Annotated in this window: 348 protein-coding genes, 14 tRNA genes, 1 rRNA gene, 2 other RNA genes, 7 pseudogenes and 1 riboswitch; of the genes and pseudogenes, 227 read left to right on the top strand and 145 right to left on the bottom strand. The window is 40.6% G+C overall.

Annotated elements, in window-relative coordinates; genetic code table 11:
- From rrf to hisC, 8 genes are all read left to right on the top strand, one after another.
- Positions 1-115, top strand: a 5S ribosomal RNA gene (rrf, locus tag FTU12_RS04710).
- Positions 116-395: 280 nt separating this feature from the next.
- The gene (locus tag FTU12_RS04705; RefSeq protein ID WP_180113850.1) at positions 396-1,850 is read left to right on the top strand and encodes an RNA polymerase factor sigma-54; all 1,455 of its coding nucleotides are present in this window, start codon (positions 396-398) and stop codon (positions 1,848-1,850) included.
- Positions 1,851-2,018: 168 nt separating this feature from the next.
- A complete protein-coding gene (hpf, locus tag FTU12_RS04700; RefSeq protein ID WP_078191195.1) occupies positions 2,019-2,351 on the top strand; it encodes a ribosome hibernation-promoting factor, HPF/YfiA family in 333 nt (110 codons plus the stop codon).
- Positions 2,352-2,486: 135 nt separating this feature from the next.
- Complete coding sequence (gene ibaG / locus FTU12_RS04695; RefSeq protein WP_168378494.1) at positions 2,487-2,738, top strand: BolA family iron metabolism protein IbaG; 252 nt, start codon at positions 2,487-2,489, stop codon at positions 2,736-2,738.
- A 6-nt stretch (positions 2,739-2,744) separates the two neighbouring features.
- Positions 2,745-4,001 carry a UDP-N-acetylglucosamine 1-carboxyvinyltransferase gene (gene murA, locus FTU12_RS04690; RefSeq protein WP_078191193.1) on the top strand — a complete coding sequence of 419 codons (1,257 nt, stop codon included), beginning with the start codon at positions 2,745-2,747 and terminating at the stop codon, positions 3,999-4,001.
- Positions 4,001-4,711 carry an ATP phosphoribosyltransferase gene (gene hisG / locus FTU12_RS04685; protein ID WP_180113849.1) on the top strand — a complete coding sequence of 237 codons (711 nt, stop codon included), beginning with the start codon at positions 4,001-4,003 and terminating at the stop codon, positions 4,709-4,711. Before murA ends, hisG begins: the two co-directional genes overlap by 1 nt.
- Positions 4,712-4,904: 193 nt before the next feature.
- Positions 4,905-6,206 (top strand): histidinol dehydrogenase, encoded by a 1,302-nt coding sequence (gene hisD, locus FTU12_RS04680; RefSeq protein ID WP_180113848.1) that lies wholly within the window; start codon positions 4,905-4,907, stop codon positions 6,204-6,206.
- Between the two features lie 181 nt (positions 6,207-6,387).
- The gene (gene hisC, locus FTU12_RS04675) at positions 6,388-7,485 is read left to right on the top strand and encodes a histidinol-phosphate transaminase (RefSeq protein ID WP_180113847.1); all 1,098 of its coding nucleotides are present in this window, start codon (positions 6,388-6,390) and stop codon (positions 7,483-7,485) included.
- A gap of 118 nt (positions 7,486-7,603) precedes the next feature.
- Here the strand turns inward: hisC and pabB are convergent, their stop codons facing one another.
- Positions 7,604-8,944 (bottom strand): aminodeoxychorismate synthase component I, encoded by a 1,341-nt coding sequence (gene pabB, locus FTU12_RS04670; protein WP_180113846.1) that lies wholly within the window; start codon positions 8,942-8,944, stop codon positions 7,604-7,606.
- 255 nt (positions 8,945-9,199) lie between these two features.
- Between pabB and FTU12_RS04665 the strand changes: the two genes are divergently transcribed.
- The 6 genes from FTU12_RS04665 (at position 9,200) to FTU12_RS04640 (ending at position 17,622) form a co-directional block, all read left to right on the top strand.
- Positions 9,200-10,249, top strand: coding sequence for a DUF6160 family protein (locus FTU12_RS04665; RefSeq protein WP_180113845.1), 1,050 nt, complete (start codon positions 9,200-9,202; stop codon positions 10,247-10,249).
- A 197-nt stretch (positions 10,250-10,446) separates the two neighbouring features.
- The gene (locus FTU12_RS04660; protein WP_180110712.1) at positions 10,447-11,280 is read left to right on the top strand and encodes a C39 family peptidase; all 834 of its coding nucleotides are present in this window, start codon (positions 10,447-10,449) and stop codon (positions 11,278-11,280) included.
- 60 nt (positions 11,281-11,340) lie between these two features.
- Positions 11,341-12,540, top strand: a complete 1,200-nt coding sequence (locus FTU12_RS04655; protein WP_180113844.1) for a hypothetical protein — start codon at positions 11,341-11,343, stop codon at positions 12,538-12,540.
- A gap of 12 nt (positions 12,541-12,552) precedes the next feature.
- Positions 12,553-14,217: an OmpP1/FadL family transporter gene (locus tag FTU12_RS04650; protein ID WP_180113843.1), complete on the top strand. Its 1,665-nt coding sequence runs from the start codon at positions 12,553-12,555 to the stop codon at positions 14,215-14,217.
- Between the two features lie 14 nt (positions 14,218-14,231).
- Positions 14,232-15,584, top strand: coding sequence for a putative pilus assembly protein FilE (gene filE / locus FTU12_RS04645; RefSeq protein ID WP_180113842.1), 1,353 nt, complete (start codon positions 14,232-14,234; stop codon positions 15,582-15,584).
- 22 nt (positions 15,585-15,606) lie between these two features.
- Entirely contained in the window at positions 15,607-17,622 is a 2,016-nt protein-coding gene (locus FTU12_RS04640) for a hypothetical protein (protein ID WP_180113841.1), read from the top strand.
- A gap of 67 nt (positions 17,623-17,689) precedes the next feature.
- Here FTU12_RS04640 and FTU12_RS04635 read toward each other — a convergent pair whose 3' ends face one another.
- Entirely contained in the window at positions 17,690-18,238 is a 549-nt protein-coding gene (locus FTU12_RS04635; RefSeq protein ID WP_180009934.1) for an NUDIX hydrolase, read from the bottom strand.
- Between the two features lie 126 nt (positions 18,239-18,364).
- Between FTU12_RS04635 and FTU12_RS04630 the strand changes: the two genes are divergently transcribed.
- The 9 genes from FTU12_RS04630 (at position 18,365) to FTU12_RS04590 (ending at position 26,720) form a co-directional block, all read left to right on the top strand.
- Positions 18,365-18,973: a CoA pyrophosphatase gene (locus FTU12_RS04630; RefSeq protein ID WP_078192365.1), complete on the top strand. Its 609-nt coding sequence runs from the start codon at positions 18,365-18,367 to the stop codon at positions 18,971-18,973.
- A gap of 36 nt (positions 18,974-19,009) precedes the next feature.
- On the top strand, positions 19,010-19,540 hold the full coding sequence (locus tag FTU12_RS04625) for a gamma carbonic anhydrase family protein (RefSeq protein WP_180113840.1): 531 nt from the start codon (positions 19,010-19,012) through the stop codon (positions 19,538-19,540).
- Between the two features lie 161 nt (positions 19,541-19,701).
- Complete coding sequence (gene tsaB / locus FTU12_RS04620) at positions 19,702-20,367, top strand: tRNA (adenosine(37)-N6)-threonylcarbamoyltransferase complex dimerization subunit type 1 TsaB (RefSeq protein WP_180113839.1); 666 nt, start codon at positions 19,702-19,704, stop codon at positions 20,365-20,367.
- Between the two features lie 12 nt (positions 20,368-20,379).
- Entirely contained in the window at positions 20,380-21,204 is an 825-nt protein-coding gene (locus tag FTU12_RS04615) for an undecaprenyl-diphosphate phosphatase (protein WP_078191179.1), read from the top strand.
- Positions 21,198-22,016: a class I SAM-dependent methyltransferase gene (locus FTU12_RS04610; protein WP_218945800.1), complete on the top strand. Its 819-nt coding sequence runs from the start codon at positions 21,198-21,200 to the stop codon at positions 22,014-22,016. The genes FTU12_RS04615 and FTU12_RS04610 overlap by 7 nt, the downstream gene beginning before the upstream one ends.
- Before the next feature lie 125 nt (positions 22,017-22,141).
- Complete coding sequence (locus FTU12_RS04605; RefSeq protein ID WP_180113838.1) at positions 22,142-23,533, top strand: C13 family peptidase; 1,392 nt, start codon at positions 22,142-22,144, stop codon at positions 23,531-23,533.
- Positions 23,534-23,560: 27 nt separating this feature from the next.
- On the top strand, positions 23,561-24,406 hold the full coding sequence (gene fghA / locus FTU12_RS04600; RefSeq protein WP_180113837.1) for an S-formylglutathione hydrolase: 846 nt from the start codon (positions 23,561-23,563) through the stop codon (positions 24,404-24,406).
- 131 nt (positions 24,407-24,537) lie between these two features.
- Positions 24,538-25,644: a YjgN family protein gene (locus FTU12_RS04595; RefSeq protein ID WP_168378510.1), complete on the top strand. Its 1,107-nt coding sequence runs from the start codon at positions 24,538-24,540 to the stop codon at positions 25,642-25,644.
- A gap of 14 nt (positions 25,645-25,658) precedes the next feature.
- Positions 25,659-26,720, top strand: coding sequence for a M48 family metallopeptidase (locus FTU12_RS04590; RefSeq protein ID WP_180113836.1), 1,062 nt, complete (start codon positions 25,659-25,661; stop codon positions 26,718-26,720).
- 31 nt (positions 26,721-26,751) lie between these two features.
- Here FTU12_RS04590 and FTU12_RS04585 read toward each other — a convergent pair whose 3' ends face one another.
- The gene (locus FTU12_RS04585; RefSeq protein WP_180109462.1) at positions 26,752-27,048 is read right to left on the bottom strand and encodes a DUF2218 domain-containing protein; all 297 of its coding nucleotides are present in this window, start codon (positions 27,046-27,048) and stop codon (positions 26,752-26,754) included.
- A 603-nt stretch (positions 27,049-27,651) separates the two neighbouring features.
- Between FTU12_RS04585 and rpe the strand changes: the two genes are divergently transcribed.
- The 9 genes from rpe (at position 27,652) to FTU12_RS04540 (ending at position 35,116) form a co-directional block, all read left to right on the top strand.
- Positions 27,652-28,338, top strand: coding sequence for a ribulose-phosphate 3-epimerase (gene rpe, locus FTU12_RS04580; protein WP_078192356.1), 687 nt, complete (start codon positions 27,652-27,654; stop codon positions 28,336-28,338).
- Positions 28,339-28,954: 616 nt separating this feature from the next.
- Positions 28,955-29,473: a hypothetical protein gene (locus tag FTU12_RS04575; RefSeq protein WP_180113835.1), complete on the top strand. Its 519-nt coding sequence runs from the start codon at positions 28,955-28,957 to the stop codon at positions 29,471-29,473.
- A 46-nt stretch (positions 29,474-29,519) separates the two neighbouring features.
- Positions 29,520-31,475: a multicopper oxidase domain-containing protein gene (locus FTU12_RS04570; RefSeq protein WP_180113834.1), complete on the top strand. Its 1,956-nt coding sequence runs from the start codon at positions 29,520-29,522 to the stop codon at positions 31,473-31,475.
- Positions 31,462-32,481: a copper resistance protein B gene (locus tag FTU12_RS04565; RefSeq protein WP_180113833.1), complete on the top strand. Its 1,020-nt coding sequence runs from the start codon at positions 31,462-31,464 to the stop codon at positions 32,479-32,481. Before FTU12_RS04570 ends, FTU12_RS04565 begins: the two co-directional genes overlap by 14 nt.
- 300 nt (positions 32,482-32,781) lie before the next feature.
- Positions 32,782-33,099: a multidrug efflux SMR transporter gene (locus tag FTU12_RS04560; RefSeq protein WP_078191168.1), complete on the top strand. Its 318-nt coding sequence runs from the start codon at positions 32,782-32,784 to the stop codon at positions 33,097-33,099.
- A gap of 55 nt (positions 33,100-33,154) precedes the next feature.
- Entirely contained in the window at positions 33,155-33,472 is a 318-nt protein-coding gene (gene sugE, locus FTU12_RS04555) for a quaternary ammonium compound efflux SMR transporter SugE (protein ID WP_111884830.1), read from the top strand.
- Between the two features lie 37 nt (positions 33,473-33,509).
- Positions 33,510-33,992 (top strand): methylated-DNA--[protein]-cysteine S-methyltransferase, encoded by a 483-nt coding sequence (locus FTU12_RS04550; protein ID WP_180113832.1) that lies wholly within the window; start codon positions 33,510-33,512, stop codon positions 33,990-33,992.
- Positions 33,993-34,031: 39 nt separating this feature from the next.
- Entirely contained in the window at positions 34,032-34,685 is a 654-nt protein-coding gene (locus FTU12_RS04545; protein ID WP_180113831.1) for a nuclease-related domain-containing protein, read from the top strand.
- A 62-nt stretch (positions 34,686-34,747) separates the two neighbouring features.
- Positions 34,748-35,116, top strand: a complete 369-nt coding sequence (locus FTU12_RS04540) for an SseB family protein (protein ID WP_078191165.1) — start codon at positions 34,748-34,750, stop codon at positions 35,114-35,116.
- A gap of 92 nt (positions 35,117-35,208) precedes the next feature.
- Here the strand turns inward: FTU12_RS04540 and FTU12_RS04535 are convergent, their stop codons facing one another.
- Entirely contained in the window at positions 35,209-36,141 is a 933-nt protein-coding gene (locus FTU12_RS04535) for a tRNA-dihydrouridine synthase (protein WP_180106345.1), read from the bottom strand.
- A gap of 449 nt (positions 36,142-36,590) precedes the next feature.
- Here FTU12_RS04535 and FTU12_RS04530 point away from each other — a divergent pair, with 449 nt between their 5' ends.
- Positions 36,591-36,800, top strand: coding sequence for a cold-shock protein (locus tag FTU12_RS04530; protein ID WP_067761877.1), 210 nt, complete (start codon positions 36,591-36,593; stop codon positions 36,798-36,800).
- Positions 36,801-36,950: 150 nt separating this feature from the next.
- On the opposite strand, the gene FTU12_RS04525 is transcribed toward FTU12_RS04530, so the two are convergent.
- The gene (locus FTU12_RS04525; RefSeq protein ID WP_078191164.1) at positions 36,951-37,760 is read right to left on the bottom strand and encodes an inner membrane protein YpjD; all 810 of its coding nucleotides are present in this window, start codon (positions 37,758-37,760) and stop codon (positions 36,951-36,953) included.
- Between the two features lie 138 nt (positions 37,761-37,898).
- On the opposite strand from FTU12_RS04525, the gene ffh reads away from it, so the two are divergent.
- Positions 37,899-39,302 carry a signal recognition particle protein gene (gene ffh, locus FTU12_RS04520; RefSeq protein WP_078191163.1) on the top strand — a complete coding sequence of 468 codons (1,404 nt, stop codon included), beginning with the start codon at positions 37,899-37,901 and terminating at the stop codon, positions 39,300-39,302.
- A gap of 283 nt (positions 39,303-39,585) precedes the next feature.
- Positions 39,586-40,179 carry an alpha/beta hydrolase gene (locus FTU12_RS04515; protein ID WP_180026907.1) on the top strand — a complete coding sequence of 198 codons (594 nt, stop codon included), beginning with the start codon at positions 39,586-39,588 and terminating at the stop codon, positions 40,177-40,179.
- Positions 40,180-40,323: 144 nt separating this feature from the next.
- On the opposite strand, the gene FTU12_RS04510 is transcribed toward FTU12_RS04515, so the two are convergent.
- From FTU12_RS04510 to FTU12_RS04500, 3 genes are all read right to left on the bottom strand, one after another.
- Complete coding sequence (locus FTU12_RS04510) at positions 40,324-41,001, bottom strand: hypothetical protein (RefSeq protein WP_180113830.1); 678 nt, start codon at positions 40,999-41,001, stop codon at positions 40,324-40,326.
- A 226-nt stretch (positions 41,002-41,227) separates the two neighbouring features.
- Positions 41,228-41,956 (bottom strand): type III pantothenate kinase, encoded by a 729-nt coding sequence (locus tag FTU12_RS04505; RefSeq protein ID WP_180113829.1) that lies wholly within the window; start codon positions 41,954-41,956, stop codon positions 41,228-41,230.
- A 22-nt stretch (positions 41,957-41,978) separates the two neighbouring features.
- Positions 41,979-42,734, bottom strand: coding sequence for a biotin--[acetyl-CoA-carboxylase] ligase (locus FTU12_RS04500; protein ID WP_180113828.1), 756 nt, complete (start codon positions 42,732-42,734; stop codon positions 41,979-41,981).
- Positions 42,735-42,763: 29 nt separating this feature from the next.
- On the opposite strand from FTU12_RS04500, the gene FTU12_RS04495 reads away from it, so the two are divergent.
- From FTU12_RS04495 to ligA, 5 genes are all read left to right on the top strand, one after another.
- A complete protein-coding gene (locus FTU12_RS04495) occupies positions 42,764-43,576 on the top strand; it encodes a sulfite exporter TauE/SafE family protein (protein WP_180113827.1) in 813 nt (270 codons plus the stop codon).
- 147 nt (positions 43,577-43,723) lie between these two features.
- On the top strand, positions 43,724-44,419 hold the full coding sequence (locus FTU12_RS04490) for a GntR family transcriptional regulator (protein WP_078191157.1): 696 nt from the start codon (positions 43,724-43,726) through the stop codon (positions 44,417-44,419).
- A 10-nt stretch (positions 44,420-44,429) separates the two neighbouring features.
- Entirely contained in the window at positions 44,430-47,879 is a 3,450-nt protein-coding gene (gene smc / locus FTU12_RS04485; protein ID WP_180113826.1) for a chromosome segregation protein SMC, read from the top strand.
- Between the two features lies 1 nt (position 47,880).
- Positions 47,881-48,933 carry a cell division protein ZipA C-terminal FtsZ-binding domain-containing protein gene (locus FTU12_RS04480; protein ID WP_180113825.1) on the top strand — a complete coding sequence of 351 codons (1,053 nt, stop codon included), beginning with the start codon at positions 47,881-47,883 and terminating at the stop codon, positions 48,931-48,933.
- A 98-nt stretch (positions 48,934-49,031) separates the two neighbouring features.
- On the top strand, positions 49,032-51,065 hold the full coding sequence (gene ligA, locus FTU12_RS04475; protein ID WP_180113824.1) for an NAD-dependent DNA ligase LigA: 2,034 nt from the start codon (positions 49,032-49,034) through the stop codon (positions 51,063-51,065).
- Positions 51,066-51,307: 242 nt separating this feature from the next.
- On the opposite strand, the gene FTU12_RS04470 is transcribed toward ligA, so the two are convergent.
- The 3 genes from FTU12_RS04470 to FTU12_RS04460 form a co-directional block, all read right to left on the bottom strand.
- Complete coding sequence (locus FTU12_RS04470; protein WP_180021403.1) at positions 51,308-52,771, bottom strand: amino acid permease; 1,464 nt, start codon at positions 52,769-52,771, stop codon at positions 51,308-51,310.
- Complete coding sequence (locus tag FTU12_RS04465; protein WP_180055569.1) at positions 52,771-53,805, bottom strand: methyltransferase; 1,035 nt, start codon at positions 53,803-53,805, stop codon at positions 52,771-52,773. Before FTU12_RS04465 ends, FTU12_RS04470 begins: the two co-directional genes overlap by 1 nt.
- Positions 53,806-53,871: 66 nt before the next feature.
- Positions 53,872-55,242 (bottom strand): uracil-xanthine permease family protein, encoded by a 1,371-nt coding sequence (locus FTU12_RS04460; protein WP_078191151.1) that lies wholly within the window; start codon positions 55,240-55,242, stop codon positions 53,872-53,874.
- 173 nt (positions 55,243-55,415) lie between these two features.
- On the opposite strand from FTU12_RS04460, the gene typA reads away from it, so the two are divergent.
- Together typA and mscL are read left to right on the top strand one after the other, a co-directional pair.
- Positions 55,416-57,251, top strand: coding sequence for a translational GTPase TypA (typA, locus tag FTU12_RS04455; RefSeq protein WP_111884800.1), 1,836 nt, complete (start codon positions 55,416-55,418; stop codon positions 57,249-57,251).
- Between the two features lie 290 nt (positions 57,252-57,541).
- Positions 57,542-57,973, top strand: coding sequence for a large conductance mechanosensitive channel protein MscL (mscL, locus tag FTU12_RS04450; RefSeq protein WP_078192339.1), 432 nt, complete (start codon positions 57,542-57,544; stop codon positions 57,971-57,973).
- A 38-nt stretch (positions 57,974-58,011) separates the two neighbouring features.
- On the opposite strand, the gene FTU12_RS04445 is transcribed toward mscL, so the two are convergent.
- The 3 genes from FTU12_RS04445 to mutM form a co-directional block, all read right to left on the bottom strand.
- Complete coding sequence (locus FTU12_RS04445) at positions 58,012-58,386, bottom strand: hypothetical protein (protein ID WP_005007840.1); 375 nt, start codon at positions 58,384-58,386, stop codon at positions 58,012-58,014.
- Between the two features lie 197 nt (positions 58,387-58,583).
- A complete protein-coding gene (locus FTU12_RS04440) occupies positions 58,584-58,862 on the bottom strand; it encodes a peptidylprolyl isomerase (RefSeq protein ID WP_078192338.1) in 279 nt (92 codons plus the stop codon).
- Entirely contained in the window at positions 58,859-59,713 is an 855-nt protein-coding gene (mutM, locus tag FTU12_RS04435; protein ID WP_111884801.1) for a bifunctional DNA-formamidopyrimidine glycosylase/DNA-(apurinic or apyrimidinic site) lyase, read from the bottom strand. Before mutM ends, FTU12_RS04440 begins: the two co-directional genes overlap by 4 nt.
- A 389-nt stretch (positions 59,714-60,102) precedes the next feature.
- On the opposite strand from mutM, the gene FTU12_RS04430 reads away from it, so the two are divergent.
- The 4 genes from FTU12_RS04430 to FTU12_RS04415 all read left to right on the top strand — a co-directional run bounded on the left by FTU12_RS04430 (position 60,103) and on the right by FTU12_RS04415 (position 65,615).
- The gene (locus tag FTU12_RS04430; RefSeq protein ID WP_180113823.1) at positions 60,103-61,356 is read left to right on the top strand and encodes a carbohydrate porin; all 1,254 of its coding nucleotides are present in this window, start codon (positions 60,103-60,105) and stop codon (positions 61,354-61,356) included.
- Between the two features lie 18 nt (positions 61,357-61,374).
- Complete coding sequence (locus FTU12_RS04425) at positions 61,375-63,480, top strand: TonB-dependent receptor (RefSeq protein ID WP_180113822.1); 2,106 nt, start codon at positions 61,375-61,377, stop codon at positions 63,478-63,480.
- Between the two features lie 12 nt (positions 63,481-63,492).
- Positions 63,493-64,608 carry an NADH:flavin oxidoreductase/NADH oxidase gene (locus FTU12_RS04420; protein ID WP_180113821.1) on the top strand — a complete coding sequence of 372 codons (1,116 nt, stop codon included), beginning with the start codon at positions 63,493-63,495 and terminating at the stop codon, positions 64,606-64,608.
- 77 nt (positions 64,609-64,685) lie between these two features.
- Positions 64,686-65,615 (top strand): AEC family transporter, encoded by a 930-nt coding sequence (locus tag FTU12_RS04415; protein ID WP_180027265.1) that lies wholly within the window; start codon positions 64,686-64,688, stop codon positions 65,613-65,615.
- Positions 65,616-65,687: 72 nt separating this feature from the next.
- Here FTU12_RS04415 and FTU12_RS04410 read toward each other — a convergent pair whose 3' ends face one another.
- Complete coding sequence (locus FTU12_RS04410) at positions 65,688-66,494, bottom strand: tetratricopeptide repeat protein (protein WP_111884806.1); 807 nt, start codon at positions 66,492-66,494, stop codon at positions 65,688-65,690.
- A gap of 249 nt (positions 66,495-66,743) precedes the next feature.
- Here FTU12_RS04410 and FTU12_RS04405 point away from each other — a divergent pair, with 249 nt between their 5' ends.
- The 3 genes from FTU12_RS04405 (at position 66,744) to FTU12_RS04395 (ending at position 69,732) form a co-directional block, all read left to right on the top strand.
- The gene (locus tag FTU12_RS04405; protein ID WP_078191141.1) at positions 66,744-66,989 is read left to right on the top strand and encodes a hypothetical protein; all 246 of its coding nucleotides are present in this window, start codon (positions 66,744-66,746) and stop codon (positions 66,987-66,989) included.
- Positions 66,990-67,197: 208 nt separating this feature from the next.
- Positions 67,198-68,382: a sorbosone dehydrogenase family protein gene (locus FTU12_RS04400; RefSeq protein WP_180113820.1), complete on the top strand. Its 1,185-nt coding sequence runs from the start codon at positions 67,198-67,200 to the stop codon at positions 68,380-68,382.
- A gap of 168 nt (positions 68,383-68,550) precedes the next feature.
- Positions 68,551-69,732 carry a Fic family protein gene (locus FTU12_RS04395; RefSeq protein ID WP_180089184.1) on the top strand — a complete coding sequence of 394 codons (1,182 nt, stop codon included), beginning with the start codon at positions 68,551-68,553 and terminating at the stop codon, positions 69,730-69,732.
- Between the two features lie 205 nt (positions 69,733-69,937).
- Here the strand turns inward: FTU12_RS04395 and FTU12_RS04390 are convergent, their stop codons facing one another.
- Together FTU12_RS04390 and FTU12_RS04385 are read right to left on the bottom strand one after the other, a co-directional pair.
- Positions 69,938-70,663 carry a folate-binding protein YgfZ gene (locus tag FTU12_RS04390; RefSeq protein WP_257227282.1) on the bottom strand — a complete coding sequence of 242 codons (726 nt, stop codon included), beginning with the start codon at positions 70,661-70,663 and terminating at the stop codon, positions 69,938-69,940.
- Between the two features lie 117 nt (positions 70,664-70,780).
- On the bottom strand, positions 70,781-72,880 hold the full coding sequence (locus tag FTU12_RS04385) for a multicopper oxidase family protein (RefSeq protein ID WP_180113819.1): 2,100 nt from the start codon (positions 72,878-72,880) through the stop codon (positions 70,781-70,783).
- 591 nt (positions 72,881-73,471) lie between these two features.
- Between FTU12_RS04385 and acnD the strand changes: the two genes are divergently transcribed.
- The 24 genes from acnD (at position 73,472) to FTU12_RS04265 (ending at position 94,242) form a co-directional block, all read left to right on the top strand.
- A complete protein-coding gene (gene acnD, locus FTU12_RS04380; protein ID WP_180113818.1) occupies positions 73,472-76,090 on the top strand; it encodes a Fe/S-dependent 2-methylisocitrate dehydratase AcnD in 2,619 nt (872 codons plus the stop codon).
- Between the two features lie 149 nt (positions 76,091-76,239).
- Positions 76,240-77,490: a hypothetical protein gene (locus FTU12_RS04375; protein ID WP_180113817.1), complete on the top strand. Its 1,251-nt coding sequence runs from the start codon at positions 76,240-76,242 to the stop codon at positions 77,488-77,490.
- Positions 77,491-77,750: 260 nt separating this feature from the next.
- The gene (locus tag FTU12_RS04370; protein WP_180113816.1) at positions 77,751-77,981 is read left to right on the top strand and encodes an antitoxin; all 231 of its coding nucleotides are present in this window, start codon (positions 77,751-77,753) and stop codon (positions 77,979-77,981) included.
- Positions 77,981-78,400 (top strand): type II toxin-antitoxin system VapC family toxin, encoded by a 420-nt coding sequence (locus FTU12_RS04365; RefSeq protein ID WP_078192327.1) that lies wholly within the window; start codon positions 77,981-77,983, stop codon positions 78,398-78,400. The genes FTU12_RS04370 and FTU12_RS04365 overlap by 1 nt, the downstream gene beginning before the upstream one ends.
- A gap of 39 nt (positions 78,401-78,439) precedes the next feature.
- Positions 78,440-78,676 (top strand): hypothetical protein, encoded by a 237-nt coding sequence (locus tag FTU12_RS04360; protein WP_143221616.1) that lies wholly within the window; start codon positions 78,440-78,442, stop codon positions 78,674-78,676.
- A gap of 127 nt (positions 78,677-78,803) precedes the next feature.
- A complete protein-coding gene (locus FTU12_RS04355; RefSeq protein WP_180113815.1) occupies positions 78,804-79,379 on the top strand; it encodes a DUF4126 domain-containing protein in 576 nt (191 codons plus the stop codon).
- 128 nt (positions 79,380-79,507) lie between these two features.
- The gene (locus tag FTU12_RS16640) at positions 79,508-79,648 is read left to right on the top strand and encodes a DUF2569 family protein (protein ID WP_180113862.1); all 141 of its coding nucleotides are present in this window, start codon (positions 79,508-79,510) and stop codon (positions 79,646-79,648) included.
- Positions 79,649-79,866: 218 nt separating this feature from the next.
- Positions 79,867-80,076: a hypothetical protein gene (locus FTU12_RS04345; protein ID WP_078191130.1), complete on the top strand. Its 210-nt coding sequence runs from the start codon at positions 79,867-79,869 to the stop codon at positions 80,074-80,076.
- A gap of 105 nt (positions 80,077-80,181) precedes the next feature.
- Positions 80,182-80,439: a hypothetical protein gene (locus tag FTU12_RS04340; RefSeq protein WP_168378548.1), complete on the top strand. Its 258-nt coding sequence runs from the start codon at positions 80,182-80,184 to the stop codon at positions 80,437-80,439.
- Between the two features lie 1,114 nt (positions 80,440-81,553).
- On the top strand, positions 81,554-81,796 hold the full coding sequence (locus FTU12_RS04335; RefSeq protein ID WP_078191128.1) for a DUF6868 family protein: 243 nt from the start codon (positions 81,554-81,556) through the stop codon (positions 81,794-81,796).
- Positions 81,797-81,902: 106 nt separating this feature from the next.
- A complete protein-coding gene (locus FTU12_RS04330) occupies positions 81,903-82,607 on the top strand; it encodes a DUF1003 domain-containing protein (protein WP_180113814.1) in 705 nt (234 codons plus the stop codon).
- Between the two features lie 605 nt (positions 82,608-83,212).
- Positions 83,213-83,671 carry a GIY-YIG nuclease family protein gene (locus tag FTU12_RS04325; RefSeq protein WP_180113813.1) on the top strand — a complete coding sequence of 153 codons (459 nt, stop codon included), beginning with the start codon at positions 83,213-83,215 and terminating at the stop codon, positions 83,669-83,671.
- An 85-nt stretch (positions 83,672-83,756) separates the two neighbouring features.
- Positions 83,757-84,422 carry a pseudouridine synthase gene (locus FTU12_RS04320; RefSeq protein ID WP_078191125.1) on the top strand — a complete coding sequence of 222 codons (666 nt, stop codon included), beginning with the start codon at positions 83,757-83,759 and terminating at the stop codon, positions 84,420-84,422.
- A gap of 496 nt (positions 84,423-84,918) precedes the next feature.
- Positions 84,919-85,854: a hypothetical protein gene (locus FTU12_RS04315; RefSeq protein WP_180113812.1), complete on the top strand. Its 936-nt coding sequence runs from the start codon at positions 84,919-84,921 to the stop codon at positions 85,852-85,854.
- A gap of 133 nt (positions 85,855-85,987) precedes the next feature.
- Complete coding sequence (locus tag FTU12_RS04310; protein WP_111884820.1) at positions 85,988-86,374, top strand: ribonuclease E inhibitor RraB; 387 nt, start codon at positions 85,988-85,990, stop codon at positions 86,372-86,374.
- 329 nt (positions 86,375-86,703) lie between these two features.
- Entirely contained in the window at positions 86,704-87,150 is a 447-nt protein-coding gene (locus tag FTU12_RS04305; RefSeq protein WP_078191122.1) for an SRPBCC family protein, read from the top strand.
- A gap of 45 nt (positions 87,151-87,195) precedes the next feature.
- Positions 87,196-87,564, top strand: coding sequence for a DUF488 domain-containing protein (locus FTU12_RS04300; RefSeq protein ID WP_180113811.1), 369 nt, complete (start codon positions 87,196-87,198; stop codon positions 87,562-87,564).
- A gap of 155 nt (positions 87,565-87,719) precedes the next feature.
- The gene (locus tag FTU12_RS04295) at positions 87,720-88,061 is read left to right on the top strand and encodes a zinc ribbon domain-containing protein YjdM (protein WP_180009871.1); all 342 of its coding nucleotides are present in this window, start codon (positions 87,720-87,722) and stop codon (positions 88,059-88,061) included.
- Positions 88,062-88,223: 162 nt separating this feature from the next.
- On the top strand, positions 88,224-88,586 hold the full coding sequence (locus FTU12_RS04290; RefSeq protein WP_180113810.1) for a 5-carboxymethyl-2-hydroxymuconate Delta-isomerase: 363 nt from the start codon (positions 88,224-88,226) through the stop codon (positions 88,584-88,586).
- 265 nt (positions 88,587-88,851) lie between these two features.
- Positions 88,852-89,187 (top strand): YegP family protein, encoded by a 336-nt coding sequence (locus FTU12_RS04285; RefSeq protein ID WP_180009306.1) that lies wholly within the window; start codon positions 88,852-88,854, stop codon positions 89,185-89,187.
- A 183-nt stretch (positions 89,188-89,370) separates the two neighbouring features.
- Positions 89,371-90,054, top strand: coding sequence for a DUF2939 domain-containing protein (locus FTU12_RS04280; protein ID WP_180113809.1), 684 nt, complete (start codon positions 89,371-89,373; stop codon positions 90,052-90,054).
- Positions 90,055-90,079: 25 nt separating this feature from the next.
- Positions 90,080-90,526 (top strand): nuclear transport factor 2 family protein, encoded by a 447-nt coding sequence (locus tag FTU12_RS04275; protein ID WP_218946117.1) that lies wholly within the window; start codon positions 90,080-90,082, stop codon positions 90,524-90,526.
- Between the two features lie 137 nt (positions 90,527-90,663).
- Positions 90,664-93,099, top strand: a complete 2,436-nt coding sequence (locus FTU12_RS04270; RefSeq protein WP_257227281.1) for an AI-2E family transporter — start codon at positions 90,664-90,666, stop codon at positions 93,097-93,099.
- 90 nt (positions 93,100-93,189) lie between these two features.
- On the top strand, positions 93,190-94,242 hold the full coding sequence (locus tag FTU12_RS04265; RefSeq protein ID WP_180113808.1) for a DUF1176 domain-containing protein: 1,053 nt from the start codon (positions 93,190-93,192) through the stop codon (positions 94,240-94,242).
- Positions 94,243-94,321: 79 nt separating this feature from the next.
- On the opposite strand, the gene FTU12_RS04260 is transcribed toward FTU12_RS04265, so the two are convergent.
- Positions 94,322-95,089, bottom strand: a complete 768-nt coding sequence (locus tag FTU12_RS04260) for a hydroxymethylpyrimidine/phosphomethylpyrimidine kinase (protein WP_078191115.1) — start codon at positions 95,087-95,089, stop codon at positions 94,322-94,324.
- A 98-nt stretch (positions 95,090-95,187) separates the two neighbouring features.
- Between FTU12_RS04260 and FTU12_RS04255 the strand changes: the two genes are divergently transcribed.
- Positions 95,188-95,859 (top strand): HAD-IA family hydrolase, encoded by a 672-nt coding sequence (locus FTU12_RS04255; protein ID WP_180009333.1) that lies wholly within the window; start codon positions 95,188-95,190, stop codon positions 95,857-95,859.
- 28 nt (positions 95,860-95,887) lie between these two features.
- On the opposite strand, the gene FTU12_RS04250 is transcribed toward FTU12_RS04255, so the two are convergent.
- Positions 95,888-96,337 (bottom strand): hypothetical protein, encoded by a 450-nt coding sequence (locus tag FTU12_RS04250; RefSeq protein WP_180113807.1) that lies wholly within the window; start codon positions 96,335-96,337, stop codon positions 95,888-95,890.
- Positions 96,338-96,637: 300 nt separating this feature from the next.
- On the opposite strand from FTU12_RS04250, the pseudogene FTU12_RS04245 reads away from it, so the two are divergent.
- Positions 96,638-97,808: pseudogene (locus FTU12_RS04245) on the top strand (low temperature requirement protein A).
- A gap of 93 nt (positions 97,809-97,901) precedes the next feature.
- On the top strand, positions 97,902-98,315 hold the full coding sequence (locus FTU12_RS16415; protein WP_228144741.1) for a TM2 domain-containing protein: 414 nt from the start codon (positions 97,902-97,904) through the stop codon (positions 98,313-98,315).
- A 40-nt stretch (positions 98,316-98,355) separates the two neighbouring features.
- Here FTU12_RS16415 and FTU12_RS04235 read toward each other — a convergent pair whose 3' ends face one another.
- The 6 genes from FTU12_RS04235 to FTU12_RS04215 form a co-directional block, all read right to left on the bottom strand.
- The gene (locus tag FTU12_RS04235; protein WP_168378560.1) at positions 98,356-98,955 is read right to left on the bottom strand and encodes a DUF805 domain-containing protein; all 600 of its coding nucleotides are present in this window, start codon (positions 98,953-98,955) and stop codon (positions 98,356-98,358) included.
- A 64-nt stretch (positions 98,956-99,019) separates the two neighbouring features.
- Positions 99,020-99,628 (bottom strand): DUF805 domain-containing protein, encoded by a 609-nt coding sequence (locus tag FTU12_RS04230; RefSeq protein ID WP_168378561.1) that lies wholly within the window; start codon positions 99,626-99,628, stop codon positions 99,020-99,022.
- A gap of 168 nt (positions 99,629-99,796) precedes the next feature.
- Positions 99,797-101,080 carry a ribonucleotide-diphosphate reductase subunit beta gene (locus FTU12_RS04225; RefSeq protein ID WP_078191110.1) on the bottom strand — a complete coding sequence of 428 codons (1,284 nt, stop codon included), beginning with the start codon at positions 101,078-101,080 and terminating at the stop codon, positions 99,797-99,799.
- 142 nt (positions 101,081-101,222) lie between these two features.
- Positions 101,223-101,351, bottom strand: a complete 129-nt coding sequence (locus FTU12_RS16410; RefSeq protein ID WP_257220656.1) for a hypothetical protein — start codon at positions 101,349-101,351, stop codon at positions 101,223-101,225.
- A gap of 135 nt (positions 101,352-101,486) precedes the next feature.
- Positions 101,487-101,660, bottom strand: a complete 174-nt coding sequence (locus FTU12_RS04220; RefSeq protein ID WP_180009865.1) for a hypothetical protein — start codon at positions 101,658-101,660, stop codon at positions 101,487-101,489.
- Positions 101,661-101,795: 135 nt separating this feature from the next.
- Entirely contained in the window at positions 101,796-104,627 is a 2,832-nt protein-coding gene (locus FTU12_RS04215) for a ribonucleoside-diphosphate reductase subunit alpha (protein WP_180009864.1), read from the bottom strand.
- Between the two features lie 588 nt (positions 104,628-105,215).
- Between FTU12_RS04215 and bfmR the strand changes: the two genes are divergently transcribed.
- Together bfmR and bfmS are read left to right on the top strand one after the other, a co-directional pair.
- Positions 105,216-105,932, top strand: coding sequence for a response regulator transcription factor BfmR (gene bfmR, locus FTU12_RS04210; RefSeq protein ID WP_067764711.1), 717 nt, complete (start codon positions 105,216-105,218; stop codon positions 105,930-105,932).
- A 44-nt stretch (positions 105,933-105,976) separates the two neighbouring features.
- A complete protein-coding gene (gene bfmS / locus FTU12_RS04205; protein WP_180039654.1) occupies positions 105,977-107,638 on the top strand; it encodes a sensor histidine kinase BfmS in 1,662 nt (553 codons plus the stop codon).
- A 92-nt stretch (positions 107,639-107,730) separates the two neighbouring features.
- Here bfmS and FTU12_RS04200 read toward each other — a convergent pair whose 3' ends face one another.
- Positions 107,731-108,087: a hypothetical protein gene (locus FTU12_RS04200; RefSeq protein ID WP_180009319.1), complete on the bottom strand. Its 357-nt coding sequence runs from the start codon at positions 108,085-108,087 to the stop codon at positions 107,731-107,733.
- A 568-nt stretch (positions 108,088-108,655) separates the two neighbouring features.
- Between FTU12_RS04200 and ndhC the strand changes: the two genes are divergently transcribed.
- The 16 genes from ndhC (at position 108,656) to FTU12_RS04120 (ending at position 125,762) form a co-directional block, all read left to right on the top strand.
- Positions 108,656-109,204 (top strand): NADH-quinone oxidoreductase subunit A, encoded by a 549-nt coding sequence (gene ndhC / locus FTU12_RS04195; RefSeq protein ID WP_078191106.1) that lies wholly within the window; start codon positions 108,656-108,658, stop codon positions 109,202-109,204.
- A gap of 6 nt (positions 109,205-109,210) precedes the next feature.
- A complete protein-coding gene (locus FTU12_RS04190; RefSeq protein ID WP_078191105.1) occupies positions 109,211-109,888 on the top strand; it encodes an NADH-quinone oxidoreductase subunit B family protein in 678 nt (225 codons plus the stop codon).
- 87 nt (positions 109,889-109,975) lie between these two features.
- On the top strand, positions 109,976-111,763 hold the full coding sequence (gene nuoC / locus FTU12_RS04185) for an NADH-quinone oxidoreductase subunit C/D (RefSeq protein WP_078191104.1): 1,788 nt from the start codon (positions 109,976-109,978) through the stop codon (positions 111,761-111,763).
- Positions 111,764-111,777: 14 nt separating this feature from the next.
- On the top strand, positions 111,778-112,287 hold the full coding sequence (gene nuoE, locus FTU12_RS04180) for an NADH-quinone oxidoreductase subunit NuoE (RefSeq protein WP_078191103.1): 510 nt from the start codon (positions 111,778-111,780) through the stop codon (positions 112,285-112,287).
- A complete protein-coding gene (gene nuoF / locus FTU12_RS04175) occupies positions 112,284-113,615 on the top strand; it encodes an NADH-quinone oxidoreductase subunit NuoF (protein WP_180113806.1) in 1,332 nt (443 codons plus the stop codon). The genes nuoE and nuoF overlap by 4 nt, the downstream gene beginning before the upstream one ends.
- A gap of 11 nt (positions 113,616-113,626) precedes the next feature.
- Positions 113,627-116,305, top strand: a complete 2,679-nt coding sequence (gene nuoG / locus FTU12_RS04170) for an NADH-quinone oxidoreductase subunit NuoG (protein ID WP_180113805.1) — start codon at positions 113,627-113,629, stop codon at positions 116,303-116,305.
- Positions 116,306-116,308: 3 nt separating this feature from the next.
- Entirely contained in the window at positions 116,309-117,325 is a 1,017-nt protein-coding gene (nuoH, locus tag FTU12_RS04165) for an NADH-quinone oxidoreductase subunit NuoH (protein WP_180113804.1), read from the top strand.
- An 18-nt stretch (positions 117,326-117,343) separates the two neighbouring features.
- A complete protein-coding gene (gene nuoI, locus FTU12_RS04160) occupies positions 117,344-117,886 on the top strand; it encodes an NADH-quinone oxidoreductase subunit NuoI (protein WP_078191099.1) in 543 nt (180 codons plus the stop codon).
- Positions 117,886-118,404: an NADH-quinone oxidoreductase subunit J gene (nuoJ, locus tag FTU12_RS04155; RefSeq protein ID WP_171262661.1), complete on the top strand. Its 519-nt coding sequence runs from the start codon at positions 117,886-117,888 to the stop codon at positions 118,402-118,404. The genes nuoI and nuoJ overlap by 1 nt, the downstream gene beginning before the upstream one ends.
- Positions 118,404-118,712 carry an NADH-quinone oxidoreductase subunit NuoK gene (nuoK, locus tag FTU12_RS04150; protein ID WP_067665227.1) on the top strand — a complete coding sequence of 103 codons (309 nt, stop codon included), beginning with the start codon at positions 118,404-118,406 and terminating at the stop codon, positions 118,710-118,712. Before nuoJ ends, nuoK begins: the two co-directional genes overlap by 1 nt.
- On the top strand, positions 118,709-120,598 hold the full coding sequence (gene nuoL / locus FTU12_RS04145) for an NADH-quinone oxidoreductase subunit L (protein WP_180059312.1): 1,890 nt from the start codon (positions 118,709-118,711) through the stop codon (positions 120,596-120,598). The genes nuoK and nuoL overlap by 4 nt, the downstream gene beginning before the upstream one ends.
- A 1-nt stretch (position 120,599) precedes the next feature.
- On the top strand, positions 120,600-122,213 hold the full coding sequence (gene nuoM, locus FTU12_RS04140; protein WP_078192291.1) for an NADH-quinone oxidoreductase subunit M: 1,614 nt from the start codon (positions 120,600-120,602) through the stop codon (positions 122,211-122,213).
- Between the two features lie 3 nt (positions 122,214-122,216).
- Positions 122,217-123,761: an NADH-quinone oxidoreductase subunit NuoN gene (gene nuoN / locus FTU12_RS04135; RefSeq protein WP_078191095.1), complete on the top strand. Its 1,545-nt coding sequence runs from the start codon at positions 122,217-122,219 to the stop codon at positions 123,759-123,761.
- 126 nt (positions 123,762-123,887) lie between these two features.
- Positions 123,888-124,523: a uracil phosphoribosyltransferase gene (gene upp, locus FTU12_RS04130; protein WP_078192289.1), complete on the top strand. Its 636-nt coding sequence runs from the start codon at positions 123,888-123,890 to the stop codon at positions 124,521-124,523.
- A gap of 85 nt (positions 124,524-124,608) precedes the next feature.
- Positions 124,609-124,902, top strand: coding sequence for a cold shock domain-containing protein (locus FTU12_RS04125; protein ID WP_168378567.1), 294 nt, complete (start codon positions 124,609-124,611; stop codon positions 124,900-124,902).
- Between the two features lie 107 nt (positions 124,903-125,009).
- Positions 125,010-125,762 (top strand): excalibur calcium-binding domain-containing protein, encoded by a 753-nt coding sequence (locus tag FTU12_RS04120; RefSeq protein ID WP_180113803.1) that lies wholly within the window; start codon positions 125,010-125,012, stop codon positions 125,760-125,762.
- Between the two features lie 42 nt (positions 125,763-125,804).
- On the opposite strand, the gene gigC is transcribed toward FTU12_RS04120, so the two are convergent.
- Positions 125,805-126,689, bottom strand: coding sequence for a LysR family transcriptional regulator GigC (gigC, locus tag FTU12_RS04115; protein WP_180021333.1), 885 nt, complete (start codon positions 126,687-126,689; stop codon positions 125,805-125,807).
- 85 nt (positions 126,690-126,774) lie between these two features.
- Between gigC and FTU12_RS04110 the strand changes: the two genes are divergently transcribed.
- Positions 126,775-127,536, top strand: a complete 762-nt coding sequence (locus tag FTU12_RS04110) for a ferredoxin--NADP reductase (RefSeq protein WP_180064027.1) — start codon at positions 126,775-126,777, stop codon at positions 127,534-127,536.
- 68 nt (positions 127,537-127,604) lie between these two features.
- On the opposite strand, the gene FTU12_RS04105 is transcribed toward FTU12_RS04110, so the two are convergent.
- From FTU12_RS04105 to FTU12_RS04085, 5 genes are all read right to left on the bottom strand, one after another.
- A complete protein-coding gene (locus FTU12_RS04105) occupies positions 127,605-128,348 on the bottom strand; it encodes an amino acid ABC transporter ATP-binding protein (protein ID WP_373684134.1) in 744 nt (247 codons plus the stop codon).
- A complete protein-coding gene (locus FTU12_RS04100) occupies positions 128,345-129,028 on the bottom strand; it encodes an ABC transporter permease subunit (protein WP_168378570.1) in 684 nt (227 codons plus the stop codon). The genes FTU12_RS04105 and FTU12_RS04100 overlap by 4 nt, the downstream gene beginning before the upstream one ends.
- On the bottom strand, positions 129,028-129,771 hold the full coding sequence (locus FTU12_RS04095) for an amino acid ABC transporter permease (protein WP_078191087.1): 744 nt from the start codon (positions 129,769-129,771) through the stop codon (positions 129,028-129,030). Before FTU12_RS04095 ends, FTU12_RS04100 begins: the two co-directional genes overlap by 1 nt.
- 70 nt (positions 129,772-129,841) lie before the next feature.
- Positions 129,842-130,789 carry a transporter substrate-binding domain-containing protein gene (locus FTU12_RS04090; RefSeq protein ID WP_180064028.1) on the bottom strand — a complete coding sequence of 316 codons (948 nt, stop codon included), beginning with the start codon at positions 130,787-130,789 and terminating at the stop codon, positions 129,842-129,844.
- A gap of 337 nt (positions 130,790-131,126) precedes the next feature.
- Positions 131,127-131,549, bottom strand: a complete 423-nt coding sequence (locus FTU12_RS04085; RefSeq protein WP_078191199.1) for a hypothetical protein — start codon at positions 131,547-131,549, stop codon at positions 131,127-131,129.
- 347 nt (positions 131,550-131,896) lie between these two features.
- Between FTU12_RS04085 and FTU12_RS04080 the strand changes: the two genes are divergently transcribed.
- From FTU12_RS04080 to FTU12_RS04065, 4 genes are all read left to right on the top strand, one after another.
- Positions 131,897-132,175 carry a hypothetical protein gene (locus tag FTU12_RS04080; protein ID WP_078191085.1) on the top strand — a complete coding sequence of 93 codons (279 nt, stop codon included), beginning with the start codon at positions 131,897-131,899 and terminating at the stop codon, positions 132,173-132,175.
- 274 nt (positions 132,176-132,449) lie between these two features.
- Positions 132,450-134,228: a mechanosensitive ion channel gene (locus FTU12_RS04075; protein WP_180113802.1), complete on the top strand. Its 1,779-nt coding sequence runs from the start codon at positions 132,450-132,452 to the stop codon at positions 134,226-134,228.
- 68 nt (positions 134,229-134,296) lie between these two features.
- On the top strand, positions 134,297-134,479 hold the full coding sequence (locus tag FTU12_RS04070) for a hypothetical protein (protein WP_180113801.1): 183 nt from the start codon (positions 134,297-134,299) through the stop codon (positions 134,477-134,479).
- Between the two features lie 124 nt (positions 134,480-134,603).
- Positions 134,604-134,765, top strand: coding sequence for a hypothetical protein (locus FTU12_RS04065; protein WP_180066332.1), 162 nt, complete (start codon positions 134,604-134,606; stop codon positions 134,763-134,765).
- A gap of 91 nt (positions 134,766-134,856) precedes the next feature.
- Here the strand turns inward: FTU12_RS04065 and FTU12_RS04060 are convergent, their stop codons facing one another.
- Together FTU12_RS04060 and FTU12_RS04055 are read right to left on the bottom strand one after the other, a co-directional pair.
- Positions 134,857-136,056 carry an NAD(P)/FAD-dependent oxidoreductase gene (locus FTU12_RS04060; protein WP_180064031.1) on the bottom strand — a complete coding sequence of 400 codons (1,200 nt, stop codon included), beginning with the start codon at positions 136,054-136,056 and terminating at the stop codon, positions 134,857-134,859.
- A 33-nt stretch (positions 136,057-136,089) separates the two neighbouring features.
- Entirely contained in the window at positions 136,090-136,980 is an 891-nt protein-coding gene (locus FTU12_RS04055) for a 1-aminocyclopropane-1-carboxylate deaminase/D-cysteine desulfhydrase (protein ID WP_180113800.1), read from the bottom strand.
- Positions 136,981-137,260: 280 nt separating this feature from the next.
- Here FTU12_RS04055 and FTU12_RS04050 point away from each other — a divergent pair, with 280 nt between their 5' ends.
- Positions 137,261-137,464, top strand: a complete 204-nt coding sequence (locus FTU12_RS04050) for an NF038215 family lipoprotein (RefSeq protein WP_078191077.1) — start codon at positions 137,261-137,263, stop codon at positions 137,462-137,464.
- Positions 137,465-137,700: 236 nt separating this feature from the next.
- Here FTU12_RS04050 and FTU12_RS04045 read toward each other — a convergent pair whose 3' ends face one another.
- On the bottom strand, positions 137,701-138,159 hold the full coding sequence (locus FTU12_RS04045; RefSeq protein ID WP_111884907.1) for a DIP1984 family protein: 459 nt from the start codon (positions 138,157-138,159) through the stop codon (positions 137,701-137,703).
- A gap of 171 nt (positions 138,160-138,330) precedes the next feature.
- On the opposite strand from FTU12_RS04045, the gene FTU12_RS04040 reads away from it, so the two are divergent.
- The gene (locus FTU12_RS04040) at positions 138,331-138,954 is read left to right on the top strand and encodes a LysE family translocator (RefSeq protein WP_180113799.1); all 624 of its coding nucleotides are present in this window, start codon (positions 138,331-138,333) and stop codon (positions 138,952-138,954) included.
- A 124-nt stretch (positions 138,955-139,078) separates the two neighbouring features.
- Here the strand turns inward: FTU12_RS04040 and FTU12_RS04035 are convergent, their stop codons facing one another.
- Entirely contained in the window at positions 139,079-140,623 is a 1,545-nt protein-coding gene (locus FTU12_RS04035) for an LA2681 family HEPN domain-containing protein (protein WP_180113798.1), read from the bottom strand.
- A 64-nt stretch (positions 140,624-140,687) separates the two neighbouring features.
- Entirely contained in the window at positions 140,688-142,748 is a 2,061-nt protein-coding gene (gene metG / locus FTU12_RS04030) for a methionine--tRNA ligase (RefSeq protein WP_180113797.1), read from the bottom strand.
- Positions 142,749-142,919: 171 nt separating this feature from the next.
- Here metG and FTU12_RS04025 point away from each other — a divergent pair, with 171 nt between their 5' ends.
- Positions 142,920-143,714 carry a hypothetical protein gene (locus FTU12_RS04025; RefSeq protein ID WP_180113859.1) on the top strand — a complete coding sequence of 265 codons (795 nt, stop codon included), beginning with the start codon at positions 142,920-142,922 and terminating at the stop codon, positions 143,712-143,714.
- Between the two features lie 239 nt (positions 143,715-143,953).
- Positions 143,954-144,352 carry a hypothetical protein gene (locus FTU12_RS04020; RefSeq protein WP_180113796.1) on the top strand — a complete coding sequence of 133 codons (399 nt, stop codon included), beginning with the start codon at positions 143,954-143,956 and terminating at the stop codon, positions 144,350-144,352.
- Between the two features lie 49 nt (positions 144,353-144,401).
- On the opposite strand, the gene FTU12_RS04015 is transcribed toward FTU12_RS04020, so the two are convergent.
- A complete protein-coding gene (locus FTU12_RS04015; protein WP_180039686.1) occupies positions 144,402-144,725 on the bottom strand; it encodes a hypothetical protein in 324 nt (107 codons plus the stop codon).
- 346 nt (positions 144,726-145,071) lie between these two features.
- Between FTU12_RS04015 and apbC the strand changes: the two genes are divergently transcribed.
- Positions 145,072-146,343: an iron-sulfur cluster carrier protein ApbC gene (gene apbC / locus FTU12_RS04010; RefSeq protein WP_180113795.1), complete on the top strand. Its 1,272-nt coding sequence runs from the start codon at positions 145,072-145,074 to the stop codon at positions 146,341-146,343.
- A gap of 502 nt (positions 146,344-146,845) precedes the next feature.
- On the opposite strand, the gene FTU12_RS04005 is transcribed toward apbC, so the two are convergent.
- From FTU12_RS04005 to FTU12_RS03995, 3 genes are read right to left on the bottom strand one after another with little or no spacing between them, the layout of a single operon-like run.
- Entirely contained in the window at positions 146,846-148,858 is a 2,013-nt protein-coding gene (locus FTU12_RS04005; protein WP_067764590.1) for a TRAP transporter permease, read from the bottom strand.
- Positions 148,855-149,349 carry a DUF1850 domain-containing protein gene (locus FTU12_RS04000; protein ID WP_257227280.1) on the bottom strand — a complete coding sequence of 165 codons (495 nt, stop codon included), beginning with the start codon at positions 149,347-149,349 and terminating at the stop codon, positions 148,855-148,857. Before FTU12_RS04000 ends, FTU12_RS04005 begins: the two co-directional genes overlap by 4 nt.
- On the bottom strand, positions 149,327-150,334 hold the full coding sequence (locus FTU12_RS03995; protein WP_180113794.1) for a TAXI family TRAP transporter solute-binding subunit: 1,008 nt from the start codon (positions 150,332-150,334) through the stop codon (positions 149,327-149,329). The genes FTU12_RS04000 and FTU12_RS03995 overlap by 23 nt, the downstream gene beginning before the upstream one ends.
- A 439-nt stretch (positions 150,335-150,773) precedes the next feature.
- Between FTU12_RS03995 and FTU12_RS03990 the strand changes: the two genes are divergently transcribed.
- The 6 genes from FTU12_RS03990 (at position 150,774) to FTU12_RS03965 (ending at position 158,623) form a co-directional block, all read left to right on the top strand.
- Complete coding sequence (locus FTU12_RS03990; protein WP_078192265.1) at positions 150,774-151,367, top strand: LysE family translocator; 594 nt, start codon at positions 150,774-150,776, stop codon at positions 151,365-151,367.
- 112 nt (positions 151,368-151,479) lie between these two features.
- Entirely contained in the window at positions 151,480-152,049 is a 570-nt protein-coding gene (gene dcd / locus FTU12_RS03985; protein ID WP_005008040.1) for a dCTP deaminase, read from the top strand.
- Between the two features lie 244 nt (positions 152,050-152,293).
- Positions 152,294-154,354: a hypothetical protein gene (locus tag FTU12_RS03980; protein ID WP_180113793.1), complete on the top strand. Its 2,061-nt coding sequence runs from the start codon at positions 152,294-152,296 to the stop codon at positions 154,352-154,354.
- Between the two features lie 10 nt (positions 154,355-154,364).
- Complete coding sequence (locus FTU12_RS03975; RefSeq protein WP_168379306.1) at positions 154,365-155,054, top strand: hypothetical protein; 690 nt, start codon at positions 154,365-154,367, stop codon at positions 155,052-155,054.
- A gap of 30 nt (positions 155,055-155,084) precedes the next feature.
- Positions 155,085-157,265, top strand: a complete 2,181-nt coding sequence (locus tag FTU12_RS03970; RefSeq protein ID WP_180113792.1) for a DUF6160 family protein — start codon at positions 155,085-155,087, stop codon at positions 157,263-157,265.
- 50 nt (positions 157,266-157,315) lie between these two features.
- Positions 157,316-158,623 carry a hypothetical protein gene (locus tag FTU12_RS03965; protein ID WP_180009837.1) on the top strand — a complete coding sequence of 436 codons (1,308 nt, stop codon included), beginning with the start codon at positions 157,316-157,318 and terminating at the stop codon, positions 158,621-158,623.
- Between the two features lie 64 nt (positions 158,624-158,687).
- Here FTU12_RS03965 and FTU12_RS03960 read toward each other — a convergent pair whose 3' ends face one another.
- The 4 genes from FTU12_RS03960 to FTU12_RS03945 form a co-directional block, all read right to left on the bottom strand.
- On the bottom strand, positions 158,688-160,403 hold the full coding sequence (locus FTU12_RS03960) for a proline--tRNA ligase (RefSeq protein WP_180007525.1): 1,716 nt from the start codon (positions 160,401-160,403) through the stop codon (positions 158,688-158,690).
- 96 nt (positions 160,404-160,499) lie between these two features.
- A complete protein-coding gene (locus FTU12_RS03955; RefSeq protein WP_180113791.1) occupies positions 160,500-163,604 on the bottom strand; it encodes an efflux RND transporter permease subunit in 3,105 nt (1,034 codons plus the stop codon).
- A gap of 23 nt (positions 163,605-163,627) precedes the next feature.
- Entirely contained in the window at positions 163,628-164,731 is a 1,104-nt protein-coding gene (locus tag FTU12_RS03950; protein WP_180113790.1) for an efflux RND transporter periplasmic adaptor subunit, read from the bottom strand.
- Positions 164,732-164,777: 46 nt separating this feature from the next.
- Positions 164,778-165,371 carry a hypothetical protein gene (locus tag FTU12_RS03945; RefSeq protein WP_373684136.1) on the bottom strand — a complete coding sequence of 198 codons (594 nt, stop codon included), beginning with the start codon at positions 165,369-165,371 and terminating at the stop codon, positions 164,778-164,780.
- Between the two features lie 343 nt (positions 165,372-165,714).
- Here FTU12_RS03945 and pilG point away from each other — a divergent pair, with 343 nt between their 5' ends.
- The 7 genes and pseudogenes from pilG to FTU12_RS03915 all read left to right on the top strand — a co-directional run bounded on the left by pilG (position 165,715) and on the right by FTU12_RS03915 (position 174,307).
- Positions 165,715-166,098 carry a twitching motility response regulator PilG gene (gene pilG / locus FTU12_RS03940; protein WP_078191060.1) on the top strand — a complete coding sequence of 128 codons (384 nt, stop codon included), beginning with the start codon at positions 165,715-165,717 and terminating at the stop codon, positions 166,096-166,098.
- A gap of 29 nt (positions 166,099-166,127) precedes the next feature.
- Positions 166,128-166,496, top strand: coding sequence for a response regulator (locus tag FTU12_RS03935; RefSeq protein ID WP_078191059.1), 369 nt, complete (start codon positions 166,128-166,130; stop codon positions 166,494-166,496).
- A gap of 6 nt (positions 166,497-166,502) precedes the next feature.
- Positions 166,503-167,039, top strand: coding sequence for a chemotaxis protein CheW (locus tag FTU12_RS03930; RefSeq protein WP_180007529.1), 537 nt, complete (start codon positions 166,503-166,505; stop codon positions 167,037-167,039).
- A gap of 44 nt (positions 167,040-167,083) precedes the next feature.
- On the top strand, positions 167,084-169,159 hold the full coding sequence (locus FTU12_RS03925; RefSeq protein WP_180004985.1) for a methyl-accepting chemotaxis protein: 2,076 nt from the start codon (positions 167,084-167,086) through the stop codon (positions 169,157-169,159).
- A gap of 162 nt (positions 169,160-169,321) precedes the next feature.
- Positions 169,322-169,877: pseudogene (locus tag FTU12_RS16635) on the top strand (Hpt domain-containing protein); the annotation flags it as partial.
- Positions 169,878-169,951: 74 nt separating this feature from the next.
- Positions 169,952-173,836, top strand: a pseudogene (locus FTU12_RS03920) (Hpt domain-containing protein); the annotation flags it as partial.
- Between the two features lie 3 nt (positions 173,837-173,839).
- Positions 173,840-174,307 carry a hypothetical protein gene (locus FTU12_RS03915; protein WP_078192254.1) on the top strand — a complete coding sequence of 156 codons (468 nt, stop codon included), beginning with the start codon at positions 173,840-173,842 and terminating at the stop codon, positions 174,305-174,307.
- A gap of 69 nt (positions 174,308-174,376) precedes the next feature.
- On the opposite strand, the gene dapE is transcribed toward FTU12_RS03915, so the two are convergent.
- The 3 genes from dapE to FTU12_RS03900 all read right to left on the bottom strand — a co-directional run bounded on the left by dapE (position 174,377) and on the right by FTU12_RS03900 (position 176,800).
- Positions 174,377-175,510 carry a succinyl-diaminopimelate desuccinylase gene (dapE, locus tag FTU12_RS03910; protein ID WP_180113787.1) on the bottom strand — a complete coding sequence of 378 codons (1,134 nt, stop codon included), beginning with the start codon at positions 175,508-175,510 and terminating at the stop codon, positions 174,377-174,379.
- A 121-nt stretch (positions 175,511-175,631) separates the two neighbouring features.
- On the bottom strand, positions 175,632-175,781 hold the full coding sequence (locus tag FTU12_RS03905; protein ID WP_078191053.1) for an entericidin A/B family lipoprotein: 150 nt from the start codon (positions 175,779-175,781) through the stop codon (positions 175,632-175,634).
- Between the two features lie 155 nt (positions 175,782-175,936).
- Positions 175,937-176,800 carry a DUF1853 family protein gene (locus tag FTU12_RS03900; RefSeq protein WP_180113786.1) on the bottom strand — a complete coding sequence of 288 codons (864 nt, stop codon included), beginning with the start codon at positions 176,798-176,800 and terminating at the stop codon, positions 175,937-175,939.
- A gap of 88 nt (positions 176,801-176,888) precedes the next feature.
- Here FTU12_RS03900 and FTU12_RS03895 point away from each other — a divergent pair, with 88 nt between their 5' ends.
- From FTU12_RS03895 to FTU12_RS03845, 11 genes are all read left to right on the top strand, one after another.
- Positions 176,889-177,323, top strand: a complete 435-nt coding sequence (locus FTU12_RS03895; RefSeq protein WP_180113785.1) for a YbaN family protein — start codon at positions 176,889-176,891, stop codon at positions 177,321-177,323.
- Positions 177,316-177,810 carry a cell wall-recycling L,D-carboxypeptidase ElsL gene (elsL, locus tag FTU12_RS03890; RefSeq protein ID WP_078192250.1) on the top strand — a complete coding sequence of 165 codons (495 nt, stop codon included), beginning with the start codon at positions 177,316-177,318 and terminating at the stop codon, positions 177,808-177,810. The genes FTU12_RS03895 and elsL overlap by 8 nt, the downstream gene beginning before the upstream one ends.
- Before the next feature lie 461 nt (positions 177,811-178,271).
- Positions 178,272-178,347, top strand: a tRNA-Val gene (locus FTU12_RS03885).
- 29 nt (positions 178,348-178,376) lie between these two features.
- A tRNA-Asp gene (locus tag FTU12_RS03880) sits at positions 178,377-178,453 on the top strand.
- A gap of 47 nt (positions 178,454-178,500) precedes the next feature.
- Positions 178,501-178,577 (top strand) — tRNA-Asp (locus tag FTU12_RS03875).
- Positions 178,578-178,598: 21 nt separating this feature from the next.
- Positions 178,599-178,674: transfer RNA gene (locus tag FTU12_RS03870), tRNA-Val, on the top strand.
- A gap of 13 nt (positions 178,675-178,687) precedes the next feature.
- A tRNA-Asp gene (locus FTU12_RS03865) sits at positions 178,688-178,764 on the top strand.
- Positions 178,765-178,795: 31 nt separating this feature from the next.
- A tRNA-Val gene (locus FTU12_RS03860) sits at positions 178,796-178,871 on the top strand.
- Positions 178,872-178,915: 44 nt separating this feature from the next.
- Positions 178,916-178,992, top strand: a tRNA-Asp gene (locus FTU12_RS03855).
- A 98-nt stretch (positions 178,993-179,090) separates the two neighbouring features.
- Positions 179,091-179,166 (top strand) — tRNA-Val (locus FTU12_RS03850).
- 97 nt (positions 179,167-179,263) lie between these two features.
- Complete coding sequence (locus FTU12_RS03845; RefSeq protein ID WP_078191441.1) at positions 179,264-179,725, top strand: DUF2750 domain-containing protein; 462 nt, start codon at positions 179,264-179,266, stop codon at positions 179,723-179,725.
- A 53-nt stretch (positions 179,726-179,778) separates the two neighbouring features.
- Here the strand turns inward: FTU12_RS03845 and FTU12_RS03840 are convergent, their stop codons facing one another.
- From FTU12_RS03840 to yccS, 4 genes are all read right to left on the bottom strand, one after another.
- Positions 179,779-180,549, bottom strand: a complete 771-nt coding sequence (locus tag FTU12_RS03840) for a YdcF family protein (RefSeq protein WP_180113784.1) — start codon at positions 180,547-180,549, stop codon at positions 179,779-179,781.
- Between the two features lie 104 nt (positions 180,550-180,653).
- Positions 180,654-183,356 (bottom strand): sulfite reductase flavoprotein subunit alpha, encoded by a 2,703-nt coding sequence (locus FTU12_RS03835; RefSeq protein ID WP_180113783.1) that lies wholly within the window; start codon positions 183,354-183,356, stop codon positions 180,654-180,656.
- A 189-nt stretch (positions 183,357-183,545) separates the two neighbouring features.
- Positions 183,546-184,106 carry a YcxB family protein gene (locus tag FTU12_RS03830; RefSeq protein WP_078191438.1) on the bottom strand — a complete coding sequence of 187 codons (561 nt, stop codon included), beginning with the start codon at positions 184,104-184,106 and terminating at the stop codon, positions 183,546-183,548.
- A gap of 85 nt (positions 184,107-184,191) precedes the next feature.
- On the bottom strand, positions 184,192-186,360 hold the full coding sequence (gene yccS / locus FTU12_RS03825; protein ID WP_078191437.1) for a YccS family putative transporter: 2,169 nt from the start codon (positions 186,358-186,360) through the stop codon (positions 184,192-184,194).
- A gap of 135 nt (positions 186,361-186,495) precedes the next feature.
- Here yccS and FTU12_RS03820 point away from each other — a divergent pair, with 135 nt between their 5' ends.
- The 10 genes from FTU12_RS03820 (at position 186,496) to FTU12_RS03775 (ending at position 198,526) form a co-directional block, all read left to right on the top strand.
- Positions 186,496-187,698, top strand: a complete 1,203-nt coding sequence (locus FTU12_RS03820; protein WP_180113782.1) for a multidrug effflux MFS transporter — start codon at positions 186,496-186,498, stop codon at positions 187,696-187,698.
- A gap of 645 nt (positions 187,699-188,343) precedes the next feature.
- A complete protein-coding gene (locus FTU12_RS03815) occupies positions 188,344-189,642 on the top strand; it encodes a DcaP family trimeric outer membrane transporter (RefSeq protein WP_180113781.1) in 1,299 nt (432 codons plus the stop codon).
- 616 nt (positions 189,643-190,258) lie between these two features.
- The gene (gene gltS / locus FTU12_RS03810; protein ID WP_180113780.1) at positions 190,259-191,500 is read left to right on the top strand and encodes a sodium/glutamate symporter; all 1,242 of its coding nucleotides are present in this window, start codon (positions 190,259-190,261) and stop codon (positions 191,498-191,500) included.
- A 59-nt stretch (positions 191,501-191,559) separates the two neighbouring features.
- The gene (locus tag FTU12_RS03805) at positions 191,560-193,035 is read left to right on the top strand and encodes a sodium:alanine symporter family protein (protein WP_180089121.1); all 1,476 of its coding nucleotides are present in this window, start codon (positions 191,560-191,562) and stop codon (positions 193,033-193,035) included.
- 242 nt (positions 193,036-193,277) lie between these two features.
- Positions 193,278-194,270 carry a patatin-like phospholipase family protein gene (locus FTU12_RS03800; RefSeq protein ID WP_180113779.1) on the top strand — a complete coding sequence of 331 codons (993 nt, stop codon included), beginning with the start codon at positions 193,278-193,280 and terminating at the stop codon, positions 194,268-194,270.
- Positions 194,271-194,656: 386 nt separating this feature from the next.
- On the top strand, positions 194,657-194,833 hold the full coding sequence (locus tag FTU12_RS03795; protein ID WP_171263721.1) for a hypothetical protein: 177 nt from the start codon (positions 194,657-194,659) through the stop codon (positions 194,831-194,833).
- Positions 194,834-195,115: 282 nt separating this feature from the next.
- Positions 195,116-195,637, top strand: coding sequence for an acyl-CoA thioesterase (locus tag FTU12_RS03790; protein WP_078191431.1), 522 nt, complete (start codon positions 195,116-195,118; stop codon positions 195,635-195,637).
- 197 nt (positions 195,638-195,834) lie between these two features.
- Positions 195,835-196,431: a TetR/AcrR family transcriptional regulator gene (locus tag FTU12_RS03785; RefSeq protein WP_180063249.1), complete on the top strand. Its 597-nt coding sequence runs from the start codon at positions 195,835-195,837 to the stop codon at positions 196,429-196,431.
- Positions 196,428-197,633, top strand: a complete 1,206-nt coding sequence (locus FTU12_RS03780; RefSeq protein ID WP_180113778.1) for an MFS transporter — start codon at positions 196,428-196,430, stop codon at positions 197,631-197,633. Before FTU12_RS03785 ends, FTU12_RS03780 begins: the two co-directional genes overlap by 4 nt.
- Positions 197,633-198,526: a LysR substrate-binding domain-containing protein gene (locus FTU12_RS03775; protein ID WP_078192238.1), complete on the top strand. Its 894-nt coding sequence runs from the start codon at positions 197,633-197,635 to the stop codon at positions 198,524-198,526. Before FTU12_RS03780 ends, FTU12_RS03775 begins: the two co-directional genes overlap by 1 nt.
- 119 nt (positions 198,527-198,645) lie before the next feature.
- Here the strand turns inward: FTU12_RS03775 and FTU12_RS03770 are convergent, their stop codons facing one another.
- Positions 198,646-199,554, bottom strand: a complete 909-nt coding sequence (locus FTU12_RS03770; protein ID WP_180113777.1) for a DUF4349 domain-containing protein — start codon at positions 199,552-199,554, stop codon at positions 198,646-198,648.
- A 215-nt stretch (positions 199,555-199,769) separates the two neighbouring features.
- Here FTU12_RS03770 and FTU12_RS03765 point away from each other — a divergent pair.
- A pseudogene (locus tag FTU12_RS03765) lies at positions 199,770-200,398 on the top strand (glutathione S-transferase family protein).
- Between the two features lie 175 nt (positions 200,399-200,573).
- On the opposite strand, the gene FTU12_RS03760 reads toward FTU12_RS03765, so the two are convergent.
- The 3 genes from FTU12_RS03760 to FTU12_RS03750 all read right to left on the bottom strand — a co-directional run bounded on the left by FTU12_RS03760 (position 200,574) and on the right by FTU12_RS03750 (position 203,545).
- Entirely contained in the window at positions 200,574-201,077 is a 504-nt protein-coding gene (locus FTU12_RS03760; protein ID WP_180005306.1) for a hypothetical protein, read from the bottom strand.
- Positions 201,078-201,375: 298 nt separating this feature from the next.
- Positions 201,376-202,980 carry a bifunctional 3-(3-hydroxy-phenyl)propionate/3-hydroxycinnamic acid hydroxylase gene (locus FTU12_RS03755; protein WP_180007543.1) on the bottom strand — a complete coding sequence of 535 codons (1,605 nt, stop codon included), beginning with the start codon at positions 202,978-202,980 and terminating at the stop codon, positions 201,376-201,378.
- A 343-nt stretch (positions 202,981-203,323) separates the two neighbouring features.
- Complete coding sequence (locus FTU12_RS03750) at positions 203,324-203,545, bottom strand: hypothetical protein (protein ID WP_078191424.1); 222 nt, start codon at positions 203,543-203,545, stop codon at positions 203,324-203,326.
- 568 nt (positions 203,546-204,113) lie between these two features.
- On the opposite strand from FTU12_RS03750, the gene FTU12_RS03745 reads away from it, so the two are divergent.
- The 5 genes from FTU12_RS03745 to FTU12_RS03725 all read left to right on the top strand — a co-directional run bounded on the left by FTU12_RS03745 (position 204,114) and on the right by FTU12_RS03725 (position 208,864).
- Positions 204,114-205,127: a GTP-binding protein gene (locus FTU12_RS03745; RefSeq protein ID WP_180113776.1), complete on the top strand. Its 1,014-nt coding sequence runs from the start codon at positions 204,114-204,116 to the stop codon at positions 205,125-205,127.
- 65 nt (positions 205,128-205,192) lie between these two features.
- Complete coding sequence (locus tag FTU12_RS03740) at positions 205,193-205,723, top strand: YaeQ family protein (protein WP_078191423.1); 531 nt, start codon at positions 205,193-205,195, stop codon at positions 205,721-205,723.
- Between the two features lie 114 nt (positions 205,724-205,837).
- Positions 205,838-206,461, top strand: a complete 624-nt coding sequence (locus FTU12_RS03735) for an MgtC/SapB family protein (RefSeq protein WP_180007545.1) — start codon at positions 205,838-205,840, stop codon at positions 206,459-206,461.
- Positions 206,462-206,541: 80 nt separating this feature from the next.
- Positions 206,542-206,880 (top strand): FKBP-type peptidyl-prolyl cis-trans isomerase, encoded by a 339-nt coding sequence (locus tag FTU12_RS03730; RefSeq protein WP_180005310.1) that lies wholly within the window; start codon positions 206,542-206,544, stop codon positions 206,878-206,880.
- 187 nt (positions 206,881-207,067) lie between these two features.
- A complete protein-coding gene (locus tag FTU12_RS03725) occupies positions 207,068-208,864 on the top strand; it encodes a diguanylate cyclase domain-containing protein (RefSeq protein ID WP_180113857.1) in 1,797 nt (598 codons plus the stop codon).
- A 145-nt stretch (positions 208,865-209,009) separates the two neighbouring features.
- Here FTU12_RS03725 and FTU12_RS03720 read toward each other — a convergent pair whose 3' ends face one another.
- Positions 209,010-209,456, bottom strand: coding sequence for a GNAT family N-acetyltransferase (locus tag FTU12_RS03720; protein ID WP_180113775.1), 447 nt, complete (start codon positions 209,454-209,456; stop codon positions 209,010-209,012).
- Between the two features lie 436 nt (positions 209,457-209,892).
- On the opposite strand from FTU12_RS03720, the gene FTU12_RS03715 reads away from it, so the two are divergent.
- On the top strand, positions 209,893-210,381 hold the full coding sequence (locus tag FTU12_RS03715) for a hypothetical protein (RefSeq protein ID WP_180113774.1): 489 nt from the start codon (positions 209,893-209,895) through the stop codon (positions 210,379-210,381).
- Here the strand turns inward: FTU12_RS03715 and FTU12_RS03710 are convergent.
- Genes FTU12_RS03710 through FTU12_RS03700 form a run of 3 tightly spaced genes read right to left on the bottom strand, consistent with a single transcriptional unit; the run spans position 210,363 to position 212,707 of the window.
- Positions 210,363-210,926 (bottom strand): TetR/AcrR family transcriptional regulator, encoded by a 564-nt coding sequence (locus FTU12_RS03710; RefSeq protein ID WP_180063243.1) that lies wholly within the window; start codon positions 210,924-210,926, stop codon positions 210,363-210,365. The two genes, FTU12_RS03715 and FTU12_RS03710, sit on opposite strands and share 19 nt — an antisense overlap.
- Before the next feature lie 50 nt (positions 210,927-210,976).
- Positions 210,977-211,867 carry an alpha/beta fold hydrolase gene (locus tag FTU12_RS03705; protein ID WP_180063242.1) on the bottom strand — a complete coding sequence of 297 codons (891 nt, stop codon included), beginning with the start codon at positions 211,865-211,867 and terminating at the stop codon, positions 210,977-210,979.
- 54 nt (positions 211,868-211,921) lie between these two features.
- Entirely contained in the window at positions 211,922-212,707 is a 786-nt protein-coding gene (locus FTU12_RS03700) for a crotonase/enoyl-CoA hydratase family protein (RefSeq protein ID WP_180109073.1), read from the bottom strand.
- A 222-nt stretch (positions 212,708-212,929) separates the two neighbouring features.
- Between FTU12_RS03700 and pnuC the strand changes: the two genes are divergently transcribed.
- From pnuC to FTU12_RS03680, 4 genes are all read left to right on the top strand, one after another.
- Complete coding sequence (gene pnuC / locus FTU12_RS03695; protein ID WP_180005315.1) at positions 212,930-213,514, top strand: nicotinamide riboside transporter PnuC; 585 nt, start codon at positions 212,930-212,932, stop codon at positions 213,512-213,514.
- Between the two features lie 79 nt (positions 213,515-213,593).
- Complete coding sequence (locus FTU12_RS03690; RefSeq protein WP_180109072.1) at positions 213,594-213,893, top strand: hypothetical protein; 300 nt, start codon at positions 213,594-213,596, stop codon at positions 213,891-213,893.
- Between the two features lie 109 nt (positions 213,894-214,002).
- Positions 214,003-214,296, top strand: coding sequence for a hypothetical protein (locus FTU12_RS03685; RefSeq protein WP_180109071.1), 294 nt, complete (start codon positions 214,003-214,005; stop codon positions 214,294-214,296).
- A gap of 165 nt (positions 214,297-214,461) precedes the next feature.
- Positions 214,462-214,959 (top strand): DUF2505 family protein, encoded by a 498-nt coding sequence (locus tag FTU12_RS03680; protein ID WP_180005318.1) that lies wholly within the window; start codon positions 214,462-214,464, stop codon positions 214,957-214,959.
- Positions 214,960-215,319: 360 nt separating this feature from the next.
- Here FTU12_RS03680 and FTU12_RS03675 read toward each other — a convergent pair whose 3' ends face one another.
- A complete protein-coding gene (locus tag FTU12_RS03675) occupies positions 215,320-216,600 on the bottom strand; it encodes an MFS transporter (RefSeq protein ID WP_180055499.1) in 1,281 nt (426 codons plus the stop codon).
- Between the two features lie 378 nt (positions 216,601-216,978).
- Here FTU12_RS03675 and def point away from each other — a divergent pair, with 378 nt between their 5' ends.
- The 6 genes and pseudogenes from def to FTU12_RS03645 all read left to right on the top strand — a co-directional run bounded on the left by def (position 216,979) and on the right by FTU12_RS03645 (position 222,350).
- The gene (gene def / locus FTU12_RS03670) at positions 216,979-217,461 is read left to right on the top strand and encodes a peptide deformylase (RefSeq protein WP_180063236.1); all 483 of its coding nucleotides are present in this window, start codon (positions 216,979-216,981) and stop codon (positions 217,459-217,461) included.
- Between the two features lie 188 nt (positions 217,462-217,649).
- Positions 217,650-218,861 carry a GGDEF domain-containing protein gene (locus tag FTU12_RS03665; protein WP_180113773.1) on the top strand — a complete coding sequence of 404 codons (1,212 nt, stop codon included), beginning with the start codon at positions 217,650-217,652 and terminating at the stop codon, positions 218,859-218,861.
- 18 nt (positions 218,862-218,879) lie between these two features.
- Positions 218,880-219,332 carry a hypothetical protein gene (locus FTU12_RS03660; protein ID WP_180113772.1) on the top strand — a complete coding sequence of 151 codons (453 nt, stop codon included), beginning with the start codon at positions 218,880-218,882 and terminating at the stop codon, positions 219,330-219,332.
- Between the two features lie 64 nt (positions 219,333-219,396).
- Positions 219,397-220,681: pseudogene (locus FTU12_RS03655) on the top strand (glutaminase).
- A gap of 90 nt (positions 220,682-220,771) precedes the next feature.
- Positions 220,772-221,812, top strand: a complete 1,041-nt coding sequence (locus FTU12_RS03650) for a molecular chaperone DnaJ (protein WP_180113771.1) — start codon at positions 220,772-220,774, stop codon at positions 221,810-221,812.
- 181 nt (positions 221,813-221,993) lie between these two features.
- Complete coding sequence (locus FTU12_RS03645; protein ID WP_180113770.1) at positions 221,994-222,350, top strand: endonuclease domain-containing protein; 357 nt, start codon at positions 221,994-221,996, stop codon at positions 222,348-222,350.
- A 53-nt stretch (positions 222,351-222,403) separates the two neighbouring features.
- Here the strand turns inward: FTU12_RS03645 and FTU12_RS03640 are convergent, their stop codons facing one another.
- Together FTU12_RS03640 and FTU12_RS03635 are read right to left on the bottom strand one after the other, a co-directional pair.
- The gene (locus tag FTU12_RS03640) at positions 222,404-222,883 is read right to left on the bottom strand and encodes a hypothetical protein (protein ID WP_180113769.1); all 480 of its coding nucleotides are present in this window, start codon (positions 222,881-222,883) and stop codon (positions 222,404-222,406) included.
- 128 nt (positions 222,884-223,011) lie between these two features.
- On the bottom strand, positions 223,012-223,623 hold the full coding sequence (locus FTU12_RS03635) for a hypothetical protein (protein ID WP_180113768.1): 612 nt from the start codon (positions 223,621-223,623) through the stop codon (positions 223,012-223,014).
- Positions 223,624-223,697: 74 nt separating this feature from the next.
- Here FTU12_RS03635 and FTU12_RS03630 point away from each other — a divergent pair, with 74 nt between their 5' ends.
- Positions 223,698-224,054 (top strand): endonuclease domain-containing protein, encoded by a 357-nt coding sequence (locus FTU12_RS03630; protein WP_180113767.1) that lies wholly within the window; start codon positions 223,698-223,700, stop codon positions 224,052-224,054.
- Between the two features lie 82 nt (positions 224,055-224,136).
- Positions 224,137-224,610 (top strand): hypothetical protein, encoded by a 474-nt coding sequence (locus FTU12_RS03625; RefSeq protein WP_180113766.1) that lies wholly within the window; start codon positions 224,137-224,139, stop codon positions 224,608-224,610.
- Positions 224,611-224,770: 160 nt separating this feature from the next.
- Here FTU12_RS03625 and FTU12_RS03620 read toward each other — a convergent pair whose 3' ends face one another.
- Both FTU12_RS03620 and FTU12_RS03615 read right to left on the bottom strand, forming a co-directional pair.
- Positions 224,771-225,586 carry a hypothetical protein gene (locus tag FTU12_RS03620; protein ID WP_180113765.1) on the bottom strand — a complete coding sequence of 272 codons (816 nt, stop codon included), beginning with the start codon at positions 225,584-225,586 and terminating at the stop codon, positions 224,771-224,773.
- 67 nt (positions 225,587-225,653) lie between these two features.
- The gene (locus FTU12_RS03615; protein ID WP_180113764.1) at positions 225,654-228,548 is read right to left on the bottom strand and encodes a valine--tRNA ligase; all 2,895 of its coding nucleotides are present in this window, start codon (positions 228,546-228,548) and stop codon (positions 225,654-225,656) included.
- Between the two features lie 184 nt (positions 228,549-228,732).
- On the opposite strand from FTU12_RS03615, the gene FTU12_RS03610 reads away from it, so the two are divergent.
- The 3 genes from FTU12_RS03610 to FTU12_RS03600 all read left to right on the top strand — a co-directional run bounded on the left by FTU12_RS03610 (position 228,733) and on the right by FTU12_RS03600 (position 231,346).
- Positions 228,733-229,404, top strand: coding sequence for a hypothetical protein (locus FTU12_RS03610; protein ID WP_078192215.1), 672 nt, complete (start codon positions 228,733-228,735; stop codon positions 229,402-229,404).
- Positions 229,405-229,448: 44 nt separating this feature from the next.
- The gene (locus FTU12_RS03605) at positions 229,449-230,255 is read left to right on the top strand and encodes an SDR family oxidoreductase (RefSeq protein WP_078191399.1); all 807 of its coding nucleotides are present in this window, start codon (positions 229,449-229,451) and stop codon (positions 230,253-230,255) included.
- 74 nt (positions 230,256-230,329) lie between these two features.
- Complete coding sequence (locus FTU12_RS03600; RefSeq protein WP_180113763.1) at positions 230,330-231,346, top strand: hypothetical protein; 1,017 nt, start codon at positions 230,330-230,332, stop codon at positions 231,344-231,346.
- 33 nt (positions 231,347-231,379) lie between these two features.
- Here FTU12_RS03600 and FTU12_RS03595 read toward each other — a convergent pair whose 3' ends face one another.
- From FTU12_RS03595 to sdsA, 8 genes are all read right to left on the bottom strand, one after another.
- Entirely contained in the window at positions 231,380-231,823 is a 444-nt protein-coding gene (locus FTU12_RS03595; protein WP_180113762.1) for a YbjQ family protein, read from the bottom strand.
- A 3-nt stretch (positions 231,824-231,826) separates the two neighbouring features.
- On the bottom strand, positions 231,827-232,183 hold the full coding sequence (locus tag FTU12_RS03590) for a YbjQ family protein (protein WP_078192212.1): 357 nt from the start codon (positions 232,181-232,183) through the stop codon (positions 231,827-231,829).
- A 151-nt stretch (positions 232,184-232,334) separates the two neighbouring features.
- A complete protein-coding gene (gene adeK, locus FTU12_RS03585; RefSeq protein WP_180021981.1) occupies positions 232,335-233,789 on the bottom strand; it encodes a multidrug efflux RND transporter AdeIJK outer membrane channel subunit AdeK in 1,455 nt (484 codons plus the stop codon).
- Positions 233,789-236,968 (bottom strand): efflux RND transporter permease subunit, encoded by a 3,180-nt coding sequence (locus FTU12_RS03580; RefSeq protein WP_180109768.1) that lies wholly within the window; start codon positions 236,966-236,968, stop codon positions 233,789-233,791. Before FTU12_RS03580 ends, adeK begins: the two co-directional genes overlap by 1 nt.
- Before the next feature lie 12 nt (positions 236,969-236,980).
- The gene (locus tag FTU12_RS03575) at positions 236,981-238,246 is read right to left on the bottom strand and encodes an efflux RND transporter periplasmic adaptor subunit (protein ID WP_180113761.1); all 1,266 of its coding nucleotides are present in this window, start codon (positions 238,244-238,246) and stop codon (positions 236,981-236,983) included.
- A gap of 42 nt (positions 238,247-238,288) precedes the next feature.
- Positions 238,289-238,885 (bottom strand): phosphatase PAP2 family protein, encoded by a 597-nt coding sequence (locus FTU12_RS03570; RefSeq protein WP_180023210.1) that lies wholly within the window; start codon positions 238,883-238,885, stop codon positions 238,289-238,291.
- 152 nt (positions 238,886-239,037) lie between these two features.
- On the bottom strand, positions 239,038-241,089 hold the full coding sequence (locus tag FTU12_RS03565) for a site-specific recombinase (RefSeq protein ID WP_078192207.1): 2,052 nt from the start codon (positions 241,087-241,089) through the stop codon (positions 239,038-239,040).
- Positions 241,090-241,120: 31 nt separating this feature from the next.
- Entirely contained in the window at positions 241,121-242,098 is a 978-nt protein-coding gene (sdsA, locus tag FTU12_RS03560; protein WP_078191391.1) for an All-trans-nonaprenyl-diphosphate synthase, read from the bottom strand.
- Between the two features lie 459 nt (positions 242,099-242,557).
- Here sdsA and rplU point away from each other — a divergent pair, with 459 nt between their 5' ends.
- The 9 genes from rplU to FTU12_RS03515 all read left to right on the top strand — a co-directional run bounded on the left by rplU (position 242,558) and on the right by FTU12_RS03515 (position 250,630).
- A complete protein-coding gene (gene rplU, locus FTU12_RS03555; RefSeq protein ID WP_078191390.1) occupies positions 242,558-242,869 on the top strand; it encodes a 50S ribosomal protein L21 in 312 nt (103 codons plus the stop codon).
- Positions 242,870-242,888: 19 nt separating this feature from the next.
- Positions 242,889-243,143 carry a 50S ribosomal protein L27 gene (rpmA, locus tag FTU12_RS03550; RefSeq protein WP_067764378.1) on the top strand — a complete coding sequence of 85 codons (255 nt, stop codon included), beginning with the start codon at positions 242,889-242,891 and terminating at the stop codon, positions 243,141-243,143.
- A gap of 180 nt (positions 243,144-243,323) precedes the next feature.
- The gene (locus tag FTU12_RS16405; RefSeq protein WP_257227279.1) at positions 243,324-244,478 is read left to right on the top strand and encodes a YadA-like family protein; all 1,155 of its coding nucleotides are present in this window, start codon (positions 243,324-243,326) and stop codon (positions 244,476-244,478) included.
- A 232-nt stretch (positions 244,479-244,710) separates the two neighbouring features.
- Positions 244,711-245,406 carry an outer membrane lipoprotein chaperone LolA gene (gene lolA, locus FTU12_RS03540; protein WP_111885313.1) on the top strand — a complete coding sequence of 232 codons (696 nt, stop codon included), beginning with the start codon at positions 244,711-244,713 and terminating at the stop codon, positions 245,404-245,406.
- A 175-nt stretch (positions 245,407-245,581) separates the two neighbouring features.
- Positions 245,582-246,358: an RsiV family protein gene (locus tag FTU12_RS03535; RefSeq protein WP_180113760.1), complete on the top strand. Its 777-nt coding sequence runs from the start codon at positions 245,582-245,584 to the stop codon at positions 246,356-246,358.
- 117 nt (positions 246,359-246,475) lie between these two features.
- On the top strand, positions 246,476-247,747 hold the full coding sequence (gene serS / locus FTU12_RS03530) for a serine--tRNA ligase (protein ID WP_180113759.1): 1,272 nt from the start codon (positions 246,476-246,478) through the stop codon (positions 247,745-247,747).
- A gap of 73 nt (positions 247,748-247,820) precedes the next feature.
- Complete coding sequence (gene cysG / locus FTU12_RS03525) at positions 247,821-249,221, top strand: siroheme synthase CysG (protein ID WP_180034463.1); 1,401 nt, start codon at positions 247,821-247,823, stop codon at positions 249,219-249,221.
- Positions 249,222-249,480: 259 nt separating this feature from the next.
- Complete coding sequence (locus FTU12_RS03520) at positions 249,481-249,960, top strand: tRNA (cytidine(34)-2'-O)-methyltransferase (RefSeq protein ID WP_111885295.1); 480 nt, start codon at positions 249,481-249,483, stop codon at positions 249,958-249,960.
- A 229-nt stretch (positions 249,961-250,189) separates the two neighbouring features.
- A complete protein-coding gene (locus tag FTU12_RS03515) occupies positions 250,190-250,630 on the top strand; it encodes a hypothetical protein (protein ID WP_257227073.1) in 441 nt (146 codons plus the stop codon).
- 92 nt (positions 250,631-250,722) lie between these two features.
- Here the strand turns inward: FTU12_RS03515 and FTU12_RS03510 are convergent, their stop codons facing one another.
- Together FTU12_RS03510 and FTU12_RS03505 are read right to left on the bottom strand one after the other, a co-directional pair.
- Positions 250,723-252,312: a PT dipeptide repeat lipoprotein gene (locus FTU12_RS03510; RefSeq protein WP_180109064.1), complete on the bottom strand. Its 1,590-nt coding sequence runs from the start codon at positions 252,310-252,312 to the stop codon at positions 250,723-250,725.
- Between the two features lie 70 nt (positions 252,313-252,382).
- Complete coding sequence (locus tag FTU12_RS03505) at positions 252,383-252,778, bottom strand: hypothetical protein (RefSeq protein ID WP_180074202.1); 396 nt, start codon at positions 252,776-252,778, stop codon at positions 252,383-252,385.
- A gap of 152 nt (positions 252,779-252,930) precedes the next feature.
- On the opposite strand from FTU12_RS03505, the gene FTU12_RS03500 reads away from it, so the two are divergent.
- The 3 genes from FTU12_RS03500 to FTU12_RS03490 all read left to right on the top strand — a co-directional run bounded on the left by FTU12_RS03500 (position 252,931) and on the right by FTU12_RS03490 (position 255,622).
- Positions 252,931-254,127: a cupin-like domain-containing protein gene (locus tag FTU12_RS03500; RefSeq protein ID WP_180113758.1), complete on the top strand. Its 1,197-nt coding sequence runs from the start codon at positions 252,931-252,933 to the stop codon at positions 254,125-254,127.
- Between the two features lie 66 nt (positions 254,128-254,193).
- Positions 254,194-255,006, top strand: coding sequence for a DUF6502 family protein (locus FTU12_RS03495; protein ID WP_180007579.1), 813 nt, complete (start codon positions 254,194-254,196; stop codon positions 255,004-255,006).
- On the top strand, positions 254,984-255,622 hold the full coding sequence (locus FTU12_RS03490) for a hypothetical protein (RefSeq protein ID WP_180025802.1): 639 nt from the start codon (positions 254,984-254,986) through the stop codon (positions 255,620-255,622). The genes FTU12_RS03495 and FTU12_RS03490 overlap by 23 nt, the downstream gene beginning before the upstream one ends.
- A 57-nt stretch (positions 255,623-255,679) precedes the next feature.
- On the opposite strand, the gene FTU12_RS03485 is transcribed toward FTU12_RS03490, so the two are convergent.
- From FTU12_RS03485 to rpoD, 6 genes are all read right to left on the bottom strand, one after another.
- On the bottom strand, positions 255,680-257,077 hold the full coding sequence (locus FTU12_RS03485; protein WP_168378115.1) for an APC family permease: 1,398 nt from the start codon (positions 257,075-257,077) through the stop codon (positions 255,680-255,682).
- A 265-nt stretch (positions 257,078-257,342) separates the two neighbouring features.
- Positions 257,343-258,527: an iron-containing alcohol dehydrogenase gene (locus FTU12_RS03480; protein WP_111885299.1), complete on the bottom strand. Its 1,185-nt coding sequence runs from the start codon at positions 258,525-258,527 to the stop codon at positions 257,343-257,345.
- Between the two features lie 3 nt (positions 258,528-258,530).
- A complete protein-coding gene (locus FTU12_RS03475; protein ID WP_180011534.1) occupies positions 258,531-259,064 on the bottom strand; it encodes a hypothetical protein in 534 nt (177 codons plus the stop codon).
- A 75-nt stretch (positions 259,065-259,139) separates the two neighbouring features.
- Positions 259,140-259,799, bottom strand: a complete 660-nt coding sequence (gene lipB, locus FTU12_RS03470) for a lipoyl(octanoyl) transferase LipB (RefSeq protein ID WP_180048752.1) — start codon at positions 259,797-259,799, stop codon at positions 259,140-259,142.
- Between the two features lie 156 nt (positions 259,800-259,955).
- Entirely contained in the window at positions 259,956-260,243 is a 288-nt protein-coding gene (locus FTU12_RS03465) for a YbeD family protein (protein ID WP_078191448.1), read from the bottom strand.
- 127 nt (positions 260,244-260,370) lie between these two features.
- Positions 260,371-262,260 carry an RNA polymerase sigma factor RpoD gene (rpoD, locus tag FTU12_RS03460; RefSeq protein ID WP_078191374.1) on the bottom strand — a complete coding sequence of 630 codons (1,890 nt, stop codon included), beginning with the start codon at positions 262,258-262,260 and terminating at the stop codon, positions 260,371-260,373.
- Between the two features lie 399 nt (positions 262,261-262,659).
- Between rpoD and FTU12_RS03455 the strand changes: the two genes are divergently transcribed.
- Both FTU12_RS03455 and FTU12_RS03450 read left to right on the top strand, forming a co-directional pair.
- The gene (locus FTU12_RS03455; protein ID WP_078191373.1) at positions 262,660-262,869 is read left to right on the top strand and encodes a PA3496 family putative envelope integrity protein; all 210 of its coding nucleotides are present in this window, start codon (positions 262,660-262,662) and stop codon (positions 262,867-262,869) included.
- Positions 262,870-262,936: 67 nt separating this feature from the next.
- Positions 262,937-263,461, top strand: coding sequence for a YecA family protein (locus FTU12_RS03450; RefSeq protein ID WP_078191372.1), 525 nt, complete (start codon positions 262,937-262,939; stop codon positions 263,459-263,461).
- Positions 263,462-263,541: 80 nt separating this feature from the next.
- Here FTU12_RS03450 and FTU12_RS03445 read toward each other — a convergent pair whose 3' ends face one another.
- The 5 genes from FTU12_RS03445 to FTU12_RS03425 form a co-directional block, all read right to left on the bottom strand.
- Positions 263,542-263,958: an ABZJ_00895 family protein gene (locus FTU12_RS03445; protein WP_180113757.1), complete on the bottom strand. Its 417-nt coding sequence runs from the start codon at positions 263,956-263,958 to the stop codon at positions 263,542-263,544.
- Between the two features lie 123 nt (positions 263,959-264,081).
- Entirely contained in the window at positions 264,082-264,492 is a 411-nt protein-coding gene (locus FTU12_RS03440) for an ABZJ_00895 family protein (RefSeq protein ID WP_078192189.1), read from the bottom strand.
- Positions 264,493-264,512: 20 nt separating this feature from the next.
- Positions 264,513-265,124 (bottom strand): DedA family protein, encoded by a 612-nt coding sequence (locus tag FTU12_RS03435; protein ID WP_168378111.1) that lies wholly within the window; start codon positions 265,122-265,124, stop codon positions 264,513-264,515.
- 389 nt (positions 265,125-265,513) lie between these two features.
- A complete protein-coding gene (locus FTU12_RS03430; protein ID WP_180076735.1) occupies positions 265,514-265,810 on the bottom strand; it encodes a hypothetical protein in 297 nt (98 codons plus the stop codon).
- Between the two features lie 194 nt (positions 265,811-266,004).
- Positions 266,005-266,937, bottom strand: a complete 933-nt coding sequence (locus FTU12_RS03425) for a rhodanese-related sulfurtransferase (protein ID WP_180113756.1) — start codon at positions 266,935-266,937, stop codon at positions 266,005-266,007.
- A gap of 188 nt (positions 266,938-267,125) precedes the next feature.
- On the opposite strand from FTU12_RS03425, the gene FTU12_RS03420 reads away from it, so the two are divergent.
- Together FTU12_RS03420 and FTU12_RS03415 are read left to right on the top strand one after the other, a co-directional pair.
- Positions 267,126-267,614: a DUF1289 domain-containing protein gene (locus tag FTU12_RS03420; protein ID WP_168378110.1), complete on the top strand. Its 489-nt coding sequence runs from the start codon at positions 267,126-267,128 to the stop codon at positions 267,612-267,614.
- A 61-nt stretch (positions 267,615-267,675) separates the two neighbouring features.
- Positions 267,676-268,287: a LysE family translocator gene (locus tag FTU12_RS03415; protein WP_180113755.1), complete on the top strand. Its 612-nt coding sequence runs from the start codon at positions 267,676-267,678 to the stop codon at positions 268,285-268,287.
- Positions 268,288-268,373: 86 nt separating this feature from the next.
- Here FTU12_RS03415 and ribB read toward each other — a convergent pair whose 3' ends face one another.
- Entirely contained in the window at positions 268,374-269,033 is a 660-nt protein-coding gene (gene ribB, locus FTU12_RS03410) for a 3,4-dihydroxy-2-butanone-4-phosphate synthase (RefSeq protein WP_180113754.1), read from the bottom strand.
- 103 nt (positions 269,034-269,136) lie between these two features.
- Positions 269,137-269,290: riboswitch (FMN riboswitch) on the bottom strand.
- Positions 269,291-269,460: 170 nt separating this feature from the next.
- Between ribB and FTU12_RS03405 the strand changes: the two genes are divergently transcribed.
- Positions 269,461-271,302 (top strand): DUF2157 domain-containing protein, encoded by a 1,842-nt coding sequence (locus tag FTU12_RS03405; protein ID WP_180113753.1) that lies wholly within the window; start codon positions 269,461-269,463, stop codon positions 271,300-271,302.
- Positions 271,299-271,913, top strand: a complete 615-nt coding sequence (locus FTU12_RS03400; RefSeq protein ID WP_257223963.1) for a GDYXXLXY domain-containing protein — start codon at positions 271,299-271,301, stop codon at positions 271,911-271,913. Before FTU12_RS03405 ends, FTU12_RS03400 begins: the two co-directional genes overlap by 4 nt.
- Positions 271,914-272,044: 131 nt before the next feature.
- Here FTU12_RS03400 and panD read toward each other — a convergent pair whose 3' ends face one another.
- The 11 genes from panD to FTU12_RS03345 form a co-directional block, all read right to left on the bottom strand.
- Positions 272,045-272,425 (bottom strand): aspartate 1-decarboxylase, encoded by a 381-nt coding sequence (panD, locus tag FTU12_RS03395; RefSeq protein ID WP_078192181.1) that lies wholly within the window; start codon positions 272,423-272,425, stop codon positions 272,045-272,047.
- 150 nt (positions 272,426-272,575) lie between these two features.
- Positions 272,576-273,151, bottom strand: coding sequence for an aminoacyl-tRNA hydrolase (pth, locus tag FTU12_RS03390; protein WP_180113752.1), 576 nt, complete (start codon positions 273,149-273,151; stop codon positions 272,576-272,578).
- Positions 273,152-273,171: 20 nt separating this feature from the next.
- Complete coding sequence (gene rplY, locus FTU12_RS03385) at positions 273,172-273,468, bottom strand: 50S ribosomal protein L25 (protein WP_168378105.1); 297 nt, start codon at positions 273,466-273,468, stop codon at positions 273,172-273,174.
- 98 nt (positions 273,469-273,566) lie between these two features.
- A complete protein-coding gene (locus FTU12_RS03380) occupies positions 273,567-274,520 on the bottom strand; it encodes a ribose-phosphate pyrophosphokinase (RefSeq protein ID WP_078191360.1) in 954 nt (317 codons plus the stop codon).
- Between the two features lie 37 nt (positions 274,521-274,557).
- Positions 274,558-274,632, bottom strand: a tRNA-Gln gene (locus FTU12_RS03375).
- 91 nt (positions 274,633-274,723) lie between these two features.
- A tRNA-Gln gene (locus tag FTU12_RS03370) sits at positions 274,724-274,798 on the bottom strand.
- 28 nt (positions 274,799-274,826) lie between these two features.
- A tRNA-Gln gene (locus tag FTU12_RS03365) sits at positions 274,827-274,901 on the bottom strand.
- 38 nt (positions 274,902-274,939) lie between these two features.
- Positions 274,940-275,014, bottom strand: a tRNA-Gln gene (locus FTU12_RS03360).
- Between the two features lie 3 nt (positions 275,015-275,017).
- Positions 275,018-275,857 carry a 4-(cytidine 5'-diphospho)-2-C-methyl-D-erythritol kinase gene (gene ispE / locus FTU12_RS03355; RefSeq protein ID WP_180113854.1) on the bottom strand — a complete coding sequence of 280 codons (840 nt, stop codon included), beginning with the start codon at positions 275,855-275,857 and terminating at the stop codon, positions 275,018-275,020.
- Positions 275,858-275,885: 28 nt separating this feature from the next.
- The gene (gene lolB, locus FTU12_RS03350; protein WP_180005450.1) at positions 275,886-276,464 is read right to left on the bottom strand and encodes a lipoprotein insertase outer membrane protein LolB; all 579 of its coding nucleotides are present in this window, start codon (positions 276,462-276,464) and stop codon (positions 275,886-275,888) included.
- A gap of 9 nt (positions 276,465-276,473) precedes the next feature.
- Entirely contained in the window at positions 276,474-278,186 is a 1,713-nt protein-coding gene (locus FTU12_RS03345) for a hypothetical protein (protein ID WP_180113751.1), read from the bottom strand.
- A gap of 78 nt (positions 278,187-278,264) precedes the next feature.
- Here FTU12_RS03345 and hemA point away from each other — a divergent pair, with 78 nt between their 5' ends.
- A complete protein-coding gene (gene hemA / locus FTU12_RS03340) occupies positions 278,265-279,548 on the top strand; it encodes a glutamyl-tRNA reductase (protein WP_180113750.1) in 1,284 nt (427 codons plus the stop codon).
- A 55-nt stretch (positions 279,549-279,603) separates the two neighbouring features.
- Here the strand turns inward: hemA and FTU12_RS03335 are convergent, their stop codons facing one another.
- Together FTU12_RS03335 and FTU12_RS03330 are read right to left on the bottom strand one after the other, a co-directional pair.
- Positions 279,604-281,532 (bottom strand): DNA primase, encoded by a 1,929-nt coding sequence (locus FTU12_RS03335; RefSeq protein WP_180113749.1) that lies wholly within the window; start codon positions 281,530-281,532, stop codon positions 279,604-279,606.
- Positions 281,533-281,743: 211 nt separating this feature from the next.
- Positions 281,744-282,736 carry an outer membrane protein assembly factor BamD gene (locus FTU12_RS03330; protein ID WP_180113748.1) on the bottom strand — a complete coding sequence of 331 codons (993 nt, stop codon included), beginning with the start codon at positions 282,734-282,736 and terminating at the stop codon, positions 281,744-281,746.
- Positions 282,737-282,807: 71 nt separating this feature from the next.
- Between FTU12_RS03330 and rluD the strand changes: the two genes are divergently transcribed.
- From rluD to FTU12_RS03310, 4 genes are all read left to right on the top strand, one after another.
- Positions 282,808-283,860 (top strand): 23S rRNA pseudouridine(1911/1915/1917) synthase RluD, encoded by a 1,053-nt coding sequence (rluD, locus tag FTU12_RS03325; protein ID WP_078192173.1) that lies wholly within the window; start codon positions 282,808-282,810, stop codon positions 283,858-283,860.
- 44 nt (positions 283,861-283,904) lie between these two features.
- On the top strand, positions 283,905-284,645 hold the full coding sequence (pgeF, locus tag FTU12_RS03320; protein ID WP_180113747.1) for a peptidoglycan editing factor PgeF: 741 nt from the start codon (positions 283,905-283,907) through the stop codon (positions 284,643-284,645).
- Positions 284,646-284,685: 40 nt separating this feature from the next.
- Positions 284,686-285,237: a flavodoxin family protein gene (locus FTU12_RS03315; protein WP_180023236.1), complete on the top strand. Its 552-nt coding sequence runs from the start codon at positions 284,686-284,688 to the stop codon at positions 285,235-285,237.
- 233 nt (positions 285,238-285,470) lie between these two features.
- Positions 285,471-286,799, top strand: coding sequence for a hypothetical protein (locus FTU12_RS03310; protein ID WP_180113746.1), 1,329 nt, complete (start codon positions 285,471-285,473; stop codon positions 286,797-286,799).
- A 53-nt stretch (positions 286,800-286,852) separates the two neighbouring features.
- Here the strand turns inward: FTU12_RS03310 and smpB are convergent, their stop codons facing one another.
- On the bottom strand, positions 286,853-287,326 hold the full coding sequence (gene smpB / locus FTU12_RS03305) for an SsrA-binding protein SmpB (RefSeq protein WP_078191351.1): 474 nt from the start codon (positions 287,324-287,326) through the stop codon (positions 286,853-286,855).
- Positions 287,327-287,463: 137 nt separating this feature from the next.
- Here smpB and coaD point away from each other — a divergent pair, with 137 nt between their 5' ends.
- The 4 genes from coaD to FTU12_RS03285 all read left to right on the top strand — a co-directional run bounded on the left by coaD (position 287,464) and on the right by FTU12_RS03285 (position 288,776).
- Entirely contained in the window at positions 287,464-287,955 is a 492-nt protein-coding gene (gene coaD / locus FTU12_RS03300; RefSeq protein ID WP_078191350.1) for a pantetheine-phosphate adenylyltransferase, read from the top strand.
- A 1-nt stretch (position 287,956) separates the two neighbouring features.
- A complete protein-coding gene (locus FTU12_RS03295; protein ID WP_078191349.1) occupies positions 287,957-288,220 on the top strand; it encodes a YfhL family 4Fe-4S dicluster ferredoxin in 264 nt (87 codons plus the stop codon).
- A 26-nt stretch (positions 288,221-288,246) separates the two neighbouring features.
- Positions 288,247-288,626: RNase P RNA component class A (rnpB, locus tag FTU12_RS03290), an RNA gene on the top strand.
- A gap of 73 nt (positions 288,627-288,699) precedes the next feature.
- Positions 288,700-288,776 (top strand) — tRNA-Met (locus tag FTU12_RS03285).
- A gap of 66 nt (positions 288,777-288,842) precedes the next feature.
- Here FTU12_RS03285 and FTU12_RS03280 read toward each other — a convergent pair.
- Positions 288,843-289,421, bottom strand: a complete 579-nt coding sequence (locus tag FTU12_RS03280) for a hypothetical protein (protein ID WP_180113745.1) — start codon at positions 289,419-289,421, stop codon at positions 288,843-288,845.
- A gap of 161 nt (positions 289,422-289,582) precedes the next feature.
- Here FTU12_RS03280 and FTU12_RS03275 point away from each other — a divergent pair, with 161 nt between their 5' ends.
- Positions 289,583-291,007 (top strand): P-loop NTPase fold protein, encoded by a 1,425-nt coding sequence (locus FTU12_RS03275; RefSeq protein WP_373684133.1) that lies wholly within the window; start codon positions 289,583-289,585, stop codon positions 291,005-291,007.
- Between the two features lie 4 nt (positions 291,008-291,011).
- Here the strand turns inward: FTU12_RS03275 and FTU12_RS03270 are convergent, their stop codons facing one another.
- Together FTU12_RS03270 and FTU12_RS03265 are read right to left on the bottom strand one after the other, a co-directional pair.
- The gene (locus FTU12_RS03270; RefSeq protein WP_180113744.1) at positions 291,012-291,632 is read right to left on the bottom strand and encodes a CatB-related O-acetyltransferase; all 621 of its coding nucleotides are present in this window, start codon (positions 291,630-291,632) and stop codon (positions 291,012-291,014) included.
- 101 nt (positions 291,633-291,733) lie between these two features.
- On the bottom strand, positions 291,734-292,138 hold the full coding sequence (locus FTU12_RS03265; RefSeq protein ID WP_078192166.1) for a RidA family protein: 405 nt from the start codon (positions 292,136-292,138) through the stop codon (positions 291,734-291,736).
- Between the two features lie 141 nt (positions 292,139-292,279).
- Between FTU12_RS03265 and FTU12_RS03260 the strand changes: the two genes are divergently transcribed.
- On the top strand, positions 292,280-292,867 hold the full coding sequence (locus FTU12_RS03260) for a TetR/AcrR family transcriptional regulator (protein WP_180113743.1): 588 nt from the start codon (positions 292,280-292,282) through the stop codon (positions 292,865-292,867).
- Between the two features lie 79 nt (positions 292,868-292,946).
- On the opposite strand, the gene greA is transcribed toward FTU12_RS03260, so the two are convergent.
- The 3 genes from greA to carA all read right to left on the bottom strand — a co-directional run bounded on the left by greA (position 292,947) and on the right by carA (position 297,917).
- Complete coding sequence (greA, locus tag FTU12_RS03255) at positions 292,947-293,423, bottom strand: transcription elongation factor GreA (RefSeq protein WP_078192164.1); 477 nt, start codon at positions 293,421-293,423, stop codon at positions 292,947-292,949.
- Between the two features lie 107 nt (positions 293,424-293,530).
- The gene (gene carB / locus FTU12_RS03250) at positions 293,531-296,761 is read right to left on the bottom strand and encodes a carbamoyl-phosphate synthase large subunit (protein ID WP_180113742.1); all 3,231 of its coding nucleotides are present in this window, start codon (positions 296,759-296,761) and stop codon (positions 293,531-293,533) included.
- Positions 296,762-296,774: 13 nt separating this feature from the next.
- A complete protein-coding gene (carA, locus tag FTU12_RS03245) occupies positions 296,775-297,917 on the bottom strand; it encodes a glutamine-hydrolyzing carbamoyl-phosphate synthase small subunit (RefSeq protein WP_078192162.1) in 1,143 nt (380 codons plus the stop codon).
- Positions 297,918-298,226: 309 nt separating this feature from the next.
- On the opposite strand from carA, the gene FTU12_RS03240 reads away from it, so the two are divergent.
- Entirely contained in the window at positions 298,227-298,712 is a 486-nt protein-coding gene (locus tag FTU12_RS03240; protein ID WP_180113741.1) for a hypothetical protein, read from the top strand.
- Positions 298,713-298,947: 235 nt separating this feature from the next.
- On the opposite strand, the gene FTU12_RS03235 is transcribed toward FTU12_RS03240, so the two are convergent.
- Both FTU12_RS03235 and FTU12_RS03230 read right to left on the bottom strand, forming a co-directional pair.
- The gene (locus tag FTU12_RS03235; protein WP_180113740.1) at positions 298,948-299,487 is read right to left on the bottom strand and encodes a DOMON-like domain-containing protein; all 540 of its coding nucleotides are present in this window, start codon (positions 299,485-299,487) and stop codon (positions 298,948-298,950) included.
- A gap of 6 nt (positions 299,488-299,493) precedes the next feature.
- Entirely contained in the window at positions 299,494-299,817 is a 324-nt protein-coding gene (locus FTU12_RS03230; protein ID WP_078191340.1) for a YhbY family RNA-binding protein, read from the bottom strand.
- A 195-nt stretch (positions 299,818-300,012) separates the two neighbouring features.
- On the opposite strand from FTU12_RS03230, the gene rlmE reads away from it, so the two are divergent.
- From rlmE to FTU12_RS03210, 4 genes are all read left to right on the top strand, one after another.
- The gene (gene rlmE, locus FTU12_RS03225) at positions 300,013-300,663 is read left to right on the top strand and encodes a 23S rRNA (uridine(2552)-2'-O)-methyltransferase RlmE (RefSeq protein ID WP_078192159.1); all 651 of its coding nucleotides are present in this window, start codon (positions 300,013-300,015) and stop codon (positions 300,661-300,663) included.
- Between the two features lie 136 nt (positions 300,664-300,799).
- Entirely contained in the window at positions 300,800-302,698 is a 1,899-nt protein-coding gene (ftsH, locus tag FTU12_RS03220) for an ATP-dependent zinc metalloprotease FtsH (protein WP_078191443.1), read from the top strand.
- Between the two features lie 112 nt (positions 302,699-302,810).
- Positions 302,811-303,665: a dihydropteroate synthase gene (gene folP, locus FTU12_RS03215; protein ID WP_218948057.1), complete on the top strand. Its 855-nt coding sequence runs from the start codon at positions 302,811-302,813 to the stop codon at positions 303,663-303,665.
- 87 nt (positions 303,666-303,752) lie between these two features.
- Complete coding sequence (locus tag FTU12_RS03210; protein ID WP_078191338.1) at positions 303,753-304,067, top strand: DUF5713 family protein; 315 nt, start codon at positions 303,753-303,755, stop codon at positions 304,065-304,067.
- A 60-nt stretch (positions 304,068-304,127) separates the two neighbouring features.
- Here FTU12_RS03210 and FTU12_RS03205 read toward each other — a convergent pair whose 3' ends face one another.
- The 3 genes from FTU12_RS03205 to FTU12_RS03195 form a co-directional block, all read right to left on the bottom strand.
- Positions 304,128-304,796, bottom strand: coding sequence for a hypothetical protein (locus tag FTU12_RS03205; RefSeq protein WP_180107748.1), 669 nt, complete (start codon positions 304,794-304,796; stop codon positions 304,128-304,130).
- Positions 304,797-304,884: 88 nt separating this feature from the next.
- Positions 304,885-304,970: transfer RNA gene (locus FTU12_RS03200), tRNA-Leu, on the bottom strand.
- 169 nt (positions 304,971-305,139) lie between these two features.
- On the bottom strand, positions 305,140-305,874 hold the full coding sequence (locus tag FTU12_RS03195; RefSeq protein ID WP_180107749.1) for a hypothetical protein: 735 nt from the start codon (positions 305,872-305,874) through the stop codon (positions 305,140-305,142).
- 196 nt (positions 305,875-306,070) lie between these two features.
- Between FTU12_RS03195 and FTU12_RS03190 the strand changes: the two genes are divergently transcribed.
- A complete protein-coding gene (locus FTU12_RS03190) occupies positions 306,071-306,577 on the top strand; it encodes a hypothetical protein (RefSeq protein ID WP_078191335.1) in 507 nt (168 codons plus the stop codon).
- 358 nt (positions 306,578-306,935) lie between these two features.
- On the opposite strand, the gene FTU12_RS03185 is transcribed toward FTU12_RS03190, so the two are convergent.
- The 3 genes from FTU12_RS03185 to FTU12_RS03175 form a co-directional block, all read right to left on the bottom strand.
- The gene (locus FTU12_RS03185) at positions 306,936-307,214 is read right to left on the bottom strand and encodes a hypothetical protein (protein WP_180113739.1); all 279 of its coding nucleotides are present in this window, start codon (positions 307,212-307,214) and stop codon (positions 306,936-306,938) included.
- A gap of 53 nt (positions 307,215-307,267) precedes the next feature.
- A complete protein-coding gene (locus FTU12_RS03180) occupies positions 307,268-308,596 on the bottom strand; it encodes a hemolysin family protein (RefSeq protein ID WP_078191332.1) in 1,329 nt (442 codons plus the stop codon).
- Positions 308,597-308,725: 129 nt separating this feature from the next.
- Positions 308,726-309,718 (bottom strand): LysR family transcriptional regulator, encoded by a 993-nt coding sequence (locus FTU12_RS03175; protein WP_078191331.1) that lies wholly within the window; start codon positions 309,716-309,718, stop codon positions 308,726-308,728.
- Between the two features lie 684 nt (positions 309,719-310,402).
- On the opposite strand from FTU12_RS03175, the gene FTU12_RS03170 reads away from it, so the two are divergent.
- Positions 310,403-312,007, top strand: coding sequence for an isocitrate lyase (locus FTU12_RS03170; protein ID WP_168378085.1), 1,605 nt, complete (start codon positions 310,403-310,405; stop codon positions 312,005-312,007).
- A gap of 88 nt (positions 312,008-312,095) precedes the next feature.
- On the opposite strand, the pseudogene FTU12_RS16630 reads toward FTU12_RS03170, so the two are convergent.
- Positions 312,096-312,197, bottom strand: a pseudogene (locus tag FTU12_RS16630) (IS5/IS1182 family transposase); the annotation flags it as partial.
- Positions 312,198-312,526: 329 nt separating this feature from the next.
- Here FTU12_RS16630 and FTU12_RS03165 point away from each other — a divergent pair.
- Together FTU12_RS03165 and FTU12_RS03160 are read left to right on the top strand one after the other, a co-directional pair.
- Entirely contained in the window at positions 312,527-313,723 is a 1,197-nt protein-coding gene (locus FTU12_RS03165) for a YncE family protein (RefSeq protein WP_257227278.1), read from the top strand.
- Between the two features lie 90 nt (positions 313,724-313,813).
- Positions 313,814-314,278: a hypothetical protein gene (locus FTU12_RS03160; protein ID WP_180113737.1), complete on the top strand. Its 465-nt coding sequence runs from the start codon at positions 313,814-313,816 to the stop codon at positions 314,276-314,278.
- Positions 314,279-314,431: 153 nt separating this feature from the next.
- On the opposite strand, the gene ssrS is transcribed toward FTU12_RS03160, so the two are convergent.
- The 3 genes from ssrS to FTU12_RS03145 form a co-directional block, all read right to left on the bottom strand.
- Positions 314,432-314,614, bottom strand: a non-coding RNA gene (gene ssrS, locus FTU12_RS03155) — 6S RNA.
- 99 nt (positions 314,615-314,713) lie between these two features.
- Complete coding sequence (locus FTU12_RS03150) at positions 314,714-315,001, bottom strand: cell division protein ZapA (protein WP_168378082.1); 288 nt, start codon at positions 314,999-315,001, stop codon at positions 314,714-314,716.
- Between the two features lie 2 nt (positions 315,002-315,003).
- Positions 315,004-315,555 carry a hypothetical protein gene (locus FTU12_RS03145; RefSeq protein WP_078192940.1) on the bottom strand — a complete coding sequence of 184 codons (552 nt, stop codon included), beginning with the start codon at positions 315,553-315,555 and terminating at the stop codon, positions 315,004-315,006.
- Positions 315,556-315,619: 64 nt separating this feature from the next.
- Here FTU12_RS03145 and FTU12_RS03140 point away from each other — a divergent pair, with 64 nt between their 5' ends.
- From FTU12_RS03140 to FTU12_RS03115, 6 genes are all read left to right on the top strand, one after another.
- Positions 315,620-316,237, top strand: a complete 618-nt coding sequence (locus tag FTU12_RS03140) for a UPF0149 family protein (RefSeq protein ID WP_180008931.1) — start codon at positions 315,620-315,622, stop codon at positions 316,235-316,237.
- A gap of 102 nt (positions 316,238-316,339) precedes the next feature.
- The gene (gene pepP / locus FTU12_RS03135) at positions 316,340-317,662 is read left to right on the top strand and encodes a Xaa-Pro aminopeptidase (protein ID WP_180113736.1); all 1,323 of its coding nucleotides are present in this window, start codon (positions 316,340-316,342) and stop codon (positions 317,660-317,662) included.
- Between the two features lie 186 nt (positions 317,663-317,848).
- The gene (locus tag FTU12_RS03130; protein WP_180113735.1) at positions 317,849-319,024 is read left to right on the top strand and encodes a tetratricopeptide repeat protein; all 1,176 of its coding nucleotides are present in this window, start codon (positions 317,849-317,851) and stop codon (positions 319,022-319,024) included.
- 382 nt (positions 319,025-319,406) lie between these two features.
- Entirely contained in the window at positions 319,407-320,615 is a 1,209-nt protein-coding gene (ubiH, locus tag FTU12_RS03125; RefSeq protein WP_180008936.1) for a 2-octaprenyl-6-methoxyphenyl hydroxylase, read from the top strand.
- The gene (locus tag FTU12_RS03120; protein WP_180008938.1) at positions 320,612-321,856 is read left to right on the top strand and encodes an FAD-dependent monooxygenase; all 1,245 of its coding nucleotides are present in this window, start codon (positions 320,612-320,614) and stop codon (positions 321,854-321,856) included. Before ubiH ends, FTU12_RS03120 begins: the two co-directional genes overlap by 4 nt.
- Before the next feature lie 174 nt (positions 321,857-322,030).
- Positions 322,031-322,279 (top strand): hypothetical protein, encoded by a 249-nt coding sequence (locus FTU12_RS03115; protein ID WP_078189169.1) that lies wholly within the window; start codon positions 322,031-322,033, stop codon positions 322,277-322,279.
- Between the two features lie 135 nt (positions 322,280-322,414).
- On the opposite strand, the gene FTU12_RS03110 is transcribed toward FTU12_RS03115, so the two are convergent.
- On the bottom strand, positions 322,415-322,837 hold the full coding sequence (locus FTU12_RS03110; protein ID WP_180008940.1) for a hypothetical protein: 423 nt from the start codon (positions 322,835-322,837) through the stop codon (positions 322,415-322,417).
- 104 nt (positions 322,838-322,941) lie between these two features.
- Entirely contained in the window at positions 322,942-323,784 is an 843-nt protein-coding gene (gene rsmI, locus FTU12_RS03105) for a 16S rRNA (cytidine(1402)-2'-O)-methyltransferase (protein ID WP_078189168.1), read from the bottom strand.
- Between the two features lie 10 nt (positions 323,785-323,794).
- Between rsmI and FTU12_RS03100 the strand changes: the two genes are divergently transcribed.
- The 4 genes from FTU12_RS03100 to FTU12_RS03085 are packed head-to-tail and all read left to right on the top strand — an operon-like array spanning position 323,795 to position 326,850.
- Positions 323,795-324,739 carry a penicillin-binding protein activator gene (locus tag FTU12_RS03100; RefSeq protein ID WP_180085793.1) on the top strand — a complete coding sequence of 315 codons (945 nt, stop codon included), beginning with the start codon at positions 323,795-323,797 and terminating at the stop codon, positions 324,737-324,739.
- A gap of 46 nt (positions 324,740-324,785) precedes the next feature.
- Positions 324,786-325,193: a YraN family protein gene (locus FTU12_RS03095; protein ID WP_180113852.1), complete on the top strand. Its 408-nt coding sequence runs from the start codon at positions 324,786-324,788 to the stop codon at positions 325,191-325,193.
- Between the two features lie 60 nt (positions 325,194-325,253).
- On the top strand, positions 325,254-325,952 hold the full coding sequence (locus FTU12_RS03090; protein ID WP_180026967.1) for a BON domain-containing protein: 699 nt from the start codon (positions 325,254-325,256) through the stop codon (positions 325,950-325,952).
- 25 nt (positions 325,953-325,977) lie between these two features.
- Positions 325,978-326,850 (top strand): alpha/beta hydrolase, encoded by an 873-nt coding sequence (locus FTU12_RS03085; RefSeq protein ID WP_180008944.1) that lies wholly within the window; start codon positions 325,978-325,980, stop codon positions 326,848-326,850.
- A gap of 286 nt (positions 326,851-327,136) precedes the next feature.
- On the opposite strand, the gene FTU12_RS03080 is transcribed toward FTU12_RS03085, so the two are convergent.
- Positions 327,137-328,069: a hypothetical protein gene (locus FTU12_RS03080; protein ID WP_180113734.1), complete on the bottom strand. Its 933-nt coding sequence runs from the start codon at positions 328,067-328,069 to the stop codon at positions 327,137-327,139.
- Between the two features lie 266 nt (positions 328,070-328,335).
- Here FTU12_RS03080 and FTU12_RS03075 point away from each other — a divergent pair, with 266 nt between their 5' ends.
- Positions 328,336-328,824: a YaiI/YqxD family protein gene (locus FTU12_RS03075; protein ID WP_372491130.1), complete on the top strand. Its 489-nt coding sequence runs from the start codon at positions 328,336-328,338 to the stop codon at positions 328,822-328,824.
- 5 nt (positions 328,825-328,829) lie between these two features.
- Positions 328,830-329,741, top strand: coding sequence for a DMT family transporter (locus FTU12_RS03070; protein WP_180113733.1), 912 nt, complete (start codon positions 328,830-328,832; stop codon positions 329,739-329,741).
- On the opposite strand, the gene FTU12_RS03065 is transcribed toward FTU12_RS03070, so the two are convergent.
- A complete protein-coding gene (locus FTU12_RS03065) occupies positions 329,738-330,307 on the bottom strand; it encodes a PilZ domain-containing protein (protein WP_078190390.1) in 570 nt (189 codons plus the stop codon). The genes FTU12_RS03070 and FTU12_RS03065 overlap by 4 nt on opposite strands.
- 26 nt (positions 330,308-330,333) lie before the next feature.
- On the opposite strand from FTU12_RS03065, the gene FTU12_RS03060 reads away from it, so the two are divergent.
- The 3 genes from FTU12_RS03060 (at position 330,334) to FTU12_RS03050 (ending at position 334,811) form a co-directional block, all read left to right on the top strand.
- Positions 330,334-331,569: a lipoprotein-releasing ABC transporter permease subunit gene (locus tag FTU12_RS03060; RefSeq protein ID WP_078190389.1), complete on the top strand. Its 1,236-nt coding sequence runs from the start codon at positions 330,334-330,336 to the stop codon at positions 331,567-331,569.
- Positions 331,562-332,245, top strand: coding sequence for a lipoprotein-releasing ABC transporter ATP-binding protein LolD (gene lolD / locus FTU12_RS03055; RefSeq protein ID WP_168378071.1), 684 nt, complete (start codon positions 331,562-331,564; stop codon positions 332,243-332,245). The genes FTU12_RS03060 and lolD overlap by 8 nt, the downstream gene beginning before the upstream one ends.
- Positions 332,246-332,351: 106 nt before the next feature.
- Positions 332,352-334,811, top strand: coding sequence for a DNA internalization-related competence protein ComEC/Rec2 (locus FTU12_RS03050; protein ID WP_180113732.1), 2,460 nt, complete (start codon positions 332,352-332,354; stop codon positions 334,809-334,811).
- A 32-nt stretch (positions 334,812-334,843) separates the two neighbouring features.
- Here FTU12_RS03050 and FTU12_RS03045 read toward each other — a convergent pair whose 3' ends face one another.
- Complete coding sequence (locus tag FTU12_RS03045) at positions 334,844-335,815, bottom strand: lysophospholipid acyltransferase family protein (RefSeq protein ID WP_180113731.1); 972 nt, start codon at positions 335,813-335,815, stop codon at positions 334,844-334,846.
- A gap of 127 nt (positions 335,816-335,942) precedes the next feature.
- On the opposite strand from FTU12_RS03045, the gene sppA reads away from it, so the two are divergent.
- Both sppA and FTU12_RS03035 read left to right on the top strand, forming a co-directional pair.
- Positions 335,943-336,968 carry a signal peptide peptidase SppA gene (gene sppA / locus FTU12_RS03040; protein ID WP_180113730.1) on the top strand — a complete coding sequence of 342 codons (1,026 nt, stop codon included), beginning with the start codon at positions 335,943-335,945 and terminating at the stop codon, positions 336,966-336,968.
- On the top strand, positions 336,965-337,774 hold the full coding sequence (locus tag FTU12_RS03035) for an alpha/beta hydrolase (protein ID WP_180113729.1): 810 nt from the start codon (positions 336,965-336,967) through the stop codon (positions 337,772-337,774). Before sppA ends, FTU12_RS03035 begins: the two co-directional genes overlap by 4 nt.
- Positions 337,775-337,852: 78 nt before the next feature.
- On the opposite strand, the gene FTU12_RS03030 is transcribed toward FTU12_RS03035, so the two are convergent.
- The 3 genes from FTU12_RS03030 to purM all read right to left on the bottom strand — a co-directional run bounded on the left by FTU12_RS03030 (position 337,853) and on the right by purM (position 340,318).
- Complete coding sequence (locus tag FTU12_RS03030) at positions 337,853-338,290, bottom strand: META domain-containing protein (RefSeq protein WP_078192049.1); 438 nt, start codon at positions 338,288-338,290, stop codon at positions 337,853-337,855.
- Positions 338,291-338,608: 318 nt separating this feature from the next.
- On the bottom strand, positions 338,609-339,238 hold the full coding sequence (purN, locus tag FTU12_RS03025; protein WP_180063183.1) for a phosphoribosylglycinamide formyltransferase: 630 nt from the start codon (positions 339,236-339,238) through the stop codon (positions 338,609-338,611).
- 9 nt (positions 339,239-339,247) lie between these two features.
- On the bottom strand, positions 339,248-340,318 hold the full coding sequence (gene purM / locus FTU12_RS03020; protein WP_078190382.1) for a phosphoribosylformylglycinamidine cyclo-ligase: 1,071 nt from the start codon (positions 340,316-340,318) through the stop codon (positions 339,248-339,250).
- A 134-nt stretch (positions 340,319-340,452) separates the two neighbouring features.
- Between purM and cxpE the strand changes: the two genes are divergently transcribed.
- The 4 genes from cxpE (at position 340,453) to FTU12_RS03000 (ending at position 346,762) form a co-directional block, all read left to right on the top strand.
- Positions 340,453-341,670 carry a chloramphenicol efflux transporter CxpE gene (gene cxpE / locus FTU12_RS03015; protein ID WP_180021921.1) on the top strand — a complete coding sequence of 406 codons (1,218 nt, stop codon included), beginning with the start codon at positions 340,453-340,455 and terminating at the stop codon, positions 341,668-341,670.
- Between the two features lie 18 nt (positions 341,671-341,688).
- Complete coding sequence (gene hda / locus FTU12_RS03010) at positions 341,689-342,393, top strand: DnaA regulatory inactivator Hda (protein WP_078190380.1); 705 nt, start codon at positions 341,689-341,691, stop codon at positions 342,391-342,393.
- A 118-nt stretch (positions 342,394-342,511) separates the two neighbouring features.
- Positions 342,512-344,323: a rhombotarget A gene (gene rbtA, locus FTU12_RS03005; protein WP_180113728.1), complete on the top strand. Its 1,812-nt coding sequence runs from the start codon at positions 342,512-342,514 to the stop codon at positions 344,321-344,323.
- A gap of 24 nt (positions 344,324-344,347) precedes the next feature.
- Positions 344,348-346,762, top strand: a complete 2,415-nt coding sequence (locus tag FTU12_RS03000; protein ID WP_180113727.1) for a CSLREA domain-containing protein — start codon at positions 344,348-344,350, stop codon at positions 346,760-346,762.
- A gap of 85 nt (positions 346,763-346,847) precedes the next feature.
- Here FTU12_RS03000 and FTU12_RS02995 read toward each other — a convergent pair whose 3' ends face one another.
- From FTU12_RS02995 to FTU12_RS02975, 5 genes are all read right to left on the bottom strand, one after another.
- Positions 346,848-347,252, bottom strand: coding sequence for a DUF3106 domain-containing protein (locus FTU12_RS02995; protein WP_078192044.1), 405 nt, complete (start codon positions 347,250-347,252; stop codon positions 346,848-346,850).
- Positions 347,242-347,562: a hypothetical protein gene (locus tag FTU12_RS02990; protein ID WP_078190377.1), complete on the bottom strand. Its 321-nt coding sequence runs from the start codon at positions 347,560-347,562 to the stop codon at positions 347,242-347,244. Before FTU12_RS02990 ends, FTU12_RS02995 begins: the two co-directional genes overlap by 11 nt.
- The gene (locus tag FTU12_RS02985; protein WP_111883945.1) at positions 347,559-348,173 is read right to left on the bottom strand and encodes an RNA polymerase sigma factor; all 615 of its coding nucleotides are present in this window, start codon (positions 348,171-348,173) and stop codon (positions 347,559-347,561) included. The genes FTU12_RS02990 and FTU12_RS02985 overlap by 4 nt, the downstream gene beginning before the upstream one ends.
- A 160-nt stretch (positions 348,174-348,333) precedes the next feature.
- Positions 348,334-349,110, bottom strand: a complete 777-nt coding sequence (locus FTU12_RS02980) for an RNA methyltransferase (protein WP_078192042.1) — start codon at positions 349,108-349,110, stop codon at positions 348,334-348,336.
- Positions 349,111-349,162: 52 nt separating this feature from the next.
- Positions 349,163-350,137, bottom strand: a complete 975-nt coding sequence (locus FTU12_RS02975; protein ID WP_078192041.1) for a class 1 fructose-bisphosphatase — start codon at positions 350,135-350,137, stop codon at positions 349,163-349,165.
- A 184-nt stretch (positions 350,138-350,321) separates the two neighbouring features.
- Between FTU12_RS02975 and FTU12_RS02970 the strand changes: the two genes are divergently transcribed.
- Positions 350,322-350,519: an NF038105 family protein gene (locus FTU12_RS02970; RefSeq protein ID WP_180113726.1), complete on the top strand. Its 198-nt coding sequence runs from the start codon at positions 350,322-350,324 to the stop codon at positions 350,517-350,519.
- Positions 350,520-350,772: 253 nt separating this feature from the next.
- On the opposite strand, the gene pal is transcribed toward FTU12_RS02970, so the two are convergent.
- From pal to FTU12_RS02910, 12 genes and pseudogenes are all read right to left on the bottom strand, one after another.
- Positions 350,773-351,342: a peptidoglycan-associated lipoprotein Pal gene (gene pal, locus FTU12_RS02965; protein ID WP_168378062.1), complete on the bottom strand. Its 570-nt coding sequence runs from the start codon at positions 351,340-351,342 to the stop codon at positions 350,773-350,775.
- Positions 351,343-351,410: 68 nt separating this feature from the next.
- The gene (gene tolB, locus FTU12_RS02960; RefSeq protein WP_171319182.1) at positions 351,411-352,694 is read right to left on the bottom strand and encodes a Tol-Pal system beta propeller repeat protein TolB; all 1,284 of its coding nucleotides are present in this window, start codon (positions 352,692-352,694) and stop codon (positions 351,411-351,413) included.
- 188 nt (positions 352,695-352,882) lie between these two features.
- Positions 352,883-353,404, bottom strand: a complete 522-nt coding sequence (locus tag FTU12_RS02955) for a TonB C-terminal domain-containing protein (protein ID WP_257227277.1) — start codon at positions 353,402-353,404, stop codon at positions 352,883-352,885.
- A 79-nt stretch (positions 353,405-353,483) separates the two neighbouring features.
- A pseudogene (locus tag FTU12_RS02950) lies at positions 353,484-353,789 on the bottom strand (cell envelope integrity protein TolA); the annotation flags it as partial.
- A gap of 270 nt (positions 353,790-354,059) precedes the next feature.
- Positions 354,060-355,403 carry a cell envelope integrity protein TolA gene (gene tolA / locus FTU12_RS02945; protein ID WP_180113725.1) on the bottom strand — a complete coding sequence of 448 codons (1,344 nt, stop codon included), beginning with the start codon at positions 355,401-355,403 and terminating at the stop codon, positions 354,060-354,062.
- Positions 355,404-355,406: 3 nt separating this feature from the next.
- A complete protein-coding gene (gene tolR, locus FTU12_RS02940; protein WP_180021912.1) occupies positions 355,407-355,856 on the bottom strand; it encodes a protein TolR in 450 nt (149 codons plus the stop codon).
- Positions 355,856-356,554: a protein TolQ gene (gene tolQ, locus FTU12_RS02935; RefSeq protein WP_078192037.1), complete on the bottom strand. Its 699-nt coding sequence runs from the start codon at positions 356,552-356,554 to the stop codon at positions 355,856-355,858. The genes tolR and tolQ overlap by 1 nt, the downstream gene beginning before the upstream one ends.
- Before the next feature lie 27 nt (positions 356,555-356,581).
- Positions 356,582-356,989: a tol-pal system-associated acyl-CoA thioesterase gene (gene ybgC / locus FTU12_RS02930; protein ID WP_078190367.1), complete on the bottom strand. Its 408-nt coding sequence runs from the start codon at positions 356,987-356,989 to the stop codon at positions 356,582-356,584.
- Between the two features lie 215 nt (positions 356,990-357,204).
- Complete coding sequence (locus FTU12_RS02925; protein WP_180113724.1) at positions 357,205-357,852, bottom strand: hypothetical protein; 648 nt, start codon at positions 357,850-357,852, stop codon at positions 357,205-357,207.
- Between the two features lie 97 nt (positions 357,853-357,949).
- The gene (ruvB, locus tag FTU12_RS02920; RefSeq protein ID WP_180034375.1) at positions 357,950-358,957 is read right to left on the bottom strand and encodes a Holliday junction branch migration DNA helicase RuvB; all 1,008 of its coding nucleotides are present in this window, start codon (positions 358,955-358,957) and stop codon (positions 357,950-357,952) included.
- Between the two features lie 245 nt (positions 358,958-359,202).
- Positions 359,203-359,805, bottom strand: coding sequence for a Holliday junction branch migration protein RuvA (ruvA, locus tag FTU12_RS02915; protein WP_180023328.1), 603 nt, complete (start codon positions 359,803-359,805; stop codon positions 359,203-359,205).
- A gap of 128 nt (positions 359,806-359,933) precedes the next feature.
- Entirely contained in the window at positions 359,934-361,274 is a 1,341-nt protein-coding gene (locus FTU12_RS02910; RefSeq protein ID WP_180113723.1) for a deoxyguanosinetriphosphate triphosphohydrolase, read from the bottom strand.
- 393 nt (positions 361,275-361,667) lie between these two features.
- Here FTU12_RS02910 and FTU12_RS02905 point away from each other — a divergent pair, with 393 nt between their 5' ends.
- The 7 genes from FTU12_RS02905 to FTU12_RS02880 all read left to right on the top strand — a co-directional run bounded on the left by FTU12_RS02905 (position 361,668) and on the right by FTU12_RS02880 (position 379,984).
- Complete coding sequence (locus tag FTU12_RS02905; protein WP_180113722.1) at positions 361,668-363,374, top strand: ShlB/FhaC/HecB family hemolysin secretion/activation protein; 1,707 nt, start codon at positions 361,668-361,670, stop codon at positions 363,372-363,374.
- A gap of 10 nt (positions 363,375-363,384) precedes the next feature.
- A complete protein-coding gene (locus FTU12_RS02900; protein WP_180113721.1) occupies positions 363,385-373,482 on the top strand; it encodes a hemagglutinin repeat-containing protein in 10,098 nt (3,365 codons plus the stop codon).
- A 384-nt stretch (positions 373,483-373,866) separates the two neighbouring features.
- On the top strand, positions 373,867-377,703 hold the full coding sequence (gene purL / locus FTU12_RS02895; protein ID WP_180113720.1) for a phosphoribosylformylglycinamidine synthase: 3,837 nt from the start codon (positions 373,867-373,869) through the stop codon (positions 377,701-377,703).
- A 133-nt stretch (positions 377,704-377,836) separates the two neighbouring features.
- Positions 377,837-378,361 (top strand): hypothetical protein, encoded by a 525-nt coding sequence (locus FTU12_RS02890; protein WP_180113719.1) that lies wholly within the window; start codon positions 377,837-377,839, stop codon positions 378,359-378,361.
- Between the two features lie 260 nt (positions 378,362-378,621).
- The gene (locus FTU12_RS16400) at positions 378,622-378,750 is read left to right on the top strand and encodes a KGW motif small protein (RefSeq protein WP_257227276.1); all 129 of its coding nucleotides are present in this window, start codon (positions 378,622-378,624) and stop codon (positions 378,748-378,750) included.
- 219 nt (positions 378,751-378,969) lie between these two features.
- On the top strand, positions 378,970-379,674 hold the full coding sequence (locus FTU12_RS02885) for a hypothetical protein (RefSeq protein WP_121531200.1): 705 nt from the start codon (positions 378,970-378,972) through the stop codon (positions 379,672-379,674).
- Positions 379,667-379,984: a YqfO family protein gene (locus tag FTU12_RS02880; RefSeq protein WP_180113718.1), complete on the top strand. Its 318-nt coding sequence runs from the start codon at positions 379,667-379,669 to the stop codon at positions 379,982-379,984. Before FTU12_RS02885 ends, FTU12_RS02880 begins: the two co-directional genes overlap by 8 nt.
- Before the next feature lie 175 nt (positions 379,985-380,159).
- Here the strand turns inward: FTU12_RS02880 and FTU12_RS02875 are convergent, their stop codons facing one another.
- On the bottom strand, positions 380,160-380,444 hold the full coding sequence (locus FTU12_RS02875) for a nitroreductase family protein (RefSeq protein ID WP_373684135.1): 285 nt from the start codon (positions 380,442-380,444) through the stop codon (positions 380,160-380,162).
- Positions 380,445-380,519: the final 75 nt, after the last annotated feature.

The raw sequence follows: 380,519 nt of genomic DNA, 5'->3' as shown, positions 1-380,519 counted from the left end.
GCTGGCGACAATAGCAAGAGTGAACCACCTGATCCCTTCCCGAACTCAGAAGTGAAACCTCTTAGCGCTGATGGTAGTGTGGGGTTACCCATGTGAGAGTAAGTCATCGCCAGCTCATTATTCGAAAACACCCCCTGACTAGTGCAGGGGGTGTTTTTTTATGCGTGAAGAAATAGGGAAAGATAAATGGATAGGGAATTAGATTAAAATTAATAATAAATCTAATTAAATAATTCATTTATAAGATGAATCGTTCCTAATAAAAGAATAAATTAGCTGAATAATGAGTCTAAAAAAGACAAAAAATCGGGCGTTCTCTTTAAAATTATGCTATAAAAAATAAAACGGCATAAAAATTGCTTATAAAGTACGGTTAATTATAGGGGGAGTTATTAATGAAATTAGCGATGGGGTTAAAGGTTGCCAATTCCTTATCATTAACACCTCAATTACAACAAGCCATTCGTTTATTACAGCTTTCAAGTTTGGAATTGGAACAAGAAATTCAAATCCAACTCGACAGTAATCCTCTATTAGAGAAAGTTGAAGAACAAAATACCGTTGAAAGTTTAAATAGCTTACAAGAACAAGAAAGGGAAAATAAAGACTTAACCAATGAATTAAATGCCGATCATTTGCCTGATGAGTTACCGGTAGATACGGAGTGGGATGATGTTTATACGCATCAACCTACAAGTTTAGGTGCTGCTGAATTTGAAGAGCGCGAAGATAATCGGCAGGGGCATCAAAGTTTACAAGCACATATGCTTGAGCAAGTTAATCTTTTACACTTTTCTGTGATCGATAAACTAATTGCACACTGTATTATCGATGCTTTAGATAACAAAGGTTTTTTAGATTGTGACTTAAATGAAATTACCCAATCTGTTCAGCATCTTTTAGATTCTATGGATTATGAAGAAGAAGTCGAAGATGACGAAGTTTTGGTGGTTTTAAAGCATATTCAGCGTCTAGATCCTTTAGGGGTAGGTTCACGTAATCTCGCTGAATGTTTAATGGTACAAGTTGAAAATCTTCCTGAGCATATCGAATATCGATATGAAGCTATTTTATTATTGAAAAATTATGAATTGCTGATTAGTAATGAATTACCCAAGTTGATTAAGCAAACCGGTTTAAATACGGAACAGCTTAAACTAGCCATTTCTTTGTTAAAAACATTAAAAGCACATCCAGGGCAAGAGTTTGAAGATAAAGATTCAGACTATCAAATTCCAGATGTAGTGGTGCTAAAAAAGAATGAACATTGGTTGGTACAGTTAAATCCTGATGTAATGCCAAAGCTACGAGTGAATTCTTTCTATGCCAATATGATCAAGCGTGCAGATCAAAGTGACGATAATCAATATTTACGTAATCAAATGCTTGAAGCTAAGAATTTCATTAAAAGCATTGATGAACGACATAAAACTTTATTAAAAGTGGCAACCTGTATTGTGGAGCATCAACGAGCGTTCTTTGAACAAGGGCCTGAGGCAATGAAGCCTTTGGTCCTGCGAGATATTGCGGAAGAAGTTGAACTCCATGAATCCACAGTTTCCCGTGTAACCACAAATAAATATATGCTCACACCACGTGGATTATTTGAGTTGAAATATTTCTTCTCAAGTCATGTTGGAACATCGTCTGGTGGGGAAGCGTCTTCGACGGCAATTCGTGCAAAAATTAAAAAGTTGATTGCAGAAGAAAATACACGTAAGCCTTTGTCTGATAATGCAATTGCAGTTTTGCTTAATGCAGAAGGTATTGATGTTGCTCGTCGTACGGTTGCGAAGTATCGTGAATCGTTACATATTCCATCATCTTCAGAGCGAAAAGTGTTGATCTAAATTTGAAAATCTGACTATTCTAGAGGTTCATTATGACGAAATAATGAATCTCTTTTTTTATAAGGAATGGCCGAAATGATCTGATTGTGTAAATGTATGCTTCGCATATTGAGTTGGATGATTCGGCTTGAACTTTTCCAGTCCTGAAAGAAGGTGAGGGATAGAATTATGCAGATTACAATTCGTGGCCATCATTTAACAATTACGCCAGCAATAGAAGAAAATATTCGTCTTAAATTTGCGGAAATGACCAAACATTTAGATCAGGTCAATAGTATGCAAGTCAAACTGACTAAAGATCATCAGGTTGATAAACGTTCAAAAAAAGGTAGTGATAATCATATTGCGGAAGCGATTATACGATTACCTGGGACAGAACTTTTTGCGCAAGCGTGCGCTGATGATATGTATACCTCGATCAAAAAATTGTCTGAAAAATTAAAAAAACAATTACATAAACATCGAAAAATGCAGCTCATTTATATGCCTTTAACGGTTTAGATTGTAAATTGTACAAAAAGAGGTTTTTTATAACCTCTTTTTTTATATATATAATGTATGTGACTAATGAATTATTTTTTAGATTTATAGTAAAATGACGGGTTTTACACCGTTAGTCCTATATGGGGTCTTGTGATGAATAGTGAACAGCTCACTGAAATTTTAAAAGCTGCTTTTCCAGAAGCTGAGGTTGCAGTTAGTGGGCAAGACGGCAAATATGATTTACGCATCGTCGATGATCAATTTGAAGGGAAACGTCCTGTTGCTCGTCAACAATCTGTTTATGCACCTTTGAACTCCTACATTGCCAGCGGTGAAGTACATGCAGTAACAATTCGTGCAATGACCAAAGAAGAATGGCGCAAAGCAAGCTTATTCGGAGCTTAATAATTAATGGATAAATTTCTGATTCAGGGCGGTACTAAGCTCGAAGGTGAAGTTCGTATTTCTGGTGCGAAAAATGCTGCATTGCCATTACTCGCTGCAACTATCCTTGCGGATACACCTATTACATTAACTAATGTACCAAATCTAAAAGATGTGAACACCTTAGTGAAATTGATCGCAGGTTTAGGTGTTCAAATCAGTTATGAAGGTGATACGGTTAAGGCTGATACTTCTAGCTTAGATAATCAATTTGCACCATATGAACTCGTGAAAACCATGCGTGCATCTATTTTGGTGCTTGGCCCGTTATTGGCGCGCTATGGTAGTGCAAAAGTGTCTTTGCCGGGTGGATGTGCAATTGGTTCACGCCCTGTAGATCAACATTTAAAAGCTTTAGAAGCACTTGGTGCTGAGATCGAAGTTGAAGCAGGTTATGTGCATGCCAAAGTGGATGGTCGTCTAAAAGGTGGCGAAGTTGTCTTTGATATGGTCACAGTTGGTGGTACTGAAAATATTCTAACTGCTGCGGTTCTTGCAGACGGTGTAACGACCATTCGTAACGCGGCTCGTGAACCTGAAATTACCGATCTTGCTAATATGTTGATCAAGATGGGTGCAAAAATCGAAGGTTTGGACACAGATACTTTGGTTGTTACAGGTGTTGAAAGCCTACATGGCTGTGAATATGCCGTTGTTGCTGATCGTATTGAGACAGGTTCTTATCTCGCTGCAGCAGCGATCACTGGCGGTAAAATCAAAACCACACATACTGATCCAAACTTGTTGGAGTCTGTGCTAGATAAATTTGAAGAAATGGGCGCGGAAGTTACGCGCGGTGAAGATTGGATTGAACTGGATATGATGGGTAAACGCCCGAAAGCAGTTAGTTTCCAGACTTTACCACATCCAGAATTTCCAACCGATATGCAAGCACAGCTGATGGCTGTGAATGCAATTGGTCGTGGTTTTGCCACAATTTCTGAAACGATTTTCGAAAACCGTTTCATGCATGTACCTGAATTAGCACGTATGGGTGCCAATATTCAGGTTGAAGGTAATGATGCTGTTGTTACAGGTGTAGAGAAATTATCTGCTGCACCCGTGATGGCAACTGATTTACGAGCTTCTTTCTCATTGGTTTTAGCAGCACTTGCCGCTGATGGGGAAACGTTGATTGACCGTATCTATCATATTGACCGTGGTTATGAAGATGTTGAAGCGAAGTTACAAGGTTTAGGTGCCCAAATTAAGCGAGTAAGTTAATGAGCGATATGAGAAACGATGATCCCAATTTTGACGTAATGGGCAATTTTGATCATGGTTTAACTTTAGCATTAAGTAAGGGACGTATCTTAAAAGAAACTTTGCCATTGTTGGAAACAGCTGGCATTAACTTATTGGAAGATCCGGATAAATCTCGTAAGTTAATTTTTCCAACGACCCATAAGCACGTACGTATTTTAATTTTACGTGCTTCTGATGTACCAACTTATGTTGAAAATGGTGCTGCAGATATTGGGGTGGCAGGTAAAGATGTGCTGATGGAACATGGTGCACAAAATGTGTATGAACCATTGGACTTAAAAATTGCCAACTGTAAGTTAATGACCGCAGGTAAAGTTGGCATGGTTCGTCCGAACGGTCGTTTAAAGATTGCAACCAAGTATGTCAATTTGACCCGTCAATATTATGCAAGCTTGGGCGAGCAAGTGGATGTGATCAAACTTTATGGTTCTATGGAACTTGCACCATTGGTTGGTTTAGGCGATTACATTGTCGATGTTGTGGATACCGGGAATACTTTACGTGCCAATGGTTTAGAGCCTTTGGAAGAAATCTGTAAAGTGTCTTCACGTTTAATCGTGAACAAAGCAAGCTTTAAACGTAAACAAACTTTGTTGAATCCAATTCTTGCACAGCTAGAAAAAGCCGTGGAAGAACGCGAGCAAGCAAAAAAAAGCATAAGTTGTTAAGTTTCTAGCTATGCTGATCAAACCGCTCAAATTTGGGCGGTTTTTTTATGAAAACTGAAAAATAATGTTAAAACTGTATTTTCATCAATTTTAACGAAAGTTATTTTCAATAAAACTCCACATGAACACATGCGATAGATGTCCACAAGCTGCTGTAAAACAGGTAAACTAATCTTTTCCAATAGATTACCTTGTGGGTAAATTGATGCGACGTTTATCGACTCAATATCAAAACTTCAAGCAAGCTTTTGCTGACTTGTTGGCTTTTGAAACTGTGAATGATCCAGAACTTTTAAAAACCGTTGACCAAATCATTGCTGATGTTCGTCAGCATGGTGATGCTCATGTTCTTAAATTGACACAGCAGTTCGATCGACATCCAGCGCATCAATTCTCAGAATTAGAGCTGACACAAGAACAGTTGAAAGCTGCATTTGAGGGGTTAAGTTCAGAAGTGCGTGAAGCCTTAGAACTTGCTGCGAACCGTGTTCGTGAATTTCACCAAGCGCAAAAGCAAGACGGCTGGACCTATGTTGATGCTTTAGGAAATACGCTTGGTCAAAAAGTCACACCGCTGGACCGTGTGGGTATTTATGTGCCGGGCGGTTTAGCTTCTTATCCGTCTTCTGTATTGATGAATGCTGTACCTGCGCATGTTGCTGGTGTGCCTGAAATTATTATGGTGGTGCCTGCGCCGAATGGCGATTTAAATCCATTGGTTTTGGCGGCAGCTTATTTGGCTGGCGTACACCGTGTATTTACCATTGGCGGCGCGCAAGCGGTTGCAGCATTGGCTTACGGCACAGAAACAATTCCATCTGTGGATAAAATCACAGGCCCGGGCAACCGTTTCGTTGCTGCAGCAAAACGTGCAGTATTTGGTCAAGTTGGCATTGATATGATTGCAGGGCCATCCGAAATTTTGGTCTATGCAGAAGGTCAAAACAATGCTGAATGGCTGGCAATGGATTTATTGTCACAAGCGGAACATGACACTGTGGCTCAAGCGGTATTCATTACGCCTGATGCGGATCTTTTAGATCAAGTAGAACAATGGATTGAAAAGCATTTAGAAGCTTTGCCTAAAGCAGATATCGCGCGCACTTCTATTGAAAACCGCGGTGCATTAGTTTTAGTCAAAGACCGTGCTGAAGGTGCTGAATTGATTAACCAAGTTGCGCCTGAGCATTTGATGCTGTGCTTGGATCAAGCACAGGAAATGGCTGAAGATATCCGCCATGCCGGCGCAATCTTCATGGGACGTTATACACCAGAAGCGATTGGTGATTATTGTGCAGGTCCAAACCACGTGTTGCCTACTTCTGGCACAGCGCGTTTCTCATCACCGCTTGGTGTATATGATTTCCAAAAGCGCTCAAGTTTAATCATGTGTTCTGAAGCTGGCGTGAAAACTTTAGCGAAAACGGCTGATACATTAGCGCAGCAGGAAAATTTAGATGCACATGCGCGTTCAGCACGCTATCGTTATCAGTAATTAAATATAGACTAGGTGAAAAACTTAGTTTTCCAAAACTATAAACCTCTCCCTAACCCTCTCCTGAAAGGAGAGGGGAAATCTCATAAAATGAGTATTCCTCTCCCTGAACTAGCTTTAAGGATTCCTTTAAAGCGAAGTGCAAGAGAGGTTAGGAGAGGGTGAAAAAGAGCAAAATAAAATGCCAAATATTACCTCTGAACAAATGCGTTTTTGGAGCCCTGATGTACGTGAATTAGAACCGTACACACCGGGTGAGCAGCCTAAAATCCAAAATATTTTAAAACTCAATACCAATGAAAATCCGTATCCGCCATCGCCAAAAGTGGTGGAAGCAGTACAAAAAGTGTTGGCAAATTCTGCTGATGTTTTACGTTTATATCCAGATCCAGATGCGTCTGAGTTAAAGCAAGCGATTGCAAAACAGCAGCATGTACCTGTTGAGCAGGTCTTTGTCGGCAATGGCTCGGACGAAGTGCTGGCGCACATTTTTAAAGCCTTTTTTGTGCAAGAGCTGCCGGTTTTGTATCCAGATATTACCTACAGTTTTTATCCGGTTTATAGCCAATTTTTTGGCATTGCGGCCAATACTAAAATTTTACCGCTCAATGATGCCTTTGAAATTGTGGTGGATGACTATAAACAGCCGAATGGCGGCATCATCATTACCAATCCGAATGCACCAACCAGCATTGCTTTAGGTTTGTCTGCAATTGAGGAAGTCCTGCAAGCTAATCCAAATTCAGTGGTTGTGATTGATGAAGCGTATGTCGATTTCGGTGCGGAATCTGCTGTAGCTTTGGTTGCCAAATATGAAAACCTTGTTGTTTGTCAAACGACGTCTAAGTCGCGTTCACTTGCCGGTTTGCGCGTTGGTTTCGCGATCGCGCAGCCGCATTTAATCGCAGCGCTTGAAGCGGTAAAAAACAGCTTTAACTCTTATCCGATGGACCGTTTTGCGATTGCAGCAGCCGTGGCGTCATTTGAGGATCAAGCGTATTTTGAAGCGCAAAATGCCAAGGTGATTGCGAGCCGTGAAAAACTTGTAGGTCAGCTGTCTGAGCTGGGCTTTAAGGTATTGCCGTCTGCGGCAAACTTTATTTTTGCCTCATTGCCAAATAAAGATGCAGGTGAGTTGGCTGCTGAATTACGCGAACGCGGGATTATTGTGCGTTACTTCAATAAGCCGCGGATTAATCAATTCCTACGTATCACCATTGGTACAGATGAACAAAATCAGCGCCTTGTGGATACGCTTAAAAACGATATTTTGGCTTGATTGCTGCAAGCTACTATAAATTTAAATCTACCCTAATCTTCCTTTCGAAAAGGTGAGAAGCACTGCTTCGCAAGGGGAGGGTTATAAAAAAGCGATTCAATTGAATCGCTTTTTTTGTTTAATCTTTCGTATACCACGTGTTTAACAAATCCAGCATGGCTTCGACTTTATCAAAGCATTCTTGATATTCAGCATCGCAATCTGATGCGATGGTGATTCCGCCGCCCGCCCACAGCGAAACCTGATCTTGGTATTTTTGAATAGAGCGGATTAAAATATTCCAAGAGCCTGTACCATCGTGATTAAAATAACCCATCGAGCCGCAATAGGCGCCGCGCGGGGAGCCTTCAAGTTCATCAATAATTTGCATCGCGCGAATTTTAGGCGCGCCGGTAATCGAACCGCCTGGCAGGGCAGACATCAGAACCTCAAAAGGGTGTACATCTGTTTTCAGCACGGCCTCAACTTCACTGACCATGTGATGCACTTGATTAAAACTTTCAATATCAAAAAGTTTAGGTGTTTTTACAGAACCTATTTCTGCATAAACACTCAAATCATTACGCAGTAAGTCGACAATCATGACATTCTCAGCCATGTCTTTTTCAGATGATTTTAACCGTTGTTTTGACTGCGCATCTAACACTGGATCTTCATAGCGAGGCATCGTGCCCTTGATTGGCTTAGTAATAATCTTGCGTTCAGGTTTAAAATCTATAAAAAGTTCAGGCGAACAACTTAAAATTTCAAAATCATCAATACGTAAGTAGCCTGAATATGGTGCATCAGTCAGTGACCAAAATTCTTGAGCAGTATCTAAGAGTGAACCTTTAGCTTGAGCTGTAAATTCTTGGGTTAAATTAATTTGATAGCAATCGCCCGCTTTAATATATTCCTGAACTTGATCAAAGGCTTTTGTGTAGTCTGACTTGGACCATCTTGCAGTACATTTTTGCGTTAATTTAAATTGATTCTGAGTGATCTCGGTTTGAATGAACTGAACAATGTAGTCGTAAATCTTAGCTGCAGAATGATCAGAACTATAAAAATACCAACCATCATCTTCTAATTTTAAAAAACTGGAAAATTGTCCTAAAAACAAGCGAGGTTGCGCTTTGGCATGCAGGGAAATCTGTTGCTGCGCTGCATAATCATAGCTAATAAAACCAGCCCAGCCCCCAGAAAACCCGCTGCCTAATTTTGAACATAAATCTTGGAAGGCGATATCTTGCAAGGGCTGAGTATCACATTCCTCATATTGATCTAAATTGGTACGGACATAAGTTTTAAGTTCATCATTCTTAAATTGCTGATATTGATTTGCTAAAAAGCAAATAACAAGTTGGTTTTGATCTTCTAAAAAAATCACATGTGACAAGGGTGCAAGCGCTTGCAAAATATTTTGAGCACTAACATTTTGTTTGAGAATAAATTTTTTAAAAGAAATCGGTTTTTGCATCAACAGAGAAATTAAATTTAAAGACTAAAATGGATTTTATACCATTCCTAATTCATTTGGCTTGCAAATACCGTTTATCGGTAAGAATTAGATTGCGACCAACGACAGTTGAACAAATTTCAGCTTGGATATAATTTAATCGAGCGAGCAAACAACTCAAGGAAAGATTTAACAGTTGTCACAAAATAATATTACAGCTGAATAAATCGAGTGGTTGAAAATCAAAAAAAATAAATACTCTTGGGAGAGTACCGTATGAAAAATTTCACTAAATTAGCTCTAGTTTCTTCAATCGCATTTAGTGCGAATGCTATGGCTATGCAAGCAATGGACGATGCTGCACTTAGTTCAACCACTGGTCAAGATGGTATTAACATCGGGATTGGTATTTCAAAAGTTGCAATCGAGAAACTTTACATTCACGATAATGACGGTTTAGCAACTGATGCAAAAAACGTTGTGACAGGTACAAAAGTTACTTTTGATACAACTACAACTCCTCCTACGCCAACAGGTTTTGCTGCAAATGCAGAAGTTTCTTCAACAAATATTGTTGGTGGTACAGGTAATGCAGGTGCGCTTTTAATTAAGGGGAACGGGATAGCCGGTGATGCTAATGAAAAGCATGGTCTTGTAATTACTGCGAATTCACAAGCTTTGTTAGCAAGTCATAATTTGGCTGATTTACGTATTGACTCAGATGCTGGTAATTCTGCAAAAGGTGGAGCGTTTGTTAATATTGCAGCGCAGGTTTCTGGTTTAGATATTAAAATTGGTGAAATTGGTGTGACTGCATCAGGTACAGCTGGTACTACAGGTATTCGCCGTGGTGGTGATGATAGCAACTACAATGCAATTCTTTCTGGCTTAACTTTGAAAACAGGTCAGATGGCTGCAAATATTCAACTTGGTGCAGCTCCACAGGGTGCAATGATCAAATTGAATACAACTATGATTGGTGGTTTAGAGATTCAAAATCTAGGTATTCTGGATGCATCAACTAAAAACGCTACACGTGCTGCTGGTGAAATCTTTATTGAAAGCATAAAAGTTGCTGATGCGGGTAAAACAGACTTAACCATTAACCAAGATATTAGTGTTTATGGTGCAGAAGGAGCATCAAAAGGATATATTCAAATGGTGAGCAACTCTGGTCCAATTGATAACTATGTGAAAGGTGTTCATTTAGGTAGTCGTACTGCTGGTTCAATTGGTGATATCGAAGTTCAAGGCTTGCAAACATATTATAGCCCTAGTTTAGGTGTTTATAATCCAGGTTCTGTGATTACGATTTCTAGTAAGTAATTTAGAATAAAAATAAGGCGCGTGTTGATCACGCGCTTTTTTTTACAAAAAAGTGCGGAATGACCCAACAAAGCATAAAAAAATGCTGTTTTTTTATAAAAAAAAAGGTATCTTGCATAATACATGGATGTAGAGCATTAGCTCTAAAAAATAATGAAAAAAGGCACATCATTGCCGATAACTAAAAGTTAGAACTTATGTTAGAGATAGCTGTGGGCTCGGCATTGATGTATTACTTTGCCAAAGAGTCCTTCGAATTAAAAGAAAAGCCAGTCGGAACAGTTCACTATACCGAAACATTGGATTCACGAAATGATTCCTTTACTCGGATGCACCGTGAAACTGTAAAAATTAAACCTGCCATTGAGGATCAATTTCGAGGCATTGTTCGGCAAGCCTATGACTATAGCTGTGGTTCAGCAGCTTTAACGACTTTATTAAATGGTTATGTAGGTACACAGCTGACTGAGCAACAGACCATGAATGGTTTGCTGAAATTTGGTGAAACTGAAAAAATTATCGAACGTCGAAGTTTCTCCTTATTAGACATGAAACGTTTTGTCGCTGCTGTCGGGCTAGAAAGTGGGGGCTACAAAGGGGAGTTTTCAGATCTAGTTAAGCAAGGTCAGCCTGCAATTGTTCCCATTTCATATGCTGGTTTTAAACATTTTGTGGTTTTTAAAGCCTATAAAGATGGGCGTGTTTATGTTGCAGATCCAGCACTAGGCAATATCAGTTTCGATGAAGTTCGATTCCAAGAAATATGGGAAAACAACACATTATTCTTAATCAATGTTGCGCCTGAGCAACGTAAAAATTTATTGGCTTTGCAAGATTCAGACTTGCGACATGTTGAAGATGCAACCGTGAACCGTTATGCATTGGTTGATATTCAGTATCCGCAGTTTTACATGGAAAAAATTGCAGACAAGGCATCTACGATACGACTTGATAAAAATATGAATGAAGAGTCGGAGTCTTATGGTAAATCGAATTACAACTTTCTAAGGCTTTACTATAAGAGTAAATAATTAGATGAATGCGTATAACAAAGCGTCAAGATTAAAAAAATAAAAACGGTGGGAAGGAACATGAATCGTAAATGGATGAACAAAACACTACTAGCCATGAGTATTCAAGTGGTGATGGGGGTTGCATATGCAGCTGAAGAGCCAAGTCTAGGAGAGTATGATCCGGTTGAGCAAGAGACAGTTGTTGAAGAGTCGGCATCTCCTGTTACGGCAACCCAAGCTGATACTGCACAAGAAGCTGCTGCCGAGCCTGAAATTGGACAGTATGAATCTGTTGAAGAGCCAGTACAATCTGAGGCACCACAAGTCGAAAGTGCTACTGCCACTGAAAAGGCATCGACAGCACTTCAACAGCAAGAGGGTGATGCGAGCCAAGAAGCGAATTTACAGGAAGTATTTAGCTCGAATGAACGTCAGTATTCATTGATTAAAAAAGGTGAAATATCATCTTTTTACGATATCGATTATACCTATTACCGTGATACTCAACTTGATATGGAAATGGCACAAGGCCAACTTTATCAACTCCGTGTACAAGAGAATGCCACACACTCAATGACCAATACATTTACCGTGCAATACGGTGTAATGGACAATTTGACATTCTCTGCAACTGTGCCTTTAGTAGCAAAAACTGATTTATTAAAAGATACTTCAACTGCTGGTTTAGGGGATATTTCTTTAGGCGCACGTTGGGAACCCTTCCCATTGAAGCAAGGTCGTTTGCCTCTTATTTTATTTGGTAATTTGTCCACGAAAACTGGTGATAGTCCATACGAAATTAATGCTGTAAATGATCTAGCAACAGGTAAAGGTTACTATTCTGCAGGTATCGGTGCCAGCACACGTAAATATATTGATCCCGTTGTGTTGTTTGCATCCGTCTCGGCAAACTATGGCTTCAAAGAAACTGACTTAAACCAACGTCGTGGTTCGCGAGTCATTGAAGAGTTTGAACCGGGGATTAGTGGCGGTTTTGCATTCGGTTTTGCATACTCGTTTAACTACGATGTTTCCCTTACCATGTCATATCAACAAAGTTTCAATACCGGCGCTGAATTTACCTATAGCAGTGGCGAATCCTATTCACCTGCAGACCAAACCAGCTCAACTCTCGCGATTTCTTTAGGTGTACGTGTATCTCCAGAGACCATTGTGAATGGTACGGTGGGGTTAGGTTTAACTGAAGATGCACCAGATGTGTCATTAGGGTTGTCTTTCCCGTTGGATATTCTAGGTTTTGGAAAAAAACTTCGTTAAGAGGGCTGTCGTATGCGTAAAATTCGACTCAGCCCACTTGTTAGTGCGATCGTTTTAACGGGCTGTTCTAGTGCTGCTTTTGCACAATTGGGTACCAACCTTTCAGTTGATGTACGGTCACTTGCATTAGGTAATGCAGTAACTGCGGATCCTCCAGGAATTAGTGCAGTACATTTTAACCCTGCAGCATTAACTAAGATTGAAGGTTTGCAAACAGATATGCAGGGCATCATTGCAAACTTTGATATTCAACGTGAATTTACCGTTCCTGCGGGTTATAACGTTTTTGGTTATTCAGATGATCCATTAGTCTGTAATGATGGTCCTGAAGTGACGGCTGATATTTGTACGGACTTTAAAGATAAGGTTTCTGGTGATGTTGAATATGCATCCTTATATGTACCTGTCTTAAAAAAGATGGTGGATTTTGGTGCTGGACAACCCATTGCCGCGCCAACGATGGGGATTGCCTACAATCCACCGGGTTCTAAAGCAACATTCGCATCAGCTGTTTATGCGCCTTTGATTGCGGGTTTTGGTGCTGAAAATGGCAACCCAGGTAATTTCATGGGGCAACAAGTTGCTCTAGAGCGTATTACTTATCTATCGCCAACTGTGGGTTATCAAGTTAGTGATGAGTTATCGATTGGTGGTGGTGTAGGGATGTCCTATCAAGCCATTGGATTGAAATCTGACCTGCGATTTCCCAATGAGTTGATCGGCATGTTAAGGATGATTGATGAAGTCGTCTGTACGCCATTTAAGGAAAATTCGGACATTATTACCGACATCTTGCTATTGGGGATGTGTAATACCGAAGAAGGGATGAATCCATTTGGCAAATTTGGTCAGATGGAATTGGCTTTAGAGCAGTCGCTGAGCCCAAGTTATAACTTAGGGGTTTTGTGGGAGCCACGCGAAGATTTTAGTTTTGGTATGGTGTACCAAAGCGCTGCGAAAATGCGCATGAAAGGCCGTTATCGCATTCATAATGCAAAAGCGCCTCAGGAGATGATTAAGGGATTAATGTCATCACCAACAGGTCAAATTTTAGCTGCAATTTTAGGTTTCCCAAATGCCGTGCCAAACTCGGAGTCGGGTTTAGTTTCGATGGATTTTGAATATCCACAGCATGTACAGGCCGGGATCAAATATAAGGTCATGCCTGATTTACAAATCAATTTTGATGTGGGCTGGACGGATTATCGTGCTTGGGACAAATTCCGTTTTGAATTCGACCGTCAAATTTCAGCGCTGAAAATTGCAAAATTATTATCTGAAAATGTGACCGATAATTCTTTGGCCTTACCTTTGAAATTTACATCGCCTTGGAACTGGGGTATTGGTATTGAATATTCTGCAACAGATCGTTTGAAATTACGTGCAGGCTATGAACCACGGAGTACGTCTATTCCTGATGGTAAGCGAAATACCATGGTCCCAATTAATGGTGCGCAGCTCTTTGGTATGGGGATTGGATATCGTTTTGATGCAGATACGGATTTAGATTTATCAATAGGCTTTTTACGCAGTAAAGATAACATTCCAGCGAATACTAGTAGTCTTGCAAACTTAACCGGTGTGAATAACTTACTTTTAAACCCATATGCTGGACTGAATGTAAAAACCGATACGAAAATCACCATCCTAGGATTAAATTACAGAACTCGTTGGTAGGATAAGCAGACAGAATGAAAAGGATTTTATTCATAAACGCGTTACTTGTACTGTCTGTGGTGCAAGTGTCGTATGCCTATGCCGGGGCGTTTCATACCATTATTGGGCCGGATGGGCGCCCAATGGTGGTACAAATACAAGAAAAAGCTGTAAAGAAACCCAAAGAAAGTTCTATAGCTAAAATGATTGATTCACCATCTGTACAGCAACACGTTACTCAACCATCTGTAAGCATTAGTCCGTCTCAAACCAAGACACCGATGACGCGTCAAACGAGTCCAACAGCACAGGCTGCTGAACCGGTGAAGTTTCAGAGTTTAAGTACACGTGAGCCGGAAAAACGGGATGATAATAAAGCTGTCACAGTCGATAAAATTAAAGAGGTCTCAGGTGATAACGTTCCCAAATCTGAAAAATCAGTACAAGAGTCAGGTACTTCAACAAAAGTTGTACCTTCAACCACATGGACCGAAAAGTTACAGCAATCAGAGCTAACCCAACCTAGTGCTCCGTATCAGGCCAAAGTTCAGGCTGAAAAAGATAAACCTATCGTCGAAAAAAAGATCCTTGCTGAGAAAGTTGTTAGCACTGATAAAGCCGTACAATCTTCAGGTGAAAACTTAGAAAATAATTCTTCAAAACAATCGACTCAGGTAAAACAAGAGCAAGGTTTTTCGACCATGGCCGGTGAAAAGTATGTCAATAATGAATATCTGGAAGATAAAGAGTTTAACTTAGAAGGCAAAAAGCGCTTTTACACCATGCCCGAAGGCGTTATTGACAGCAAGATGGGGCAAACGCGGATGCAAACGATTGAACGTGAAAAAGGTGTCAGTCGCTCCGTCATTGATAATTTATTTAAACGCAATCAACCCGAAGATACAGGCCCAATCACTTTAGCCACATCGTATTATCGGGTCTCACAAGCTGACACCATTCAAGGTTTAGGTCAGCAATGTTTTTCGAATAAAAAAATGAAGAAAGCCAAAGAGCTCGACTTAGCTCAAGATATTAATTTATGGCCTCGAGCACCGTTGTCGGACGAATTTGACTATGAAGTCGTAAAACTAAAATCACCATTACAAAATATTCGTATACATTCATTTGCATCCAAAGTACAAAATCCTACATTTTATTGGCCATTTGCGGTATTTTTAGACAAAAATGGATGTGTCATGGAAGGCGCAGGTGGATTCAAAAATAACCAAGATGAAGCGGATCATCTTTACCATGAAAAAATAGAAGGCGTGATTCAAGTGCCTAAAGGTAGCCAGTATTTATTCTTAACGCCTTTAGCAACAGCAATTGACGTCGATGGCCGCGTATTAACCAATCAAGGCCAACTTAAATTAACAGCAATCCGTTAAGGACATAAGAAAGAGAATTAGGATGAAAAATAAAATTTTATTACCGTTTGCTTTAACGGCATTGGTTGCAGCGCTCAGTGGCTGTGGCGGTGAAAGTGCAAATGTGAATCCTGAAATTTATGATACCAGTACGACCAATGGTACTTGTAAAAGTAATACTGAAGGCTGTGTTGAGTTCGTTTTAGATTATCCAATTGAAGGTCTGAATTTTAATTGTTCGAGCGACGTTAAAAATACCTACATTACTTTATTTGATCTAAAAGAAGGAGTTTCGACAGGTGCCTGCAAAATTGGCGATACGGTGACTTTCTTTGTCCAAGGTGAAAAATCACGTCGAATTGATTTGGGTAAAGTGGATTTGAAGCAAATTTCAAATGTAGCCAGTGGCACGACACCCCCACGTTTGACCTTATTGGATTTGGCTGCCGGCATCGCGGGTAAACCTGCTGCAACGATTTCAAATAGCGACGCAACGGTTAAAGTGGCCATGCGTTTAGCCAAAATCATTCAAGCCTTGGCATTGAAAAATAATAGTGCAGTTACAGCTACAGACATCCAAGCGGTTTATATCAACAATGCAGATAAAGTTTTGATTGATCAAATCACTCGAAATGTCGCGACAGCAGATTTCAGTATCAGTTCAGATACGGAATTTAATGACCTGTTTACACCTTGGCTAGACCTGTCCGAAGTCAGCAATGAAAATGCATTTACCTTAGTTTCAAAACTCATGAATATCTCAACGGCTGCGGTATATCAGCCTGAGTTTGCGTTATTTTCAACTGATGGCGTGATTACCAATGCCAGTGGTTCAAATGGACTGGTGGGCTGTGATAAAAATGAATGTTTGCCGACCGATAGTTCAAAAGTCAATTTATTTGGTCATTTCATGTTAATGACGGACCGCCAAGGTATGACCTTTGGTAGTGGTTTACAGTGGAAGGGCAAAGTAGATCAACAGTTGAGTACCATTGGTGGTGTGAATGTCTTGCTCTTGACGCAGGTACGACCAACACGTTTAACAGCAACGCCACAGGACAATTGGATTGATCCGCTTACCAAGCAAATTGATAAACCTGGCATTCTGGGTTTCCGTTTTGATGCAGAAGAAGCCAACTCTGGCCCGCTGATTATTAAACAAGGGACGCTACTTGCCGACAAAATGGTGGTCGGTACGGGTGGAAGTTTATATAAAACGTTAATGGCTAAAAAAGATGATTATGTTCTGACGGCCGATGATAAGAAAAAATTAGGCCTATGGGAGCAAAACATTAACCAAGTGCAATTTAAAGGCACGATGGATTTATACAAGCTCTATCCGCTGTCGTATTTAGACAAAAAAGTCTTTAAGTCTGTTGAAAATATTGCTGCTGGACAAAATTATATCTTCCCGTTATATGCAGATTTAACCTTTAAATTTACCGATACCTCGATCAAAACAGTGAAATTGGGTGTGGTGATTGACCGTAATGGTGATATTCGCACAAATATAAAATCTGGCGTGCCAGATGATGTATTTACTCGTCAAGATAGTCAAATTGTCGACTTGTCTACACACGCGACGGAAGGCTGTAGCGGAAAAGATGTGCTTGACCCACTATTAATGAAAGATGACAAAGGTGTACAGCAATACCGTATCGGAACGACAACCCGTACTTTTACACCAGAAGGAAATATCAATCCAAATACCATTTCGATTCGTATGATTTTAGCTGACCCATATTTCCATACCCTTGATGGCGCGCTGATTGGAATGAACTCAAGTGTGAAAACATCTGCGGATACCACAATGGTTGTGGGCGGTGCTTTAGTGCAGTTACACAATATGATTAACGCCAATGCAGGCACGCGTCCATCTGGCGTTGCTTTGACGGATTCGGATAATAAAGTGGTGAAGTGGGGGAATAGTTTGGCCAGCTTTAGTTATATTTATAGCTTAAAAAATCCAAATGATACTGCTGCGGCTCAAACGGCGAAGTTAAGCGGTGGTGATATCTCTTTAGAGTTGGCCCCTTGTTACACCATCAAGGCAAAATAATCGTCAAATATGAGTAAAATAAAAAAGCCCATCAGTGATGGGCTTTTTTAATATTGAGAGCAGCAAATTAACCAGTGTGATCGAGTCGCGTACCAAGGGTTTCGAGATGCATTTCAAACTGACCTGTTTTGCGGTCAGCAAAATAATGCCGCAGCGTTCTTTCCACACTTGGAAAGGCTAAATCATCCCAAGGAATTTCTTCTTCACTAAACAATCGTGATTCAATGGTTTCATCACCCGCACCAAATTCTCCATTGATTAGTTCAGATTTGAACAAGGCATAAATTTGCCCAATACGGGGAATGTTATACATGCAATATAGTTGCTCAATGTTGACTTCTGCTTCGGCTTCTTCGCGAGTCTCACGCGCTGCACCCTGCTCCATCGTCTCATAGAGTTCCATATAGCCAGCGGGTAATGTCCACAGCCCATAGCGTGGCTCAATCGCACGACGGCAAAGTAAAACTTGATTGTCCCAAACGGCTAAAGCACCACAAATGACTTTAGGATTCACATAATGAATAAACCCACATGCGGTACAAATACGGCGTATCTGATGATCTCCAAGCGGGATCGCTTCTTTTGTTTTTTGTCCGCAGTTTGAGCAAAAGTTCATATTCATCGTCATGGATTGTGTGAACCGTCAGAATAACTTAAAAATAAAACTTTGGCATCATTTCTAACCAGCTTGGCCGAAATTCAGCTATGATGAAAATAAGATAATTATAAGGATGTAATGTGGATGGATGAGGGTTTATTGACTCAGCGATTGCAGCAAAGTTTACGTTTTTCTAAGCGTATTCAACCCGCGCATGCTGCTGTATTGATTGCGATTACCCAAGAAGATAATCCACGTATTTTATTGACCCGCCGCTCACTCTATATGAATAATCATGCAGGTGAAGTGTCCTTTCCCGGTGGCAAACGTGATGCTCAAGACACCAGTAATATCGTGGTGGCTTTAAGAGAAGCTCAAGAAGAAACTGCTCTAAATCCATTTGATGTACAGCTTTTGGGTGATTTACCGATGCAAAAAGCTCGGAATGGGATGTTGGTTAAACCGATCGTAGGGTTGATCCCGCCTGATGTAAATTTGATACCTCAACCCACTGAAATTGATCGTATTTTTTTTGCATCATTAAGACAGCTTTTAGAAACGCCACCAACGCCATATGAAGTTCGTTTTGCCCAGCAATCGCTTTATTTTCCCAGTTTAAGAATCGAAAACGAAATCGTATGGGGCTTGACTGCACGGATGTTGATTTCCTTATTTCAATATGGTCTGAATTATCAAAAAGAATGGCCTTTTTTATTAAATTCTCCTTCATTTCATTTGGGCCGTGAGCCATAAACCTTTATTTAGAAAGTCAAAATAGGATGTTTGATCATGTTGTACAAATTTCAAGGATATAGCCCGAAAGCCACGCATCAACCTTGGGATGGTTGGGTTGCAGAAAATGCAACGGTCATTGGCCAAGTTGAATTAGGCCGAGAAGTGAGTGTCTGGTTCGGAGCCGTCATCCGAGGGGATAATAGTCGTATCAAACTGGGTGATTTTACCAATGTACAAGAAAATGCGGTGCTGCATACCGATGCGGGCATTGAAATGACCATTGGCGATTATGTCACGATTGGGCATCAAGCCATGCTACACGGATGTACCGTAGGTGATAATAGTCTGATTGGAATCAATGCCGTGGTCCTAAATCATGCCGTGATTGGTAAAAATTGCATCATTGGTGCAAATGCTTTAATTCCAGAAGGGAAGGTGATTCCGGATAACTCTGTTGTGATGGGGTCACCGGGTAAAGTTGTTAAGACTTTAGATGAACAAGCGGAAGCACGTCTAAAAATGAGTGCCATGCACTATGCCGCTCATTTTAAACATTTTACTCAACTAGAAGCCGCTGAACTTTAGAACGCTATACATGGCAAGCAAAAAAGCCTCGAAGTTTGTCGAGGCTTTTTATAGATTAAATACAGAAAGCGCTGAGTCTGTGGTGGAACATCTCGCGAACTGCGATGGAGTGGAGTATCATATTCAACGTTTTTTAAGATTAAATTTAATTAAGGTTGCGCATGAAATTACTGGCATTGGAAACTGCCAATGAGCAGTGTTCCGTCTCGATTGTAGATGAAACTCAAGAGCTTTATTTTCAACTCGATTTACGGGCAAAAGCGCAGACGCAAACCATTCTCCCAATGATTGAGCAAGGGCTTAATCAAACTGCTATTGAGTTAGCTGATTTAACTGCGATTGGATTTAGTCGTGGGCCTGGCTCATTTAGTGGTGTTCGTATTAATGCAGCGGTAACACAAGCCTTGGCATGGGCCAATGATATACCTGTTGTTCCAGTATCAACTTTGCAAGCTTTGGCTCAAGCGGCGCATCGTGTACATGGTTTGACCCAAGTAACGGCAGTCCTTGATGCACGCATGCAAGAAGTGTACATCGCCAGCTATCAACTCGATGCCAATGGCATTATGCAGGCTGTTGATGAAGAACAATTATTAAGCTACGCCGATGCCACACCACAGATCAAATTTACTGTCGTGGGTTCTGGTAGTGAGCTCATTCAATCAGAACAAACACAATACAAAGACTTAAGTGCAACAGCACAAGATATTGCTACTATTGCCCGCGAAGCGGCGCAAAGAAAAGCATGGGTGAGTGCTGAACTTGCATTGCCCGTATATTTACGAGATAACGCCTGGAAGAAAATTTCAGAACAAGGCAAGCCATAATTAGGGTTATATATGGATCTTCTACTGCTGCTCAAAGCGGCAATCATGGGTATTGTTGAAGGTATTACCGAATTTTTACCGATTTCAAGTACAGGGCATTTAATTCTGGCTTCAGAATTAATGAACTTTTGGACCAAAGAAAAAAGTGATGTTTTCGTGATCGCAATTCAAATGGGTGCGATTGCGGCGGTGATTTATGAATACTGGGGCCGCCTGTGGGGCGCAGCAACCGGTATGGTGACTGGTGAAGAAAAAGGTCGCCGTTTAGGTTTTGGCTTAATTCTCGCTTCGATTCCAATCGTATTGATTGGTTTGACGTTTGGTCAGACGGTGAAAGAGCTGCTGTTCAATAACATTGCGATTGCTATGGGGTTGATTATCGGTGGTTTGATCATTATTTGGATCGAAAAAAATCCACCGCAAGTGCGTGCCAAAGAAGTAGAAGATTTAACCATTAAAGATGCGATTTGGATTGGTTTAATTCAAGTTTTGTCTTTAATTCCAGGGACTTCACGTTCAGGTGCGACTATTATTGGTGCCATGTTCTTAGGGGTTTCTCGTAAAGCAGCCACTGAGTTTTCATTCTTTTTGGGTATTCCGGTTATTGTCGGTGCAGGTTTGCTGGATTTATATCAAAGCTATGATGTATTTCAAGGCACTCAAGATTGGACTGTGATCGCCGTTGGTTTAATCGTTTCATTTGTCTCTGCATTGATTTTAATTCGTGCGCTTGTCGCTTATGTGGCAAAACGTGATTTCATGATTTTTGCGTGGTATCGAATTGTTTCAGGTTTATTGATTTTATTGTTCGCATTTACAGGCTGGAAATTATGGTAAGCGAAATCCGCTTATACACAGAACAAGAGTTTCATGAGAAAGCACAGCAGTATTCTGCTGTGCTTTCTTCACGTGGTGTATCTGTAAATATTGAATTGATTGAAAAATTAAACGCGCGTTTTTTACGTTTAAACTCTGAACTCAGTTTGTGTGTCGATGCAGATGGTTTGTGGTTAGCGGCCAATGGCATGAAGATGCAACCCGATTGGAAAGCAGAAGTGGGGCGTTTAAAGCGAGCATCCTTAAAGTCTGAGATGATTGCACGTGCGTGTAATTTGGCTGAAAAACCACAGCTTGTAGATGCAACCGCAGGGCTAGGGCATGATAGTTTATTGATGGCTCATTTGGGTGCGCATGTGACCCTTGTGGAACGTCATCCAATTTTATTTACCCTATTGGAAGACTCACATCAACGTGCGCAGCAAGATGCGTTTTTAAGTTCGGTTGTAGCTCGAATTGAATTGGTCTTTTCAGATTCGGCAGATTATTTGAAACATTTGTCGACGACCAATCAAATCTTTGACGTGGTTTATCTCGATCCGATGTTTCCGCAGCGAGATCAAAACCAGCAAGCCGTCAAAAAGCAAGCTCAGGTCAAAAAACAAATGCAATTACTGCATTTGCTGTTACCTGAAGATGGTGAGATGGATTTAGGTGATAATTTACTGGATTTAGCACAAAAAATTGCTAAACGTGTCGTGGTTAAACGTCCACGATTGGCGGTTTTTTTAGCGAATCAAGAGCCACAACATCAGTGGCAAGGTGATGCTTGTCGCTTTGATGCATATTTCCAACATGATCTTGTGACTTAAAATGATATTTGCTTCAATATTGTTCAAAGATTTGTTATATAGTTAAAAAATAGCATTGCTAAAAACGACATCAGGCATAAAATTATTTGTGCAATTAAGCGAGCCAAGGCCACCATCAGAACTCTATGATTGATTTCAAACCCTCCATCAATTTTTGGCATGATTTTAAAAGCAACCAAACTGCGGGGATGTGGTTATTTTTGGGGTCTCGTCGTTCTTTACAAATCGTTCGACCATCGATTTTACAATTGGTGTTTTGGGGGATTTTAGGTGGTTGTGCCAACAGTTTATTTAGTTGGCTCAGCACGGGGCGTATTGGCGAATTTAATGCCCAAGGTCTCATTAGCTACGCATTGTGGCCATTTATTGCTTTAATCGTGGGGATTTTCCTGTCACAACGTGTGAATAATCCACGGTTAATGTTGGTCCCAGCATTGCTTTGGTTGGTGCTTGATACGCACATCATGTTGTTTCAATGTTTGATTCAATATTTGGGAGATCTCGATTTTCTTCCATACTTCTTGTACGACTACATTCCAACGTTATTCATTATTCTATTTGTTTGGCAAAGTCTGGCTGTCGTTTGGGTATTTTCACGTGAGCTGAAATGGCCATGGTGGGAGCGAGCACTGATTATGGGTGCGACGCTATTTACTTTGGTCGTGTGGCAAGTCTCAGTCAAAGATCAGCCGATTTGGAAAGTGGAAGAAGTTCCACCAAGCTTTGCTGAAGATGCCTTCTATGCACAAAGCCGTTTGCTCAATAAATCTTTAGACGCAGTGGAATATGGTGAATTTGCCCAATCCCATTGGTACTTCTTAGGGGTGGCGGGTGCGAGTTATCAAGATGTCTTTAAACTGGAAATTGAACGGATTAAAGAACAGTTTGATACACGTTTTGGCACCTATGGACGTTCGGTTGAGCTTATCAATAACCCTGCAACGCGCACTGAAATTCCGCTGGCATCTAAAACCAGTATGGAGTTGGCGCTGCGTCGTATTGGTCAGCAGATGAACCGAGAAAGTGATGTCTTATTTTTATATATGACCTCCCATGGTTTACCGAATGTCTTTGAAATGGAAAATGCACCTTTGGATTTGGCGCAAGTCGATCCTAAATGGTTAAGAGAAGCCTTGGATGCATCCGGAATTCGTTGGCGTGTGATTGTGATTTCTTCATGTTATTCAGGCAGTTTTATTCCAGCACTACAAAATGATAATACTTTAATCATTACTGCATCGGCAGCAGATCGTCAGTCTTTTGGCTGTTCGAATGAAGCTGAATACACCTATTTTGGCCGTGCGTTCTTTGATCAGGCGATGCGTGAGCAGACCAGTATTCAAGCGGCATTTAATGAAACCAAAGCGACTGTAGCGAAATGGGAAGCAGCGCAGGGTTTCGAACCTTCTGAACCGCAGTGGTCGATGGGGAAAAACATGGCATTAATGTTGCCTCAATTAGAACAACGATTGTTCCCGCCGACGACTACTGCACCGGCTACGACGGTTACGCCTTAAAAGATTAAAAAGTTTAGGATAAAGATCATGGAATTAGTACAACGAAATACCTGTTTTGCGGGTGAGCAGCGCATTTATCAATTGGATTCTTTAAGTCTAAAGACCGCGACAAAGTTTGGTATTTTTCTGCCAGAAGCAGCCTTACAAGGCCAAGCGTGTCCTGCATTGTTTTATTTGGCGGGATTAACCTGTACTGAAGAAACCTTTGCCATTAAAGCGCATGCACAGTGTTTAGCTGCGCAGCTTGGCCTGATTTTAATCAGCCCTGATACTTCTCCACGTGGGGAACAGGTGGCGCAAGGCGATCATTGGGATATTGGGCAAGGCGCAGGCTTTTATATTAATGCAACGGAACAACCGTGGGCCGAGCATTATCAAATGGAACGTTTTATCACTGAAGAATTGTATTCGTTGGTACAGGCTGAATTTCCGGTACAAAAGGGTGCGATTGGCATATTCGGACATAGTATGGGCGGTCATGGTGCATTAACTTTAGCGTTGAAGCATCCTGACCTGTTTAAATCGGTTTCTGCTTTTGCACCGATTTGTGCGCCGAGTCAGTGTCCTTGGGGCGAAAAAGCCTTTAGTCAATATCTAGGTTCAGACCGTCAGCAGTGGCTTCAGCATGATGCTACAGCTTTAGTGCAATCCAAAGGGGCTTTGTTTAAAGCCATTTTGATTGACCAAGGCATTGATGATCAATTTTATAGCCAGTTAAATCCGGCGTTGTTTCAGCAAGCGTGTGAGCAAGTTGGGCAGCCACTCGAACTGCGTGAACATGCAGGCTATGATCATGGTTATTATTTTATTCAAAGTTTTATGGATGATCATTTGCAATTTCACGCTGTCCAATTGCAAACAGCGGTTCATTAATTCTAAAGCCAGTGTTTAAAAAATATTGAGGCACAGCTTGCTTTGATATACGTATAAATAAGGCATGGTGATGAGCATTGCCATGCAAATGAATAAATTCGACATACCAAAAAAAATAATTTAGGGTACTTATGCAAAATTCACAATTGGAAACGCCGCTTCCGCCAGAGCTGCCCGTGATGAATCCACCGAGTCTATTTGGTGAGACAGAACAGGCTGATGTTTTGGGGCGAAATTATCATTTTAGGTTTAAAGGTAATGCGTCTGAATATTTCGGTATTTGGATTGTGAATATCTTACTGACGATTGTCACGCTTGGACTTTATGCGCCTTGGGCAAAGGTCCGCCGTTTACGTTATTTTTACGGTAATACTTGGGTATTTCAGCGTCGTTTTGACTTTACCGGTTTGCCTACAAAAATTTTAGTTGGACGAATCATTGCGTTAGTGGTCTATGGTGGTTTCTCTTTTGCTATAAAGTATTCTTGGGAAGCTTTCTTAGCGGGCTTTGTCCTGATCTTCTTTGCGGTTCCTTGGCTCATTCGATCTACGATTCGTTTCCGTGCTCGCAACAGTAAGTTTAGTAATAGCCGATTCTTTTTTTCAGGGACAAATAAAAGCGCATATTGGTGCTTTGTTAAATGTCTTGCGGTGGTTGTCTTTACCCTTGGATTGTTTACACCAGTTGCGGTCTGGCTATATAAACGTGAATGTCTGAATCATTTGTATCTGGGGCAGTTGAAATTTAATCTGAATAATACGTGGGGCGATTATATGCGCGCCATGTATGTGCCTTTATTTCTGTTTATGGGCTTTGGTGCATTGCTGGCAGTAATCTTTGCAATACTGTTTGGTAGTTCAGATGGTTTAAATGACGCATCTTATGTCTTCATTATTTTTGGTATGTATTTGATTGGCTATATGTTTATTTGGCCACTCACAGCTGCACGTATTTTTATTACCACTTGGAATAACACCACGTTGAGCCGCAGTCAGTTTCATACGGACTGTAATCAATGGCGCTATGCATGGATTGTCTTGAGTAATTGGTTGGCTAAAGTGATTAGCCTCGGTTTACTGACACCATGGGCAGTTGTGCGACTATATAAATATCAGACGGAATCTTTGCATTTAATGTTGGTCGATGATCCAGACCAATTACAAAATCAAATGCAGCAAGATCACAATGCAATTGCTGAAGAATTATCCGATATTTTTGACCTAGATATTTCCTTATAACACAGGTGAATTACATGAAAACATCAGTAGTGAATGCAACCTATTATGATGGGAAAGTGTCAAAACCCTTTGTTGCTCAAATCAGCGCAGATGGGGAACATGCCGTGATTGTGCGTTATGGTCAAGACCTAGAACAAACGCAGCATTACACCTATCAAGATATGACGCTGATTGGAGCGTTAGGTGATATTCAGCCAGTGATCGAGTTAAAGGACGATGCTCGTTTAGAGTTTCATCAACCCTTGCCGGAGTGGTTTAATCTCGATGTAAAGTCGCGTTGGCATTCGATTTGGAAGTTGGAGCGTTCACCCTCCTTAATCATTTTTAGTGTGATTTTCGTGGTGGCGTTTGCTTTTGTATTGATTAAATGGGGCATTCCTGTGGCGTCGCATGTGGTGGCCAATCAACTGCCTGAGACAGCGTTAAAGAGTTGGGGGGATCAGGCGGAAAAATATATTATCGATATAACTGAACCCACAAAATTGCCACAAGCACGTCAAGACAAGTTAAAGCAAGAATATCAACAATTGGTGGCTGAAAATCGTCCTGCGAAGTTGTTATTCCGCGGTGGTGGCAGCATCGGTGCAAATGCATTGGCGATACCCAATAACACCATTATCGTGACAGATGAGTTGGTTAAACTAGCGAAAAATGATTATGAGCTCATAGGTGTGCTGGCACATGAGCAGGGGCATTTAGTCCAACGCCATAGTTTGCAGCAAAGTTTGTCAGGTTTAGGCATCAGTATTATTTTGTTGATGATTACGGGGGATGGCTCTGACATTCTTACCAGTTTACCGGTTGCTGCGGTGGGTGCGAGTTACTCACGAGACTTTGAATCTGAAGCAGATTTATATGCCTTAAAACAACTTTCAAAACATCAAATTCCAACGGCACATTTTGCAAACTTCTTACAACGTATGGAAGATGAAGCTGATGGTGAAACAGCAAAAGAGAAAGGTGCAGAGGATGAAACTGCCAAAAATCAGAGATCTTGGACAGACTTCTTTGAGTCACATCCAGCGACGAAAGCCCGTATTGATGCAGTTAGAAATTATCAATCACATCAGCATTGAGTGAAAGGCTTTGACAATATGGCGACGTAGACTACGGTTCACGTTGCCATGTTGCACTGAGTTCTTCTTGCCCCATGCGGATCAAATGATCTAAAACCACATGTTCCAATTGATCTAGATTTGCACTTGGATCTTGGGCTGAAATCACCACATCTAAAAATGCAACTTGTGGTAAAAGACTGACCTCTGCAGAGGGCAGTTGAATCTTGAATGCAGTATTTTCTCCAATGAGCTGTTCATTGACTTCAAATTTATGTTTCCAATGATTGACTAAGCGTTTAGCAACACGTGCTGCTTGGGCGGTGGTGATTTGTGTTGAACTTTTCATAAATGCAATTTTATTATTAAGCCGTCAGTCCTTTAACTTAGCAAAGTACATAGATGCTCGTTAAGTCTAAATATGCAACGCTGTGTTTCTATCCCTGAGATCTTTATCCATATTAATCACTGATGTTACGCACGCAAAAAATAATTTTGCATTTTTAAAATGATATTTAAGTCAATTCGACGGAGTCTTACATCTAGGGCTTAAATAAAGGGATTAGCCTTCGGCTGGAGGTACTCTTACGAAACGATGTTTCTCATTAGGCAAAATGAGATGCGAAGCTTCGCAAGGAAACCATCTTGCGGAGCAATGCTCCTCACCGCAAAACTCGCTCTCTAGCGTCTATTTATTTAGAGTATTGCAAAAAAAATTTGATGAGAAGTAGTGCTGTCTCAAACAAATGCGGATGACGTTACCGCGTATCTTTCTTTTATTTGAACCAATTACGCTTCTGATATTACTGCGTAACATCAGTTCATCCTAGGTTTTTTTATTATAGAGATCTCAATCATCAGTATCGAAAAAACGACTGAGGGCGTGGGCAGCGAATAGGGGGACAATTTGCTATAATGCGTCAATCACTCCCTTTTCAAAGCTAGGTTTTTCATGTCCAAGCCATTCTTAATCGCACCTTCAATTTTGTCAGCAGACTTTGCGCGCTTAGGTGAAGAAGTTGAAAACGTTCTAGAAGCCGGTGCAGATGTTGTTCATTTCGATGTCATGGATAATCATTATGTACCGAACTTAACTTTTGGTGCGGGCGTTTGTAAGGCATTGAAAAAATACGGCATTAAGGCGCCAATTGATGTGCATCTAATGGTTTCGCCGGTAGACCGTATGATTGGTGATTTCTTGGAAGCTGGCGCAGATATCATCACTTTCCACCCAGAAGCGACTGACCACATTGACCGCTCTTTACAGTTAATCAAATCTGGCGGTGCGCAAGCGGGCTTGGTGTTTAACCCTGCGACACCTCTGCATTATTTAGACTACGTTTTAGATAAAGTTGACCAAGTCTTGTTGATGAGTGTGAACCCAGGTTTTGGTGGTCAAAAGTTCATTCCAATGACTTTGGAAAAGCTGCGTCAAGCACGAAAAATTATTGATGCTTCAGGTCGTGATATTCGCTTAGAAGTGGATGGTGGTGTTACTCCAGCTAATATCCGTGACATTGCTGAAGCTGGTGCAGATATGTTTGTGGCTGGTTCAGCGATTTTTGGTAAGCCTGATTATAAAGCTGTAATTGATGACATGCGTTCAGAGTTGGCAAAAGTGCATGCTCAAGAGGCTTAAGTCTTTGGGTATAAGTTATTCCTTGCTTGTGGATAACTATATGGATAACTGTATGGATATCTGTGTAGATAACTATATGGATAACTTGGATAAATTATAAACGATTGTGCATCAATGGTTTAATAATTAGACGTATTAAGTATAAAAAGGACTCAATTGAGTCCTTTTTTTTATGGGGTAAAGTGTTTGAAATGCTGTATGTTTATTAATCTATGGTAAATAATTAATCAGTTTAAAAAATAACTTTTATGTTTTAATTGGAAGATATGCGCTGATTTTTATGACAGCGCAATAAATTTAAAACTGTTGTGAATAACTGCACAATTAATTATGCTGTTAGCAACTATTGAGGTACGCTGCGACTGGCAAAACACATCATCGATCGCACTGGATAATGCTTTTAGATATTTCTGAATGTATCGTTCATGATGGATAAATCGGTCGAGCTGCATGTCATGTTGATACAAATGTCATGTGATTGCATTTGAATCGTAAATAATATCATCATGGTGTTTCATGCGGATTTCAGCTGAGCCGATTGCGTGATGTTTCTAAAGATGTGTTAATAGGGACATGTTGTCACATGTGCATCATTGGGTTGAATTAGGGTACTAAATTGTTCAATTTTTTGCGTAAGCATCTTGCCTTTGCTTGGCTCATGGCGTTTGTCATGGGGTGGAGCAGTGTGGTCGGTGCTCAGCAAAATTTTCAACATCAACAAATGATGAACGCAAATGCCCATCAGGCATCAGTTCATGCAGCACATGCTGATCCTTCGCATTTAAATATGACAAATTGCCATCAAAATCAGCGGCAAGCTGCTCCTGAGCATGCAGTACATCATGGCAAGCAAGCAACACCTGAAGTCATTTTAACGATGGATTGTCATCAATCTTCAGATGCGACATCTGCACTGCAAGATGGTCAGGCGCATCATTCAACGACACAAAGTACAGACTGTCGTCAGGACTGTACACTCGCACATTGCCAAATCAGTACCTCTTATGTCGATAGCGCCTTGGTCGCATTGCAGACCTTCCATGTGTATCACTATGCAGAACCCCCTCGTTTCATTTTTGCTGGACAGCATTTAAAAGGCTTTTGGCAAGAAATTCTAAGACCCCCGCAAGCTTAACCTGAGTTTTAAATACGTTTTTTCGTTATTTTATAAAGGTTAAGTCATGTCTAATTTATTTAAATCAGGCCTCGTGCTCGGGGTATGTCTGCTGTCACCAACGTGGGCGTTTGCAGCCATTAAAGAATATCATCTGAATATTGATGAAAAGACCATCAATTTGACTGGTAAAGCGGTCAAGAAAATCAGCGTCAATGGTCAGTTTCCAGCACCTTTACTGGAGTTTGAAGAAGGCGATGATGCGGTCATCCATGTGCATAATCAGCTCAAAAAACAAAATACCTCGGTGCATTGGCATGGTCTATTGCTGCCCGGTTTAATGGATGGTGTACCCGGTTTTAATGGTTTCAATGAAATTCAGCCCGATGGTAGCTTTACTTATAAATTTAAGGTCCGTCAAAGCGGAACCTATTGGTATCACGCGCATTCCAAAGGTCAAGAACAAGACGGATTGTATGGCGCTTTAGTGATTTATCCGAAAGGTAAACAATCACTTGCCGCACATGAACAGACACAACGTGATTATGTGGTCATGCTGTCGGATTTTCATGAATCATCTAGCGCTCAGATTATGGCAAATCTGAAAAAGTCTGCCGAATACTATCAAAATCAGCGTGAAACAGTTTCAGATGTATGGACGCAAATTCAACGAACAGGTTTTAAAAATACGTGGCAAGATCGTTCGATGTGGAATCAGATGCGAATGCTGAAAACGGATTTGTCTGATGTCACGGGTTATACGTTTTTAGTGAATGGCAAAACACCACAGCAGAACTGGACGGGGATGTTTAAGCCCAATGAAAAAGTCAGACTTCGTTTTGTAAATGCTGCGGCCATGTCGTTTTTTGATGTGCGTATTCCTCAGCTCAAAATGACGGTGGTCAGTGCAGACGGCCAAGCGGTCAAACCGGTCAATGTCGATGAATTCCGAATTGGTGCTGCGGAAACCTACGATGTGATCGTAGAGCCTAAATCTGCGCACTATCAGATAGAGGCTGAGTCGATCGATCGGACAGGATTTGCGATTGGCACTTTACATGATGAAATGCAGCCTCAGTACTCAGGCATTCACATGCCAGATGCACGACCACGTGCTTTGCTGACCATGGAAGATATGGGTCATGGTTCAATGTCAGGTATGGACCATAGCAACATGGGACATACGGCTACAGGTTCAACCCAAACTTCGGCAAGCCAGCAAGCGAATACTCATGAGCACAGCGCACATACTGTCAATCCGTCAAATATTCAGCTGAATCAAGCACATGACCATGCCGCTATGGGACATGATATGGAGCATTCCCCAATGCCTGCACATACTGCTATGCAGCATCCAGACATGCATAAACAGAACATGTCTGATTCAGCGCATGCCAATATGCATCATAGCGTGATGGATCATTCATCCATGAAACATGATACGCATACAGCGATGGAGCATGCACAGTCTAAAGAGGAGACGCGTGCAGTTGAAAATTCAGCAACGGTTATGGGTTGGGCCAATGCTTCTACTCCTGTCGGTGATAAGGCACTGCAATATAGTGACTTAAAAGCATTAACCCCGCAGCCTGATACACGTGAACCGACGCAAGATTTGGTCATTCATTTGGGTGGAACAATGGAACGCTATATGTGGACCATGAATGGCAAAAAATTCAGTGAAGCTGAACCACTAAAGGTGAAATATGGTGAGCGAATCCGACTGAAATTTGTCAATGACAGCATGATGGCGCATCCGATGCATTTACATGGCATGTTTATGCAATTGGAAAATGGGCAAGTGTCTTCTGAAATGCCAAATAAACATACGGTGATTGTGCCGCCGGGGAAAACTGTCACGGCTCTGTTAACGGCCAATGAATTAGGGGAATGGGCGATTCATTGTCACTTGCTGTATCACATGTCCGCAGGGATGATGAATAAACTTGTGGTCGCAAATGTCGCGGAGAATACTAAAACAGCATCTGTGCCGAAAAAGGAGGTGTCTCATGCGCATCATTAAACCATGCACATATACAGTACTGGGTTTAGCTTTGGCATCTGTCACTCAAATGACCATGGCGCAAGATGCACATCACAGCATGCTGATGTCAGCTCAACATGAGTCGCATTCCTCACATGATTCGTCGCATCAAGAGATACAAACAGCGATTGAATCGAGCCAGATAGAGCATACTGCAGAACATGCAGAACATGCAGAACATGCAGAACATGCAGAACATGCAGAACATGCAGAACATGCAGAACATGCAGAACATGCAGAACATGCAGAACATGCAGAACATGCAGAACATGCAAATGCATCATCTATTGCGTCACGTGCTGCTTCTGCGCAGCACCCTGTTGATCATAAGCGTGAACATGGTGGACAGATTTATCAAGCGACTGAGATTGACAGTCGATGGCTCAATAATGCCGATGGCCGAGGACGTTTAAAGACCGAAATTGAGAGTCGAATCGGGACCGATGAAAATAAGCTCTTCATCAAACTACATGCCGATAAAGCCGAATCTCAAGACGCAGATTATGCGGCTCAAGTGATGTATAGCCGTATGATCTCAGACTTTTGGGATGCGCAAATTGGTGCGCGTTATCGGGTCGATGAACATCAAGTGACGGACAAAGAACAGTTAGATGCTGTGGTGGGTTTGCATGGTCTGGCACCGTATTTCTTTGAAACCGATGCTTATTTATATCTTGGTGCAGATAAACAGGTCAGTTTTTCTTTAGAAACCGAACGTGATTTGCTGCTGACCCAAAAATTGATTTTAAAGCCGTATCTGAACCTAGATGTGGTGCTGAGTGATGATTCTGCCTATGCACAAAAAACAGGACTCAGTTCTGTATGGTTAGGGCTAGAAACACGCTATGAAATCAATAAAAAGTTGATGCCATTTATCGATGTTGCTTACAGCTATGAAAAAGGAAATCAGCATACGGCACGGCAAGCTGAAACTGGAAGTGAAAAACAATGGTGGTATGGCGCAGGTGTACGTCTGAAGTTCTAATCGGCGAATAGACCAAATAAAGAGGGCATCATCAACTGGTTTTGGTGGTGCCTTTTTTATCTCTGAATCTGTCCTTTGAAAAGATATGCTATGTTTTGGCGCAATTCATCTGCACAAGTTTTTTCCTTAACTGAATAACGCCCTGAATTTGGTCAAAAAATGTAAAGACTGCACTAAAATTCAGCATATTTGCTATACTGAGACAATATTCGGAGGAACGACCTCCCTTACATCTTTGTTCGAAGCCAGTAAGAAAAATCGTCAGGACGACCTGACTCTACTAATATGGAGGAAGGCATCATGGCCTGGGTTGTTCTAGTATTCGCTGGTATTTTTGAAATCGTTTGGGCCTATTCGATGAAGCTCTCAGAAGGCTTTACAAAACTTGGCCCAAGTTTAGTTACTTTATTTTTTATGATCCTGAGCTTTGGTTTATTGGCCTATGCCATGAAAACGTTGCCTCTGGGAACAGCTTATACCATTTGGACAGGAATCGGCGCGATTGGCTCATTCCTCGTGGGTATTTTTATACTCGGTGAGCCTGCAACTGCCATGCGGATGTTAGCCGCAGTACTGATCATTTCGGGTCTAATCTTGATGAAATTATCTTCAAGTTAATATGTTCTAAAGCACAGCGGTCATTGATCCCTGTGCTTTTTTTATGGGTAAAAATATGGCTTGGGTTTTATTAATTGTAGCGGGATTACTTGAGGTGGTTTGGGCCTATTGTATGAAAGTCTCTGAAGGCTTTAGCAAACTGACGCCAAGTATTTTGACCATTATTTTCATGATCGCAAGTTTTGCTTTATTGTCTTATGCAATGAAATCCTTACCGCTGGGTACAGCCTATACGGTGTGGACAGGGATTGGTGCAGTGGGTTCATTTATCCTCGGCATCGTTGTATTGGGTGAGCCTGCCAATGCCATGCGCATGCTAGCTGCGGTCCTGATTATTTCAGGACTGGTCTTGATGAAATTATCGTCCTCCTGAATAATGAAGTGCTGCGATTTTGAGCTTGGAGTATGTCATGCAACTTTCTTATCAGTTTTTAGATTCACCCGTTGGACAATTAAAACTTGTTGCACATGAAACCGCATTGGTGGCTGTCCTTTGGGAAAATGAAAACCCTAATCGTGTGCGATTGGCGGCTTTGGTTGAAGATCTACAACACCCAATTTTGCTCAAAACTGCACAGCAATTAAATGAATATTTTGCAGGTAAAAGACAGCAATTTGACTTGCCGCTAGACTTTGAAGGTACCGAATTTCAGCAACAAGTTTGGCAAGCTTTACTGACAATTCCTTTTGGAGAAACTCGCAGTTATAAACAAATTGCAGCGCAGATCGGCAATGTCAAAGCCGTACGTGCTGTCGGTGCAGCCAATGGTAAAAATCCAATTTCAATTATTGCACCCTGTCATCGTGTCGTGGGCGCAAATGGAAAATTAGTGGGTTTTGCGGGTGGTCTAGAAAATAAAGAAATATTGTTAAAAATTGAGAAATTACAATAAAATAGAAAATATACTTATTTAAAATAATGAATCAAATTAATGAATATTTCTCAAATCTTTGCACCCTTCATTTCGACGTTGTGGTGGCTAATTCCATTGTTACTGATTGTGGGGGCAATCAAAGCATTTAAACCTTTTTTAAAGGGGAAAATGGGGGAGTTTGCTGTCGCCGTTCATGTCAAACTTTATTTGAAAGACCATTATATATTGTTAAATGATTTGACCTTACCAGATGGCGAGGGAGCTACGACTCAAATTGATCATCTTCTTTTAAGCCCATTTGGTGTGTTTGTGATTGAAACTAAAAACTATAAGGGCTGGATTTTTGGGAGCGAGAGACAAAAACAATGGACGCAAAAGATTTATAAAAAAAGTTTTAAATTTCAAAATCCGATTCACCAAAATTATAAACATATGAAAGTGTTAGAGCAGGTGTTGAGCGATATTGTGGATAAAGACAATATGCATTCTGTGATTGTTTTTATGCCTGAAGCGGTGTTTAAAACAGAGATGCCGTCGAATGTATTTCGGGGTACAGCTTGGGTGGACTATGTTCAAACTTTTCAGCAACCCGTGATCTCTGAAATGAAACTTAAACGAATACAGTTACGTTTAGAAAAAGAAATTTTAGAAAAATCGTGGAAAACAAATCGACAGCACATTGAGGATTTAAATCAACGGCATAATTCATAAACTTCCTGTATGCTGTGGATTGTGAACAGTATCTGACTGATAAAAATAGACGGACAATAACAATGAACGACACGCTGCAACATCTTTATGAATCGACTTTAGATCATCCTGAGCAATACCAAGACTTTTATCAGCAACTTTTAGCCAGCCAAGTGTATTGTCTGGGTGAGCGTGATGCTGAGCAGCATCTGCATTTTCAATTAATGGAAACGGAGCAGGGCGAGCAAGCCATTCCATTTTTTCTGAGTCTTGCGATGCTTCAACAGGATGTTGGCGCAGACGCAGAATTTGTCATGATCAGTGCTGAAAAATTGTTTGCCATTACCAAAGGCGCAAGCTTGGTGATGAACCCGACTTCGGAACATCCTAAAGAGTTCTTGGCAGATGAGATCGACGCAATTTTAGAGTTTGCCAAACAACAAAGCCTTTGAACACTGTAGGTGTAATCAAAGGCTCTGCGGCTACGCTGAGATATGTGTTTTCACACTTTTTCGTTTTCATATTGGGCGATGTGCTTTAAAACTTACATACCGGCTTTGAGTTTTTGCACGATTTCATCAAGTGGTTTGACACGTTTTACTTCATCCCAAAGGACTTTGGCTTCTGGATAGTGCTTCGACATCATGCCGAGCCATTGTTTATAACGACCGACCATATTCATTTCTTTTTTATACGAGCCATTTAAGAAACGAATTTGTAATCCAAGTAGTTCATGCCATGTAATCAGCGGCTCATCGGTATTACGACGAATACACTGTGTAATGTCAGGGGTGGTCACCGCAGCACGACCAATCATCAGGTCTTCACAACCAGATTCGAGTTGGCATTGTTTGGCATCGGCATTGTTCCAAATTTCACCGTTGGCAATCACGTTAATTTTCAATGCTTCACGAATGGGTTGCAACTGATCCCAAAAGGCAGGCGGGGTATAACCATCGGCTTTGGTTCGCGCATGGACTGTAACCCATGCGGCACCCGCATCTTCGATGGCATGCGCATTTTCCATGGTGAAGTTATGATCCATATAACCCAAACGCATTTTTGCCGATACAGGAATATGACTCGGAACAGCATCACGCACAGCTTTGACTAACTCATACACCACTTCTGGTTCATCTAGCAGAACTGAACCACCACGGTGGCGATTGACGGTTTTTGCAGGACAACCAAAGTTCATATCAATCGCAGGTGCACCAAGTTCTACTGCGCGTACAGCATTTGCCGCGAGCATGGTCGGATTGTTACCTAAGAACTGCACATGAACCGGTGTTCCTGCTGCAGTTTTGCCGTCATTGTTCAGTTCGGGACAATAACTATGATAAATATGGTCGGGCAGGACAGAGTCCGTGACACGGATAAACTCGGTTACACACCAGTCAAAACTCCCCACATGCGTCAACACATCTCGCATAATTGGGTCGGTTAAGCCTTCCATCGGCGCAAGAACAAGTTTCACGGTCACACAGCCAAAAATTGAAAAACGGAGTTATACGTGGTTTTGAAAGGGATGTCTAGGTTTTGTGCTTATGGTGACGCGGAATACGAAATGACAAGATTTTATGTAACTATTTGGTGAAATTAGGACCAAAGTCGTAAAGTATTGACTGACATAAAACTTTAACAATAAAATGAGTAAATACATATGGATAGTAATAATAAGAAGATGGCTTATACTGTTGTTTTTTAATGGAATCAACAACATATACTGTGCTTGAATCTTTTAAGATTTCATGTATGATGGCTGCAACTAGAAAAAAAGTATTGTTTCGTAAATTTTCTTTAAGTATCGCAGTGTTAGTCATAATCCTTCGTTTTTTACAGAAATGAAGTTCAATTCTTTATTATTTTCCAAGTTATAGTCAGTCATCATCCAATGGCTAAATCAACAAATTAATAGGTATTATTATGTCTAATACAGTTACTGGTACAGTTAAATGGTTCAACGAAACTAAAGGTTTCGGTTTTATTGCACAAGACAACGGTCCTGACGTTTTTGCTCACTTCAGCGAAATCACTGGTTCTGGCTTCAAAACTTTGCAAGAAGGCCAAAAGGTTTCTTTCAGCATCGCTCAAGGTCAAAAAGGCCCGAATGCTGTAAACATCGTTGCTCTATAATTTAGACGTAATGAAAAAAAAGCGCTGTATAGCGCTTTTTTTATGCCTGTTATTTCTGTGTGAATAATCAAGCTATAAAAAAGAGAGCCTTAGCTCCCTTCGTAATAAAACTTACTTCTTAATAAAACTTAAAATCGTTTCATCGTCGACTTAGCGGCCCAAAACCATTTCTAAAATAAACTTAGATCCAATAAAGCCGACTGCCAAAAGACAAAAACCAATAATGGTAAAGCGAATAGCTTTTTGACCACGCCAGCCAAAACGATAGTGTCCAATAAGCAAAGCTCCATAGACGAACCATGAAATAATGCTAAAGGCTGTTTTATGTGCCAAATGCTGTGCAAAGAAGTTATCGATGGTGAAGAAACCAAACCCAAGCGCCACGGTCAGTAGTGCAAAACCAGCAATCAATAAATCAAATAGCAAAGATTCCATGGCTTGGAAGGATGGAAGCAGGCTCACCCATACACGCTTTTTCTGCTTGTTTTTTAGTTCACGGTCTTGTAAACGCAAAATAACCGCTTGAATTGTTGCCATCAGCAGGACGGCATATGCGGAAAGTGACAAAATAATATGGATGTCTAAACCCAGTGAATGTTGTTCTATAAATTGATTTTGTCGACTAAATGCAAAGCCTAAAATCAATCCTGTCGCTGCCACAGGAATGCCCAACAGGTTCATTGCAAGCACAGGTCGATAGGTACTAAATAACACACTGAGTAATAGCATGAGACCTGAAGTAAATGACATCAGGTTGAACACGTCATAGTTCACACCCATAGGCGTCAACATGTCGTTATATAAAACACCTGCATGCAATAACATGCCTAAACCAAGTACAACACCAATAAACCAATGGTTCGGCGCACGTTTAGACATTAAATGGCTGAATAAATACCAAAAAGACGTGGTATAAGCGATTAATGCTAGGATCGTGTAAACCAAGGGGAGACTGATCATGTCAAACCTTTTTCAGGATGTTGAATATTCATTTATATAAATTCTGCAAGAACTAAAGTATCCTATAGCATTCTATGCATAAATTTTCTATTTTAAGAAACAATTTTTTGCTCATGGCTATTTTAAGCGGATTTTGCAATGTTTGATACCTTAACAGAACGACTCACGCAGAGTTTAAGAAATGTTACTGGCTCAGGGCAGCTAACCGAAGACAATATTAAAGATACGTTACGCGAAGTACGTATGGCACTTCTTGAAGCCGATGTTGCGTTACCTGTAACTCGTGAATTCATCGCGAAAGTTAAGGAAGAAGCATTGGGCCAAGAAGTGATGACTCAGTTATCACCGGGGCAGGCTTTCGTCAAAATCGTTCATGACGAATTGACCAAAATGATGGGTGAGGCGAATGAAAGCCTAGACCTAGCGGCAAAACCACCAGTTGTTGTGCTTCTTGCAGGTTTGCAAGGTGCGGGTAAAACAACCACTGCGGCAAAACTTGCACGTTTCTTACAAGAACGTCAAAAGAAAAAAGTAGCAATGGTGTCTGCCGACGTTTATCGTCCAGCAGCGATTAAACAGCTACAAACAGTTGCAGGTGAAGTTGGCGCGATTTTCTTTGAATCAAGCGCAGACGAAAAACCGATTACCATCGCAAATCGTGCGATTGAGCAAGCAAAAATTCAATTTGCTGATGTCTTGATTGTCGATACAGCAGGTCGTTTACATGTAGACGACGAAATGATGGATGAAATTAAAGAGCTACATGCAGCAATTAAGCCAACTGAAACATTGTTCGTGGTTGATGCCATGACTGGTCAGGATGCGGCGAATACTGCAAAAGCCTTTAATGATGCCTTACCTTTAACAGGTGTGATCCTGACAAAAACGGATGGTGATGCACGTGGTGGTGCAGCACTTTCTGTTCGTGCCATTACTGGTAAGCCAATCAAATTCTTGGGTATGGGTGAAAAACTCGATGCCCTAGAGCCATTCCATCCTGAACGTATCGCACAGCGTATTTTGGGTATGGGTGACGTACTTTCTTTGGTTGAAGAAGTTGAACGTAAAATCGACAAAGAAAAAGCCGAAAAAATGGCAAAAAAACTGCAAAAAGGCGGTAGCTTCAACTTTGAAGATATGCTGATGCAGTTTGAACAAATGAACAAGATGGGCGGCATGATGGGCTTCCTGGATAAACTTCCAGGCATGAGCAACTCAGGGATTCAAGATGCAATTGCACAAGCAAATCCTGAAAAGCAAGTGAAGAAAATGGAAGCGATTATTCAATCGATGACCATTAAAGAACGTCGTAACCCAGACTTGATGAATCCAAGCCGTAAAAAACGTATTGCAGCAGGCTGTGGTATGGATGTTGCGGAAGTAAATAAACTCATCAAGCAACATGCGCAAATGGCGAAAATGATGAAGAAATTTGCCAACCCAACGGGTATGGCAAAAATGATGAAATCATTAGGCAATATGCAAAAACAATTTGGCGGCGGTGGCATGGGTCCATTGTTCGGCAGTAAAGATCCGAAGTAATTTGGACTTAAAAAAAGGCGCATTTAGCGCCTTTTTTTATGGCTGAAATTTGACGAGACTGTGCGCTTAAGCAAAGTGATCGAGTGCATTTGATAGCAAGTACTGGATGAAGGAATCTGGCTATACGAGCCGATAGATACCGAACTGAGCTAAATCATTACAAAAAGATGCCAAATTGACATTGAGAGCGTGTAGGTGACAGGTTTAAAACAGAGGTGAAAATTTGCCGAACTGCAAATTGAAAGCTTCACTAAAAATAATCACCTAAAATAAGAATCAAATCATGAATACACCGCATACGCCAGAAAGCCAAAAGATCTATATTGTTCATGGTCATGATGCATCACCGAATGATCATTGGTTTCCTTGGTTAGGACGAAAGCTGCAGGAAGCAGGGCATTATTCTCGACGCATCGTGATGGCAAATGCAGCACAACCTGATTTTGACCATTGGCAGAAATTTCTAGCGTTGCAAATGCCTGATTTGGATGAAAATACCATTGTGATTGCCCATGGTTTGGGGTGCTTAACCACGCTGCATTATCTCAATCAATATTTTGAACAGCATGGCACACGGATTAAAGCGGGCGTTTTTGTGTCAGGTTTTAAAAGTAGTTTACCGACACAACCTGAATTAACCGCATTTATTCAACGTGCAAAAATGGATAGCGGTGTTTTACAGACCTATATGCCGATTTGTATCAGTCTGATTTCATCCAATGATCCAATCGTGCCGCCACCGGTTGCGATCCAATTGGGCAATTTTATAAATGCACAAATTTATGAGGTGAAAGAAGCGGGGCATTTCACAGCAAAGGATGGCTTTTCTGAGATTCCACAACTGTGGCACGTGTTAAAGCCGATTTTAACGGCTTAGCTAGGTTCTGTGCGCGTGTTTAATAGATCGCGTGTTTTGTAGATAAGGTAATAGTGAAAACTAAAATTGATCATGCAATAGGTGCAATTGAAGATAAAAAAAGGCGCAATCTGCGCCTTTTTGTTTGTTCGAACTGTTGAAAGATCAGTCGAGTTCTAAAGCAACACGTTCACGAATGTCGTCAATGTCGTCATTGGCTTCACGACCATCTTCCTGCCAAGCTTTATAGCCACCAACATATTCACCGTCGGTATCGACCACATATTCAGCCGCAATTTTTCCTGAGGCATACCATAAGCGATAGGCGTCATTACCATTTTCATCGACTTTATACGCTGCGCCACGTTGTCCTGTTGGATAAAATTCTTCGCCTTGGATGCTCACGCCATCTTGGTTTACAAAGGTAGATTCTACTTTGCCGTTTTTACGATAAAGCGTTACCGGACCTTCGATGTCACTGCCACTGAAACTAAATAATTTCATCGGATCTTTGACCCAAGCAGGTGAGGATTGAGGGGTTTTGGTTTCTTGGTAAAAATCTTGAACTAAAAAATCACCTGTGGCATTACGACCTAAAAGTACACGGTAATATCCGTCTTTGACTGGAGTCATGTAATAGCTTGAGTCAATATATGATACGCAGCCGCAGTAATCAGGATTATCTTCATCTCCAAAATAGCCCAAAACTGCTTCAGAGGTGCTGAGCTGTGATTTGATTTCGGCAGGGATTTTAGAGTTGGCTAGATTTTGTGTCGTGGTACAACCGCCGAAGAATAATGTAGAGGCGAGCAGGCTTAAACCCAGTAAATTTTTAAATTTCATATCTATACTCTTCGTCTTATATTCTATCTTGAAAGACATTTTTAAATTATAAAGTTGCTGATGTATCTGTCGATCATCGCAGGCTATTGTAATTCCTTGGACGAAAAAAGGTCATGAATCGCGATACAATTTGTAACCACGCTTATATGAAATGACCCTCAATAAAAAAGCGTGATCACCATTGGCCATCACGCTTTCACAGTTTGCTATCAAATAAATAGCTAAATTACACACCATTTACATAACTTTGTAGGCCTCGAAGCAGTAAATCTGCTTCGACAGCTGGCTGATATTGTTCTAAATAGCGTGCAAATAGCGCAGCATCGCCCCCAGTTAAAATTAAGCGACTGGGATATTTATCAAGCACCTTTTCAATGGTGCTGACCAAACTGAGCAATATGCCATGATGAACAGCGTCGATGGTATTTTTACCAGGAGACAGCTCGTTAAAGGTGGCATCTGGAATTTTAATGCCTTTGGTGTTTTGGATGAGCGAATCACGTTGCAAATACAAATTTGGCAAAATATAACCGCCTAAATGTTGTAAGCCATCCGTTAAGTCAATGGTGAGTGCCGTTCCACAACTAATGACACAGTATTTTTGAGTAGGGTCTTTGACCACTGCGAGCATTTGCAGCCAACGGTCGATCCCGAATTTACTGGTGTCTTCATAAGCACAGCGTAAGCCCGCATATTCGGCATGAACTTTGGCAATGGTGACAGGAACCGCTAAAAATTTAAGAATTTTTTGAATCCGATCATTATTTTTCTTGTCGAGTACTGAAGAAATCCCGACCTGATCTAAGTCCAAGCTTTTAAAGTGCTGGATCAAACCGAGTAGGAGTTCGGCAGGCGACTGTAAATGCAGTTCCGCAGTATGCTCTATAATTTGATCATGTTCGGTAATCCAGTATTTCAGCCGGGTATTACCGACATCGAGCCATAATTTTTTCATCAGTAGGCCTTTGCAATCCTGTTTATGATTGATCTGCTAAACGTAAGCGACCTTGGAAATGATTTTCTAAGCGCTGCGAAGTTTGGATGTTGATCGAACCATCATTTTCAATACCGAGAAAGAGACCTTGGCTTTTGCCTTGCAGGTGTTCAAGCTCAACGGGCTGTTGCATAAATGCAGCATAATGGTTGAATCGTGCAGCGAGGTTATAGCAGTTATGATCGAACCATTCACCTGCAAGTTGAATCGCTGCATAGAGTTCAGCGATTAACTGTAAACGGTTTGGCGAGTGAAGTCCGAGTTCAGATAACGACGTTGCGCGTTGCTCAATTCCTGTGGATGGAATCGGAAATAAGTTCATGCCCACGCCGACAATCGCTTGATGTGGCGAAATTGGTTCAATCAAAATCCCGCCCCATTTGCCTTGTGGGCTATATAGGTCATTGGGCCATTTCACTTGTAATGCGAGATTTTGCAAACTTGGCATTTGCAAGATATTTAAGGCAATTTCGAGTGCAAGCCGTCCATCTATCGCTGTCTGTAAATTCAGCAATGTGCTTAAATAGATATTACCAACGGGTGAGACCCATTGATGATCGCGTTGCCCACGCCCCTGAGTTTGCTCTTCACTGCATACCAAAACATGTTGAATGCCTTTTTTGGCAATCTCACGGACATCGTCATTGGTCGATGTTGTTATGGGCTTCAGTAATAAAACTTCAGGCGGTTGAGGTACTGTGCTCAGCAATTGCTGTAAGTGTCTGGTCTCTAAATCCATTTGAATCTGAGAGTTGTGGAATAATATTGATGGAGTTAATCATATATTTACTGATCGGTGCAATCGCTGGTTTTGCTGCGGGGCTATTTGGTGTTGGCGGTGGCCTGATTATTGTGCCGATTTTATTCATCGTCTTTACCCAACTTCAGTATGATCCCAGTGTGATTATGCACATGGCAGTGGGCACATCTTTAGCCACGATTATTGTCACCTCACTCAGTTCGGTTTCGGCGCATCATAAAAAAGGTGCCGTGCTGTGGAATGTCTTTTGGAATTTGGCACCGGGTTTGGTGATCGGTTCATTTCTCGGTGCAGGCATTGCAGATTATTTATCAGGGCAGGGTTTGCAACTGTTAATTGGCTTTTTTGCGGTCTGGGTGGCCTTTAAAATGTTTCGCGGTGCAGCAACACCAGTCGATCCGAATAAACATTTACCCTCACAAACCATGCAAATGGCAGCAGGGGGTGGTATTGGGATTGCCTCTGCGATCTTTGGAATTGGTGGTGGCAGCTTAACCGTCCCATATTTGAATAAAAATGGCGTCATTATGCAAAAAGCGGTCGCAACCTCTGCTGCATGTGGTTTACCAATTGCGATTGCTGGGGCCCTCGGCTTTATGTGGTTTGGTCATCAAGCCGATATCGTGGTTCCCAATACCATTGGTTATATCCATATTTATGCATTTATCGGGATTAGTGTAATGAGCTTCATCACTGCGAAATTGGGTGCGAAAGTGGCTCATATGTTGTCGCCATTTATGCTAAAGCGTTGTTTTGCCTGTTTATTAACAACAGTCGGCTGCTATTTTATTTACCAAGGTATGCAAGCCTTTGGCGCATGATTGTCCGTTTTGACTGACAAAATTGGCTTTGTTGACACAAGATTGTCAGACAATGTCATGTTCAATTAGGTTGCTTATCGTTTCTAATGCAAATAGATTGAGTGTAAATCTGAACATTGCATCTTATAAAAAAAAGATAGGAACAGTATGCAACAACAAGAAGCGGACAGTTTGTCAGAACAAATTGCCAAACACATCGGTGAACAAATCATTCGCGGTGAGTTGGTTGAAGGCGAGCGTATTCAGGAACTCAGAATCGCGGCCGAATTGGATGTGAGCCGTGGCTCTGTTCGTGAAGCTTTATTGATTTTAGAACGGACTCAGCTCATTGAAATCTACCCACGACGTGGCGCCTTAGTCTCTGAAATGTCGGCTTTACAAGTGCGCTCATTATTTGATATTGCAGCATTATTGTTGGGCCAAATTGTGCATCGTATGGCGGAAACGTGGCGTAGCCATGAAGCTGAGCGTATTCAGTTATTACTTGAACAATTAGATGTAGAAACTCGCCAAGGCAATACTGAAAAGTTTTATGATCTGATTTTTCAAGGCATGGCTCGTCAGCATGAAATGGTGGGAAATACCTACCTGATGCGTTATTACCAAGAATTGTTGCCATCACTCAGACGCAGTTATTTTCTGACACTGAATATTTCACGACGTGAACTACAAGAATCTTTTGATTTGTTTAAATTGGTGACTGATGCAGTTTTAATCAGAAAATCACATCAAGCCACTTTATTTATGGAAGATTTTTGTCGACACTTACGCAACCTTGTGTTGGAATCACTAACACGGATGAAACAAATCGAATTAGCGTGGGCGAGACGTTCACGCCGCTGATCAGGACATTATGCGTTTAAGCAGTTTAAAACTTTCCGGCTTCAAATCTTTTGCCGATAGCACAACTCTAAAATTTGAAGGCAACCGTAGTGCGGTTGTTGGACCGAACGGCTGTGGTAAATCCAATGTGATTGATGCCATTCGTTGGGTTATGGGTGAATCCAGTGCCCGTCAATTGCGTGGTGGCACCATGCAAGATGTTATTTTTACCGGAACGGCAAAGCGTAAACCAGTCGGGATGGCGAGTGTTGAACTGCGTTTTGATAATACCTATGGCAAGTTAGGTGGCGCTTATAATGCCTATACTGAACTAGCAGTTCGTCGTCAGGTCAATCGTGATGGTAAATCCGAATATTTCCTCAACGGCACCAAATGCCGCCGTCGTGATATTACCGATATTTTCTTAGGTACCGGTTTAGGTCCACGTTCGTATGCGATTATTGAACAGGGCATGATCAACCGTTTGGTCGATGCCAAACCTGAAGAAATGCGTGTGTATATTGAAGAAGCCGCTGGGGTTTCTCGCTATCAAGCTCGTCGTCGTGAAACTTTACAGCATCTAGAACACACCACTCAAAACTTAGAACGTCTCGAAGACATTGCATCCGAACTAAAGTCTCAGCTGAAAACCTTAAAACGTCAGTCTGAAACGGCGGTGCAATACAAAGAATTAGAAACCCAAATTCGCACGATTAAAATTGAAGTGCTGTCTTTCCAATGTGAACAAAGTATGCGTTTACAGCAAGAATACACGCTTCATATGAATGAGCTTGGGGAAACTTTCAAACTGGTGCGTTCTGAGCTGAATACCTTAGAACATGACTTATCTTCCACCAGTGCTTTATTTCAACGGCTTATTCAACAGTCCACGCCATTACAAAGCGAATGGCAACAGGCGGAAAAGAAACTGTCTGAGTTGAAAATGACGCTGGAGCAAAAACAGGGTTTATTTGCACAAAATTCGGCAAGTTTGGTGGAGCTTGAAAAGCAAAAAGCTCAAACCAAAGAACGTTTACAGTTATTGGAGTTACAACTGGAAACGCTGCAAGAACAGCAAGATGGATTTGTTGAACAATTACAGCGTCAAGAAAGCAGTAGTCAAGATCAGACTCAACAATTGGCCGATTTGAAAGCTCAGCATCAACAAGCAGTTCAACAATTTGAACAATGCCGTGGGCAAGTCGAAAAGCAGCAACAGCAAAAGCTACAGATGTTGGCGCAGAGTGAACAATTGACCAAAAATATTGGTCGTATTGAGCAACAACGTGAGACCCTGCAACAGCAACGAGGTCAAATTCAGCATCAGGCGCAGCAAGATGAGTTGGAGCAGTATCAGCAAGATAAGCAGCAGCTCGAACAACAAATTACGCAACAAGAGCAGGTGATTGCCGAAACGCAGACACAGCTTGCAGCTGCACAAGAACAGCAGGCACAGCATAAAAATATGGTGCTGCAGCTAAAGTCAGAAATACAGGTGTTGTTGTCAGAGCAAAAAAACCTAAATCAATTGATGATTAAAGCTAGTCCAAAGCAGCAAAGTCAGCGTCAACATTTAATGCAGCAGTTGCAGTTGAGCACACAAGGTAAACAGCATGCACAACTGGTCGAGAAATTTTTGTCTAAATGGCTGAGTGCCCAAGTCTTAGGACACAGTGATAATTTTCAAGACAGTATTGCACGTCAGGTCAAAGGCAATCACCACACAGCAGTACAAATCGTTGGATTAGACGCTTTGGCGAGGTGGATTGAAGCACCACAACTTTCGATCTGGCAGCAGGTCGCGATTGCTGAAACATTGGCGGTGGCATTGAGCCATCAGGCTAAACTGGCCGCAGGTCAGTCAATACTCACGCTCGATGGTTATCATGTCGGTGCGGATTGGGTGATTGGTTTGGACTATGACGAGGACAGCCAAGCAGGCCAAGGTGCATTGAGCCATCGTATTCGCTTAGATGAATTGACTGAATTACTTGCAGAGCAGCAGCCTAAACTGACACAACTAGAAGGCCAATTGCCTGAGTTGCAAAATGCCATGCAGGCTTTACAGCAAAACCTGCAACAGCAACACAGTCAATTAAAAACTTGGCAAAAAGACATTCAAAATGCTGATGTTGCCATTGCGAAGGTACAAAGTTCCAATCAGGCATTTGCATTACAAAAGCAGCAGTTAGAAGATCAATTGCAGCAACTTGAAGCGCAGCTCGAAGAAGATGCCATGCAAAAAGACGATTTGGAAATTGATCTGCATGCGCTGACAATGAAGCTTGAGCAAGCCTTGCCCAATTATAAAACCTTGCAATTCCAAGTTGAAGAATTGAGTCTAGCGCTGGAAAGTGCTCAACAAGTGGCATTACACAGTCAGCAAGAATTGGAAATCGTGCGTCGCCAGTCTGTACAGACGAAACAACAGATTGAATTATTAGAAAAAGACACGGTCTTTTTGAAAGCGCAAACTCAGCAAATTATTGGACAGATGGAGCAGGCAAAGAAATTTGTCGATCCGGTACAGTTAGAATTGCCTGCGCTTGAGTCACAGTATTCAGAGCAAGCCCAAGTCACTGAACGTTTACAAAAAACCTGGAATGACTGGCAGCTTGAACTGAATAACGTGCAGAGCAAACAGCAGACATTGACGGAACAACGCCATTCACATCAACAGCAAGATGAAAAATTGCGTACGCAATTGGAAGAAAAGCGTTTGGCTTGGCAATCCGCGCAGTCTGATTTGCAGCATTATTCTGAACAGCTGAAAGAAATGAACAGCGAAATGCTGACGGGCTTAAGCATTGATGTGATATCCCATCAGCAAAAACTCGAAAAAGCACAGCAGCAGTTTGATAAATTGGGCGCAGTCAACTTAGCTGCGGCAGAAGAATATACTGAAGTTTCTAAACGCTTTGATGATTTAAGCCACCAAATTGATGACTTGCAAAAGACCGTTGAACAACTGCAAGCTGCGATGAAAAGCATTGATCAGGAAACGCGAAAGTTGTTTATGACCACCTTTGATAAGGTCAATGCAGAACTTCAAGAGTTGTTTCCGAAAGTATTTAATGGTGGTGAAGCAAGTTTAAGCCTTGAAGATGGTTGGCAATCGGGTGTAAAACTGATGGCACGACCACCGGGTAAACGAAATAGCTCTTTAGCATTATTGTCAGGTGGTGAAAAGGCACTGACCGCATTGGCTTTGGTTTTTGCGATTTTCCGCCTAAATCCTGCACCATTTTGCGTTTTAGACGAAGTCGATGCACCTTTAGACGATGCAAATGTAGGAAGATTTTGTAATCTTGTAAAAGAGCTTTCAGAACAAGTGCAATTTATCTACATTACACACAATAAACTGGCTATGACAATGGCAACTGACTTACTTGGTGTGACCATGCCAGAACCAGGAACTTCAAAATTAGTGACTGTGAATATAGAGCAAGCCAAAGAATACGGTTTAGCTGCGGAGGCATAACATGGAAATCACCACTATAGCTGGGATTGTAATCGCTGTAATTATCATGGTTGTGGGTATTCGAATGATGTTTCGTAAACCTGCGGATGCAGCGCCATCACTCGACACCGAATTACATATTGACCCTGATAGTCAGCAACCTGTTATTCCGCGCCATGTACGAAATCAGTTAAATACACCTGAAACCACGCAACGTGTAGAGCCGACTTTGGCTGAGGAAAAAGTCACAGCGGTTGAAACGACTGAAGCTGTTCAAGCGAATGTAACTCCAGAAGCAACGGCAACGGAACAAGCAGAGCAGAGCGTTGAGGCTACGGCAAAGACTGAGACGACTACGACGGATCCCGTTTCAGTTGAAAAAGCTCAAACTGCAACAGAAGACAATACATTGTCTACAGAAACAACAGAATCTGCAACGGTTGCAACTGTAGCCACCGATGCCAATCACGCAGCGACTCCTGCGACGAATGTTCAGGCTGACGCTGTTCCTGCAGAAAAAGCACCAGAATTTAGTGTAAATAGTGCAATTGAAAAAGCTGAAATTAGCGATTTTGATGAAGAAAGCAGTATTTTGGATGCTCATTTACATGAACAAAAAATTGTTGATGAAGAAAGTGCTTTAGCAACTGCGGAAACTTATATCGCCTTAAATGTGTTCCCGGATAGCCGTGCCTTGTCAGGTGAAAAAGCATTAAAAGTGTTGCTGAAGTACGGTCTGCGTTTTGGCGAAATGGCCTGTTTCCATCGCTATGATGAAGAAGGGACAAAGTTATTATTCTCTGTATTACAAATGAATAATGATGGCGCTGCGCAAGGTTTTGATCTTGAAACTTTATCGACTGAAGAAGTAAAAGGTTTGGCCTTCTTCTTGGCGCTTCCACACAGCGATGTACAAAATGCCTTTGATACTATGGACAGCATTTCACGTCTAATTGCACGTGAAATTGACGGTACTGTGTATGATCAAAATAACCAAGAATTTACACCGCAGATGCGTGAACATTGGCGTCATCAAGCGATTGATTATCGTCAAGGTCAAGCCATCGAAGTCTAAGCGTCTTTGATTGAAACTCACCGAGTGGGTTTCTATAATAGCAACAGATAATGAAATTTGAGGGCGGAGTATGAACCGCCCTTTTTTATGGTGAATGTATGACACAACAATCCACTGTCGTTGCACAGATGCGACAACTGATTCAACTCTTGGCGAAGCATAACCATGCCTACTATGTCATGGACACGCCAGAAATTGAGGACAGTGAATATGATCAACTTTTTCACCAATTAAAAGCGCTTGAAGAGCAATATCCTGAGCTAACTCAACCCGATAGCCCGACCAATAAAGTGGGTGGTAAAGCGCTCTCCAAATTTGAGTCGGTGACACATGCAGTACCCATGTTGTCATTGGGTAATGTATTTAATGCAGAAGATTTATTTGGCTTTGCACGCCGCGTAGAAGAGCGCTTACCGAATCAAAAAATTGAATATGATGTCGAATTAAAATTTGATGGGCTGGCGATTTCTCTTTGGTATGAAAATGGTATTTTGATCCGTGGTGTGACACGGGGCGATGGTGAAACAGGGGAAGATATTACCCAAAATGTAAAAACCATTCGTAATTTGCCTAAAGTACTGACTTCTACACAGACCAATATTCCAAGTCTGCTTGAAGTTCGTGGTGAAGTCCTGATGCCAAAGTCAGGCTTTGAAAAGCTCAATGCTGAAAACGAAGCCAATGGTGAAAAAACCTTTGCCAATCCACGAAATGCAGCAGCAGGAAGCTTACGTCAACTCGACCCTGCAATTGCGGCTTCACGTCCTTTGGCTTTTTATGCCTATGGCATTGCACAGTGCGAACCACATCATGGTCAAACCACCATGTCTGCTAGCTTAGAATGGCTGACACAGTTTGGTTTTGCTGTCGGTGAACGTCACTTTATTTGTGACAGCATTCAGGACGTACAAGCTGCGTATGAGCAAATGATTATTGATCGTCCAAGCCTGAGTGTTGAAATTGATGGCATGGTGATTAAGGTAAACAGCCTGAAGCAACAGCAAACACTGGGTTTTTTAAGTCGTGAACCGCGCTGGGCAACGGCATATAAATTCCCTGCAGTCGCAGCGCTCACGACGGTTGAAAATATTGATTGGCAAGTGGGGCGTACAGGGACTTTGACCCCAGTCGCGCGTTTAAACCCTGTGGCAGTCGGTGGGGTAACAGTTTCCAATGTCACCCTACATAATATTGGTGAAATTCATCGTTTAGATGTACGTGTGGGTGACACGGTCAGTGTATACCGTAGTGGTGATGTGATTCCAAAAGTGGAAAAAGTATGGCCTGAATTCCGCCCTGTAGATACGGTAGAAGTTCAGTTACCTGCATGTTGCCCAGTCTGTGCATCTCCTGTCGTGATGCCAGAAGGTGAAGCCTTGGCACGTTGTTCAGGTGGTTTGTACTGTGCTGCACAGCGTATTGAGGCGATTCGTCACTTTGTATCGCGTAAAGCTATGGACATTGAGGGCTTAGGTGACCGTTGGGCGGAATCACTTTTACATTTGGATTTACTCAAAGATGTTGCTGATATTTATAGCTTGCATGAGCATCGTGAAAAATTACTGACCATTGAAAAAATGGGTGAGAAGTCGGTTCAAAACCTCATTGACTCCATTGAAAATAGTAAGAAAACGACGCTAGGTGCATTTATTTATGCACTCGGCATTCGAGGCGTGGGTGAAACCACGGCACGCATGCTCGCGAATACTTTCCAAACTTTTGATGCGATTCGTCATGCAGATCTCGAATCCTTGAAAAAAACGCCAGACGTTGGTGATATTACCGCAGAATGGATTGTCGACTTTTTCCAAGTGCCGCATAACCTCGAAGTGGTTGATCGTTTGTTGGCAGCAGGGATTCATTGGGATGCACCCGTTGCACCAAGTCGTCAGCCACTGAATGGCGAGAGTTGGGTGATTACAGGGACTCTGAGCACCATGGGTCGTGATGAAGCGACGCAAATGCTACAAGCCTTAGGCGCACGTGTCAGTGGTAGTGTTTCGGGTAAAACCAAATGTGTGGTTGCGGGTGAAAAGGCAGGTTCTAAATTAGAAAAGGCTGAAAAGCTGGGTGTTCCTGTGATGAGCGAAGACGAGTTCATTGCCTTTGTACAACAACATAATGCTTCTTAAGTATTGAAAATCAAACCTGAAAAGGTTGTGACTTTTGAACAAACGCCTGATGCATTGCATTGGGCGTTTTTATTTTTGGTGCTTAACATAATTGAGTGAGCGTATCAGTTGTTGGTGATAGATCCGACAGCATTCTTTAAAGGCACTCACTAAGCATTTTGTTAAAGCATGAATGCATTGAGACACAATTTTAACCATAAAAAAAGCAGCTCTGATGCTGCTTTTTTTATTCAGTGATCACATTATTCTTGATCAACTTTCATTGGTTTTACATCCATTTCTTGATATGAAACCAACTTAGTTTTGTGTTTCCATTTATAACCGAACCAAATGGCAAGGAATAAGAAAATACCAATATAGGTAGAAACAACGGCTAACCATTCACCATCTAAAACGGCTTGATAGTTCTGACCAAGGACCACGATGGCACACAAAATAAAGGCAAACCACGGTGCAAATGGGAAGAATTTTGCACGGTAAGCAAGGTCTTCCAATTTATTGCCCTGAGCCAAGTAGCCTTTACGGAAGCGATAATGTGAAACTGCAATACCGAGCCACACAATAAAGCCACACATACCTGACATGTTCAGTAACCAGTTAAATACCGCTTGTTCACCGATAAATGTGGTTAAGAAGCACAGTGCTGCGATCGCTGTAGTTGCATAAAGCGCATTCATCGGTACGCCACGTGCATCTAAGCGACCAAAGACTTTCGGCGCACTGCCTTTACGTGCCATATCAAACAGCATACGGGTAGAGGAGTACATACCAGAGTTACCCGCTGATAAAATCGCAGTCAAGATCACCGCATTCATCACCGATGCAGCAAAAGCAAAACCTGCTTTTTCATACAGTAAGGTAAATGGTGATAGTGCAATATTTTCAGTAGATGCTGCTTGTAATAAACGTGGGTCATCATAGGCAATGAGAGTGCCGATAATGAAAATACACACGATATAAAACAACAAGATACGCCAGAAAATTTGCTTGATGGCAATAGGAATGGTCTTTTCAGGATCTTTCGATTCACCTGCAGCCACACCAACCATTTCAGTCCCTTGGAAAGAGAAACCGGCAATCATGGCCACACCAATCAAGGCAGATAAACCGCCGACAAATGGGGCTTCACCCTTGGTCCAGTTGGCAAATGTTTCTACGCCCGGTGTCAGCATGATTTTGCCAATCATAAACAGGCCGATAATGATAAAGGCAACAATTGCGAGCACTTTAACAAGCGAGAAGAAGAATTCGGATTCACCGAAGCCTTTTACGGTCAGCGCATTAATGGCAAAGACGATTGCGAGGAAAATCGCACTCCAGTAAAAGCCCGGAATATCTGGAAACCAGAATTTCATAATGAATTGGACTGCAACCAATTCAAATGCCACGGTAATCGCCCAGTTGTACCAATAGTTCCAACCCAAAGCGAAGCCGAAACCACCCTCGACATACTTTGTGCCGTAGGTAAAGAATGCACCCGAAGTTGGATTATGTGTTGCAAGCTCACCTAGACTGGTCATCAAGAAGTAAATCATGATACCAATTAAGCAGTATGCAAGCAGGGCGCCACCCGGGCCTGCATTGGCAATGGTTGCACCTGAGGCAAGGAATAAACCTGTACCAATTGATCCACCAATTGCAATCATGTTGAGATGGCGAGCACCCAACTTACGCTGAAGCTGAGCTGGTTTTTGAGTTTCGCTCATCATTGTTCCTTAAGATTTTTTTGCGTGCTCGCAAACAAGACTTTAAATCCTTGTTGGTCGGCTTTGATTGTACATTGACCATAATGCTGCTCAATTAAAGTCGGATAATTGAGGAATCGGTTGGCAACAATCCAAAGCTCACCCCCAGACTTCAAATGTCTGCGCGAAGTTTTGCATAGATTTTCACTGGCATTGTAGTCGGTTTGAATCCCTTGATGGAAGGGTGGATTGCTGACTACGGCATGTAAAAATAGTGGTGCATCCTCGATTCCTGTGACCGCTTTAATCTCAAGTTGTTCAGGTTCAAGCAAATTTTGTTCAAATGTCATTTGTGTAGAAGCCAGTGCAAAAGCATCTACATCCATGGCAAAGATACGATTTTTAGGATTCAGTTTGGCTAAATAAGCACTGATGACACCCGCACCACAGCCGAAATCAGCAATTTTGCCCGAAGTGACTTGTGATAAATAAGGCAATAAGGTAGCCGTACCCACATCTAAACGGTTCTGGCTAAATACGCCCGGCAGTGCGCAAATCGTAAGCTCACCATTTGGAGTCTCAACTGGATATTTTTGCACCCAATCTTGTAGTGGCTTGAGTGTTACAGTTTTTTCTAAGAGGGTTTGCCACATTTGACAGTGACGCGCACTATCAATTTTTAGGGTTTTACCAAAGGGTTGTAATTGTTTTGCTGCGCGTTCAACACCGCCTTTTTTCTCACCCACGAGGAAAATAGACGCACCTTGAGCAAGATGACTTGCGACATTGTGTAATAAATAATTCAGCAGTTCTTTTGATTTCGGAACAAAAATAACCGCTTGATCAAACTGACCTTCAGGAAAATCGACACCAAAATGGACGTTTGACTGTTGATTTTGAAAGTACTGAAAATCATTAAAATTCCAGCACCAAATCGATGGCTTAATATTGTCATTCAATTGACTGAGTAAGTCATCTGTCGGTGCATTTACGAAAAGCACGCGATCTTGTAATAAATCGATCTGTCGTATAACGACTTCACTTGTGAGATCCATAGATTTCTCCATCATAAAAAACACTGCCTAGGGCGGAACCTAGGCAGTGTTCTTTGACAAATGAACTTACTTCTTCACTTCAGGAAGAACAATATTCAAAATAAGGGCAGCGATACCACCAGTGGCAACGCCTGAACTGAAGATATTACGGAACAATTCAGGAAGATGTTCAAGGATTTGTGGTACTTGTGCAACACCTAGACCCAATGCCAATGAAATCGCAATGATTAATAGTGCGCGGCGGTCTAAATGAATGCCTGACAAGATATTGATACCCGAGGCTGCTACAGCACCAAACATTACCATCACAGCACCACCAAGCACGGCTTGTGGAACCGCTTGAATGACACCTGCTACAGCAGGAAGTAAGCCTAAAATAACCAAAAGGGCAGCAATCCAAATGCCCACATAGCGGCTTGCAACACCTGTTAACTGAATGACACCGTTGTTTTGCGCAAATACAGAACTTGGGAACGTGTTAAAGATACCGGCAAGGAATGAGTTTGCACCATTCACCAATACACCACCTTTAATACGCTTCATCCATTCAGGACCATCTACAGCTTGATTTGAAAGCTTAGAAGTCGCGGTAATATCACCAATCGCTTCCAAGGATGTCACAAGGTAGATAAATGCCATTGGAATGAACAAGCTCCAAGAGAAGCTTAAGCCAAAGTGCATCGGTGTTGGAATTTGAACCAGTGGCGCATCTTTTAAACCATCAAAGTTTAAATGACCCATAAAGCCTGCAAGGATGTAACCCACGACTAAGGCAATCAGGATGGCAGAACTCTTTACCCATGTAATACGTACACGGTTCAGTAAAATGATAAGTGCCAAAACGGTACAAGACATGATGAGGTTGTCTGCATTGGCAAATGTTTTATCGCCCATGGCTTGATAACCACCACCCATGCTGATCAGGCCTTCTTTAATTAAAGTCAGACCAATCAATAACACCACGATACCTGTTACCAATGGAGTGATCAGTTTTTTCACCCACGGTAAGATCCGTGATACGCCCATTTCAATGAATGAACCCGCGATCACCACACCAAAGATAGATGCCATCACTGCTTCTACAGGTGTACCTGCCGCAACCATTGCAGAACCAATACCGATAATAGGACCAATAAAGTTAAAGCTGGTTCCTTGTACAATCAGTAGACCTGCACCAAATGGACCGACTTTTTTACATTGTAAAAAGGTTGCGATACCAGAGATCACCAATGACATCGAAAGAATCATATTGGTGTCTTCTTTTGATACACCAAGTGCTAAACAGATCAGCAAACCCGGCGTCACAATCGGGACAATAATGGCCAATAAATGTTGGAACGCAGCGAGAAAAGCAATAAAAGGTTTTGGTCGATCATTCAATCCATAGACTAAATCGAGTTGATCTTTTGCTTCGGGAGATTGGTTTAAATCAGACATGCGGCACTGAAAATTAAGGCTAGGTGGCGCTATTCTAATCTGTTTACACAGCTTTACAAAACCAAAAGCGTACCAGTCGTCAAAAAAAATGCGATTGTCAATAAACTGTCACTACTAAAATCTATATTTTTTCTGTATAATTTGCCCTCAAACTTTAGGCGTATCGAATTCACATGTCAGATATTAAAACTCTCCGTAACATTGCCATCATCGCGCACGTCGACCATGGTAAAACTACTCTTGTAGACAAACTTTTACAGCAATCAGGTGCTCTTGGCGATCGCGCAGGCGAGATCGAACGTGTAATGGATTCTGGCGCTATTGAAAGTGAACGTGGTATTACCATTCTTGCAAAAAACACTGCAATCAAATGGTTAGACAAGCGTACTAACACTGAATACCGTATCAATATCGTGGATACCCCGGGACACGCCGACTTCGGTGGTGAAGTAGAACGTGTAATGTCAATGGTTGACTGCGTACTTCTTCTTGTTGACTCTCAAGAAGGCCCAATGCCACAAACTCGTTTTGTAACGCAAAAAGCGTTCGCACGTGGTTTGAAACCAATCGTAATTATTAACAAAGTCGACAAGCCAAACGCTCGTCCAGACTGGGTAATTGACCAAGTATTCGATTTGTTCGACAACCTTGGTGGTTCTGACGAACAGTTAGACTTCCCAGTCGTATATGCTTCAGGTCTTCGTGGTGTGGCTGGTCCATCTCCAGAAGAACTTGCTGAAGACATGACTCCATTGTTCGAAACAATTGTAGACATCGTTGAACCACCAGCGGTTGACGTTGATGGTCCATTCCAAATGCAAGTGTCTTCACTTGACTATAACAGCTTCGTAGGTGTTATCGGTGTTGGTCGTATTCAACGTGGTTCAGTGAAATTAAACACTCCTGTAACTGTAATCGACAAAGACGGTAAAACACGTAACGGTCGTATCTTAAAAATCATGGGTTACCATGGTTTAGAGCGTATCGATGTTGAATCAGCTTCTGCTGGTGACATTGTTTGTGTAACGGGTATTGATGAACTTCATATCTCTGACACAATCTGTGATCCAAAAGCAGTTGAAGCTTTACCTGCACTTTCTGTAGACGAACCTACAGTATCGATGACTTTCCAAGTAAACAACTCACCGTTTGCTGGTAAAGAAGGTAAATTCGTAACTTCACGTAATATCCGTGAACGTCTAGATCGTGAATTGATTCACAACGTAGCATTACGTGTTGAAGATACTGACAGTCCTGACCGTTTCAAAGTATCTGGTCGTGGTGAGCTTCACCTTTCAGTTCTTATTGAAAACATGCGTCGTGAAGGCTTCGAAATGGGCGTATCACGTCCACAAGTAATCATCAAAGAAATTGATGGTGAAAAACAAGAGCCATACGAAAACGTAACGTTTGACGTTGAAGAGCAGCACCAAGGCGCTGTAATGGAACAAATGGGTCACCGTAAAGGTGAAATGACCAATATGGAAGTTGACGGTAAAGGCCGTATCCGTATTGAAGCAACTGTTCCTTCTCGTGGCTTAATTGGTTTCCGTTCTGAATTCTTAACTATGACTTCAGGTACAGGTATCATGACTTCTAGCTTCTCGCACTACGGTCCTATGAAACAAGGTACTGTTGCGAAACGTCAAAATGGTGTGTTGATTTCTATGGTTCAAGGTACTTGCTTGGGCTATGCACTATTCAGCTTACAAGACCGTGGCCGTCTATTCGCTAAACCTCAGTTAGAAGTTTATGAAGGTATGATCGTTGGTATTAACTCACGTTCAGACGACATGACTGTTAACCCAACTAAAGCGAAACAGCTAACTAACGTACGTGCTTCTGGTACTGATGATGCGTTGACTCTTGTTCCGCACATTGAATTTACGCTTGAACAAGCGCTTGAATTCATTGAAGACGACGAATTAGTTGAAGTAACACCTAAGTCAATCCGTATCCGTAAACGCTGGTTGACTGAAAACGAACGTAAACGTAACCGTAACGGTTAATTTTACAGTTTCAAAAAAACCGCTGACTTAGGTTAGCGGTTTTTTTATGCATGGGTGTTTTGAATAAAAATGCAAAAATTGAATGACTTTATTCATTTAATTCGACATGTATAATTTTGATAAATCCTTTTTAATAGAATGTATTACCAAAATCAAAAATGTTTTGTGTGAATTTTTATACATGGCATTTAGAATCCAATAAAAACCAAGTAAATTAGGTGGAAATAGTTATACAGACATAATGTATACTTCGTCACAAAATTAAAGCTGAAAAAATTTCTGGAGATCACATGAGTATTATTCAAGAATTTAGAGAATTTGCCGTAAAAGGCAACGTGATGGACTTGGCTGTAGGTGTCATCATTGGTGGTGCTTTCGGTAAAATCATCGATTCCATGGTAAAAGACATTATCATGCCTTTTATTTCTTGGATCCTTGGTGGTGACGTTGATTATTCAAATTGGTTCTTAGTATTGGGCGATAACCCAAACAATTTAACCACGCTAAAAGCAGCACAAGATGCAGGCCTTAATGTGCTGGCTTACGGTAACTTCCTAACCATCTTAATCAACTTCTTGCTTTTGGCATGGGTCGTATTCTGGTTAGTGAAATTGATGAACAAATTGCGCCGTCAAAAAGTTGAAGAGCCAGCTCCAGAGGCGACTCCAGAAGATATCGAATTACTTCGTGAAATTCGTGATGAATTAAAACGTAAAGGTTAATCCTTTAGCAGTGAAAACGGCGCTTAAAGCGCCGTTTTTTATTGTGAATTTTGTTGAGGCGTCATTTTCATAAACTTAGGTTCTGATGTCGAAAAAACAATGCCATTTCGAATGCCTGTAAATACTTCATTTGCTTCTTCAGGTGATTCGGGTGCGCAGGCTTGTTGACCTAATATAAATAAGACTAAAGGGTGATTTTTGGATAATTTGCTAATTTGCTGTATCGCATCATACCATTTTGATTCATCGTTACGATTCCCATCTAAATCTAGTGCCAACTGGACTTCACCATGAGGGTTCATATCTTGATCATCATATAATGCTTGGATAAGTGCATGCTTTCGTTCACCTCGAATGATTGTAAAATCTGTTGTATCGACAGTGCCAAGACGAAAATAGTTGTAATAGCCCAATGGAATGTCCTTTATTTATTATTAAGTAGAATTGATTTAGTGCAATGTTATCTGGTTGCTATGATTTATATTATATGATTGAAAACCGCCAGCCAATGTTCTGAACGATTGAAAAAAATACTGGGATTATGTGCTTTAAGATGAAAAGCACATATTCGCGATATACTCGTTATAGCATGTTCAATGTGGGTGCTATGTTACATCCGAAACTTAATTTCTAATAAATGCCAGCCAAATTGGCTTTTGATCGGACCATGCAGTTCACGTTCGGGTAGGGTAAATACCGCCTTATCAATTGGACCAACCAGTTGGCCTTTTTTAATGTCGCCAAGCTCACCGCCTTTTTTACCCGAAGGGCATGTCGAATGCTGCTTTGCAATTTTGGCAAAGTCCGCACCGCCTTTGATTTTCTTTTTCAGTTGCTCACATAGTTCTTTATCTTTGACTAATATGTGGCGAACAATCGCAGACTTCATGCTTTATTTCCTTTCACGGTTTTCTTAGTCAGCATTTTAACCTTTTTTAAAGGCTGACACTCTGGGCAAAACACCGATGCACGTTGCCCTAGTTTGATATTGTGCAAGATGGTTTCACAGTTGATGCACATTTCACCGGCACGTCCGTAGGCGAGCAGAGTTTGTTGGAAATAACCATTTTCGCCCATCGCATTGGTGTAATCACGTAACGTCGAACCGCCTAAATCAATTGCCTGTTTTAAAATACGTTTGATTTCGATGACCATTTTTTCAACTTGTTCAAAACTCAAACTTGATGCAGGCTGCGCAGGGTGTATGCCTAAGTTAAATAAGCTTTCCGTTGCATAGATATTGCCGACACCAACCACAATATGATTGTCCATGATCGATACTTTGATACTGGTCTGCTTATTTTTAAATTTTTGGAATAAGTATTCAGCATTAAAGTCATCACTCAGCGGTTCAGGGCCAAGCGTGTCAATCAGTTTGCTTTGAGACGATGCATCTAACCATAAAATACAGCCAAAACGGCGTGGATCGTGATAGCGCAATTGCATATCTTCAAAATGAATCACCAGATGATCATGCTTTCGTAATGCTTCATCACCTTCACAAATCCGAAAACTGCCAGACATGCCCAAATGCCACAACATGCTGTCCTGTTCAAATTCAGCCAAAATATATTTTGATCGACGGCTGAGCTGAAGCAGCTTTTGTCCGACGAGTTTTTGAATGTCGTCAGGAATAGGCCAACGCAGGCTCGACTGAAAAACCTCAACTTTGAGAACCTTTTCATTCAATAATGGCAATAAACTGGTTTTAGTGGTTTCTACTTCTGGTAATTCAGGCATAAAGGTCGAAGCAATGGATCATTCAAGTTATGCATACTATTGGGTCTAGCCCTACATAATGCAAGTTTCATCGCGGCCTAAGGGAGTGTATGAATAGGTTATTGATTATTAATTGTGAGAATAATAAACCAACAAGTCACAATAATGAGTTTGAAAAAGCGATCAGAAGTTAAACAATTGAATTAATAGATATATAAGATATTGAAAAATAATCACTAAAAATATTGCATAACAATAGATTTATTTAAAGTCACTTATTGATAAATTAAAGTTTGGTGAATGATAAAAATAATGCTGAGATAGAACGTGAAAAATTATGTAATTTCTGTGACATTAGATTTCAAGCCTTGTGGCTTGTCTAGAGACTCTCTCCAGATTTAGGTTTTACCATGAAAAAATACAGTCTAGCTCTTCTACCTGCATTTGTTGCAGCAGCCATGACACATGTTCACGCTACAGAAGCATTCGACACTAAAGGTCAGTACATGCTCGGGGATTGGGATGGTAAACGTACCGAACTTGCACAACAAGGTGTGAAGTTTGAGGCCAATATTGCTGCTGATGCTGCCTATCTTGCCGATGGCGGTCGTAATCCGGGACATTCAGCAACGGTAGCTAGCCAATTGTGGTTAGGAACACAGCTTGATATGGAAAAACTTGCAGGTTGGGATGGCGTGACTGTGCGTGCTGTAATGACTGCTCGTCAAGGTCAAAGTACCTCAGTTCGTGATTTGCAAGGGGATGTTCCTCAATTGGCAAATGCACAAGCCAATTTTGGCCGTGGTAATCAGGACAGTCGTTTAACTGAATTATCGATTGAAAAGAATTTTAAAGAACAAGGTATTAGTGTTAAAGCCGGTCGTCTTGGTGTCGGTATGGACTTTAACGTGACGGGCTGTGACTTTGCCAGTACTGCATTTTGCGCTGCGCAAATGGGTAAATGGCAAGGCAATATTTGGATGAATACCCCAGTTTCACAGTGGGGCGCACGTGTGAAGCAAGAGCTTAGCCCAGAACTTGCTGTACAAGCGGGTGTGTATGAATACAACCCTGAAAATGCTTTGGAACGCCATGGTTGGAATTTGGATACCGATGATGCCGATGGTGTAACTATTCCTGTAGAAATCATTTGGACACCGAAAGCATTGGTGAATGGCTTACCGGGCAGCTACCGCTTTGGTGCGATGTACAACACTGCAGATAATGTAAAAAATCAAAAAGACATTATTTCGGGTGAAGCTGAAGATCGTACCTTTGGTGGTTGGGTAGCGATTGAGCAACAGTTAACGTCTACAGGTGAAGGCAAACGTGGTTTGCATAGCTTTGCCAATTTTACTTGGCATGATCGTGTCACCACAAAAGTTGATAACTCACAGCAGTTGGGTTTGAAATACATTGGATTGGCCGATCGTTTACCTAACGATATGGTTGGCTTGGGCGTGAACCGTGTACATGTCAATGATCGACTTTCTGCTGAGAAATTTGATGCAAGTGCAGAATATAATGTCGAGTTGAACTATAGCCATAACCCGACGAAATGGTTGATGATTCGCCCTAGTTTACAATATGTGATTAACCCAGGCTCAACAAATCGAGTTGATGATGCTTTCCTAATTGGTTTAAGCTCTAAGGTAATCTTCTAATGTCAAAATAGGTGCTCTATGCAAAGTAAATTTAACGTCACATCATTTAAGACACATTTACTTTGCCTGACGGCATGTATTAGCCAACAGCTGTATGCAGAAACAGGTTCTACGGAACCTGTTTTACTTCCTGAGATTACCATTGAAGCACCACGAACCAATACCACGTGGTTAAAAACACCTGCATCGGTATACCGTGTACAGCAGGCTGAAAATAATAACAATACGGGTGTAAATCTGTCCGAAACCTTAAAAGGTGTGCCCGGCCTGCAACTGAATAACCGTGAAAACTACGCACAAGACTTGCAACTGTCTATGCGAGGCTTTGGCGCACGTTCAACATTTGGTGTGCGTGGTATCCGTTTATATGTTGATGGAATCCCTGCGACCATGCCGGATGGTCAGGGACAGACGTCAAATATCGATATGAGTAGCTTAAATCATATCGAGGTATTGGGCGGGCCATTTTCCTCTTTATATGGTAACTCTTCGGGTGGGGCGATTTTAACAACGACCAAGCAAGGTACTGGAAAAGACTCCATCGAACTCGGCTATTCAGGCGGCAGTCATAATAAAAGCCGTGCTGATATTGTGCTGCAAGGTGGCTCAGAACAGGCCAATGAACCTAGCTATGTTGTGAGTTCTTCTTATTTTGAAACCGATGGCTACCGTGATCATAGTGCTGCAAATAAGGTACTCAGCAATGCAAAACTGACGTGGGATTTGGATGATGGTTCCAAGGTCAATTGGATTGTGAATCATGTGGATATCAATGCCGATGACCCACAAGGTCTGAATCGGGAGCAATTGCGTCAAAATCCGCAACAAGTTAATGATGCCAATAATACTTATGATGTACGTAAGGAAATTAGCCAAACTCAAACTGGGTTGACGTGGAAAAAACCATTGAATGATCAGCATGAACTTAATGCAATGGTATATATGGGGCAGCGTGATGTGGTGCAGTATCAGTCCATCCCCAAAAATCCACAAAATAATGCGCGCCATGCAGGTGGTGTGATTGATTTTAGCCGTGATTATTATGGAACAGATATTCGCTGGACAGGCAAAGACCTCTTGCCGAATACGCGTTTTACTGCAGGCCTTGCCTTTGATTATATGGATGAAGACCGTAAGGGCTATGAAAATTTTGATGCCAATGGAAATTTTGGCAAGAAAGGCAATATTCGTCGAAATGAAAATAACACCTTGTGGAATTTAGACCCCTATGTCCAAGCTTCGTGGAATTTTTTACCCAATTGGACTTTAGATACAGGGCTACGATATAGCAATGTTCATTATGAATCTGACGATAAATATGTCGTGGGTTTAAATAAGGATGACAGCGGTAAAACTGACTATGACAAAGTTTTACCTTCAGCAGCCGTAAGCTGGAATATTGCGCCTCAACTGAATGCCTATGCCAGTTATGCCAAAGGTTTTGAAACACCAACCTTTACAGAAATGGCCTACTCCAAAGATGACGGCATGAATTTTGATTTAAAACCAGCCAGTAGCGATAACTACGAGCTTGGGCTTAAATCACAAAATGCATGGGGGAATTTCACTGCAGCAGTATTCCAAAGTAAAACCCAAGATGACATCGTCTCTGCAGGAAGTATCAATGGTCGTGCAACCTATAAAAATGCCGATAAAACCTTACGTGAAGGTGTTGAGCTTTCATGGAATAAACAGCTATGGCGAGATTTAAGCGCGCAAGCAAGCTACAGTTATATCGATGCCACTTTTGATGCTGCAATTCCTGACAGCGATGTCGTCAAAGGCACCTATATACCGGGTATCGCCAAAAACCAAGCGTTTGCCGCACTGAATTGGCAGCCAGATATTGGCTTTAATGCCGGCCTAGATGTTCGCTATATGGATAAAGTCTATGTCGATGATGCCAACAGTGATGCTGCGTCGAGCTATACCGTGGTTTCTGCCAACGCAGGTTATGTGTGGAAACAAGCCGATTGGAAAGTTAAAACCTATGTACGTGCAGATAATTTGTTTGATGAGAACTATGTCGGTTCAGTGATCGTCAATGATGGAAATGGACGCTTCTTTGAACCCGCGGATGGGGTGAATTGGAGTGCAGGATTGAGTGTGACCAAAGCCTTCTAAAAGGAGAGTGATGTGGCGTTGTTATTTCAACCAATTCAGTTTGGAACATTGGGGCTGAGTAATCGAATCGTGATTGCACCCATGTGTCAATATTCTGCCAATGAGCAAGGGGAGTTAAGCTATTGGCATGAGCAACAATGGGCGAATTATGCCTTGTCAGGTGCCGGACTTTGTATCGTCGAGGCAACGGCTGTACAGGCAGAGGGGCGCATTAGCTATGCAGACCTCGGTCTTTGGAATGATATGCAACGCGCACAGATGAAGGCACTATTGGCCAAGGTGAAATCACTTTCACCTATGCCATTTGCTATCCAACTGGCACATGCGGGTCGTAAGGCATCGACAGATAAACCGTGGGCAGGACGTGGACAATTACCTCCAAATCATCCTCAAGGATGGCAAACTGTGTCAGCCAGTGATTTGCCCTTTAATGCCACAGATCATGCACCCCATGCTTTAAGCCGAGATGAAATCCAGCAGATCATTCAAGACTTTGCCGATTCAGCAAAACGTGCGGTAGATGCAGGCTTTGACTTAATTGAGCTACATGCTGCACATGGTTATTTGCTGCATCAATTTATGTCGCCATTGTCGAATCGGCGTAGCGATGAATATGGTGGCAGTCTGGAAAATCGCATTCGGCTGACGCTTGAAGTGTTCCAAGCCATGAAAAATGCCGTTCCTGAAGATTATCCAATTGGGGTACGTATTTCCGCAACCGACTGGATGGAATATACTGAAGCACCGAGTTGGGATCTAGACTCGGCAATTGGCTTGTCAAAAGCGCTTGCACAACTAGGAACAGCCTATATTCATGTTTCTAGTGGCGGCTTAGATGTTGCGCAAAAAATTCAATTACAAGCCAGTTATCAAGTGCCTTTTGCTGAAGCGATTAAGCAAGCCGTTCAGGTTCCCGTAATTGCTGTGGGTTTAATTACCGAAGCAATGCAAGCCGAAGGCATCTTACAATATGGCATGGCAGATGCGATTGGTCTTGCTCGTGCAATTCAATATGACCCGCGTTGGCCATGGCATGCTGCTGCAGAACTCGGTGAAAATTTAAAAATTTCTCCGCAGTACTTACGCTGTCAGCCGCATGCACAAAGAAGTCAATTTACGGCTTTCTAATTTTCAAAATAGAGGTCCGATCCACACTCTCAGGTTGAGGGTGTGGATAGAAGAGTCTATTACACAGGATATTTCGTATGGTCTTTGAGGTGATTGGTCCAATCTTTTTTCTTTTGGCCTTGGGATATCTGTCGGTAAAATGTAGTTTATTGAGCAAAGAACAAGTTGGAACCATTGGTGCATTTGTGATTAAGATTGCACTACCGGCTTTGTTTTTTCAGTCATTAGCTTCTAAAGATTTGCATCAAATTTGGTATCCCGGCTATTTCTTTGTTTATACCGGAGTCACATTTTTATTGTATGGCATGGCCTATTGGCTATTGTCGACACATTTTAAAAATAATATGTCGCAAACAGCGGTACTGTCACTAGGCGCTGGCATGTCAAATACAGGCTTAATTGGCACTGCAGTGCTAAGCTTATTGGTCGGTCAAAATGCGATGACCTATACCTCACTAATCGTCATTATTGAAAGTGTGCTACTGATTCCAACGGTGCTGGTCCTTGCGCAATTAGGAAGTTCACAGCAAAAAGCCAATATTGGCGACATCATCAAAAATACCTTAATGACCCTGTTAAAAAATCCACTTTTTGCAGGGGTAATGCTAGGAATTGGGTTTGCAATTTTCCAAATTCGTTTACCTCATCAAATCAATGATGTACTGGCGATGTTAGGGCAAACGGCTTCACCACTGGCGCTGTTTGCAATTGGTGGGGGAATTGTCGGTATGAGCTTAAAGTATGTGAATGCTCAGAGCTTCTATTTGGTAATTTCAAGCAACTTGGTGATGCCTTTACTGACTTATTTAGGCTTACGCTATTTGACTGATGTCAGCCAAGAGATGTTATATGCAGGGACGATTATTGCCGCATTACCGATGCCGACGATTTTTGCCATGCTTGGGCAAGTTTATGGCTTAAATGAAAAGACCTTAACGCCTTTGTTGATGAGTACCATCTTGGGCTTTGTCGTAACAGGCGTATTAATCAGTTTGTGGTGGGCGTGATTTTGATCAGCTCAAGATTTTCTTAACCCCATGAAAAAGCCCTGCATGTGCAGGGCTTTTTTTAATGCTTAATTAACTCTTTTTCGCATTGGCTTTAGGTGCTTTGGCTTGTTCAGCAATCATTTTATCCACGGTTGCCAAAGATTCTTTGGCTTGTGGAATATTTTCTTTGGCTAATGCACTGAATATTTTTTTAGCTTCAGGCAAATTTTGCGGGATGATATTGCCATTTACAAACATATTGCCCACCGCCATCAATGCAGGGACATAGCCTTTTTTTGCTAACTCTTGAATGCTATTTAGACCTTGCTGAATAGGCTTTTCATTTTTAGCTTTAAAGCCAGCACTGATGTCATAAAGTGCTTTGGCATGAATCGCAGGGTAGTTGCCTTTTTTAATCAGCGGATCAAGTTTGCTGAGTGCCAATTTATCTGACTCAGGTTTATTTTCTGCAAAAAGTAAAATGGCATAGTCGATGGAGGCATCGTCAAAACCTGCCGAAGATGCGCGTTCTAAATATTGTTTGGCCTTATTGGTGTCTTGTTTTAAGCCCAGTGTGCCCGTTGCATAATTTTTACCTAAAACATAGTTTGCAACAGGGTAGCCTTTGGCTGCAGCCTGTTCATAGAGTTGGATGGCTTTTTTCTCATCCTTCGCTACGCCTTGACCTGTTTGAGTAAGATAGCCCAAATTATAAATGGCCTGAGCATTACCTTTTGCTGCAAGCTTGCTCAGTGTCTGGTAGGCACCATTCATATCTTTGGCCTTGACCATAGCTTCCACTTTAGCAAATTCAGGATCGACGGCATCTGTTTTAGTTTCAGCAAAAGCCAATTGAGTGCTCATTGCTAAAATGCTTGCAAGTAAGATTTTTTTCATCTTGAAACCTTTTTTAAATCATACACATAATTCCGTTTATGTGTTTTGGTGGTTATTTTTGTCGGTTTTTACATCATAGGTAGATTTACGTAAATGTAAAGTGAGGAATTGTGATTTAAAGCGTTTTTATAAAATAATGTTGATTGCCCTTAGCGCTTTAAATGCCATGACTTTATTGCATCAAAAGCCTTTGCAAAAAAGCAGGACTCTGATTTAATCGCGCATTGTTATTTTCTCAGAGGCAGCGCGATGTTTATTAAAGGCATTAAACGCAATTACGATAAAATCAATGCAGATGAATCGATTGCAGATGAAGATAAAATAGATGCGCTTTTGATGAAACTGGGTGCAGAGTTTTTAGTCAGTAAAGAGGATCGGGTTTATATTTTCAAAAAAGGCGATTTAGAAGCTAAATTTGATGCCAAACATGCGCGCGCCTATCATTTTAAAGAATATGTATGCAAAGACATGAATAAGTTGTTTCATGGATTTTGATTAAAATCATGATTTAAAAACGAAGACGTGAGGGGGAATAAAGTTCCTCCTTATTTTTGACTGTTGTGTGCTGCAACAGCATATGTGATTTAAAAAAACCTTTCTTTTCAAAAGTATAATATTTTCTAAAAATATAAATTGAATAAAATAGATACAAGGCATCTATGATGAATACAGATATACATGATTCATTGAGATGTATTTAAATATGATAAAAATAAGCGCCATCTTGATCCTTGGTTTCGTCTGTTCAATGACCAGTTGGGCTCAACAACCCAAGCTTGTACCTCATCCAATCCATTTAAAAAATGGCAAGCAGTTTTCATTAAATTTGCCTGCAAATTTCGAGATCATTCCTGCTGCTGAAGGTCTCAAACGGGTACGCTTTTTTGCGCAAGCGCCTGATCGCAGAATGTTTGTCACGGATATGTATGATCTAACAGATAATAAAAAAGGTACTGTATATATATTGGATGATTGGAATGCTGACACAGGTAAATTTGGCAAAATCATTCCTTATTTGACTGGTTTGAGAAATCCAAATTCAGTTCAGTTTTATACCGATGCTCAAGGACAGGATTGGCTCTATTTGGCGGAAACGCACCAACTGACACGGCAAAAATTCAACAAAGGAGAAACTCAGCCTTCGAGTAAGGCTGAAGTTTTAGCGACATTTCCCGATTATGGTTTGAGTTATAAATACGGCGGTTGGCATCTGACGCGGACGATTGCAGTCGGTGGAAATGGGAAGATTTATGTGTCGGTTGGCTCGAGTTGTAACGCCTGTGTAGAAAAAGAAAAAGTGCGAGCCTCAGTCATCGAGATGAATCCTGATGGTTCAGAGCAACGGATGTATGCGACAGGTTTGCGTAATGCAGTTGGATTAAAATGGATCGGTAGATTTCTATTTGCGACCAATCAAGGTTATGATCATTTGGGAAGTAAAAAGCCAGATGAAACTTTTTATGCGTTAAAGCGGGATATCGATTATGGCTGGCCCGCATGTTATTCATGGAAGGGTAAAGTCTTGGCTGATCCGAAATTTAAACGTGCATCTGGCTGTAAAAATGTTCCATCGCCCTATGCTTATTTTTCTTCACATTCCTCTGCATTGGGTTTTGATTATTTTGATGATCCAAACACGGACGATACGATTAAAAATGCTTTTTTAGTGGCTTTGCATGGTTCTACCGACGCAGCCATTGGTCATGGCTATCAAATTACAATTATGCGCAAAGGACAAAAGCTAGAAACCTTTATGGATGGTTTTTTAGTCGGTAAAACGGTGCATGGGCGACCTGCGGATATTTACCGAATTGATGCAAATTCCTTTTATTTTTCGGATGATCGGGGTGGGGTGGTTTATTTTGTGAGGTGGAGAGATATTTTCTGATTTTGTGAAAATCCAATAAAAAAAGTCTAAGTATAAAATAAAGAGAGGGTTGATCACTTTAAATATTCTGACATTTTTACTGACATATAAATATATTGAAATGCTGTAATACTTTGAGATATATTGGAAAATAACTGACATTTTTGCTGACAAAATTTAAGGAAAAAAATGCCTGAGCAAAGCAAAGAGTGGTTGAATGAAACTACACTACGTGTGATGACCTATAAATCTGGTTCATTCACATTTAGTCTGAGTTTAGACTACGAACGTTTACAAGGGGCAATTGACCGAGTAAATGATGCACAAAAGCGCTTTAATAAAATGCCAGGACTTCCTCAAATTATCGACCAGATGCAAGAAAAAATTCTTGCAAGTAGTATTTACAGTACGAATACTATAGAAGGTGGTGAGTTCAGCCAAGAAGAAACAGCGCAAATTTTAAAAATTGATCCAGCTCAAATCCAAAATACAGCAGAAAAAAGATTAACCAACCTAAAGCAGGCGATAGATTGGATTAATCAACATAAACACACAACACTTACTCCTAATTTGGGAAAAAATATAAGCTTGGATGATGTATTGACATTGCATCGCCTTGTTTCTCAAGATGTTGATGAAAAAAATAATCCACCTGCTCAATTCAGAAATAATCAACCTACACAAAAAACGATCGTAGGTGATGCAGAACATGGAGGGACATATCGTCCACCGAAATGCTTAGCAGATATTGAATATCTGATGTTAGCTTGGCTTGAATGGTTAAATGCCCCTGTCATTATGCAACAAGCTGTGTTGATTCGAGCAAGTCTTGCACACTATTATTTTGAATTAATTCATCCATTTTGGGATGGTAATGGGCGTACAGGGCGATTGATTGAAATGCTGATTTTGGAACAATCAGGTTATCATTTTAGTTCTTCTGCTGTATGGAAATACTATCAGGAAAATATTCACCAATATTTTGCACTTTTTAATCAATGTCGCAAGTTAGCCGATAAAAAACAAGATGATGCTCATCAAGGTTTTGTCAGATTTATGATAGAAGGTATGTTTAAAACCATTGAAAACTTACATGATCAAGGAGATGACCTTATTCGTTTTCTTCTTTATAAAAATGCATTGAATGATGCTCGTAAAAACAAAAGGTTATCTGAAAGACAAATTCAATTGATTGAAATTTATATGGCTGAAGCAATTATTGTTTCACCTACTGAACTTTATAAACGACCTATTGTTCAGATATTATTTAAAGGCAAAACAGAACGAACTTACTATCGAGATATAGAAGGAATTGTGAAAGCTGGATTTTTGAATGAATTAGAAGGGAAATTGTATTATCCATACATATAAAACAATATAGATGACATTTTTACTGACATTTTTTTTAATTTTATTGGTTTAAGTTATTGAATTAAAATAGTAAATAACTGTCATTTTAGCTGACATTATTTTCCTATAAAAAAAATTTAACCTTTATATTTCTATAATTTTTCAGTCATAAAAAAGCCCCTAAACTTAGAGGCTAATGTACCACAACATTCTAAAATTTATAGACTTAAGCAGGACGTGCCACATCACCATTCAATGCTTCAGGCAAGGCTAAAACAGTCACGTCTAACTCTTCTAAGGCTTCAGGACGAGCAACAACCAGTGCTACATAACCATTTTCTACAGCCGCGCTATTTACCACTTGCACGCCTTTATTCAGCTGTTCGCCTTGTGCAGGAGCAGCGCCTGTACCTGAAATCGCATGCAACCAAGCTTTGGGTTTGGCTTTAAACCATAAACGTGCAATCACTTCCTGACCCAAATAACAGCCTTTGTCATAGTGTACACCTTCACGCTGATGTAAACGTAGCTCTTGCGGTTGGAACACATGTTCAAGCGCTTGGTCAATATAGGCCTGACCCGCTTGAATGGCTTGAACTTCCCATGCTGCAATATCCGTCGGTTCCGAAGTAAATGTCGTTTCATCACCGGCTAAACTTGGAAAAACTGCACCGGCTTCTTCCAGTTTCATTTTTGAAAAAGCGCCGAATTTTTTAATATGTTTGGCAAATTCTTCGGCTTGATCTGCTGTTGTGACAATAGAAAAACTTTCAGCACTGTGTTTGGTGAGCCATAAACCAAAGTGAATACGGCCTTTGAGGTCGCAGATTGCGGTATAACGTGTTGCATTTTCTTCAAGGCGTTCAACATGCAAAGTAACTTGCCCTTGTAGAAATTTTTGTGCATCGACACCGTTGAGAGAAAAAGATGTGAATGCCATAGACGTTGTCATGACCAGCCTCAATATAAATTTTAGATATCATTAATCATGTTATTTTGCAGCAAGCCGCAGTGTTAGGCAAACAAAAAGCCCATATTGATATGGGCTTTTGTACAGCAGAGATCGGTCTTAGTGATTGTGTGTCGGCATATCGCTTGCAGACATATCCATAGTGGAATGATGTGAAGGCGGTTCACTATTACAATCATATTGGTCGCCACAAATACGCACGGTTTCCATCATGCCTTGATCTTCATGGTCTAAAATATGGCAGTGCAGCACAAAGTCGCCTTCAAATTTTTCGTATTTACTGCGTACAAAGATTTTATAGCCCTGTTTGACGAAGAACGTATCTTTCCAAACGCCTTTCATTCCATGATATTGCGAGTCAATATTTCCTGCACCATCTTTATCTGAGCTGCCGATGGCACTGACATCGACACCATTTTCATTCAATATTTTCACGACTTGGAATGGATTGACATGGATATGGAAGGGATGACTTGCAACATTACTACTCAACTCCCACTCTTGGGTTTGCCCGATTGGAAGCTTGCGGACATAGCTATGGTGGGTATGGTCTTCATCGTGGTAGGCATCGCCAAAGCTGATCAAGGTACCTTCTTCGGCATGACGAATACCAAATTTAAAGCTGCCATCTGTATTGAACAGAATGTCAAAGTTGGTGATTTGCTTCGCCATCGTTTTGAGCATTTCATCGACTTCAGCAGTCATTAAACTCGCATGAGATATAAAGGCTGATAAATCACCCTGTTCGAGCTGTGCAATCACTTCTGGTGCCAGTTTTAGTTGGGTGGCCTGACTTTTTAAGAAGTTAAACGGCGTTTGCTGCGGTAGTTGAGTTGCTTGCACATTGACCCAACCGAGGAGCTGTGTATTGAGTTTTTCTTCTGGTGCGCGACGAAGTAACGGACTTGATTCAGGCGCATTAATTTCATCTTCTAGATTCAGCTTGGCATCGTATACACAGTATTTATTGGTGGTCGGGAAAGAGAGCATGGCATCAAAGCGATAACCCGGCTGAAAAATTTCAATTCCTTGCTTTTGGATTTTCCCCATGGTCAAGCCGTCTTGTGCAAGGGTATATAACGGTAATGTTTTCAGCGTTTTAAACTGTGAAGACATTGACTTACTTTGATATTTTTGACATTCACTAAGGGTTTGCTCTGCGGTAAAGAGCGCAGAATCAGGCAGTTCTTTGATGGTCAAACCAATGGTGTCACGGATACCGCCATGAATCATGCGCCAGCGGTGGTATTGGTTCTGATCCACCTTAATTTCACCAAACATTTTGCCATTGATACTGGTAAAACGATTTTCATCCGCCCATGAGGTCGGTATATCCAGTTTTGAATAATCTTCTAAGCTATAGATGCAGGGTGTGCCATTTACTTGGCTTAATTTGCTGTCGCAATCTTCATTGTATTGAATTTGCTGGAACAGCATGACTTTTTCATGGTCATACTGCTGGGTTTTTTGATTTTTCCATAAGATGTCTAAATCTCCAGTCTGCTGAATTTGCCCATTACGCATGATGGGTTTTCGCTCTCCCTCAATAATTAAAGGGCCAGCCATGCCACTTGAGACCTGAATCGCGGTTGAACCATGCACATGCGAGTGATACCAAAATGTTCCCGCAGGATGATTCGGTTCGATCTTAAATTCGTAATGAAAATCTTGCTGAGGCTTTAAGCTCAAAAATACGTTGTCACTATTTCCTTGCGGGCTAACCCAAAGACCATGTGTATGTAAATTTGTAGTGTTAAAACAGTTCCCTTGGTTAATATTGGTCACTGGACTTGGACAGGTCTCCGTCGATTCAACAGGGAGGTGATTGACCAGATGAATTTTTAAATTGTCACCTGGTTTCGCACGAATTTGTGGGCCAACCAGTACATCAGAGACACTGCCATCGCTATTTTTCGAGTTCCAGAGTTCAGGTTTAGTCAGATAGCCTCTGACCTGTAATAGGTCATTTTCACCCGTTTCAGGGTCGTATAAGGCTTGGCGTTTATACGCTATCAGTAGTTCATGTTGACCTTGTGCATTGGCTTTCAAACGTGGTGGATTCGAGACGACAGTCGGTGAGTCTACTTCCTCTTCTTGAATCGTCGAATCTGTTGTCGATTGGTCGTTGTCGCCACAGGCAATGAAGCTGAGACAGCTTAAGAGGCAGCCAGCCCCAATGATGGTTTTAAATTTTGTCATGATCTTTCCCCAAAGCATAATGACGGTAGAACAGTAGTCGCTGATTTATTTAGCTAAGGTTTTGTAAATATTGTGATTATTTTGGCGAGTACAGCGAATTACTGTGCTTGTATGTCGTGCTTTTATTATCTGAGAGAGGGGGGATTCGACGCTATCCCTGCAAATAGGGATAAATTGAGAACTAAGATAAAATAAATAATAAAACTGTGCTTTGATTCACATTATGGCTTTGAGGCGCGATGAGCTAATGAAGTAATTTAATGCCTTGATTATTAAATACTAAAATTAATAAGACTGATTTTTAATCAATTTGGTTGATATTTAGATTAAATATTATGCAGTGCAATTTTCCTTAGACTAAAGAATGAGGCAGATTTGCAGCTATTTTTCAAAAAAATTCATATTTAGAGCGAATATTCCAAAGTTAGTGTAACTAAATATTTCAAAAACCCCTGTTTTTATATTTAACTATATGAAATATATGAGATTTGGGAAATGGGTTTTCGGCAGTGTAGTATGCCTATCGAACAAAGATGAATTGTCTATGAAAAAGACAACGCAAAAAAATGAAAGACCGAGGGCAGGAACGCTATGAACAACAACTACCGTAAACCGCTGCAAGGCACCCAGCTAGAATACTTCGATGTACGCCAAGCCGTAGAAGATATTCAGCCAGGCGCATACGCAAAACTCCCATATACATCTAAAGTCCTTGCAGAGCAGTTGGTTCGTAAATGCGACCCTGCAATCTTAGAACAATCTTTAAAAGAGCTGATTAACCGCAAACAAGACCACGATTTCCCTTGGTACCCTGCACGTGTGGTGTGCCATGACATCCTCGGTCAAACCGCATTGGTTGACCTTGCAGGCTTGCGTGATGCCATTGCAGATCAAGGTGGCGACCCGTCAAAAGTCAATCCTGTTGTTCCAACACAGCTGATTGTTGACCATTCTCTAGCTGTAGAGTTTGGTGGTTTTGACCCAGACGCTTTTGAGAAAAACCGCGCGATTGAAGACCGTCGTAACGAAGACCGTTTCCATTTCATTGAATGGACCAAGACAGCCTTTGAAAATGTCGATGTGATCCCTGCGGGCAACGGCATCATGCATCAAATCAACCTGGAGAAAATGTCTCCAGTAATTCAAAACCGTGAAGGCGTAGCATTCCCAGACACTTGCGTGGGCACAGACTCACATACGCCGCATACTGATGCATTGGGTGTGATTTCTGTCGGTGTCGGCGGTCTAGAAGCTGAAAATGTCATGCTCGGCCGTGCATCTTGGATGCGTCTGCCAGACATCATTGGTGTAGAACTTGTTGGTCAGCGTCAAGCGGGCATTACCGCAACTGACATCGTGTTAGCACTTACTGAATTCTTGCGTAAAGAACGTGTAGTCGGTGCTTATTTAGAGTTCTTCGGTGAAGGTGCTGACAGCATGTCAGTGGGTGACCGTGCAACGATCTCGAACATGACCCCTGAATATGGCGCAACGGCAGCGATGTTCTACATCGACCAAAACACCATTGATTACCTGACTTTGACAGGCCGTGAAGCGGATCAAGTGAAATTGGTTGAAGGCTATGCCAAAGAAATCGGTCTTTGGGCGTCTGATATGACCGCTGCGGAATACCCGCGTGTACTGCGTTTTGATTTGTCGAAAGTAACCCGTAACATTGCAGGGCCATCGAACCCGCATGCACGTGTATCGACGGCTGACCTAAAAGCCAAAGGTATTGCAGGCAACTTAGAAGCAGCACGTGCGCAAGAAGCGGAAGGTTTAATTCCAGATGGCGCGGTGATCATCGCTGCAATTACTTCATGTACCAATACCTCAAACCCGCGTAATACAGTGGCAGCAGGTTTGTTGGCACGTAAGGCAAATGAGCTGGGCTTGGTACGTAAACCTTGGGTGAAATCATCTTTTGCACCAGGTTCTAAAGCAGCCGCTTTATACCTCGAAGAAGCAGGTGTATTGGGTGATTTAGAAAAATTAGGTTTTGGTATTGTTGCCTATGCATGCACCACTTGTAACGGCATGTCAGGTGCGCTCGATCCAGTGATTCAGCAAGAAATTATTGACCGTGATGTGTATGCAACTGCGGTACTTTCAGGTAACCGTAACTTTGACGGACGTATCCATCCATACGCAAAACAAGCATTCTTGGCTTCGCCTCCTTTAGTTGTGGCGTATGCCATTGCAGGGACGATCCGTTTTGACATCGAAACTGATTCATTGGGCAATGACAAAGACGGTAATCCAATTTACCTGAAAGACATTTGGCCTTCTGATGCTGAAATTGATGCATTGGTAAAAGAAGCGGTTAAACCTGAACAGTTTAAGAAAGTGTATATCCCAATGTTTGACTTGGGTGAGCGTGAAAAAGCGGCAAGCCCGTTATACGACTGGCGTCCGCAAAGTACTTATATTCGCCGTCCGCCGTATTGGGAAGGGGCTTTGGCTGCACCGCGTACCTTGTCAAATATGCGTCCGCTTGCGATCTTGCCTGACAACATCACCACAGACCATTTATCGCCTTCAAATGCGATCATGATGGATTCGGCTGCAGGTGAGTACTTACATAAAATGGGCGTGCCTGAAGAAGACTTTAACTCATACGCAACCCACCGTGGTGACCATTTAACTGCACAGCGTGCAACATTTGCTAACCCGAAATTGTTCAATGAAATGGTGGTTCGTTCTGACGGTACGATCAAGCAAGGTTCAAAAGCGCGTGTAGAGCCTGAAGGCGAAGTGATGCGTATGTGGGAAGCAATTGAAACTTACATGAACCGTAAGCAACCGCTGATCATTATTGCAGGTAAGGACTACGGTCAAGGTTCGAGCCGTGACTGGGCTGCCAAAGGTGTGCGCCTTGCAGGTGTAGAAGTGATTGTGGCGGAAGGTTTTGAGCGTATTCACCGTACTAACTTGGTGGGTATGGGTGTGTTACCGCTTGAGTTTAAAGCAGGGACTGACCGTAAAACTTTGAAGCTGGATGGTACAGAGCTGTATAGCGTGATTGGTAATATTGCACCGCGTTCTGATTTAACTTTAGTGATTGAACGTTCTACGACTGATGGCAAAAATGAAATCATTAAAGTGCCTGTGACTTGCCGTTTAGACACTGAAGAAGAAGTGCATGTGTATGAAGCGGGTGGTGTATTGCAACGCTTTGCACAGGACTTTTTAGAAGGGAATGTGGCTTGATGTAATTCTTTAAATCCTCCCCAGCCCTCCTTTTTCAAAGGAGGGAGTACCCCTCTTTTATAAAGAGGGGTTAGGGGAGATTAAAGTCATTGATATTGTTTAAAAAACGCTCTAATGTGAATTGGAGCGTTTTCTATTTGGGGGAAAATATGAGTGAAATAATTACAAATTTATGTGATGTCTTAGATGAGCTTTCAGCTGCTGTTTTAGCTTCATGGAATGATGATCAAATTCTGAAAAATGTATATGGATGGAATCATCCACCCTTAACAAGACATGATTTAGCATATATGCCTAAAGAAATCAGTCAAAGTTTAAGAGCTCTTAAAATCGAGAACTTAGAAGAAGATTTTGAGATAGTGATTAGCAACATTCCTGATAAAATCAGACTAATGTACTCCGATACCATACCTTATATGTTTAATGGAAATGGAGCACAAGCTATCCCTATTTATATTTCAACTTTAAACTGGATTAGACAAGTAATTTCACCTTTAGTTGGATGGGAAGTTTTACAAGATAATAAGGCAATGCCCAATCAGTTATCACGTCGTTTGAGAGGTATTCAAGCAGAGTTAGAAACTATTATTCCCAATAAAGATGATCTAAAAAATCAAATTGATCTTATAAATGATGCGACGGAAGCTGCTGAAACATTGCCTACGGACTTAAAAAGTTTAAAAGAAGCTCGCAAACAAGTATCTGAAATTGAAAAAGAAAGTTCTTTTGATAGGAAGAAAGTAAGTGAGCATAAATCATTAGTTGAATCACAACTAAAATCAATTAATGAAATGCACCAACAGGCACAACAATTAATTGAAAATTGTGAAGATGCATATAGGATTACTACAACTAAAGGATTAGCCGCTGCATTTGATCAAAGAGCTAGTGATTTGAAGATATCTATGAGGTTCTGGGTAGGGGGGCTACTTATAGCTTTAATCTTAGCAGCAATTATTGGTTACGACAGAATTCAAGGTTTATCAAGCTCTATTAATGCTACTACATTGAATTGGGGTGTCATTTGGATGAAAGTTTTACTATCAATAACAAGTGTGATTGCTCCATTATGGTTTGCATGGCTTGCAACAAAGCAGATTAGCCAAAGATTTAAGCTAGCTGAAGATTATGGGTTTAAAGCATCTGTAGCTAAAGCATACGAGGGTTATAAAAAAGAAGCTGCAAAAATTGATGAAGAATTCGAGGCTCGATTATTTAATGTTGCCCTAACTAGACTTGAAGAAGCACCTTTAAGGTTAGTTGATTCAATCAATCATGGAAGTCCAACACATGAGATTGTCGAAAAAACAGGTTTGAACAAGGTGGGAGAAAAATTAGTAAGTAAGGTTGAGGATGTAATTGATTCGATCACTCCAGCTAAAGCAAGTAACGATAGTTAAGATACTTCGGCCAACTTCCTCAACCTCATTATTACACGGTCACTTTAAGCTATAAGTAGATTTTATCTATAGTCCTCTCATTTAAATTATTTAGACCGAAAATAGTCCAGCTGATTCTATATTTAGATCAGCTACTTTTTTTCTTATCCTTATAGATTTTATTTCTAAAAATAAGTATTAAATACGGATAATAATTTGATTGAAAAATAATCAATAAGTACCTATCATAAGGTATATATCAAAACTGCTGGAGTAGTGCTATGACTACCGCAAAAGTTTTTATGACAGGACGCAGTCAAGCCATTCGCTTACCCAAAGAATTTCGTTTTGAAGGCAAAGAAGTAGAAATCTTCCGCCGAGGTGACGAAGTCATATTGCGAGAAAAACCAGTCACAGCAGATCAACTATTTAAAGTTTTGGCACAAATGCCAAACGACTTTTATGCAGAAACAAGAGTGGATGAACCACCGCAAGAACGAGAAGAGTTCTAATGCCAACACAATATTTATTAGATACCAATATTTGTATTTATATCACCAAGCATCAACCCGAAATTGTCCGTCAGCATTTTGAAAAACATTTACCTGACGGCAATATTTTTATTTCAGTGATTACTTTGGGGGAACTTCGCTTTGGTGCGGAAAAAAGCCAATGGAAAGACAAAGCTTTCAAAGTTATCGATGAATTAACTTCAATCATTCCTGTTATAGAGTTAGATGAACACACCGCCGTACACTATGCTCAAATTCGAAAACAGTTAGCGCTTCAGGGGCAAATAATTGGCAATAACGATTTATGGCTAGCTGCTCATGCACGATCAAATAATTGGGTCATGGTCACAAACAATGAAAAAGAATTTCTGCGTGTAGACGAACTGCAAGTAGAAAACTGGCTCAGCAAATCTCTGTAAACCCACCAAAATTTCCACACGAAATTATGCTTTGCCTAAATGCCATTATCAATTGTCGAAATGACCAATAGACATTCATCACAAGAGGGTTATACTGAATCTACCATTTCTAAAAACACATGGAGAACAAAAATGGTTACTGCTGGTCAAAAACCCGGAACAGGCTTCTATTTTTGTGTTCAATGCGGACACCGCGTCTACTTAGAAATTGGTACTGATCGTTTACCACCGTGTACCAAATGCCAAGGCAATCAATTTAACAATAAGAATGCCTAAGCTGCAAAACACTAACAGTTATCCGCTGTTTAGAAAGAAAAGCCCTATCACTCGATAGGGCTTTTTGCTAACGTATAACACAGCATATATAAAAACAAATTGTACGTTTGACCATTCGGAGAAGCCCATGGAAACAATATTAGGACTGTGTATTGGTATTGGCTTAAGTGCTGCCTGTGGCTTCCGTGTCTTTGTACCTTTATTGGTGATGAGTGTTGCATCCATTTTAGGACTATTCGAACCGATGAAAGGATTCGAATGGCTGTCTATGCCTGCGGTTTGTATTGGCTTAGCAATTGCGACTGTCTGTGAAATCGCTGCGTACTATATTCCTTGGGTAGATAATGCACTCGACACTATTTCAACACCCGCAGCCATGATTGCAGGGACGATTGCCACAATGGCAGTAAGCTCAGGTGAAATGTCACAGTTTGCCAGTTGGGCGGCAGCAATTATCGTCGGTGGTGGTACAGCAACAGCAGTGCAAATGAGTACCGTCGCTGCGCGTGGCGTATCTACCGCAACCACAGGTGGCGTTGCAAATCCGATCTTATCTACAGGGGAATGGATTGGCGCTGCGGTCTTGTCAGTATTGGCCTTTTTAGTCCCATTTTTTGTGGTGATCTTAGTGGTTGCAATCGTGATCTGGTTGGTTCGCCGTATTCGCCAAAAACGAACTGTACAGGTCGATACCCCTTTATAAACCAGTCAATATTCCACTCTAAAATGAATCCATCTTTTAGAGTGATTGATCTGCGTGTTTGCTTAATAAATATAGAAATAAAAATCCGAAACTGAGTTTTTGGCAGCGTTTGATAAAGATTATAAAAAATTATAAGAAGTGTTACTGATACAGTTACCATCATCCTGTTAGCGACGAATATTGTGGTTTATCTGATTTTGACGCCGTATTTGTTGATGTCAGTTCGAGTGAAAAATACCTTTATTCAACATTCCAAGCACTTGGCTTAAGCGCAAAAAATGAAATCGAGCAATCCCACCTATCCATCCTAAAAGAGCACATCATTCTGCGTTTAAGTCATCCAAGAGACGCCTAAAAATATCTTTAAGATATGGTTGATTTTTAAACAATAAAGGCATAATTTTAGTATGTGATTATAAATCACATAATTTTTATATGGATTTATTTGATCTTTGAATTTTATAAAAAATAATGAGGGGAATGGTAGATGATTAAATTTATAGTCGATGAAAATGCCTTAACGAATGGCTCGCATTTAATTCACAATGGTACGCAAGGATGTGTAGACATGCCGCAATTTGACCAGCAAATATTGATTGGTTATTTTGCCAATTTCGAACTCGCTTATAAGCGTGCACGAATGAGCTGGCCAACAGAAAAAGTTGTCGGTTGCGATAAATGCTGTAGTCAAAGCTAGAAATGCAACATGCATTAACCTTTAAATAATGCTGTATATCCAAGAAAAATGGCGCAGAAATTGCTAACTAAAGCAGGTAATCGCGTTATTAACAGGATATACAGCATGACCACAGAAACCATCCGTTCTACAAAATATCCAGCACAGGCGCATGCCTATGCAGCATGGCCTTTGATCCTGATCATCATTGGTGGTGCGATTGGACTGGTATATGCCGTGATTGCATATCTGATCAATCTCAAAATATATGCATCAGACCTCAGTCGAATGAATAAAATTTTGGCCAATTTACTCTGTGGCATGGCGGCATGTAGTGGTTGGTGGTTTAGCGCACAGTGGGTACAAAGCTATTTAGCTCATTGACCAATAATGCGTTGAATAGATCATCCATTAAATAACTGATGTTACACACTTAAAAGTAGTTTTGCATTTTTAAAATGATTTTTAATTCTATTCGACGGTGTCTTATATCTAGGGATTGAATAAAAGGATTAGCCTTCGGCTGGAGGTACTCTTACGAAACGTTGTTTCTCATTCGGCAAAATGAGAAGCAAAGCTTCGCAAGGAAACCATCTTGCGGTGCAATGCACCTCACCGACAAAACTCGCTCATTACCGTCAAATTATTCACAGTATCGCAAAAACATTTTTGATTAAAAGTAGCCCTGTCTAAAACACTTGCGAATGACGTTACCGCGTATCGTTCATTTATTTGAAGCAAATTGCGCTTCTGATGTTACTGCGTAACATCAGTTCAATAAGTAGAACAAAGATAGATCTAGATCATTAGTTACTCACTGAGCGGTGTTTTGTGAGTCATAATCAATGTAGATAATTGAAGCGGAGGGGGAATGTTCAGCGGCGATATATTTTAATTTTGACCCTGTGTTTGCACGTTAAGTCTGTTGTAAAAGAAAATTTTCTTAAAATTGGGCAAATCTGCAGATAAAAAACGCTGAAATGAGCTGAAAAGATAAAATATCCTGCTAAATCTAAAATGGCTGAAAAAATTTGCTGAATTTACAGAAAATTAGAAAAACTTAGGAAATTAATCCCGATGCCCTTTGGTTAAAGTATATCTCAAGGGTGTGATAGAGATTGAAAAGAGTAGCATGCTGACAGTGGTGCAAAACACGCGTACAGTACTCACCCAAAAGGTCTCGATTCAGCTTAGGACGCTATAAACCAGAAGTTTATAGGCTATAAGATCATGACTTACAAAGTGATGATAGTTGAAGTAAACAACATTGTTTTCTCTTATAGCACCCCAAAAATTTAAGCCAAAATAAAAAACAATAATAAATCATTACTTCTTTAATCCGCACAAAACAAACTACACCAGTTAAATCAGCATAAGCTCAAAAATCGTCAGGCATCTCTCTTAAAAATAGTCCAAATCTAAGCGGAAATTTAAAAGCAATATTTAATTGTTCGAAAGGGGCATAAACTAAGGAAAAAATACGCTTAGGAGATTTGTCATGAACTTGAGTCATTTAAGCGATTTCTTGCTGTATAGCTTAGTGATTAACTATCTGATTTTAATCATTTGGTTTGTGGTATTTGTCTTTGCTAAAGATTGGATGAAACGCCTGCATGGGCAGTGGTTTAAGCTGAGCGATCAGCAGTTTGACGCTATTCATTATGGTGGAATGGCTGTCTATAAAATTGGTATTTTACTTTTGAATTTAACACCCTATATTGCATTGCACTATCTAAAATAGGCTTAACCATAAAAAATACTGAGTGTAAAAGCACAAGCTGCTTGCATTAAATTTAGGCAAAACAGTATGCTCAAAAGAACATAAAATTCAATTGGGCAAGACAAGAATGAACGGGAAAGTAGAATGCCGTACTTGTTTGGTGTGCAAAAAAAGTTTTCCACTGAAAAATATGATTCCGATGGGAACCGTGCGTAAAGTCATTACAGAAGAAATTGCTCAGGATTTTCCTGAATCTGGTGCTCAGGACTATATATGCCAAACTGATTTAACCAAATACCGTATGCAGTATGTGCAGTCAATTCTGAACTCCGAACAAGGCGAAGTCTCCAATTTAGAATATGAAGTGCTGAACAGCATGCAGCAGCATGATCTGATTAGCAAAAATGTTGAAGAAAAGCTGGATCAGCAGTGGAGTTTTGGCGAAAGGCTTGCGGATAAAATTGCAACATTCGGCGGCAGTTGGGCGTTTCTTATTTGTTTTACATTGTTTTTAGCAGTGTGGATTTTAGTCAATACGGTGGTAATGGTGAAGCATCCTGCTGATCCTTATCCTTTTATTTTGCTGAATTTGATGTTGTCTTGCCTCGCTGCCATACAAGCGCCCATTATTATGATGAGCCAAAACCGTCAAGAAGCTAAAGACCGCATGCGTTCGGAAAATGATTATCAAGTGAATTTAAAAGCTGAATTAGAAATTCGCCATTTACATGAAAAGATAGATCATTTGTTGATGCATCAATGGGATCGTCTTGCCAAGATTCAGGAAATTCAGTTGGATTTACTGTCCGAAATGAGTAAAAAGAAGCAATAGTGTGCTTTGAACAGCATAAATAATTGTTATTTGAGTACTAAGTCTTGGCGGAAATTCTCGGAAAAAGTCATTTATGAGATGGAAAAAAGGCTAAAAAATGATACATGGAGAAAATATTTTCAATATATCTTTAAATGTGAAAAATATTTTTAAAATAAGCTGAAAACAGTAATTTTCAGGGAAACAATCCCTCATCGATAGCACTACTATATATCTCAAGGGTGTTACAGAGATTGAAAAGAGTAGCATGCTGTCAGTGGTGCAAAACACGCGTACAGTACTCACCCAAAAGGTCTCGATTCAGCTTAGGACGCTATAAACCAGAAGTTTATAGGCTATAAGATCATGACTTACAAAGTGATGATAGTTGAAGTAAACAACACTGTTTTCTCTTACACCCTAAAAATTTTTTTAAGAATTCAATCGAATAATAAATCCTTCCATCTTTTTCAAAATTCCAGACTTCGCATGTATTCCCAACAAACTTTGATCATTGCTGATGTAATAAATATCACGCAGAAGATAGCAAAATTAAGCAAACCTTTAGATTGTCCTTTGCCACAAAGTTGTTATGCTTAACTATCTAAATTTTAAATAATTTTGTTATGGGTTATCTGGATCAATTGATACAGGATTGTCTGCAGGCACAGCAGACTAAAGCTGAGCGTATATTTGAGTTTTCAAGCTTTGATGATCTTGCTCAACATGCACTTTATATTTACGTGATAGAGCTAGTCGGTGGCGATATACAGCAGACATATCAGGACTATGCCGCATTTAAGGCATTGAAAACCCATGCCTGTGCCAAGTTAAATCAACCCAATCACATTTTGTATGTCGGATCATCACGAACAGGTATAAAGAGCCGTTTAAAACAACATCTAGGTTTCGGGCCTAAACAAACCTATGCATTGCATTTATCACAGTGGTTTCAGGGCGAATATCGCATCACACTACATCAGTATCCATCGACCACGAGTGCAAGCATCTTACAGTTACTGGAGGATGATTTATCTCATTCATTAGCGCCAGCCTTTGGTAAATTGGGGACCAATAATCGTTAGGGTTAGACCTGATCGGTTAAAGTCGATTGACAGCGAATTAGTCAGTTGTTATTTTGCCGACATTCTCCCAGTACACAGTCTGTCCATGCCTTTAGATCCCAACTTTGTCTATGCGCCGCCTCAAGGTCCTCTACGTATTTTGTATGAAGATGCAGACTTGGTTGTTATCGAAAAACCGGCGGAATTGTTGTCGGTTCCGGGACGTTTGCCTGAGCATCATGACAGTGCCTACCTTCGTGTTTTGGAGCAGTATCCTGCGGCAAAAATTACCCATCGTTTAGACATGGCAACATCAGGCATTTTGATGTTTGCGAAACACCGCGATGCAGAAGTGGCAGTGAGTAAAATGTTCCAAGCGCGGACGGTTCAAAAGCAATATGTGGCTTTAGTTCAGGGCAAACTTGAAGGTGAGGGCAGTGTTGAAGTGCCCCTCATTACGGACTGGGAAAATCGCCCACGTCAGATGGTGCATTTTGAATTGGGCAAACCCTCAAAAACCTTGTATCAAGCCATTAGCTATGACGCAAGCAAGGACATTAGCCGAGTATTATTAACACCAGTGACAGGGCGTTCTCATCAGCTACGTGTACACATGATGCATATTGGGCACCCCATTACAGGAGATCAACTGTATCACCCGAATGCAAAACAGAGCTCACTCGGACGGATGGCGTTACATGCTTGCGATCTGGCATTTACCCAGCCCTTAACCCAACAAGCTGTTCATATTCATTGTGCGGCAGAATTTTAAAGCATATTCATGTGAATGCTCATTGTTCATAAAAACTGCTGCATTGAATTAAAACCTTTGGGACTCGTAAAAAGCGCAGAATATCTACAGCTTTAAATAGGTTTTTCTGCTTAAAAATGATTCATGATATACACTATATCCCCAATTCTGGGGATTTATAATTACTCCAAATATCTCTATAAAATGTATGAAATATTTACAAATAATGGTATTAAGTTGATTTGTATCTTTTAGTAAATAAACACCTTTTTTAAATTATTATTCTATTTTCTAAAGTATATTGATTGATTATTTTTTAATATGAAAATTTTTTATTAAATTAATTTAAAACAGTATTTTAGTTAAATAGTGTGCAAGTGTGTATTTGGTCAGATAAATACGGTTTTTTGCATTTGTTCTGCTAATATGAAATGAATTATAGATTTTAACTTTTGTAACTTAGGTTTGTTTTGGGGAATAAACTTAAATTATTGAAGCTTTTTTTGAGGATTAGCAAATGATCAATATTGCTTTAATCGTCCTTATCATCCTATTAATTGTGGCTCTCCTTTTTGTATATAACCGCAAATTGAAAAATGATAAAACCCTACGTTCACTGCAGGAAAACTTCGATCGTACGCGGCTAAAACTGGCTGAAACAGAGTCCCAGCAAGATGAATTGAATTATGAAATCAGCCAATTACGTATTCAAAATAGTGGGCTAAAAATCCAAGTCGATAAAGTAGCGAAATATCAACATATTGTGGATATTGAACAATATGTTGAGTATCGAACTTTACAGGCTGATGGTTTGGTGGAAGTCACCAAAGCCAATGCCGATATCATGTTGAATGATATTCGCGCACAGATTGAACAAGTACGTCAGTATTTGAGCAAATATCAAGAAAGAGCTAAATCACAAATACAGGAACAAGCCCGTGCCGAGTTAAAGGGTTTGTATAGCCAAGCGCTGGATCAGCAGCATTTGGAAAACATCAACCGTGCTTTGGACAACAAAATACGGGGCTATCAGTCAGCATTCTTTTTACCTTTACAGAGTATTTTAGATCAGCTGATGGATGGCATGAATGAATCTGCGGCAAAGCAAAATTTGACTGCGGTACGTTGCAAAATGATTGATGCAATGGAGCAGCAATCGACTGCAAAATGTAATTATGTTGATGAAGAACGTCGTTTGGCTGCGATGCAATTATTTACATTGGTGTTTAATAGTCGTGCTGATTTGTATTTAGCCCAATTAAATACCAAAAACTTAGGTGAGCTATTGCAGGCTTTGGCGGATGATTTCACCTTGCTCAATGCGCATGGTGTACATTTTAGTCAGGCACGGGTACTCGACAGTTATTTACAATTACGCTTAGAAGAATTGAAAATGGCAGCTTTGGTTTTACATCTTAAAGAAACTCAGGCCCACATGGATGTTGTAGTTTAATTTGAATTGTTATCAGAAAGATCACTTCGGCGGTCTATTTCTGATTAAAGAGATTTAGCTAATGCAAATTGCAACAATTATCCGTTAATCTAAGTCAACAGAATAAAATTCATAAACGATAAGGGAAAGTACAATGACTCGTGATTTTAAACAATTTCCAGATGATGATAATGGCAATGTGCTGTGGCAGATGCAGCAAGATGGTGATGATTTATCTGTGCCGCACGAAATCGAATATTCAATTGCCTTTTCGAACGAAGCGCAGGCTGAACAGTGTGCATTATATTTATTGAAAGAAGAGCAAAAAATTTCGTTGTTCCAAGATGAAGAATCAGATCGCGTGGAATGGATTATCACGGTCTATGTTTATATGGAGCCTGATTATGAAGATATTGTCGATTTAGAGCAGTGGTTTATTAAAATTGCAGAACAACATTCAGGCGAATATGACGGTTGGGGTTGTATGGCTTATATCTATGAAGATGATGATCTAGATGAAGATGAAGCACAATTGAGCTAAGTCTCAGCATTACATCGAAAGTGACAAGAACCCAGTGATTCAACTGGGTTTTTATTTTTTAAATTGTAGGAATATTGGGTTAAGTATTAATTTTTAAACAATTTAAATTCAAGTTAATATGAATGCAGCTCACAAAACATAACACTGCATTGCGTTAAAGTGATGGGATCAATCTGTAGGATTCGCTATAGTATTGAACAGCAATGACCTTTCTCGCACGTCTCAAAGCTGTCTCATTTAGAACGTTTCAGTGTGATAAAAATGGACGATAAAGCAAGGGTGAATGCATGTGGATGATTCAGTGAAAACAATGATAAAAGGACATCATCATGAGCAATACTGTTCGATTACATCGTGTTTTTAGTGCGCCTGTAGAGCGCGTTTATCGTGCCTTTGTGGAGCCAGATGCTTTGGTTAAATGGATGGCACCGCATGGATTTACTGCCCATGTGGAACATTCTGATGTGCGTGTAGGTGGCTCGTACCGCATGTCGTTTCAAAATTTTTCAACGGGAACTACACACGCTTTCCATGGTGATTATCATGAAGTCGTGCCGAATCATTTACTGCGCTATACAGACCAATTTGATATGCCAGAGTTGGCCGGTGAAATCGAGGTCACTGTTGAGTTTAAAGCGGTCTCAGTCGGAACCGAAGTGACGATTGTACAGGCAGGGTTGCCGAGCGTTATTCCACCTGATGCCTGTTATTTGGGTTGGCAGGAGTCTTTACAGTTGCTGGCTTTTTTAGTGAATCCAGCGATCCCCGATGAATAATCTGACGAATGATTGAAAAACTGCAAATAGGCGAAGGAGGGCTTAATGACTGTACACATTAAACGTATTTATGATGAGATCAGCCCAGATGACGGTAAACGCATATTGGTCGATCGCTTGTGGCCGCGTGGTATCAGTAAAGTGAGCGCAGCGCTAGATTTGTGGCCGAAGGCATTGACGCCATCTACAGATTTACGTCGTTGGTATCATCAAGACGAGGCAATGGCTTCTCGTTGGGACGAGTTTAAACAGCGCTATTTGCAAGAAATACAACCCCATCAAGCCGAGTTAGAACAACTGCGCGCATGGGAAAAAGAGGAGCCCCTGACCTTACTCACAGCGGCCAAATATATAGATAAAAATCATGCGCATATCTTAAAAGCGTTGATATTAAACACCTCATTAGAGATCTAAAATTTAAACCGATTAGTACTGTGGCGTTGTGTTATTTACATCGTCATAACTTCACTAAACCATACGATATTTATGGTTTTTAAGTTTATGAAATACATAAAAATGTTATATTAAGTTTTTATGGATTTTTGCGTCCATCTTTTTTGAGGTCTTTTATGTCTTTACCCAATTGTCCCCAATGTAATTCTGAATATACCTATAATGATGGTGATTTACTGATTTGTCCTGAATGTTCACATGAATGGCGTGAAGGCGAAAGTGCTGCAGATGAACAGATAGTGATTAAAGATGCCAATGGCAATGTATTGACCGATGGTGACACGGTTACTGTGGTGAAAGACCTTAAAATTAAAGGTTCATCTTCAGTAGTGAAAGTGGGTACAAAAGTTAAAAATATCCGTCTTTTAGCTGATGCAACAGATGGTCATGACATTGACTGTAAAATTGATGGTATCGGAGCAATGAAACTCAAATCTGAATACGTGAAAAAAGTTTAAGTTTCGTTATTGTTCGCTTTAAAGCAAGCTTCAATCATCCTAAGCCAAGGCCACACTTGGCTTGGGATGTCTACTTAAACATGAAATAGATAACTAATCCGCTATAGATTTTATTTTTCAGCCTGCATAATAGACGCATTACGGGTTTGAAATGTCTTTACTATGCCGCATATTCATTTGGAATATTCCAATAATCTTGAGCTTGAGCCTCGTCCTTTACTTAAAGCGCTGAACGCTGCCTTATTTGAATCGGGTCATGTCAGTGCCATTAATGATATTAAGAGCCGCGCTGTCGCTCAGGAAGAGTTTGTTGTGGGTTTGGATGAACACGCTCAACATGCGTATATGCATGCCAAAGTTTCATTATTGACGGGTAGAACGGTTGAAGTTCAAAAGCAAATTTCATTGTTGTTATTGGACGTGTTGAAACAACATGTCACAGCTTCAGCAATAGAAGTGCAACTTTGTGTGGAAATATTAGAAATGAATAAAGCGACGTATTCAAAGCAGATCGTGAGTTCTTAAGACATTCATTACATGCAGAAACGCGCATATATTTTGAAATACATCATGCTGTAAAAATGATGAAATCTGACTTCGGTCGGATTATTTTTTATTGGAATTATTTATTAAAAAATCCCTTTTTGATTAAATTTTGAGCTTTATACTGATCAAAAAAGACATTGAAAAATGTGACCGAGTTCATTTATATTCTGTAGATCAGGTTGAATTTCCAACAACAAATCCTGATCGAATAATAGATAAAACAATGAAAATGAAGGGGTAACCTATGTCGGGATGGTACGAGATCAGTCACTCTAATGATCAGCAGTTCCGTTTTGTTTTAAAAGCGGGTAACGGTGAAATCATTTTAACGAGTGAATTATACAAAGCGAAAGCATCAGCACAAAACGGGATTGAGTCTGTACAAAAGAACAGTGCAGATGACAGCCGTTTTGAACGACTGACAGCCAAAAATGGCAAACCTTATTTCAATTTGAAAGCGGCAAACCATCAAATTATTGGAACTAGCCAATTTTATGCCAGTGAGCAATCGCGAGATAAAGGCATTGAATCAGTTAAAACCAATGGTGCAAGTACCCAAATTAAAGATCTAACAGTTTAAATTTGCAATAACCTGATAGAGATAGTTGAAAGGGAATAAACCCTGATGGCTCATCAAAATCACTAGGTCAAAAGCAATATGGTTCTCAGATAAGTGCTGTTGGGTTGGACGCTATTCAATCAGATCAGGCTTATTTGACGGTACAAGGAAGTACCACAACTTCACTGGCTAGAGTGGTGAACGATGAATAAGCAGAATCATATTTTGTATTATGGGCTCATTACGATTTTGATCATCGTCATGGGTTGGATGATTGCGTCTCCGTATTGGGTGTTGTATCAAATACGTCAAGCCTATGAGCACAATCAACCTGAAAAAATTGCTCAATATATCGATTTTGCGGCAGTCAAATCGAGTCTAAAACCACAAGTTGAAGACCTCATTCAACAGAAAACTGGGCTACAGCATTTACCCGAATTTGCCCAGTCTTGGGGTGGGCAGCTCAGCACAGTCCTCAGTGCAACGCTAGTCGACAGTCTGGTCAATCCAACCAGTATCATGCTGCTTTTACAAGGCAAAGCATTAAAAGAGTCGATCCAACTACCAGAAATAACCAAACTGACCAATCCGAGCATGATTAGCCCAGGGATTGAACTATTCACGCATGCTGAAAATAAGGTCGCAGAACAACCTTATGCGTCAACACTATCCAAAAATGACGAAACTGCAACCGCTGTTGCTTTAAAGCAAAGCCAGCCACTTGAACCCAAAGCCAGCTATAGCGCTTGGAATCGATTTGATCTGTATGTGCCGCTCCAAGGCCTAAGCGAAGAAAAATATACCGTATTTAGTATGCAACGCCGCGGTTGGAGCTGGAAGATCGTTGAAATTCAACTTCCAAACGCCGCCCAGAACAATGCTTCATAAAAAATAAAATAAATAGGTGCCAGAGATGCAAGATAAAATCAAAATAGTCGGTGACCAACAGGCCGCTGACGAAATTCTGCAATTTTTAGCCAATTGGGATGAGGTCATCTGCCAATTGAAAATTGAAAATATTGCTGAATCCTGCGCAGCAGATGTGTACTTTTTTGATGCCAGTTGTGAAATGCGTGGCTTAATGGCATATCAAAAAATGTGGGAATTTTATCGGGAGTATTTTCGTGAAGGCTTAAAGGTATTTAGGCGGGAATTGGTCATCCATGCAGATCCTGATATTGCCTTTCTGCACTGTTATTCCAAAATTGATGATCAGAGCGGGATACCGACGCCGGGGATCTCGTGGTGTCGTAATACCATTGGGATGAAAAAAACGCAGTCTCAATGGAAGATCGTTCATCAACATATTTCTGTTCCCGTGGATATTGTGACTCATCAAAGTAAAGTGATTACCTTTTAATTCATCTGAAAACACAGTATGAAAACAGAGCTATAAAGCTCTGTTTTTTTCTTTGCAAATCATTACATGAAATGCGTATGCAGCCCTAAAACTTCAGCCTAAATTAAAAAATAATGACCATCGTTCAGGATAAGAAAATGGATCATAAAAATAATAAATTAGCGCAAGATTTTGAATCATCACCATCAGGTCAAAAGCAAGGCTTGCAAGATCTGAACGCATCGAAGCAAATGCCCCCTGCAGATTTACATAAAGTGATTCGAATCACGGCAGGATTTATCATTGGTAGTTTGCTGATTGCCGCCTTATATCTTGGCAAAGATATTTTTATTCCATTGGCACTCGCAATTTTATTGGCTTTTTTAGTTGATCCTTTGGTGATGAAACTCCGTGGTTGGGGACTACCACAGATGCCATCTATATTTATTGTGGTCGGTTTGGCTTTGGCGATTTTGTCCGGCGCGGCCTCTTATTTGGGTTATCAACTGGGGCAATTAAGCCAAGAATTACCGCAATATCAGGGCACAATTCAAAAGAAAATGGATTCTATTCGTCAATTTGCACGCGGCCCAAGTGTTTGGGATGGCGCAAAAACCACCATAGATACCGTTGAAAACTCGATAGATGATGTGGTGCCTGAAGAGAAAAATCCTAAAGTGCAGCAAGTGAAAGTGGTGGGGCAACAACAAACCACGGCTGAAGCAGTCATGGCTTGGAGTGAGCGGGTACTCAATCCTTTGGCAACTGCGGGTATTGTTTTTTTGTTTGTGATTCTGATTTTGGTTAATCGGAAAGATTTGCATGATCGGTTCCTTAAGCTGCTGGGCGGAAATTTAAATATCGGAACAGACGCACTCGATGAAGCGGCCAATCGTATCGGTAAATATTTACGTATGCAGCTGATGGTCAATGTGACCTACGGTATTCCGATGGCCTTGGGACTTTGGTTTATTGGGGTGCCGGCAGCAATTATGTGGGGAATGGTGGCGATTGTGATGCGCTTTGTTCCCTATGTCGGCCCAATGATTTCTGCGATTTTCCCCATTGCATTGGCTTTTGCGGTAGATCCCACATGGAATATGGTGCTGTGGACAGTCGGCTTAATCCTGCTCTTGGAATTGGTCAGTAATAATATTATTGAGCCTTGGTTATATGGGGAAAGTACTGGACTTTCGACCTTAGCCATTATTATTGCCGCCATGTTTTGGACGGCGGTGTGGGGGCCGATTGGTTTAATTTTATCGACGCCTTTAACCGCATGTTTATTGGTGCTTTCGAGCTATGTACCATCCTTAGGTTTTATTAAAACCCTGATCGGTAGTACGCCTGCATTGGCACCGCATGAGCGCTTCTATCAAAGATTAGTCGCTGATGATGTGCAAGATGCCATGGATGTTGCACAGACTTTTATTGCTGAAAAGTTACCGAAAGATGCCACGGATGAAATCAAGGCACGGCGGGTTAATGCGTTTTATGCCAAAGTGGCGATTCCAGCCATACGGATTTTTTCGAGAGGCCACAACACCGAGGCCAGTGCTGAACATCGACTACGTTTACATCAGGGATTAAAACTGTTTAATCATAGTTTTCAACGGGCATATCCAGTTGCACAGCAGGATCAGAAAGCAGCGGTGTTATGTATCGGGGCACGTTGGGAAATTGATGTTCAAGTATCGGCTATGTTGGCGCATGGGCTAAGTTTAAGTGGTATTCAGGCTCAGGCATTTAGCGACGTATTGATTCAAAATCAGCATCAAAGTATGGATGATATCCAAGAGGATATTCAGATCGTATGTATTTCGATTTTCCATACGGCACCAGAAGCTCAAATTCGCCTACTAAGCCATGTTTTTAAGGCACAGTTTCCGGATAAAAAACTGATTTTTGCACTGTGGAGCTGTGATGAGATATCCCAATTAGATGCGATCAAAGAAAATTTCACCGTCGATGCAGTGGTCAATAATATGAATGACTTGTTATTAACCATTGAAGCTTTTCAATTGAAGCATGGTGAATCTTGGTTGGATGAGCCTGATCCTAGCGTTGAAGCGCAGCGCTTAAAAGCATTAGAAGAACTGAATGTTTTGGATGAGCGGAATTTACCGATCTATGAACAATATATTGAAGAAGCCAGACAAGCCTTCGATGTGAAATATGCACAAATTTCTTGGGTCAAGCAAGACTGGGTCTATACCCCAGGTAGCCCTTTGGCTCAGGCTACCGAGCAACCGATGCAGATACGTCAGTCGAAGCAAGATTCGATCTGCAGTCATTTGGTGTATCAAAATGAACGTTTGATTATTGAAGACCTACAACGTGACCCACGCTTTGCGCATTTACCTGAATTGATGCATAACCGCATTCGCTTTTATGCTGGCGTTGCACTTAGAGACCGCAATGGGGTGGCATTGGGAAGTTTTTGTGTTTTAGATCGGCAGCCGAATCAAATGACCGATGATGATATGAGTCTGTTAAAAGGCCTGGCAGCAGATTTGATGAATACGCTCAGTGATGAAAATGTGAAGCGAAAAAAATGTGAGGAGATACAGCAACTGAATGATTCATCTCTATAAATTTAAATCATGTAGCAGATCCATTTAAACTGGAGTTTCAGTGAAAAGCATTCTAAGATGGCTCTAATATAATTATTTTGAGCCAAAGACATGAACAAAAATAATGTCATCTGGCAACTTCTATTGGGCTACGTTGCTGCATTGGGTTGTAGTGTGAGCTTAGCTCAAATTCAAGGAAACTATTTTTCACATAAAGATTGGGAAATCGCTTGTGATAATACGGGGACTTGTCGCGTTGCAGGTTATCAAGCGGAGGGCAATCAGCCCGCTATTTCTGTGTTATTACAACGTGCTGCGGGAGCTCAAGCGCAAGTCAGCGCACGAGTAAAACTCGATCCTGAAACCTTCAATGCGGCAAATAAACCACTTCAACTTTACATTTTAGGTAAAAATCAGGGAACTGTGCAGCTTGATGCCAAAACCGCGGAGGGTCAGTTAAGTGCAGCTCAAACTCAAAAACTGATTCAAGCCTTACAAGCCAACCAACCAATTGTGTGGAAAGGCAACAACAAAACATGGTTATTGTCCGTGCAGGGCGCTAGTGCAGTTTTACTCCGTATGGATGATTTTCAAAAGCGCATAGGGACAAATTCGGCATTATTGCGTAAAGCCAATAGTAGTTCGGCCAATGTACTCAAACCGAAAAGTATTCCGAAAGTGAATATTCAAAATTACAGTAAGGGCTTACAAACACGGTATGCCGTCAATGCGCCCACAGCCAAACAATTGTTTGGATTGATAAAGAAGAAAACGACAGTAGAAGATTGTCCTCAACTCTTTGATGCAAATTTCTTAGAGGATGATCGGGTCGTGGTGTTTCCAATCAATGGGAAAAATGCCTTGGTCGAAGTGCCATGTTGGCGTGGGGCATATAACAGTGGTAATGGCTATTGGCTGATGGATCGAAATTTAAAGCAAATCAAACAATCCGTGACCTTTTCCGGAAGTGGTTTTAGCGAAGGGCAGATTTTCTCCAATCAACGTGGACGAGGCATTGGCGACTGTCATAGTACGGGGGAGTGGTCATGGAATGGTCAGCGTTTTATCCAAACCTATATGGCAAAAACCACACAGTGCAAAGGATTTGCTGGTGGTGCGTGGGAAATTCCAACCTTGGTCTATCGCGTTCAACTCGACTCTTAATTTGAAAAAGCCCTGATATTCAGGGCTTTAAATGATATAGCGTTTTATTCTATGGGGTTTAAATAAATAACCGAGTACTTTAAAAACGTTTTGGTATTTTTTGTCCACCGACAACCGGTGATTCAGCGATTTTCAACACACCAAATAACCATGTTTCGGCATGATGAACAGCCGTTTTGAGCTCATCACCTAAGGCTAAACGCCCTGCAATAAAACTCGCCAATGAACAGCCCGAACCATGATATTCCCCATCCAGTCGTGGACAACGGGTTTCAGAGACTAATTCACCCTGAACATATAACGAGTTTTGAATATAGTCAGGCGTATTTTCATGCCCACCTTTTACTAATACCGCTTGAGCACCCATCGCAAAAAGTTGCGCAGTTGCTTTAGAAATATCCTCTTCACCTGTGAGCGCACGTAATTCTACGGTATTGGGTGTAAGCACAGTGGCAAGTGGAATTAGTTCTGCAAAGGCTTTGACCAACGTTGCTTGATCGCCCAAAGAGCCACCACTATTGGCAACTAAAACGGGGTCGAGAACATAGTGATATTCGGGATGTTCACGTAAAAACTCAGCGAGAGCCGCGATATTTTCAGTCGTTCCTAACATTCCTGATTTTACACAGCGAATAGGGAGGTCACCGACGACAGCATGTGCTTGAGCCAGCAATAACTCACGTGAGGTTGCTTCAAATGAATACACTTGTTGTGAGTTTTGAACGGTTAATGCTGTACACGCAATGGCAGCATGTGCGCCACTTTGACCAATGGCTTCAATGTCCGCTTGCAGTCCTGCACCACCTGAAGGGTCAAGACCTGAAAAGCACAGTACAGTAGGGCGCACAATGATGTCCTTATTACACAAAATTTGCGATAGTATAGGCAACTTTGAGCGAACACTCGATAGTATTTTTGCAGAAGTGAATGGATAAGGTAAAAGCTGTGATTAAGAATATATTGATCGATCTCGATGGAACATTAACAGATCCAAAAGTTGGCATTACCACTTCAGCACGCTATGGACTGGCGAAAATTGGACATCCCATTTCGGATGAGACCAATATCGATTGGATCATTGGGCCACCTTTGAAAGCCTCTTTGGCCAAAATCCTCAATGTCGATATGCATAATGTACTTGCAGATCAGGCTTTACTTGGTTATCGCGAGCGCTTTGCCGTTACGGGCTTATTTGAAAATAAAGTGTATCCTGCCGTTGCCGACACTCTAGCAACTTTACAACAGCAAGGCTTTCACTTGTACGTCGCTACAGCAAAGCCGACGGTCTATGCCCGCCAAATTTTAGAACATTTTGATTTGGCAAAATATTTTACTGTGATCTATGGCAGTGAACTGAACGGTGAGCGAACCAACAAAGGCGATTTAATTGAATACATTTTGCAGCAAGAACAGTTGGATGCGAAGGAATGTGTGATGGTGGGAGACCGTGAGTACGATATTTTAGGCGCGCGCCGTAATGCTGTGCCGAGTATTGCTGTGAGCTATGGTTATGGTAGTACAGAAGAAATTCAAATGGCTGCACCAGCGCTAGTAATTGACGGTTTTAACGATTTGATTTCGAGTATTGAGCAATTGCAGCAGCAGAAAGTGTCGTAGTTGCACCGAACCTAATGAATGATGCTGATTATTTAAAGATAATCAGCAAAATGAGCAAGATCACCCCACAGAAAAGCCATTTGAGCAAAGGAGACTCATCATTTTTGATGGTTTCTGCTTCGAGTGCGATACCATGTTTGTCGTAAACAAATACAAAATGTGCATTTGCGCTTAGAGCCATTTCTTGGATGGCTTGTAGCTCGAGTGCGCTGACTTCTTCACTTAAGCGTTCTTTTAACTGAATAAAAATAACCGGCTGTCCAAACTCATACCACTTGAAGTGGATCTGTTGTATGAGTTGGTTGAAGCACTGTTCTGCAACATGATAGTTTCGGACAAAACTTCCACGTTCTATAAAAGCCAGAGGGCAGTTTTGTTCAGCTACAATTTGATGATCACGCGTTAAAACTTGCATTTGATCATAATGAATCTGTACCCAAACTGCGTCAGGAAAAGACGCTAATTTTTCTTTTAACATCACTTTTAGGTTTCATTATTATTTTAGTGGATAGCAGTATGTCATTAAAATTTAGAGAAAAATATAGCTGAGATATAAAAAACACATCGATCTATCGAGTTTTTATCTTAAAACGTCTTTCGCAGTTTTGTCACTTTGAATTTTTAACTTCTACAATTGAAATATCTAAATCTTAAGTGTGTTTTTAAAGCCATTATCCTTTTTCTAGAAAACTGTTTCTCATCTGATTTATGTAATCGATCTTGTAACTGTTTCAGGCTTTTGAAAAAATTCAGACAGAAAACAATAAAGCTGAATGCTATGTCCAAATCATTTTTATTCCCTAGTCAGTGGCTCAAACCTTTGCACCCACGTGATCCACATGAGCATCATCGTGTCGCGACCTCTTTAGAATTGCTTTTTGACTTGATCTTTGTCGTGGCGATCGCAACAGCAGGGCAGCAACTGCATCATGCCATTGTTGAAAATCATTTAGCTCAGGGTTTAACGCTGTATGGCATGGTGTTTTTTGCCTTGTGGTGGGCGTGGATGAACTTTAGTTGGTTTGCTTCGGCGTATGATAATGATGATGCGCTCTATCGAATCTTAACTTTCGTACAGATCATTGGTTCTTTGGTCATTGCTGCAGGTATTCCAAGCGCTTTTCAAAAGCAGGATTTTGACGTAATTGTGATTGGTTATGCCATTATGCGTCTGGGCTTAGTTACAGCAGTGGTTTCGCGTTGCAAAGCATGATCTGTCCCGTCGGAAAACAGCATTACGCTATGCTTTTGGCATCATACTGGTGCAAGTGGGGTGGCTGTTCTTTCATTTTTCACCGCTGCATTTCACCGTTTATCTTTTCATTTTGCTCGCAATTGCTGAACTGTCTATCCCAGTTTTTGCAGAAGCTGCAAGCCGTACACCTTGGCATGCGCATCATATTGCAGAGCGATATTCACTGCTTACCATTATCGTTTTAGGCGAATCTATTGTCGGATGCTCGATTGCCATAACCGATGCATTAACAAATCAGCGTTTTAGTACTGAACTGATTTTTCTGATGGTGGGCGGCCTGATGATGATGTTCACCATGTGGTGGTCTTATTTTGATACCAGTATTGCAGAGCGTTTAAATAGCCGCAAAATGGCATTTACATGGGGCTATGGGCATTTCTTTGTCTTTATTAGTATTGCAGCGATTGGTGCTAGTTTAGCTGCGGCAGTCGATGTGGTTTCGCATGAGGCACTGATTAGTTCTGAAAAAGAAAGCTACTTTGTGGCGATCAGCCTTGTGATTTATACGACAAGTTTATATTTACTCCATGAATTGCATCATCAAAGTGGTTTTAGAAAACTTTTATATCCTTTAACCGTGGTGATTGTTTTGTGTATTCCGTTGTTTATCACACCCGCAGGTTATGCAATATTTGCGATGGCAGTGGTATATGCATTGAGGTTGATGTTTACAAAATGCTATTTGGCAAGATAAGTTAATGATATGATATTCATCAATAATTCGTTATATTGCTGATGAAAATAACGTCCAAGAATCATCAAATAAAGATAAAACATAGAGGATTATATGAAAGGGCAAATACTCGATTTTTCTGTTCAAAATAATACAGGCATCATCAGCGGAGATGATCAGAATCGTTATCAATTTTCTGGAAGCGATTGGAAAGGACAAACTGTTCCTGCTCGTGGACAATTTGTTGATTTTGAGACAAGTGGAATGGGTTACGCAACCGATATTTACTTAGTCGCTGTGCCGAATGCTTTAGGCACGCAATACGGTCAAAAGAGTCGAATTGTTGCTGCACTCTTAGCATTCTTCCTTGGTGGATTTGGTATCCATAAATTCTATTTGGGTCGTATTGGATGGGGGATTGTGTATCTACTATTCTGTTGGACCTTTATTCCATCCATTGTTGCTTTTATTGAATTTATTATTTATCTATGCACTTCAGATGAAGATTTTGCACGTAAATATGGCTAAATTTTTGTGTTAAAAGATAAGGCGCATTGTGCGCCTTATTTTATTGTTGCAGATCTCTAGCGGGTTGACCCCATTGGTTGTTCTCGGCTTTGGTGTCTGTAGCCCACCAGATAATCAGTGGGATGATCCCAATGATTGTGAGCATTAAAAGTTGCCACCAACCTGAACGTCCCGTGTCATGTAGTCGACGTGCGCCAACAGCTAAGCTAGGAATAAGTAAAACGATATTGGTAATATTTTCTAGCCAAGGTTCACTGCCAATAACGAAATCGCAAATAGAGGCAAGTATAGTGACCAATATACAAAATAGCCAAAAGAACCAGAACTCTTTACGTCGAGCACGTCCTTCAAATTCAGCAAACTTTTTCAGTGGTTTGAATGACCACGCGAAAAAGTCATAGTTTTCCTCTTCTTCACTGTAGTTTGCTCGCGTATTCGTGGAAAAACTTTGTTGGTGTAATGCAATATAGACTTGAATCGCTTGCCCACTTTCATCCAAAGCAAAATCAACCTGTTCTCCACGTGTAGGTGGTCTTTGACCGCGCCATTCATGACCAGCAAATTGATAGTGTTTTCCATCTTCAGCACTAATCACCCCAGTATTAGTTTGAATCGAAAAATCTAGTATTTGTCCTTTCATATTTTTCCTGAGTTAATGTGCTGTAGATAGGGTGGCTACATAAATAGTAGCCACGATTTTTTATTTATTTGGCAGGTTGTCCCCATTGGTTTACTTCAGGTTTGGTTTCTGTTGCAAGCCAAATTAGAACCAGAATTGGTCCAACGAGCGGAATCATTTGTATTAACCAATACCAACCAGATTTATTAATATCATGTAAACGACGTACTGCAACAGAAAGGGACGGAATAACCATTGCTAAGATGAAAATACCTGTGAATATTCCTTTGGTTCTAAGCACTGAATCGACAATCAGAGTAATAATCATTGCGATAAGATAGACCAATACAAAAAACCAATATTCTTTACGGCGTGCACGTCCAGTAAAGTTGGCATAATTTTTTAGACATTTGACAAACCAATCAATCATGTTGAATTTTGATTCAGCTTGGTCTTGGTTTGAAATTTTATCGAGTTGCTGTGAAATTTGTTGAATAGGATTACTGCTGCCAAGAGCATTGAATACTTGAACAGCTTGACCTTCTGGACTGATATCGAAATCTACATGATCGCCGCGTTTAGGTGAGTTCTGGCCACGCCATTCTGCACCTGTAAACTCATAACGGTTTTGATCATCTCCACTGATGATGCCTGAATTGGTTTGTACTGAATAATCTAATATCTGACCTTTCATTCTGTCCTCTTTTTTATGTGATTTTTATTAATTGATGTATTTTTATACCGTTTTATATTAGCAGAATATGAATTAAATTAAATGCATAGATTTGCTTGGGTGAATGAAATTCTTCATAAAAAAAGCGGAACACTTGGTTCCGCTTTTGATATTTCGCTGAAAAATTTATTACCAGCTTAACGCACCACCAGTTTGGTAATCCGTTACGCGAGTTTCAAAAAAGTTCTTCTCTTTACGTAAGTCCATCATTTCTGACATCCACTGGAATGGGTTATTCACACCTGCAAATTGTTCAGGTAAGCCCAATTGGCTTAAACGACGGTTACAGATGAACTTCAAGTATTCTTCCATCATGCCTGCGTTCATACCCAATACACCGCGTGGCATAGTGTCACGTGCATATTCGATTTCAAGCATTGTACCTTCAAGAATCATTTGAATGATTTCTTCTTGGAACTCAGCAGTCCATAGGTGAGGGTTCTCGATCTTGATTTGGTTGATCATGTCGATACCAAAGTTCAAGTGCATAGATTCATCACGTAAGATGTATTGGAATTGCTCAGCAACACCATTCATCTTGTTACGACGACCCATAGACAAGATTTGGCTGAAACCACAGTAGAAGAAGATACCTTCAAGTACGCAGTAGAACGCGATCAAGTTGCGAAGCAAGATTTGGTCGTTTTCAGGTGTACCTGTTTTGAACGTAGGATCACTTAAAGATTGTGTATATTTTAGACCCCATGCCGCTTTACGAGCCACTGAAGGAATTTCACGGTACATGTTGAAGACTTCGCCTTCGTCCATACCTAAAGATTCGATACAGTATTGGTAAGCGTGCGTGTGAATCGCTTCTTCAAATGATTGACGTAAGATGTACTGACGGCATTCAGGGTTGGTAATGTGACGGTAGATTGCAAGAACCAAGTTGTTTGCAACCAATGAATCCGCAGTCGAGAAGAAACCTAAAGAACGCATAACAATAGTACGCTCATCTTCGGTTAAGCCATTTTCAGACTTCCAAAGTGCGATGTCATGGTTCATGTTCACTTCTTGCGGCATCCAGTGGTTTGCACAACCGTCTAGATATTTTTGCCAAGCCCATTCGTATTTGAATGGTACAAGTTGGTTTAAGTCTGCGCGGCAGTTGATCATCGCTTTATCGTCAACTTGAACACGCTGAGCACCCATTTCTAGCTCTTCTAAGCCAGGTGCAACGTCTAGATTTTCTAGAGCGTTAGATGCTCTTGCCAACGGATCGGTTGGATCTGTTGGTCGATTTGTACTGGTTCGAGCGGGTTGTGCAGCTGCCAAATTCGGCGATGAGTGCTGTGCATTAGATACCACTTGCGAATCAGTCGTTTTTTGCGGTTCGACGGGCGCAGGCTGGTGAGCTTGTGCAGCTTGTTTCGGTTCATCATCTTCGAAATCGTCCCAACTTAGGATAGACATAACAGTTCTCTCTTCGTTGCTTTATATCTTTTATAGACATCCAGCGTCGCTGAGATGTCCTACTATACGCTCAATTTGTGTAAGCAAAATTAAGTTTTGTCGATCACTGCTCTAAAAGTGTTCGGTAGAGCAAATATCCCCACTACTTATTTTGATTACGCGATTTATATGCCTTAAACCAGAAATAGGCGATCGGGACATAAAAAGTCAAAATAAAGGAAACCACCAAAGCAATAAGCCCTAACTGATAGTTATGCGTCATATGTGGCATGGTGGTTTCCTTTTTTATTTATCTTCTTTGAATCCTCCCCAAACCCCTCCTTTAATAAAGGAGGGGCTTCACGTGAATTTAAATGCTTCACGGAAGTCCTCCTTTGCAAAAGGGGGACTTAGGGAGGATTTATTATTAAGCAACTACCTGGGTAGTTGGCTTAATGTCTTCAATATTTTGCTCATTCGTTTGGTTTATGGAAACAAATATTGCTACTGAGCAAGGAAGTAAGCATGTGAAGCAAAAGGTTTGAATTTCTTTACGTACAATGCGAACTTTCTTTTTAAATTCTTTGAGCTTTTTCGACATGTTCTTTTCCTCTAAGGGAATCAATCATAACGAATTAGCAATAAAGTGAGTTCTTATGCTAACCACTCATAAGAATCAACCATTGCTAATACCGCAATAATGAGAAAATCTCGGTTGATTCCTAAATGGGTTAACTTACTGACAAGCCTCACAATCAGGGTTGTCAATTGAACATGCCATTGGCACTGGAGCTGCTTGACCAAAACCTTCTTCTTCAGCAGCAACTTCAGCTTTAGGTTCTTCTTTCGCAACAGCAGTTACAGGTGCTGCAACAGTAGCAGGCTTAACCGCGTTCAATGCACCAGTGTTAATGGTTGATTTCTCAGCAGACGTCGCACCCAATGCACGTAGGTAGTAAGTGGTTTTTAGACCACGTAACCATGCCATTTTATACGTCATGTCGAGTTTCTTACCGTTTGCACCAGAGATGTAAAGGTTAAGAGACTGAGCTTGGTCGATCCATTTTTGACGACGTGATGCAGCATCAACAATCCAACGTGGTTCAACTTCGAACGCAGTCGCGAAGATTGCTTTAAGCTCTTCAGGAATACGTGCGATTTTTTGAACCGAACCTTCGAAGTGTTTCAGGTCGTTCACCATTACAGAATCCCAAAGACCGCGATCTTTTAACGCACGTACTAGGTACGGGTTGATCACTGTGAATTCACCAGAAAGGTTAGATTTCACATACAAGTTTTGGAAAGTTGGTTCGATTGATTGAGACACGCCACAAATGTTCGAAATGGTTGCAGTCGGTGCAATCGCCATCACGTTTGAGTTACGCATACCGTCTTTTTGAACTTTAGTACGTAAAGTATCCCAGTCCAAACGTGTTGTACGGTCAACTTCGAACATACGGTCAGGACGTGCTTTTTGTACGATATCTAAAGAGTCAATTGGCAAGATACCTTGATCCCAAAGTGAACCTTTAAATGTCTCGTAAGTACCACGTTCAAGTGCCAAGTCGCTAGACGTTTGGATTGCGTAGTAAGAAATCACTTCCATAGATTCGTCAGCGAACTCAACCGCAGCATCAGAACCATAAGCCAATTTCATTTCGTATAAAGCATCTTGGAAGCCCATGATACCCATACCCACTGGACGGTGTTTCAAGTTCGAGTTACGAGCTTGTGGAACAGCGTAGTAGTTGATGTCAATCACGTTATCGAGCATTCGAACAGCAGTTTTAACTGTACGAGCAAGCTTTTCACGATCTAACACACCACCTTGCACGTGTTGTACAAGGTTGATTGAACCTAAGTTACATACTGCGATTTCATCTTCGTTAGTGTTCAGCGTAATTTCTGTACACAAGTTAGAAGAGTGAACTACACCAACGTGTTGTTGTGGTGAACGTAAGTTACATACGTCTTTGAATGTGATCCAAGGGTGACCAGTTTCAAACAACATAGACAACATTTTGCGCCATAAGTCTTTCGCACGGACTTTCTTATGTAGCATGTTGGTTTCTTTCGCAATGCCTTCATAGTAAGCATAGCGTTCAGCAAATTCTGCACCTGTTAGGTCATGCAAATCAGGTGTTTCAGATGGTGTGAACAGAGTCCATTCAGCATCTTCGAATACACGTTGCATAAACAAGTCAGGAACCCAGTTCGCTGTGTTCATGTCGTGTGTACGACGACGGTCATCACCTGTGTTCTTACGAAGTTCTAGGAATTCTTCGATGTCCAAGTGCCAAGTTTCAAGGTATGCACATACTGCACCTTTACGTTTACCACCTTGGTTGACTGCAACAGCAGTATCGTTGGCAACTTTAAGGAACGGTACAACACCTTGTGACTTACCATTCGTACCTTTGATGTACGAGTTAAGCGCACGAACTGGCGTCCAGTCATTACCTAAACCACCCGCCCATTTAGACAACATTGCGTTATCACGCATTGCGCCATAAATGTTGTAAAGGTCATCTGAAATCGTTGTTAAGTAACAGCTAGATAACTGTGGACGTAAAGTACCAGAGTTAAATAGCGTAGGAGTAGACGCCATGTAATCGAAGCTAGACAATAAGTTATAGAATTCGATTGCACGTTCTTCACGATTTTCTTCGTTCAATGAAAGACCCATTGAAACACGCATGAAGAATAATTGTGGTAATTCGAAACGTACGCCATCTGAGTGGATGAAGTAACGGTCAAATAAAGTTTGTAGACCTAAATAAGTAAATTGGTTTGAGCGTTCTGGTTGAATCGCAGCAGCCAATTTTGCAAGGTCAAAGTTAAGTAGTTCTGGAGAAAGAAGATCAAGCTCGATACCTTTCTTCAAGAAAGTTTCTAAAGCGTCGCCTTCATTCGTGTCACTATCTAAACCTAAGAACTCTAACCCTGTAGCAACAAGGTCGTTACGCAATAAACGCGCAGTCACATATGTATAGTTTGGTTCTTGTTCGATACGTGTACGAGTAGCCATCATCATAGTTGTTGAGATGTCTGACTCTTTTACGCCGTTATAAAGGTTTTTTACAGTCTCATCGATAATCGCTCGAACATCGATGCCTTCTAAACCTTCAGCTGCTTTAACAATATTTGCCTCAAGTGCGCCAAGATCAAGCGGTTTAAGCTGACCGTTTGAACCTGTCACTTGTAAAGTAGGGTGGTGGTGAGCACCAGTTTGTTTACGAGCTTCGGCACGTTGTTCGCGGTAAATCACGTAAGAGCGAGCAACTTTTTGCTCACCTGTACGCATAAGCGCAAGTTCAACCTGATCCTGAATTTCTTCAATATGAATGGTACCGCCAGAAGGTAAACGACGGTTAAAGGTATTCAATACCATCTCAGTTAGTTGAGAGATACGGTCATGAATACGGCTGGAGTCAGCGCTTTGCTGGCCTTCAACGGCCAAGAACGCTTTACCAATCGCCACAGAGATTTTTTCTGCATCAAAAGGTGCAACGTCACCGGTGCGTTTAATCACCTGAATTTGACCAGGGGTTGAATTCGTTACGCTCATGCTAGCATAGCTCCATTTGTCATCTATTTTTATGTTAGGACCGTTTGAACTGGGCAATTTTTATGCCACAGTGTTTGAGGTTTAAACACAAGACCTAGTGGTTTAAAAATTTATTGAACACAAGATACGGGAAAATTCAGGGTATATCAATATTGACATTTTACTAAATGCTTTGAATATTTCTGGCAGAAATCCATCTCAAAAAATCCCTATTTTTTATCTTTGTTATATATGCCTTATCCGACAAGGGCATAGCATAGCAAACTCGAAAAAGAGTGCTTATAGATAACATTGTGGATAACTTCAGAAAGCCTAAAAAGTTGTGAATTAATCAGTCAGTTTTTATTCGATGAAAATGTATCCAAATTTATAATTGTTGGTATTGTGAGCAATAGGGCATGGAAATGATTGGTAAATACGGCTGCAAAAATGTAGCAGGTTAAAATTTATTACAAAATACGATATTGATGTATCAGTTTGGTGAATGCCATCTTGTTTACAATGTAAACGTGTGTATATTGCAAACTATGTTTAAGCGTATCTATCGGATTTCAAATAGGATACGCCCAATCAAATAAGGGGCAATCAATGAGCCAAGAAGAAAAGTTACCTAAAATTTTAATTGTTGAAGACGATGAGCGTCTTGCTCGTTTAACTCAAGAATACTTAATCCGTAACGGACTTGAAGTTGGGGTAGAACCAGACGGTAATCGTGCGATTCGCCGTATTATCGCTGAACAACCAGATATGGTATTACTCGACGTGATGCTTCCGGGTGCCGATGGTTTAACCATTTGTCGTGAAGTTCGTCCACACTACCATCAACCAATTTTAATGTTGACTGCACGTACCGAAGACATGGACCAAGTGTTGGGTCTAGAAATGGGTGCAGATGATTATGTTGCAAAACCTGTTCAACCTCGCGTTTTACTTGCGCGTATTCGTGCATTATTACGTCGTACAGACAAAGCACCAGAAGATGAAGTTGCACAGCGCATCGAATTTGATGATCTTGTAATTGATAATGGTGGTCGTTCTGTCACACTCAATAATGAGTTGGTTGACTTTACCAGTGCAGAATATGACCTTTTATGGTTGTTGGCATCTAATGCGGGTCGCATTCTTTCTCGTGAAGATATTTTTGAGCGTCTGCGTGGTATTGAATACGATGGTCAAGACCGTTCAATTGACGTGCGTATCTCGCGAATTCGTCCAAAAATTGGTGATGATCCAGAAAACCCGAAACGCATTAAGACCGTACGTAGTAAAGGTTATTTATTCGTAAAAGAAACCAACGGCATTTAATGTAAAATACCGTCCCTTAGTTTGGCAAAGTAGGACACTTTTACGTGTTTAAACACAGTATATTTTTGCGCGTTTATGCGGGGCTACTGATTTTAGTCTTTTTAGTCGCTACATTTGGCTATTTGCTGGTGCAAATCATAAACTACCAGCGCGCGCAAGAATATCGTGAATCGCTTACTGACGGTTTGGCTTTCATTATAAGTGAAGGTATTGCACGTCAGCCAAATGAACAACAAAAGTCAGATTGGGTGTCAGATGCATCTGATCTACTTGAGTTGCCTATTTATTATGTAAAAGCTAATCAGGTTGATTTAACCCGAGCGGAAACAAAACGTATAGAAGAGCGTAAAGCTGTAGTGCGTTGGGATGCACAAACGACGGCAGCCTATATTATTATTGGCTTAAAAGATGACCCTGCGCATCTGCTGTATATCAAAGCCGATAATATTTCAGAACGCCAAATGAAGGCGTTGCCTGTCTTTATACTGGATTATTTGGTTTATTACCCAGGTCAAGAAAAACAATATCTTGAAAAAATTCAGCATCATTTTTCATATCCAATTTCAATTCAAAATGTTCAGAGTTTACCTTTAGATTCTGAGCAAATCGGCCGATTACGCTTAGATCACAGCATTATTTTGTATCGTGACAGTGCGACGGAGCGCGGCACGACCATTTCGATTGTATCGCCAATTCCAAGTTCAACTTCAGAAGTCTTGGTCATGGGGCCGGTACCATTATTTAATTGGATGCCTTTCCAGTTGGCAGCCGGTATTACGCTACTAAGCTTATTTGTCTTGAGCTTGGGTGTTTATGGTCTATTGGTGCCGATGCAACGTAAGTTACGTGCTGTAAATTATGCGTTAAATAAAATGAAGGGCGGGGACTTATCTGTACGTCTGCCTGTCGAAAGTACCGATGAATTTGGTACCTTGGCATCGAGCTATAACTCAATGTCAGATCATATTGAACGTTTAATTGAAGCACAGCGTGAGTTGATGCGCGCGGTATCGCATGAACTGCGAACACCTGTGGCGCGGATTCGCTTTGGTGTAGAAATGATGGCGGATGAAGACGACTACGACTACCGTCAGCAGCAAGTTGAACAAATCGACAAAGATATCGAAGCTCTCAATACCTTGATTGATGAGATCATGACTTATGCCAAGCTCGAACAGGGCATGCCATCTTTAGAGTTTGAAGATGTCAGCTTGTTTGAAGTTTTAGATCAGGTCTTGATTGAAACCGAAGCCTTAAAGACAGGGAAAACCTTGGAATTGCAAGCACCACCGATTGGGGTGATTGTGGAAACCGAGCGTCGCTATTTACATCGCGTTGTACAAAACTTGGTGGGTAATGCAGTGCGTTATTGTGATGATAAAGTGCTGATCAGTGGTGGTGTGAATGATGAAGGCATGGCCTATATCTGTGTTGAAGATGATGGCCCCGGCATTCCAGAAGAAGATCGTAAGCGTATTTTTGATGCCTTTGCACGCTTAGATGATAGTCGTACCCGTGCTTCAGGGGGCTATGGTTTAGGTTTATCGATTGTTAGCCGTATTGCTTATTGGTTTGGTGGAACAGTTGGTATTGATGGAAGTCCAACATTGGGTGGGGCGCGTTTTACCATGACATGGCCTGCGACACGTTTTAAGAAGAATAAGCCGAAGCTAGATGGTAAAGAGCTTAGTGCCAATGAAAGCTAAACAGCCTAAGAAATCTAACTCAGCTGTATTTAGCGAGTGGTACATATAAAAAGCCATTCAATTTGAATGGCTTTTTTACATCAGGTTTTTATTTATTCGGTAATCGTTGCATCAGGTTCAATAATGGGTTTGCCATTTTTCAGAGCAGCAAGGGCATCTGCATTGAAATCGATGAGTAAAGAGTTGTTTTTAGCATCGATAGAATAATTGCTAATGAGTTTTTGGTCGCCGTTTAGAGTCTCAATTTTATATTCATCTACAATATTCATAATCCCGCTAAGGTTGGTGGTTGCAGAAGCTAAATCTTGACGTAATAACTCATAGATATCACGTAAATCAAAAATGGCATTTTGAGCATCAGGGTGCTTATCTAAGTAGTTTTTAATATGGTGAATCACCAATTGCGCAGATAGAAAATAATCAGGTTTATGCGTAAATTCTAAAGTCATTATTGTCTCTCCGTTGTGATTGCTTTTTGTGTTTTAACTACAAATATCACACTCTTTATAGGTCGTGTCAAAGAATTGCAAAAAAGCCACAAGAAGCTAAAAAAATGTCTTTTTACATAGAACCAATACAGCTCGGTTTTTATTTTAAGAACAGACCAAAATCAGAGGAGATGAATAAAGAAGTAACAAAGTTGAGGTGGGGGAGTATTTATTTAATAAATGACACAGTTGATAAAAATGCGGCAAATTTGCTGTGTATGTTGAGAAATGAGGGGGTTTGTTTATAAAACTGAACAGTCATAATTTTCTGATAAAATCACATAAATGTAATAATTAATAAAAAAATACGATCTAATCTAATTAAGCGATTAATCCTAATTTTAAGGGAGTAAACCCAATTTAAATGCTGAAATGATTAAAAAATCATCCTAAAGACGAATACCGATAAGCTAGCAAGAAGCCTCCTCAATCGGGTACAATTGGCGGGATTAATTTTGTGTTTGGTGTATTTGAAGGCCAATACATACATTCTTTGTTAATAAATAGGCCTGCCAGGAGTTATCCCCGCATGAGTGCCATTACTCCATACGATTGGGCAATTATTGCCTTCGTGATCGGCGTTACATTCCTTTGCGTCTTTATGCTGACCGTCCCTTTACTCCTTGGGGGTAAATCATGGGGTCGTGCTAAGCAAGAGCAGTTTGAGTCAGGTGTAGTAGGTGCTGGTGGTGCACGTATTCGCTTGTCTGCGAAATTCTATTTAGTTGCAATTTTCTTCGTCGTGTTTGATATCGAAGCACTTTATCTATATGCATGGTCTACTTCTGTTCGTGAAGCAGGCTGGTTTGGTTTTACTACCGTGGTTATTTTTGTGGTCGATTTATTGATTGCTTTAATTTACGCGGTAAAAGTAGGTGCATTAGATTGGGCGCCTTCTGATAAGCGTAAAGCTGCAGGTAAAGCGTTGAAAATTGGTTCACCAAATATGGACATCGCAGAAATCACACGCTTTAACTCTATTGAAGAGTTGGTTATGGACCCTACAGGTCAAATTCCAGCGCAATCATCTGGTCGTGTGAAATCTAAGTCACCGACTGCATCATCTGACAAGGAGTAAGACGGGATGAAATATACATTAACCCGTGCGAATCCGGATGCTGATCAATATCCACTTCAAGAGCGTCAAATCGTTACCGATCCGCTTGAAGAAGAAGTGAATAAAAATGTGTTCATGACTCGTTTAGAGGATGTTGCACATACAGCAGTAAACTGGGGTCGTAAAAACTCAGTTTGGCCGTTTAACTTTGGTACATCTTGCTGCTACGTAGAGTATGCAACGACTTTAACAGGCGTGCATGACTTGTCACGTTTCGGTGCCGAGGTTATTCGTGCTTCACCACGTCAGGCTGACTTGATGATTGTTGCAGGTACATGCTTCATGAAAATGGCGCCTGTAATTCAACGTTTGTACGAGCAAATGCTTGAGCCTAAATGGGTAATCTCAATGGGCGCATGTGCAAACTCTGGTGGTATGTACGACATTTATTCAGTTGTACAAGGTGTGGATAAAATCATCCCTGTCGATGTGTATATCCCGGGTTGCCCACCACGTCCTGAAGCTTTAATTCAGGCATTGATGTTATTGCAAGACCAGATTCAACTTGAGCGCCGTCCTTTATCGGCCGTGATTGGTGATGATCTTAAGCCAGTGTATAAGCCAAAGATGATGCCAGAACGTGACCGTAAGAACGCACAGCGTATTGCAGTGAAAAACTTACGCTCAATGGATGAAATTAAATAATCACTGCGACGAAATATTGATACACCCGGACTGGGTGTAATTGTCGTTTTGATTGACTGAATTTGTATTAAATAGGAAGCCAAGCCAATGGCTGAAACTGACATTGCTATGCCAGAATCAACTCCAGTTGATTCCCGCCCTGCATTTGCAATTGTAGAAGAGCTCAAAACCAAATTTGGTGAGAACTTCTACGTGCAAACGACTTTTGAAGACTTTCCAACAGTCTGGGTTGAGCGCGCACGTGTACAAGAAGTTTTAATGTTCTTGCGTACGGTGTCACGTCCATACGTGATGCTGTTTGACTTGTCTGCGGTTGATGAGCGTTTACGTACACACCGCGATGGTCTGCCTGCATCTGACTTCACTGTGTTCTATCACTTGTTATCGTTAGAGCGTAACAGTGATATTCGTATCAAGGTTGCATTAGCTGAGAATGATGTAAACATTCCAACGGCAACCAATATTTGGCCGAATGCCAACTGGTACGAGCGTGAAGCTTACGACATGTTTGGTATCAACTTCGAAGGGCATCCAATGCTCCGTCGTATCTTGTTGCCAACATATTGGGAAGGTCACCCGTTACGTAAAGAATATTCTGCACGTGCGACTGAATACACGCCTTATCGCCAAAACCAAGCGAAACAGGATTACGAACAAGAACATCTTCGTTTCGTACCTGAAGATTGGGGTATGAAGCGTGGGAACGATGATGAAGACTTCATGTTCCTAAACTTGGGTCCTAACCATCCATCTGCGCACGGTGCCTTCCGTGTGATCTTGCAGTTGGACGGTGAAGAAGTGAAAGACTGTGTTCCTGACATCGGCTATCACCACCGTGGTGTGGAAAAAATGGCTGAGCGTCAAACATGGCACTCATTCATTCCGTATACAGACCGTGTTGACTACTTAGGTGGTTGTGCGCAAAACATGCCTTACGTTCTTGGCGTAGAGCAAATGGCAGGGATTACGGTTCCTGATCGTGCACAATGTATCCGTGTCATGATGTCTGAATTGTTCCGTATCAATAACCACTTGTTGTTCATTGGTACTGCGATTCAGGATGCCGGCGGTATGACCCCAGTATTCTATATGTTCGCTGACCGTCAAAAAATTTATGACGCGATCGAAGCGATCACGGGTTACCGTATGCACCCAGCATGGTTCCGTATCGGTGGTACAGCGCACGACTTGCCAAACAACTGGCAGCACCTCATTCGCGAAATCCTCGATTGGATGCCGAAGCGTATGAACGAGTACTACACTGCAGCACTGAAAAACTCAGTGTTTATCGGTCGTACACGTAACGTTGCTCAGTACGATGCAAAATCAGCATTGGCTTGGGGTGTAACGGGTACTGGTCTACGGGCTACAGGTATTGATTTCGACGTTCGTAAATACCGTCCTTATAGCGGCTACGAAAACTACGACTTCGATGTGCCTTTAGAGTACGAAGGCGATGCTTATGCACGTGTTCTTGTTCACTTCCGTGAAATTGAAGAATCACTGAAAATCATCAAACAATGTTTAGACAACATGCCTTCTGGTGCATACAAAGCAGACCATCCATTGGCTGTTCCACCACCAAAAGATAAAACTTTACAAGACATCGAAACATTGATTACGCACTTCTTGAGCGTGTCATGGGGTCCTGTAATGCCAGCAGGCGAAAGCTCTGTAATGGCGGAAGTGGTAAAAGGTGCGTCGAACTACTACTTGACTTCAGACAAGTCAACGATGAGTTACCGTACACGTATCCGTACACCAACCTTCACGCACTTACAGCAAATGCCTTCTGTGATTAACGGCAGCTTAATGTCTGACTTAATCATTTATTTAGCGACAATTGACGTCGTAATGGCTGACGTGGATCGCTAAGGGGTAATCGCATTATGATGATTTTGACTGACAAAAAACCACGTGTGAACGTTGAAGGGATTTTAACAGCGGAAGAAATCCACGATATCGAACATCACATTGGTCACTATCCGTACCCACGCGCAGCATGTCTTGATGCGCTGAAGTGTGTACAACGCCGTAATGGCTGGGTAGATGATGCACAGATGAATGCTATTGCTCAATTGCTTAGCATGAGCCTTGCAGACTTAGAAGGTGTTGCTACTTTCTATAACCGTATTTACCGTCAACCAGTTGGTCGCCACGTAATTTTATTATGTGACTCGATTGCTTGTTTCTTGATGGGCGCGGAAACACTTGCTGAAGCATTCCAGCGTGAATTAGGCATTTCATTTGGTCAAACGACTGCAGATGGTCGCTTTACTTTATTGCCAATTTGCTGCCTAGGTAACTGTGACAAAGGTCCGACGTTAATGATTGACGAAGACACTCACGGTCTAGTTGAAGTGACTTCAATTAAACAGTTATTGGAGAAGTATGTATGAATACTGAACCAAAACCAATTTATGGCGACGGTAACCCAGAAACTCACCCATTAACTTGGCGTTTGAGCAAACAGGAACACGTACGCAGTGCAGATGCTTACGAAGCACTTGAAGGTTATGCTGGCTTTAAGAAAGCTGTTGGCATGCAACCGAAAGAAGTGCTTGAAGTAATCAAAGCTGCGACTGTAAAAGGTCGTGGTGGTGCGGGCTTCCCAGCAGGGATCAAATGGTCGCTTATGGCGCCAAATGATAACTCAGGCCCTCGTTACCTCATCTGTAATGCCGATGAAATGGAACCAGGTACCTTTAAAGACCGTCTGTTGATGGAAAAACTTCCTCATCAGTTGATTGAAGGTATGTTGATTGCTGCTTATACATTAGAAGCAACACAGGGTTATATCTTCATCCGTGGTGAATACATCGAAGCGGCTCAATACTTAAATGAAGCATTGGACCAAATTCGTGCCAAAGGCTACTTGGGTGAAAACATCCTAGGTACAGGTTGGAACTTTGAGTTACACGTGCATACCGGTGCGGGTCGTTATATCTGTGGTGAAGAAACTGCATTGATTAACTCGCTTGAAGGTCGCCGTGCGAACCCTCGTACTAAACCGCCATTCCCACAAGTTGCAGGTGCTTGGGGTCGTCCTACGATTGTTAACAACGTAGAGACTTACAACAACTTACCCGCAATTATGCTTCGTGGCCCTGAATGGTATATCGGTTTATCTGAAGGTAAGTCGAAAGATCCAGGTACTAAAATCTACGGTGCATCAGGTAAGGTAACTTTCCCAGGTCTTTGGGAACTTCCATTTGGTACAACTGCGCGTGAAGTGATTGAAGATCATGCCGGTGGTATGCGTGATGGTTTAAAACTCAAAGCATGGTTACCGGGTGGTGCTTCTACAGACTTCCTTGCTGCTGAACACATTGACCTTCCTATGGATGCTGAAAGCATCATGAAAGCAGGTTCACGTTTAGGTACGTGTTTGCTCATGGTGGTTGATGAAACTCAGTGTATGGTTTCTGCGACACGTAACTTAGAAGAATTCTTTGCGCGTGAATCTTGCGGTTGGTGTACACCATGCCGTGATGGCTTACCTTGGGCGGTTAAAGCGCTTAAAGCCTTGGAAGATGGCACAGGTAAGAAAGAAGATATCGATCACTTACAAGAACTTACTCGTAAGCTTTGGATTGGTAAAACTTTCTGTGCGCATGCTCCAGGTGCGATGGAACCGTTAATGGGCGCACTCAAACATTTCCGTGGCGAGTTTGAAGCTAAAGTCGTAAATGCGGCAGCTCAAACTAGCAACGTAGAACAAGCTTAAGGAATTCGACTATGGCTACAATTCATGTCGATGGAAAATCGTATGAAGTCAACGGCTCAGAGAACTTGCTACAAGCATGTCTTAGCCTTGGCATCGACATCCCATACTTTTGTTGGCATCCATCCTTAGGTTCTGTCGGTTCTTGCCGTCAATGTGCTGTGACTCAATACGCGAATCCTGAAGATACTCGCGGTCGTTTAGTTATGTCATGTATGACGCCTGCATCTGACAATACCTACATCTCGATTGAAGATAACGAAGCAAAGAATTTCCGTGCTTCTGTTGTTGAATTCTTGATGACCAACCACCCACACGACTGTCCAGTCTGTGAAGAGGGTGGTCACTGTCATTTACAAGATATGACTGTAATGACTCAGCATGACCGTCGTCGTTACCGCTTCACAAAACGTACGCATTACAACCAAGAGCTAGGCTCTTTCATTTCTCATGAAATGAACCGTTGTATCGCGTGCTACCGTTGTGTGCGTTACTACAAAGATTATGCAGGTGGTACGGACTTTGGTGTGTATGCAAACGCTTCGCGTGTTTACTTTGGTCGTCCAGAATCAGGTACTTTAGAATCTGAATTCTCTGGTAACTTGACTGAAGTGTGCCCAACAGGTGTATTCACAGATAAAACTCACTCTGAACGCTATAACCGTAAATGGGACATGCAGTATGCGCCAAGCGTATGCCAAGGCTGTTCTTCAGGTTGTAACATCTCTCCAGGTGAACGTTATGGCGAACTACGTCGTGTAGAAAACCGCTTTAACGGTGACGTGAACCAATACTTCCTTTGCGATAAAGGTCGTTTCGGTACAGGTTATGTGAACCGTGAAGATCGTCCACGTCAACCACAATTCCGTTCTGGTGCAAATGTAACTACAGTTTCTGTAGACCAAGCATTGGATACCGTAATTGAAAATATCCAAGGCAAAAAAGTATTGGGTATCGGTTCACCACGTGCGTCACTTGAATCAAACTTCGCGCTTCGCGAACTTGTAGGTCAAGACAACTTCTCAACGGGTATGTCTCAAAAAGAGCAAAAACTTGTTGAGCTTGCAGCTTCTATCATGCAAACCGAAGGTGTTTATAACCCAGGTATGCGTGAAATCGAAAGCTACGATGCTGTGTTGATTTTGGGTGAAGACTTAACTCAAACTGCACCACGTATGGCTCTATCTGTTCGCCAAGCTGCGAAAAATAAAGCCAAAGAAATGGCTGCAGAGCGCCGTACGCAAGAGTGGTTGGCTGAGCCTGTACAACGTATTGCTCAAGATGCCAAATCTCCGATTTACATCCTTGCTGCAACTCAAACACGTTTAGCTGATGTTGCAACAGGTGAAGTTGTTGCATCACCTAACGACATTGCACGTTTAGGTTTTGCGGTCGCTGCTGCTGTCAAAGGTGAAGTGATCTTAGGTTTGGATGACGATGCAAAAGCATTTGCACAAACCATTGCTGACACTTTAAAAGCTGCGAAAAAACCATTAATCATCTCTGGTACAAGCTTGCAAGACCCATCAATCATGGAAGCTGCTGCACAAGTTGCACAGAACCTTGGTAATGCGGGCTTAACATTGACTGTTCCTGAAGTGAACTCAATGGGCTTAGCGATCTTTGGTGGTCAAAGCTTAGAACAAGCATTTGCACAAGATTACGATACCGTGATCGTGGTGGAAAATGACCTTTATCGTCGTTTACCAGCCGCTCAGGTGAATGCTGCACTTTCTGGTAAAGAAGTGATTGTACTTGATCATTCTGAAACTGAAACTGTGAAGAAAGCCAACATCGTACTTTCTGCTGCTTCATTTGCTGAAGGTGACGGTACTGTTGTCTCTCAAGAAGGCCGTGCACAACGTTTCTACCAAGTGTATGACCCAAGCTACTATAAACCTGAACTTGCGATCAAAGAATCTTGGCGCTGGTTACATGCCATTGAAACTGGCGTGAAAGGCAAAGCCATTTCTTGGACACTTCTTGATGACGTGATCGAGTCAGTAGCGAAAAACGTTCCTGCACTTGAAGCGATTCAAGATGTCGCACCAGATGCTGGCTTCCGTGTACATGGTCTGAAAGTGGCACGTGAACCACGTCGTTACTCAGGTCGTACAGCGATGCGCGCACCACTTTCTATTCATGAACCAAAACAACCAGTCGATAAAGACTCTGCGTTGACGTTCTCTATGGAAGGTTATGTAGGTAACCAAACTCCAGCTTCACTTGTACCATTTGCTTGGTCTGCAGGTTGGAACTCTCCACAAGCTTGGAACAAATTCCAAGACAACGTGGGTGGTCATTTAAAAGGTGGTGATGCAGGCGTTCGTTTATTCGATCGTTTAGCGAAACGTCCAGCACGTACTTTCGTTGCACCTGCACCTGTTGCGGTTAATGGTGAAAGCTTCCGTCTTGTACCGATGCATCACATCTTCGCTTCTGGTGAATTTACAGTGAAAACACCTGCGATGGAATCACGTATTCCTGAAGCAATGTTTGCTGTGGGTGAGCAAGATGCAGTACGCTTAAATGTTCAAGATGGTCAACGTATCGCTGTGAAAGCAGGGGATGCAGAAATCATCCTTCCAGTTCAAGTGATTGAATACTTACCTACAGGTTATATCGGTTACCCAGTGGGTCTAGCACCTACAGTATCGCTTGCAGAACCTGTTTCAGTCGCGGTAGGAGTGTAATTCATGGAACAAGAATTAATCCGTCAAATGCCGCTGTGGGCTGAAAACTGGCCAATCGCCTATTCAGTTCTTCAAGCAATTGTGATCTTACTGGTTGTGGTATTGATTGCTGCGTTGATGTCTTTTATTGAACGTCGTTTACTCGGCTTGTGGCAAGACCGTTACGGTCCGAACCGTGTAGGTCCGGGCGGTATGTTCCAGATTGTTGCCGACATGCTGAAAATCATGTTCAAAGAAGACTGGACACCAAAATTTGCTGACAAATTGACTTTCCGTATGGCTCCAGCAGTTGCGATGGCAACTGCGGTGCTATCGTTCATGGTTATTCCTGTTTCACCTTATCTAGGTGTTTCAGACATGAGCATCGGTCTATTGTTCTTTATGGCAATGGCTGGTATTGCGGTATACGCAGTATTGTTCGGTGGTTGGTCATCAAATAACAAATACGCATTACTTGGTGGTTTACGTTCTGCTGCTCAAACCATTTCTTATGAAGTGTTCTTGGGTATTTCACTGATGGGTGTGGTTGCGATTGCAGGCTCATTCAACATGCGTGAAATTGTTGAAGCTCAACGTGATGTTTGGTTTGTTATTCCTCAGTTCTTAGGTTTCTTGATCTTCGTGGTTGCGGGTGTCGCGGTAACTCACCGTCATCCATTTGACCAACCAGAAGCAGAACAAGAATTGGCGGAAGGTTACCATGTTGAATACGGCGGTATGAAATGGGGTATGTTCTTCGTTGCGGAATACGTCAACGTTGTACTGATCTCGGCATTAATCGTGACTTTATTCTTCGGTGGTTGGTTAGCGCCTTTCAACCTAGATATTCCATTCATTCCAGCTGCGTTCTGGTTCATTATTAAAACAGCATTCTTTGTCATGATGTTTGTCTTGGCTCGTGGTTCTTTAATGCGTCCACGTTATGACCAAGTCATGAACTTTGGTTGGAAAATTTGCTTGCCATTGGCGTTGGTTAACCTTCTGGTAACTGGTGCTGTGATTCTGATGAATCAGGCCTAAGACAGCAGGGAGAATAAAATGTTTAAATTTCTAGCTGGATTTGGGTCAATTGTACGTTCGTTGTGGATGGTATTCTCACACGCGACACGTAAACGTGACACCATTTTATATCCAGAGGTTAAAGCGGAAGACATCGTACCACCACGTTTCCGTGGTCGTATCGTGTTAACGCGTGACCCTGATGGCGAAGAGCGCTGTGTAGCATGTAACCTTTGTGCGGTTGCATGTCCAGTCGGCTGTATTTCACTACAAAAAGCTGAAAAAGAAGATGGTCGTTGGTATCCGGAATTTTTCCGTATCAACTTCTCACGTTGTATTTTCTGCGGTATGTGTGAAGAAGCATGTCCTACAACTGCGATTCAAATGACACCTGACTTTGAGTTAGGTGAGTATGTTCGTCAGGACTTAGTTTATGAGAAAGAAAACCTTCTTATCTCAGGTCCTGGTAAATACCCAGACTATAACTTCTACCGCGTAACAGGTATGGCTGTTGCTGGTAAAGATAAAGGTCAGGCTCAACGCGAAAGCACACCAGTTGATGTACGGAGTCTATTACCATGATGTGGCCATTTTATTTGATGGCGCTTGTGGCCATCGTCTCTACCGTTCGTGTTGTAACTAACACGAACCCAGTACACGCTTTATTAAGCTTGATTATCTCTTTACTTGCAGTTGCAGGTATCTTCATGATCGTGGGTGCGCCGTTTGCCGGTGCTCTCGAAATTATCGTTTACGCTGGCGCAATCATGGTGCTATTCGTATTCGTCGTGATGATGCTGAATCTTGGTCAAAATACAGTTGAACAAGAAAGCAAATGGCTGACTTCTTCAGCGTGGGCATATCCTGCGTTGATGAGCTTCCTGATGGGTCTAATCCTTGTTTGGATGTTGAAGTCAGACTACACAACTGCTGGCACTGTCATGGGTGCTCAAGTTGTCGGTCCGAAAGAAGTGGGTACTTCACTCTTTACTCAGTACTTATTGCTGGTTGAAGTTGCTGCGATGTTATTGCTTGGCGCACTCGTCGCTGCATTCCATCTTGGCAAACGTGAGCCAGGTGCAGAAGAGGACAAAGAATAATGGGCAACATCCCTTTAGAACATGGTTTGATCGTTGCAACCATTCTTTTTGCACTGGGTTTTTACGGTGTGATGGTTCGACGCAACCTACTATTTATTTTAATGAGCCTTGAAATCATGATGAACGCTGCTGCTTTAGCGTTCGTTTTGGCAGGAAGCGCATGGGCACAGCCAGATGGTCAAGTGATGTTTATCTTGATCTTAACGCTTGCTGCAGCAGAGGCGTGTATCGGTCTTGCGATCGTCCTTCAGTTCTATCATCGCTTCCATCATCTGGATGTGGATGCTGCTAGTGAGATGCGCGGATGAGTTATTTATATTTAACAGTACTTTTCCCGCTAATTGGTTTTATCCTGTTGGCGGCAGGTCGTAAAAATCTTCCTGAATCAGTTGCTGCAATTATTGGTGCAGGTTCAGTTGGTCTTTCAGCTTTATTTGCATTAATTGCCGGTATCGATTTTGTTAATAATGGTTCAGTTGCAACAACTCAGCATCTTTGGACTTGGTTCAGTGCAGGTAACTTAGCACCGGGCTTCACGCTTCATTTAGATGGCTTATCATTATTGATGATGGGCATGATCACAGGTGTGGGTTTCTTAATTCACATCTTTGCAACATGGTACATGCGTGGCGAAGAAGACTTTGCACGTTTCTTCTCATACTTCAACCTATTCGTGGCAAGCATGCTGCTTTTAGTGTTGGGTGACAACTTAGCGTTGTTATTCCTCGGTTGGGAAGGTGTAGGTCTATGTTCATACCTATTAATTGGTTACTACTACCAAACACCTGCAAACGGTTTTGCTGCAATTAAAGCATTCACTGTGACACGTGTGGGTGACGTATTCTTACTGATTGCATTGTTCTTGATCTACCAACAATTCGGCACTTTAAACATTGCAGAAGTTGTGGCTGCTGCGCCAACAGTTTTGGCTCAGAGTTCTTCGATTGCAATTTGGACTGCATTGATGTTGTTCTTGGGTGCTGCAGGTAAATCTGCTCAGATCCCATTACAAACATGGTTGGCAGATGCGATGGCTGGTCCTACACCAGTATCTGCATTGATTCACGCAGCAACAATGGTAACAGCGGGTGTTTACCTATGTAGCCGTATGTTCAGCGTGTTTGAACAAGCGCCAGAAGTGATGATGTTCATCTCAATCACGGGTGCAGTGACATTGTTGGTAGCAGGCTTTGCTGCATTGGTACAAACAGACATCAAACGTATTCTTGCTTACTCAACTATGAGTCAGTTGGGGTATATGTTTATGGCTGTAGGTGCTGAAGCTTACCAAGCTGGTCTATTCCACATGCTGACTCACGCATTCTTCAAGGCATTATTATTCTTGTCTTCTGGTGCAGTGATTTTGGCTTACCATCATGAACAAAACATCTTCAAGATGGGTGGTCTATTCCATAAAAACAAATTCTTGTTTGCTTGTTTCGCGATTGGTGGCGGCGCATTGGCTGCGATTCCATTCATCACGATCGGCTTCTTCTCGAAAGATGCGATTCTTGGTGCGGTATGGGTGAAAGGTCAAGCGATTGCAGTTTATGACTGCTTGTACTGGACTGGTGTAGCAGGTGCGTTCTTAACTTCAATTTATACATTCCGTCTTATTTGGGTTGTATTCTTTGGTAAAGAAAACACGCCTTACCACGAAATCAAAGGTGTTACTTACTGGGGGCCATTGGCGATTCTTGCAGTGCTTTCAACTGGTTTAGCTTATGTCTTAAAAGCACCAGTAACGAATATTTTAAATGCTGCACAAATCCCAGCGTTTAATATTCCAGAAGCGCTAGAACATGGTATGCATAGCGCTGAATACACAGCTGTTGGTATTGCACTTGCAGGTCTTGTAGTCGGTGTTGTTTTATTTGCATTTGCTTATGGTGCAGTGAAATCGTTCGCGAAAACTTCACTGGGCGCGGGTCTTGCAAATATCTGTCGTAATGCACTTGGTTTCGATGCTTTGTACAACATTGTTTTCGTTAAGCCTTATTTGCTACTGGCTAAAATCTTTGGTCGTGATCCAATTGACGGCTTATGGCTTGTATTGCCTGCACTTGTTAAAGGCGGTAATAGCTTTACAAGTTCACGTCAAACAGGTTCATTGCGTGAATACGCATCTAGTATGGCATTCGGTACGTTTGCATTACTATTGATCCTGGTCGTGATTCAGGTCGTGGGGAAATAAAATGGAAACTCCAAACAATTTAATTCTACCCGCTCTGATCCTTATTCCGTTCATTGCAGGTTTTGTATGCTGGCTTGTCGATAAACTCGACAAGCACTTACCACGCTATATTGCCTTAATTGGTATGCTATTAACGTTGGTGTTAACCGTCGTTTTATGGCAAAGCGGTACTTATAACTACGAATTGGGTACACAAGCTCCACAGTGGGCTGCTCAATTTAACCTACCGTGGATTACCACTTTAGGGATTAACATTCACCTTGCGGTGGATGGTCTTTCACTGCTTATGGTAGGTTTAACTGCATTACTGGGTGTACTTGCGGTCGGCTGTTCATGGGGTGAGATTCAAAAGAACGTTGGTTTCTTCCACTTAAACCTACTGTGGTCTTTAGGTGGTGTGATCGGTGTATTCTTAGCGATTGACATGTTCCTATTCTTCTTCTTCTGGGAGATGATGCTGGTACCAATCTACTTCTTGATCGCACTTTGGGGTCATAAAGGGGCAGAAGGTAAGTCACGCGTTTACGCTGCAACTAAATTCTTTATCTATACTCAGGTTGCGGGTCTGATCATGTTGATCGGTATCTTGGGTCTAGTGGTTGTTGGCTTCCAACTTCACGGTCAAATCAGCTTTAACTATGACTTCTTGATGAGTGTTGCACACACTGTTGAGGCGAAAGCTCCAGCACTTGCGTATGCATTCATGATCTGTATGTTCATTGGTTTTGCGGTAAAACTTCCAGTTTTCCCATTACACGGTTGGTTACCAGATGCACATGCGCAAGCACCTACAGCGGGTTCTGTCGACCTTGCAGGTATCTTGATTAAAACTGCGGCTTATGGTCTTTTACGTTTCGTAATTCCATTCTTCCCAGTAGCATCTGCTCAGTTTGCTGACATCGCGATCATTCTTGGTCTAATCGGTATTTTCTACGGTGCATGGTGTGCATTCCAACAAACAGACATGAAACGTCTGCTTGCGTACACATCTATTTCGCACATGGGCTTCGTACTTCTTGCTTTGTATGCAGGTAACATCCTGACATTCCAAGGCTTGATGATTATGATGCTGGCTCACGGTCTATCTTCTGCTGCATTGTTCATTATGTGTGGTCAGGTTTACGAACGTCTGCATACACGTGACATGCGTTTGATGGGCGGTATTCGTGGTCAGTTCCAATACCTTTCATTCTTCTTAATGTTCTTTGTTGCGGCACTTGTAGGTATTCCGGGTCTAGGTAACTTCATCGGTGAATTCCTGATCTTGATGGGTTCTTATGACAAGTTCCCTGTGTATACAATCCTTGCTGCAGTAAGCTTAGTATTTGCCGGTCTTTACGGTTTAATCCTGATCCACAAAGCATTGTTTGGTACACCAAACGAAGAACAAAAACAGCATTACGCAAATCCGTTGAAAGACTTAAATGCGCGTGAAGTTGTGATTCTTTTAATCTGTGCTCTTGGTCTAGTATGGCTTGGTCTATTCCCACAAAGCTTCCTTGATATTTCAAATTCAAGCATGGCGTGGATTGCAAATAGCTATATTCCAGTTCAAGAAGTCGTTGATGTTGTGCAGCAGATTGCTGTACAACCTGAAAATGTGGAGATGCAATAAGCCATGGACTTCACAATGTCATTTTCTGAGCTTATGCCATTAGCTCCTGTGATGATCGTGGCTTTAACTGCGATCGTCGTGATGTTGCTAATTGCAATCAAGCGTAACCACAATTTAGTTGCAACGACTTCCGTTATCGGTCTGAACCTTGCAGCCTTTTATATTATTTTTGTTTTCGTTGCAGGGCAGTATGCACCTGCAAACGTAATGAATTTGTTCATCGTAGATCCATTTACGATGTTGTACCAATTCGTTATTTTGATTGCAGCACTTGCTTGCTGCACATTGTCACATGCGTATATCGAAACCTATAAAGATAACCGTGAAGAACTTTATATCTTGATGCTGTGCTCTGTAACAGGTGCATTGTTAATGGTTGCAAGTTCGCACTATGCGTCATTCTTTATCAGCCTTGAACTAATGTCGATTCCTGTATACGGCCTATTGGCTTATACACACCAACGTTCACAGTCCCTTGAAGCGGGTGTGAAATACTTGGTACTTTCAGCAACTGCTTCTGCGATGTTGTTGATGGGTATGGCTTATGTATATGCGTACACAGGTACAATGGCATTCGTTGCTGAACCAGGCAAAATGTTCACAACATTCAGCCAACCGGGTGTAGTCCTTGGTCTTGCACTGATTGTATTTGCTGTTGCATTTAAATTGTCTCTTGCGCCATTCCATAAATGGACACCGGACGTGTATGCAGGTGCGCCAGCGCCAATCGCGACATTCTTAGCGACTGTGGCTAAAGTGGCAATGATCGGTCTATTCGTTCGTTACTTCTTGGCTTCTGGTTTAATCCTTTCTGATAGCTTCATCACGATCGTGACCATCATTGCAGTATTGTCTATCCTTGCGGGTAACTTGCTAGCAGTACGTCAAGTGAACTTGAAACGTATCCTTGCATACTCTTCAATCGCTCACTTTGGTTACTTACTTGTTGCGATTGTGAGTGCACGTAATACTGACTTTGTTCAAGTACAAGGCTTTGCAACATTCAGCAGCGTCAACGTGTATGTGATTACTTATGTATTAACAACGATTGGTGCGTTCGGTGTTGTGACACTGATGTCTAGCCCTTACAACAACAAAGACGAAGCAGGTAGCCTTGCTGAGTACCGTGGTTTGTTCTGGCGTCGTCCAGTGTTGACTGCAACACTGACTGTCATGATGTTATCTCTTGCAGGTATCCCATTAACAGCTGGCTTTATTGGTAAGTTCCTTGTGATCAAAACAGCGGTTGCTGGTGGTTCATGGTTCTTAGCTGCGATGGTGATCCTTGGTTCAGGTATCGGTTTGTACTACTACCTACGTGTGATGATTGTGATGTACATGACTCCACCAGAAAACCCACGTATCGACGCTGTCGATCATTGGGGTCAAAAAGTGGGTGGTATTATGGTGCTTGGCGCAGCTGCACTTGTGTTGTTGATCGGTGTATATCCAGATCCAATCATTGCAGTATCTCAAGTGGCATACTTTGCGATCTCACCTGAATTACAACAGTTCATTTTTAGCTTAATTCAAAGTGGATTTAACTAATGAATTAAGCAATTAATTTGCTTATTACAAAAAAGCCTCCTGTAAAGGGGGCTTTTTTATTTTTATCATTTGTTAAATAGCTTTATAATGGTTGAAATTTTATCTTAACCTTTTAGGTGTTCTCCCGTGGCTATCCATGAAATCCGTCATCCGCTTATTCGACATAAACTCGGCTTACTTCGTCGTGCAGATATTAGTACTAAAAACTTCCGTGAGCTTGCTCAAGAAGTGACTATGCTTCTGACTTATGAAGCAACGAAAGATTTACCAATGGTCGATCATGAAATTGATGGTTGGAATGGTAAAGTAACTGTAGATCGTATTGCCGGTAAAAAAATAACAGTCGTACCGATTTTACGTGCAGGTATTGGTATGTTGGATGGTTTCTTAAACCTGATTCCAAGTGCGAAAGTATCTGTATTGGGTTTAGAGCGTGATGAAGAAACTTTAGAAGCGCGTACTTACTACAAAAAATTAGTACCAGACGTACAAAACCGTTTAGCGATGATTATTGACCCAATGCTTGCAACGGGTTCATCGCTCGTTGCTGCTATTGACGTTCTAAAAGCCAGTGGTTGTAAAGATATTCGTGTCATGGTGCTTGTTGCAGCTCCAGAAGGCATTAAACGTGTAAATGAAGCTCACCCAGATGTGATCATTTATACAGCATCTGTAGACCAAGGTTTAAATGAAAACGGTTATATCGTTCCTGGTCTTGGCGATGCAGGCGATAAAATTTTCGGTTCAGTTCAAAAAGACTAATTTTTGCATCATGAACAGAAAAGGGGCTTTTATAGCCTCTTTTTTATATACTAAAGACATTGGCATAAATGGAATAGGGTACTTTATGAAGTCCGAACAATATAAAGGTAAAGTGAAGCAGTACAATCCTGAAAAGGGCTTTGGCTTTCTTTCATGTGAAGAAGGTGATGTATTTTTCCATATCTCTGACTTTCCCGCAGATGGTGTCGAGCCAAAACGTAATGATCGTGTGAAATTTAATGTGGTGGAAAATGGTGATCGTTATAAGGCCATTAACATTGAGCGTGAAGAAGACAAATCTGCAAAAGCTAAAAAATCTAAAGTCGTGGCAAATAACCAGTCGATTACTTCAGCATTGCTTTCAAATTTGCGTAAATAATGTGATTTTAAGATTTCATGGAAATCATTGAAATCGAAAAGAGGTCTATAGGGCCTCTTTTTTTATTATCATAAGAGTATTAAAAGAAAAGATGAGAGACAATTTTTATGTTTAAAGAGGGGAAAATCAAAAGCTATAATGTTGAGCGCGGCTTTGGATTTATACAACAAGATCAAGCACAGGATTTATTTTTTCATATTCGTGATTTTCCTAGCCGACACATCGAACCACGTGTTGGAGAAAATCTCAAATACAGGATTGAAGCAGATCAAGGTAAATTTAAAGCTGTAAATATCATCCGTTTAGATTTGAAAAAAGAGCAGTCCACTCATGAACAGATAAATCCGTCATTTGAATCAATGCTAGATCGAGTAAACGATCAAGTTACTCCTCACGATATAGCCAAAGGCACAGTTTGGGGCAGTAAAATCATCAGTATTATTGGACTCATTGTGATTCTAGTTTTAGCTGTGGCCGTCTATAGTAAATATCAGCAGTACCAAGAACAGAAGCAACAACATTTACAACAGCTCATGCAAGAAAATGAAAACATCGTAAAAGAACAACGTAAAGCTCAGGGGGATTTACCCGATCGGGTGCTGTCTGAGCAAGGTGAAAAAAATCTATACGGAACCGCTTCAACGCAAGCTCAGTCTGTTGTTCAAGACACTGCGCAGGCACCTGCTTCAAGTGATTCGCCAAGGGCAGTAGAAAAAGCTCAGCTTAGTTGTGATGGACGACAGTATTGCAGTCAAATGCGCTCAAGAGATGAAGCTCAGTGGTTTATTAAGAATTGTCCAAACACGAAGATGGATGGTGATAATGACGGTATTGCTTGTGAGAATGATTCTAGGTGGTAATGGAAGCATTCACAAAAAAAGCGCCAGTAGGCGCTTTTTTATTTAGACAGATTTTTCACAAAATTGCATAAAGGCTTTGAGACCCGGTCCTTGGTATTTCTGACGATGTACCAACATGAATAATGGACGGGCAAGTTGCCAGAACGGCGTATCTAAAACCACCAATTGACCTTTTTCACGTAAAGGCTCAATCGCCAGTTTAGAAATACATGACATACCAAGACCACCCGCCACGATTTTTAAAATGGCTTCGTTATGACCTAAAGTTAAACGAATATTGGCATCTGGCAGGTCTTTTAAAATTGCGTTATCAAATACTTCACGTGTGCCTGACCCTTCTTCTCGTAAGATCCATTCTACGTTATCAAAGTCAGCTGCAGTGATTGCACGATCCAACTTCGCTAAGGGGTGCTCTGGTGAACAGCATACTGCAAGTTCATCGTCACGCCAGTGAATACATTGTAGCTGTGGCAGATGGCATGAACCTTCAATTAAGGCCAAATCCAACTGAAATTGGTTTACCGCTTCAATCATTTGGCGGGTATTGCCGACTTGAAGTTGTAAATGTGCTTGAGGCTGAATTTGTAAGAAATCTGCCATGAGGTCTGGCATCAAGTAGTCACTGATGGTTAGGGTCGCACCTAAACGCAGATCAATACTTTGTAGTTCGCCTTTGGCTGCTTGTTCAAAAGCTTCGCAGCGCCCTAAAATTTCCAAAGCTTGTGGCAATAAAAAACGACCCAAGTCATTCAATTGCAAGCGTTTACCAAGTCGGTCAAACAGTGGAGCACCGAGACCATCTTCGAGGTCTGCCAAAGCCATACTTGCTGCACTTTGAGTAAGTTTGACAGCATCACTGGCTTTGGTAACGGTACCTTCTTGAGCGACTGCTACAAAAACAGCCAACTGGCGTAAAGTCATGCGCATGAATCAGGCCTTAACATTTAAAAAATATTAATAAATTATGCTGTCATGCTAACATGAGCACAGTCTGTCACGCCACGTTCAAATCATGTCAATTGAAAAATTTAGCTTAGAAAAGGTTTTATCTGTACACCGTTGGACCAATACTTTGTTCAGTTTTACCATGACACGTCCTGCGCATTTTAAATTTACCGCTGGTCAGTTCGCACGAATTGGTTTGAAAGTGGGCGATGAATTGGTGGTTCGTGCCTATTCTGTGGTGTCGTCCCCCTTTGATGAAACTTTAGAGTTTTTCTCTATCGTCGTTCCTGATGGTGCGTTTACTTCAAATTTGCAGCATCTACAAGTGGGCGATGAGCTGTATTTAGAAAAAGTTCCATATGGTTTCCTTACCTTGGCGCGTTATCAGTTGCCATTGCCAAAGGACTTATGGCTGTTGGGAACAGGAACGGGTCTAGCACCATTTTTATCGATGCTACAAGACTTTGAAACGTGGTCTAAATACGAAAAAATTAATTTAGTCTACAGTGTGCGCACCGTATCAGAACTGGCTTATGTAGAGCGGATTCAAGAAATCGCTGAGACCTTTGGCGAAGGGCATACGGGTTTTAAATTTATACCTATTGTGACACGTGATCCAAATGCACTGCTGCATGATCGTTTACCAGTTTTAATTGAAAATGGCGAGTTAGAACAGGCGGCAGGCTTAGCGTTTAATGTGGAAACGACGCATGTCATGCTGTGTGGTAATCCACAAATGGTTGATGACACCAAGGCAGCATTAAAGGCGCGTGGTTTGACTATGAACCGTCGTGGTGAAGGCAATATTGCGGTAGAAAATTATTGGTAAGGTGCCATGAAAAAAGCTCATCGATGGATGAGCTTTTTTTATTTTTGAAAACTAAATACGTTTTGATGTTAATGCAGAATTTTATTTAAGAACTGCTGCGCTCGTTCACCACGAGGGGCATTAAAGAAATCATCTTTACTGCAGTCTTCCATAATTTTTCCTTGATCCATAAAGATCACACGGTCCGCAACCTGACGCGCAAAGCCCATCTCATGGGTTACACACATCATGGTCATACCTTCTTTGGCAAGACCCACCATTACATCAAGCACTTCGTTAATCATCTCTGGATCAAGTGCCGAAGTCGGCTCATCAAACAACATGGCAATCGGGTCCATACTGAGCGCACGTGCAATCGCAACACGTTGTTGTTGTCCACCTGATAACTGTGCAGGGAATTTAGCGGCATGCGCACTTAAACCCACACGATCTAAATAAGCCAAGCCTTTTTTCTTGGCTTCGGCTTCTGATCGGCCCAAGACTTTAACTTGCGCAATGGTCAGGTTTTCGGTAATGGATAAATGTGGAAACAGTTCAAAGTGTTGGAACACCATACCGACACGACTACGCAATTTATTTAAATCGGTTTTTGGGTCATTAATGGAAATACCGTCGACCAAAATCTTACCGGCCTGAAAAGGCTCAAGTCCATTGACGGTTTTAATGAGCGTTGATTTACCTGAACCCGAAGGTCCACACACCACAACCACTTCACCTTGTTTAATTTGAGTCGTGCAATCGGTGAGCACTTGAAAATCTTTATACCATTTACTGACATTTTGGAGGTCAATCATCGTTTTTTGATCGGTCATACACTTAACCTCCGTTGTAATTTTTTAACTGCATAGGTAGCGATCATACTAATAGTGAAATACACCAAACCGGCAAACAGAATGTATTGAGTTAACAATGACATGAGATCGCCTCGAACATAGTTGGTGCGGAAAAAGTCTAAGAGCCCGATGGCATAAACCATGGTTGAATCTTGGAACAGAATGATGGTTTGCTGTAAAAGCAGTGGCGTCATTTTGCGAAAGGACTGCGGCAAAATAATTAAGCGCATCGCTTGGCTATAGCTCATACCGAGGGCATAAGCTGCAGAAGTTTGACCTTTAGGAATCGATTGAATCCCGGCACGGACAATCTCTGAAAAGTAAGCGGCTTCAAATAGCATGAAGGCCACAATACTCGACACGAGGGCAGTATCAATCGTCAGATAGTTACCTGTAATCCCTGTGTAGATAAAGGGTACGGCAAAGTAGAACCACATCAGCACCAAGAGCAAAGGAATAGAACGAAAAAGGTTCACATAGCCTTTAGCAAAAATATTAAATACTTTAATCGAGGACAGGCGCATCAACGCCAATAAAGTCCCAATAAAGACACCACCAATGGTTGCCGTGATCACCACTTTTAGCGTGATGCTGAAACCATGCCATAGTGCAGGGCCAGACGCTTGGAGGTCTTGAATAAAAGAACTGAGCCATTCCATTATTTATCTCCTGCAATTAAGCCAGGAACGCGTAGGCGTTTTTCCAGAAAATTCATGAAACCAATTAAACAGATGTTGATCACGATGAAAATAATGGTGACGTAGGTATAAATTTCGATGGTGTTTTGCGTGTATTCACTGATGGTTTTCATCTGTGAAATGATTTCTGCAACACCGACCAAAGACGCGACTGAGGTGTTTTTGACACAGTTGGTCAACTCAGAGCTGAGGGGTGGCAAAATCGTGCGGAATGACTGCGGTAAGATCACATAGCGGTAAAGTTGAGCCGTGCTAAATCCCATGGCATAACCTGCATTGGTTTGCCCCAAAGGAAGCGCTTCAATACCTGTCCTGACTTGCTCACAGACCCGTGCAGCTGTAAATAGACCCAAGCCGACACTTGCAGAAATTAGGGCGGTCGTATTTGCCCCAAGGTCATTCATCCACCAGCTTTTAATCGCAGCAGGGAGGAAGTTAGGTACAACATAGAACCAAATAAACAGTTGAATCAATAAGGGTACATTTCGGAAAATAGTCACGTAGGCAGTACCAATACCTCGTGCTACAGGACTCGGTAGGGTACGCATAATACCCAAGATGCTGCCGAGCACCATCGCAATGCTCCATGCCACCAAAGCGATGACAAACAGCCAGCCGATTCCAATTAAAATCCAATTCAGGTAGGTCGAATCACCTACACCAGTAGATTGGAACAGCACACCCCAATTCCAGCTATAATTCATAGGAACTCCCTATAATGAGCTTAAGCCAAAATCCGTTTGGCTTAAGCATCTTTAGAATGTTTAGGGAAAGTTATTCGTCACGGTCATGTGGATTGCTAATCAATGCTTTTAATTGATCAGACATCGGGAAATTCAAATTGATATTTTTTGGTGGAATTGGCGTTTGGAACCATTTTTTATACATGTCATTGATTTCACCAGAGCTATAGGTCGCTTTGATTGCATCATCAACCACTTGTTTAAAGCCAATATCGCCTTTACGTAGCATACAACCATAAATTTCTTGAATCGGTGCTGTACCCACGATTTCCCATTTATTTGGATCTTTGGCTTTCGATTTTTCACCCGCCAGCAAAATATCATCCATCATAAATGCCGCTGCACGACCATTTTGTAGCATGAGGAAAGACTCAGCGTGGTCTTTGGCAGAAATGACTTCACCAATACCTAACTCTTTTTCATGTTGACGAATATAACGCTCAGATGTAGTTCCTGCCGTGGTGACTAATTTTTTACCTTTAAGGTCAGCGAAGTCTTTAATCCCAGAGTTTTTTGCAGTAAGTAAGCGTGAACCCACTTCAAAGAAACCTGTTGAGAAATCAACTTGTTGTTGGCGTTCTTTATTGTTGGTGGTTGAACCACACTCTAAGTCGACGGTGCCATTAGAAACTAATGGAATTCGGTTTTGGCTGGTCACTAAGTTATAACGGATTTTTAAATCGGGAAGATTTAATTGTTTTTTAACTGCTTCAACTACTTTTAATTGAAGATCGTGCGCATAACCCACAGGTTGATTTGGATTATCTGCGATATATGAAAATGGAATCGATGAATCGCGATAGCCTAAAACAATCGTGCCGGATTTTTTGATCTTATCTAAAGTCCCTGAGTCAGAAACAGCAGCTTCACTTCCTGCAGCTTTATCCGTTGTAGGTGCTTTATTGTCACTACATGCGCTAAGCCCTAAAGTGAGCGCACTTGCACAGAACAAAGTTGCTAAATGTTTTTTTGACGTCATCGTTAAAACTCCTTTTACCCTGATTTAATATCCACTTTTTATGATCTTGTTACGTATTTAGTTTTATTGCTCTGTTTTTAAGAATGTTTCAACAATAAAAAAGAGATCATTTTCTACATCTTAGGTGATAAATCGAACAAGGCTCAAGCAAAATTTATTGCCGAATTGTTACTAAGAAATGGGATACGTTATGAACATTTTTTATAAGTAAATTTGTTGTAAGTTGTTGAATATCATTTAAATTAATTTGATTGTGAAATAAATCATTAAAATAAAAGGGCATAAAAAAACCTCCAGATGGAGGTTTTCGGGATTAAACTTTAGTTTAATCTCCGTGTTAATGCACAAACATATCCATAAATTCACGAATTTCTTGAATCGCTGTGTCTACGTCTGAAGTCAACCAAGTCGGTTCAAAAAAGCCAGCATAGTGCTCCAGTCGATCTTGGGGAACAACTAAGCGAATCGGGCATTCTTCTTCGAGCAAGCGCCAAGGAATAATAGGCACTTCATTATCTAAAAAAGCCGCAATATTTCGAATATCAATCACCATCGCATTGATGCATTCAGGGAATGGCATCACTGAAAACTCTTCAGTACGTCGGCGGAAATATTCCAAATCACCCCATTTCAACACATAACTTGGCTTACTAAATTCAATAATGCCAATAAGATGCTGATCACGAGTGTAATGAAGGGAACATTGATGAGTGACGTCAGTGTCAAGATCAAGCGTTACACCTTGTTGATGGTACGCCATAGATTTGATAACAGGTGAAAAATAAGGTGCATGATTATAGCTCATTTCATTCATCAAAAGCAGAGAATTCCATCTAGCTCAAAAAAGCATTTATTTTTGCAACACTTGATACTCTGAAAATGAATACGATTGAAATGGTACATTCATTTCATGCTCCGATATTTTTACCTTAGCGATTGATTTTAAATCTAAAAATCAGTCATCTATTTAAACAGCAAGACGGATGTAAATTGAACTGATCTTTCAAGTTACATGTTTTCACGGATTGTAATTGTTCTTCACACAACAAAGGATATTGTATTGTTAGTATAAAAGTGAACGACGAACAACAAAATAGCGAGGGGAATATGACACACGATTTTAATAAACCGCCCCATACCACCAGCGCAGAAGAAACAACACAAAAAAAACGTATCCCAGTGTATATGCTAATTTTAGTGGGTATCTTCTTAATCGCGTTATTGTTTTATATGTTTGCAGATATGAAACCGTCTGCTTCGGATGCACCACCTGATCATCCTGCACCGAATGCACAAACTGCAACTGCCAATGATACGACTAGCGGTACAGCGGGGGATGAAGCTGTTGCCAATGATTCAAATACTGCAACTGCGACAGATCATTGATGATAAATACATGAGTCAGATTTACATGATTGCAAGATCTGAACCTTAAGCATCTCATCAGAATGACACAAATAAAGCCTTGGTTATGCCAAGGCTTTTTTACATTCAATTGTGAGCTTTTGTTGGAGTTATGCATACTTTGGTTGATTAAAAAATACGCAAAAACTAAGGTGGAAAAGAAAGCTCAAGTTTAAAGCACCAATGCTGTGTGATATCGCGGCATACGTAAAAATGCACATAACAACAGATCATGTATAACAATGAGGGCGAACGTATGAATGATTATCTGGGTGGTCCGCGTGGCCGTTTTGATGCCATGTATTATTGGGAACAGTTTCACCCCATTTTAAGTGCAGTAGCAATTCTCCTGATTGGTTGGGTCATTGCTTTATTGATTGCTGCTGGCGTCAAAAAAGTTCTGCAACAATTAGGTACAAATCAAAAACTTTCAAATGCAACTGGGCACCGTTCCAATGTTGAAAATATAGTCTCCAGAGTAGTGTTCTGGATTATTTTGATCATTGCCGTCATTGGTGCGCTCAATGTGCTGAATTTGACCAGTGTCAGTGGCCCATTCAGTAATATGATTCAGCAGTTCTTGTTATTTATTCCACAGCTCTTGGCTGCGGTAGCCGTGGGTTTTATTGGTTGGATCGTGGCGAGTTTGGTCAAAGTCGGTTCAAAAAAACTGCTTGATAAAACCCAACTCGATGAAAAACTTAGTTCTGAGGTTGGCGTCAGCCCTATCAGTCAAAATATCAGTGAAATTGTATATTGGCTGATTTTGTTACTTTTCCTACCGATTGTTTTATCGATCTTGGGTTTGAACGGTCTATTGTTCCCAATCCAAAATATGGTCACTGAAGTTGTTTCTTATCTTCCCAATATCTTTATTGCCGGTGTCATCGTCTTTGTGGGTTATATTTTGGCGAAGATTGTGCGAGGTATCGTGGAAGGCTTGGTGAACAGTTTGAGTTTGCAGCAGCAAGTCGAAAAAGTGGGCATGTTTAAAAACGCAAAACTTGCTCAAGTTTTGGGTAATTTTGTCTTTGCTATAGTCATTATCACTGCATTAATTGTGGCTTTCGAAGCACTTGGTATCGAGGCGATTTCTCAGCCTGCAACAGCCATGTTACATGAGATCATGTATGCGATACCGAACATCATTGCCGCAGGTTTAATCTTAATCTTGGCCTATGTGGTGTCACGCTTTGTGGCACGTCTAGTGGTGGATGTGATCTCGGGTACAGGTGTTGATACTGTGCCAGAAAAATTAGACATTCAACGCTTTTTGGGCAATACCAAAGTGTCGGATGTAGTCGGTTGCCTGATCGTATTTTTCACCATGTTGTTTGCGGTATCTGAAGCCGCTAACCGTTTAGGCTTTGAACAAATCAGTGCCTTAATTGCGATGTTTATCCAGTTCGGTGCAAGTATTTTGCTTGGTGCCGTGATCTTGGTGGTGGGCTTCTGGCTTGCCAATATTGTGGCAAATGTGGTGCAACGAGGGGAATACAACAGTTCACGTTGGTTAGGTAATTTGGTTCGTGTGCTGATTATGGGCTTGGTTGTTGCCATGGGCTTACGTGCCATGGGTATTGCCGACTCGATCGTGAATTTGGCCTTTGGTTTAACGCTTGGTGCGGTTGCTGTTGCATTTGCTTTGGCCTTTGGTTTAGGCGGTCGCAATCCAGCGGAACGATTGTTATCAGATCTAATTGATAAAGCAAAACGTGAAGCTAATGAACCGAATCCAGTACAGGAACAGGCGAAGGCAAAAACCACATTTAATACGCCTACATCGTCTGCAGTAAGTCCAACGCCATCAACATCTGTGATGACTTCTGAAGTGAAAAAAGATGATGGCTATCCAAACATTCAACAGGCTGCTCCCGGCATTAGTGAAAAAGAAACTGCAACTCCAGATCAGTTGGATGTAAACCCAAGTGATCAACCACAAAATAATCCATTTGGTTCAACTGGTGAAGCTGAAAAAGAGGTCGATGCACCTTCGGCACCTGTAACTCCGCCAAAACCGGATGACCCTAATTAACCTGTTCCGTCTGTACAAAATCGGCCACGCTTAGGTGGTCGATTTTAATGCTCTATAAGGAATATTGTATGGCAAAAGCACCGAATAAATTTTTAGCCCCAGTGATTATTGCAGGGATCACGGTGGGTTTTTTGGCAAGCGCACGACGTTTTATTTTTGCAAAACCAAAACGCACTAATTTGGAGCAGGAAGAACAATCACCGCCAAACAGTGAAAAAAATTATACCAATCAGTCCAAAAATAATGATTGAAATTTACCCGAAAATTGGTATTTTAAGTAATAGTGATATATGGAATATTACTTAAAATATAAAAACTTAGGATTCATATTGCTGTCATGAATGACACTTATGATCCGTGCAAAGGAATGGCAAAATGGGGGTAATTTCAATGCTCAATACTTTAGTATCGACACTCAAACAAACCGCAAGTGTGCAACCACAACATATTTCAGTTGCCGTTGAAAAAATGGATTTGACGATTCAACGAACTTCGTCGTCGTCAGTATCATTATTTAAAACTGACTATCTTGAATAAATCAGATCGGATAAGAAAAAGGGCTGAATGAATCAGCCCTTTTTTATGCAGAGATCATCTGCAGGTTATGTTTAATTAATTCTTGTCGAGATCAGACGTATTCGGAAGCTGCATGCGCAGAAGCCCATGCCCATTGGAAGTTGTATCCACCTAAATGACCTGTTACATCAAGTACTTCGCCAATAAAGTACAAACCTTTCTGTTTTTTACTTTCCATGGTTTTTGATGAGACTTCAGTGGTATCGACACCACCCAGTGTAACTTCAGCAGTACGGTAACCTTCAGTGCCTGATGGTTTTACTTCAAAGCTTTCTAAACGGCTTGCAATGAGTTCTAGTTTTTCATCACTGATATTGCCAATGGCTAATTCAGCTTGTTCAGGCCAAATCAGATTTTGTAATTCCACAACCACGCTTTTCGGTAAGTGTTCATTGAACAGTGTGCGCAGTAACACTTTTGGTTGACTAGATTTCTTAGATTTGAGGAAATCTAAAACATCTAAAGTTGGTAGGAAATTGATGTTAAAGCGTTGACCGACATCCCAGTAGTTTGAAAGCTGCAATGAGCTTGGGCCACTTAAACCACGGTGAGTAAAGAGTAAAGCCTCGGTAAAACTATTTAACTCATTCGATAACGTGGCTTCAACAGCATTGCCGCTCAAGCGAGTGGTGACTTCTTTAAAACTATCTGAGAAAGTGAAGGGTACTAAGCCTGCGCGAGTGGGGTAGACGGAATGTCCGAATTGTTTGGCAATTTCATAGCCAATTCCTGAACCGCCTAATGTAGGAATAGACAGACCACCACTGGCAATAACCACCGATTCTGCTTCAAAATAGCCTAGATTGGTTGCCACTTGAAAGCCTTGTTCAGGTAAGGCATTGACTGCTTTTACTTCACAGTTGGTTTTAATATCCACCAATCCTGTTTTGTCACATTCTGCCAATAGCATGGCGAGAATTTCTTTTGCACCATTTTGGGTAAATAACTGCCCATGTTTGCGCTCTTCGTACTCAATGCCATATTCGCAGACCATACCAATGAAGTCCCAGTTGGTATAGCGAGTTAATGCTGAAATAACAAAGTGTGGATTATGTGAAATATAATTTTCTGGTTCGACATACAAATTGGTGAAATTGCATTTACCACCGCCAGACATCAGGATCTTTTTGCCAACTTTATTGGCTTTTTCAACCACCAAAACTTTGCGTCCACGCTGCGCCGCTTTATATGCCGTCATTAAGCCTGATGCACCAGCACCTAAAACAAGGACATCATATTGATTTTGCGACATGGTAAGTTTCCGCGTGGAAGAAAGGACGCAGGATTATACGCTTTTTAGCGCTTCGGTTGAACCTTTCAGGCGACCTTGTAGGCCACCAGTATGAATCACTAAAACACGCTGATGGTTTGTAATCTGACTCCGCTCAATCATGCTGAAAATACCTCGCAACATTTTAGCCGTATAAACCTGTTCTAATGGGATCGCATAGCGATGTTCAAAGTCTTGCATAAACTGTAAAAGTTCCGGCGTTGTTTTGGCATAGCCGCCACAGCAAAATTCATCACTGATGTTCCAATTGGTTTTCTGCGTCAACTGAGCAACATCGTCGCAAAGAAAATTTCCTTTGAGCGCAGAAAAACCAAGAACATGTTGATGTTCCGCACTGGCTTCGATCAAGCCCGTTATGGTTCCACCTGTACCGACTGCACAGCAGATGAGATCAAAATTTTGTTGATTTTCATGGCTTAAGATTTCCGTACAGCCACGGATAGCCAATGCATTGGTTCCACCTTCAGGAATGACATAATGTTCGGGATATTCCTGTCGTAATTGCGCTAAAGCGTCTACTTGTTTCATTTCCCGATACTGTTGGCGTGTGACAAAATTGAGCTGCATACCAAACTGTTCGGCGGTAGCTAAAGTAGGATTTCGGGCTTGATGTTGTAATTCTTCCCCACGGATGATGCCTAGACTACCGAATCCAAATAAATGTGCGGCAAATGCGGTGGCTGCAATGTGATTTGAATAAGCGCCCCCAAAGCTAAGCACGTGTTTAACCCCTAATTTCTGCGCCTCAATAAAATTGTATTTAAGTTTATAAAATTTATTGCCTGATATTTGTGGGTGTACTAAGTCCAAACGCTTAATACACAAATCAACCCCTTGATATTGAATAGTCTGCTCAGGAATGGCGTGGGCGATAGATTCAAACATGTTAGTGATCGTTATCTTGGCGGTTAGAGGTCAAATAGGTAGGCATTGTAAAACGGGAGGTGCGGAAGATGAAATCCTGTTGAGTATATTTAGTTTCCAAGAGAACGATTCCGTTTATATCAGCACATATCATATGATTCTATGATTAGTATAGGAAACGACATAGAGACATCATTCCTGACAATTAACCCTAAATCGGCAGATAAATAAGGTGAATATCTGCACAAAAATGCTATGCTGAATTTATAAGCAAGATAATTATAAAAATGGAGGGCATCCAATGAGCAAATTAAGTCGGGCTGTGCTGCCTATGCTGTGCCTGTGCAGTTTTTGGATGGTTGGCTGTGATACGACTGACGAATTGCATCGTCCTCAAAATGAACATCGCACTATGATCATTGGCGGTGTCCCTGTAAATGACCATGACTATAAATTACCGCGTGAAGATGTTGCGCTCAATGAAGCTGCCGCAGATGATGATTAGCAGATATATGCATCAAAAATAGGGTGGACATACTGTCAGTACACGGTAGTGAGACGTGACATGTAAAGAGTCACAGATGCAGTGTGCTACGTCAGATGTGTGAACATTTTGAAGTAGACGTCTTACTTCTGCAGTTTAGTTTGTTGGATTAAAGCCTTACAAACATTTAAAAAGGCTCTGTACTCGCCCAGTATGCCCGAACTGGAATGAACCGTGGTTCAAATGCTTAAATCAGGTCAATCTATCAGGTCTATTTGCCAATTTGATGCCTGAATTTCTAAGTTATTTTGTCTAAGTTGCTGACTAATGCTATCTGCCTGTTTCTGTAAATCTGCCACTGCAATGGTTTTAATCCAACGGATTTCACTTGAGCTATAACGACCATTTTCACGGCGTGAGCTGTCAATAGCTTGTTGCAAGATACGATGCTGTTGGGTCAATAAATCACGTTCATTGAGGACCGAAAGCATGCAGCGTCCTGAACCGGTTTTAGCTTGTGCATTGGTGGCGTGAATCTTTTCAATTAAACCATAAAGTTCTGTATTTACAGCAAATGCTTCTTGAATTAAAGCATTTGGTTCTTCGCTAGGTGCATCACCTTCTTGAATGAGCACGTTGTTATTGATTCTTTGTTGCAGCGAGGCCAATTTTGTTTGTAAGTCACTGCGTAAAAGTAGGGCTTCGGCTAATTTCATTGTCTTGATATTAATTTGTACTTTTAGCGATCATGCGTTGGATTAATGCAGTATTCAAGTTATTTATAGTGAAAAATTTGGTCAATTAAAATAAACACTGCAAATTATAGGGAGAAATTCAGAGATTCTGTCTGTAAAATTGCCACGAATTTAAGTGAAAACGGTGTGACAGTGGAATCATTTTGGATATTAGGCTCGATTGCGGCAGCACTATTACTTGGTGCAATGAGCCCGGGGCCAACGTCAATTTATGTGGCGAAGAATTCCATTGCGATTTCACGTAAACACGGTTTATTTACTGCACTTGGTACAGGATTGGGCGCTGCAATATTTGGGCTTTTAGCGGTATTGGGTTTACAGGCATTTTTATTGGCTGTACCTTCTGCATATTTGGCTTTAAAAATTTGTGGTGGTTTATACCTGCTTTGGATGGCATTTAAAATTATAAAACATGCCAAAGAACCGATTGAAGCTGGTGATGCCAGCAGCTCGCAGATGTCACTCCGTCGTGCCTTTACGACTGGTTTAATTACCCAGTTGTCGAATCCGAAAATTGCAATTGTGTTAGCCAGTATTTTTACGGCACTTTTACCGAAAGACATTCCGACGTATTTTTACTTTGTACTGCCAGTTTTGTGTTTCTTTATCGATGCAGGGTGGTGCTCATTGGTCGCTGTGGCTTTGTCAGCAGAAAAACCACGTAAAATCTATTTGAAGTTTAAAGCGGGTTTTGATCGGGCAGCTGGGGCCGTGATGACAGTGCTTGGGTTAAAGCTGATTTTTGGAATGAAGTGATTGAACGAAGCAAAAAAGCCTCTTTGATAGAGGCTTTTTTATTGGGTTTATTTTTAAATTTACCATGAAATTCTCTCTCCTTTTAGGAGCTGAGAAGCACTTGCTTTGCAAGGGGGGATGGGTTTTAGTAAATTTGACCAAAATCTTTCTTGTGAACCGTAATTTCTATTGAATTCTCTCGATCAGATGGTTGTTTTTGGCGTAAATCTTCAACAATGGCGAATACAGTCGAAAAAATAGCAGATCTCGTAAATTGAAGTAAATTCTGAAGACTACTTTCAAACTCACTTATTTTTACATAAGTATGTGTCGTATCACTAGATAACTCAAATGAGTTTGGAACTAAAAATAAAATATGATGTTCTAGAGAATTTCTCCAAATTTTATAAAATCCAAATTGTCCATTTTTTTCATTCAGATCGTATATAAGACTATTAATTGCAATCAAAGCAAAATTTTCTTTTTCTTCAAGTTCTAATTTGTTTGTATGCCAAAAATTATTAAAAGCCGTATTTTTATTAATTGTTAACCCAAAATATTGGCAAAGGAAAATTGCTAATTTATCTAGAATAGAAAAACATAATCTAAAACAAGTTCTAAGTTTCTCCGATCTTATATTTATGATTTCATGTTCATCTAATTCTGAATAACAGCTTTCAAAATCAAGCTTGGAACTCTCGGTGAATTTAGATTCATAGTAGAGAACTCTAACCAATGAAAATTCAGCTTTAATTCGGTTTAAGTATTGTTCGTATTTGAGAATCTTTTGAGAAGAAATAACTCCTTCAAGTAATGTCAAACTATCTCGCTCATTGGCTATACATGAACAATACATGCCGTGAATATTCAAAGTTAAATTTTCTTTGATACACCATTGTCGGAATTCAGACATTGAGGAAATTTCTTTAGATGTCTCTAATTCGTCAATATCTAAATTTTTGGAACTTAGTTGTTTGGTTAAATAATCTATCTTGTGATTGTAATAGGGTATCCAAGCTTTAGGGATTAACGGAGATTCGCTAGCAAATCTATATCCTTTTAATATTTCAATAATCATTTTTTCAGTGCGATGATCTAATAATTGATCGAATTGCTCTAAACATGATGTTCGATTTAGCCATGCTTGAGGGTAGGGAGTATTTTTTTGAATTACGGAATTATAGAGTTGTAAGGCTTCCGAAAAACGAAATTGTTGTTTTAGAGTATTTGCAAGATTAATTATATTTTGCTGATATAAATCGTAGTCATTTTCTTTTTTAATTAATTTATATGCTTTCCAATATAGGTTTTTTACATCATTGTATAAATCTATATTATTAAAAGTTACTTTTTCTTCAGAATAGCCACAGTCATTTGCTAAGGATAATTTTCCATTTGCTAAATTATAATAATAGTTAATATTAGATTGAATTTCATAATACTCTGAGTTTTTTTCTAAAATTTGGATTCCTTTAGAAACGGCATTTTTATTTCTTAAAGATGTACCTACATCTATAAATTGCCCTGCTAAATTAAATAATAAATGTAATACTATTTCGGTAGTTTCATACTTTCCAAGTTCAATTAACATCATCTCCGAACCTAACAATGCTTCATCATATTGTTCAATATCAATTGAATAAGAAATAGCATTTATTGCTTCATTGATTTTTTTTAATTCTAATTTCATTTGATTTACTTAAATAAAAAGCCCTACTAAGAATATAGCAGGGCTTCTCGTAAGTGTCTAAAAATTAAGAAACTTTATCGCCAACTTTAGCACCTGTTTCAGGTGAAATCACCCAAACACCTTCGCCATTACCCGCAGCTAAAACCATACCGTTTGAAATACCAAAACGCATCTTACGTGGAGCAAGGTTTGCCACCATTACCACCAATTTGCCTTTAAGGTCTTCAGGTTGGTAGAACTCACGAATACCGCTAAACACGTTACGTGGTTCAGCTTCACCGACATTTAAAGTCAATTGAAGTAGCTTGTCAGAACCTTCAACGTGAGCTGCTTCTAAAACTTCAGCCACACGTAAGTCAACTTTCATAAAGTCTTCAATGCCAATAATTTCAGCTTCACCGACTTTAGGTTCAGGCTTTTTCTCAGCAGCTTTCTTCTCTTTTTTCTTCTCAGCTTTTGGTGCTTCCGCAGGTGCAGCTAAAGAATCTTTAGATGCATCAACCATAGCAGCAACCGCTTTCGGGTCTACACGCTGCATCAATGGTTGGAATTGAGCAATTTCATGATCCACCAAAATCGTTTTACCAGACGCAAAGTCGAAAGATTCTAATTTTAAGAAGCTTTGAACTTCTGCTGCCAAGGTAGGAAGTACTGGTGCAAGGTAAACAGCCAATTGACGGAATAGGTTAATACCTACTGAACACACGTCATGTACTTGTTGTTCTTCGCCTTCAATTTTCGCTAAAGCCCAAGGCTTTTTCTCGTCGATATATTGGTTGGCTTTGTCAGCAAGCGCCATGATTTCACGGATTGCCGCTGAGAATTCACGTGCTTCATATTGAGCAGCGATTGATGCACCTGCATCAATAAAGCTTTGAACTAACTCAGGCTCAGCACACGTTGCAGAAAGTTTGTTATCAAATTTCGTATTGATAAACTTCGCACAACGGCTTGCGATGTTGACCACTTTACCAACAAGGTCTGAATTCACTTTTTGAACAAAATCATCAAGGTTCAAGTCAGAATCTTCAACTTTGTCAGAAAGCTTAGATGCAAAGTAGTAACGTAAATATTCAGGGTTTAAATGCTCTAAATATGTTTCCGCTTTAATGAACGTACCGCGAGATTTAGACATTTTTTGACCATTTACAGTCAAGAAACCATTTACGAATAAGCTTGTTGGGGTGCGGTAGTTTGCACCTTCAAGCATTGCAGGCCAGAACAACGCGTGGAAGTAAACGATGTCTTTACCAATGAAGTGATAGACTTCATTTTGAGAATCTTTTTTCCAGTAATCATCAAAGCTTAAATCAGGACGTTTAGTCTTGATGTAGTTTTCAAAGCTCGACATATAGCCGATAGGCGCGTCTACCCAAACGTAGAAGTATTTGTTTGGCGCATCAGGAATTTCAAAACCGAAATAAGGCGCATCACGGGAAATATCCCAATCTGACAAGCCTGCTTCAAACCATTCATCAAGTTTGTTGGCAATCGACACAGGTAAACGACCTTCGTCACGTGTCCATTTTTGCAGGTATTCACCAAAGTTCGGTAGCTTAAAGAAGTAGTGATCTGAAGATTTCTCTACAGGTGTCGCACCGCTCAAAGTCGATTTTGGATTGAGTAATTCAGTTGCGTTGTATGTTGTACCACACACTTCACATGAGTCGCCGTATTGGTCTTCCGCTTTACATTTCGGGCATGTACCTTTAATGAAACGATCCGACAAGAACATTGCTTTTTCAGGGTCAAACAATTGCGTCACAGGGCGTACAGCAATGTTGTCCGCTTCACGGTTCTTAATGTAAATCTCTGAAGCGCGTGCTTGGTTTTCAGGGCTATTAGTTGAGTCGTAATGGTCAAAGTCAACTCTAAAGCCAGCAAAGTCACGTTCATGTTCTTTTTGCACATTGGCAATTTGCTGTTCAGGCGAAATACCATTGGCTTCCGCACGTAGCATAATCGCTGTGCCGTGAGCATCATCCGCACATACATAAGTCACGTTATGACCCATTGCACGCATGGCACGAACCCAAATATCAGCTTGGATATAACCGAGTAAATGACCCATATGAATTGGGCCATTCGCGTATGGAAGGGCGTTAGTAACTAAAATATTACGCACGGATATGACTCTCTCATTCGTATTTATGCAATGGGCTGTAATTTTACATGAGATAGCCAGTACTTGCACAAGGGAATAGGTGAAATCTTTGCAAAAGTAAAAAAATCTATATTGCTGACACAATTACAGTGATAATAGGGCATAACTGTGATGCCTAAGAGTAACAAGCCCATGTATGAAGATGACTATGAAGACGATCAGCCAATCACTCGTATTCCTCAAAATGAACAGCGTCATAAATTGGGGCATCACATTATTAAAGATGCGCAGCAATATTTAGAACAGATTTCTGCAGATGAGCATGCCTTACTGATTCAAACCCTGCGTCATTTGGCACAAGATGAGCCTTATTTCGATATTTTGGCCGATGAATTAGATCAGCCGGTAGAAATGAAAGTAGCGAATGATGCTTTAAATTTATTGTATTTTTGGCAACTGCTTCATCAACATGAAAATGATGCAGACTTTGATTTTCTGAATGTCATCAATAGCGAGTTTTTTCAGACAGAAATGTTGAAAGCCTTTGATGCCTTAGAGATTGGTGAAAATAAAGCGCAACGTCGTTTGGTTCTACTTGAAGCTTTTAAACTGTATAAGCTGAATTTCCATGCCGGTTGTATCCCTGTCTTGTATGCACAGTTAGAAGGCATTTTAACGGATGTACTGATTCAAACGGGCTTTTTAAAGCAGAGCGGTACCAAGTTTGTCGATGTATATAAAATTGTACCGGGGCTTAAAGGCAGTGAAATTAAAAGCCTGTGGCACAAATCTAAAATTGCCAATGAGTTAAATCCGTATTTTGCCGAATTGGCGGCCTATCAAATGGATAACAGCTCTACCGTAGCGATGACCCGTCATAATATTTTGCATGGTACCGATGTCGCGCATTTTAATCAGGGACGGAGTTTTATCCTGTTTATTTGGCTGTTTTCCGCAGTGAGCTTTATGAGTACGGTCAGCAAATAAGTTTAATTTCAAGAGATCAATGCATAGGAGTGGCATTGATCTCTTTGCATTACATCATCCTTTAAAATTAAAAGCATAGAGTAAAATCGACCATACATATTTGTATCAAGCCATTGTGAAAATAGGCAATCACATGGCGTTTTCCTGTGGTTGATTTGTTTCTAAATGCGTCTATTTCAGGTATCTGCTTCAAATCGCGTTATAACTGTTAGACAATAACTGAGAATAGGGTGAGCGAGATGACAACAGAAAGCACATTAAATGATTTAAAAAATAAAGCATCAGAACTCGGTGATGACATACAACTCAAGGCCAAAGAGGCGCAACTAGAAGGCGAAAAAGCACTCGATGGTGCAAAGCATAAAGTTGAAGAGCTCAAGCTTGAGGGTGAAAAAGCCTTAAATGAGGCCAAACATGAACATGCAGAACAGCATGCAGAAACCAAAGACCGTCTAGAGCAGTTAAAAGCAGAAGCGAGTCATAAATTTGATGAAGCCAAAGTCAAAGCAGCTGAACTTAAACATGAGGTTGTCGAAAAATTTGATGAACTGAAGGTGCAGGCGACAGAGAAATTTGACGAGTTAAAAAAGAAAGCCTCTGACACACTGCATAAGTTTAAAAAAGATGACCAAGCTTAATTGGGTCTAATGAAAAAAGCCGCTCTATCTTGAGCGGCTTTTTTAGGTTTCATTGCTTTAATCCATCTAAATTTTCAGTCTTAATATTTTTGACTTGATCATCGACTACGGTAATCACGTAGCGCATATTGGCAATTTCATAGGTGTAATCTACCGCCAATTTTGCAGGCTGATTTTTCTCTTGCAGCGGATAAGACACCATTTTCATCGGAGAAGCTTGCATACGCGAGCGCATGAGATCGAGGCTATCACCAATCGCCACAGTTTGTCGGTCAGGTGTTTGAATGGCTTCAGTCGCAATTTCTGCATAGGCTGCTGAAGTCAGGAGCATCAAGGCGCATAAAGTCGTTTTATACACAGACTTCTTATACATAGTCTTCCCCATTTTTAAAATTAAAAGTACAAAATGTGCCTTTAGATTGCACATCCATCGCTTTGATTATTCTGTTGAAACGACTGAAATATAAACTGAAATTACGCTGAAAATGTATGGTTGATATGTAATCAATTCAAATTTAAAGGCTTTGGTTTAGCCGCAAAAATCAGTTGCAGGTGCATTTTTAAGCGTCACACGTTAGAAAAATTGTTTGAAAGCTGACTAAATTACTCAACTTTATAAGCTTATAGGGATAAGTCATTCATCTCCCTCTTACTCTGGGGCAGATGAACAGGTAAACTATCGCTATTATCTTTTGATGTTCCTGTTTGGAGACAACATAATGTCGTGGCTTTCTTCTCTAAAATCTGTGTTTTCACCCTCCCAAGAGGTGAAAGAGGAGGAAATCCAACAGGTTTTACAAAACTATGTACTTCCCAATTCGAATAATGCCTTAAAAGACCGTATTACTCAGGTGAATGTGCAAGGTCAGATCTTACAGATCACGATTAATACCTTTCCTTCAGAAGCCGATGACTTGCAAAAAATCCATGATGATTTGGCTGATGCGTTAGAAAAATGCGGTATTAACGAGCTGAATATGCATGTGATTCAACAAAAAACAGGGCATAAATCTGAAGGTGGTTGTGGTCATCATCATGCAGAAGGCGAAATTTGTTCTAGCCAAGAAAAAGCTGAAAGTTCAGCTGCAAAAAGTCAGTTACCTCCAGTTGTGGATGCGTCTGCGAAAACACCTGAAGCACCTGCCGAAGTTGATCCGAATAATCCACCGATTCAAAAAGCGGCTCCACAACAGCGTGATGTACCGAAACATCCACGCATTAAAAATGTCATTTTGGTGTCATCTGGTAAAGGTGGTGTGGGTAAATCGACCACCACTGTGAATTTGGCGCTCGCATTACAACAGCTGGGTTTAAAGGTTGGGGTATTAGATGCAGACATCTATGGTCCAAGTATTCCAACGATGCTCGGCAATGCAGGCCGCACGCCGATGATTGAAGCTGAGCAATTTGTTCCTATTGAAGCATATGGTATGGCTGTGCTTTCAATTGGTCACTTAACTGGGGATAACAATACGCCAGTGGCTTGGCGTGGGCCGAAAGCGACAGGGGCGTTAATGCAGCTCTTTAACCAAACTTTATGGCCTGATCTGGATGTATTGGTCATTGATATGCCACCAGGCACAGGTGATATTCAGTTGACGCTTGCACAGCGTATACCGGTGACAGGTGCTGTGATTGTGACGACACCACAAAACGTTGCATTAATGGATGCGACCAAAGGCATTGAATTGTTTAACCGTGTACACATTCCCGTGATGGGTGTGGTTGAAAATATGTCGACTCACATCTGTTCAAACTGCGGGCATGAAGAGCAAATCTTTGGCACAGGTGGTGGCGACCAACTTTCAGCCCAATACGACATTCCACTCTTAGGTCGTTTACCGTTGAACGTACAAATTCGCGAAAATGCCGATGCAGGGAAACCGTCGGTAATTGCTGGTGATGATGCTGCTGAAAGCTACATGGCGATTGCACAAAAAGTTGCAGATGCATTACCTCAGGCTGAAAAAGATAAAAACCGTATTTTCTAAGGGTGAACTGAAATTTAAGTTGATCGTATTAAAATCTGGCCTCGTGCCAGATTTTTTATAACGTGGTATTGGGAGTGTTTGAAAATTATGAGTACTGAACTTTAGACATTCAACGATGTCTATGAATTACACATCTAAAAAACGATTTGCACAATTTCTTATTTTTCCTGCGATTATAAGCCGTCTGCCAAGGATAAAATTCTTGAGGCATATCAAAGGATGTCGCGTTTGTACTTAGTTTTTACAAAATAGCTTTCACGATATTTCTATTATTTTGGCTAGGATCAATTCTTTGAACGGCAGTAACTGTACAAACGCATTGTGTCTTAGATTTTTTGCCAAATGTCCTCTGTTACAAGGGGCTTAGCATTGAAAAAATATAGAGGAACAAATAATTTTAAATATTATTTGAAGTCATTAAAACCCACCCATCAAATGAGGGTACGCCTTAGTCTAAGAAATTAAAAAGCCCGGGTAATTACCGGGCTTTTTAATTGGTTTTTTAGGAGGAAAGAGACGGGTTTGCTTTACGTTTAGCAGTGATAATATTCACCGTAATTGCGATGATGACCATGATAATGCCTACAATATCTGTAATGGTTTCTGGAATAATCATACACAGCGCACCCACACCTAAAAAAATACGCCAGAACCAGTTGAGATAAGTCTTGAAATAACCTTCAACTGCGGAGCCTAAAGCGAGAATTCCTATCACTGAAGTGACAGTAATACTCACTATAGTTGTCCATGCAGGAAAGGCAAATTCTCGAGCATTGACTGCAACATTGGTGGTATCAATCATCAGCATGGCAGGGTTATAAACGAATAAAAATGGAACAATAAAACCAGCAAGAGATAGTTTTAAGGCCTGAAACCCAGTGCGCATTGGATCACCGCCTGCAATTCCTGCGCCCGCAAAGGCGGCAAGGGCAACTGGTGGGGTGATGTTTGCAAATAAACCAAAATAGAACACAAACATATGCGCGACTAATACAGGGATATCAAAGTTTGCGAGTGCTGGTGCTGCCATGGTGGCAGTAATGATATAGGCCGGAATAGATGGAAGCCCCATGCCTAAAATCATCGATGCAATCATGGTTAAAAATAAAGTGAGAAAGAGACTACCTGCACCTAAACTCATAATTGAAGAAGTCATTACTGAACCAAAACTTGTCAGACTTACTACGCCGATAATAATACCAACGACAGCACAAGCAGCCATCACAGATAATGATTGTTTGGCTCCATCAACGAGCGCATCTAAAATATCTTTTACACCCATTCGTGTTGATTTTCTTAAAGCTGCTACAAAGATGGTCAGGACGATGGTGTAGACAGCAGCATAGCTCACAGGAATATTTTGAAATAAGAAAAAGACCAGTGCCAAAATTGGAATAAGTAAATGTCCACGCTCTTTTAGAACTTCTTTTACTTTAGGTAAATCAGCTTTAGGTACGCCTTTCAGATCATCTTTACCCGCACGGAAATGAACTTGAGCCATGACGCCAAGGTAATACAATAAGGCAGGTAATAATGCGGCTAGTGCAATCGTGCCATAACTCACGCCAGTTGTTTCGGCCATAATGAAGGCACTCGCACCCATGACTGGCGGCAAAATTTGTCCACCGACGGATGCACTGGCTTCAACGGCACCAGCAAAATTCTTGTGATAACCAATTTTTTTCATCAATGGAATGGTAAATGAGCCTGTGCCAACAACATTGGCAACAGCAGTTCCATTAATACTGCCCATAAATCCACTTGAAATTACAGCAACTTTGGCAGGACCACCTTGTTTATGACCCGCCAATGCCATGGCAAGATCATTGAACAATTTCCCCATACCTGATTTTGCAAGAAAAGCACCAAAAAGGATAAATAAGAAAATAAAAGTGACGGATGCACCAATTGCCGAAGAATATAAGCCTTCGGTTTTTAAATACATATGTCCGAAAATGTCGCTGATGGTATAAGGGCGAGTAATTAATCGATCTGGCAACCAATCAAAGTGACTGATAAATGTATAGGTCAGGAAAATTAAACTTAAAATGGGCAGCATCCACCCCATGACCCGGCGAGTTGCTTCTATGACTAATACCACACTCATAATTGCAAACGCGATATCTAAGGTATTTGGAATACCACCTCGAGTGGTCATAATAGATTGATATTCTTTCCATAAATATAAAAAACTGAAGATGGAAAGCAAAGCCAAGAACCAATCGAGAAGTGAAATATGCTGCCGGGAGCTTGCTTGACGAGCTGGATAGAGTAAGAAAATGAGTGCTAGGCCAATAGCGACATGGGCTGCACGCTGTATTAACTCAGGTAAAGGATTAAACGTAATAAATAAATGAAATAATGAATAAAAGATCGCTACAAATGCAACAAAGTAGGTAACAGATTTGCTCATATTGATTCGAGTAACAGATTCCCGATCAAATTTTTCTAATATGGCTTGTTGTTGTTTCTCATCGAGTTGTTCTAATACAACTTTATCTTCTTTGGAATTCATAGGCATTCTCCAATCCACCAAGACTTCCATTTGGGTTGATATTGAATCGAGATGTTGACCAAACTATAGTCTGGGTAACTTTGAAAAATAGACCAAATTTTTTGGTCAGCGAGGATCGTGCCTTGCATATTTCTAGAAATCACCCAGTTGATTTCATCTATATTTTGATTGACCCGCATTCTAATCACACCATTTTTTTGAAACTCAATGGGATAATTTGAGGGTGTACCTGCACCAAATGAAATCAAATCGGTGTGGCGCAGTAAAAACTTATTCTTCTGACGCTGATATTGTTCAGACCAAGCCGTCTTTTCTACTGAATGCTTCCACTGTAAATCAAATTGATCAGTTGAAATTTTGCATATATCAGTTTCAACTCTAACCTGCGTATACAGTGTTGGATAGCTAGCATAGATTACGAAGAACAATATAAAAAATGCAGTATAAACTGCATTTTTTTGAAGCTTATTATTTTTTAACCACTTCATCATAGTAGCGTTTCGCGCCTGGATGTAGAGGCGCTACAAGGCCTTGTTGAGCACCTTCAAGCGTGATTTCTGTTGCTGCTTGGTGTGAAGTTGCCAATTGAGGCAAACTGTCAAAGAAAGTTTTTGTTAGTTTGTAGACATCATCATCCGATATATCTGAGCGAACAACTAATGCATTTTTAATTGCGGCAGTTTGAATGTCCGCAGTATTGCCATAAGTGCCTTTTGGAATAATCATCGGTAAGAAATAACTTTGATCTTTAGCTATTTCTTTGACTTTATCTGCATTGATTGAAACTAACTGTAGATCAAAGCTTTGTTGAAGTTCCATGAGTGATGAGTTTGGAATGCCACTGGTCAGGAATGCTGCATCAAGCTTGCCACCTTTTAAAGCATCAGCGGCTTCAGCATAGCCCAAATAATCAACTTTAATATCTTTATAGGTGATTCCAAAACCATTCAACAGTGTACGTGCATTTACTTCTACACCTGAATTTTGTGCACCTACAGCGATACGTTTACCTTTCAAATCTTCGATATTTTTGATCCCTGATTTTTTAGAGGTTACGATTTGTACGTAGTTGGGATAAAGCGCTGCGACTTGGCTGACATTCTCAACTTTACCATTTGCGAAACTTCCTGCTCCGTTCAGTGCTTCTGTTAAGCTGTCACTCATAACAAATGCCATTTCAACTTTATTCTGTTTCAGAAGGTTTAAGTTTTCGACGGATGCACCTGTAGTCTGAGTCTTAGAATTTACACCAAAGGTTTTGTTATAAATTTCTGCAAGACTTGTCCCAATCACATTGTAAGGTCCTGATGCTCCGCCAGTTGCAATGGTTACGAACTTGGTTTGAAGTTGGTTAGATGTAGCAGTTTCTGCGCTTTTTCCTTCCGTGGTATTTTTTGAAGTAGATTGATCATTTGAGCAAGCAGTAATACACGCCAAAGTAACCGAGAGTAACGTGAGTTTTGTCCATTGGTTCATAGAAACGTCCTTTTACACATAAATTTTGAATATTGATTTGATGAATTTTAGTTTTAATTTCCACTACTCAATTGAACATAACTTAATCAATTATTTTTGAAAAGTATTTTTTTTTGATTTTTAATCTCCAATAAATAATGGCTATGCGTAAGAATGGCATGGGGCGGTATTGTTTATTTTAATAATATTTTGTTACGTGTAAAAACTGTAGGGTATACATGGAATCATGTGAATTTTCTATTAATAAATATAAGTTCAAACTATTTCTTTGAATTGTAAAGTGCTCTGAATGACTGTTCAGCTAAGGTTCTATTTTTTCTATTTAAGTTGCTGAATTCATAAAATTAAATAAGGAGTTCTCTATAAGCGATATCTATTTTTATTTTGCTAATACGAAACAACTGAATTAATCTTCGCGGATTAAGTTTGAGGTCAAAGTATGATTTCATGGTTTTTTATTGGTCTAGTTATCAGTATTTTGTTAACGCCGGGACCAACCAATACGTTACTCGCATCTTCGGGTATTCAAGTTGGGCTACGTAAATCATTCCGACTCATTCCAGCGGAAGCCTTTGGTTATCTTATTTCGATTAGCCTATGGGGTTTTCTCATTGGTAAAATTTCCGTACATCTGCCTTTACTACCGACCATTTTAAAACTGTTTAGTGCTGGCTATATTCTATTTTTGGCTATGCGATTATGGCGTACAGCAACTGTTGCTGAAAATTTTAATCAAAAGGGCATTCGTGCACGCGAACTCTTTGTTGCGACTTTATTAAACCCCAAAGCATTATTATTTGCATCTGCGATTTTCCCTGCGTTGGCTTGGCAAAATGCGCAGTATTATGTAGCTCACATGCTGATCTTTCTGTTGTTGATTGTTCCTATTGCATTCTTTTGGACCTTTCTTGGTTCCGTTTTGGCATCGAATAAAATTAGTTGGCTCAATCAAGCCAATCTACAACGAACAGCATCGCTAGTCTTGGTCAGTTTTTCGATTCCACTGAGTTATTCTGCGATTTTAAAACTCTAAATTGATTTGAAAATGACTAAATCCGCTTAGTTCGGTAAAGCTTATTTTCATTAAGTCGGATTTCAGTTAAAGTACCACGCAATAATTGATTTAAGTTTTTGGATAGAGATAAATGGCTATTAAGTCTGATCGTTGGATTCGCGAAATGAGCGAAAAACACGGCATGATTGAACCGTATGCAGAAAACCAAGTCCGTTATGATGAAAATGGCGAAAAGCTTATTTCGTATGGCGTGTCTAGCTATGGTTATGACGTGCGTTGTGCTCGTGAATTTAAAGTCTTTACCAATGTTCATTCAGCAATTGTTGACCCTAAAAACTTTGACGATAAAAGCTTTATTGATATCGAATCAGACGTTTGTATCATTCCGCCGAACTCGTTTGCACTAGCACGGACAGTCGAATATTTCCGTATTCCACGTAATGTGTTAACCGTTTGTTTAGGTAAATCAACCTATGCGCGCTGCGGTATTATTGTCAATGTGACGCCTCTTGAACCAGAGTGGGAAGGTCACGTGACTTTAGAATTTTCGAATACAACCAACTTACCTGCACGTATTTACGCGGGTGAAGGTGTCGCACAAATGTTGTTCTTCGAATCAGACGAAGTGTGTGAAACCTCTTATAAAGACCGTGGCGGTAAATACCAAGGTCAAACTGGTGTGACATTACCGAAAGCTTAATCCTTCGGATTTAGTTAAATAAAGCGGGCGAATTAGCCCGCTTTTTTGTTGGGTCATTCATCGGAAAATAGACCATTCGGTGGGGAAGTTTTTGCAATTGAGTAATTATTCAGCATAATAAAAAGTTAAGTGACTGGTCTATCACAAGTCTCCATTTAAGGAATAAATGGACAATAACATCAAAGCCAGTTCTCAGGAATAAATATAAGAGAGATGCAGAGCATCTGATAAAAGGAAGGTCGAGATGACTCAATTCACCCAGGCTAAGTTATTCCGCCAGAGTTGCTTAGCAGCCGCAGTCAGCATGTTCGCTGCACCATCTGTTTATGCGCTTCAAGATTTATCAGATGAAGCACTTTCAGCCACAACGGGTGAAGGTGTTGCACTCACTTTAGAAAATTTCAAAATGGTCTTTCAAGGCCCAAATGACCGTTCTACAGCTTCTAGTTATGCGTCAGGTATGGTTGATCCAGGGAAAAGCGATACAGGTTTTATTCGGATTATTCCTACAGGTGAAAACTATGAACAATTAGGCCAGCGTGCTTACGATAAAATCTATAAAGCTGCATATGTTGATGCCTATCAGCAAGGCCGAGTTACGGGCTATAACGGTGTTTATGACTCAACTTTTACAAGTTCAAAAAGCACCTATGAGACCAATAATGCTACACGTATAACCAATGAAACCATCGCAACATATTCAACAGAATATCGTGGCCGATTAGTACAGTCTTATCTTGAATCGCCAACGATGCAGGCATATTACAATCAGCGTTATGCAGATTATTATGATGGTTCATCGTCTGGTTTGAAATTAGAAGATGATGGTACAACGAAAGAATCAATTACACCGTGGTTAAAAGAAAAGTCTCAAGCTGCTGCTTTAAAAAATACCTATGAAATGATTGAGTTACTATACGGTAACAATAGTACGGGTAATTTACCTACTGGGTCTACGTTTTATAAAAATTATGTCTCAGGAAAAATTACACGTTCAAATCTTATTGATCCAACAAAAGATGCTCAGTTAAATGCCAAAGCTGCAGAAACCCTCAATCAGTTGGCAACGGACTATGCCAAGCTTGAAGCTCAAAAGGCGAGTGATTCAGCATTAGCAACGGTGAAGAAAAATGCTGAAATTACAGCAAAACAAATTGCCTCGACTGCGACCGTATCGAGCCTCAGATCGAAAGCAGATGTATTTATATATGGCTTAGCCCTGTCCAATAGCAAAGATAAAAATGGAAAAAGTTCATTAGCAACGCGCTATACAGACCAAGGATTTAATTGGGGTACAGCAGAAAACCCATGGCTTTTCCATGCGGGTAATCAAGATGTTGAACAATTTGCGAAAGATAATAAGGGGAATGTTGGTTACTTAGCGATTGAGGCACCATTAAAGAAAATTGCGGCAGATGATGCATCTAACAACATCAAGCTTGGTTTGTGGATGGATGTATTTTCACGGTCGTTGAATTCAAGCAATGTCGTCGATCCGATTACCGGTGCGCCGACTAGCGGCTTAGATAAAGACTATCGTTTACGTACTCAAATTGTTGCGAATGGCCTGAGTTTTAATGGATCACAAGTTCGAATTTTTCAAACCCTAAAATCTACAAATACAAATTACAACCAAACCTTAGGTTTAGCCAGTTTAATTCGTATTAATACCAATGATCGTGCTGAGTCACTGAGTATCAATGATGGAGATTTGGATGCTCGCGGCATGCGTATCAGTACAGCTGCACGCCCTGAATTGGATGATGGAACAGCAGCGACACCAGCGATGGATCGATCTGCAGCTCCAATCTTTCATGAAACTGAAGGTCTATATTTATATAGCCCAAATATCAATTTAGTTTTAGGAAATATGTATCAGCCCTTTATTGTGGGTTCAGAAGGTCGAAATATTATTTTGGAAGTGACACGTATTCCAAATGTACCTTCTATTTACAGTAAAATTTATACTTACTATACGGATATCGCTGGTAATACCACAGGTACATCGGGTTTAAATGCCTCAGACTTTAAAGGATCAACCTGTAACGTCTATAGTTGTGGCACGGAGTTAAAAGCAAACTCTTCAGATGCGACAGCACTATATCAAGGACGTAATGCAACACACAGTAGCATTGCGATCGGTACAGTAGAGCGCTTGCCTGGTAATCTGTTGAATGCAAAAAGTACGGATACGGCGACAGGTGTGGTGTTTAAAGGTGTCAATGGACAAAGCACGAATTTAGGATCTGTTGCCATAGATGGCGTATTGATTCAGCACTTAAAAATAAGAACAACAGGGCTGTAGGAGAAATCACATGTATAAAATTTTATGCGCTGTTGTTTGTGCTGCACTGACACAAACTCATGCAGGTTTAGTGTCTATGGATAATAGGGAACTTACCGCTGCAACCGGTCAAGGCGGTGCAGATCTCAGTTGGACACTTTCCTTAAATCATCAATATGCCAATGATATGTCGAAAAACAACATATCAATCATGGATGCGAATGGTAAAACAACGCAAGCATTTTATGGATATCAATGTTCATCCAATGAGTTTTGTCGCTTAGCACTTGCGCCCAATAATCATGTGGATGCAAATGGTAATAAGAAATGGTTGGTGTTTAAACAGTTTCAAGGAACGTTACAGATCGATCAATTTTCACTAGATGGTGTGACGATTATCAATCGTGAAGGTAATCCACAAACGGCTATGCAGTTGACATTTTATGATGATAAGCCATTAAAAATTAGGAATTTAGGCTTTGCTACGTTGGCGGTGGAAACAGGTACGACAGGTAAGGAAGGTTACGAGAATACCAGTACTTATACGACCTATACCGAAAAGAAAGCTGATGGAACAACTTCAACTTTAGCTGTGCCTGATTTTGATCGTGGTTCAGAACAAGGATTTATGGGTGTTAATGTGCATGGCAACATGCACATGAGTGGAAAGTTAAACATCTTCAGTTTTAACTGCACTGGAAATGGTGCAGGTCGCTGTTAATCAGCTGTGACTGAATATAAGGATATAGTGATGAAAAAAATAACAACTTTGACGGCACTCGCAACCAGTATTTTACTTGCTCAACACACCTATGCTTTTGAAGCAATGACCGACGAAAGCTTGGGTGCAGTTACTGGCCAAGATGGTATTTCGATTACCCATGAAGTTTCTAGAGTCAAAGTCGATCAATTAAATTGGGTTGACCCAACCGACCAAAATAAGATGAAAATGGGTTTGCACAATGTGCAAATAGATGGCGTTGGGCAAAGCACCATTACATCAAAATTAGATTTTGATGTGGGGACGACGGATGCTGGTGTAGGCATGCGTATAGCTGCAAGTGTCAGTCCATTTACGGCTGTTGCACAAAATATTATGCTGCTGTGTCAAGGTGCAACGTGCCAAACGCCTACGCAAAATTTAGGTTCACTTACGATTGCAACATCTTCACCTTTAAAAGTATTACTTGAAACCAGCAATGGTCTATTTAACCGTAATGATACGGCGTATATGGAATTTCAATTGCAAAATGCCAGTATTAGTCATGGTATGAATGGATATAGCGTAACCTTAAAGGACTTTAACTTTAACTTTGCTGGTTCAGGTTATATGTATGTTGCAGCTGATGAAGGCATTGTTCTCACCACAAAATCCACAGGGAGCAAAGATCATACGGTCAATTTGGGGCGGGTCAAGGACACATCAGATGTGCATAGCTCACGTAGCGATGCCACAAACCCCGGCGTTAATATCGATTTACGATACGGTACCGATGGTGGTGCACAGCGCAATTTAATTCGTATGGGAGCATCGGGTGCTGTCACTAATGCACGAGTGGCCTTAAACGCCAATCAAGAAGGAATCAAAGATTTTGGTCTAGCAACGAAAGCTTCAGGATATGAGTCTGTTGGTTCAGGTGGTTTACATTTAGGAGTGCGCGCGGATTTTACTTCAAAGGATGATCCGAGTCTTGTTGCAGGTCAAGCACCGACAACCTTAGAAATTGGCCATACGGGTATTGGTAGTTATGCCATTGAATTTTCTAATTTAACGTCTTTAGTTGCTGATAAAAATGCCTATATTGATTTTGGCGATATTTATATCAATACCATTCAAGCCAAAAGCCTTGATTTTCTGGTAAATGATAAATTAAAAGCGACATTAGGCTTAACCAATAATGTTTTAACCCAGAATCTGTCAAATCAAACGGCGGGTGGAAATTTTGCACTTGTGGCGATTCGTGGTATGGATTTTCAGTCCATCGCGCGTACCGCACGATTTATTTCTGATAACTCAATTGCTGCAATTGCAAGTAATGACAACAGTTGGGGGATTGGTATCCCGATTTATAATATGAATGCCAATGTTGCATTATCAGAGAAAAAATACAGTTATAAAAATGCGGCTGAAAAATCAGGTATTGGCTATAACCTTGTAATGAGCACAGATGGTTATGGTGTTGATAAAAAAACAGGAACACCAAGTACAACTTCCATTATTTTGATTGATGGTAAAAAAGGTATTAATGGTCAAGAAGTCAATTATTATGCAGGCTTACGAAACATCAATGCCCTTATTCAATCTGATGGTGTGATTGGTTATGAAAATGATGGCATCTATGTACGTGCAGATAATTTATTGATTGCAGCTAATGCCGAGTTAGCGATTGGTCAACTTCCGGGTTCAACCTATAACTGTGCGACTACAGCTTCTGCCAAATGTGGGACTACAGTACCTTTAGATAATTTCTCTAAACGTGATGATGTGTTGACGAATATTGCGTTTAAACTTGATGGTAAAGGTGAGCTATTTATAGTACCGGGCCTAAATGACAGTGCAGAAAATAATTATTTATCTTTTCGTGGCAGCTTTGAATTTAAAGCATTAACAGATGCTGAAAAGAAAGATCAAAAAGTTATGGGAAGCTATTTAAGTTTGATGAATGAAGATGTAAATGCCAGCGGTGTCGTTTCAGCTTCAAGTATCAATATTAATAAAATGCAGGGCGATCTAGGTTTTGATGCTCGAATTAAAATGAAACAAGATTCGGTAGAGTTTGATAATCAGGTGAAATTCAATCCAACCAATAATATGTCTAAAGCGTTTCGTGCAGAAGTATCGATGTTAACAAATGGCAATATGCAAAAGATGGCGGATATAGCCCTAACCGGTGGAACAATGCGAAGCACCATGGGGATTACTCCACGCTAATAATATTAAATCAATAACAAATAAATAAAATAACGAACAGGGAATTTGTTATGAAAAAGAAGTTAATCAGAGGTTTGATCTTCTCGACATTTGCGATGAGTAGCTTATCTCATGCAATGATGGCTTTAGATGATGAAAGCTTATCAAAAGTTGATGGTCAAGCATTACTCTCCATGGAATATACGCAGGGGTATAATTCTGTGGATGAGAGTGGACAAGCCGTAGACCAATCCAATGTCGGCTTTTATAAGCTTGGTTTAGAAGCTGAAATGGAGCTCAATGCCAATATTAAAAAGCTGCAATTGGGGTGTGGTGGTGCAAATGGCTCAGGTGCTTGTGATATTGATATCGATCATATTTCATTGAGTGGATTGCCTGTAAATAGCAATTATACGTCTGATGAACGTGCGGCAACTTCTGCTTTGTTGACCAATCCTTTTATCGAAATTGCAATTAAAGATCCCAAATCAGCTGCAACTCGTGAAGTGATGGGCTTTCGTCTGAGCGCTGAAAAAATTTCTGGGTTAATGACATTAGGTACAGAAAATAGTAATACACCCAATGGTATCAACACCTTTAGTGGGTATATGAAAACCAAAGCGTCTGCGGGTGTTGCAACAACTGCCGAGCGTGTGATGGACTATGCTTCTACGCAGCAATACATTGAAGGGGCAGTTAAGGGGACATTATTTGGTGCTGAAGTTGATCTACCGCTTCACTACAAATCAGATAATTATTCTTTTAATTTAAAATCAACCACAGCACCTTTTACAATTCCAGCCACTGTCGTGAGCGGGAATAGAATTAAGGATAATATTGCGGTATTAAAAGGCACAGGTACAGTTGATCGTCTAGATTTTAGTGGTCCATTAGAAGCTCAGATCTCTCTACTTGGGTTAAATATTAATTTGAATAAAGACGTAACAGGCTATCTTACTGGACTACAAACCGATATTACGGTAAATCAAAGTTTAGGTTTGATCCATGCACTTTATCTAAATAACCCTGCTTCGTTATCCTTACAAGCTCAAAAAATACTCTGGCCTGGTGCTGCAGTTGCAGCAGAAAGAGGTTGGTGGTTGGCGATGGAAGATGAGGTCGATTTGGGGAGTATTACACCTTCAGATAAAGTGGCGATTACGGATGAAGTGTTGAAACAAACGATCGCTGGAATTAACCATGACCTAAGTACCAATGTTCGTAATTGTGGAGATTTAATCTTTGGTTGTGTTGCAGGTTCGGCTTTAGATGTTAAAGAAATTAAAAACCCGTCATTAATTGATTTCCCATTAAACAATTTAAAACTTTCTGGACAGGAGTTTCGTTCTAACTGCTTCGGCGGGCTGAAATTCTGTTAAGGCTTAAAGTATTTAATATAAAAAAATCCCGCACTTAGCGGGATTTTTTTATATTTAGCGCAAATTATTTTGCAATTTTCGCTAAAAGGTCTTCTTTACTGAGGTTGCTTGATTCTTCATCACGGCGACCTTTGTACTCAAATGTACCAGCATCCAAACCTTTCTCACCAATAACGATACGGTGTGGAATACCTGTTAACTCGATATCAGAGAATTTAACACCTGGACGTTCATTACGATCATCTAGAAGAACATCATAACCAGCAGCAGTTAATTCTGCATACAGTGCTTCAGCTGCTTCTAACGTGCGCGGTGATTTATGCGCATTCATTGGCACAATAGCAACTTCGAAAGGAGCAATTGCAGACGGCCAAATAATCCCTTTGTCATCGAAGTTTTGTTCAATTGCAGAAGCAACAACACGGGTTACACCAATACCATAGCAACCCATAGTCACAACGAGAGGTTTGCCGTCTTCACCTAAGACTTTACAGCCAAGTGCTTCAGAGTATTTTTGACCCAACTGGAAGATATGACCAACTTCGATACCACGTTTAATCAAGATTGTACCTTGACCGTCTGGAGAAGGGTCACCTTCAACAACATTACGAAGGTCATAAACTTCGGTGTATTGTGCATCACGTTCCCAGTTTACACCTACAGCATGTTTATCGACTTGGTTTGCACCAGCAACAAAGTCTGAAAGTACAGACGCTGCACGGTCAACAATAACTGTAATGCCTTTTTCGGTTAAGCCTTGAGGGCCACAGAAACCAGCCGTTAAACCTAAGTCAGCCAATTGTGCTTCAGTTGCAAAGGCCAATGGAGCAGCAATTAATGGGTGTTTTTCAGCTTTAATTTCATTCAGTTCATGGTCGCCACGTAGGAATAAGGCAACCACTGGCGCAGCTTTACCTTCTTCAGCAACACCTTGAACCAACAATGCTTTTACAGATTGAGCAGGTTTTGATTTAAGGAATTCAGAAACATCAGCTATGGTTTTTTGATTTGGTGTATCAATAATTTCAAGTGCTTTAGTCGGAGCAGCACGTTCACCAACTAGTACGGCTTCAGCCATTTCTACGTTAGCAGCATAATCTGACTCTGTAGAGAATGCGATGTCATCTTCACCGCTAGAAGCAAGTACGTGGAATTCATGAGAACCCGAACCACCAATTGAACCTGTATCCGCTTGAACTGGACGGAAATTTAAACCTAAACGCGTGAAAATCTTGCAGTAAGCTGCATACATGTTGTTATAGGTTTCTTGTAAAGAGGCTTGGTCAACATGGAAAGAATAGGCATCTTTCATGATGAATTCACGTGAACGCATCACACCGAAACGAGGGCGGATTTCGTCACGGAATTTGGTTTGTACTTGGTAGAAGTTTGCAGGCAATTGCTTATAGCTTTTCAACTCATTGCGAGCAAGATCTGTAATCACTTCTTCATGTGTAGGGCCAAGTACAAAGTCATTGTTATGACGGTCTTTAAAACGTAAAAGTTCTGGACCATATTGTACGAAACGACCTGATTCTTCCCATAAAGATGCAGGTTGAGTGACAGGCATCAGGACTTGAAGTGAACCAGCGCGATCCATCTCTTCGCGGATAATCGCTTCAACTTTATTTAATACGCGAACGCCCATCGGCAGCCAAGTGTATAAACCTGAAGCCAATTTACGAATCATCCCGGCACGAAGCATAAGCTGATGTGAAATAACTTCAGCATCGTTTGGGGTTTCTCTTAACGTTGCAAATAAAAAGCGACTCGCGCGCATGGAAACTGTCCTAAAAAATTAAGCGTTAAAGTGGAGAGTATACAATAAAAAATGAGGTGAACATTTTCCAAAGTCACCTCATTTTAGATTTTGTCATTATGACATGATTTTTTTGGCCTGACGTGCAAGGAAGTTTCGGAAATCATCCAAATAGGTAAAAATCACTGGAACAACCACGAGTGTCAGTAAGGTAGAAGTAATCACTCCGCCAATCACGGCATGTGCCATTGGCGCGCTTTGTTCACCGCCTTCACCTAGACCAAGTGCAAGCGGAACCATACCCATCACCATTGCACTGGTGGTCATTAAAATGGGGCGTAAACGGGTTTTACCTGCTTCAATAATTGCGTCATAACGATCTACACCATGATCCATGGCTTTTTTAATAAAGTCGATGAGTAGAATTGCGTTCTTTGTCACCAAGCCCATGAGCATAATAATCCCAATAATGGAAAAGAGGTTCATGGTTGAATTAAATAAGAATAGGGCTAAGAAAACCCCAATCAATGATAAGGGTAATGAAGCCATAATGGCTGCAGGGTGAATGAAGCTATTAAATTGTGAACCCAAAACAATATAAATAAATACAATAGAGAGGGTAATCGCTGTCATTGCATAACCCGCAGACTCAGCCATATCTTTATTGGCACCTTGCGTGACAAAACTATAACCTGGTGGCAAGTCGAAGTTTTTCTCTATCTCATTGATTTCGGCACCAATATCACCCGCAGGACGTCCTGCTGTGTTGGCTTCAACCATCACTTCACGTGCCAGATCACGACGGTTAATTTGTGAAGCACCCAATGTTTCTTCAAAGCTAGCCACACTTGCCAATGGAACCAAGATAGGTAAGCCTGTGGCATCGGTTTTTTGCGATGTGATGTACATGCTTTGAATGTCTGTTGGTAGTCGACGCTGATCTTCAGTGAGTCGTAAATTTACATCATAGGTTTCGCCTTTATCATCCTTCCACGTTGTTACATTATCCCCCGCAAGTAGAGGGCGTAATACATTGGCGATTTGATTGACGGATAAACCTAAATCACTGGCTAAAACACGATTGATATGTACACCTAAGGTCGGTTTAGGTTCTTTGAGTGAGCTTTCTAAGTCGACAATGCCTTCGACTTTGGAAACTTCAACCAAGAAACGGTCAGAAATGCGTTGTAACTCATCTAAGTCTGGGCCTTTAATCGAGATCATGACCGGCTTTTGACCTCCCGAAACTGTTTCATCAGCTGAGGCAATCGAGGTAATAGTAATTCCTGCCACATGTTTTAAACGGGTACGGAATTCATTGTTGAGATCCGTTAAGGTTTGACTACGCTCTGTACGTGGTGAAACGGTGACACGAATGCTGGCATGGTTTTTACCGCGATCAGTGGCACTATTAATGGCACCATAAGTGGCTTTGACTTCTGGATGCTGGCGAATGATACGATCGACTTGCTTAAGCTTCGCCTGCGAATATTCAAGGGTTGCATCAACGGGTGTTTCAAATTTGATCCGAATTTCACCTTTGTCTGGTACGGGTACAAATTCAGTTCCGATCATTTTGGATAAAGCTAATGCGCCAAATAAAGACGCGACGGCGATTAAAAGGGTAATGAGCCTAAATCTTAAAGCAAGCTTGAGTAATTTTTCATAATGATGGCTTAGGTTGTCGAGTTTGCCCGAAATCCAGTTAAAAAAGCGTTTTATTTTGCCGGGCTTTTTATTTGGATCATGGCGCTCTGCCCAGTGAGCAGACAACATCGGGTCAAGGGTGAAACTCACAAACATCGAAATTAGTACAGCGGTACTGACGGTTACACCAAATTGATAGAAGAAACGCCCAATAATACCGCCCATAAATGCCACAGGTAAAAATACGGCAACAATGGTCAAGGTTGTGGCCAATACAGCTAAACCAATTTCTTTTGTACCGTCGAGTGCTGCGGTGACATGGTCTTTGCCCATATCGGCATGGCGGACAATATTTTCGCGTACCACAATGGCATCATCAATGAGTAGACCGATACTCAGTGAGAGAGCCAGTAGGGTCATCATGTTGATGGTAAAACCAAAAATCCAAACAAAGGTGAGGGTGCCCAGTAGCGAAATCGGTAGGGTTAAACCTGTAATGGCTGTCGAACGAAATGAGCCGAGAAATAACAAAACAATGAATACTGCAAGTACCGCACCTTCAATAATCGTTCGTGCTACATCTTTAATGCTGCCTCGAATACCTTTAGATGAATCAACCACAATTTCTGCGGTCGTGCCTTGCGGCAATTGCTGTTGAATTTTACTTAAGGTTTTACGGGTATTATCAACCACCTCAATCACATTAGAGTCCGAACTTCGCAGAATGTCGACAGCAACGGCTGTTTTGCCATTCAGATAGGCACTCGACTCCATTTCGGCTTGACTATCTTCTATTTCGGCAATTTGTTTGAGATAAATCGGGGCGCCATTTTTATTGGCAACCACTAAATCACCGAATGAGTTTGGGTGAATAACCCGAGATTTAATTTCGACCACCAATTCTGAGTTCTTTTGTTTTAAAGTTCCCCCCGGAACTTCAATATTTTCAGATTTTAGGGTGTTTATAACTTGGTCTATCCCAATCCCGAAACTTTGTAATTTTTGCGGATTTACTTGAATACGAATTTGACGCTGTGCATCACCCAATAAATTGACCGTACCGACACCAGGAACTGTTCTGAGTTGTGGCACAATCCGTTGATTCAGATAGGAACTCAAATCACGTAAAGACATGTCCTTTGATTCAAAAACAATCGACATAATTGCACTGGCAGTAGGGTCATAACGTTCTACGATGGGGTCATCAATTTCATCACGAAATTGTGCGGTTACCGGTGCAATTTTATCTCGAATATCCTGTGCAGCTACAGAGGATGAGACGTCTAGATTAAATTCGACAATGACCGTGGATAAACCTTCACTGGACTGTGAAATGACTTGCTTAAGGCCTGAAATGGTATTGATCTGATCTTCAAGTTTCTTGGTGATCTCAGATTCGACAGACTCAGGAGAAGCACCCGGATAGTTGGTGTAGACCACAACAAAAGGGAAGTCGACATCAGGAAACTCTTCAACGCCCATACGCTGCCAAGAAGCGAGTCCTAGCACCATCAGACAGAACATCATCATGATGGTGAAAACAGGATATTTCACACTAATTCGGGTTAACCACATAACAACTGTCCTGCCTTATTCTTTTAATTTTGGCTGATACTTACATCTTGTTTGATATCTGAATTATTAAATTTAATTCGGCTGATCAGATCACTATTTTGTAAGCCCTGAACAATCGCGGTGTTATTGCTATAACTCTGATTCAAAATTTGTACAGGCACTTTGGCAATTTTATTTTGACGTATGACCCAGACATAAGGTTGGTCTTTTAGACTTTGAATGGAATCGAGTGGAATTTTTTGGCCTGAAATATTATCTGTACCTAAAATGTGACCTTCGACAAAAGCACCAATACTTAATGATGTAATGGTTTCATTTGGGGCTGCAAAAAATTCAATTTGGCGACTTGCTTGATCAGCAATCGGTGAAATCCGACTGATTTGTGCAGTGAGTAAATTGCTATTGCCTTGGATGTTATATTCAATTTTTTGTCCAATTTTCAGTGCAGCTTGCTGATCACTTGGTAATTTGGCTTGAATTTCCAATTGGTCTGGATTGACGATTTCAAAAAGGGTTTGTCCCGCAGCAACCGTTTGTCCCGGTTCAACATCACGTTTGGTAATCACGCCTTGGATAGGGCTATAAATGGTGCCGTCTTGATTGGCTTTACGTGCAATATCGACATTGGCTTGTTGGGCTCGAACATTTTCCAGTTGAGCTTGGTAATCGACACGACTTTGTTCAAACTCTACTTTGGAAATAAAGCCTTGATTTAGCAAACGCTGTTTGCGCTCCATCATCAGTTTGGCTTGATTGGCTTGAGCTTGTGTGGATGCGAGGTTCGCTTGTGATTGAGCAAGACGTGCTGCGTTGTCTTGATTATTTAAATGCACCAACACTTGGCCTTTGCTGACACGTTGTCCGACCTCTGCATTCACATTGGTTGCAGTCGCAGTGACTTGGGCTTGAATACTGCTCTGATTGACTGCCCGAATGGTGCCTGTAAAGGCTGTTTTTGAAATGGCGTTGCCTTGTTCGATCGTCACCAGATCTTGTTGAATCAATTCAATCTTATTTTCTGGTTTTACACTTTGCTGCGGATCTTCTTTTTGACATGCAGCCAAAGTCAGGCTTATGCAAAGCAGGCTAAGCTTTAAAAAAGGGGATGATTGCTGTGCAGATTGCATAATGGTCCTTATATCAGCGGTCTACAAAAGCAATTGAATAACAAGTTTATTCCATCGCTTTTAAACGCGTAATAATTCTGTCGTATTCAGCTTCTGTATTTCGATAGCGAGTTTGTAACGATTGAATGTATTCTTTTTTCGCTACCATATTTTTTTGATTATTATCCAACATTGTTTTTAATTTTGCCGGAACGGTTTCACCTTTTCGAAAATGTTCACGTTCTTGGCGAACAAATAATACACGATCATTTTGTAATTGTTTTAATTGTTCTTGTTCAAACACGATCTGTTTACGTATACCCGTCAGTGCATCACGCTTTTTAATGGCCGCAGTTCGGCTATTGGTATAGGCTTTTTTAAGTTTGATATCTGATGCTTGCTGACGTGCTTGAGCAGCACGCTGAGGAGCTTGTCTAACATCAGCTTCAGCATTGTAGGGGCGGTTACGTTTAATCACTTGCATATTTTGATCAAGTGCTTCATAACCATAGCGGATGTGATTTGGTGTCACATTGGTACTGATATTTGCTACGCCTTTACTGTCATAGTAGCGATACCAAGTCGCCTTTTGTGGTTGCTGTGTATTGGTTGGTGCAGCAAATAAAAGCGGGGTATAAGCTAGTAAACAAGTCGTCAGGATGACTTTTTTTGAGAAATGTTTAAGGCCAATCAAGTGAATTTTTTTTGTAAGCGGACTCAACCTTGTACTCCCCAGTTTAAAGTTGACTAAATTACTTATTTTAAAGTAATAATCTTGCTATAATATGCTTAATTAAGACAATTAAATACTATTCCAAGTTAAAAAAAAATCGTTGGTCATCGGAAAGTGTGAAGCAGTTAATAAAAACAAGAAATCTTGTGTGTTTGCGCAGAAAATGTTCATTGAAAACGCAAGTAAAGATATGTTAAAAATGTTCACAACTTGTAAATAATAATGCTGCTAACTTAATTGTTTGTACATCCTCAATGGGTAGGGTCAATAAATGGACGATAAATTCCAAAATCTAAAAGTCATGGTAATTGATGATTCAAAAACCATTCGTCGTACGGCCGAAACGCTGCTTCAGCGTGAAGGATGTGAAGTAGTCACTGCTGTAGATGGTTTTGAAGCACTTTCAAAAATTGCAGATGCGAATCCAGATATCGTATTTGTCGATATTATGATGCCACGTCTAGATGGCTATCAAACTTGTGCCCTGATTAAAAACTCTCAAAATTATCAAAATATTCCTGTGATTATGCTTTCAAGTAAAGATGGTTTATTTGATCAGGCGAAGGGTCGTGTTGTAGGTTCTGATGAATACTTGACTAAGCCATTCAGTAAAGATGAATTGCTGAATGCAATCCGTAATCACGTTACAGCTTAATTAGATTTTTTATTTTTTGGGGAAAAAGCATGGCACGTATCCTAATCGTTGATGATTCACCAACAGAAACATTCCGTTTTAAAGAAATTTTAGGTAAACACGGTTTTGAAGTGATTGAAGCTTCAAATGGGGCAGATGGGGTGACAATGGCTCAAGCTGAGTTACCTGATTTGGTCTTGATGGATGTGGTAATGCCGGGTGTGAATGGATTCCAAGCAACACGTCAAATTGCACGTGGTGCGACCACCAAACATATCCCGATTGTCATTGTAAGTACCAAAGATCAGGCAACTGACCGTGTTTGGGGTAAACGCCAAGGTGCTTCTGATTATCTAACTAAACCTGTAGACGAAAAACAATTAATTGATGTGATTAAGCAACACCTCAATGCAGGATAAAGCTCTATGGCAGCAAATGGATTTATCGAATTACTTCGAATCGCAAAACGAGGAAACAAGAACTACGTTTCCACTGAAAATGAAGTAAACCGATGGTCAGGCATTGCTTTTGAGATGATGGGGCAATATTACGTTGCTCCTTTAGGTGAAGTAGCTGAAGTGATCTACCCACCAAAATATACGCCAGTTCCCAACACCCAACCTTGGGTGATAGGACTAGCCAATATTCGGGGACGCTTACTTTCTTTGTCTGACCTAGCACAATATATAACCGGTCATCGAAGTAGTTTTTCACCCACTCAAAAAGTTTTATGTATTAGTCATAATGACCATTATGTCGGTTTGGTAGTCGATCAAGTTTTGGGTATTCAACACTTTAATAAGAAAAGTTATTTTTCTAAACATAATGAGTTGGATCGAAATTTACAGGAATATTGTCAGGGGTATTTCCACCAGCATAACCAGCAGTGGAATGTATTTCTCTTCAGTCGTTTACTGCAAAATCCAAAATACATGAACGCATCTATAAAATTTATAAATTAATTGTCGCGCACGAACGAAAGAAGGCGTAATCGGGGAGAAGCTGAATGGGCTTTAAACTTAAAAAGAAAAATACGGGTGAAAGCACCAGTGGTCGTAAAGGCGGTAATGCTTTTCTGGCAAAACTGCAATCACAGACAGATCAATTATCTCGAGTTTTTGGTGATAGTGAAAAATCCAAACCATTTATTTATGGTGCGATTGGTTCATTAGTACTGGCAACGATCATTTTATTATACCTATTCTATAGCGTTCCTCGCGGTAACCAATTGACGCAAAGTTTGGGTGAACTCCGTCTTCTTTCGCAAACAATTTCGCGTCAAGCAACTGAAGCAACAGCTTCGGGTACTGAAGATGCAATGAAAAAATTAATTGCTTCTCAAGATTCGTTCAAAGAAAACTTAGAAACTGTAAAAGATATTCATGCAAATACCGATGCGCTGAAATCTGTAGATACGCAGTGGGCTGAAGTTTCAAAAAGTATTGACTTGATTACTTCGCAACAAAAAATCATTAACAAGCTATATGACACGAACATCGCGATTGGTGAAACCATTCCGGGGATTCAGGCGGAATATAACTTGATGGTCGACCAAATGGCACGTCAAGACATGCCTTCGAACCAGGTGGTTATTGCGAAAAACCAAGTATTCATTGCGGAACGTATTTTACGTTCGATCAGTTCGGTGCTTTCAGGTTCTGATAGCTCACGTGAGTCTGCGGATGACTTCAGTGCAGATACGGAAACCTTCGGTTTGTACTTAAATGCTCAATTGGACGGTAGTGCAGAGCTCGGTGTACAGCGTATTGAAAGCCCTGAATTACGTGAATCACTTGAAGGTATTAAAGCCGAATATGACGACGTATTAAAATCAGCTTCAGCGACGATTTTGAAAAACTCAACGCAAATTGTGAACGTACGTAAAGCATCTTCACAAATTTTTGCTGAGTCAGACAATTTGTTGGGTAATTTAAATCAATTGTCTTCTAACACTGGTCTGAAAACCATTTTACCTGCGGTACTGTTGATTCTTGCATTAACTGCCTTCTTGATCTGTGTATTCAAACTTCTTTCTTTACGTGGTCAATCGGATAAATTCCGTGTAACCCGTCTTCAAGAAGAATATGACCGTAACCAGAACGCGATTTTACGTTTACTCGATGAAATTGCCGATCTTGCAGACGGTGACTTGCGTTCGTATGCGACGGTATCTGAAGACTTTACCGGTGCGATTGCCGACTCGATTAACTTCGCAATCGACCAATTACGTGACCTTGTATCGCGTATTACAGAAACTTCTCAAGAAGTTGCACAATATACGGCGAATACGCAGGGTATTACCAACCAGCTTGCAGAAGCATCTGAGCATCAGGCGCAAGAGATTGCTGGTGCATCTGCCGCGATTAACGAAATGGCAATGTCGATTGACCAAGTATCTTCGAACGCTGAAGAATCAGCTGTCGTAGCAGAACGTTCAGTACAAATTGCTGCAAACGGTGCAGATGTTGTAAACCGTTCAATTGAAGGTATGGACACGATTCGTGAGCAGATTCAAGAAACTTCAAAACGTATTAAACGTTTGGGTGAGTCTTCTCAAGAGATTGGTAACATTGTCGCACTGATTAACGATATTGCCGACCAAACGAACATCTTGGCATTAAACGCAGCAATTCAGGCGTCGATGGCGGGTGAGGCAGGTCGTGGTTTCGCCGTGGTAGCGGATGAGGTACAGCGTCTTGCGGAACGTTCAGCGTCTGCAACCAAACAGATTGAAGGCTTGGTAAAAACCATTCAAACGGATACTAACGAAGCCGTAATTTCGATGGAACAAACGACTTCGGAAGTTGTACGTGGTGCGAACTTGTCTAAAGATGCCGGCGTAGCACTGGATGAAATTCAGTCTGTATCGGGTAACTTGGCGAAACTGATTGCAAACATTTCGGATGCTGCAAAACTTCAGTCTGCTTCTGCAGGTCATATTGCGACAACGATGAACGTTGTACAAGAAATTACCTCGCAAACCACCAGTGCAACATTTGATACTGCACGTTCGGTATCTGAATTGGCGAACATGGCTGAATCATTACGTGAATCTGTATCTGACTTTAAACTCCCAGAGTAAGTCAGGCGCAAACCTGCAGTACCTTAGCTACGGCTAGGGTACTGCACCGATTACAGATAACACATCGATAAGGTGAACTTAACGTCACAGTTAAGTCTTAGGTGATGGTTACAATTAAGTTTGAGCAACCTTCTTGGTGGCAAAACATAAGAAGCCTTAGCTATGAAAGAAATATTAAAAAATTTAGTTGAAACAACTACGCTTCCTGAAGATAGTTATCTTGATCAAGATGCAGAAATTTTAGAGATTTTTGTTGAAGAAATAGAAGAAATCTTTGAAGAACTTGCGGGTTTATTTACAACTTGGTTGGAAAATCCACAAGATAAAGACACTTTAACGACGATTCGTCGTCATTTCCATACCCTGAAAGGTTCGGGTCGTATGGTCGGGGCAAAATCGGCGGGTGAAACTGCATGGGCAGTTGAAGATACGCTGAACCGTGTTATTGCGGGTTCGGTACAGTTAACGCCGACCGTTCAAAAGTTTGCACAAACAGTTTTAAATGTTTATCAATATAAGCTCTATCCACGGTTTAAAAATGTTGCCGAATTGGATGTTGACTTACGTCCATTGGTTTTAATGGGGCAACAATTACAACAAAATATCAGCCTTGAGCCTGCACTCGAAGAATTATTAAAACTGGCAGATCAATTAAAATCTGAAGATGATGTCACTGGTTTAGAACTGACTGATGTTGAAGCTACGTCACCTGTAGAAGTGCTTGAAAGCACGATTGATGTGGTCGTTGAATCAGAACCTGTTCTTGAGCAAGTGGATGCAGATGCGTCACTGGTCGAAGAGACAGTGAGCATTTTTATTGAAGAAGCTGAAGAACATCTACAAACGATTGATCAGTTCCTCCAATCTGATGACAGTAAATCACAAGACTATAATGGCTTGATTCGCGCGCTACACACCTTGCGTGGTAGTTCGTCAATGGCGCAAATCGAAGAGATTTTTGAAGCCAGTTCAAAAGTTGAAAACTTATTCAAAACCTTATTACAAGACGAAATCGTATCGAGCTCGAAAGAAACTGCTTTATTGATTCAATATGCTGAATTTGTTCGTGATTATTTACACGTGCTGCGTTCAGGAGATAAGGCAAATCTTGCGTCTATTTATGAAACCTTTAAAGCCGCTTGGGATGATTATGGTTTTGCAAGCCAAGATCAATTGGCGCCTGAAGATAATCCGCAAGGTTTGGTTTCTAAACTAATCGAATTAAATATTGATCAGTTATTAGATGCTGAATTTGAGTTTGATAAACGTGCCCTTGCTGAATTCCCAGACTATATTCAACAGCTCAGTCAGCAAGCTTTAGAGTTGATTGAACATACGGATAATCGTGCGTCTGTTGGAATCCATGATTTCACAACTCAACTGCGTGCAGCGTATCAGTCTTTAATTGAAAAGCCTGAATTACTCCATACTGATTATGGCTATGAGTTATTTGCGCAAGCACATCAAGAGTTTATTCATTTATTTGACACTTTAGCTGCGGGTCAGCGTGTAGTGTTAAGTGAAGAGGTTCAACGTTTCTTAAATGAGCTGACTGCATTTGTTCAACAAGACATTGAAGCAGTTGCAGCGACGACAACACCAGAAGCCCATGTAGTTGCTGAACCTGTTGCCACTGTAGAAGATAAAGCCGCTGTTCCAAATACAACAGCAGTAGACTTCGCACAATTAAGTCAGCGTATTCAACTTGATCATCAACAGATGCAAGCGGCAGATGCGAATAATGACTTTGATGAAGATCTTTTGGGGATCTTTATTGAAGAGGCAGAAGAGTTATTGGTAGGTATTGACCAAGACCTCAGTACTTGGACACGTGATCAGACCAATACTTCAGCTTTGAATAATTTAATGCGTTATTTGCATACCCTAAAAGGTGGTGCAAATATGATTGCCGCATCTCATGTGGGTTTAATTTCGCATGAATTAGAGTCGATTTATGAGCGCATTATTCGTCAGCAAATTTCGATTACGCCTGCGTTAATTCAAATTATTCGTTTAGTGCAGGATGATATTTCAGATCGTATTCAAACCATTCGTGACCAAGGGATCGACTACCCAGCGAATAATGTGATCGATATTCTCAAGAATATTCAGTCAATTGTGGCAGGAGAGCGTTCAGAAGCTGTTGCATTGGCTTCGGCCCCTATTTCTGCTGAAACTGAACAAACAGCAGTAGAACCAGATGTATCGGTGTCAGAGCCGATGGATGTTGCTGAAGACACTGCAGAAGCAGTGGTTGAAGCTCAAACGACTGCTCACACTGAGTCTGCTGTTGAACATCTTGAACATGCGGTTGCTGAACATGTTGAGCATCCAGATGACGATCTACGTTCTGTCATGGAAGAAACCTTCCTTGAAGAGTCTGAGGAAATTCTTGAACAAGCCGTTCAATTATTAAATCAATGGACTGAACAACGTAGTGACCGTAACGTATTGCTTCAATTACAACGTGCTGCCCACAGTATTAAGGGTGGTGCGCGTATGGTTGAAAATGAACCTGTTGCCGCAATTGCGTATCAACTTGAGACGACGTTTGAGCATTTCGCGGTTCATCATTTCAACTCAAATGCATATGACGGCTTACTCAAAACGACGTTGGCATGGTTAAAAGAAGCGATCTTCAACCACGACTATAGTAATTTTGATAGCATCAAATTGAGCCTAGAATCCATTCAGTATGTGGATGTTACGGTTCAATTACCAAACCGTGTTGCAGAATTAGAACAAGGTATTGTTAGCAAAGGCTTTGAATTTATTCAAGGTGATGGTGTTGAACCGCCATCTATGTTGGGTGAATGGTCTGAAGCCAATTCTTCTGATAACAGTAATGAGATGATTCGTATCTCGGCTGATCTCGTCGAGAAGATGATTGACTTATCAGGCGAAAACTCGATTAACCGTTCACGTATTGAGATGGACTTAGGTCAGCTAGGCAATACCTTGAATGAAATGGAGTTAGCAATTAAGCGACTTGCTGACCAGTTACGTCGAATGGATGGTGAGCTTGAGTCACAAATTATTGCCAAACATGGTTCTGAAAATTCACGCTATGCGGATTTCGACCCATTGGAGATGGACCAATATTCATCGATTAACCAATTGTCAAAATCTCTAGCCGAATCTGCGTCGGATTTGGTTGACTTCAAGAGTACTTTGGCAGAAAAAATCCGTGATGCAGAAGGTTTGTTATTACAACAATCACGTATTCAGTCAGAAATTCAAGAAAGTCTGATGCGTACCCGTTTGGTGCCATTTGATCGTTTGTTACCACGTTTACAACGTATTGTGCGTCAAACTTCTTCGACCTTGAACCGTCCTGCAGAATTGATTGTTCAAAATACAGAAGGTGAATTGGACCGTACGATCTTAGAGCGTTTGGTGACACCATTTGAACATATGCTGCGTAATGCGGTCGACCATGGTTTAGAAGATACTGCTGACCGTTTGGCTTTGAAAAAGCCAGAAATGGGTAGCATCGTCTTGAACATTAGTCGTCAGGGTACTGATGTACTGGTGTCTTTCAGTGATGATGGTAAAGGGATTGATGAAACCAAAATTAAAGACAAAGCCTTAAAACTTGGTTTAATCAAAGCGGATCAGTTCCTCGATAAACAAGAAATCTTGCAATTGATCTTCCATCCAGGTTTCTCAACGGCACAATCGGTAACGCAAATTTCGGGTCGTGGTGTTGGTCTGGATGTGGTGCAAAGTGAAATTAAAGCCTTGGGTGGTCATGTTTCCGTTGAGTCTGAGTTAGGTAAAGGGACGACCTTTACCATTCGTGTACCAACCACAGTAGCGGTCAGCGATGCCTTGATGGTGAAAGCGGGCGATCAGCAATATGCGATTTCATTAGCGCAAATTGAACGTATTGTCCGTATTGCACCTACGGCACTCGAAACTTACTTCAATAGTAAGGATGACGTGTTTAAAATTGACAACACCAATTACAAACTACGTTATCTATCAGAGTTTGTGGGTAATCAGCCAATTCCACGTTTAAATAATGTCGGCCATTCATTGCCTGTACTACTAATTAAAGGCAACAGTGGTCAAACCATTGCTTTATTGGTCGATCAGCTGGTGGGTTCACGTTCTCAAATCGTGGTGAAACCAATTGGTCAACAATTTACCAGTGTAGCCGCGATTGCAGGTGCCACGATTCTAGGTGATGGTCATGTATGTTTGATTTTGGATGGGCAAAATATTGCACGTCAAATTCAAACTACGCAGCGTGTTAAACATTCAGCTGAACAGCGTGATTTGGGCCGTCAAGCCAATGCGCGTCGTTTAGTGATGATTGTCGATGACTCGGTAACTGTACGTAAAGTGACTTCACGTTTACTTGAACGTCAGGGTTATGACATCGTGACTGCGAAAGATGGTGTGGATGCAATTGAACAGCTTGAAAATGTCCGTCCAGACTTGATGCTACTCGATATTGAAATGCCACGTATGGATGGCTTCGAAGTGACAAACTTAGTTCGTCACCATGACATTCACCGTGAGCTGCCAATCATTATGATTACATCACGTACAGGTGAAAAACATCGTGAGCGTGCATTTAGCTTAGGTGTGACTCACTATATGGGTAAACCATTCCAAGAAGCTGAATTGCTTGCCAATATTGAAGCTTTAATTGCAGAAAAGCAGGGGTAATCTATGAGCCAAAATACTGTTTCTCAGATTGTCAGCGATAAAATTGATCAACAGGAACTGCAACATCTCATTACGGTATCTACCGGGTTTATCGATGCATATATCATTGATTGTCATGGTAAAGAGCCAATGTTGTTGCCACAAAATATTGTGCTATCAGCGCTCGATAGTGCAACCAAGGTTCCTTTTGTTGAATGGCATGAATTGAAATTGCCTGTTTTCTCAGTCAATGATCCTGCCAAAAATCAGGGTGTGGCTTTGGTGATTGAAGGCGATGATGTTGGACAGCGTTTTGCACTGATGTGTAATGAAATGCCGAAAACCATTCGTCTGCGTATTTCTGAAGTGGTTGATGAAGAAAAAGCTGTGAAAGACGCCAATATTTTCCAATATGTACGCATGGCCGATCAGGTATTTCATATTCCAAATTTAGCTAATATTCAAAACAGTATTGGGCTTCAAGCGGCTTAACATTTGCAAAACGCGATATAAAAAAAGGAACTCAATGGAGTTCCTTTTTTTTGACTATGCAAGGAATATTTAAGCCAACAGGTTTTCTAAAATCTTTTCGTAAATTTCAGAAAGTGGCTCCAATTCTTCCACATTGACGTGTTCGTTGATTTGGTGAATCGTGGCATTTAAAACACCCAGTTCAAGCACCTGCGCACCTGTAGGCGCAATGAATCGACCATCAGAAGTACCACCACTGGTCGAAAGTTCAGTTTCAGTCCCAGTAACTTCTCGAATGGCATCACGTGCGGCATTTACTAACTCACCTACTGGGGTTAGGAATGGCAAACCAGATAAGGTCCAAGAGATGTCATATTCAACGCCATGACGATCTAAAATTTCCAAAGTACGTGCTTTGAGTTCATCTGCCGTTACTTCTGTTGAATAACGGAAGTTAAACAGTAAATTCATCGTGCCCGGAACAACGTTGGTTGCACCTGTGCCGGCATTAATATTGGAAATTTGGAACGACGTTGCAGGGAAGTATTCGTTGCCATTATCCCACACGGTATCGCAAAGCTCTGCCAGTGCCTTTGATGCAGTATGAATTGGGTTAATCGCAAGATGTGGGTAAGCAACGTGCCCTTGTTTACCTTTAACTGTTAAATTGGCATTTAGCGAACCACGACGACCATTTTTAACAATATCGCCGAGTGTGTGGGTGCTAGATGGCTCGCCCACCAAACACCACGTCATTTTTTCATTACGCGCTTCTAAAGTTTCAACAACTTTAACTGTCCCGTTGATCGAAGGACCTTCTTCGTCAGAGGTAATGAGAAATGCAATAGAGCCTTTATGATTTGGATGCTTTGCAACAAAACGTTCTGAAGCTACAACCATAGCTGCCAACGCTGTTTTCATATCTGCGCTGCCACGACCATACAGTTTGCCATCGCGAATTTCAGGAAGAAATGGGTCAGAACCCCATGCATCCAAGTTACCCGTAGGTACCACATCAGTATGACCTGCAAAGCAAAATACTGGTGCTTCAGTCCCTTTACGTGCCCAAAGATTATCTACATCATCAAAACGCATATTTTCAATGTTAAAGCCAATCTTGGCTAAACGTTCCGCCATAATGTTCTGGCAGGTATGGTCAATCGGTGTCACCGACGGTTGGCGCAGTAATTCTAGGCTGAGATCAAGAGTTGCTGTTGAGGTCATGCTAAATACAGAAGTCAAAAATGTCGCAATATAATAGGCGAATCAACAAGCGAAGGGAAATTTAGACGTAAAAAAACCCTATTTAAAAATAGGGCTCTTTTATAAATTCTTGGGAAAGAAATTAATTGCGGCGAATTTCTTCCGAAGTTTTCTCAGCAGTATTGGTTACAGCATCTCCAGCTTTAGATACGTCTTTACCAACACCTTTTACTGTATTACAACCTGTCAATACGAAAGCAACCATAAGTGATGCAGCTAAAATTTTTTTCATTGAATGTAATCTCCATTATGAAAGAATAATTTTTTAGAGGACTAAATTATTCTGTTGTGAGATTTAGATTAAAAAATAGCCGTATCAAACAGTAGGTGGTTTTTACGGTGGTTGAGTAAATAAATGTAAATTTCTACTAAATGGTGCATTGAGTCTTAAATTGTTTGCGGCAAAACCAAGCGTGGCTGTCTATACATATAATAGCTTTCATCACTGTCTTTTTTATATAAACCATCTGTCCACCAATGTGCGGTTGCACTCGTCGGTTGCTGCTGCACGCAGATCCATTCATGTCGTTGTAGGCGATAATAGCCTTGAGTCGTAGATGGAATGACATGTCCCCATTGACCTATTCTACGCGCAGGATTGACCCAGTTTGGTAATGTGCTGGTACGCTGAATAGGTAAATATAATTGACCCTTTAAAACGCAATAGCGTTGTTGAATCTGCTGCCCAAGTGCTTCATCAAATTGGAATTGTTTTTGGGTGAAATGATTAAGCTTTCGAGCCAAAGTATCACTACGATTTAAGCCATACCAATAGGGTAATTGAAAATCGCGCTCGGCTAGATAATATTTTAAAGCCACTTCCCAATGTTCAACTTTACCACTTTCGGTATTTTTTAAAACAAAATCGAGTTCACCTACTGTACGAGGGCCGTCAATTTTTTGAATGCTATGTCCGAGTATCTGGTAGGGATGGTATGGGTGATCGAGAAGCCAAAACCATATAAACATTTCGAAACGTAAACCAAGGCGAGTACTTTTTAATTTTTGTAAAAATTCTACTAATTCACTTGGGTGTTGTTCAAGTTGTTTTAAACGGGGAAGGTAGGCTTCAAAATATTTATGCCAAAGCTCGTTTGGATGAAAATGAAAGGGATAACGGATTTCGAGTTCATTGGGAATTTGCTGCAGAATATTTGGGCTAGCAATACAGAAAGCCAATTGGCGAACTAAGGGCTGTTTAAATTGCAACCATGGCTCAAAATAAGACGACGTTGTCGGGGCTACAGCCATATTGAAACCTTTTGAATAATGCAGAATAACAACGGATAATTGTTAAAAACATCTTATACTACCTGAATTGAAAGTTCAGGGTAGCGGTATGAAGACGTTGTTTTGGCGAAGCTTAGTGGTTGTCTTTGTCATTTTAGGCTTTATAGGGGCTTTATTGCCGGGAATGCCCACGACAGTCTTCTTAATATTAGCGGCATGGGCAGCTTCAAAAGGCTGGCCACAAATGGATGCTTGGTTATTGAATCATCCTAAATATGGGCCAACCTTACGCGCTTGGCGCGAAAATGGTACTGTCCCACGCAAAGCAAAATGGTTTGCATCGATCATGATGTTTGTGAGTGGTCTGATTATGCTTTTTACTTCAGCACCGATTGCCGTCAAGATATTCACTGACTTAACCATGTTGATCGTTGGTATTTGGTTATGGACACGACCTGAGCCAAATCAGATGCGGACTATTGAACAATCGAAGCAGACACAACCAGTAGATAAAGATAAGCAGAAAGAGCAAGAGCATGTCTGAATATACCCAAGATCAAGCTGATATCCTGATTAACTTGAAAGATCAAACCTTAACTTTGCCGAAGCTGAATAAGTTTTACCTCATTTCATCGGGTAAAAATGGCATTGGTGAACAGGAAAATAGTGGTAAGACTCCACGAGGCTGGCATCAAGTGGCTGAAAAGTTTGGTGGACAACAACCTCAAAATGCAGTTTTTAAAGCACGGCAGTGGACCGGAGAGGTTTACGACGAGCAACTTGCCGCATCACATCCTGATCGGGATTGGATATTATCTCGAATATTATGGCTCAGTGGTTTGGAACCGGGCTTTAATGCAGGTGAGGGCTGTGATACTTATCAACGCTATATTTATATCCATGGCACACCAGATCGCGAGCCTATGGGTATACCGATGTCACATGGTTGTATTCGCATGCGAAACAGCGATGTTGTAGAACTTTATCAATTGATTCCATTAAATGCGCTGGTTTACATCACTGAACATTGAACACGTCGTTAAAAGCACAAGCCATGAAAACCGAAGTTCATGGCATCAAAACAAAGATTTGAAAAATTAAAGTGAGTTTGAAAGGCGTTTTTTTGTCAGGACTTTTGTCAGGACTAATGCTCGCAAACTAACAGAAAATCGTGTTTGAATGTATTTTGTACACTAGGGTGTTTTAGAATGCAGTGTGTGTGGTGAATTAATCGTCGGTTTGCTGAATGATTAGTTATGAGTCCACGCGAAAAACTGTTTTTATGTGAATGATGCAGAATATAAGTCATATTTTTAGTAATAAATTTACAGGTTTATAGCTAAAAAATGTTCAAAAGTACTGATTTTTCCGCAATATAACTTATTTTTTAATCACTCAAACAGAAAAAGTGGAAAAGAGTTAGAAAAGCGTTTGACAGACCGTGAGGATTCTCTATAATGCACCTCATCAAACGATGAACATGTTTTGAAAAGGGCGCTTAGCTCAGTTGGTAGAGCGTCTGCCTTACAAGCAGAATGTCGGCGGTTCGATCCCGTCAGCGCCCACCAAGCCTTTTCAGCGTTAAGATATTTAGAGTGCAGCGGTAGTTCAGTTGGTTAGAATACCGGCCTGTCACGCCGGGGGTCGCGGGTTCGAGTCCCGTCCGCTGCGCCACTTTAAATCTTAATTCGTTTGAATCACGATAGCGACATTGTGTAAGTGCAGCGGTAGTTCAGTTGGTTAGAATACCGGCCTGTCACGCCGGGGGTCGCGGGTTCGAGTCCCGTCCGCTGCGCCATTTACATGATAGACCTTTTGAGGGCGCTTAGCTCAGTTGGTAGAGCGTCTGCCTTACAAGCAGAATGTCGGCGGTTCGATCCCGTCAGCGCCCACCATATTTTTTGCGATGCAGCGGTAGTTCAGTTGGTTAGAATACCGGCCTGTCACGCCGGGGGTCGCGGGTTCGAGTCCCGTCCGCTGCGCCATTTCAAAGAATATAATTGTTGTACCCTTTAAGGGCGCTTAGCTCAGTTGGTAGAGCGTCTGCCTTACAAGCAGAATGTCGGCGGTTCGATCCCGTCAGCGCCCACCATATCTTTTAAGATATAGGTTGTGTTTCGAAAGAAACTACGTGATGCAGCGGTAGTTCAGTTGGTTAGAATACCGGCCTGTCACGCCGGGGGTCGCGGGTTCGAGTCCCGTCCGCTGCGCCATTTATCTTAAAAATCTCTGTTCAAGAGAATGCCTTTAGAAAAATCTTCGATTTTTCTCTTGCGCTCAGACAAAGCTTCGCTTTGTTACTCTTCGCTCAGGGCGCTTAGCTCAGTTGGTAGAGCGTCTGCCTTACAAGCAGAATGTCGGCGGTTCGATCCCGTCAGCGCCCACCATATTCTTCTATAGAAACTTCTTTATCCAAAAGCTTGCCTAAATTTTCTGATTTACATAGAATCCGCTCTATAATAATTTTAATATTGTATGTGATCTATGAGAAATCCATATCAGCGCAAGGCAGCGTCTAAAACTCAAACCACAAATTACAATCCTCAAGAAACCTATAAACAATTTATTGAAAATATGGTCGCTCAAGGTGGCGTGATTGCGTTATATCAAGATGGTTGGGCACTTTGTGCGACACCTACAGGTCAACGTTCCTTCGCCATTTGGCAAAACCGTGGTTTGGCACGTTTATTAATTAAAGACAATTGGTCCAATTATGAAATTCAGGAAATTTCATTAAAAGACTTTATCGAAAAAGTCATTCCGTTTTTACGCAGCGAGAGCACTACAGTATCTTTAGATTTAACCCCAGAAGGGCAAAATATTTTGGTTGCGCCTGAAAAGATGCTGTTAGATATTAAAAATTATTTATATCAAGTCTATCAACAGCGCCCAGAAATTTTTGAAAACCTTAAAATTCCTTTGCCACGTAGTATTCGTTTAAATTAATGGTTTATTTACAGCATAAAAAGTCCTTGTTCATTGGTCGAACAAGGGCTTTTTTAATATTCATTGAGTACAAAACCACTCAAAAAGGCAAAATATTCACGTAACCAAGAGTTGTAGCGGATGTACAGCGGTGTAGGTGCTGCAATGGTATACACTTGTGTATAGCCTAACTTTCGTGCAATTGCTTTTGCACGTGGGAGGTGAAAGTCACTACTGGCAATTGCAATGGGGGCATCAAGAGAAATCTGATGTTGTTTTAAAATCATTTTACTGTTGATCAGGTTGAGTTCTGTACTGGTACTTTTACTTTCTTCATATATGCCTGCCGCTGAAATGTCATAGTGTTGAAGTAAATAGCGTTTCATGACGGAAGATTCGGTCATTTTTTCATTAAAGCCTAAACCACCGGTCATGATCACAATAGTATTGGATTGTTGCAAGGCATACGGTGCTGCGGCATCGAGACGCGCCTTTAAGGTCGGAGAGGGTTGACCATTTTCAATACCACTACCCAAAACGATGATGGCTTGGACGGAAGTAAATGGCTTGGATTGCTGGCTATTGAAGTGTAAATACGCAAAAAACAGTAAAAGGCTCAATAGCCAAAGCCAAAACAACCACCATGTAGCACGCCAGAGCCTTTTGAGTTTAGGGTATTGATCTAAAATATTGTGGATTTGGGTTGAAAATAGTCCGGATAAAATAAAAATACACCCAATGACTAAGGGTAAAAGGATGCCTAAATGAATTTTATCTAATGTAAGTAACCAAATGGCATCTACGCAGAGCAGCAAGCCTACACAAAGCAGTAGTATTCTTTTCATGCAAAAAATTAAAGCAGTATTCGTATTTGGCCTAAGTATAGCGTGAAAAAAACCAGACACGAGGTCTGGTTTTTAGTTGGGACTATTTATGAGTAAACATCTTATTAGTAAACATCACGACGGTAACGCCCAGCTTGACGCAGTTCAGCAACAACATCTTCACCTAGTATATCAATCAATGCGTGGTCAACGTCCGTTGCCATACCATTGATACTACCACAGACGTAAATCACGGCACCTTGTTCTACCCATGATTTTAATAAGGCCGCTTGATCACGTAGCTCATGATGCACATAGCGTTTCTCCGTTTGATCACGAGAGAAGGTGAGGTCTATGCGTTGAACTAAACCGGTGTTTTGCCATGCTTCAATGACGTCTTGATAAAAGAAATCATGTGCGCGTTGGCGCTCACCAAAAATCAGCCAGTTTTGCGTATAGTCTTGACGAACTCGTGTATGTAACAGGCTGAGTAAACCAGCAATACCTGTACCGTTACCAATACAAATCACAGGACGATTATCTGCAATCAGGTGGAATGATTCATTGGTGCGAATACGCAGTTGTAGTGTGCTATTGATCGCAGCATGTTGTGTTAACCACCCTGAGCCTAAGCCGAGCTCACCATCCGCATTGGATTGCTGACGCACCACTAAGCGTAATACTTGCTGACTTGGAATACTGGCAATCGAGTATTCACGAGTTGGAAGCGGTGGAAGCTGTTCAAGCAAATGATCAAGGTTGGCAAATGGTTCAACATCCGTATTTAGGTTACGATCCCATAATGCATCTTCAATGCGTTGCTGGGTAGAATCAACCACTTGTTGACTTTGAATTTGGTACTTTTGCATGAAGTTTGCAATACGTTCAGCACTATTACCCGGCTGAATCTCTGCAATATCACCCGCTTGCCAGTTGGCTTCATGTTGCGGTTTTAACTCAATATTAAATGCAGGTGCACCTAAACTGTTCGGGTTGAGTAAATCACGTTTGGTCAATGTCCATGCATCAAAAGTTTTTTCAATTTGCATGTGCTGAAGTTCAAGTTTAGTCGCTTTGGCTAAAGCGCTATTCCATGCTTGAATGGCTTGGGTGTCGCCATTATTGACTTCAATCGTGTTAAACAGGGGCTTCGCAGCATTACTCTGCATCCAGCGATGAATCGCATGACCAAAGCTACAGAAAGTATCCGGATATTCTTCTGAACCTAAAGCTAATACGGCAAACTGAACATGACTAAAATCGAGGCCTTGTGCCATCAGTTTACGTTCAAAGCTTGAAGCAAGGTCAGGTGCTTCCCCAGTGCCATAGGTACTTGCAACAAATAAAACCTGAGAGGCTTGCGTTAAGTCATCTGCTGAAAGTTGCTGAACAGCTTTCACTGTGACAGGCTGACGAGCCTCTTGTAAGCTTGTTGCTGTACGCCATGCCAATTGTTCAGACTGACCTGTTTGTGATGCATAGCAAATTAACCAAGGCTGTGCATTTGGGTCGATGGTAACTGGTGCTAAGCTTTGACGGGCTTGCTGTGTCAGTTTTTTCTGTTTACGACGTTTGAGATAGAGCATCCATCCTGTGACAAAGAACAGCGGCATCATGAGGGATGCAATAACCACAAAGAACTGATAAATCGGTCCGAAGAAACTACCGCGATGTACAGGCAACATGCTGGTCATGATTTTTTCATTTAGCTTTTTATCTTCGTATAACTCGATATCGGTAAGAGCATCCGTTTTGTAGTTATAAGTCGCTTTGTTGCGCGCACGCTCATGTTGAGGGACGGCATCCACAAAGTTAATTTCTAATTCACCATTGGCTTTTTTCGGAATATTAAAAGTGACACTTGAGTATTCACGACCAATATTTTGATTAAAGCCATTCCAACTTTGCGTAAGGGCAATATTCACTTGTTCTGGTTTTAGACCACGTTTTTCTCCGCGACCTTCAGCACCATGTTTATTTTCTTGAGCACCGTGTTCAGAGGGACTCGACGTTGCAGGATTTCTTTCAGAACGTGCTTGGTGTTCGCCATGAGTTTGTTTTGCCTCAGTGGCTTGTTTTTCACCACCTTGCTTTGCACCCGCTTGTTCAGCAGGTTGTCCATTCGGTTTTGGACGTTCTTGTAACTGGGGCTGTGGACGTTCAACGCCCATGACTTTAAACATGCCATTACGCCACCAATCATAAGACCAGTACAGACCTGTACATGCCAAAATGAGATAAAAAACAATCACCCATGTGCCGACGACTGCATGTAAATCCCATAGGAAATTACGTCCTTTGAGTTTCGGTTTTACTGCAAGCCATTGTTTTACAGAATGTCTTTTTGGCCAACGCAGATACAAACCACTCAATACAAAATAAATCAGCATCAGTGTACATGCGCCGGTAATTTGTTTACCTACAGGGCCAACAGTTAAATTACGGTGTAGTTGCTGTACAAACTGGAAGAATTTTTGACCTTTGATTTCAGGTAAAACTTCGGCTGTATAGGGGTTAACCATCATGTTATAGCCACGACGAGCACCTTCCTTGACAATATTCACGGTACTTGAGGCGGTAGCATCTGAGGCAATAGAGATGCTGTTAATTTTCATGTCAGGATCAGACTGACTAAAGTGCTCATAAAGCTCAGCAGGGGTTAGTTTAGGCTGCTGTTGAACCTGAACTACATAACTGTCCTGATTGATTGCTTTAAGTATTTGCTGTTCATAGGAATAAATGGCACCTGTAACCCCCATGAGCGAGAGTATTAAGCCGGCACTAATCCCCAAGAACCAGTGAATCTGGAAAAGGGTTTTCTTAAACATGATGGATTTAATATTGATAAAAGGTTGCTGAATTGCGACGAATTATAAACGATGATGTAGTAGAGAATGTGGAAAAAGTAAGTAATATTCATTCTCATTATTGTAATTATCAATGATCATTCGAAAATTAAACAGATAAAAAAACCTCCACTTTTTGGAGGTTTTTTTATACATAAATGTCTGTTTGGCTTAAATTGCTTTAGCTGGGCCTACAGTTTCATTTAAGTGCTTACGAATGGTCGAAAATGGAAACTTCTTGCTATCCATACGTTTAGGCAAGATGTATGCACCGTCTTGACCCTTCACTTTAAAGTTTAAAAGGATGAAGTCTTTGGTGTCATACCATTCATGAATGTCTTTCCAACCGACAGTCATCGTACCCATGTTTGCGCCCATACGTTGCTGCATTGAGATCCCATGCGGCTGAACACCCATACGAATGCCTTTAATTTCTTGTACAGGGACTTCGTTCAGTTTGCGTTTCGCATACCACTCGATACCGAATTTACGCACAAGGAAGTAAATCACAACACAGACAATAGCTACCCAGCAAAATACTGTTGAATAGTTCTTAATAAAGATAAGGCCCAAGAGTGCCAGTGCAAGAATTGCACCCATAATTAGCCATGCTTTTTTGCCAATTTTGAAGTTACTGCGAGACAGAACAAGTTGAGCATAACGTTGTTCTTCTTCAGAAATTTCATAAGCCACTGGCTCTAGCGTGTAGGCATATAAATTTTTTGCGGTCATAGTGAAAGTAACAGATTTAAAACTGTAAAAAGTTTAGCATTATTTATACCAATTCAGTGAGTATATTGTTCCAAAATCATCCAAATTATAGCGAAGCCAGTTCAGTCGATGCCTGATCATGCTCATGACTTAGATTTTGTTTCAATTGGCTAAATTGGTTCAACACATTAAACATCAAGGAAAGCTGTTGTAGCACGATCAAGGATTTCTGATCTTCCTCACTATTTTGTGACAAACGCTGACGGATTTCTTGCAACATATTTTGCGCCGTTAAGTCCGGTACTTCGTCACGTAGTAATGCACCTTGAATGTCATCCGTAGCTTTATCCAATAAGGTTAAGACTTGTTGATCTTGAATTTTTTCACGATGCGCACCTAAGGCTGCGATATAACTAATAAAGGTATGATTGAGACACAAAAACTCAAAGGCCAAAGCTTTTTGAGTCGGATCGGTATCGGGTTCGGTGGCTAAAGTGGAAATCAGTGAAGCCACTTCTGCATCGGTATTATGGGCTGCACGACGGACCACACGATAATTCAACCCGTTATTACGACCAGATTTATATTGTTCAACCACTTCGGCCAAATAATCACACTGCGCTTGAATCGAACGGCTGATGGTCCGAGGTAGGCGACGGAACTTCCAGTCTGGGAAAATGAAACTCACACCAAACCATGCCAAGGCACAACCAATCAGTGTATCAATCATACGCGGCATAGCTGCGGCAAAACCCATGCCATCTAAGTTAAAGTTGATCAGCGCCAAAATGGTAATAAATGCAGTGGCTTGTGCATATTGCTTACTGCGTAATTCAAAAAACAGCACGCCACTTAAAATGAGTAGCAGTAACTGACCTTCGACAGAAGGAACAAAATATAAAATCGCATAACCTAAAATAATTCCGACCAAGGTGCCAATGATACGTAAATAGAGGCGGCGCTTGGTGGCGTTAAAGTTTGGCTGGCTGACAAACAGGGCAGTCAATAAAATCCAATAGCCATAACTGATATTGGTCACTTGGACAAAAATATAACCAATAAATAACACGGTCGACAAACGCACAGCATGACGGAACAGCACCGACTCAGGACTCAAATGTTGTTTGAATCGAATGACGATGTCATCCCAACCTTTTAAATCATCATCTTTTAAACGATTTTCAATCAGGGCTTGTCGGTCAATATAACGCTCAGTTTCGACGTTGCGTAATTGTGCATCGATGCCTTTTAGGTTTTGGTATAAAGCAAATAAAGAGTTGATCCAAACTTCATCGTATTTTTGCTCTTCACGCAGCTTTTCGAGTGACAATTTTAGATTGTGGAATGCATGCTTAAAACGTTGATTATGATGATAAGGTTTTCGCTGTAAGATGCTGATACTTAAATCTTTACAGGCTTTACCTTGAATCGAAAGCACACGTTGAAAGCGAAATAAAATATCACTATGTTCAAAAATACGGGTCAATTTTTGATAATCAATATGCGCGGAATCGGCACGTTCATGAATGTCTTGCGCGACAAAATAATATTGTAGGCTACGACGTGTATCTTTTTGTCCACGGTCGCCTTTTAAACGCGTTAATAAGGCCGTTTTCATATCGTTGAAAATGCCAATTAATTTGCCATTTTCGAGCGACAGCTCAATTAAACTTTGTTGGTAACTTTCTGGTGTCATATCGACATCAAACAAGTTAGATTTTGCAAATAAGAAGTCGCCAAGAGACGAATAGCTTTGGGCTAATTTGTCTTGAACTTGACGTACAGGAAACAGTAGAAAGCTCAAAGTCGAAAGCAGTCCGTACCACATCGCACCGATGACCAATAAACCTGCTTGTGTATACCAATTTTCAAAAAGTTCGACCCCTAGCATGGAATACACGGAGATCACCAGACAGCCATAAGAAATAGTGGCATAGCGACGACCCAATGAACCCAAAAGAATCCAACCAATACAAGAAACGATCAGCCCCAATGCAAATAAAATCGGATGCGGGAACAACAGATAAATGGATACCGCAGTAACAAAGAACCCAATATAAGTATAAATTTGATTGAGCACGCGGACTGAAAAGCGGTCATCGATATCACTTAGACCTGCGGCAACCACACCCAAGGTGAGGGGAATGGTCATCAATTGCTGATCTAAAAAATATGGGACAAAGGCTGTTCCTGCGAAGGCAATGACCATGCGCAAGTTATACATAAAGGTCGTGTTATAGGTTGCTTGTTTCAGTCGTGCGAGCCAGGCGTTCAAAATTTTTCCTTTGCTAAAGCGATGGGACAGTAAGCAATGTGTATCGTGTGAATTTTCACATTGAAGCCAAGAAATAATACTATGTGCAGTGTAAACTTGTCTGCAAAACTTGCTTGCGATAAATGAATTATTCTTATGAAAAGCGTCGAATCACAAAAGGAATTTTCTCAACGCTGGATCGTCTTGTTGGCGTTGCTGACTGCTTTAGGTCCACTTTCAATCGACATGTATTTGCCGGCTTTACCTCAAATGGCCGACGATTTTGGTGTGACAACGCAACAAGTGGCCAATAGTCTTCCAGCGTATTTCTTGGGTTTGGCGATTGGACAGTTAATTTACGGGCCGGTCAGCGACCGCATTGGGCGTAAAACACCGCTATATTTCGGTTTGGTTTTATATATTTGTGCCAGTTTTCTGTGTGTCTTTGCCAAAAGTGAATGGAGCTTGATCGCGGCTCGCGTTTTGCAAGCCTTGGGTGGCTGTGTTGGTGTGGTGATTGCCCGTGCAGCAATTCGTGATCGCTTAAGTATGCAAGCTTCTGCTCAAGCCTTTGCCAGTATGATGATCGTGACAACAATTGCACCGATCATTGCACCTACTTTAGGCGCATGGGTATTGCAGGTGTTTGAATGGCAATACATATTTGCGGTATTGGTACTTGTCGGTATTTTTTGTCTTTTCTGCGTACATTTTTTCTTTCAAGAAACCCTGCCTGTTGAGCGACGCTTAAAATTAAGTTTGAAACAAGTCTTAGGTTTATATGGTGCGATTTTACAGGACGAAACTTTCCGTAAACCGATGCTCACAGGCTGTTTTTCTGGCGCAATTTTATTTTGTTATATCAGTGGCTCATCTGCCATTTTAATGGATGGTTATGGTCTGAGCCAACAGCAATTTGCTTATGTATTTGGGGCGAATGCTTTAGGGATTATGGTGTTTTCAACCCTCAATAAGAAACTTGCAAATCGACTGGATGTTCGCCATCGTTTGCAATTGGGTAATGCACTCCAATTGTGTGGTGTGCTGATCTTATTGGCGGCAGGATTATTTCATCTTTCCTCTACCTTTGTTGTAATGTTTGGCATGTTCTTATGTGTTGCTTCAATCGGCTTCACTGGGCCAAATGCCATGGCATTGGCGATGTCTGAACAAGGCTCACGAGCTGGCACAGCCAGTGCCATTATGGGAAGTATGCAATTTGCCTGTGGTCTATTGGCCGGAGTGTTTTTGAACTTTTTAGTATGGTCAGCGCTGATCAATATGGCCCTGATTATGTTGCTATTTGTAGTTGTTGCAATGATTACTATGTGTAGTTTAAAAGCTTCAGCCATGGGTTGAACTGAATGCAGGTGATGACGTTTATAGCTAGTTTGACTTAAACGTCGGTCATCAACGTACGTGTCTTATTGATCAAATATCCGCGTCACTCATGATAAATGTTCATCATCCATAACGATGAATGAGGTCGCTATTTTCCCATTGTGAGTTCAATTGCTGTTTGCTCGAAACATATATCTAAGTAATCATGCATTTGAAAATAAAAAGAGAAACTGTAGATCGCTGTTGTCCTACCTTTATGAAATAGAGCAACTGATAAATAAGTATTATTTGCATTAAACACAGTGCTTTATGCTGGATCAATACATTGTGAATGTCTCTATCGGTAATATGTCGGATTTTATCATTTTTATGACATACCTATAGGGTATGGATATTTACCTTTAAGGTATGGGTGTTGAGCTTTTTTGCCATCTGAATCGGCTAAGTCTGAATTTTAACTAAATATTTCAGTCTATTTTCAGTGATGGATTCAGCGTTTTTGCTTTTTGCTTTCAAGTATTTCGTTATTGGGGGCTACAAGTTGGGGCTTTAATGCGACTAAAGCACGGATATGCAGCTTGAAATTTGTCCGCTCAAATAGGCGAATAACAAAGCGCCCGGAGTTAGGGCATACAACAATGACAGGACAATAGAGAGCTTAGGATGAAAACTCAAACTGTATTCCACCCAATGAAAACCCTTGTTGTTGCCATGAGTTTGGCAACGGTCTCAATGGCTCATGCAGGCAGCAATACTTCGGAAATTGAACAATTACGTGCAGAAGTTGCAGAACTGAAAAGCTTGATTAAAGCACAGCAGCAAGTTCAACAACAGCAACAAACAGAGATTCAGCAAGTTAAAGCGCGTCCTGTTGCACCGCCACCAGCTACTCCAGCTGCAAGCTTAAAATCTAAAACAGGTGCAGATGTAAGTCTTTACGGTTTTGTTCGTGGTGATGCAAACTACATCATTGAAGGTGCTGATGATGACTTCAACAAAATTGCGTCTACAGATGGAAATACAAAAGATAAATTACGTGCGACAGCAAAAACCACACGTTTTGGTTTAGATTTTACAGCACCGGTCGGTGGTGATGATAAAGTGGGCGGTAAAATCGAGGTCGATTTCAATGGAAGTGGCGAAACTATTCGTCTACGTCATGGTTATTTAACCTTTAACAACTGGTTATTTGGTCAGACCACATCAAACTTCTTGTCTAGCCATGCACCAGAAATGATTGATTTTGCTACTAACGTGGGCGGTGGTACAACTCGTTTGCCACAAGTGCGTTACAACGTAAAACTTGCACCGCAAACACAATTATTTGTAGCTGCAGAAGAAGGAGACAGTAAAGCATCAGCGATTTCGAGTGTTTCCGTTACTGACTCTGTAGTAAAATATAGTCTTCCAGCTTTGACAGCTAAACTGACTCAGGGTTTTGCGGATGGTAAGGGGAATGCATCTGCACGTGCGCTTGTGGAACATCATAAAGTTCAAGGCGGTAATGATGATGAATTAGGGTGGGGTTTGGCAGCTGGTACAACGTTTGATGTGACGAAACAGCTAAAAATTAATGGTGATGTATCTTATGTAGAAGGGAACAGCAACTATTTATATGGCTCAAATACCGCATATGTTGTTGATGCTAATGGGGATATTGAGCAGAATAAATTTACCGCAGTACAAATCGGTGCAACCTATAAGTTTAATGAAAAGTTGCGTTCAACTTTAGCTTATGGTGCATTATTTGCTGATGAAGATACAGATTATGCAAAAGCATTTAAAGATGTTGGAAATAATTCTGCAAACAAAGAAGTACAGCAAGCTTGGTTAAATGTAATTTATACACCAGTGAAACCAATTGATTTAGGTGTTGAATATGTGAATGGTAAACGTGAAGCGTTTACTGGGAAAACATATAAAGATAACCGCGTTGGCTTAATGGCTAAATATAGCTTCTAAGCTCAAACTACTGATCTAATCAATCAAAAAAGCCTGACTCAGTTCAGGCTTTTTTTGTTTAAACAGGGAGTGTAACAAAGCAGATGAACAAATATGTCTGAGCAATTAAAGTCACTGAATAGCCTAGTCATGATGTCGTTGAACCACGTACAGTATATGGATTACGCTTAAATCTTTAATATTTTATATAGATTAAAAATGCGAATGTATTTAAATAAAAACAATTAGATATAACTTTAAATTATAGAAAAATTAACTTTTTGTAATAAAAAATACTGAAATTTTATTGTTCAGGCTGCATAATGTGCGACTTTTCAGAAATAGTGCGAAACAGTACAGACATACACAATGTTCTGTCATTGAATTTGCTTCATTTGAGGCTGTTTCTCAGTTTAAAACTTTTAGCGATTTGTTAGTCATTTTGAGTTAATTTTTAAAGCTCAGACTTACTTATTTGAATCAGATGATGAATATTTTTCAAACTCTTTAGCTTGAGTCGTTGAATTGCATTATTATTGATTTGAAATTACAAAATGTAGTTGTATTTCAGACCATAAAGGCAGCTAATGCTGATAGAAGAGCTTTAAAAATATTCAAATAATTTTGGACAAATTATATGGAATTTAGTTTTAACGCGTTTTATACCTTAATCGCAGCGGTAATTGTGCTTTTGTTGGGACGATTTCTTGTTAATCGTATTGGATTTTTAGGTCGATACAACATTCCAGAGCCTGTTGCCGGTGGTTTAGTTGCCGCGATTATTTCTTTGGTGGTACACAGTCTTTGGGGCTATAGCATTACAACGAGTAGTGAATTACAAACGAGTTTCATGCTGATTTTCTTCGCTTCTATTGGCTTAAGTGCAAACTTTGCCAAATTAAAAGAGGGCGGAATCGGCTTGGTCATCTTTATCGTCGCTGTTGCTTCATTCATCATGGTGCAGAACCTCGTAGGTATCAGTCTTGCGACGGTGCTAGGTATTGACCCTCTTATTGGTTTGATTGCAGGTTCTATTACCCTTACCGGTGGTCATGGTACTGCAGGCGCATGGGGTGAAATTTTAGAAGTGCAACATGGCATTCAAGGTGCATTAGCCTTAGGTATGGCAAGTGCGACATTTGGTTTGATTATTGGCGGTATTATCGGTGGTCCACTGGCGAAGCTATTAATTAACCGCTATCAACTTGCAACGCCTCGTACTCATGAACAAATTGAAAAAAGTGATAACACTCCTCTAGCAGATATTAATTCAACAGAATATGTGCCGTTTGAATATCCGCATCGAGTTCGTCTCATTACAGCAGATAATGCGATTACCACATTAGGTTTATTTGCAGGGTGTTTAGCATTTGCGGACTTCATGACCGATTTTAGTAAAGGTACTGTATTTGAATTACCGACATTTGTTTGGGCACTGGCTGGTGGTGTAATTTTGCGAAATGTACTGGAGGGTATTTTCCGCGTACAAATATTTGATCGTGCAATTGATGTATTTGGTAATGCTTCATTATCACTGTACTTAGCAATGGCATTATTATCGTTGAAACTATGGCAGCTATCAGATCTTGCAGGACCATTAGTTGTGATTTTGGGAGCCCAAACATTAACAATGGCACTATATGCTGCGTTTATCACTTTCCGTGTCATGGGTAAAAACTACGATGCTGCTGTTTTATCAGCAGGTCACTGTGGTTTTGGTATGGGTGCAACCCCGACGGCTGTGGCAAATATGCAAGCGATTACAAATATGTATGGCCCTTCACATAAGGCATTCTTAATTGTGCCGCTATGTGGTGCATTCTTTGTTGACTTAATTAATGCGACGGTTATTCAATTAATTCTCAAATTTTTCGCTTAATTCTACAAAGGCTCTAATTTAGAGCCTTTGTTTTTGTATTCGCATTTTAGGTATTGATTATGGATGAACAATTAAATGCAACTCTCATGGGCTGGGTCAAAGTTTTTAATGATCCGCTTTGGGATTTCTTAGTCGTATTCTTAGTGGCGGTTGGTATTTTCTATACCTTAATCACTGGCGCAGTTCAGATTCGTCTATTTTTTCATAGTATTAAAGTGATGAAATCTAGCCGTAAAGAAGGCGATGATGAACATGGGATTACACCATTCCAAGCCTTTGTGACAGGATTGGCCAGTCGTGTCGGCGTAGGTAATGTCGCAGGTGTTGCAATTGCGATTGCGATTGGTGGGCCGGGTGCGGTGTTTTGGATGTGGTTTACCGCATTTTTAGGCATGAGTTCAGCATTTGTGGAATCTTCACTTGCACAGCTCTTCAAAGTGCGTGATACGCAAAATCAGCAATTTCGTGGTGGTCCAGCGTACTACATCACGCAAGGCTTGAAGCAAAAGTGGTTGGGTGTGGTTTTTGCCATCGCGCTGATTTCAACTTACGGTTTTGTCTTTAATGCGGTGCAAGCCAATGCGATTACAGGTGCGACCTCACATGCGTGGGGCTGGGATAAAGCCAATATCATTTTAGACTTAGGTGGTTTCGGTTTCGAAATCTCTTGGGTGGGCTTGTTCTTGGTGTTCATTACTGCGCTGATTATTTTTGGCGGGATTAAACGAATCGCCAAAGTTGCAGAAAGATTTGTACCCTTTATGGCGTTGCTTTATCTCGCAGTTGCTTTCTATGTTGCATTTGCTAACTTTGCGATGCTCCCAGATATTTTTCAGTTAATTTTCAGTAAAGCCTTTGAATTTGATGCTGCGGCAGGTGGTTTTTTCGGTGCCATGGTTTCTATGGCAATGATGCAGGGAATTAAACGTGGTTTATTCTCGAATGAAGCGGGTATGGGTTCTGCACCCAATGCCGCAGCAGCATCAGATGTTAAACACCCTGTCAATCAAGGCCTAGTTCAGATGCTCGGTGTCTTTGTCGATACATTTGTCGTGTGTACCTGTACGGCGATCATTATTTTGGCATCTGGCTTGTATGAAAATGCAGGCTTTGAAGGCGTTGCTTTGACGCAAATGGCGCTTGAAAGCCAGATTGGCGCATGGGGAGATGACTTCCTTGCTATTATCTTGTTCTTATTCGCTTATTCTTCAGTAATCGGTAACTATGCTTATGCTGAAGGTAATGTGCAGTTTATCAATAACAATCCTAAGGTCATGTTTGTATTCCGCGTATTCGTCCTCATGATGGTGTACTTTGGTTCAATCATGAGTGTGCCTCTGATTTGGAACTTAGCGGATCTCTTCATGGGCGTGATGGCGAGTATTAACCTCTTTGCAATTTTATTGCTGACTCCATTCTTATTGATGTTGATGAAAGACTACACCTCACAGTTAAAACGTGGTGTAAAAGAGCCAGTGTTTAAGATGGATGAACATCCAAAATATAAGGATCGTGTTAATTCCGATATTTGGTAAAGTCAAAAATTAACTTTAAAAAGCTCCGTTGTCGGGGCTTTTTTTGCTAGATAAGAGCTTAAATCCTGATGTGGAAATTCTGCTAGACATTGAAATTTTGACAGCCAATGACTTTCTAGGTTGTATGTCAATATAATGTGCATCGGTCAGAGGCATTAACGAATAATAACAGTGACGTGAATGCGGACTGATTAGACTACTTTTTCTCTTCAAATCTCGAGTTGCATTTGGAATATCTCTCAATGAAAAGCATAACTGTTTTGATGACTGCATTCGCAATCAGCCTTGTAGGTTGTCAAAGTGTGGGCTCAAAAACGGTCAGCGCTGAAACAACCGCACAAATTCGGACTTATACAGCAGCACCTGCACAGGTGGCGAATAACCGCATTGACTTTAAAAAAGTGAAAAAGCAGGAAAAGCGTCCGATTGTTGCTTTGGTTTTAGGGAGTGGTGGGGCACGTGGTTATGCACACATTGGCGCCATTCAGATACTTGAACAGCAGGGAATACACCCAGATTTCATTGTTGGAACCAGTGCGGGTAGCATTGTGGGTTCAATCTATGCATCAGGTAAAAGTGCCAATGAGTTAAGAGATATCGCCTTAAATATGAAAGCCAATGATGTTCGAGAAATACGCTTGGACAAAAAAGGCTTTTTTGACGGTAAAAAAGTTGAAGATTATATCAATGAGCAAGTTGATGACGTGCCTTTAGAGTTGCTAAAAACCCCAATGTATGTGGTGGCAACCGAGTTAAAGAATGGCAAAAAAGTCGTGTTCAACTATGGCAATACGGGGCAGGCTGTTCGTGCTTCGGTGTCGATTCCAAGTATGTTCATTCCCACGATTATTGAAGACACAGAATATGTTGATGGCGGATTGGTCAGCCCTGTTCCTGTGGATGTTGCACGCGATTTAGGGGCAGATATTATTATTGCAGTAGATATTTTGGCACGACCTATTCATACCGAAACGTCTAATGTTTGGGGCTTGTTTAACCAAAATATCAATATTATGCAAAATCGTTTAGCTCAAGAAGAACTCAAGCGAGCAGACATTGTGATTCAACCTGATTTACGTGAAAAAGCACATATATTTGATGTAAAAGGTCGTGAAGTGACGATGCTTGCAGGTGAAGAGGCAACCTTAGAAAAACTTGGAGAGATTTCTCGGGTTTATGCTGAACATCAATATAGCAAGGGACATCATATTCCTTATTTAGCAGCCAAAGACTAGGTTGGTACGATCCGTAAATTGACATGCATCCTGTTCACCTAGCAGGGTGCATTTTTATTTCAGCTAAGCATTTTAATTTTTGCTCTCAGCTCTTCCCATGCTCAATAGTATCTAGTAATCATTAATATATTGGATGTTGATTGGTTTTAGGTCTTAATCACAAGATTTGCCAAATATAAAAATCGTAATGATAAGAAAATATACAGTTAATTATTTGAAATTAATTAAGAAAATCATATTAATTGGTTTTACGTAGATTTTAAGAGTATATACCTATATTAGCGTTTTTATTCATGTGCTTACGTTTACCAATACTGTTGAAGTGTTTAGAATATCATCAGGTTATTAATACTTAAAACCAATAAATATTTTAAAGGTGGCTGTAGATGAAAACGCTTGATGTAGGACAAAAAGTAAAGCTTGCGATGATGGAAGATAACGTATTTATTGTCACTCATGTACATGTAGATAATTCTTACACGCTAGAAAGTACCAATGATGGTGGACAAAAAACAAGCTATGACAACGTATCTTTCGAGATGTTAAAAGTCTTAGAAGATTAAGTTTAATGCCGTGCTATGTTGAATCGATGAACAACGCGTTTTAATGAATATGTTTTAAATATAAAACACAGCATAGCTTGGATTAAAAAAAACTGATAGATAGCGCGATAAATACTTGTTTATCGGGTGTATATCGTTATCGATATATATTTTACTGAATGATGGTATGATCACTATAAATAATAATGATGGTTTTTTTGCCGATTTGAACATTTAATTTTGATTAAAATCTATATAATAATCACATTAATCATTGTTATATCACGAGTCTAGAGAAACAAGATGTCCCCATTAGATCAAATTGCGAATGCACTAGACGACCAGTCAGAATTATCGATGTCAGTTTTAATGACTCCTGACATGGCGAATTTTTCGGGTAATGTGCATGGTGGAACGATTCTAAAATTGTTAGACCAAGTCGCGTATGCTTGTGCAAGTCGCTATTCTGGTAGCTACGTGGTGACACTATCAGTCGATAAAGTAAATTTTAAAGAACCGATTCACGTGGGTGAGTTAGTGACTTTCCTTGCAAGTGTGAACCATGTAGGTCGTACTTCTATGGAAATTGGTATTCGTGTTGAAGCGCAGAACATTCAAAAACGTACAGTGCGTCATACCAATAGTTGCTATTTCACAATGGTCGCTGTTGATGATCAAGGTAAACCAAAACAAATTCCGGCATTAAATCTAGATAATGACTGGAAACGTTGTCGCTTCGAAGCTGCGGAACATCGTAAAGTGGCGCGTTTACAGGAAAATCATCATCCTTCTTGCAGTATTTATAAAAAGTCGACACAAAGCTAATCGCTTTGGTGGCTGAATATTTGAAAAGATCGCTTAGGCGATCTTTTTTTTAATCTGAAATTTGTTTGGATAGTGCAGTAAGGATTTTAATTCCGAGTGTGCGACTAAAGTTTATTCTTCAAAGCTCAGTTAAAGATAGTCATTCAGTCCAATACTGTTTAATATAAAACGATACGTATCGTTTCGTTTTTTAAATTATGAGTGAAACTGAAAAAACTTCTCGGCGTAAGCAATGTATCTTACAAGCGGTCACAGATGCTTTGGCGGAAAGTGATTATCGAAGCATGACCATTGAAGATATTGCGGCTCGCGCAGGCGTGGGAAAATCGACGATTTACCGTTGGTGGAAGCATAAGTCCGATCTGGTTTTCGATGCTTTTAAAGCGCACACCGCGTCGGTGTTTGAGCTCGATTTATCACAAAGTTTAGAGTTCAATCTAAATCAACAATTGCTCAAACTATCACGGGCTTTAAATCAGCATGTGGGTCGAGCATTGCTGGTCGTTTTGGCGGAGCATCGTGAAGCAGCGGGTGAGTTTTTTAAACAGTATTTGTTACCTCGACGCGAAGCGACACGTGAGCTGATTCAATTGGCCATTCAACGTGGAGAAATTCGAGCGGATTATCCTTTTGAGCTGATGTTAGATATGTTGTATGGCCCGATTCATTATCAGATCATTTTCTTTAATACTCAGCCAGATGAAGACTATATCAAGCGACTGGTGCAGTTGGCGCTTAAGCCGATTCTGATTGAATCAGAAGCCACACATGGTGGTGAGGCAAGGACATCATGATCCATCAAAATCATGCATCACTATGGAACAAGTCTTTTGTTTTTTGTTTGTGTAATAACTTGTTTTTATTTAGCTATTACTTTGCGCTGCTGACCATATTGCCCATTTATATTATGAAAGAATTGGGTGGTACGATTCAGCAAGCGGGTATGGCTTTGACCTTATTTTTAGTGTCATCCATTGCGATTCGTCCCTTTTCCGGCATGATTGTTGAGCGTTTTGGTAAAGCCAATTCTGTGCGTATTTCAGGCTTTATTTTTGTCGTTTTTGCGCTGAGTTATTTGTGGATTGACAGCATGTGGTCGTTGTTGGTCATTCGTTTTTTACATGGTTTTTGGTTCAGTATATTAACCACGGTCAATGTTCCCATCGTAAATGATTACATTCCAGATCACCGAAAAGGCGAGGGCATGGGTTACTTTGTCATGTCGACCAACTTAGGCGTGGTGATCGGGCCATTTTTAGCGCTGAGCATGATTCAATTCAGCAGTTTTAGTACCTTATTTGCAGTATTAGCCTTCTTGGTTGCAGTGGGCTATGTTTTTACGTGGTTAGTTCAAATACAAGAACACGTACAGCTTAAATCAAGTGATCAAGCGAGCAAATCCGCTGCCATCCAATGGCGTGATGTGATCGAAACACGGGTACTTGCCATCAGTTGTGTGGCACTACTAACTGCGTTTGCATATTCGAGTGTGATGAGTTTTATCACCGCTTATGCAGAGTTGAAGCATTTACTCGCTTATACCAGTATCTTTTTTATTGTCTTTGCTGTGTCGATGTTGGTCGTCCGTCCTTGGGTTGGCAAAGTCTATGATCGCAAAGGCCCGAGTGCAGTCATCTATCCGTCCTTTATTTGCTTTGCCATTGGTTTGGTGATTGTGAGTTTTCTCACGAATCAATGGGTGCTTTGGATATCGGCAGTTTTTATGGGCATCGGCTACGGTTCAGTGTTCCCATGTCTGCAAACGGTCGCGATTCAAACGGTAGAAAAAGCCCGAATGGGACATGCGATATCCACCTTTTTTGCCTTGTTTGATATTGGCCTTGCTGTTGGTTCGGTCATGATGGGTGTGCTGATTGCATACTTTGGATTTCAGGCAACCTATTTATTTTGTGCGGTGATGGTGCTGTTCACTACGTGGATGTATCGTCTATTCGTGGCAAACCAATTCAAACGCAGTGCTTTAGGAGCTGAATAATGGAATTACGACATCTACGATATTTTGTTGCGGTTGCCGAAGAGCTAAATTTTACCAAGGCTGCGCAGCGAATGTGTACTGTGCAACCTTCTTTAAGTCAGCAAATTAAAGACCTAGAACAGGAAGTTGGGGTGCAATTATTGATGCGAACCAACCGAAAAGTTGAACTGACTGCAGAAGGTCAGGCCTTTTTAAAAGAAGCGCGTTTGAGTTTAGAGCATGCTGAAAAAGCCATGATAGATGCGCGTCAAATTGCGAAGCTCAGTAAAGAACAACTGAATATCGGCTTTGTTCCTGTGGCTGAAATGAAGGTCTTTCCTTATATCATGCCGAATATCCGTGCTCAGTTTCCTGAGTTGAAAATTCATTTTCATAGTTTAATGGATGTCGATCAGATCAGTGCAGTGCGTAAAGGGGAAATTGATATTGCCTTTACCCGTTATGTCGAAGAAAGCCCTGATATAGAATCTGTTCAGATTTTTACTGAGCCTTTGGCGCTGATTGTACCGAAAAATTCGCCTGTGGCAGAACAGCGGCACATTAGCATTAAAAACATGAATAATCAGGATTTTATTATTAGTGATGAACATTCATCACCTGAGCTATACCGAATTATTCAAGATTTCTTTAAGCAAAATAAACTGAATGTGAACTTGGTACAGCATTCGACCAATATTTTGTTAAATGTCAATTTGGTCGGTATGGGCGTGGGGTGGAGTTTGGTACCGTCTTATGTCATTCCATTGCTCGGTGATAAAATATTGGTTAAAAGTACGGTTGAACCTTTGCCGACCATTGGTTTGTATGCGAGCTATCGAAAAGATCGTAAAAATGATGCAATCGAATTGATTTTAAAAGTCTTAAAAGAGCAGTTCTATATGGGCTTTTTCTAAGCCTTTAAATATTGCCCTAAGATTTAAATAAAAAAATCCTGAATTAAGCGCTTCGGGATTTTTTATTTATCGTATTTTTAATCAAAGACTCAATGATAAGTTGCCTTTATCGCTCTGATTTATTTAAACCATTTTTGTAAATAGGGTTTCATCACGCGGTAGGCAATCAAACCGATAAAAATAATCAGATAGAGTGGCCAAATCGTAATGAGAATAACCAGTAGGCTCAACACAAATTGCCAACCTTTTTGAATACCATACCACGCTCTTTGCCAGAAACTATCGCCATTTAATTGAGCAATAGCATCAAGGTTAATATCGATATGTTCACGGACAGTGGCAGGTTGAGTAAAGCCAATCACAATCGTGCTATAGCGGACACGATCTTGAACTTCTAAGCGAGTCAGGCGTGAGATTTCATTGACTTGCGCTGCTGCTACATGGTCTGGCACGACCGTTGTTTGCGACATTTTTTCTTCGAGTAGTTTTAGTTCATAGCGTTTTGCCGAATATTGCTGACGGTTCAAAAAATGCATTAGTGGTAACAGTTGATTGACGAAATGTGCAGCTTTTTCACTTGGCACACGAATGATCATTTCCGCTTGCGGATTTACTTTTTCGAAGATTTTAATTTTGCCGTCAGCAATCGGGTAGGATTGACTCTCATGCACCACAAAGTCGATATTTTTCTGTTCAATAAAGCCGCCTAAACTTAGCGTCAGTTTTTCAATTTCTAAGGCCGTTTTAACGACATCTTTCGACTCAAAACTGACATTGGCTTCTCGTACCATTTTACGAGAGGCTTCGGCTAGGTTGACCTGTTCATTTAAAATAGTTTCAGGTTTTTGTGTTGTTGCAGGCGTGGTAGACGGCTCATTGGATGTGCTTTCCGCTGCTTGATCTTGCTGTGTACTGACTTGAGCAGGTTGTGCATCTGCGCTGGCTTCAGTTGCCATTTCTTCGGTTTTCTTGGAACAGCCTGAAATTAAAATCACCGTAAACATGGCAATTAAATATTTATTTTTCATAGATGTAGAGCTCAATTGTTTGATTATCAGAAAGTCGGAGTAAATACTTTTTGCTTTAAATATAGATTCAAATTTAGCGTAATTATTAGTCGGGCGTATTGTATCGGAAAGTGTTTAAAGCAGGGATGAACGCAACATAATTCTACATAGAGCCGCGTATAGTCATAGATAGAACAACAAGGAAGAAAATAAGGATATCTACAATGAACCCAACAATGAAACTCTACAGCAATCCACGCTCACGCAGTAATACCATTCTGCCTTTATTGAAAGAATTAAATATCTATTGAAAGAATTAAATATCGAGTCAGAAGTTGACATTATTGAAGTGCCATATGAAGAGATGCATCAAGCGGCATATCTCAAGATTAACCCCATGGGCAAAGTTCCTTGCTTGGTCGATGGTACTGCCGTGATCAGTGAAACTGCAGCCATCTTTAGTTATTTAGCCGATAAATTCAGTGACAAAGGTTTGGCACCCGCCTTGGATGATCCCAAACGTGGTGAATATTTGAAATGGATGTTTTTCTGTCATGGTCCGCTGACTGAATATATGGACATGAAAAATGTCGGCATTAGTACTGAGTTGATGGATGAAAAACGTGGCAGTTTGAGTTTTGGTAATGAAAAAATACTTTTAGATTTTATTAAAACAGGGCTTGCGCAGGCACAGCCATATCTGTTGGGGGATAAAATTAGCGCAGCAGATTTGTATTTAGCTTATTGGATGGTGTATGCAATTTCATTCAAAATATTGCCATATTTAGATGAATTTAAACCTTTTATTCAGCAGATTCAGCAACGTGAATCGGTAAAAGATGTGCATTGGTTTCAGTCGGTTTAACTTGGATGCTTATTTGATTGTTGGCTGAACGTGGTATTGCTATATGTCTATTCATATAACTCTTTCTTTGAGAATTAAAAAGAAAGAGTTTTAAATATCAATCACTAAGATGATAAAGCGATTTTAATTATTGCCTAGATAATGTATGGCATATATTGCGCTAAATTAAATAGACTCAATCGTTGTTGGGTCTATTTAAAAAATCATCGGCTTCATCATCAGATAGAGGTGGGCCTAAATCTCTTTCAAGTTTGGCATATATTTCAAGCAGTCTTTTTTGATGTGGATCCATATCTAAGGCACGATGCTGCTGATATGTTAATTGATCATCAATCCAATCATAATCCTGAATCGTAGACCCGGCGAAACTGGTTTTCAAATGGAGTTTGTAATAACCATAAAAGTTGTGTTTCTTGGTATCTAGACAGAGATAGGCGAAGGTAGACCAACCACTTTCGGGAAATTTAAGGCGAGTTCGGCAGGGCTTCTTTTCTAGTGTAAATGTGGGTGAATAGACTTGGCCTTTTAGAATGATATTTTTATCTTGACCAAAATATTGAGTTTGTAATGCAAATAAAGCAAGAATCACTGTGGTGAGAAAAAAGCTGGCAATGACTGCATAAAAAAATGAAATGTATAAATGGAAGGACAAAAAATTAGATTCTTCGTTTTTGTTCACATCTTTTTCTAAGCGTAATAAATAGCAATTCAAAGAAATAAGAAAACAGAGGCAAAAAACGAAAATAGCTAACCAACTATTGGCATGAAAATGATGTATCTCTACGAAAATGAGTGAACAGATAAAAATAAAGCCCAACAAACTATAAATGAATAATTTCTGAAATCTTTTTTGCATTTTGCGAAGCTTATAATTATGTATTGAACGATTATAGCATGCGATGTTTATAGTGATTATAGAAAAAATCACCATGCTTTATGCATGGTGATTTTTAATTCTTGCAGATCTATTTAGATTATTAAGCATGCAATTTTGCAAACAATTGTTGGCTCACGCTGTCTAAAGTTTGTGGAATTGCAATCGCTGCAACAAAACGGTCTGGGCGAAGAATCGTAACAGATTCAGTGGTTTTACCAAACCAACCACGAATATCGGTACCAATATCACCAATCGTAATCACATTGTCGTACTTGGTGCGATTTTCATTGCTAAGCTGAACAGCAGGCAATACTTGGATAAATTTAACGCCCAATTTTTGCCATTTTTTCATGGTCGCATCTGACAGACCCCATTTCGGATCGACGCCCCAAGCAATGATTGCAAAGTCGTTACCGATGACTTCATCAAGTAGGACTTTTTCACCAGATTCAAGTTGAACATATGGTTGAATGAACATTTTACCCACAGGTGAATCTTTAACACCGTTATTGATCAATGCACCATCGTTGTACTTCGGCATTGGCTTGAAGCGCATTTCCAATAGATATTGTTTGATCGGTTTGATGTAATTGAGCGCATACGCGATACCATCACGCACGAAACCTTGCCATTTTTTTGGTGGCGCAAGGACATGACCCGCCATTACAGAAAGATCAATCATCGCTTTGGCATGATCTTTACGTTCAACTTGGTATGTATCTAAAAGCGCTGGGCCAGCTTTGCCTTGTACAACCATTGCAACTTTCCACGCAAGGTTGAACGCATCACGCATACCACTGTTATACCCTTGACCTTGCCAAACTGGCATGATGTGCGCAGCATCGCCTGCAAGTAAAATACGGTCTACACGGAATTTATCTGCAATACGGGCATTGTGGGTATAAACACGCTGACGAATCACTTCAATACCATCGGTCGTTGGAAGCACTTTCGACAATAATTTGGCAATGTTTTCAGGTTTGCTTAATTCTTCTTGAGTCTCCCCAGGCATCACCATAAATTCGAAACGACGAATACCGTGTGGAAGAGCAGCAGATACATAAGGACGCACAGGGTCACAGCATAGGTAAATGTGTGGCGTTGCAAGTGGGTCATTATTGATGTCGATCACGATCCATTGGTTCGGTGCAGTTTTACCATCGAAGCCGATGTTGAGGGTACGACGTACCACTGAGTTACCACCATCACAAGCAATCAAATACTGCGCTTGAATTTTTTCAGCTTCACCGTCTTTATTTTGAATATTGAGCGTTACACCATTGGCATCTTGGCTAAAATCAGACAATTGACGAGAGAATAAAACATTTGTGGTTTCGTACTGTTTTAAACCTTGTAGCAGTACATTATCGACTTGCGGTTGAATAAAGGCATTACGACGTGAGAAACCAAATTCACGAGTGAGCGGTTGAATGTCTGCGAAACAACGACCTTTAGGGGTTAAGAAACGCATCGCGTGGTTCGGTGTTGTATGCGGTAACACTTGGTCCACTAAACCTAATGATTGGATGGTACGTAATGATTCATCATCAATACCAATCGCACGTGGGTAGTCAATCAGGCTGTCTAGTTGTTCAATCACAGTGACTTTGACACCTTGCTTACTTAAGTAGTTTGCAATGGTTAAGCCGACAGGACCTGCGCCCAGAATGGCAACTTCCGTTGTGTAATTTGCTTTATTGCTCATGCGTAAACATCCAATCACTTCACATATGCCACTATTAAGTTCTAAACCGAGACTTTCAACAAGCTAGGCATAAGTCGAAACGATGAATCGAATTGTCGTGTTTTTTGAAGGGTTTTATTTTAAGTGAATGATATATATTTATTTATATGAAAATCATCAATCATTTTGAATGATTTATCAATCATTAAAATCTATTAATCAGTGGCTTTGAGCATAAAAAAGCCGAATCATTTTTCAATGATCCGGCGACTTTAATTCATTTAGCACAACATTCTATTAGTGAGGGATAAATGTTGAGCAGCAGACTAAATGAATTTAGCGTGTGGAGTACGCTATCCGTCTATTACTGAGCAGGTTGAGCTGGTGCAGAACCTTCAGCATTTGCTTCTGAAGCAGGTTGAGCAGCAGTACCTTCAGCAGCAGTTGTTTCAGTCGCTGGCTGTTCTTGAGTGCTAACCACTACTTTTTCTTGTTCAGGTGCTTCTTGTTTATCTTTGCTGGCAGCAAAACTTGTTGCAGCTGCAGCAGCTAGAGTAGAAGCAAGTAAAATTTGAGTTAATTTCATTTTGAGCATCCTTATATATTTTAGTAAGTCCTGAAAAGATCATCACGTCCATCAGGAGAGAACTCATGCTAAATCGAGAAAACCGAGTGATCAATGCGAGCAACAAAGTGAAACAAACTGGTTAACTGGATGAATACATAACCGTCCATCCTGTGTTTTAAATGTAAAAAAATATCGGAATCTTCATTTAACTTTGCAAGAAAAAATGACCAAATCGACTTCATGATTCATTCATTGTTTACATGATGATTACATCGAAGTCGTAATTAAGCTGAATCCAGAATTTTCACTAAAATCCAAATGTAAGGATTCTTTTCGATATGGCTATTTTTTTAAATATAAGAGTTAACTTTGCCAATAAAATGTGACCAGATATGTCATGCATTCATGCAAATGGAATAAATAGGCTGTTTAACAGCCAGATCATCATTCAATGCCTCGGATACTAGGCTGATCTATGCTTTAGGAAAATGAAGACGGAGAAATGAAGACTAGGCTTGCAGCATTTTTTTGAAATCATTATGGTAAAGGCCATCAATCATTGGCTATTTATTTGAGTGACTCACTTTTGAAATTAGTTTCTACCCACGGTGCGATTCCGGTTCATATTATTTCTGGCTTTTTAGGTGCGGGTAAAACCACAGTTTTACAGCAGCTATTAAAGCAAAAGCCAGCGGGCGAAACTTGGGCCGTACTGATGAATGAGTTTGGGCAAATCGGGGTCGATCAACAGATGTTGACGCAAGATCAGGGCTTTGCGGTGAAGGAATTATTGGGTGGATGTCTATGTTGTAGCAGCCAACTGCCGATGCAAATTGCGTTGTCACGGTTATTGTCAGAGGTGAAACCCGACCGACTGTTTATCGAGCCAACAGGTTTGGGGCATCCTGGACAACTTTTGGAGCAATTGACTGAGCCACATTGGCATCCGCATTTAGCCATGCGGGCATTGGTGACCGTGGTTGATGGCTCACGCTTACATGATCAAGATTGGACATCGCAAAACCTGTATGCCGATCAACTCAAAGTGGCACAAATCGTGGTGGTGTCTCATGTCGATTGTATGAGTGATGCCGATCAAGCTGGTTTGGAACGACTCAAACAAGCGTATTTACCGTATCAGCAGCAATGGATCAATGTTGTCAAAGGTGATTTAAAACTGACACACATTGATCTCGCCTATGTAGGGAGTCCTCGTAAAATTCAGCCTTTATTGGCGATGCAAAAGCAAATGCCGGTTGATGTACCCACAGAAATTAAACAGTTGCCTTATCATTATGTTGAATCCGCTCAGGGCTATAGTGTCGCAGGTTGGAAACTCCCAAAACGTTGGATTTTCGACTTTTTTGAGCTGTTAGATTTACTCTGTGAGCAGCAAGATTGGCTACGGATCAAAGGTATTTTTCAGACAGACCAAGGTTGGAAAACCTTTAACTTTAATCCTGATCAGTTTAATTATCAGTCGAGCGAGGAAAGTATCGATAATCGTGTCGAAATTATTTACCAAACTGAACGTGAATGGCTCGAATTTGAAGATCGCTTAATGCAGTGTCGTATCGATGCCGATAAAGCGGAGAAATAAGTAAATCAACGCAGCAAAAGCTTGCTAAATCTTATATGCTAAGCGCCAAATTTGAGGACTTTACCATGGCGCTAAAAGCTACAATTTATAAAGCAGATTTGAACATTGCCAATATGGATGTACACCAATATGGTGATTATCAATTGACGATGGCTTTGCATCCTTCTGAAACGATTGAACGTTTGATGGTACGTGTCTTGGCATATGCACGCTATGCAGATGAAGCATTAGAATTTACCAAAGATCTTTTCGAAACAGACGAACCAGCGCTGTGGGAAAAAGATTTAACAGGTCAATTGGTGAAATGGATTGAAGTCGGTTGCCCTGACGAAGACAAAGTCAAAAAAGCCAGTGCTCGTTGCCCACACGTTGCTGTGATTACCTATGGTTCTTCAGTAGACGAATGGTATAAACGCAACAGCAAACTGAAAACCCTGAAGAATGTTGAAATTTGGCAATTATCTGAAGCGAGTACAGCTGCCATTCAAGAGTTATGCGAACGAACCATGTCTTTACAATTAAATGTGATGGATGGCGAATGGACTTTGATTGGTGATAAAGCTCAAGCGGTGATTGAATGGACACAATTGCAATAAGCATTTGATGTGATTTAACTCATCACGATGGATGTGAGTTCAGGCTTGCATCCTGACTATAAAATTCGGTATATCTACAAACAATGAGAAAATTTTAAAGATGGGGAGCAGCCGATGTACCCTGATTTTTATTTGTTATTTGTGGCGCTTATGATTGGCGCTGTCATTGGTGCGGAACGTGAGTACCGAAGTAAGTCGGCAGGTCTGCGCACCATGATTATGGTCAGTTTAAGTTCATGTTTATTTACTATCTTATCGTTACGTATCGGCGTTGATAGTCATGATCGAATTGCGGCCAATATTTTGACTGGCCTCGGCTTTTTGGGTGCGGGGGTAATTTTTAAAGATGAAAATCGAATTTCAGGCATTACCACAGCAACTACCATTTGGATGACCGCTGCCTTAGGCATGGCTGCGGGAGCGGGCTATATCGTGCTGAGCTTGATTGGTACGGTGATTGTGCTGATCGTTTTAATTGTTTTGATTTATATTCAAGCGTGGATTGAAGCGAAAAACCAAGCACGGAGTTATCGTATCGTTTGTCACTTTCGACAACAAACGCTGGATGACTATGAAGAGCTGTTTAAAACCTATCAAATGCAAGTGGTTCGTAGTGTGCGACATAAAACTGAACATAAAATCAGTGGGCGTTGGATCTTAATTGGCTCTGCGACAAACCATAGAAAATTAACTCAAGATCTAATGAATGATCAGGATATTCTGGAGCTCAATTTTTAACAGCGTATTTACTACGGCATCCAAAGTAATCCTGTTTATAATAGGGTTTTATTTTGATTGCGGCATTTGAGGTTGAGAGCATGAGCAAAGAATTAGAAATTATTGACTTAGTGGTAGGCGAAGGTAAAGAAGCGGTTAAAGGCGCTTTGATTACAACACACTATACAGGCTGGTTAGAAGACGGCACTAAATTCGATTCATCACTGGATCGTGGTAATTATTTTGAAACGGTAATTGGTACAGGCCGTGTGATTAAAGGTTGGGATCAGGGCATCATGGGGATGAAAGTCGGTGGTAAACGTAAGTTAATCGTGCCATCACATTTAGCTTATGGTGAGCGTAAAATGGGCAATGTGATTCCTGCCAATTCAAATCTTATTTTTGAGATTGAATTGTATGACGTAAAAACTCGCGATTAATAGATCAATAGTTTTAGATCAATGACATGGACGTTATTGATCAATTGGATAAAATAGTAGTTGTTATTTTTGTCTTTTACCGTAGATTAGAATAATTGCTCGAGTATAAACGCAGGAATCAAAGCCGTTGTCTTTACAGTTGCCTTGCACCAGATTGTTCTGGGTTCTTACCTTTATTATTTTTACATTGGCACTCACTGTATCGACTGCTCAAGCACAGTATGAAACTGCTCCTAAATCGTTTTATTTAAAACATCAAAACGAAGTTAACCAAATCTACTTCACGGAAGACACCAGTAGCCTCTTACAAGGCAAATGGTTGTTTTATCCAAATCAATTTTTAACGTCTCCGAGTTCGGTTCTAGTCGGTCAAACGGTCTATCTGCCTGCATCATTTAAAGACATCACAGGGGACAGTAAAGGTTTTGGGACATTTACTGGACATTTCCAAATCCCTAAACAATTTATTGGTCGACGTATCGCGGTATTGATTCCAAATCAGTACGGTGCGTATCGGGTATTTTTAAATGGTGATGTGATCGTTCGTTTGGGCGAGGTGGGGCGTACTGAAGCAGAACAAAAAACGGAGAATGCACCGCGAATTGCCTATTTTGTGGCACAAGATGAATATTTCACTTTAACCATTCAGGCTTCAAGTTTTAACAGTATGCATGGCGGGTTTGAAAACCCAATGCGTATTGGTATCGCCAAGACAGTAAACCGCCAATTCCAACAACAAATGATGAGTATTGGGATGGTGTCGGGCGCCGTCTTGGGTGTGGGACTATTTACGATCCTATTTTCTGTTTTCCGAGGTTTACGCGGTCGCAATAGCCGAAGTAACTTGGTGTTTGGCTTATTTATTGTCTTTTTAGCACTCCATAATTTATTTTCAGCACCTTATGCCTATACCACTTTTACCGATATCAATTGGTTGTGGGGCACGCGATTAGAATACTTATTTACCTATTTGGCATCGATTTTCTTTTTAAGTTATATCCACTTGCTCAGTCGTCGCTATTTATTTACCTTAAATTATCAGATCGCGATTTTGCTGTTGTCGTTGAATATTTCAGTGACTTTTGTTTCGACGCCTGAAATTTTTCAACCTTTGGCAACTTACAGTTTTGCCTATGTGATCGTTGTTCTAAGTAATTTTGCTTATGGTTTTTACCTAACACTGAAAAAGAAAGAACCGTATTCAAAATTAAATTTAATCGCGGTTATTTTCCTGTGCATTACCTTTTTAAACGACTTTTTGCTGATGATGAATTTGATTGATTCAGTCAATTTATCGTTCATTTCAACCAGTTTGTATGCCTTGTTGATCATGTTTCAGCAATCGCACCATTATGCACAGCAGTCGATGCATACGGAACAGTTGAATAATAGTTTGCTTGAGCTAAACAGTTCACTCGATCAGAAAGTCAAAGAGCGCACCTTACAGCTCCATGAGCTGAATAAAAAATTAGAGCTACAAATTCGTATTGATGCCTTAACGGGGGCATTCAACCGCCGTGCACTGAATGCTGAAATTCAACGCTTATATTCGGAGGTCCGTTTTCATAGTCACCGAACATTGGTCTTTGCGATGTTAGATGTCGATTATTTTAAAAATTATAATGACCACTATGGACATCTTAAAGGCGATGAGGTGTTACAGCAGATCGTGAAAACCATGCAAAACACCCTGCCAAGTTCAGCCTATGTGGCTCGCTACGGTGGAGAGGAGTTTGCCATATTGATGCATGATGTTCCGTATGCGATTGCCCAAGAGCAATTACAATTGGTACTCGAAGCCATGCGTGATGAACAGCTTGAACATGTTAATCGGGGTGATGACAAAAATTATGTCACACTGAGTTTGGGCATGGCATGGATGGATAAGCAAAATGACTTCGAAAGTATCGAAGCTTTAATGAAGCATGCAGACTATTATTTATATATGGCCAAACAGGCAGGACGCGATCAACTTAAGCCTTGATACCATGAATTGTATAGGTTTAAAAACTCTGAGGTGATATCGCTAGTATTCTTTGCCAATCCTTATTTAGATTCATTTATCTTTAAATTCATCTATACAATCATCTTATTTGAAAATCTGTCCCTCTACGAACTTTATCTCTCTACTAGCAGAGTTGTTTGACTAATTTAAGAGGTACATCAGCAGGCTCAAAATCTTGATGTGCGACAAAGCCATATTTTTGGTAAAAGGCGAGTGCAGTATGGGTACTTTCTAGACTGATCTCGGTAATATTTTTTTTCCGGACACAGTGAATCATGTTTAACAATAACGCCTTACCAATACCTTGGTACTGGCGCTCAGGGCAGATATAGTTCAGTAAAATTTGTCCCTGATCACTGACTAAAATAAAGCCGACCACTCGATTGTCACTGATGTAGACCCAGCTGTCGTTATAAAGCATCCACATTAAAATATTCGATTGATTTGCCTCCTCAAGCCAAGTTTGAATCACACTTTCATTACGTTGATGGTCCTGGATACATGAACGAATGCTGTTGTGAATCACGTGAATAATTTCGGGTATGTCCTGGATTTGTGCTTCGCGTATCATAATTTTTTCTTTTTATAAAAAAACTCCAACAGCCTGCCATTTCAGAAGATATCGCCCTGTGCTTAAAGAGGCTTATTGTTGCGTTTTATGTTTTTTTGCAGCCATTGCGCCGTTGGGTTGGGTTTTTATTTCAAAATTGTTGCAAAATTTACAAATGTATATTTATAAATTAATCGTTAAATACGGATAAATAACCACATAAATGCATCTAACTATACTGTTTTTAAAGTAATAATAGATTTTTTAGAAATGTATACATACTCAATGATTTCAGCAGGTGTAATAGTTTGAAATAAATTAGCAAAGAAAATAGGCAAGATTTCAGCTTTAAAATAATTTTGTATGAATTTTAAACGTTATTGTGCGTTATATTAGTCCATAAAAATATTCGGTGATTAATGATGTGTATGCGCGTCATCGGCAGTAGGTTGTTATTATGGTTAATTTTCTCATTGTGATGTGTATTCTGATTGCGTTGTCTGCAGCAGGAATCGTGGTCAAAAAAATAATAAAAACAGAAAAATATCGTCAAAAATATACGCGTTACCAAGCACAAAAAAAATCGAACAGTATCTCTTTGGCATCGAATGATGATGCTATACGCCAAGTCGATCAGGTCATTGAAGTTGATGAATATGAACAGCAACTTTTTGATGATATTGCGGAAATTTTCTTTCAACAACAATACAAATTAGATTCGCTACAGGCAGCCGAACAGTTACAAGAAGTTTTTTTACGTCGCATGCCAGTCAATTGTAAAACTCAAATTCGCCAATTAGATCTGAATGAATGGTCGATTTATTGGAGTTTTTACAATCAATCGCTCGAGTATTATTTAGGCCGATACGGTGAGTTTTATACACATGTCGACCGTTTTGGCGAAGAACACAAAATTGAATATCGCTATCAATACTCCGCAAGTTGAAGCAAAATGCGATCTTGGACTAAATCGAGATAACTCAAATCATCGGTTATTCGGGCCATTAAAATCGCGCCTTCATAATCCGCCAAGCTGACTTTGGCAAGTTGAGCGGCATGTTCGATGCTCATGCATCGCTGAAAAAACACTTCAAAGGCAAGTTGCCACTCGTGAAAGATGGATTGTAATTTTGCAAAAATCTCGGTAGGCAAATGTTGCCGTTCCATACTTAAAATCCCGACCAAACAACCTAATCCACCTTGGCTAAAAAACTGGATGGCCTGTTGATGGATGTTCGAGAAAGCCTGTTGAGGGGATTTAGTAGTTTGCTGTAATTGCTGAAAAATACTGTGTTGTAACTTTATATGCGTCAGGTTTAAAATTTCCATCAGTAAAGCGTCTTTATTCGGATAGTCATAATAAAACGCAGCTTTTGAGAGTCCACAGGCTTCAGCCAATTTCCCCATGCTGCAGCCCATATAGCCATAGCGTTTAAAGGCGTGTGCTGACTGTAGCAATAGATATTCTGAGGTGTTTTTCCGTGGACGCATGTATCTCTCTATATGAATAAATCAATGTGATGTGTATGGAGTAAATTGCTCTAGGCGATTAATAGTTCATCAAACCTTCCTATCACTTCCTGCCATAAGGGTTCAGCACCTTTGCGGAAATATCCCATATGACCAATCTGTTTTAGGCCGTAATCTTCCGCTTCAATATTGATATAGTGCATTGACGCTTGCGCATAATGTTGCATAAAAGCATGTCGTGAATTGGGTAATGCCCAGTCATCATCAAGTGCAGCGACCGCATAAATCGGCGTTTGAACTGCAGCATATTGTTGAGATAGCTCACTCAGCTCAGGGTCGGCAAAGAAATAGGTTGGGTTTTTACACCAACGGCGCCATTGTTTATAGACATCGACAGGAAGGTCAGCGCCCATATTGAGTTTGCTCCAAGGCAAATACCCTTTGATGGCAACCATCGGCGGAAAAACGATATTCCACATAACATGAACTTTCATTTTTTCTTTAAAGGGCATATAGCCATGCCAACCTGCGCCAGTGCCAAAACAATACATGGCACGTATCTGATCGTGATTTGAGGTAAGTCCTAGTGCTTGACCGCCATAGGAGTGTCCCACTAGAAAAGTTTCCTGACCGTGTTGTTGCATATAAGCTATGGCACCAGAAAGGTCATAACGTCCCCAGTCGAGGTAGGACATTTTAAAGCCTTTGAGTTTTGGAGGAGCAGAACGTCCTATACCACGATAATCAAAAGTTAATACTTGATAACCGAGTCCTGCGGCATACTCGGCAAAACGACGGTAAAATTGTTGAGGTACACCTGTAGCACTTGAAATAATAATATTGGCCTTAGCGGCAGTATTAGGCCGATATTCAACGCCTGAAAGCGTATAACCATCGGTTGCAGGGAAACTCACGGGTGTACTATGTATTTCTTGCGCTGCTGGTTCTAAATCCGTTGACATAATTTTTCTCTTGATAGGCAGGACGTAAAGGGTTTACTCACTTTAAATAAAGGGTTATTTGCCCTGAAAATTGGCTGCGCGACGTTGTAGCATGGCCATCACACCTTCTTGTACATCTTGTGTTTTTAGTAGTGGTTGTAAGTGCTGATCCAATTGAGCAAAGGCAGCATCGGCTCCCAAATGCACCCCTTGCTGTACTGCAGCGAGTGTTGCCTGAACCGCCAGTGGTGCAGCCTGTGCAATTTGTTCTGCAAGTTCTATTGCACGAGATAAGGGCGCTTGGTCGGTGATTTCAGTCACCAAGTTCATGTCATATGCCGTTTGCGCATTGAAACGTTCACCTGTGAGTAAATAGCGCATGGCTTTATTCCAACCCGCTGCTTGCACAAAGCGAACTGTTGCGCCACCAAAGGGAAGAATGCCACGTTGCACTTCCATTTGAGCAAACTCCGTGTGACGCTGTGCGATCACGATATCGGCATTCAGCATGAGTTCAATACCCGCTGTAAAACAGAACCCTTGTACCGCGACCACAACTGGTTTTTTTCGTTGTCGTGAGTTGGTTCCCCACGGATTAATTTGCTGATCAGGAAAATTAAACAGCCCGCTGCCAAGTTTGGGTTGTAGTTCGACCAGATCTAGACCCGCAGTAAAATGATCGCCATGAGCAAAAATCACCGCACAGCGTAAATTTGGATCATCTTCATATTCAGTGAGCGCCAGTGAAAGGTCATGAATTAAATGACTGTCAAACGCATTTCGTTTATCTGCACGGTCCAAACCGATTAAATAAAGATGACCACGAATTTCTCGACTTACACGACCTTGTTGTTCTGACATTTGGATAATTCCTTCTAATTATTCTTTATGCATAGCTAAGTTTTTAAAAGATTGTTAGAAAACTGTCAAAACTGATGCGTTCAAAACATCAAAATCATCGTCTGGTGGATGAGTGGTTTGATTTAAAATTTACAGAGTTGATATGAAATAGTGTGGGATATAGCTTGCCTTTGGGCTGATTTTTTCCATAATAGCTGCAGCTTTTTTAAGGCCCAATCAACCATGTCGAACTTAGAAATATTTGCAGTTATTATTAGCTTAATCGGGGTGAGTTTAACCATTAAGCGAAATATGTGGTGTTGGTGGTTTAACTTTGCAGCTTTTTTGCTGTATGCCTACTTGTTTTATACCTACAAACTTTATGGCGAAACCATTTTGCAGTTTTTCTTTGTGGTGGTGAACTTCTACGGTTTTTATCACTGGTTGAAGGGCAAACAACAAGATCATGACATCCGTATTGAACCGATTGCGACCAAACTCGTGATCTTTCAAATGCTCTTAGCAGCGGTGGGCGGTTTGATTTTTGGTTTAAGTTTGCACTATTTTACCGATGCAGCCGTACCGATTTTGGATGCACAATTGGCCGCGTTTAGCTTACTCGCAACGTATTGGACCAGCCGGAAACATATTGCTACTTGGGTGCTTTGGGTATTTGTCGATATTATCTATGTGGGTATGTTTATATACAAAGACCTGTATCTCACTGCGGCGTTGTATGCTGGTTTTGTGGGCTTGGCGGCATTTGGTTGGTGGCAATGGACACAAGTCAAAAATAAACAGCAGCAACAGGCGATGAAAGCTTTATAAGGATCATTGGGTGATGGCAAAGCTACTTTTAATAGCCGATGTTCTGAACCCGATGAATAAGTAAAGAGCGTGCAGAGTCATGATTATCGACTTTCAACTTGAGCAGCAACTGCGTTTTGATCGACAAGCTGGGTTTCTATTGCAGCAAAAAGCGAGCTTTTTTCAGTTTGAGCAAATAGCAGATGTGTATAACGCTGAATGGCTCAAGGCATTTCCACAAGGGACGCAATGTAGCATCAGCGGTTTGGATGATGGTGCAGATGAATACGGCATCCAAATCAGTTATAAACACCAAAGCATCTTGATCGATTATTCACAACCGATCAAATTGGTACACCGTGATCGGGATGGTGTAGTGCATAGCATGCTGTTAAATTAACAACTTAAATTAAACTGAGATTTATAAAAGCAGTACCACAAAGATTTGTTATAGAAATATAAAAATAAGCGCAAGAAGAAATGAAAAGATATGGGAAGCTATTAAAGCAATGACGCAACTTGATCCCAAAGATTCAACATTTGAAATTTTTAATCAGCTATGTTTTGAACTGTTTCATCATTATGGCTCGCACTGCAAGTCTTTTGAACCTAGCGCTTTAATACATGCAAAACCAATGCAACAGCTTCCTGAACAAGCCAGCTTTGATATTTTTAGCCTCGACTTTGGTCATTGGTACGCAAAGTTGTCCTACGCGGAGATGTATTTAAAAATTGATGCGGGCTGGGAATTTCAGCTCGAGTTTAAAGATCAGCATGGGCAAATCTATCAAAAAGTCCTTTAAGGCAGAGTCCAATGAGTTGCAGTATGGCAATTCTGTTTTTCTAGCTTGGTTTCAGGTCAATGACAGCCACAGCGCTTTCCGATTTAATCCAAAGCACAGTTTTAGCAACTGTAGACTGGGCGAAATAAAACAATAAAACCAATATTGACCTGAAGGATTACGAGAATGGCACATCAATTTACCGTCAATGCCACAATTCATGGCGTTTCAATTGAAGATTTTAAACGACTAGCCGCAGATATCAGCCTGCATGAAGCGGTGTGCAAACGCATACCGGGTGAAAATCTAGAAATTTTAGAATCAAAAAAAACAGGCGATATGTATACCTTAAAACGTGCCTATAACCTTGATGTAAATATTCCAGATATTGCCAAGAAGTTTTTAAAAGATGCGTTTCGTCTGAAACGTACGGATATTAGTAATTTGGCGGCATTAACATCTGACGTCAAACTAGATCCGAACCTACCGCTCGAAGCCAGTTGTAAACGAAGTGTCAGTGGTGATGCAACACAAGTGAGTTTCAATTTGGACTGGACGGTGAAAGTCAAAGTTCCACTGATTGGTGGATTACTTGAAAAACATGCAGAAGGTGAAATTCGTCGTTTTAGTCAGCTTGAGATTGAAATTGTAGAAGATGAATTACGTAAAAATTTAAAAGCCTGAATTGATTTGAAAGTGATTTAAAAAAAGCGGTCATTGACCGCTTTTTTTAGTGACTGATGTTACGCACGTAAAAGTAATTTCACAATTTTTAAATGATATTTAAGTCTATTCGACGGGGTCTTACATCTATGGATTGAATAAAGGGATTAGCCTTCGGCTGGAGGTACTTTTGTTTAGGCAAAAGTACCCAAAACCATTGTCATCCGCAAAACTCGTTCACTAGCGTCAAATTTTTCAAAGTATTGCAAAAACAATTTTGATTAAAAGTAGTCCTGTCTCAAACACTTGCGGATGACCTTAGCGCGTATCGTTCATTTATTTGAATCAAATTGCGCTGCTGATGTTACTTTGTAACATCAGTTAGTGAGATGTTTTTTCAAAACGTTGACGATAGAGCATCGCAGTAAAGAAGGTCACCAAACAGACGGTCCAAATATAATACATGGCGCCAATGTTGCTGTATAAACTCAACCATTGAACCAATGGTAAGGTGATACCACCCGCGATGGCATAGGCCAAATTGTATGAAAATGATATGCCAGAGAAACGAATCTGTGCAGGGAACATTTTCACCATACTATAAGACACCATACCAACCGTACCTGATGCCAAACCGAGCAGCATATAGAGCGCAAACACGGTCGATGCTGCCACATGGCCCAAGCTGTTATAGAACACGCCCGCGATTATCGCAACAAGGAGTGAACCGAACAGCATCACTTTACCCGCACCGAAGCGATCTGCCAAAAGACCAGCCAAGATACAACCGACCATTTGCATCACAATAGCGGCACTTTGCATTTTAAAGGCATCTGCACGTTCAAAACCAAAGGCGCCTGTGAGTAGATTTGGCATCGCTAAAATCAATACAACAACGCAGCCGGTTAAGAACCATGTAAACAGCATACCAATCACAACGCCTGTTTTGTGCTGTTGCAGTACTTGTTTCACTGGAAGCTCTTTAGCCAATTGTTTCTTTTCTTGCATGGCTTTAAATACAGGCGTTTCTTTTAAATAACTGCGGAGATAGAGCGCTACAAAACCAAAGATCCCGCCTAGAATAAATGGAATCCGCCATGCCCAGTCATGGATTTCTGACTCTGTAAATTGTAATGAAATAAACAAAGACATTAGTGCGCCCAATAGGATACCCAAAGATAAGCCGGCAGTAAGTAGGCCGTTGGCGATACCAATTTTTTGCTCAGGCACATGCTCTGAAACAAAAGTCCATGCCGCAGGGATTTCACCACCAATCGCGATGCCTTGAATCACGCGCATCAGTAGGAGCAGGAGTGGTGCTGCATAGCCAATACTTTCAAAAGTTGGCATCACACCGATCATCAGTGTAGGCAGAGCCATGAGTAAAATAGACAAACTAAATAAACGCTTACGACCAATCAAATCGCCAAAATGCGCCATCACCACACCACCCAATGGGCGGAAAAAATATCCTGCTGCAAAAATACCGTAGGTATTCAGCATCGCCCAAAATGGACTAAGTCCAGTGGGAAAAAACAGTTCCGAAATAATTTTGGCGTAAAACACATAAATGACAAAGTCATAAAACTCAAGTGCGCCACCGAGGGATGACAGTCCGAGGGTGCGTTTATCTTGACGAGTCAGGCGTGGCTGAGCTTCCATGCAAATATTTTCCAGCAGCAAATAGCATTTGAGGATTTTAGTGATTCAAATTTTTATTGAATAATCAAACTTTGTTGCCTTATTAAAAACTTATAGTTATGAAAATATTATTAATTAAGAACAAAATAATATAGATAAAGTCGCATTAACTTAAAGAATGATTGGTGATGGATGGCGTTAAATCTTGAAATATAAATGCTAAATATCAATGATATAGTGTGGTTTGATCTGCCATTTTACTTTGTGCTCTATATAAGCCATAAAAGATTCAAAGCCATAGCACACTGTTGTTTTATACTCAAAACCGATAATAATGAATACAGCATCGTCATTATAGTCAACGTGATTTAAGTCAGTTAGACGAAAAAGGATAAAAACATGAGTCATATTGCTGCTGTTGCACAACGTGGTGAAGCAATTTTGACGCTCACTGCCGCAGAGGTGCAAGCATCTGAAATAGGTTCTGCATGGTTAACTGCACTAAGTGAAACACTTTATGCCACTATGCTTGAGCGTCAAGGCGTAGGCATTGCCGCACCGCAAATTTATGTTTCTAAGCGGGTAATTATCGTGGCTTCACGTGCAAATTTACGCTATCCAGACGCGCCTGAAATGGAGGCGATCGTGATGGTGAATCCAGTGATTACATCACGATCAACTACGACTGTATTGGGTGAAGAAGGCTGCTTAAGTGTGCCGAATGCACGAGGACAAGTCCCGAGAGCCGAGCAAATTCACGTGCGATATTTGACCCTTCAAGGTGAAGTCAAAGAGAAAACCCTGAATGGTTTTCCCGCACGGATCGTGCAACATGAGGTTGATCATCTGAACGGGATCTTATTCACCGAGCGTTTAGAATAATAAACCATGCTATTTCAAAATATAAAAATGACCAATTGAGCTAAAAAATAGCGGAAAAGTAATTTGAATAGTGGTGCAAGTGAAGTTTAAAGGCTTCAAATGTTGCACTTATAACTGTGAAATAGGCTTTCTTTTTGAAGCTAAAACCTTGTATAACTAGCGAAATAATAAAATAAAAAAGAAGATTAATGGGGAAAAATTGGGGCAATGCTGTCTGTACGAAATGGGGCGTACAATGGCGTAAGTTGAAGCATCTTTTGTTTGAATCGGACTATCTCATCATCAATTGGTCTGACTACGATAAAGGGCGTTTACTCCTCATCTTTGGCATGCTGAGTCAAGTTAGCGTGTTGAAGTGGTGCATCATGAATTTTTATTATTCGACCAATCGGATTTGGTTTAATCCGAGTGAACTCAAGTTCAGGATCATCGTCGCTTGTATAGTCCTACTCAGTTATGGCGTATTGGCAGTACTCAGTCTTTATTTCAAAAAATATTTAAATTTTAGACTGTTTTTTAGCTATTTTGCGCCCGTCCTGTTTGGGATCGGCATGATCTATGGTGGCTATATGATCGGGATCTATAGTCCTGCCACTATGGCGGGGACGGTCAATCTGCTGATGGTCGGTTTGGTTTTTTATCGTCCTGCGATTATGCTCAGTATTACATTTCCGATCACATTGTTTATTGGCTACATTTGCTATCAAACTTCGATTGACCATCTAGAATATGCACCGATTTTCAGCCCAGCTTTAAAACAGAGTGAGTTTTACGATAATGCCTTTTGGCTCATGAGTATGGCGGAGTTGTATTTGCCCATATTGATCGTCAGTGCAGTATTTTTTCAGATTTTGCTTTTACAGTGGCGACACCGTGAACAAAAGATGGAAGTCCTCAGCCGTGTTGATGGCCTGACCAATGTGTTTAACCGTCGTTATGTCAGTCATGAACTTGATACGCTCAGCAAACAGATACGGCCTGAATTTGCAGTGGTTTTGCTTGATCTCGACCATTTTAAACTGATCAATGACCAATATGGACATGATGCAGGAGATGCCGTTTTACAACGTGTTGCACAAATTTTAAATGACAATACCCGTGTACAAGATGTGGTTGGGCGTTATGGCGGTGAAGAATTCATTTTAATTCTAAAAAATCAGAGTTTAGAGCAGGCGATAGACGTGGCTGAACGCTGTCGATTGGCAATTTTTGAAGCTGAAACCATGATAGCCAACCATCAAATGTTGAAGATTAGTGCAAGTTTTGGTGTGGCAACAGCAATTGAGGGAACACCGTCTGCTTTGGTCACGCGTATGGCCGATCAAGCGCTGTACATGGCAAAGCAACAAGGTCGTAACCAAGTACGCAGCTTTCGTGAGTTAAACTTGGCAGAAGATTAAATAATTTAAATGATAGTTATGCAGCAATTACAATTTCAGCTCGGATTAGCGCAGCTCGACTTTCAGACCGAGCAAAAGAATATTCATTTTGATCACGGCTTAGCGGCTTTGGTACAAAAATGTGTTCGACATCAGTGCTTCGATGCTTTGGCAATTGAATATTTGATCTATGAAATTGAAGAAATTTTAGAACGATTACAGCTCGATTATCAGACGCAGCGCTGTGCTCAGTCGAATGACTCGATGCTGCATATATTGGCGCAGACCTTTTTTGAACATGCGACCCGCATTGACCGACAAAGCTTAGAACATGGCTTTAATGAAATGATTGAACATACCGAATATTACCAAAATCTATTTGGTGAACAGGCAATCATTCAACTCAGTTATTTCGTTTTTATTCGAGAAATGATGCACCATTTGAATATACAGCACATACAGGTTTTAGCTCAGAACGCGTCTTCACCATAAGGACTTATACAGAGGCAGCTCAATTTGTTATAAATAAAAAAGCACACAACAAAAAATAGCCCTTATGAAAACGCCTGTTCCAGATTATTTACAGCATGTCCTCAATGCCTGCGATGCCAATCAACACGGAGCTTTGGCAGATTATATTCCTGAGTTAGCTAACGCCAATCCGAATAGACTGGCTTTGGCACTGTCTACCGTAGATGGCACGATTTATTCCACGGGTGATGACGAAGTCGAGTTCACCATTCAGTCGATGTTCGATGTCTAAACCTTTTGCTTATGCCTTAGCGATTCGTCATCTTGGTTTAGACAGCGTTTTACAAAAAGTCGGTGTCGAGCCATCGGGAGAGGCATTCAATCAAATTGCGCTCGATCCACAGAGCAATACCCCGAAAAACCCGATGATCAATTCGGGTGCAATCACCACACATTCACTTTTACCGCATGACGAACACAGCACTCGAGCTGAAAAACTCCGTGAATTTTTAAGTGAACTGGCGGGGCGTGAGCTGAGTTTTGATGAAGCGGTTTATAAGTCTGAAGTGAAGACGGCTTTTCGAAATTTGTCGATCGGTTACATGCTGCGCACAGTCGGTGTACTTGAAGAAGACCCTGAAGACGTAGTGAACGGCTATATTCGTCAGTGTGCAATATTAGTGACGGTTAAAGATTTGGCAAAAATGGCCAGTGTGCTTGCCAATGGTGGCGTGCAAGCAGCCACAGGAAAACGGTTGCTGTCACGTTCGGTGGTGCGCCAAGTGTTGAGTGTGATGATGACTTGCGGCATGTATGATGCTGCGGGTGATTGGCTGACAACGGTCGGTATTCCTGCAAAAAGTGGTGTGGCCGGTGGCATCATGGGGGCTTTGCCAGGGCAGGTTGGGCTGGCAGTCTTTAGTCCGAAACTCGATACACATGGGAATAGTGTTCGAGGTGTAGAAATATTTGAGCGACTGTCTAAGGACATGGGACTACATGTGATGGAGGGAACACCTTCAGCGCAAACGATCGTCCAAAGTCGCTATACCTGCGGTATTGATCATTCGGTGGTGGTGTATGAACTGCGCGGCGTATTGCAATTTACTGAGTCGGAAATGTTGCTGCGGATCTTAGAGGATGAACCTGTTGCGAATAACCATATCGTTTTAGATCTGACCAATATTTCTTTGATACACGATGTTGGTGTTCGAATGCTCTTTGAAGGCGTAGATCGTTTAATTGCGGATGGTCATCGCGTGGCAGTGATCGACTCAGAGCATCTCTTGGAACAAAGTCGAAGTCATGCAGGACATGAGGTGGTTGTTCGAGAAGAGTTGAGTCAATATTTACAACGGTTTGAGCGTTAATTAATAAAACGTGATTTTTGAGTTAGGCAAAGGGCTCATAAGTTTAGTGCTTAGATCGGCTATAATTTTCTTTTTGCGTTAAATTTGCTTATGTCATTTGAGTTAAAAGTCAGTTTACTCCCGAGTGTTGAAGCTTTATCCCCACAGCATAAAAAGCTGAATAAACTGATTGAGCAAATCGAACAGCAAAAGCTGGATTTAGATCTTTGGCAAAATGCCAAAAGTGAAATTCAGAGTTATATCCAGCTGAAACTTGTGCCGATCTATCGTGATTTGCATGCGGTGTACTTTCGTCAGCTTGAGCAACTTTGGCTGCACATACAACAAGAAGACTTTGCCAAAGCAGATTTAGCACAGCTTGATGCCAAACTCACCAAATTGGCAAAGCAGCTAAAAAAATCCAACTATTTAAATACAGCAGAACTTGAAAAAGTCGCTGAGGTGGATGCTTTTTATCAGCAGCACCATGCACATAATCAAAAGCCAAATAAAAAAGCCAAGTCAGCCCAAACTGAACAGAGCAAAGTAGAAGGTTATGTTGATATAGAACAAGAAACGACAGAAGAATATGAGTCATATGAAGAGTGGGACAGCGAACAATATCAACGTGAGAAAGAAGAGCATCAGCGGAAACGCTTAGCGCAAAAGCGTGAACAAGCTGAAAAGTTAGTGAACCAATCACTGAAAACCGTGTATTTAAAAATCACTGCAATGATTCACCCAGACCGCGAGCCTGACGAAACTAAAAAAGCTGAAAAAACCGAGTTGCTGCAAGTGGTGAATCAAGCTCATGAAGCACAGGATTTGTTTTATTTATTAAAGCTGCAATTACAGCTAGAAACTAATAAGGGCAAAAGCCCTAAAGCTTTAACTGATGAACATTTAAAGTTTTATCAAATGGCTTTAGAGGCTCAAAGCCAACGCTTAGCTAGTCAGATAGATGACATTACAGATAGTTTTCATTGGAGTGAAAAACCGAAACCGAAAAATATGCAGGTGAAAGATGTGTATAAGGTGATTGATGGTGATGTTTCAGTGTTAAAAGAACAAGTGAAGTGGGAAAAAGAACGGCTGAAATATATGGAGAAGGTGAAGGGGCTGGAAGTGTTGTTGGAGAATGGGGTGCTTTGATACTTTTTTCATTAAAAGCACGTTTCCCTCACCCCAACCCTCTCCCAGAGGGAGAGGGAGCTGCATCTAATTAAATTCCGTCAATTGGCTTAATAATGAATATTCCCTCTCCTTGTAGGAGAGGGCTAGGGAGAGGTTATAAAATTTGATAATCTAAATAAAATAATAAAAACAAAACGTAATGAACAATAAACTCGACCCCCAACTTTTAATATTCGCCAAAACCATGCGCCACACAGCCACAGATGCAGAACACCTGATGTGGCAACTTCTCCGCGCTAAGCGTTTTATGAATCTGAAATTCCGCCGTCAGCATGTGATCAAACCTTATATTCTGGATTTTTACTGTCATGAAATTGGTTTAGTGATTGAGTTGGATGGTAATCAGCATGGAGTGGATGATGCGATTGAATATGATGTTGAACGAACAAAGTTTTTAGAGGCTTTGGGTTTAACGGTTGTGCGGTATTGGAATTATGATGTGTTGAGTCGGAAGGATGTGGTGTTGGAGGATTTGTGGCGGGCCTGTTCTGATTGATAGTTTAGATTATCCAGTTTTTATACTTTATTATCGGGAGGATTTTAATTATTTTATCTCCACGTTGAGGGTGAATCTAAATCTTGCCTAATCATTTTATTTTTTTGTAAATAACTATCTAAAATCTTTTTACTAGGGTCAGGAAGTTCATTTGTAAATTCAATTAAAAAATTTTCATTAGGTAAAATATGAAGGATTAGGTTTGAGCCTTCAGCATTCCTATCTAAAAAAATTGCATTTTTATTTTTTAATACACTAGATCTATCTTGATTAATTATTGAATATTCAATAATGGGTGATTTTTTTCTATTAAAAGTGATACAGCAATATTGACCTGAGGACTCATACGAGCCTAAAAATTTTGCTCCTTCCACATTCGCTATTCCTTCATTATTTATTCGAACATTTGCAAAATCATTACTTGAATAATTTATTACACTGTAGTCAAAAGTATCTTGATTGTTGTTAATGTGATTGGAACATCCACTTAATATTGTGATGGAGGTAATTATAAATATTATTGTATGTTTCATTGTAATTCTTTTTAAAGTAATAAAGGGTCAACAAATAGTCAGCCCTTTATACTATATATTAGATCAAACTAATAGTGCATTAAAGTGCTGTAATTTGTACCATATCCACTTTGATATTTGCTAACTGATCAGCAAATATAAGTTCTTTTAATTTTATCATCCTTAAGATAGAGCACAGACATGGCACAGGTTTCTTCAAGTACATTAATGCTAATGCCGTCATTATTTAGTATCACTCTTGCTGATTCTGGTGCATTGTCGAAATCAAAGGGTGTTGCTGTAGGCTCTAGATAAATATCAACTAGTTTTTCACCTCTTGGGGTTATTTCGAATACACCAAAATTACCGAGGTCAGTGTTTCCATCATCACTTTCATAAAAGTACACCTTATCAGAATCAGCAATACGGAACTCGAAAAGGTATTTCATACCGACTTTATTTGGATTTTTCAAAACACGAAAAGCATCAAGTTTTCCATCGCCGTTGAAGTCGATCAGTTTTGCTTGTTTTAAATGTGTGGTATCAACTTCATAGCCTTGAGGTAAAGGTGTTGGATTATTCACTAACATAGTGGATTGTACGGTTGGTGGAATCACTACAGTATCTTGTATGATAGGTTCTGATGTTGCTTGTTTTTCAGCTTTCTGCTCTATTTTTTGTTGAGGTTGCTCTGTGCAGGCAATAAGAATCAATGTTGAAGTGATGATGCATGTAAGCATTTTTTTATTTTGTTGTTTCATGTGGATTTTTTATAAGTTTTAGTGTGGGTGTGATTATACTGGTTTAATAAAAATAAAGAATATAGAAACATTGAATGTCGATAAATGTGCAATTACTCGAATTTTCTCGTCAATTGAGATCAAACTGCACCGATGCAGAAAACTTTATGTGGCAACTCCTACGTGCCAAGCGTTTTATGAACCTTAAATTCCTTCGTCAGCATGTGATCAAACCTTATATTGTGGATTTTTACTGTCATGAAATTGGTTTAGTGATTGAGTTGGATGGTAGTCAGCATGGAACGAATGATGCGATTGAATACGATGCTGAGCGAACTAAGTTTTTAGAGGCTTTGGGTTTAACGGTTGTGCGATATTGGAATTATGATGTGTTGGGGAGGACGGATGTGGTGTTGGAGGATTTGTGGAAAAGATGTTTGACAAAAATATAAATACTCAATAACAGTATTCTTGAAAGTTTATGACTACAAAACAAAAATCTTTATAAATCTAATTTAATGGAAAGGGAAAATAATGAAAGATATTTCTACAGAAAATGTTGGATTAGTTGGTGAATATCTTGTTGCTGCTGAATTATGTAAGAGAGGTTTTTATGCTCAACTTACTTTAGGTAATCATAAAAAAACAGATCTACTTATTGAAAGTGAAAATGGTGTTGGTTGCGTTTCAGTTAAAACTAAAAGAGGAGCTACTTGGCCACGTGTTAAAGGTATTTGGAAAGAGTGTGATTTAATAGTTTTTGTTGATTTTAAGAATAAATCAATTGATGAGAGAGCAGATTTTTATATACTTAATACGAATGATTGGAAAAATTTGATAAAAAAACTTAATAAAAAGAAGAAAGATAGTTTAATAGATCGTAAAACTAATACTTTATATTGGGAAGATGAAGAAGGATTTATTACTTGGCAAGGATGTCAAATATCTGTGTCACAGGTTCTGGAGTTTAAAGAAAAATGGCCTATAAATATAAAATTAAATAAATGAAAAATTGATCATTTTTCCCTTTGGGATAGGGCTTGGGAGAATAGGTTCTAAATTTAAAAAGCACCTCTCCCTAACTCTCACCTAAGAGGAGAGGGAGTCTCAATGTGAAACTTATATAGGTATTAAATCAAATGACGCTCCCTCTCCCTATGGGAGAGGGTTATCTTTTAAAATTAATAATATCTTTCAAAGCTTGAATTGTACTATTTGAACCTTGAGCTTCAATTTTATTCTTTTCTAATTCAATAGTTGTTTCTTCTTTCTTAAGAATAAAATTACGTTCGGTATTCATAAGTATTTCGATTACTTTGGACTTAATTTGGTCATCTTGAGATTCCATTGCATAAAGAATTGCTAAATATTTATTTTCAATATTAGTCACTTCATTTTGGAAATATTTGATATCATCTAAACTTCTTTTATACAAGTTTAAGAAAAAATACGAAAAAATTTCTATTAAAATGGTTAAGCTGATTCTAGGAATAAAATACATAATTGTATCAGTTGCTTGACTTTGCGAGATTGTTTCATAGGATATTAAAGAGTAAAAAATAAAAATGATTCCACTTATACAAAAGAGTAAGCCATATACTAAATTTAAGTTGGCTTTTCTATTAATATCTAACAGATAGTTTTTTAATCTTAAAATAGTATTTCTTTTTAATTTTATGGTTTCTGATACATTTTTAAGCTGTTCTTGAATTTCATTAAGGCGTTTTTCTTTTAGATTTAGCTCCGATTCAGCTTGTTTGAGTTCAGCTAAGTTTAAATCTTTCTTCTTTTTCTGGTTGTTGAATTGTTCAATCAATTCGTGATGCTGTTTGAGCTCATGGTATTTCTTAATTAAATCATTGGTATTTTTATTGTTATTGAGATATTGAAGTGTTAGATAAACAAATGTTGTCGCAGCTACTATCACTCCAAATGAGATAGTCCAAAAATTAATTGGCTGATTATTTAGTATTTCTATTTCCATATTGCTAATAATAAAGGGCTGAATAATCAGCCCTTTATACTACAAATTTGGTTAAATTAACAGCATATTAAAGCGCTGCAATCTGCTCCATATTCGCTTTAATCTTCGCTAACTGGTCAGCAAACTCAGCAAGTTTCGCTTTCTCACCTTCAACTACAGCCGCAGGTGCTTTAGCCACAAAACCTTCATTGCTAAGTTTAGTCGCAATTTGGTCATGCTGTTTTTGAACCTTGTCTAAGTCTTTTTGCAGACGACCCAATTCCGCTTTAGGGTCAATTAAACCCTTCATTGGAACGAATACAGACACATGACCCACTACAGAAGAAGAAGACAATGGCGGTTGTTCACCGTCAGCAAGGAAAGTAATGCTTTCAACTTTTGCCAATGCCGTGAACAACGCTTCAATACGCGTGATCTGTGCTTTTTCAGCATCAGTCGTGTTTTGAAGCAGAACAGGCAACAAGCGAGCATTGCCTAGACCCATCTCACCACGGATGTTACGTACCGCACCAATCAAACCTTGCAGCCATTGCATATCAGCTTCAGCTTGTTCGTTGATTTTCGCTTCATCTGCAACAGGGTACTGAGCCAACATGATTGTTTCGCCAGAAATGTTCAGTTTCGGCGCAAGTGTTTGCCAGATTTCTTCTGTTAGGTAAGGCATCAATGGATGAGCCAAACGTAAAGATGCTTCCATTACAGCAAGCAGTACACGACGTACTTCAGCTTTACGCTCAACAGATACGTTTTCGTCATTGAGAACTGGCTTAGTGAGTTCTACATACCAGTCACAGTATTCATTCCAAATGAACTCGTAAATCGCTTGTGCAGCCAAGTCTAAACGGTAGGTTGCAAATGCTGTTTGCACCGCTTGTTCCGCTTTTTGCAGACGGCTCACGATCCACTGTTCAGGCAATTCCCAAAGGTCTTGGCGAACGTCTTGACCAATCACTTGCTCTTCGCAGTTCATCATCACGAAACGCGTTGCGTTCCAGATCTTGTTGGCAAAGTTACGGTAGCCTTCAACACGTTTCATGTCGAACTTAATGTCACGGCCAGTATTGGCAAGCGCACAGAATGTGAAACGTACAGCGTCAGTACCGTAAGATTGAATACCTTCAGGGAATTCTTTACGCGTTGATTTCTCAATCTTCGACGCTTGTTTCGGGTTCATCAAACCAGTTGTACGTTTTTGTACTAAAGTTTCAAGGTCAACACCGTCAATCAAGTCTAATGGGTCAAGTACGTTACCCTTAGATTTAGACATTTTCTGACCTTCGCCATCACGTACCAAACCGTGAACGTACACTGTTTTGAACGGAACTTGCGGTGTGCCGTCTTCATTTTTCATGAAGTGCATGGTCATCATGATCATGCGGGCAACCCAGAAGAAGATGATGTCGAAACCTGTTACCAGTACATCAGTCGGGTGGAAAGTGTTTAGGAAATAGTTTTCTTTATCTTTCGCAGCGTCACCAGTCCAACCTAAAGTTGAGAATGTCCAAAGACCAGAAGAGAACCAAGTATCGAGTACATCTTCGTCTTGTTTTAATTCAACTTCAGGTGCAATGCCGTTTTTCGCACGAACTTCAGCTTCATCACGACCTACAAATACGTTACCTTCAGCATCGTACCAAGCAGGAATACGGTGACCCCACCACAATTGACGTGAAATACACCAGTCTTGAATGTTATTCATCCAAGCCATGTACATGTTGCTGTATTGCTCAGGAACGAATTTGATGTCGCCATCTTTAACCGCTTTAATTGCAGGCTCAGCAAGCGGCGCAATTTTCACATACCATTGGTCTGTTAGAAGTGGCTCAACAATCACGCCTGAGCGGTCACCGCGAGGTGGCTTCAATGTGTACGGTTGAATTTGGTCTAACCAGCCTTCAGCTTCTGCTTGAGCAACCAATTTTTTACGTGCTTCAAAACGTTCTAAACCAATATAGTCTGCAGGGGCAGGAATGGTTTTAGAAATTTGCTCGCCCGCTTTTGCGATGTATTCAAATTCAGCAAGAACTTCAGCATTTTTGTTGAAGATGTTGATGATTGGAAGTTCACAGCGTTTGCCCACTTCATAGTCATTGAAGTCGTGCGCAGGGGTGATTTTCACACAGCCTGTACCAAATTCTTTGTCTACATATTCGTCTTTTACGATAGGAACAGCACGGCCTGTAATTGGCAAGATAATGTTCTTGCCAACAAGCGCTGCATAGCGTTCATCATCAAGCGCAACTGCAACAGCGGTATCGCCAAGCAATGTTTCAGGACGAGTGGTTGCAACTACGATGTGATCTTTACCGTCGTGAGTACGAAGTGACTTATCTTCAAAGAAATATTTGAAGTGCCACAGTGAACCTGCTTCTTCTTTATCAGACTCAACTTCTAGGTCAGAAAGGGCAGTTTGTAGTTTAGGGTCCCAGTTTACGAGGCGTTTACCACGGTAAATCAAGCCTTCTTCATGTAACTTAACAAATACTTCTTTAACCGCGTTAGAAAGACCCTCGTCCATGGTGAAGCGTTCACGTGACCAGTCTACAGATGAGCCTAGACGACGAATTTGACGGGTAATGTTACCGCCAGATTGTTCTTTCCATTCCCACACTTTTTCGATGAACTTTTCACGGCCAAGGTCGTGACGGCTGATGCCTTCAGCACCCAATTGACGTTCAACAACCATTTGCGTTGCGATACCTGCATGGTCGGTACCCGGCTGCCAAAGGGTATTTTTGCCAGACATGCGGTTATAACGAGTCAACGCATCCATAATGGCATTGTTGAAACCATGACCCATGTGCAAGCTACCAGTGACGTTTGGTGGCGGAATCATAATACAGAATGAATCACCTTTTTGAGATGGCTTGAAGTAGCCTCTCTCTTCCCAAGTCTTGTACCATTTTTTTTCGATCTCGGTCGGATCGTAGGTCGTAGCAATATTTTGCGCTGAATCAGTCATAGTCTAAACAGATCAAAAGTGGATAAAAAATTAGATCTATTGTAGCAAAAAAAATGGTGAATTAGGGATGTTGGGCGAATGTTAACTTTTAGGATTTGGCAGTAAATAAAAGAGTCCGTATGATAGGACCTAAGATAAGAAGTATCCATTGATCCCAAAACTAAGATAAAAGGAGCAATATCAAATGACTTATTCTATTTCTTTAAAGATTCAACCTACGACATATCAACGTTTTGAGACGATTCATCAAAAACTCAATGCAGGTGAAACAGAAAGTCAGTCCAAAGCCTTAGGGGATAATTTAGCGGATATTGCATGTGAAATTTTAGATCAAGTTTTTGGCCAAATGGCGCGCATGAATAAGTCTGGAGACAATGAATCCGAAAAAATTATTCAGCAAATACGTGAAACGACCCGTAAATATATGCCGTGGTCGGTGTCTTTTTTTGGCAATGACCGCCTTGTACCGATGGTAAATTATTTATATGGACGTTTTTACAGCGAAGATGGTCAGCATTATATGCATTATCCGATCGATGCCTCTTTAGCCACCGACTTGCTTGCCTATGTCAATCAAATGAAAGAAGGGCAGAATCAATATGTGCCGCTCGCATTGAAGGCATTTACACAAGTGGTCGATGCCGGGGTGACGCATTTGGTGCGAGAACCGAAAAAAATGCTGAAATTTAACATGGTGGTGGATAAAACTTTAACCGGTGTCATCAATCTCACCACGCAACTCGGTTATAAACGTTTTGATAAACTCGGCAAAATTTATGATGCACAGTCAATGAGTCAGTACTTTGATCATTTTATGGTGTTTTTGAACAATGAGCCTGTACTACGTAAAGCATAAAATACATATAAATGAATAAATTAGTTATTTAAAAGGATGTCAAAATGGCAAAACGTGATGATTTGAACGGAAAAGTGGTATGGATTACTGGGGCATCGTCAGGTTTGGGTGAAGCTTTAGCAAAAGAATGTGCTTTGCAAGGGGCGCAGGTCATTTTGACCGCACGTCGTTTTGAAGAGTTGGAAAAAGTCCGTGTTTCATTATTACATCCAGATCAGCATCTTTCAGTGTGTGCAGATATTACCAATGAAGAACAAGTTCGCCATGCTTATGAACAAGTCCTTGCGCATAAAGGCCGAATTGATTGGCTAATCAATAATGCGGGATTGAGTCAGCGTGCATTGATTACGGATACGACCATGCAGACTGAACGTGCCATCATGGAAGTAGATTATTTTTCGCAAGTCTATTTGACTAAAACCGTTTTACCGACTTTTTTAGCACAAAAGTCCGGTCGAATTGCTTTTGTTTCAAGTGTTGCAGGCTTATTAGGGACACAATACCGCGCGACCTATTCTGCTGCAAAAGCTGCCATTCATATGTGGGCGAACAGTCTACGTGCAGAAGTGGCAGATCAAGGGGTGGGCGTATCGGTGATATTCCCCGGATTTGTCAAAACCAATGTTTCATTTAATGCACTCAATGGTGCCGGCAAGCCACAAGGGCATCAGGATGAAGCCATTGAAAATGGTCTAGAGGCCAATGAGTTTGCCGAAACAGTAGTGCAATCTTTGCAACGAGGGGAAGAATACATTGTGGTGGGTGGTTCTAAAGAAAAGCTCGGTGTTTGGGTGTCACGTTTATCACCGACAACGTTATATAAAATGATTCGTAAAACCAAAGTGAAGTAAATTTTATCAAGTTTAAATAGTTTAAAAGTCACTCTTAACAGTGACTTTTTTAATGAGTATCGAGATTATAAGAAATGAAAAAGAATAATTTTAACAAATGGGGAATAGCCATCATTTTGTGCGCAATCATTGGTGCAATCGGTACAGTGGCATATTTTTATTTTAAACAAAAAACTCAAAAAATTGAGCAGAAGTCAACGCTCGAAAAGCCTGAAAAAGAAATAGGAACTGTATCAGAACCCGTTATTGAATCGGTTGAGATTGAACCTAAAGTTGAAGCGGCGAGTGCAGAAGTTGTTATGCGAGGACCAAATGAGGGGTGGTTACCGATCGAAGCACTGTTTGATGAAAAAGGATTATTGAAGTCTGAGTATTACAGTCAAAATCCTCAAGATTCAGATGTTGATAAATTACCTTATAGCTCGAATAAAATTGGTGATTTTAAATGGCGAGCTGAATTTCATCCTGTTGATGATTTTAAAGGCGATCAGGCTAGATTCAAAGATCAATGTTTTGGATATTGTGTTTTAGTGAAAGATAAGTTGCTGACCAGTGTTGAATCGACTGTATTTACGGGAGCATTGATTGCGAAAGATCATTTGATCGAAGTGATTGCACATAAGGGGAGTGGCGCATATATGCCTGTCAACTATAGCTTTATCAAAATCGACAAAGCTGGTAATGCAGAGTTAATCTCAGATGATCATAATTCTTACAACGATCAATTGGCTCGTATCAATCATTCGGGACTCGAGATTGACTTAAAACCATTTAGAAAACTTCAATATTTTCTTCTAATGAATGAAAATGGTTTAAATGTGTCGATGCAAAAACCCAATAAGGTGGATGTCGAACCGACTCAGTGTAAAGAGTATTACGAAGGAACATTAGAGGCATGTCCAACTTTATATGGATGTAAAGCTGACATTGTGGTGCAAGATCTGGCACGTGCTTATGCTGGAGATGTTGCATTTAGTTATCATGATCCAAATATTGATGAAAAGAAATTTAATGAAGTTTGCTTTAAAGTTTGTCGCAATGAAAATGTGAGTTATGAAGAGTTTGAAAACACATTGTGTAAAGTAAATTAAATAGTAAAAATGAATTGGGGAGAAGTAGAGAGATCAGATGTCTCTCTTTTGAATAGCAGTTCCATACGCAAAGACTTCGACCATGCCGCCTTGCATACCCAGCTCAGTGGTGCTTAAACGCAGGCCCATAATTTGCGTTGCGCCCATCTTTTCAGCTTCTTGCTTTAAACGCACCACGGCTTCACGACGTGCCCGATCGATAATGCTTTCATAACTGGTTAAACGTCCGCCAAAGAAGTTCTGAATATTGGCAATCACATATTTAAAATAATCATGTGAAATCACTACATTACTCGAAATCAGCTGTCCGAAATGTTCAGTAGTTTTAAAACGGTTGTTGTCTATTTGAATATGCGCTAAACGTTTTTCTTGAGCTTCGAGTTCTTTGAGATGTTTTTGTTCGATATGGCGACCGAAGCCCCAGCCAATACAAAAGAGCACTACAAAGATCAGGACTTTAAAAATAAAGGCATCCATGACTTAGTCCTGAGTTGGAAATGGGTCTGGGAGTTTTGCTGAGTTGGCTTCTACACGAACTGCCGTGCCATACACAAATAATTCAGAGGCGCCTTGAGCAATATTTGAGGTTGAAAAACGGATGCCGACGACCGCATTCGCCCCTAAGGCACGTGCTTTATCAATCATACGGCTCATGGCTTCTTGACGGGATTCTTCGAGTAGTTCTGTATAACCTTTGAGTTCACCACCCACGATATTTTTTAGGCCAGCCATAAAGTCACGACCAACATGTTTACTGCGGACAGTACTGCCATAAACGACATCAAGTTGTTGTGTAATGGTATGACCCGGAACAGATTCAAGATTACTTAAAAGCATTTTTAGTTATCAATATAAAAAGGTGAATTGAAGATAGGAAACTCTTCAGCAAAAAGCAATATATTCATTTTTATTTTGAAGCTTCGATCTAAAAATGAAAAAAGCCCACCGAAGTGAGCTTTTCAAATATTACTGGCTAGGCTAAATCAAATTATTGTTTTGATGCCGCTTTACGCTCAGCAGTAGAAGGTTGGTATTGCACAGCATCAGAAGTGTTGGCTTTGATACCACCACCAAGTGTTTTATACAATTCAACTTGATTGTTGAGATTTGCTTGTTCAAGCAACAACAAACCTTGCTCAGCTGCATAAGATGCACGCTGCGCATCCAGTACAGTTAAGTAGCTATCAATACCAGCACGGAAGCGGGCATTTGACAGTTTGTAGGTTGTATTGGTTGCATCAACTAAACGGCGCTGTGCTGCAATACGGTCACCAATGTTTTGACGAACTGCAAGCGCATCATTCACTTCACGGAAAGCTGACTGAACTGATTTTTCATAATCAGACAATGCAATTTTCTGGTCAGTTTCAGAAACTTTAATATTGGCCTGACGTGTACCCCAGTCGAAGATTGGAATATCTAGGCTAGGGCCAGCAGACCATACAAAGTTGCCTGATTTAAATAGATCACCTAAGTCCGTTGAAGCATAACCCGCTGAACCTGTCAGACTAATCGTAGGGAACAGACGTGCTTTAGCTGCACCAATGTTCGCACCGGCAGCAGACAGTTTATATTCAGCTGCACGGACATCTGGACGGTTGTTCAACAAGTCACTTGGAATACCTGAACCAATGGTATTGGTCGAAGTAATTCGATTGACACGTTGGTTAGGCAGCAAGTTCGCAGGTACTTGTTGACCCACTAATAGATTCAATAAATTTTGCGCTTGAGCAATTTGAGTTTTGTAGTTCGCAACATCATTACGTGCAGTTTCTACAGAAATTTGAGCCTGACGAACAGGAACTTCACTGTCAATACCGACATCAAAACGCTTTTTGTTCAGGTTGTAAGATTCAAGCTGAGCCTTTAAGGTTTGATCTGCAAGCTTCAAGTTTGAGTTAGCGTATGCATAGTTTAACCATGCTTGAGCCACTTGACCGATCAACGCAATTTGTGTTGCATCACGGGCACTTGCAGTTGCAAGGTAACTGTCTAAAGCATTGTCTTTTAAGCTACGTACACGACCCCAAAAATCAAGTTCATAGGCAGTGACACCTAAACCGACATTATAAGAGGTGATAGGCTTTTGTGTATTCAACGTGTCTTGACGAAGTACGCTACCACTTGCACCAATGGTTGGTAATTGACCATTGGCAGTGATTTGATACTGTTGTTGTGCACGTTCAATATTTAAAGCAGCCGTACGTAGGTCACGGTTATTGGCTAAAGCTAAGTCAAGAACTTGTACCAGACGTTGGTCAGCAAAGAAATCTTTATATCCTTGTTCAGCCACAGAAGTGCCAGAAGCACTTGCTGTGTAGCTTTCGGGGATATTGGTCTGAACAACCGGCTCTGGACCACGCATGCTTTGGCAGGCAGCCAAAGCAAGCGCAAGTGAAGAAACCGCAATGCTACGACCTGCAATAGACCATACATTTTGCATCACGATAAATGCTCCTGATTATTTTGTTGTTTTGGTTTGTACTTAAAGATACTTCGGATCCATACGTAGAACACAGGAATAAAGAAGATACCAAGTAGGGTAGAACTGATTACGCCACCCAATACACCATAACCTACAGAGTGCTGGCTACCTGCACCTGCACCAGAAGAAAGGGCAAGCGGAAGTACACCAAAACCAAAGGCTAAAGTGGTCATGATAATTGGACGTAGACGCATTTTAGCGGCATGCAATGTTGCGTCAAACAGATCTTCACCTTTTTCTTGAAGTTCTTTGGCAAATTCTACGATCAAGATCGCATTCTTCGCGGACAAACCAATGACGGCAATAATAGCCACCTGGAAGTAAATGTTATTCGCCAAGTTTGGATTTTTGAAGAACACCATTCCAAGGAAAGTCAGTAATAACGCACCCAATACACCTAATGGTACAACCAGTAATACTGAGAACGGAATAGACCAGCTTTCATACAAGGCAGCAAGACATAGGAAGACGATTAACAATGAAAGTGCGTATAGGAATGGTGCTTGTGCGCCAGACTCACGTTCTTCTAGAGATAAACCAGTCCATTCATAGTCAAAGCCTTGAACGCCCATCGAAGGAAGTTTTTGTACAATTTCTTCCATCGCTTTCATCGCGTCGCCCGAACTTACACCCACACCCGGTGAACCTTGAATGTTCACAGATGCGATACCGTTATAACGTTCAAGACGTGGTGAACCATAAGTCCATTCACCAGTAGCGAAGGTCGAGAATGGAACCATTGTGCCTTGGTTGTTACGGACATACCACTGGCTCAGGTCTTCAGGCATCATACGTGCCGCAGCTTCACCTTGTACATAGACTTTCTTCACACGACCACGGTCAACGAAGTCATTGATGTAAGAACCACCCCATGCCATACCCATTGTGGTATTGATTTCAGCAATGCTGACACCCATTGCACCAGCTTGAGCTTGGTCAATCGTGATTTTGTACTGTGGTGTATCTTCTTGACCGTTAGGACGAACACCCATGAGGCGTTTATCTTGAGCAGCCATACCGAGCACCATATTACGGGCATCGATAAGTTGTTGATGGGTTTGACCTGCAGAAGCTTTTAACTGCAAGTTGAAGCCGGCAGTTACACCCAATTCAGGCATTGCTGGTAATTGGATTGGCATGATGTATGAAGCATCCTTCACGATCATGTTCAATGCCATACCACGTTGAATGATCGCACCCACTTGAGATTCAGGTGATGTACGATCTTCCCAATCTTTTAACTTGATGAATGCAAGACCTGCGTTTTGACCTACACCTGTGAACGAGAAACCGGCAACACTGAATACAGAATCGACATATTTTTCTTCGTTTTTCAGGAAGTAATCGGTCATTGCAGTGACAGTTTTATCCGTACGCTCAAGTGAGGCATTCGGTGGTAACTGTACCAGTGTCATTACAACACCTTGGTCTTCTTCAGGTAAGAATGATGAAGGTAACTTTTGGAATAAAAGCACTAATAACCCGATTACAACTGCATAAATCACACCAGAGAAAATCTTGTGGTGCGTCATGAAGTTCACGCCGCCTTGGTATTTATGCGCAACCTTATCAAAAGAGCTGTTAAACCAACGGAAGAAACGGGCAAAGATATTGTTGCTTTCTGGTTTGTTTGGATCATGTTGTTTCAACATGGTCGCACATAGGGCAGGGGTAAAGGTCAATGCCACAATCAATGACAGAATCATTGCTGTTACCAGCGTGATTGAGAACTGACGATAAATTACACCTGTCGTACCACCGAAGAATGCCATCGGCACGAATACAGCGGTTAACACAGAGGTAATACCGATAAGGGCACCCGAGATCTGTTTCATTGAGATTTCAGTTGCAGTCACTGGGTCAAGATGATCTTCAACCATGACACGTTCAACGTTCTCTACGACAACAATAGCATCATCCACGAGGAGACCAATCGCCAGTACCATCGCGAACATGGTGAGTGTGTTGATCGAGAAACCAAACATGTTAATGACAGCAAAAGTACCCAATACCACTACAGGTACAGCCAATGTCGGAATAATCGTTGCGCGCCAGTTCTGTAAGAACAAGAACATCACAAAGAATACGAGAATCACGGCTTCTACAAGGGTATGTACAACACTTTCAATCGATAACTTAATGAATGGAGTCGTATCAAATGCAAGCGTGTCTTCTAAACCTTCAGGGTAGTTTGGACGTAGTTCTTTTAAACGTGCTTCAACAGCTTCGGCTGTATCTAATGCGTTTGCACCAGTTGCTAGTTTGATCGCTACACCACCAGCAGGTTTGTTGTTGAACTTAGAGTCGAACTGATAGTTGTCAGCACCTAATTCAACACGTGCAACATCACCTAAACGTACCTGAGCACCATCACTACTGTTACGCAGGAAAATGTTTTTAAATTGCTCTGGTGTTTGCAACAAACTTTGTGCTGTAACTGTCGCGTTCAGTACTTGACCTTCAGTTGCAGGCGCACCACCTAACTGACCAACAGCAACCTGAGCATTCTGTGTACGGATAGCCGCAGCCACATCACTCGGTGTAACTTTCAGGTTTGCCATTTTGGCTGGATCTAGCCAAATACGCATCGCATAAGAACCACCGAATACTTGGACTTCACCTACACCTGCCACACGGCTGAGAGGTTCAGAAATATTCGAGTTTACATAGTCCTTAATGTCGTCCGCAGTCAACTTACCCGACGGTGAGTGGAATGCTACAACTTGTAGGAAGCTTGCGCCAGATTTGGTGACTTTTACACCTTGACGTTGTACGTCTTCAGGTAAAAGCGCTGTCGCAGACTGGAGTTTGTTTTGGACTTGAACTTGGGCGATATCTGGATCGATCCCTTGTTCAAAGTTCAATGTAATAGATGCCTGACCGTTACCCGCACTGTTTGACGAAATATAACGTAAGCCATCCAAACCATTCATTTGTTGTTCAATGATTTGGGTTACGGTGTTTTCAACTGTTTCTGCAGACGCACCTGGGTAAGTCGCAGAGATTGAAACCGTTGGCGGCGCAATGGTCGGATACTGTGCAATTGGCATATTAGATAGCGTGAGTACACCCGCTAGCATAATTACCAATGCAATCACCCACGCAAAAATGGGGCGATGAATAAAGAATTGAGCCATTCAGTCTACTCCTTATGCGTTTGAAGTAGCTTTTTGTTCAGTTTTTGGGGCAGCTTGTTCTGCAACTTTAGCATCTGGCTTTGCTGCAGCAGGTTGTTGAGCACCTTGAGGTGCAGCAGCCTGAGGTTGATACGGTTTGGCTACAACTTGTTGCTCTGGCTTAACTTTCGCAATACCGTCAACAATCACTTTATCGCCAGTATTCAAGCCTTGAGTCACGATCCAATTCGAACCTTGTGTACCAACAGTGGTTACAGGGCGAGATTCAACAGCACCTTTTGCATTCACAATCATTGCCATTGCTTGACCTGTAGGGGTACGCGTAATGGCAGCTTGTGGAATCAGGTAAGCATTTGGAATCACACCTTGAACGATGCGAGCATTGGCAAACATACCCGGAAGCAATAAATGGTTCGGGTTAGAGAACACAGCGCGAAGTGTAACCGTACCTGTATCGGGGTTCACACTTGCATCAGAAAATGCAAGACGACCTTCAATTGGGTATTCGCTACCATCTTCAAGACGTAATTTCACTTTGGTGTTATTACTGCTGTCTAAGTTGCCTTGGCTTAATTGTTGACGTAAGCGAAGAAGTTCAGCACTTGATTGGTTAATGTCAACGTACATTGGATCAAGACGTTGAATTATGACTAATGGATCAACCTGAGATGCAGTAACTAATGCACCCGCTGTGACTGTAGAACGGTTGGTTTGACCTGAAATTGGCGCACGTACAGTTGAGTAACCTAAGTTAATTTCTGCATTTTTAAGTTCTGCCTGAGATGCAGCAACGTCTGCTTCAGCCAGTTTTACTTGCGCAACAATATCGTCATATTCTTGTTTAGAAATCGCATTTGATCCCACAAGCTGACGGTAGCGACCTTCTTTAACACGTAACACGCCTAAATTTGCTTGTTGACGTCTTAAAGCAGCACGAGCACTGTCAGCTGAAGCACGGTTTGTACGCGAGTCGATCTCGTACAAGGCTTGTCCTTCGCGAACATAACTGCCTTCTGCAAATAGACGTTTCAGTACTACACCACTGGTTTGTGGACGTACTTCTGAAATTTCATAGGCAGATGTACGACCTGAAAGTTCAACAGATTGTTCAACGCTTTGCGGTTGGGCAACAATGACACCGACTTCAGTTGGTGGCATTTGCTGTGCAGCAGCAGCTTGCTGTGCATCTTTAGGATCTTTGCTACAACCAACAAGTGCAATACTTGTTGCCAATGCGCAAGCAGTCAGGGCGGGAGCCCAAAGCTTTGCAGACATCATTGTTCCACCTCAATTAGATATTTATCTAAATTATTCATTTGTTTACGCTTTACTGATTTTGATGTAACTCAAATAAAGTAGCGCGATCCAAATAAAACTTATGCTCCAACCGGATAAGACATCTGTCGGAAAATGAACCCCAACATATACTCGCGAAACACCCATACACAGCATCCATAACAATGCCAAAATGGTGATCAAGCGATGTTGAGCATGTTGTCGGTAAATCAAGATCATCAAACACGCAAGCGATGCAGCATAACAACTGTGTGCACTTGGGAATGAACTCCCGTAAGACGCTACAAGATGGTACATTTCTGGGGGACGCGGTCTGGTGAACGTAAATTTAAGCAACCATGCAAGGCCGATACTTCCAAAGATCCCTATACTGATAAAAACAATCTCTGTGTATTTTTTATACCACGCAAAGTGTAAACACCATAGCGTGGTGAAAAATAATACAAAAGGCATGCCCCCTAGCGCGGAAAGTCCGATGGCAATTTGATTAAAAACAGCAATACGGTGCTGACTCATCCATTCCACGATACTTAAATCTAATAGATTTAAATAGCTAGAATAAAGCGACAACACACTGATAATTAATGCAAAAAAACCAACAAACAGTAGCGTTCGTGGCATATTTTATTCCTTGTCATTTTAACCGGTTTGAGCTCGGTTAATTAATGGACTAAAGTGTACTCATCAGTACACTTTATTTCAAGTATGTGTAAATCATACTGATTTTATTTTTTGCGTTCATTCACATCTTACTAAAATAAAACACAAATCTGCTAATGATTGTTCTTACTGGCTTGTGTGCCATCTTCAACTTCAAGTGGGGTTTTCGGTGGCCAGAAAAAATCACTTGGTCGCGTTAGAAAATGAGTCATCACCAGTTTAGCCAGTGGTTTCCATTGTTCAAATCTTACGCGACGTGCCCGTAGTGCCACAATAATGGTTAACGTGAAACTGACGAATAAGTTGGTAAGACCGATCAGAATAACCCCTAAGAATGACACAATGATTAAGCCAATGTCTGGTGAACCATTAATATTGATGAGGCCTTGAATGAAGTTGGCCGAGGCGAAGGCGATATGGCGAATATCTAAAGGTAAACCAAAAATAAATCCAATTGTGCCCATACTGCCCAGCATGATCCCGAATAAGAAGTTACCTGCTAAAGCACCTAAGTTTCGCTCAATGTAAGCGGCAAGCTTATCCAGTCTCTCTTGACCCATGATGCGTTTTAACTTTGGATGTGCTTGAATCCGTGGTCCAACTTTGCGATAGATCGCCATGTTGTCAAAGTACCCAGCAAGCAAACCTGATAAAAACAAACATACTCCAGCTATCGCAGCATGTGGCACAGCCAGTGAGGTAAATGGATTGAGGTCGTGTAAGGTTTTAGCTGCTTTTGCATGATTCATTAATGGCTCATGTAAAGCCATGTCCCAACTTAATGCGATCAATGCTGCAACAGGAATCGCAATACTGATGTTGCCTAAGATTGCAATAAACTGGGTTCGAATGATATTAATAATCAGCGCGGCAAGCTCGGCAATCTGCGCCATTTTCGAGCCTTTACGATGCTGAACCGTCGAGGCAAGGGCGGCAGCTGTCATCGCAGGCTGTTTAGTGGCAACAGTAAAATGTAAGACATGAATCAGCATAAAGCCGAAAGAGTAGTTCAGACTATATGAAATGGCTTGCATGAGCGGTGCCATGCTGACACGGGCCATCAGTACTTTTAAAGTTGCCATACACGCAATGATCACACCGGCACCTGCCGCAGATCGGTACATGCTCATAAAGCCTTGTTTGTCCGTACTTACATAGTGTTCGCCGGTTTTACTTGCGTTTTCGGTGACTTGTAGGGCAACCAATTCACTATTGGTGGCGAGCAAATCGCGCACACTGCGCTCGCTATAAATCGCTGACGTCACATCACTGAGTAAACTACCCATAGACACATAGCGGACATCATCTTCTTCAACAATCAGGTTGAGTAAGATTTCTAAGCGATCTAAACACTGTTCTAAAAGCGACAATAAGTAAGTCAGGCTGACACTTACACCAATTCGTTTGGTCGCACGCCGAATCTTCAGCACCACATCACGACATTGTTCCAGCATTACCAACGCTTGAGAAGCATCTGGCGGTAGCACAGCACTCATTTCTTCAGCACTTTGATGGAGCTTTTTATACTGCTGAATAAAATCATTTATTTCACGGTTTTGCACCAAAAAAGGTGATTCATATTCGGTCAGTTCAGGCTGTGCATTAATAAATTCAGGATATAAGCCAATACCACTTACCCGATAAGACAAAACGGTAATGGCCTTAATTAACTCACGGCGAATTTTCTTTTTTTCTTCCTGATTGCTATGACCTTGGTTAAACAATCGAAAGAGCTGCATCCATTGCTGATCATCAATACTGTCCAGCCAATATTTGTCGCTATGACGATAAAAAACTCGACGGACTAAATCTTGTAATTGAGTTTCGTCATTAATCAGGGGAAGAAAATGTGCGCCAAGACGTTGGAACAGTTGTCCCCAAAAACCATCGAGAGACAAAATACCTGTGTCCGCATATAAACTGGTTTGTTTATATCGGCTAATGAGTTTTAGAACAAAGCTTTGCAGGGTAGAGGCTGCATCTGGCGTGATGAGTAAAGCTTGGATGAAAGCCTGAAATTTTTTCTTAATTTCGTCGGTATTTTTTGTATCTTCTGGTCGAATTCGGTTGACCAATTCGATCAGCAAGTTTTCATCCAGCACAGCCCGAGGGGTATCGAGCTGTTGCTGCATGGTCAAAAAGATATCATTCAGTTTTATATGCATAGGCAAGGGGAATTACGATGAATATTGTTAATTATTGAATTCGGTGTAATGCCAAGTTTGCGAGGTTGATTAAAGCTTGACGATATTCAGTATCTGGTAGTGCTGCTAAAGCGGCAAGTGCTGCCTCAGTTTCTTCAGTCGCTCGTTGGCTACAATAATCAAGTGCCCCAGAGCTTTGTACAATCTGAATAACACGCTCTAAATCTGCCGTACCACCTGTGGCAATACTGCGGCGAATAATGTCATGTTCTTCGCCAGTGGTATTCTTTAAGGCAGAGATTAAAGGTAAAGTTGGTTTACCTTCCATCAAATCATCACCAATATTTTTACCTAATGTTTCAGCATCTGAGGTGTAATCTAAAATATCGTCAATAATTTGAAAGGCATTTCCAAAGTGTCCGGCAAATTTTCTAAGCGGTTCACGGTACTCTGGTGTACCAGTCAGAATCGCGGCACCTTCGGTAGCGAGCTCAAATAAACGCGAAGTTTTACCGTGAATAATATCTAAATAAGTTTGTTCTGTGGTTTCGGGTTGGTGCTGTGATTGAAGTTGTAAAACTTCACCTTCAGCAATTTCACAGGTACCCGTTGAAAAGTCTTTGAGTAATACCTTGCTGTCTAGATCCACCAATAAATCAAAAGCACGAGAAATTAGAAAATCACCCACAAGTACGGCAGTTTGATTATTCCATGTCGCATTTGCGGTTGGGCGACCACGGCGTAAACCCGATTCATCAACTACGTCGTCATGAACCAAGGTTGCGGTATGTAGCATTTCTATAATTGCTGCAAGTTTACGGTGTTTTTCTAGATCTTCCGCACCACAAGCTTTTGCTGCAAGTAAACACATAATTGGACGCATGCGTTTACCGCCTGCTTCAACCACATGTTTACTGACTGCCATGACCAAGGCAACTTTAGACGTGATCCCTTCATTAATAAATTTGTCCATCGCAGCAAAGTCAGTGGCAACAGGCGCGAGAATATCTTGCTTAAAGTCGATGGTCATATGAAGAGAAACCTCAATAATTTTTGAATTACAGACGTAGTGTAGCAATTTGTTATATGAATAACAGATAAGAACTTACTCAATTGACTTAATCTTAAGTGATTTTTTTCATCAAGCGGAAGTATTGTACTTATTTTTTAACAGACTTTTATCTTTAGCATGTTGTTTGAACAGCATGTTGTTGATGTCAGTCCAGAGTATATTAGCGAATTGTTGCTAAAAATCTATGTCAAACCTTGCCAAAAGCATGATAAGTGAAATAGAGCACTCATTTTAATGGTTTTAATGACGCTGTTTATATAATAAACGCATACTCATCTAATATTTTACGGAAATGACTTGTTGTTTTTCGGGTTATCCCTTAAAATCTTTGCCTTTGCAAAACCCCAGTGACGATCGTTTTAAGATCGGTATATCCCTTTACCGGCACGACAACACGGGCATGTTTGGAGTACTTAAATGTACGCAGTAATCCAAAGCGGTGGTAAACAACACCGTGTAGTTGAGGGTGAAACCCTTAAAGTAGAATTATTGAAAGCTGAAACTGGCTCAACTGTTACTTTTGATGACGTGTTGATGCTTGTTAATGGTGACAGCATTCAAATTGGTGCACCAGTAGTAGCTGGCGCTAAAGTAACTGCTGAAGTAGTTAGCCATGGTCGTCACGACAAAATCCGCATTATCAAAATGCGTCGTCGTAAACACTATCGTAAACAACAAGGTCACCGTCAATGGTTCACTGAGTTGAAAATTACAGCTATTTCAGGCTAATTACGAGGAGTAAGTAGACATGGCAACTAAAAAAGCCGGTGGTTCGACTAAAAACGGTCGTGACTCGAACCCAAAAATGTTGGGTGTTAAAATCTACGGCGGTCAATCTGTGACTGCTGGTAACATCATCGTTCGTCAACGTGGTACTGAATTCCACGCTGGTGTAAATGTAGGTATGGGCCGTGACCATACTTTATTTGCAACTGCTGACGGCGTTGTAAAATTCGAAGTGAAAGGCCAATTCGGTCGTCGCTACGTATCTGTTGAAGCGTAAGCTTTAATAGAAAAAAACCCGCATTTTTTGCGGGTTTTTTTTCGTCTGAAGAAAATAGGTGGTATTTTTTAGATTGTTAAAAATGATGTTTATATCAATAAATAACCATAAATAGTTATTTAAATCACAAAATATAAAGAGCGTAATAGAGGGGTACAAATACAAGAAAAGGATAAGGACATGAATAAAATATTGAATACAGTTTTTATCAATGTTGACTATCAAAAACGAAATTGTCCTGATAAAAGCCAAAAAATTGTTTTAGAAAAGACACTAGCACTTGGTGAAGCGACTTCAATCGCTATTAAAACAGTACCAAAATTACTTGCTGTGAGTATTTTACTGTCATTGGGTTCAATCACTTGGGCTAGCGGTTCAGGAGAGCATACCTTAGGTGGTTCAACCTGTTCGAGTGGTTGTAATGATTCACATCAACATTCGGGCGGAAAAGGACACACAAGTCATGGGAATGGCAATGGTTATGGGCATGAGGGAGGAGGAAAACCTCATACTGGACCACAAGGACCACAAGGACCACAAGGACCACAAGGACCACAAGGTTTACAGGGCGAGCAAGGTATCCAAGGTGTGAAAGGTGATACTGGAGCGCAAGGTATCCAAGGTGTGAAAGGTGATACTGGAGCACAAGGTGAACAAGGTCTTCAAGGTTTACAGGGCGAGCAAGGTATTCAAGGTGTAAAAGGTGATACTGGAGCAACAGGTGAGACAGGAGCCACTGGATATAATGCTTATCAAGTTGCGCAAGTAAATGGTTTTGACGGTACCATTACCGAATGGCTCGCTAGCTTAAAAGGCGATATGGGGAATACAGGTATGACTGGTGCAACAGGTTTTAGTGCTTATGACGTTGCAGTTGGTAATGGTTTTGAAGGCAGCGTTACTCAATGGTTGGCCAGCCTTAAAGGAACAAATGGTACCAATGGGATCTCTAAAGAAGTAATGGATGCTGCTGACACCTATATCCTGAATGAAGCAAAAACTTATGTGAACCAAGTTGGGCAACAAACTCTTAACCAGGCAAACGCCTATACTGATAGTCGTGTAAACGCCTTGAATAGAGACATGCGAAAACTCGAAGATCGAACCTATGCAGCAGTGGCTTCAAGTATTGCAATCGCCTCCTTACCTCAACCCACAGATGCTGGATATAACATGTTCAGTGTAGGTATGGGGACTTGGGAAGGTTCACAAGGCTATGCAGTAGGTTTTAGTGGAGTAACTGAGAGCAATAAATATGTGTATAAATTGACTGCAACAGGGAACTCTGAAGGTGACTTTGGCGCTGGTGCATCGATCGGTTGGCAATGGAAATAACTCAATATTGGATTATTAAAATTGCTAAATCGTTGTTTAACTATTTGAAAGGCATTTGAATCAAATCAAGTGCCTTTTTATTTTATATTTCTCCATCATGATGAATAAAAAACAGCAATTTGCATTAATAACCATACAAAACTTCTTATTTTCTCTAAATTTAGTCAATGAAAGTGGTTTAAGATGGAGCCATCTAACAAATTGCGTTGATGCAAATATAAAAGGTGAATCTATGAAAATGCTTCGTAAAACCATCTGTGCTATGGCATTAGGTGCAGCGACACTGGCACCGGTTATGAGTACGACAGTATTCGCGGCACCAGTTGCAGCGTCGGAGCAGCAGGCAACTGCCAATTTGGTGAAACAATTATCGGGTATTAAAAGTTTTACTGCTAACTTTCAGCAAACTACAAAAGTGACCAACCCGAAAGCAACTCAAAAGAAAGGTTTAAGTGCTCAGCATATGAACCAGACTTTTACTGGGGTCATGAAAGTTCAGCGTCCGGGTAAATTCTATTGGGAAACAACCAGCCCATCTAAGCAAACCATTGCGACTACAGGTAAAACGGTTTGGATCTATGACCCAGACCTACAACAAGCGGTACGCCAAAGCTTAGATGACCAAGTTGCGAATACGCCTGCATTATTATTGTCAGGTAATACAGCTCAAATCATGAAGTCTTATCGTATTACACAGCCGAATAAGACCAAAACCTATTACACCTTATATCCAAAAAGTGATGATGGCGTGTTTCAAAGCTTAACCATTAGTTTTGGTGCGAAAAATGCGCCGACCTTAATGATTCTCCAAGACTCATTAGGTCAAACAACCCATGTACGTTTCAATAATGTGAAGGTCAATGCGTCTATTCCAGCATCAACTTTTAACTTTGTACCTCCAAAAGGTACGGACATTATTGATCAATAATTGTCATGAACGAAAAAAAGCAGACATCGGTCTGCTTTTTTTATGAAGAAATGTAAAGGACGCAAGCTGAATTTAAGTGAAATTTAGTAGTATGCTGATATTCACAGGTTGCTTAAATGAAGTGACTTGTGGTTTTGATTGTTGCTCTAGGGAACTTTGGGATGAAAAAAATCATATGAATAATATAGCTTGGGCTGTTTCAGCAGTGGTTTTAATCGGGTCATTAACGGCCTGTCATCCTCGAAACGAACCTGTTGAAGATGCAACAACGGAACAGAAACAAGCGGTCGTCGCTGATGCGATTCCACTTATTCAATCGAAATCAGTTGCGATGCAATTGCCGAAAGCACAAGCTTGCGATGCGGAAGGATGTACCCAGTATACGATTCAAACGGTTGAAACCAATGTTGATTGGATTAATCAATATTTTACTGACCGAATTAAAAAGGCAGATCCGATTGCATTTTCAACTGAGCCGAATCAAAAAATTGATTTATCGGACAAGACGGATGCAGGTTTAAGTCAAAGTACCACTTCTGTTCGATACATTAGTCAGTGGGGGCATATCGCAACTTTTGCGATCGAAAGCTATACCTACGCAGCGCATGCTGCTCATGGCATGTCGCATGTTGAATATGTCAATTTTGATTTAAAAGCCAAAAAACGTTTGGCTTTACAAGATGTCTTAGTCAAAGGTGCAGATGCGAAAGTGATTAGCGCACTTTTTGATGCTAACTATATGTGGTTAGATAGTCACGATATTGAACGTTCAAAACTTCAGTTAAGCGATAATTTTTATTATGGCGCGAACGGGATCGTATTTGCTTATCCATTGTATGAATTGGCGAGCTATGCAGAGGGCATGCCTGAGCTAAAACTTCCATATTTTATGGCTAAAGGGCTATTTAAACCTGAATATTTACCAAGTTTGCCAAATTACGACACCAAATAAGACAATTTGAGGCAAGATTATTGGTCTAATAAGGGGCACCTGTAAGCTCGGTCACTGTATTTTTAAGTGTTAAGAGCTTACACTATAGCCAGTTTTTTTCTTTACTTAAGATTGGCTATGATCGACCCGAAATTACTCAGAAATAATATTGAGGCTGTAAACTTAGCCTTAGCAAAACGTGGTGTTCAACTCAACGTAGCAGAGTGGGCAGACCTTGAAGCTCGCCGTAAGGAAATTCAGTCTAAAACTGAGTCGTTACAAGCTGAACGTAATGCTGGTGCAAAACAAGTTGGTCAAATTAAAAAAGCTGGCGGTGATGCATCTGAAATCATGGCACGTATGTCTGCTATTGGCGATGAAATTAAAGCGGCTGAACTCGCACTTTCTGAGCTTCAGGCTGAACTCGAAGCCAAATCTTTATCGATTCCAAATTTACCTCATGAGTCTGTGCCAGAAGGTAAAGACGAAAATGACAATGTTGAAGTTTTAAAATGGGGTACACCACGTCAGTTTGATTTTGAGATCAAAGACCATACTGACCTTGGTGAAATGATGGGCGGTTTAGAATTTGAAACCGCAACTAAATTGACTGGTACTCGTTTTAGCGTACTCAAAGGCCCATTGGCGCGTTTACAACGTGCAATTACCCAATTTATGTTAAATACACATACCTTGGAAAATGGCTATACCGAAGCTTATGTACCGTATTTGGTTAATGCAGACTCTTTACGTGGTACAGGTCAATTGCCTAAATTTGAAGAAGACTTATTTAAACTTCAAGGCGAAAAAGAATACTACCTGATCCCGACTGCAGAAGTGCCTGTAACCAACTTCGTGCGTGATGAAATCATTGATCCAGAACGTTTGCCATTAAAATATGCAGCGCATACGCCATGTTTCCGCAGTGAAGCGGGTTCGTATGGCCGTGATACACGTGGTTTGATCCGTCAACACCAATTTGACAAAGTAGAAATGGTTCAGATTGTAAAACCTGAAACTTCGATGGATGCTTTGGAAGAATTAACGGGTCATGCCGAAGGTATTCTTCAAGCATTAGGCTTACCATACCGTAAAGTCGTTCTGTGTGGCGGAGACATGGGCTTTGGTGCAATCAAAACTTATGATTTAGAAGTTTGGGTGCCAAGTCAAAATACCTACCGTGAAATTTCATCTTGCTCATGCATGGGTGACTTCCAAGCACGCCGTATGAAAGCGCGTTACCGTGCTGACCAAAAGAAAACTGAGTTTGTACACACGCTGAATGGTTCAGGTTTGGCAGTTGGTCGTACTTTACTTGCCGTGATGGAAAACTATCAACGTGCAGACGGTTCAATTGAAATTCCAGCAGTACTTCGTCCATATATGGGCGGTGCTGAATTTATCGATTAATAGTCGATAAAGTGCATACATTTGTGCACAAAAATTGCTTAAGACAATCAGATTTAAACTATTGAGGTCGTGTGTGGATATCTTTCCAATCTCTTTGAAGTTGCAGCAGCAACCTTGTCTGATTGTTGGTGGTGGTCGAATTGCATATAGAAAGGCTGTGCTGCTTGCAAAAGCGGGCGCTCAGCTGACAGTTTGCTCACCCGAAATTGAAGATGATTTATTGACCTTGGTTAATAAAACCCAAGGTCAATATCTCAACTCGATTTATCACGAATCGGTTTATCAAGAAAATGCCATTGCGCTTCGTCAGTTTCGTTTAGTGATTGCAGCAACCAATGACAAAGCGGTCAATCAGGCGGTTTTTGAAGCCTGCGAAGCTGAAAATGTCTTGGTTAATAGTGTCGATGATCCGCCGCATTGCCGTTTTATGGTTCCTGCGATCATTGACCGTTCTCCACTGGTCATCTCCGTTGCATCTAATGGCACATCGCCAGTACTCTCGCGCCAAATACGCACCCAGTTAGAAAGCTCGATTCCGCATGGCATGGGCAAACTGGCTGAGTTCTCAGGCCAATGGCGCGCAGCCGTTAAAGCCAAAATCGTCAATCCAGATGAACGCCGTATTTTTTGGGAAGACTTGTATGCAAGCCCGCTCAAAGAGCAGGTATTTAATGACAATTTGACTGAAGCCAATCGTTTGATTGAACAGGCCTTATTGGAATGGAAACAGCCGAAAGGTGAGGTGTATTTGGTTGGGGCGGGGCCGGGTGATCCAGAGCTATTGACTCTGAAAGCTTTACGCTTAATGCAGCAAGCAGATGTGGTGATTTACGATCGTTTGGTTTCACAGCCAATTATGGACCTCTGCCGTCGTGATGCCGAAAAAATCTACGTAGGTAAAGCTCGATCGAATCACGCAGTGCCACAGGAAGGCATTAATGCCTTACTAGTGAAATATGCAAGTGAAGGAAAACGCGTTTGCCGCTTAAAAGGCGGAGATCCGTTCATCTTTGGTCGCGGCGGTGAAGAAATTCAGGAGCTGTTTGCGGCAGGCGTTGCCTTCCAAGTGGTTCCGGGAATTACTGCTGCCTCTGGATGTTCGGCTTATGCAGGGATTCCTTTAACGCATCGTGATTATGCGCAAAGTGTACGCTTCTTGACAGGACATCTCAAAGAAGGTTCACCGGAGCTACCTTGGAATGAGTTGGTTTATCAAAATCAAACGCTCGTGCTGTATATGGGCTTGGTCGGTCTAGAAAAAATTTGTGAGAAACTCATTGCGCATGGGCAGCGTCCAGACATGCCTGTCGCATTGGTCTCTAAAGGGACGACACCTGAACAAAAAGTCGTGGTCGGGACATTGGCAGATATTGCATCTAAAGTCAGTGAATACCAAATTCAGGCGCCTACATTGACCATTATTGGTGATGTGGTGAGTCTGCGTGAACAACTTCAATGGCATGAGCGAGGATAAGCAACGCAACGCGTTGCCCGAGCGCAAGGCGAAGGCTATGCCTGAGCAAAGAGGATAAGCAAGTTCTGGTATTGTCCAATTGCAATGCGCAAGCTAAGCAAAGAGGATAAACAAGTTCTGGTATTATCCAATTGCAATGCGAAAGCTAAGCAAAGAGGATAAACAAGCGCTTGTAGTATCATCTAAACTTATGCTTTAGCTTTGTAACTATAGCCTGAGTTTTAAGCCATTATTTAACTAAAGAGTAGAGAAAAAAACTGTGATCCATGTTGTTTTATACGAGCCAGAAATTCCTGCAAATACAGGGAATATCATTCGTTTATGTGCCAATACTGGAGCGCAGTTGCATTTGGTCAAGCCATTAGGCTTTGAGCTGGATGATAAAAAACTTCGCCGCGCCGGTTTGGATTATCATGAATGGGCGCACATGAAAGTGTGGGAAAACTTTGAAGAATGCCTTGCGGGCTTAAAAGCGCAAGGTATTGAGATGGATGCCATTTATCCATTAACCACCAAAGGATTTGAAACACCGCATACCTCTAATCTAAATCGCCCTGTAGCATTGTTGATGGGGCCAGAAACACGTGGTTTGCCAGAAGATGTCCGTATGATGTTCCCGAAAGAACATTGGATTCGCCTGCCGATGGCACCAAATTCGCGTAGTTTAAACTTGTCTAATGCTACTGCTGTGATTTTATATGAAGCTTGGCGTCAGCAAGACTTTAAAGAATTGGTCTAAGTGTGATCTGTTCAAAAAGCCGCTCTATCGAGCGGCTTTTTTATTGGGAGTGAACACAGTGAACCATTTACAGCAATGAGGTTTTGTAAAATAAGGGCTTAAAAACTTCAGCATCAATATAAAAATGTGTATAAGAACACTGTGAAGAAATAAAACGGGTACTTAAAACTTGAAATCTATAAATTTAAAAGCTTTTGGTGTCGTATTTGCGACCGGATTCATTTCATCAATGAGTTGGGCTAATCCAACCGTATCAACCACAACGGAACAGACAGCAGTGACCGTCACTGCAACTACAGAAAATATTCCAGTTGTACCGAAGGTTGAGGTGATCAAGCCTTTTACTAAGGCTGAAATCCAGCAGGGCATGCTGGAAATGCAGCAAAGACAAAATCAGCGTATTGAGGAATGGGGAAAAACACTAAAAGCCGACGATTTTGAACGTTCATGGTATGGTGGTCGTCAATTGAAAAAGTCCAAGCGTCAGGAAGTTTGCGGGATCTATCAGGGTTTAGTGAATGAAACCTATGGGTTGGCACAAAAAAATAAAGCAAGATTGAGTCAAGCGGATCAAAAACAAATATCAGACCGCAACCAATTTATTCAAAGCTTAGGTTATGAAAATAATATCGTTGATACCAAGATGGGTTTTAATTGCCGCTTAAAATAAGTGATTTTTATCACTGCTTTGATTTATGTGAATGATCCATGTCCTTGATGTAAAAAATAAAGGACATGGAAAAGCTCGAGATACCTCATGAATTAATCAATTAAATTAAAGTCACTCAGTTCTGTTTGTAGATGTTTTGGATTGTTTGCAAACAGTAGTTGACCACTGGTGTATAACCAACCGAGTTGACCTTGCTGCTGGAGACGTTTCAGCAAGACGTCGTTAAATGTCGACGTTGCAAAGACAGTTTCACTAAAGACTTTAAACTCACCGACATTAGTGTTTTCACTGTCTTTCATAAACAGCATGCCGTTTTTGGTGGTTGAACTCATATCTAAAGCACGGCTGACTAAGCGGTAACCGTCTTTAGCTTGCTCATCGATCATCTCCTGTAATTTTATGCTGCGCTCTACACTATTGCTGCCGGTTGGGTAAGTTTTATAGCGATAGCTGTAAGTGCCATGGTGTGCGCTGCTATTTATACAGGTTGCAACTTTAGGACTATTTTGTTTGCCGTTCAGAACTTCAGGTCGTAAACCTGTGAAATAGCTTTTGAACTGAATAATACGGCAGCCTTGGGCACCCAGTGTATTGAGCATAGTTTCCAATTGCACTGGGTCTACGAGCGGGGAAACATAGCCGCTGTCGTAGGTATATGTCGCGGTATCGTTTTCCTTTTTAATGAAATAATCTTTGAAATTCAGGGCATTGGTCGGTCTGACGCTATGCAAGTATTGATAACCTGATTTGCCTTTTTCATTTAACTGATTACGCCATGTAAAATATATGTCAGCGGTAGAGGGTGCTGTACGGTCTGCAACAATATGATTGAAACGCGTATTTTCATTGGCAAGTTTCATGTAGTTATTAACATTACCATTGTCCAGGGTTTTAGTATCATAGCCAATTAACTTATAACCGCTTTGTCCCATTGTATTGAGCTGAGCCAAGAAGTTTACTGTGTCGGTGGTATTAATAAAATTCTCAGACTTAAAATCTGCAGTTGTGATTTTGGTTTTCGGTTTTAAATTGGTGAAGAATTCATTGGAATTTTTTGTATAGCAGCGGCTGTCCTTGAGTGGGTCGGTAATTAGACCTCGTTGCATGATGATATAGCTTGGATTTGAAATCGTCGCGTTAATTACACAGAAAGAATGATTATTTAAAAAAGTTAAAACGCGGTTGCTCGTCGCGCCACCTCTGACTGGTTGAAACTTAATCGAATGATATTCAAAGTTATTTAGTGTTGCAGCCGGCTGTATTTCACTTATAACCATGTCATGAAGTAATTGATAGCGTTTGGAAACAAATTCACCGCTGCAAGTTTTACTTGAACTATTGTGTACCGCATATTTTAGTTCTTCGTTCACTGCACTGACTGAGTTTTCACTGGTTTTATGAATTGAAATTTGTGGTAAATCGCAATTATTGTTACCGAGGGCAGAATTCCCTTGAATCCATTCTCCTGTGAATTTATCCGCTACAGTTGTTGGCGTTGGCGTTGGCGTTGGCGTTGGCGTTGGCGTTGGCGTTGGTGTAGGTGTAGGTGTAGGTGTAGGTGTAGGTGTAGGTGTAGGTGTAGGTGTAGGTGTCGCGCCATCATCATTGGAGCTTGATCCACCACAGCCCACCAATGTCGTAAATACAGCAGCGATAATGCTGATTTTGTGATTATTATTCATGACTAGTGCTCAATAGAGTAAAGTTGTTATGTACGGCTGATGCGGTTGTATAAACATTTAAAATCAAGATTTATTGAACAAGGTGTGATTCAATCCAGCCATTGCCATGTTCTGTAGTGACTTCTATCAAACCTGTTTTAGTCATGTTTCCCGCAAAAATAATATCTGCATTTTTTGACAGTTTATTAATGACTTGGCTCGATTTATCGGCAGTTTGATAAAGCGGTAGATTATTAATTTTAGGTCTAAGTTGCTGTCCCATACTGAAACCATTTGCAGCATAATTTGAATTAGTCGTGGCCTGACTGCCTGTCCATTCTTTTGCGGTATTCGATACTTCTTTGGATGTTTCATTAAATTGATTCAGTGTATTTCTTAAATCACGCATGGTATCGGCAAAACCTGCATATACTGATATTGAAGCTAAAGACAGACTGCTAACGATGACTAAATGACGAATTTTCATGAACTTTCTCCTTTACTTTGTTATGTCATTCCGCGTGATATCTGACGGATTCATAACATTCGCGGTGTTTAAATAATTATAAAATGCGAAAATTTAGCATTTTTAAAATAGATCATTTATACTTCACTTGTAAAGAGGGTGGAGTGGTGAAAATGAATGTAGAAAGCCAGAGTGAACATCTAAAGCAAAGTAAAAATTGGTATCAGTCCTTACCGACGGAATGGCAAAATTGGTTGAATGAAAATATTGAAAATGGTTGCGATGTACAGAAAATAAGTCTAATTTTACAATCACATGGATTAAGCCCAAGGGCGGATCAATACTTATTTTCTGATGCAGACCAACTTTCAGAACAGCTGCAAAATGAACTTTTGGAATACAGTCTTGAGGGCTTAGAGACAGATGAAATTTTAGAAAAAATTAAGCAAAAAAATATTTCAAATCATTTGATCATTCAGTTTCTAAAGCGTGTAAACAATAACGTAATTTTTAAAAAACTGAAGCAACTACAGCAACAGCAGAATAAACAGCGTTGGCTATTACAGGTGATGGGTCAATTGAATCAATTGAACGACCATATTCCATCCACAATCGATTGCATAGAAACACCTGATTTTGAAACATTTATAGAGCGGTATTATAGCCAGATGCGACCAGTCATTTTAAAAGGTGGGATACAACATTGGCCTGCATTGCATAAATGGAGTCCTGATTATTTTGCACAGCATTTTGAAAATGAGTTGGTTGAAGTCCAGATGCATCGTGAGCAGCATCAAGATTTTGAAAAAAAATTGGTACAATTGAAACGTATTATTTTGATGCAAGATTTTGTCGCACAAATTAAAGCCACTAAGCACAGCAATGACATTTATTTAACTGCGAATAACGCCGCTCAAAATAAGCAGTTCATGCAAAAGATTAGTGAAGATCTAGGTGACTTCGCCAAAGCTTATTGTCAAAAAGAGATCAAAGATCGACATTTTTTATGGTTTGGCCCTGCAGGCACATTTACACCACTGCATTATGACTTAACCAATAATATGTTGGCACAAATCTATGGACGTAAAAAAGTGACTTTGATTCCTGCATGGCAAATGCCGTATATGTATAACGATCATTGGGTATTCAGTCAGGTTTCAGACGTCGCAAAGGCTGATCTAGTAGCCTATCCACTGTTAGAAAATGTGACACCGTTCGAGTGCATTTTGCAACCAGGGGAAACCTTATTTATCCCAATTGGTTGGTGGCATAGTGTTGAAAGTTTAGATATCTCGATCAGTGTTTCTTTTACGCATTTTAATGTAAATAATCATTTTTTTACTGAATATCCTCAAGATCTCATCAGATAAAAATTGTGAAGTAGATTAAACAATGCGAAAATTTCACTTATGCAGTCTAATTTTCATGGCAATTCAATGAGCAAACTTCTCACTAATGAGGCAGATCAAAATTTACAGCAAGTATTGGTGCTGATGAATGAGCTGAGCCAATGGCTGATTCGCTCAGGTGTGGGATATACCGAGTTTACTGCTGCATTGAAACCGGTTTTTTTCCAACAAGCTGTACAAGAGTTAGAGCGTATCGATCAAAAACCGACGATTTCCGCGATCAGTTTACTTTCTGGCCTGCACCGTAAAGACGTGACTGCTTATAAAGAAGTGATTTCTGAGGGTAAGGATCTGACTGAAGCAACTGTTTCGGAGCCAATTAGTGTGCCATCACGTGTGATTGGTTTGTGGCTTGCAGAAGGCTGGGGGGATTCATTGCCCTTTAGTAGTGAGTCGGAAAATAGTTTTGAAATGTTAGTGAAACGTATCTCCACCGAGCGCCATCCACGTTCGGTACTCAATGAGCTTGTTCGTTTGGAAATTGCCACTGAAAAAGATGGACAGGTGTATTTACAACAACGTCGTTTTATTCCAGATCCTTCGCAGTTAGAAGCACGTAAAATTTTAACACGAAATGTTCAAGCGCATTTAGAAGCGGGTTTGCATAATTTATTGAATCCTGATGAAATACCTTACTTAGAACAAGCCATTTGTGCTGACGAATTAACAGAAGAATCGATTAATAAATTACATGAAATGAGCTTAGAGCTTTGGCAGAAATACTCACTACAACTTTTAAAACTTGCCGCGGAGCGTTGCGCAATGGATGACGGGAATCCTGAAGCAAATCGTGCATTTCGCTTTGGAGTTTATCAACATGATGCGAAAATTAAATTTTAAAATACTGACACTTTGCAGCCTGATGTCCATATTGTCAGGCTGTGAAATTGATTTTTTTTCGAGCGGTGGGGTAACGATCGAAGGCACAGGTGATCCAATCATTGATATCGGTCATGCAGGGGATGGCCGCGGAACAATTATCTTGGGGACACGATATTTAGAGTTTTCAGCTTCCGTGCAGGATTCTTGTTATGGCGTGGAACGTAAATTAGCCTTCCTCAATCCATTTGATCGTCAGTCGATTGACACAAAAACGTATGTAGAAATACCTGCTGCCCAAGCGGATCTTAATTCGCAAAATGTTCAATTGATCTTAAAAAATACCAATAGCGTACCAGTCACCATTCATTTGCAATGTGATATGCCATTAACCATGCAATTATTCGAGCAGGTTAGACCATATTTTCCAAAACAAGTATGTGATACACCTATAGATATCAAACTCTATCCACAACAACAGCATATATTTGAAGCAGCTGTAAATTTAGAGACTGTTGAAGATGGTATATGGTCACACGGTGATGGAGCATCGGTTGAATTAAAAGGCAATACACCAGACAAGTGTGAAGAAATTTCAATTCAATTTCAGCAATCTAGAAAATTCATACAACCTTAATTGGTATATTTAAAACAAAAAAGGCGCTTAAAGCGCCTTTTTTATGAGATGGAAAACTTATAGTTTGTCATCAAATTCGTTATGTTGTGGTGCAGGGTGTTTAAAACCTTTAGTTTTATAACCAAGGTATAAAATACCGAACATTGCCCACCATAAACCATATTTCAATGCAGTTTCTTCAATTTCTAACCACATCGCAAAGATACTGATAAAGCCAAGCATTGGAATAACGACAAAGCTAAAAATATCTTTGGCTGTTTTTGTGCGGCCATCACGAAGTGCATAACGTGAAATCACAGATAAGTTCACGAAAGTAAAGGCTGTCAATGCACCAAAACTAATCATCGAAATGACAATATCAAGATCCATAAAGCCCGCAGTTAATGCAACCGCACCTACAATCATGATGTTGTACGATGGTGTGAAGTTTTTCGGACTAATATGACCAAAGATCTTCTTGTTAATGACGCCATCACGCCCCATTACGTACATCAGACGTGATACACCGGCATGTGCAGAAATACCTGATGCCATTACTGTCACAATCGCAAAAGTTAAAACATAGGATTGGAACAGTGAGCCGCCGACGAGCAAGAGTATCTCTGGCTGTGTTTCAGCAATATTCTTGAAATAGTTACCCGGCTCAGCAGGGAAGAACAGCTGCATGAAGTAGGTACTAATAATGAAGATAATCCCTGCGATTAAAGCAGTTAAGAAAATCGCTTTCGGCAGTGTTTTCTCAGTATCTTTTGTTTCTTCTGCCAATGAACTTAATGAGTCAAAACCAGTGAACGAGAAGCACAGTAATGTTGCACCTGTAATCAGCGCACCCACAGACGTCAGCTCATTCCAGAATGGCTCAAGGCTCCATAATTGGTAGCGTTCTGCCGCAGAAATCGGGCCATCAGCATTGAAGCCCATTTGAAGCTTGCTGTAGACCATCCACGTGAAAATACCAATTACTAATAACTGCACAAGTACAATCAGGCTGTTAAAGTTAGCAACAAAACGCGCGCCGCGTAAGTTAATTCCAGTCATGAATGCCGTTAGCACAATGACCCATACCCAGTGGTTTACTGTTGGAAATAGTGCTTCAAGGTAAATCACTGCAAGAATAATATTCACCATTGGAGACAGCAGGTAATCTAGCCATGATGACCAGCCCACCATGAAACCAACGTTCGGGTGAATGGATTTTTGAGCATAGGTATACGCCGAACCCGATGATGGATAGCGACGGATCATATGTCCATAACTGATAGAGGTAAACAAAATTGCAATCAGGGCAATAATGTAAGATGTCGGCACGTGTCGATGACTTTCTTCAGAAACTAGACCGAAGGTATCGAACAAGGTCATCGGCTGAATATAAGCCAAACCAATAATAATAATGTGCCAGAGTCCAAGCGTTTTTTGCAGTTTAGCTGCCGATTGAGTCCCAGAGATATTTGTCAACGGCGTTATCCTCTTATCGTTGATCAAGGATCAGTCATATTCTAAGGATCGTTTGAGACGAACGATCCCCCCTACGTTTTAAAACAAAAGTGCGCCAATCTACTCCAAATTGGTACATTTTGTCAGTAACTTTGAAATTATTTTTAGCAGAAATTATGCCAGTTTGATTAAAAAATAACTGATATTGTGTTCTGCAAGTGAAAAGCCCGATGTTTAAAAAAACATCAGGCTTAATTTTTCGCTATATTCGCTTATTTTTCAGCAATTACCAAGCTTTTTTTAGAATAGTTTTGAGGTCTTCTAAGCTGGCTTCTTTAGGATTATAAATAATCGATCCATCATTCAGTGCTTTCTCTGCCACTTCATCTAATTGAGCTTCTGTCACCTTGCCAGTTTCACTCAAAGTACGAGGTAATTTGGTCAAACTAAACAAGCGGTCACGCATGGCTAAAAGTGTTGAAATGGCTTTTTCAGCGCGGAGGTTGGCCGGCGTTTGTGCATAAATATCAGGGCCAGCCAGTGGTAATAGCAATTCAGCAATCTTATCGCCATTTACTTCTTTGTTGTATTCCAACACATACGGCAGGAATAAGTTCATGCATAAGCCGTGGGGCAGGTGAGCGACTGCACCCAGTGCATGACCTAATGAATGCACTAATCCAACCATCGAATTCGAAAATGCAATTCCTGCCATCGTAGAAGCTTGTGCAAGTTCTAAGCGACCATGTGCATCGCTGGTATTATCTAATACACCAAATAAGCTATTGCTAATTTTCTTGATTGCGGCAGTTGCATAGGCATCTGAAATCGGGTTCGCCGCCATGCACGTATAGGCTTCAATGGCATGCGTCATCGCATCCATCGCTGTCATCGCCGTAAGATGGGGTGGCAAAGTTTGCGTCATACGTGGGTCAAGAATTGCCGCATGTGGCATCAAATAATTCGATGCAAAGGCCATTTTTACATTCTTTTCAGGGTCAGAAACCACAGCGACCATAGTCACTTCTGAACCTGTACCCGAGGTTGTTGGAATCACAAAAAATGGTTTTAACGGTTTTGGTAAGTTGTGCGCACCTGAGTATTTCAGTAAGTCATCGCCACCTTCAGACACCAAGATATTGGTTGCCTTAGAGGTATCAATGACTGAACCGCCACCGACTGCAATAATGGCATCACATTGGTTGTCGCGGTAAAGTTGAGCCGCTTTACGTACGGTTTCTAAACTTGAGTCTGGCGGAACATCATCAAAAATATAGCCAATCACCGTCTCGGTACTTTCAAATGCCGCTTCAATCGGTGCAAGTAATTGATTACTGCGAACACCTTTGTCAGTAATGATCATGGGACGTTTAGCACCCAAAGTAGACAGTTCGAATGGGATGTGTTCTAAAGCAGCATGGCCAGCAATCACTTTTACAGGACAGAAAAATTCGTAATATGGTTTAGCCATGTGTTATGCGCTCCGTTTTAAATAAGACTGGGCTACTTTTAAATAAATATTTGCAGCACCGCTCAGTTTTTCTTTTAGGCTTAAATGTGTTGGATATTCTTTGACAGCCAATTCAGCCACCAATTTAGGTAAAATTAACGCTTCCATTTTGTTGAGACAACGCACCAGTCGGATGGCATAAGACAAATCACCATCGGCGATCATGCGGTCATTGGCAAAGGCTTGTGCGGTACTTTCTTGAAATGAGAAGACCAAAAAGGCATGATTCAAATGCTTAAACGTAATGGTTAAGTCAGGCTTTTGAGTGCCGGGTGTGAGGAGTTTGAGTTGATGGTCTTCCGTGACTTGCGCGACAAATGCAGCGCCATTAGGAAAAACATTCATAGATAAAATAAAATTAACTGGAAATTTAGCAACTTCTTGTTTAATTTCTTCATCGACCTGGCTCGCCATGACCAGACCTCTGCCAATCACATCCATCATGAGTTTGACATAGGCCTGCTGGAGCGCGGGTTTAACGGATTTAGTTGCAATCACGTGTACATCCCTTATCTATAATTATTAATTTAGAGCTTTTACTCTAAATTATTTTATTTGAGAAAGCAAAGTCTTTTATAGTTGTTTGATTGTTACGTCTTTAAAGTAACCACTGTTTTTCAAAGTATCAATGATATCGACGCATAAGTTTTCAAATTTAGGGTAATCCTGTACTAAATCTTGTATACGAACCATTTCTAATCCAGCATAGCCACATGGATTAATGGTATGAAAACCAAATAGATCACAATCGATATTCAGTGCCAAACCGTGATAACTGCGGCCTTTACGAATTTTAAAACCGAGAGAACCAATTTTGCGTTCTGCAACATAAACACCGGGTGCATCAGGCTTGGCATAAGCGTCGATGCCGTACTTTTTCAGCAGTTCGATCATCAAGTTTTCTGCATAGGAAACCAGCGTACGCACGTTCCAACCTAAGCGATTTAAGTCAAACATGAAATAAGCCACCAACTGACCCGGTCCATGCCAAGTGACTTGTCCACCACGGTCTGTTTGTACCACAGGGATGTTACTTTGCACCAAAATATGTTCAGGTTTGCCAGCTTGCCCCTGAGTTAATACATCGGGATGTTGCAATATCCACAGCTCATCAGGTGAGTTTTCATCTCGCTGTTCAGTGAGAGTTTTCATCTCTAAAAAGCGGTCTGCATAAGGGGTAAGGTGGTTATATTGACGAATAATTAATTCGGGTTTTTGAACAGTTTCAGTCACGTATTTCGTGTCCTTTTCTATCAAAGTTATGTATGGATTATAATGAATTAAGCGTACAAAAGGGGGTTAAATACTGAATACTTGAAGGGATTACTATTGCATTTAGACATAAAAAAACACGCTCTAAAGCGTGCTTTTTTAATTGCATCAACAGAATTACAGCGCAGTACGAATGTGTTTACAAGCTGCTAAATCCGCATAGACCGCATGTACTTGTTCTAACTCTTCGAAACGTAATTGAGCAGTAATTGAATGATATTTACCTGTGCGAGATGGCGTTACAGTCATTTTGCTGCCATCAAAATCAGGAAAATGTTTAACAAAAATTTCATTCACTGCTAGGCGAAGTTCTTCACCTGCATTACCAATCAATTTAATTGGGTAGTCCATAGGGAAGACCCAAAGATGCTCTTGCAATTCACGTGAAGGAGCGCGATTAGTCATATCAGTCATGGGACACCTCATTATTTAAAAATACCTGCAATGAGCAGGTATTTGGAATCATTTGCTACATGCTCATAATATGGGGTGGAAAACCCCATATTCAAGCCTGCATTGTCCTAGTTATAGGTTAGTCATTCTCAAGGAATGAACGCAAATGCTCTGAACGTGATGGATGGCGAAGTTTACGTAAAGCTTTCGCTTCAATCTGACGAATACGTTCACGTGTTACGTCAAACTGTTTACCAACTTCTTCCAGAGTATGGTCTGTTGGCATATCGATACCAAAACGCATCTTCAAGACTTTTGCTTCACGTTCAGTCAAGTTTTCAAGAACTTCACGTGTTGCTTCTTTTAAGCCTTCAGACGTTGCAGCATCAATCGGAGAGGTAATGTTGCCGTCTTCAATGAAGTCACCAAGATGCGAATCTTCATCATCACCAATTGGTGTTTCCATTGAAATTGGTTCTTTCGCGATTTTAAGCACTTTACGAACTTTCACTTCGTCCATTTCTAGACGTTCACCTAATTCTTCAGGTGTCGGTTCACGACCCATTTCTTGAAGAAGTTGGCGAGATACACGATTGATCTTGTTAATGGTTTCGATCATGTGTACTGGAATACGAATAGTACGTGCTTGGTCGGCAATAGAACGCGTAATCGCCTGACGAATCCACCAAGTTGCATAAGTAGAGAACTTATAACCACGACGATATTCGAATTTATCCACCGCTTTCATCAAGCCGATGTTACCTTCTTGGATCAAGTCGAGGAATTGCAAACCACGGTTGGTGTATTTTTTTGCAATCGAAATTACCAAACGTAAGTTGGCTTCAACCATTTCCTTTTTCGCACGACGAGCTTTCGCTTCACCAATCGACATACGTTTAGAAATGTCTTTGATGCCTTTAACATCTAAGCCAAGTTCTTTTTCGATGTCAGCGATTTTTTGTTGGAATGCAAGAACGTCAGGGCGGACTTTTTCAAGATAGCCTTTCATTTCTGCAGGTGCTTTAGCAATTTGTTCATCTAACCAAGCAAAGTTAGATTCTTGACCTGGGAAAGACGTACGGAATTGAGTACGGTCCATACGACCACGGCGTACTGCATAACGCATGACTTCACGTTCAGAAGTACGGATTTGGTCATGAGTATTACGGATCAAATCAGAGATGATATCGAATAAACGTGGTGTAAATTTGAACATCATGAACACAGTCGCAAGTGCTTCAAGTGCAGCAGCAGCTTCTTTACTGTTACGTCCATTTTTTTCAATAGCAGCTTTAGTCACTAACCATGCTTGTTCGAGCTCAGTAAAACGTGCTTTAGCAATTTCAGGATCTGGACCAGATTCGCCTTCAGAATCATCATCACCTTCAGACTCTTCGTCTTCATCGTCATCATCAAGTTTGACATCTTTGGTCGGCTTGTTGGTAGACGCTTCGTCTTCATCGATCTCAGAATCTTCTTCGTCGATCACTTCAGGGATGGCTTCGTCAGATTCAGGATCTAAATAACCAGAAAGAATATCAGCTAAACGGCGTTCACCCGCTTCATAATCTTTGTATTCTTGCAGTACAACTTCGACCGCATTTGGCCAATAAGCAATAGAGTGTAAAACGTCACGAATACCTTCTTCGATACGTTTTGCAATGCTAATTTCGCCTTCACGTGTCAAAAGTTCAACTGTACCCATTTCGCGCATGTACATACGCACAGGGTCAGTGGTACGACCGGGTTCATTTTCAACAGATGCAAGTACAGCAGCGGCTTCTTCTTCAGCAACTTCGTCAGTCGCTTCGCTGCCACCTTCAAACATTGTATCGTCAGATTCTGGTGCACGATCATGTACCGGAATACCCACGTCATTCAACATCTGAATGATGTCTTCAATCTGTTCACTTTCGGTGATTGAGTCCGGGAGATGATCGTTAACCTCGGCGAAAGTTAGGTAACCTTGCTCTTTGCCTCGGCTAATCAGAGCCGCTACTTGAGAAGTAGGGGAAGTCATATCGCTCATCTTTGCTTACTCTTCGTTGAATCTGTGGCAGTAAAAAACCGTGCATTTTAGCACGATCGTCTCATTAAATCTTGTGAATAGCTGGCTTATCCCATTAGGACGGTACAGCATCAAGCTGTCCAATGAGATATTAAAAATTTAAATTCAGTAATTTAGGTGGGGCTGAAATTGTTGTTTTCAAGTTCATCCCATGCATCGATTATTTTATGGGTCAACTGTGACTGTCATAAAAATGAAGGACGCAGGGTGGATTATATCATGCCACAGGTTTTGGTAAGAAAAAAAGCCCTATTTTTAAAGTTTAGATGTTAAAAAAACAAATAAAACTTGACAATATTTTATATCCCATATAAATAGCGGCTAGACCCCTTCAATTTTTTTCATTATGAGGTAGTTTTGGTGTCTTCTACAGATTTTGAACTAGATGATAACTACGGTGATGATGATGTGAATTTCGATGAGGCCAGTGCAAAAACTAGCGCGAAAGAATCGTTAGAAAAGCGCCGACTTATTGATGACCTTCTGGCTCAGCGCCGTCTTGAACGTGAGCTTAAAGATTTTGATTACGACATCGACGATGACGATGATTTTGATGACGAAGAAGACTAAATAGCGATTTAGCATAGCGCTTGAAAATGCTATGCTTACGCATTAAGTTTCTAACTCTGGATTTGAAATGAGTGCTTTAGATTTAGACCTTTTGAGTGACTATCTAGACGGCGATGACAACGAGCATGGTCTAGATTTTGCAGCGACTCATGGTTTTTTGTGTGCAATTGCAGTAGGCCCAGCTTTTGATAAATGGCTAGACGAACTTTTTGATAACAATCAGAAAAAAGTACCTGCTGAAATTATTGCGCAAGTAAAAGCATGGCTCGAATCGATTCGTCAGAATCTTGCCAATGAAGATGGTATTGAATTTCCATTTGAAATTGAAGAAGCCGATGTTGAATCAAGTCTTGGTGACTGGAGTGTTGGCTTCGTTGATGCCATGTTCCTAAACGAAGATGCATGGTTCACCGACGAGTTTGAAGAACAATTGGTTGATTTAACTTTGCCAATCATGGTGTTCAGCGGCATTGATGAAGAAGATCCACAAATGGAATCTTTCCGTCGCAATGGTCAGTTGATGGATGAACTTGCAGAAGAAATCCCAACCAATTTGAACGAATTATATTTGATGTATCACACACCAAATTAATTGCGACGAAATTTAAAAAAAGCACCTTGGGGTGCTTTTTTAAGCGCTGTACTTTTTTAATTCAAAATCAATCTTAATGCTTAACTGCGTTGGGCTTTTAAGAAGCTTTTCGCCATCCATCCAAAAGATAAAGCCAACACGAGATAATGGATAAGTAGCGTAAAGCTGATAGCAAGCAGCCAGACCCAAGCGGGTAATTGCGTTAGCACCATTTGAATAAAGGCTTGGGTTTCTGGGAAGATTAAGAGACAAATGACGGTTGCGACGACACTAATCAGTACCGAAGCCAAAATACAGCTCCAAATCAGGGTTTTCTTTTCAGCCTTATCTGGCACTCGCTTATGGTCTTTGACAAAGCTGGATGCCGCAGAAAAACCGCCCACGATGAGACAGGTAATAGATGAACCACCGGGTAAATTAAAGAAAGATTCAATGGCTGCGACAGCGACCATGGCGAGGGCATAAGCAATGCTAAATGTGATGATGTATTTTTTCATTATTTAATGTTCATGTTTTCGTTTTATAAAGAGCGAGTATAGCTTGCCCGAAGTTTCTTCATTGAATTTTAAGTTTCAGTGAAGGGTATTGATTCAAATTCTAACGGAATAAGTTAAAAAAATTTATAATTTTTTAGCGCAGTAGTCTGCATACCAACCGTAGGCAATATGAAATATCGTGCCATGAATGGCGACCATGCAGAGCATAACTACAGCAGTTAGCCCAATGCCTGCATTATCCACAGACTTCATAATGCTTTCGGCATTGGGATTCATCAGCACCAAGAACAGCACAAAAAAGCTACCAATGATGATTGCAACGGCACTGGAGCCCCAAACCAGTTGGATCTTTTCATGGTTGCTAGGCACACGTTGTTCTTTCTTTACAAAATGCCCAACGCTGATTAATGCACATGCCACCAATGTAGGAATTAATGTAATACCACCAAGATTTAATCCAAAAATTAATACGGTAATCAAAAGCACCAAGGCGATGCTATAAACAGCAGCAAAGTGTAGGAGATAGTGTTTCATTTAAGCCCCAAAACAAAAAATTAACGAGGTCGACGTTTATGTCGACGGTACAAAATCCAACTAATAATGATGACTGTGATCAGAATAATCACATGGCCAACTTTACTAAATATTTGCTGCATTAACTGCTGATTTTCACCTAAATAAAAACCCATACAAGCTAAAAAAGTGGTCCAAATAATCGTGCCTAAACCACTATAAAACATGAACTTCCAAAATGGCATGCGGCTCATTCCCGCAGGAATACTAATGAGAGAACGCACAGCTGGAATCATCCGGCCAAAAAATACAATGCGGTGACCGTATTGCTCAAACCATGCTAGAGATTTTTTTACATCTGCCGATTTGATAAATAAATACTTTCCATAGCGATCGACGAAGTGAAAGATGGATTCATGCTTAAATTTATAACCAATCCAATATAGCAATGCAGCCGCCAGTAAAGAGCCGACACAACCTGAAATAATGACACCAATGAGCAGTAGTTGACCTTGGGAGGCAGAATAGCCAGCCGAGGGCATAATGATTTCTGAGGGGATTGGGGGGAAGACATTGTCAAGGAACATGAGTAGGGCAATACCGAGATAACCCAATTGTTCCATGATTGAAATGATCCATTCAGTTAAAGTCATGGTAGCCAAGGCAGAGAAAAGGTGTATTTATCCTATGTTGAAAAGCGCAGTGGGTAAAGTTCAGTTTTAGATATTCCTGAAATCACCTAAGCAAAAACAATAAATATTGAGTTCATCTTGTATTAAGTAGCATGTAGGCTTAATTAGAAGGAACATGTAGGCTTAATTAGAAGGAAAATGTATTAATGCGTGATGGCATTAAGCAATGCTGAATGATATAAGATTGAAGAATTGAAAGGCTTGGATCATAGTTTTTATAGTATTGAGTGTACGCTGTTCAGTTTGGATTTTATTTTTGATTTTTGGCGCTTTAGCAGCCTTAAAAATCGTTTTATGTACTGAACAGCGTAGGACAAAGTTGCAATAAGTAGCGTTGCAAGGTGCATAAATTAATCATCATGTTCCATATTTAACAGTGTGTGAATATAGACTTGGCGTAAGCTCAGAGATAAAGCAAATGGAATCACACAAAGTCCAAGAATGTTGAGCATAGTGGGTTGTAAGTGCAATGTATAAGCAATAAATACGGCAAAAATTGCACCAATGCATGTAGCAATACTGACTATCAAAATATGCGACTGTTGGTTAAGGAGGTGTTTTAATTCTCCTACACTTTCTTTTACACGGGGAGCGGGTAAAGCAAGGCGCCTTGAGGTTGCAATTGGAGAGTTGATTAATTTTGGCATAATGCTTTCCTTTTCAATTATCTATAATGATTTTCTCGGATCAATTGATCAGAATAAGCATAAATGCGCGAACTGATTCTCGTAAATAACCAGATATAGTTATTTTGTCAAAAAAATTAAGTCACTGTTGAGAATGCGTAAAAAAAGCCCTAAAAATAGGGCTTTTATTTATATATCGTTACAACAAATTTTCCTTAGAGACGCTTACGTTTTGCTGCCACAATTTGTGATTGACGCATACGGAAGCCTGCTTTTTGCTGTTCAGTAGTTTTGTCGATACAGTATTTGCATGATACGCCATGTTCGTAGCTCGGAAGTTCAACTTCAGCAGGAGCCAGTGGCCAACCGCATGCGTGACATTTGATATTTTCGCCTTCTTCCATACCGTGAGTGACAGCAGTACGACCGTCAAATACGAAACATTCACCTTCCCACATGCTGTCGGAAGCAGGGGTTTCTTCTAAATATTTTAAGATACCGCCTTTAAGGTGATAAACCTCATTAAAGCCTTCTTGAAGTAAAAGTGAGGTTGATTTTTCACAGCGAATACCGCCTGTACAGAACATGGCAATTTTCTTATCTTTATGCTGCTCAAGCTCTTTTTTCACGTATTCAGGGAATTCACGGAAAGTCTCAGTTTTCGGGTCAATCGCACCCTTAAATGTACCTGCTTTGTATTCATAGTCGTTACGTGTATCAATTAGGATTACGTCATCACGTGCAATTAGTTCATTCCATTCTTTAGGATCAAGATAGTGACCGACTAAATCACGTGGTTTCACTTCCACACCTAAAGTCACGATTTCTTTTTTCAGTTTGATCTTCATTTTACGGAATGGTTTATCCGCGCTATGCGATTCTTTGTATTCCATCGCATTGAAGCCTTCATTGAGAAGGAATTGATGGATGATATCTACAGATTTACGGTCACCGGCAACCGTACCGTTAATACCTTCACCTGCCACAATTAGAGTACCGCAAAGGTTGATGGTTTTTACCAAGTCTAAAAGACGTTGTTGAAGATCAGCAGGATCTTGAACTTCTTTGAATTGATAAAGTGCGGCAACAACCCAACCAGAGGTCGCTTGCTGTTCTACAGGTGCAAGCTGTTCTACAGTAGCGTTCATGGAGTACTCCAAGTGAATAAACAGGATAAAAATTAAGGCGCACATTCTACCGTGATTTGGATGAATAAGCGAGTAAAGCGATGGCTTTTAACCACACATTTGATCATAGCTTCATTTCAGTAGTTTTAGCGTGTATAGTCATGCCGAGTTGTTTTTATCCCATAAATATTGATTGAATGGAGCCGGTTTTGAGTACTGATCGTCGAATTGCCTCGTTAACCCCATGTGCAGGGCGTTGTTCTACGGTATTTGGTGATTCAGTCTGTCGTGGTTGCCGCCGCTTTAATCATGAAGTCATAAAATGGAATACCTATACGGCAGAGCAACACACGGCCATTTGGTGTCGTTTAGATGCACAGTTAGATCAAATTTTAATACCGATGTTGCCGCAAGCAGATATCATCCATGTCGAAGGCTTTGTCTTGTCTAAGCGAGTTCGCTTGCGTCCAGATGCAAGCAAAGGCCGTAAACTGTATCACGCACTCAAGCTCTGCGAAAAAAACCGTCATTTCACAGATGAAAGTGGACTCGGGATACATTACAAACAGGTACGACCGTTGTGGGATGAATTTGAGCGTCGCGTTTTGGCACTCGCCACAGCCAGCTATGATTTGGCATTCTTAAGAGCAGATGCCATTCGCTTGCATTTATTGCAAAACATGGATGAAGAGGACTAAGTCCTCTTTTTTTATGTATGAAATTTATCGTGATCTAAAAAATAAGTGAAGGAATCTCAGCGTGAATTATTCGGAGTACTTTTTATATTGTGTGGCAGTCATCGTGATGATTGCAACGCCTGGACCTGTCATGCTGTTGGTCGCAAGTGCAGGCTTACAAGGCGGCTATAAAAAGGCATTTCAAACCATTGTCGGGACGAATTTTGCTTCACTGATTTTGATCGTACTGTCGGTGTGTATTTTAAAAGGCATTTTAAATGTGAATGCGCACTGGCTCGATGGCATTAAAATACTGGGTTGTATATATATTGCTTATATTGGTTTTGATATTTTAAAAGAAGTAAGTATACAGTCCACTGCACAATCTCTGCAGTTAAAAGCAGCACAAGGGGGCTTTAAGCAAGGACTAATTGTGGGGATTTCAAATCCTAAGGATATTATTTTCTTCGCGTCATTTTTTCCGCAGTTTGTAGGAATTACTCCTCATCTTGATCTGAGTTTAATTGTGTTGACCCTGAGTTGGATCGTTTTAGATTTCGCAACCTTGTCTTTGGTGTATTTGTCTTTTCATCGATTGTCGAAATCTCGCTGGTATAAAAAATTGTTGGCCCTGTGTGGGTTGATTTTAGTGGTGGTTGCCATCTATGGCATCTATAGCACATTCACGGCTTAATTCTTAACTTGAAATGTGCAGTAAAAAATAAAAAGGCTGATTCAATCAGCCTTTTTATGAACGTGTAGAGCTTTAATTTATTCGCACTAGAGATTGTGCTGTAAGCGATATTGCACAATTTCTTCAATGGTGAGTACAGTCAAATGATGCGTTTGTGCATACGCTAAAACTTGTACGCCATTGGCCATTGTGCCGTCTGGGTTGGTTAATTCACACAAAACACCTGCAGGTTTTAAACCGGCCAGACGTGCCAAATCAATGGTGCCTTCAGTATGTCCGCGACGGGTCAATACGCCGCCTTCACGCGCACGTAAAGGAAAAACATGACCCGGACGGTTTAAGTCACTAGCAACAGCACCATCTTTAATTGCGGCTTTGACTGTAGTTGTTCGGTCTTTTGCTGAAACGCCAGTAGTAACACCTTCCGCAGCTTCAATGGTGACAGTAAAGGCAGTTTTAAAATGGCTAGAGTTATCAGACACCATGGGTGGAAGTTCTAAATGATTGGCTTGAGCATCGGTTAAACACAGGCAGACAATTCCTGAACCGTCACGAATCATACGTGCCATGGTTTCTACAGTGAGTGTTTCTGCAGCAACAATCAGGTCGGCTTCATTTTCACGGTCAAAATCGTCCATGACTAAAACAGGCTTGCCTTGACGAATGTCTTCTAAGGTTTGCAGCATGCGCTGTTCTGCAGGTGGAAGGGCAGAAAAGAAAATTTCGGGTTGAATTAAACTAGACATTGAAACGCTCGCGTAAATTTTAGATACGGTTGAACATTTCAGGACATGTGAAATAGTGGCGTTACGATATATATTGAAAATTATCAATGATATAGAGATGTGACGTCGTCTTCTTTCATCCGGACTATACCGTCGGCTCAGGTATTGCACCTGATCTGCGAATCGCGTTTAAACGATTGGCTCGTGGGCTTTTTGCAGGGCTTTCAACCCAGCAAATTTACCACCGGTGGGGAATTTCACCCCGCCCTGAAGCGATGTGTCTTGAGTATAGACCTGTTTGAGTGATGATGGGGGATTATTGCTTAGAATCATTTGCAAAATTTTAGATAAGTAAAGTTATAAGATTGGATTTGTAAGCATTTATATAAAGTGTGTCAAAGCATGCTATCGTGCCGATAAATCAACCATGATTGCATAATGATAAAAAATGACCGCTCCTCAGCATTCTCAGCAGCAGAATATAAAGCTGCATCGTTCACAGTTAGATCAAGAGTTTTCAACAGATCTGTTCCAAGATGTACAGGTCATTCGGTATCTGCAAGTGATTGGTGTTGCACTGATAGCAGCCAGTTTCGTGTATTTGATCGCGGCAAACTGGTTGATGTTGCCAAAATTCATTCAATTGGCAATTCCAATGTTGCTGTTGCTACTGAGTGCTGTGACGAGTGTATATTTTGCAAGGCATGCTTGGATTCAGCAAAGTTTAGATGCTTTAAGTGCTTTGTTGCTCGGATTGAGTTTGGCTGTGATTGGACAGGTCTATCAAACAGGTGCAGACAGTTATCTGTTATTTTTAGTCTGGGCTTTGCTGCTTTTACCTTGGTTATATCGACCGAATATCGGAGTCTTTGCGTTACTGTGTTTGATCAGTCAATTGGCATTATTTTTATATTTTAAACAAAGCTATTTAATCGTTGATCATTCTTGGTGGTATTTACTCTGTATGAATGTATTGACGGCAATTTGTGTGACCTATTGTTTGAAATATTATGCTGCACTGCGCTTAGTATTTATTGCATTCATTACACTAATGTCGATGTATTGCATGTTTTTATACTGCGGAAATGGGGTAGATCAGTATCAATGGCAATATTTAATTTTTGCCTTGTTGCTTCCAATTTATCTGATTATCTATTTTTATCGACAACATCGTGCATTAGAAACCAGTTTACAAGCCGCGGGTCTTGCCGCGAGTTTCAGTATTTTGATTTTCCAATGGGCAGAACATATTTTATCTGATTCGATTGCAGGATTGTTGGTTTTTGCTTTGCTGATATTTGCTTGGTTTGCGGTGATCAGTTGGGCACTGATGAAATTTCTGCCACAGACTAAATTTGCGGTTATTCCTTTAGCGATTGGGGCATGGTTGGCAGGCATTATTTTATCGAGCTTATTGCTGACCTATTGGAAGGCGTTTTCGATCGTCATGGGCTTAGTTTTTGTAGCTGTGGCTTGGTGGTTGATTCGACGAGCTAAAAGTATCTTTAGTCGCCAATTTGCTTACTGCTTATGGGTATGTGGCCAATCTGCGGTCTTCATTCATACAGAGAGCTTAACCAATAGCATTTCGTTTATTTTAGTGTTGCAAATTGGCGTTATATTGCTCTGTTTGTTTAGTCGAATGCATTGGTTTATTGTTTTTATTCAACTCATTGCAGGATACGGCCTTGCAGTGGCCACACTATTTGATGCCGATCTTTTTATGAGCAATGAACATGTCATCTTAGCTGTGATTGGATTGAATTATATTCTACTGATTTTCTTGCTCGGGAGTGCAACAGCTTGGTTGCACTCGATGTATCGAAAAAGCATTGTGTTATGGATGTTATGCATCGTATTGGCGGGTGTGGTGTTGCAGACGTTGTCAAATAACATTCTACAGTTTGAACAGACCCAACATGGTGTTCTTGACCTATTTGTCTGTTATCTACTGCCTGTAGTTTGGCTTGGTCTTTACATCGCAAATCAGCAAAAACAGGTGGGGAGCGAAAAATGGCCGTTACTGCTATTGGGCCTTGTGCTGATTGCGATGGGCTATTTTGGAATTTTCTTGTTATTGGTTTTATTGGCATGGGCGCAGGTCTATCAGCAATCTTTGGTTAAAGCCCTTTGCATCGTGTTGATCATTTTTAGCTTATGGATGCTGTACTACAATTTGGGTCTGAGTTTTTTATTGAAAAGTTTAACGATTTTGATCTCTGGTCTTTTGCTGCTTGGCATTACCAAGATGTTATCTACGATACAGCTTAAACAAGGGGGAGGAGCATGATGAACATACTCAATAAAAAAATACTTCCTATTGGTTTGGCTGTACTCAGTATTCTTTTATTTGTGCTGATGATTGCACGTCATGAATGGCATCTGGCAAACAGTCAGAGTATTTATGTAAAGCTGCAACCTGTCGATCCGCGCTCTTTAATTCAAGGGGATTATATGGCCTTGAATTATCAGCTCTATTTTGGTGGTCAGCCATCAAAAGAGCAATCTGCCAATGGGCAGGCTGCCAAAGCAAATACAGAAGAAAATGTACACCGTGACTATTTTGTCGATCAAAAAAGTATTGTGAGTTATGTGCAGCTTGATGCACAGCGTAGAGTGATTCGAACCAGTTTCAACCCAGAGTTGTTAGCGCAGTATCCAAGCTCATCCACAAAACTGGTGCTCAAAAATCCTGACAATAGATTTGAGGGTTTATATCCCGCTGCGAGCAGCTTTTTATTTGCTGAAGGTTTGGAACCGTGCTATCGCGATGCGCAATATGCAGAGCTAAAGGTACAAGAAAATGGTCAGCCTTTGTTGGTGGGGTTGGTCGGAGAGCATTTACAGCCCTTTGATTGTAAACAAAACCAAGCATGGTGGAAGGGCCCGAGAGCAGGGTAGACAAATTGAGCTGTTGAGTTGTATGTAGTGATATGCGTCTAATACTGAATTTTCGTAGTCAATAATGCATAGTTCAGCCATAAAAAAGCCCGCAAATTTTGCGGGCTTTTTAGAATTTTTAAATGCTTGAATTAAGCAACCTGAACTGGAATACAGTTCGCTGTGTGGTTCACTGTGTTGTTTGGGTTCGCATAGACTAAACGTGGCTTATGTGCATTTGCTTCAGCTTCTGTGAAATCGCCAAAAGTTGCAATAATCATCAAATCACCAATATCTGCTTGGTGAGCAGCACCGCCATTTACAGAGATAATGCCAGAACCTTCTTCACCACGAATGGCATAAGTGGTAAAACGCTTACCATTAGTCACGTTCCACATATGAATTTCTTCATATTCACGGATACCGGCTAAATCTAGAAGAATACCGTCAATTGCACAAGAACCTTCATAATGTAATTCTGCTTGTGTAACGACGCAACGGTGGATTTTAGCTTTTAATAAACGAGATAGCATGGCTAGCGTCTCCTTGGTAGACCTAAGATCGTATCTTATGGTGGAACAATCTCTTGAATGCTGGGTGAGCAGTCAAATGCAAGCGCATTTTGCTCTGAAATCATTCAGATGGCAATAAGTATTGTTCAACAATTTGTGGAATTGTCAGTTCTATTTGTAAGCATTGATCTGGTTCATGGCTTGCTGAATCTCACCACTTACCAACAATTTAGTACGTGATAAGGCATGTGCAATTGCATCATCCATTAAACCTTGTTCACTACTTGGTGCTTTACCTAAAACATGGCCTGAGACACGTTCTTTAAAACCAGGATGACCAATACCAATACGTAAACGATGGAAATTTGGACCAATATGCGGGACGATATCGCGTAAACCATTATGACCACCATGACCACCGCCCGTTTTCAGGCGAATGACACCCGGGTTCATATCGAGTTCATCGTGTGCGATAAGCATTGCTTCAGGAGCAATTTGATAGAATTTGGCGAAGGGAACAACACTTTGACCTGAGAGGTTCATAAAGGTTGTGGGTAACAGCAGACGAACGTCTTGACCTTCGATATTACCACGACCACTGATGCCTTTATATTTAGGATCAGCTTTAAGTTGGATGCCATATTGTTCTGCAAGGCGTTCTACAAACCAGAAGCCTGCATTATGGCGGGTTTGGGCATACTCAGAACCTGGGTTACCCAAACCAACAATCAGTGAAAGTTTGCTCACTCATTTACACCATTTAACACTTATGCGCGTTTGAAGTCAGCGTGCATAGGAGTGTTTTTAGCTGGGTGACGTTGTAAAGCTTGGATTTTAACGCTTTCAGCTTTACCGTCGATGTTGATTTCAACAACTTCTTCAAAGAACGCGTTGCTTTCTAAAGCTTTAACAAGTTCGCGAAGTTCTAAAGTAACTGCTACAGGTTCAGCTGCACCACCGTAGATGATTGCTGGTACTTTATTTTGAAGACGAAGGCGGCGGCTCGAACCTTTCCCTTGTACTGCTTCTTCACGTGCTACTGCATTTAATACGAAGTTTGCCATGATAGACATTCCTATTTAAGTTTAATTGACTAGACCTTCGACCAGTCTAGTGATAGAAAGCCCCACCAAAAGGCAGGGCTTTTAAATTTAGCGCTATATTATAGATAAGAATCGAACATTGCGCTAATAGATTCTTCGTTGTTAATACGACGAATTGTTTCAGCAACCATACTTGCAACTGAAACTTGGCGAATCTTACCAAGAGCTTGAGCTTCTTCTGAAAGCGGAATGGTGTCTGTTACAACCAATTCGTCAATCACAGAGTTTTTCAAGTTTTCTAAAGCTTTACCAGAAAGTACTGGGTGAGTTGCGTAAGCAACAACTTTGCGAGCACCAAAAGTTTTTAGTGCGTCAGCAGCTTTACACAATGTACCTGCTGTATCCACCATATCATCAACGATGACACAGTCACGGCCTTTAACGTCACCGATCAAGTGCATTACTTGAGATTCATTCGCTTTTTGACGGCGTTTGTCGATGATCGCAAGATCGATATCACCCATTTGCTTAGCAACAGCACGCGCACGTACTACACCACCAACGTCAGGAGAAACAACCATTAAGTTGTCGTGTGACTGTTGACGAAGATCTGCTAAAAGCGCAGGAGTACCGTAGATGTTGTCTACAGGAATATCGAAGAAACCTTGGATTTGGTCAGCATGAAGGTCGATCATGACAACGCGGTCAATACCAACAGTTGTGAGCATATCTGCAACAACTTTTGCTGTAATTGGCACACGGCTTGAACGTGGACGACGATCTTGACGAGCATAACCAAAGTAAGGAATGACAGCAGTGATACGACCAGCACTTGCACGACGCAAAGCATCAGCCATAACTAAGATTTCCATAAGGTTATCGTTAGTTGGGGCACAAGTTGGTTGTACGATGAATACGTCTTTACCACGAACATTTTCAGTAATTTCGACAGCGATTTCACCGTCAGAAAATTGACCTACAGATGCAGCACCTAGAGGGATGTGAAGGTGGCTAACGACTTTTTGGGCGAATTGTGGATGTGCAGATCCACTAAAAACGACAAGATTGGGCATGAAGCACCCTTGGCGGTTGGCAAATTAGGGAATTAGATGGCAGGGGCGGCTGGATTCGAACCAACGGATGCCGAGATCAAAACCCGGTGCCTTACCACTTGGCGACGCCCCTAATGCGGCAGAACTTTAATATTTTTGCGGTATTTTGTCAAGTTGAAACAACAAAGATACTGCAAATTATGCTCTGTCTTTTTTGAAGTAAATGGCAGGGGCGGCTGGATTCGAACCAACGGATGCCGAGATCAAAACCCGGTGCCTTACCACTTGGCGACGCCCCTAAATTGATGAAATAGCGAATAAAGTAAATGGCAGGGGCGGCTGGATTCGAACCAACGGATGCCGAGATCAAAACCCGGTGCCTTACCACTTGGCGACGCCCCTAATACTTTACAGCAATTACATCTACAGGTGAAAAATGATGGCAGGGGCGGCTGGATTCGAACCAACGGATGCCGAGATCAAAACCCGGTGCCTTACCACTTGGCGACGCCCCTATATCAAACTTCAAAATGACGTAATGGTGATTCTTGTAAACTGCGAACCAAGTAAGATTTACATGGTGCATTTTTCAATATGTCATCAATATTCATATTTTCAGTTACTTCAGTAAATACACAAGCACCTGTACCTGTAAGCTTTGCGGCACCGAACTGATCTAAGTACTGCATTGCTTCATCGACTTCGGGATATAAGCTTCGTGCCACAGGCTCAAAGTTATTTCCAAAATCAGATGGCGTTTCCTGATAGCCGCAAAATTTAGTGGGCTTTGAGTCTCTTGTCAACGTTTTTTGTGAAAAAAGCAGCTGAGTGCTGATAAAACAGTCAGGTTTTAACACAATGTACTGTTTTTGAGCTAAATCTATGAATGTTAAGTGTTCACCGATGCCTTCTGCCCATGCATTTAGACCATGTACAAACACGGGAACATCTGCCCCAAGTTGTAAGCCGAGCTCTGCAAGTTGTACGGTATTTAGACCACATTTCCATAGTTGATTGAGCACGATTAGGGTGGTGGCTGCATTGGATGAACCACCACCGAGCCCTGCACCCATCGGAATATTTTTTTCGATGTGGATTTTTTGTGCAGTCAGTGCTTTAGCAAACGGTTTGAGTATTTGAGCAGCACGATAAATTAAATTTTGCTCTAGATTGACGCTGTTTAAGCCCTCAATTTGAATAAAATTTTCATCAGCAGAATTTGCAAGTGGGTGAAATTCCATCCAATCAGATAAATCGATGAGCTGAAAAATCGTCTGCAATTCGTGATATCCATTAGGACGTCGGCCAGTAATGTGCAAAAACAAATTGAGTTTTGCAGGAGAAGGTACACGAATCACAGAAGTCATAGCTCAGCTTTTAGGCAAATTAACGATTTTGAATCACCATTGTAATACGGTTTTCCTGACCGGATTCAAGTGCTTGTTTTAAAATTAACTTGTTCGGTACCGTCGCAGTCTCGTTATAGCTTAGGTCAACCGTCCAACCATCTTCAATAATCTGTTGTGGGCGCTGTGCAGTATCGCGTTGAATTTTTGCTTGTGTGGTTGCAGGGCGCGCCTGTACCCAGTCGACGAGGTGGGTAATGGGAGCTTGCCAACCAGTAGCACGTTCCAGTAATTCTTCAGGTGTTTCTGCTTCAATTAAACCGGTTTTTGCACTGTTTAACTGAACTTGACCGGGTTTACCGCTGATTTGAGTTTTTCCAACACCTAATATGCCACTCAGTTCGATATCATATTCATTGCGGTCTTGAACCCAAGTAAAAAAAGCACTTCCTGACTGTTGTGGCGTGCGCACACCAATCTTACCTTGTAAGTTGAATTGATTTGCAGCGACTTCTTCAGGGCTGGGTTGATCGGGTGTTTTAACATATTGCTGACAACCGGTAAAAAATAAAGCGCAGCAGGTCAGGGCAGATACCCCAAATTTTGAAGATACTTGCATAAACTCTTTCTAACTCTTTTTCATGGGTTGGGGTAACAATAACGAATGTAGTTGCTCTAATTGCGGATCATTCGGATGTTTTTGTTGGAGTTGTTGTAACAACGCGTCAAATTTATTCATATCACCTTGCATGAAGACTGATCGTGCGTAGCGAATGCCAATTTTTAAACTATTACTCAGTTCATACGCTTTGGCCAAAACAGATGCAGATGTACTAAAATCATTTTGCAAATAACAAATATAACCGAACGTATCTAAAATTGAGGCTTGCTCAGGAGCATATTCCAAGGCATGTTCGACATATTTTCGGGCTTCATCTAAGCGTCTATTTTGTACCGCCAAAGTATAGGCATATGCATTTAAATAGGTCGGGCTATTGGGTTCAATTTCAAGTAATTGTTTTAGTAATTGGTCGAGTCTATCTTTATCTTGATGGGCGTCGAGCAGTAGAACTTCGGCATAAATGAGCTCAGGATCTTCAGGTAAGTTTTTTACCGCTTCATCAAGTAAACGAACTGCTGCTTTTTTATTGTTCATGCGTTTTAAAATATCTGCCTGAGCAAGATATAAAAAACTGGCATGTTGAGGATAATTAACCCGCTCTTGGGTTAAAAAGCGCAGTGCATCATGCAGCTTATTTTGCTGGCTAAAAATGCTGATCATATTGCGCCGTGAAACTGTATAAAGACTGCCATCAACAAGGCGATAATAGGCTTTTGCCGTTTCATAATGCTGTTTGCGTTCAGCATTTACTGCGAGATAGTAATACGCTTCATTTTGGTATTTGCTCGAATAACGTAACTCCACCAAATACTTTTCGGCTTTTTCATAAAGCTCTAAGTCAATACTGGTCAAACCTGCCATAAATAGCGGTTCTTCAGCAGATGTCCATTTCTTTAGTATATCTTCGAGTTTTTCTAGACCTAATTCTGACTGATTGATTTTAATTAAATATTTTGCTTCGGCTAAGCGAACTTCCATATTATTACGGTGTTTACGGCTGGATTTTTCGAACCATTTTAAGGTTTCTTCTTCATCACCTAACGACATAAGTAAATTGGCTTTCATTAGGATATAGCCAGTCACTTTCGGGCGTTTTTTCAGTGCTAAATTAATGGTGTCTAAGGCATCAGCAAAGGCACCATTTTGAGCTTGTAAACCTGCGACTAAGACCAAAATAGAAGGGTTGGTTTTTTCCTTGCTAGCGGTCAGTGCTTGGATCAGATAAGCACGATCTTCCTCTGATTCAGGGGAAATACCCGCCAAAATTTGTTCTAAATCTGCATTTGGGTCAATGGTTAAAATTTTATCAAGTGTTTCGGCGGCAAGCTCATATTCATGGGCTTTCAAAGCAATATGTGATAAATAAAATAATGCCGGGACATCTTCAGGTTCTTGGACGACCCAATGTGTGGCAATGTCTAAAGCTGCTTGTAGATCATTTTGCTCAATTGCAACGTTTAAAGCACGTTGTTTGACCATGGTGGATTTACTTTTGATTGCAAGCACGGTGTAGTTATGAAGCGCGGTTGGAATGTCGTTATAGGCTAAGGCAAATTCCGCAATCATACTTTGTTTAATTGCATCATATCCTGAATTTGCATGGTAAACTTCTCCCACGGCCCGAATTGGGGCAGTAGAAGCCATGCTACCGACAAGTAAGAATGTGGTAGAATACTGCTTTATTGTCTGGCCGTTCAGTCGGCTATTTGTTAGACGCAATTTTTCTTGATCCAAGTAATGCTTTTTATGACATCGATGTTGCACAATAGCATAAATTTAGCGAAATGATGATCTGATATGTCTTTCTTTGCATTGGGTGTCAACCATCAAACCGCTTCTGTAGAGCTGCGTGAACAGATTGCATTTAACCCTGAAAAGTTAACTGCACTGCTTGAACAGCAAAGCCATACGCCTGAACTCAATGACATGGTGGTGGTGTCTACATGTAATCGTACCGAAGTCTATGCGATGTCTGAAAATGCAGACATGGTATTGAATTGGCTCGCCCAATCAAATGGTATCGATGTAAAGCAATTGTCAAATCATGTGTATCGTTATGAAAATGCACAGGCGGTGACACACCTCATGCGTGTGGCCAGCGGCTTGGATTCGCTCATGCTTGGTGAGCCTCAAATTTTAGGTCAAGTCAAAACGGCTTTGTCCTTAGCCAAAGAAGCCGAAACTGTTTCCCCAAATTTAAACCGTATTTTTGAATATGCCTTTTATGCGGCAAAACGTGTGCGTTCTGAAACAGCCGTAGGAAGTCATGCGGTATCGATGGGCTATGCCGTTGCTCAGCTAGCTTTACAGGTCTTTAGTCAGCCTGAAAAATTGACGGTGATGATTGTTGCTGCGGGTGAAATGAATAGCTTGGTTGCAAAGCATTTGGCCGAAATGGGTGTGGGCAGAATAATCATCTGTAACCGTACACGTGCCCGTGCCGAAGCTTTATCGCAAGAGATTGCTCATCGTGTAGAAGTTGAAATTATTGATTTTGCAGATTTGGCAGACAATTTACATCGTGCAGATGTAATTTCAAGTTGTACCGGAAGCTTGCATCAAGTAATTTATTTTGCGGATGTCAAAGCAGCACTGAAAAAACGTCGTTATAAACAAATGCTATTGGTTGATTTGGCTGTACCACGAGATATTGAAGCCAAAGTTGAAAGTCTAGATGGCGTTTATTTATATGGTGTCGATGACCTGCAAACTGTCATTGAAGAAAATTTGGCTCAGCGTCGTCAGGCGGCAGTTGAAGCCGAAGTGATGGTCAATCAGCTTGCGACAGATTTAATCACACAGCAAAAAGTGAATTTGGCTGGTTCGACGATTCATGCATACCGTGAACATGGTGAGTCATTACGTCAAGAAGAACTGACTTTGGCGCTGAATCGTCTACAAAAGGGTGAAGATGCTGCGAAGATTATGCAAGAAATGTCGCATCGTTTAACCCAAAAGCTGCTGCATCCAACCTCTATTGTGCTGCGTAATGCGGCGATGGCGGAAGACCCAGCATATTTTGAAATGATAGAGCAAGATTTAGTTAATGTGGCTGAAAATCGCCGTAAACCAAAGAAATAAATAAGCTGATTCATTGAAAAGTATGTTGTTCACAGCTTGAACTTGAAGTTAAAACTTAATCTTCAAGGAGTGTGAGCGATCTTTTTTTATCAATATCATAAATACGTTGTTTTAAATTACGCATTTCTGCAAGGCTAGAAAACTTATTCGACTTGATCTTGAGTTGTAAGAATTGATATTGCAATTTTGTCGATAAATCTGCTGCGAGTTTATCTGCTTGTTCAGGTGATGATGTATAGTCACTGATATTGGCATGCTCTAAAATATGTTGTAATTCATGATGATGTGCTGCGCAAGCACCGAGTACATAATAGGTCGATAACTCTGGGTCATCAGGCAATTCATCAAAAATCACATTGAAAATATTTAAAACGTGATAAAGCAAGAGATCTTGTGAAACTAAGGCGCGTAAAGGCTCAAAATGAATGTAGAGATAAGGATGATTGATTAAAATCGCAATCACATATTCTTCAGCATCAATTTTTGTACTAAAGCTCAGAGACGCATCATTATTGACTTGAGGCTGCCACTTTCGGCTAAACCCTAATTTTTCACGGAAATATTGTTGTAGCAAATAACGATATGAACCACCTTTCGGTAACAGTTCAGTCAGTTGTCTCAGTTCACCCATCACCTGACTTTTACCTTCAGGCGAAGCAACATTATGATTTTGCGTTAAATGTGCAAAAACAAATTCAGAAAGTAGCGGTGAGGTGTCCAATAAACGTCGAAAATTTTCGATACCTTCACGACGGATCAATGAATCTGGGTCATGGTCATTCGGCAAAACAAAGAATTTAAGTTCACGTCCATCATTCAGTAATGGCAGTGCAATTTCGAGCGTACGTCGAGCTGCTTTTTGACCTGCGGCATCACCATCAAATGCAATGGTAATGCGGCTATTTTGCTTAAATAAAATGTTTAAATGTTCAGTATTGCTGGCAGTCCCTAAAGTCGCTACAGCGCCATGAATGCCATATTGCTGTAGGGCAATGACATCCATATAACCTTCGACCATTAACCAATCTTGGGCTTTTTGTTTACGGCCTTCATATAAACCATAAAGTAACTGATTTTTATGGAAAACTTCGGAGTCTGGAGAGTTGATGTATTTTGGTTTGATTTCATCATTTAGGGCACGACCACCAAAACCGACCACACGACCTTTCGCATCTCGAATCGGGAAAATCACCCGCTCGCGCAGTAGGTCAAAGTCACGACCACTGTCACTGGTTCGAATCAAACCGAGAAGTTTGAGTCCTTGGATATCTTGTGGAAAGGCTTTTTCTAGATGTTGCCAATCTTCGGGGGCATAGCCTAAGCGCCAATAGGCGATGGTGTCTGCACTGAGACCCCGTTGTTTAAAATAAGCTTGCCCAATTGGACTGAGCGGAAGTTGTTGCTCATAAAACTGTGCGACATTTTCCAGCAAGTCATATAAGTTTCCGTCTTGCGGCACATCTTCAAAACCACTTGCAACTTGGTCAAAGTGAGCAAACGGATCGTTCCCATAAAAGGCATCTTCGTTATTTTGAAACTCAGCAAATGGGTCGTGTTCGAAATTTACTGCAGCAGGATTTGTGTCGGTTTCGCCTGTTTTGGGTGGCAGAGCTTTTGCTTCGATTGCAGGTTTTTGTACAGGTTTGGGTTTAGATTCGCGTTTATATTTGAGTTTATTGGAATCGTTATTGTCTTTCGGTAGCTCAATACCCGTTTGGCTTGATAAATCCTTCATTACTTCAATGAAGTTACGGCTACCAATATCCATTAAAAAACGGATGGCATTACCATTGGCCTGACAACCAAAGCAGTGAAAATATTGTTTATCACGATAGACATGGAAAGATGGCGATTTTTCCTGATGGAATGGGCAGCATCCTGAGTAGGTGCGTCCAGTCTTTTTCAATTTCACAAATTGACCAATCACATCGACAATATCGGTGCGATCTAAAATTTGATCAATTGTATGTTGAGGAATGGCCATGCTGTTTTATCTGTCTATCTATTGAATTTGGGCAGTTCGTGAAATATGTTGAAATCAGCAATGCTGTAAGTTCAGTGGGGATGCAGTACAGCATCGTCCATCGAACTATTGTATACCTTTTAATCTAACCGAATCTGTAGATCCTGAAAAGATAAAAGGGCAAGTATTCTAACTTGCCCTTTGTGAAAAATCGACCTTCGTTGCGACTATATTATTCAGCTGATTCTGATGACTCAGTTTTTTCGCTATGAGGACGATCCAATAAGCCAAAGCTTAAACGATTGGTTAAACTGCGTTTTTCTTCATCAGTTTCAACCGCGTCTGCAGAGGTTTGCTCAGACATCGTTTGTGCTTCTTTACCGAAAATACCTAAGGTTGCACGGTTAAGGAAGCTGCCTTCACTACGTGCAGCACGCATATTGACCGTACCGTCTGACTTCACAAGTTTTGGATAGTTCAGTTTAAGCACGTCAATGTATTGTTGAGACGTGGTTTTATCACCAAGTTTGTCATAACCATAGGCTACAGTCGCTAGAGCTTCTGGAACTTGTGGTGCTTGAGGATAATGTTCGATCACCCAAAGTGAACGTTCAACAGCAGCTAGCCATGCTTTACGTTTTACATTAAAACGCGCCGCATTCATTTCGCTTTCAGCCAATTCTTGACTGATGAACTTCATACGTTGTGCGGCATCGACTGCATATTCACTCGATGGGTAGCGACGGATAAAGTCGACAAAGTTTTGATAAGCCACTTTGAGATAGCTCACATCACGATGCGATTGCTTTAAAGAAGTATAGCGAAGCAAACCATTGTAGTTTTGCTCCATGTTTGAAACACCACGCACGTAGTACGCATAATCAACTTGCGGATGCTGCGGGTTCATACGAATAAAACGGTCTGCAAGTGCAATCGCACCTTCATAGTCTTTTTGCTGAAACTTTACATACAATAGTTCAAGTTGTGCTTGCTGCGCATAGTTACCTGTAGGGTAGTAGGTCTCTAGAGCTTCAAGGTGTTTTGCTGCATCTGTATATTGGTTACGTTCAAGCGCTTTTTGTGCTTTTTCGATATAAATCTGTTCGCTTGATTGTGGACCTGTGTCGACCACTTCTTTCTTTGGATTACTGCTACAGCCTACCATTGCCGATGCAATGCCTATTGTTAGAGCAAGCATTGTCATTTTATATTTTGGTAGCGACATAAAAATTCCTCTGTTAATACGGGCAATGAGCTACAATTGAACTATTAAACCACTTTTGTCTGAATGAGCAAATGAGTCAAGCACAATCTTCCAATTCTAATTTCCCTGAAACTGATTTCAATTTACTTGAAGATTCTGAGGATGCAGATAACCATACTTCAGACTCAACTGCAACACGTTTATCGTTGCAATTTCAATTGGATGAAAGCTATTTAGGACAACGTATTGATCAGGTTTCAGCACTGGTTTGGACTGATTTTTCTCGTGAAAAGCTAAAACAGTGGCTCAAAGAGGGCCATTTGTTGGTCAATGGTAACACTGTGAAACCAAAGTACAAATGCGAAGGCACAGAGTTATTGACTTTAGACGTCGAGTTAGAAGCACAAACCCGTAGCTTACCTGAAGATATTCCACTCAATATTGTCTATGAAGATGACGATATTATGGTGATTAATAAACCTGTCGGTATGGTTGTTCATCCGGGCGCTGGAAACAGTACAGGGACATTGGTGAATGCAATTTTGCACCACTACCCAAAATCTTCAGAGTTGACCCGTGCAGGTTTGGTGCATCGTATTGATAAAGACACCTCAGGTCTGTTGGTTGTTGCGAAAAACCTCGAATCCCAATTTTCTTTAAGTAAGCAATTGGCGAAGAAATCGGTTTACCGTATTTACGATTTGATTGTATATGGCAACATTATTGCCGGCGGTACAGTGGATGAGCCGATTAAACGTCATCCTGTTGACCGCATTAAAATGGCTGTCTTGCCGGGCGGTAAAGATGCAGTGACTCACTATAATGTGAAAGAACGTTTCCAAAACTTTACCCGCGTTCAAGCACGTCTAGAAACGGGTCGTACCCATCAAATTCGTGTGCATTTTACTTATATCGGTCATGGTCTTGTGGGCGATCAAGTGTATGTACCACGTGTACGTATGCCTGCAGGCGCGTCGGTGTTATTAGATGACACTTTACGTGGCTTTAAACGTCAGGCTTTACATGCGGTTAAATTGGGTCTCGTTCATCCACGTACAGGTGAAGACATGATGTTTGAAGCACCATGGCCTGAAGACTTTAATCAATTGGTTGAAGTATTACGTAGCGAAAACAAAGCGTATTAAGTTTTAACCTGATTTACACGCCATAGATAGAAAAGGACGGCAACATGCAATTTGTTCAGGGACTTCCACAGGGTGTTTTTGTGGGACAAACTCGAGTTCATCATGATCAGACGCAACCCTCTGAACAACCTGAACTGGCAGGATTTAATCTGGCATTGCATGTGGGAGATGATGCAGCGCGTGTGCAAAAGCACCGAATGCAGTTGTTGAACGACTTTGCTGAATATGGCGTGAATAAAATCAGTTGGATGAACCAAACCCACAGTACGCTATGCCATCGCATTGATGAACAGATCAACTTTGTTGCACCTGAAGGCGATGGCATGGTCACGCAGTCTAAACATCATGCCCTGATGATGATGACCGCAGACTGCTTACCCGTGGTTTTGGGTAATGCTGACGGGACAGAAGTTGCCAATCTGCATGCAGGTTGGAAGGGCTTGGCTAATGGTATTGTGGAAAATACCATTGCAGCCATGCACACTCAGCCAACATGGGCTTGGTTGGGGGCAGCCATTTGTCAAGAGAATTTTGAAATTGGCGCAGAAGTCAAAGCTGCCTTTTGTTCCAAATACCCAGAACTTGAAAGTGCATTTAAAGCTGGTGTAAAGGAAGGCAAATATTATGCTGATCTTTATGCGATAGCGCGTTATATCCTTGCATTACATGGGGTTAAAGCCGTAACCGGTGGTGACCAATGTACCTTTTTGCAAGCTGACGAATATTTTTCTTATCGCCGCGAAGCGAAAACAGGACGTATGGCAACATTCGTCTTTATGCTTTGAAAATGCTAAACTTGACTGAATCTATCGACTTTTAAATGTTATGTCTTTGACTGCTAAATCTCTTGCTGTTGTTTACCACAGCCCCTATGGGCACACTGCCAAAGTGGCGAATTTCATTGTACAAGGTGCAGAAAAAGCCGGTGTAAAAGTCCATCTCATGAATGTAGAGCATGTGGATTGGGATGAATTGGACAGTGCAGATGCCATCGTTTTTGGATGCCCAACCTATATGGGCAGTATGAGTGCGGCAATGAAATTATTCATGGAGCAATCATCTAAACGCTGGTTAGCACGGACATGGCAAGGCAAGTTAGCCGCTGGTTTTACCAATGGTGGCGGCTTAAGTGGAGATAAATTGGCAGTATTGCAGCAAATCAATTTATTCGCCATGCAGCACGGCATGTTGTGGAGCGGTCTTCCATTGATGCCAACTGGACGCAGCACAACAGATTTAAATCGGATGTCGAGCTTTTTGGGTTTAATGACACAATCGGATAATGCACCTGTTGAAGTCACGCCACCTGAGGGTGATTTAGAAACCGCTATTTGGTTTGGTGAATATCTGGGGTTGTTGTTAAATAAAGTTAATTAATTTGTAAATAAATCGTTTGAACTATCATTTATAAATCTTTGAAAACCCTAGTGATGGAAATATTACTGGGGTTTTTTATTGGCCTAAAATCTGTGAAAATTGGCATTTCGTATAACTAAGATGTGATGTGCATCACATATTGCCATTCATTTGCGCCAAAGCTATTGATTTAATCTTCTCATAAATTTCACTCTGGATGAGTGGTAAATATTAAAAAGGATTAAACAATAGTAATGGCATTGACCTTATGTGTTTCTGACGTTGTTTTTGCAGCAGAAGGCTTGGTGGGATTAGCCGATGAAGAATTGTCTGCCATCAATGGTGCGGCATTGATGAATATGTCCTATACCGATCCTATTTTGGTCAACCAACAAATGGTCGATGAAAATATTGGTTTCTACAAACTCAGTTTAGATGCCGTCATGGATCTGAACGTCAATGTCAAAAGTTTGCAACTCGGCTGTGGTGGGGTAAATGGGTCAAATGGCTGTGATATTGATATTCGTCATCTAGCGTTGAGTGGTAATGCAACGTCGACCGATGCCAACGGTAATCCCGTCTTTAATGGTGATCGAGCGTCAACTAGTGCCGAACTGAAAAATCCGTTTATTGAATTTGCAATTAAAAACCCAAAACAAGCCGCTTTACGCGAAGTTAAAGGCTTCCGTGTCAGTGCTGAATCAATTACAGGTTTATTGACCACTGGTATTCAAAACACGGGTGCGCCGACAGATGGGATTAAGTCACTAAGCGGTTATATGAAAATTGCACCGACTACAGGGACAGCAAAGACCCAAGCCGCGATCTTTGGGGATAGCACCAGTGAGACTTTATCGGGGAACTTGGTGATTAATACGATTTGGAACAATGATCGTAGCTTTGTTAGCCAACCCGAAAATAGTAAAGGTTTAAAAATTCCTTCAATGAATGTGCCGTTTACCGTCCCTGAAATTACTATCAACGGAAAACGACAAACTCAAGCCGTTGCCAAAAATATCAGTGCGACAGTGCCATCGATTCAACTCAACCGTGATAGTGGTAGTTTACAGGTCAAACTTGACCGTAATTTGTTATGGGTAGAAGGGGCGCAGTTCTTTATGGATTCTGGCTCATCAATTGATGGTTTGAAAATGAATATTACCTTTGAGCAAGCCTTAAATATGATTCATAACATTCCATTAAATGGCACAGCCGGTTATTTATCGCTTCAATCTCAAGATATTAGTTGGCCAGATGCCAATGCCGATGATATTGCACGTACAGGTTGGTGGATGTCATTTAAAGACCCGATCAATATTGGCAAATTGAATCCAACATCTGAAGTGGATATCTCAGGCGTCTTGCCACAAGTTGCTCAAAAAGTATCGCAAATTTTAACCAATGAACCGATTTATATTCCGTTAGGTTCTGCTGTTGGTGCAGCATTTGGTTTACCGATTTATAAAAATGTCGGTTCAATTAACCTTAGTAATGCAGGTGCGGCCAATTTAACGTTAAAAAATCAGGTATTGGGAAATCAGGAAGTTCGGACCAACTGTTTTGGTGGATTGAAATTCTGCTAAATCTGCAATTTAAAAATAAAAAAACCTCCAAGATGGAGGTTTTTTTATTGAACTTATTTATGAAAAATACGGGCTTTATCGCGCTGCCAATCACGGTCTTTTTCCGTTGCACGCTTGTCGTGAAGCTGTTTACCTTTTACTAGGGCGATTTCAAGTTTGGCATGAGGACCTTTCCAGTAACATGCCAAAGGCACACATGAATAACCTTTTTGGTTAATCGCACCTTGTAGTTTTTCAATTTCACGGCGGTTCAGCAATAATTTACGAGTACGTGTTGCTTCAGGCACCACATGTGTCGAAGCACTCAGTAAAGGTTGCACTTGAGCGCCGAATAAAAATGCTTCACCATTTTTAAACGTAATATAGCTCTCTACGATAGTCATACGACCCGCACGCATTGATTTGACTTCCCAGCCTTGTAATGAAAGACCCGCTTCAAATTTTTCTTCAATAAAATAATCGTGACGCGCACGCTTATTTAGGGCAATCGTACTGCTACTATTTTTTTTAACTACTGCTTTCGTCATAATCAAAAACTTCCAAACTTAGCACTATTGTACCCGAACTTTGAATAAGATGAAGTTTTTAAATTTACAAGCTGACTTCACCTATAAATCAAGATTTTGTTAAAATACCCATCTACAAAATAACAGAGTACAACTGGATGTCTAAAACTCGTGTAATTTATCCGGGCACATTCGATCCAATTACTAATGGTCATATCGACTTAGTGACACGTGCATCACGCATGTTTGACGAAGTTGTCGTGGCAATTGCAATTGGACATCACAAAAACCCTGTGTTTAGTCTGGAAGAACGTGTTGCACTAGCGCAAGAGTCTTTAAGTCATTTGTCAAATGTTGAGTTTGTAGGTTTTGATGGGCTGTTGGTCAACTTCTTTAACGAGCAAAAAGCAACAGCCGTGTTACGTGGTTTACGTGCAGTTTCAGATTTTGAATATGAATTTCAATTGGCAAATATGAATCGCCGTTTGGACAGTAAATTTGAAGCCGTGTTCTTAACCCCATCAGAGCAATATTCGTTTATTTCATCTACGCTCGTGCGTGAAATTGCACGTTTAAATGGTGATGTCACTCAGTTTGTACCACAAGCTGTTGTGGAAGCCTTTAAGCGTAAACAACAGCAAGGTTGGTAGAGTGTCTTTATATATCACTGATGAATGCATCAACTGCGATGTCTGTGAACCTGTATGCCCCAATGAGGCGATTTTCATGGGGGAACTCATTTATGAGATTAACCCTGATTTGTGTACAGAATGCGTTGGGCATCACGATAAACCGCAGTGTCAGTTGTTCTGTCCGGTGGACTGTATTCCATTGGATCCGGCACATCCTGAAACTCAGGAACAGCTTCAACAAAAGTACGAAAAACTAACTGCTCAAAAAACATCAAGCAATTAGTTGTCAGATTTGTTAGAATGCGCCCCGAAGTGAACCAGACGATCGCTGCTGTGTATAGGTCTCCGTGACTAAAGCAGGGGAGGAAAGTCCGGGCTTCATAGGGCAAGGTGCCAGGTAACGCCTGGGCGGTGTGAGCCGACGGAAAGTGCAGCAGAGAGTAGACCGCCTTCATTATGGTATCGAGCAATCGAAATCGGAGGTAAGGGTGAAAGGGTGCGGTAAGAGCGCACCGCGTGTCTGGTAACAGTTCACGGCATGGTAAACCCCACCGGAAGCAAGACCAAATAGGGATCCTTTAGGCATGGCCCATGCTGGATCCGGGTAGGTCGCTTGAGCGTATGAGTGATTGTACGCCTAGAGGAATGATCGTCCTCGACAGAACCCGGCTTATCGGTTCACTTCAACAAATTTTGATCAAATACGCGCATTATGGGCTTGACGATATTTAAATATCCCTCCATAATGCGCGCACAGTTTAAGGCTATGTAGCTCAGTTGGTTAGAGCACCGCACTCATAATGCGGGGGTCACAAGTTCAAGTCTCGTCATAGCCACCATATTCAAAAAAAGACCACTCCGATTGAGTGGTCTTTTTTTATGTCTCAATTTTCCAAATTTAAAAATTAACGGTAAATAAAACGACGCATGCCTGCACGTAAGGCAAATGCACCATGCATATATACGCCGCCGAGCCAATACGGCACATTATAAATATCTTCATGGCGATATTTGACTAATGCAAACTCTGCCAATAGTCCTTCAAAGAACATGCCGCCAATGGCAAGCATAATGGCTAATATCAGTAGCCATGTCCGCTCATAGCTAAATAACCAGCGAATAAAAAAGCTAATGTAAAAAATCCAACAAAGTGCTTCGGGATGAAAATTACCAAATCCGCTGAGTATATAGACTATGGCAAATAGTATTAGGCTCTCGACGAGGGGCGCAGTGCCGTCATGATGGCAACTGAGCTGGGTCATCACATAGTGTTTAAGTCGTTGTGTAAGTTGAATATAGCTATATGCCATGAAAGCAAAGGCAATAAAAAAGCCGGAGAATACCCACCAAGCCTGATGGAAAAATAATGGGTGGGGATAACTAAGCGTCTGAGTATAGACATGAATTGCATCGCAAAAAGTTGCGACGACTGCTGCCAGCAGGGCAAGTATAAATATGCCTGAGAATTGAGTGGTTCTCGTCATCATTCATCCTGAAAAGTGGTTTTTTTTATTTTGTGAGTTCTTTATAGAATGAATTTGGAGAAAAGGCTATGACAAGTTACGAGATGCTCATGTGTTAAATGTTAATTTATAGCGCTACTGCTATACTCAATACATAGTTAACTTGATGAATATAAATAGAAATGATGAATAACCAATTAAACTGGCCTAAAGATAATTTTGAGAATATTGAAACTGCATGGGAAGGTGATCTTTGGGATCGCCGCCGTTTAGGTGAACAACTCACCAATTATGTTGACCGCTTAAATTGTGGAGCTGTTCTTGCTTTGGATGCGCGTTGGGGTGAAGGTAAAACATGGTTTGTTCGCCATTGGGCAAAGCATTTGACGGATACTGAACATAATGTTGTTTATTTGGATGCGTTTGCAAATGATTATTTGGAAGATCCTTTTTTAACGATTGCCGCTGAAATAAGTCAAACTTTTAAAGAATCAAAAGAAATTGATGATAATGAAATTAAAGATTTTAATGCTATGACTGCTTCAGTTTTAATATCGTTGGCTGCTGTTATACCAATGATTGCAGCTAAAGCTGGGATGCATTTGATTGGCTTGGGTGGAGCTGGAGAAGCATTTAAAGAGGTATATGAAGAAGGAAAAGCGTTGTATGACACAGCAAGTGAGGAAATAGCTGCAAAAGTTAAGGAGAAAATCGAAAAGAAAATAGAGAATCATCAAGTTGAGAAACAAACAATTCATGACTTTAAGAGAGAACTTGCTGAATTAGCTGGAAAATTAGATAAACCTTTAGTTTTTATTATTGATGAGTTAGATCGTTGTCGGCCTGATTTTGCGATACGATTAATTGAAAGGATTAAACATTTCTTTGATATTCCTAAAATTGTTTTTGTTCTAGTGATGAATAAGCCTCAATTATTACAATCAGTCAAATCATACTATGGCTATGATTCAGAGATGAATGGAGATTATCTTGAAAAATTTGTGGATTTCACAATTCATCTGTCTAACGAGAGTGATATATATGATTTTGAAGAAGTCATTAAGTACCAGTTATTCAGAATTGGTGAGTTGAAATCCCTTGATGATAGGAATGAGTTATTTTATTGGTTATTGGGGCTGCAGTTAGATAAAAGATTAAATAGTCGAGAGTTAATAAAAAAGCTGAATAAATATGCGTTGTTGCGAACACACAATCAAAAGAAGAATTTAATATTACTTAGTTTGATCATAGGGCAGAATCCTTACACAAATTATCATATTTTTATTAGTTCAATTGTCAAAAAAATAAATGGATATTTATGTATTGATAAAAGCAATTTTATGCAAAGACATAATTTGAATACATGGGGTACTAATGGTGTTACTGGTATTGAAGAAGCAGAGTGGTATAGATTAATCTTGGAAAAAGATTTGGGAATTACAGATACATTAATTGATAAGATTCTTTCAGCTTATGATAGAGCTAAACAGAGTAAAGATCCTGAATATCAATTGATTAATGTATTGAAAGATGTATCAATCTCTGAGCTAGATCATTCAAATAATTTTATTAAAGATTGGCAGTCATATATAGATAAAGGGCTTTAAAAGATCATAGATTAAAATACTGAGCTAATTTCCCAATATCATCCGTCTGCAACTGTTCCCGCATCTTTAAAAACTGCTTTTCATCTAAGTCATAGAGCTTAAGGGAAAGCAGTTTTTTGATATCTTCTTCAGAAAAGCGATATTTAATAATTTTAGCAGGGACTCCGCCTACAACAGCATAAGGCGGTACATCTTTGGTTACCACCGCGCCTGTAGCCACCACAGCACCTTCACCGAGAGTCACACCTTGCATAATCATCGCACGTGAGCCGATCCAGCAGCCATCACCAATGATTGTATCACCCGCAGGGACAAAACTCCGTGTATCAAACGGAAAGGCTGAAATCCAGTCTGTTCGGTGGAGTTGGTTGCCGCCCATCATAATCACGCATTCTGCGCCAAAACAGACAAAATTACCGATATGTAGCTGGTCTATCGGCTTCTCAGTTGTTGCGGGTTTGTCGTGCAAATAACGCACCACACAGCGCTCAAAACCCTGATCCCAATATGCAGAATAATATGAATAATTACCTTTGATGTGAATATTTGGGTTCTTCACTGTTTTAGAGATGAACTCAAATTCACACCAATGATTGACAAGTGAATTAATCAATTTTTCAGACATAACTGGGATACAAAAATAGGGAATGTGCCATTATACCGAATAGATCTTTACGCTGGTGAACAATCCAATTCCACAAATGAACTGATGGCAAAACTAAGTTTTTAGGTGGTTTTAGATTGTTGAGGAATACGGGCAATGACCTTAATTTCAAAATCAAAACCCGCCAGCCAATTCACACCAATCGCTGTCCAGTTCGGATAAGGCTTTTGGGTAAATACCTGATTTTTGACTTTCATAATGCTTTCAAATTGCTGTTCAGGATCAGTATGAAAGGTGGTGACATCAACGATATCATCAAAAGTACAACCAGCAGCTGCCAATGTTGCAGCCAGGTTTTCAAAAGCCCGTTCTACCTGTTTCTCAAAATCAGGTTCAGGAGAACCATCCTCACGGCTACCAACCTGACCTGATACAAAGAGTAAATCTTCCGATTTGATGGCAGCCGAGTAACCATGCTGTTCATACAAAGCATGCCGATCTTGGGGAAATATTGCAGTTCTTGTCATGACTATTCTCGCTTAATGTTAAATTTAAAAAAATATTTTTAAAAACGGCATAAGTTTTTACATACGCTTCGTATGTAAACATAATTGACATACGGGCCGTATGTCAATTAAAATTTTGGTAAGGATGAGGTAAGCAAAGCAATGTCTGTTCGTGAAAAAAAAATGGCGGCAACCCGCAAGAAACTGATTGAAGTGGCACGTCGTGCATTTGCTGAGTATGGTTATGCAGACACGTCCATGGATAAACTCACGGCAGACGCGGGGCTGACCCGTGGCGCGCTGTACCATCATTTTGGCGACAAACGGGGCTTATTTGCTGCTGTGGTCGATCAAATTGATTCAGAAATGGCTTCATCTGCCCAGCAGCATCTGGAGCAGCCTGAAGATCTTTGGGAAGGGCTGATGCTTGAAGGGCAAGCCTATATTGAAAATGCTTTGAATCCTGAATTTCAGCGTATTGTACTGCGTGATGGGCCAGCTGTATTGGGAGATCCTGCACATTGGCCCAGTCAAAACAAATGTTTGCAGTCTACCCGTGAGTGCGTACAACAGTTATTGGCAGTAGATCGAATTAAAGCAGTAGATCCTGAAGCGGCTGCCGTATTTTTAAATGGCGCTGCCATGAATGCCGCACTTTGGGTCGCCTCCAGTGAGCATCCTGAACAGGCACTCCCAGAAGCATTACATGCCTTTCAAGTCTTTGCGTCAGGATTGTTAAAAGAAGGATAGAGTGGGGTTGTTGATAATCAATTGTCTGAATATAAAAAACCCCTCAAAAGAGGGGCTTAAAATTGCTTATCTTAATGAATTAAAGATATTCAACTTTAGAAATTTCATACTCAACTTCACCTTGTGGTGTGTTGATTTTTACATCGTCGCCTTCGTTTTTACCCAAAAGACCACGCGCAATTGGAGAGTTCACAGAGATTTTGTTGATTTTAAAATCTGCTTCGTCATCACCAACGATTTTATAAGTCTTTTGTTCTTCAGTATCTAAGTTTTCAATGGTCACTGTCACACCGAAAACCACACGGCCATTTTGCTCAAGTGATTTAACATCAATCACTTGGCAAGCACCCAGTTTACCTTCGATATCTTGGATACGGCCTTCACAGAAACCTTGTTGCTCGCGAGCAGCGTGGTATTCTGCGTTTTCTTTCAAATCCCCATGTTCACGCGCTTCAGCAATTGCTGCAGTAATACGTGGACGATCAACACTTTTAAGTTGCTGTAATTCTTTCTCTAGGGCAATTTTGCCTTCGGGAGTCATAGGATAACGTTGCATTGTTGTCCCTCATGTTTGTAAAAAGAAAAAATCAGTAAAATTTTTACTGACCTAGAAATGAAAAAAAGCCCGCCACCGAGAGGTGGCGGGACTTCTCGGTAACTTAATTAACCTTTAGTAAGGTCTTGTAAGCGGTATACATCCATTGGCAATTTGATTGCTAAAGCTTGGCATACTGCATCAGCACCGTTAAGGGTAGTTGTGTAATACACTTTACCTTGTAATGCAGAGCGGCGGATCGAGAATGAATCTTCTTGAGCCTGTTTGCCTTCAGTTGTATTGATAATGAGGTGAACTTCGCCATTTTTCAAGCGGTCTACGATATTAGGACGGCCTTCAGTCACTTTGTTCACACGTTCACATTCAATACCAGCATCTTTAATCACATCATAAGTACCGCCAGTAGCGATGACTTTGAAGCCAAGATCTGTTAGCTGTTTCGCAATACCAACAGCACGAGGCTTGTCAGAATGACGAACAGATAAGAATGCATGTTTTACTTCGCCTTCCGTTGGTAGGCCTGGTAAACGGTCATTAGAGCCTAACACAGCTTTATAGAACGCTTCACCAAATGTTTTGCCTACACCCATCACTTCGCCTGTAGATTTCATCTCAGGGCCAAGAATTGGGTCAACACCAGGGAATTTGTTGAATGGGAACACTGCTTCTTTTACAGAGAAGTGTTCAGGAATAATCTCTGTAGTGAATCCTTGAGATTCTAGAGATTGACCTGCCATACAACGCGCAGCAACTTTCGCTAAAGATTCACCAATGCACTTAGATACGAACGGAACAGTACGTGATGCACGTGGGTTCACTTCTAGAATGTATACGTCAGTGCCTTTAACAGCAAACTGTACGTTCATTAAACCAATTACGCCAAGCTCTTTTGCCATAGCGATGGTTTGACGACGCATTTCGTCCTGTACTTCTTGAGATAAAGAGTAAGGAGGAATAGAACATGCTGAGTCACCTGAGTGAATACCCGCTTGTTCGATATGCTGCATGATACCGCCGATCACAACGTCTTTACCGTCAGATACGCAGTCCACGTCAACTTCAATCGCATCGTCAAGGAAGTGGTCAAGAAGTACAGGCGCTTCGTTAGATGCTTGAACCGCATCACGTAAGTAACGTTTCAATTCTTCGTCGTTGTACACGATTTCCATCGCACGGCCACCAAGTACATAAGATGGACGTACCACAAGTGGGTAGCCAACTTTTGCTGCTTCAGCCATACCTTCTTCAGCAGATTTTACGATGCTGTTGTTTGGTTGACGAAGTTGTAGACGTTGAATCATTTGTTGGAAACGTTCACGGTCTTCTGCACGGTCAATCGCGTCAGGTGATGTACCAATAATTGGCGCACCAGCTTCTTCTAAAGCACGAGCCAATTTAAGCGGAGTTTGACCGCCGTACTGAACGATAATGCCTTTAGGCTTCTCGATACGCACGATTTCAAGTACATCTTCCAAAGTAATTGGTTCGAAGTACAAACGATCTGATGTGTCGTAATCTGTAGAAACCGTTTCAGGGTTACAGTTCACCATGATGGTTTCATAGCCGTCATCACGCATTGCAAGGGCAGCGTGTACACAGCAGTAATCGAACTCGATACCTTGACCAATACGGTTAGGACCACCACCGATGACCATGATTTTGTCACGGTTCGATGGGTTTGCTTCACATTCTTCATCGTAAGTTGAGTACATGTAAGCTGTATCAGATTCGAATTCAGCCGCACATGTATCTACACGTTTGTAAACTGGAGTTACGCCCAAGTTCCAGCGGTGTTTACGGAATTGTTTTTGTGAAATGCCCATCAAGTCCGCAATGCGAAGGTCAGATAAACCTTTGCGTTTGAACGAACGGATGTTGTCAGCGTTTAAGTCACCAAAACCTAAAGTTTTGATTTGGTTTTCAGTTTTGATGATGTCTTCGATTTGAATCAAGAACCAACGATCAATTTTGGTTGCTTCAAATACTTCATCAAGAGTGAAACCGTGACGGAATGCATCGCCTACGTACCAAATACGCTCTGGACCAGGCACTTTCAATTCAACAAGAATTTTCTCACGTGCGCCTTCAGTGCCCACAGCGATTTTTTCGTCAAAACCGCATGCGCCTACTTCAAGACCACGAAGCGCTTTAGACACAGATTCTTGGAAGTTACGGCCAATTGCCATGACTTCACCTACAGATTTCATCTGAGTCGTCAAAGTTGCGTCAGCTTGCGGGAATTTCTCGAAGTTGAAACGAGGAATCTTAGTTACAACATAGTCAATTGCAGGTTCGAAAGATGCAGGGGTTGTACCGCCAGTGATGTCGTTTTTCAACTCATCAAGGGTATAACCTACAGCCAATTTCGCCGCGATTTTAGCAATTGGGAAACCAGTTGCTTTAGAAGCAAGGGCAGATGAACGAGAAACACGTGGGTTCATCTCGATCACAACCATACGGCCGTCTTTCGGGTTGATACCGAACTGAACGTTAGAGCCGCCAGTTTCAACACCAATTTCACGAAGTACAGCTAAAGATGCATTACGTAGTAATTGGAATTCTTTGTCAGTCAATGTTTGCGCAGGAGCAACAGTGATTGAGTCACCTGTGTGCACGCCCATTGGGTCAAAGTTTTCGATGGTACATACAATGATACAGTTGTCGTTTTTGTCACGAACAACTTCCATTTCGTACTCTTTCCAACCAATTAAAGATTCATCGATCAATAATTGTTTAGTTGGAGAAAGATCGAAACCGCGTTCACAGATTTCAATGAATTCTTCTTTGTTATAAGCAATACCGCCGCCTGAACCACCCATCGTGAATGATGGACGGATAATGACAGGGAAGCCGAAACGTGCTTGAATTTCAAGTGCGTGTTCCATGCTTTCTGCAACGTCAGCGCGAGGGCATTCCAAACCGATTTTGCGCATCGCGATATCGAAAAGTTTACGGTCTTCCGCTTTTTCGATAGCTTCTTTCGTCGCGCCAATCAATTCAACATTGTATTTTTCTAAAATACCGTTGGCATCGAGTGCAAGGGCACAGTTCAATGCTGTTTGACCACCCATTGTCGGAAGAACTGCGTCTGGGCGTTCTTTCTCAATGATTGCAGCTACAGTTTGCCACGTAATCGGCTCGATGTAAGTTGCGTCTGCCATCGCAGGGTCTGTCATAATGGTCGCTGGGTTAGAGTTCACCAAAATAACACGGTAGCCTTCTTCACGAAGGGCTTTACATGCTTGCGCACCTGAGTAGTCAAACTCACATGCCTGACCGATCACAATCGGACCAGCACCAATAATTAAGATGCTTTTAATGTCTGTACGTTTAGCCATGATGCTTCCTTAATTACTTCTTAGATGCTTCGATAAGTTCGATGAAATGATCGAACAGTGGTGCGCAGTCATGTGGACCAGGGCTTGCTTCTGGGTGACCTTGGAAACTGAACGCAGGTTTGTCTGTACGATGAATCCCTTGAAGGGTTTGGTCGAACAGCGATTTGTGCGTAGCTTTCAAGTTTGCAGGAAGAGTTTCTGCATCCACTGCGAAGCCGTGGTTTTGAGAAGTAATCATCACTGTACCATTTTCTAAGTTTTGTACAGGATGGTTAGCACCGTGGTGACCGTGAGGCATTTTCACAGTTTTTGCACCTGATGCAAGTGCAAGAATTTGGTGACCTAAGCAAATACCGAATACAGGTACATTACGTGCGTCTTCTACAATTGTTTTTACAGCTTCAATTGCATAATCACATGCTGCTGGATCGCCGGGACCGTTCGATAAGAACACGCCATCTGGATTCAGCGCAAGTACATCAGCAGCAGGAGTTTGCGCAGGCACGACAGTCAATTTACAACCGCGGTCTGCGAGCATACGTAAGATGTTGGTTTTGACACCGTAATCGTATGCTACAACATGGAATTTAAGTTCTGGTTGAGCGAAACCTTTACCAAGCGCCCAAGAGCCTTCAGTCCACTCGAAACCGGTCGGATCACAGCATTCTTTTGCAAGGTCTAAACCATTAAGACCACCAAAAGCACGTGCTTTAGCTAACGCTTCTTCTTCAGTCGCGTTTTCACCAGCAAGGATACAACCGTTTTGCGCACCTTTTGATCGCAGAATACGCGTTAATTTACGAGTATCAATATCTGCGATAGCAACAACATTGTGTTGTTTAAGGTAATCACTTAGTGATTGCTCAGCACGGAAGTTGCTATGCAATAAAGGTAGGTCACGAATGATCAATCCGTTGGCCCATACTTTATGAATTCGACCTGACTCAGCGTCTTCATCATTACAACCTGTGTTACCGATATGTGGGTAAGTTAGGGTCACAAGTTGTTGTGCATAACTTGGGTCAGTCAAAATTTCTTGATAGCCAGTCATGGCAGTGTTGAAAACGACTTCACCAGTCGTACTACCCGATGCGCCAATTGAAGTACCTTTAAAAATAGTACCATCGGCAAGGGCTAAAATTGCTGGGGTGCTCAAACCAAAGCTCCTGAAATTTAGGCTGTAAAAAAGCGAGAAGACGAAAAAAAAGGAAGGCTGCTTAAAAACCTACCCTCCTTACATCTGCTCGCTTGAACTTAACACGGCATTATACGCAGAAAGCCACTGAAAGTCCATTGTAAATATTAGGAATAAAGCAGATAAAGCGCTTGCATTTTAGAATAAAGTTTGGTTTTGCAAAATCGTAGAAAAATGTAAGCAATTAATTATTGTCAGACAAATCATAAATTAAAATTTATCAATAAGCGCTATTGTGGTTCGGTCAGCAAAAACTACAGGTACAAAGTCATGGCAACACAACAAAAACAAACAGCGGCTAAATACTCCCTGAAAGAAGTCGTTATCGAAGGTGCTGAAAAGCTTGAACAAGTTGCAAAAGAAGCGAGTGTCCAAGCCACAGAAGCGGTCACTGAAAGCAAAGAAAAGATCGGAGCAGAGGCAAAGCAGTTGAATGCCAGTGTGCAAGATCAATTGCGTCAGTTGAAGCAAGATGTGTTGAATAAACTTGACCAGTTAAAAGTTCAGTTTGGTTCATCGCAAAAAGATTTTAGTGAACTCAAAGAATTTGTGAAAACTGAATTTAATACGGTTATCGATGACCTTTCAAAACTTGGAAAAGAGCTGAAAGAAGATGTCACTCAAATTTCGGGTAAACATAAAGAGCATTTAACGGAAACATTTAAACGTTCTAAGGAACATACTTTAGAAGCGTGGAAAAAAGTTTCACCACTGAAAGCTGAAGTTACGGATCAAACCACAGATCTTAAAAGTTAATTGTGAATGACATGAATTTTAATACGCTTAAGCTAAGTCTAGTCATTCCAGGGAGCTGGATTGGGTGAGAGCGAATTAAACTTCAAGTTAGCACTATGCATAAGGGAGCCGTTAATGGCTCCCTTATTGTGAATGGCACATTTAAGTCCAAAGCAGTTACTTAAAAATAGACAGGCAATAAAAAAGCAAAAGATCGTACTTTTGCTTTTTATCGAAGATCAAAACATTAAAAAGTTTAGAACTGATGTAGCCAATCACGTTTGTTGTGAAAGTCAGCATTTGGACTACTATGCTGCATGGCATAGTACTGTTCACCTTGAGGGGTTTTCAGTACTGCAGTTAGACCGATATAGAGATCTTCCCATTTAAGTTTGTACTTCAGCATAAATTCTGTCAGATCAAGACTGACATTTAAGCCATAGTGCGTCCGTTTCAACTGATTCAGTTCGATATCGTAAGCAGCTTGTGGCGGCATATCTTCTGGATAGCGATATTCTTCAAACTGGTAAACCTGCCAAGCTTGTGAAGGGGAGAGGTTGATTTCACGATAAAAGTCTTCATTGCGTACACCAATAAAAACTTCTAAGCAGGTCTGTTCCCACAAAAAATCGATTCGTGGGTGAGCTGATACCAATTCTGGCCATTGAATCAGTTGGTTTGGGTCTCGAATCCAATAACCCACATTTAAAGTATATGGGCTTTGTTGTTCGATAGCACCAACGACTGATACAGCCTGAAAGCGACGATCAAAGGCGCAGAGTTCGAAACTTGCCATAAATGCTTAGTTAGACAGGTGTGCGTAGCGAACAAGGTTAGACAGTTTTGCATTTTGTTTTGCCGCTTTACGGTAAATCAAAGCAATCTTACCAATCGTTTGAACAACTTCAGAACCTGAAACAGTCGCAATTTCAGTAATCATTGCAGCACGAGCTTCACGGTCTTCTGCCACAACTTTCACTTTAATTAACTCATGGTCGTTTAACGCACGGTTTAATTCTTCAACAACGCTTTCTGATAAGCCTTTGTCCGCAACCATTACAACTGGGTTTAGGGTGTGACCAATTTGACGTAAGCGTTTACGTTCTTGAATAGATAAAGCCGCCATAAATATAACCTAATTTTAAAAACGACCTAGTATAGCAAAATCAAAGTTGAAGCGCTGTATTTAATCGGCATTTTCTCGATGAAGATTATTGAAAAAAACATGATTTAAGATGCTTTTTAGATACACATGTCTACTGCAAAAGTGCTGAATTTCACGTACAATCAAGACTGAGAAGTTTTTTTTATTTAGAGAGTTATGGCTACCCGCATTACTAACCAGAAATTATCCAAAAGTAGTCGTGACTGGATGCGTGAGCATCTTGATGACCCCTTTGTGAAAAAAGCACAAAAGGAAGGATATCGTGCGCGTGCCGCTTATAAATTGCTTGAAATTCAAGAAAAATACAAATTGATCAAGCCAGGCATGACCGTTGTCGACTTAGGTGCTGCACCAGGTAGTTGGTCGCAAATTGCCGGTAAACTTGTTGGTGACAAAGGTTTGGTCATTGCTTCTGATATTTTACCAATGGATGCTTTACCCGATGTAACCTTCTTGCAAGGTGACTTTCGTGAACAAGAAGTGTTCGATGAATTGTTAAAAATTTTAGATGGACGTACTGTAGACGTTGTAATTTCAGATATGGCCCCCAATACATCAGGTAATAAGGCTGTAGATCAACCGCGTCAGATCTATCTTTGTGAATTAGCAATCGATTTTGCTCAAAAGGTTCTTGGACCAAATGGGCAGTTTGTTGTTAAAGTGTTCCAAGGTGTTGGATTTGATGAATACCGTAAGCAAGTTGTAGACACATTTGATGTGCTGAAAACAGCAAAACCGGCGGCTTCACGTGCTCGATCTAAAGAAGTGTTTTTAATCGGGCAGGGACGTAAGAAAGCTTTCAAGTAAAGTTTACTTGCCAACTCGTTAAAAATTGTGCATTTTGTACGTTTTTAAATTATTGCGAAGCTACTCTGCAGCGTAAGTATTAGAGTCACCCATGTAAATGGGATTGAACGAATTAGATAGAAATGGGAATAAAGCTTTGAGCGATCTTTTTAAGAATGCCGTGTTGTGGCTGGTTATCCTAGGCGTGCTGGTTTTAATCTTCAGCAACGTCAGTGACCGCAATCAACCGACCGCGATGAACTATTCTGAGTTCGTGGCAGCCGTAAATGCGGGTCAGATTAAACAAGTCACCATTGATGGCGAAAGAATTCGTGGCGAAAAATCAAACGGTTCTGAGTTTGAAAGTATCCGTCCTGCGGTTCAAGATCCTGAACTTATGCCGAACCTAATCAAGAACAATGTTGTTGTTGAAGGTACAGCGCCACAGCGTCAAAGTATTTTGATGCAACTTCTGATTGCAAGTTTCCCTGTTCTTTTAATCATTCTGTTATTCATGTTCTTTATGCGCAACATGGGTGGTGGAGCTGGTGGTAAGAATGGCCCAATGAGTTTTGGTAAGTCAAAAGCAAAAATGCTGTCTGAAGACCAAATCAAAGTGACATTTACTGATGTTGCGGGCTGTGATGAAGCTAAACAAGAAGTTGTTGAAATCGTTGACTTCCTAAAAGATCCATCTAAGTTCAAACGACTTGGTGCAAGCATTCCGAAAGGTGTGCTTATGGTTGGTCCTCCGGGTACAGGTAAAACTTTACTTGCTAAAGCGATTGCGGGTGAAGCGAAAGTACCGTTCTTTAGTATTTCGGGTTCTGACTTTGTTGAAATGTTCGTGGGTGTGGGTGCGTCTCGTGTCCGTGACATGTTTGAACAAGCAAAGCGTCATGCACCATGTATCATTTTCATCGATGAGATCGATGCCGTTGGTCGTCACCGTGGTTCAGGTACAGGTGGTGGTAATGATGAGCGTGAGCAAACATTAAACCAAATGTTGGTTGAAATGGATGGTTTTGAAGGCAACGAAGGTATTATCGTCATTGCTGCAACAAACCGTGCTGACGTATTGGATAAAGCTTTACTTCGTCCAGGTCGTTTTGACCGTCAAGTGATGGTATCTCTACCAGACATTAAAGGCCGTGAACAAATCCTGAATGTACATTTGAAAAAATTACCTTCTGTGACTGGTGTAGACGTGAAAGTTTTGGCACGTGGTACACCGGGCTTCTCGGGTGCTCAGTTGGCTAACCTTGTAAACGAAGCGGCACTGTTTGCTGCACGTCGTAACAAGAATACGGTCGATATGCATGACTTTGAAGATGCGAAAGACAAGCTTTACATGGGTCCTGAACGTAAATCGATGGTGATTCGTGAAGAAGAACGTCGTGCGACGGCTTATCATGAAGCAGGTCATGCGATTGTTGCTGAAATCTTGCCGGGTACAGACCCTGTGCATAAAGTGACAATTATGCCGCGTGGTTGGGCATTGGGTGTGACTTGGCAGTTGCCTGAACATGACCAAACCAGCCATTACAAAGACAAAATGTTGAATGAACTTTCAATTTTGTTTGGTGGTCGTATTGCAGAAGAAGTCTTCATTAACCAAATGTCGACTGGTGCTTCAAATGACTTTGAACGTGCAACGAAAATGGCACGAGCAATGGTTACTAAATACGGTATGTCCGATAAAATGGGTGTCATGGTTTACGAAGATGACTCACAGCAGTCATTCATGGGTGGTTTAGGAAGTCGTGTGATTTCTGAAGCAACTCAGCTTGAAGTTGACCGTGAAGTTCGCCGTATTTTAGATGAGCAATATAAAGTTGCTCGCGATATTCTTGAAAATAACAAAGATATCGCACATGCCATGGTGAAAGCATTGCTTGAATGGGAAACCATTGATCGTGATCAAATCCGTGACATTATGGAAGGTCGTGAACCTCAACCACCAAAAGTGTACATCGCTGAAAATCCAGTGATTGATGTTACACCAACGGATGGTCCAGATGTTCCACCACCATTACCGTCATTGCCAAAAGCATAAAATTTTAAAACCACCTTCGGGTGGTTTTTTTATATGAAAATAAATGCATGTGAGCGCAATGCTGAGCAAACTTAGCGTTAAAATAAGCGCAGCAAAATCTGGGGTGTGTAATATGAAGTTGGTGTCTTTGCCTAATAAAATTTTAAACTGTGGTAATTTGCAATTAGATTTGTCAGAGCCACATGTGATGGGGATTTTAAATGTCACACCGGACTCTTTTAGTGATGGTGGCAAACATAATGGTAAAGACCAAGCTATAGCACATGCCTTACAAATGATTGCGGATGGCGCGACAGTGATTGATGTCGGTGGTGAGTCAACACGTCCAGGCGCATCTGTTGTTGAGGTTGAAGAGGAAATTCGACGGGTCGTACCCGTCGTTGAAGCATTATCCAAACACAATGTGGTGATTTCTATCGATACCTCGCAACCTGAGGTGATTGAGGCAGCGGTTCAAGCAGGTGCGCATATCTGGAATGATGTACGTGCATTAACTCGGCCGAATGCCTTAGAAACCGCTGCAAAACTGGATATTCCAGTGATCATTATGCATATGCGTGGAGAACCCACCACGATGAATAATCTAGATCAGTATCAAGATGTCGTTGCTGACGTCATCGATGAATTAAAGCAACGTGTGCAAGATGCATTGGACGCAGGCGTCCGTGCAGAAAATATTATGATTGATCCGGGTTTTGGTTTTGCTAAAAATGCGCAGCAAAACTTAAAGCTTTTACAGCAATTCTATCAATTGAATAACATGGGCTATCCGATCCTGTCTGCATTATCACGTAAGCGTTTTATCGGTGAAGCACTTGGTGGTGCAGATGCACAAAATCGCGCTGTAGGCTCGGTTGCAGCGCATTTACTCAGCATTCAACAAGGTGCATGTATGGTTCGCGCACATGATGTCAAAGCGACGGTAAATGCGATTCGTGTTTGGCAAGCCATGCAGAATGCAGTGTGATTTGAAAATACTGAATCCCAATAAATTTGGTGAATTGTAGTATTTGTGTTATATAAGCGCCCTGAATGTTTTGTGATAGAGTTTCGTATGTTTGCAGATTTACTGCTACCCATGTTTGATGATGAATATTACCCAGATGTGTTGGTTGCAGAGGTGAAGTTATTGGTTGTTCAATTTGCGAAGAAAATCGCAAAAGCAGATTTAAGTTCAACTGATATCTACCATTTTGCCAATGAAACGGTTGCACAGCTCAATAAGATGAAACCTCAATTTGAAGATTTAGATTCGTCTTTGGATGATACGGCTGCAGATTATATTGCAGAAGCCATGATGATGGTGCTGCAAGACGAAGGCCATATGGATATTGAAATGGAAGAGTTAGTTGCTAACCGAGAATGGTAATTGAACTTTAAAAAAAGCCCTGTAGTGACAGGGCTTTTTTGTGTCTAGGGATTTAAAAAATTATTTAGCTTTGTCTATAAAATCTTTAAACGATGATTTGATCGATGCTGATAGTTTCTGTTCTTCTTGCATGGCTTGTAAGTGTAGGGCGTAGAAATACGTTTGATGCTCTTTTTGTTTTAAGGATTGTTGATAAGACCAAAATGCCAGTTGGCGAAGCTTTTGTAGTTTTACTCGTTCAATGGCACTGCTATCACGTTTATAAAACAATTCAGTAAATACACATAAAAAAAGACTGAAAAAAAGTCCACAGAGACTGATGAGGTTTAATACATCTGTTTGTAGATATTTAAAGTTAGTAGCGAGGATAAGTGTGAATCCCCCAAGGAGATACAGTTGTATTTGCAGACGTTGAACTGCAAACTTACTGCTAAAACGTGCTTGATAATGTGCATACCAAACATAGCAATAGATCAAAGGAAGAATAATCAATACACCAAGATTGAACGCCATTTTGGGGGCGTGAATTGAAAGTGCCGTTGAAAGTATATGCCCAAGTGCTGCGCTGCCAAGTGAGATAAAAAGTATCAGGCAAAAGCTAAAGATTAAAACGGGTGCAGTGGGTGTTAGATTGATAATTTTGAAATGCGCAAACAGCAACCGTTGATAACAGGCATCGGGATGCTTGAGTTGTAGTGTAGGGAGATCAAAATCTGAAGATATTGGCATTGAATAATAATAGATTTATAAATTTTAGGCATAAAAAAACCAGCAAATTGCTGGATCTTTTATTGCACCAATCTTAGAAGTATAAGAATGGTGCCCGAGGCCAGACTCGAACTGGCACGCTTTGTGGGCGGGGGATTTTAAATCCCCTGTGTCTACCGATTTCACCACTCGGGCATGTGCGCAATAATAGAGGACGAAATGGACCTTGGCAAGTGTATTTGATGGTGTTTGTTTTAAAATCAATCAATTCATGCATATAAGTTGAAAATATTCAAAAATAGTGATGTATTGAATGACATTTTGAGCAGTGAATTAAAGTTTTTTTCACTACACCAAAGTCAACTTATTTCATTAACTCATCAAGATAATGTTCAACATTTTGGTGCTTTAGCTTTTTACACAGCTGATTTTCCTGATGTAGCATTTGTATGTGCAAATTTTGGAACTGGGTAAAGCGCTCAGATAACCACTTGTAGTTTGCTTGATTCGGATTACTGAGCATTAAACGTAATTTTGCTTTAAGCATTTGTTTATACGACCAATAAGCAATACGACGTGTTTCATGCAGAAAATAGTATTCTTGGGTGTTACTTCCACCTTTGAATAGATTTTCTTTATAAAAACGCACAAAGCCGAAACTCATGGCGAAAAAGAACAATACAGATTGAACAAAGGTGCTTTGTAAAAAGGCGATATTGAGTAATTGTAATAAAATCACGATCGCAAGTCTGAACGGCGTATTTTTCAAACTTTGATACAGGGACATTGAACTGTGCTTGATTTGCTTGATGACTAAGGGCACAACCAGCATGAAAAACAACATAATACTTAGTACAGCAATACCATGAGCTCGAAACTCACTCATATTAGGTAAATACAGTTGCACTGCATGACCAATACTCATGCTCAAAGAAATAAAAATCATCGCCGCCAAAACCCAAGGAATAAGCTCTTTGAGTTCGTCTAAAATGCCTTGAGTTTTCAGTTGGCTATAAAATAAATAATTATGTTTAAAGGCTGCTGGATATTGCTGTTTCAGTTGTTGAAGGTAAAGTGCAGCCGGTTTTTTTTGAGCCATATTGTGACGTTAATATTAAAGCGTGAAAGTAATATAGTTGATTTCGATATTTTTGACAGAATTTTTTTTCTAAATCATGTTGTATATCTGAACATTATAAGAGAAAACGCAATTTCTATAGCGAAGGTCGCAGTTTTCACGCTGCTTTTATGCGAAAATACATACTTATTGAATATTAAGTTTTTATAGGCAGTTTATGACTGATCATTCTCCTGAAACATTAAGCGATATCGAAATTCTAGACATTCTTCAGTCGATGAAATCAGATGTTTTAAATACTGAAGCAAATGAAGTGATTCGTAGTGGGGGGAAAGCTGGTCGTCAAGAGGCTCATAAACAAGCTTTGGTGAAATTAAATCAAGCATTTGAAGATAAATTTGTTGAAGCTGTGACTTTGGCTTTAGGCTTAAATGAAGGCCAAAGTAAAAAAATTCGCTATAAGAAAGACCGTATCCGTATTTTGAAAGTTCGTGGTATCGATTATTTAGCGATTGATGGTGCTGAAACTGCACAAGTATTGTCACAAGTTGCACAAGCAATTGTACGTGAAGACGCAACGGTGACTCATGACCTGCATAATATTTTCCCATTTTGGAAAGAAGGCTGGCCAATGGTGCAATTCGACAATGTCTATAAAATTTTAGAAGATGACATTCGTATTCATTATGAAGCAGTTCTAGAAGCATTAATTTCAAAGCATTAATCACAATGATTGGGTTGTCTGCTAGTGAAAAAATAGTTAGCAAGCGTATTTTTTAGCATCAAAAAAGCGTATTAAGTTTATTGCTGCCTCCACAATTTTTACAAGAAGAACCCCCAATAGAGGTTCTTCTTGTTTTTACATTTTTATCAGGCATCAAGCGTGATTTTGAAAGCTTTCTTTTAAATAAATTCAGCTAAGTTATTTTGAATAACCTTTAGTAAACGCTAAGTAGGCTTTATCGTAAAGTTGAGACTTAAATTTGGATGATTTGGTAAATATCAGTTTTTAAATGTTTGTGTAACAAAGCCGTATTGAGTTGTAAATGTATACGAATACAGTTTGATCACAACAAGTGCGCTTAAGCAAAAATAGACAGTAGGGTCCGAATCGGCCAGCTAAAAAATCGGAACCAAAAAATTAAGGGATTATAAAAAAACAGACCAAAACGCATGGTTTCGTCATAATGTTGTCGACCGCGTTCATAGGGATAAGGTGTTAAAAACCAAGCAGTGACGATCAATGCAACACCGATCAATAGAAATAAAGGTTGTGGATGAGCTTTAAAAAAATAATAGATCAGATAAGCCCCAGTATAAAAACTAAAGCAAGTCAAAATCGCTTTAAGTGAAAAAGACATCTTCGTATTCCATCGTATTTATATTTTATTGTTTTAGAAAAAAAAGAATCGAATTAATCCGATTCTTCTGGTGTATCTAGTTCAGTTTCAGCCTGTTGTAAGCGGGTCACTAATAATTGGTCAATTTTAAAGTGGTCTACATCCACAACTTCAAATTTGTAGCCATGATAGGTGACAAAGTCCGCTGGACGTGGAATTTTACGCAGTTTAAACATCATAAAGCCCGCAAGGGTTTCATAGTTTTCTTCATCGGGCATTTCATCTAAAGCGAGGGCATGCTTTAAATCTTCGATTGGTGTACTGCCATCGATAAGCCAAGAATCCGCATCACGTTTAATAATTTGTTGTTCTGCTTCAATCGGTGTTACCCAGTCGCCCATCACGGTAATCATAATGTCGGAGAGGGTAATAACGCCGACAACCAACGCGTATTCGTTAATTACTACGGCAAATTTTTCTTTGGTTGAACGAAAGCGATCGAGTAATTCAGACAGTGTTAAGGTATCTGGAATCGTGAGGACATTACGAATAGTATTTTCATTGAGCTGTAGAAGTGACTGATTGTTCAAGATACGAACCAAAATATCTTTGGCATCTACATAACCAATCACGTCATCAATATTTTCACTACAGACCAAAAACTTCGAATACGGAAATTCTGCGAGTTTTTGACGAATACTGGCTTCTGATTCTTTTAGGGTAAAGTACACCACATTTTCACGTGTAGTCATACTTGAAGGGACATTACGTTCTTCCAGTTCAAATACGTTTTCAATAAAGTGGTGTTCTTGCTTTTGTAGTACACCAGCTTGAGCACCGGCATCCATCACGGCTGAAATATCGTCAAAGGTAATATTGTCATCACGTGTTGTATTCACTTTAAATAAACGAAACAACAAATTGGCAATGGCATTAATCACCCACGCCATTGGCTTACACACCTTAATAAAGATTTGAATCGGGTCTACAACAGCAACGGCGATTTTTTCAGGTGCGATCATCGCCAAACGTTTTGGCATTAAATCAGCAAATAGAATGAATAAGGAGGTGACTAAAGTAAACGACAGGGTGAAACCAATGGTTTCAGTCCACGGGCCCTGATAAAAACGGGTCACTAAGGTAATGAAATAGGGGCGAAATGCACCTTCACCCAAAATACCACCAAGAATTGCCACAGCATTTAAGCCAATTTGTGATGCGGCGAAAAAGTCTGCTGAGTTGGCTTGTAAGTCAAGCACACGTTGTGCACGTGAATCTCCAGATTCAGCCAAAATTTTAAGTTTTACTTTTCGTGCACCCGCGAGGGCAATTTCTGTTAAGGAAAGAAAACCTGCACCGACGATCAGGAGAATAATAATGACAATATTTTGGAAAAGGCTCACGAATACACCTGTTTGTGATTCATTCTATTTTTCTGTATTTCTAACACAAAAATGGGCAAGGTAGTAGTCTTAACTACTACCTATATGGTGACAGTATACGTTTGAATTAATAAGGAATTAAAGAATTAATTACTGATACTGTGAAAACTGAGAGTTATTCATTAAGTATTCGCGGTTTTCTTCTTCAATCATTTGACGTGCAACATACAAAATAAGTTGACGTAACCAGCGATGAGCAGGGTGATGATGAAGTAACGGACACCACGCCATTTTTAATTCAAATTCAGGAATATAGAATGGTGGATCGCGAAGTAACAGGTTTTGACTTTTGGCTTGAAGGCGAGCGATACGGCTTGGCAGAGTCGCAACCAAATCAACATTCGAGGCCAATAAGCCAGGCATTTGATAATGACGAGTAAAAACTGAAATTTTACGTTTTTGGCCAATACGTTCTAGAGCCTGATCAATCCAACCTAGACCCGCTTGTTTTTCAGGATTGACACCAAAACCGACACCCATACCTGTTTTAGATACCCAAATGTGTTGTGCATCTAGATAGCTCTTCAGGTTTAAATTATTTGCAGCAGGATGTTTGGCATTTAAAAGGCATGAAAAACTGTCACGCCAGACCAAAACTTGGTGGAAACTTTGCGGAATTTCATTAAAGCGGTTAATCGCCAAGTCGACTTTACCTTGTTCCATATCTCGATAAGACACATCACTAGGCGTTAAAAAATCGAGAACCACATTGGGTGCTTCTGAGCGCAAAGCTTTTACTAGGCGCGGCACCAGTGTTGCTTCAGCATAATCTGAAGTCATGATGCGGAAGACACGATTTGAGGTGTAAGGGCGGAACTCGGTACGGGGTTCCAAAATCATCGAAAGGTCAGAAAGTGCATCACGAATACGTGGCTGTAATTCAAGCGCACGTTCTGTAGGTGTCATACCTTCTGAAGAACGAATAAGAAGTGGATCATTAAATAAGTTGCGTAGACGACGTAAAATATTACTCATCGCGGGCTGAGTTACACCCAGTTGCTCGGCAGCACGAGTCACATTTTTTTCACGAAGAAGTACATCAAGATAAATTAATAGATTGAGATCGACCCGCTCCAGATTCATAAAATAAATACCGACAATAAAATCATGAAATTTATCTGATTATGCCATAACTACTAAGGCTTGTGTAAAAAATGGATGAAAAAATGACGTGTACTATTGTACTAAAATTCGGCAGTTTTAAGACAAATTTGCTGAAGTCGTAGCACATACTTCTTAAATACTTATTACCTGTTTAGACCGATATTTTTAAAGTGAATGAAATAAAAATACGGAGCAATTTTGTTTATGTGATGCGATGTTCATAAAACAAAAAAATTAGATGAAATATCTCATTTGTATGATCATTTGAAGACGGAATAACCGAGTATTTAGCTCGGTAAATTTGGGCAAAAAAGGCGTAAAAAATGCTGTTTTTTTTAAAAGTGAATGCTCAGTCGACTTAAGTCTAATGAAGAATAATTCATCAGAGTGTTTGTAAAATAGACAAAAAAATCAGCCAAATTTATTGATAAAATTATTTAAATACAAATACTTCTGAATATTGGTTAATTATTATAATACGACTTTAATCTACATATTTTTTAAATAAATACTGAAAATTAATGCAGAATATTGGATTAATTTTTTTAGTCAATCTACTCTGTGTCTATCGCAACGAAGTGTTCTAAATCTGAACAATCATTCGAGGGTATGATTTTAGCCTTACGTTGCAGAAAAATCCTAATATTATTACAGGAACATATCATGTCTACATACTTAACAGCGATTGATGCAATCCGTGAATTAAAAGCAAAATTCGGAAGCACTTGGCGCGATATTAGCCCAGAAGATGCTGCACGTATGCAAATGCAAAACCGTTTCAAAACTGGTTTAGACATTGCGAAATATACAGCTGCTATTATGCGTCGTGATATGGCTGCTTATGATGCTGATTCTAGCAAATACACTCAATCATTAGGTTGCTGGCACGGTTTTATCGCACAACAAAAAATGATTGCGAACAAAAAATATTTCGGTACAACTGAACGTCGTTATATCTACCTTTCTGGTTGGATGGTTGCAGCTCTTCGTTCAGAATTCGGTCCACTTCCTGACCAATCTATGCACGAAAAAACTTCAGTTCCTGCATTGATCGAAGAAATCTACACTTTCCTACGTCAAGCTGACGCGAAAGAATTAAACGACTTGTTCCGTGCGCTTAAAAAAGCAAACGAAGCTGGTGATACTGCTAAAGCTGCTGAAATCACTGCTCAAATCGACGGTTTCCAAACTCACGTTGTGCCAATTATTGCTGACATCGACGCTGGTTTCGGTAACGAAGAAGCGACTTACTTACTAGCTAAGAAAATGATCGAAGCGGGTGCTTGTGCACTTCAAATCGAAAACCAAGTATCTGACGCTAAACAATGTGGTCACCAAGCTGGTAAAGTTACAGTTCCACACGAAGACTTCATCGCGAAAATCCACGCTCTTCGCTATGCATTCTTAGAAATGGGTCTTGATGATGGTATCATCGTTGCTCGTACTGACTCTGAAGGCGCTGACTTGACTCAAAAAATCCCAGTGGTTAAAGAGCCAGGCGACATCGCTTCTCAATACATCAGCTACTTAGACACAACTGAAATTGACATTTCAGAAGCTCAAGAAGACGAAATCCTAATCAAGCGTAACGGTAAACTTCACCGTCCAAAACGTCTTGCTTCTGGCTTGTACCAGTTCCGTCCAGACACGCAAATTGACCGCGTTGTACTTGACTGTGTATCTAGCCTTCAAAATGGTGCTGACCTTCTTTGGATCGAAACTGCGACTCCAAACGTTGAAGAAATCGCTCACATGGTTAACCGTGTTAAAGAAACAGTTCCAAATGCGAAACTTGTTTATAACAACTCGCCTTCATTCAACTGGACTTTAAACTTCCGTCAACAAGCTTACGACCGTTGGGTTGCTGAAGGTAAAGACGTTTCTGCTTACGACCGTGCTAAACTAATGAGCGCTGAATACGATAACTCTGAATTAGCTGCTGAAGCTGACGAAAAAGTTCGTACGTTCCAAGCTGATGCTTCTCGTGAAGCGGGCGTGTTCCATCACTTGATCACACTTCCGACTTACCATACAGCTGCTCTTTCTACTCACGAGCTTGCTCAAGGTTACTTCGGCGACCAAGGTATGCTTGCTTATGTAGCTGGCGTTCAACGTAAAGAAATCCGCGGTACGATTTCTTGTGTTAAACACCAAGCAATGGCTGGTTCTGACATCGGTGACGACCACAAAGAAATCTTCGCTGGTGACAACGCGCTTAAAGCGGGTGACGATGCGAAAAACACAATGAACCAATTCGCTGCTCACTAAGCATTGAACTGATTCGAAAAAAAGCCCAGCGAAAGCTGGGTTTTTTTATGGCCTTAAAATCGTGTTGAATTTAGGTTCTGTTGATATTTCATAATGACAGCCAAATAAATATGTAAGCTAAGGCAACTGATTTTTCATAGTTCTGCTTGAGTCTTACAAATGTATTCTGGATTGTTTTTTTGGATAGATAGCAAGCCAAACTGGGACAACTCTTAAATAAGCTTTTGAAATTGAAAAGATTTGAATGAAATATTTGAAGCAAAGAAAAGTGGTGGAATGGAGCAGAGATAGAATATTACATTATTGAAGAAGCCTTTAGTGGCAGGTTTGTGCGCCTTTAATCAACAACTCATCGGAATTAAAACAAATACGCTATATCTACACTTGTATATTTAATAAGCTTTCTTTGCGCTAAAAAAGCGACACTTATCTGATGGCTTTGGTCAAAAGGTATGCATAAAAACAAATGAATGGACAATAAAAATGGAAAAAAATCTCTGGATCAGGACACTTCTTTGTATGACAGTTACGGTGTCGCCACTTACTTTCGCAGCGACAACCACTGCACCCGTTCCACCCAATAGCCAGCAAGTCTTTTTTGTCGGCAATAATTGGGATGGTACGGTTACAGTGATCAATCCTGCAAAAAACTATCAGAAAGTTGGTGTCATCAATATGGTGCCCGACAAAAAACAACGCCTCACTGAAATTTACCTCAACCCAGTAAAATTAATCGCTTATAGCTATATTCGTAATACGGCAGGAGAGGGAAATGATCAATTGGTCGATGACATGTATTCCACACCAGATGGCAAATCGGTGGTTGCATCACGCCCAAGTTATGCAGATGTAGTCTCGATTAACATTGCAACGGGGAAAATCAATTGGCGCACACCCGTTGAAGGATTTCGAGCAGACCATATGGCGGTTTCACCCGATGGGCAACAAGTTGCTGTTTCAGCATCTTCAGGGAATGTTGTACATGTACTCGATATCAACACGGGCAAAGAATTAGGACGTTTTGCGACGGGCGATAAACCACATGAAAATATCTATTTTGCCAACGGTACTAAAATTCTAAATTCAGCCATTGGAAATGTCGAAACAGCCATGGATGCATCTTGGCAAGATTTTACTAAAGGCAAACGCTATATCACGATCGCAGATGCTCAAAATTATAAAGTCCTTAAAAAAATCGATTTTAGACCTGCTTTAGATGCCGTGGGACGAAAAGATCTGTCTAACTCAGTTCGACCGATTGTATTTAGTAAAGACGAATCCAAAATCTATGCACAAGTCTCATTTTTTAATGGTCTGGTCGAATATGATCTCAATCAAGACAAAGTCACACGCATTGCACAGCTTCCGGGAAGTGCAACTATTCCCTCTGATCGCACCAAATGGGTGAATGACTCACGCCATCATGGGCTTTCAATCAGTGGTGATGGTGAAAAACTGTGTGTCGCAGGAACCATGGATGATTATGCCACTATAGTAGATCGTAAAACTTTGACCGCGGCGAAATTGATTGCTGCAGGTAAACCGTATTGGGCAACGCAAAGCCCAGATGGAAAACGCTGTGTAATTTCTGAAAGTGCGACAGATGCAGTAACAGTGATTGATTTCGCGACAGGTGAAAAAGTCATCACAGTTCCAGTTGGCAATCACCCACAGCGTGTTCGTTTGGGTTATGCGCCAGCAGGATGGGGCAACTAATAATTTAGATAAAATTAAATAAAAAGGTAAATTCAGAGTCAAATCGGCTCTGAATTTTTTAAATATCAGAAGGTGTCTAGAGACTGCATCATGAATAAAAAATGGATTGTTTTAGGTTTGACGTTTAGTTTAATTTTATGGTTGATGATTCAGTTTTTAAAACCACGGCAGCAGGAGGTTCATGAACAGCTACCTTTAGATCAACAAAAAGTGTCCGAAACACATTCAGATCAAACCACGGAAAATGTTTTACAGCATTCAAGTTCCAAACCCAAACAAGAAAGACAAGATAATGAAACGCACACCCAGTTATTACAGCAACGTGAACAGGTATTTCAACAATTTCAGCAAATAAACACGCTGATGAGTCAGGGACAGCAGCCGAATCAAAATCAAGTACTCGCTCTACTCGAGCAACAATATAACTTGGTTAAAAAAGGCGTCGTGAAATTGGATGAAGCCATTTCATCAATTCAATATTTACGACAAATACTTCCTGAAATGGACAGAGCTTTGGATAGACAGTTAGCTAAACTGGAACAACTCAAAAAATGAATTAACTTGAATAAATAAACTTTTAAACTAACCAAACTTAAATGAAATAATTATGGTGAAGAACAAAAGTAGAGGGGCACGGAAATAGAATAGTAAATTAAAAAAATTTTTTTAAATCAAATGCTTGTAATTTAAATAAGGATTTGGGAAATAAACACTCCGAAGATGCCGCTGCAAATGTCGTGACCCTGAACCCGATGAGTTCAAGGTGGACGCGACGTACACTCGCTGGGTTTCCCACTCGAGGAGGGCATACGCTCAGAATATACAGAACACATCCATAAGTTTAAGTATCGGCAGGGGATTAGACCTAGCTGGCGAACACCTCAGAGATGTGCTCAGTATAACGAATTCAGCGTTATTGGCAAATCACCAAACACTGACAAAGTGTTTAAAATGAAGCAATCGGGCAAAGTATAATCACTAAACCACCGATTAATCAGTCAATTCTTCAACTTGTTCCAAAATATTTTGCAACAAAAGTTCGCAGTTTGCATATTCTTGCAAACTCTTATTCATTGACAGGACTTCTTGCATTAATTCAAGTGCGACCATAATGATCAGCTTACTCGGTTCCATACGGGGTGCTTTACGACGAAATTCATCGTATTTGTCATTCAGTAATTGTGCTGCGCGTTCTAAATCGGCTTGTTGGTCAGAAGTAGTTGCTAAACGGAAACTATGACCTAGAACTTTTAAATCAACTGCAATTTGTTCACTCATGATCAAACTTCCTCATTACTTTCAGTCGGATGTGCCAATTGTTGAATTTCTTGCGCATGTTGATCTTGAGCTGTACCTAAAATAGCTAAACGTTGAATAATCGCTTCAACTTTTGCTTTGGCATGTTCATTTTTTTGCAATAAACGTTCACGTTCTTGCTGCAAACCTTGAATTTCTTGTTGAGCATGACGCTGTTCATTTTGCATCTTTTCTTTAACGATACGTAGCTCATTACGTTCTGCCAAAATTTCTTGAAAACGATTTTTTAGATCAGTACAGCTTTTTTCAAGACGGCTATATCGGTCAGCCAAAGCAGTTGCATCAGTATTCAGCTGTTGAAGTTGAGCACGTGAATCAGTTAATTGCTCATTCAGCGTATCAATTTCTTCTTGTTTGGAGGTGATAATACCGTTCTTATGTACAATTTGAGCGTGATGGTGCTCATCAGACGAGTTTTTCTCATCTTGTAGGGCATTATTTTCGCTTTCAAATTGCGCCAGTCGCTTTTTTAAAACGCTAATATGCGCTTGGAGACGCTGTAATTCTTCTAACATAACGTAGTCGCACAGTCTTGCAAACAAAGGTAATATATACGAAGTATAGAGATTGGATAAGCGAATGCAAGACGATATTTCAGGTTGGTCAGATTGGTCCCACAATTTTTCTAAAATTGAAGAAATTTCAAGCCCAAGTGAGTTACATGGTTTACTCACTGGTATAGTTTGTGTGTCACAACCACCGAGTCGTGAAGAGTGGCAACAAATTTTAGCAACACTTGATGTAGCTGAATTAGATGAAGATGCATTGGCATTGTTAACTGAAGAAGCAGAAGATGTTGCTCATTCACTTTCAGATGATGAACTCGACTATCTTCCTTTATTACCAGATGATGATCACTTACTTGGTGAACGTGTGCAAGCCTTGGCAGACTGGTGTGCAGGTGTGGTTCTTGGTTTTGGTTTAGCGGCAGGACATCTGCGTACCAATGAACAAGAATTGATTGAGCATTTACAAGATGTCGCTTCAGTAGAATTTGAAGATTCAGATGATGATGAAGAAGGTGAAGAAAGCTATCAGGAATTATACGAATTTGTTCGTTTAATCCCAGTGAGTCTGTCGATGGGACGTACCAAAGTTGATGTTTCAGAAACACCGTTGCTACAACTGAGCGCTAAAAATTCATTGGCTCAAGCGGGCAATGTGGTTGAAATGTTCACCCCACACCGTCCAAGTTAAGGCATTCTTTTTGCATTAATAATTAATAGATGATGGGCTCTATCTAAGGAGTTCATCATCCTATTAAATCAATCATAGTCCAAGCGTATAAGAAGCATATCAATGAAGAAATTAACTCAAGCAGATTTTCAGGAACGTCGTGACATCCTTGCAGGTGAAATGGGCTTACGCAGTATCGCAATTATTGCCACGAGCAAAGAAGCCATGCGAAACCGTGATGCCGACTATAAATTCCGTGCTGATAGTAGTTTCTTTTATTTAACAGGTTTTGCTGAACCTGAAGCGGTTGCAGTGATTGAAACCTTTGATAGCGAAGAAGAAGGTTATAGCTATAGTTTGTTCTGCCGTGAACGTGACCGTGAAATGGAAATTTGGAATGGTTACCGTGCGGGTATTGATGGCGCGATTGATGACTATGACGCGGATGAAGCCTTTGCTATCGATTTATTAGACGAAGAAATTTTAGAAAAATTACAAAATAAAGATAAATTATTTTACCGTATCGGGCAGCAAGCAGATTTTGATGCCCGTGTGGCGCAGTGGATTGCAGCTGCAAGCGGTGAATCACGTAAGGGTGCAAGTGCGCCGGCACAAGTCATTCAATTGGATCGCATTATCGATGAAATGCGTTTGCATAAGTCTGATGATGAACTCGAATTGATGCAGATTGCTTCGGATATTTCAGCAGAAGCGCATACCCGCGCCATGCAAACAGTCAAACCGGGCATGATGGAATATGCACTAGAAGCAGAACTGAATTATGTCTTTGGTATAAATGGCTGTGTACCGTCCTATAACAGCATCGTTGGTGGTGGTGAAAATGGCTGTATTTTGCACTATGTGGAAAATGACAAAGAATTGAAAGATGGTGATTTGGTACTGATTGATGCAGCGTGTGAATATCAACTGTATGCCTCAGACATTACCCGTACTTTCCCTGTTAACGGTAAATTCAGCCCTGAACAAAAAGCACTTTATAATGTCGTGCTCGATTCGCAAATTGCGGCGATTGATGCTGTGCGTATCGGCAACTCGTATAAAGAACCGCATAACGTTGCAGTGCGTATTTTAGTTCAAGGTTTGCTTGATTTGGGCATCATGCAGGGAGATATTGACGAAATCATCGCAAAAGAAGGTTATCGTCAGTTCTATATGCATGGCACAGGCCACTGGCTCGGTATGGACGTGCATGACGTTGGTTCATACAAGCAAGACGGTGAATGGCGTGCCTATGAAGAAGGCATGGTTGTAACGGTTGAACCGGGGCTCTATATTGCGCCTGATGATGAAAGCGTTGATGCGAAATGGCGTGGTATCGGTATTCGTATTGAAGATGATGTGGCTGTAACTAAAGCAGGTCCACGTGTTTTAACAGCTGCAGTGGTCAAGTCGGTGGAAGACATTGAAGCCTTGATGGCGAAGTAATTTACTGTAAGAGAATAAGCCGGTCAGATGATCGGCTTTTTTTATCTACAAGCAGTCTTATAAATACTAGTCATATAGACAAGGGTAATTAACAATGGAGTTGATTTTATGACGTTAAGTTTTTACAAAAATTAGATATAAGTCTTTTTAAATTAATCGTATAAATTTTTTATTTTAATCATAATTATGGGTGTTAGAAAAGCTGGGGTGGTTATTCCCTTTAATGGCAATCAACAGGATATTGAAAGACTGATAAATGATTGGCTGGTTTATTTTGAAGAAAACTCAAAATCTGCATTAGATATAGAGTGGCTGACGGATCATATTGTTTGTATCAATAGTGCCGGATTAGCACATTTTGCTTTTACTGAACCTGAAAAATGGAGCAGTTTGCTAAGCAGTCAGTTGCCGATGAAATGGATGATCTTCTTTGATTTTGCAGACACAAATTCAAGCTATAGCTATGCGCTTTATAAAGAGGGTGCAGAAATTAGATGTGTCATTCAAGCGGAAGAAGATGAACTTTACATGGATGGGCAAATACAAGATTTTGAAAAAGAATGGTTAAACTTTTCAACAAGATATTTATACGAATATGTTGAAAATGGCAAAATTCAAAAAAAATGGATGACTGATTTAAACAGTTTAAAAGAAGAGATCAATGAAGATTTGGAAAGCTATTATCAATATTATTATTTTAGCGAAAAGGATCATTTAATTTATCATACTCAATTGGTTCGGCTGTTATTGATTGAACTCTTTAAAATCTATGTCGGTTTTGAAATCTTTGATAGTGATTATAATCCAGTAAAGAAAATAAAGTTTAAGTATAACAATCAGCGTACTTATGATGATTATTTAAGTTTAGCATCAAGAGGGGATATTGCAGCCCAAATTAAATTGGGTGAAATGTATGAAATGGGATGCGGCGTCGAAAAAAATGATTTAACAGCACAAGGATGGTATCAAAAAGCGGTTGATCAAGGGGATGATGCGGCGATGCTGAAGTTAGCAGCGCTGTTGTTCAAAAAACCATGTAAAACAGAGGTTCATATTGCTTTAGATCTACTGAATCAGTCAGTGGAAAAGGGAAATATAAACGCAAGAACGGCCCTTGCTGAAATATATGAAAAGGGCGAAATTCTTGATCAAGATTATAATCTAGCTATGAACTTGTACAAGCAATCGGCAAAACAAGGCTGTGCAATTGCCCCCTATAAAATTGGTTTAATGTATGAGCTGGGTAATGGTGTAAATCTAGACTTAAAGATAGCAAAGCGCTGGTATCACCAAGCGGCGAATGCTTTTAATCAAGATGCAGAAATTCGATTACAGAAATTAATCCAGTATTTTAATGCTTAACTTCCTAAGCACCTTATTTAAATTACTGATGTTACTGCGTAACATCAGTTAGGCAGAATAACAAGGCACTTTTTATGAAGGGCGATGTGAATCATTTGAATGAGGAAGCTGATGCTTGAAATTAAAATGATCTGTGGTTGAGCCGGAAATTTAATCGGCTCAGTCATTTTTATTGTGATTTTAAGTGATTCGCTATTTTTTGAGATGAATATTTACGGCGAGAGATGATTTATTTTGTATTTATTCAGTGCAAATACCCGCAACAAATTTGTATTTCATTATAAAAAATCATGCCCTTGATGTAAGATAAAATCCATTACAGATTATATGTATTTCGAGTGAATTTCCTAAATTCGAATACTTGATAAAAAAGGAAGTAAGCATGCAGCAAGAAGTCATCATTGTCGGTGGTGGTATGGTCGGTTTAAGTCTGGCACTCATGTTGGCCAAAGCCAAAATTGGCGTAAAACTTTTAGAAGCCATTAAATACCCAAATTATGATGATGCAAACCTTGCGCCTTATCACTCTAGTTTTGATGCGCGAAACAGCGCCTTGTCACGCCGTACGGTGCAGATTTATCAAGAACTTGGTCTGTGGGATGCTTTGCAAGAACATGCCACGCCTATTTTAGAGGTGAATATTACAGAGCAAGGCAGTTTTGGTAAGGCACGACTAAAAGCAGAACAAGAAAAAGTCGAAAGCTTTGGACAAGTCATTGAAAATGCATGGCTCGGTCGTGTGTTGCTCACAGAAGTCAAAAAACAACCATTAATCGAATTAATTGATGGCGTACAAGTGACTTCACTGACGCAAGATGCAGACTTTGCATATATAGAAGCACAGCGTGCTGAAGAACAGCTCAAACTACAATCTAAAATCGTGATTGCCGCAGATGGCCGTGATTCATTCTGCCGCAAAGCCCTAGGCGTTGGCGCATCAGAACATGACTATGACCAAGTGGCGATTGTCACTACGGTGCAAACCTCTAAACCGCATGCTCATGTCGGTTTCGAGCGCTTTAGTCCACTTGGCCCGTTAGCGCTATTGCCACTTCCGGGTGAATACCGCCGCTCAGTGGTTTGGCCTGTTCCTAAAGGAACTGAAGGCGAGTGGATGGGTGATGAAAATGATCAGCACTTCTTAGATGCCTTACAAGAAACCTATGGCGACCGTGCAGGTAAATTCCAAAAAACGGGTAAACGTTTCAGCTTCCCATTATCCCAAGTGCTTGCAGAAAAACAAGCTGTCGGCCGTGTAGTGCTGATGGGCAATGCTGCACATACCATTCATCCAGTGGCGGGTCAGGGTTTTAACTTATGTATGCGTGATGCCTATGTACTGCACCGTTATTTAACAGAGCAAAGTACCCAAGGTGCAGATTTGGGTGATGCAGCTATGTTGCTGGATTATGAAAAATCGCGCCTGACCGATCAGCAGCGGGTGATTAAATTCTGTGATTCAGTTGTACGTGGTTTTAGCAACCAGAATCCAATTTTAAAACTCATTCGCAATACAGGATTAGTTGCCTTTGACACCATTCCGGGGATCAAGCCTTTGGTCGCGAATTATGCAATGGGGCTAAAAGCATGAGTTTCAATCAAACAGATGTACTGGATGCTGTGATTGTCGGCGGTGGCTTGGTCGGTGGTTTAACGGCATTGTTATTGGCGCAGGGCGGTGTGCAGGCTACGGTATTGGATGCGGCACCTATATTGGATGCAGAAAAAACCAAAAGTATTGCGAATCCTCGAGTTTTGGCGCTCAGTCAAGCCACTATTCATTTACTCAAGACCGTGGGTGTTTGGGAAAAGCTTGCTCGTCAGCAGCCTTATACAGGCATGCAGGTGTGGAATAAAAATGGCTATGGCGAAATCAATTTTGGCCATGCTACAGAGCAAACGCCATCAGTTGAGCAAGCTTTAGGTTCAATGGTTGAACCAAGTGTTTTGAATTTAGCTATTCAAGAAAAAATGCTAGAACAACTCGAAGACTACCGAACCCAAGTCAAGGTAAGTCGAGTTGAGCGTGGCGTTGGTGTATGGATCATTCACCTCGCAGATGGTACCCAGCTCAAAACAAAACTGGTGGTTGGAGCAGATGGTGCAAACTCATTTGTCCGAGAACAAGCTTTCATCGATCTAGATGTCTTGGACTATAAACAGGCGGGTGTGAGCTGTGCAATTAAAACCGCCCAACCGCATCAGCATGTAGCGCGTCAAATTTTCTTAGAAACTGGGCCTTTGGCATTTTTGCCGATGGCGAGTCTGAAAAAAGAAGAAAGCGGTTATTGGCAATCCATTGTGTGGACCTTACCAGATGATTATGCCGATGAATATGTCGCTTTATCCGATGTGGAATTTACTGCGTTGCTCACTCGAGAAAGCCATCACATGCTCGGCGAGGTCTTAGAAGCAACGCCACGTGCTAAATTTCCATTGAAGGCACGAGCTGCACAGCAATACGTTCATGATGGTCTGGCGCTGATTGGAGATGCGGCCCATGTGATTCATCCGCTTGCAGGACAAGGCGTGAATATTGGCTGTTTAGATGCAGCAGTACTTTGCGATGTGCTTTTGACCGATAAAAAACGGGGTGTGTGGGCACATGAACAAAGTTTGAAGCGCTATGAGCACCGCCGTAAAGGGCAAAACGATGCCATGATGCATAGTATGTCCGCAATTGGTTGGTTAGAAACTACAACTTTTTCTCCTGTGGTGTGGGCGCGAAACTTTGGTTTAAAACAAGTGGAAAATCAGACTGTTCTTAAAGATGCATTTATGGCTCAAGCCAATGGTCTGAGTATTTTAAAAGATACAATCTACGCAGCTTAGGTCAAAGTCAGATATTTTTTAGACAGTCGTATAAACAAGGTTACGATTTTGATTAAAAAAGATACGATTTTTTGATTGTGGGTACTAGTCGAAATGCTCAGAGATTGCTAAATTTCTGTTAATTTAAAACCAGCCATTCGCTGGCAAACAGAAGTCATTCGCGGGGAGAACACAATGACTGATATGAACGATTATGATGATCCAGAAGATTCAGTAGTTGATGAAGATGAAGCACAAGCAGCTGAAAAAGGTGCAGGTGACGCAGCTGATTCTGCCTCTGATGGTGACACCTCTGAAGCTGAAACATTAACAGTGACTGCAAAACTAAAACAACGTCAGGCGCTTGAAGATGAAGTTGCTGCGTTCTTAGCGCGTGGTGGTCGTATTACCGAAGTCCCTCCAGACGAATCGGCAAAAGATTAAAAATGAAAAAACACCACGTCATGTGGTGTTTTTTTTTTGCTTCATTCGCTTGTGCGAGGATGCATGTCATTCAGTTCTTAACTCTGTAGCATGTTTGCTCAAGAAGTTAAGTCGTTAATAAGATGTGAAATCGCTTCAAGCCGTCTTTGGCTTCATATATTTACGACTGATCGCGTAAATAGGATAGAACACAAAATGCAGTAAAAGCAAAAACATACAATTAATAATAAATGCAGCAATATACGGCGGTGCATGCATGGCCGCCACAGCAGCGACAAAAGATTGAAAAAGTAATACCGCACTCAAAACGACATAAGCCCAATAGCGATGCCTATCCCAAAATTGGCTCAGTTTCAGTAAATTACCGACTACAAAATAGAGGGAACAATATCCACAGACCATCGCAATCGCGCTATGATCGGCCGTCATTTGCTCGCCACTAATATAGTGCGGATAGGGTTGAATGCCAGTAAAAATAATATGTACAAGGGCCGTGAGCCAAACCAGATTAAAGAGAATGAACACCAGCGGTTTTTTGACAGACAGATTTATGGACATGTTATAAGCAACTTTTTTCATTCTATTTAAATTATTGTATGGGATAGCTTATGGAACCCGTAGGTCCCATAAGCGGTTCAAATTAAAAATAAAAAAAATTAAGCTTAATCGTTCGCTTGGGTTAACTCTAAAGCACGTTGATAGGCCACTTTCTTTTTAATCCCAGTTAAATCTGCAGCCAACTGAGAGGCAGCTTTAACGGACAAATCTTGAAGTAAACGTGTCAGCAATTTGTCTAACTTTTCTTGCTCTAGGTCTTTTTCTTCGGTCGCACCACCAATCACCAAAACGATTTCGCCTTTTTGCTGATTATGATCAGATTCGACAAAATGAACCAATTCACCTAAAGACATTTTTTTAATGGTTTCAAATGTTTTAGTAATTTCACGTGCAAAGCCCACAGGACGATCTGCACCAAAGACATTCGACATATCTTTTAGGCAATCCACAATACGGTGCGGCGCTTCATAGATAATCATAGTTTGGGTTTCGTCTTTCAGTTTTTCCAGTGCTAGAAGACGTTGTGACTGTTTAGAAGGTAAAAAGCCTTCGAAACTAAAACGGTCACTGGGTAGGCCGACAGCACTGAGAGCAGCAATGGCAGCACAGGCACCTGGCACAGGAATGACACGAATATTTTTTTCTTGTGCAGCTCGAACCAATTTAAAGCCAGGATCACTGATTAATGGCGTGCCTGCATCACTGATCAGCGCCATATTTTCACCTTTTTCTAGGCGTTCAATGAGCTGGTCTATTTTGTTGCTTTCGTTATGGTCGTGACAAGCAGTTAAAGGCGTATTGATACTAAAATGTTTAAGTAATTGTGCGGAAGTTCGTGTATCCTCGGCGGCAATAATTTTAACCGACTTCAATACCTCAATTGCACGATAACTAATATCATCTAAGTGCCCGATTGGAGTTGCAACAACAAATAACTGAGCACTCATAGGTTTCTCCATGTTGGATAATAAGAACAAAATTTTGGGTCTTTGCCTTTTAAGCAGTCTGTTTACTGCTGCACAGGCAGACGTCTTGGTCATTCTACCTGAATCTGGCCCTATGGCGCGAGCCGCATCCAGTATTAAGCAAGGTTTCAATAGTGCATATCAATCGTCAGACTACAAAGTACCCATTAAGTTTGTAGATTCAAATCAAAAGCAAATTGCAGCGATATTGAAGCAACAGGTAAATAAAAAAACTCAATTGGTGATTGGCCCTTTAGCACGCCAAGATGTTGAAGCACTTGTAAAAGCAAAGCCTAAAGTCCGCGTGTTGGCTTTAAATGAAACGACTAGCCAAATTCCAAACGTCTGGCAGTACAGTCTATCGAAACGTGATGATGCTTTAGCACTCCAAAAAGTCTTCGAAAAAGACAAATTAGCGGAAGTGTTAGTGTTACGTCAGCCTGCAACAGAGGCAGAACATGAATTACTACTCATGTCCTTAATTAGTCAAAGTTCAGTGCCGATTCAAGTGGTTGAACAACTCCCAACGAAGCTGGACAAAAATCAAGGGGTGCTGTTGCTGGGCAATAATGAATGGTTAAACAGTCAAAAAAAACTACCTAAAGCAAAACTATATACCGTTGCCAATGCGATTGAAGCCACAAAGCCTATTCCTGTCGGGCTGAAATTTTGTGATGCACCTGCATTGCATGACGCGCGTTGGCCTGACCTGATCCGAGCTTATGAGGAAAACCCAGTAGATATGCCATATCAACGTCTTTTAGCTTTTGGCGGAGACACATGGCATATCGCAAAACAATATTTGCAAGAACCGAAATTAAAAAGCATTGAGTTTCAGGGGCGAACAGGGCTAATCAAAATTAGTCAAAATAATATTCAGCGTGTTCCCCACTGCTATGAGCGAAGTAAAAAAGGCATCGTGGCGATCTCACTTTAGGGATGAAACGATGCAGCTAAACTTAGAGCAGATGAATTTGGGACAGATGAATCTGGGGCAGTGGGCAGAACGGCAAGCGCTGCGTTTGGTTGAGCAGCAAGGCTATGTACAGGTGCAACAGAATTATCATAGTCGTTATGGTGAAATTGATTTGATCGTCACACGTGGTCAAGAATTGGTGTTTATCGAAGTTAAAGCCCGTTCAAATACCCGCTATGCCCAAGCCATCGAAAGTATTTCCATTCACAAACAACGTAAGATGATGACGACTGCGTTGCATTTTTTAAATGAACAGTCACATTTTCAAAATTATTATTGTCGCTTTGATGCAATTTGTTTTGATTTTTATCAGCACTTTGCAAAAACACTACAGCAAGACTTTTCTAAATACCCGTATCATCAGCAATGGATTGAAAATGCTTTTACTTTTGATCAAGAGTTGATTAATCTTTGATAAAACAAACTGTGTAAACGCATAGAAAAATACGTGTGGAAATTTGAGGAGTCGTGCTGAGTGGTTAAGCGTATTGGAATAACGATGCTTTGTGTCGCAAGTTTATCTGGCTGTGCGAGTTTTATTTCGAATGGAACAGGATCAGCACCTGTAGGAACTGAAAGCGGCGCACGCTCATTGGGACAAGTTTTTATTGACTCTTCCATTGTTCGAACAGCAAAAATTAACTTATATAAATTAGATACTCGTTTTAAACAGTCACGTGTCAATATTGAAAGTTTTCATGGCAATGTCTTATTGACTGGGCAAGTGCCGGATAATCATTTAAAAGAATTGGCAGAAGAAAATGTCCGTTCAATGAGTGATGTCAAAACTGTACATAACTATATTACAGTGGGTAATCAGATCAGCTATAGCACCATCATGCAAGATACTGCGGTTACTGCGAATACCCGTGGTTTGATTATGAAAGCGCCTGTGGTATCTGACAGCAAAGTACACATTCATACTGAAGATGCTGTTCTTTATGTGATGGGCCGTTTAAACAGTGCGGAAATCACAGACTTAAATCAAATCTTGCAACAAGTGGGTAATGTAACGCGAATTGTCACTTTAATCGATAATATTGATCAGAACCCAAATCCACAGGCACGTTCAATTAACTCCAGTTACACCACACCTGCTGTAGGCAATGTGCAACCTGAAGTACAAACGCCTGTAGCGATAGATCCGGATGCTGTCGATCCAAATGCTCAATAAAATGTCGGAAATGATGCTGTAAAATATGAATCAATGGTCTCTGCGGCTTCAGCAAAAAATGGATTTGGCTAAATCTTTATACCGAAATTTTCGGTTATATGATTTTGGCAGTTATGCATTAAATCGACTGACACCCAAACAAGGATATCATGTTCAAAACAATATCCCTTATGGTCTAAAAGCGCGCCATCGCCTAGATTTGTATCGCACGTCAGCACCTCGTCAGCAACGTCCACTCATCGTGTTTGTACATGGTGGAGCGTGGATGCATGGTGACAAAAAGGATTATGGATTCATTGGTGAAGCTTTTGCCAAAGAAGGCTTCGATGTTGCTGTCATTAATTACCATCTCGCACCTGAATATATTTTTCCGGCTTCAATTGATGATCTTAGCCTTGCATTAAACTATTTGACGCAGTCTCAGCATAAGTTGCAGATTGAAGTGGAAAATGTGGTGTTAATGGGACATTCGGCAGGGGCATTTAATGTCATGTCTGCACTGTATCATCCGACGCCTTATCAGCTACAAGTGAAAGAGAATATTCGTGCAATTGTGGGATTGGCAGGGCCATATCATTTTGATTATAAAGGTGATCCGATTTGTGCAGATGCCTTTGATCAAAATGTACCTTATCAACAAGTGATGCCATATTATTTTGTTGAGCATAATCAAGTGAAGCATTATCTATTCACTGCGGACAAAGACAATATCGTTGGCTATAGCAATAGTGAAGATTTAGATCGTCGATTAAAAGCCTCAGGCAACCACAGTCAGTTGATTCAAATCCCACGTGTTGGGCACATCACGATGATTGGTTCAGTTTCGAGTTTATTTAGTCGCTTCTTTAAAACCAAAGCTGAAATCATGCGTGTACTCGATGAAATTAGTCCACGCTAGTAGATAGCTTTCATAAGTCAAAAAAATGATCATTAATTCGTAGCAAGATTAATACTGAAAGCCCTTCTTCCTCTAAGATGAGGGAAATTTTTCATATAAATCCTCTCCTTCTTGCGCGTAATTATGCTCATCCTTGAAAAGGAGAGGGAATATTTTTTGTGAATTAAGTATTGATTTAAAATTGATTTATGAAAGAAGTTTAGTGTTTGACGTTAAATACTAATTTAAGTAATAAAAAAAACCACCATATTTTGGTGGTTTTTTTCTTCTTAGATTTGAATTCCAATTAGGCAGATTTTGCGTAAATATTGGCTTGTATCCACAGATTGCCACGAATATATTGCCCAACATTGAAATCTTTATGCGCCGGATTTCGTGTTGCAACACGAACAATCACCGCTTCTTGGTTTTCTTCGTGGATTAAGGTCACATCATACAGCGTATAGTCTTGCTCTTTAAATTGCATGGCGGTTTTGCCAACTATATGCCCTTGGAACCATGCTTCGTCTTCTTGGCCAAGATTTTCACCATATAGGTATGCAACCATTTTAGAAAAATCGACTGTGACTGGCGCTTTGTCATCTTCAGACTTTGGTTGCCACGCTTTAATTTGTTCGTGTAAATCTGCAGGGGCAACACCATTATTTGCTGCCAAGATATCGTTTAAAGCACGATGATGTTTAATCGATGCAGGATCATCAACGACAAGCTGTTCATGTTCTGCGACAGCTTCGAGTTCATAGGCCCAAGCATTGAGTTGCACACTGTAGCTTGCATCTTTTTCATATTGGTCGTGATTGACGCTATATAAACTATCAAAAGCATACACACTGGTATTTGCGCCTAAGTCGAGGCAAAGCACAGCTTGCGTATTGGATTTACAGGTAATAATACGTTCAATGGTGGCTTTGGTTTTATATGGGCTATCAAAACTTGGAAATGCAGTTTTAACGGCTTTAGGTTTATTATTTTCTACCGCAATCACTTGGCACAGTTGAATCGACGCTTTTGATGGACCTTGAATCAGCCAGGTACTTTGATCCATATCAGATTCTTGTGCGCATAAGCCCATCGGCATAATGGGTGCATCTAATGCCTGACCCAGCCAAACTGGTACATCCGTTGTCGGGTTGCCTGTAAGCAAATTCCAATGTTCAACATGACTACCAAAAGTTTGATCTTCAATAGTGATAATTTCAGGGCTATTTTGTTTTTTCATATGCACAATTGATATTGGGTTGGTTTCATAATTAATAAATCGAGGGTTATTTGAAATTTTCAAGTCACCGACGTCATATTTATCATGAAATCATGCATAAAAAATGTTTTCAGTAGGATTTAAATGTAAAAGCATTGGAAAATAAGCCCAAGTTGGAGTCAATTTGCAGCTTTTCGATTCTCATGATTAGAGAAATGTAGATCCATTCAGCGGATGCAGATCCCCAAATTGTCATGTAGATTTGTTACTATGAGTCATGTTTAAAAGTGAATGGAAAATCAGTGCTGCCATTTAAATTATGGGTGGATGCAGATGCGTTACCACGCATTTTACGTGATGTGATTATTCGGGCTTCTGATCGTTACCAGTTAGAAGTCACTTTTGTCGCCAATCAAAATGTTGGGATAACGCCTTCGGTGCGGATTAACTCAATTCAAGTCATGAGCGGGGCAGATGCAGCGGATAAAGAAATTATTCAGCGCATGAAAGAGCACGACATCGTGATGACACAGGATATTCCACTTGCTGCTGAAGTGATTGAGCGGGGCGGTATAGCGATACATCCACGCGGTGAGATTTATACCACAGCAAATGTCAAAGCTCGTCTACATTTACGCGACTTTATGGATACATTACGGGGCGCAGGTGTGCAAACTGGTGGTCCAGCACCGATTTCTGAACGTGATAAGCGCGAATTTTCCAGCAGCTTAGATCAAACCATTCAAAAGCAAAAACGAAAAACGGCGCAGAAGTAAAAACCATGCCATCTAAAACAAATCTAGCGACCACCTATGCGTTGTTGGTCTTTATTTGGTCGACCACGCCACTTGCCATCGTTTGGAGTGTCAGTGATATCAATGCGTTTTGGGCACTGATATTACGCTTTTTTATCGCATTACCTTTGGCTGTCGCATTATTGTTTATTTTTAAACATAAACTGCCGATGGATAAAACCTCGCTGCACAGTTATTTGGCCGGGGCGTTTAGTTTTATTGGTTCGCAAATTTTTACCTATATGGCAACGGCCTATCTCAGCTCAGGCATTATTGCCCTGATGTTTGGTTTAGCGCCAATTATGACGGGTCTGATCGGTCGTTTCTTCTTTCATACCTATCTGCATCGCTTGCAATGGATTGGGATGTTGATTGCCGTCTGTGGTTTAGCCATTATTTGCTTAGGTGGTAGTGATCAGCACGTACAGCCTGTTGGTATCGTCTTAATGTTAATGAGTGTGTTCGTTTACTGCATGTCGATTTTTTGGGTGAAAAAAGTCAATGCACCATTACAGCCCATGTCTCAAGCCACAGGTTCGATTCTAATCTCAGCCCTATTTTCTGCTGCAATGCTACCGTTTATTTGGCAGTATGCACCGACACAGATGCCTTCGACCAAAGCGCTCATTGGCTTATTTTATGCAGTGATTATGGCTTCATTGATTGCAATGTTTTGTTATTTCAAACTGGTACAAAATATTAAGGCGACAACTTTATCTTTAACAACAGTCCTCACACCGATGCTCGCGATGTTGTTCGGGGCACTGTTAAATGATGAAAAATTGACCTTGATGGTGTTCTTGGGGGCGATTGTACTGTTGACTGGTTTATTTGTGTATTTCTATAAGGACTTACAGGCAAGTCGTGAGCTTGCCCGAAAAACACAAGCTCCGAATTAAAGCTTCTGCTGAGTCAGGGCGATGCATTCAGCCAATTTAACCCGGTCTTGGGGGAGCAGCGTGATAAAATAGGCACCTGTGCGGTATAAGTTGCTTTCTTCTTCACGGCTATAAACCACTTGTGCTGTTGCCGCAATATGGAAGAAATTTTCAGGGTGGCTTAAGGTCACATGGATATAAGTACCTTCTTTAATCGCGCGTTCGCTAAAAAAGCTCAGACCGGTCTCGGAAAAATTCACATGCTCAGGCACTGGTAACATGCTTTGTACAATTGCGTCGTATAAAGAACCCGTAATAAGGTTTAACTTTTGGTTAAATAAGGATAAGATTCGAGCAATTTGTTGATCTTTCTCAGCTAATTGTTCTAATTCGTAGTTGAGTGCATGATCAAATTGATCTAATTCAGCAAGTAGTAGAAAATAGCGCGGCAATACAAAATTAGGATCGTAAGGATCATTCAGTGCAACATCATCAGAGATAATCTGATAGTTGATGCGCAAAGCAGCATCGATACGCGACATTACACGGCGTTCAGTTTGAACACTTTGATGCTGTAAATTTTCCATAATATATTACCTCGGACTAGATGGTTATGTTTAAACCAATCTCGCTGTATATAGGGTTGAGATACACTCGCGCTCGGCGCAGTAACCACTTTATTTCTTTTATTGCTCTGGTATCCATGATCGGCCTCACGCTTGGTGTGGCAGTCCTTATTACAGTTTTATCTGTGATGAATGGTTTCGATCGTGAGCTGAAAACTCGTGTCTTAGGAATGATACCTCAAGCCACTGTTTCTTCAACACAAATTTTAACAAATTGGCCTGAACTTGCAAAAAAAATTGAGCAGCATGAGCATGTTCAAGGGGTCGCACCATTCACCCAATTACAGGGAATGTTGACGGCACAAGGTCAAGTGTCTGGCATTATGGTCAGTGGGATTGAACCGCAGTATGAAAAAAAGGTATCAATTATCCAAGACCATATGGTGGAAGGCAGTATCGATAACCTGAAAAAAGGTGAGTTTGGTATTGTCCTTGGCAAGCAAATGACAGATGCCTTAGGTTTAGGCTTGAATGACAGTGTGACCTTGGTGCTTCCTGAAGCAACACCTTCTCCGGCTGGGGTCGTTCCGCGTTTTAAACGATTTAAAATTGTGGGTATTTTCAGTATTGGTGCGGAAGTTGATTCGATGATGGGCTATGTAGCTCTGAACGATGCGTCGACTTTATTAAGACTGCCAGATGGTGCACAAGGCATCCGTATGAAGTTGGATGATATTTTTGCAGCGCCACAAGTGTCTCAAGAAATTGTGCGTGATCTACCTGCAAACTTCTATGCTTCAGATTGGACTTATACGCACGGCAATCTGTTCAGTGCGATTCAAATGGAAAAGGCAATGGTGAGTTTGTTGCTGTTCCTGATTGTATTGGTTGCAGCATTTAATATCGTGTCTTCATTGGTGATGGTGGTTACTGATAAAAAATCCGATATTGCCATTTTGCGTACTCTAGGCGCTTCACCGGCTACAATCACGCGGATCTTCATGGTGCAAGGTACAGTGATTGGGGTGATTGGTACGGTGTCTGGGGCGATTTTAGGGATTATCGCTGCATCGAGTATTAGTAATTTAGTCGGTTGGTTGAATACAACATTGGGCTTAAATATGTTTGATGCTTACTTCATCAACTATTTACCGTCTTATTTAAGATGGCAAGATGTTGTGGTGATTGTATCTTTATCATTGGGTCTTAGCTTTATCGCGACTATTTATCCGGCATTACGTGCAGCTAAAGTTCAACCTGCAGAGGCTCTACGCTATGAGTAATTTAGTTTTAGATGCCCAAAACATTACCAAATCTTTTACCGATGGGAAGTCTACAGTCGATGTGATTCGTGGACTTTCATTACAAGTCAAAGCAGGTGAGTTTGTTTCGATTGTGGGGTCAAGTGGTTCTGGTAAAAGTACGTTGTTGCATGTATTGGGTGGCTTAGATCGTCCAACATCGGGTCAAGTGATGATTAATGGTCAACGCTTTGACACTTTAGGTGAAGCAGAGCGTGGTTATATCCGTAATGAGCATTTAGGTTTTGTATACCAATTCCATCACTTGCTGCCTGAATTTACCGCCTTTGAAAATGTGGCAATGCCATTGATGTTACGTAAGTCGAGTAACTTCAAAGAAGTGAAGCAGCAAGCTGAATATCTTTTGGAACGCGTTGGACTTTCCCACCGCATGACGCACAAACCGGGTGAGCTTTCAGGCGGTGAACGTCAACGTGTGGCTTTGGCTCGTGCATTGGTAGCAAGACCTAAGTTGATGATGGCTGATGAGCCAACAGGGAACTTAGACCGCAAAACCGCGGTGAGGATTTTTGAGTTGCTGTCTGAATTACGTAAAGAATTTAACATGGCAATGCTAATTGTGACCCATGATGAATATTTAGCTCAATCTGCTGATGCGATTTTGCATATGCAAGATGGTTTATGGGTAGATGACTAAGCGCTAAATTGATTTTGTAAAAAATTAGTGGATTAAGATTGTTTGATTGAAGCTCACCGCGGTGGGCTTTATTATTGCCAGCACATAATAAAAATAATGACGACTCATGTTACAAAGTTTTTGTATTGGCTGGATTTTAGGTATTTCTTTTATGGGGTTCATGTTTTGGAATCCACAACTCTCGACAGCTCAGTTGCTTTTTATTGTCCTGATTTGGCTAGTGCTACAGCTCTACATTTCACCAAAACTAAAAAGTATCTTTTCGAAAATCTTACAGCTCAGTGCAAATCTTTGCATAGGTGCAATTCTCGGCTTTAGTTTCGCTAATACTCAACTCGATCAGCGTTTGGCATTGGTTGAGCATCAGAGCAGACAAGGCGAGTTTATTGTGTATATCCCACAAATCAGCCAACTCAAAGACCAAGCAATTCAGCAAAAAATCGAAGTGCTCAATGTGAATCAGCAGATTCAATATTTTATGGCGTATTTACCCAATTCAATTTTGCAAAATAATGAACAGACGATTCAGTTGGTCCCTGGACAATACTATCGTATGTATGGAGAGTTACGACCTACCCAAAGCTATGTGACAGAAGGTGCATTTGACCAAGAGCGGTGGAGCGTACAGCAAAATATACATGCCAGTTTAAAGGTGAAGTCTGTCGAATTGATACCACCCCAACATATGACTGCGATGGGCTATGGCCATCAGTATCAACGACATCAAGGTGTGTTGCATCAGTTCAAAATAAAAGTCGAACAGCAGCGTTTATATTTAAGAGCGTTTATATACCAACAGCCGCTGCGGAATCATGGCTTGCTGTTAGCGCTGCTTACAGGTGATAAAAGTTTACTCACTGAAGGCACCAGTGAGTTATTTCAACGCTTTGGGATGAGTCATTTACTGGCGATCTCTGGTCCGCATGTACTGGTTTTTGCCAGCATGCTCTGTTGGGCGATGCAGTTAGGTATCCGTAAATATTGTCCCAAAATTTATCTCAAGTGGCCCAAACAATATGTATTGGTCGTGCCCTTTATCTTCTGTGTCCTTCTATATTGCGCATTTACTGGCTTTGAAATACCTGCACTGAGAACGCTGACGATCTGCCTAGTTGCAAGTAGCATGCTTTTGTTACGGCAAACCATTCAGCCTTTTCAACTGCTGGTTTTTAGTGCCGCAATTTTATTGCTTGTGGATCCCTTTAGTATTTTATCCGCAGCATTCTGGTTGTCTTATGGTGCATGCTTTATTTTACTGCGGATTTATCAAACCTTAAGGAAACATTTACAGGCTCAAACGGAAGCCAGTTTTTGGCAAAAGTTGAAACATTCAATGTGGTTGATGGTGGAATCACAATGGAAAATCTTTGTCGCCTTATTTCCATTGATGGTGATTTTTTTCAAGCAAGTCACGTGGATTAGCCCACTAAGTAATTTATTTGCCATCCCGTGGTTAGGGGCTGTGGTGGTTCCTTTAGATATCATCGGAGGGGCACTGTCTTATATTTCTACACCTTTGGCGCATTTGGTTTTTTTATTTAATGATCTGTGTTTGGAAATATTGCATGTGTTTCTCTATGGCTTAGATCGACTCTTTGCACCAAAAATGCAAGATGTCGCATTGATGTCAACTCAGATCCTACTGTTGATATTGGCTATTGTGATCTTATTTTTACCTGAAGGTATCTTGCCAAAATATTGGTCGGTCATTGCCTTTTTTGCTCTGTTTATCCCATGGAAAAATTCAGCAAATTTTCAACTTTCAATTTTAGATGTGGGGCAAGGGCAGGCGATCTATATCCGTTCTGTAGATCATCATATGATGGTAGACTTCGGTGGAAACTATGATGAAAGTCAATTTAGTGTCGGGCAAAATATCATCCGGCCATTTTTGAGTGTGAATGGTGTCCATCGACTAGATCGGGTGTTATTGACTCATTTAGATCAAGACCATAGTGGTGGCTTTTTCTCATTGGAGCAACAGCTTGATATTGGGCAGCTTTCAAGTAATGAGCGGGTACAAACCACGAACCAAGCTCCACAGCGCTTATGTCAGCGTGGTCAGCAGTGGAATTGGGATCAGCAAGTCTATTTTGAAATACTCTCGCCAAAGCCTGCAGATCTGACAGATGCCAAATGGAATGCCAATGAACGTTCTTGTGTTCTATATGTCACGGTCAAAGACGTCAATGGCCCACGACATTTTCTATTGATGGGGGATGCGGGTTGGGAGACTGAATATCAAATATTAAGTGATTATCCAGACCTAAAAGTCGATGTCTTGGTGCTCGGACACCATGGTAGTCGGCACAGTTCATCCTATGCGTTTTTAAACCATTTTAAGCCCAAGTTGGCGATTGCTTCTGCAGGGCGCTTTAATCGTTATGGACATCCTGCAAACATGACCCAAACACGCCTCAAACAATTAGACATTCCACTCTTGCAAACTGCACAAAGTGGAAGTATCCATTTCAAGCAAAATAAACAGCAAATTGAACTAATTGAAGAGCGGACAAAGTATAAATGGCTCGATCTATATCGCAGGCTATCTAAAGAATCCGAATAGAAAAACTACTTCAAGTATATTGCTTGAAAATGTCATTCTGTCACATTTTTAATTTTTTGCTGTCTTTGATATTCCTCACGAATATCACGAATGCGTTGAGCGGCTTCCTCATCACTAATATTGTATAGATTTCTCAATTTTGGATTGGCTTTAAAGCGTTTATAGCTCCAGTGATAATGCTCTGGATAACGATGAATTAGATTTTCCACTGCTTTAAAGATAACTATTGAGCCATCATCTGCATTGCCTTGATAGATATTCTCATCCATAGGTTCGATATGCATATCAAAACCATGATTATCGTTACGAATGGCATATAGTAAGAGCGCACGTGCTTTGGTTTTTTGAATCAGTTTTGCACTTAAGTTGCTGGTTTTTAGTGGAATACCAAAGTATGGAATCATTTCGCCGCCGGCATTGGGGGTATGGTCTGGCAAGATCACCGTCGTCCCACCTTGTTTTAATGCTTTGAAAATCTGACGTACACCTGATTCATCCGTAGGAACCAATATTGCTTGCTCACGGCTACGAGCAGCACGGACAAAATTGTTGGCAGATTCGCTTTTTACCGGCTTGTACATGATGGTCATTTGAGTGTACTGCGCAACCCATGCATTCATGATTTCCCAAGTACCAAAATGTGGTACTACGAGTACAACGCCTTTTTGTAGGGCGAGCGCTTCATGTAAATATTCAGCGCCATGTACGTGATGAATCCGTTGAATATTTTTTTCTGTACTTGCACCCCAAATGTTAAAAAATTCAAAATAAGAACAAAGTTCGTTTCGAATCGCTTGTTTAGTGAGTTGAATGCGAGCTGACTCTGATAATTCAGGCAATGCAATTTTAAGATTGCGTTGAATCGTAGAGTAGGTTTTAGAGATTTTTAAAACATTGACTAACCCAGCCAAACCTTTTGCAATTAATCTTGAAATTTGAATAGGTTGACGGCTGATAAATTTTAACAGGTGATATGTGGTGTCCTGTGAATTTTGGTCGGTCATCTTATTTAAGTCTGAAAGAAATGAAAGAAAATTTAAAATAATTATAGGGGAAAATGAATTGATTAGACAGTTATAGCGATTAGCGTGTATATAATGACTACAAATTAACGATCAAATGGGTTTTTTTATGTCCGAATGGCCACCAAAACCTGAAGAAAAACAGCAAAGTTCTTCAAACAATATTCAGCAGCCAACTAGAAATGAATGGAAAATATTAGAAAAAGCCGTGCTTTCTTCCGTTGAAGAACAACGTAGAGCACGTAGATGGGGTATATTTTTTAAATTTTTAACCTTTGCTTATTTGTTATTTATTATCATTGCGATGGCAAAAAGTTGCAGCATGTCGTCATCTGATCCAGCAGCGACAGCGGGTTCACATATTGCTGTGGTTGATATCATTGGGACCATTGCAGCGGACAAGCAAAGTGTAAACAGCGCAAATACCATCAAAGCTTTGAAAAAAGCCTATGAAAACAAACAAAGCAAAGCGATTGTTTTAAATATTAATTCACCAGGTGGTTCACCTGTTCAGTCTGATGAAATTTGGCAAGAAATTCAGTACTTGAAAAAAGCCCATACTGATAAAAAATTGTATGCCATTATTGGTGATACAGGCGCTTCAGGTGCGTACTATATTGCGTCTGCGGCAGATGAAATTATTGTCAATCCTTCAAGTTTAGTGGGTTCGATTGGCGTGATTATGCCGAATTATGGTGTTAGTGGTTTGATGCAAAAATTCGGTGTAGAAGATCGCACCATGACTTCGGGTGAGAACAAAGCCATTTTATCCATGACTCAACCTGTAGATGCAGCACAAAAAGCACATGTTCAAGGTGTACTTGATAATGTTCATGCGCATTTCATTAATGCAGTGAAGGAAGGTCGCGGTAAGAAATTAAAATCGAATGATCCGGCTATTTTCTCAGGTTTATTTTGGACAGGTGATCAGGCTGTGAAGCTGGGTATTGCTGACCGTACAGGTAGTTTAAATAGCCTGAAACGTGAGTTGAAAACTGAAAAAGCTGTGAACTACACCATTGAAAATAGTCCATTTGATTCTGTACTTGGTCGTATGGGAAGTTCATTTGGTCAAGGTTTGGCAAGCGCATTGTCACAACAGGTTCAATCTGAAAACAGCACGAAGTTACAATGAAACCGTTAATTCATTTTGCGCACGCCAATGGCGTGCCATCACGGGTTTATCAAAAATTGTTTGATTTATTGAGTGATGAATATGATGTGATCTATGTGCCGCTACTTGGGCCAGATAAGCGTTACCCAATCGATAACCATTGGAAAAGCTTAACACAGCAAGTCATTGACAGTATTGTACGTCAGGCCAATGGTCGTAAGGTGATTGGATTAGGTCATTCATTAGGTTCGGTTTTAACATTTCAGGCTGCTTTACAACGCCCAGAATTGTTTGAACAAGTGTTAATGATTGATCCGCCTATGATCATGGGGAAAGAGTCTTTTGCTTTGCACATCGCAAAACTCCTCAAACTTAAAGTCCTCGATAAAATGTCCCCAGCAGGATTGTCGAAGCGTCGTCGTGATCATTGGGACAGCCGTGAACAAGCAGCAGAGCTTTTAAGGCCGAAAGGTTTTTATAAAGATTTCGATCCAGACTGTTATCAAGCTTATATTGATTATGCATTGATGGACGATAAACTGCGTGGTGGGGTGGAGTTGACGATTTCACGTGATGATGAAGTTCATATTTTTCGAACTAATCCTTCACTGTGGTGGTTACCTCAGGCTCAACCACAAGTGCCTGTACAGCAGTTAATTGCAGAGCAAGGACCATTTTTGGCTCGGCACTTTCCACAAATGGTCGAGAAAAAATTTGCGATTCCATTTAAAGTGGTTAGCGGGAGTCATATGTTCCCATTGGAACATCCTGTGGAAACTGTTGAATTGATCAAAGATTTACTTAAATTGCCTAAGCGTCATCATTAAACCTTAAAAACCACAACACATAAAAAAAGCACTCTATAGAGTGCTTTTTTTATGAATGAAACATTCTACTTTTGAGATTTATTTCGCATTTTCAAATTGTAAAACAACTTTGTTATTGGCATCTAAAAATTTCAAATGATCTTTAGAGGCATCATAATGAGTAACTTGGCTCAATGCCTGCGAAAAATGTTGAGGAATATTTGTCGCAGTCAAACACGCTCTTTGTGTTGTAGCAAGGTTTGAAAATTGGATTTTTGTGTTTTGCACAGCGTAACCACCCATGAATCGATTACAACCATCAGAACCACTTACACGAGTATCGTCGAAAGTGATAGTGGGTACGTTCGAATTGTTAGGGTCAGCTTCAAGCTTAACGCCTTGAATTTCACTCGCAACCCAATTTTTGTTTTGTAATTTATCTAAATTACGATCAGTAGCTGGATTTGATGTCGTAGCACAACCAATCATACCCAGTGTTATACATGCACAAGTCGCCAGTGTGATGGATTTTAACATGTGATTTTCTCCACTTTTGTTTGAAGGATGTAATATTTCTAGATTTATAAGGTTTTCTAATTGCAATATAAGCTTATTATTTTAATGATGCTAAAAGTTTTAATTTAACTAAAAACTACATATTGATCATAAAGTTGAACATTCTGCAAAAAATGGATTTTAGATTTTAGATTTTAGATTTTAGATTTTAGATTTTAGATTTTAGATTTTAGATTTTAGATTTTAGATTTTAGATTTTAGTAATAAATAGAGTTTTATTTGGCCCTTAAAAAACAAAACGCACCCTAAGATGCGTTGATTGTTAAGTTATACAGTTGCTTAGAACTTACAGAATTGAACAGGTTGTTGCAAAGGCTCGCCACGATATAAAACACCGTTTTCAGTGTGTTGAATGGTGCCATTACAGATCCATTCTGCGACTTGAGGATAAATCACATGCTCAAGCACGTGAACCCGATCTGCCAGACTTTCAGCATGATCATGCACATTGACTTTAAGCACACCTTGAGCAAGCGCTTGGCCGGCATCTAGCTCTGCAGTCACGTAATGAACTGTACAGCCATGGAAAACATCACCAGTGTTTAACACACGTTGATGAGTATGCATGCCTTTATAATTTGGCAACAAAGAAGGGTGGATGTTAATCATTTTCCCTTCCCATGCTTTGACAAATTTTGCGCTTAAAATGCGCATAAAGCCTGCCAAAATCACCAAGTCAACATCCCAGTCGAGCAGTTGTTGATGCATTACATCATCAAAAGCTTCACGACTTGGATATTGTTTGTGTTCAATGACTGCCGTTGCAATCTTTGCTTTTTCTGCACGTTGCAGTGCAAAAGCGTCAGGTTTATTGGAAATTACCCCAACGATTTGACCTGATAGATTGGCATCGATCAGGGCTTGCAGGTTAGATCCGCTGCCTGAAACAAGTACAGCAATTTTAATCATGAACGTTGCTTATGCGAAAACTACACGGATTTTTTCGTCAGCACCTTCAACAGATTCAGCATTGTCTGCAATGTGACCCATTGTGAATGCTTTTTCGCCAAGGCTGTTGAGTAATTCAACAGTTTTGTCAGCATCTGCTGCATCAACCACGAGAACCATACCTACGCCACAGTTAAATGTGCGGTACATTTCAAATTGTTCAACACCACCTTCTTTTTGAAGTAGTTTGAACAATTCTGGCCATTCCCAAGATGCTTCATTGACTACCGCTTGAGCACCATTTGGCAGTACGCGAGGTAGGTTGCCTGGTAAGCCGCCACCCGTGATGTGTGCCATTGCGTGTACATCCACTTCTTTCAATAACTGAAGTATTGGTTTTACATAAATACGAGTTGGTTCCATTGCTGTATCTGCAAGTGGACGGCCATCAACGATTTGAGTAAGGTCAACGTTTTTCACATCTAAAATTTTACGAAGAAGTGAATAACCGTTTGAGTGTGCGCCAGAAGATGCAACACCAACTAAAACGTCACCCGCTTTAACTTTAGAGCCATCAATAATTTTGCTTTGCTCAACGACACCTACGCAGAAACCTGCAAGGTCGTAGTCTTCGCCTTCATACATACCAGGCATTTCAGCAGTTTCACCGCCAACCAATGCACAGCCTGCAAGTTCACAACCCGCACCGATACCAGTCACAACATTTGCTGCAACGTCAACGTTGAGGTGGCCAGTTGCATAGTAGTCAAGGAAGAACAGTGGTTCAGCACCACATACGAGAAGATCGTTTACGCACATTGCAACCAAGTCTTGACCAATTGTGTCATGACGGTTCAAATTCAATGCTAAACGTAATTTTGTACCAACACCATCTGTGCCAGATACGAGAACAGGTTCTTCATAACCTTTAGGAATTTTACAAAGAGCGCCGAAGCCGCCTAGACCGCCCATTACTTCAGGACGTGCAGTACGTTTCGCGACAGATTTGATACGATCGACTAACGCGTCGCCCGCTTCAATGTCGACACCTGCATCTTTGTAGCTTAAACCAGTGTTTGGGGTAGAAGTTGAGTTGCTCATAATGAAGTCTCCGCATTCGCGCGGGGATTATAACCTGAATATGCAAAACTCTTATGCTATTTCGCACTAAAATGTTATCTTTATTAAAATATTTTCCTTTCTATAACGATTACATTGAAAAAAGGTGACTTTATATGGGTGATCGCACCTTGCGCCGAATATTTATTCTTGCTGGGATAGCATTGATCATATGGGTTTTATACTTATTAAAGCCTGTAGTTGTTCCTTTTATCGGCGCATTTCTAATTGCATATTTATTTAGCCCTTTAGTCGATAAATTACATAATATTGGCTTGCCGCGCTGGTTATCTATCAGTTTGGTCTTTATTGGAATTGGTGTCGCTATATTCCTTTCAATGTGGTTCCTCGTACCACTGGTATGGGAACAGTTGATGTATGCGAAAAACAATATTCCAAGCAATATTCATTGGGTCAACTATACATTCCTGCCGTGGTTATCAGAGACATTTAATCTTGTGCCGATGGAAATTGATACAGAGCAAATGTCAGCAGCGATCATGGAGTATATTCAAACCAACTATAGTGCAGACAGTATCCAAGCCATGTTGTTAAAAGTGGCACAATCGGGTCTGAATTTCATACAGATTGGTGGCACGATTGTCTTAATTCCAATCATAGCTTTCTATTTCTTATTAGATTGGGAACGAATGTTAGAAAACATGCGTCGACTTATTCCACGTAAATATGAAAAAAGCACGCTCACAATCGTGGGCGAATGTCATGAAGTTTTAGGTGCATTTGTAAAAGGCCAATTCTTGGTAATGTTCTTATTGGGCGTTGTATATGCGGTTGGACTTCAATTGGTGGGTATTGAGGTCGGCATCATCATCGGGATGATTGCGGGTCTAGCCAGTATTATTCCGTATTTGGGTTTTGCGGTTGGTATTATTTCGGCAATTGTGGCTTGCCTGTTCCAATTCGGTTTGGATTGGGTGCATTTGGCCTTAGTACTGGTGGTATTCATGGTAGGGCAGGCAATAGAAGGTTATATTTTACAGCCTTTCTTATTAGGCGACAAAATTGGTTTGTCTCCTGTGGCAGTGGTATTTGCAGTCCTTGCAGGCGCGCAATTGGCAGGACTCCTCGGAATGCTCATTGCACTACCCGTTGCAGCGATTATTGTGGTCTTATTACGTCATGCACGCGAAAATTACGAGAAAAGTAATTTATACCGAAATGATGTACTTGTCGTAAATGATGCTGCAAGTGGCACTTTAAACGTAGAAACCAATCAAGTTGCTGTTGATATTGAGCTCAAAAATCAGTCTGCAAATTCGCTGCAAGATCCTGAAATTTCGAGTAACATTGAACGATCAGAACATAAAGATTGATAAGGCCAAAATATAGATATGCGTCAATTGCAGTTAGATATAGAACCTCAGCTCGATGCCCGAATTAGTGATTTTTCTGGGCCGAGTTGGGGACATGTAATCGATGGTGTACGTCAATTACATGCAGGATTAATGAATCGTTTCTATATCTATGGCGGAGCTGGCACAGGAAAAAGCCATTTACTGTCTGCAATATGTGATTCATATTTAGAAATTGGCAAATCAGCAATTCAAGTTTCATTGCTTGAACTGCTCGATGCGCCCACTGAAGCGATTACTTCACTAGATCGCTATGACTTGGTGGCTTTAGATGATATTGAAGCCATCAGTGGAGTTCCACATTGGCAAAAAGCCGTTTTTCACCTGATTAACTATAATAACGAAGAAGGTGGTCAATTGGTCTTTTCATCTCGACTGGCGCCAATTGAACTCAAACTTGAACTGCCAGACCTACAGTCTCGATTAACTCAGGCTGTTAGTGTGAAAGTGCCGAATGGTAGCTTATACGCAGACCGTCAAGCGCTCGTTAACTCTGTTTTAGCGCGACGTGGCATCCATATGGATCAACAAATTGTGGATTATTTGTTGGCACATGGGCCGCATCAGGCGTCTATTTTACTTCGCTCTTTAGAACAACTTATTCAGATGTTAAAAGGTGAAAAAGTCAAATTGAGTCATGCCAATTTAAGACAGATTTTTGCCCTAATTGATGAATATCGGTAAGCAATAAAAATTCTTGAGTAATTACTCAAGCTGTGACAAAGTACATAAAAATATTTTAATGTTGCAAGGATTGTGCAACTTAAGAATAAAAAGATAAAAAATATTTAAGGAGATGGATATGCTCAAACAGAGCATAGGCATTGGCATGCTTCTCATGGCAGGTCATGCATTTAGCGCAGAAATTATCGTTACAACCACTGAAGATGTTGTAAAGGATGACAAGGAATGTTCACTTCGTGAAGCCATAGAATATATCAATAATGGTATGCCAGAAGCCGGATATAATGGTTGCGGGGGTAAAGACGCCTATGCCTCAATTTCTCTGAAAAAAAATGAAGTTTATAAACTCACTAAAAAAATTGATATTAAAGCAGAACTGAATCTGAAAACGGCGTATGGCAGTAACGTCAATGAAGATGTCGTACTCGGTCTTAATAATGCCGTCATTGAAATGAAGGGTAAGGATCAAATTTTTAATATTAATGATGGCGAAAAAGAACTACTTGCGATCAATTTTAAAGAAATTTCATTTAAAGGATGTAAGCAAGATCAATGTGCTGATAAAGGCGGCATCATTTTTAATAATGAAAAACTTACACTTGAAAATGTAAAGTTTGAAGATGGCTATGCACGACTTGGTGGTGCAATCTACAATGTTGGATTTTCAGAAGATGGCGCAGCTGTAGCAAGCCGTCTATATATACGAACCACGATTTTTCAAAACAACAAAGCGGTAGATGGTGGTGCAATTTACTCAGAAGCACCGGCTTATGAAATCTATACATCTTTGTTCAAAAATAATGAAAGCACTTCTGGTCGAGCGATTGTTTACAATCAAAATGGGCTCGCAGACATCAGCAAGTTGGTGTTCAGTAACCCTCAAAATATCATTGCCAATAGTACTTTTTTCAAAAACAAAGGTTTTGCTGTCAACTTACGTGATGGTTTAGCACTCAATAATATTACAGTACTGAAGAACAGTGGTGGTATTGAACTAAATAGTACCTCTGAGCATGCTTATTTAGCCAATAGTGTGGTGATTGGTAATGCACTCAGCGGTACAGCTCAAGATTGTAAAGTCGTGAACTCAGGAACAGACCAATCTGTTTTTTATAACAACTTAGTGGCTGCGAGTTGTCCTGTTGGACCTGCTGCAAATTTAAATGATGTGTGGTCTGGGACAAGTTTAATCGCGGGTGAAGATGAAGGTAGCTGTAAAACCTTAACAGAAGATCGTAATGCACTTTTCTGTCCATTTACCAAAGCAAACAACGCATTTATTGGTTATTTACGTCCTCGTATTTTATTAGATTACGAAACGATTTTCTCAAGCCCGATATTAAATAAGGGGAAGACCACAGCAGATGGCAATGAGCATCATGTGTATTGTGAGTCTTCTGATCAGCGTGGAAAAAATCGTAATTTGGATGATGTTTGGTGTGATCGTGGGGCTATCGAAATTGTGGTTCCTGTGAGCATGCCTCGCTTAGGTAAAGACATACGTACAGGTGAAGTGGCGAAGTTTAATATCTTAGATGCTTTAGGTGACAGTGATTTAATTCCAAAAGAAGAATGTACAAAAGTGATGGGTATGGCAAATCCAACAGGTGAGCCATGGCAAGATGGTTGTCCAATAGTTGTACAAAGCACCGAATCAAAAGGTAAATTTACACTGAATTTGAATGGTGATTTTGAATACACGCCAAATGGAAATTGGCATGGCGCAGATATTTTTGAATTGCGTGTGGTGACGTCTTCAACCCGTTTTAATACTTCGGCAAAAAATTATTTAGCTGCAGAAGTGCGTATTTTCCAAGAACCAAACAATGAAATGGAAAGTAAAACCGTTAAAACTTCGGGTGGTGCTCTAGGCTGGGCGAGTATTTTTGCGCTGCTTGGCTTAGTTGGATTTCGTCGCTTTAAAAAATAGTCTGGATAGAATTAAGGACAGCACATGAAAAATTATAAAAAAGGATTGCTGGCAGTCATGGTCCTTGCGGCTATGTCATCTATGGCAGCGACAAGTAACATCATCAAAGTTACGACCTTTGAGGATGAAAATGGTGAAAATCTCAATCAATGTTCTTTACGTGAAGCGATTGAAACTGCACGTAAAAACAAATCTTTTGGTGGATGTAATGTCGGCAATCCAAATAATGGGCAGACCGATTATATTCAACTTGAAGCAGGTGAATATCTTCTGACCAAAGGTGAGTTAGTTCCGCTCAATCAGATCGTGATTGAGGGGAAAAGTCGCTTTAACTATGATTCAAAAAATTTACTGACGCAGAAATTTCCTGCCTATGAAGATATTAGAACGACGATTAATGCCCAAGGCAAATCGCGTATTTTTAATACTTCACGCTCAGAAGCCAACTTTATCGTCAATAATGTACGCCTTACTGGCGGGATGGCAGAAGACCGTGGTGGTGCCTTGTATTTAGGGGGAGCATTTACCTTAAATAATGGTGCAATAGAAAACTCTCAAGCCAAAGTTGCTGGCGGTGCAATCTACTCCGTTGCACATAATATGTCGAAAAAAACATTATTGGTGAGTAGTTTGGTTAAAGGCAACATCGCACCTAAAGGTAGTGTTGTCGCTATGGACTGTATCGGGAACTTGGGGGATACCCAGCCTGAAATTGTGTTACAGCAAAGTAGTATTATTCAAAATGGTTCATCGACGAGCAATAGTGTGATGGACTTCTGTGGAAATGCCAAGGTTGAACTGACAGCAAATACGATTGCAAAAAACCAAGCAAATCCAAGTACGGGTAGTATTATCCGTGCCATTTCTCAGGGAACGGATCGTTTAAGTGCTTTTTCTAGCTTCGTTTTAACCAGTAATACAATAGTCGAGAACAATGCGGCTAGTACCTATTATTATGATAACAATGGTACAAAGGCTTGGTATTTCAATGTATTGGCCTACAATACTGGTGGAAAATCTTGTCGTTATCTGAATAATGCAGTACCTGATAATGGTCAAAAATTTGTGGCAAGTAATAATGCATTTGAACTGGCAGCCGCACAGTGTGATTTACCAGAAAGTGTGCTGAATAGTACGGAAAGCTTTCTGCAAAACCATGATGTAAGTAGTTATGCTATGGGGACTTTATTAAGCGCCCTACAAACAAAATCTGCTTATAATTTGTATTTACCTTTGTATTACCCGAAAGCAATCGGCAGTGGTTTTGACTTGATCAATCTGGGCTTAGACGGCTGTAGTGATGCGGATCAACGGGGCATTTTGCGGATCACAGATGGTACTTTACAGTTATCACCTACGCAAAGAAACACATGTGATATTGGCTCGGTTGAGTTAATGAATTTAACCGCAGCAGATATGGCAGATATTACCAATGAGTCTTTAACAGCTCTGCAAGATAAGTATCAAAATACAATTGATGCTTTGAAAAAGGATATCGACGATCCAGATTATGCAGAATACAAAGTTGCCAATCAGGATGATTTAACAAAATACGAAGCGGTATTAAGTGCATTAAAAAATAACCTCAAATATCGTGCAGTTTATTTTGATCCATTCCCAGCATCATTACCTCAAGAAGAGTCTGTGAACGGAAGTGCTGAAACACGACAAATTGCCTTAAATGCTGACAACTATACCGTGACGACTTCACCAATCGGCATTGGTAGTGAAATTACGGTGTCTAGTACAGGCGAAGCAAGTATTGTGGGTAATCCACCACATGACCTGCACTGTGATTGGGATGCTGGAATAAAACAAATCGTTATATATCGCACCAGTGGGGCAACAACAGCGCCTACCGAATACGGTTTTTGTAAATATACGCTAAAACAAAAGACAGGGAGTCAGGCGGAATCCTCTGGTGTGGTCCGTGTGGCATTTAAAAATATGACCCCAGTGGCCAAAGCTGCTCAATATACAATTAGTCCGTCAAATAATTTGTCTGTTACCGTCAATAATTTATTAGAAAATGCTAATGATGATGGTGATGGTCCAGTTACATCTATGCCAGCGGGCAAATCGGTATGGCATAAAAATGAAGAAGGTCAAATTATCCCAATTCGTTTTACGAAAATCCCAGCAGGTTTAAACTTTGAAGCTGAGTATAGTGGCAGTTGCCCAGCAAGTTATTTAAAGGAAACTTGCTACGGTGGCAAGATTACCTTCTCTGTAAAAAATGGCTTTAGTCAGTTTGACTATCCTGTTGAATATAGCGTTGTCGATAGTGATGGCATTGCATCAAGCAATGCAATTCTGACTCTTAAGAATACCGCGAAAAACACCAACTCTTCTTCTAGCGGCGGTGGTTCGATGGGATTATTTGGGCTGTTGACACTGATTGGTTTAGGTATGTATCGTCAACGTCGGTTGAGCAAGTAATACAATAAAAAAGCCTCGATAAGAGGCTTTTCATGGCTTAACTAATTTAATTGATTTGATTTTCGCAACATGCTGCTGTTTTAGATTAGTGAGCGACAGCGATAGGCTGTAAATATTTGTTGATATACTCATCGCGAATAGCAGGTCGTTCATCAGGACTAGCTTTTTGCATACGTGTCGCGAGTTCTTTACGTTCTAAAGTACTCATTTTTTGCCAAGTTTCGCGCATACGTTGCTTTTCACTATCTGGAAGTTGAGTGAACCAATCCATGCGCTGTTGCAAGCTGACACGTTGATCTGCAGGAATCTCTTTGAGTGCCTGATACTTTTTAATTAAAGCCTGTTGTTCTGCTTCAGATAGCGAATCCCAAGTTTCATTGACTTGAGTATCTGCATCTTTTGAAAATATCCAAAAGCGATCAAAGCCAGCAAAACTGGTTTGCAAAAAACTAAAAGCACAGAATGCAATTGCTAATTTTTTAGCTGCCATGTGGAACTTTGTCCTCACCCAGAACCATCAACATTTCAAGATCTTCTACCATTTGAGGGGAGAGCTTAGGGGTTGAAATCACCTGATTTTGTGGTTTGTCATCCAGTACAGTCGCATTCGGTAAAATGACAAAACCTGCAATTGCTGCTGCAAGTGCAAAGCCAGACATTTTCCAGAAACCATAACGTGAAGTTTCGCGCTGATGAATATCTTCAAGCACGTTATTCATGACAGTTGCTTTGTCTTTATGGTGCTGTGCGAGTCCATCAAGTTTGGAAGTTACTTGCTTTAAGAAATCATCTTGTTTCATTCGGATGATCCTCCCATATGTGGATTCAAATGTGCCAAAGCGGTACGTAAACCTTGAATGGCACGGTGGTAATGTGTTTTCACACTGCCTTCGGAACAATTCATAATTTCTGCAGTTGTATGCGTATCAAAGCCTTCCCAAGCTCGCAACATAAATGCTTGTTGCTGGCGGACTGGAAGTTCTGCGATAGCATCTTGTATTTCCTCTGCAGTGACAGCCTGATCCAGAAAGTCGAAAGGGTTTGGTGTAGATTCATCTACAACATCCTGTATTTCGACATCGTCGTCATCTAGGCTGACTTTTCTAAATAGGGAAAACGGCTGCGAACGACGTGCTTCCTTTCGACGCCAATCTTGCAGCTTATTATTTAAAATGGTGTAAAACAGGGGATACCATTCCTCTGTGGACTTTTCAGCATAAGCTTTATGTAAGGAAATAAAGGCTTCTTGCACCAAGTCCATGGCAATGCCATGTTGACCGTGCGTTGCACTTTCCATCATTACTAAAGCACGCCCCGTCACTTCATTCATGAAGTTTTTCAGGCGAGACTCAGCCGTGCTTTTTAAAACACTGCTGTCTTGCGTCTCGGACTTTTTGGGTGCTAAATCCATAGAGATGGAAAATCCTGTCATCGGATACCCACCATTATTTCCATATTCATATACAAATAACGATGGAAATAACGGTTAGGTTGACAAAAAGAATTATTATTTTTTCTAGTGTAGTCTATTTTTTTCAGGCTTAAGCGCTAAATACAATAAAATAACGATTTTACTGACGCTGACGTACCATTTCAAAAAAACAGATCGAGCCAGCAATGGCTACGTTTAGTGATTCTTGACCACCCGGTTGAGGAATCGCTACGGCTTCTGCATGTTGTAATGCATACTCAGAAACACCTTGACCTTCATTGCCTAAAATCCACACACATTGTTTGCGCAAATTTTTGCTATATAGGTTTTCAGACTGATGTGAGCTTGTTGCATACACTGGAATTTTGAATTTCGTCAAAATATCTTCAAGGGCAATATTTTCAAAGGTATTTAATGAAAAATGTGCGCCCATACCTGCGCGTAATACACGCGGTGACCAGAGTGATGCAGAGCCTTTGGTACAAACGACTTGCTCAATACCCGCTGCGGCAGCAGAACGGAGTAGGGTACCTACATTACCAGGGTCTTGAATGTTGTCTAAAATTAAGGTGTCTTCACTGAAGTTAAGCGCTTCACTTGAACTTGGTAAATCCACAATCGCTAAGCAAGCAATAGATGTTCCAAGTGTACTGATATCTTTGTATAAAGATTCACTTAGAATGAACACCGCACCTTGATATTGTTCCGCAATGCGATCGAAATCAGCATGGTTAATTGCTTGTTCAGTGGTGAAAATCGATTTGATTGGACGTTTTGAGTCTAACCATGACAACACCAAGTGTGTGCCTTCCAAAACAGTTTGACCTTGTTTTTTACGGTAGGCATTTTGTTCGATTAAGCCACGGAGGTGCTTAATTTTCGGGTTGTCTTTTGATTCGAGATAAATCAGAGCCATGAGGGAGATATCCACGAAAGTCAGCAAAAATTCTGACTTTCGTTATAAGAAATTAATTATGGTATGACGTAACTAGGTCAACTTCGTTTTTAGAACCAATAATCACAGGTACACGTTGATGAAGTTCTGTTGGTTGGATGTCTAGAATGCGGACACGGCCTGTTGTAGAAGCACCGCCAGCTTGTTCCATCAACATACTCATTGGGTTTGCTTCGTACATTAAACGTAGACGGCCTGCTTTTTTCGGATCTTTGAAGTCGTATGGATACATGAAGATACCGCTACGGCAAAGAATACGATGAATATCACCCACCATACATGCGACCCAACGCATATTGAAGTCTTTTTCACGCGGGCCAGTTTTACCTGCAAGAAGTTCGTCGATATAACGTTTTACAGGTTCTTCCCAGTGACGTTGGTTTGATGCATTAATTGCATATTCTTTAGTGTCTGCTGCAACCGCAATCGCATCTTTAGTTAATAAGAATTCTTTGCTTTCTGGATCAAAAGTAAAGAAGACTACGCCAGCGCCGACAGTTAGAGCCATCATTGTTGATGGGCCATACAGTACATAACCTGCAGCCGCTTGGTTAACACCCGCTTGCATGAAATCTTCAGCTTGCGTTACCGCATTTTTTGCAGGAAGAATTGAGAAAATTGTGCCGACACACATGTTGATATCGATGTTGCTTGAACCATCTAATGGGTCGAACAAGACAAGATAATCGCCATTTTCTTGAGCTGGTGTGAATTCATCTAATTCTTCAGATGCCAAACCGCCGACATGTGGATGAACTTTTAATGCATCGATGAGGTAATCATTTGAAATGACATCAAGTTTCTTTTGTTCTTCACCTTGAACGTTTTCGTGTTGCGCGCTACCCAATACACCAGCCAAAGCACCTTTTTGTAAAAGAAGGTCGATGTCTTTGCATGTATTACCAATTGTTTCAATAACTTGTGCTAATGCAGGAGTAAGATTACCACTTTGTTGTTGTAGAAATTGGGAAAGGGTGAGATTTGACATAACCGGAAAACTCCAAATATTAATTTATCAAAAATGATAAAAATGTGATTGTGCAACATTTTAGATGAGAACGAAGGAAAAGAAAAATTAAACTAGACTATTTGTCGTGATTTTACCCTTGCAAGTCCTGAATAACATGCTATGTTGAATCTAATGTATAAATCGAAAGACAGGGAGCACAACAATGACCACACAAAAATTTGATGCGACTCCGACTGCAACTGAGGGATTGAATTTAGACGATATTTCTGCGAATACCGTAAAAGCTGCATGGAGCAGTTACGAAGCTAAAGCAGAGTATAAAAAGTTCAATAAACATGATCTCATTGAGTCGATGCAAACAGAAAAAGAAAATGCTGAACATCCAGAAGCAGAAGCGTAATGATTTGGATTGTTAAGCTAATTTTCTAGTTGGTAAAGCTAAGGATCTCGTTTTGAAAGTCGTTCATTTGCATTTTTAATTGGATATTTTCTTAAAGTTCTAAAGCAACTAACTGAATTTATCCTGAGTTAAAGGGCTAAAATGAGTTAAAGCACAGAACGCTGTAAATGAAACGATATTAAAAAATGATACGGGTTAAATCAAAAAAGCACTCATCAATGAGTGCTTTTTTTAGCTCAGACTTTTTCAAGTCTTATTTAAGTAGCGGAGGAACCGCTTCGTAGTTAATTTCTACGCGGCGGTTTTCTTTCCATGCATTTTCATCATGACCCGCATTGATTGGCATTTCTTTACCATAGCTGACTGCTTCAAGCTGGTTAGGGCTTACACCTGTTGTAATCAGGAAGCTTTCAACAGCTTTGGCACGACGTTCACCAAGTGCCATGTTGTATTCACGAGTACCACGTTCATCGGTATGACCTGTTAATGCCACGCGTGAGTTTGCATTAGCAACAAGGAACTGAGCGTGAGCTTGAAGGGTTTGTAAATCTTCATTGCTAAGCTCGGTACTGTCGTAGTCAAAGTGTACTACGCGCTTCGCTAAAAATGCTTTATTCGCTTCAGTTACACCTTTCGATGATGCACCCGCAAGGTTTTGTGCATTGAGTGCTGCATCTTCACTTAAACCTGAAGTGTTTACAGTGGTTGAGCCATTTGGGTTTTGTCCTGCTTGTACGTCTGCTGCAGGTTTACGGCTGGCACAACCAGTCATTACTAATGCTGTAGCTAAAACAGGTAGTGCAATCAGTTTCATTGCTTTCATATTGATCTCCATGACGGTTATTTATGATGTTTCATTAAAAAGTTATTGTTGAATAAATCATGCAGTGTTTATTTCGGTGCCCAAGCTGGCTCACGAACTTCACCTTGTTCACTTGGTAAGTTCATGCGGAAACGGCCATCTAAAGACATGATCGAGAGCAAACCACGGTTTGCTTCACGGGTTGCATACACCACCATTTGACCATTTGGTGAGAAGCTTGGGGATTCATCTAAACTTGTTGGTGTTAAAATATTGGTTACACCAGAACCAATGTCTTGAACCGCAACTTTATAGTTACTACCGCTAGGACGATGTACCAAAGCTAATTTTTTACCGTCCGCACTTAACGTACCACGTGCATTGAAAGCGCCACGGAAAGTCAAGCGTTTGACACTTTCAGCACTTAAGTTGTAGGTGTAAATTTGTGGAGAGCCACCACGGTCAGAGGTAAAAATAAATGATTTACCGTCAGGTGCATAACGTGCTTCTGTATCAATCGCTGTGTCATTGGTCATGCGTTTTAATTGGCGAGTCTGTAAATCCATTTGATAGATTTCAGGATTGCCATGCATCGATGCGGTAAATAACATTGATTTACCATCAGGTGAGAAGCTTGGTGCACCATTCAGGCCACGGAAACTTGCTACTTTTTCACGGTTACCACTTGCTAAATCTTGGATGTAAATCGCAGGGCGTTTGGTTTCAAATGAAACATAGGCTAGCTTTTTCGCATCAGGCGTCCATGCAGGGGACAAGATTGGATCACGTGAAGTCAAAATGGTACGGGGTTGTTCACCATCCGTATCTGCAATTTGTAGGGTATAGCGCTGATCTGGTGTTGCTGCATTACGCAATACATAGGCAATACGGCCGCTGAAGTCACCTGGAATGCCAGTTAAAGCTTGATAGATTGCATCACTGATCATATGCGCTGCTTGACGATAACGTGAAGCAGGTACAGTGAGTAGTTCATTTAACAGGTATTGTTTTTTTTCAACATCATACAGTTGGTAGTGAATTTCATAAGAGCCATCAGCCGTTGTTTTTGATGTGCCTGTCACGACATAGGGTACGCCCGCAGCTTTCCATGCTTCTGCATTAGGTGAATTTATTGTTGCAGTTGCAGGCAAGTTTTTAGAGGCACTGGTAAATTTACCTGAGCGGTTCAAGTCATTTTCAACCACTGGATAAATATTTGAGTCATTACTAAAAGGCACGATCGCAATTTTAGGTGCTTCTTCAGGAGCTTTAGTGATTTCGAGGTGAAGCTGCGCATGCGTTTGAGTCACTAAAACTGGGCTCAAAGCAGTGAATACGGCTAAGCAAAGAAGATGTTTACGCGTCATTTCCATCATTCGCTAATTACTCTAAAAATGTGAGTTATTGTCTGTATTTGGTTGTGTCACATAATGGCATGATTTTGGGATATTGAAAGCACAACATTATGATTAATCTGTTATTCGTCTGTGAATTCGTGTCTAAACAATCACATTTTATGATGACACTCATTTAAATCTAATGCTTTGATTCGCTAATATTCTTATTTGGATAGAAAAGAAATGGAAATGAACTGAGATTCACGGCGAGCATCTGGATTTTCTGGTAATTCAAAAGGTGCAGAACGGCGTATGGATTTTTCAATACTTTTTTTAAAAGCTGAATTTGGTACATCATTAATGACAATAGATTGAATTGAGCCTGATGGTGTTAGCGTAATTCTCGCGTGGGCTTTTTGCCCAGTTGATTCTGCTGGCGCTTGCCAGTTGCTAAGGATAGTTTGCTGTATTGTTTTCTTTGTATTAGATGCAATTTTTTTTGCTTCAGCTTTTTTAGCCGCATCTGCTTCAGCTTGCCGTTTCGCTTCAGCAATTTTATGTTCTAGTTGAAGCTTATCTTGTTCAGAATATGACTTCGTCTTAGCCGCTGTTGCGTTCGAGGAACGCTCTGCTATTTTCTCAGGTTGAATCTTGTCAGCCGTTTGAATGCTGGTAGGGGTTGCAAAGGTTAATGATGAGCCTGCGATTACAGAAAATAGAAACGAAAATTTAAAGAAATGCATCATTTTAGCTTAATCCAATTGGAAGATTAGAGATTTTGATCAATAGAAAAATCCCCGCAATCAATGCAAGGATTTATCAAACTTAATTTGAAGATCTAAATGTAGAGGTAAAACTTTGTGCTTCACGTCTAGCATCTGGGTCGCTAGGCATCGGATATGGTGCAGCAGCACAAACTGCAGCCTCAATACTGGCTTTCATATCAGGATCACTGGAGTTTACGATGACTGCTTGGACAGCACCTGTTTCAGATAAAATCACGCGAGCAATGGCCGTTTTACCGCTAGAGCCAGGTGGTGTATCCCAAGCACGTTTGATTTTATGTTCAAAATCACGTTTAGCGGTTGAAGCGATTTTCTTGGCTTCCGCTTTTTTCTTTGCATCTTCTTCATTTAGAGCATGTGAAATGGTTTTAAGAGGCGTTTTTACGTCCTGTACTGATTTCTCAGGTTGAGTTGTTTTAGCATGATCCATCAGCAAAGCATTAAATTGTTCAGGTGGAATATGGTCAGGCATGGTCGAAGAATGGATGTAAATTGATCGATTTTCGGCAAATGTCTGGGTGCTTATAAATAAGAGTGTCGAAAATAAAAATAATGTTTTCATGTTATATAATTCAGTAAATAAAAAATCCCCACAATGTATGCAGGGATTTAAAAATTAACGTGATGACTTGAAGGTGGACGTAAAACTTTGAGCTTCACGTTTTGCATCTGGGTCACTCGGCATTGGGTATGGTGCAGCAGCTCGAACAGCAGCCTCAATACTGGCTTTCATATCAGGATCACTAGAGTTCACAATCACTGACCGAACTGAACCACTTTCCGTAAGGGTAACGCGAGCAGTTGCCGATTTACCCGCAGAGTCAGAAGGTGTGTCCCATGCACGACGAATTTTATTTTCAAAATCACGTTTAGCAGTTGAGGCAATTTTCTTCGCTTCAGCCTTTTTCTGCGCAGCTTCTTCAGCGGCTTTGCGCGCAGATGATGCTTTGGCTTCCTCAGCTGCACGTTCACGCGCTTCGGCATCGGCTTTAGCCTTTGCATCTGCCTTGGCTTTTGCATCGGCATCTGCTTTACGTTTTGCAGCTTCTGCATTGGCCTTGGCTTTCGCATCAGCATCTGCTTTACGTTTTGCAGCTTCCGCATTGGCCTTAGCTTTGGCATCAGCATCTGCTTTACGTTTTGCAGCTTCCGCATTGGCTTTAGCTTTTGCATCGGCGTCTGCTTTACGTTTTGCAGCTTCTGCATTGGCCTTAGCTTTTGCATCAGCATCTGCTTTACGTTTTGCAGCTTCCGCATTGGCTTTAGCTTTCGCGTCTGCATCTGCTTTACGTTTTGCAGCATCCGCATTGGCCTTGGCTTTTGCATCTGCATTGGCTTTTGCCGTTGCTGCAGCTTTGGCTTTGTCAGCTTCTGCTTTTCTTAAAGCATCGGCACGGATTTTTTCAGCCTTGGCTTTGGCATCAGCATCGGCTTTACGTTTAGCGGCTTCAGCATTGGCTTTGGCTATCGCATCGGATTTGGCTTTAGCTGCATCCGCTTTGGCTTCTTGTTGTGCTTTTAGTTTTGCAGCTTCAGCAGCTTTAGCTTGTTCTTGAGCACGTTTTGCATTGTCCGCAGCTTTTTGTTCAGCAAGCTGCTGTGCTTTTGCCGCAGCGAGTGCCTGTTGAGCAGCAACCTGTGGATCTGCCTTAGGTGGTTCTGCTGGCTTAGGTGGTGCAGCCGTTGGAATCTCGGGTGCCGGTTCAACGCTAGGTTCTGCTGTTTGCGTGATTTGTTCAGCTACATTTTCATGCGCGGTTTCATCAAACTCAGTGACTTCACGTGTTACAGGTTTTAAATCTTCCGGTTTTACCAAAACAGTGGTTATTTTTTTAGGGGGCTCAGGTGGTTTACTCATGCCAAGATAAAGTAAGCCAACCACAGCGACGATATGCACACCTAGTGTGAAACCAATCGCAACGGCTTTTTGTTTAAAAGGCGGCTTGTTGAAATCTTTCATAAATTATTTTAATGGCTCAGTCAGTAAACCTACTTGTGTTAAACCTGCATCTTGAAGGGCAGACATGAGTTTCATGACTTCACCATAAGGACGAGATTCACTGCCGTTAATCAGGACACTCATTTGCTTTTTCTGTTCGCTCGCTTCATTTTGCGAGGCCGTTAAAACAGATTTAAGTTCATCGAGTGTGAGTACATCATCTTGATGATTTTTATCTTCGAGAGTGATCGTGCCATCTGCTTTCAGTGTAACAATCGCTCTACTATCTTCCGCTTGCATAGGCGTGCCATTTGCCTGTGGTAAATCGACTTTGACACCTGTGGTGATCATAGGTGCCGTGACCATGAAAATCACCAAAAGAACTAACATGACATCAATATAAGGTACGACGTTCATGTCACTTTTTAATGGTTTTTTGATGCGCTCAAAGCGTCCAGAACGTTGAATAGCCATTAGTCATTGTCCTGAGTTGAACCTACAGACTGGCGTTGTAATAACGCAACCATTTCTTCGGCAAAAAGCGCACGATCGTTATAAACTGCTTCACCTTTGGCTGTGAAATGGTTAAATGCAAGTACAGCAGGAATTGCCGCAAAAAGACCAATGGCCGTTGCAATCAATGCTTCTGCAATACCCGGAGCAACCGTAGCAAGGGTGACTTGGTCAACATCTGCCAAACCAATAAAAGCGTTCATAATGCCCCAAACGGTACCGAATAAACCAACATAGGGTGCAACCGATCCAATACTCGCAAGCGCGCCTAAACCATTTTCTAAATGTCCTTGGTCACGGCTTAAACCTACGCGAAGAATACGTTCTGTACCTTCAATGGATTGTTCTGCGCTGGCATTACGCTTTTTAAGTTTGAAAAACTCGCCTAAACCTTGATAGAAGACATCTTCAAGGCCAACACGTTTCGAGTTGAGCTGAGCATTGTTGTATAAAGTGTTGAGTTCGGCGCCAGACCAAAAGATTTTTTGGAAATGTTCATCATCGGCCTGCGCTTTTTTATAACTCATGTGTAACTTGGCAATCAGATACCAACTGAATAACGAAGCTAAGAGCAGCAGGAGCATTACCAGTTGTACGACAGGACTTGCTTGTAAGATTAGGTCTGAAACTTTGAGTGTTGATTCTAGTTGAGTTGCCATAGTTACTACATGTGCCAAATAATTTTTTTAATCTTGTTCCAATTCTTTCAGAATCAGTTCACGTATTTCATCAGGAAGGCGACGGGGTTTCATCTCTGCACTGATACATGCCAATTCTACCTCACCTGATGCCAGCATAATATCACCACGATAAATATTTTGTTGCAACACAAATGACGTAGCCTTACACGAAACTACACTTGCTGTAACAGTAATCAGGTCATCCATTAATATAGGACGTGAATATTTCACATTAATTTTATGAACGACAAAGTTGTAATCTTTTTGATGCCAATAATGGTCTACACCTGAAGCGCGTAGCCATTCTGTGCGGGTACGTTCCATAAAGCGAATATGATTTGCGTGGTAAACAATGCCACCTGCATCTGTATCTTCAATATATACACGAATGTTGAATTCGAATTTATTCGCCATGAGAGTGTTCCGTCTTTATAAAATCTGAAAAATATTGGTCTGCACTTCAGCAAAGAATTAGAGCATTTAAAAATGGCGATAATTCAATGATTCGTCAAGTGCTTCAATGACGGGCAGTTTAGCACCGTGAGTCATCAGTCCAATGGCACAAGGTTTCAACTCACGTAAATCTTTAACTTTCGTAGTTGTAATTATTGGTTAAAAAGTGGCTGCTTTTAATTTGTTTGTTCATCTAATTTAAATTTTGCATCGACAAAATCCTGTAGATGAGCTGCTAAATATCCCGCAATATGAAAGTGAGTTTCTTCCATTTTCTTTTTCTGTTGCTTTGGAAGTAATGCTTTTAAAGATTCATACATATACGTTAAGCAGCAAAAGCCAAGGCCAATAACTAACATAAGTAAAAGTTTATTAGGTAGATCTATCCAGAAAAACACATAAACGAGTATGGCTAAAGCAAAGAATGAGAAGCTGAAATACAACGTATTAATTTTTGCTGGCTTAAAGTTTTCCGTGACCAAAGCTTGTACGTCGTCGTGATAGTACGTCCCAATAAAAATGAGGGCAGAAGTATAGTTGAAGCTCAGGTTTTTTATACGATATGCAGAAGGCGATTGTTTAATAGTTAAGATATTATCTTCACTTACTTCTATGGTTTCTTTGCTAAGAATGTTTTCACATTCGACAGTGATAAAATAATTGTATTCGGTGTGGAATAAGCTTTCAAAATCACTCATTTGTTTTGGGCTAAATGAACTGATAGGTTGTTCTCTGGGAATGTGTTCAATGGCACTGTCTAATGGTAGGTTTTGAATGTAGTCGCTATTAATTTTGTTAATTATTCTATTCTCAAGATTTATCATTTTAGTCTATTGTTTGTAGTGGATTGAATTTATTTAAAAATTTAAATAAACATGCAGGGAGCATTTAACTCCCTGAAGTCGTTCAGTGAATGATCGTTTACTTATCTTTCGGCTCTGGTGGCGTCATCCCAAACTGTAAATACGCCATATTGGTGGCAATACGTCCACGTGCAGTACGCATGACATAGCCTTGCTGAATGAGGTAGGGCTCGATCACATCTTCAAGCGTCCCTGAGTCTTCTGCCATAGCAGCAGCTAGAGCTTCTACACCTGCAGGACCACCATCAAAACGCTCAAGCAGCATCGATAAATAACGGCGGTCTAGCGTGTCTAAACCATCTTTATCGACATTCAGCATGTCCAAAGCACGTTGAGCCATCTCTTGTGTCACTTCACCCGTGCCTTTGACTTGCGCATAATCACGGACTCGGCGTAATAAACGGTTTGCAATACGAGGTGTGCCACGAGCACGGCGTGCAACTTCTTGAGCACCTTCGGCAGTCATGGGTACATCCATCAAGTTTGCAGATCGAGTCACAATATGCGTTAAGTCTTTGACAGAATAAAACTCTAAACGTTGCACAATCCCGAAACGATCACGCAAAGGTGAGGTGAGTAGTCCCGCACGTGTGGTTGCTGCAACTAATGTAAATGCAGGTAAGTCGAGTTTGATAGAACGGGCAGCTGGTCCTTCACCAATCATGATATCCAACTGATAATCTTCCATGGCTGGATATAAAATTTCTTCAATCACCGGTGAAAGACGATGAATTTCGTCAATAAACAGTACGTCACCTTCTTCAAGGTTGGTCAGCATTGCAGCTAAGTCACCTGCACGTTCAAGAACAGGGCCAGAAGTGGATTTTAGGTTACCACCCATCTCACGGGCAATAATATTGGCCAGTGTGGTTTTACCTAAACCCGGTGGGCCAAAAATTAAGGTGTGATCGAGTGCTTCTTCACGGCCACGTGCAGCACCAATAAAGATTTCCATTTGTTCACGGACGACAGGCTGCCCGATGTAGTCATCGAGGGAAGTTGGGCGAATGGCGCGGTCGAAGTGGTCTTCGGGTTTTTCTGAACCACTGATAAGACGGTCTTGCATAATTATTTAACTAATCTCTATATCGTTGTGGAAGAATCACAGCCTCAAAAAGCGATTGAACTTTAAATGCCATTGTATAGGCGATTCTCACTTTTGACTGGGCAAAAGTGACAAAACCCATTTGTTAAACTGATGCTACGTCCTTGTAGCACAGTTTAACGGCGACATCCTTGTCGCCTGCGTGATTCACATACTGTCTATAACCCTAAAAGGCAAAGGATGCAGTGCTCATTAGAAACTAAAAATTATTTATTCATCGACTTTAATGCAGCACGGATAATGTCGCTGGCTTCAGTAAAGTCACCTTTGGCAGCATTCACTAATTTTTGTGCTTCAATTGGTTTGTAGCCCAGTGATTGCAATGCAGCTTCAGCTTCAGCAACGGCAGAATTACCAGTAAATTGGATTTGCTCCGAAGTTGAATTGCTTGGTACTGTGCCAGATGACATCGCTTTAAAACGGTCACGAAGTTCAATCATCAAGCGTTCTGCGGTTTTTTTACCTACACCCGGAACTTTGACTAAAGTGTTTACATCTTCATGTTCAACCGTGTGAATCAGCATTTCAACGCTTAAGGTCGACAAAATGCCCAGTGCCATTTTTGGGCCAACGCCGTTAACTTTTAATAATGTACGGAAGATCAGTTTTTCTTGCGCATTGCTAAATCCATACAGCAGTTGTGCATCTTCACGAACAGCCAAATGTGTCCACAGGGTGATTTTTTGACCTTTCTGTAGTTGGCAAAATGTTGAAAGTGGGGTGTCAATTTCATAGCCCACACCATTTACATTGAGTAATACTGTTGGTGCTTCCAATGCCAGCACTTCACCAATTAAACATCCGATCATGTCATTTATTCACTTTATTTAAGTTCAGACTATATTTAAGTTCACTGTGGGCATTCCCCACATGTTCAAGTTTGTTGTGAGATTAGCGTGAAGGATAGTGAATTGCTAGCCTTCACATTTTTTCAGCTTTAAAAGAAACCAACTTTATTACCTTGAAGTTCTTGTGCAAGGTTATAAGCCTGATGATCTGAAAACTTAGAGATGATATCGAGTACTTGCATAATATTGTCATAATGCGACATACCAAAATGTGCTCCTGAACGATGTAAAATAGACATCAATCGTTGCTCTTTAAAGCTCAAAGTTTTATTGGGCGTGGTTAGTGGAATAAAGGCATCCAAAATATTTTGCAAACTTTGGTGCGCAATAATTTCTAATCCTGCTTTATGTGGATGTTCAAAGATTTTATCACGAGCCAGTTCTTTTGCACGGTTAATCCCGATTTCAATATCTTCACTGCAATATTGCAATAAACTGCCTTTAAGTTGACCTGACAAAATTTCATGATGATGGCGGGCGAAGGCTGTCGTGACTTCTTCGACTAGACGTTTCATCACACGACCACGTAATGCAGCTATTTTTTGTTGCCAAGTGGTATCAGTCATCGCCAATTCGGCAGGTATGCCATAGTCACCGACCAGATCAAGGAAAATTGGCTCAACTTCGTTATAGTTCAACATGTTGAGGATAATGCCATCTTCAAGGTCAATTAAGGCATAACAAATGTCATCTGCGGCTTCAAGCAAATAGGTCAAAGGATGCCGACAGTAGTGATATTCACCCAGTTGAATTAAACCGAGTTGCTCTGCAATTTGCTGCAAGATGTCTTTTTCTGCTTGATAGCAGCCAAATTTAGCTCGTTGGCTCGCAGGTTTATTGCCTTGTGATGCAATGGTTTTTGAAAGCCAGGGGTATTTTAAATATGCACCCAACGTTGCATAGGTTAAACGCATACCACCATCATTTGGATGATAATCAATTTTAGTCAGTAGGCGTAAACCTTGGGCATTGCCTTCAAACTGTCTCACATCGGCTTCTTCTTCAGGGCTTAAGTCCTGTAAAAAGTTGGTGTGTGATGCATCATCAAACCATTCTCGAATAGCATATTCACCTGCATGGCCAAAAGGTGGATTACCAATATCGTGTGCCAAGCACGCAGCTTGAATAATTGCACCGACATCGGCAGGTGAAATCCACATCGGGAGTTCATCTTTAATTTTTTCCGCTGCCAACATCCCCAATGAACGTCCAATACAAGACACTTCTAAAGAGTGCGTCAGGCGAGTATGAATGCCATCATGTTGGGTGAGGGGATGGACTTGGGTCTTGCGGTTTAATTGTCGAAAGCTTTGCGAAAAAATAATGCGGTCGTAGTCTTTGTGGAAAGGGCTACGTGCCTGTTCAGAGCTATGTTTATTACTACCAATACGAACTGTAGAAAGCAGTTCAAGCCAACGCATTTGAGTCATTTATCATTATTCATTTATTACTTGAATTGAATAATGCCAAACTTAGTTGAAAATCACTAGAGTGGAGCGACATGATTTGGCGTTTCTGTTCCTAAATATTTAGACACATACATAAATTTTTTTCGAAATGATTCTATTCCAATGAATTTCAAAATTAAGCATCATAGAGTGCAATGCCTTAGAACAATGAGCAAATGAAATTACAAGAATGTTAAATTTACCATTTGCTAAATTATTCTTATAGAAATGTTTAATTTATAATCACTTGCTAGAAATATAACTATTTTCAGTGATAGAAAAATAAGTCAATAGTGATACTTTACGAAAATCTGTTTCTTTTTTATTAAAAATTGTAACTAAAAAAGCAGGCAGATTCTTCTTCTAGGATCACTTATGAAATTATCAATCAAAAAATTAAGCTTGTGTATCGCTATTGCAGGATGCATGAATTATGCACATGCAAACAATCCTGTGGATTTGGCAAATAAAGAAAATGAACGTTTACAACAAAATATACAAGAACGGCTGAAATATGAACAACAGCAATTATTACAATCGTCAAAGCCACCAACACGAATAGAAGCAGCTGCGCCAAGTATTGGTACAAGTGATTCAGGTCCTTGTAATGATATTCAAAAAATTGAAGTTTCTGGGAATCATTTACTTAAAAATAAAGCACTAGACTCAATTATATCTCCTTACACCAATAGTTGTATGAATACACATGCGATTGAAGGATTGATGAGTCAAATTACTGCTTCATATTTAAATCAAGGTTATGTCGCGACAAGAGTCTATTTGCCAGAACAAGATTTAAAATCTGGAATTTTAATATTACAAATAGAAGAGGGAAAATTAACAGAGCTAAAAACAACCGAGAGAGCGCAAGGTACACTATCTTTGGCGACTGCTTTTGGCTTTGTAAAAGGCAAACCATTGAATCTGCGTGATCTTGAGCAAGCGATTGATCAAATTAATCGCCTCCAATCAAATAATGCCAAAATGGATATTTTAGCTGGCGAACAGCCCGGTGAAAGTATTATTGTTTTTGATAATGAGCCTTCAAAGCGACTGAATGGATATTTTAGTTATGACAATAAAGGGCAGGATTCAACAGGCGAAAATCAAGCAGCATTGGGGCTTAGCCTAGATAATCCATTTGGTTTAAATGACTTAATTAATGTTTCATATAATAGATCATTACCTTTCAATATAAATCGAACTGACTCGTTTTCTGCGAGTGCAATGTATGTTTTGCCATTTGGTTATAACACATTGAATTTAAATGCATCTCGCTCTGAATATGACAGCACAATTGATACTGGCTTAAATCAACTGGTATCTCATGGTGAAACTGTCACCTACTCGGCAAAGTTAGATCGACTCATACACCGTGGATTAAACAATCAATTTCGTATAAATGCAGCACTTACCTCAAAAGATACAGAAGCCTTTTTAGAAAATATCAAACTTGGGGTGAGTAGCCGAAAACTAAGTGTATTAGATTTAGGTCTTAACTATAGTGATCGATTATTTACAGGTTTAGTCAATATGAATCTTGGCTATGCCAAAGGCTTAAAAGTATTTAACGCTTTGGAAGATGCCTCAGATTTACCAGCAGATATGCCTAAAGCGCAATTCGAAAAATTGAGCTATGGCATCAGTTATTTAAAAGGCTTTAACTGGTTAGGACAAAGCTTTAGCCTTTCTAGTAGTTTCTCAGGGCAGCAAGCTTTTGATCCACTTTATGGTTCAGAACAATATTCAATCGGCAGTTTATATAGTGTACGTGGCTTTAATCAAAACTCTTTGAGTGGTGATCATGGCTATGCATTTAAAAATGATTTAACCCTTAATAAAGCTTATGACATCAATGGTACGGCTGTTTATGCACGCCATGTACTTGGTCTAGATTACGGCAAAGTTGATAGCAAAGTAAATTCAAACTCCGTTGGTGAACTCAGTAGTGTCAGTTTGAGCACGACCTTCAACGTAAGTAACGTTTCTCTCGAGTTAATCGCAACTCAACCTATTCATCAAGAAAACTTTATGAAGAAGCAATCTGCTGACTTTTTCTTCTCTACGACTGTTTCATTTTAAGGAATAAACCATGAATCATATTTATAAAACAATTTGGAATAAGTCAAAGAATGCATTTGATGTTGTATCAGAAACAGTTTCTTCTAAAGGAAAAGATACATCAGGTAGTAAAGATGGTGCACAGTCGGTAGTAGGGAAAGTAACAGGCTTTTTTGCGGTACTTACACCTTTGGCGGCCATGCTATTTGTGCAACAAAGCTTTGCAAATGTAGAGGTCCAATCTGGCAATACACGTGTTTATAATGCCAATAATGGTGTACAAGTTATTGATATTGCAACTGCAAATGCAGCAGGAATTTCACATAACCGCTATTTAAATTATAACGTAGATAAATCAGGCCAAGTCTTAAATAATGCCGCGATGAAGCCAGATGCGTTATCTGTGATGACTCAGTTAGCTGGAAAAATTCAAACTAACAAAAACTTGGATAAAAGTGCGCGCGTTATTTTAAATGAAGTTACAGGTACAAATCGAAGTCAGCTAAGTGGTCATATTGAAATTGCAGGAGCTAAAGCTGACCTTGTTATTGCAAATCCGTATGGCATTACATGTTCAGGTTGTGGATTTATTAACACAGATAGAGCAACACTAACAACGAGCACACCACAGTTTGCAACTGATGGCTCAATTAATGGTTACAGTATTCGTCAAGGAAACATCACTGTAAATGGAAATGGCTTAAATGGTTCAGAACAGAACCTTTTACAATTGCTTTCCCGTAATTTGAATGTAGACGGTCAAATTAATGCCAAACAACTTGAAGTTGTTACAGGTGCACATGATTATGACGCTAAAACAGGTCAGGTCACCGCTGTTAGTGACTTACAAAATAATCATACCTATGCAATAGACTCTACATTGCTTGGAGGGATTTATGCAGATCGCATTAGTTTAATTTCGTCTGACCAAGGTGTCGGGGTGAAAATGCTAGGAAATGTAGCGGCTAGTGCTCAGGACTTTATTTTAACTGCAGCAGGGAAAATTGAGCTAAAAAACAAAATATCAGCAAAGGAAACAATCAGTCTTCAAAATACCAATGCTTCAGTGCAACAAATAAACCTTGCTGGTAGTTTAAGTGCAAAAAATATTGAAATTGGTTCGCAAGATAATGATCAAATCGACTTAGGTATTACAGATGGAACTATTGATGCAGAAAACAATGCCAACTTTACAACTAAAAATATGGCATTGAATAAGGCTATATTAAATGTCAATGAAAAGCTGAATATCAAGAATAAAGAAAAACTAACGGTTCAAAATTCAACGCTGGCTTCAAAAGAACAACTATCGATTGAAAGTGGAACACTGACAACACATGGTGCAACTGAAATAGCATCATTAAGCAGGGATATATTACTTAAAGCACAAAATAATATTGAATTGAACCAAAATACAAAAGTCATTGGACAAAAAAATGTATTGGTTCAGAGTCAATTTGGAAATATTAATATTGACCAAGCGAAGCTTAAGTCGACAACAAGCAAGATTGATATACAAGCTGAAAATATAGATTTAAATGCTGAAGCTGATGCGGAATCAGTTCAAATTCAAGCCAATGATCAGCTTAATATTGGTCAAAATAGTGTTTTAAAAAGCCAAAAAACATTGGATATAGCAGCCAAAGATGCAAATGTTCAGGGGCAAATTTTTACAGTACAACAGAAAGCCAATATCGTTAACAATTTAACTATCGGACACGCTTCAGTTTGGTCAGCGACAGATGAGATGAATCTGAATGCTCAAAATATTGAATTGGCAGGTCAGTTGTATGCAAAAAATAATAAAATCTCGGCTGAAAACAATTTTATAACACAAGAAGATTCGCTTATTTCAGTAGCTCAACAATTGTCACTCTCTGGAGAAAACATACAATTAGCTGGCAAGAATTATGCAGAGAACATTGATGCTACAGCACAATCTATTTTGTTGAAGAATTCTGCAGATTTAATAGCTGAAAGTAAAACTCATCTGAAAGCATCTGATTTGGTTCAAATCGATGGTTATGTCGAATCAAATCAAGTGAAATTAAATTCTGATAAAAATCTAAAAGTGACTCAGACAGGTCTTTTAAATATTATCGGAAGTGTTGAACTACAAGCAAAAGATACTGAATTATCAGGGAAAATATACGCAAATCAAATTAATTCAACAAGCCAAGATTCCATAGTGGTGAATGATTCGGCATCGTTAATTGCCCAAGATCAAGCTACATTACAAGGAACCCATATTAGTTCTAGTGGTCTGATTTTTGCAAAATCACTAGATTTGAATGCAGTTGAAACATTGAAATTAAGCCAGCTAGGTCAACTTGCTGCAACTGATCTAGTGAAGTTGAGTGCAGAAAATATTGAGCTTCTAGGGCAGCTTAAAAGTATTAATTCACAAATTACTGCCATCAATACATTCAATGTCGGAAAGGATGCATCGCTTTTACATCAGAATTATGCAGATATTGTTGCGAAAACAATGTCAATTGAGGGCGGAATTTATGCGCGTAACGCAACTTTAAAAGCTGATGAAAAAATTGACATTAAACATACAGCTGAATTGGTTGCTAACGAAAAAATTTCTGTGAAAGCATCTGATCTTCAACAAGATGGATTGTTAAATGCATCTAACCTAAGCTTAGAGGCAACAGATGAACTAAAATCAGCTGATAGTGCGATTTATTCCATTATTCAAAATGCAGATTTAAAAGCTAAAAATATTCAATTGAAGGGTAAATTTGTTGCTGAAAATGCAGATATACAAGCTACAAATCATTTAATTCAAGACGCAAAAATTAGTGTTCAAAATGAAGCTAAACTAGGTGCACAGGATATAAATGTTAGTCGTACAATTTTGTCTAAAAATACAACTTTGACGGCTGGAAATAATCTTGATTTGAGTAAAAATAGTGTACTGATTAGTGATGAAAATATTGTATTAAATGCAGAAAAGCAATTAAAAATATCTGGTCAAACCAGTTCTAAAAATATTCAAGTACTGACTAAAGGTCAAGCAATTATCGATGATTCTGCAGTTGTTATTGCTGAACAAATAGCGTCAGTTCAAGCTGGAAATATTGACCATGCAGGATGGATTGAATCAAAAAATACATTGCTTACAGCACAAGAAGATTTAATTACGCAAAAAGATGCAGTACTAAATTCTTCACAAAATTTAAGCCTGAATACTAATAAATTAGTTAATGATGGCCTTGCTTATGCTGGCTTAATTGATGTTAATGCAAGTGATATTATTGTTAATCAAGATGGCTTATTCAGTGCATCCGATATGCTTGAGATGACAGCCAAAAAAAGCCTAAACAATTTTGGTAATTTGTTTGGTAAAAATCAATTAAGCATTGATGTTTTAAATCTAATAAATTTGGGTGCAATACAGTCAAATAAATTAAGCTTTAGTGACTTAAATGAATTTATAAACCAAGGATCTATTTTTACGAATTCTAATTTGGATATTCGTGTAAATAGTTTTGATAACAGCACATCAGGTTTGATCAGCAGCAACGCAAATTTAAATATTTTGTCGCGTAAATCAGACATCCAAAATGATGGTTCACTGTTAGCTGTAGATTCTATTAAGCTAGAAACAGCAGATTCCGCTGCTAAAGTATTAAATACTGGGTTGATACAGTCTGAAAATAATATCGATATAATTAGTACTAAACTAGATAATGAAAATAAGATAGTTGCTAAAAATGTTGAGATAGATGCAAATGATTTAACTAATAAAGGTAATATTTTAGCCTATGATCAATTAGATGTAATAAATAATCAAAGCTTAACTAACTTTGATAAAGCTGTTTTACATGCTGGAAAGCAACTTCATATTACCTCCTCAGGTCAAATTATTAACCAAGGTGATATTTTGTCAGGTGGCCAAGCAAGTTTAATCAGCTTGGATACTAAATCATCAGCTGGAATTCAAAATGATGGGTTAATTATGACCTATTCAAATGATGCAACTGATCAACTTACATTACAAGCAGCAAATATTCAGAATAAAGATATTTCAAGTTCAAACTTGAATTTGAAAACAAATTTATTTCGCAATATTGGGCGTGTAGATGCATTGAATTTACAACTGTCGAAATTGGATTTGACACAAGTGTTGAATATTTATAACAATAAAAATGCAGAATTCAATATTTACACGAGTTTTATCGCAGATAGGATTAATTTATTAGATAACTACGGTAGTCTATATTTAAGTGGTAAAAATGCTCCAAATACCGATTTGAATGAGTTGGTTGTTGATACTTTTAATAATAAAGCTGAAGCTTCAGCATATTTTTATAATGCACAACTTAATTTAAAAAATCAGCCTTTCTTTGATAATTTGGGGACATTGACTTTGCATAGTGCTAAATTATTGGCAGATACTATGCAAAATACTGCAACAACAAACTTAATTTCATCTGATTTGATTTTAACTCATAATTTTACAAATGAGATCAATGGTTTTGTACGTGCAGACTCTAAGAATAATTCGATCAAAGCAGCACAGATTAATAATAAAAACTTGATATTTGCAAATGAGAATTCACAGTTAAATATTGATGCAGATTTATTGGTCAATGAGATTGCTTTGAGTAGTGAAGGTGAATCCCTTGATTCTGCCATAGTGTCTAACGGTGAGTTGAATTTAAATACTCAAATTGAGCATGCAAATAAAATTGAAAACTCAGGCAGTATTTATGCCAATGTATTAAGTATTGGTTCAGAATCGAGAAATAATACAGATATTGAGAACAAAAAACATGGCACAGAATTTTCTAGTTATAAAGTACAACAAGATGGTTCTAAGTTATTTACTGATACGGGTTCAGGTGGCGTAATTTCAGCTTTAGGTGATATTAATATCTATGCCAATAACTTTACCAACAACTATTTATTGAACAGTAAAAACGGTAATATTTTAATTGACACTAAAGGTGATTTTATTAATTCAACAACTTATATGGGTCATGCACTATCAAATAAGTTAACTTGGAAAATACCAAAAAATGTCGGCATTGGTTGGAATAGTGAAAAGAAGGTAAATAAAACTGGGACGGATGAATTTGGTAATACCATAGTCTGGAATCAGATTGCCTTCCAGGGAGATAAAGGCCATGATAATGGTGTTAATGCGGGCTTTATCACCGAGATTTGGACTAAAAATACTGATTTGTCAGTTAGACCTGATAGTGAAGGAACTGAAGATCAGTATTTTAAAACTTTAACAAATTATCTAAAGCATACTGAGTCCGCTAGCATCATTGCAGACGATGGTAATGTCACGATTAAAGTCGATAAATCTGGGCAAAATTTAGGTGGTCAGATTTATGCGTCTGGCAGTGTAATTGACGGCAAAGGCCGAATTAATTTAGATTTAGCAAAGGATGCAGTCTTTAAAAATGAAAGTTTAGAACTTGTTCGTGATCAAAAAGTGACAGTTCAGTATTTGGCGATCTCTGATGAAGTTGATAAGCCTAGTCGATGGGACGTGGGTGTTTTTCTGGTCAAAGATGGAACAAGCGGCTTTAAAATACCGACAGAACTCAATGGCTTAAACATTGAAGATGATCAGGAAATTAATTATCTTGTTCATTATATTCAAAAAATATTTTATGAATCTTTGTCGGACACGGACAAAGCGTTATACGAAAAACAAATAGCTGCAGGTAATGTCAACATTAAACAAGATGAATTCTTTGCTGATTTAGAACAATATCTTTTTTATAAAGATAAGGTTAAAAATGAAGATATGACTAATGTTGTTGATGTATTTAAGAAAAAAATTATTGCGGGTAATTATTTTAGTTTAGGTAGTCCGCTTACAACTAATTCTGAAAATTATGAACCGACCAAGAAATCCGTTATAGCTGCATCAGCTATCGTTAAGGTAGATGGTAATGGGCATTTTATTAATTCAATTTATGCACAAGATGTTTCTGAAAAAGATAAACCGGAAAATAGTTCAATTTCTAATCCTAAAACTCCTGAACCCGCTAATCCCTTAAATGACTGTAACAAGGAATGCGGGAATATAACTCCAGAAAAACTTCAAAATTTTGAACAAGATACGTCAAAAAATGGTGTGGAGGAGGGATCTGTAGATCCAACCAAAATCGAAGGTGAAGGATCTCCATCAGATCAAAAAGATATTGAAACTGATCAAGATCTTAGTCAAGAAAATAAAGCAGAAATGACGCAAAATGCAGATGATGTTGATCCTGGTGATTCAGAAGAAAAGCCTGAAGAAACCTTGCCTGTTGAACGCCCAGTTTATCCAGTAGATAAAATTCCAACTGTAGATATTAATTTACCGGCGGGTCGTAATACGGAATATATTCAATCTAAAGATCCAACTTCCCAGTATTTGGTAGAGCGTAATCCAATTTATGGCGAATCTGCAGATGTTATTGGTTCAAGTTATTTAAATGAATTATTAGGAATTGATCCTGACGCATTATTAAAACGTTTAGGTGATGATAGCTATGAAATGAATTTGATCCAAAAGCAATTGGACCAGCTTGGTGGGCGAAACGTCTTGGCTTCTGGATTTGAATCACAAGTTGAAATGATTCAACGTCTATTTAGTAATGCTGCTGAAAGTCAAGAAATTTTAAACCTTGAATATGGTAAAGCATTATCTGCGGATCAATTGAAAAATTTAGATACCGATATTGTTTGGATGGTCGAACAAAAAGTTGCTGGTCAAACCGTACTTGTTCCACAAGTGTATTTGAGCTCTAAAACAATCAGTGATATTGAAACTACAGGTTCTGTGTTGCGTGGTAACCTCGAAGTTTCATTGGATGTAAAATCATTTACGAACAATGAATCCACTGTTAAAGGTGGTTATGTAAATATTACTTCTTTAAACGATATTAATAACCTAAGCGGTAAAATTTCAGGTGATGATATAAACCTTACTTCAACTCAAGGTTCGGTAAATAATATTACTAAGGTTTATAATTTTGGTGGTGATGCATATAACGAAACTGTTGTTGGGCCAAAAGCAAGTATAGTAAGCAAAAACTCTTTAGTGATTGATGCTGCAAAAGATATTAATAATATTGGTGCTGCATTAAAAGCTGAGGGAGCCGCTATGCTAAATGCTGATGGCGATATTAATATCTCTGCAATTGAATTTAAAAAAGCGGAAACCAAAAATATTAAGCGCGGTGATGTTATTTATGAGCAAAAAGATGAACAAGGTAATGTAATTGCAACCACAAAGAGTATCGGTAAAGGTACGATGAATTCCCAAACTGTTAATCATGAAGGTTCTGATGTCAGTTTTGGTTCAGATGCAGCAATGATTAGTGGCGGAAATACTGTTATTTCAGGTAGTAAGTTGGATGTTACCGGTCAGCTTTATGTACAAACGGGTGGTGATTTTAAAATTGAATCCGTTCAAGATACTGAACAAGTTACATCACAATCATCTCGTTCAGGCTTTGGTGTTGGCGGTGGTATTTGGGGTAAACAATCTCAAGAAACTAAAGATTTTAAAGGTACAAATAATGCAAGTGAGGTCACAGTAGGAAGTATTGTTGTTGACTCTGCAAATAAAATCGTGATTGAGGGGTCAAATTTAAATATTAATGATAAAGAAAGTTTAAGTATTTTAAGTGGCAAAAAAGGAGTTGATATTCTTGATGGTAAAGATGAACAACACCATGAGAAGAAAACTACAACCACAACATATTTGAAAGCAACCAATAGTGGGCAAAAAGACAATAATAAACCGATCTACGGCACGAAGACAGAGCAAATTGATTCTGAAGCACCTCAAAGTTTAACGACTCAGAGGTATTTAGATTCAACACAGGATCAAAGTGATACTTTTGTCGAAGCGAATGCAGGTACTGAGAGTTCTAAACTTAAGGTTGGGGCTGAAGCAAGTGTAGCAGTTGGTGCGAAAGGAGAAGCTAGTTTAAGGTTCTCAGAAAAGACCGTTGAAGTAGAAAAAAGTGGTGGTACTTCAAGCATAAGTTCAAATGTTAATTCTGCAGGTAGCTTATTAATAACTTCAGAAGAAGGAACTGTAAATGTCCGTGGTTCTAAAGTTGATGTTCAAGGTGGCCTAGGGATTAATGCGAAAGCTTTAAATGTGACCGCTGGACAAAATACTGAATATGCAAGCCGTGATAAAAAAGTGACATCAAGCGGTATTTATTCAGAAGCAGATGCGAGTGCCAACGCAGGAGTGGGTGTAGGTGCGTCTGTCGGTGCAATGGGTGTAAATACTGGGGTAAATGCAGATGTCGCAGCACAGGTTAATACGACAACTACCATTGGTGCTAAGGTCGAAAAAGAATCCGAATCTATGTCGAGCACAACCCATAATTTATCATCACTCAGTTCTGGTACGGGTGGTATGTACATCAATGTAGATGAGACAGCAACTTTCCACGGTGCAAATGTATCTTCAGCTGGAAATTTAAAAATAGAAGCTAAGGATATACATAATCTTGCAGTGCAAGATACGCACGAAGAGACGCGCTCAAGTTCTAGTCGATTAGCAGGTGTTTATATTAGTGGGCAAGCAGAAGCAGGAGCGAGTGCAAGTGCGGGTGCTGGAGCTGATGCTAGTAATATTAATCCAGTGCAGGGAAGTGCTCAAGCAAGTGCAGGGGCGAGTGCAGAAGCTGGAGCTGGCTTGCGTGTAGCGACTGAAGACAGCAAAGAATCTTTCAAAAGCGTTACAAATAAAGGCAATACATTTACTGCTGGTGGCGAATTCTCAAGAACAGCATTAAATGGAATTGTAGATGAAGCGACGCAAGTTGATGCAGGTAGCGTATTCCAAAAAGCGGCAACTATTACAGATGTAGCTGTGAGCGATTCTCAAACATATTCGAAAAATTCTTCATCACATGATGCAAGAATCGGGGTCTATGCTTCTGCTGAAGCTGGTGTAAGTGCTTCTGCAAGTGCAAGTGTTGGAGTTGTTGCAGCAGATAGTCAGAGCACATCGAGAAGTACTGGTCTGTCTGCAGGAGTTAGTGCCTCTTACACAGGGTCAGTGAGTTCGGAATCGAGTCATGATACGCAAGCAGTAACATCGAGTTTTGTTGCACGAGAGGGTGGAATAACTTCCATTTCAGAAAATGCAACAACCTTAAATGGTGCTCAGTTCCAGTCAGTTGGTGATATTACGATTCAAGCTGGAGAATTAAACTTCAATGCAGCACGAGATACGCATTCGTCTAGTAGTTCTTCAAAAGATATTGACGTAAGTGCCAAATTGGGACTTGGTCCAGGTAAAGGCGACTTTGAGGCGAGTGCAAGTTATGGACAAAATAACAGTCAGATGCAAAGTTCTCAGGCAGTGGTTGGTAGCTTAGATTCGACGGGTGGTAATATTCGTATTTCAACCACGGGTGATGCAAACTTTGAAGGTACTCGATTTGCCGCTAACAATACATCTATAGAGGGCGAACATGTTAATTTGCGTGCCGCCGAAAATACAGCTAGTCAAAGTTCTACTGGATTTAATGTTGGAGCAGGATTTTCAACAGGCGCAAAAGCCGATACTCCAGCAGAACAAGTAAAACGGTCAAGTACAAATAATGGATCTGCTACCACTGAAGACTGGCGCCATGAAGGTGGGGTAAGTGCTGAATTTGATATTAGTAACTCAAGTTCTAAAACCTATCAAGGTAGTCAAGTCACAGGTACTGGTTTTAGTGTTGTTGCTCGAGCAGGTGGTACAGCCGAAAATCTAAATACTTCAAATGTTAAACCAAATGCTAATTCTGCAAATTTAGATAACTCAAATACTGAACAAAATGGAGTTACACTAATGAATATGAATGAAGTACAAAAGAAAAATCAGCAATCTGGATTTGAATTAAGTGGAGCAGCATCTATTGATTCTCAAGATCTTCGGGATGTTCGCAATGCTAGAGACACCTATAATGCACCTAATAGTGCTCCAGGCAGCGTCAGAAAATCGACAGAAACAATTACGTCCAATGTGAACAATAGTCTAGATGATATAAATCTGCTTAATCAAAAAACCAATAGTCGAGCAATAACAGATATTTTGGGTAATGGTCTGAATAAAGTTAAAAATGCAGTTCAGTCAAATGGAACACCACGCCCATAATACTTAAAATAAATTGACTAAAAGGCTACCCATGGGTGGCCTTTTAGTTATAGGAGGTTTTATCTTAGTTAATCGAATTACTTGGTTTCCAAGTGCATTTTTTAATAGATATGTTGTAGGTCTATTCTTTGAAGTAAGGAAATATTATAAAATATTTCAATGTTATGAGTATTCTTAATATTGCTATCAACACATTCTGTCAAACTTAAACATTCAATTTTTTTAACTGAAAATAAAGGAATTCTTAGTATTTATTATAGGAATTATGCTGAGAAACGTGTTTTGCTATCTAGCTGATTTCACCAATACGCAGTAGAATATGCGCTCTCTTCAAGTCACATTGCGGCTTGGTTCAAAAGACCAGCCCGTGGAGCCAAAATCAGCATGTTTATCGTGGCCGGTGCACCAGCACACTCTTCTTTTAAGAAAACGCAACTATTAACACGTCTATCTTCGATTAGTTCTGTTCAAGCAATTGAAAGCCAATTGGTTTATTTATTTGACCAAGCGCTGAATGAGCAACAACAGCAATCTGCTTTACAGCTTTTAAACGATGGTCAATCTTTTGAACTGCGCCAAGCTGCAAGTGATGAAGTCCAAATATTAGTGACGCCACGCGTCGGGACAATTTCTCCGTGGTCGTCCAAGGCAACAGATATTTTTGCCAACTGTAATACACCGGTTCATCGCCTTGAACGCGGTGTTTTATTTACTTTGAAGGGCGTAAATGCTGTTTCTGATGAAGTAAAACTGGCATTGCATGACCGCATGACAGAAAGCGTGTTCAATCAAATTGAAGAAGCGACTGCGTTGTTCTCTGAAACTGAACCAAAGCCGCTAAATGCAATTGATATTTTAGGTCAAGGCAAAGAAGCTTTAGTGAAAGCAAACTCTGAGTTTGGTTTTGCACTATCTGACGAAGAAATTGATTATTTAGTTGCAGCGTTTAACAAGCTTGGCCGTAACCCGCATGACATCGAATTGATGATGTTTGCTCAAGCAAACTCTGAGCACTGCCGTCATAAAATCTTTGGTTCTGAATGGACAATTGATGGCGAAGTTCAGCCATTGTCATTGTTCCAAATGATTAAAAACACGTATAAAGAATCTCCAGATGATGTTTTGTCTGCATATAAAGACAACGCATCAGTGATCGTGGGCTTTGACACTCAACGTTTCTATCCGAAAAAAGACGAAGAAACAGGTCAGCACGTTTATAAATATAAGAGCCAAGCTGCTCACATCTTAATGAAGGTGGAAACGCATAACCATCCGACAGCAATTGCGCCATTTGCGGGTGCTGCGACAGGTTCAGGCGGTGAAATCCGTGATGAAGGTGCAACAGGCCGTGGCGGTAAGCCAAAAGCAGGTTTAACAGGTTTCACTGTTTCTAACTTGAACATTCCGGGCTTTGAACAGCCTTGGGAAGAAAACTACGGCAAGCCGTCTCGTATGGCATCTCCGCTTCAAATTATGATTGAAGGCCCATTGGGTGGTGCTGCGTTTAACAACGAATTCGGTCGTCCTGCTTTAAATGGTTACTTCCGTACCTTTGAACAAAATGTAAATGGCGACGTAAAAGGTTTCCATAAGCCAATTATGATTGCTGGCGGTTACGGTAACATCCGTCCTGACCATGTTGAAAAAGATGCAATCCAACCGGGCGATCTTTTAATCGTACTTGGCGGTCCTGCAATGTTGATCGGTCTAGGCGGCGGTGCTGCGTCTTCTGTAGACAGCGGTAAGTTAGGTGAAAACCTAGATTTCGCATCTGTACAGCGTGAAAACCCAGAAATGGAACGCCGTTGCCAAGAAGTGATTGATGCATGCTGGCGCATGGAAGATCATAACCCAATCGTGTCTGTACATGACGTGGGTGCGGGCGGTATTTCAAATGCAATGCCTGAACTTGTGAACGATCATGAGTTAGGTGCAATTCTTGATCTTCGTAAAATTCCATCATTGGAAAAAGGCATGTCTCCAATGGAGATCTGGTCGAACGAAGCGCAAGAGCGTTATGTATTGGCCATCCGTCCAAGCTCTTTAGAATTATTTGAATCACTATGTGCACGTGAGCGCTGCCCATTCGCCGTATTAGGTGAAGCAACTGAAGCGCGTCAATTGACTGTGAACGATCCACTGTTTGAAAACAAAGCTGTGGATATGCCAATGCAAGTGATGCTTGGCGGTACACCGCGTATGAGCCGTTCATACGAAACGATTGAACGTAAAGGGGATGACTTTGCTGCGGCACAAGTCACCGATCTGAAAGATGCGATTTACCGCGTCTTGAAAAATCCAACAGTTGCTTCTAAATCATTCCTAATCACCATTGGTGACCGTTCAATTACCGGTATGGTTGCACGTGATCAGTTCGTCGGTAAGTGGCAAGTGCCTGTAGCGGATGCTGCAGTAACAACGACGAGCCTTGTCGGTTATACAGGTGAAGCGATGGCAATGGGTGAACGTCCACCAGTTGCATTGCTCAATCCTGCTGCTTCTGCACGTTTATCTGTAGCAGAATCAATTTCAAATATCATGTCTGCAAAAATCGACCAGATCAGCGATATTAAATTGTCTGCAAACTGGATGGCTGCTGCAGGTCAACAAGGTGAAGACCAAGCGCTATTCGAAGGTGTTAAAGCCATCGGTATGGAAATGTGTCCTGCATTAGGTATCGCAATTCCAGTAGGTAAAGACTCATTGTCTATGCGTACTACTTGGAATGACGAAGGCGAAGACAAGTCGGTAACTTCTCCAATGTCAGGCGTGATCACAGCATTTGCACCTGTGACTGATGTTCGCAAAACACTTACACCTGAACTTAAAAACATCGAGTCTGTACTGGTACGTATCGATCTTTCTAAAGGTCAATTCCGTCTAGGCGGTTCGATCCTTGCTCAGGTTTATAAAGCAATCGGTTCTGTTACACCTGACGTAGACAGCTTCGATGACTTCAAAGCATTCTTTGCATTGGTTCAAGACTGGAACAACCGTGGTCTAATCAAGGCTTACCATGACATCGGTGATGGTGGTCTATTGGCAACTGTTGCAGAAATGATGTTTGCTTCACGTTTAGGTGTGGCACTTGAAGATCAATCGACTGCAAGCTTGTTTGCAGAAGAAATTGGTGCAGTGCTTCAAATCAGCAAAGCGGATTGGGCTGCATTAGAAGCTGAAGTTGCAGCGTCTTCATTGCGCGATGCAATTGCGGTTGTGGGTACTGTAAACGATACAGATACTTTAACTGTAAATGGTTTGAGCTTAGACCGTGCTGAATTACAGCAAGCTTGGACTGAAGTGTCGCATCAAATCCAACGTCTGCGTGACAACGTAGAAACTGCGGATCAAGAATATGCGTTAATCGCAGACAAATCACATGCAGGTTTAATTGCAAAACCAACATTTGATTTGAACGAGCCAATCGAAGCACCGTACATCAATGAACGCCGTCCAAACATGGTGATTCTGCGTGAACAAGGTGTAAATGGTCATGTAGAAATGGCTGCTGCATTCGATAAAGTCGGCTTCAACACTGTAGACGTACACATGAGCGACTTGCTTGCTGGCCGTATCAGTCTTGATGACTTTGAAGGTTTAGTGGCATGTGGCGGTTTCTCTTACGGTGACGTATTGGGCGCAGGCGGCGGTTGGGCTAAATCAGTATTATTCAATCCTAAACTTCGTGACCAATTTGAGAAATTCTTCAACCGTGATGAAACTTTCTCTCTAGGTATTTGTAACGGCTGTCAAATGCTGTCTCAGCTTGCACCACTCATTCCGGGTGCAGAAGCTTGGCCTCGTTTCCACCGCAATACTTCAGAGATGTTTGAAGCGCGTGCTGTAAACGTACGCGTTGAAAAATCAAATTCTGTATTGTTAGAAGGTATGGAAGGTTCGATTCTTCCTATCGCTGTTGCACATGGTGAAGGCCGTGTGGTTGCTAGCGCGGAAAACATTGCAGCATTGAATGCAGGTGATCAAGTGATCTTGCGTTATGTAGATAGCCAAGGCAACCCAACACAGCATTACCCAATGAACCCGAACGGTTCACCAGAAGCGATTTCAGGTGTAACGTCTAAAGACGGCCGTGCAACGATTATGATGCCGCACCCTGAACGTAACTTCCGTGCGATTCAGCACTCTTGGAAACCTGAAGATTGGGATCAAGACGGTGCTTGGTTACGTATGTTCCGTAATGCACGTAAATTTATTGGTTAATTGATTTAATCAAAAATTTAAAAAGCCCCGAAAGGGGCTTTTTTTATGGCGAAGAAATACTCAACGTTCAGTGTTTTAAAAGGTTCAGCTTTTCGTTTAAGATGAGTTGCTAAAATAAAAATATAGATAACTTATGAATCTACAAAAATTAGTAAAAATTCCCCTTATTGTTATTCCGAGTATTATTTTTCTGAATGGCTGTGAAGCGTATATGTGGCGACAGAATGTTGTACAGCTCAATGAAGTGGAAAAAAGAAGCGGACAACTTCAACTGAATACTGATCACAATTTAATGGGTTCGGATACAGATCTGAATGGTATCCGTGATGATATTGATCTTTATATCACTCAAAATTTTAAGCAGATAGAGCAGCAAAGGGCAGTCAGCCAATATGCGGTGCAATTACAAAAGAGCCTATTAGTAGATAAACAGAACCTAGTACAGGTTAAACAGATTTCATTTGAGAAATCACGTGCGATAGGGTGTATTTATGAGCGGTTTCCTGTAGATACTTTGCCGAAAGCAATGACGGTTGTTAAAGATATCAGTGCAATTACCATGAATACTAAAATACGTTTTAAAGCGCATTTAGCATTTAGTCAGGCTTTGGATGGAACTGTAATGACATTGGCTAACAGTAATCTATGTAATAAATAATATTGTAAAATAATGTCTTAATTTTACCTTATGGAAAAATATTAAAACATTGGTTAAGATGCCTCATTATTATGCCACCTATTTGGTGGTTTTTTGTGTCTGCAACTTTTGCAGTCTCCCATGCTGAACTTGGTTTAGATTTTGCTTTTATATTTGTGGAAACATGCTAGTGTGTAATTTATGCACAATAGCTATACAAAATAAAAGAAAGATGGATAACTAAACGAGTTCAGTATCGACACTCATGATGAGGTGATGACATGATTAAAACAGTAGATTATTCGGCAGTAGATAAGTCTGCACTGCGTAAAAAGGGCTGGAAGCTTTTTGGTGCAGTCGTGTGTTTGCAGTTAGTGTTTTTAGTTTTGGGTTATGCGTTGCAGATGTAATATTTGAAATATAGAAACCGCCGTGAGGCGGTTTTTTTATTTTGAGATTCTTTTTATTTTGACAGGCCAAAAGTAACAAAACCCTTTTGTTAGACTGATGGGACATCCTATCCCGCTGTCTAAGGCGACATTCATGTCGCTAGCCATGTGATTAAATATTAGTAATTATTTTTTTTCTTTTGTTATCATGTATTAAATATAAAATTTATGAGTTAAACATTGAAAACAAAAAACAACAGATTAAAAGGAAATACAGTATTTGGCTTTGTTGTCGGTTTGCTCGGAATAGCCTGTGGCTTATGGCTTTTAATTTTTCTAGAGAAAATATCGGGGGCTGAATTTGTTGCTTTTAGCTTTGGATTTGCTGTAATTGGACTGATTATCGCTTTCGCTGCAGAGGTGCAGGAGTTTTCGATTGCAGGAAATGGAGTCAAATTAAAAGAATTAAGATCGGAAGCTGAGAAAACTATAGAAGAGTTGAAAGAAGCGAGAACAGTATTATTTAGAATTTTAGTTGAAAAAAGTATTAACAATTCTGGTGGATTCGGAAGTAATAATGCAGTAGATGAGAGAGTTGATCATTTTTTGAATTTAGTTAATGATGTAGAGAAGTTTGATGTTATTGATGATTTAAAAAGTGATCTTTCAAGAGCTCTAAATATAATAATGGTTGGACAATATAATGAATTATGCATTATTCATAAAGAACCAAAAAAAGTAGGTGATGATTTTAGTAATAGTGATAAACCACATTTTTTGTATATTGCATTAAATGATGAAGTAATTAAATTATATAAAGGTAATCAAACACCAGTTGTAGACTTTGATACTAAAAAAAGTGAAATTATGGGTGGGTTAGAGGCATATTCAAAGCTATATGCTATAAAAGTCAAACTTGATAAATTAGAAACTGATAATGCTTAAACTGATCTACTACGTCCCAGAATCACATCTTGAATCTACCAAACTTGCCGTATTTGAAGCAGGTGCAGGTGGTATAGGCAACTATGAACACTGCGCTTGGCAGGTGTTAGGTACAGGGCAGTTTAAACCCGTAAAAGGTGCAAATCCGTTTATTGGTGAGTTGAACGCTTTGGAGCAAATTCCTGAATGGCGAGTGGAAACCATTGTGCCTGAAGAGAAGGCGAGTGCTGTTGTGAGGGCTTTAAAGGTGAGCCATCCCTATGAAGAGCCAGCCTTTGAGTTTATTCAAATGGTGAATATAAATTTTTAATTCACAATGAAAGTTCCCTCTCCTTCTAAAAGAGAGGGTTAGGGAGAGGATTTATATGATTATCTTTCCCCTCATCCTAACCTTCTCCCAAAGGGAGAAGGGACTTACCTATCACTTAAAACTAATCGCTGTTCGAATTACACAAGTTATGTATGCTAATGAATCGGTTCTGCTTTTAAACATTCTGAATAAATAAATTACGATCAAAACGATATTGTGGGAAGAACACGCCATCTTCTGCACGTTCACCAGCACCAATCACCATCACAGGATATTGTTGATTGTTTAAACCTAAAATTTTCTTGACCAAAGGTTCATCAAAACCTTCCATCATACAACTGTCAAAACCATAGGCACGTAAAGCCAAAACTAAGTTTTCACAAGCCAATGCTGTGGTTTTGCTCGCCCTGAACCGTACCGGGTTTGTCGGAGACCACTTTTCTTGAGAGAATGTCCCGATGAAAAAAGTAAAATACACCCCTGAAATCAGAGATAGAGCGGTTCAATTATTGATTGAATCTGAAAAAGATTATCC

Source organism: Acinetobacter sp. YH12063, assembly GCF_013419715.1.
In the GTDB taxonomy this organism is placed as follows: Bacteria; Pseudomonadota; Gammaproteobacteria; order Pseudomonadales; family Moraxellaceae; genus Acinetobacter; species Acinetobacter amyesii.
The sequence above is the reverse complement of the archived record's forward strand: the minus strand, read 5'-3'. Positions and strand labels throughout refer to the sequence as shown.

Excerpts from the sequence above, each read along its gene's own strand:
- FTU12_RS04390 (WP_257227282.1), bottom strand. The coding sequence starts at position 70,663 with ATGACAACGTCTATGGCATTCACATCTTTTTCTCTCAACGGTGTCGAT.
- rluD (WP_078192173.1), top strand. The coding sequence starts at position 282,808 with ATGAGTCAAGCACAATCTTCCAATTCTAATTTCCCTGAAACTGATTTC.
- FTU12_RS04095 (WP_078191087.1), bottom strand. The coding sequence starts at position 129,771 with ATGAATTATAGCTGGAATTGGGGTGTGCTGTTCCAATCTACTGGTGTA.
- pgeF (WP_180113747.1), top strand. The coding sequence starts at position 283,905 with ATGCAATTTGTTCAGGGACTTCCACAGGGTGTTTTTGTGGGACAAACT.
- gltS (WP_180113780.1), top strand. The coding sequence starts at position 190,259 with ATGGAATTTAGTTTTAACGCGTTTTATACCTTAATCGCAGCGGTAATT.
- FTU12_RS03150 (WP_168378082.1), bottom strand. The coding sequence starts at position 315,001 with ATGAGTGAACAAATTGCAGTTGATTTAAAAGTTCTAGGTCATAGTTTC.
- FTU12_RS04235 (WP_168378560.1), bottom strand. The coding sequence starts at position 98,955 with ATGAAAGGACAAATACTAGATTTTTCGATTCAAACTAATACTGGGGTG.
- filE (WP_180113842.1), top strand. The coding sequence starts at position 14,232 with ATGAAAAGGATTTTATTCATAAACGCGTTACTTGTACTGTCTGTGGTG.
- FTU12_RS03405 (WP_180113753.1), top strand. The coding sequence starts at position 269,461 with ATGACCGCTCCTCAGCATTCTCAGCAGCAGAATATAAAGCTGCATCGT.
- nuoM (WP_078192291.1), top strand. The coding sequence starts at position 120,600 with ATGGAAACTCCAAACAATTTAATTCTACCCGCTCTGATCCTTATTCCG.
- nuoI (WP_078191099.1), top strand. The coding sequence starts at position 117,344 with ATGTTTAAATTTCTAGCTGGATTTGGGTCAATTGTACGTTCGTTGTGG.
- adeK (WP_180021981.1), bottom strand. The coding sequence starts at position 233,789 with ATGCAAAATGTATGGTCTATTGCAGGTCGTAGCATTGCGGTTTCTTCA.
- FTU12_RS03575 (WP_180113761.1), bottom strand. The coding sequence starts at position 238,246 with ATGATGTCTGCAAAGCTTTGGGCTCCCGCCCTGACTGCTTGCGCATTG.
- FTU12_RS03700 (WP_180109073.1), bottom strand. The coding sequence starts at position 212,707 with ATGTCAGAACAACAAGGTCGTGTAAGTCGAGAAATTCGTGGTCATCTT.
- FTU12_RS03330 (WP_180113748.1), bottom strand. The coding sequence starts at position 282,736 with ATGTCGCTACCAAAATATAAAATGACAATGCTTGCTCTAACAATAGGC.
- FTU12_RS03315 (WP_180023236.1), top strand. The coding sequence starts at position 284,686 with ATGTCTTTGACTGCTAAATCTCTTGCTGTTGTTTACCACAGCCCCTAT.
- FTU12_RS04440 (WP_078192338.1), bottom strand. The coding sequence starts at position 58,862 with ATGAAGTCTGCGATTGTTCGCCACATATTAGTCAAAGATAAAGAACTA.
- FTU12_RS03820 (WP_180113782.1), top strand. The coding sequence starts at position 186,496 with ATGAAAAGCGTCGAATCACAAAAGGAATTTTCTCAACGCTGGATCGTC.
- FTU12_RS04345 (WP_078191130.1), top strand. The coding sequence starts at position 79,867 with ATGATTAAATTTATAGTCGATGAAAATGCCTTAACGAATGGCTCGCAT.
- FTU12_RS04015 (WP_180039686.1), bottom strand. The coding sequence starts at position 144,725 with ATGTATAAGAAGTCTGTGTATAAAACGACTTTATGCGCCTTGATGCTC.
- nuoH (WP_180113804.1), top strand. The coding sequence starts at position 116,309 with ATGGAACAAGAATTAATCCGTCAAATGCCGCTGTGGGCTGAAAACTGG.
- FTU12_RS04480 (WP_180113825.1), top strand. The coding sequence starts at position 47,881 with ATGGAAATCACCACTATAGCTGGGATTGTAATCGCTGTAATTATCATG.
- ibaG (WP_168378494.1), top strand. The coding sequence starts at position 2,487 with ATGAATAGTGAACAGCTCACTGAAATTTTAAAAGCTGCTTTTCCAGAA.
- lolB (WP_180005450.1), bottom strand. The coding sequence starts at position 276,464 with ATGCAAGTATCTTCAAAATTTGGGGTATCTGCCCTGACCTGCTGCGCT.
- FTU12_RS02995 (WP_078192044.1), bottom strand. The coding sequence starts at position 347,252 with ATGGCAGCTAAAAAATTAGCAATTGCATTCTGTGCTTTTAGTTTTTTG.
- FTU12_RS04540 (WP_078191165.1), top strand. The coding sequence starts at position 34,748 with ATGAACGACACGCTGCAACATCTTTATGAATCGACTTTAGATCATCCT.
- FTU12_RS02890 (WP_180113719.1), top strand. The coding sequence starts at position 377,837 with ATGAATCTACAAAAATTAGTAAAAATTCCCCTTATTGTTATTCCGAGT.
- sppA (WP_180113730.1), top strand. The coding sequence starts at position 335,943 with ATGTCCGAATGGCCACCAAAACCTGAAGAAAAACAGCAAAGTTCTTCA.
- FTU12_RS03115 (WP_078189169.1), top strand. The coding sequence starts at position 322,031 with ATGACTGATATGAACGATTATGATGATCCAGAAGATTCAGTAGTTGAT.
- FTU12_RS03185 (WP_180113739.1), bottom strand. The coding sequence starts at position 307,214 with ATGTCTTTTTCACTTAAAGCGATTTTGACTTGCTTTAGTTTTTATACT.
- nuoN (WP_078191095.1), top strand. The coding sequence starts at position 122,217 with ATGGACTTCACAATGTCATTTTCTGAGCTTATGCCATTAGCTCCTGTG.
- FTU12_RS04025 (WP_180113859.1), top strand. The coding sequence starts at position 142,920 with ATGTATGAAGATGACTATGAAGACGATCAGCCAATCACTCGTATTCCT.
- FTU12_RS03930 (WP_180007529.1), top strand. The coding sequence starts at position 166,503 with ATGGCAGCAAATGGATTTATCGAATTACTTCGAATCGCAAAACGAGGA.
- FTU12_RS04340 (WP_168378548.1), top strand. The coding sequence starts at position 80,182 with ATGACCACAGAAACCATCCGTTCTACAAAATATCCAGCACAGGCGCAT.
- gigC (WP_180021333.1), bottom strand. The coding sequence starts at position 126,689 with ATGCGCATGACTTTACGCCAGTTGGCTGTTTTTGTAGCAGTCGCTCAA.
- FTU12_RS03145 (WP_078192940.1), bottom strand. The coding sequence starts at position 315,555 with ATGTTAGAAGAATTACAGCGTCTCCAAGCGCATATTAGCGTTTTAAAA.
- smpB (WP_078191351.1), bottom strand. The coding sequence starts at position 287,326 with ATGACGAAAGCAGTAGTTAAAAAAAATAGTAGCAGTACGATTGCCCTA.
- FTU12_RS04470 (WP_180021403.1), bottom strand. The coding sequence starts at position 52,771 with ATGAGCGAAACTCAAAAACCAGCTCAGCTTCAGCGTAAGTTGGGTGCT.
- FTU12_RS03720 (WP_180113775.1), bottom strand. The coding sequence starts at position 209,456 with ATGATACGCGAAGCACAAATCCAGGACATACCCGAAATTATTCACGTG.
- FTU12_RS04045 (WP_111884907.1), bottom strand. The coding sequence starts at position 138,159 with ATGAAATTAGCCGAAGCCCTACTTTTACGCAGTGACTTACAAACAAAA.
- FTU12_RS03935 (WP_078191059.1), top strand. The coding sequence starts at position 166,128 with ATGGCACGTATCCTAATCGTTGATGATTCACCAACAGAAACATTCCGT.
- FTU12_RS03775 (WP_078192238.1), top strand. The coding sequence starts at position 197,633 with ATGGAATTACGACATCTACGATATTTTGTTGCGGTTGCCGAAGAGCTA.
- acnD (WP_180113818.1), top strand. The coding sequence starts at position 73,472 with ATGAACAACAACTACCGTAAACCGCTGCAAGGCACCCAGCTAGAATAC.
- ffh (WP_078191163.1), top strand. The coding sequence starts at position 37,899 with ATGTTTGATACCTTAACAGAACGACTCACGCAGAGTTTAAGAAATGTT.
- ligA (WP_180113824.1), top strand. The coding sequence starts at position 49,032 with ATGACACAACAATCCACTGTCGTTGCACAGATGCGACAACTGATTCAA.
- FTU12_RS03730 (WP_180005310.1), top strand. The coding sequence starts at position 206,542 with ATGAGCAAAGAATTAGAAATTATTGACTTAGTGGTAGGCGAAGGTAAA.
- FTU12_RS04560 (WP_078191168.1), top strand. The coding sequence starts at position 32,782 with ATGGCCTGGGTTGTTCTAGTATTCGCTGGTATTTTTGAAATCGTTTGG.
- FTU12_RS04005 (WP_067764590.1), bottom strand. The coding sequence starts at position 148,858 with ATGAATTCCAAAGAAGATAAAGTTGTATTAGAACAACTCGATGAGAAA.
- FTU12_RS03790 (WP_078191431.1), top strand. The coding sequence starts at position 195,116 with ATGTCCCCATTAGATCAAATTGCGAATGCACTAGACGACCAGTCAGAA.
- FTU12_RS04335 (WP_078191128.1), top strand. The coding sequence starts at position 81,554 with ATGAACTTGAGTCATTTAAGCGATTTCTTGCTGTATAGCTTAGTGATT.
- FTU12_RS04275 (WP_218946117.1), top strand. The coding sequence starts at position 90,080 with ATGCAAGATAAAATCAAAATAGTCGGTGACCAACAGGCCGCTGACGAA.
- serS (WP_180113759.1), top strand. The coding sequence starts at position 246,476 with ATGATCGACCCGAAATTACTCAGAAATAATATTGAGGCTGTAAACTTA.
- FTU12_RS04595 (WP_168378510.1), top strand. The coding sequence starts at position 24,538 with ATGCAAAATTCACAATTGGAAACGCCGCTTCCGCCAGAGCTGCCCGTG.
- FTU12_RS03755 (WP_180007543.1), bottom strand. The coding sequence starts at position 202,980 with ATGAGCAATAAAGCAAATTACACAACGGAAGTTGCCATTCTGGGCGCA.
- FTU12_RS03440 (WP_078192189.1), bottom strand. The coding sequence starts at position 264,492 with ATGAAACACTATCTCCTACACTTTGCTGCTGTTTATAGCATCGCCTTG.
- FTU12_RS04035 (WP_180113798.1), bottom strand. The coding sequence starts at position 140,623 with ATGAAATTAGAATTAAAAAAAATCAATGAAGCAATAAATGCTATTTCT.
- rlmE (WP_078192159.1), top strand. The coding sequence starts at position 300,013 with ATGGCTACCCGCATTACTAACCAGAAATTATCCAAAAGTAGTCGTGAC.
- FTU12_RS04075 (WP_180113802.1), top strand. The coding sequence starts at position 132,450 with ATGAATGATTATCTGGGTGGTCCGCGTGGCCGTTTTGATGCCATGTAT.
- FTU12_RS04070 (WP_180113801.1), top strand. The coding sequence starts at position 134,297 with ATGGCAAAAGCACCGAATAAATTTTTAGCCCCAGTGATTATTGCAGGG.
- FTU12_RS04465 (WP_180055569.1), bottom strand. The coding sequence starts at position 53,805 with ATGGATCTCACAAGTGAAGTCGTTATACGACAGATCGATTTATTACAA.
- FTU12_RS03815 (WP_180113781.1), top strand. The coding sequence starts at position 188,344 with ATGAAAACTCAAACTGTATTCCACCCAATGAAAACCCTTGTTGTTGCC.
- FTU12_RS03735 (WP_180007545.1), top strand. The coding sequence starts at position 205,838 with ATGTACCCTGATTTTTATTTGTTATTTGTGGCGCTTATGATTGGCGCT.
- FTU12_RS03620 (WP_180113765.1), bottom strand. The coding sequence starts at position 225,586 with ATGGAAATAGAAATACTAAATAATCAGCCAATTAATTTTTGGACTATC.
- FTU12_RS04200 (WP_180009319.1), bottom strand. The coding sequence starts at position 108,087 with ATGACTTTAGAATTTACGCATAAACCTGATTATTTTCTATCTGCGCAA.
- FTU12_RS03210 (WP_078191338.1), top strand. The coding sequence starts at position 303,753 with ATGTTTGCAGATTTACTGCTACCCATGTTTGATGATGAATATTACCCA.
- FTU12_RS04050 (WP_078191077.1), top strand. The coding sequence starts at position 137,261 with ATGAGCAAATTAAGTCGGGCTGTGCTGCCTATGCTGTGCCTGTGCAGT.
- FTU12_RS03570 (WP_180023210.1), bottom strand. The coding sequence starts at position 238,885 with ATGCCACGAACGCTACTGTTTGTTGGTTTTTTTGCATTAATTATCAGT.
- FTU12_RS03640 (WP_180113769.1), bottom strand. The coding sequence starts at position 222,883 with ATGAAACATACAATAATATTTATAATTACCTCCATCACAATATTAAGT.
- FTU12_RS03835 (WP_180113783.1), bottom strand. The coding sequence starts at position 183,356 with ATGTTTAAGAAAACCCTTTTCCAGATTCACTGGTTCTTGGGGATTAGT.
- FTU12_RS03275 (WP_373684133.1), top strand. The coding sequence starts at position 289,583 with ATGATGAATAACCAATTAAACTGGCCTAAAGATAATTTTGAGAATATT.
- FTU12_RS03590 (WP_078192212.1), bottom strand. The coding sequence starts at position 232,183 with ATGCTTTTAAGTAATCTTGAATCTGTTCCGGGTCATACCATTACACAA.
- FTU12_RS03165 (WP_257227278.1), top strand. The coding sequence starts at position 312,527 with ATGACAGTTACGGTGTCGCCACTTACTTTCGCAGCGACAACCACTGCA.
- FTU12_RS04525 (WP_078191164.1), bottom strand. The coding sequence starts at position 37,760 with ATGATCAGTCTCCCCTTGGTTTACACGATCCTAGCATTAATCGCTTAT.
- FTU12_RS02985 (WP_111883945.1), bottom strand. The coding sequence starts at position 348,173 with ATGGATTTAGCACCCAAAAAGTCCGAGACGCAAGACAGCAGTGTTTTA.
- FTU12_RS04305 (WP_078191122.1), top strand. The coding sequence starts at position 86,704 with ATGAGCAATACTGTTCGATTACATCGTGTTTTTAGTGCGCCTGTAGAG.
- FTU12_RS03900 (WP_180113786.1), bottom strand. The coding sequence starts at position 176,800 with ATGGCTGTAGCCCCGACAACGTCGTCTTATTTTGAGCCATGGTTGCAA.
- FTU12_RS03630 (WP_180113767.1), top strand. The coding sequence starts at position 223,698 with ATGTCGATAAATGTGCAATTACTCGAATTTTCTCGTCAATTGAGATCA.
- FTU12_RS04355 (WP_180113815.1), top strand. The coding sequence starts at position 78,804 with ATGGAAACAATATTAGGACTGTGTATTGGTATTGGCTTAAGTGCTGCC.
- fghA (WP_180113837.1), top strand. The coding sequence starts at position 23,561 with ATGGAATTAGTACAACGAAATACCTGTTTTGCGGGTGAGCAGCGCATT.
- FTU12_RS03270 (WP_180113744.1), bottom strand. The coding sequence starts at position 291,632 with ATGTCTGAAAAATTGATTAATTCACTTGTCAATCATTGGTGTGAATTT.
- FTU12_RS03650 (WP_180113771.1), top strand. The coding sequence starts at position 220,772 with ATGTCATTTGAGTTAAAAGTCAGTTTACTCCCGAGTGTTGAAGCTTTA.
- FTU12_RS03905 (WP_078191053.1), bottom strand. The coding sequence starts at position 175,781 with ATGAAAAAAATTTTAGCTGCATCACTTATGGTTGCTTTCGTATTGACA.
- FTU12_RS02980 (WP_078192042.1), bottom strand. The coding sequence starts at position 349,110 with ATGGCTCTGATTTATCTCGAATCAAAAGACAACCCGAAAATTAAGCAC.
- FTU12_RS03140 (WP_180008931.1), top strand. The coding sequence starts at position 315,620 with ATGCAAGACGATATTTCAGGTTGGTCAGATTGGTCCCACAATTTTTCT.
- FTU12_RS03445 (WP_180113757.1), bottom strand. The coding sequence starts at position 263,958 with ATGAAAAAATACATCATCACATTTAGCATTGCTTATGCCCTCGCCATG.
- nuoK (WP_067665227.1), top strand. The coding sequence starts at position 118,404 with ATGGGCAACATCCCTTTAGAACATGGTTTGATCGTTGCAACCATTCTT.
- FTU12_RS04545 (WP_180113831.1), top strand. The coding sequence starts at position 34,032 with ATGAATATTTCTCAAATCTTTGCACCCTTCATTTCGACGTTGTGGTGG.
- FTU12_RS03975 (WP_168379306.1), top strand. The coding sequence starts at position 154,365 with ATGTATAAAATTTTATGCGCTGTTGTTTGTGCTGCACTGACACAAACT.
- ruvA (WP_180023328.1), bottom strand. The coding sequence starts at position 359,805 with ATGATCGGATGTTTAATTGGTGAAGTGCTGGCATTGGAAGCACCAACA.
- FTU12_RS04495 (WP_180113827.1), top strand. The coding sequence starts at position 42,764 with ATGGAGTTAATCATATATTTACTGATCGGTGCAATCGCTGGTTTTGCT.
- FTU12_RS03990 (WP_078192265.1), top strand. The coding sequence starts at position 150,774 with ATGATTTCATGGTTTTTTATTGGTCTAGTTATCAGTATTTTGTTAACG.
- FTU12_RS03795 (WP_171263721.1), top strand. The coding sequence starts at position 194,657 with ATGAAAACGCTTGATGTAGGACAAAAAGTAAAGCTTGCGATGATGGAA.
- carB (WP_180113742.1), bottom strand. The coding sequence starts at position 296,761 with ATGGCTAAACGTACAGACATTAAAAGCATCTTAATTATTGGTGCTGGT.
- FTU12_RS03690 (WP_180109072.1), top strand. The coding sequence starts at position 213,594 with ATGATTATCGACTTTCAACTTGAGCAGCAACTGCGTTTTGATCGACAA.
- FTU12_RS03035 (WP_180113729.1), top strand. The coding sequence starts at position 336,965 with ATGAAACCGTTAATTCATTTTGCGCACGCCAATGGCGTGCCATCACGG.
- FTU12_RS03715 (WP_180113774.1), top strand. The coding sequence starts at position 209,893 with ATGGTTAATTTTCTCATTGTGATGTGTATTCTGATTGCGTTGTCTGCA.
- folP (WP_218948057.1), top strand. The coding sequence starts at position 302,811 with ATGAAGTTGGTGTCTTTGCCTAATAAAATTTTAAACTGTGGTAATTTG.
- FTU12_RS03045 (WP_180113731.1), bottom strand. The coding sequence starts at position 335,815 with ATGACCGACCAAAATTCACAGGACACCACATATCACCTGTTAAAATTT.
- FTU12_RS04290 (WP_180113810.1), top strand. The coding sequence starts at position 88,224 with ATGCCGCATATTCATTTGGAATATTCCAATAATCTTGAGCTTGAGCCT.
- FTU12_RS03840 (WP_180113784.1), bottom strand. The coding sequence starts at position 180,549 with ATGAAAAGAATACTACTGCTTTGTGTAGGCTTGCTGCTCTGCGTAGAT.
- nuoL (WP_180059312.1), top strand. The coding sequence starts at position 118,709 with ATGAGTTATTTATATTTAACAGTACTTTTCCCGCTAATTGGTTTTATC.
- FTU12_RS03565 (WP_078192207.1), bottom strand. The coding sequence starts at position 241,089 with ATGCATATAAAACTGAATGATATCTTTTTGACCATGCAGCAACAGCTC.
- FTU12_RS04635 (WP_180009934.1), bottom strand. The coding sequence starts at position 18,238 with ATGAACTTTTGCTCAAACTGCGGACAAAAAACAAAAGAAGCGATCCCG.
- FTU12_RS03260 (WP_180113743.1), top strand. The coding sequence starts at position 292,280 with ATGTCTGTTCGTGAAAAAAAAATGGCGGCAACCCGCAAGAAACTGATT.
- cxpE (WP_180021921.1), top strand. The coding sequence starts at position 340,453 with ATGGGTGATCGCACCTTGCGCCGAATATTTATTCTTGCTGGGATAGCA.
- FTU12_RS03495 (WP_180007579.1), top strand. The coding sequence starts at position 254,194 with ATGAGCAAACTTCTCACTAATGAGGCAGATCAAAATTTACAGCAAGTA.
- rbtA (WP_180113728.1), top strand. The coding sequence starts at position 342,512 with ATGCTCAAACAGAGCATAGGCATTGGCATGCTTCTCATGGCAGGTCAT.
- ndhC (WP_078191106.1), top strand. The coding sequence starts at position 108,656 with ATGAGTGCCATTACTCCATACGATTGGGCAATTATTGCCTTCGTGATC.
- lolA (WP_111885313.1), top strand. The coding sequence starts at position 244,711 with ATGAAAATGCTTCGTAAAACCATCTGTGCTATGGCATTAGGTGCAGCG.
- FTU12_RS03740 (WP_078191423.1), top strand. The coding sequence starts at position 205,193 with ATGGCGCTAAAAGCTACAATTTATAAAGCAGATTTGAACATTGCCAAT.
- FTU12_RS04250 (WP_180113807.1), bottom strand. The coding sequence starts at position 96,337 with ATGTTAAAAGAAAAATTAGCGTCTTTTCCTGACGCAGTTTGGGTACAG.
- FTU12_RS03625 (WP_180113766.1), top strand. The coding sequence starts at position 224,137 with ATGAAAGATATTTCTACAGAAAATGTTGGATTAGTTGGTGAATATCTT.
- FTU12_RS04610 (WP_218945800.1), top strand. The coding sequence starts at position 21,198 with ATGGTAAGCGAAATCCGCTTATACACAGAACAAGAGTTTCATGAGAAA.
- FTU12_RS04230 (WP_168378561.1), bottom strand. The coding sequence starts at position 99,628 with ATGAAAGGTCAGATATTAGATTATTCAGTACAAACCAATTCAGGCATC.
- FTU12_RS03235 (WP_180113740.1), bottom strand. The coding sequence starts at position 299,487 with ATGGCAAGTTTCGAACTCTGCGCCTTTGATCGTCGCTTTCAGGCTGTA.
- FTU12_RS03120 (WP_180008938.1), top strand. The coding sequence starts at position 320,612 with ATGAGTTTCAATCAAACAGATGTACTGGATGCTGTGATTGTCGGCGGT.
- FTU12_RS03750 (WP_078191424.1), bottom strand. The coding sequence starts at position 203,545 with ATGAAATTAACTCAAATTTTACTTGCTTCTACTCTAGCTGCTGCAGCT.
- FTU12_RS03170 (WP_168378085.1), top strand. The coding sequence starts at position 310,403 with ATGTCTACATACTTAACAGCGATTGATGCAATCCGTGAATTAAAAGCA.
- nuoE (WP_078191103.1), top strand. The coding sequence starts at position 111,778 with ATGATGATTTTGACTGACAAAAAACCACGTGTGAACGTTGAAGGGATT.
- FTU12_RS04080 (WP_078191085.1), top strand. The coding sequence starts at position 131,897 with ATGACACACGATTTTAATAAACCGCCCCATACCACCAGCGCAGAAGAA.
- FTU12_RS04660 (WP_180110712.1), top strand. The coding sequence starts at position 10,447 with ATGTTAGAGATAGCTGTGGGCTCGGCATTGATGTATTACTTTGCCAAA.
- FTU12_RS03490 (WP_180025802.1), top strand. The coding sequence starts at position 254,984 with ATGATGCGAAAATTAAATTTTAAAATACTGACACTTTGCAGCCTGATG.
- sugE (WP_111884830.1), top strand. The coding sequence starts at position 33,155 with ATGGCTTGGGTTTTATTAATTGTAGCGGGATTACTTGAGGTGGTTTGG.
- FTU12_RS03080 (WP_180113734.1), bottom strand. The coding sequence starts at position 328,069 with ATGAAAAAACAAAATAGCCCTGAAATTATCACTATTGAAGATCAAACT.
- nuoF (WP_180113806.1), top strand. The coding sequence starts at position 112,284 with ATGAATACTGAACCAAAACCAATTTATGGCGACGGTAACCCAGAAACT.
- FTU12_RS04500 (WP_180113828.1), bottom strand. The coding sequence starts at position 42,734 with ATGGATTTAGAGACCAGACACTTACAGCAATTGCTGAGCACAGTACCT.
- FTU12_RS04505 (WP_180113829.1), bottom strand. The coding sequence starts at position 41,956 with ATGAAAAAATTATGGCTCGATGTCGGTAATACCCGGCTGAAATACTGG.
- FTU12_RS04565 (WP_180113833.1), top strand. The coding sequence starts at position 31,462 with ATGCGCATCATTAAACCATGCACATATACAGTACTGGGTTTAGCTTTG.
- FTU12_RS03160 (WP_180113737.1), top strand. The coding sequence starts at position 313,814 with ATGAATAAAAAATGGATTGTTTTAGGTTTGACGTTTAGTTTAATTTTA.
- FTU12_RS03845 (WP_078191441.1), top strand. The coding sequence starts at position 179,264 with ATGAGAAATCCATATCAGCGCAAGGCAGCGTCTAAAACTCAAACCACA.
- FTU12_RS04665 (WP_180113845.1), top strand. The coding sequence starts at position 9,200 with ATGAAAAATTTCACTAAATTAGCTCTAGTTTCTTCAATCGCATTTAGT.
- FTU12_RS04430 (WP_180113823.1), top strand. The coding sequence starts at position 60,103 with ATGAAAAAATACAGTCTAGCTCTTCTACCTGCATTTGTTGCAGCAGCC.
- rpoD (WP_078191374.1), bottom strand. The coding sequence starts at position 262,260 with ATGAGCGATATGACTTCCCCTACTTCTCAAGTAGCGGCTCTGATTAGC.
- FTU12_RS03065 (WP_078190390.1), bottom strand. The coding sequence starts at position 330,307 with ATGGAAAATTTACAGCATCAAAGTGTTCAAACTGAACGCCGTGTAATG.
- dapE (WP_180113787.1), bottom strand. The coding sequence starts at position 175,510 with ATGACCTCAACAGCAACTCTTGATCTCAGCCTAGAATTACTGCGCCAA.
- pepP (WP_180113736.1), top strand. The coding sequence starts at position 316,340 with ATGAAGAAATTAACTCAAGCAGATTTTCAGGAACGTCGTGACATCCTT.
- FTU12_RS02880 (WP_180113718.1), top strand. The coding sequence starts at position 379,667 with ATGCTTAAACTGATCTACTACGTCCCAGAATCACATCTTGAATCTACC.
- FTU12_RS03705 (WP_180063242.1), bottom strand. The coding sequence starts at position 211,867 with ATGTCAACGGATTTAGAACCAGCAGCGCAAGAAATACATAGTACACCC.
- typA (WP_111884800.1), top strand. The coding sequence starts at position 55,416 with ATGTCAGATATTAAAACTCTCCGTAACATTGCCATCATCGCGCACGTC.
- FTU12_RS03030 (WP_078192049.1), bottom strand. The coding sequence starts at position 338,290 with ATGTTAAAATCCATCACACTGGCGACTTGTGCATGTATAACACTGGGT.
- FTU12_RS03800 (WP_180113779.1), top strand. The coding sequence starts at position 193,278 with ATGAAAAGCATAACTGTTTTGATGACTGCATTCGCAATCAGCCTTGTA.
- FTU12_RS03130 (WP_180113735.1), top strand. The coding sequence starts at position 317,849 with ATGGGTGTTAGAAAAGCTGGGGTGGTTATTCCCTTTAATGGCAATCAA.
- FTU12_RS03955 (WP_180113791.1), bottom strand. The coding sequence starts at position 163,604 with ATGTGGTTAACCCGAATTAGTGTGAAATATCCTGTTTTCACCATCATG.
- FTU12_RS03110 (WP_180008940.1), bottom strand. The coding sequence starts at position 322,837 with ATGTCCATAAATCTGTCTGTCAAAAAACCGCTGGTGTTCATTCTCTTT.
- smc (WP_180113826.1), top strand. The coding sequence starts at position 44,430 with ATGCGTTTAAGCAGTTTAAAACTTTCCGGCTTCAAATCTTTTGCCGAT.
- pabB (WP_180113846.1), bottom strand. The coding sequence starts at position 8,944 with ATGCAAAAACCGATTTCTTTTAAAAAATTTATTCTCAAACAAAATGTT.
- FTU12_RS03175 (WP_078191331.1), bottom strand. The coding sequence starts at position 309,718 with ATGAATCTGGAGCGGGTCGATCTCAATCTATTAATTTATCTTGATGTA.
- purL (WP_180113720.1), top strand. The coding sequence starts at position 373,867 with ATGTTTATCGTGGCCGGTGCACCAGCACACTCTTCTTTTAAGAAAACG.
- lolD (WP_168378071.1), top strand. The coding sequence starts at position 331,562 with ATGAGTAATTTAGTTTTAGATGCCCAAAACATTACCAAATCTTTTACC.
- elsL (WP_078192250.1), top strand. The coding sequence starts at position 177,316 with ATGTCTGAATATACCCAAGATCAAGCTGATATCCTGATTAACTTGAAA.
- FTU12_RS03980 (WP_180113793.1), top strand. The coding sequence starts at position 152,294 with ATGACTCAATTCACCCAGGCTAAGTTATTCCGCCAGAGTTGCTTAGCA.
- FTU12_RS03645 (WP_180113770.1), top strand. The coding sequence starts at position 221,994 with ATGAACAATAAACTCGACCCCCAACTTTTAATATTCGCCAAAACCATG.
- FTU12_RS04360 (WP_143221616.1), top strand. The coding sequence starts at position 78,440 with ATGCCATTATCAATTGTCGAAATGACCAATAGACATTCATCACAAGAG.
- FTU12_RS03205 (WP_180107748.1), bottom strand. The coding sequence starts at position 304,796 with ATGCCAATATCTTCAGATTTTGATCTCCCTACACTACAACTCAAGCAT.
- FTU12_RS03660 (WP_180113772.1), top strand. The coding sequence starts at position 218,880 with ATGCAGCAATTACAATTTCAGCTCGGATTAGCGCAGCTCGACTTTCAG.
- FTU12_RS04220 (WP_180009865.1), bottom strand. The coding sequence starts at position 101,660 with ATGTCGAAAAAGCTCAAAGAATTTAAAAAGAAAGTTCGCATTGTACGT.
- FTU12_RS03280 (WP_180113745.1), bottom strand. The coding sequence starts at position 289,421 with ATGACGAGAACCACTCAATTCTCAGGCATATTTATACTTGCCCTGCTG.
- FTU12_RS03680 (WP_180005318.1), top strand. The coding sequence starts at position 214,462 with ATGGCACATCAATTTACCGTCAATGCCACAATTCATGGCGTTTCAATT.
- tsaB (WP_180113839.1), top strand. The coding sequence starts at position 19,702 with ATGAAATTACTGGCATTGGAAACTGCCAATGAGCAGTGTTCCGTCTCG.
- FTU12_RS02970 (WP_180113726.1), top strand. The coding sequence starts at position 350,322 with ATGACCACACAAAAATTTGATGCGACTCCGACTGCAACTGAGGGATTG.
- FTU12_RS03240 (WP_180113741.1), top strand. The coding sequence starts at position 298,227 with ATGGCAACACAACAAAAACAAACAGCGGCTAAATACTCCCTGAAAGAA.
- pnuC (WP_180005315.1), top strand. The coding sequence starts at position 212,930 with ATGTCGAACTTAGAAATATTTGCAGTTATTATTAGCTTAATCGGGGTG.
- FTU12_RS04530 (WP_067761877.1), top strand. The coding sequence starts at position 36,591 with ATGTCTAATACAGTTACTGGTACAGTTAAATGGTTCAACGAAACTAAA.
- hpf (WP_078191195.1), top strand. The coding sequence starts at position 2,019 with ATGCAGATTACAATTCGTGGCCATCATTTAACAATTACGCCAGCAATA.
- FTU12_RS04425 (WP_180113822.1), top strand. The coding sequence starts at position 61,375 with ATGCAAAGTAAATTTAACGTCACATCATTTAAGACACATTTACTTTGC.
- apbC (WP_180113795.1), top strand. The coding sequence starts at position 145,072 with ATGTCGTGGCTTTCTTCTCTAAAATCTGTGTTTTCACCCTCCCAAGAG.
- purM (WP_078190382.1), bottom strand. The coding sequence starts at position 340,318 with ATGAGCAACTCAACTTCTACCCCAAACACTGGTTTAAGCTACAAAGAT.
- tolB (WP_171319182.1), bottom strand. The coding sequence starts at position 352,694 with ATGGAAATGACGCGTAAACATCTTCTTTGCTTAGCCGTATTCACTGCT.
- FTU12_RS04510 (WP_180113830.1), bottom strand. The coding sequence starts at position 41,001 with ATGAAATTTAAAAATTTACTGGGTTTAAGCCTGCTCGCCTCTACATTA.
- FTU12_RS04315 (WP_180113812.1), top strand. The coding sequence starts at position 84,919 with ATGATCAATATTGCTTTAATCGTCCTTATCATCCTATTAATTGTGGCT.
- FTU12_RS04225 (WP_078191110.1), bottom strand. The coding sequence starts at position 101,080 with ATGTCTATCCTAAGTTGGGACGATTTCGAAGATGATGAACCGAAACAA.
- FTU12_RS03785 (WP_180063249.1), top strand. The coding sequence starts at position 195,835 with ATGAGTGAAACTGAAAAAACTTCTCGGCGTAAGCAATGTATCTTACAA.
- rsmI (WP_078189168.1), bottom strand. The coding sequence starts at position 323,784 with ATGAGTGCTCAGTTATTTGTTGTTGCAACTCCAATCGGGCACTTAGAT.
- FTU12_RS04110 (WP_180064027.1), top strand. The coding sequence starts at position 126,775 with ATGTCAATTGAAAAATTTAGCTTAGAAAAGGTTTTATCTGTACACCGT.
- FTU12_RS02990 (WP_078190377.1), bottom strand. The coding sequence starts at position 347,562 with ATGAAACAAGATGATTTCTTAAAGCAAGTAACTTCCAAACTTGATGGA.
- ybgC (WP_078190367.1), bottom strand. The coding sequence starts at position 356,989 with ATGGCGAATAAATTCGAATTCAACATTCGTGTATATATTGAAGATACA.
- bfmR (WP_067764711.1), top strand. The coding sequence starts at position 105,216 with ATGAGCCAAGAAGAAAAGTTACCTAAAATTTTAATTGTTGAAGACGAT.
- hisC (WP_180113847.1), top strand. The coding sequence starts at position 6,388 with ATGCCAAATATTACCTCTGAACAAATGCGTTTTTGGAGCCCTGATGTA.
- FTU12_RS03265 (WP_078192166.1), bottom strand. The coding sequence starts at position 292,138 with ATGACAAGAACTGCAATATTTCCCCAAGATCGGCATGCTTTGTATGAA.
- FTU12_RS04085 (WP_078191199.1), bottom strand. The coding sequence starts at position 131,549 with ATGGCGTACCATCAACAAGGTGTAACGCTTGATCTTGACACTGACGTC.
- FTU12_RS03380 (WP_078191360.1), bottom strand. The coding sequence starts at position 274,520 with ATGCCCAATCTTGTCGTTTTTAGTGGATCTGCACATCCACAATTCGCC.
- FTU12_RS04310 (WP_111884820.1), top strand. The coding sequence starts at position 85,988 with ATGACTCGTGATTTTAAACAATTTCCAGATGATGATAATGGCAATGTG.
- FTU12_RS03465 (WP_078191448.1), bottom strand. The coding sequence starts at position 260,243 with ATGACTAATCGCGCTCCTTCACGTGAATTGCAAGAGCATCTTTGGGTC.
- FTU12_RS03310 (WP_180113746.1), top strand. The coding sequence starts at position 285,471 with ATGGCATTGACCTTATGTGTTTCTGACGTTGTTTTTGCAGCAGAAGGC.
- FTU12_RS04590 (WP_180113836.1), top strand. The coding sequence starts at position 25,659 with ATGAAAACATCAGTAGTGAATGCAACCTATTATGATGGGAAAGTGTCA.
- FTU12_RS04020 (WP_180113796.1), top strand. The coding sequence starts at position 143,954 with ATGACAACAGAAAGCACATTAAATGATTTAAAAAATAAAGCATCAGAA.
- FTU12_RS03770 (WP_180113777.1), bottom strand. The coding sequence starts at position 199,554 with ATGAAAAATAAATATTTAATTGCCATGTTTACGGTGATTTTAATTTCA.
- FTU12_RS03925 (WP_180004985.1), top strand. The coding sequence starts at position 167,084 with ATGGGCTTTAAACTTAAAAAGAAAAATACGGGTGAAAGCACCAGTGGT.
- FTU12_RS03535 (WP_180113760.1), top strand. The coding sequence starts at position 245,582 with ATGAATAATATAGCTTGGGCTGTTTCAGCAGTGGTTTTAATCGGGTCA.
- FTU12_RS03060 (WP_078190389.1), top strand. The coding sequence starts at position 330,334 with ATGTTTAAACCAATCTCGCTGTATATAGGGTTGAGATACACTCGCGCT.
- FTU12_RS03610 (WP_078192215.1), top strand. The coding sequence starts at position 228,733 with ATGACTTATTCTATTTCTTTAAAGATTCAACCTACGACATATCAACGT.
- FTU12_RS04630 (WP_078192365.1), top strand. The coding sequence starts at position 18,365 with ATGGATGAGGGTTTATTGACTCAGCGATTGCAGCAAAGTTTACGTTTT.
- FTU12_RS04625 (WP_180113840.1), top strand. The coding sequence starts at position 19,010 with ATGTTGTACAAATTTCAAGGATATAGCCCGAAAGCCACGCATCAACCT.
- FTU12_RS03070 (WP_180113733.1), top strand. The coding sequence starts at position 328,830 with ATGCCATCTAAAACAAATCTAGCGACCACCTATGCGTTGTTGGTCTTT.
- FTU12_RS04270 (WP_257227281.1), top strand. The coding sequence starts at position 90,664 with ATGGATCATAAAAATAATAAATTAGCGCAAGATTTTGAATCATCACCA.
- pal (WP_168378062.1), bottom strand. The coding sequence starts at position 351,342 with ATGAAAGCAATGAAACTGATTGCACTACCTGTTTTAGCTACAGCATTA.
- FTU12_RS03830 (WP_078191438.1), bottom strand. The coding sequence starts at position 184,106 with ATGACCGCAAAAAATTTATATGCCTACACGCTAGAGCCAGTGGCTTAT.
- FTU12_RS04570 (WP_180113834.1), top strand. The coding sequence starts at position 29,520 with ATGTCTAATTTATTTAAATCAGGCCTCGTGCTCGGGGTATGTCTGCTG.
- FTU12_RS03480 (WP_111885299.1), bottom strand. The coding sequence starts at position 258,527 with ATGGCTAAACCATATTACGAATTTTTCTGTCCTGTAAAAGTGATTGCT.
- FTU12_RS04705 (WP_180113850.1), top strand. The coding sequence starts at position 396 with ATGAAATTAGCGATGGGGTTAAAGGTTGCCAATTCCTTATCATTAACA.
- FTU12_RS04605 (WP_180113838.1), top strand. The coding sequence starts at position 22,142 with ATGATTGATTTCAAACCCTCCATCAATTTTTGGCATGATTTTAAAAGC.
- FTU12_RS04265 (WP_180113808.1), top strand. The coding sequence starts at position 93,190 with ATGAACAAAAATAATGTCATCTGGCAACTTCTATTGGGCTACGTTGCT.
- FTU12_RS03505 (WP_180074202.1), bottom strand. The coding sequence starts at position 252,778 with ATGAAAATTCGTCATTTAGTCATCGTTAGCAGTCTGTCTTTAGCTTCA.
- FTU12_RS04300 (WP_180113811.1), top strand. The coding sequence starts at position 87,196 with ATGACTGTACACATTAAACGTATTTATGATGAGATCAGCCCAGATGAC.
- coaD (WP_078191350.1), top strand. The coding sequence starts at position 287,464 with ATGTCTAAAACTCGTGTAATTTATCCGGGCACATTCGATCCAATTACT.
- rplU (WP_078191390.1), top strand. The coding sequence starts at position 242,558 with ATGTACGCAGTAATCCAAAGCGGTGGTAAACAACACCGTGTAGTTGAG.
- FTU12_RS04215 (WP_180009864.1), bottom strand. The coding sequence starts at position 104,627 with ATGAGCGTAACGAATTCAACCCCTGGTCAAATTCAGGTGATTAAACGC.
- FTU12_RS03195 (WP_180107749.1), bottom strand. The coding sequence starts at position 305,874 with ATGGCTCAAAAAAAACCGGCTGCACTTTACCTTCAACAACTGAAACAG.
- FTU12_RS02955 (WP_257227277.1), bottom strand. The coding sequence starts at position 353,404 with ATGATGCATTTCTTTAAATTTTCGTTTCTATTTTCTGTAATCGCAGGC.
- FTU12_RS04405 (WP_078191141.1), top strand. The coding sequence starts at position 66,744 with ATGTTTATTAAAGGCATTAAACGCAATTACGATAAAATCAATGCAGAT.
- nuoJ (WP_171262661.1), top strand. The coding sequence starts at position 117,886 with ATGTGGCCATTTTATTTGATGGCGCTTGTGGCCATCGTCTCTACCGTT.
- FTU12_RS03580 (WP_180109768.1), bottom strand. The coding sequence starts at position 236,968 with ATGGCTCAATTCTTTATTCATCGCCCCATTTTTGCGTGGGTGATTGCA.
- FTU12_RS04125 (WP_168378567.1), top strand. The coding sequence starts at position 124,609 with ATGAAGTCCGAACAATATAAAGGTAAAGTGAAGCAGTACAATCCTGAA.
- FTU12_RS03500 (WP_180113758.1), top strand. The coding sequence starts at position 252,931 with ATGAATGTAGAAAGCCAGAGTGAACATCTAAAGCAAAGTAAAAATTGG.
- FTU12_RS03430 (WP_180076735.1), bottom strand. The coding sequence starts at position 265,810 with ATGCCAAAATTAATCAACTCTCCAATTGCAACCTCAAGGCGCCTTGCT.
- FTU12_RS03780 (WP_180113778.1), top strand. The coding sequence starts at position 196,428 with ATGATCCATCAAAATCATGCATCACTATGGAACAAGTCTTTTGTTTTT.
- ubiH (WP_180008936.1), top strand. The coding sequence starts at position 319,407 with ATGCAGCAAGAAGTCATCATTGTCGGTGGTGGTATGGTCGGTTTAAGT.
- FTU12_RS03950 (WP_180113790.1), bottom strand. The coding sequence starts at position 164,731 with ATGCAATCTGCACAGCAATCATCCCCTTTTTTAAAGCTTAGCCTGCTT.
- hda (WP_078190380.1), top strand. The coding sequence starts at position 341,689 with ATGCGTCAATTGCAGTTAGATATAGAACCTCAGCTCGATGCCCGAATT.
- FTU12_RS04400 (WP_180113820.1), top strand. The coding sequence starts at position 67,198 with ATGATAAAAATAAGCGCCATCTTGATCCTTGGTTTCGTCTGTTCAATG.
- FTU12_RS04515 (WP_180026907.1), top strand. The coding sequence starts at position 39,586 with ATGAATACACCGCATACGCCAGAAAGCCAAAAGATCTATATTGTTCAT.
- FTU12_RS04295 (WP_180009871.1), top strand. The coding sequence starts at position 87,720 with ATGTCTTTACCCAATTGTCCCCAATGTAATTCTGAATATACCTATAAT.
- FTU12_RS03685 (WP_180109071.1), top strand. The coding sequence starts at position 214,003 with ATGACGCAACTTGATCCCAAAGATTCAACATTTGAAATTTTTAATCAG.
- rpe (WP_078192356.1), top strand. The coding sequence starts at position 27,652 with ATGTCCAAGCCATTCTTAATCGCACCTTCAATTTTGTCAGCAGACTTT.
- FTU12_RS03960 (WP_180007525.1), bottom strand. The coding sequence starts at position 160,403 with ATGCGCGCGAGTCGCTTTTTATTTGCAACGTTAAGAGAAACCCCAAAC.
- FTU12_RS03095 (WP_180113852.1), top strand. The coding sequence starts at position 324,786 with ATGAATCTGGGGCAGTGGGCAGAACGGCAAGCGCTGCGTTTGGTTGAG.
- FTU12_RS03595 (WP_180113762.1), bottom strand. The coding sequence starts at position 231,823 with ATGGATGCCTTTATTTTTAAAGTCCTGATCTTTGTAGTGCTCTTTTGT.
- ribB (WP_180113754.1), bottom strand. The coding sequence starts at position 269,033 with ATGTCTAGTTTAATTCAACCCGAAATTTTCTTTTCTGCCCTTCCACCT.
- mutM (WP_111884801.1), bottom strand. The coding sequence starts at position 59,713 with ATGCCTGAATTACCAGAAGTAGAAACCACTAAAACCAGTTTATTGCCA.
- FTU12_RS03450 (WP_078191372.1), top strand. The coding sequence starts at position 262,937 with ATGAGTGCTTTAGATTTAGACCTTTTGAGTGACTATCTAGACGGCGAT.
- FTU12_RS04385 (WP_180113819.1), bottom strand. The coding sequence starts at position 72,880 with ATGACAAAATTTAAAACCATCATTGGGGCTGGCTGCCTCTTAAGCTGT.
- FTU12_RS03635 (WP_180113768.1), bottom strand. The coding sequence starts at position 223,623 with ATGAAACAACAAAATAAAAAAATGCTTACATGCATCATCACTTCAACA.
- def (WP_180063236.1), top strand. The coding sequence starts at position 216,979 with ATGAGTCATATTGCTGCTGTTGCACAACGTGGTGAAGCAATTTTGACG.
- FTU12_RS04000 (WP_257227280.1), bottom strand. The coding sequence starts at position 149,349 with ATGATGAAGTGGTTAAAAAATAATAAGCTTCAAAAAAATGCAGTTTAT.
- FTU12_RS04055 (WP_180113800.1), bottom strand. The coding sequence starts at position 136,980 with ATGTTTGAATCTATCGCCCACGCCATTCCTGAGCAGACTATTCAATAT.
- FTU12_RS04415 (WP_180027265.1), top strand. The coding sequence starts at position 64,686 with ATGGTCTTTGAGGTGATTGGTCCAATCTTTTTTCTTTTGGCCTTGGGA.
- FTU12_RS04490 (WP_078191157.1), top strand. The coding sequence starts at position 43,724 with ATGCAACAACAAGAAGCGGACAGTTTGTCAGAACAAATTGCCAAACAC.
- FTU12_RS04280 (WP_180113809.1), top strand. The coding sequence starts at position 89,371 with ATGAATAAGCAGAATCATATTTTGTATTATGGGCTCATTACGATTTTG.
- FTU12_RS04460 (WP_078191151.1), bottom strand. The coding sequence starts at position 55,242 with ATGTCTGATTTAAACCAATCTCCCGAAGCAAAAGATCAACTCGATTTA.
- FTU12_RS03100 (WP_180085793.1), top strand. The coding sequence starts at position 323,795 with ATGTTGGATAATAAGAACAAAATTTTGGGTCTTTGCCTTTTAAGCAGT.
- FTU12_RS02905 (WP_180113722.1), top strand. The coding sequence starts at position 361,668 with ATGAAATTATCAATCAAAAAATTAAGCTTGTGTATCGCTATTGCAGGA.
- FTU12_RS04410 (WP_111884806.1), bottom strand. The coding sequence starts at position 66,494 with ATGAAAAAAATCTTACTTGCAAGCATTTTAGCAATGAGCACTCAATTG.
- purN (WP_180063183.1), bottom strand. The coding sequence starts at position 339,238 with ATGATTAAAATTGCTGTACTTGTTTCAGGCAGCGGATCTAACCTGCAA.
- FTU12_RS04370 (WP_180113816.1), top strand. The coding sequence starts at position 77,751 with ATGACTACCGCAAAAGTTTTTATGACAGGACGCAGTCAAGCCATTCGC.
- FTU12_RS03915 (WP_078192254.1), top strand. The coding sequence starts at position 173,840 with ATGAGCCAAAATACTGTTTCTCAGATTGTCAGCGATAAAATTGATCAA.
- ruvB (WP_180034375.1), bottom strand. The coding sequence starts at position 358,957 with ATGCAAGACCGTCTTATCAGTGGTTCAGAAAAACCCGAAGACCACTTC.
- FTU12_RS03085 (WP_180008944.1), top strand. The coding sequence starts at position 325,978 with ATGAATCAATGGTCTCTGCGGCTTCAGCAAAAAATGGATTTGGCTAAA.
- FTU12_RS03435 (WP_168378111.1), bottom strand. The coding sequence starts at position 265,124 with ATGACTTTAACTGAATGGATCATTTCAATCATGGAACAATTGGGTTAT.
- FTU12_RS04615 (WP_078191179.1), top strand. The coding sequence starts at position 20,380 with ATGGATCTTCTACTGCTGCTCAAAGCGGCAATCATGGGTATTGTTGAA.
- sdsA (WP_078191391.1), bottom strand. The coding sequence starts at position 242,098 with ATGACCATCGACTTTAAGCAAGATATTCTCGCGCCTGTTGCCACTGAC.
- dcd (WP_005008040.1), top strand. The coding sequence starts at position 151,480 with ATGGCTATTAAGTCTGATCGTTGGATTCGCGAAATGAGCGAAAAACAC.
- FTU12_RS03675 (WP_180055499.1), bottom strand. The coding sequence starts at position 216,600 with ATGGAAGCTCAGCCACGCCTGACTCGTCAAGATAAACGCACCCTCGGA.
- FTU12_RS03995 (WP_180113794.1), bottom strand. The coding sequence starts at position 150,334 with ATGAACCAATGGACAAAACTCACGTTACTCTCGGTTACTTTGGCGTGT.
- tolA (WP_180113725.1), bottom strand. The coding sequence starts at position 355,403 with ATGAAAGATTTCAACAAGCCGCCTTTTAAACAAAAAGCCGTTGCGATT.
- FTU12_RS04550 (WP_180113832.1), top strand. The coding sequence starts at position 33,510 with ATGCAACTTTCTTATCAGTTTTTAGATTCACCCGTTGGACAATTAAAA.
- FTU12_RS04100 (WP_168378570.1), bottom strand. The coding sequence starts at position 129,028 with ATGGAATGGCTCAGTTCTTTTATTCAAGACCTCCAAGCGTCTGGCCCT.
- rpmA (WP_067764378.1), top strand. The coding sequence starts at position 242,889 with ATGGCAACTAAAAAAGCCGGTGGTTCGACTAAAAACGGTCGTGACTCG.
- FTU12_RS16405 (WP_257227279.1), top strand. The coding sequence starts at position 243,324 with ATGAATAAAATATTGAATACAGTTTTTATCAATGTTGACTATCAAAAA.
- FTU12_RS04655 (WP_180113844.1), top strand. The coding sequence starts at position 11,341 with ATGAATCGTAAATGGATGAACAAAACACTACTAGCCATGAGTATTCAA.
- FTU12_RS04060 (WP_180064031.1), bottom strand. The coding sequence starts at position 136,056 with ATGTCGCAAAATCAATATGATGTCCTTGTTTTAGGTGCTGGTGCATCA.
- FTU12_RS04320 (WP_078191125.1), top strand. The coding sequence starts at position 83,757 with ATGCCTTTAGATCCCAACTTTGTCTATGCGCCGCCTCAAGGTCCTCTA.
- FTU12_RS04650 (WP_180113843.1), top strand. The coding sequence starts at position 12,553 with ATGCGTAAAATTCGACTCAGCCCACTTGTTAGTGCGATCGTTTTAACG.
- FTU12_RS04395 (WP_180089184.1), top strand. The coding sequence starts at position 68,551 with ATGCCTGAGCAAAGCAAAGAGTGGTTGAATGAAACTACACTACGTGTG.
- nuoC (WP_078191104.1), top strand. The coding sequence starts at position 109,976 with ATGGCTGAAACTGACATTGCTATGCCAGAATCAACTCCAGTTGATTCC.
- FTU12_RS03230 (WP_078191340.1), bottom strand. The coding sequence starts at position 299,817 with ATGGCGGCTTTATCTATTCAAGAACGTAAACGCTTACGTCAAATTGGT.
- FTU12_RS04325 (WP_180113813.1), top strand. The coding sequence starts at position 83,213 with ATGGGTTATCTGGATCAATTGATACAGGATTGTCTGCAGGCACAGCAG.
- FTU12_RS03710 (WP_180063243.1), bottom strand. The coding sequence starts at position 210,926 with ATGCGTCCACGGAAAAACACCTCAGAATATCTATTGCTACAGTCAGCA.
- FTU12_RS03895 (WP_180113785.1), top strand. The coding sequence starts at position 176,889 with ATGAAGACGTTGTTTTGGCGAAGCTTAGTGGTTGTCTTTGTCATTTTA.
- FTU12_RS02925 (WP_180113724.1), bottom strand. The coding sequence starts at position 357,852 with ATGATAAATCTTGAGAATAGAATAATTAACAAAATTAATAGCGACTAC.
- FTU12_RS04585 (WP_180109462.1), bottom strand. The coding sequence starts at position 27,048 with ATGAAAAGTTCAACACAAATCACCACCGCCCAAGCAGCACGTGTTGCT.
- FTU12_RS04285 (WP_180009306.1), top strand. The coding sequence starts at position 88,852 with ATGTCGGGATGGTACGAGATCAGTCACTCTAATGATCAGCAGTTCCGT.
- murA (WP_078191193.1), top strand. The coding sequence starts at position 2,745 with ATGGATAAATTTCTGATTCAGGGCGGTACTAAGCTCGAAGGTGAAGTT.
- FTU12_RS03970 (WP_180113792.1), top strand. The coding sequence starts at position 155,085 with ATGAAAAAAATAACAACTTTGACGGCACTCGCAACCAGTATTTTACTT.
- FTU12_RS03000 (WP_180113727.1), top strand. The coding sequence starts at position 344,348 with ATGAAAAATTATAAAAAAGGATTGCTGGCAGTCATGGTCCTTGCGGCT.
- FTU12_RS03425 (WP_180113756.1), bottom strand. The coding sequence starts at position 266,937 with ATGAACGCTACTGTAGAACAGCTTGCACCTGTAGAACAGCAAGCGACC.
- FTU12_RS02975 (WP_078192041.1), bottom strand. The coding sequence starts at position 350,137 with ATGTCAAATCTCACCCTTTCCCAATTTCTACAACAACAAAGTGGTAAT.
- mscL (WP_078192339.1), top strand. The coding sequence starts at position 57,542 with ATGAGTATTATTCAAGAATTTAGAGAATTTGCCGTAAAAGGCAACGTG.
- FTU12_RS16410 (WP_257220656.1), bottom strand. The coding sequence starts at position 101,351 with ATGCCACATATGACGCATAACTATCAGTTAGGGCTTATTGCTTTGGTG.
- FTU12_RS03615 (WP_180113764.1), bottom strand. The coding sequence starts at position 228,548 with ATGACTGATTCAGCGCAAAATATTGCTACGACCTACGATCCGACCGAG.
- FTU12_RS03805 (WP_180089121.1), top strand. The coding sequence starts at position 191,560 with ATGGATGAACAATTAAATGCAACTCTCATGGGCTGGGTCAAAGTTTTT.
- FTU12_RS03050 (WP_180113732.1), top strand. The coding sequence starts at position 332,352 with ATGTTACAAAGTTTTTGTATTGGCTGGATTTTAGGTATTTCTTTTATG.
- FTU12_RS04090 (WP_180064028.1), bottom strand. The coding sequence starts at position 130,789 with ATGACGTCAAAAAAACATTTAGCAACTTTGTTCTGTGCAAGTGCGCTC.
- FTU12_RS02900 (WP_180113721.1), top strand. The coding sequence starts at position 363,385 with ATGAATCATATTTATAAAACAATTTGGAATAAGTCAAAGAATGCATTT.
- FTU12_RS03965 (WP_180009837.1), top strand. The coding sequence starts at position 157,316 with ATGAAAAAGAAGTTAATCAGAGGTTTGATCTTCTCGACATTTGCGATG.
- FTU12_RS02910 (WP_180113723.1), bottom strand. The coding sequence starts at position 361,274 with ATGACTCAAATGCGTTGGCTTGAACTGCTTTCTACAGTTCGTATTGGT.
- FTU12_RS03665 (WP_180113773.1), top strand. The coding sequence starts at position 217,650 with ATGGGGAAAAATTGGGGCAATGCTGTCTGTACGAAATGGGGCGTACAA.
- panD (WP_078192181.1), bottom strand. The coding sequence starts at position 272,425 with ATGCTATCTCGTTTATTAAAAGCTAAAATCCACCGTTGCGTCGTTACA.
- hisG (WP_180113849.1), top strand. The coding sequence starts at position 4,001 with ATGAGCGATATGAGAAACGATGATCCCAATTTTGACGTAATGGGCAAT.
- tolR (WP_180021912.1), bottom strand. The coding sequence starts at position 355,856 with ATGGCTATTCAACGTTCTGGACGCTTTGAGCGCATCAAAAAACCATTA.
- FTU12_RS04120 (WP_180113803.1), top strand. The coding sequence starts at position 125,010 with ATGTTTAAAGAGGGGAAAATCAAAAGCTATAATGTTGAGCGCGGCTTT.
- rplY (WP_168378105.1), bottom strand. The coding sequence starts at position 273,468 with ATGGCAAACTTCGTATTAAATGCAGTAGCACGTGAAGAAGCAGTACAA.
- nuoG (WP_180113805.1), top strand. The coding sequence starts at position 113,627 with ATGGCTACAATTCATGTCGATGGAAAATCGTATGAAGTCAACGGCTCA.
- FTU12_RS04190 (WP_078191105.1), top strand. The coding sequence starts at position 109,211 with ATGAAATATACATTAACCCGTGCGAATCCGGATGCTGATCAATATCCA.
- FTU12_RS03600 (WP_180113763.1), top strand. The coding sequence starts at position 230,330 with ATGAAAAAGAATAATTTTAACAAATGGGGAATAGCCATCATTTTGTGC.
- FTU12_RS03510 (WP_180109064.1), bottom strand. The coding sequence starts at position 252,312 with ATGAATAATAATCACAAAATCAGCATTATCGCTGCTGTATTTACGACA.
- FTU12_RS04365 (WP_078192327.1), top strand. The coding sequence starts at position 77,981 with ATGCCAACACAATATTTATTAGATACCAATATTTGTATTTATATCACC.
- FTU12_RS04105 (WP_373684134.1), bottom strand. The coding sequence starts at position 128,348 with ATGACCGATCAAAAAACGATGATTGACCTCCAAAATGTCAGTAAATGG.
- FTU12_RS04330 (WP_180113814.1), top strand. The coding sequence starts at position 81,903 with ATGAACGGGAAAGTAGAATGCCGTACTTGTTTGGTGTGCAAAAAAAGT.
- FTU12_RS03400 (WP_257223963.1), top strand. The coding sequence starts at position 271,299 with ATGATGAACATACTCAATAAAAAAATACTTCCTATTGGTTTGGCTGTA.
- FTU12_RS16415 (WP_228144741.1), top strand. The coding sequence starts at position 97,902 with ATGAAAGGGCAAATACTCGATTTTTCTGTTCAAAATAATACAGGCATC.
- tolQ (WP_078192037.1), bottom strand. The coding sequence starts at position 356,554 with ATGGCAACTCAACTAGAATCAACACTCAAAGTTTCAGACCTAATCTTA.
- FTU12_RS04375 (WP_180113817.1), top strand. The coding sequence starts at position 76,240 with ATGAGTGAAATAATTACAAATTTATGTGATGTCTTAGATGAGCTTTCA.
- FTU12_RS03515 (WP_257227073.1), top strand. The coding sequence starts at position 250,190 with ATGAGTTGGGCTAATCCAACCGTATCAACCACAACGGAACAGACAGCA.
- FTU12_RS16400 (WP_257227276.1), top strand. The coding sequence starts at position 378,622 with ATGATTAAAACAGTAGATTATTCGGCAGTAGATAAGTCTGCACTGCGT.
- greA (WP_078192164.1), bottom strand. The coding sequence starts at position 293,423 with ATGCAACGTTATCCTATGACTCCCGAAGGCAAAATTGCCCTAGAGAAA.
- FTU12_RS03190 (WP_078191335.1), top strand. The coding sequence starts at position 306,071 with ATGACTGATCATTCTCCTGAAACATTAAGCGATATCGAAATTCTAGAC.
- pilG (WP_078191060.1), top strand. The coding sequence starts at position 165,715 with ATGGACGATAAATTCCAAAATCTAAAAGTCATGGTAATTGATGATTCA.
- FTU12_RS04065 (WP_180066332.1), top strand. The coding sequence starts at position 134,604 with ATGGGGGTAATTTCAATGCTCAATACTTTAGTATCGACACTCAAACAA.
- hemA (WP_180113750.1), top strand. The coding sequence starts at position 278,265 with ATGTCTTTCTTTGCATTGGGTGTCAACCATCAAACCGCTTCTGTAGAG.
- FTU12_RS03605 (WP_078191399.1), top strand. The coding sequence starts at position 229,449 with ATGGCAAAACGTGATGATTTGAACGGAAAAGTGGTATGGATTACTGGG.
- FTU12_RS04640 (WP_180113841.1), top strand. The coding sequence starts at position 15,607 with ATGAAAAATAAAATTTTATTACCGTTTGCTTTAACGGCATTGGTTGCA.
- FTU12_RS03335 (WP_180113749.1), bottom strand. The coding sequence starts at position 281,532 with ATGGCCATTCCTCAACATACAATTGATCAAATTTTAGATCGCACCGAT.